The organism is Arsenophonus endosymbiont of Aleurodicus floccissimus (assembly GCF_900343025.1).
Taxonomy (GTDB): Bacteria; Pseudomonadota; Gammaproteobacteria; order Enterobacterales; family Enterobacteriaceae; genus Arsenophonus.
Window position 1 is genome coordinate 1 of sequence record NZ_OUND01000002.1, and the last position, 461,373, is coordinate 461,373.

386 protein-coding genes, 2 tRNA genes, 2 rRNA genes, 1 other RNA gene, 138 pseudogenes and 1 riboswitch (1 of these 530 only partly in view) are annotated in these 461,373 nt (G+C 35.6%); of the genes and pseudogenes, 250 read left to right on the forward strand and 279 right to left on the reverse strand.

The window, feature by feature from the left end:
- Positions 1–207: 207 nt before the first annotated feature.
- The 3 genes from ARADI_RS07375 (at position 208) to purD (ending at position 3,516) form a co-directional block, all read left to right on the forward strand.
- Positions 208–351, forward strand: coding sequence for a hypothetical protein (locus ARADI_RS07375; RefSeq protein WP_182853148.1), 144 nt, complete (start codon positions 208–210; stop codon positions 349–351).
- A 275-nt stretch (positions 352–626) separates the two neighbouring features.
- A complete protein-coding gene (purH, locus tag ARADI_RS07380) occupies positions 627–2,216 on the forward strand; it encodes a bifunctional phosphoribosylaminoimidazolecarboxamide formyltransferase/IMP cyclohydrolase (protein WP_119711651.1) in 1,590 nt (529 codons plus the stop codon).
- Between the two features lie 16 nt (positions 2,217–2,232).
- The gene (gene purD / locus ARADI_RS07385) at positions 2,233–3,516 is read left to right on the forward strand and encodes a phosphoribosylamine--glycine ligase (protein ID WP_119711652.1); all 1,284 of its coding nucleotides are present in this window, start codon (positions 2,233–2,235) and stop codon (positions 3,514–3,516) included.
- A 5-nt stretch (positions 3,517–3,521) separates the two neighbouring features.
- On the opposite strand, the gene ARADI_RS20875 is transcribed toward purD, so the two are convergent.
- The 8 genes and pseudogenes from ARADI_RS20875 to nudC all read right to left on the reverse strand — a co-directional run bounded on the left by ARADI_RS20875 (position 3,522) and on the right by nudC (position 8,187).
- Complete coding sequence (locus ARADI_RS20875) at positions 3,522–3,659, reverse strand: DUF1481 domain-containing protein (protein ID WP_119711653.1); 138 nt, start codon at positions 3,657–3,659, stop codon at positions 3,522–3,524.
- Positions 3,602–3,883 carry a DUF1481 domain-containing protein gene (locus ARADI_RS19615; protein ID WP_119711654.1) on the reverse strand — a complete coding sequence of 94 codons (282 nt, stop codon included), beginning with the start codon at positions 3,881–3,883 and terminating at the stop codon, positions 3,602–3,604. Before ARADI_RS19615 ends, ARADI_RS20875 begins: the two co-directional genes overlap by 58 nt.
- 46 nt (positions 3,884–3,929) lie before the next feature.
- A complete protein-coding gene (locus ARADI_RS20880) occupies positions 3,930–4,067 on the reverse strand; it encodes a DUF1481 domain-containing protein (RefSeq protein WP_119711655.1) in 138 nt (45 codons plus the stop codon).
- Between the two features lie 164 nt (positions 4,068–4,231).
- Positions 4,232–4,504: an HU family DNA-binding protein gene (locus tag ARADI_RS07405; protein ID WP_119711947.1), complete on the reverse strand. Its 273-nt coding sequence runs from the start codon at positions 4,502–4,504 to the stop codon at positions 4,232–4,234.
- A gap of 221 nt (positions 4,505–4,725) precedes the next feature.
- The gene (locus tag ARADI_RS07410) at positions 4,726–5,313 is read right to left on the reverse strand and encodes a YjaG family protein (RefSeq protein WP_119711656.1); all 588 of its coding nucleotides are present in this window, start codon (positions 5,311–5,313) and stop codon (positions 4,726–4,728) included.
- 74 nt (positions 5,314–5,387) lie between these two features.
- Positions 5,388–6,056: a deoxyribonuclease V gene (gene nfi / locus ARADI_RS07415; protein ID WP_119711657.1), complete on the reverse strand. Its 669-nt coding sequence runs from the start codon at positions 6,054–6,056 to the stop codon at positions 5,388–5,390.
- A gap of 175 nt (positions 6,057–6,231) precedes the next feature.
- Positions 6,232–7,296, reverse strand: coding sequence for a uroporphyrinogen decarboxylase (gene hemE, locus ARADI_RS07420; protein ID WP_119711658.1), 1,065 nt, complete (start codon positions 7,294–7,296; stop codon positions 6,232–6,234).
- A gap of 105 nt (positions 7,297–7,401) precedes the next feature.
- Positions 7,402–8,187, reverse strand: a pseudogene (nudC, locus tag ARADI_RS07425) (NAD(+) diphosphatase).
- 176 nt (positions 8,188–8,363) lie between these two features.
- Positions 8,364–8,480: riboswitch (TPP riboswitch) on the forward strand.
- A gap of 117 nt (positions 8,481–8,597) precedes the next feature.
- Here nudC and thiC point away from each other — a divergent pair.
- From thiC to thiH, 6 genes are read left to right on the forward strand one after another with little or no spacing between them, the layout of a single operon-like run.
- On the forward strand, positions 8,598–10,520 hold the full coding sequence (thiC, locus tag ARADI_RS07430; RefSeq protein WP_119711659.1) for a phosphomethylpyrimidine synthase ThiC: 1,923 nt from the start codon (positions 8,598–8,600) through the stop codon (positions 10,518–10,520).
- On the forward strand, positions 10,517–11,170 hold the full coding sequence (thiE, locus tag ARADI_RS07435; RefSeq protein ID WP_119711660.1) for a thiamine phosphate synthase: 654 nt from the start codon (positions 10,517–10,519) through the stop codon (positions 11,168–11,170). The genes thiC and thiE overlap by 4 nt, the downstream gene beginning before the upstream one ends.
- Positions 11,163–11,912, forward strand: a complete 750-nt coding sequence (locus ARADI_RS07440; protein WP_119711661.1) for a HesA/MoeB/ThiF family protein — start codon at positions 11,163–11,165, stop codon at positions 11,910–11,912. The genes thiE and ARADI_RS07440 overlap by 8 nt, the downstream gene beginning before the upstream one ends.
- Positions 11,913–11,914: 2 nt before the next feature.
- Positions 11,915–12,115 carry a sulfur carrier protein ThiS gene (gene thiS / locus ARADI_RS07445; protein WP_032116426.1) on the forward strand — a complete coding sequence of 67 codons (201 nt, stop codon included), beginning with the start codon at positions 11,915–11,917 and terminating at the stop codon, positions 12,113–12,115.
- 3 nt (positions 12,116–12,118) lie between these two features.
- Entirely contained in the window at positions 12,119–12,889 is a 771-nt protein-coding gene (locus ARADI_RS07450) for a thiazole synthase (protein WP_119711662.1), read from the forward strand.
- Positions 12,886–14,007 (forward strand): 2-iminoacetate synthase ThiH, encoded by a 1,122-nt coding sequence (gene thiH, locus ARADI_RS07455; protein WP_238149358.1) that lies wholly within the window; start codon positions 12,886–12,888, stop codon positions 14,005–14,007. Before ARADI_RS07450 ends, thiH begins: the two co-directional genes overlap by 4 nt.
- 166 nt (positions 14,008–14,173) lie before the next feature.
- Here thiH and ARADI_RS07460 read toward each other — a convergent pair whose 3' ends face one another.
- The 21 genes and pseudogenes from ARADI_RS07460 to fkpA form a co-directional block, all read right to left on the reverse strand.
- The gene (locus tag ARADI_RS07460) at positions 14,174–14,323 is read right to left on the reverse strand and encodes a polysaccharide deacetylase family protein (RefSeq protein WP_182853150.1); all 150 of its coding nucleotides are present in this window, start codon (positions 14,321–14,323) and stop codon (positions 14,174–14,176) included.
- A 216-nt stretch (positions 14,324–14,539) separates the two neighbouring features.
- Positions 14,540–14,770 carry a polysaccharide deacetylase family protein gene (locus ARADI_RS07465; protein WP_119711664.1) on the reverse strand — a complete coding sequence of 77 codons (231 nt, stop codon included), beginning with the start codon at positions 14,768–14,770 and terminating at the stop codon, positions 14,540–14,542.
- A gap of 112 nt (positions 14,771–14,882) precedes the next feature.
- The gene (locus ARADI_RS07470; RefSeq protein WP_119711665.1) at positions 14,883–15,143 is read right to left on the reverse strand and encodes a hypothetical protein; all 261 of its coding nucleotides are present in this window, start codon (positions 15,141–15,143) and stop codon (positions 14,883–14,885) included.
- On the reverse strand, positions 15,115–15,288 hold the full coding sequence (locus ARADI_RS07475) for a hypothetical protein (protein ID WP_182853151.1): 174 nt from the start codon (positions 15,286–15,288) through the stop codon (positions 15,115–15,117). The genes ARADI_RS07470 and ARADI_RS07475 overlap by 29 nt, the downstream gene beginning before the upstream one ends.
- A gap of 228 nt (positions 15,289–15,516) precedes the next feature.
- Positions 15,517–19,743, reverse strand: coding sequence for a DNA-directed RNA polymerase subunit beta' (gene rpoC / locus ARADI_RS07480; RefSeq protein WP_119711667.1), 4,227 nt, complete (start codon positions 19,741–19,743; stop codon positions 15,517–15,519).
- 115 nt (positions 19,744–19,858) lie between these two features.
- Entirely contained in the window at positions 19,859–23,893 is a 4,035-nt protein-coding gene (rpoB, locus tag ARADI_RS07485; RefSeq protein ID WP_119711668.1) for a DNA-directed RNA polymerase subunit beta, read from the reverse strand.
- Between the two features lie 343 nt (positions 23,894–24,236).
- Positions 24,237–24,608, reverse strand: coding sequence for a 50S ribosomal protein L7/L12 (gene rplL, locus ARADI_RS07490; protein ID WP_119711669.1), 372 nt, complete (start codon positions 24,606–24,608; stop codon positions 24,237–24,239).
- A 61-nt stretch (positions 24,609–24,669) separates the two neighbouring features.
- Positions 24,670–25,167, reverse strand: a complete 498-nt coding sequence (gene rplJ, locus ARADI_RS07495; protein ID WP_119711670.1) for a 50S ribosomal protein L10 — start codon at positions 25,165–25,167, stop codon at positions 24,670–24,672.
- Positions 25,168–25,496: 329 nt separating this feature from the next.
- Complete coding sequence (gene rplA, locus ARADI_RS07500) at positions 25,497–26,174, reverse strand: 50S ribosomal protein L1 (RefSeq protein WP_119711671.1); 678 nt, start codon at positions 26,172–26,174, stop codon at positions 25,497–25,499.
- Positions 26,175–26,181: 7 nt separating this feature from the next.
- Entirely contained in the window at positions 26,182–26,610 is a 429-nt protein-coding gene (gene rplK, locus ARADI_RS07505; RefSeq protein WP_119711672.1) for a 50S ribosomal protein L11, read from the reverse strand.
- A gap of 145 nt (positions 26,611–26,755) precedes the next feature.
- Positions 26,756–27,301 (reverse strand): transcription termination/antitermination protein NusG, encoded by a 546-nt coding sequence (nusG, locus tag ARADI_RS07510; RefSeq protein WP_119711673.1) that lies wholly within the window; start codon positions 27,299–27,301, stop codon positions 26,756–26,758.
- 1 nt (position 27,302) lies between these two features.
- Complete coding sequence (secE, locus tag ARADI_RS07515; RefSeq protein WP_119711674.1) at positions 27,303–27,686, reverse strand: preprotein translocase subunit SecE; 384 nt, start codon at positions 27,684–27,686, stop codon at positions 27,303–27,305.
- Between the two features lie 280 nt (positions 27,687–27,966).
- Positions 27,967–29,151 (reverse strand): annotated as a pseudogene (tuf, locus tag ARADI_RS07520) (elongation factor Tu).
- A gap of 69 nt (positions 29,152–29,220) precedes the next feature.
- Positions 29,221–31,332 carry an elongation factor G gene (gene fusA, locus ARADI_RS07525; protein WP_119711675.1) on the reverse strand — a complete coding sequence of 704 codons (2,112 nt, stop codon included), beginning with the start codon at positions 31,330–31,332 and terminating at the stop codon, positions 29,221–29,223.
- A gap of 75 nt (positions 31,333–31,407) precedes the next feature.
- Positions 31,408–31,878 carry a 30S ribosomal protein S7 gene (gene rpsG, locus ARADI_RS07530; RefSeq protein ID WP_119711676.1) on the reverse strand — a complete coding sequence of 157 codons (471 nt, stop codon included), beginning with the start codon at positions 31,876–31,878 and terminating at the stop codon, positions 31,408–31,410.
- A gap of 97 nt (positions 31,879–31,975) precedes the next feature.
- Positions 31,976–32,350 (reverse strand): 30S ribosomal protein S12, encoded by a 375-nt coding sequence (rpsL, locus tag ARADI_RS07535; RefSeq protein ID WP_119711948.1) that lies wholly within the window; start codon positions 32,348–32,350, stop codon positions 31,976–31,978.
- A 131-nt stretch (positions 32,351–32,481) separates the two neighbouring features.
- Positions 32,482–32,787: a sulfurtransferase complex subunit TusB gene (gene tusB, locus ARADI_RS07540; protein ID WP_119711677.1), complete on the reverse strand. Its 306-nt coding sequence runs from the start codon at positions 32,785–32,787 to the stop codon at positions 32,482–32,484.
- Between the two features lie 17 nt (positions 32,788–32,804).
- A complete protein-coding gene (gene tusC, locus ARADI_RS07545) occupies positions 32,805–33,164 on the reverse strand; it encodes a sulfurtransferase complex subunit TusC (RefSeq protein WP_119711949.1) in 360 nt (119 codons plus the stop codon).
- Between the two features lie 7 nt (positions 33,165–33,171).
- Positions 33,172–33,585 carry a sulfurtransferase complex subunit TusD gene (gene tusD / locus ARADI_RS07550; protein WP_032116378.1) on the reverse strand — a complete coding sequence of 138 codons (414 nt, stop codon included), beginning with the start codon at positions 33,583–33,585 and terminating at the stop codon, positions 33,172–33,174.
- A 4-nt stretch (positions 33,586–33,589) separates the two neighbouring features.
- Entirely contained in the window at positions 33,590–34,294 is a 705-nt protein-coding gene (locus ARADI_RS07555; protein ID WP_119711678.1) for a helix-turn-helix transcriptional regulator, read from the reverse strand.
- Between the two features lie 469 nt (positions 34,295–34,763).
- Positions 34,764–35,500: pseudogene (gene fkpA / locus ARADI_RS07560) on the reverse strand (FKBP-type peptidyl-prolyl cis-trans isomerase).
- 230 nt (positions 35,501–35,730) lie between these two features.
- On the opposite strand from fkpA, the gene ARADI_RS07565 reads away from it, so the two are divergent.
- Positions 35,731–35,952 carry a SlyX family protein gene (locus tag ARADI_RS07565; protein ID WP_119711679.1) on the forward strand — a complete coding sequence of 74 codons (222 nt, stop codon included), beginning with the start codon at positions 35,731–35,733 and terminating at the stop codon, positions 35,950–35,952.
- A 68-nt stretch (positions 35,953–36,020) separates the two neighbouring features.
- On the opposite strand, the gene slyD is transcribed toward ARADI_RS07565, so the two are convergent.
- The 4 genes and pseudogenes from slyD to kefG all read right to left on the reverse strand — a co-directional run bounded on the left by slyD (position 36,021) and on the right by kefG (position 39,223).
- Positions 36,021–36,575 (reverse strand): peptidylprolyl isomerase, encoded by a 555-nt coding sequence (gene slyD, locus ARADI_RS07570; RefSeq protein ID WP_119711680.1) that lies wholly within the window; start codon positions 36,573–36,575, stop codon positions 36,021–36,023.
- A gap of 112 nt (positions 36,576–36,687) precedes the next feature.
- Complete coding sequence (locus ARADI_RS19620) at positions 36,688–36,858, reverse strand: YheV family putative zinc ribbon protein (protein WP_119711950.1); 171 nt, start codon at positions 36,856–36,858, stop codon at positions 36,688–36,690.
- Between the two features lie 35 nt (positions 36,859–36,893).
- Positions 36,894–38,669: pseudogene (kefB, locus tag ARADI_RS07580) on the reverse strand (glutathione-regulated potassium-efflux system protein KefB).
- A 2-nt stretch (positions 38,670–38,671) separates the two neighbouring features.
- Positions 38,672–39,223, reverse strand: a pseudogene (kefG, locus tag ARADI_RS07585) (glutathione-regulated potassium-efflux system ancillary protein KefG).
- Positions 39,224–39,339: 116 nt separating this feature from the next.
- On the opposite strand from kefG, the gene ARADI_RS07590 reads away from it, so the two are divergent.
- On the forward strand, positions 39,340–41,274 hold the full coding sequence (locus ARADI_RS07590; protein ID WP_119711951.1) for an ABC transporter ATP-binding protein: 1,935 nt from the start codon (positions 39,340–39,342) through the stop codon (positions 41,272–41,274).
- A 143-nt stretch (positions 41,275–41,417) separates the two neighbouring features.
- On the opposite strand, the pseudogene ARADI_RS07595 reads toward ARADI_RS07590, so the two are convergent.
- Positions 41,418–42,235: pseudogene (locus tag ARADI_RS07595) on the reverse strand (MurR/RpiR family transcriptional regulator).
- A gap of 251 nt (positions 42,236–42,486) precedes the next feature.
- Here ARADI_RS07595 and murQ point away from each other — a divergent pair.
- Positions 42,487–43,356 (forward strand): annotated as a pseudogene (gene murQ / locus ARADI_RS07600) (N-acetylmuramic acid 6-phosphate etherase).
- A gap of 54 nt (positions 43,357–43,410) precedes the next feature.
- Positions 43,411–44,877 (forward strand): annotated as a pseudogene (murP, locus tag ARADI_RS07605) (PTS N-acetylmuramic acid transporter subunit IIBC).
- On the opposite strand, the gene ARADI_RS07610 reads toward murP, so the two are convergent.
- Positions 44,874–45,476: a LysE family translocator gene (locus tag ARADI_RS07610; protein ID WP_119711681.1), complete on the reverse strand. Its 603-nt coding sequence runs from the start codon at positions 45,474–45,476 to the stop codon at positions 44,874–44,876. The pseudogene murP and the gene ARADI_RS07610 overlap by 4 nt on opposite strands.
- A 100-nt stretch (positions 45,477–45,576) precedes the next feature.
- Between ARADI_RS07610 and ARADI_RS07615 the strand changes: the two are divergent.
- The 4 genes and pseudogenes from ARADI_RS07615 to crp all read left to right on the forward strand — a co-directional run bounded on the left by ARADI_RS07615 (position 45,577) and on the right by crp (position 48,920).
- Positions 45,577–46,553, forward strand: a pseudogene (locus ARADI_RS07615) (hydrolase).
- A 3-nt stretch (positions 46,554–46,556) separates the two neighbouring features.
- Positions 46,557–46,767, forward strand: a pseudogene (locus tag ARADI_RS07620) (YheU family protein).
- A 93-nt stretch (positions 46,768–46,860) separates the two neighbouring features.
- Positions 46,861–47,745: pseudogene (locus ARADI_RS07625) on the forward strand (phosphoribulokinase).
- 542 nt (positions 47,746–48,287) lie between these two features.
- On the forward strand, positions 48,288–48,920 hold the full coding sequence (crp, locus tag ARADI_RS07630) for a cAMP-activated global transcriptional regulator CRP (RefSeq protein ID WP_119711682.1): 633 nt from the start codon (positions 48,288–48,290) through the stop codon (positions 48,918–48,920).
- A gap of 366 nt (positions 48,921–49,286) precedes the next feature.
- On the opposite strand, the gene ARADI_RS20885 is transcribed toward crp, so the two are convergent.
- From ARADI_RS20885 to ppiA, 4 genes are all read right to left on the reverse strand, one after another.
- The gene (locus ARADI_RS20885; RefSeq protein WP_369406984.1) at positions 49,287–49,493 is read right to left on the reverse strand and encodes a DUF488 domain-containing protein; all 207 of its coding nucleotides are present in this window, start codon (positions 49,491–49,493) and stop codon (positions 49,287–49,289) included.
- A gap of 234 nt (positions 49,494–49,727) precedes the next feature.
- Positions 49,728–50,303, reverse strand: a complete 576-nt coding sequence (locus ARADI_RS07640; protein ID WP_119711683.1) for an aminodeoxychorismate synthase component II — start codon at positions 50,301–50,303, stop codon at positions 49,728–49,730.
- A 620-nt stretch (positions 50,304–50,923) separates the two neighbouring features.
- Positions 50,924–51,097, reverse strand: a complete 174-nt coding sequence (locus ARADI_RS07645) for a hypothetical protein (protein ID WP_182853152.1) — start codon at positions 51,095–51,097, stop codon at positions 50,924–50,926.
- A gap of 220 nt (positions 51,098–51,317) precedes the next feature.
- On the reverse strand, positions 51,318–51,884 hold the full coding sequence (gene ppiA / locus ARADI_RS07650) for a peptidylprolyl isomerase A (RefSeq protein ID WP_119711684.1): 567 nt from the start codon (positions 51,882–51,884) through the stop codon (positions 51,318–51,320).
- Between the two features lie 285 nt (positions 51,885–52,169).
- Here ppiA and yihA point away from each other — a divergent pair, with 285 nt between their 5' ends.
- Positions 52,170–52,802 carry a ribosome biogenesis GTP-binding protein YihA/YsxC gene (yihA, locus tag ARADI_RS07655; protein WP_238149360.1) on the forward strand — a complete coding sequence of 211 codons (633 nt, stop codon included), beginning with the start codon at positions 52,170–52,172 and terminating at the stop codon, positions 52,800–52,802.
- 471 nt (positions 52,803–53,273) lie between these two features.
- On the opposite strand, the gene polA is transcribed toward yihA, so the two are convergent.
- From polA to ARADI_RS07675, 4 genes and pseudogenes are all read right to left on the reverse strand, one after another.
- The gene (gene polA, locus ARADI_RS07660; RefSeq protein WP_119711952.1) at positions 53,274–56,066 is read right to left on the reverse strand and encodes a DNA polymerase I; all 2,793 of its coding nucleotides are present in this window, start codon (positions 56,064–56,066) and stop codon (positions 53,274–53,276) included.
- A 383-nt stretch (positions 56,067–56,449) separates the two neighbouring features.
- Entirely contained in the window at positions 56,450–57,070 is a 621-nt protein-coding gene (gene dsbA / locus ARADI_RS07665) for a thiol:disulfide interchange protein DsbA (protein WP_119711953.1), read from the reverse strand.
- Between the two features lie 32 nt (positions 57,071–57,102).
- Positions 57,103–58,092, reverse strand: a pseudogene (locus tag ARADI_RS07670) (serine/threonine protein kinase).
- 18 nt (positions 58,093–58,110) lie between these two features.
- Positions 58,111–58,385 (reverse strand): annotated as a pseudogene (locus ARADI_RS07675) (YihD family protein).
- A gap of 197 nt (positions 58,386–58,582) precedes the next feature.
- Between ARADI_RS07675 and cutA the strand changes: the two are divergent.
- From cutA to ARADI_RS07700, 5 genes and pseudogenes are all read left to right on the forward strand, one after another.
- Positions 58,583–58,907: pseudogene (cutA, locus tag ARADI_RS07680) on the forward strand (divalent cation tolerance protein CutA).
- A 375-nt stretch (positions 58,908–59,282) separates the two neighbouring features.
- The gene (locus ARADI_RS20890) at positions 59,283–59,531 is read left to right on the forward strand and encodes a helix-turn-helix domain-containing protein (protein WP_119711954.1); all 249 of its coding nucleotides are present in this window, start codon (positions 59,283–59,285) and stop codon (positions 59,529–59,531) included.
- A 70-nt stretch (positions 59,532–59,601) separates the two neighbouring features.
- Entirely contained in the window at positions 59,602–59,895 is a 294-nt protein-coding gene (locus ARADI_RS07690; RefSeq protein WP_119711686.1) for a hypothetical protein, read from the forward strand.
- A 205-nt stretch (positions 59,896–60,100) separates the two neighbouring features.
- A complete protein-coding gene (locus ARADI_RS20895) occupies positions 60,101–60,274 on the forward strand; it encodes a helix-turn-helix transcriptional regulator (protein WP_119711687.1) in 174 nt (57 codons plus the stop codon).
- A 32-nt stretch (positions 60,275–60,306) separates the two neighbouring features.
- Positions 60,307–61,620, forward strand: a pseudogene (locus ARADI_RS07700) (cytosine permease).
- 161 nt (positions 61,621–61,781) lie between these two features.
- Here ARADI_RS07700 and ARADI_RS07705 read toward each other — a convergent pair.
- Positions 61,782–61,973, reverse strand: coding sequence for a nitrilase-related carbon-nitrogen hydrolase (locus ARADI_RS07705; RefSeq protein ID WP_238149264.1), 192 nt, complete (start codon positions 61,971–61,973; stop codon positions 61,782–61,784).
- A 315-nt stretch (positions 61,974–62,288) separates the two neighbouring features.
- The gene (locus ARADI_RS19625; protein ID WP_255420649.1) at positions 62,289–62,414 is read right to left on the reverse strand and encodes a nitrilase-related carbon-nitrogen hydrolase; all 126 of its coding nucleotides are present in this window, start codon (positions 62,412–62,414) and stop codon (positions 62,289–62,291) included.
- Between the two features lie 947 nt (positions 62,415–63,361).
- Here ARADI_RS19625 and mobA point away from each other — a divergent pair.
- Entirely contained in the window at positions 63,362–63,820 is a 459-nt protein-coding gene (gene mobA, locus ARADI_RS07710; RefSeq protein ID WP_238149265.1) for a molybdenum cofactor guanylyltransferase, read from the forward strand.
- A gap of 111 nt (positions 63,821–63,931) precedes the next feature.
- Positions 63,932–64,433, forward strand: a pseudogene (gene mobB, locus ARADI_RS07715) (molybdopterin-guanine dinucleotide biosynthesis protein B).
- A 228-nt stretch (positions 64,434–64,661) separates the two neighbouring features.
- Here the strand turns inward: mobB and gorA are convergent.
- Positions 64,662–66,021: pseudogene (gene gorA, locus ARADI_RS07720) on the reverse strand (glutathione-disulfide reductase).
- Between the two features lie 111 nt (positions 66,022–66,132).
- Positions 66,133–66,975 (reverse strand): annotated as a pseudogene (locus tag ARADI_RS07725) (23S rRNA (adenine(2030)-N(6))-methyltransferase RlmJ).
- 171 nt (positions 66,976–67,146) lie between these two features.
- On the opposite strand from ARADI_RS07725, the gene ARADI_RS07730 reads away from it, so the two are divergent.
- The gene (locus ARADI_RS07730; protein ID WP_119711690.1) at positions 67,147–67,539 is read left to right on the forward strand and encodes a DUF1090 domain-containing protein; all 393 of its coding nucleotides are present in this window, start codon (positions 67,147–67,149) and stop codon (positions 67,537–67,539) included.
- Between the two features lie 63 nt (positions 67,540–67,602).
- Positions 67,603–68,542 (forward strand): annotated as a pseudogene (yhjD, locus tag ARADI_RS07735) (inner membrane protein YhjD).
- 208 nt (positions 68,543–68,750) lie between these two features.
- Here yhjD and ARADI_RS17705 read toward each other — a convergent pair.
- The 18 genes and pseudogenes from ARADI_RS17705 to ARADI_RS07810 all read right to left on the reverse strand — a co-directional run bounded on the left by ARADI_RS17705 (position 68,751) and on the right by ARADI_RS07810 (position 82,528).
- A complete protein-coding gene (locus ARADI_RS17705; protein WP_238149266.1) occupies positions 68,751–69,077 on the reverse strand; it encodes a hypothetical protein in 327 nt (108 codons plus the stop codon).
- A gap of 54 nt (positions 69,078–69,131) precedes the next feature.
- Positions 69,132–69,368, reverse strand: a complete 237-nt coding sequence (locus tag ARADI_RS17710) for a hypothetical protein (protein WP_238149267.1) — start codon at positions 69,366–69,368, stop codon at positions 69,132–69,134.
- 21 nt (positions 69,369–69,389) lie between these two features.
- Entirely contained in the window at positions 69,390–69,587 is a 198-nt protein-coding gene (locus ARADI_RS17715) for a hypothetical protein (RefSeq protein ID WP_238149268.1), read from the reverse strand.
- Positions 69,588–69,602: 15 nt separating this feature from the next.
- Positions 69,603–70,157, reverse strand: coding sequence for an insulinase family protein (locus ARADI_RS17720; protein WP_238149269.1), 555 nt, complete (start codon positions 70,155–70,157; stop codon positions 69,603–69,605).
- Between the two features lie 1,059 nt (positions 70,158–71,216).
- The gene (locus tag ARADI_RS17725; protein ID WP_119711692.1) at positions 71,217–71,414 is read right to left on the reverse strand and encodes a hypothetical protein; all 198 of its coding nucleotides are present in this window, start codon (positions 71,412–71,414) and stop codon (positions 71,217–71,219) included.
- A gap of 59 nt (positions 71,415–71,473) precedes the next feature.
- Positions 71,474–72,283, reverse strand: a complete 810-nt coding sequence (locus ARADI_RS07745) for a two-partner secretion domain-containing protein (RefSeq protein ID WP_119711693.1) — start codon at positions 72,281–72,283, stop codon at positions 71,474–71,476.
- Between the two features lie 336 nt (positions 72,284–72,619).
- Positions 72,620–72,937, reverse strand: a complete 318-nt coding sequence (locus ARADI_RS07750; protein WP_119711694.1) for a hypothetical protein — start codon at positions 72,935–72,937, stop codon at positions 72,620–72,622.
- Between the two features lie 258 nt (positions 72,938–73,195).
- Positions 73,196–73,501: a hypothetical protein gene (locus tag ARADI_RS07755; protein ID WP_119711695.1), complete on the reverse strand. Its 306-nt coding sequence runs from the start codon at positions 73,499–73,501 to the stop codon at positions 73,196–73,198.
- 48 nt (positions 73,502–73,549) lie between these two features.
- Positions 73,550–73,930 (reverse strand): hypothetical protein, encoded by a 381-nt coding sequence (locus tag ARADI_RS07760; RefSeq protein WP_439647093.1) that lies wholly within the window; start codon positions 73,928–73,930, stop codon positions 73,550–73,552.
- A 752-nt stretch (positions 73,931–74,682) separates the two neighbouring features.
- Positions 74,683–75,640 (reverse strand): annotated as a pseudogene (locus ARADI_RS07765) (peptide ABC transporter ATP-binding protein).
- Positions 75,637–76,617, reverse strand: a pseudogene (gene dppD / locus ARADI_RS07770) (dipeptide ABC transporter ATP-binding protein). The pseudogenes ARADI_RS07765 and dppD overlap by 4 nt, the downstream one beginning before the upstream one ends.
- 12 nt (positions 76,618–76,629) lie before the next feature.
- Positions 76,630–77,526: pseudogene (gene dppC / locus ARADI_RS07775) on the reverse strand (dipeptide ABC transporter permease DppC).
- A gap of 11 nt (positions 77,527–77,537) precedes the next feature.
- Positions 77,538–78,531: pseudogene (gene dppB, locus ARADI_RS07780) on the reverse strand (dipeptide ABC transporter permease DppB).
- A 142-nt stretch (positions 78,532–78,673) separates the two neighbouring features.
- Positions 78,674–80,219: pseudogene (locus ARADI_RS07785) on the reverse strand (ABC transporter substrate-binding protein); the annotation flags it as partial.
- Between the two features lie 505 nt (positions 80,220–80,724).
- A pseudogene (locus ARADI_RS07790) lies at positions 80,725–81,732 on the reverse strand (ShlB/FhaC/HecB family hemolysin secretion/activation protein).
- A gap of 223 nt (positions 81,733–81,955) precedes the next feature.
- On the reverse strand, positions 81,956–82,051 hold the full coding sequence (locus ARADI_RS20900) for a hypothetical protein (RefSeq protein WP_369406985.1): 96 nt from the start codon (positions 82,049–82,051) through the stop codon (positions 81,956–81,958).
- 11 nt (positions 82,052–82,062) lie between these two features.
- Positions 82,063–82,299: a hypothetical protein gene (locus ARADI_RS07805; protein ID WP_119711700.1), complete on the reverse strand. Its 237-nt coding sequence runs from the start codon at positions 82,297–82,299 to the stop codon at positions 82,063–82,065.
- A 165-nt stretch (positions 82,300–82,464) separates the two neighbouring features.
- Positions 82,465–82,528, reverse strand: a tRNA-Pro gene (locus ARADI_RS07810).
- 617 nt (positions 82,529–83,145) lie between these two features.
- On the opposite strand from ARADI_RS07810, the gene ARADI_RS07815 reads away from it, so the two are divergent.
- The 4 genes from ARADI_RS07815 to ARADI_RS07830 all read left to right on the forward strand — a co-directional run bounded on the left by ARADI_RS07815 (position 83,146) and on the right by ARADI_RS07830 (position 85,667).
- A complete protein-coding gene (locus ARADI_RS07815; RefSeq protein WP_119711701.1) occupies positions 83,146–84,174 on the forward strand; it encodes a hypothetical protein in 1,029 nt (342 codons plus the stop codon).
- Between the two features lie 403 nt (positions 84,175–84,577).
- A complete protein-coding gene (locus tag ARADI_RS07820; RefSeq protein ID WP_182853154.1) occupies positions 84,578–84,913 on the forward strand; it encodes a filamentous hemagglutinin N-terminal domain-containing protein in 336 nt (111 codons plus the stop codon).
- A 20-nt stretch (positions 84,914–84,933) separates the two neighbouring features.
- Complete coding sequence (locus ARADI_RS07825) at positions 84,934–85,200, forward strand: hypothetical protein (RefSeq protein ID WP_119711703.1); 267 nt, start codon at positions 84,934–84,936, stop codon at positions 85,198–85,200.
- Positions 85,201–85,298: 98 nt separating this feature from the next.
- Positions 85,299–85,667 (forward strand): hypothetical protein, encoded by a 369-nt coding sequence (locus ARADI_RS07830; protein WP_119711704.1) that lies wholly within the window; start codon positions 85,299–85,301, stop codon positions 85,665–85,667.
- 331 nt (positions 85,668–85,998) lie between these two features.
- Here ARADI_RS07830 and glyS read toward each other — a convergent pair whose 3' ends face one another.
- Both glyS and glyQ read right to left on the reverse strand, forming a co-directional pair.
- The gene (glyS, locus tag ARADI_RS07835) at positions 85,999–88,068 is read right to left on the reverse strand and encodes a glycine--tRNA ligase subunit beta (protein ID WP_119711705.1); all 2,070 of its coding nucleotides are present in this window, start codon (positions 88,066–88,068) and stop codon (positions 85,999–86,001) included.
- A gap of 9 nt (positions 88,069–88,077) precedes the next feature.
- Positions 88,078–88,989, reverse strand: coding sequence for a glycine--tRNA ligase subunit alpha (gene glyQ / locus ARADI_RS07840; RefSeq protein ID WP_119711706.1), 912 nt, complete (start codon positions 88,987–88,989; stop codon positions 88,078–88,080).
- A gap of 2,149 nt (positions 88,990–91,138) precedes the next feature.
- Here glyQ and ARADI_RS07850 point away from each other — a divergent pair.
- The 5 genes and pseudogenes from ARADI_RS07850 to ARADI_RS17735 all read left to right on the forward strand — a co-directional run bounded on the left by ARADI_RS07850 (position 91,139) and on the right by ARADI_RS17735 (position 95,084).
- Positions 91,139–91,727 (forward strand): annotated as a pseudogene (locus tag ARADI_RS07850) (DNA-3-methyladenine glycosylase I).
- A 139-nt stretch (positions 91,728–91,866) separates the two neighbouring features.
- Positions 91,867–93,100 (forward strand): annotated as a pseudogene (locus ARADI_RS07855) (valine--pyruvate transaminase).
- An 822-nt stretch (positions 93,101–93,922) separates the two neighbouring features.
- Positions 93,923–94,225, forward strand: a complete 303-nt coding sequence (locus ARADI_RS07860) for a YceK/YidQ family lipoprotein (RefSeq protein ID WP_255420677.1) — start codon at positions 93,923–93,925, stop codon at positions 94,223–94,225.
- Positions 94,226–94,497: 272 nt separating this feature from the next.
- Positions 94,498–94,833 (forward strand): hypothetical protein, encoded by a 336-nt coding sequence (locus ARADI_RS17730; RefSeq protein WP_238149271.1) that lies wholly within the window; start codon positions 94,498–94,500, stop codon positions 94,831–94,833.
- A gap of 56 nt (positions 94,834–94,889) precedes the next feature.
- Positions 94,890–95,084 (forward strand): hypothetical protein, encoded by a 195-nt coding sequence (locus ARADI_RS17735; RefSeq protein WP_238149272.1) that lies wholly within the window; start codon positions 94,890–94,892, stop codon positions 95,082–95,084.
- A 396-nt stretch (positions 95,085–95,480) separates the two neighbouring features.
- Here ARADI_RS17735 and ARADI_RS07870 read toward each other — a convergent pair.
- Positions 95,481–96,786 (reverse strand): annotated as a pseudogene (locus ARADI_RS07870) (DUF3748 domain-containing protein).
- Between the two features lie 137 nt (positions 96,787–96,923).
- Between ARADI_RS07870 and ARADI_RS07875 the strand changes: the two are divergent.
- Positions 96,924–97,541: a trimeric intracellular cation channel family protein gene (locus ARADI_RS07875; protein ID WP_119711708.1), complete on the forward strand. Its 618-nt coding sequence runs from the start codon at positions 96,924–96,926 to the stop codon at positions 97,539–97,541.
- Between the two features lie 33 nt (positions 97,542–97,574).
- Here ARADI_RS07875 and ARADI_RS07880 read toward each other — a convergent pair whose 3' ends face one another.
- The 4 genes from ARADI_RS07880 to ARADI_RS07895 all read right to left on the reverse strand — a co-directional run bounded on the left by ARADI_RS07880 (position 97,575) and on the right by ARADI_RS07895 (position 99,199).
- Positions 97,575–97,865: a hypothetical protein gene (locus ARADI_RS07880; RefSeq protein WP_119711709.1), complete on the reverse strand. Its 291-nt coding sequence runs from the start codon at positions 97,863–97,865 to the stop codon at positions 97,575–97,577.
- A gap of 331 nt (positions 97,866–98,196) precedes the next feature.
- A complete protein-coding gene (locus ARADI_RS07885) occupies positions 98,197–98,436 on the reverse strand; it encodes a hypothetical protein (RefSeq protein ID WP_119711710.1) in 240 nt (79 codons plus the stop codon).
- Between the two features lie 88 nt (positions 98,437–98,524).
- The gene (locus ARADI_RS07890) at positions 98,525–98,677 is read right to left on the reverse strand and encodes a hypothetical protein (protein ID WP_182853155.1); all 153 of its coding nucleotides are present in this window, start codon (positions 98,675–98,677) and stop codon (positions 98,525–98,527) included.
- A gap of 9 nt (positions 98,678–98,686) precedes the next feature.
- Positions 98,687–99,199, reverse strand: coding sequence for a hypothetical protein (locus ARADI_RS07895; RefSeq protein WP_119711711.1), 513 nt, complete (start codon positions 99,197–99,199; stop codon positions 98,687–98,689).
- A gap of 398 nt (positions 99,200–99,597) precedes the next feature.
- Here ARADI_RS07895 and gmk point away from each other — a divergent pair.
- From gmk to recG, 5 genes and pseudogenes are all read left to right on the forward strand, one after another.
- Positions 99,598–100,223: pseudogene (gene gmk / locus ARADI_RS07900) on the forward strand (guanylate kinase).
- A 51-nt stretch (positions 100,224–100,274) separates the two neighbouring features.
- Positions 100,275–100,550, forward strand: coding sequence for a DNA-directed RNA polymerase subunit omega (rpoZ, locus tag ARADI_RS07905; protein ID WP_119711712.1), 276 nt, complete (start codon positions 100,275–100,277; stop codon positions 100,548–100,550).
- 19 nt (positions 100,551–100,569) lie between these two features.
- Positions 100,570–102,687: a bifunctional GTP diphosphokinase/guanosine-3',5'-bis pyrophosphate 3'-pyrophosphohydrolase gene (spoT, locus tag ARADI_RS07910; RefSeq protein WP_119711713.1), complete on the forward strand. Its 2,118-nt coding sequence runs from the start codon at positions 100,570–100,572 to the stop codon at positions 102,685–102,687.
- Between the two features lie 3 nt (positions 102,688–102,690).
- Positions 102,691–103,413: pseudogene (gene trmH / locus ARADI_RS07915) on the forward strand (tRNA (guanosine(18)-2'-O)-methyltransferase TrmH).
- A gap of 4 nt (positions 103,414–103,417) precedes the next feature.
- Positions 103,418–105,498: pseudogene (gene recG / locus ARADI_RS07920) on the forward strand (ATP-dependent DNA helicase RecG).
- A 73-nt stretch (positions 105,499–105,571) separates the two neighbouring features.
- Here recG and gltS read toward each other — a convergent pair.
- Positions 105,572–106,804: pseudogene (gene gltS, locus ARADI_RS07925) on the reverse strand (sodium/glutamate symporter).
- Positions 106,805–108,075: 1,271 nt separating this feature from the next.
- Here gltS and ARADI_RS07930 point away from each other — a divergent pair.
- From ARADI_RS07930 to ARADI_RS07940, 5 genes are all read left to right on the forward strand, one after another.
- Entirely contained in the window at positions 108,076–108,381 is a 306-nt protein-coding gene (locus tag ARADI_RS07930) for a hypothetical protein (protein WP_147392388.1), read from the forward strand.
- 216 nt (positions 108,382–108,597) lie between these two features.
- Complete coding sequence (locus tag ARADI_RS19630) at positions 108,598–108,726, forward strand: hypothetical protein (protein ID WP_255420650.1); 129 nt, start codon at positions 108,598–108,600, stop codon at positions 108,724–108,726.
- Between the two features lie 25 nt (positions 108,727–108,751).
- A complete protein-coding gene (locus ARADI_RS07935; protein ID WP_119711715.1) occupies positions 108,752–108,964 on the forward strand; it encodes a hypothetical protein in 213 nt (70 codons plus the stop codon).
- Between the two features lie 141 nt (positions 108,965–109,105).
- Complete coding sequence (locus tag ARADI_RS19635; RefSeq protein ID WP_255420651.1) at positions 109,106–109,240, forward strand: hypothetical protein; 135 nt, start codon at positions 109,106–109,108, stop codon at positions 109,238–109,240.
- Between the two features lie 8 nt (positions 109,241–109,248).
- On the forward strand, positions 109,249–109,518 hold the full coding sequence (locus ARADI_RS07940) for a hypothetical protein (protein WP_119711716.1): 270 nt from the start codon (positions 109,249–109,251) through the stop codon (positions 109,516–109,518).
- Between the two features lie 176 nt (positions 109,519–109,694).
- Here ARADI_RS07940 and fabY read toward each other — a convergent pair.
- The 3 pseudogenes from fabY to ARADI_RS07955 form a co-directional block, all read right to left on the reverse strand.
- A pseudogene (gene fabY / locus ARADI_RS07945) lies at positions 109,695–110,612 on the reverse strand (fatty acid biosynthesis protein FabY).
- 108 nt (positions 110,613–110,720) lie between these two features.
- Positions 110,721–111,073 (reverse strand): annotated as a pseudogene (dtd, locus tag ARADI_RS07950) (D-aminoacyl-tRNA deacylase); the annotation flags it as partial.
- Between the two features lie 83 nt (positions 111,074–111,156).
- Positions 111,157–111,776, reverse strand: a pseudogene (locus tag ARADI_RS07955) (HAD-IA family hydrolase).
- 673 nt (positions 111,777–112,449) lie between these two features.
- Between ARADI_RS07955 and ARADI_RS07960 the strand changes: the two are divergent.
- Positions 112,450–113,301, forward strand: coding sequence for a metallophosphoesterase (locus ARADI_RS07960; RefSeq protein WP_238149273.1), 852 nt, complete (start codon positions 112,450–112,452; stop codon positions 113,299–113,301).
- Positions 113,302–113,788: 487 nt separating this feature from the next.
- Here the strand turns inward: ARADI_RS07960 and typA are convergent, their stop codons facing one another.
- The 4 genes and pseudogenes from typA to ARADI_RS19665 all read right to left on the reverse strand — a co-directional run bounded on the left by typA (position 113,789) and on the right by ARADI_RS19665 (position 122,344).
- Complete coding sequence (gene typA, locus ARADI_RS07965; RefSeq protein WP_119711717.1) at positions 113,789–115,612, reverse strand: translational GTPase TypA; 1,824 nt, start codon at positions 115,610–115,612, stop codon at positions 113,789–113,791.
- A gap of 211 nt (positions 115,613–115,823) precedes the next feature.
- Positions 115,824–116,741 (reverse strand): hypothetical protein, encoded by a 918-nt coding sequence (locus tag ARADI_RS07970; protein ID WP_119711718.1) that lies wholly within the window; start codon positions 116,739–116,741, stop codon positions 115,824–115,826.
- Between the two features lie 210 nt (positions 116,742–116,951).
- A pseudogene (gene ppc, locus ARADI_RS20905) lies at positions 116,952–119,604 on the reverse strand (phosphoenolpyruvate carboxylase).
- A 391-nt stretch (positions 119,605–119,995) separates the two neighbouring features.
- Positions 119,996–122,344: pseudogene (locus ARADI_RS19665) on the reverse strand (bifunctional aspartate kinase/homoserine dehydrogenase II).
- Between the two features lie 522 nt (positions 122,345–122,866).
- Between ARADI_RS19665 and metJ the strand changes: the two are divergent.
- Complete coding sequence (gene metJ / locus ARADI_RS07985; RefSeq protein ID WP_119711719.1) at positions 122,867–123,184, forward strand: met regulon transcriptional regulator MetJ; 318 nt, start codon at positions 122,867–122,869, stop codon at positions 123,182–123,184.
- A 174-nt stretch (positions 123,185–123,358) separates the two neighbouring features.
- Here the strand turns inward: metJ and rpmE are convergent, their stop codons facing one another.
- Positions 123,359–123,574, reverse strand: a complete 216-nt coding sequence (gene rpmE, locus ARADI_RS07990; RefSeq protein ID WP_032116035.1) for a 50S ribosomal protein L31 — start codon at positions 123,572–123,574, stop codon at positions 123,359–123,361.
- Between the two features lie 225 nt (positions 123,575–123,799).
- On the opposite strand from rpmE, the gene priA reads away from it, so the two are divergent.
- The 7 genes and pseudogenes from priA to rraA all read left to right on the forward strand — a co-directional run bounded on the left by priA (position 123,800) and on the right by rraA (position 131,681).
- A complete protein-coding gene (priA, locus tag ARADI_RS07995; RefSeq protein WP_119711720.1) occupies positions 123,800–125,989 on the forward strand; it encodes a primosomal protein N' in 2,190 nt (729 codons plus the stop codon).
- A gap of 194 nt (positions 125,990–126,183) precedes the next feature.
- Positions 126,184–127,223: pseudogene (gene cytR / locus ARADI_RS08000) on the forward strand (DNA-binding transcriptional regulator CytR).
- A gap of 106 nt (positions 127,224–127,329) precedes the next feature.
- Entirely contained in the window at positions 127,330–128,040 is a 711-nt protein-coding gene (locus ARADI_RS08005) for an SPOR domain-containing protein (protein ID WP_369406986.1), read from the forward strand.
- Between the two features lie 119 nt (positions 128,041–128,159).
- Positions 128,160–128,690, forward strand: coding sequence for an ATP-dependent protease subunit HslV (hslV, locus tag ARADI_RS08010; RefSeq protein ID WP_119711722.1), 531 nt, complete (start codon positions 128,160–128,162; stop codon positions 128,688–128,690).
- 10 nt (positions 128,691–128,700) lie between these two features.
- Positions 128,701–130,032: an ATP-dependent protease ATPase subunit HslU gene (gene hslU / locus ARADI_RS08015; protein WP_119711723.1), complete on the forward strand. Its 1,332-nt coding sequence runs from the start codon at positions 128,701–128,703 to the stop codon at positions 130,030–130,032.
- A gap of 90 nt (positions 130,033–130,122) precedes the next feature.
- Positions 130,123–131,050: pseudogene (locus ARADI_RS08020) on the forward strand (1,4-dihydroxy-2-naphthoate polyprenyltransferase).
- 110 nt (positions 131,051–131,160) lie between these two features.
- Positions 131,161–131,681, forward strand: a pseudogene (rraA, locus tag ARADI_RS08025) (ribonuclease E activity regulator RraA).
- Between the two features lie 122 nt (positions 131,682–131,803).
- Here rraA and zapB read toward each other — a convergent pair.
- Positions 131,804–132,046, reverse strand: coding sequence for a cell division protein ZapB (gene zapB, locus ARADI_RS08030; protein WP_119711724.1), 243 nt, complete (start codon positions 132,044–132,046; stop codon positions 131,804–131,806).
- 323 nt (positions 132,047–132,369) lie between these two features.
- On the opposite strand from zapB, the gene ARADI_RS08035 reads away from it, so the two are divergent.
- From ARADI_RS08035 to ARADI_RS08085, 11 genes and pseudogenes are all read left to right on the forward strand, one after another.
- Positions 132,370–133,182: an MIP/aquaporin family protein gene (locus tag ARADI_RS08035; RefSeq protein WP_119711725.1), complete on the forward strand. Its 813-nt coding sequence runs from the start codon at positions 132,370–132,372 to the stop codon at positions 133,180–133,182.
- A 49-nt stretch (positions 133,183–133,231) separates the two neighbouring features.
- A pseudogene (glpK, locus tag ARADI_RS19670) lies at positions 133,232–134,725 on the forward strand (glycerol kinase GlpK).
- 421 nt (positions 134,726–135,146) lie between these two features.
- Positions 135,147–135,356: a hypothetical protein gene (locus tag ARADI_RS08045; protein ID WP_147392389.1), complete on the forward strand. Its 210-nt coding sequence runs from the start codon at positions 135,147–135,149 to the stop codon at positions 135,354–135,356.
- A 377-nt stretch (positions 135,357–135,733) separates the two neighbouring features.
- A complete protein-coding gene (locus tag ARADI_RS08050) occupies positions 135,734–136,015 on the forward strand; it encodes a hypothetical protein (protein ID WP_119711726.1) in 282 nt (93 codons plus the stop codon).
- A 76-nt stretch (positions 136,016–136,091) separates the two neighbouring features.
- Positions 136,092–136,301 (forward strand): hypothetical protein, encoded by a 210-nt coding sequence (locus ARADI_RS08055; RefSeq protein ID WP_119711727.1) that lies wholly within the window; start codon positions 136,092–136,094, stop codon positions 136,299–136,301.
- Positions 136,302–137,025: 724 nt separating this feature from the next.
- Positions 137,026–137,409 (forward strand): hypothetical protein, encoded by a 384-nt coding sequence (locus tag ARADI_RS08060; RefSeq protein ID WP_119711728.1) that lies wholly within the window; start codon positions 137,026–137,028, stop codon positions 137,407–137,409.
- 20 nt (positions 137,410–137,429) lie between these two features.
- Complete coding sequence (locus tag ARADI_RS08065) at positions 137,430–137,783, forward strand: hypothetical protein (protein WP_147392390.1); 354 nt, start codon at positions 137,430–137,432, stop codon at positions 137,781–137,783.
- The gene (locus tag ARADI_RS08070; RefSeq protein ID WP_182853156.1) at positions 137,780–137,950 is read left to right on the forward strand and encodes a hypothetical protein; all 171 of its coding nucleotides are present in this window, start codon (positions 137,780–137,782) and stop codon (positions 137,948–137,950) included. The genes ARADI_RS08065 and ARADI_RS08070 overlap by 4 nt, the downstream gene beginning before the upstream one ends.
- A 75-nt stretch (positions 137,951–138,025) precedes the next feature.
- Positions 138,026–138,304 carry a hypothetical protein gene (locus ARADI_RS08075; RefSeq protein WP_119711730.1) on the forward strand — a complete coding sequence of 93 codons (279 nt, stop codon included), beginning with the start codon at positions 138,026–138,028 and terminating at the stop codon, positions 138,302–138,304.
- A gap of 555 nt (positions 138,305–138,859) precedes the next feature.
- Positions 138,860–139,096, forward strand: coding sequence for a hypothetical protein (locus tag ARADI_RS08080; protein ID WP_119711731.1), 237 nt, complete (start codon positions 138,860–138,862; stop codon positions 139,094–139,096).
- A 137-nt stretch (positions 139,097–139,233) separates the two neighbouring features.
- Entirely contained in the window at positions 139,234–139,560 is a 327-nt protein-coding gene (locus ARADI_RS08085) for a hypothetical protein (protein ID WP_119711732.1), read from the forward strand.
- A gap of 159 nt (positions 139,561–139,719) precedes the next feature.
- Here the strand turns inward: ARADI_RS08085 and emrD are convergent.
- A pseudogene (gene emrD / locus ARADI_RS08090) lies at positions 139,720–140,860 on the reverse strand (multidrug efflux MFS transporter EmrD).
- Positions 140,861–141,206: 346 nt separating this feature from the next.
- Between emrD and fpr the strand changes: the two are divergent.
- The gene (fpr, locus tag ARADI_RS08095) at positions 141,207–141,953 is read left to right on the forward strand and encodes a ferredoxin--NADP(+) reductase (protein ID WP_119711733.1); all 747 of its coding nucleotides are present in this window, start codon (positions 141,207–141,209) and stop codon (positions 141,951–141,953) included.
- Between the two features lie 21 nt (positions 141,954–141,974).
- Here the strand turns inward: fpr and ARADI_RS20910 are convergent, their stop codons facing one another.
- Together ARADI_RS20910 and ARADI_RS20915 are read right to left on the reverse strand one after the other, a co-directional pair.
- Positions 141,975–142,178: a hypothetical protein gene (locus ARADI_RS20910; protein WP_369406987.1), complete on the reverse strand. Its 204-nt coding sequence runs from the start codon at positions 142,176–142,178 to the stop codon at positions 141,975–141,977.
- Positions 142,179–142,403: a DUF805 domain-containing protein gene (locus tag ARADI_RS20915; RefSeq protein ID WP_369406988.1), complete on the reverse strand. Its 225-nt coding sequence runs from the start codon at positions 142,401–142,403 to the stop codon at positions 142,179–142,181. It abuts the gene before it with no gap.
- Positions 142,404–142,455: 52 nt separating this feature from the next.
- Here ARADI_RS20915 and ARADI_RS17775 point away from each other — a divergent pair, with 52 nt between their 5' ends.
- From ARADI_RS17775 to tpiA, 4 genes are all read left to right on the forward strand, one after another.
- Positions 142,456–142,641, forward strand: coding sequence for a hypothetical protein (locus ARADI_RS17775; RefSeq protein WP_238149278.1), 186 nt, complete (start codon positions 142,456–142,458; stop codon positions 142,639–142,641).
- Between the two features lie 51 nt (positions 142,642–142,692).
- Entirely contained in the window at positions 142,693–142,830 is a 138-nt protein-coding gene (locus tag ARADI_RS19675; RefSeq protein ID WP_255420678.1) for a DUF1454 family protein, read from the forward strand.
- Entirely contained in the window at positions 142,802–143,023 is a 222-nt protein-coding gene (locus ARADI_RS17780; protein WP_255420656.1) for a DUF1454 family protein, read from the forward strand. The genes ARADI_RS19675 and ARADI_RS17780 overlap by 29 nt, the downstream gene beginning before the upstream one ends.
- Before the next feature lie 178 nt (positions 143,024–143,201).
- A complete protein-coding gene (tpiA, locus tag ARADI_RS08110) occupies positions 143,202–143,972 on the forward strand; it encodes a triose-phosphate isomerase (RefSeq protein WP_119711734.1) in 771 nt (256 codons plus the stop codon).
- Between the two features lie 270 nt (positions 143,973–144,242).
- Here tpiA and ARADI_RS08115 read toward each other — a convergent pair whose 3' ends face one another.
- The 17 genes and pseudogenes from ARADI_RS08115 to ARADI_RS17785 form a co-directional block, all read right to left on the reverse strand.
- Entirely contained in the window at positions 144,243–144,476 is a 234-nt protein-coding gene (locus ARADI_RS08115; RefSeq protein WP_119711735.1) for a hypothetical protein, read from the reverse strand.
- Between the two features lie 69 nt (positions 144,477–144,545).
- Positions 144,546–144,725 carry a hypothetical protein gene (locus ARADI_RS22160; RefSeq protein ID WP_500782473.1) on the reverse strand — a complete coding sequence of 60 codons (180 nt, stop codon included), beginning with the start codon at positions 144,723–144,725 and terminating at the stop codon, positions 144,546–144,548.
- 108 nt (positions 144,726–144,833) lie between these two features.
- Positions 144,834–145,811, reverse strand: a complete 978-nt coding sequence (locus ARADI_RS08125) for an Ig-like domain-containing protein (protein WP_119711736.1) — start codon at positions 145,809–145,811, stop codon at positions 144,834–144,836.
- Positions 145,812–145,828: 17 nt separating this feature from the next.
- Positions 145,829–146,011: pseudogene (locus tag ARADI_RS20920) on the reverse strand (hypothetical protein); the annotation flags it as partial.
- Between the two features lie 14 nt (positions 146,012–146,025).
- On the reverse strand, positions 146,026–146,727 hold the full coding sequence (locus tag ARADI_RS08135; protein ID WP_182853158.1) for an Ig-like domain-containing protein: 702 nt from the start codon (positions 146,725–146,727) through the stop codon (positions 146,026–146,028).
- 4 nt (positions 146,728–146,731) lie between these two features.
- Positions 146,732–146,989 (reverse strand): Ig-like domain-containing protein, encoded by a 258-nt coding sequence (locus ARADI_RS08140; protein WP_119711738.1) that lies wholly within the window; start codon positions 146,987–146,989, stop codon positions 146,732–146,734.
- Positions 146,990–147,012: 23 nt separating this feature from the next.
- Positions 147,013–147,135, reverse strand: coding sequence for a hypothetical protein (locus ARADI_RS19680; protein WP_255420657.1), 123 nt, complete (start codon positions 147,133–147,135; stop codon positions 147,013–147,015).
- 9 nt (positions 147,136–147,144) lie between these two features.
- Positions 147,145–147,441, reverse strand: coding sequence for an Ig-like domain-containing protein (locus ARADI_RS08145; protein ID WP_119711739.1), 297 nt, complete (start codon positions 147,439–147,441; stop codon positions 147,145–147,147).
- A 54-nt stretch (positions 147,442–147,495) separates the two neighbouring features.
- The gene (locus ARADI_RS08150; protein ID WP_147392391.1) at positions 147,496–148,767 is read right to left on the reverse strand and encodes an inverse autotransporter beta domain-containing protein; all 1,272 of its coding nucleotides are present in this window, start codon (positions 148,765–148,767) and stop codon (positions 147,496–147,498) included.
- Positions 148,758–149,012: a hypothetical protein gene (locus ARADI_RS08155; protein ID WP_119711741.1), complete on the reverse strand. Its 255-nt coding sequence runs from the start codon at positions 149,010–149,012 to the stop codon at positions 148,758–148,760. Before ARADI_RS08155 ends, ARADI_RS08150 begins: the two co-directional genes overlap by 10 nt.
- A 506-nt stretch (positions 149,013–149,518) precedes the next feature.
- Complete coding sequence (locus ARADI_RS08160; RefSeq protein ID WP_369407001.1) at positions 149,519–149,857, reverse strand: hypothetical protein; 339 nt, start codon at positions 149,855–149,857, stop codon at positions 149,519–149,521.
- 42 nt (positions 149,858–149,899) lie between these two features.
- A complete protein-coding gene (locus ARADI_RS08165) occupies positions 149,900–150,166 on the reverse strand; it encodes an Ig-like domain-containing protein (RefSeq protein WP_119711744.1) in 267 nt (88 codons plus the stop codon).
- A gap of 33 nt (positions 150,167–150,199) precedes the next feature.
- Complete coding sequence (locus tag ARADI_RS08170) at positions 150,200–150,586, reverse strand: Ig-like domain-containing protein (protein WP_182853159.1); 387 nt, start codon at positions 150,584–150,586, stop codon at positions 150,200–150,202.
- Between the two features lie 13 nt (positions 150,587–150,599).
- Positions 150,600–150,806 carry an Ig-like domain-containing protein gene (locus tag ARADI_RS08175; protein WP_119711746.1) on the reverse strand — a complete coding sequence of 69 codons (207 nt, stop codon included), beginning with the start codon at positions 150,804–150,806 and terminating at the stop codon, positions 150,600–150,602.
- Between the two features lie 290 nt (positions 150,807–151,096).
- Positions 151,097–151,495, reverse strand: coding sequence for an Ig-like domain-containing protein (locus ARADI_RS08180; protein ID WP_147392392.1), 399 nt, complete (start codon positions 151,493–151,495; stop codon positions 151,097–151,099).
- On the reverse strand, positions 151,456–152,550 hold the full coding sequence (locus ARADI_RS08185; RefSeq protein WP_182853160.1) for an Ig-like domain-containing protein: 1,095 nt from the start codon (positions 152,548–152,550) through the stop codon (positions 151,456–151,458). The genes ARADI_RS08180 and ARADI_RS08185 overlap by 40 nt, the downstream gene beginning before the upstream one ends.
- Positions 152,501–153,127 (reverse strand): annotated as a pseudogene (locus tag ARADI_RS17785) (inverse autotransporter beta domain-containing protein). The gene ARADI_RS08185 and the pseudogene ARADI_RS17785 overlap by 50 nt, the downstream one beginning before the upstream one ends.
- A 79-nt stretch (positions 153,128–153,206) precedes the next feature.
- Here ARADI_RS17785 and ARADI_RS08205 point away from each other — a divergent pair.
- On the forward strand, positions 153,207–153,344 hold the full coding sequence (locus ARADI_RS08205) for a hypothetical protein (protein ID WP_182853162.1): 138 nt from the start codon (positions 153,207–153,209) through the stop codon (positions 153,342–153,344).
- 94 nt (positions 153,345–153,438) lie between these two features.
- On the opposite strand, the gene ARADI_RS08210 is transcribed toward ARADI_RS08205, so the two are convergent.
- The gene (locus tag ARADI_RS08210; protein ID WP_119711751.1) at positions 153,439–153,681 is read right to left on the reverse strand and encodes a hypothetical protein; all 243 of its coding nucleotides are present in this window, start codon (positions 153,679–153,681) and stop codon (positions 153,439–153,441) included.
- Between the two features lie 1,311 nt (positions 153,682–154,992).
- On the opposite strand from ARADI_RS08210, the gene ARADI_RS17790 reads away from it, so the two are divergent.
- Complete coding sequence (locus ARADI_RS17790) at positions 154,993–155,505, forward strand: DNA-3-methyladenine glycosylase family protein (protein ID WP_238149279.1); 513 nt, start codon at positions 154,993–154,995, stop codon at positions 155,503–155,505.
- A 127-nt stretch (positions 155,506–155,632) separates the two neighbouring features.
- Here the strand turns inward: ARADI_RS17790 and ARADI_RS08220 are convergent, their stop codons facing one another.
- From ARADI_RS08220 to ARADI_RS20930, 14 genes and pseudogenes are all read right to left on the reverse strand, one after another.
- Positions 155,633–155,833 carry a fimbrial biogenesis chaperone gene (locus ARADI_RS08220; protein WP_119711752.1) on the reverse strand — a complete coding sequence of 67 codons (201 nt, stop codon included), beginning with the start codon at positions 155,831–155,833 and terminating at the stop codon, positions 155,633–155,635.
- A 32-nt stretch (positions 155,834–155,865) separates the two neighbouring features.
- Positions 155,866–156,186: pseudogene (locus tag ARADI_RS17795) on the reverse strand (fimbria/pilus periplasmic chaperone).
- 140 nt (positions 156,187–156,326) lie between these two features.
- The gene (locus tag ARADI_RS08235; RefSeq protein WP_238149280.1) at positions 156,327–156,761 is read right to left on the reverse strand and encodes a fimbrial protein; all 435 of its coding nucleotides are present in this window, start codon (positions 156,759–156,761) and stop codon (positions 156,327–156,329) included.
- A 141-nt stretch (positions 156,762–156,902) separates the two neighbouring features.
- Positions 156,903–157,106: a hypothetical protein gene (locus ARADI_RS08240; RefSeq protein ID WP_119711756.1), complete on the reverse strand. Its 204-nt coding sequence runs from the start codon at positions 157,104–157,106 to the stop codon at positions 156,903–156,905.
- A 315-nt stretch (positions 157,107–157,421) separates the two neighbouring features.
- Positions 157,422–157,847, reverse strand: a complete 426-nt coding sequence (locus ARADI_RS17800) for a FimD/PapC C-terminal domain-containing protein (RefSeq protein ID WP_238149281.1) — start codon at positions 157,845–157,847, stop codon at positions 157,422–157,424.
- Positions 157,822–158,004, reverse strand: a complete 183-nt coding sequence (locus ARADI_RS17805) for a hypothetical protein (RefSeq protein WP_238149362.1) — start codon at positions 158,002–158,004, stop codon at positions 157,822–157,824. The genes ARADI_RS17800 and ARADI_RS17805 overlap by 26 nt, the downstream gene beginning before the upstream one ends.
- 23 nt (positions 158,005–158,027) lie before the next feature.
- Positions 158,028–158,156: a hypothetical protein gene (locus ARADI_RS19685; protein WP_255420658.1), complete on the reverse strand. Its 129-nt coding sequence runs from the start codon at positions 158,154–158,156 to the stop codon at positions 158,028–158,030.
- 84 nt (positions 158,157–158,240) lie between these two features.
- On the reverse strand, positions 158,241–158,603 hold the full coding sequence (locus ARADI_RS19690) for a fimbria/pilus outer membrane usher protein (RefSeq protein WP_255420659.1): 363 nt from the start codon (positions 158,601–158,603) through the stop codon (positions 158,241–158,243).
- A complete protein-coding gene (locus ARADI_RS17810; protein ID WP_255420680.1) occupies positions 158,597–159,334 on the reverse strand; it encodes a fimbria/pilus outer membrane usher protein in 738 nt (245 codons plus the stop codon). Before ARADI_RS17810 ends, ARADI_RS19690 begins: the two co-directional genes overlap by 7 nt.
- 113 nt (positions 159,335–159,447) lie before the next feature.
- On the reverse strand, positions 159,448–159,900 hold the full coding sequence (locus ARADI_RS17815) for a FimD/PapC N-terminal domain-containing protein (protein WP_238149282.1): 453 nt from the start codon (positions 159,898–159,900) through the stop codon (positions 159,448–159,450).
- 11 nt (positions 159,901–159,911) lie between these two features.
- Positions 159,912–160,064, reverse strand: coding sequence for a hypothetical protein (locus ARADI_RS17820; RefSeq protein ID WP_238149283.1), 153 nt, complete (start codon positions 160,062–160,064; stop codon positions 159,912–159,914).
- A 74-nt stretch (positions 160,065–160,138) separates the two neighbouring features.
- Positions 160,139–160,537, reverse strand: a pseudogene (locus tag ARADI_RS17825) (fimbria/pilus periplasmic chaperone).
- A gap of 87 nt (positions 160,538–160,624) precedes the next feature.
- Complete coding sequence (locus tag ARADI_RS20925) at positions 160,625–160,897, reverse strand: fimbrial protein (RefSeq protein WP_369407002.1); 273 nt, start codon at positions 160,895–160,897, stop codon at positions 160,625–160,627.
- A gap of 76 nt (positions 160,898–160,973) precedes the next feature.
- Entirely contained in the window at positions 160,974–161,213 is a 240-nt protein-coding gene (locus ARADI_RS20930) for a hypothetical protein (RefSeq protein WP_369406989.1), read from the reverse strand.
- 983 nt (positions 161,214–162,196) lie between these two features.
- Here ARADI_RS20930 and ARADI_RS08260 point away from each other — a divergent pair.
- From ARADI_RS08260 to ARADI_RS20935, 3 genes and pseudogenes are all read left to right on the forward strand, one after another.
- The gene (locus ARADI_RS08260) at positions 162,197–162,658 is read left to right on the forward strand and encodes a beta/alpha barrel domain-containing protein (protein ID WP_255420660.1); all 462 of its coding nucleotides are present in this window, start codon (positions 162,197–162,199) and stop codon (positions 162,656–162,658) included.
- Entirely contained in the window at positions 162,622–162,795 is a 174-nt protein-coding gene (locus ARADI_RS19695) for a beta/alpha barrel domain-containing protein (RefSeq protein WP_255420661.1), read from the forward strand. The genes ARADI_RS08260 and ARADI_RS19695 overlap by 37 nt, the downstream gene beginning before the upstream one ends.
- A 743-nt stretch (positions 162,796–163,538) precedes the next feature.
- Positions 163,539–164,159, forward strand: a pseudogene (locus ARADI_RS20935) (penicillin-binding transpeptidase domain-containing protein).
- A gap of 86 nt (positions 164,160–164,245) precedes the next feature.
- Here the strand turns inward: ARADI_RS20935 and ARADI_RS20250 are convergent.
- Both ARADI_RS20250 and ARADI_RS08280 read right to left on the reverse strand, forming a co-directional pair.
- Positions 164,246–164,565 (reverse strand): annotated as a pseudogene (locus ARADI_RS20250) (metalloregulator ArsR/SmtB family transcription factor).
- Positions 164,566–164,751: 186 nt separating this feature from the next.
- Positions 164,752–166,248: an MFS transporter gene (locus tag ARADI_RS08280; RefSeq protein ID WP_119711759.1), complete on the reverse strand. Its 1,497-nt coding sequence runs from the start codon at positions 166,246–166,248 to the stop codon at positions 164,752–164,754.
- Positions 166,249–166,671: 423 nt separating this feature from the next.
- Between ARADI_RS08280 and ARADI_RS20940 the strand changes: the two genes are divergently transcribed.
- From ARADI_RS20940 to ARADI_RS08310, 6 genes are all read left to right on the forward strand, one after another.
- A complete protein-coding gene (locus tag ARADI_RS20940; protein ID WP_369406990.1) occupies positions 166,672–166,848 on the forward strand; it encodes a hypothetical protein in 177 nt (58 codons plus the stop codon).
- Between the two features lie 198 nt (positions 166,849–167,046).
- Positions 167,047–167,541 carry a hypothetical protein gene (locus ARADI_RS08290; RefSeq protein ID WP_119711760.1) on the forward strand — a complete coding sequence of 165 codons (495 nt, stop codon included), beginning with the start codon at positions 167,047–167,049 and terminating at the stop codon, positions 167,539–167,541.
- A 1,354-nt stretch (positions 167,542–168,895) separates the two neighbouring features.
- On the forward strand, positions 168,896–169,165 hold the full coding sequence (locus tag ARADI_RS08295) for a hypothetical protein (RefSeq protein WP_119711761.1): 270 nt from the start codon (positions 168,896–168,898) through the stop codon (positions 169,163–169,165).
- Between the two features lie 49 nt (positions 169,166–169,214).
- Positions 169,215–169,520 (forward strand): hypothetical protein, encoded by a 306-nt coding sequence (locus tag ARADI_RS08300; RefSeq protein WP_119711762.1) that lies wholly within the window; start codon positions 169,215–169,217, stop codon positions 169,518–169,520.
- Positions 169,521–170,653: 1,133 nt separating this feature from the next.
- Positions 170,654–170,896: a hypothetical protein gene (locus tag ARADI_RS08305; RefSeq protein ID WP_119711763.1), complete on the forward strand. Its 243-nt coding sequence runs from the start codon at positions 170,654–170,656 to the stop codon at positions 170,894–170,896.
- 121 nt (positions 170,897–171,017) lie between these two features.
- Positions 171,018–171,227, forward strand: a complete 210-nt coding sequence (locus tag ARADI_RS08310; RefSeq protein ID WP_119711764.1) for a hypothetical protein — start codon at positions 171,018–171,020, stop codon at positions 171,225–171,227.
- Between the two features lie 68 nt (positions 171,228–171,295).
- Here ARADI_RS08310 and ARADI_RS17830 read toward each other — a convergent pair whose 3' ends face one another.
- The gene (locus ARADI_RS17830; RefSeq protein ID WP_238149285.1) at positions 171,296–171,442 is read right to left on the reverse strand and encodes a hypothetical protein; all 147 of its coding nucleotides are present in this window, start codon (positions 171,440–171,442) and stop codon (positions 171,296–171,298) included.
- A 17-nt stretch (positions 171,443–171,459) separates the two neighbouring features.
- Here ARADI_RS17830 and ARADI_RS08320 point away from each other — a divergent pair, with 17 nt between their 5' ends.
- The 9 genes from ARADI_RS08320 to ARADI_RS08335 all read left to right on the forward strand — a co-directional run bounded on the left by ARADI_RS08320 (position 171,460) and on the right by ARADI_RS08335 (position 175,866).
- Positions 171,460–171,753 (forward strand): spore coat protein U domain-containing protein, encoded by a 294-nt coding sequence (locus ARADI_RS08320; protein ID WP_119711765.1) that lies wholly within the window; start codon positions 171,460–171,462, stop codon positions 171,751–171,753.
- Between the two features lie 135 nt (positions 171,754–171,888).
- Positions 171,889–172,266, forward strand: a complete 378-nt coding sequence (locus ARADI_RS17835; RefSeq protein ID WP_238149286.1) for a fimbrial biogenesis chaperone — start codon at positions 171,889–171,891, stop codon at positions 172,264–172,266.
- Entirely contained in the window at positions 172,241–172,504 is a 264-nt protein-coding gene (locus ARADI_RS17840) for a fimbrial biogenesis chaperone (protein WP_238149287.1), read from the forward strand. The genes ARADI_RS17835 and ARADI_RS17840 overlap by 26 nt, the downstream gene beginning before the upstream one ends.
- Positions 172,505–172,506: 2 nt before the next feature.
- A complete protein-coding gene (locus ARADI_RS17845) occupies positions 172,507–172,647 on the forward strand; it encodes a hypothetical protein (RefSeq protein WP_238149288.1) in 141 nt (46 codons plus the stop codon).
- A gap of 24 nt (positions 172,648–172,671) precedes the next feature.
- Positions 172,672–172,863, forward strand: coding sequence for a hypothetical protein (locus tag ARADI_RS17850; protein WP_238149289.1), 192 nt, complete (start codon positions 172,672–172,674; stop codon positions 172,861–172,863).
- A 354-nt stretch (positions 172,864–173,217) separates the two neighbouring features.
- A complete protein-coding gene (locus ARADI_RS17855) occupies positions 173,218–173,613 on the forward strand; it encodes a hypothetical protein (protein WP_238149290.1) in 396 nt (131 codons plus the stop codon).
- Between the two features lie 147 nt (positions 173,614–173,760).
- The gene (locus tag ARADI_RS17860; RefSeq protein ID WP_238149291.1) at positions 173,761–174,306 is read left to right on the forward strand and encodes a fimbria/pilus outer membrane usher protein; all 546 of its coding nucleotides are present in this window, start codon (positions 173,761–173,763) and stop codon (positions 174,304–174,306) included.
- A gap of 208 nt (positions 174,307–174,514) precedes the next feature.
- Entirely contained in the window at positions 174,515–174,898 is a 384-nt protein-coding gene (locus ARADI_RS17865; protein WP_238149292.1) for a FimD/PapC C-terminal domain-containing protein, read from the forward strand.
- A gap of 98 nt (positions 174,899–174,996) precedes the next feature.
- Complete coding sequence (locus tag ARADI_RS08335; RefSeq protein ID WP_119711766.1) at positions 174,997–175,866, forward strand: Csu type fimbrial protein; 870 nt, start codon at positions 174,997–174,999, stop codon at positions 175,864–175,866.
- A 131-nt stretch (positions 175,867–175,997) separates the two neighbouring features.
- Here the strand turns inward: ARADI_RS08335 and ARADI_RS08340 are convergent, their stop codons facing one another.
- The 9 genes and pseudogenes from ARADI_RS08340 to fdnG all read right to left on the reverse strand — a co-directional run bounded on the left by ARADI_RS08340 (position 175,998) and on the right by fdnG (position 188,424).
- Positions 175,998–177,164, reverse strand: coding sequence for a nucleotide sugar dehydrogenase (locus tag ARADI_RS08340; RefSeq protein ID WP_119711767.1), 1,167 nt, complete (start codon positions 177,162–177,164; stop codon positions 175,998–176,000).
- Between the two features lie 30 nt (positions 177,165–177,194).
- Positions 177,195–178,193, reverse strand: a pseudogene (locus tag ARADI_RS08345) (NAD-dependent epimerase/dehydratase family protein).
- A gap of 166 nt (positions 178,194–178,359) precedes the next feature.
- Positions 178,360–179,366 (reverse strand): annotated as a pseudogene (locus ARADI_RS08350) (zinc-binding alcohol dehydrogenase family protein).
- 145 nt (positions 179,367–179,511) lie between these two features.
- Positions 179,512–181,374 (reverse strand): annotated as a pseudogene (gene selB, locus ARADI_RS08355) (selenocysteine-specific translation elongation factor).
- A 29-nt stretch (positions 181,375–181,403) separates the two neighbouring features.
- Positions 181,404–182,762: pseudogene (selA, locus tag ARADI_RS08360) on the reverse strand (L-seryl-tRNA(Sec) selenium transferase).
- A gap of 19 nt (positions 182,763–182,781) precedes the next feature.
- Positions 182,782–183,712, reverse strand: a pseudogene (gene fdhE, locus ARADI_RS08365) (formate dehydrogenase accessory protein FdhE).
- A 153-nt stretch (positions 183,713–183,865) separates the two neighbouring features.
- Positions 183,866–184,428: pseudogene (locus tag ARADI_RS08370) on the reverse strand (cytochrome b family protein).
- Between the two features lie 3 nt (positions 184,429–184,431).
- Positions 184,432–185,373, reverse strand: a pseudogene (fdxH, locus tag ARADI_RS08375) (formate dehydrogenase subunit beta).
- Positions 185,374–185,429: 56 nt separating this feature from the next.
- Positions 185,430–188,424, reverse strand: a pseudogene (gene fdnG, locus ARADI_RS08380) (formate dehydrogenase-N subunit alpha).
- A 265-nt stretch (positions 188,425–188,689) separates the two neighbouring features.
- Between fdnG and fdhD the strand changes: the two are divergent.
- The 12 genes and pseudogenes from fdhD to ARADI_RS08435 form a co-directional block, all read left to right on the forward strand.
- A pseudogene (gene fdhD / locus ARADI_RS08385) lies at positions 188,690–189,420 on the forward strand (formate dehydrogenase accessory sulfurtransferase FdhD); the annotation flags it as partial.
- A 350-nt stretch (positions 189,421–189,770) separates the two neighbouring features.
- On the forward strand, positions 189,771–190,373 hold the full coding sequence (locus tag ARADI_RS08390) for a HupA family protein (protein WP_119711771.1): 603 nt from the start codon (positions 189,771–189,773) through the stop codon (positions 190,371–190,373).
- Positions 190,348–190,485 (forward strand): hypothetical protein, encoded by a 138-nt coding sequence (locus tag ARADI_RS08395; RefSeq protein ID WP_182853165.1) that lies wholly within the window; start codon positions 190,348–190,350, stop codon positions 190,483–190,485. The genes ARADI_RS08390 and ARADI_RS08395 overlap by 26 nt, the downstream gene beginning before the upstream one ends.
- Positions 190,486–190,732: 247 nt before the next feature.
- Entirely contained in the window at positions 190,733–191,125 is a 393-nt protein-coding gene (locus tag ARADI_RS08400; protein ID WP_147392395.1) for a hypothetical protein, read from the forward strand.
- A gap of 65 nt (positions 191,126–191,190) precedes the next feature.
- Positions 191,191–191,646, forward strand: coding sequence for a surface lipoprotein assembly modifier (locus tag ARADI_RS08405; RefSeq protein WP_119711773.1), 456 nt, complete (start codon positions 191,191–191,193; stop codon positions 191,644–191,646).
- A gap of 231 nt (positions 191,647–191,877) precedes the next feature.
- Positions 191,878–192,009: a hypothetical protein gene (locus ARADI_RS19700; RefSeq protein ID WP_255420662.1), complete on the forward strand. Its 132-nt coding sequence runs from the start codon at positions 191,878–191,880 to the stop codon at positions 192,007–192,009.
- Positions 192,010–192,100: 91 nt separating this feature from the next.
- Positions 192,101–192,439 (forward strand): TonB-dependent receptor plug domain-containing protein, encoded by a 339-nt coding sequence (locus tag ARADI_RS20945; protein ID WP_369407003.1) that lies wholly within the window; start codon positions 192,101–192,103, stop codon positions 192,437–192,439.
- Between the two features lie 183 nt (positions 192,440–192,622).
- Positions 192,623–192,979 (forward strand): hypothetical protein, encoded by a 357-nt coding sequence (locus ARADI_RS08415; RefSeq protein WP_119711774.1) that lies wholly within the window; start codon positions 192,623–192,625, stop codon positions 192,977–192,979.
- 123 nt (positions 192,980–193,102) lie between these two features.
- On the forward strand, positions 193,103–193,390 hold the full coding sequence (locus ARADI_RS08420; protein ID WP_119711775.1) for a hypothetical protein: 288 nt from the start codon (positions 193,103–193,105) through the stop codon (positions 193,388–193,390).
- An 18-nt stretch (positions 193,391–193,408) separates the two neighbouring features.
- Positions 193,409–193,564 carry a hypothetical protein gene (locus ARADI_RS08425; protein WP_182853166.1) on the forward strand — a complete coding sequence of 52 codons (156 nt, stop codon included), beginning with the start codon at positions 193,409–193,411 and terminating at the stop codon, positions 193,562–193,564.
- A gap of 446 nt (positions 193,565–194,010) precedes the next feature.
- Positions 194,011–194,700 (forward strand): TonB-dependent receptor domain-containing protein, encoded by a 690-nt coding sequence (locus ARADI_RS08430; protein ID WP_119711777.1) that lies wholly within the window; start codon positions 194,011–194,013, stop codon positions 194,698–194,700.
- 556 nt (positions 194,701–195,256) lie between these two features.
- A pseudogene (locus ARADI_RS08435) lies at positions 195,257–195,683 on the forward strand (GNAT family N-acetyltransferase).
- Between the two features lie 97 nt (positions 195,684–195,780).
- On the opposite strand, the pseudogene ARADI_RS08440 reads toward ARADI_RS08435, so the two are convergent.
- The 4 genes and pseudogenes from ARADI_RS08440 to ARADI_RS08455 form a co-directional block, all read right to left on the reverse strand.
- Positions 195,781–197,025 (reverse strand): annotated as a pseudogene (locus ARADI_RS08440) (cytosine permease).
- A 9-nt stretch (positions 197,026–197,034) separates the two neighbouring features.
- A pseudogene (locus ARADI_RS20950) lies at positions 197,035–197,253 on the reverse strand (helix-turn-helix transcriptional regulator); the annotation flags it as partial.
- 82 nt (positions 197,254–197,335) lie between these two features.
- Positions 197,336–197,719, reverse strand: a complete 384-nt coding sequence (locus ARADI_RS08450; protein ID WP_119711779.1) for a hypothetical protein — start codon at positions 197,717–197,719, stop codon at positions 197,336–197,338.
- Positions 197,720–198,730: 1,011 nt separating this feature from the next.
- Positions 198,731–200,364, reverse strand: a pseudogene (locus tag ARADI_RS08455) (FAD-dependent oxidoreductase).
- A gap of 932 nt (positions 200,365–201,296) precedes the next feature.
- Between ARADI_RS08455 and ARADI_RS21645 the strand changes: the two are divergent.
- The 4 genes from ARADI_RS21645 to ARADI_RS21660 are packed head-to-tail and all read left to right on the forward strand — an operon-like array spanning position 201,297 to position 202,649.
- Entirely contained in the window at positions 201,297–201,548 is a 252-nt protein-coding gene (locus ARADI_RS21645; protein WP_238149294.1) for a solute carrier family 23 protein, read from the forward strand.
- Positions 201,549–201,604: 56 nt separating this feature from the next.
- Entirely contained in the window at positions 201,605–201,832 is a 228-nt protein-coding gene (locus ARADI_RS21650; RefSeq protein WP_238149295.1) for a hypothetical protein, read from the forward strand.
- Complete coding sequence (locus ARADI_RS21655) at positions 201,817–202,476, forward strand: solute carrier family 23 protein (RefSeq protein ID WP_238149296.1); 660 nt, start codon at positions 201,817–201,819, stop codon at positions 202,474–202,476. The genes ARADI_RS21650 and ARADI_RS21655 overlap by 16 nt, the downstream gene beginning before the upstream one ends.
- On the forward strand, positions 202,449–202,649 hold the full coding sequence (locus tag ARADI_RS21660) for a hypothetical protein (protein ID WP_238149297.1): 201 nt from the start codon (positions 202,449–202,451) through the stop codon (positions 202,647–202,649). Before ARADI_RS21655 ends, ARADI_RS21660 begins: the two co-directional genes overlap by 28 nt.
- A gap of 325 nt (positions 202,650–202,974) precedes the next feature.
- Here ARADI_RS21660 and ARADI_RS08465 read toward each other — a convergent pair whose 3' ends face one another.
- The gene (locus ARADI_RS08465) at positions 202,975–203,262 is read right to left on the reverse strand and encodes a hypothetical protein (protein ID WP_119711780.1); all 288 of its coding nucleotides are present in this window, start codon (positions 203,260–203,262) and stop codon (positions 202,975–202,977) included.
- Between the two features lie 1,230 nt (positions 203,263–204,492).
- Here ARADI_RS08465 and ARADI_RS08470 point away from each other — a divergent pair.
- Positions 204,493–204,974 (forward strand): annotated as a pseudogene (locus tag ARADI_RS08470) (TIGR00645 family protein).
- A gap of 336 nt (positions 204,975–205,310) precedes the next feature.
- Here the strand turns inward: ARADI_RS08470 and mnmE are convergent.
- The 5 genes and pseudogenes from mnmE to rpmH all read right to left on the reverse strand — a co-directional run bounded on the left by mnmE (position 205,311) and on the right by rpmH (position 209,171).
- Positions 205,311–206,674, reverse strand: a pseudogene (gene mnmE / locus ARADI_RS08475) (tRNA uridine-5-carboxymethylaminomethyl(34) synthesis GTPase MnmE).
- Positions 206,675–206,787: 113 nt separating this feature from the next.
- Positions 206,788–208,428 (reverse strand): membrane protein insertase YidC, encoded by a 1,641-nt coding sequence (gene yidC / locus ARADI_RS08480; RefSeq protein ID WP_119711781.1) that lies wholly within the window; start codon positions 208,426–208,428, stop codon positions 206,788–206,790.
- Positions 208,429–208,430: 2 nt separating this feature from the next.
- A complete protein-coding gene (gene yidD, locus ARADI_RS08485; RefSeq protein ID WP_119711782.1) occupies positions 208,431–208,691 on the reverse strand; it encodes a membrane protein insertion efficiency factor YidD in 261 nt (86 codons plus the stop codon).
- Positions 208,655–209,014 (reverse strand): ribonuclease P protein component, encoded by a 360-nt coding sequence (gene rnpA / locus ARADI_RS08490; protein ID WP_119711783.1) that lies wholly within the window; start codon positions 209,012–209,014, stop codon positions 208,655–208,657. Before rnpA ends, yidD begins: the two co-directional genes overlap by 37 nt.
- A 13-nt stretch (positions 209,015–209,027) precedes the next feature.
- On the reverse strand, positions 209,028–209,171 hold the full coding sequence (gene rpmH, locus ARADI_RS08495) for a 50S ribosomal protein L34 (protein WP_004906236.1): 144 nt from the start codon (positions 209,169–209,171) through the stop codon (positions 209,028–209,030).
- Between the two features lie 695 nt (positions 209,172–209,866).
- On the opposite strand from rpmH, the gene dnaA reads away from it, so the two are divergent.
- From dnaA to gyrB, 4 genes and pseudogenes are all read left to right on the forward strand, one after another.
- A complete protein-coding gene (gene dnaA / locus ARADI_RS08500; RefSeq protein WP_119711784.1) occupies positions 209,867–211,252 on the forward strand; it encodes a chromosomal replication initiator protein DnaA in 1,386 nt (461 codons plus the stop codon).
- 4 nt (positions 211,253–211,256) lie between these two features.
- Positions 211,257–212,363, forward strand: coding sequence for a DNA polymerase III subunit beta (gene dnaN, locus ARADI_RS08505; protein ID WP_119711785.1), 1,107 nt, complete (start codon positions 211,257–211,259; stop codon positions 212,361–212,363).
- Positions 212,364–212,375: 12 nt separating this feature from the next.
- Positions 212,376–213,456: pseudogene (gene recF / locus ARADI_RS08510) on the forward strand (DNA replication/repair protein RecF).
- Positions 213,457–213,481: 25 nt separating this feature from the next.
- The gene (gene gyrB / locus ARADI_RS08515; protein WP_119711786.1) at positions 213,482–215,905 is read left to right on the forward strand and encodes a DNA topoisomerase (ATP-hydrolyzing) subunit B; all 2,424 of its coding nucleotides are present in this window, start codon (positions 213,482–213,484) and stop codon (positions 215,903–215,905) included.
- Positions 215,906–215,975: 70 nt separating this feature from the next.
- On the opposite strand, the pseudogene asd reads toward gyrB, so the two are convergent.
- From asd to asnC, 17 genes and pseudogenes are all read right to left on the reverse strand, one after another.
- Positions 215,976–217,100: pseudogene (gene asd / locus ARADI_RS08520) on the reverse strand (aspartate-semialdehyde dehydrogenase).
- A gap of 189 nt (positions 217,101–217,289) precedes the next feature.
- Complete coding sequence (locus tag ARADI_RS08525; RefSeq protein WP_119711787.1) at positions 217,290–218,582, reverse strand: glycoside hydrolase family 10-like protein; 1,293 nt, start codon at positions 218,580–218,582, stop codon at positions 217,290–217,292.
- 313 nt (positions 218,583–218,895) lie between these two features.
- Positions 218,896–220,728 carry a glutamine--fructose-6-phosphate transaminase (isomerizing) gene (gene glmS / locus ARADI_RS08530; RefSeq protein WP_119711788.1) on the reverse strand — a complete coding sequence of 611 codons (1,833 nt, stop codon included), beginning with the start codon at positions 220,726–220,728 and terminating at the stop codon, positions 218,896–218,898.
- 132 nt (positions 220,729–220,860) lie between these two features.
- Positions 220,861–222,246 carry a bifunctional UDP-N-acetylglucosamine diphosphorylase/glucosamine-1-phosphate N-acetyltransferase GlmU gene (gene glmU, locus ARADI_RS08535; RefSeq protein ID WP_119711789.1) on the reverse strand — a complete coding sequence of 462 codons (1,386 nt, stop codon included), beginning with the start codon at positions 222,244–222,246 and terminating at the stop codon, positions 220,861–220,863.
- Positions 222,247–222,447: 201 nt separating this feature from the next.
- Positions 222,448–222,864 carry a F0F1 ATP synthase subunit epsilon gene (locus ARADI_RS08540; RefSeq protein WP_119711790.1) on the reverse strand — a complete coding sequence of 139 codons (417 nt, stop codon included), beginning with the start codon at positions 222,862–222,864 and terminating at the stop codon, positions 222,448–222,450.
- Between the two features lie 21 nt (positions 222,865–222,885).
- Positions 222,886–224,268, reverse strand: a pseudogene (atpD, locus tag ARADI_RS08545) (F0F1 ATP synthase subunit beta).
- 34 nt (positions 224,269–224,302) lie between these two features.
- Positions 224,303–225,166: a F0F1 ATP synthase subunit gamma gene (gene atpG, locus ARADI_RS08550; RefSeq protein ID WP_119711791.1), complete on the reverse strand. Its 864-nt coding sequence runs from the start codon at positions 225,164–225,166 to the stop codon at positions 224,303–224,305.
- Positions 225,167–225,214: 48 nt separating this feature from the next.
- Positions 225,215–226,756: a F0F1 ATP synthase subunit alpha gene (gene atpA, locus ARADI_RS08555; RefSeq protein WP_119711792.1), complete on the reverse strand. Its 1,542-nt coding sequence runs from the start codon at positions 226,754–226,756 to the stop codon at positions 225,215–225,217.
- Positions 226,757–226,770: 14 nt separating this feature from the next.
- Positions 226,771–227,304 (reverse strand): F0F1 ATP synthase subunit delta, encoded by a 534-nt coding sequence (gene atpH / locus ARADI_RS08560; RefSeq protein WP_119711793.1) that lies wholly within the window; start codon positions 227,302–227,304, stop codon positions 226,771–226,773.
- 14 nt (positions 227,305–227,318) lie between these two features.
- Positions 227,319–227,789, reverse strand: a complete 471-nt coding sequence (gene atpF / locus ARADI_RS08565) for a F0F1 ATP synthase subunit B (protein WP_119711794.1) — start codon at positions 227,787–227,789, stop codon at positions 227,319–227,321.
- A gap of 59 nt (positions 227,790–227,848) precedes the next feature.
- A complete protein-coding gene (atpE, locus tag ARADI_RS08570; RefSeq protein ID WP_021535218.1) occupies positions 227,849–228,088 on the reverse strand; it encodes a F0F1 ATP synthase subunit C in 240 nt (79 codons plus the stop codon).
- A gap of 51 nt (positions 228,089–228,139) precedes the next feature.
- A complete protein-coding gene (atpB, locus tag ARADI_RS08575) occupies positions 228,140–228,964 on the reverse strand; it encodes a F0F1 ATP synthase subunit A (RefSeq protein WP_119711795.1) in 825 nt (274 codons plus the stop codon).
- Between the two features lie 40 nt (positions 228,965–229,004).
- Positions 229,005–229,337, reverse strand: a complete 333-nt coding sequence (locus ARADI_RS08580) for an ATP synthase subunit I (protein WP_439647094.1) — start codon at positions 229,335–229,337, stop codon at positions 229,005–229,007.
- 564 nt (positions 229,338–229,901) lie between these two features.
- The gene (gene rsmG / locus ARADI_RS08585; RefSeq protein ID WP_119711796.1) at positions 229,902–230,528 is read right to left on the reverse strand and encodes a 16S rRNA (guanine(527)-N(7))-methyltransferase RsmG; all 627 of its coding nucleotides are present in this window, start codon (positions 230,526–230,528) and stop codon (positions 229,902–229,904) included.
- Position 230,529: 1 nt separating this feature from the next.
- Positions 230,530–232,420: pseudogene (gene mnmG / locus ARADI_RS08590) on the reverse strand (tRNA uridine-5-carboxymethylaminomethyl(34) synthesis enzyme MnmG).
- 350 nt (positions 232,421–232,770) lie between these two features.
- Positions 232,771–233,203, reverse strand: a pseudogene (locus ARADI_RS08595) (flavodoxin domain-containing protein).
- Positions 233,204–233,289: 86 nt separating this feature from the next.
- A complete protein-coding gene (asnC, locus tag ARADI_RS08600; protein ID WP_119711797.1) occupies positions 233,290–233,751 on the reverse strand; it encodes a transcriptional regulator AsnC in 462 nt (153 codons plus the stop codon).
- Positions 233,752–233,912: 161 nt separating this feature from the next.
- Here asnC and asnA point away from each other — a divergent pair, with 161 nt between their 5' ends.
- A complete protein-coding gene (gene asnA, locus ARADI_RS08605; protein ID WP_119711798.1) occupies positions 233,913–234,905 on the forward strand; it encodes an aspartate--ammonia ligase in 993 nt (330 codons plus the stop codon).
- Here asnA and viaA read toward each other — a convergent pair.
- The 3 pseudogenes from viaA to ARADI_RS08620 form a co-directional block, all read right to left on the reverse strand.
- A pseudogene (viaA, locus tag ARADI_RS08610) lies at positions 234,851–236,354 on the reverse strand (ATPase RavA stimulator ViaA). The gene asnA and the pseudogene viaA sit on opposite strands and share 55 nt — an antisense overlap.
- Positions 236,355–236,384: 30 nt before the next feature.
- Positions 236,385–237,848: pseudogene (gene ravA / locus ARADI_RS08615) on the reverse strand (ATPase RavA).
- 121 nt (positions 237,849–237,969) lie between these two features.
- A pseudogene (locus ARADI_RS08620) lies at positions 237,970–239,367 on the reverse strand (MFS transporter).
- 1,041 nt (positions 239,368–240,408) lie between these two features.
- Between ARADI_RS08620 and ARADI_RS08625 the strand changes: the two are divergent.
- The 10 genes and pseudogenes from ARADI_RS08625 to ARADI_RS08665 all read left to right on the forward strand — a co-directional run bounded on the left by ARADI_RS08625 (position 240,409) and on the right by ARADI_RS08665 (position 249,896).
- A 23S ribosomal RNA gene (locus ARADI_RS08625) occupies positions 240,409–243,275 on the forward strand.
- 154 nt (positions 243,276–243,429) lie between these two features.
- Positions 243,430–243,545, forward strand: a 5S ribosomal RNA gene (gene rrf, locus ARADI_RS08630).
- Between the two features lie 160 nt (positions 243,546–243,705).
- Positions 243,706–244,374: pseudogene (locus tag ARADI_RS21665) on the forward strand (isocitrate dehydrogenase kinase/phosphatase AceK regulatory subunit); the annotation flags it as partial.
- 27 nt (positions 244,375–244,401) lie between these two features.
- The gene (locus ARADI_RS21670; RefSeq protein ID WP_439647099.1) at positions 244,402–245,049 is read left to right on the forward strand and encodes an isocitrate dehydrogenase kinase/phosphatase-domain containing protein; all 648 of its coding nucleotides are present in this window, start codon (positions 244,402–244,404) and stop codon (positions 245,047–245,049) included.
- Between the two features lie 1,106 nt (positions 245,050–246,155).
- A complete protein-coding gene (locus tag ARADI_RS08640; RefSeq protein WP_119711801.1) occupies positions 246,156–246,446 on the forward strand; it encodes a hypothetical protein in 291 nt (96 codons plus the stop codon).
- A 640-nt stretch (positions 246,447–247,086) separates the two neighbouring features.
- Entirely contained in the window at positions 247,087–247,389 is a 303-nt protein-coding gene (locus tag ARADI_RS08645) for a hypothetical protein (RefSeq protein ID WP_119711802.1), read from the forward strand.
- A 64-nt stretch (positions 247,390–247,453) separates the two neighbouring features.
- Complete coding sequence (locus ARADI_RS08650; RefSeq protein ID WP_182853167.1) at positions 247,454–247,606, forward strand: hypothetical protein; 153 nt, start codon at positions 247,454–247,456, stop codon at positions 247,604–247,606.
- A 1,198-nt stretch (positions 247,607–248,804) separates the two neighbouring features.
- Positions 248,805–249,248 carry a tetratricopeptide repeat protein gene (locus ARADI_RS08655; RefSeq protein WP_119711804.1) on the forward strand — a complete coding sequence of 148 codons (444 nt, stop codon included), beginning with the start codon at positions 248,805–248,807 and terminating at the stop codon, positions 249,246–249,248.
- Positions 249,249–249,392: 144 nt separating this feature from the next.
- Complete coding sequence (locus ARADI_RS08660; RefSeq protein WP_119711805.1) at positions 249,393–249,722, forward strand: tetratricopeptide repeat protein; 330 nt, start codon at positions 249,393–249,395, stop codon at positions 249,720–249,722.
- 9 nt (positions 249,723–249,731) lie between these two features.
- Positions 249,732–249,896 carry a hypothetical protein gene (locus tag ARADI_RS08665; protein WP_182853168.1) on the forward strand — a complete coding sequence of 55 codons (165 nt, stop codon included), beginning with the start codon at positions 249,732–249,734 and terminating at the stop codon, positions 249,894–249,896.
- 74 nt (positions 249,897–249,970) lie between these two features.
- Here the strand turns inward: ARADI_RS08665 and lysC are convergent.
- A pseudogene (lysC, locus tag ARADI_RS08670) lies at positions 249,971–251,353 on the reverse strand (lysine-sensitive aspartokinase 3).
- 267 nt (positions 251,354–251,620) lie between these two features.
- Between lysC and pgi the strand changes: the two are divergent.
- The 3 genes and pseudogenes from pgi to ubiA all read left to right on the forward strand — a co-directional run bounded on the left by pgi (position 251,621) and on the right by ubiA (position 254,895).
- Positions 251,621–253,270, forward strand: a complete 1,650-nt coding sequence (gene pgi, locus ARADI_RS08675; RefSeq protein ID WP_119711806.1) for a glucose-6-phosphate isomerase — start codon at positions 251,621–251,623, stop codon at positions 253,268–253,270.
- Positions 253,271–253,605: 335 nt separating this feature from the next.
- A pseudogene (locus ARADI_RS17895) lies at positions 253,606–253,968 on the forward strand (chorismate lyase); the annotation flags it as partial.
- 72 nt (positions 253,969–254,040) lie between these two features.
- A complete protein-coding gene (gene ubiA, locus ARADI_RS08680; protein ID WP_238149365.1) occupies positions 254,041–254,895 on the forward strand; it encodes a 4-hydroxybenzoate octaprenyltransferase in 855 nt (284 codons plus the stop codon).
- A gap of 111 nt (positions 254,896–255,006) precedes the next feature.
- On the opposite strand, the gene plsB is transcribed toward ubiA, so the two are convergent.
- The gene (gene plsB, locus ARADI_RS08685) at positions 255,007–257,439 is read right to left on the reverse strand and encodes a glycerol-3-phosphate 1-O-acyltransferase PlsB (protein ID WP_119711808.1); all 2,433 of its coding nucleotides are present in this window, start codon (positions 257,437–257,439) and stop codon (positions 255,007–255,009) included.
- A 153-nt stretch (positions 257,440–257,592) separates the two neighbouring features.
- On the opposite strand from plsB, the pseudogene ARADI_RS08690 reads away from it, so the two are divergent.
- Both ARADI_RS08690 and lexA read left to right on the forward strand, forming a co-directional pair.
- Positions 257,593–257,937 (forward strand): annotated as a pseudogene (locus tag ARADI_RS08690) (diacylglycerol kinase).
- 101 nt (positions 257,938–258,038) lie between these two features.
- Complete coding sequence (gene lexA / locus ARADI_RS08695; RefSeq protein ID WP_119711809.1) at positions 258,039–258,653, forward strand: transcriptional repressor LexA; 615 nt, start codon at positions 258,039–258,041, stop codon at positions 258,651–258,653.
- Between the two features lie 196 nt (positions 258,654–258,849).
- Here the strand turns inward: lexA and zur are convergent.
- Positions 258,850–259,321, reverse strand: a pseudogene (gene zur, locus ARADI_RS08700) (zinc uptake transcriptional repressor Zur).
- Between the two features lie 383 nt (positions 259,322–259,704).
- On the opposite strand from zur, the pseudogene gntK reads away from it, so the two are divergent.
- The 5 genes and pseudogenes from gntK to ARADI_RS19720 all read left to right on the forward strand — a co-directional run bounded on the left by gntK (position 259,705) and on the right by ARADI_RS19720 (position 261,600).
- Positions 259,705–260,212, forward strand: a pseudogene (gene gntK, locus ARADI_RS08705) (gluconokinase).
- Positions 260,213–260,242: 30 nt separating this feature from the next.
- A complete protein-coding gene (locus ARADI_RS19705; protein WP_255420663.1) occupies positions 260,243–260,512 on the forward strand; it encodes a GntT/GntP/DsdX family permease in 270 nt (89 codons plus the stop codon).
- Positions 260,493–260,865, forward strand: a pseudogene (locus tag ARADI_RS19710) (GntT/GntP/DsdX family permease). Before ARADI_RS19705 ends, ARADI_RS19710 begins: the two are co-directional and overlap by 20 nt.
- A pseudogene (locus ARADI_RS19715) lies at positions 260,837–261,397 on the forward strand (GntT/GntP/DsdX family permease). Before ARADI_RS19710 ends, ARADI_RS19715 begins: the two co-directional pseudogenes overlap by 29 nt.
- A 26-nt stretch (positions 261,398–261,423) precedes the next feature.
- Complete coding sequence (locus ARADI_RS19720; protein WP_255420683.1) at positions 261,424–261,600, forward strand: GntT/GntP/DsdX family permease; 177 nt, start codon at positions 261,424–261,426, stop codon at positions 261,598–261,600.
- Between the two features lie 1,233 nt (positions 261,601–262,833).
- Here ARADI_RS19720 and ARADI_RS19725 read toward each other — a convergent pair.
- The 4 genes and pseudogenes from ARADI_RS19725 to ARADI_RS20960 all read right to left on the reverse strand — a co-directional run bounded on the left by ARADI_RS19725 (position 262,834) and on the right by ARADI_RS20960 (position 266,386).
- On the reverse strand, positions 262,834–263,547 hold the full coding sequence (locus ARADI_RS19725; RefSeq protein ID WP_369407004.1) for a DUF4056 domain-containing protein: 714 nt from the start codon (positions 263,545–263,547) through the stop codon (positions 262,834–262,836).
- 29 nt (positions 263,548–263,576) lie between these two features.
- On the reverse strand, positions 263,577–264,017 hold the full coding sequence (locus tag ARADI_RS19730) for a DUF4056 domain-containing protein (protein ID WP_255420664.1): 441 nt from the start codon (positions 264,015–264,017) through the stop codon (positions 263,577–263,579).
- Positions 264,018–264,181: 164 nt separating this feature from the next.
- The gene (locus ARADI_RS08720; protein WP_182853169.1) at positions 264,182–264,592 is read right to left on the reverse strand and encodes a hypothetical protein; all 411 of its coding nucleotides are present in this window, start codon (positions 264,590–264,592) and stop codon (positions 264,182–264,184) included.
- A gap of 1,298 nt (positions 264,593–265,890) precedes the next feature.
- Positions 265,891–266,386: pseudogene (locus ARADI_RS20960) on the reverse strand (N-acetylmuramoyl-L-alanine amidase-like domain-containing protein).
- Positions 266,387–267,461: 1,075 nt separating this feature from the next.
- Between ARADI_RS20960 and ARADI_RS20965 the strand changes: the two are divergent.
- The 9 genes from ARADI_RS20965 to ARADI_RS08765 all read left to right on the forward strand — a co-directional run bounded on the left by ARADI_RS20965 (position 267,462) and on the right by ARADI_RS08765 (position 276,160).
- The gene (locus ARADI_RS20965) at positions 267,462–267,545 is read left to right on the forward strand and encodes a hypothetical protein (RefSeq protein WP_369407005.1); all 84 of its coding nucleotides are present in this window, start codon (positions 267,462–267,464) and stop codon (positions 267,543–267,545) included.
- 1,590 nt (positions 267,546–269,135) lie between these two features.
- Entirely contained in the window at positions 269,136–269,267 is a 132-nt protein-coding gene (locus tag ARADI_RS19735) for a hypothetical protein (RefSeq protein WP_255420665.1), read from the forward strand.
- Between the two features lie 1,796 nt (positions 269,268–271,063).
- Complete coding sequence (locus ARADI_RS08740) at positions 271,064–271,633, forward strand: hypothetical protein (RefSeq protein ID WP_119711814.1); 570 nt, start codon at positions 271,064–271,066, stop codon at positions 271,631–271,633.
- 799 nt (positions 271,634–272,432) lie between these two features.
- Positions 272,433–272,810: a fimbrial protein gene (locus tag ARADI_RS08745; RefSeq protein WP_202864188.1), complete on the forward strand. Its 378-nt coding sequence runs from the start codon at positions 272,433–272,435 to the stop codon at positions 272,808–272,810.
- Positions 272,811–273,252: 442 nt separating this feature from the next.
- Positions 273,253–274,095 (forward strand): fimbria/pilus outer membrane usher protein, encoded by an 843-nt coding sequence (locus tag ARADI_RS08750; protein ID WP_238149298.1) that lies wholly within the window; start codon positions 273,253–273,255, stop codon positions 274,093–274,095.
- A 230-nt stretch (positions 274,096–274,325) separates the two neighbouring features.
- Entirely contained in the window at positions 274,326–275,171 is an 846-nt protein-coding gene (locus ARADI_RS08755; protein WP_238149299.1) for a fimbrial protein, read from the forward strand.
- Positions 275,131–275,400 carry a hypothetical protein gene (locus ARADI_RS17910; RefSeq protein WP_238149300.1) on the forward strand — a complete coding sequence of 90 codons (270 nt, stop codon included), beginning with the start codon at positions 275,131–275,133 and terminating at the stop codon, positions 275,398–275,400. The genes ARADI_RS08755 and ARADI_RS17910 overlap by 41 nt, the downstream gene beginning before the upstream one ends.
- 7 nt (positions 275,401–275,407) lie before the next feature.
- Positions 275,408–275,971: a fimbrial biogenesis chaperone gene (locus ARADI_RS08760; RefSeq protein WP_119711816.1), complete on the forward strand. Its 564-nt coding sequence runs from the start codon at positions 275,408–275,410 to the stop codon at positions 275,969–275,971.
- Between the two features lie 27 nt (positions 275,972–275,998).
- Positions 275,999–276,160, forward strand: a complete 162-nt coding sequence (locus ARADI_RS08765) for a hypothetical protein (RefSeq protein ID WP_238149301.1) — start codon at positions 275,999–276,001, stop codon at positions 276,158–276,160.
- Between the two features lie 247 nt (positions 276,161–276,407).
- Here the strand turns inward: ARADI_RS08765 and ARADI_RS17915 are convergent.
- Positions 276,408–277,787: pseudogene (locus tag ARADI_RS17915) on the reverse strand (malate:quinone oxidoreductase).
- A 444-nt stretch (positions 277,788–278,231) separates the two neighbouring features.
- Between ARADI_RS17915 and dcuC the strand changes: the two are divergent.
- Together dcuC and ARADI_RS08800 are read left to right on the forward strand one after the other, a co-directional pair.
- Positions 278,232–279,389, forward strand: a pseudogene (dcuC, locus tag ARADI_RS08795) (anaerobic C4-dicarboxylate transporter DcuC); the annotation flags it as partial.
- A 227-nt stretch (positions 279,390–279,616) separates the two neighbouring features.
- Positions 279,617–280,375, forward strand: a pseudogene (locus ARADI_RS08800) (sulfite exporter TauE/SafE family protein).
- A gap of 231 nt (positions 280,376–280,606) precedes the next feature.
- On the opposite strand, the gene ARADI_RS08805 reads toward ARADI_RS08800, so the two are convergent.
- The 8 genes and pseudogenes from ARADI_RS08805 to frdA form a co-directional block, all read right to left on the reverse strand.
- A complete protein-coding gene (locus ARADI_RS08805; protein ID WP_182853172.1) occupies positions 280,607–280,768 on the reverse strand; it encodes a hypothetical protein in 162 nt (53 codons plus the stop codon).
- Positions 280,769–281,055: 287 nt separating this feature from the next.
- Positions 281,056–281,406 carry a HoxN/HupN/NixA family nickel/cobalt transporter gene (locus ARADI_RS08810; RefSeq protein WP_119711817.1) on the reverse strand — a complete coding sequence of 117 codons (351 nt, stop codon included), beginning with the start codon at positions 281,404–281,406 and terminating at the stop codon, positions 281,056–281,058.
- Positions 281,397–282,068 (reverse strand): DUF1007 family protein, encoded by a 672-nt coding sequence (locus ARADI_RS08815; RefSeq protein WP_182853173.1) that lies wholly within the window; start codon positions 282,066–282,068, stop codon positions 281,397–281,399. Before ARADI_RS08815 ends, ARADI_RS08810 begins: the two co-directional genes overlap by 10 nt.
- Positions 282,069–282,646: 578 nt before the next feature.
- Positions 282,647–283,039: a DUF4440 domain-containing protein gene (locus tag ARADI_RS08820; protein WP_119711818.1), complete on the reverse strand. Its 393-nt coding sequence runs from the start codon at positions 283,037–283,039 to the stop codon at positions 282,647–282,649.
- 512 nt (positions 283,040–283,551) lie between these two features.
- Positions 283,552–283,914 (reverse strand): fumarate reductase subunit FrdD, encoded by a 363-nt coding sequence (frdD, locus tag ARADI_RS08825; protein WP_119711819.1) that lies wholly within the window; start codon positions 283,912–283,914, stop codon positions 283,552–283,554.
- 13 nt (positions 283,915–283,927) lie between these two features.
- A pseudogene (gene frdC / locus ARADI_RS08830) lies at positions 283,928–284,321 on the reverse strand (fumarate reductase subunit FrdC).
- Between the two features lie 11 nt (positions 284,322–284,332).
- Positions 284,333–285,074: pseudogene (locus ARADI_RS08835) on the reverse strand (succinate dehydrogenase/fumarate reductase iron-sulfur subunit).
- Positions 285,067–286,867: pseudogene (frdA, locus tag ARADI_RS08840) on the reverse strand (fumarate reductase (quinol) flavoprotein subunit). The pseudogenes ARADI_RS08835 and frdA overlap by 8 nt, the downstream one beginning before the upstream one ends.
- A gap of 894 nt (positions 286,868–287,761) precedes the next feature.
- On the opposite strand from frdA, the gene epmA reads away from it, so the two are divergent.
- On the forward strand, positions 287,762–288,742 hold the full coding sequence (gene epmA / locus ARADI_RS08845; protein WP_119711820.1) for an elongation factor P--(R)-beta-lysine ligase: 981 nt from the start codon (positions 287,762–287,764) through the stop codon (positions 288,740–288,742).
- A gap of 62 nt (positions 288,743–288,804) precedes the next feature.
- Here the strand turns inward: epmA and glpQ are convergent.
- The 3 pseudogenes from glpQ to ARADI_RS08860 form a co-directional block, all read right to left on the reverse strand.
- A pseudogene (glpQ, locus tag ARADI_RS08850) lies at positions 288,805–289,854 on the reverse strand (glycerophosphodiester phosphodiesterase).
- Positions 289,855–289,986: 132 nt separating this feature from the next.
- Positions 289,987–291,322 (reverse strand): annotated as a pseudogene (gene glpT / locus ARADI_RS08855) (glycerol-3-phosphate transporter).
- A 599-nt stretch (positions 291,323–291,921) separates the two neighbouring features.
- Positions 291,922–292,524, reverse strand: a pseudogene (locus ARADI_RS08860) (queuosine precursor transporter).
- A gap of 200 nt (positions 292,525–292,724) precedes the next feature.
- On the opposite strand from ARADI_RS08860, the gene tusA reads away from it, so the two are divergent.
- Positions 292,725–292,973: a sulfurtransferase TusA gene (gene tusA / locus ARADI_RS08865; protein ID WP_119711821.1), complete on the forward strand. Its 249-nt coding sequence runs from the start codon at positions 292,725–292,727 to the stop codon at positions 292,971–292,973.
- Positions 292,974–293,078: 105 nt separating this feature from the next.
- Here tusA and ARADI_RS17920 read toward each other — a convergent pair.
- Positions 293,079–295,444, reverse strand: a pseudogene (locus tag ARADI_RS17920) (zinc/cadmium/mercury/lead-transporting ATPase).
- Between the two features lie 145 nt (positions 295,445–295,589).
- Positions 295,590–295,730, reverse strand: a complete 141-nt coding sequence (locus ARADI_RS17925) for a lysoplasmalogenase family protein (protein ID WP_369407006.1) — start codon at positions 295,728–295,730, stop codon at positions 295,590–295,592.
- Positions 295,731–296,330: 600 nt separating this feature from the next.
- Here ARADI_RS17925 and ARADI_RS08905 point away from each other — a divergent pair.
- Positions 296,331–296,690 (forward strand): DUF2500 domain-containing protein, encoded by a 360-nt coding sequence (locus tag ARADI_RS08905; protein ID WP_182853174.1) that lies wholly within the window; start codon positions 296,331–296,333, stop codon positions 296,688–296,690.
- Positions 296,691–296,726: 36 nt separating this feature from the next.
- Here the strand turns inward: ARADI_RS08905 and ARADI_RS08910 are convergent, their stop codons facing one another.
- Both ARADI_RS08910 and rsmD read right to left on the reverse strand, forming a co-directional pair.
- Complete coding sequence (locus ARADI_RS08910) at positions 296,727–297,002, reverse strand: DUF1145 domain-containing protein (protein WP_119711823.1); 276 nt, start codon at positions 297,000–297,002, stop codon at positions 296,727–296,729.
- Between the two features lie 16 nt (positions 297,003–297,018).
- On the reverse strand, positions 297,019–297,597 hold the full coding sequence (rsmD, locus tag ARADI_RS08915) for a 16S rRNA (guanine(966)-N(2))-methyltransferase (protein ID WP_119711824.1): 579 nt from the start codon (positions 297,595–297,597) through the stop codon (positions 297,019–297,021).
- 212 nt (positions 297,598–297,809) lie between these two features.
- Between rsmD and ftsY the strand changes: the two genes are divergently transcribed.
- The 4 genes from ftsY to rpoH all read left to right on the forward strand — a co-directional run bounded on the left by ftsY (position 297,810) and on the right by rpoH (position 301,761).
- A complete protein-coding gene (gene ftsY / locus ARADI_RS08920) occupies positions 297,810–299,054 on the forward strand; it encodes a signal recognition particle-docking protein FtsY (RefSeq protein WP_119711825.1) in 1,245 nt (414 codons plus the stop codon).
- Positions 299,055–299,059: 5 nt separating this feature from the next.
- A complete protein-coding gene (gene ftsE, locus ARADI_RS08925; protein WP_119711826.1) occupies positions 299,060–299,725 on the forward strand; it encodes a cell division ATP-binding protein FtsE in 666 nt (221 codons plus the stop codon).
- On the forward strand, positions 299,718–300,677 hold the full coding sequence (gene ftsX / locus ARADI_RS08930; protein WP_119711827.1) for a permease-like cell division protein FtsX: 960 nt from the start codon (positions 299,718–299,720) through the stop codon (positions 300,675–300,677). Before ftsE ends, ftsX begins: the two co-directional genes overlap by 8 nt.
- Before the next feature lie 226 nt (positions 300,678–300,903).
- Positions 300,904–301,761 (forward strand): RNA polymerase sigma factor RpoH, encoded by an 858-nt coding sequence (gene rpoH / locus ARADI_RS08935; RefSeq protein WP_119711828.1) that lies wholly within the window; start codon positions 300,904–300,906, stop codon positions 301,759–301,761.
- 276 nt (positions 301,762–302,037) lie between these two features.
- Here rpoH and ARADI_RS08940 read toward each other — a convergent pair.
- From ARADI_RS08940 to ARADI_RS08990, 12 genes and pseudogenes are all read right to left on the reverse strand, one after another.
- A pseudogene (locus ARADI_RS08940) lies at positions 302,038–302,694 on the reverse strand (hypothetical protein).
- Between the two features lie 546 nt (positions 302,695–303,240).
- Positions 303,241–303,435 (reverse strand): transglycosylase SLT domain-containing protein, encoded by a 195-nt coding sequence (locus ARADI_RS20970; RefSeq protein ID WP_119711959.1) that lies wholly within the window; start codon positions 303,433–303,435, stop codon positions 303,241–303,243.
- Positions 303,436–303,726: 291 nt separating this feature from the next.
- Positions 303,727–304,023: a DNA-binding transcriptional regulator Fis gene (fis, locus tag ARADI_RS08950; protein WP_119711829.1), complete on the reverse strand. Its 297-nt coding sequence runs from the start codon at positions 304,021–304,023 to the stop codon at positions 303,727–303,729.
- Positions 303,990–305,036: pseudogene (gene dusB, locus ARADI_RS08955) on the reverse strand (tRNA dihydrouridine synthase DusB). The gene fis and the pseudogene dusB overlap by 34 nt, the downstream one beginning before the upstream one ends.
- 388 nt (positions 305,037–305,424) lie before the next feature.
- Positions 305,425–306,313, reverse strand: a pseudogene (gene prmA, locus ARADI_RS08960) (50S ribosomal protein L11 methyltransferase).
- Positions 306,314–306,388: 75 nt separating this feature from the next.
- A pseudogene (gene panF / locus ARADI_RS08965) lies at positions 306,389–307,632 on the reverse strand (sodium/pantothenate symporter).
- Entirely contained in the window at positions 307,629–307,781 is a 153-nt protein-coding gene (locus ARADI_RS20975; protein WP_369406992.1) for a hypothetical protein, read from the reverse strand. The pseudogene panF and the gene ARADI_RS20975 overlap by 4 nt, the downstream one beginning before the upstream one ends.
- 19 nt (positions 307,782–307,800) lie before the next feature.
- Positions 307,801–308,013 carry a YhdT family protein gene (locus tag ARADI_RS08970; RefSeq protein WP_119711830.1) on the reverse strand — a complete coding sequence of 71 codons (213 nt, stop codon included), beginning with the start codon at positions 308,011–308,013 and terminating at the stop codon, positions 307,801–307,803.
- Between the two features lie 126 nt (positions 308,014–308,139).
- Positions 308,140–309,486: an acetyl-CoA carboxylase biotin carboxylase subunit gene (gene accC / locus ARADI_RS08975; RefSeq protein WP_119711831.1), complete on the reverse strand. Its 1,347-nt coding sequence runs from the start codon at positions 309,484–309,486 to the stop codon at positions 308,140–308,142.
- 11 nt (positions 309,487–309,497) lie between these two features.
- On the reverse strand, positions 309,498–309,968 hold the full coding sequence (gene accB / locus ARADI_RS08980; protein WP_119711832.1) for an acetyl-CoA carboxylase biotin carboxyl carrier protein: 471 nt from the start codon (positions 309,966–309,968) through the stop codon (positions 309,498–309,500).
- Between the two features lie 33 nt (positions 309,969–310,001).
- On the reverse strand, positions 310,002–310,484 hold the full coding sequence (aroQ, locus tag ARADI_RS08985; RefSeq protein ID WP_119711960.1) for a type II 3-dehydroquinate dehydratase: 483 nt from the start codon (positions 310,482–310,484) through the stop codon (positions 310,002–310,004).
- Positions 310,485–310,662: 178 nt separating this feature from the next.
- Positions 310,663–311,645, reverse strand: a pseudogene (locus ARADI_RS08990) (acrylyl-CoA reductase family protein).
- Positions 311,646–312,257: 612 nt separating this feature from the next.
- Between ARADI_RS08990 and mreB the strand changes: the two are divergent.
- From mreB to ARADI_RS09065, 14 genes and pseudogenes are all read left to right on the forward strand, one after another.
- Positions 312,258–313,301, forward strand: coding sequence for a rod shape-determining protein MreB (gene mreB, locus ARADI_RS08995; protein WP_119711961.1), 1,044 nt, complete (start codon positions 312,258–312,260; stop codon positions 313,299–313,301).
- Between the two features lie 103 nt (positions 313,302–313,404).
- Complete coding sequence (gene mreC / locus ARADI_RS09000) at positions 313,405–314,394, forward strand: rod shape-determining protein MreC (RefSeq protein WP_119711833.1); 990 nt, start codon at positions 313,405–313,407, stop codon at positions 314,392–314,394.
- 42 nt (positions 314,395–314,436) lie between these two features.
- The gene (gene mreD / locus ARADI_RS09005; protein ID WP_119711834.1) at positions 314,437–314,925 is read left to right on the forward strand and encodes a rod shape-determining protein MreD; all 489 of its coding nucleotides are present in this window, start codon (positions 314,437–314,439) and stop codon (positions 314,923–314,925) included.
- A gap of 165 nt (positions 314,926–315,090) precedes the next feature.
- Positions 315,091–315,241 (forward strand): annotated as a pseudogene (locus ARADI_RS17935) (Maf family protein); the annotation flags it as partial.
- Positions 315,242–315,260: 19 nt separating this feature from the next.
- Positions 315,261–316,730: a ribonuclease G gene (gene rng, locus ARADI_RS09015; RefSeq protein ID WP_119711835.1), complete on the forward strand. Its 1,470-nt coding sequence runs from the start codon at positions 315,261–315,263 to the stop codon at positions 316,728–316,730.
- Between the two features lie 54 nt (positions 316,731–316,784).
- Positions 316,785–317,777, forward strand: coding sequence for a YhdP family protein (locus tag ARADI_RS09020; protein WP_119711836.1), 993 nt, complete (start codon positions 316,785–316,787; stop codon positions 317,775–317,777).
- A gap of 327 nt (positions 317,778–318,104) precedes the next feature.
- Complete coding sequence (locus ARADI_RS09025; RefSeq protein WP_439647095.1) at positions 318,105–319,184, forward strand: YhdP family protein; 1,080 nt, start codon at positions 318,105–318,107, stop codon at positions 319,182–319,184.
- A gap of 9 nt (positions 319,185–319,193) precedes the next feature.
- Positions 319,194–319,526: a hypothetical protein gene (locus tag ARADI_RS09030; protein WP_119711838.1), complete on the forward strand. Its 333-nt coding sequence runs from the start codon at positions 319,194–319,196 to the stop codon at positions 319,524–319,526.
- A 40-nt stretch (positions 319,527–319,566) separates the two neighbouring features.
- Positions 319,567–320,331 (forward strand): annotated as a pseudogene (locus tag ARADI_RS21675) (YhdP family protein).
- A complete protein-coding gene (locus ARADI_RS19745; protein ID WP_182853175.1) occupies positions 320,324–320,524 on the forward strand; it encodes a YhdP family protein in 201 nt (66 codons plus the stop codon). The pseudogene ARADI_RS21675 and the gene ARADI_RS19745 overlap by 8 nt, the downstream one beginning before the upstream one ends.
- Positions 320,525–320,591: 67 nt before the next feature.
- Positions 320,592–321,451 (forward strand): annotated as a pseudogene (locus ARADI_RS09050) (carbon-nitrogen hydrolase family protein).
- Positions 321,452–321,466: 15 nt separating this feature from the next.
- On the forward strand, positions 321,467–322,912 hold the full coding sequence (gene tldD, locus ARADI_RS09055; RefSeq protein ID WP_119711842.1) for a metalloprotease TldD: 1,446 nt from the start codon (positions 321,467–321,469) through the stop codon (positions 322,910–322,912).
- A gap of 149 nt (positions 322,913–323,061) precedes the next feature.
- Positions 323,062–323,412 (forward strand): annotated as a pseudogene (locus ARADI_RS09060) (ribonuclease domain-containing protein); the annotation flags it as partial.
- Positions 323,396–323,599, forward strand: coding sequence for a barstar family protein (locus ARADI_RS09065; protein WP_119711844.1), 204 nt, complete (start codon positions 323,396–323,398; stop codon positions 323,597–323,599). The pseudogene ARADI_RS09060 and the gene ARADI_RS09065, both read left to right, overlap by 17 nt.
- 84 nt (positions 323,600–323,683) lie before the next feature.
- Here the strand turns inward: ARADI_RS09065 and yjgA are convergent, their stop codons facing one another.
- Positions 323,684–324,214 (reverse strand): ribosome biogenesis factor YjgA, encoded by a 531-nt coding sequence (gene yjgA / locus ARADI_RS09070; protein ID WP_119711845.1) that lies wholly within the window; start codon positions 324,212–324,214, stop codon positions 323,684–323,686.
- Positions 324,215–324,396: 182 nt separating this feature from the next.
- Between yjgA and pmbA the strand changes: the two genes are divergently transcribed.
- Positions 324,397–325,737, forward strand: coding sequence for a metalloprotease PmbA (gene pmbA / locus ARADI_RS09075; RefSeq protein WP_119711846.1), 1,341 nt, complete (start codon positions 324,397–324,399; stop codon positions 325,735–325,737).
- Positions 325,738–326,039: 302 nt separating this feature from the next.
- Here the strand turns inward: pmbA and npr are convergent, their stop codons facing one another.
- From npr to kdsD, 10 genes and pseudogenes are all read right to left on the reverse strand, one after another.
- Entirely contained in the window at positions 326,040–326,312 is a 273-nt protein-coding gene (gene npr / locus ARADI_RS09080; protein ID WP_119711847.1) for a PTS phosphocarrier protein NPr, read from the reverse strand.
- A complete protein-coding gene (rapZ, locus tag ARADI_RS09085; protein WP_119711848.1) occupies positions 326,309–327,163 on the reverse strand; it encodes an RNase adapter RapZ in 855 nt (284 codons plus the stop codon). The genes npr and rapZ overlap by 4 nt, the downstream gene beginning before the upstream one ends.
- Positions 327,164–327,230: 67 nt before the next feature.
- The gene (ptsN, locus tag ARADI_RS09090; protein ID WP_119711849.1) at positions 327,231–327,698 is read right to left on the reverse strand and encodes a PTS IIA-like nitrogen regulatory protein PtsN; all 468 of its coding nucleotides are present in this window, start codon (positions 327,696–327,698) and stop codon (positions 327,231–327,233) included.
- Positions 327,699–327,818: 120 nt separating this feature from the next.
- Positions 327,819–328,105, reverse strand: a pseudogene (hpf, locus tag ARADI_RS09095) (ribosome hibernation-promoting factor, HPF/YfiA family).
- 25 nt (positions 328,106–328,130) lie between these two features.
- Positions 328,131–329,572, reverse strand: a pseudogene (locus ARADI_RS09100) (RNA polymerase factor sigma-54).
- A gap of 63 nt (positions 329,573–329,635) precedes the next feature.
- The gene (gene lptB, locus ARADI_RS09105) at positions 329,636–330,361 is read right to left on the reverse strand and encodes an LPS export ABC transporter ATP-binding protein (protein WP_119711850.1); all 726 of its coding nucleotides are present in this window, start codon (positions 330,359–330,361) and stop codon (positions 329,636–329,638) included.
- A 6-nt stretch (positions 330,362–330,367) separates the two neighbouring features.
- Positions 330,368–330,923: pseudogene (gene lptA, locus ARADI_RS09110) on the reverse strand (lipopolysaccharide ABC transporter substrate-binding protein LptA).
- 1 nt (position 330,924) lies between these two features.
- A complete protein-coding gene (gene lptC, locus ARADI_RS09115; RefSeq protein ID WP_119711851.1) occupies positions 330,925–331,518 on the reverse strand; it encodes an LPS export ABC transporter periplasmic protein LptC in 594 nt (197 codons plus the stop codon).
- Positions 331,519–331,535: 17 nt separating this feature from the next.
- Positions 331,536–332,099 (reverse strand): annotated as a pseudogene (kdsC, locus tag ARADI_RS09120) (3-deoxy-manno-octulosonate-8-phosphatase KdsC).
- A gap of 16 nt (positions 332,100–332,115) precedes the next feature.
- On the reverse strand, positions 332,116–333,084 hold the full coding sequence (gene kdsD, locus ARADI_RS09125) for an arabinose-5-phosphate isomerase KdsD (protein ID WP_119711852.1): 969 nt from the start codon (positions 333,082–333,084) through the stop codon (positions 332,116–332,118).
- 306 nt (positions 333,085–333,390) lie between these two features.
- On the opposite strand from kdsD, the gene mlaF reads away from it, so the two are divergent.
- The 7 genes from mlaF to murA all read left to right on the forward strand — a co-directional run bounded on the left by mlaF (position 333,391) and on the right by murA (position 338,194).
- Positions 333,391–334,194, forward strand: coding sequence for a phospholipid ABC transporter ATP-binding protein MlaF (gene mlaF, locus ARADI_RS09130; protein ID WP_119711853.1), 804 nt, complete (start codon positions 333,391–333,393; stop codon positions 334,192–334,194).
- 7 nt (positions 334,195–334,201) lie between these two features.
- On the forward strand, positions 334,202–334,987 hold the full coding sequence (mlaE, locus tag ARADI_RS09135; protein ID WP_119711962.1) for a lipid asymmetry maintenance ABC transporter permease subunit MlaE: 786 nt from the start codon (positions 334,202–334,204) through the stop codon (positions 334,985–334,987).
- Between the two features lie 3 nt (positions 334,988–334,990).
- The gene (mlaD, locus tag ARADI_RS09140; RefSeq protein WP_119711854.1) at positions 334,991–335,524 is read left to right on the forward strand and encodes an outer membrane lipid asymmetry maintenance protein MlaD; all 534 of its coding nucleotides are present in this window, start codon (positions 334,991–334,993) and stop codon (positions 335,522–335,524) included.
- A gap of 37 nt (positions 335,525–335,561) precedes the next feature.
- Entirely contained in the window at positions 335,562–336,194 is a 633-nt protein-coding gene (gene mlaC, locus ARADI_RS09145) for a phospholipid-binding protein MlaC (RefSeq protein ID WP_119711855.1), read from the forward strand.
- A complete protein-coding gene (mlaB, locus tag ARADI_RS09150; protein ID WP_119711856.1) occupies positions 336,191–336,475 on the forward strand; it encodes a lipid asymmetry maintenance protein MlaB in 285 nt (94 codons plus the stop codon). The genes mlaC and mlaB overlap by 4 nt, the downstream gene beginning before the upstream one ends.
- Positions 336,476–336,622: 147 nt before the next feature.
- Positions 336,623–336,877 (forward strand): BolA family iron metabolism protein IbaG, encoded by a 255-nt coding sequence (gene ibaG / locus ARADI_RS09155; protein WP_119711963.1) that lies wholly within the window; start codon positions 336,623–336,625, stop codon positions 336,875–336,877.
- Between the two features lie 51 nt (positions 336,878–336,928).
- Positions 336,929–338,194 carry a UDP-N-acetylglucosamine 1-carboxyvinyltransferase gene (murA, locus tag ARADI_RS09160; RefSeq protein ID WP_119711857.1) on the forward strand — a complete coding sequence of 422 codons (1,266 nt, stop codon included), beginning with the start codon at positions 336,929–336,931 and terminating at the stop codon, positions 338,192–338,194.
- Between the two features lie 54 nt (positions 338,195–338,248).
- Here the strand turns inward: murA and degS are convergent, their stop codons facing one another.
- From degS to zapG, 3 genes are all read right to left on the reverse strand, one after another.
- On the reverse strand, positions 338,249–339,325 hold the full coding sequence (gene degS / locus ARADI_RS09165) for an outer membrane-stress sensor serine endopeptidase DegS (protein ID WP_119711858.1): 1,077 nt from the start codon (positions 339,323–339,325) through the stop codon (positions 338,249–338,251).
- Positions 339,326–339,425: 100 nt separating this feature from the next.
- Positions 339,426–340,844, reverse strand: a complete 1,419-nt coding sequence (locus ARADI_RS09170; protein ID WP_119711964.1) for a Do family serine endopeptidase — start codon at positions 340,842–340,844, stop codon at positions 339,426–339,428.
- 286 nt (positions 340,845–341,130) lie between these two features.
- A complete protein-coding gene (zapG, locus tag ARADI_RS09175; RefSeq protein WP_119711859.1) occupies positions 341,131–341,517 on the reverse strand; it encodes a Z-ring associated protein ZapG in 387 nt (128 codons plus the stop codon).
- A gap of 224 nt (positions 341,518–341,741) precedes the next feature.
- Here zapG and zapE point away from each other — a divergent pair.
- From zapE to mtgA, 8 genes and pseudogenes are all read left to right on the forward strand, one after another.
- A pseudogene (gene zapE, locus ARADI_RS09180) lies at positions 341,742–342,822 on the forward strand (cell division protein ZapE).
- A gap of 284 nt (positions 342,823–343,106) precedes the next feature.
- Positions 343,107–343,535, forward strand: coding sequence for a 50S ribosomal protein L13 (rplM, locus tag ARADI_RS09185; RefSeq protein WP_119711860.1), 429 nt, complete (start codon positions 343,107–343,109; stop codon positions 343,533–343,535).
- Between the two features lie 19 nt (positions 343,536–343,554).
- A complete protein-coding gene (rpsI, locus tag ARADI_RS09190) occupies positions 343,555–343,947 on the forward strand; it encodes a 30S ribosomal protein S9 (RefSeq protein ID WP_119711861.1) in 393 nt (130 codons plus the stop codon).
- A gap of 397 nt (positions 343,948–344,344) precedes the next feature.
- Positions 344,345–344,986 carry a stringent starvation protein SspA gene (gene sspA, locus ARADI_RS09195; protein WP_119711862.1) on the forward strand — a complete coding sequence of 214 codons (642 nt, stop codon included), beginning with the start codon at positions 344,345–344,347 and terminating at the stop codon, positions 344,984–344,986.
- A gap of 6 nt (positions 344,987–344,992) precedes the next feature.
- The gene (sspB, locus tag ARADI_RS09200; RefSeq protein WP_119711863.1) at positions 344,993–345,469 is read left to right on the forward strand and encodes a ClpXP protease specificity-enhancing factor; all 477 of its coding nucleotides are present in this window, start codon (positions 344,993–344,995) and stop codon (positions 345,467–345,469) included.
- A gap of 259 nt (positions 345,470–345,728) precedes the next feature.
- Positions 345,729–348,067, forward strand: a pseudogene (gene arcB, locus ARADI_RS09205) (aerobic respiration two-component sensor histidine kinase ArcB).
- A 240-nt stretch (positions 348,068–348,307) separates the two neighbouring features.
- A pseudogene (gene elbB / locus ARADI_RS21680) lies at positions 348,308–348,963 on the forward strand (isoprenoid biosynthesis glyoxalase ElbB).
- Between the two features lie 2 nt (positions 348,964–348,965).
- Positions 348,966–349,683, forward strand: a pseudogene (gene mtgA / locus ARADI_RS09215) (monofunctional biosynthetic peptidoglycan transglycosylase).
- 295 nt (positions 349,684–349,978) lie between these two features.
- On the opposite strand, the gene ARADI_RS09220 reads toward mtgA, so the two are convergent.
- The 9 genes and pseudogenes from ARADI_RS09220 to ARADI_RS21690 all read right to left on the reverse strand — a co-directional run bounded on the left by ARADI_RS09220 (position 349,979) and on the right by ARADI_RS21690 (position 356,499).
- Positions 349,979–350,806 (reverse strand): hypothetical protein, encoded by an 828-nt coding sequence (locus ARADI_RS09220; protein ID WP_147392397.1) that lies wholly within the window; start codon positions 350,804–350,806, stop codon positions 349,979–349,981.
- A 219-nt stretch (positions 350,807–351,025) separates the two neighbouring features.
- Positions 351,026–352,205: pseudogene (locus tag ARADI_RS17965) on the reverse strand (RHS repeat-associated core domain-containing protein); the annotation flags it as partial.
- A 131-nt stretch (positions 352,206–352,336) separates the two neighbouring features.
- On the reverse strand, positions 352,337–352,669 hold the full coding sequence (locus tag ARADI_RS17970; RefSeq protein ID WP_119711866.1) for a hypothetical protein: 333 nt from the start codon (positions 352,667–352,669) through the stop codon (positions 352,337–352,339).
- A 463-nt stretch (positions 352,670–353,132) separates the two neighbouring features.
- Positions 353,133–353,708, reverse strand: a complete 576-nt coding sequence (dolP, locus tag ARADI_RS09230; protein ID WP_119711867.1) for a division/outer membrane stress-associated lipid-binding lipoprotein — start codon at positions 353,706–353,708, stop codon at positions 353,133–353,135.
- Between the two features lie 9 nt (positions 353,709–353,717).
- Complete coding sequence (gene diaA, locus ARADI_RS09235) at positions 353,718–354,308, reverse strand: DnaA initiator-associating protein DiaA (protein ID WP_026821383.1); 591 nt, start codon at positions 354,306–354,308, stop codon at positions 353,718–353,720.
- 235 nt (positions 354,309–354,543) lie between these two features.
- Positions 354,544–354,711, reverse strand: a complete 168-nt coding sequence (locus tag ARADI_RS21685; RefSeq protein WP_238149307.1) for a YraN family protein — start codon at positions 354,709–354,711, stop codon at positions 354,544–354,546.
- Between the two features lie 114 nt (positions 354,712–354,825).
- Positions 354,826–354,993 carry a penicillin-binding protein activator gene (locus tag ARADI_RS19750; RefSeq protein ID WP_255420666.1) on the reverse strand — a complete coding sequence of 56 codons (168 nt, stop codon included), beginning with the start codon at positions 354,991–354,993 and terminating at the stop codon, positions 354,826–354,828.
- Positions 354,983–355,249, reverse strand: coding sequence for a penicillin-binding protein activator (locus ARADI_RS19755; RefSeq protein WP_255420667.1), 267 nt, complete (start codon positions 355,247–355,249; stop codon positions 354,983–354,985). Before ARADI_RS19755 ends, ARADI_RS19750 begins: the two co-directional genes overlap by 11 nt.
- A 71-nt stretch (positions 355,250–355,320) precedes the next feature.
- Positions 355,321–356,499: pseudogene (locus ARADI_RS21690) on the reverse strand (penicillin-binding protein activator).
- Between the two features lie 59 nt (positions 356,500–356,558).
- Here ARADI_RS21690 and rsmI point away from each other — a divergent pair.
- Positions 356,559–357,455 carry a 16S rRNA (cytidine(1402)-2'-O)-methyltransferase gene (gene rsmI, locus ARADI_RS09250; RefSeq protein ID WP_119711868.1) on the forward strand — a complete coding sequence of 299 codons (897 nt, stop codon included), beginning with the start codon at positions 356,559–356,561 and terminating at the stop codon, positions 357,453–357,455.
- Positions 357,456–357,522: 67 nt separating this feature from the next.
- Positions 357,523–357,896: RNase P RNA component class A (rnpB, locus tag ARADI_RS09255), an RNA gene on the forward strand.
- A gap of 100 nt (positions 357,897–357,996) precedes the next feature.
- On the opposite strand, the pseudogene dagF reads toward rnpB, so the two are convergent.
- The 14 genes and pseudogenes from dagF to ARADI_RS18015 all read right to left on the reverse strand — a co-directional run bounded on the left by dagF (position 357,997) and on the right by ARADI_RS18015 (position 366,770).
- Positions 357,997–358,739: pseudogene (gene dagF / locus ARADI_RS09260) on the reverse strand (2-dehydro-3-deoxy-phosphogluconate aldolase).
- Positions 358,739–359,845: pseudogene (locus tag ARADI_RS09265) on the reverse strand (DgaE family pyridoxal phosphate-dependent ammonia lyase). The pseudogenes dagF and ARADI_RS09265 overlap by 1 nt, the downstream one beginning before the upstream one ends.
- Positions 359,829–360,970: pseudogene (locus ARADI_RS09270) on the reverse strand (amidohydrolase/deacetylase family metallohydrolase). The pseudogenes ARADI_RS09265 and ARADI_RS09270 overlap by 17 nt, the downstream one beginning before the upstream one ends.
- 27 nt (positions 360,971–360,997) lie before the next feature.
- A complete protein-coding gene (locus ARADI_RS09275; RefSeq protein ID WP_119711869.1) occupies positions 360,998–361,636 on the reverse strand; it encodes a DUF4310 family protein in 639 nt (212 codons plus the stop codon).
- A gap of 2 nt (positions 361,637–361,638) precedes the next feature.
- Positions 361,639–362,430, reverse strand: a complete 792-nt coding sequence (locus ARADI_RS09280; RefSeq protein ID WP_119711870.1) for a DUF4311 domain-containing protein — start codon at positions 362,428–362,430, stop codon at positions 361,639–361,641.
- Positions 362,431–362,457: 27 nt separating this feature from the next.
- Positions 362,458–362,640: pseudogene (locus ARADI_RS17980) on the reverse strand (DUF4312 family protein); the annotation flags it as partial.
- A 113-nt stretch (positions 362,641–362,753) separates the two neighbouring features.
- On the reverse strand, positions 362,754–363,104 hold the full coding sequence (locus ARADI_RS09290; RefSeq protein ID WP_119711871.1) for an SFCGS family glycine-rich protein: 351 nt from the start codon (positions 363,102–363,104) through the stop codon (positions 362,754–362,756).
- A gap of 20 nt (positions 363,105–363,124) precedes the next feature.
- Positions 363,125–363,462: pseudogene (locus ARADI_RS21695) on the reverse strand (transcriptional antiterminator).
- A gap of 637 nt (positions 363,463–364,099) precedes the next feature.
- Positions 364,100–364,366 (reverse strand): PTS sugar transporter subunit IIA, encoded by a 267-nt coding sequence (locus tag ARADI_RS17985; protein ID WP_369407007.1) that lies wholly within the window; start codon positions 364,364–364,366, stop codon positions 364,100–364,102.
- Between the two features lie 54 nt (positions 364,367–364,420).
- Positions 364,421–364,963: a BglG family transcription antiterminator gene (locus tag ARADI_RS17990; protein ID WP_238149308.1), complete on the reverse strand. Its 543-nt coding sequence runs from the start codon at positions 364,961–364,963 to the stop codon at positions 364,421–364,423.
- Positions 364,951–365,490 carry a BglG family transcription antiterminator gene (locus ARADI_RS17995; RefSeq protein WP_238149309.1) on the reverse strand — a complete coding sequence of 180 codons (540 nt, stop codon included), beginning with the start codon at positions 365,488–365,490 and terminating at the stop codon, positions 364,951–364,953. Before ARADI_RS17995 ends, ARADI_RS17990 begins: the two co-directional genes overlap by 13 nt.
- A 30-nt stretch (positions 365,491–365,520) precedes the next feature.
- Positions 365,521–365,733 (reverse strand): hypothetical protein, encoded by a 213-nt coding sequence (locus ARADI_RS18000; protein WP_238149310.1) that lies wholly within the window; start codon positions 365,731–365,733, stop codon positions 365,521–365,523.
- Between the two features lie 338 nt (positions 365,734–366,071).
- Positions 366,072–366,353, reverse strand: coding sequence for a pirin family protein (locus ARADI_RS18010; protein ID WP_238149311.1), 282 nt, complete (start codon positions 366,351–366,353; stop codon positions 366,072–366,074).
- Positions 366,354–366,605: 252 nt separating this feature from the next.
- Positions 366,606–366,770, reverse strand: a complete 165-nt coding sequence (locus ARADI_RS18015; protein WP_238149312.1) for a cupin domain-containing protein — start codon at positions 366,768–366,770, stop codon at positions 366,606–366,608.
- Positions 366,771–366,882: 112 nt separating this feature from the next.
- Here ARADI_RS18015 and ARADI_RS09310 point away from each other — a divergent pair.
- Positions 366,883–367,782: pseudogene (locus tag ARADI_RS09310) on the forward strand (LysR family transcriptional regulator).
- Positions 367,783–367,842: 60 nt separating this feature from the next.
- Here the strand turns inward: ARADI_RS09310 and ARADI_RS09315 are convergent.
- From ARADI_RS09315 to ARADI_RS09335, 5 genes and pseudogenes are all read right to left on the reverse strand, one after another.
- Positions 367,843–368,238: a DoxX family protein gene (locus ARADI_RS09315; RefSeq protein WP_119711873.1), complete on the reverse strand. Its 396-nt coding sequence runs from the start codon at positions 368,236–368,238 to the stop codon at positions 367,843–367,845.
- Positions 368,239–368,397: 159 nt separating this feature from the next.
- Entirely contained in the window at positions 368,398–368,685 is a 288-nt protein-coding gene (locus ARADI_RS09320) for a YqjK-like family protein (RefSeq protein WP_119711874.1), read from the reverse strand.
- Positions 368,672–368,998, reverse strand: a complete 327-nt coding sequence (locus tag ARADI_RS09325; protein ID WP_369406995.1) for a phage holin family protein — start codon at positions 368,996–368,998, stop codon at positions 368,672–368,674. Before ARADI_RS09325 ends, ARADI_RS09320 begins: the two co-directional genes overlap by 14 nt.
- A gap of 81 nt (positions 368,999–369,079) precedes the next feature.
- On the reverse strand, positions 369,080–369,376 hold the full coding sequence (locus tag ARADI_RS09330) for an ElaB/YgaM/YqjD family protein (protein ID WP_119711875.1): 297 nt from the start codon (positions 369,374–369,376) through the stop codon (positions 369,080–369,082).
- A 224-nt stretch (positions 369,377–369,600) separates the two neighbouring features.
- Positions 369,601–370,263: pseudogene (locus ARADI_RS09335) on the reverse strand (DedA family protein).
- A gap of 529 nt (positions 370,264–370,792) precedes the next feature.
- Here ARADI_RS09335 and ARADI_RS09340 point away from each other — a divergent pair.
- Positions 370,793–371,755, forward strand: a complete 963-nt coding sequence (locus ARADI_RS09340; RefSeq protein ID WP_119711876.1) for a TerC family protein — start codon at positions 370,793–370,795, stop codon at positions 371,753–371,755.
- A gap of 513 nt (positions 371,756–372,268) precedes the next feature.
- Here ARADI_RS09340 and ARADI_RS09345 read toward each other — a convergent pair.
- Positions 372,269–374,247 (reverse strand): annotated as a pseudogene (locus ARADI_RS09345) (oxidoreductase).
- Positions 374,248–375,800: 1,553 nt separating this feature from the next.
- Here ARADI_RS09345 and ARADI_RS09350 point away from each other — a divergent pair.
- Both ARADI_RS09350 and ARADI_RS09355 read left to right on the forward strand, forming a co-directional pair.
- Positions 375,801–376,217 (forward strand): annotated as a pseudogene (locus ARADI_RS09350) (helix-turn-helix domain-containing protein); the annotation flags it as partial.
- Positions 376,218–376,361: 144 nt separating this feature from the next.
- On the forward strand, positions 376,362–376,586 hold the full coding sequence (locus ARADI_RS09355; protein ID WP_182853177.1) for a hypothetical protein: 225 nt from the start codon (positions 376,362–376,364) through the stop codon (positions 376,584–376,586).
- A 748-nt stretch (positions 376,587–377,334) separates the two neighbouring features.
- On the opposite strand, the pseudogene ARADI_RS09360 reads toward ARADI_RS09355, so the two are convergent.
- The 7 genes and pseudogenes from ARADI_RS09360 to ARADI_RS09375 all read right to left on the reverse strand — a co-directional run bounded on the left by ARADI_RS09360 (position 377,335) and on the right by ARADI_RS09375 (position 382,447).
- Positions 377,335–378,104 (reverse strand): annotated as a pseudogene (locus ARADI_RS09360) (hypothetical protein).
- Positions 378,105–378,346: 242 nt separating this feature from the next.
- Positions 378,347–378,667: a hypothetical protein gene (locus tag ARADI_RS18020; RefSeq protein ID WP_238149313.1), complete on the reverse strand. Its 321-nt coding sequence runs from the start codon at positions 378,665–378,667 to the stop codon at positions 378,347–378,349.
- A 54-nt stretch (positions 378,668–378,721) separates the two neighbouring features.
- Complete coding sequence (locus tag ARADI_RS18025; protein ID WP_238149314.1) at positions 378,722–379,015, reverse strand: hypothetical protein; 294 nt, start codon at positions 379,013–379,015, stop codon at positions 378,722–378,724.
- 72 nt (positions 379,016–379,087) lie between these two features.
- The gene (locus ARADI_RS18030) at positions 379,088–379,585 is read right to left on the reverse strand and encodes a radical SAM protein (protein ID WP_238149315.1); all 498 of its coding nucleotides are present in this window, start codon (positions 379,583–379,585) and stop codon (positions 379,088–379,090) included.
- Between the two features lie 241 nt (positions 379,586–379,826).
- Positions 379,827–380,255 carry a hypothetical protein gene (locus tag ARADI_RS18035; RefSeq protein ID WP_238149316.1) on the reverse strand — a complete coding sequence of 143 codons (429 nt, stop codon included), beginning with the start codon at positions 380,253–380,255 and terminating at the stop codon, positions 379,827–379,829.
- A gap of 182 nt (positions 380,256–380,437) precedes the next feature.
- Positions 380,438–380,782 carry a hypothetical protein gene (locus ARADI_RS18040; RefSeq protein WP_238149317.1) on the reverse strand — a complete coding sequence of 115 codons (345 nt, stop codon included), beginning with the start codon at positions 380,780–380,782 and terminating at the stop codon, positions 380,438–380,440.
- A 1,515-nt stretch (positions 380,783–382,297) separates the two neighbouring features.
- Positions 382,298–382,447, reverse strand: coding sequence for a hypothetical protein (locus tag ARADI_RS09375; RefSeq protein WP_182853178.1), 150 nt, complete (start codon positions 382,445–382,447; stop codon positions 382,298–382,300).
- Positions 382,448–383,182: 735 nt separating this feature from the next.
- Between ARADI_RS09375 and treB the strand changes: the two are divergent.
- The 7 genes and pseudogenes from treB (at position 383,183) to ARADI_RS18055 (ending at position 388,012) form a co-directional block, all read left to right on the forward strand.
- Positions 383,183–384,573 (forward strand): annotated as a pseudogene (gene treB, locus ARADI_RS09380) (PTS trehalose transporter subunit IIBC).
- 35 nt (positions 384,574–384,608) lie between these two features.
- Positions 384,609–384,971 carry a hypothetical protein gene (locus ARADI_RS09385; protein ID WP_119711879.1) on the forward strand — a complete coding sequence of 121 codons (363 nt, stop codon included), beginning with the start codon at positions 384,609–384,611 and terminating at the stop codon, positions 384,969–384,971.
- On the forward strand, positions 384,967–386,067 hold the full coding sequence (locus ARADI_RS19770) for a glycoside hydrolase family 65 protein (RefSeq protein ID WP_255420689.1): 1,101 nt from the start codon (positions 384,967–384,969) through the stop codon (positions 386,065–386,067). The genes ARADI_RS09385 and ARADI_RS19770 overlap by 5 nt, the downstream gene beginning before the upstream one ends.
- 59 nt (positions 386,068–386,126) lie before the next feature.
- Positions 386,127–387,095: pseudogene (locus ARADI_RS19775) on the forward strand (glycoside hydrolase family 65 protein); the annotation flags it as partial.
- Positions 387,092–387,286, forward strand: coding sequence for a glycosyl hydrolase family 65 domain-containing protein (locus ARADI_RS09405; protein WP_119711883.1), 195 nt, complete (start codon positions 387,092–387,094; stop codon positions 387,284–387,286). The pseudogene ARADI_RS19775 and the gene ARADI_RS09405, both read left to right, overlap by 4 nt.
- 68 nt (positions 387,287–387,354) lie before the next feature.
- Positions 387,355–387,561, forward strand: coding sequence for a beta-phosphoglucomutase (locus tag ARADI_RS18050; protein WP_238149318.1), 207 nt, complete (start codon positions 387,355–387,357; stop codon positions 387,559–387,561).
- 142 nt (positions 387,562–387,703) lie between these two features.
- Positions 387,704–388,012: an HAD-IA family hydrolase gene (locus tag ARADI_RS18055; RefSeq protein WP_238149319.1), complete on the forward strand. Its 309-nt coding sequence runs from the start codon at positions 387,704–387,706 to the stop codon at positions 388,010–388,012.
- A 338-nt stretch (positions 388,013–388,350) separates the two neighbouring features.
- Here ARADI_RS18055 and ARADI_RS18060 read toward each other — a convergent pair whose 3' ends face one another.
- From ARADI_RS18060 to ARADI_RS18125, 17 genes and pseudogenes are all read right to left on the reverse strand, one after another.
- Positions 388,351–388,584 carry a ParB N-terminal domain-containing protein gene (locus ARADI_RS18060; RefSeq protein WP_238149320.1) on the reverse strand — a complete coding sequence of 78 codons (234 nt, stop codon included), beginning with the start codon at positions 388,582–388,584 and terminating at the stop codon, positions 388,351–388,353.
- A 507-nt stretch (positions 388,585–389,091) separates the two neighbouring features.
- Positions 389,092–389,511 (reverse strand): aminotransferase class V-fold PLP-dependent enzyme, encoded by a 420-nt coding sequence (locus ARADI_RS09420; RefSeq protein WP_202864196.1) that lies wholly within the window; start codon positions 389,509–389,511, stop codon positions 389,092–389,094.
- 271 nt (positions 389,512–389,782) lie between these two features.
- Positions 389,783–390,890: pseudogene (locus ARADI_RS09425) on the reverse strand (ABC transporter substrate-binding protein).
- Positions 390,887–392,071 (reverse strand): annotated as a pseudogene (locus ARADI_RS21700) (MFS transporter). Before ARADI_RS21700 ends, ARADI_RS09425 begins: the two co-directional pseudogenes overlap by 4 nt.
- 38 nt (positions 392,072–392,109) lie before the next feature.
- Positions 392,110–392,580, reverse strand: a complete 471-nt coding sequence (locus ARADI_RS18080) for an NAD/NADP octopine/nopaline dehydrogenase family protein (protein ID WP_238149371.1) — start codon at positions 392,578–392,580, stop codon at positions 392,110–392,112.
- A gap of 156 nt (positions 392,581–392,736) precedes the next feature.
- Positions 392,737–393,075, reverse strand: a complete 339-nt coding sequence (locus ARADI_RS18085) for a hypothetical protein (protein ID WP_238149324.1) — start codon at positions 393,073–393,075, stop codon at positions 392,737–392,739.
- A gap of 199 nt (positions 393,076–393,274) precedes the next feature.
- Entirely contained in the window at positions 393,275–394,291 is a 1,017-nt protein-coding gene (locus tag ARADI_RS09440; RefSeq protein ID WP_119711884.1) for a PLP-dependent cysteine synthase family protein, read from the reverse strand.
- A gap of 11 nt (positions 394,292–394,302) precedes the next feature.
- Complete coding sequence (locus ARADI_RS19780; RefSeq protein ID WP_255420669.1) at positions 394,303–394,434, reverse strand: hypothetical protein; 132 nt, start codon at positions 394,432–394,434, stop codon at positions 394,303–394,305.
- A 217-nt stretch (positions 394,435–394,651) separates the two neighbouring features.
- Positions 394,652–394,930 (reverse strand): hypothetical protein, encoded by a 279-nt coding sequence (locus ARADI_RS18090; protein ID WP_238149325.1) that lies wholly within the window; start codon positions 394,928–394,930, stop codon positions 394,652–394,654.
- 18 nt (positions 394,931–394,948) lie between these two features.
- Entirely contained in the window at positions 394,949–395,164 is a 216-nt protein-coding gene (locus ARADI_RS18095; RefSeq protein ID WP_238149326.1) for a hypothetical protein, read from the reverse strand.
- Positions 395,165–395,453: 289 nt separating this feature from the next.
- Positions 395,454–395,702 (reverse strand): hypothetical protein, encoded by a 249-nt coding sequence (locus tag ARADI_RS18100; RefSeq protein ID WP_238149327.1) that lies wholly within the window; start codon positions 395,700–395,702, stop codon positions 395,454–395,456.
- Positions 395,703–395,712: 10 nt separating this feature from the next.
- Positions 395,713–396,435, reverse strand: a pseudogene (locus tag ARADI_RS18105) (TonB-dependent receptor); the annotation flags it as partial.
- A 15-nt stretch (positions 396,436–396,450) separates the two neighbouring features.
- Positions 396,451–396,723, reverse strand: a complete 273-nt coding sequence (locus ARADI_RS18110) for a hypothetical protein (protein WP_238149329.1) — start codon at positions 396,721–396,723, stop codon at positions 396,451–396,453.
- A 441-nt stretch (positions 396,724–397,164) separates the two neighbouring features.
- Positions 397,165–397,686: a TonB-dependent receptor plug domain-containing protein gene (locus ARADI_RS18115; RefSeq protein WP_369407008.1), complete on the reverse strand. Its 522-nt coding sequence runs from the start codon at positions 397,684–397,686 to the stop codon at positions 397,165–397,167.
- A 188-nt stretch (positions 397,687–397,874) separates the two neighbouring features.
- A complete protein-coding gene (locus ARADI_RS19785; RefSeq protein ID WP_255420670.1) occupies positions 397,875–398,303 on the reverse strand; it encodes a ferric iron reductase in 429 nt (142 codons plus the stop codon).
- Positions 398,278–399,063: an IucA/IucC family protein gene (locus tag ARADI_RS19790; protein WP_255420671.1), complete on the reverse strand. Its 786-nt coding sequence runs from the start codon at positions 399,061–399,063 to the stop codon at positions 398,278–398,280. Before ARADI_RS19790 ends, ARADI_RS19785 begins: the two co-directional genes overlap by 26 nt.
- Positions 399,064–399,140: 77 nt before the next feature.
- A complete protein-coding gene (locus tag ARADI_RS18125) occupies positions 399,141–399,725 on the reverse strand; it encodes a hypothetical protein (protein ID WP_238149330.1) in 585 nt (194 codons plus the stop codon).
- 182 nt (positions 399,726–399,907) lie between these two features.
- On the opposite strand from ARADI_RS18125, the gene ARADI_RS18130 reads away from it, so the two are divergent.
- From ARADI_RS18130 to ARADI_RS09585, 32 genes and pseudogenes are all read left to right on the forward strand, one after another.
- Positions 399,908–400,273, forward strand: coding sequence for an aldolase/citrate lyase family protein (locus ARADI_RS18130; RefSeq protein ID WP_238149331.1), 366 nt, complete (start codon positions 399,908–399,910; stop codon positions 400,271–400,273).
- Positions 400,274–400,543: 270 nt separating this feature from the next.
- Positions 400,544–400,789, forward strand: coding sequence for an aldolase/citrate lyase/malate synthase family protein (locus ARADI_RS18135; protein WP_238149332.1), 246 nt, complete (start codon positions 400,544–400,546; stop codon positions 400,787–400,789).
- A gap of 627 nt (positions 400,790–401,416) precedes the next feature.
- A complete protein-coding gene (locus tag ARADI_RS18140) occupies positions 401,417–401,575 on the forward strand; it encodes a hypothetical protein (RefSeq protein ID WP_369406996.1) in 159 nt (52 codons plus the stop codon).
- 29 nt (positions 401,576–401,604) lie between these two features.
- Entirely contained in the window at positions 401,605–401,997 is a 393-nt protein-coding gene (locus tag ARADI_RS18145) for a substrate-binding domain-containing protein (RefSeq protein ID WP_238149333.1), read from the forward strand.
- A 172-nt stretch (positions 401,998–402,169) separates the two neighbouring features.
- Positions 402,170–402,466 (forward strand): hypothetical protein, encoded by a 297-nt coding sequence (locus ARADI_RS18150; protein WP_238149334.1) that lies wholly within the window; start codon positions 402,170–402,172, stop codon positions 402,464–402,466.
- A 219-nt stretch (positions 402,467–402,685) separates the two neighbouring features.
- Positions 402,686–403,640: pseudogene (locus ARADI_RS21000) on the forward strand (FecCD family ABC transporter permease).
- 6 nt (positions 403,641–403,646) lie between these two features.
- A pseudogene (locus ARADI_RS09480) lies at positions 403,647–404,690 on the forward strand (FecCD family ABC transporter permease).
- Positions 404,690–405,507 (forward strand): annotated as a pseudogene (locus tag ARADI_RS09485) (ABC transporter ATP-binding protein). The pseudogenes ARADI_RS09480 and ARADI_RS09485 overlap by 1 nt, the downstream one beginning before the upstream one ends.
- A 208-nt stretch (positions 405,508–405,715) precedes the next feature.
- Complete coding sequence (locus ARADI_RS18175; RefSeq protein WP_238149339.1) at positions 405,716–405,880, forward strand: hypothetical protein; 165 nt, start codon at positions 405,716–405,718, stop codon at positions 405,878–405,880.
- Positions 405,881–405,902: 22 nt separating this feature from the next.
- The gene (locus ARADI_RS18180; RefSeq protein ID WP_238149340.1) at positions 405,903–406,550 is read left to right on the forward strand and encodes a glycoside hydrolase family 3 N-terminal domain-containing protein; all 648 of its coding nucleotides are present in this window, start codon (positions 405,903–405,905) and stop codon (positions 406,548–406,550) included.
- Between the two features lie 98 nt (positions 406,551–406,648).
- A complete protein-coding gene (locus ARADI_RS18185; protein WP_238149341.1) occupies positions 406,649–407,575 on the forward strand; it encodes a glycoside hydrolase family 3 protein in 927 nt (308 codons plus the stop codon).
- Between the two features lie 888 nt (positions 407,576–408,463).
- Entirely contained in the window at positions 408,464–409,774 is a 1,311-nt protein-coding gene (locus tag ARADI_RS09495) for a nucleotide sugar dehydrogenase (protein ID WP_119711885.1), read from the forward strand.
- 38 nt (positions 409,775–409,812) lie between these two features.
- Positions 409,813–409,953, forward strand: coding sequence for a hypothetical protein (locus tag ARADI_RS21705; RefSeq protein WP_439647096.1), 141 nt, complete (start codon positions 409,813–409,815; stop codon positions 409,951–409,953).
- A gap of 112 nt (positions 409,954–410,065) precedes the next feature.
- Positions 410,066–410,326: pseudogene (locus tag ARADI_RS21710) on the forward strand (Gfo/Idh/MocA family oxidoreductase); the annotation flags it as partial.
- 31 nt (positions 410,327–410,357) lie between these two features.
- A complete protein-coding gene (locus ARADI_RS21715; protein ID WP_439647100.1) occupies positions 410,358–410,756 on the forward strand; it encodes a Gfo/Idh/MocA family oxidoreductase in 399 nt (132 codons plus the stop codon).
- 17 nt (positions 410,757–410,773) lie between these two features.
- A pseudogene (locus tag ARADI_RS09505) lies at positions 410,774–411,355 on the forward strand (acyltransferase).
- A gap of 35 nt (positions 411,356–411,390) precedes the next feature.
- A complete protein-coding gene (locus ARADI_RS09510; RefSeq protein WP_119711886.1) occupies positions 411,391–412,482 on the forward strand; it encodes a DegT/DnrJ/EryC1/StrS family aminotransferase in 1,092 nt (363 codons plus the stop codon).
- A 138-nt stretch (positions 412,483–412,620) separates the two neighbouring features.
- The gene (locus tag ARADI_RS09515; protein ID WP_119711887.1) at positions 412,621–412,824 is read left to right on the forward strand and encodes a hypothetical protein; all 204 of its coding nucleotides are present in this window, start codon (positions 412,621–412,623) and stop codon (positions 412,822–412,824) included.
- Between the two features lie 217 nt (positions 412,825–413,041).
- Positions 413,042–413,266: an oligosaccharide flippase family protein gene (locus tag ARADI_RS21005; protein ID WP_119711888.1), complete on the forward strand. Its 225-nt coding sequence runs from the start codon at positions 413,042–413,044 to the stop codon at positions 413,264–413,266.
- A gap of 419 nt (positions 413,267–413,685) precedes the next feature.
- The gene (locus tag ARADI_RS09525) at positions 413,686–413,964 is read left to right on the forward strand and encodes an AAC(3) family N-acetyltransferase (protein WP_119711890.1); all 279 of its coding nucleotides are present in this window, start codon (positions 413,686–413,688) and stop codon (positions 413,962–413,964) included.
- Positions 413,965–413,979: 15 nt separating this feature from the next.
- Positions 413,980–414,513: pseudogene (locus ARADI_RS09530) on the forward strand (AAC(3) family N-acetyltransferase); the annotation flags it as partial.
- Positions 414,514–414,640: 127 nt separating this feature from the next.
- Positions 414,641–415,117, forward strand: coding sequence for a DUF7033 domain-containing protein (locus ARADI_RS09535; RefSeq protein WP_202864197.1), 477 nt, complete (start codon positions 414,641–414,643; stop codon positions 415,115–415,117).
- A gap of 123 nt (positions 415,118–415,240) precedes the next feature.
- Positions 415,241–415,489: a polysaccharide deacetylase family protein gene (locus tag ARADI_RS09540; RefSeq protein ID WP_202864198.1), complete on the forward strand. Its 249-nt coding sequence runs from the start codon at positions 415,241–415,243 to the stop codon at positions 415,487–415,489.
- A gap of 211 nt (positions 415,490–415,700) precedes the next feature.
- Positions 415,701–415,883, forward strand: coding sequence for a hypothetical protein (locus tag ARADI_RS09545; protein WP_202864199.1), 183 nt, complete (start codon positions 415,701–415,703; stop codon positions 415,881–415,883).
- A gap of 950 nt (positions 415,884–416,833) precedes the next feature.
- Positions 416,834–417,130, forward strand: a complete 297-nt coding sequence (locus ARADI_RS09550; protein ID WP_119711892.1) for a hypothetical protein — start codon at positions 416,834–416,836, stop codon at positions 417,128–417,130.
- Positions 417,131–417,384: 254 nt separating this feature from the next.
- Complete coding sequence (locus tag ARADI_RS09555) at positions 417,385–417,738, forward strand: AAC(3) family N-acetyltransferase (RefSeq protein ID WP_119711893.1); 354 nt, start codon at positions 417,385–417,387, stop codon at positions 417,736–417,738.
- A 386-nt stretch (positions 417,739–418,124) separates the two neighbouring features.
- Positions 418,125–419,360, forward strand: coding sequence for a polysaccharide deacetylase family protein (locus ARADI_RS09560; RefSeq protein WP_202864200.1), 1,236 nt, complete (start codon positions 418,125–418,127; stop codon positions 419,358–419,360).
- Between the two features lie 1,744 nt (positions 419,361–421,104).
- Positions 421,105–421,314, forward strand: a complete 210-nt coding sequence (locus ARADI_RS09565; RefSeq protein ID WP_147392398.1) for a hypothetical protein — start codon at positions 421,105–421,107, stop codon at positions 421,312–421,314.
- 296 nt (positions 421,315–421,610) lie between these two features.
- A complete protein-coding gene (locus ARADI_RS18190) occupies positions 421,611–422,240 on the forward strand; it encodes a glycosyltransferase (RefSeq protein WP_238149375.1) in 630 nt (209 codons plus the stop codon).
- 290 nt (positions 422,241–422,530) lie between these two features.
- Complete coding sequence (locus ARADI_RS09575; RefSeq protein WP_119711895.1) at positions 422,531–424,351, forward strand: glucosamine 6-phosphate synthetase; 1,821 nt, start codon at positions 422,531–422,533, stop codon at positions 424,349–424,351.
- Positions 424,352–424,686: 335 nt separating this feature from the next.
- Complete coding sequence (locus tag ARADI_RS09580; RefSeq protein ID WP_119711897.1) at positions 424,687–424,956, forward strand: hypothetical protein; 270 nt, start codon at positions 424,687–424,689, stop codon at positions 424,954–424,956.
- Complete coding sequence (locus ARADI_RS09585; RefSeq protein WP_119711898.1) at positions 424,943–425,482, forward strand: glycosyltransferase; 540 nt, start codon at positions 424,943–424,945, stop codon at positions 425,480–425,482. Before ARADI_RS09580 ends, ARADI_RS09585 begins: the two co-directional genes overlap by 14 nt.
- Before the next feature lie 373 nt (positions 425,483–425,855).
- Here ARADI_RS09585 and ARADI_RS19795 read toward each other — a convergent pair whose 3' ends face one another.
- The 6 genes and pseudogenes from ARADI_RS19795 to aspA form a co-directional block, all read right to left on the reverse strand.
- Entirely contained in the window at positions 425,856–425,990 is a 135-nt protein-coding gene (locus ARADI_RS19795; RefSeq protein ID WP_255420672.1) for a hypothetical protein, read from the reverse strand.
- A 484-nt stretch (positions 425,991–426,474) separates the two neighbouring features.
- Positions 426,475–426,551 (reverse strand) — tRNA-Phe (locus ARADI_RS09590).
- Between the two features lie 128 nt (positions 426,552–426,679).
- Positions 426,680–427,222: pseudogene (locus ARADI_RS09595) on the reverse strand (transcriptional regulator).
- Positions 427,223–427,233: 11 nt separating this feature from the next.
- On the reverse strand, positions 427,234–428,994 hold the full coding sequence (locus ARADI_RS09600; RefSeq protein WP_119711899.1) for a protein-disulfide reductase DsbD: 1,761 nt from the start codon (positions 428,992–428,994) through the stop codon (positions 427,234–427,236).
- Between the two features lie 164 nt (positions 428,995–429,158).
- Positions 429,159–430,471, reverse strand: a pseudogene (locus tag ARADI_RS09605) (anaerobic C4-dicarboxylate transporter).
- Between the two features lie 135 nt (positions 430,472–430,606).
- Entirely contained in the window at positions 430,607–432,031 is a 1,425-nt protein-coding gene (gene aspA, locus ARADI_RS09610; RefSeq protein WP_119711900.1) for an aspartate ammonia-lyase, read from the reverse strand.
- Between the two features lie 383 nt (positions 432,032–432,414).
- Here aspA and ARADI_RS09615 point away from each other — a divergent pair, with 383 nt between their 5' ends.
- The 3 genes and pseudogenes from ARADI_RS09615 to groL all read left to right on the forward strand — a co-directional run bounded on the left by ARADI_RS09615 (position 432,415) and on the right by groL (position 435,071).
- On the forward strand, positions 432,415–432,990 hold the full coding sequence (locus tag ARADI_RS09615) for an FxsA family protein (RefSeq protein WP_369406997.1): 576 nt from the start codon (positions 432,415–432,417) through the stop codon (positions 432,988–432,990).
- Between the two features lie 103 nt (positions 432,991–433,093).
- Entirely contained in the window at positions 433,094–433,387 is a 294-nt protein-coding gene (locus tag ARADI_RS09620) for a co-chaperone GroES (protein ID WP_026823014.1), read from the forward strand.
- 47 nt (positions 433,388–433,434) lie between these two features.
- A pseudogene (groL, locus tag ARADI_RS09625) lies at positions 433,435–435,071 on the forward strand (chaperonin GroEL).
- A gap of 339 nt (positions 435,072–435,410) precedes the next feature.
- Here groL and ARADI_RS21720 read toward each other — a convergent pair.
- Positions 435,411–435,572: a hypothetical protein gene (locus ARADI_RS21720; protein ID WP_439647097.1), complete on the reverse strand. Its 162-nt coding sequence runs from the start codon at positions 435,570–435,572 to the stop codon at positions 435,411–435,413.
- On the opposite strand from ARADI_RS21720, the pseudogene ARADI_RS09630 reads away from it, so the two are divergent.
- Positions 435,558–435,788: pseudogene (locus ARADI_RS09630) on the forward strand (DUF4156 domain-containing protein); the annotation flags it as partial. The gene ARADI_RS21720 and the pseudogene ARADI_RS09630 overlap by 15 nt on opposite strands.
- A 61-nt stretch (positions 435,789–435,849) precedes the next feature.
- Here the strand turns inward: ARADI_RS09630 and epmB are convergent.
- Complete coding sequence (epmB, locus tag ARADI_RS09635; RefSeq protein WP_119711901.1) at positions 435,850–436,872, reverse strand: EF-P beta-lysylation protein EpmB; 1,023 nt, start codon at positions 436,870–436,872, stop codon at positions 435,850–435,852.
- A 44-nt stretch (positions 436,873–436,916) separates the two neighbouring features.
- On the opposite strand from epmB, the gene efp reads away from it, so the two are divergent.
- Positions 436,917–437,483, forward strand: a complete 567-nt coding sequence (gene efp, locus ARADI_RS09640) for an elongation factor P (RefSeq protein ID WP_119711902.1) — start codon at positions 436,917–436,919, stop codon at positions 437,481–437,483.
- A gap of 186 nt (positions 437,484–437,669) precedes the next feature.
- Here the strand turns inward: efp and cstA are convergent.
- A pseudogene (gene cstA, locus ARADI_RS09645) lies at positions 437,670–439,729 on the reverse strand (pyruvate/proton symporter CstA).
- Positions 439,730–440,337: 608 nt separating this feature from the next.
- Here cstA and ARADI_RS09650 point away from each other — a divergent pair.
- From ARADI_RS09650 to ARADI_RS09690, 10 genes and pseudogenes are all read left to right on the forward strand, one after another.
- Complete coding sequence (locus ARADI_RS09650) at positions 440,338–440,574, forward strand: CesT family type III secretion system chaperone (RefSeq protein WP_119711903.1); 237 nt, start codon at positions 440,338–440,340, stop codon at positions 440,572–440,574.
- A gap of 79 nt (positions 440,575–440,653) precedes the next feature.
- The gene (locus ARADI_RS09655; protein ID WP_147392399.1) at positions 440,654–440,905 is read left to right on the forward strand and encodes a hypothetical protein; all 252 of its coding nucleotides are present in this window, start codon (positions 440,654–440,656) and stop codon (positions 440,903–440,905) included.
- Positions 440,906–440,974: 69 nt separating this feature from the next.
- The gene (locus tag ARADI_RS09660) at positions 440,975–441,715 is read left to right on the forward strand and encodes a protein-tyrosine phosphatase family protein (protein WP_182853180.1); all 741 of its coding nucleotides are present in this window, start codon (positions 440,975–440,977) and stop codon (positions 441,713–441,715) included.
- 83 nt (positions 441,716–441,798) lie between these two features.
- Entirely contained in the window at positions 441,799–442,041 is a 243-nt protein-coding gene (locus tag ARADI_RS09665) for a hypothetical protein (protein ID WP_119711905.1), read from the forward strand.
- A gap of 171 nt (positions 442,042–442,212) precedes the next feature.
- Entirely contained in the window at positions 442,213–442,725 is a 513-nt protein-coding gene (locus tag ARADI_RS09670; protein ID WP_119711906.1) for a protein-tyrosine phosphatase family protein, read from the forward strand.
- A gap of 781 nt (positions 442,726–443,506) precedes the next feature.
- Positions 443,507–443,824: pseudogene (gene sugE, locus ARADI_RS09675) on the forward strand (quaternary ammonium compound efflux SMR transporter SugE).
- Between the two features lie 866 nt (positions 443,825–444,690).
- Positions 444,691–445,005 carry a hypothetical protein gene (locus ARADI_RS18195; protein WP_238149342.1) on the forward strand — a complete coding sequence of 105 codons (315 nt, stop codon included), beginning with the start codon at positions 444,691–444,693 and terminating at the stop codon, positions 445,003–445,005.
- 187 nt (positions 445,006–445,192) lie between these two features.
- Positions 445,193–445,582, forward strand: a complete 390-nt coding sequence (locus tag ARADI_RS18200; protein ID WP_238149343.1) for a hypothetical protein — start codon at positions 445,193–445,195, stop codon at positions 445,580–445,582.
- Between the two features lie 171 nt (positions 445,583–445,753).
- On the forward strand, positions 445,754–446,077 hold the full coding sequence (locus ARADI_RS09685; RefSeq protein ID WP_119711907.1) for an Hsp20 family protein: 324 nt from the start codon (positions 445,754–445,756) through the stop codon (positions 446,075–446,077).
- A 419-nt stretch (positions 446,078–446,496) separates the two neighbouring features.
- Positions 446,497–447,095: pseudogene (locus ARADI_RS09690) on the forward strand (FMN-dependent NADH-azoreductase).
- 124 nt (positions 447,096–447,219) lie between these two features.
- Here the strand turns inward: ARADI_RS09690 and ARADI_RS09695 are convergent.
- Entirely contained in the window at positions 447,220–447,870 is a 651-nt protein-coding gene (locus ARADI_RS09695) for a LysR substrate-binding domain-containing protein (RefSeq protein WP_369406998.1), read from the reverse strand.
- A gap of 505 nt (positions 447,871–448,375) precedes the next feature.
- Here ARADI_RS09695 and ARADI_RS19800 point away from each other — a divergent pair.
- From ARADI_RS19800 to ARADI_RS09705, 3 genes are read left to right on the forward strand one after another with little or no spacing between them, the layout of a single operon-like run.
- A complete protein-coding gene (locus ARADI_RS19800) occupies positions 448,376–448,801 on the forward strand; it encodes a YeeE/YedE thiosulfate transporter family protein (RefSeq protein ID WP_255420673.1) in 426 nt (141 codons plus the stop codon).
- The gene (locus ARADI_RS09700) at positions 448,738–449,421 is read left to right on the forward strand and encodes a YeeE/YedE family protein (protein ID WP_255420674.1); all 684 of its coding nucleotides are present in this window, start codon (positions 448,738–448,740) and stop codon (positions 449,419–449,421) included. Before ARADI_RS19800 ends, ARADI_RS09700 begins: the two co-directional genes overlap by 64 nt.
- Before the next feature lie 12 nt (positions 449,422–449,433).
- Positions 449,434–449,664 (forward strand): sulfurtransferase TusA family protein, encoded by a 231-nt coding sequence (locus tag ARADI_RS09705; protein WP_119711908.1) that lies wholly within the window; start codon positions 449,434–449,436, stop codon positions 449,662–449,664.
- Between the two features lie 153 nt (positions 449,665–449,817).
- On the opposite strand, the gene ARADI_RS09710 is transcribed toward ARADI_RS09705, so the two are convergent.
- The 4 genes from ARADI_RS09710 to ARADI_RS09725 form a co-directional block, all read right to left on the reverse strand.
- Entirely contained in the window at positions 449,818–450,090 is a 273-nt protein-coding gene (locus ARADI_RS09710; protein WP_119711909.1) for a hypothetical protein, read from the reverse strand.
- 957 nt (positions 450,091–451,047) lie between these two features.
- The gene (locus ARADI_RS09715) at positions 451,048–451,209 is read right to left on the reverse strand and encodes a hypothetical protein (RefSeq protein WP_182853181.1); all 162 of its coding nucleotides are present in this window, start codon (positions 451,207–451,209) and stop codon (positions 451,048–451,050) included.
- Positions 451,206–451,421: a hypothetical protein gene (locus ARADI_RS09720; protein WP_119711910.1), complete on the reverse strand. Its 216-nt coding sequence runs from the start codon at positions 451,419–451,421 to the stop codon at positions 451,206–451,208. Before ARADI_RS09720 ends, ARADI_RS09715 begins: the two co-directional genes overlap by 4 nt.
- A gap of 194 nt (positions 451,422–451,615) precedes the next feature.
- Entirely contained in the window at positions 451,616–451,762 is a 147-nt protein-coding gene (locus ARADI_RS09725) for a putative hemolysin (RefSeq protein WP_119711911.1), read from the reverse strand.
- Positions 451,763–452,132: 370 nt separating this feature from the next.
- Between ARADI_RS09725 and ARADI_RS21010 the strand changes: the two genes are divergently transcribed.
- Positions 452,133–452,288, forward strand: a complete 156-nt coding sequence (locus tag ARADI_RS21010) for a beta/gamma crystallin domain-containing protein (protein WP_119711912.1) — start codon at positions 452,133–452,135, stop codon at positions 452,286–452,288.
- Positions 452,251–452,811 carry a hypothetical protein gene (locus ARADI_RS09735; RefSeq protein ID WP_182853182.1) on the forward strand — a complete coding sequence of 187 codons (561 nt, stop codon included), beginning with the start codon at positions 452,251–452,253 and terminating at the stop codon, positions 452,809–452,811. Before ARADI_RS21010 ends, ARADI_RS09735 begins: the two co-directional genes overlap by 38 nt.
- Positions 452,812–453,008: 197 nt before the next feature.
- Here the strand turns inward: ARADI_RS09735 and ARADI_RS19805 are convergent.
- Together ARADI_RS19805 and ARADI_RS21015 are read right to left on the reverse strand one after the other, a co-directional pair.
- Positions 453,009–453,194 (reverse strand): annotated as a pseudogene (locus ARADI_RS19805) (PipA/GogA/GtgA family type III secretion system effector); the annotation flags it as partial.
- A 7-nt stretch (positions 453,195–453,201) separates the two neighbouring features.
- Complete coding sequence (locus ARADI_RS21015; protein ID WP_119711915.1) at positions 453,202–453,471, reverse strand: PipA/GogA/GtgA family type III secretion system effector; 270 nt, start codon at positions 453,469–453,471, stop codon at positions 453,202–453,204.
- A 2,196-nt stretch (positions 453,472–455,667) separates the two neighbouring features.
- On the opposite strand from ARADI_RS21015, the gene ARADI_RS18210 reads away from it, so the two are divergent.
- Both ARADI_RS18210 and ARADI_RS18215 read left to right on the forward strand, forming a co-directional pair.
- Positions 455,668–455,994 carry an LLM class flavin-dependent oxidoreductase gene (locus ARADI_RS18210; protein WP_238149344.1) on the forward strand — a complete coding sequence of 109 codons (327 nt, stop codon included), beginning with the start codon at positions 455,668–455,670 and terminating at the stop codon, positions 455,992–455,994.
- Between the two features lie 168 nt (positions 455,995–456,162).
- Positions 456,163–456,393 carry a hypothetical protein gene (locus ARADI_RS18215; RefSeq protein WP_238149345.1) on the forward strand — a complete coding sequence of 77 codons (231 nt, stop codon included), beginning with the start codon at positions 456,163–456,165 and terminating at the stop codon, positions 456,391–456,393.
- A gap of 2,450 nt (positions 456,394–458,843) precedes the next feature.
- Here ARADI_RS18215 and ARADI_RS09755 read toward each other — a convergent pair.
- On the reverse strand, positions 458,844–459,107 hold the full coding sequence (locus tag ARADI_RS09755) for a hypothetical protein (RefSeq protein WP_119711916.1): 264 nt from the start codon (positions 459,105–459,107) through the stop codon (positions 458,844–458,846).
- Positions 459,108–459,606: 499 nt separating this feature from the next.
- The gene (locus ARADI_RS09760; RefSeq protein ID WP_119711917.1) at positions 459,607–459,864 is read right to left on the reverse strand and encodes a hypothetical protein; all 258 of its coding nucleotides are present in this window, start codon (positions 459,862–459,864) and stop codon (positions 459,607–459,609) included.
- A 501-nt stretch (positions 459,865–460,365) separates the two neighbouring features.
- On the opposite strand from ARADI_RS09760, the gene dusA reads away from it, so the two are divergent.
- On the forward strand, positions 460,366–461,373 hold the 5' portion of the coding sequence (dusA, locus tag ARADI_RS09765) for a tRNA dihydrouridine(20/20a) synthase DusA (RefSeq protein WP_119711918.1). Its footprint extends 27 nt past the window's final position; 1,008 of the gene's 1,035 nt are visible here — the first part of the coding sequence; the start codon lies at positions 460,366–460,368; its stop codon lies beyond the right edge, outside the window.

Genomic DNA, 461,373 nt, shown 5'->3' on the forward strand with positions numbered 1-461,373 from the left:
TTAAAAGCTTGATGCTCAAAGAATGTTTTACTGATCGTAACGCCCTTTTGTTCAACTTGCTTTGCCGATGTTTGACCACCTTTACTACTGCCGACCAAAAATAACGTTACTGCATATTAGTTCATATATGAATTAACTGTTTTGTCACTCTTCAAGACTTTAAAATCAAATATTTTTTGATGATGTCTTGCGAGTGCCCCACACAGATTGTCTGATTACATTGTTAAAGAGCGTTCTACCTGGCGTATTATTACGCTTTTCACCTGTAAAGTCAAGTGGTTATTTTTACCTTTTTTTACCCTGCGTCAAGAAAATTCAATTCAATTTATTCGTTCTATACTGACTCAGTAGGGGAGCATTATAGGCAGTTTTACGCAGCTGGCAAGCTTAATTTTGCATAATTAAACAGCAAAGTATTTATATTATACCGAATTATTGACAGAATTATCTAAAAAATAAAATAACAAAAATTATAGCGAAATACGCAAACGTTTGCGTTACAATTGCGTTTGCGACAAAAAATATTTGATTGAAACTAGTTATTTTCGAATATCATTTGTAATAGCCAATAGCAATAAAATTTAATTAATGTTTTAAAGCATTTTATTATTCCAAGGATCTATTTCATGCCACAACTCCGCCCTATTCAGCGTGCTCTACTGAGTGTTTCTGGCAAAGAAGCTATTGTTGAATTTGCTAAAGCTTTATCTCAACGTAAGGTTGAACTTATCTCTACCGGCGGTACAGCTAAATTATTGCTAGCAGCCGGGTTAACTGTTATAGAAGTTTCCGATTATACAGGATGGCCAGAAATGATGGCTGGCCGTGTCAAAACGCTTCATCCGAAAGTACATGGTGGTATTCTCGGCCGGCGCGGGCAAGATAACGAAATAATGAGGCAACATCAAGTTATGCCAATTGATATGGTTGTTGTTAATCTTTACCCTTTTGCAGAAACTGTTGCCAAGCCAGATTGTACGCTAGAAAATACCATTGAAAATATTGATATTGGTGGGTCAGCCATGATCCGTTCTGCTGCTAAAAATTATAAAGATGTGGCGGTCGTGGTTAATAGTCAGGATTATCACAAAATCATCAAAGAGATGGATAATCAGCAAAATTCTCTAACTAACATGTTCCGCTTTGACTTGGCAGTTAAAGCTTTTGAACATACTGCCTCTTATGATGGAATGATTGCTAATTATTTTGGTAAGTTAGTACCTTCTTATTATAGTGAGATGAACCAGCCTTCAGGAAAATTTCCTCGTACATTGAACCTGAATTTTATTAAACAGCAGGATATGCGTTACGGCGAAAATAGTCATCAAGCTGCGGCTTTTTATATAGAGGAAAATAGATTAGAAGCTTCTGTCGCTAAAGCAAGACAGCTACAAGGCAAATCGCTTTCTTATAATAATATTGCTGATACTGACGCAGCCTTGGAGTGCGTAAAAAGTTTTTCCAAACCGGCTTGTGTCATTGTCAAACACGCTAATCCTTGTGGTGTTGCGGTCAGTACTGATATCTGTGCCGCTTACGATCATGCTTTCAAAACTGATCCAACCTCTGCATTTGGTGGTATTATTGCATTTAATCGTGAATTAGATGCAAATACGGCTAAAACAATTATTGAGCGTCAATTTGTTGAAGTCATTATTGCACCTGCGGTTACTGAAGCTGCGCTTGCAATACTTGCAAGCAAGCAGAATGTGCGTATTCTGGCCTGTGGCCAATGGCATTCACCTATTGCAGGTTTAGATTTCAAACGCGTAAATGGCGGCTTATTGGTGCAAGATCGCGATTTAGGTTTAGTGACCAAAGCTGATCTGCGTGTCGTTTCCAAACGTCAGCCAAGCGAACAAGAAATAGATAATGCCCTATTTTGCTGGCATGTGGCAAAATTTGTAAAATCCAATGCCATTGTTTATGCCAAAAATAATATGACAGTCGGTATTGGTGCGGGACAAATGAGCCGAGTTTATTCAGCAAAAATCGCAGCATTAAAAGCGCAGGATGAAAATTTAGATCTTGTCGGATGTGCAATGGCATCTGATGCTTTCTTTCCATTCCGAGATAGTATTGATGCCGCCGCTACCGCCGGCATAACCTGTGTTATCCAACCAGGCGGTTCAATTCGTGACGATGAGATCATAGCCGCAGCTAATGAACATGATATCGCGATGACTTTTACTGATATGCGCCATTTCCGCCATTAATTTAGGGAGCAATAACATGAATATTTTAATTATTGGCAATGGCGGTCGTGAGCATGCTTTAGCATGGAAAGCAACACAATCACCTCTCGCTGACAAGGTTTATGTTGCACCCGGTAATGCCGGAACTGCACTAGAAAAAAATCTAACCAATATTAATATTCCAATAACAGATATTACTGGATTAGTCGATTTTGCCAAAAATAATAATATTGGTTTAACGATCGTTGGACCAGAAACCCCCTTAATTCTAGGCGTTGTTGATGCTTTTCAACATGCCGGTTTAACGATCTTTGGTCCCAGTCAAAAAGCAGCACAATTAGAAGGATCTAAAGCTTTTACAAAAGATTTCCTTACTCGTCATCATATTCCGACCGCCACTTACCAGAATTTTACTGAAGTTGAGCCCTCACTCTCCTACTTAAACAAAATGGGCGCTCCGATTGTTATTAAAGCTGATGGGCTAGCCGCAGGTAAAGGCGTGGTTGTTGCTATGGCTTTAGAAGAAGCCAAAAATGCTGTTCATGATATGCTTGCCGGTAATGCATTTGGCCAAGCAGGTCACCGTATCGTTATTGAGGAGTTTCTTGACGGCGAAGAAGCCAGTTTTATCGTAATGGTTGATGGTGAGAATGTCATTCCTATGGCAACAAGCCAAGATCATAAGCGTGTTGGTAATAATGATAGCGGGCCAAATACGGGTGGAATGGGCGCATATTCTCCTGCTCCGGTTGTCACAGACATTATTCATCAGCATGTAATGGATCAAATTATTTATCCTACGGTAAAAGGTATGGCGCTCGAAGATCGGCGATATCAAGGATTTTTATATGCGGGATTAATGATAGATAAACAAGGAAATCCAAAGGTTATTGAATTTAATTGTCGATTTGGTGATCCAGAAACACAACCCATTATGATGCGCTTACAATCTGATCTGGTAGAACTTTGTCTAGCCGGCGCTAAAGGAGAATTAGCGGGTAAAACATCATTTTGGGATGAACGCTCTGCCTTAGGTGTTGTCATGGCCGCTGAAGGTTATCCGGCCAATTATCGTAAAGATGATATTATTGAAGGGATCAATGATAAACCAGTAGAAATGTGTAAAGTTTTTCACGCTGGAACAGAATTAAAGCAAAATCAAGTCATTACTGCCGGTGGCCGTGTGCTGTGTGTTACTGCGCTTGGAAAGACAATTCTTGATGCCCAAAAAGCTGCTTATCAGAAAGCAGAAAAAATATCCTGGACGGGTTGTTTCTATCGGGATGATATCGGTTATCGAGCACTCGCTCGTTTAAAATAAAAAATTTAAAGTTTCTCTTTTGTTAGCGCCCATAAACAGAAATTCTCATTGGCAACGAGCAATAACTCGTTGCCCTCTGGTGCTTCTAACCAGGAAATAGCCAAGTCATCTGAACTAGTCTTCGCTTTTTTTGAAGCAACCAATTTTCAGCTTGAGCGGTAAACGATGTATCACGTTTTTCACCACTACAAGTTATAATTTGTCCTTGACGCCAATGACCTTGGTAAAGATGAACATTACCAGCAATAAGTGTGTTGCTCAATTCAATTAAACGCTCTGATTCAAATAGCCAGCGAACAATATCATCCTTAGTTAAAGAAATTTTGTTATTATTTATTATGCGCTGCATAAAAAATAATATGGTCATTTTGATTTGATCAAATCTTAGCTGTTGTTGCTCTTTATTTTTATAGTCAAAAGATTGATGCTACCAAATTTGAAATTTGCCAAAGTTTATTTTGACGATATTCAAAGAAAGTAATGGTAGTATCTTTGCCTTGGTAAGGACTATATACAGCGACAACTACTTGACAGTTTGCTTTTTTGATCATTTAAGCACCATAGCCTAACGACGGGCCGGCGTCAGAAATAAATCCACTTGCGCTAAATTCGGGCATTTTAGGTTTACCGGTGCAAGCGCCCAGTAAAATGAGGATATGCCCAATCAATAAAAGGGGTGTAATACCCCCTCTGAATATTCTTTTTCGCAACTGAATTACTTAACTGCTTCTTTCAGTGATTTTCCAGCAACAAATACTGGTACATTAGCGGCTTCAATCTTGAGTTCTGCACCTGTTTTAGGATTACGACCAGTACGAGCTGCACGATAATTAATCTTAAAAGTACCAAAACCAACGAATTGAACTTGCTCACCTTCTTTCAATGCATCTGTAATACATTCAATGACTGCTTCTAACGCACTTTTAGCTTGAGTCTTAGTCAAGTTTGCCTTTTGCGCGACACATTCAATTACATGACCCTTATTCATGTTCTTATTTACAGTCTTATTCATAAGTTATCCTTACACAGTGTGTTTATCATTTGCATAGCATCGAGTACGTTGGATATGTAGAACTTATTAATTCTTAATATACGTCCCGAAAGTACTCCTCTCCACCTTCACTGTAAAGCATAGTATAGGCGAATGTGAAGCGTTAAAAATCAGTATTTATGGTACCAAATCACGTTTTTAAACACTATGAACGGAAATTAGGTAACCTTAATGCCAATATTGCTGATCCCTACTTCACGGAGGTCGGATTTTAATCCTTTAATCAGCGCTACATCCCGCTCTTCACAAGCGGCAAGTAAACGGTAAATCTCCCATTGAATATCCCATTCTTCTTCAATGGTAAGCAATTCTTTCAGTTCTTCATCAGACATCTCTTTACCTGTCTGAGTCATCTCAAACATTGCGATAGTTCGAATCGAAATTTTACTTACTTCAATAGCACCTTCTAATGTTTCCCCACTTAAGTAAGAATGAATTATTTCACTTAAAGCAATACATGCATCAATAGCAGGATGAACTCCGTATATATCAAAATCATTTGCGACGGGAACAACTTCCTCTAACTTTTCCAACTGATTATCAAAATCAATTTTACTATCTTTAATAATCAGTGATTCCCAGATTAAATCTAAAATAATACGATAACGTATTGGATTTAAAAAGCTCGTCTGTTTACAAAACAATTGATAATTAGGATACATACGCTCACATAAACAGGCCATGAAAGTAATATGCCGCCAACTATCTAATTTTGCCAACCGCAAATGAATGGGGTTTCTTAACATCAAATTTCTACTCACTTACGTTTTACGCCGAAGTTTACCTGAAAATCAACAGGTTCCACATATTTTAACTTTAATTATGCCAAATTCTGTTTCATTCGATTAAAAAACGCTCTATTAGAAGCGATTCCATCAGCCCAACGAGTAGGTTCAGGTAAACAATAACCTTTAATAAAATGCTTAACCCATAATAGTAAAGCATCTAAACTTATTTTATGGCCAGGTGATATATAAAGTGGTTTACATCTTTTTTTACTACGAAACACCCAACCAATTTGCTCATTATTATCATTCAATGGTTGGCAGCTTTTCACTATTTCATCTAAAGCTTCATGATGACAACATAGACGATTTTTTGCTATACCAATCGTTGGAATATCTAATAAAAGCCCAAAATGACTAGCTACCCCAAAACGACGAGGATGGGCTATTCCTTGGCCATCAACCATAACAAAATCGGGTTTATGTTGCAGTTTTTCCCAAACCGCCAGTAGTGCAGGATACTCTCGAAAAGAGAGTAAACCTGGAATATAAGGAAATTCAGTCGGTATACGGGCAATATGATATTCAACAATAGCAAGTGAAGGCCAGTGCATAACAACCATTGCGGCTCGGGTTATAGTACCTTTTTCTTCCAATACAACATCAGCACCAGCAATAAGATTAGGGGTAGCAAAATTATCCGTAAGAATAATTTGTTTAGCTTTTGTGGTCTGTTCCTGATGTAATAATTTGGTATCAATCATATTTATTTTTTACTTAAAAAATTTTTATATAAATATATTTTATTATTTGTTTTATAATACAAAATTTAAAAAATACATTTAAATAATTGTAAATATTTAATATAGATTTAATAATAAATAAAAAAATATAACAATTATTATTTATCGGCATTTTCTTTGTTTGGATAAACCTTACTTATTGATGATATTGCTCTGATAATTTATGTACTGAATTAATAAAATTTTTAACATGCTCAGGTGGAATATCCTGGTGAATGCCATGACCTAAATTAAAAACATGGCCACTGCCCTGACCGAATTGCTTTAAAATTGTTTTAACCTCAAACTCGATACGTTCTTTTGATGCATATAATATAGAAGGGTCCATGTTTCCCTGTAATGCAACCTTATCTCCTACACAAGAACGAGCCTCTTCAATATCTGTCATCCAGTCGATCCCTAACGCGTCACAACCGGTCGCAGCCATTGCCTCTAACCATTGGCCACCGCCTTTAGTAAATAATGTCACCGGGACTTTACGTCCTTCATGTTCTCGCTGTAGACTATCAATGATCTGATGCATGTAATGTAAAGAAAATTGATGGTAATCAGGCCCGGTTAATACACCACCCCAAGTATCAAAAATCATCACCGATTGAGCACCAGCCAGGATCTGAGCATTTAGATAAAGAATGACACTTTGGGCCAACTTATCCAATAATAGATGTAACGCTTTTGGCTCCGTATACATCATCTTCTTAATATGGGTAAAAGCCTTACTGCTTCGTCCTTCTACCATATAAGTTGCCAACGTCCATGGGCTACCAGAAAAACCGATTAATGGCACTTTTGCTTGTAACGCCTTGCGGATAGCACGTACAGCATTCATTACGTAAACCAATTCTTGCTCAGGATCAGGAATTGGCAGTTTCTCTATATCAGCCAAACAATCAATTGGACGCTGAAACATCGGCCCTTCTCCAGCTGAAAAATAAAGACCTAACCCCATCGCATCAGGAATAGTAAGAATATCTGAAAACAGGATCGCCGCATCTAATGGAAAACGATCTAGCGGTTGTAATGTCACTTCACAGGCTAACTCGGTATTTTTGCACAATGAGAGAAAATCACCGGCTTGCTGACGAATTTTTCGATACTCTGGTAAATAACAACCAGCCTGGCGCATCATCCATACAGGGGTTTTATCAACTGGCTGCCGTAATAGCGCACGTAAGTAGCGATCATTTGTTAATGCAAACATCATTAGCTCCATTAAATGGCAATTAGAAATTGCCAATTATCATCGTGTATTTGCCTTTTTATTGTTGCTTAAATCAGCAACAACTTAGATATAGCGTGATTAATATTATTTGTATAAGTTATCATTTTCTTGTCGACATAAAGCCAGTGTATCTTGAATTAAACGACGAGCTATGGTATTACGAGAGCGGTAATTTATCATGATGATACCAGTCCCGCACTAATTAATTCATTAGGATTAGCCTGGATTTCACTACCGACATAATCAGCCAGAAAACCGATCATTAATGAATGAGGAAAAGGCCATGGCTGTGAAAGGATATAATGAATGTTACTAATGATAATATTATTCTCTTCTTTCACTTCCCTTGTCACTGCTTCTTCAATAGTTTCACCTAGTTCAACAAATCCTGCTAATACAGTAAATATTGGCTTTTTTTTATGACGCCGATGTTGAGCCAATAAAATATGATCAGCACGTCGAATAGCAACAATAATACAGGGCGCAATTTGCGGATAATAGCATTCATGACAATGACTACACAAGCATGCCCATTCGGTTAAGCTAGCTGTCATTTTGTTGCCACAATAGCCCGCAATAATGGTGCGAACGATAAAACTCTACCAGTTGAATACCGCGTCCAACTAGTTTCAATAGCCCCTGATCTTGACTGGCAATCCATCGCAGCGAACACATATCCGTTGGTGATTTTGCTATAATTAACCAAATCGTTTCCTCTTGCCATTCACCAATAGGGAGTGCCTCTTTTCCTGTTAACGACCAAAATTGGGCGGAACCTTTCGGTAAATCACCATTCGGCAACCAAATTCGACCAGCAGAACTAACCACCCACCAGCCTGTTTCTGTTCCTGTTAATTTTTTTCTAATCATATAGCTCAATTCTTCTATATTTTATTGATTAGTGAATTTTGAAAATATGCCTTACTTGAATCCCAGTTAATATAGGCTAACTCATTTTCATCAATATCAAGTATCTATTTTGATTAACAGTTGTTTGATGGAGAAGTTATCCATTGCAGTTTTCATTATCTCTCTTATATACTGACATCATCTTGTCGGAGTGCCTAGTCGGTTTAATAATACCTACAGGCTGAGACCGTTAACTCGGGTCCGCGGAACCTGATCAGGCTAATACCTGGGAAGGGAACAAGAGTAACCGACCTGCGATTTTGACTTATCAAAAGTAAACAGGGCAATTATTATACTATTACTCTCACCGAGCTCCAAACAAGCAATTTCTCTCTTACGTGAACCATTTATAATAATTTTAGGAATTTGCTATGTCGAAAAATATTATTGCAACCAGCGATATTGCCGTTAAAACCAATAACACTTCGCCACGAAAAGCACAACGTGAAGCGGCACAACGTTTTCTTGATAAGCTACAAAATATCAACTTTCCCAATTCAAAACGGATCTATTTAACAGGTTATCACCATAATACCCAAGTTCCTATGCGTGAAATTCAGCTTTCACCTACCTTGGTTGGCGGTACAAAAGATAAACCATTGTTTGTAGAGAATGAGGCAATACCTGTCTATGATACTTCTGGCACCTATGGCGATCCTGATGTAACTGTAGATATTAAGGAGGGTTTAAAAAAATGCCGCCAATACTGGATCCTCGATCGCAATGATACTGAGTTAGTTAAAAAACCAAGCTCTTATTTTACTCAACAACGACTGGCTGATGCAGGATTGAATCATCTTCGCTTCAATCGCCGACCACAACCATTAAAATCCAAAACCGAAAAAACAGTCACGCAGTTGCACTATGCCCGTCAAGGGATAATCACGCCTGAAATGGAATTTATTGCGATCCGCGAAAATATGGGACGCGAGCGTATCAATAATAAAATATTAACTCAACAGCACCCAGGCCAAAGCTTTAATGCCAACCTGACAAACAATATTACCCCTGAATTTGTTCGACAAGAAGTTGCCGCTGGACGTGCCATTATTCCCGCCAATATTAACCATCCTGAATCCGAGCCGATGATCATTGGTCGAAATTTTTTGGTAAAAGTCAATGCTAATATCGGTAATTCCTCAGTAACTTCATCGATTGAAGAAGAAATTGAAAAACTAATCTGGGCGACTCACTGGGGAGCTGATACCGTGATGGATTTATCGACAGGCCGTTATATCCATGAAACGAGAGAATGGATCTTACGTAATAGCCCAGTTCCTATTGGTACAGTGCCAATTTATCAAGCACTAGAAAAAGTCAATGGCGTTGCAGAAAATTTGAGCTGGGAAATATTTCGCGATACCTTACTTGAACAAGCTGAACAAGGCGTAGACTACTTTACCATCCACGCCGGTGTCTTACTACGCTATATACCAATGACTGCTAATCGATTAACTGGTATTGTTTCTCGCGGTGGTTCTATTATGGCCAAATGGTGCTTGTCACATCATCAAGAAAATTTTTTATATACCCATTTCGACGAAATCTGTACAATCTGTGCTGCTTATGATGTCTCTTTGTCCCTTGGCGATGGATTACGGCCTGGCTCCTTACAAGACGCTAATGATGAAGCGCAATTTGCTGAACTGTATACATTAGGCGAATTAACCAAGGTAGCCTGGCAATATGATGTTCAAGTTATGATAGAAGGCCCTGGTCATATCCCAATGCAAATGATCCGCCGCAATATGACGGAAGAATTAACTCATTGCCATGAAGCGCCATTCTATACCTTAGGGCCTTTAACCACCGACATCGCACCAGGTTATGATCACTTTACCTCTGGTATCGGTGCTGCTTTAATTGGTTGGTTTGGCTGTGCCATGCTCTGTTATGTTACCCCAAAAGAACATTTAGGTTTACCTAATAAACAAGATGTAAAACAAGGACTGATTACCTATAAAATTGCCGCCCATGCCGCTGATCTGGCTAAAGGCCACCCTGGGGCTCAAATTCGTGATAACGCCTTATCCAAAGCCAGATTTGAGTTTCGGTGGGAAGACCAATTTAATCTGGCTCTGGATCCTACAACCGCACGTGCCTACCATGATGAAACACTACCGCAAGCCGCTGGTAAAGTCGCCCATTTTTGCTCAATGTGTGGCCCTAAATTTTGTTCTATGAAAATTTCACAAGAGGTCCGTGAGCATGCAGCTCAAATGGCACAGATGTCGGTAACATTTCGCGCCCACGGCAGTGAGCTATACCACGATATGGAGACGATTTCCCGATGACAAAATGGCCTGATCACGCATTTGCAACTACGGAGCATAAACTTGGCTTGTATCCCGTGGTTGATTCCGTTGAGTGGATAAGGCGCTTGCTTAGCGTCGGTGTTACAACTATTCAATTAAGGATCAAGGATCGATTAGCCAATAACCTCGAAGAAGATATTAATCAGGCAATTATACTAGGCCAGCAATATCAAGCTCGCCTATTTATTAATGACTATTGGCAATTAGCCATAAAACATGGCGCCTATGGCGTCCATTTAGGGCAAGAGGATATTAATTTCACTGATCTAAATCGCCTACAAAAAGCGGGATTGCGCCTAGGAGTTTCGACACATAATCAACAAGAACTGATTAAAGCAAAGCAATTAAAACCCTCTTATATTGCATTAGGACATATTTTTCCTACTACTACAAAATTAATGCCCTCTTCACCGCAAGGTTTAGTAACCCTAAAACAGCAGATTAATGACACACCAGATTATCCAACTATTGCAATAGGCGGTATCTCTTTAGCATGTGTTCCTGCAGTGCTTGCAACTGGCGTCGGGGGTATTGCTATGGTTAGCGCGATCACTAAATCGACTAACTGGCGCAAAGTTATTGCTCAGTTACTCTATCTCATCGAAGGTAAGGAAATGATCGATGCTTGATGATGCTATTTTTATGCGCTATAGCCGCCAACTATTACTTGAAGAAATCGGTAATAAAGGACAACAAAAATTAACAATGAGCAAAGTGCTTATTGTAGGATTGGGTGGACTGGGTTCACCAGCGGCACTTTATTTAGCGGCGGCCGGTGTCGGCGAACTCTGGTTGGCCGATAACGATAAACTACATATTTCCAACCTGCAACGACAAATTCTTTACTACACGCAGGATGTTTCTCAGCTTAAAGTCACATTAGCAGCAAAACAACTTAATCAGCTCAATCCACAAATCAAGATAAAAACATTTAATACCAAACAACATTATCATTCTCTCCGTCCACTTGTCCGTAATACGGATCTAGTATTGGATTGTACTGATAATATGTTAACCCGCCAGGCAATTAATGCAGCTTGCGTGGCAGAAAAAAAACCACTCATTAGTGGTAGTGCAGTAGGATTCAATGGTCAACTGTTAGTGCTTGAACCGCCTTATCACCAAGGCTGCTATGCTTGCCTTTATTCTGATACCAATGAACCCTATCAAAACTGCCGCACAGCAGGAGTTGTCGGACCGATTGTTGGCGTTATTGGCACTCTGCAAGCCTTAGAGGCGATTAAATTATTAATCAATTTACCTTCTTCGCTCAATGGAAAACTGAAATTATTCGATGGCAAACAACATAACTGGAATACCTTGCAACTTAGCAAAGCAAAAAGCTGTTTAGTTTGTGGAACCAGGAGATAAATATGCACATTATGCTAAATGATCGATTGATCGAACTTAATAGTGCGATCACAATCAGCCAATTATTTGATCATCTGAAACTTAACGCATCAGGTATTGCAATAGCAATTAATCAGATCATTATTCCCCGTGAAGATTGGAACCATCACTATATTAACCACCAAGATAAAATCCTGCTATTCCAGGCCATTGCCGGAGGCTAATTTATGCTAAAAATTGCTGATACTGTTTTTCAATCACGTTTATTTATTGGTAGCGGAAAATTCGCTAATTCATCATTGATGACCCAAGCTATACAAGCTTCTGGCAGTCAGTTAGTCACCATGGCTATGAAGCGGCTTGATTTAATAAATAAAAATGATGATATTTTGGCGCCATTACAAAAAATCGGTGTCAAATTATTACCTAATACTTCTGGCGCTAAAAATGCCCAAGAAGCTTTATTTGCCGCTCGTCTAGCGCGTGAAGCCTTAGCCACAAACTGGATAAAACTTGAGATCCACCCCGATACAAAATACTTATTACCCGATCCGATTGAGACGTTAAAAGCGGCTGAACTATTGGTAAAAGAAGGTTTTATTGTTTTACCTTATTGTAGTGCCGATCCTGTCTTGTGTCGGCGTTTAGAGGAGGTAGGTTGCGCTGCTGTGATGCCGCTTGGCGCCCCTATTGGCACCAATAAAGGATTAACTACCTACGATTTTCTACAAATTATTATTGAACAAGCCTCGATCCCAATTGTTGTCGATGCAGGGCTCGGAGCACCCAGTCATGCATTAACCGCTTTGGAGATGGGAGCCGATGCTGTACTGGTAAATACAGCCATTGCCGTTGCTAATGATCCTGTTGTAATGGCTCACGCTTTTCGCATTGCCACTGAAGCAGGTGAGATAGTACAAGCTGCCGGACTCGCGGCGCAGCAGCATCGAGCTGCATCCACTAGCCCTTTAACTCAATTCCTCGAGGCATTTCAATAATGACGGCTTTTACTGAAATTTATCAGCAACTTGATTGGCAGCAATTAGCGATACAAATTAATAGCAAATCGACTCAAGAAGTTGAAAAAGCGATTTGCTCAGATAGACCGTCCCTGAATGATTTTATGGCTCTCATTTCACCCGCTGCCTACCCCTATCTGGAAGTTATCGCTCAAAAAGCGCAAAAATTAACCCGTCAGCGCTTTGGCAATACTGTTGGTCTTTATGTACCGCTCTATCTGTCTAACCTATGTGCTAATAATTGTACTTATTGTGGTTTTTCCATGCACAACCCAATTAAACGAAAAACACTTAACGAAACAGAAATTATTGCAGAATGCGAAGCGCTACGTTCCATTGGATACAATAATCTATTGCTGGTAACCGGTGAACATCCAAGCAAAGTAGGGATGAATTATTTTCGCCAATATATTCCATTAATTAAAAAATATTTCAGTACGCTATTGATGGAGGTTCAGCCATTAACAATTACAGAATATAGGGAACTGAAAAAAATTGGCTTAGATAGTGTACTGGTTTACCAGGAAACTTATCATCAACCGACTTATCAGCAGCACCATTTACGGGGGAAGAAACAAGATTTTTTTTGGCGTTTAGAAACACCGGATCGCATTGGCCAGGCTGGTATTGATAAAATTGGTTTAGGTGCACTAATCGGATTATCCAATAATTGGCGAGCTGACTATTATCTCGTCGCAAATCATCTATCTTATCTGCAAAAAAAATATTGGAAAAGCCGTTACTCTATTTCTTTCCCCCGAATACGCGCTTGTATAGGGAGTATTCAGCCAGCATCGACCATCCACGAAGCAGAGTTAATTCAATTAATCTGCGCTTTCCGTTTATTGGCACCCGAAGTTGAGCTTTCATTATCAACCCGTGAATCTCCTTTTTTCCGTGATAATATTATTCCACTGGTTATCAATACCCTTAGCGCTGGTTCAAAGACTCAACCCGGTGGTTATGCTGATAATCATCAAGCACTGGAGCAATTTACTGTCTATGATAATCGCAGTGCTGAAACCATGGCTAAGGTTATTATTAATGCTGGACTCCAACCCGTCTGGAAAGATTGGGATCACCATTTAGGCCGTTAATAAAACACCACCTTAATCGGTGGTGATAGCAGATTAGCTCGATCAAACAGTTAATTTTTAATTCGTTTTTTTTAGCAACTAAATAGAATAAAAATTTACTTAGCTATGAGCTTACTATAGTGATACCTACATAATGAGTCTTTATTGATCAACAATAATGTCTTTATTAATAATTTGTTGCTCGCCATTGCCCACCCATTTGGGCAAATTTTTCCATTGGATTATTCCGCAAGGCATACGGATTATCACCCAGTTTCACTTTACCTTGAATAGTCGTCAGTGCCAACATCATTCCAGCAGCTTTTGCTGCATCCATAACTTGTCTATTATAGGCACCAAAAGGGATATGCTAAGTAACGTTGAAAAGGATTAAATGGCGCTAGTACACGACAAGGATGGGCAAAATCAAGTTTTACCGTACGATAAGATCAGCTAAAAATAATCGGTTGGTTTTTATTATCTAATCTATGCAGAAAATAGGAGTGAGATTGAATATCAAAGACATCACGACTGTTTTTCAATTCATGTCTACTCATAAATTGTAAACCATTCGGATCTCATTTTTGATCATGAAATTTAACAAAAGCGTTGTCAGCTGTGCATGTTCTTTTAAGATTGGATGAGCATAGCGATAAACCGATTTTAAGCCATCATAAAAAGTTATACTGACCACCTTATCCGGTAAATTAATTTTTTTCTTTAAATAACCATCAACTTCATCCAAGGTAATTGTCTGATAACCCGCTTGTTTTAAGTAATCCATTTGAGCTTTAAAAGCTATTACCGAAGTAGTTGTTGATGTATGGCGAAATAATTTATTTTCATTTCATTATCAGGAAGTAAATGATGATACCTGAGAATTGGGATCCCTTTATCTAATGAAACATCTTGACCATCAATAAAAGCCAGTCTACCACCAAGATCAATAATAAACCAAGAGCTCTTGGATGATGAGTCAAACTCAACTTTCTTCGCTGTACTGGATAACGTAAATCGGCGGACAGAAAACCAATAACCGTGCTTTTCTCATCTGTGTTTTCATAGATGGGCGTTTTTTCAGTGGTCACTAAATAGTCATAAACTGGCTGATCTAATTGTTTTAAAGTATCAGTCAGAAACTGATTTTTTTGCCTCAAAAGCTTGTTGTTGAGTAATATAACCAACACTATTACCAAAATGAAAACGGTAAAAATTATTTTTCGCCGGTTGCATAAGTAAAACTGAATTTTTCAATAACCAACCAGCTGGCCGTATTTTTCCTCCCACTACCGCATAAATCACACTATCCTAGCTAACTTTCATTGGTTTGTTGAAATTAGCATCAAGACGTTTTTCTAACAATGGAACCATGCTGTTTTCCGCGTAAAGTGGAAAACCGAAAAAAAATAAATAAAAATACTCAATATATATAAAATAATAAAACGACAGCATGTCATTATTTGATTTTTTCCATAATATAGCTATAAAAATGCCCTCTTTATGAGGGCATTTTTTACAGATCAAGCTGCATTATTCATGGTCTCGGTTACCAAAACCCGCATTTAGCAATTCTGCCAAATTAGCCGTTGCCTCATCAGCGCTAACTTGTGATGATTCAACAGGTTCATTAACCATATGACGACGACGCATCCGATCTTGGTGATATGCATAGCCTGTACCGGCAGGAATTAGACGGCCAACGATGACGTTCTCCTTCAAACCACGAAGTTCATCACGTTTTCCAGCCACCGCAGCTTCGGTAAGCACACGTGTTGTTTCCTGGAATGACGCTGCTGAGATAAAGGACTCTGTCGCCAGAGACGCTTTGGTAATACCTAGCAGATCACGACTGAAGGTAGCAGGCACTTTTTCATCTTGCTCTAATTTACGGTTCGCTACTTTAACACGTGCACACTCTACTTGTTCACCTTCCAAGAATTCAGAGCTACCAGCATCAACAATTGTCACTTTACGTAACATCTGACGAACGATAACTTCAATATGCTTATCGTTAATTTTAACACCTTGTAGACGATAAACTTCCTGGACTTCATTGGTGATATAACGAGCAACAGCATGCGCTCCACGCAAACGTAAAATATCATGTGGTGATTCCGGACCATCAGAAATCACATCACCACGCTCAACTCGCTCACCTTCAAAGACATTAAGCTGACGCCATTTAGGGATCATCTCTTCGTATGCATCATCACCATCTATCGGTGTGATAACTAGGCGACGCTTACCTTTAGTTTCCTTACCAAAAGAAATAATACCGCTAATTTCAGCCAAAATAGCCGGATCTTTTGGTCGACGTGCTTCGAATAGATCAGCAACCCGTGGTAAACCACCAGTAATATCCTTAGTACCGCCCGATTCTTGTGGAATACGAGCTAAGGTATCACCAATATTAATTGTTGCACCATCATCCAATTGAACAATCGCTTTACCAGGCAAGAAATATTGCGCTGGCATATCAGTACCTGGAATTAATACATCATTGCCTTTCGCATCAGCAACACGCAATGCAGGACGCAAATCTTTACTACCCGCAGTACGCTCAGCTGTATCAAGCACAACAATTGATGATAAACCCGTTAGTTCATCTGTCTGACGTATAATAGATTGTCCATCTGCCATATCAGAGAAACGAATAATACCCGCAACTTCACTGATAACCGGCATGGTATGTGGATCCCAGTTAGCAACCGTTTCACCACCATTAACGCCATCACCATCACCTTTATTAAGGTGTGCACCATAAGGAACTTTATAGCTTTCTTTGGTTCGGCCAAATTCATCTACCACTCGCAATTCTGCATTACGAGAAGTGATAACCAAATGACCTTCAGAGTTTTTTACAAACTTAGCATTAACTAGTTTGATATTACCTTTGTTACGTACCTGAATACTCGATTCCGCAGCAGCACGTGATGCAGCACCACCAATATGGAATGTACGCATTGTCAACTGTGTGCCAGGCTCACCGATTGATTGAGCAGCAATAACACCAACAGCTTCACCTTTATTGATAATATGACCCCGCGCTAAATCACGTCCATAACATTTCGCACAAACACCGAAGTCAGTTTCACAACTTACAACAGAGCGTACTTTTACACTATCAACAGAGTTAGTTTCCAGCTCATCACACCATTTTTCACTTAATAAGGCGTTACGCGGTATTAAAATGTCCGCTGTACCAGGTACTAATATATCTTCCGCTGTGACTCGACCCAAGACACGTTCACGTAAAGGCTCTTTAACGTCACCACCTTCAATAACTGGTGTCATTAAAATACCGTCGTGGGTACCACAATCATCCTCAGTGACAACCAGATCTTGTGCAACATCAACTAAACGACGGGTTAAATAACCTGAGTTTGCTGTCTTCAAGGCGGTATCGGCTAGACCTTTGCGTGCACCGTGAGTTGAAATGAAGTATTGTAATACGTTCAAACCTTCACGGAAGTTAGCGGTGATCGGTGTCTCGATAATTGAACCATCCGGCTTCGCCATCAAACCACGCATACCCGCTAACTGACGGATCTGTGCGGCAGAACCACGTGCTCCAGAGTCAGCCATCATAAAGATGCTGTTAAACGAAACTTGTTGTTCGTCTTGGCCATCACGATTAACAACAGTTTCTGTGGATAAATTCTCCATCATCGCTTTTGCGACACGCTCATTAGCCGCAGCCCAAATGTCAATAACTTTGTTATAACGTTCGCCCGCAGTAACCAGACCTGATTGGAACTGTTCTTGAATTTCGGCAACCTCAGCTTCAGCTTCAGCAATAATACTGGCTTTTTTCTCTGGTATTACCATATCATCAATACCAACAGAAGCACCAGAACGAGCTGCATAAGCAAAACCGGTGTACATGATCTGATCGGCAAAGATAACGGTTGGTTTTAAGCCTAAAACACGGTAACAAGTATTAAGCATTTTAGAAATGGCTTTTTTACCCAACGGCTGATTAACCAATGAGTATGGCAGGCCTTTAGGTACAATCATCCATAAGATAGCTCGACCAATTGTGGTATCAACTAACTGAGTTGCAACCTCAACATTACCTTCACCATCACGGACTTCTTCTGTAATACGGACTTTAACGCGAGCATGTAGGGATGCTAAGCCTGAACGGTAAACCCGCTCAGCTTCTTTCGGTCCAGACAATACCATGCCTTCGCCTTTAGCATTTACACAATCTCGTGTCATATAGTACAAACCAAGTACCACGTCTTGAGAAGGTACTATGATAGGTTCACCACTAGCTGGCGACAAAATATTATTTGTCGACATCATTAAAGCACGCGCTTCTAACTGCGCTTCTAAAGTTAACGGGACGTGAACAGCCATCTGGTCACCGTCAAAGTCAGCGTTATAAGCAGCACACACAAGTGGGTGTAATTGGATTGCTTTACCTTCTATCAAAATAGGTTCAAATGCTTGTATACCAAGACGATGCAGCGTTGGTGCGCGGTTTAGCATCACTGGATGTTCGCGAATCACTTCATCGAGAATATCCCAGACGACAGCTTCTTCACGTTCAACCATCTTCTTGGCTGCTTTGATCGTTGTCGCTAATCCACGTAACTCCAATTTACCATAAATAAATGGCTTAAATAATTCTAATGCCATTCTCTTCGGCAAACCACATTGGTGCAGACGAAGATAAGGACCAACCGTGATAACAGAACGACCTGAATAATCAACACGCTTACCCAATAAGTTTTGACGGAAACGACCTTGCTTACCTTTGATCATATCGGCCAAAGATTTCAGCGGACGTTTATTCGAACCAGTAATTGCACGTCCACGACGTCCATTATCCAGCAGTGCGTCAACCGCTTCTTGTAGCATTCGTTTTTCATTACGTACAATGATATCAGGCGCAGCCAAATCCAATAGACGCTTTAAACGATTGTTACGGTTAATAACGCGACGATATAAATCATTTAAATCAGAAGTTGCAAAGCGACCACCATCTAGCGGAACAAGCGGACGCAAATCCGGCGGTAATACCGGTAGTACATTCAGGATCATCCACTCGGGCTTATTACCAGACTGAATAAACGCTTCTAGCAGTTTGATACGCTTAGTCAATTTTTTCCGCTTAGTTTCAGAGTTAGTTGTATTTAACTCTTCACGTAGCACTTCACATTCTTGCTCCAAATCGAGATTTTTTAGCAAAGATTGGATAGCTTCTGCACCCATTTTAGCGTCAAATTCATCACCAAACTCTTCCAAAGCATCAAGATATTGCTCTTCAGTCAAGATTTGTCCACACTCTAAGCTTATCATACCCCCTTCGACCACAACATAAGATTCGAAGTAGAGTACCCGCTCAATATCACGCAAAGGCATATCAAGTAACAAACCAATACGTGACGGTAATGATTTTAAAAACCAGATATGTGCTGTCGGTGAAGCCAACTCAATATGACCCATACGTTCACGACGCACTTTAGTTTGAGTAACCTCAACACCACATTTCTCACAAATCACACCTCGGTGTTTTAATCGTTTATATTTACCACACAAACATTCATAATCTTTAACTGGCCCGAAAATACGCGCACAGAAAAGACCATCACGCTCAGGCTTGAACGTACGGTAGTTAATAGTTTCTGGCTTTTTCACTTCACCAAATGACCATGAACGGATCATATCTGGAGAGGCCAGAGCAATCTTGATCGCATCAAACTCTTCTGTTTTAGTCTGTGCTTTCAGAAACTTTAATAAGTCTTTCACGGAATGGCTCCTGTCGGAGTTAAACCTGCGAGGAAGCGCTTTTAGCCACTTCCTCCTAAACACAGTGTAACAATTTGTAAAGCTTAGTCGCGACTAAGCTTTACAACATAACTTATTACTCGTCTTCCAGTTCGATGTTAATACCCAGCGAACGGATCTCTCTCAATAATACATTGAAAGACTCCGGCATCCCTGGTTCCATCTGATGGTTGCCGTCTACGATGTTTTTATACATCTTAGTACGTCCGTTCACATCATCGGATTTAACGGTAAGCATTTCTTGCAAGGTGTAAGCGGCGCCATATGCTTCCAAAGCCCAAACTTCCATCTCACCAAAACGCTGACCACCAAACTGTGCTTTACCACCCAACGGTTGTTGAGTAACCAGACTATAGGAGCCTGTTGAACGTGCATGCATTTTATCATCTACTAAATGATTTAATTTTAACATATACATATAGCCAACTGTCACCTGACGTTCAAATTTCTCGCCTGTACGACCATCATACAATGTAATCTGACCGGAAGTCGGCAACTCAGCTAAAGTTAATAGCTCTTTGATTTCTTTTTCTTTTGCACCATCAAAGACCGGTGTTGCAATTGGCATACCTTTCTTCAAATTATGTGCTAACCGCAGAACTTGTTCATCAGAAAAGGTACTGAGATCAACTTTTTGACGAGGATCATCTCCTAAATCATAAGCTTTCTGAATAAATTCTCTCAATTTTGCTACTTCACGCTGTTGTTTCAGCATGGCATTGATCTTATCGCCAATACCTTTAGCAGCCATCCCCAAATGGGTTTCCAGAATTTGACCAATATTCATACGTGATGGTACGCCCAGTGGGTTCAAAACAATATCAACAGGGTTACCACTTTCATCGTAAGGCATGTCTTCAACAGGGTTAATTTTCGAAATAACACCCTTGTTACCATGCCGACCAGCCATTTTATCGCCCGGTTGGATTTGGCGTTTTACTGCCAAATAAACTTTAACGATTTTCAATACGCCTGGCGCTAAATCATCACCTTGAGTGATCTTACGACGTTTAGCCTCTAGCTTCTTCTCAAATTCAGCTTTCAGCTCATCATATTGCTCAGCTAATTGCTCTAGCTGATTTTGTTTTTCTTCATCCTTTAAGGATAATTCTAACCAACGTTCACTCGGTAATTTATCCAGTTTTTCACCTTCAATACCGCCATTAGTTAGTACTGCTCGGATACGGGCAAATAAACCTGCCTCAAAGATACGCAACTCTTCAGTTAAGTCTTTCTTCGCATCACGAAGCTGCATTTCTTCAATTTCTAACGCACGTTTATCTTTCTCTACACCATCACGCGTAAAGACTTGTACATCAATAACCGTTCCTGATACCCCATTTGGTACCCGCAGTGAAGAATCCTTAACATCAGAAGCTTTTTCACCAAAAATGGCTCGCAGCAATTTCTCTTCTGGCGTTAATTGCGTTTCACCTTTCGGTGTTACCTTACCAACCAGAATGTCACCGCCCGTTACTTCAGCACCGATATAAACAATACCTGATTCATCCAATTTGGATAATGCAGCTTCACCTACGTTAGGAATATCTGCCGTAATCTCTTCTGGCCCTAACTTAGTATCACGTGATACACAAGCTAACTCCTGAATATGAATGGTGGTAAAACGATCTTCCTGTACCGCTCGTTCAGATACCAAAATAGAATCTTCAAAGTTGTAACCATTCCAGGGCATGAACGCCACCCGCATATTTTGACCAAGCGCCAATTCACCTAAATCAGTAGATGGTCCATCAGCCAAAACATCACCGCGTTCAATCGGTTCACCGAGCGAAACACATGGCATTTGATTAATACAAGTATTCTGATTAGAACGCGTATATTTAGTCAGATTATAAATATCAATGCCGGCTTCGCCAGGATACATTTCATCTTCATTAACTTTGATAACAATACGTGAAGCATCAACATACTGAACGGTACCACCACGTTTAGCTACCGCTGTTACCCCAGAGTCAACAGCAACGGCACGCTCCATACCCGTTCCAACCAATGGTTTATCTGAGCGTAACGTCGGTACCGCCTGACGTTGCATGTTCGCACCCATCAATGCACGGTTTGCGTCATCATGCTCAAGGAATGGAATTAATGAAGCACCAACAGAAACAACCTGTTGGGTTGAAACGTCCATATATTCCACTTGATCTTGGCTGAATAAACTGGATTCACCTTTATTACGGCAAGTGATTAATTCTTCAACAAACCGACCATCATCATCTAAAACAGTATTCGCCTGAGCAATGATGTAGTTACCTTCTTCAATCGCTGATAAATAATAAATTTCATCAGTAACGATACCATCTCGTACCAAACGATAAGGCGTTTCCAAAAAACCATACTCATTGGTTTGTGCATAGACAGACAATGAGTTAATCAAACCGATATTCGGTCCTTCAGGTGTTTCAATTGGACATACACGTCCGTAGTGCGTTGGATGTACGTCACGAACTTCAAAACCAGCTCGTTCACGTGTTAATCCACCTGGCCCTAATGCTGAAATACGACGTTTATGTGTGATTTCAGACAGTGGGTTATTCTGATCCATAAACTGCGATAATTGGCTGGAACCAAAAAACTCTTTAACCGCAGCAGAAATCGGCTTCGCGTTAATCATGTCCTGAGGCATTAATGCATCCAAATCGCCTAATGATAAACGCTCTTTAACCGCACGCTCAACTCGCACTAAACCAACTCGGAACTGATTTTCAGCCATTTCGCCAACCGACCGAATACGACGGTTACCTAAATGGTCAATATCATCAACTTCACCTTTACCATTGCGAATACCAATGAGTTTTTTCATCACATCAATGATATCTTGTTTACTTAAGATGCTTGAGCCTTCAATTGCTTCACGATCTAGTGAGCGATTAAATTTCATGCGCCCTACAGCGGAAAGATCATAACGTTCTTCAGAAAAGAATAAGTTCTCAAAAAGATTTTCTGCCGCTTCGCGAGTAGGTGGCTCGCCTGGACGCATCATACGGTAAATTTCAACTAATGCACTTAAACGATCATTTGTTGGATCAGTACGCAATGTTTCTGAAATATATGCACCATGATCTAAGTCATTAGTAAATAAGGTCTCAATGGTTTTATGACCACCTTGACTTAGACGTGCCAACATATCCAAAGAAAGCTCTGTATTAGCTATACAGATTAATTCGCCAGTACTTTCATCAATGTAATCTTTAGCTACCACTTTACCAGCAATATACTCAATAGGTACTTCAATACTGCTGATTTGGTCTTTTTCTAGCTGACGAATGTGACGTGCAGTAATACGGCGGCCCTTTTCAATATAGACTTTACCGTTACCGTTGGCTTCAATATCAAAAGAAGCCGTTTCACCACGCAAACGTTCAGGTATTAACGTCATCAACAGTTTATTATCACTAATTTGGAAAATCGTTTTCTCAAAAAAGAGATTGAGGATTTCTTTGGTACCATAATCCATCGCACGTAGAATAATAGTCGCCGGTAATTTACGGCGGCGATCAATACGAACGAAAAGATTATCTTTAGGATCAAATTCAAAATCTAACCAAGAACCACGATAAGGAATAATACGTGCATTATATAATACCTTACCTGAAGAATGGGTCTTACCTTTATCACTATCAAAAAATACACCAGGGCTGCGATGTAATTGAGAGACAATAACACGCTCTGTACCATTGATAATAAAAGTACCATTATCTGTCATGAGTGGAATTTCACCCATGTAAACTTCTTGCTCTTTTATATCCTTTACTGAGCCTTCTGGCGCTTCACGCTCGTAAATAACAAGGCGTAGTTTAACCCGTAAAGGAGCAGAATAAGTGACACCACGGATCTGACATTCTTTAACATCAAATACAGGTTCACCAAGGCGATAGCTAACATATTGCAATTCAGCATTGCCACTGTAGCTTTGAATTGGAAATACAGAACGGAATGCTGCTTCCAGCCCATTCTGACCTTCTAAATCTTGCTCGATAAACTTAGCGAACGAGTCAAGTTGGATAGATAAAAGATAAGGAACATCCAAAACTTGTGGACGTTTACCAAAATCCTTACGAATACGTTTTTTCTCGGTATAGGAGTAAAACATAGGGTTCCTCAGCTTGCTGATCAGTGGCCCACTCTGTCCGTCCTAAAGGACAGCATCTGCAATACTATTTTTTGGAACGGAAAACAGATTATTTTCCACAATACTTATTGCTATTACTCTTAAATCATTTCATTGCATTATATAACTACCAATCTTTAATTGTCAGAGTCATAAACGCAGTATATTAAGTGTCAATAGCAAAAAATATTGAAAGGATAACTCAGTAACTAAATAGTGTGAAATATTACTGATACCCTACAATACACATAGCGCAAAAAAGCTGGTGACTAAAAAACCACCAGCCGTCAGCCTATAAAATTAGGCTGCCAACTTAAGGCAAAGCTTATTTAACTTCAACAGAAGCACCGGCGTCTTCCAGCGATTTCTTCAATGTTTCAGATTCGTCTTTGCTTACTGCTTCTTTAATTGTTGCTGGCGCTGATTCTACCATTTCTTTAGCTTCTTTTAGTCCTAAGCCAGTTGCTGTACGAACAGCTTTAATAACCGCAACTTTGTTAGCACCAATAGCAGACAAGATAACATCAAACTCAGTTTTTTCTTCAACTACTTCAGCTGCACCAGCTGCACCAACCGCGACTGCTGCTGCCGCAGAAACGCCAAACTTCTCTTCCATCATAGTTATCAGTGCAACAACGTCCATTACAGACATTTCTGCAACTGCATCAAGAATTTGTTCTTTAGTTATTACAGACATAACAAGGGTTCCTAAAATTCAGAAATATTTTATACGTTAAAAAACAACGACGGAAATAGCCTTAAGCAGCTTCTTTCTGATCGCGTAGTGCCGCCATAATGCGAGCCAACTTACCTGCAGAGGCTTCTTTCATGGTTGACATCAGACGCGCAATTGCTTCTTCGTAAGTTGGAAGAGTTGCCAAACGATCGATTTGATTCGCTGAAATAAACTCTCCTTCAAAGGCTGCTGCTTTAATCTCGAATGCTGGATTCGCTTTCGCGAAGTCTTTAAACAAACGAGCTGCTGCACCCGGATGTTCATTAGAAAAAGCAATCAAGGTTGGACCAATAAACGCTTCTTTGAGGCACTCATAAGCAGTACCTTCAACAACACGGCGCATCAACGTATTACGAACAACACGCAGATAAACACCTGTTTCGCGACCTGCTTTACGCAGTTCAGTCATTTTATCTACAGCTACACCACGAGAATTCGCGACAACTGCAGACAGCGCACCTTTGGCTACTTCGCTGACTTCAGCAACAATCGCTTGTTTGTCTTGAAGATTTAGTGCCATTAGCTTCTTGCTCCTGGATTAACCGGGTTACCCGGGGACTCACATCACTCAAAACATCCTATATATTTGAGCGTTAAATACGGTGAGCAGAATCCAGAAATTAATCTTAGTGGCTCTGTCACCGTCTACGTAGGATATTAAGTAATCACTTACACCTACGGTCTTGGACGTGGCCTGGATAAGGCCAGACACCAACCTAAATTCAGCGTTTGCTATTTTCTGTTTAAAATATAAATATAAAGCATAAGTCGTTAAATTGTATCCAAATTTAACACAAAGGTAAAGCTAAAAATGATACTCAAAAATTATGCTGACGCAGATAATCCTGCTTAATCAACAGTAACTCCTACTCCCATCGTAGTAGATAGGCTAATTTTCTTAATATAAACACCTTTAGCAGAAGAGGTTTTTGCTTTTTTCAACGCAACCAATAGTGCTTCAAGATTTTCTTTTAATTTACTATCGTCAAAATCAACTTTACCGATGGTGGTATGAATGATACCGTTTTTATCATTACGATAACGGATCTGACCCGCTTTGGCATTTTGAACCGCTTCAGCGATATTAGGAGTTACTGTACCAACTTTGGGATTTGGCATTAAACCACGAGGTCCTAAAATCTGACCTAACTGGCCAACAATGCGCATTGCGTCTGGCGAAGCAATAAGAACATCAAAGTCCATTTCACCCTTTTTAATTTTATCAGCTAGTTCTTCCATACCAACTAATTCAGCTCCAGCAGCTGTTGCAGCCTCAGCATTCGCTCCTTGAGTAAATACCGCAACACGAACAGAACGACCGGTACCATGCGGCAAAACAGTTGCCCCACGAACATTTTGATCAGATTTACGTGCATCAATACCAAGATTAACTGCAACGTCAACGCTCTCTACAAATTTAGCCGTCGCTAATTCTTTCAAGAGTGTAATTGCTTCAGTAATATCATATTGTTTAGTTGCATCAATCTTTTCACGGATATTGCGCATACGCTTGGTTAGTTTAGCCATTGATTAATTAACCCTCCACCAGCAAACCCATGGAACGAGCAGTACCTTCAATTGAACGCATCATCGCTTCAATATCAGCCCCTAGCATATCCGCAGCTTTAGTTTCAGCAATTTCACGAATTTGTACGCTGGTTACTTTACCAACTTTCTCTTTATTTGGTGTACCTGAACCTGATTTAACACCCGCTGCTTTTTTCAGTAATACGGCGGCAGGTGGTGTCTTGGTTATAAATGTAAATGAACGGTCTGAATAGACAGTAATTACAACTGGAATTGGCAAGCCTTTTTCTAAGCTATCTGTCTTAACATTAAACGCTTTACAAAATTCCATGATATTCACACCTTGCTGACCCAAAGCTGGACCAACAGGAGGACTAGGATTAGCCATACCTGCTGCAACTTGCAGCTTAACATAGGCTTGTACTTTCTTAGCCATGCATATTTCCCCTCTAATTGGGTAATGTCGCTTCAATTATGAAGCTCCCCTGTGCATATAATGACCCGTGTAATTTTCAGACCATAAAAAATAAAGGCGAAAAATTGTAGCTAAATTTCCCGCCTTTAGCAAGTTGTCAAGTGTATTACACTTTTTCTACTTGACTAAAATCTAATTCTACCGGTGTTGCGCGACCGAAAATAGAAACCGATACTTTAAGACGGCTCTTTTCATAATCAACTTCTTCAACCACACCATTGAAATCTGCAAATGGACCATCACTAACACGAACCATTTCTCCTGGCTCAAACAGTGTTTTAGGTCGCGGCTTATCCCCTACTTGCTGCAAGCGATTCATAATCGCATCAACTTCTTTATTGCTAATAGGAGCTGGGTGATCTGGTGTACCACCAATAAAACCCATAACACGTGGTACACTTCGCACTAAATGCCAGCTAGCATCATCCATAGTCATTTGAACTAAAACATATCCTGGAAAGAATTTTCGTTCACTTTTACGACGTTGGCCACTTCGAATTTCCATAACTTCTTCGGTTGGCACCATCACTTCACCAAACTTATCTTCCATATCATGCAACTTGATATGTTCATGCAATGACTGGGCAACTCTAGCTTCAAAACCAGAAAATGCCTGAATAACATACCAGCGTTTTTTAGGGGATTCAGACATCTTAGAACCTCAGGACTGTAATAAATGAAACTAAACGCACCAGTATACCATCTAATCCCCAAAGAATTAGTGCCATAACGGCAGTAACTGCCGCAACAATTAATGTTGTCTGTAATGTTTCCTGGCGCGTTGGCCAAATGACTTTACGCATTTCAATACGAGCTTCGCGAGCAAATGCTAAAGTTGCTTTTCCTTTTGCTGTCCACAATGCAATGCCACCAGCAAGCGCAGCAATAGCAACAACTGCGATGACACGTAATGCAAGATTGTATTGTCGGAAATAATAATTACTAACAATAGCAATAACTAAAAGAATCGCGACTAATACCCATTTTGCTACATCAAAACTACGTCCGCTTTCTTGAGCATCGCTATTCACACTCATAAATCAACCCGTTACTATGATATAATAAAAAGTCAATTTGCCTCGTAAAACAATTCAAATTTAACCGAAATAAAACATACCACTATTGTATCTCACTTTACGCCATAAACCAGTATGACATTCAACTATTGAGAGACATCCAATAATTCTTTAATCAGAGCCTATCTCACCAATAATTAAACTACCATATAAGCTATTGATGAGATAGGTTCTTCACTTATCCAAGCTAGTATAAAAAAGGCATCAGATGATGCGCTTTTTACAATTATTGCTCTAAAGATTAAGCAATAATTTTAGCAACGACACCGGCACCGACTGTACGGCCACCTTCACGGATCGCAAAACGTAATCCTTCATCCATCGCGATTGGCGCTATCAACGTCACTTTCATATTGATATTATCACCTGGCATTACCATCTCTACGCCTTCTGGCAACTCGATTGTGCCCGTTACGTCCGTCGTCCTAAAATAAAACTGTGGACGGTAACCTTTAAAGAATGGCGTGTGGCGACCGCCCTCATCTTTGCTCAAAATATATACTTCTGATTCAAATTGAGTATGCGGATTGATTGAACCTGGTTTTGCTAATACTTGGCCACGCTCTACATCTTCACGCTTGGTACCACGTAATAATACACCTATGTTCTCACCTGCACGACCTTCGTCAGCAGTTTGCGGAACATTTCTACGCCCGTACACGTCGTTTTGGTCGTCTCTTTAATTCCGACGATTTCAACTTCTTCACCAACCTTAACTACACCACGCTCTACGCGGCCTGTTACTACGGTTCCACGGCCTGAGATCGAAAATACGTCTTCGATTGGCAACAAGAACGGTTTATCTATCGCACGCTCTGGCTCTGGGATATAGTCATCTAACTCTTTCGCTAACTCTAGAATTTTCTCTTCCCACTCAGCAACACCTTCCAACGCCTTTAACGATGAACCTTTAATTACCGGAGTGTCGTCTCCTGGGAAATCATACTGAGAAAGAAGCTCACGCACTTCCATTTCAACCAGTTCCAACAATTCTTCATCATCAACCATATCACATTTATTCAGGAAAAGAATGATGTAAGGTACACCTACCTGGCGACCTAATAGGGATATGCTCACGTGTTTGTGGCATTGGACCATCTGTTGCTGCAACCACTAAAATTGCGCCGTCCATTTGTGCCGCGCCAGTGATCATGTTTTTTACGTAATCTGCGTGGCCTGGACAATCAACGTGGGCATAATGGCGGGTTGGGGTATCATATTCTACGTGAGAGGTAGAAATTGTGATACCGCGTGCTTTTTCTTCCGGTGCATTATCAATTTGATCAAATGCACGTGCACTACCGCCATAAGTTTTCGCTAATACGGTAGTGATTGCTGCAGTTAAAGTTGTTTTACCATGGTCAACGTGGCCGATTGTACCAACGTTAACGTGCGGTTTTTTACGTTCAAATTTTTCTTTAGACACGACTCTATTCCTTATAGAGTTCTCTCAAACAATAGGAGAGAACCAGATTAAATAGTTAAAGAAAGCTAATTACTTAGCTTTACGAGCTTCAATAATTGCTTGAGCAACATTGGTCGGTGCTTCATTGTACTTCAAAAATTCCATTGAGTAAGAAGCACGACCTTGAGTTTGTGAACGCAGATCTGTGGCATAACCAAACATTTCTGATAATGGTACTTGAGCGCGAACTGTCTTACCAGTTGCTATATCTTCCATACCTTCAATCATACCACGACGACGGTTCAGGTCACCAATTACGTCACCCATGTAGTCTTCAGGCGTTTCAACTTCAACTTTCATGATTGGCTCCAGTAAAACTGGACTTGCTTTCATGAAACCTTCTTTGAAAGCCATAGAACCTGCAATTTTGAATGCCATTTCCGAGGAATCAACCTCATGATAGGAACCATCATACAATGCCACTTTGACATCAACAATGGGGTAGCCCGCCAGAACACCATTTTTCATCTGTTCTTGAACGCCTTTATCCACCGCAGGTATGTACTCTTTAGGTACAACGCCACCAACGATTTCATTGTGGAATTCATAACCAATTTCATGGCCTGCTTCCAAAGGTTCAACGCGTATCCATACATGACCAAATTGACCACGACCACCAGACTGACGAACAAACTTACCTTCCTGCTCAATAGACTTACGAATAGTCTCACGGTATGCTACTTGTGGTTTACCAACGTTCGCTTCAACTTTAAATTCACGACGCATACGGTCAACCAATACTTCCAGATGCAACTCACCCATACCAGCAATAATTGTCTGACCAGATTCCTCATCTGTTGACACGCGGAAGGATGGATCTTCTTGAGCCAAACGACCTAAAGTAATACGCATTTTTTCTTGGTCAGCTTTAGTTTTAGGTTCAATAGCAACCGAGATAACAGACTGTGGAAATTCCATACGCTCCAAAATAATTGGCGCATCCATAGCACATAGCGTATCACCGGTAGTCACATCTTTGAGGCCGATAGCGGCAGCAATGTCACCCGCTCGGACTTCTTTAATTTCTTCACGTTTATTAGCATGCATCTGGACGATACGACCAAAACGCTCTTTTTTATCTTTAACTGGGTTAAGAACGGTATCCCCTGAATTAACTACACCAGAGTAAACCCGGAAGAAAGTCAAATTACCAACAAATGGGTCAGTTGCAATTTTGAATGCCAATGCTGAAAAAGGCTCATCATCACTTGCATGGTCTTCTGCTGGTGTATTTTTACCATCGGTTAAAACACCATTAATTGCCGGAATATCAGTAGGTGCAGGTAAATATTCAATAACCGCATCCAGCATTGCTTGTACACCTTTATTTTTAAAGGCTGAACCGCATGTAACCAAAATAATTTCATTATTCAATACACGCTTACGCAATGCTTGTTTTATCTCTTCTTCAGACAGCTCTTCGCCACCAAAATATTTTTCCATTAACTCATCTGATGCTTCAGCGGCAGCTTCAATCAGCTTACTATGCCACTCTTCAGCTTCAGCTTGTAAGTTTGCTGGAATATCTTCATAAACGAAAGTGACGCCTTGATCACTATCATTCCACTGGATTGCTTTCATTTTAACTAAATCGATAACACCAGTGAATGACTCTTCAGCGCCAATAGGTAACTGAAGTGGAACTGGTCTTGCTGCCAGACGTGACTCAATCTGTTCAACAACACGTAAGAAATTAGCACCCATGCGATCCATTTTATTAATAAATGCGATACGGGGTACTTGATACTTATTTGCCTGACGCCAAACTGTTTCAGATTGTGGTTGAACACCACCAACTGCACAATAAACCATTACCGCACCATCAAGAACACGCATAGAACGTTCTACTTCAATAGTGAAGTCAACGTGTCCTGGGGTGTCAATGATGTTGATACGGTGTTCGTCAAACTGTTTACCCATACCAGACCAGAAAGCAGTAGTTGCAGCTGAAGTGATAGTAATACCACGCTCTTGCTCCTGCTCCATCCAGTCCATCGTTGCTGCGCCATCATGAACTTCACCAATTTTATGGCTCACGCCAGTATAAAATAGTATACGTTCAGTTGTTGTGGTCTTACCAGCATCAATATGGGCACTAATACCGATGTTGCGATAACGCGTAATGGGAGTTTTACGAGCCATTTTTTCCTCTCTCGTGACTGTTCAATTCGTACAAGGGTAACGCCATGTTACCCTTATGAACATAACTAGCGAATGCTACCAACGATAGTGTGCAAACGCCTTGTTAGCTTCTGCCATACGATGAACATCTTCACGTTTTTTAACAGCAGTGCCTTTCTTTTCAGCCGCATCAGATAATTCGTTTGCTAAGCGCAAAGCCATCGATTTATCACCGCGTTTACGAGCAGCTTCAACAATCCAACGCATTGCTAATGCATTACGACGGACAGGACGAACTTCAACAGGAACCTGGTAAGTTGAACCACCAACACGGCGTGATTTAACTTCCACTGTTGGACGAACATTATCCAGAGCTATTTCAAAGGCTTCTAAATGATCTTTTCCAGCACGTTGAGCCAGGGCCTCAAGCGCACTATATACAATTGCTTCTGCGGTAGATTTTTTACCATCTACCATCAAAATATTAATAAATTTAGCTAATAATTCTGATCCGAACTTTGGATCTGGTAAAATTTTACGTTGACCAATTACACGACGACGTGGCATGGATATACTCCGTTTTTAAATTCAGGGTTGTCCAAAACTCTATGAGTTTATTTTGACATTAAAAATTAAATGTTTGGCCTTACTTAACGGAGAACCATTAAGCCTTAGGCCTCTTAGCGCCGTATTTAGAACGACCTTGTTTGCGATCTTTGACGCCAGAACAGTCCAGTGCGCCGCGGACAGTGTGATAACGCACACCCGGTAAGTCTTTAACACGACCACCCCGAATCAAGATTACTGAGTGTTCCTGCAAGTTATGGCCTTCACCACCAATGTAAGAAGACACTTCATAACCATTAGTTAAACGAACACGGCATACTTTACGTAATGCTGAGTTAGGTTTTTTAGGGGTAGTAGTATATACGCGAGTACATACACCACGTTTTTGCGGGCAAGCTTCCAGTGCAGGAACGTTGCTTTTCACAACTTTCGAGCTACGTGGTTTGCGAACCAGCTGATTAATTGTTGCCATTAAAAAAGCTCCTGGTTTTTGCTTCGTAAACACGGATATTTTCCTCGTTTGATCGCCATGATAAAACACGAGGACGCGAAATTTTATTGCTGACAGAGGCAGGTGTCAAGAAATATACAAAGGATCATCCATTACCAAGCAAAATATTGTGGATGTTTTACCGTTAATTGCACAAAATCAACAGAAGATATCTGACGGACATAAGATGACATATATGGCATTAATCCTCTTGCTTCTACATCATTTTGCAAAGCAAAAACTTGAATCCCTTTATCTTTTAATTGCATTAAAAAATTATTATCTTTATTAGCCGATGAGATTTTATGTCCTAGCAAAACCCCATCCTGTAATAATAATACCTCATCCAGCTCCGTTAATAAGCTAATGAGTGAATCAAAGTCATTATAATAAGGGGAAGTAGAAATGGTATATAGCATGTTCGTCTTATGTTTAACTAGAAAGTCAGAATTACATCATAATCTGCTAAGTTACGTCTAAGCCTGTCAACAGGAATAACTGTTGCCGGTAGGATAAAGCTACTGTCAGTAGAGAATCCTCTTGCTTCAAGATCTTCCTGACAAATATAACAAGCATTAATATCATATAATGGCAGTAATTTATAGGTTGAAATGTAATCACGCGCCAGGAGTTTACTCGGATTTTGTCTGGCCAGTAATTGGCAAACGCCATCAGAAATAAAGAAAACACCAATCTTTTCAGTTAATGCAGAAGTAGCAAGCAAAGCATCTAATCCTTCACGACCACTTGAAGTTCCATGAGGTATTTTCATAAATACAAATGCTATTTTTTTCATATTTAACTCAAAATTGAACTGTGCGATCACAGACAAGCATGGCCTCAGCCAAACTACCTAAGCCGCTCAATACAAAATCCTCATCTAGATTAGCGCCGGGTAAGTGACTATTTTTGGCTTCAGTTTCATCAATAATACCCCGTCGCAATGCAGCAGCTACGCAGACATTCAATTGACATCCTGTCTGCTGTGCTAATGTTTTCCATCCTATAAGTAAATTAAATTCATCACTAGCCGGTGAAATTAATTGATTACCGTTATAAACACCTTCTTGATAGAAAAAAACGGTTTTTAGTATATGTCCTTCCATAACCAAAGCATTCGCGAATTGCCAAGCATTAGTGGCCTGCTGAGTTCCATAAGCAGGCTCTGTCACTAATAGGCAATAAGTCAAAGGCTTATTTAACGTAGAAGCCCCCATTTATTTACTCACCACTTTTAAACTGCCGTATATAGAGATAAACCGTGTGCTTAGAAATATTCAAACGATCAGCAACCTGATTAATCGCATCTTTAATATCAAAAATTCCTTTTTCATATAAATTAAGCACGACTTGTCTGTTTTTCATATTATTTGGCACATTGCGATCAGCATTAACTTCTTCTATAGTAAATTCCAATGCCTGAGCAACAAGATCATCAACACAAGAGGCAAAATTAACGTTGGAAGCAACTTCATGGTTTTTTCCCGGCACAAATGTTTTGACTATCTCAGAAAATGGCATATCTAAATTCATATTAATACAAAGTAAACCAATAACTCGCCGTTTGGGATTACGGATGGCAATAGTGACTGATTTCATTAAGGCACCACTTTTTGCGCGCGTAAAATAAGCTTTCGATACACTGGAATCAATATCGGTCATATCATGTAGCATACGTAAAGCTAAATCGTTAATTGGTGAACCAATCTTACGGCCTGTATGTTCACCATTAGCTATTCTGACCGCTGAACATTTTAAATCTTCAAGTGAATGAAGAACAATTTCACAATGCCCACCAATTAACATAGCCAAACCGTCAACCATCGATTCATAAGATGTCAAAATCGCGTAATCAACACCATCAAACGGTTGATCATCCAGTAAATCATTATCACAGCTATCATTAGAATATAATAGGTTAGACATTCAGACTCCATCCTCTACATATTGACGAAACTTTATTAAACGATTATGTGAGTAAACACTGATCTTATTATTAATGTGCAATTTATTTAGCAATCATCAATACGCTAAACTTACGGTAAAAAGAATCTAAGACGTTAAAACCACAAAGACCAATCGTCAAAGGATCTCATGTCAGACCTTTGGCTTGCCTCACAGGACATAAACAAAAAAGTAACTTAATCATTTAATTTAGACAAAAATCACAAAAAAACCTGCTAATAATACTTTAAGCAAATTGAATAATATTAACATTTATAAAAATACTTTAAATTATATTCGAGGTATTTATTGATAATGCGCAATTTCTATTACCGCATTTATATTGCTACTCATCATAAATTAATTAAAATAAATCTCGACTATCCAGGGTATGCCAAGGTATGTAAGAAAGCCAAAGGCATAGTTTAGATCTGCCTCTTTTGTCTCTCAATTATTTCTTAGCCGGTTTGATATCTAATAACTCAACATTAAAGATCAAAGTTGAATTTACTGGAATTACCGCTGCTGCAGATTTTCCGTAACCTAATTCTGGTGGAATAATAAGTTGAAGTTTGCCGCCTTTTTTCAATTGTTGCAAACCTTTGGTCCAACCAAGGATCACTGAATCAATCGCAATTGTTAACGGTTCATTACGCTTATAAGAACTGTCAAATACTGAGCCATCAATTAAACGACCTTCGTAATTTACCACGATAGTATCTTTATCTGTTGGCTTTGCTCCTTGACCAGGTTTTTCAGTTTTATAAATTAATCCACTTTTTGTTTTTACTGCACTTTTCTCTTCTTTAAGATATTTAGCTCAATAATCATCACGCAATTTACCATTCTTTTTACTTGCTTTTTCCATTTTTACCTGGGCTGCAGTTTGTATTTTTTTTCAAGTGCTTTTAAGGTTGTTTCTATTTCTTGATCACTAATTTTACTTTTATTAATAAATGCATCCTGTACGCCAGCTAAAAGCTGTTGCCTATCAAGATTAATACCGATAGATTTTTGCTGCATTAAAGAATTATATATGTAACGATCCAGTGAAGCACCTAATGCATAAGCGCTACGCTGATCTTCATTATCAAATTTCTTATTTGCATCAGCAGCGAATACTTGCGAGGTATTTAGCAACATAGACAAAGATATCACTAAAAGAGTTGTTTTAAATAATGATTTCATTCAATTCTCCAATTATGTTTATTATTACTAATCAGTCATAGTAAAGTGTGTTAGCTAATTAACTGCGAGATAATACAATCAATAAGTTAAGGGATTAAATATAGTTAAACCAGGCCAATAAAAAGAAGCTACCAGGTAAATCATAATAGAAAAAACTTCTCTAAGGCTTTATCAGTAGGCATTATATCGAATATCCAATCTATGTATTTCACTCCCGACAGGAGGTTCAAGTGGATTTACTTAAAAAATATGAAGAAAGATTAGAGGATTTGGAAAGTAAATTATCTTTTCAAGAGATCACCATTGAAGCGCTTAATCAAGTGGTTGTCGAACAACAACTTGAAATGGTTAAATTAAAAGAACATATGCAACTGGTTACTGAACGATTAAAAGCCACACATTCATCACCATTAGCGCCAATGAATGAAGAAACTCCACCACCACACTATTAAGCAATCAAAAAATCAGCGAGCCTATTTTCTCGCTGATTTATTTCAATCTAGGCGATTATTATGCCAACTTAACGACAACCACAACCACCATGTCTATGAGAACACTCTTTATCACCATCATGTTCACCATGACAGCAACCACCCTCATGACCATCCTCACTATGAACATGGCCGTGCGCTAATTCTTCTTCAGTAGCTTCCAGGATCGCGATAGTTTTAACATTAAATTTTAAATTCTGAACAGCTAAAATGTGATTACCATCAATGATAACCTCATCACCTTCAATACCTGTAATTTCTACCGGTACTGAGCCCATATCGGTATCTGCTAAGAAACGCATACCAACTTGTAACTCATCAATACCAACAAAAACATTTTTTGGTGCACGTTGAACTAAATTCTCATCATATTGGCCATAAGCGTCATCAGCTTGGATCTCAATATCGAAATGTTCACCAACAGTGCGTCCTTCGAGTGCCTTTTCTAAACCTGAAATCAAAGAACCACGACCATGCAAATAATCAAGTGGCGCACTGTCCGACGACTCATCAACTAATGCATTATCTTCTGTTCTCACTTTATAAGCCAGGCTCACCACTAAATCTTTCGCTACTTTTTTCATTACATCTCCTACAACGTCGTGGATAAAAAATTTTTCCGATTGTACAAAAAAAGGACAGCTGTATTGAAACTTATAAAAAACATTATTTTTATTACAAAGTAAAAATTTCTATTTACAAATTTTTATCTTTGATATGACTATCAGATCCATCTAATGTCTGAGATTGCCTATAGTGACACTTTTTACATTCAAGGTAATCAAATGCATTTTTTTGCCAAAGTATCAGGATATCTTGAGATTGGCACTTAGGACAAACAGCGCTAGCAATGAATCTTTTACGTATTACAGAGGTTCACTTTCTCGCTAATTAATCTTATGTTAATCCCAACTTTTTGGTTGTCCACGCCCTTGTGTTATTTCTATTTCAAACAATTCTTCAAGTTCTCTACGCACTTCTTTGATTCGAGTCGCTTGGCCAATCTCACCCTCACCGGCTTTAGGCGAATTTTCTTTAAATATTCTAACATCTAGTCGACGAAAATGCTGTTTAGCCTGATGAGGATGTACACCTAGATTTATCAATGTCCTTTCGCCCATCTCAAGCGCACTGACAAATGTCTCTCGACAAAAATCGGTCACACCATTTTCTCGTAATTGATGCGCTTCAAAACGTCCTCGTGCTCTCGCTATAATATGAAGATTGGGAAAATTAGCCTTACATAAATGAACTATCCCTATCACTTCTTCCGGATTATCGCTGGTAATAACAATCACGCTGGCTTTCGCCGCTCCGGCCGATCTCAGTAATTACAAATCTTGCGCATCGCCATAATAAACTTTATAGCCATAGCGTTGAATCGTATAAATTGCACTGGCATTTTGCTCTAATACCGTAATACGAATTTTATTGGCCATTAATAAACGACCAACAACTTGGCCAACACGCCCAAACCCTACCAAAATAACTTGTGGATCGGTATCCTCAACAAAAGGTTTTTCAATCGGCTCATTACGCACATTGTACCAGTGAGTCAGTAATTTGCTGATTAGCTGCATCATCGGTGGCGTTGTCATCATTAATAAAGTAACGATAACTAATAACAGCGACATTTGCTCGTTACTCATTACTTTCACATTAATAGCGGTCGCGAAAAGATAATAAATGCAAATTCACCAGCCTGACTCAACACGCCAGCAAACAGTAGACGTGAAGAACGACACACCAGCACTAGCCAACCTAAAATATAGAGAATAGCAAATTTTAGTATTACCAGGATCACAACACCGAAGACTATTTCTAATAAATGTGACCAAAGGATGGCTAAATTAAGCGACAGGCCAACAGAAATAAAAAATAAACCTAGTAGCAAACCTTTATAAAAGGTTCTATCGTGATCTCCAGCCCATGACGAAATTCAGTATCAGCCAGTAGCACATCCGCCATAAATGTGCCAAACACCATAGAAAAGCCCAGTTTTTCCATAAAAAAAGCCGCACCTAATACGACAAACAACGAAGCAGTAGTAAATATTTCATGAATACCGGATTTAGCAACCAGATGAAATAATGGCCGTAATAAATAGCGCCCTCCTACCCATAAACCAACAAAGGCAACCATTTTTAGTCCAATTCGATACCAATCGCTATCAGCTGTTCTACTGGCAAGAAATGGAATAAGTGCCAATATCGGGATCACTGCCATATCTTGAAAAAGTAAGACAGAAAAACCCAATCGCCCACTTTCTATATTACTCATGTTTCTTTCATGCATAATCTGTAAGGCAATTGGCGTTGATAACATCGCTAAGCCTAGCCCACCAACTAGTGCTGCTTGCCAAGAAAAATGAATAATTAATCAGTAAACCGGTAAATAGTGCGGCTGTTATGATCACCTGGAGCGGTGCCAACAACAAAAATTGAACGCCTTAATGTCCATAATTTAACTGGATTAAGTCCCACCACGCCTAATTCAGCGAAATGCATAATTTCATCAACATTTCGGATAAACCCTAGCACAAATGGCCCAGTGACAATACCGGTTAATAAATATCCTAATACCGCCGCCCCTAGCCGAATTTTTTGGGCAATAGGTACCATAATGACTCCCGCTAGCAGGAATATCATAATAGAACGGAATGAACTAAATTCTTCCATAATTATAAACCTCCATGCTCTAAGGGTGATTTTAGCCAATCACGATAGGCTTTTGCACACTCCTGCATGTCTTCAAGAGAATGCCTTCTTGCGATATAAATAATCACCGGTAATAACCATTGTATTTCACACATTAAAACAATAAGTTCAAAAGGACGTAACAATTCAGTTAACAGAAAACGGTTATAACCACCATATTGATAAGCTTCCTGAGGCGCTGCAGTAGTAATAACCGAACGCCAATATTTACCTTTAAGTTGTTTACTTTGTTCACAAACAAAATTTCGCGTTAATACTCTATCGAACCACTCTTTCAAAAGAGATGGACAACTATAGGTATAAAGCGGATACTGAAAAATGATAATTTCATGCTGACAAAGCAACTTCCGTTCATAGCTGCTGGCATTCATAAAATAGTCCGGATAAGTGCCATATAAATCATGAATCACAACATTGTCTAAATCCTAAACTCATTCAATGAGCATCTTATTCGCCACAGATTGAATAGGTTCAGGATGGGCATAGATAATGAGAATTTTGGGTGGTAGCGACATAATTAGCTCCTCAAAAGCGTGCCAGAAGCACAATTTTTAGTTAACATACACACAAAAGGTCATTTATATTCTTGAAAATTATAAATGATTTAGTATATTATCAAGATACGGTTTATATGATTGTATTTTCATCGCTACAAATGCGCTGTGGTATTCGGGTTTTACTAAATAGTGCAACAGCTTCTATCACACCAGGCCAAAAAGTGGGCTTAATTGGCAAAAATGGCTGTGGAAAATCGACTCTATTTTCGTTAATCAAAGGTGACATGCAACCTGAAGCAGGAAGCATTACTTTTCCAACGACTTGGGCTCTCGCTTGGGTCAATCAAGAAACACCTGCGCTAAAAAAATCTGCCATTGAATATGTCATTGATGGCGATCATGAATACCGCAAATTAAAAAAACAACTACAACTAGCAAATGACAAAAATGATGGCCATGCTATTGCATTAATACATGGTCAACTGGATGCTATCAATGCTTGGAGTATTCGTGCTCGGGCTGCGAGTTTATTACATGGTTTAGGTTTTTCACCATTACAAATAGATGAACCTGTCAGCGCCTTTTCCGGCGGATGGCGGATGCGACTAAATCTGGCACAAGCTTTAATTTGTCGTTCTGATCTATTATTACTCGATGAACCAACTAACCATTTAGATTTAGACACGGTTATTTGGTTAGAAAAATGGCTTAAAAATTATACCGGCACTCTGATCCTGATTTCCCACGATAGAGATTTTCTCGATCCTATCATTGACAAAGTGCTGCATATCGAACCAGAAAATTTATTCGAATATACCGGTAATTATACTTCCTTTGAACAACAAAGAGCTACTAAACTGGCGCAACAACAAGCACTTTACGAAAACCAACAAGAAAAAGTTAACCATTTAAAAAAATATATTGATCGTTTTCGTTATAAAGCTACAAAAGCTAAACAGGCGCAGAGCCGGATTAAAAAGTTAGAGCGTATGGAACTCGTTGCCCCCGCCCACATTGATAACCCATTTCACTTTTCGTTTCGAGCACCAGATTGTTTGCCTAATCCCCTGCTTAAAATGGAAAAAGTTAGCGCTGGCTACGGCGATAAAGTAATCTTAAAATCAATTAAACTCAATCTGGTTCCCGGCTCAAGAATTGGTTTACTCGGCCGTAACGGGGCGGGTAAATCAACCTTAATCAAGTTACTTGCTAGTGACCTATTACCCCAACAGGGGGAAATTTCCTTATCGAAAGGCATTAAACTCGGTTATTTCGCACAACATCAATTAGATTATCTGCGCATGGATGAATCGCCATTACAACATCTATACCGCCTTGCTACGCAAGAAACTGAACAACATTTGCGCGACTATCTTGGTGACTTTGACTTTAAAGACGACAAAGTAAATGAGCCATGCATGCATTTTTCCGGCGGGGAAAAGTCGAGGTTAGTATTAGCCTTGATTGTCTGGCAACGGCCTAATCTTCTGCTGCTCGATGAGCCAACTAATCATCTAGATTTGGATATGCGACAGGCATTAACAGAAGCATTGATTGTATTTGATGGCGCCTTAATTGTTGTATCCCATGATCGCCATTTACTGCGCTCAACAACAGATGAATTTTATCGCATTCATCAAGGTCAGGTTGAACCTTTTGCTGGTGATCTGGACGACTATCAAAAATGGTTAACCGAACAGAATAAACAACAGCACCAACAAATTCGTCAGAAACAGTTACAAAATAAGATGCTATCAGCTAACTCAACTGCCCAAGATCGTAAAGAGCAAAAACGACGTGAGGCAGAATTCCGCCAACGCACGCAACCAATCAGAAAACAGTTATCAATGTTAGAACAAAAGATCACAAATCTATCTAATCAATTAGCTCAAATTGAACAAAAACTGGCTGATAGTGATATTTATAACCACAATCGTAAATCTGAACTCAATAATTACCTGAAACAGCAAACTGCAACAAAATCGACATTAGAGGAAATCGAAACCAAGTGGCTAGCACAACAAGAAACACTGGAAAATATGATAAAAGAGTTCGAATGTCAGGTATAATTCGATTCAAGACAGATTTTTTTAACAGTATAATAAAACTTAACTAAGCGAAACTGGCATTAATGAGGCTACGCTTAGCCTCATCGTGCCGTCAATCACTATTCATCTAATTTGTTGATCATTAAACGGGTATTTATGATTAATCAACGGGCTTTTACCTCCCGTTTTTGTAATAACGCCAGGAATAACAAATTGGTCAACGTATTTTGGGCAGCTCGAGAAGAAATTGACGAACTTCGTCATTCATTTTCACTAGCAATACTTTCCAATACATAATCAGCTAACTGCACTAATGGTGTCTGTTGTTTATTACCAGCAATGGCAATCACTTTCGCTCCCTGCTGCTTAGCTATTGCTGCCGCTTCACAAATATTTTTTCGTTTTCCACTAAATGAAATAGCAATCTGAATATCTTTTGCAGTAAGGGTTAGCGCTGTTATTATTTGAACGTGGTGATCTAAATCAACAAGAGTAGTAATACCTATTTTTTATAATTTATAATAGAGATCTTTTGCTACTAATCCTGACCCACCAATACCAACAATTTGTACTCTTTGAGCATGATTAACCAATGTGGAACTTTGTTAAAAACCTGATAATTAATTCGCCGAGTTATTTCGGTAACCCAATCAATTTTTTCTTGCCCCAGTTTCTGTGCAATAACCATCAAACTATCGTTACTCGCAATCTGATTATGAATAACTTTATGTGATTGCTCAGTAAGTAATTGCTTACGTCCTAACTCTTCACTAATAGCCAGTTTTAAAGCCGGGAATCCCTTGACACCAACTTTCTGGCTAAATTTAACAATTGCTGATTGACTGACATCTATTTGTTCCGCTATTTGTTGTGATGAAAGCAGTAATACCGCTTGTGGTTACTCAAGAATAAAGGTGGCGATTTTCTGCTGATTTAACGCTAACTGAGGTAACAACCATGAAATTTTACTCAATATGGCCATACTATACTGAAGACTATTCATAATATTCGGATCACCCGATTAAAATAATTATGATAAATTATTCCTATTTTATTATTCTAATAAATTAATGGCTGATTAAACAGTAAATTAGCTAACATAATATTATTTTCATTTTTCACTTATTCCCTTGTCACTATGAAATAAGAATAGATCGCTTTGTGATCAATAACACATATAAAGAATAAATAATTCCTTAATATCTCCCCAAAATGACATGTAGAAAACATTCGATGACATTAGATCTTAATAAAATGGTAACAGAAAGTCGTAACCCAGCTAGTAATAATATAGATACATTATCAACCTTAGAAGTATTGAAAATCATTAACCAGGAAGATAAAAAAGTGCCGATTGCTGTTGAGCAGACACTAACTGAAATTGCGCTTGTGATTGACAAAGTTACCTATGCTTTTCAACATAATGGTAGATTGTTTTACAGCGGTGCTGACACTTCAGGACGTTTAGGCATTTTAGATGCAAGTGAGTGTCCACCAACATATAGCAGTCCTCGTGACATGGTAATCGGCCTAATTGCTGGTGGACACCAAGCAATTCTTCAAGCGGTAGAAAATGCTGAGGATAATCTGCAGTTTGGGGATGATGATCTTAAAGCTTTTAATTTTAATCAAAAAGATGTTTTAGTTGGTATCACCGCAAGTGGCCGTACACCTTATGTAGTGGGCGCGATGAACTATGCTAAAACGACAGGCGCAACCGTTGCCTGCATTAGTTGTAATTCCAACAGTGAAATGGTCAACATAGTAAATATCGCAATAATACCGATTGTCGGCCCTGAAGTAATCACGGGCTCGCCGACACAGCACAAAAATTAGTCCTTAATATGATCACTACAGATGCTATGATACGGATTGCAAAAGTATACGGTAACCTGATAGTAGATGTAGAAGCAACCAATGCTAAACTTATTGAACGTCAAAAGCTTATTGTCATGGCTGCAACAGAGTGTGATCGAACAACAGCAGAACAAGCCTTTATTGCATGTAATAACCATTGTAAAACCGCTATCGTTATGATCCTTGCCGGCTTAAATGCCCAACAAGCTAAACAAAACACTAGCTGATAATAATGGTTTTATTTGAGCCACCTTAAAACAGCAAACTGGCTATCAATAATCGTTTTACAGGAAAAGTACCATGGCAAAAATAACTAATGAAATGCTAAGTCAAATACTGGTGGCTATTGGCGGCACTAAAAATATTATTAAGCATGGCAACTGTATGACACGCTTACACATAACATTGCATGACATACAATTAGTTGACAAGAATCGCCTCAAACAAATTCTCGGTGTGTTAGGAATTATCGACAGTGATAACAACTACAAATTGTATTAGGTCCAGGTAATGGTCAAACTACTAGTGACATGATGAAACAATTATTAGCAGACAACTCTGAGACAGAAACAATATTACACACTAATAATGATTTGCAAGAAATTGCCGCCGACAACAAAAAACAATTAAAAACTAAACAAACCAGTGGCGTTCATAAATTTTTATCCACTTTTGCCACTATCTTTACCCCGCTCATCCCGGGTTTTATTGCCATTGGTTTATTACTTGGCTTTGCAACATTGCTCAAACAAATATACTATCCAGCCGGTCTGCCAACTGAGGCAACACAACAGACTTTTCTTGTTCATTTAATACTTTATATGTCTGTCTTTAGCGAAGGCATTTATACTTTTCTAGGGATTTTGATTGGTTACAATACGCAAAAAGTTTTTGGTGGTTCAGGGATTAATGGTGCCATTATTGCGTCACTTTTTATTCTCTGCTACGATCCCGCGCGCCACAACAGGCTTCTTCTCCAATATGAGTACCTTTTTCAATTACACCATTAATCCTCAAGGTAATATTATTGGTATTTTACTTGCTTGTATTTGTGGTACCTCTATTGAACGACAAATCAGAAAAATTATTCCCGCCAATTTAGATATGATATTGACTTCCGCAATCACATTGCTGATTGTTGGCGCCATTACTTACACGATTATTATGCCAATTGGTAGCTATTTATTTATTGGTATATATTGGCTATTTATTCACTTAAATGACAATCCATTTGGTACCGCGATATTAACTGGTCTATTTTTGATCGCTGTTGTTTTTAGTGTACATCAAGGTTTTATTCCGGTTTATTTCGCTTTAATGGAGACACGAGGGTTTAATCCTCTTTTCCTGATCCTGGCTATGGCAGGCGGTGGTCAAATTGGTGCAACATTAGCGCTCTATATCAAAGCAGCCAAGAATTCTGGCTTACATAACCCCAGATACGGGGGGCAATTATCCCGGGGTTGTTAGGTATTGCTGAACCTTTAATATATGGGTAACTTTACCGCGCATTAAACCTTTTATAACCGCTTGTCTTGGCAGAGCGCCGCTGGTGGTTTTTTTATCGGATTAATTGCTTGGTTGGGTCAACCAATTGGCCTCAACTCGGTTTTCGGCCCATCCGGATTAATTGCTATTTCATTGATGACATCTACAACCGGAATTTTTAGCGGTATACTTATCTATATTGCTGGCTTACTGATTTCCTATTTATTCAGTTTTATTTTTACCTATTTGTTCGTTAGTAAAAATGTCGATTTAAGTTAATGCAACCAAATAAAAGGGATACAAGCGAGTGTAAAAATACTCATTGTAATATTAAAAATAAACCAAACATTACGGCCACGAAGCAGGATGCCGATTAAAGAACCAAAGCCAACCCAGACAAAACCACCGATCAAATTGACAATCAACATAACAAAACTTATGATCAAAATCGAGTTAGCGTAGTTATCAGCAACACTATAACTACTAACCGCACCTAACCCCATCATCCATCCTTTTGGATTCAGGAATTGTAATAAACTCCCTTGATACCATTTAATTGATTTAGCAACTTTGGACTCTGTATTAAGTTGCATATGGTGGGATGTAGCGAGTTTCCAAGCACGCCATAATAAATATAAACTCCCAACGATTTTCATTATAATTTGTAACACCGGCGAAAGCAGCAAAAGAACAGCAAGGCCACCAGCAGAAATAAATAGAATACTCTGGATCCCTAATATTACGCCGAACATTAAAGGTATTGAACGCCGCAAACCATACTGAGCACCTGATGACGTAAATAATAAATTATTTGGCCCAGGAGTAATCGCCACAATGAATAAAAAAGTAAATAACGCAAATATCAGCCCATAACTCATTTAAGATCCTTTGATTAACTATTATTAATCTTTTTTTCATATTAAAAATGACAATATATTATCAGGATATATGCAGAATTAATTATTTAGATTTATAATTATGAGTAAAAATTTTCAACCAATAAATTGGGCTAAAAATCCTCATTTACAAACACTACTACCGCGTATTGTGTGGAAAAAGCCGCAAATCAAACCGTTATGGCAACGCCTAGAATTACCTGATGGCGATTTTATTGATCTCGCCTGGAGTGAAGATCCTCAATCTACGAAGCATAAAAACCTCGACTGGTCATTTTTCATGGCTTAGAAGGCAGTTTTAGAAGCCCGTATGCTCATGGCATGTTAGAAGCGACTAAAAGACGAGGATGGCTTGGTGTAATTATGCATTTTCGTGGCTGCAGTGGAGAACCTAATCGACAAAAACGCATTTATTATTCCGGTGAAATTACCGATGCCCGCTATTTCCTAAAATGGCAGAAAACGATTTACGGTCAAGTCCCAATTGCCGTGGTTGGCTACTCACTTGGTGGTAATATGTTAGCTTGCTATTTAGCTAAAACAGGACAATATGCTGATGTTAATGCAGCAGTCATTATTTCCTCCCCTTTTATGTTAGAACCTTGTTCAATTCGTTTAGAAAAAGGGATTTCACAATTTTATGAACGTTATTTACTGAACGGCCTGAAACGTAATACAACACGCAAACTGATTCGCTACCCAGGTTCATTACCGCTTAATTTGCTACAACTAAAAAAGCTAAAACGGCTGCGTGATTTTGATAATGTCATCACAGCCAAAATACACGGTTTTAAAGATACAGCGCATTATTATCATCAATGTAGTGCTCTGCCTCGGCTACCGAATATCCGTGTGCCAACACTAATTATTCATGCAAAAGATGATCCTTTTATGGCGCCTGAAGTTGTACCGGATATCAACCAATTACCCGCTAATATTGAGTATCAAATGACAGAACATGGTAGTCACGTTGGGTTTGTTAGTGGCACATTAAAACAGCCTAAAATATGGCTTGAGCAACGCATACCTGATTGGTTAACCCCATATCTAGAGCCATAATTTATGATCATTCTATGGCAACAGCTAGCAGCAGAAACTTTAAATAATTTGATTGAAAGCTTTGTGTTACGAGAAGGAACGGATTATGGTAAAATGAGAAAACGCTGGAAGAAAAAGTTGAGGATATTAAGCAACACTTAGGAAGTGTTGTGCTTGTCTGGTCTGAATTACATGAAAAGAAAATATTTTGCCAAAAACACAATTATATTCTTAAATAACTGTATACATCGCTATATAAAAAGAAGTTTTACGTTATTGTAAGTTAAAACATTATATTATCTGAATGCGTAATGGAAGCCACTTACTTATGTCAGCTAATCATCCGATCATTACAGTAACAGGCTACAGTGGTGCGGGCACCAGCACCACCAACCTTGCATTTCAAAAAATCTTTATCAGTTAAAGCTTTCGGCAGCAACCATTGAAGGTTATAGCTTTCATCGTTATACTCGCCCTGAAATGGATGTTGCTATTCGTAAAGCTAAAAAACAGAGTCGTCATATTAGTTATTTTGGACCTGAATCCAATGATTTTGGTCTGCTTGAACAAAGTTTAATCGAGTATGGCGAAAAAGGGACAGGAAAACGCCGGCGCTATTTACGCACCTACGATGAAGCCGTCCCTTATAATCTTCAACCTGGGCCTTTTACACCATGGGAAGCATTATCTAAAAATACCAATATACTATTTTATGAAGGGTTACATGGTAGGGTTGTAACATCAAAATATAATGTGGCTAAACATGTAGATTTGTTAGTCGGTGTTGTGCCTATTGTTAGTCTTGAATGGATCCAGAAACTAATTCATGATACATCAGAACGGAGTCATTCAAGAGAAGCTGTGATCGATTCAGTTATCCACTCAATAGGAGATTACATTAAATAAATATATCACCCCACAATTTTCTAGCACTCATATCAACTTTCAACGTGTTCCAACCGTTGATACCTCTAACCCCTTTGCCGCTAAAGCGATTCCTTCACCAGATGAAAGTTTTATAGTTATCCGATTTAATGGTCTGACCGAGATCGATTTTCCCTATCTTTTATCCATGCTACACAATTCATTTATTTCTTCAATGAACACATTAGTTATTCCAGGTGGAAAACTAGGTTTAGTATTGGAGTTAATTATGACCCCATTAGTAAAAAAGCTTGCCACTAATAATAAAATTATCCATAAAATAAGCTAAAAACACAGCATTATATTTTTACTTATATCAATTTTTTATTCTTATAACCATTTTAAAGTTCAAACTATGCATAAAATTATCTTTTCCGTATATCATAATAATCGCGGTAATATTTTCTATTTAATAACGTAATTATATTATAATGTTAATATTTATTTTTGCTATAATTTGATAACTTATGAAATAATATATTATTATTTCGGTTTAATTTTTAAATGTAATATTTACTTTGTCATACTTATTAATAAACACAATAAAACTAATCAACTTATTGCTAAAATATGGATTATTTGGTCTATACAACATGACTGAATCGAGACAGTAGAGACAGGATGCTTTTATTATGCTACAAAGCAAAAGCACATTTATAGTATGGTTAAGATCAATACCAAAAATTCCGAATCAATATACCCTATAGTTAATATTAACTTTTCCAAACTAAACAAGTTAGTATGCTATGTTAGAATTTTATAAGATAAGCTAGCCTTATGAAGATTGGTATTTTCATATTTAGGCTGCAATAACATTAGAGGATTAAGCGAATGGTTTTCGGCAAACCACACACAGACCCGACTCTTGAATGGTTTTTGTCACACTGCCATATTCACAAATATCCATCCAAAAGCACTCTTATTCATCAGGGCGAAAAAGCAGAAACACTTTATTATATTGTAAAAGGTTCTGTTGCAGTTTTGATTAAAGATGAAGAAGGAAAAGAGATGATCCTTTCCTATCTGAATCAGGGGGACTTTATTGGTGAGCTTGGATTATTTAAGGAAGGGCAAGAGCGAACAGCTTGGGTTAGAGCTAAAAGCGCCTGTGAAGTCGCTGAAATCTCTTATAAAAAATTTCGCCAATTAATACAGATAAATCCAGATATCTTGATCCGATTATCAGCACAAATGGCTAAACGCTTACAAACAACTTCTGAAAAAGTCGGTAATCTAGCTTTTTTGGATGTTACAGGTCGTATTGCGCAAACATTATTAAATTTAGCAAAACAACCTGACGCGATGACCCATCCAGATGGGATGCAAATTAAAATAACTCGCCAAGAGATAGGTCAAATAGTAGGATGCTCACGCGAAACAGTGGGACGTATCCTAAAAATGCTAGAAGATCAAAATCTGATTTCTGCTCACGGTAAAACCATTGTCGTTTACGGTACACGTTAATATTCTATAAACCAGTACCTACTTTTATGTAGTGTATTGGTTTTATAAACTTATATTATTATTAATATACAATTGAATTATGAATATATAATTACAATAGTAATAAAAAATAGAATATCTGAATAATGATATAACTTTAATATGATATTTAAAATTAAAAATAACCGAACTATCTATCATAAAATTTACTAGATAAGATGGTAAGAGTATGATAATCAAACCTTATTAAGTTTATTTTCCAAAAACGATTTTAATACTACCGCATTATTATGATCTTCGTCTTTGCTAGAAAAAAGAAGTATCAAACAGTCCGATTATTACTTTAAGTAATAAATGTTGCCAACTATCAGGATTATTTTCTAATTCTTAAAAATAAAGTCGCTTAAATTGAGTAAAATTTGCTGGATATTTATGAAACCATTTTCTTAAATCATTTGATGGAGCAACATTTTTATTCCATTCATCATAGCGAAAATCTTGTTTTTTAATACCTCTTGGCCATATTCTATCAACCAATACCCGATAGCCATTATTACCGGTTTTATCCGCATAAATACGTTTACAAATTATCATCTTTGTACCACTTTTTGATAAAAAAAATTTAACAAAAATTTCTTTTATTATGTTTAATATTAATCCTTTATCGATGATAAATACAAAAAACATATTTAAATAGATAATTTTCTATATACTGCTTTTCCCCTATTGAAATTTACATTTGAAGCAAAATAAAACCTATTTTTCTAACGTTGATAGTTATACTTATCATTGAAATAAATAGTTAGACATGATCTAATTTGTAATAAATTAATACTTTAGAAAATTATTCAATAACTCATGTCTTTGCTCACTCAAGATGCTTTCTGGATGAAACTGGACGCCCTCAATAGGTAGTGTTTTATGCCGAATACCCATAATTTCATCAATATTTCCATCATGTAGCGTCCAGGCAGTAACTTCAAAAGTAGCGGGTAAAGTTCCGGCATCAATCACCAAAGAATGGTAATGAGTAACCTGTAATGGACGATTTAATCCTTTAAAAATACCTTGCTGGTTATGATGAATTGCAGATACCTTGCTATGCATTACTTCTCTCGCTTTGACAATTGAAGCACCAAAAGCCTGACCAATCGCCTGGTGACCAAGGCAAACCCCAAAAATTGGGATCTTACCGGCAAAATATGAAATTGTATTTAGTGAAACACCCGCCTCATTAGGTGTACATGGACCCGGTGAAATAACTAAATGTGTCGGCGCTAATGTTTCTATCTCCGAGATAGTTATTGCATCATTACGTTTAACTACAACATCAACTCCTAATTCACAAAGATATTGATAAAGGTTATAAGTAAACGAATCATAGTTATCAATTATCAAAAGCATAACTAGCTATCCAAATGATTTTTATAGTAATAATTCCTTAATTATGAACTTTATTATTAAGGCAAATTATACAGATTATTATACCATAACAATAACGTGGGTTATCATACCATAACCGTAGAAAAAATGGCTTACAAAAATCAATCAAAATGTTTCATTTTAATAAATAAACACAATAATTATAAATGAGAATAATGATAAAGGATTACTATAAACTATTATAAACTTCGTTATAATCTTGACCATAAGGTTTTAAATTATTTGATGTTATTTCGATAAATTTCACCAATATATTTAGTCGCTTCATCAAATTTGTTATCAATAAGATAATTATCATAGACTTCATTATAACATTCTATATTTCTTGGATTTGCCATAATTCCAATATCCACTGCCATGTGATTAATAATTTCTCGTTGGATCTCAATATTTTTAATCGTTGCAGCACCTTCACTGGCTAAAAAATGAGAAACAAAATTTGATTTAGATTTTATATTTGGTTTTGCTGCATAAAAAATATGCCCAATTTCATGGGATAACGCTTAAATAGTCAAATTAGGATGATTCAATCCTCGATTTAAAATAAATACAGTTTTCCGTCTTAAATCAGTAGCGGTTCCTTACCCCCGTTGCACTACAACTAATTTCCAACCATCAATTTCTAATGTTTCCAATGCCCGACTCAATGTAGGTAAACTTGTAATAAGCACTTGTGTTTTTTCAGAAAATCGAACCATTTTGACTGGAGTATATTCAAATTTTTCATCCAAAAAATAAGTAAACATAGGCGCCATATTCAGTAAGTCTGAAAATTGATTATTTTTATGTTCTATTTTCAGTTCAACAATATTTTCTATTAATTTCTGGCAACTAGGTAATACTTACTCAAACAATAATTCCTCATTAACAACAAGATAAAGACAGGTAAAATTATTTTAGTTTTCTTATTGTAATTAAATATCGGCAATTACGTTAAATGTAATAGCAAAAAAATATTTCCTGCTATTAGATAAATTATTCAATACTGGCAGAAATAATTTTTATTTCTTGAGTTGGCACATTTTGGTAAGGACCAATATCTTTTGTTTTTACTTTCGAAATTTTGTCAACAACATCCATTCCTTTAATTACTTTACCAAAAACAGCATAACCAAAATCGCGTTGGCCATGATCTAAAAATGCATTATCTGCTATGTTGATAAAAAATTGGCTAGTAGCACTATCCTTAGCTGTTGTACGCGCCATTGCAATGGTTCCACGTAAATTACGTAACCCATTATCAGCTTCATTTTTGATTGGCGAGCGAATATTTAATTGAGGTTGCAAATCACTAATAAAACCACCACCTTGGATCATAAAACCTGGGATCACACGATGGAAAATAGTATTTTGATAGTAACCTGCTTTTACATACTGAATGAAATTCTCCGTTGTAACAGGCGCTGCTTTATTATTTAACTCAAGTTCGATCTCGCCTTCTGAAGTCACTAATTTAACGATAGTATCTCCTGCTGTAACAGCAAATGAAGAGATACTAACCATATACGCTACCAGTACCGGCACAAAAAAACGTTTTAACATTCAAGTTCCTTTTAATTTATATTTTAGATGAAAATGTAAGCTAAAATTTAGTACCGTCAGGTCATTATACTAAGTAAAAATACATAACTGGCCTAAATTGACCATAATTAAATAATGGGATCTATTCTGTCACATTCCATATTTTTTTCTTATGTAAAAAATGTTATTTTTAATAAAATTCATTAACACATAATAATCTATCTTTCATCTAGCTATCACTATCTTAATTTATCCTCTTAAAGGTATAATTTCTCTAATTTAAGCCAAAATCAGCGAAAAACAATGATGACAAACAAAAATTATAATTATCACCAGACAAAATTTGTCACAAGCGCACCTGATATTCACCATTTACCAAACGATCATGGTATAGAAATTGCCTTCGCTGGACGTTCTAACGCCGGTAAATCCAGTGCATTAAATGCACTTACCCAACAAAAAAATCTAGGCCGTACCAGTAAAACACCTGGCAGAACACAGCTAATCAATTTGTTCGAAGTTGCAAAGGGTATTAGGCTGGTTGATTTACCTGGCTACGGCTACGCAGAAGTCCCTGAATCGATTAAACGCCAATGGCAACAAGCATTAAGTGAATATTTACAAAAAAGAACATGTTTAAAAGGATTGATAATATTAATGGACATTCGTCATCCATTAAAAGATATAGATATACAAATGATTGAATGGTCTATAGCAATGAATATCCCGATATTGGTATTGCTAACCAAAGCAGACAAACTAGTACCCAATAAACAAAAAGCTCAAATCATAGCAGTACGTAATAGATTAAATACAGTGGCGGGTAATATACAAGTTGAAATCTTTTCTTCATTGAAAAAAATAGGTATTGATAAATTACAGCTTAAATTAGATGAATGGTTCAATGAGCACCATTCTGAGCATAATTACTCTACATGATGGATAATTAGAGGGCTTTATCTATCACTACTGTCACATTTTTTACAAACAAATAAAAAAAAATGCTCCAGTCAATTATTTGACTAGAGCAGCTTAGCTTAATAATTAGCTTATCTTATTACATAAGTAGTAAATTTTAAAAAAATAACATTTTACCTCTGTGTAGTACCCTACGTCAATTACTTTACTTTATTTCACGAATAAAAAAAGTTTTTTGTTATTTTTTTCGATTGAATGTAAGCCATAACATAACTTTATGTAATAAATACTAATTTTTTAATAACTTTAGCGTATAATTAGTAAAAAACACGCATTCTTAGTGATAAAAGCTGTCTGATTTACTAAAACATTTTGGTCGATCATACTCACAAAAGTAAGTTATTACCTACTACATTATTTTGTCACGAGTAAAATAAGTTAGTTTACTTAAAATTCTTATCGACAATTAAGCATAAATGCCGCTTTTTCTTTTTAATGTGCTTCATCCCAATTATCACCAATACCAATATCAACTTTTAGTGGAACGGTTAATTGCATACTGTACTCCATTAACTGACGGATTTTTTGTTGTGACCGCTCAACAGCAGACGCTTTTATTTCAAAAACTAATTCATCGTGTACTTGCATCAACATATAGAGATCAGGCTTTACCGTTTCAATCCATTTATCTAATGTGATCATCGCTTTTTTTATAATATCTGCTGCTGTTCCTTGCATTGGTGCATTAATTGCTTCACGTTCTGATGCTTTACGTCGCATTGCATTGCGGGAATTAATATCGGGTAAATAAAGTCGCCGTCCTGCTAGCGTTTCGACATAACCTTGCTCCGCAGCTTGCTTGCGGGTACGTTCCATATAACTTAAAACACCAGGATAGCGCTCAAAATAACGATCCATATCATGCTGTGCTTGGCCACGAGTAATTCCTAACTGACGGGACAGTCCAAAAGCGCTCATACCATAAATTAAACCAAAATTAATTGCTTTTGCGCTACGGCGCTGCTCACTAGTCACATCGGTCAACAATACCCCAAAAACCTCTGCGGCTGTTGCTCTATGAATATCTTGTCCTTCGGCAAAAGCATCAAGCAATCCTTTATCCTGCGAAAGATGAGCCATAATACGCAATTCAATTTGCGAATAATCTGCAGCTACAATTTTATAACCCTCACGACCAATAAACGCTTGACGAATCCTTCGCCCTTCCTCAGTCCTAACTGGAATATTTTGTAAATTAGGATCACGGGAAGAGAGTCTACCAGTCGCTGTTACTGCCTGATGATAGGAAGTATGTACCCGTTTCGTTTTTGGATGGATCATCATGGGTAGTTTATCGGTATAAGTCGATTTCAATTTTGATAAGCTACGGTGTTGCAGAATAATTTTTGGCAGTTCATGACTAAAGGCCAGCTCTTCTAGAACTTCCTCATTAGTGGAAGGTGCCCCACTCGGGGTTTTCTTCACCACTGGCAGTTGAAGTTTTTCAAACAAAATAGCTTGTAATTGTTTAGGTGATGCCAAATTAAATTCTTGTTCAGCGATAGCATAAGCTTCTTTTTCAATTTCCATTAATCGGCTTGCTATCTCCTGAGATTGCTTAGCCAGCTTATTTGCATCGATAAGCACCCCAACCCGCTCCATCCGGGCTAATACCGGTACTAACGGCATTTCTATCTGTTGAAAAACTTCTTTTAATTTAGGTTCTGCTTCAAGTTGAGGCCAAAGCGTCTGGTGTAATAATAATGTGACGTCGGCATCTTCGGCTGCATAAGTTGACGCTTGCTCAAGGGGGATTTGATTGAATGTTAACTGATTTTTTCCTTTGCCGGCAATCTCTTCAAAAGTTATGGTTTTATGATTGAGATGCCTTTGCGCCAAACTATCCATATCATGACGACCAAAGCCGGCAACACTATTTAATATATAAGATTCCAGCATTGTATCAAAGGCCATATTCTTTAATTCAATATCATAATTGGCCATCACGCTGTAATCGAATTTTAAATTCTGATCAATCTTTTGAATATTTTGGTCAATTAATACCGGTTTTATCGCCGCTAACACCTCATCTAAAGGTAATTGTTGTGGCGCATCAAGATAATCATGCCCCAGCGGAAGATAAGCAGCGTTACCTTTTTCAATAGCAAAAGAGAGCCCAACCAAATTTATCGATAGGGTATCAAGGCTGTCAGTTTCAGTATCAAAGGCAAAACTCTTTGCCGATTGCAATTTTTCAACCCATTGCATCAAATCAGCTTTGGTCAATATCGTTTGATAATGCTCTGTTGATAGTAGGGTTACAGGCTCTTTAGCTAAAGAAATATCGCTATTGTTATCAGATATAGTAGTTGCAGATTTAGCTGTTTTTTTCGTTAGCCAACTACCATTTTGTAAATCAACTAACCAACGCTTAAATTCGTAATGACTAAAAAGCGCGTGTAACTTTTCAATATCAGGCGCCTGCATAATCAATCCATCATAATCTGTAGTTAAATCAACATTAGTCTTAATTGTCGCTAATTTATAAGATAAAAAAGCAATGTCTTTATGTTGTGCCATTTTTTCTGCTAATATTTTCGATCCACGAAACCCTAACGGAGCAATTGCAGACAAATCATTATAAATTGTGGCCAGATCGCCAATTCTTTGCAATAAAGCTAATGCCGTTTTTTCTCCTACACCTGGTACACCAGGAATATTATCGGAAGAGTCTCCCATCAACGCGAGAAAATCGATCATCAACTCAGGTGGCACACCATATTTATCAACAACTTCTGTTGGCCCTAAGATAGTGTTTGTCATGGTATTAATGAGTGTTATATCAGCGGTCACTAATTGAGCCATGTCTTTATCTCCTGTACTTATCAGTACAGGCAATCCTTTCTTACTAGCCTGTAAAGCTAATGTCCCTATTACATCATCTGCTTCGACACCAGCTACAACCAATAAAGGAAGTCCCATAGCAGCAACCATTTCATGTAGCGGCGCTATTTGTTCACGCAAATCATCGGGCATTATTGGTCGTTGAGATTTATATTGCTCAAATAATTCATCCCGGAAAGTTTTCCCTTTAGCATCAAACACTACCGCAATATGGCTCGGATGATATTGCATAATTAAACTACGCAACATGTTAAGAACACCATACATAGCACCGGTTGGCTCCCCTGCACTATTGGTTAATGGGGGAAAAGCATGATATGCACGGTAAAAGTAAGAGGAACCATCAACTAGGATAAATGGGTTTTCTATAACTTGAGCCATAGTCTTTTTCATCATCAAAATAATTCATATTGATAGAATGCCACACTCATGCGAGAGAGACGAATTTTGTCTGAATTTATTTTCAATTTGTCACTTTTCCACCGCTTATAGCACTAGAACATCCTGTGGATAAAATTGTGTGTAAATCTTCTTATTATACTATATTCAATAGTTAAACAGATTTAGCTTAGAAAACAATATTAAATGATAATCAAGACGTTACGGATAAAAATAATATCGCGCTGCTATTTTTGTCGGTTAACATTTTTTTGTGGATATTACAGAATAATATGCCAAAAAACAGGAAAAATCCGCTGCTGTACCAATATGTTAAACCGTTGGTACAACATGGCGCTATTAAAAAAGGTGGAAAAAAGGCTTACTTATTTATTAATTAAAAAGTTTACAACATTAGAATAAGCTTTAGCGTAATTATTGACATCTTTAATCGTTATGCCATTCTTACGTATCATATATTTACCATTAACAAAAATAGCCGGCACACCACGTAATTGAAACTCTTCTACTGCTTGCTGTTGTTTTACAACCAACGATTTAACGACAAAACTGTTTAGCGCTGCATCATATTCTTCACTTTTGACGCCAGCTTTAATGAATGCAGCTTTAATATCAGCAGGAGTATTTATCGATTCTGTTTTTTGGATCCCTTCAAACAACAATGGTGACACTGTATCCTCAACCTTCAACACCATTGCTACCGTCCAGGCTTTTGTTAATTCAGCGCCTAATGGCCCCAAAAAATCAACATGGTAGCGTTCCATTTTAATGTCTTTAGGTAAATTTTTTGCTACGATTTGGGATACATGATAGATGGATTCAAATTGATAACAATGTGGACAGTAAAAAGAAAAAAACTCTACGACGCGAGGTGCGTTTTGTACTGCTTTTTCTATTTTGATAAATTCAGTACCCTCCGTGTAATTTGCGGCGGAAACACCATAAGACAGTACTAACCCTATTAAAGCTAACCAAAATTTATTCATATTACCCATTCTCCAAAAATATTTTCCATTTACTAATATATTAAACCGTGTTGCAAAGGCTGCTCATTTAGCGCATTGATCTGTTCAGAAAAAAGTAACTGCTGTTTACACCAAAAATGATATTCAATCATCCAAGGAAAAGCTCGCGGAAAAGCCGGATCTTCCCAACGCCGAACAATCCATGATAAATAATGAATCATCCTCATTACTCGTAAAGGCTCAATCAGTGCCAACTGTTGATTATCAAAATGAGTATACTCAGTATAAACTTCTAATAATATTTCAAGTTGAATTCGTTGTTCCCACCATTCGCCGTTTAAAAGCATCCATAAATCTTGTATTGCTGGACCATTATGAGCATCATCAAAGTCAACAACAAAAGGGCCATCTCGCCACAAAATATTACCAGGATGACAATCACCCTGTAAGCGAAGATAACTATACGGTTGCGACCAACGTTTTTTACTTCAACAATAAGTTCATCAAGGATGAATAGAAAATTTTGTTTTAATTTCCGGGTAGTAAAGGAGTATTTGCTAAAATGTTACGAGGAGTAATTAAATATTCATCAACTCCAATAGTTGGCCTGGTAGAAAAATGGTGTTGGTATCCTATTTGATGAATGCGTCCTATGAATCGACCTACCTCTTCCAACTGTAACAAGTTATCAGTCTCATATTGCCGTCCTCCAACACTCGGAAAAACAGCGTACAAAAAACCTCGATACTCGAATACAGTCTGCCTAGCGAAAAATAGAAGAGCAATAACCAATAAACCAGCTTCATACAAAAGCAACATAAAATCGTGTTCTTCTTGGATCTGAGTCCGATTCTCTAACGCGTTGGTCGATAAAATTTAACAACGTAATGTTTATGCTGTTCATTTAGAAAATGGTAAACCCGATTTTCATAACTATTCAACTCAATTATTCCTGAATCAGGGTATAATCCAACTTCTATTAACGCATCATAAATTAAATCATGGGTAATCGTTTTGAAATGAAAAGCACTTTGCTGTGTCACTTTATTATCTCTATCAGGTTAATCTTTAATGATGCCACGAGCACGTAAAAGCGCTGTTTTGAAATCATCTTCGTGATCTTTTTGCAAGCCAGGTATTGCGGGGCTTCCGTTGGAGAGTTACGCATTTTTAAATAATAGATCAAAGTATCGTCAGTCAAATCACATAAATCCCCTTTAAAACCAGCTTCATCAGCTAATTTTCGCAATAATTGCGCCAAATTTAATTCTGAATATTCCTGCCACATAAGGGTTGCAGCAAGTTCAATAACTTCGTTTAACCAATGATATTTCATTTTTCAATACCTTACTAACAAATTATTTATACAAATTACCAAGCTTTATCTGCTAGAGAAAGCGTTACTTTGTCATTTAACATAAAAATTATTTTTTTATTAGTTACTATTATGTATTGAGTTAAAATATCAACTATCTAATAGATAAACATATTTATAATAAATCAACTTAACAAATTTAATTTTGATCATATCGCATTAGCAATAATGAAGGTATTCGCATTGTTCTCTGTACAGCACCCGATTAAGCAACCGCAAAAAATTACTAAACAATTGCTTGCCAAAAAACTCGCTGCTTGCGTTACGCTGTTACCAAAAGCTATTTCGTTTTATTACTGGCAAGATAAGCTAGAACAACAAACTGAAATACAAATGCTCATCAAAACACATGTCACTTTACAAGAAAAATTTTTTTCGCACATTAAAACTCATCATCCTTACCAAGTTACCGAGTTGTTAGCAATAACAGTAACCGATGGCGATAGCAATTATTTGTCATGGCTTAAAAAATCTTTAAATTAAATAAATATCACCAAATTTTTAGCATAATATATTGATGAGAACGCATTAACTACCTACTGTGTTAAAAATAACCTATTTTTAGAAAATAAATCTTTTATTACCAAAAAACGCTAATAATAATTATCAGCGTTTTTCTTTATTGCAACAAATATGATAAATCTATCATTAACCATATTAAATACGAGAATTAAATATAAATTCTTTAATTAACTGTTGTTTCGTGTAAGACAATTTGGTTAGGTTCAAGTAATATTTACGTCAGGAAATTCTAACAAACGAGGTTTTACCTCCTGCAAATCTATACCCAACTGATAATTGTCACTTTAAAATGAGGAATCAAAAATGTTTGTTAGTTTTATGCATATTTAGCGTTTCATCAAAGTTAATGATGAGTTACAAAAAAACAGTGCGAGCCCGTCAGATATTTCTTCAAAATTTAAAGTAAATTCACAAACATTAGCAAATACCTCTATTCAATCATATTCAAAAGATAAACAAATTATTACTGAACAATTTAGCATTCATCCGTTTAAAATATGGCCAAATCACTATTTAAATATGTCCTGCCGTAATCTTATCGTAAAAAAATTAACGCTGCGCCTACTAAATTTAATAAAAATTTAAAAATCAAAGCAAAAGATATCATTTTTTCATAAAAAAGATTTAGCCATTTTAAAATAAAAAGGTTACTTCAATGGGAAAAACTATATCAGACAAGGAGTTAGGTAGTTTGCACTCATTTTTAAAACATGAGAAAGATCCCTGGGGAATTAAAGATTTAAACTCGAGATATGTTTATGTTAATAACTTTAGTCATCTAAGGATAAAACTCGATTTTAACATAGAAGGTATACTTGATAGCGAATTACCTCATCCTGTTGCAGAATTATCCTCAGATTTGATAATACATGATAACAATGTGATTTTTAATGACAAAAAAGAGGCTGTAATTCAGACCTCATTTAATTTTAAAGAAAAAAAAAATTAAAAACCCTACTTTTTTTGAAAAACGACCGTTCTATAGCGAATCTGGCGAAATTATAGGAACAATTTATCACGGACGTGAATTAGCTAACTTAGGCATAAACATATCCCATCCTTCAGTATATTTATTCACTCCTCCAAATGATCTTTTTTCCAATAGAGAACTTGATATCATTTTTCTTGCTCATCAAAAACTTAGTAGTAAATAAATAGCGAGATTTTTAAATATTGCCATCCAAAGAGTAGAAGTCCATCTGAAGAATATTTATAAAAAAGTGGACGTACATTGTTTAAGACAACTGATTGAATACTGCAAATCAACGGAATTTGATAGATATATTCCGCAAAAATTTCTAAAAAATGAAATAAAATTTATTAAATAAATTAAATAGTAAAATAACAGGAGAATTAATATATGTCTGATCATGCTTCATATTCACTTTATAGGGCGCCTCTTAGTGCCAAATTGAGTTTATTAAATGTAATATTAATCAAAATAAGACAAATGACCTCACTTTCACAATTTATGCTCGGGGCTGTGTTAAGTCATGCCATGACATTTGAGCAAGCAATGATAGCAACATTATGCGCTACCTTAATACTGGAATTATTAAGTTTGGGTTTGGGAATTGCCGGTACAAGAGAGGGATTATCAATTAGTTTACTTTCTCGCTCGTGCGGATTTGGACGTATAGGTTCAGCATTAGCCGGAATCGTTATCGCTGTTAGTTTGCTCTGTTGGTTTGGTATACAAAATTCAATTTTAGCTAACAGCCTAAATTATTCTACTAATAATTGGTTCGGTTTTAGTTGGGCTGCCATCATCTCAGGCTTAACACTAACAACATTAGTTGCTTTTGGTGTTAAGGCGTTAAATTGGACAGCAAAAATTTATGTACCACTTTTTACTCTGGTAGTAGGCTGGATTTTCTTTTTATTAATAAAAGATTATAATATTATCAATCTAATCACGACTACACCAACCGGTATCGCAATGAGTCTAAGCGCTACGATTACAGTAGTTGTTGGTGGATGTATGACCGGCGCCTTTACTACACCAGATATTAGTCGCTATTGTCAAAGTAGTATGCATGTCTTTTGAATGACATTAACATCGATTATTATCGGTGAATTTATTGTTAATGGTATTACAATATTAATTTGCCCATGCACTGGACACCCATGACGTAGTGACAATTATGGGACAAACAGCCAGCTGGATATGTCTTCTTACGGTTATTTTTCAGCTATAAATTAATGACTTAAACCTTTATTCTTCATCATGAGGGGTTGCTAGTACTGTTGAAGGACTAACTGGCAAAAAATTAATCTTACATTTAGCTAACAATTACTTTGGGATGTATAGGAACATTTTTATCTGTTTTAGGTATACTAGAAAAATTTATCTATTTCCTCACTTTTCTCGGTATCCTTTTCCCTCCTATTATTGGCGTAATGTTGATTGATTATTATATCATTCACACTAATCGTAAATTACTCGATGCTTATAGGCAAACGGGTGAATTACCAAGCTTAACATCAATACCTTTAATCGGATGGAATGCCATTTATATCCTATTTATTAGGCAGCTTTGTTGGCGCTACCATCGACTTTGGCATACCATCATTGAATTCTTTATTAATAAGCGCCAGTATCGCATATTGGATACTATGCACTTTTTTCAGCAAAAAGACTAAAGCAGCTATTTTTCAGATAAATATTCAATAGAATAAACATCTGTCAGTCTATCCCGCAAATAAGGTATCTCTAATCTGCTTTTTGCTTGTAAGTTAAAATCAACCTCGCAAAAAACAAGATCTTCATCATTATAAGATGCTATTTTAACAACTGTCCACGTGCTCCTATTAATTAACTGCCACCAAAGAAATTTAATCTTGTTCTTTACCCCATCGATTTACAGCTGCTAAATGAATGCCATTTTCCAACGCTCGACTGGCACAATTTATTGAACAAATATCTTTACTTTCTTTATACCAGGCCGCAGGAAGAAACAGCATATCTGCTCCTTTCAAGATTAGAATTCTAGCGAGTTCAGGAAAACCGGCATCGTGACAAATCATTACACCAATACGACACTTTGGCGTATCAAATATAGGTATATTCTTCCCAGGAGTAAACTAAGTTCTTTCATGGTTAACCAAATAAATTTTTTGAAATATTCCAATCCAACTTTCATTATTTGGCGCCCAAACAGCTACCGAATTAAAAATTTCACCTAAAATCTATCCACGTTCAATAAATCCACATATAATGGTTAGATTTAGTTGTATTGAGAGTTTACTTAATAATTGCTCAGTTTCTCCTCCATTCGATTCACTCAGCGACCATAGTGTTCAGTACGTAATAATTCTGGCAAATAACCAGCTGTTACTAACTTAAGGGAAACAGATAATATCCGTATTATTCGATGCCGCTTTTTTACATAATTTTTCTATTTTTAATAAATTACTTTTCTTATCGCCCAAAATTGTATCAATCTGAGCAAGCGCAATCTGTAGCAAAATTTATTTCTATAAAACAATTAAATTTTTAAGTATATTAATAATATTAACCTACAACAATACCTAAAAACTAAGTATTTACCAATATAATACACTATTTTATAACTAAAAAATATCTGAAAATAAATACTAAAATAGTTTCTTATATAAATTTAATTAAAAGCTTTTACCAACACTTTGGAAATTTATTTAAATGTCTATCATTAAAATAGTTAAGCGATAAGTTTATGTTAATTCAATCTATATTATATAAATTTATTTATGAAAAATATTTTTAGGGTGAATTTTTAAATACATTAATATAAAAATATTTTTAGTATTATTGTAGATAATGAATAGCATGATTAATCTTAATCGGTTTAATGCTTATTTAATATTCTAACAAAGTATTTAGGAAAGTTACTATGTTTAATGTACAACAAAAACGTAAAACAACTTTTTAAAGATTAAAGCCTGGTATGACTGTATCTTACAATGAAAAAGTGTTAAAAATAATAAAGTTACACAACATAAAACTAACAGAAAAGGGATTAATTTACCAATTTGATGTAGATGACAATAATGGAGTATTGATGGGTGAAAGTGGTACAAAAATAAGTATCATTAAAGAATAATAGGATTAGATATATAACTCAATACAGTTATTTTTAATTTTGTTACTTTCAACGTAACTGTTAATATATCGACACGGCTTATCAAAAAAAATTAAACTACCATGGGCAGTATTGCAATCGAAAAAATTCTATCGTCTAAAATAGCACTCATTTATTTTGCTACTATATAATCTATTTAGATAACAAATATTAGAAATATTCTTAATCAATCACAACCATTTCAATAATAATGGATTAACATATTAGAATATTTAATTCTTTACTCCCATAATATAAAATGTTTTTTATAACAAAATGAAATAACTAATTAAAAACTCCAGCATAATAGGTAAATTGAGTATAGCCAAAATTGTAGTCACTGGCATAATATTAGCAGGTGGGCAAGCTCGTCGAATGAATCGGTGCGATAAAGGGCTGATCCAGATTACAGGCAAATCACTTTATCAATATGCAATTGCAAAACTGTTGCCACAAGTTGATTATCTATTCATTAATGCCAATCGAAATATCACAAAATATCAACAAGCAGGATATCCTGTTATTGTTGATACCATAGTAGATTTTGCTGGCCCCCTAGCCTGCATGTTAGCAGGTATTTATGCCGCTCAAACATCTTGGGTTGCCTTTGTACCTTGTGATGTTCCAGATTTTCCCGATGACCTAGTGATGAAACTTTGTCAAGGTCGAAAAGAAAATGTCGGCAGTTATGTTGCGAGCACTGGCTTTAACCCATCCAATTTTTGCATTACTTCATCGTTTTGTTATCCCAACACTAGAAGAAAATTTAATTAAGCATCAGCACAAGGTAATCTCTTTTATGGAAAAAATTAACGCTTCAGCAGTAAATTTTGCCCATTATGACAAAAATTTTGTTAATCTAAATACGTTGGCAGATTGCTATCAATGGGAGCAACAACAAATAAAAATGTAATCCTACTACTTGGAATAACAGCTTATAGTGGTACGGGAAAGACAACGCTATTAAAAAAGTTATTCCTTTGCTAGCTGTCGGGATTATCAAACATACCCATCATGACATGGACATTGATAAACCTAATAAAGATAGCTATCAATTACGCCAAGCAAACATTAATTGCCTGTCAACAACCGTTGAACGTTAATGACAGAGACATCAAATAATACCACTCTTGATTTAGCTTATTTAGTAAATCAATTTGATCCCCAACAGACCGATTTAATTTTAGTTGAAGGATTTAAAGAAGAAAGTATCCCTAAAATTGCGCTGTATCGAGCGACTTCCAATCGTCCTTTCTTGGATATCATGGATCAACACGTGATAGCAGTCGCAAGTGATGACAAACAAGCTACCCAACTTCTGCAATTGGATATTAACTCTCCTGAACAGATAGCCGATTGTATCGCTAATTGGTTAACAGACAAATGATAAAAATGAATAATAAACAGACTATTTTATTAATAATAGATTTTTATTGTAAGTTCTAGATGAATTAAATAGGTACTATTGCGATAGGCAAGTAACAGTACCATTAATAAGTCAAGCTATATTCTCAACCATCTAATAGCGTTAGTTTTCCGCCGATAATCCTTAACCAATAATCTAACCCACCGGTTAAGAATCTATCAATCAAAATAATCACTGACAAGACAGTGATTATTTCATAGTAACAAATTCTTCTGCCACCGTTGGATGAATAGCCACGGTATTATCAAAATCTTGTTTAGTAGCTCCCATTTTTAATGCAACCGCAAAGCCTTGCAAGATTTTTCATCCATACTAAAACCCATACCGTGAATACCAACAATTTTCTCTTCTTCACCAACACAAACCAACTTCATACGGTAGGGTTGACGATGAGCAGTTACCGCTTTGTACATTGAAACAAAAGACGATTGATATACTTTAATCTTATCGCTACCAAATTTTTCTTTTGCTTGCGGTTAAGTTAAACTAACGGTGCCTATTGGCGGATGACTAAATACTACTGTAGGTATATTGCTATAATTCAGATGCTCATCAGGTTTATTATTAAACAGACGTTCTGATAATCGACGGCCAGCCGCTATAACAACTGGGGTCAATTCGACCGCTACAGTATTATCACCGACTGCATACACTCTTTTTATATTAGTGTTTTGGAATTTATCAACTTTAATATAACCTTTGTTATCCCGTTCTATACCAGCCAAATCAAGACCTAAATTGTCTGTCATTGGCTCACGACCAATTGCCCATATTAATGTATCAACAGTTTGAGTTTGGCCATTTTCTAACTGTAAAGTTAAACTACCATCAGAGTTTTTAATCACAGCTTTAGGAATAGATCCAGTATGCAATGTTATACCTTCATTTTGCATGATCTCTAGTAATGATTTAACTACCATAGGATCAAAATGACGCAAAAGAGCATGTTGGCGCACAAACAAATGGGTCTCACTACTCAAAGCATTCAATACGCCAGCCAATTCAACAGCAATGTAACCAGCACCAACAACTGCGACTCGCTTAGGTAAAGATGTCAATTGAAAAAAACCATCTGAATCTATCCCATATTCGGCGCTGGGAATATTAGGCCAAGCAGGTCTGCCACCGGTGGCAATTAGAATATGATCTGCGGTTAGCCTGCTGCCATTAACCTCAATGGTATGAGCATCAATAAAACGCGCAACGCCATTCCATTAATTACCTTAACTTTGTTAGTACTCAAACCAAGTTTATAAGACTCATGGATACGATTAATATAGTTTTGTCGGTTAGTGATCAATTTTTGCCAATCAAATTGATTAATACTCGTATTAAAACCATAATCAGGCCCATAAGCTTTTATCGCTTCTGCAACTTGTGCGGCATACCACATGATCTTTTTGGGTACACAACCAACATTAACACAAGTTCCACCTAATGCTTTTGCTTCAATAAGAGCACATTTCTGACCATAAATAGCAGCACGATTTATTGAAGCAATTCCACCGCTACCACCACCAATAGCGATATAATTATAATGCTCATTCATCGTTAATTTATTCGATTTTATTAATTAAATTACAGTTTAACTAACATTCTTATAGAGCTATTTATTAATAACCCGTTAAAAACCACCAAACTACAATGAGGAATAAAAAATCTATTCCGGCACAATCCACTCTACACAGGTATGACCTATTCCTTCGGGCACTAAAACCTTATGTAACCATGGTAACGACGTTCGCATTTATTGTTCCAATTTCCATGGTGGATTAATGATTATCATACCCGAAGCCGTCATTCCTCGCTGATCACTATCTGGACGTACCGCTAACTCAATCTTTAGTATTTTACGGATCCTACTATTTTGCAGTCCGTGCATCATTCGCTTAACTTGCTGTCGTAAAACTACCAGATACCAAATAGCGTAAATTCCTGTAGCAAACCGCTTATAACCTTCCAAAACAGCATTAACCACTGATTGATAATCTGATTTTAATTCGTATGGTGGATCAATCAAAATAATGCCTCGACGGCTTGATGGCGGTAGCTTAGATTTTAACTGTTGAAAACCATCTTGCCGTAAAACTTGTGCTTGTTTATCTTTAGCAAACTCTGATCTTAGTATGGGATAATCACTAGGGTGTAATTCAGTCAATAGCAGTTTATCCTGCTCGCGTAACAAAAACTTAGCCAATAATGGCGATCCTGGATAATAGTGAAGATCACCTTTGGCATTCAGTTTAGTCATTACTGTTAGGTAAGCAGCTAACTCTGTCGGCAAATCATCTCGTTGCCATAAACGCGCAATTCCCTCAAGATATTCTTCCGTCTTACCCGCATGCTTACCTGTTAGTTGATAGCGACCAGCCACAGCATGAGTATCAAGATAAAGAAAAGGCGTTTCTTTTTCCTTGAGAGACTCAATAATCAAACTTTGTACAATATGCTTTAATGCATCTGCGTAATTACCAGCATAGAAACTGTGACGATAACTTAACATAAATTTATTACCATTTAATATAAAAAACTGTTTTTGCGAGGGCTAAATATAGCTACTACTATACTTATATTACCGCACATTTTATCATAGTAATATTAAACTCTGATAATAACATAACATATTTATAGCATTATGCTGAATAGACTATTAACAATAAAAAGTGAATAGACTATGAAAAAAATATCATTATCAATATATTGTATTGCATTTATGCTTGGTAGTAACCTGGTATTTACTAACCAACAAATAAATATGTGTAAAATAAAAAAACAAACAATACAGACCCAAATCGAATATGCTAAAAAAGATAATAATCAAGATAAAATTGATGGGTTAAAAACGGCTTTAAAAAATTTAGAGAATAATTGTAGCTCTGAGTTTATATATCAAAAAAATAAAAATGAAGTTGAGAAAAAACGCTTAAAAGTTAGAGAACGTGAAGTTGACTTGAAAGAGGCGCAAGCAAAAGGAGATAAGAATAAAATTAGTAAGCAGCAACAAAAACTGCAACAAGCCAAAATTGAGCTGTATAAAGCAGAGGAAATATTAAAAGCAAGTAAATAAATCATCAGCAAATTAAACGAATTTAAATAAAAACAGGTCATACTTAAAAACAATTTTGAGCAAATGATAGCCATGCAGCCTAAGGAGAGCAAAAAGGTGAAAAACACATTGAGCAAAAGTGTTGTTAGTGGTTAGAAAGCATTAACCTATTCAAAGAAGTGTGTTGATGTTATCTATAATATTCCATTTATTGCTCATTTAATCCGCGCGGCAGAACGTTTGACTGTATGGGCAACCAATTTGGTGCCGCTATTACCTATTTTTCTTTTCTCTCTTTGATCGCTGTCCTTATATTTTCCTTTGCAACAACTGGCTTTATATTAGCCTCCAATCCCGATTTACTAGAAAAATTGATCCGCGGTATATCAAAAAGTATTAGTGATCCAACATTAGCCCAAACGCTGGAAAGAAGTATCGATACCGCTAGTACAGCCGTCGATTTGACCGGTTTAGCGATTGCACTTTATTCTAGGGTTAATTGGGTTAATAACCTTCGTCAAGTTATTTTGGCGCAATCTCGTGATATTTGGGAAAGAAACGAAGATGAGAAAGAATCCATTTTTTCTCTATTTTCGTGATTTTCTTTTTCTTATCGGCTTATTAATTGCCTTAGTTATCACCATTACATTAACTTCTAGTGCCGGCTCGGAACAAGCAACACTGGTTAGTCTATTGCATCTTGATGCTATTGAATGGCTACGTCGGATTTGGACAATAGTCGGCTTGACCATCTCAATTATGACTAATTATCTATTGTTCATGTAGATTTTTTGGATCTTACCCCATCAACAATTTCGCCGTATTTCGTTACTGAAAGGAAAATTAATTGCAGCTATTGGCTTTGAAATACTCAAATCTATTATGACTTGGGTATTGCCTAGCCTAGCGAGCTCACCATCAGGTGCCGCATTTGGTTCAGTTATTGGTTATGGCTTTTTTCTATTTTTTTGCCCGTTTGACCCTTTTCTGTGCTGCCTGGATAGCCACAGATAAACCAGCGTAATGACGCAATAATAAAACTATTACTTGATAACTTATTAGTAATAGAAAGTTGGCAAATAAAATCCAACAATTCTGTTATATAAATATTTCTGAAAAAATAATCATCAGTAACTATTTGCGGCATAACCCTATTTATTTAAGATAATAAGCTACCTGTTCATGATATCCATATATCTTTATTACCATTAAGTTATGATTTTTTATCGTAATCAATTAAAGCTGGTAACAGGTGAGCTGTCATTTACTTCCTGTTCCGTTGCCGATGTAGCCACAGCCGACCACAGAGCTTGTTTAAACTTATTTCTAAGCTGTTCAATATCTAATCGTCTTTTATCAACTGGTTGAGATAAAATAAAGGTATGCCCCTGCGCAACCAACCGTTTAGCATCCTCAGTTATTACAGCTAATGTTAATTCTGCCAGAAAAGCTTGCCTTAAACGTTGAAACTGTTCCGGTGCAATATCTATGATACCATTTTGTTGTAAAATCAGCCGCTGATTAATTAATATGTCAGTACTTACTCTAGCATAAGCCACAAATAGCTGATCTAATTACTGCTGTTTTTCTTGTACTATTTTCTCAAATATGGCTTAAGAAATACCTTTATTGTTAATAGCAGATAATTCTGCTAACAAACTTTCGGTTACACTCTTCATTTTTTCAGGCGCGCAGCCCGATACTAATAATGCACAGCTTGCTCGCTGATATTGAATACAGCAATCCATATTCAATCCAACAAGTTTGCCATATTTTTTGTCAACAGCCTGTTTAATTGAACGAAAAATAGCCTCTCTGGCTAAATCATCAAGCCAATAATGCTTTAACATTTCAGAATCGTTAATCGTTCGTCAACCAAAATCCCAAGTCAGCGATAAAGAATCTTTTGCTGGATTTAAGCTGGTTAAATTAATTATTTGTGGTGGAAGAACTGGTAGCGCCGCCACAGTAACCGGCATAGAACGTTTTCCACTAAGCGCTGAAAAAATCTGATTAATATTTTCCGTCAATGAACGGTTCTCAACATGACCAGTGACATAAAGCATCATTATATCAGGTGTATACTATTGTTGAACAAATTTGTTAATTTCTTCTAACTTAACCGATGTAATTGGCATCGCACCCGATTCATGGCCAATTAAGGTTGACCCTTTTATTCTCGCTCGCCATAAAGGATCTTTTACATTAGCGGGATGTGTTACTACCATATGCTTTGGTAACGACGTTACCATCATTAATGATTTTTTATCAAATTGGCTACCCGCTGCCGAGCCTGCCAACCATTGAAATGCCTCTTTCAGTAACTCAGGTCGATTGTTAGGTAAGCTTAAGTTATAAAGAGTTACGTCATAAGAGACAATCGCCGGAAGGATCGGTGCTGCTGGATCAATAGCATTGTGCCATAACTGTTGTAATTGCGAATTGCTTAAAGTTTTACTGTGGAACAGTGCCATCTTGGGGATCAAATAGATAAAGCCTCTCTGACTTTCTGTTTCTACCATTGAACCCGTTTTGACAACTAACCGCAATTGGATCCTATCATTCGGCCGCTGTGGAGTTTGCAATAGTTGCCAAGAAAAACCATTATCTAATTTTACCTTGCTGCCAGGCAGGATCAAGTTGAAAAGTTTCTGCCGGCAGTTGGCTGGACAAAGCCATTAGTGCGCCACCAATAAAATACCAAATTTTAATGCCCTGCATGCAAACCTCTTGTTGTTAATTGTTAGATTTAACCGTCAAATGCCACATTTATTTTTAACGGAAAGTACCACCTCAGGGCTTAGACAGCTGATCTCTGGTTAAATCTCATAATATTTGGGATATTCTTAGATCTCTAAGACTACCATGTTAAGCTTAAGGTTCACCACTACGTTTTTTATAGATTATTTGATATCTATCGAATTTTATTAACTACATTATGGTCAAAAATAGTTGTTTAATACAGGTTACTGATATTATCACTTTAAATAATATAAAACATATTAATAATTAACTACGATTACAATCAATAAAGTTGTTAATTCATAAATAAAATTATTCAAATATAAAAAATAACAACATACATCACAGATGATCTATTTAAATCAATGTATTAATACAATTTTATTATCTATTTTTATGATAAAATTTTCATTCTAATAATTTTATCGAATATTATTCTTATAGAAAATGATTTGTTTGTCGATTAGGAAAAACAATAGCGCCTACTTTACCGTAGCCGCTATGACTTGGAGAGGTTAACTATTCAAATATATCCTCTAATAATCTATCACTTTGGCCAAATTCAGTATTATTATTTCAGCGAATGTCATTTCATTAAACGGTAAGCGGTACCATATTAGCGATTTATTCTACAAATATGTCATTGAAATAACTTTATTTTTAGCAGAAAATAACTATATCAACGGTTAAATCTCTTACTGAAATTATCTTACTATTATCATTAATAGCATCTATATTTATTGCATCTTCAACTAATGTCAATACTAGACTGGTGTCTATAATTTCTATAGTTCCACTATTTTCCACATTACCAAATGATTTTAATTCCAGATGCCTGTTCAACTAGAATTAAGTCTCTATCAAAAATGAGAGCTTCATTTTCTATGTTTATTATTTATTAGGTAAAATATAATTTACTATCATTAATTTTATTATTAACTATTGTATAATTTATATTAATTATCAATGTTAATAATATAATCGCTAATATTTTTAATATTATCATAGTTAACCAATAATGACTCAAAAAAAATTACATCTACTTTATTAATATTAAAATATGTGCTGTTAAATCTAAGACTTTTAGTTTTTATTACAAAATAAAATAATTCTTCTGGTTTATCGTTACCATTACCACCAATAATTACTTGCACATTTTTTCATCAATAAAGTTACTATTTATATCGACATCAAGATTATTCGTCCAAACTTATTATCTATTATTTATTGAATAATCATCAGTTAACTTAACATTTATATATTTAGCTTGAATTCGTGCATCTATTCCAATAGACAGACCAGTAGTAGGAGTTTCGGTTAATGGTATACTCTTTCCAATAATGGATAATTGATGATCATGAGAAACTCTTAAAATATTATCACCGATCGTGCCATAAATTGTGCTTGCAGACAGAGAACTATTATCCAAAATTTTAATATTACGCGAGATAAGATCTAAGCGTCCTTCTCCGCTACGATGAACACGACTATTACCTTTAAATACAATATCACCATTCTCAGTCGCTAAAAGTATTTCTCCTGACTGTACTTCATTAAAACCCACATCTCTAAACCTGATTAGAGAATTTTCTTCAATATAAAAAACTTTTCCTATTACTAACCGCTGGGTAGGTGAATCAGCAAACCAACAACCATTACATTTAATACCATTAAGATTAGCAATAATTAGCTCTGCTGCTTTACCATTAACGGTTAACTTGCCTTTGAGTAAACTTTTTTCTGCTGAAGTTACTTCATTAACAATAATTTTTGCCGCTAAATCGTTTGTATTTTCAAGAACAGCACTTTTTTTACCGACATTAAATTTTTGATAATAATTATGAGAAATACTATTTTCATTTGCTTTTTCAATATGAATATGTTTAATAACATCTTTCATTTCAATCGTTAAATCGGTTTTTAGTTTATCATCAACAATTATATTTTCATTGGCAATAACATGGAAAGAGTAAAAGATACTAGCAATACTTAAAGCGATAAAACTCAATTTATTTTTTCTCATAAAGTACCTCCATGTAATTAATAATTTATAAATTAATGCTTAAACTAAAGAGTTTTCATCTTAAATAAAAATTATATTATGAGTCAAGAAAAATAAAACATAACTATTTATAATAATAAAGTTTTTAATTATTTTATTATATTGCAGAAATAAATTTCAACAATAAAAATTACCCATCAAATTTTCACTTTAAATATTGAGAAAAATTTCAATTAGCTTAACAATCAAATTTATCATTCATCCCGTTAATTGCTGAATAAAAAAATAGTTCCTAATTTTGGTAGGCGCTATTACTAATAAATTATTTATTGTTAAAATAACTAATTTATTTTTTATTTACATCTTACAATTAAAGTCGACTTTATTACTATTAACAAATTTCAACTGCTCATCAGGAGTAATATCAATTAATTCTGTTGCACTAACAACAGGCTTAATGTTTTTATTTTTATTAATAATTTTAATATTACCATCTTTAACTTTTAATTGCTGAGCATCAATTATTAAACCATTACTGGCAGCTATGTTATTTCCATATGTATCAAGTACTTCATTAACTTTTATCTTTATTAGCACATTTTTACCCTCTACCTTAATAATGCCACGATTTTTTAAAGAATCGGTGTTCATTTCTAAGCGACCATCCCCTATCAAGTCAGCATTATTGGTAATCTCTTTACTATCGAATACTAACTTGGAATTATTGAGTGAAAATTGGCCATAATTTAAATCTGATGGTTTATTACCATCAAAATGACCATATTGATAAGAGTCCTTTTTATTATCAAATTGGTTACTTTTTACATAAATAATGGCATTTTGGCTGCTTATATAACTATTGGTATTTTCAAACGAATCAACATTAATATTTTGTACCAGTGTTATTCATTTTAAAAGTTGCATGATCAAATTTTAATCTTTTGCTTTAATAATTGATTTATTTACAAATTTATCATTTTGATCATCAACAACAATCAATTTAGCGTCTTTCATGTTGATGAACTGGTTTTCTATATCTGTATAAAACTTGTTAGCACTCAACTGCCCCTCATTAATAACACCACTATCGCCCGTTTGTGTAATGCTTAAACCCCTAAATTTCACGTTTGCATATTCACTAATCAACAAACCTGCATCAGGACTATTTTCCTGCTGGCCAAGGTGACCCGTCACAGAGTGATAATAATCAGAATAATTGGCTACTCGATATATATCCATTTTACCGTTTTTCCCTTTACGACAAAGTGAATAATTAGATGGAACCTTTTAATTAGTATGGAAATTATATCTTACATAAGATAAACCATAGGCTTTATGTTTACGGGAAAATTTAATTTCATTATTACCAATAATAGTTTTAAGAAACTTACCATTTAGATTACCATCAGACATCGCTATTTCATTAGAAATAAGTTTTAATAACCCTTCATCATGAACTGACTTAATATTATTTTTAAATATAATCTTTCCTTCAGCTGAAACATTAATTTTCAAATCGCCATCTTTATAGTGGATCTTACCGACTTGTGGTAAGATTGATGATTCCTTGATATTGATTAATTTAACTTTATCTGTTACTAATAACTGTTGCTTAGTAACGGAAAACGAACAATCATTACACTCAATACCATTTGGATTAGCAATCATCAAATATGTATCATCACCTTTAAGTGAATTATTTTCATTAGATATGACTTCATTAATAATAAATTTTGCAGCTGAGTTCGCTAGATAATTTGGGTTATTAATAATAACCCATTTTTCACTAACATTAAACTTTAGATAATAATTAATGGAAATACCATTTTTATTCTATTTTTCAATATTAATATGTTCAATGCCATTTTTAATTTATAGAGTAATATCTTTTTATTATTGTCAATAATAATGTTTTCACTGGCATTAATATGAAAATAAAAAAGGATGTTGGCAACACTTAAAGTAATAAAGCTCAGTTTATTTTTTGTCATAAAATAGTTCCATGTAATTAATAAATTAACGCGCAAACTAAAGATTTTTCAGCTTAAAAAAACATTAGTAATTTGTCAAATAAAATAAAACAAAACAAATGTAATCATTAAGATAGTTATCATAATAAATATTCCTTAAATATTATCATTTACGATTATTGTTAAATTGGCATTATAAAATATCATTCTATTTATAATAATAATATATTTCTTATTTATTTTTTACTATAGATATTTAGTAGTCTATTTAATTAATTTTAAGCTATATATTGCCTGTCATCTGATAATATTGATATACAAGCTAACAGCTAAATAATAAAAAAGTGATAATAATACTAATAAATATTATTATCACTTCAATTAACAAAAAAATTGATTAGTTACGAATGATCACTAAATATTCGTTAAATCGGTAGTAAAACAAGCAACCTACTGGCCATGATAACTAGTTAACTCTGGTCGTGAGTGGCGACATTGGGCAAAAGCATGTTGGCACCTGGCAGCAAAGGCACAACCTGGTGGTGGATCGATTGGGCTCGGCAATTCACCGGTTAATTTGATCCGCTCACGACGTAAATCAGCATTGAGCCGAGGTGTAGCAGATAATAGTACTTGAGTATAAGGATGGCGTGGATAGCCAAAAATTTGTTTTTTCGTGCCTTTTTCAACACACCGGCCTAAATACATCACCATCACCTCATCAGCAATATGCTCAACCACCGATAAATCATGAAAAATAAAAACATATAACAAACCAAAATCCTGCTGTAGATCCATCATTAAATTCAATACCTGCGCCCGAACAGAGACATCCATTGCCGATACGGGTTCATCAGCAATCACAATATCCGGCTCAAGCATCAAGCCACGGGCAATAGCAATACGTTGCCTTTGTCCGCCAAAAAACATATGGGGATAACGGTGTAAATGCTCTGCCTTCAACCCCACTTTGGCCATCATATGCAAGACTTTTTCTCTACGCTCGATAGAAGAAAATGGAGTATTAATTAATAAGGGCTCTTCGAGGATCTGAGCGATTTTTTTTACGTGGATTCAGCAATGCATAAGGATTTTGAAATACCATTTAGATCTTTTGCCGCCGCAACTTGTGCGCCGTTTTATCTTTAACTTATAGATCCTGCCCTTGATAGTAAAGCTCACTAGTAGTCGGCGTTTCAATCATGGTTAATAGCCGCCCTAATGTCGATTTTCCACAACCGGATTCGCCGACTATCGCCAATGTCTTACCTTTTTGCAGCTCAAATGAAACGCCATCCAAGGCTTTTACTGTTCTATCCGCTGAAAATAAGCGACCTTTTACTGGATAATATTTTTTCAGCTCCGTTACCTTTAGTAAGGGTGTTATTAATTGGTTGGAGTTATTCATATTGTTGGCCTCCAGTTATCATACAGTGGAATATGACATTTTACTTGCCTATCAGCGATAACCTGCAATAACGGCTCCTTAGTTCGGCATTTGTCACCGACATAAGGGCAACGAGGATTAAGTAAACAAACAACTGGACGATCATATTTTCCCGGAATAACACCTGGCAACGAATCTAAGCGCTGTTTATTAAGCGCAAATTCGGGCAATGCCTTCAATAGTGATTGTGTGTAGGGGTGACGTGGAGTAGTAAAAATGTCTTTAGCTTTACCTGATTCTATCACCTGCGCGGCATACATGACAATAATATGATTAGCGGCTTCAGCTACTAACGCTAAATCATGGCTGATCAGTACTAAAGCCATATTTTCTTGTTGCTGCAAGCTTGATAGCAGCTCCATGATTTGTGCCCGAATAGTAACGTCGAGTGCTGTCGTTGGCTCATCAGCAATCAATAATTTAGGGCGGCAAGCCTGTGCCATCGTGATCATAACACGCTAGCTCATACCTCCTGATAACTGATGCGGGTAGATGCCAAAGCGTGATTTTGGTTCAGGAATGCCGACCATAGTTAACAAATCGATAGCGCGTTGATAACGACTACGACGATTACTGCTATGATGAATTTTTAACGTTTTCATAATTTGATAACCAACAGTAAAGCAAGGGTTAAGGTTGATCATCGGATCCTGGAAAATCATTGCCACCTCAGCACCAATTAACTGACAGCGCTCTTTTTCTGGCATTTTTAATAGATCACGCCCATTGAAAATCAATCTATCGGTGATCACATGACCTGGCTTATCAACCAGTCCCATAATAGCCAGTGAACTGACTAACTTACCTGAACCTGATTCACCGACGATACCAACCACTTTACCGGCTTTTACCTGATAACTAATCTGATCAACCGCTCGAAAAGGGGCCGCTTGATCACCAAAATGAACAGAAAGATTTTTTATCTTTAATAATGCCATTAGATCACCTCATTATTGCTTGAGTTTAGGATCGAAGGCATCGCGCAAACCATCGCCCATCAGATTAAATGCTAATACTGTTAACAAAATGGCTAAACTAGGGAATGTTACGACCCACCACGCACTTTGCGTGAACTGCAAAACATCCGATAACATAGTGCCCCATTCCGGGGTTGGAGGCTGAGGTCCCATACCTAAAAACCCTAGCGCAGTCATATCTAAAATAGCATTGGAAAAACCCAAAGAAGCCTGCACAATTAAAGTTGCAAAACAATTAGGTAGAATATTAATAAATATTTGACGTAATGCGCTGGCACCAATCACTTGAGAAGCTGTTACATATTCGCGACTGATTTCTAATAATACTGCCGCACGTGTCAGTCCCACATAATGTGGTAAAGCAACAAAAGCCAGTGCCAATGAAGCATTAACAATTGAAGGACCAAAAACCACCACTAATACTAATGCCAGTAATAAACTAGGTAAAGCCAACATAATATCGACAATCCGTATAATAGCTATATCAACCAAACCACCAATATAACCGGCAAATAAGCCAAGCGAGACACCCATAATCAGGGAAAGAATGACGACTAAACCACCGACAAGTAGCGATAAGCGTGCACCATGCATTAGCCTTGATAACAGATCTCGCCCTACGTCATCAGTCCCTAAAATAAATTACCACCTTCTTGCCAAATCGGTGGCATCAATAGAAATTGACGAAATTGTTCATTAGGTGAATGAGGAGCAAGTAGATTAGCTAATAAAGCAATAACAACCATGAAGATAATATACCCCATGCCAATAACTGCCCCTTTATTGCGGACTAAAGTAATGCCAAAATTCTTGCAACGGTGTTAATGGCGCCGGCATCTTGTCTATTTGTTGTTCAATTAGTTGAGACATATTTGCCTTCCTTATTTTTTATGCCGAATTCGTGGATAAACGATGCCATATAACAGATCAATCAGCAGATTAACCAATATAATCAAAGTTGCGATCAGTAAAACTCCACCTTGAACCACCGGATAATCACGACGTTGCAAACCATCTATTAACCAACGTCCTAAACCGGGCCAAGAAAAAATAGTTTCCGTCAAGATAGCTCCGGCTAATAACGTACCAACCTGCAAACCAATCACTGTCACAACCGGCAAAAAAGAATTACGTAACACGTGGATCAAAATTACTCGTCTTCGGCTTAAACCCTTTGCCCGCGCAGTTCGAATATAATCTTCACCCAATACTTCTAGCATTGAAGAGCGTGTCATCCGCACAATCACAGCTAAGGGTATAGTGCCTAAAACAATAGCCGGTAAAATTAAATGCTTAACCGCATCAATAAAATCGCCAGTTTCTCCCCACAGCAAAGTATCAATTAACATAAATCCGGTTAGAGGATAACCATCATCCAAAAAAACGCTGTCATTGACGCGACCTGAAACAGACGTTAGATCCCAATGTACAGAAACCAGCATAATGAGCATAATCCCCCACCAAAAAATAGGCATCGAATAGCCGGTTAATGACACCCCAATGGCGGTATGATCGAAAACAGAACCACGCTTGACAGCCGTAATCGCAAATATCATGGCATAAATACCCAACTCTAAGATTGCCATAAAACGTGGCCAAAATTCTTGCCATACAGGCAACCGACTTTTTAAAGAAACACCCAAATCGTCTCGTAACACATCATGAATATAATTTAAATATTGTTGCCACAACGGTTGATCCAACCCTAATTGTGCGATCATCTGTGCATGACGCTCAGGGCTTAAACCGCGTTCACCTGTCATAATCGTGACGGGGATCACCCGGGATAATATGGATAAATGCAAAAGTCAGTATGGTAATACCGATAAACGTAGGGATGACAATACCCAAACGCCGAAATATAAATTGCCACATTCGATGATTTCTCTGTTAAATGCTGACTAATATACTTAAGTTATTTGATTTCATTCGACCGACAAGTTAGCAAAGCCAATTATTACTCTATCAGTAAACCCGATAGAGTAATTAATTAACAATCAACTTAGTAAGATAGAATTTATTTTTTAATATTAACAACTTCAAAGTGATGTTTGCCTAGTGGATCAACCACAAAACCCGTCACTTCTTTACGAATAGGCTTATATACTGTTGAGTGAGCGATAATCAAAGCAGGCACTTGCTCATGCATAACAACCTGAGCCTGCCGATACAATTCAATACGTTTATTATGATCAAATGTCACACGCGCTGGCTGAATGAGAGCCTCAAAATCTTTATTACACCATTTGGAGTAATTGATACTTTGCGCCTTAGCTGCATAGCTAAATAAGGTAGCGAAAAAGTTATCGGAATCACCATTATCTCCCGTCCAACCGATCATCACCGTTTGAGGCTCGCCATTCTTGGCACGTTTAAGGTATTCGCCCCATTCATAGCTAACGATGTTGGCTTTAATACCCACTTTTTGCCAATCAGCTTGGATCATCTCCCCCATGCGCCGGGCATTAGGGTTATAGGGCCGCTGTACTGGCATTGCCCAAATATCGATAGTAGAACCTTCAGCAATACCTGTCTCTTTCAATAGTGCTTTTGCTTTCTGTGGATCATAAGGGTGATCTTTAATCGCCTGGTTATATCCTCACATGGTTGATGGAATAAGCGTTTTCTCTTTCTGGTCTGCACCTTGGTAAACCGCCGCAATAATGGCATCTTTATTAACCGCTATGGTCAGTGCCTGACGAACTTTTACATTATCTAATAGCTTTTTCTTAGTATTAAAGACCAGATAGCCAACATTGAGACCCGGTTTGTTCCATCAATACGATTTGCTTATTTTACCTCATACGTTCAAGATCAGCTGGATTTGGGAATGCCATAACCTGGCATTCATTTTTCTGTAACTTAGCATAGCGTACTGCTGCATCTGGTGTAATTAAGAACACTAAACGATCAATTTTAGGCTTAGTTCCCCAATAATCACGATTGGCCTTATTTATAAAGGATGCGCGAATCTTTCTGATATTGAATTAACTAAAATGGGCAGGTACCAATCAATCGGCTCAAGATCAAGCTGCTCCGGCTTACCTTTTTTCATCATCTGTTCGGCATATTCTGCCGATAAAATAGAAGCAAAATCCATTACCATATCAGCTAAAAAGGGTGCCTGAGGGCGGCTAAGAATAAAACCTACGGTATAATCATCAATTTTTTTTATCTTATCGATGATTTTATCCAGATCCATACCAATAAAATATTCATAGCTGCCACCTGAAACTTTATAATAGGGGGTAAGTTGCATCTTTTTGCCGCATAAAAGTATGAATGACATCATCAGCATTGAATTCACGGCTTGGTTTAAAATTTTTGCTGGCATGCCATTTGATCCCTTTGCGCAAATAAAAAGTATAAACTTTTCCATCATCACTCACTTGCCACCGTTCAACTAATGCTGGTTTTATCTCTGTGGTACCCAATTGAAACTCTACCAGTCGATTATAAAGTGGAATAGAACTAGCATCATAAGTTGTTCCTGACGCAAATAATTGTGGATTAAATCCTTCTGGAGAGCCTGCTGAACAATAAACCAAAGTTTTTGCTTGCAAATTAGTAGAAATAACTAGAGTAATCCAAACTGATACTAATAGATAAAATCCCAGCATTTTTCATAAAAAACTTCATATTATGCTTCTTCTGTTGTGATTTTATTATATTTTTTAAGAAATTTACTAAATAGTGCTACTGATATTGTAATTTAGTTATATTTTTATCACGGACGTTAATAATAAATCAATTATTTCCGCTCACGTCAATACTTTTATTACTGTTTTTTTAGACAAAAAAGAAATGAATATAAACCCTATAATTCAGAAAAATAAGATAAAAAATAATAAATTTGTAATTTATTAGTGGTAAATCCCAAATAAAATAACTTAAATAAATATTAAAAGCTATTTTCATCTAAACGCTTGCTTGGCTAATAATTAACCAATTATTGACTAATTATTAAAATATCTGCTAGCAAAAGATAAAATCATTCAGCAATAAAAAAGAATAAAATAGAAAAATGGATATCAGGCAGGTATCCCCAACTGGATACCTGATAAATGATTAATAACTGAGGCTAACCCGAAAACCAGAAACCATATGATCGTGTTTATGATCTGACGAATTTAATAGCGGAAAACCAATATAAGTACTGTAGCTTAATTGCTTATAACCGCCTCTTAAGCCTATCGATGTACCAATTAAGTAATCATCACGCCAAAAACGTGCTCGATCTTGCAAAACTGAACCGTAATCTAATGTTGCATAGAGTACATGACCCGGCAACGGTGTATACCAACTAAGTTCATTTTTGATCAGTAAACTATGGAAGCCGGACAAAGAATTAGTTAACATTGCGCCACGCAGGCTATTCTTGCCACCAATGCTATCAACGTCTAAAAATCCATCCAGTTGAGAACGACTTAACTGAATCGCTACCGTTCCCTCATAAAGAAAAAACTGCTGATTGATTTGCCAGAGTCGATTAATACCAGCCGAAAATTGGAAAATTTGTGGTCGTTTTAGCTCCTTTGCTGGCGATGGCATGGCGCCAAACCAACTAGCGCCTTGCTTGTACTCCATTGCCAGATTGAGTTCAGCACGCAGTAAATAGTGTTGATGCTTCAACCCAATATTCCAATAAGTTGCCCTGCGCTTATAAACACCAATTTCATAGCCACTAATGTAGCGATTATTGGTGGTAATGCTAGTGCCAAAATTAAAGTAAGTCTTACTATCATAACGTCGCTTAATCAGGTATTGACCTTGGGCAGATAATGATTTAGAACAGCTGCTTTTGTATAAATTACCAACCGGTGTTTTAATACCATCCGCGGAATAGAGATCTTGGTAATTATCTGATAAATCAAACCGCTAGTTACGAAAAGGTAATTAGTAAAAGAATGCCGCAACTTTAATCCCACGACTATGGTCAGTATCTGAATCACGACTGATATAAAAATAGAAGAAGTCATTTAATAAGGTAGGATTATCAAACAGTAACACATTATCAATCATTAAATTGGCATGATCTTTTAAGCCACTATTATCAATAGAAAGTCGGCCACGAATAGCACGCTTTTTTGTCGATTAATGGTTAAGACACTGCTATTGGCTAAGTTAGGATCATCATCAAAAGTGATTTTGGGTTGGGTTAAAGGCGAATTCTGTAGATTTTCTAAGCCTTGCTCAATGTCCCAAACATTAAGAATGGTTGATTATGGAAAAGCAGTACGCAGAGAATAGTGAATTTTACCGGTATCTGCGTAACGAATATCAGAAATAAGGCCTGGGATCAGTTCAATATGTAAAATACCATACATGAAACTTTGGTCGTCAAATAGCCAGCATCGATGAATATTTGATTTACTCTGGCAAGAAAAATATTCAATCCCTTATCACCTAAACATTGACCAATAATATTATCTGATAGTACAGATAATTTTTTCTATAATGATGTAGTAAATAATTCCTCACCATTAAAAAAACAAATTTGATATTTAAGCAATGAGATTCAATTGGATAAATTTGATTTTTATTAACTTGTTGAGGAATAGAAACCGGTTGCTGCTGAGCTATCTCTTGCTTTGCGTCTTCTACCACACCAGCTTGCACATAATCGTGATCATAAATAGCCAATAATAAGAAAAATTAATTCTCACACTTATTGAATAAATTCAGAAAAAATACATTAAGACTTTATTTTAAAGTATTCAGGCTAATAACAGATTAAATTGTAGGATAAGTAGGTATGATTAATGAGGTGGAGATGAAAAGCTCTGCTAAAAATAGGATTAGCAAATTTGGTCGGCGAGAGAAGATTCGAACCTCCGACCCACTGGTCCCAAACCAGCTGCGCTACTCGCCGAAAACGGTGTGCGTCTTACTGCGACATGATAAAGTCGTCAATAATTTTTTAATTAATATTTACTATCTCGATGATAAAAACAGTAACAATTTATTTTTTAATAAAAAATAAATAGAAAACAATTGTTGATTATAACTTTCATCAATGCATGTAGTTAAATAATATTAATAACAGATTAAATATAATATAAACTTTATAAAAAATAAGTAAACTTTAAAAAATTTTTTAAAAAAATTAAAATAAATTAACAAAAAATTAATAGATAGCGAATCATTTACTTTATAAGGATATAACATCTATTTATCAAAAAATAATAATCATAAATTAAATTTATTAACGATAGTAGTGACAATATCATTTTATGGTAATATATTTGCATCTGAATTATCTTTGATAAATAATAATTCTGTATCATTAAAAAAAGTCACTGAGATTATCAGTTATAATAAAGAAATTAATTTAAAATCTACTAATAAATCATTAACAATTAATATCTTATCAGCGGTTTCTAAAGGATAATTTAAAATTTTTAACAATATATATGAAAAATTTAATATTAGTGAACATGGCATTAAAATTAATAATGCCACTAACAATCCCGCTAAATTATTACTGAAGTGATTTCAGCAGAAAAATCCAATATCAATGGTAATATTACTATTTTAAATAATAATAAACCTCATTCAATTATTGCTAATCCTAATGTTATTCATTGTAGTAATCGCTGTAGTATAACTAATATTAATACTATCAGCTTAATCACTTCCGCATTTGAAGAAAACAGGCATTCTAACCAATTAATTGAGAATATAAGAGAGAAACATATTCATTTTAAAAATATCAAACAAAAAAATTTTACCAATGCTGATAAAATAAAATTATTGGCAAGATCAGTTAAACTAGAATCTAGAAAATTAAATATCAATAATATTACCATTACAGTTGATGATAAAAATGTTATCAATAATAGTGATATTACTATGACCAAGCTTAACGGGATCAAAGCTTTTCATCTTACTGATAATAACTTGCAAAATAGCATACCATCCAGAAATGCAAGATTAACTATCGATCATAATTCAGCAATAAATAGCAAATATAGTAGTTTTAAAATAGAAAATGGTATCTTTAATAATGCAGGTACACTTGCCAGTAACCAAGATAGTCATTATAAAATAATCAATGGAGAATTTTATAATAACGGTACCATAAATAATATTGAAATGTTAGTTATTACCGGTATAAATGCAAATATTGACAATCAATCTAAAATAAAAGCTAAAAATAACTATTTTCTTATCAAAAATGGAAAATTTAATAATAGGGGTAAGATAAAAAATACCGAGTTAATAGAAATATTTGCTGATAATAGCAACATTAACAATCAATCTGAAATAAAAAGTAAAAATGGTATTGATGAAATAAAGAATGGACAATTTTATAATAGCGACATAATCGATCATAGCGAAAAAATGACCATAAATGGAAACAACGATTATATTAACAATCAGTTTATTTTAACTTCAGCAAAATATGATTTAACCGAGTTAAAATTTAGTAATTTTCTTAATTTTAGCTTTGTATTACCTTACAAACGAAACTCTAATAATAATGTTGAACTCGATTTCTCTGACAATGTTATGTGATAAATCTATTCGCTCTGCTAATTAATATAACACTATCATTAGTAATGATAAAAATTCATTTATAAACTTTAAGAATATTTTTTAAAACAGTAACATTATTAATAACATGACTATTTTATTTTACCAAAAAAATAAAATACCTACTATTTATTGATATAAATAACCTAAGAATAAAAATATTCTAATTGAGATAATTAAAAATTAATGCTATTTGTAATTTTTATTATAAAACAGAAAAAATATCACATTTTTTTATTAAATAGGACATCATATTGTAATTTATAATTTTATTTTATAAGGAAATAAGATAAATCAATCAGTAAGCTATAAATATAAACTATCCCTATTATCACTCTTCATTAGAATGGGAATTTCTAATTATGTATTAGGCGCGCCAGGAGCTGTGCAACAGCAAACAAATATTGTCAGCTTGGATAAAAAGATTAATATCAATACGGTTGAAAAGCGTCCAGCCATTGAGATTGCAGCAACTAATAACAGTGGAATATCTCATAATAAATATGAAAAATTTGATGTTGGTAGACAGGGGATTGATATTAATAATACCACGAAAAATCCAGCTAAAATTATTCTCAATGAAATTATCTCAAATGATACAACCCACATCAATGGTAATATCAATATACTTGGTGACAGTAAACCGCATTTTATCATTGCCAATCCCAGTGGTATCGATTATAACGATTGTAACGTTACTAACGTGGGTAGGCTTACTTAACCACAGCGAAAATAAGTAATATGCTTGATAATGGCAAAATGACAGATAAATTTACTTATGATACAAAACGCGGGCAAATTCGTTTCAAAAATGTTAAATCAGAGAAATTTACTGACGCTGCAATCAGCCGTGTTTTTGCCAGATCAATCAATTTGCAATCCAGTCAATTAAATGTCAATGATATTTCGTTGATTGCTGGTAAAAATAGATTAGAAGATGTCGATAATCCAAAATATATTCATATTACTCGATATAACCAAGAATATATTCAAGAAAAATTAAGCTAACTATTGACGCTAATTCAACAATTAATGACAATGACAGTTATCTTCATACTAGTTCTGGTAAATTAGATAATTAGGGTATTATTAATAGTAATGGAATTATGAATATTTCTAGTGTAAATCGCAATATTTTTAACCAAAAGGAATTGATTGCAAATAACCAAAATCACACATTTATTAACACTAATTCTGAAAATTTTGGCGTAATTAAAAGTAAAGGGTCTTTAGCCATCAATGGCCAAGATTCCGTAATTTTTAATAAAGACAAGATAGTCACTAACAATCAAGATTACGACTTATTATATTCACGCCTCATAAACAATAAAACTATTCAAGGTGATGACTCTGTTAAAATAACCGCACTAGATAAAGCTATTGAAAATAATGAGGAGGGAACGATAACTGCATATGATATCAGCAATGTTGATAACGCAAATCACGATACTGCGGTTAAATTAGATATCCTTTAATTAATAAAGCTAGCTTTATTGATGAGGGACAAATCGATATTGGTACTCAAGAAAATAATAAGTGAACAGTTTTCCCAATTGGTAAGGTAACACACTATCAATATGGTACTTTATATATTATTAAAAATAACACAAGCCAACTTCCTGCTGCTTGGGAACAAGTTTTCACCGCACAATAAATTGCACCAAATCAGTAATCATAGCAAGTATAGTTACTGGTGATTACCTACAATAACAGGTTCCAATATAGGCAATAACAGAAATAAAAAATAGTTATTATAAATAAAATCCCTTGAAGATTAATTCAAGGGATTTTTAATCACTGAATAAATTATTGCAATAAAGAGATATCAGCTACCTGTAAAAATAAATCACGCAGCTGACTTAGTAAGGTCAGACGATTGATCCTGACTATTTGATCACTATCCATCACCATTACATTATCAAAGAAAGCATCGATAACCTCACGCAGTGAAGCTAATTCAGTTAATGTGCTTTGATATTGTCCGTCAGCGAATAATGGTGCCAGTTTATCTTGTAAAACAACTAAATGAGCCGCTAAGATGACCTCTTCGGGCGCGTTTAATACTGTCGCGGCAACATTGTCATTCAATTTTTCATCTGACTTATTTAGAATATTGGCAACCCGTTTATTAGCCGCCGCCAGTGCTTCTGCCGCTGGCAAAGTCCGAAAATGGGTAACGGCTTTCACACGAGCATCAAAATCTGCCGGTTTAGTTGGGCGACGAGCTAAAACAGCCTGGATAGTATCAATGCGGTAACCTTGCTCTTGATACCAGGCACGAAAACGCCCCAGCATAAACTCAACAACATCATCGACAATATTTTTATTGGTTAGCTTATTATCATACAATTGGGCCGTCTGCTGTGTTAATGCTAATAAATCCAGATCGTAACCCTTTTCAACAATAATACGTAATACACCAAGCGCCGCGCGACGTAAGGCAAAGGGATCTTTATCGCCCTTAGGCGGTTGGCCAATACCAAAAATACCTACCAGAGTATCCATTTTATCGGCCAGCGCCAACGCAACCGCGATATGATTAGAAGGTAATTGATCACCAGCAAAACGGGGTTGATACTGCTCCTTGATTGCCACCGCCACATCTTCCGCTTCACCATCCCGACGGGCGTAATACATCCCCATAACACCTTGTGTGTCGGTAAACTCGAACACCATATTGGTCATCAAATCACATTTGGATAACAAACCGGCACGAGTAGCATGATTGACATCGGCACCAATTTTAGCTGCGATCCAGCCAGCTAACACTTCTAAACGATCGGTTTTATCACGCAATGTACCAAGCTCTTTTTGGAATAAAACTGTTTCCAGTCGGGGTAAATATTCTTCTAAACGCTTTTTACAATCGGTTTTAAAGAAAAATTCAGCATCTGCCAAACGTGGACGGATCACCTTTTCATTACCAGCAATGATTTGCTGTGGCTCAGAAGATTCAATATTGGCGACAAAAATAAAATTAGCCATCAAATTACCAACCTGATCATAAACCGGGAAGTATTTTTGATCGCCTTTCATGGTATGAACTAACGCTTCCGCTGGTACAGACAAAAATTTCTGCTCAAATTTTGCGGTTAATACCACCGGCCATTCAACCAATGATGTTACTTTTTCGAGTAAACTATCGGACAATTCAACAGTACCGCCTAATTGCTGCGCTACCTTATTCGCCTCATGCTTGATTAAGGACTTACGCTCTTCATAGTCAGCAATAACTTTACCACGTTCACGTAAGGTTGCAGGGTATTGTTCCGCTGAGTCAATAGTCAGTTCAGCTTCTCCCATAAATCGATGGCCACGGATCACGCGATCACTCTGAATACCCAATACTTCACCTTCAAGCAGCTGATCACCCAATAACATGATTAAGGTATGAACAGGCCGGACAAATTGTGTTGCCTTGTCTCCCCAGCGCATCAATTTTGGGATCGGTAACTGATTCAATGCACTCGCTACCATATCAACAAGCAACTCTTTTGCGGCACGGCCTTTATTGGTCGCACGATAAAATAACCACTCCCCTTTATCGGTGACCAAACGTTCTGCCTGCTCAACGGTGATGCCACAGCCACGAGCCCAACCTTCAGCGGCCTTCGTCGCTTTACCTGTCGCATCAAAAGCCTGACTAATTGCCGGGCCACGCTTCTCAACTTCACGATCAGCTTGATGTGCGGCCAAATCGGTTATTTTTAATGCTAAACGACGAGGAGAGGCATACCAAAGTACTTCACCATACTGTAGTTCAGCCTGTTCTAATTGATGTTTAAAATTTGCCGCAAATGATCCAGCTAATGAACGAAGAGACTTCGGCGGTAACTCTTCTGTGCCGATTTCCACCAGGAAAGTCTGTTGCATAATGACAGCCTCTTAGTTCTTATTTTTACAGATTGGAAAACCTAATGTTTCACGAGCAGCATAATAAGCTGCTGCAACCCCTTTAGTTAAGGTACGAATACGTAAAATATAACGTTGCCGTTCAGTGACTGAAATAGCTTTACGTGCATCCAATAAATTAAACGTATGGGCAGCTTTTAAAATACACTCATAAGCGGGTAAAGGCAGTGGAGTTTCTAGTGACAATAAATATTGTGCTTCTTTTTCATATTCTTCAAAACATTTGAAGAGAAAATCAACATTAGCATGTTCAAAATTATAAGCCGACTGCTCAACTTCATTTTGATGATAAATATCACCATAGGTTGTTTTGCCTAACGGGCCATCAGACCAGACTAGATAATACACACTATCAACCGCTTGAATATACATAGCCAAGCGCTCAAGGCCGTAGGTGATCTCGCCGGTAACCGGTTTACACTCCAATCCCCCAACTTGCTGAAAATAGGTAAACTGGGTGACTTCCATCCCATTTAGCCAAACCTCCCAACCAAGTCCCCAGGCTCCCAAAGTTGGATTTTCCCAGTTATCTTCAACAAAGCGGATATCATGAACAGTGGGATCTACCCCCAATGCTTTTAATGAGGCAAGATATAACTCTTGAATATTATCCGGTGAGGGCTTAATAATAACTTGAAATTGATAATAGTGCTGAAGACGATTAGGATTTTCACCATAACGTCCATCAGTTGGCCGACGAGATGGTTGCACATAAGCAGCAGCGATTGGCTCTGGGCCTAATACCCGCAAGCAAGTCATCGGATGGGACGTCCCTGCACCAACTTCCATATCCAATGGTTGAACAATAGTGCAGCCTTGACGCGCCCAGTAATCCTGTAATGTTAGGATCAATCCCTGAAAGGTTTTGGTATCAAACTTTTGCATGTTAGATTCGCGCGATAGATAGATTGTGATTTAAAAAAGTGATTCAGTATACCTTTTGGCGAACAGATATGCAGCACTAATTACACATTGATGTTGTTTTACATGAAAACAGCCTGATAAATCTTTAGTAATTTTAAGTTAGCTGATTGATTAGCCCCATCACTAGTTAATCATTAATATTGAAAATTAATCCAAAGGTTATCAGCAAAAAAGATATTTTCAATTTGGCTTACTGCAATACTTTTTCTGCCATATTCATATGACCGCGCAAGGTTATTTATAAAATAAAATTATGGTCTGCTGTAATTTCATTGCAATTTTAATAACAAAATTTGGCTCTAAATCATTAGTATTGATACTAATATAATAAAAATGGTCTTTACTACTATAAGATATGACGGTTTCACCAGGGAATACGTTGAAATTTCCCACAACATGCATAAAATTTGTATGATTGCCGGCAATATTATGACTGGCATTATTAAGACGTTAATTGATCAAGTTCATCATAACGTCCAAAACGAATAAACTATTTCACCATTTTTAAATGGTAAGCAAAGGTTATTATTCGTTATTGTAGAATGTAATATATTTTGACTTACTCCATAGGATCATAAAATTGTTTAGCATTTCTTATATCCTCATTCCCGCTTTTATTAGAATCAAACAGAGCCATTTCCTTATTGATAATATTGTAAAGTTTTTATTGAGATAATTTTTAATCATGAAAAACCGCTAATACATATCAACAAAATAATGTAATAAGATTGATATTAATATAAAAAATACTGTTTTTAAGTAAAAAATTAATTATATCAGTTGGTTAATTTGCAAATTACATCCAAATCACAGCTTTGCAATTTTTATACTTACTACATGTAATAATAAAAACCGCCAAAAGAGCCAATTATTATACTCAGACTGAGTCGTTAATTATTTAGTATTTCCTGGCATCTAAGGATGCCAAAAAATTAATGCTTATTTGGTTTTATTGCTAATAAATTCAGACTATGTCTTATTGTTATTAATACTCAATAATGGCTCGTTCAGCTTAACTAATTCATTTTTCAAAAAACACTCACTTTTAAATATTATCATAATAAGATATGATATTTACTCATTTATTTTCTATTAAGATAATTAACATAAATTTTTGATTTAACAAAATTTTTCTCATTAGCATAGAATAAAATATTGCAGTAAAACGATTCAATATGAAATAATCCGTTAAATTAAAGTTGCAAAAACAGATGTAATTCACATGAAAATATTACTTTTAATGCTGACATTATTAACTCTAACCAGCTGCACTTCACAGCCACAGTCAACATTGATTGAACTTGACAAAAAAATCGTGAGTTTAACCATTCAACCCTGTTAAACATTAGTCATATTCAGCAGCTCAAGGCGTCTTCTAATAGTAGCCAAAAATGGCAATATTCGACATTTTTTCCTACCACCGCTGAACAAGCATCTCCTGTTTATTATTATGCGCTCGCTAACGCCCATAAAATTATTATTTATACCGACAATGCCAATTTTTGGCTTACAGTTAAAAATAAACTGCAAGAACAAGGATCAATCGCAGTTATTAAATGGCAATTTAAAAAATGTTTTTAGCAAAACAGGCTCAAATTACGTTTATTAAAAACTAAAATAGCTAAAAATAAATTAAATAATCTTGATTAAAAATCATTGATTAATAATTCCTAAAATAATATATTTTTATAACTTTTTGTTAATCAAGTAAATTTATTAATTTCTTATATTAAGATATGTCTTCATGAAAAAAATAACTAACTAATTCAGGATTAACTTTAACACTCAAGTTACAAAAACAATTCTTTTTTAATAAAGAATAAAATAAAAATAATCATAATAAAAAGGCATTAATAGACTCGTTTAAATAATTTATTGCCAAATTTATACAACCTAGCATAAATTATAATTTTCCTCTTTTTTTAATTAATTAAAGTATCTATTTTTATCAATCAAAATGCATTGTCTATTTAATATTAGCGCCTATTTTGAAGAAAATTTATCGATATTATTGTCCTGGCAAGTAATAATAATACTGATTAAAATCCCTATCATCAATTTATTAATATCCGATAATAGACCGATACCTCACAATAGGAGTAATAAAAAAATGACACCACGACGTTGCCATTGGGTCACTAGCGATGAGGAATATATTGCCTATCATGATCAAGAGTGGGGAAAAGCAGAAAAAAATAGTCAGAAATTATTCGAAATACTTTTCCTTGAAGGTCAACAAGCCGGCCTCTCTTGGTATACTATTTTGAAAAAACGTGTTGGCTATCGTGACTGTTTCTACCATTTTAATCCAACTAAAATTGCCAAAATGACGCAACAAGATGTTGATCGTTTAATGCAAGAACCCCGTATTGTGAATAATCGCCTGAAAATTAATGCTATCATTACCAACGCTCAAGCTTACTTAGCCATGACCCAATCATGGTGAAGATTTTAGCCAATTCCTCTGGCAATTTGTCGATGGAAAAACACAAATCAACCATTAGCAACATCAGAGTGAAATACCTACTCATACCAATATTTCTGATCATCTTTCGGTAGCTTTAAAAAAACATGGCTTTAAATTTGTTGGTAGCACCATCTGTTACGCCTTTATGCAAGCAATCGGTATGGTAAATGACCATTTGAGCGATTGTATTTGTCGACAGAAAAAAGAACGAGTAATAAAAATATCATTATGATAAATTTATAATCAACAAAAATATAAAAGAATTATAATATCGTCTAACTAATTTGCTAATCCAGCCATTATTCTAGCGATAATAGCAGAATATTGTTGCCATTTATTTAATAGTCACTGCAAAGCTGATAAAGAAAAATATGATACATTCACAATTTGGTAAAAAATTTTCCAGTTCATCCAGTATCTCTCTGTTAATGAAAGATCTAAATGAAGGTTTGCGCAAACCTGACGTTATTATGCTCGGTGGCGGTAATCCAGCACACATTCCTGAAATGGATCAATATTTTCAGCAATTATTGATAGAAATGGCTAAAAATGGTCAGCTCAATGAAGCATTATCCAACTACGATGGCCCCCAAGGAAAAGATGCCTTACTGGAAGCATTAGCAAATACGTTAAATGAGCAAGTAGGCTGGAATATTAGTGCTAAAAATATTGCATTGACTAATGGTAGTTAGAGCGCCTTTTTTTTATCTATTTAATATCCTCGCAGGCTGTTGTGAACAAGGAATAAAACGTAAAGTTCTTTTCCCTTTAACACCAGAATATGTTGGTTATGCCGATACTGGACTTGATGATGATATTTTTGTTACTAATAAACCGCAAATTGACATCCTGCCTAATGGTCAATTTAAATATCGGATTAATTTTGAATCGTTAAAAATAACCGATGATAGCGGTGTAATTTGCGTTTCCAGACCCACCAACCCGACTGGAAATGTCATTAACGATGCAGAAATTATGCAATTAGATGCTTTAGCCAAACAGCATGCTATTCCGCTTTTGATTGACAGTGCTTATGGTATTCTCTTTCCAGGTATTATTTTTAATCAAGCAACACCTATCTGGAATGAAAATATTATTCTATCTATGAGCCTACCTGGCTGTCGCTGCTGCGGTATTATTATTGCCAATGAATCGATTATTAACGCGATCAGTAACCTGAATGGCATCATTAGCTTATCCCCAGGTAGTATAGGCCTAGCATTAATGTTAGCGATCCTTAAACGTAATGATCTACTGAAACTTTCACAAACAGTAATAAAACCTTTTTATCAACAACGCGTTACTGAAACAGTAAAAATTATTCGCCGTTATATACCAGAAAGTCGCTGCTTGATCCATAAACCAGAAGGCGCGATATTTCTATGGCTTTGGTTTAAAGATTTACCAATTGACAGTCAAACACTTTACACACGTCTTAAAAAACACGGTGTATTAATGGTGCCAGGCGATTATTTTTTCCCGGGGCTTAATGAACACTGGCCTCATTCGCATCAATGTATGCGAATGAACTATATTCTACCATTAGAAAAAATTGAACAAAGGATTGCGATTTTAGCTGATGAAATTGAAATTGCCTATCAATAGCATAAATTCAATAAACTTTATTAAATATATTAAGTAATAAAATTCTATATACATAAAAAAACCTCTTATCATATACAAGATAAGAGGTGATAAAATAATAACGAGGACTTTGAATTGTAAAGTTAACGGCATCATATTCAAACATATTGCTAATGAAATGATCTACATCCCGAGCTCTTTAACACCGCAATTATTACAACATATTAAGTATTCTTTTAATTAAGCAATAAAGCGATATTTTCACCACTATACCAAACTATTGCTTGTTAATTTAATGAAAACTATAAAACCTAATCACTTTACGAATAATCCAGCTATAACAATTGACAGAATAAAAGGTATTAAAGTTGACTATTGACTTGATACGGTTGCTATCTCATATTCAAACTTAGACAAAACTCTTTAAAAAAGAGATAAAAAGACTATTCGCGGAATACTTTATGCAGAAAAACTAAAATGTGCTCAATATTTATTATTACCCACTTGTTTACCCATTAATGAAATTACAACTACCGATGATTATCCTTTGCTAGCAGGTTGAACTAACTCCGCAGAAATAAAGAAATCGTTAATCAATAATTCTATTTAAACAAATTGCTCATTCCAGCAGTAAATAAGAATTTTATGCGACCAATTTTCCATTAATTGTGCCATATTTAGGACATATGACAGAAAATAATTGTTAAAAAATTTTATTTCTATTAATAGACTGGTATTTTTAACATTAATGTTTATCATTAAAATTCATACTCGCTTGGAGAAGCTAGGCTTATACCCTTAATGAAACGATTAATCCTCGTTATTTGTAGCATCAGTTTAAATATGATTGGCTGCCTTCTATTGTTATGTGGCTGTTCAAGTATTATGACCCATGTCGGCCCCCATCAAGGTTACTATTCAGGCACCAAAGCTGATACCCGAATACTGAAAGATAATGATACCGGCTGGGTGATAAAACCCCTTGCCATGATTGACTTACCTTTTTCTGTGCTGATAGACACTGTTTTACTACCCTATGATTATTTTCAAGCCGATAATATGGCATCGCAACCTTCACCAAAAGAACGCGTTCAAGATTGGGAAAATCATCAAACTACAAATACTAATCAAACCACCAGCAAATAAGCCACCTGAATAACATCATCTATCGTGTATTTTTTAATCAATTCAGCAATTAATTGTAGTAATGCTTTGATATTGTTTATAAATACATGATATCGATTATTATATTTAATAATCATAACTCAACTTTAGTTTATTAAATTGATTATATTAAAAAAATATCATTATCTTACTGTCAATTTTTCTGCTTATTTTCAGAATTCATTTAATATATAAATTATGCCTACCATATAAATATAATCTTTTTAATTTTATTAAAATTAGAGAAATAAAGTATGAAAAAAACATTATTAGTTTTATTAACCACTGAGTTAATCCCTTCAACGTTGTTTGCAAATGAAAGCAAATCTGGTATGTACATGACAGGTAAAATGGGGGCATCAATTCAGCAAATGTCAGGCCAATTTTTCCCAGCAGGATATATATTGGAAATTAATGGGGAAGAAGAATTTAACAAAAAAATAAAAGAAGATAACCATAGAACTGCAGTATTTGGTGCCGGTCTCGGTTTAGGCTATGACTTTTATGAAAAATTTGATATTCCAATCAGAACCGAACTGGAATTTATTAGCCGATCAAGCGCTGATGATAGTTACCAGGGGATGATCTAATTTTTGTTTTTCCTGGTAAAACTTTTGTTAAGAACCAAATAGCAGTAAATACATTCATGTTTAACACTTATTATGATTTTAAGAATTCATCTGATTTCACACCTTATCTTTCTGCCGGACTGAGTTATGTTTATATAAGTCAAAAAACATTTGTTGATGCTATGGTAAATGGAGGGGATAGACAGAGTTTATGGACTCGTTCTCATGCCACCAACAATTTTGCCTGGAGCGCTGGCGCTGGCATTAAATAAACAATTAATAAAGATTTTTCATTTGATTTTAGTTACAAATATCTGGATGCCGGCCAAGCTGAAGTATATAACAACCTTTCTGACACAGAATATAACTCAAAAACCAAGGTCAAAACCCATGATATTATGTTAAGCGCAACTTATCATTTTTGATATTAATAACGTTGGATGGTATTGGGGTATAACATAACACTATAATCTCTATAACAAATAAAGAAATTACCTGCTTTGATCAGCATCTGTATTTATTGGCAGAAACTCTCATTATATCAGCCAGCAGACTAAAAATTAAAAGCGGGATACCCCCAATCCAATACACTATTTTGCTATAAAACGAATTATTCATCCAGTAGTAAAATATTATTCAATTAAAACTTAAAATTACATTTATATAAATCAAACAATCCCAGTCGCCACAATAAAAATTTGCTGATAACTATTAATATTACGCAGATAAGCAGCATAGCTGTCATCCGGGGAAACAACAACCGCATCACCTAATGGCGGCAAATCACTGCAATCAGTCAAACGAATCAGTTTGCCGCAAGGAATTTCACATAACATCACGCTATATCACAAATAAACGCCACATACCGACCTTAGCTACCCCAACTAAGCGCAGACTGAAATATGCCCCATGCAGAGTCGCTAATTTGTTGCATTACCGCACTAACTGGAGAAACTAACCAAAACTGTACAATCCCCTTATCATCTTGCATTAAAAAATCAATTTTACTACCATCATGCGAAGATCGCAGCCAATGGTGCGGTTGATTAACCACCCCCGGGTATTTGCGTTCATGGGTATAGATTAAGCGACGTTATTTAATCCCTTTTGGTGGTAAGGGCATAGCGGTTTCCGTACCCTGTATTGGATTAACTCCTGCAATGACATAGTCTTCAGCCACCTCGGGCAAATCGACAATAAAAATTTCGGCCACTATTTTGCCATCTCGAGAACAGATATTACCTATAAATGCAATCGCCCAACGTTGCTTTTCACCATCTGCTCTCTCATATCCATTTCAACCTATCCAATCCTCTTCATAAGCACGGCTGATTTTATTACTACCTGGTGTTGGTACAGGCGTTGTTTCACTGATCACAACACAATAATAATGGCCATTATATTCACGATGATGTTTTTGCTGACCCGCAATGCCTACATCAATAACATGATAAGGAATTGCAATTGCAACATTGCGCAAATCAAGCACCGGATCACACTGATACATCACGTGATGATTATAGGTAAAACTCAGCCTGATATTATCTGAACTAAAAACATGGACATGCGTGCCTCCTCTCAATGCACCTGCTAAAAAAGGCGGCGTAATACACATGGCCTCAATATTTTTGCAACATTAGGGGCCATATCGTTGACAATCACACCTCGACGATGATGAAAATCATCATGCCAATTTTTATCGGGATTTTCCGGGCCATGAATAAAAGCATATCTGGGCGGATTTTCACTACTTACCGTAACAACACCAACATACGCGCCATTTTTCGCGACATAGATCTGTTTTTGTTGTTGCGTTTTAATATTAACTTTTTCTATCGTTAACCCAGTGAAAGAGGCACTATTTGTTGGCCGTATATCAAAAACTAGCCACTGGCTATCTGATGTCCATACGTTTATATTAGTCAATTGATGATTACGTTTATCCAAAGTAATCTGCTGTTCTTGGTAAAACATTTTATTATCCGCACTCTTTTTTATAGTGAACGATAAAAAATAATATCATTCTGTGAGCATGACAAAAATATTAGTCAATACTTTATTTTCATAATACAACTTTAAACCTTAAGGTTTATCGTATCTAAAAAATCATTATTTTACTTAGCATACTATATATCATTGGTATTACAGCTGAAGCTATGACGGGTGCTTTAGCCGCAGGTCGTCGTAAGATGGATGTTTTCGGTGTCATTATTATTGCATCAGCAACCGCAATTGGCGGCGGCTCTGTACGCGATATTTTATTAGGACACTATCCTCTTGGTTGGGTTAAACATCCTGAATATATTGTCATTGTTGCTTGTGCTGCAGTTATTACTATCTGGCTTGCGCCAATGATGAAACATTTACGACGTTTATTTTTAATTTTGGATGCGATTGGTCTTATTGTCTTTTCCATTATTGGCGCTCAAATAGCGCTCGATATGAATTACAGTTATATTATTGCCGCTATTGCAGCCATCGTCACGGGTGTTTTCGGTGGCGTGCTGCGCGATATGTTATGTAATACAATTCCGCTGGTTTTTCAAAAAGAGATATACGCTGGCATCTCCTTCGCTGCGGCATGGCTTTATATCGGATTAATACTACATACTCCACTACCTAAAGATATGGTTATTATCATCACCTTAATAACTGGTTTAACCGCACGTCTACTTGCCATTCGTTATCGATTAGGATTACCAGTATTCAATTATGAACATAATGATTAAGATCTCCATATATCTAATTAAATTAGTAACTTTTTACTTAAACTGACTATCATTGGTAAATCCATTTATATTAATTTGGCGCAAAATTTTTACCAGCTGTTTAACATCTTTATGCTCAATAAACTGCGCTAACTTTTTTTGTTGTGTACGAGATAAAATATCACTATTTATCTTTTTAGATGATAAATCATCCCAACAGGTTATTTTACTAAAAAACTTTTCTGGTAAAGGAACTCCTAGTCCTTTTAACCAATTAGAAAAAGGCCGTTTTTGAGCTGATAAAAATTGTTGATAAATAGCTTTTCCTTTAGTGGCGTTAAACATTGATACTTCATTGATTTGTTACAGGGTTAAAGTAGCCCAATCTATTAAATTGGTTATTTTTCAAGCTCTTATTAATGCTAACCAGCCTTTTTCATTAATCCCTTCCATCTTAAGCTGTTTTGCCAACCAAACTAAGCCAGCAACAAATTAGCTTTCGCATCTCATTGAGTAATAGAATCAGCTTAATGGGTGATAATTTTTTGTTCTGGTACGGACAGCATTTTCTGCTATTTAATTCACCAAACAATTTTGTCAAATTTCGGGATCCCATGACCAGATAATGATATTTGTATCGTGTCTCCAGGCAAAATCTTCATTCCTTGCCAATGGTTTAATGACCCCATACTAATTGCCGGATCTGTTTTCCATCAATTTCCTCGGGTAAAACAACAATGACAGGATTAATTTTTCCGGTTCTACCTATATTAAATTTAATGGTTTTAACTTGAGCAACCTTATGTGGTCTCGGATATTTCCAGGCAACAGACCAGTTATTTATACCCACTTGCCAATATTGGCCTAAAGTATAGGGGAGTTGTTTTAATACAATACCATCTGTTGCGAAAGGCATTGATTAACTGTAAATAATAGTGTTGCCATTGTGTAATTTGATCAACACTACTAACCAAATGAGAATATCGTTTCGTTAACGGAAAACCCTACTTTTCTAATTGTTCAAATTGTGTTTGTATGTTCGATGGCCCATCAGGCCAACACCAAATAAATATTCCGATTTGTTCCTCTTGCTGAACCAATAAATTCTTCCTCATTAACCAGCCGGCAACTTTATTGCGGGCATTGGTGCCACTCATAATGGCTTATTAGTGACCAGACTGATACCAAAACAGTTCACCTTGTAATATTAATTGAGATGCGGGATTTGGGATTTTCTTGGAAATTGCTAGCAGAAAATCAGCTTTTTGAGACCAATCAATCCCTTCTACACCATTACCCAGACTAATTAATCCAGCCAATTTACCCTTTCGATAAACCAATGTAACTGCCACACCATCGACTTTAGATTGTAACCAAACTTCATCATGACCCAATATCCATCTAGCGACTTCATCAACGGTTATCTTTTTTAAGCCAGTATGAACAACTGGATGAATTTTTCTTCCTTTAACGGGTAAATAAAGCGAATGAGTTTTATCTATCGGCTGATGACGACAATTTGACCAATGTTTCCATAACGCATAAATTTGATCGTAATTTTCATCATTAACCAAACTTTGGCCATTAATATAATATGCTTTATTCCATCTTTTTAATTTTGAATTAACTGCTTGAATTTCCCTAAGCAAAATTAATTCAGGCCAATCAGGGTATTGCATGCTTTACGCTATTGATGAGTTTATATTTAGCAAAATCAATAATAAAAAAAAAGCTTTGACAATAGTAGACTGAAATTAAAATAAAAGATCTCATAATAAAACAGCATCCATGCATAATTTTAATCATCTATTTATTTCATTCACGAAAAATACTTTCAATATACAATTCCCATTATTAGGAAGTCGTAAATAGAAAATAATTATGAAGATATTTATTAATCATTTTTTCTCAAAGCACTTCGCAAAAATGGTAATTATTTTCAAAAATAATTCAGATCTTTCATTAAAAATGTTACTAAAACTGTATGTTACTGATTGCATGTGTATACTATTAAAGAGCTTTTGTACTTTTTAAAAAATTTTTATTAATTAATTAGCCTATTAATCAAGAAATCATCATGATCCAAGGAACGTTATATATCGTGTCTGCCCCAAGTGGTGCAGGTAAATCGAGTCTTATTCAGGCTTTATTGAAAACTCAGCCTTTATATGACACACAAGTTTCTATTTCGCATACCACTAGAGCGATACGCCCTGGTGAAAAAAACGGTTTACATTACTATTTCATTACTGAAAGCAAATTTCAGCAAATGATTGAGCATAATGATTTTCTTGAATATGCCTACGTTTTCGGCAATTATTATGGAACTTCCCGGGCAGTTATCGAAGAAATTATTAATAGTGGTGTCGATGTATTTTTAGATATCGATTGGCAAGGCACACAGGGGATATTCGGCAAAAAATGCCTTCCGCTCGCACTATTTTTATCTTACCGCCTTCTAAAAATGAGTTACTACGCCGTTTACGCGGTCGCGGGCAAGATAGCGAAGAAACGATTAACCAGCGGATGGCACAAGCGGTCGCTGAAATAAAACATTATAACGAATATGATTACATTATTATTAATGATGATTTCAATACTGCATTGGGAGATTTACAATCTATTATTCGATCTGAGCGTCTACGTTTAGAACGTCAGATTCAGCGACATAATACTTTAATTAATAAATTATTGGCAGACTGAGTAAAGGTTCAGTATTATATCCGGTCATTTCTTTATCTTTGGAGTCATATTATGGCACGTGTAACAGTTCAAGATGCAGTAGAAAAAGTTGGTAATCGTTTCGACTTGGTTTTAGTGGCGGCCCGGCGTGCGCGTCAATTACAAATTAATGGTAAAAATCCTTTAGTTAAAGAAGAAAACGATAAGGTCACTGTTATTTCACTGCGCGAAATAGAATCAGGGTTGATTAATGCTCAAATTCTTGATGTCCGCGAACGTCAAGAACAGCAGGAACAAGAGGCGGCAGAAATGCAAGCAGTGTCCGTTATTGCTCAAGGTCGTCGTTAACTGAAAAGGTAGGCCTGCCTTGTACCTGTTTGAAAGCGTCAATCAAATCGTTCAGGACTATCTGCCAAAAGAGCATATATCGTTACTGAAACAAGCTTATCTTGTCGCCCGGGATGCACATGAAGGCCAAACCCGTTCAAGTGGTGAACCTTATATTACCCATCCAGTCTCGGTGGCATGCATTTTAGCGGAAATGCGTTTAGATTATGAAACATTAATGGCCGCATTATTACATGATATTATCGAGGATACCCCGACAACTTTTCAGGATATAAAACAGCTTTTTGGTAAAACCGTTGCTGGCCTGGTTGAAGGGGTATCAAAACTCGACAAACTCAACTTTCGTGATAAAAAAGAAGCTCAAGCAGAAAATTTTCGCAAAATGATTATGGCCATGGTGCAAGATATCCGTGTCATTTTAATCAAACTCGCCGATCGAACGCATAATATGCGTACTTTAGGTTCCCTTCGTGCTGATAAGCGCCGCCGGATCGCGAGAGAAACATTAGAAATTTATAGCCTGCTGGCACATCGTCTTGGTATTCATCATCTCAAAACTGAATTAGAAGAACTAGGCTTTGAAGCGCTCTATCCCAATCGCTACCGAGTTATTAAAGAGGTTGTGAAAGCCACTCGTGGTAACCGAAAAGAGATGATACAAAAAATCTTGGCCAAAATTGAAGGGCGATTATTGGAAGCCAAGATCCCTTGCCGAATATGTGGTCGAGAAAAACATCTCTATTCAATATATCGCAAAATGCACCTGAAAGAGCAACGCTTCCACTCAATTATGGATATTTATGCCTTTCGGATTATTGTTAAAGACGTTGATACATGTTATCGCGTTCTTGGACAGGTGCATAGTTTATATAATCCTCGGCCAGGGCGTGTGAAAGATTATATTGCGATTCCAAAAGCAAATGGCTATCAATCTTTACATACATCAATGATTGGCCCACATGGCGTACCTCTTGAAGTACAAATCCGTACCGAAGATATGGATCAAATGGCAGAAATGGGTGTCGCTGCTCACTGGGCATATAAAGAACAAGGCGAATCTAGCACAACAGCTCAAATTAGAGCACAACGCTGGATGCAAAGCCTATTAGAACTTCAACAAAGTGCAGGTAATTCTTTTGAATTCATTGAAAGTGTAAAATCAGATCTTTTTCCTGACGAAATCTATGTTTTTACCCCCGAAGGTAGAATTGTCGAATTGCCTACTGGCGCAACCCCGGTTGATTTCGCCTATGCTGTTCATACTGATATAGGTCATGCTTGTGTTGGAGCCCGCGTAGATCGCCAGCCCTATCCTTTGTCTCAATCGTTAAATACCGGGCAAACTATAGAAATTATTACGGCACCTGGCGCAAGGCCAAACGCAGCTTGGTTGAATTTCGTTGTTAGTTCCAAAGCCAGAGCAAAAATACGCCAATTACTTAAAAATCTTAAACGAGAAGATTCAATTAGTTTAGGCCGCCGCTTACTCAACCACGCTTTAGACAATGGCAACAAATTGGGCGATATTCCGCAAGAGAATATCAATAAAGAACTAGTAAGAATGAAACTTCACTCAATTGATGATTTGCTCGCTGAAGTTGGCCTTGACAATACCATGAGTGTCGTTGTAGCGCATAATTTGGTAGGTAATACTAGTATAAATAATGTTATCACAGATAATAGTGATAGCAGTAGTAAACTACCAATCAAAGGAGCAGAAGGGGTATTAATTACCTTTGCTAAATGTTGTCGCCCGATCCCCGTTGATCCGATTGTTGCTCATATTAGCCCTGGTAAAGGTTTGGTCATACACCATGAGTCTTGCCGTAATATTAGAGGCTATCAAAAAGAGCCTGAGAAATTTATGCAAGTAGAGTGGGATGAGGGCGTTAATAATAACTTCATTGCTGAAATTAAAGTCGATATGATCAATCACCAAGGGGCATTAGCTAATTTAACAGCAGCAATTAATAGTGCAAATTCTAGTATTCAAAGTATGAATATCGAAGAGAAAGATGGGCGTGTCTACTGCGCATTTATTCGCTTAACCGCTAAGGATCGTATTCAATTAGCTAATATTATTAAAAAAATCCGTATCATGTCTGATGTCTTACGCATCAGCCGTAACCGGAACTAAGTTATGAACTCAAAACGTTATGCTCGCATTCGTCAAGTGATCGCCATGCGCCAACCTGATCTAACGGTTTGTCTTGAAAATATCCATAAACCACATAATATTTCTGCCGTAATATCCGTACCGCTGATGCGGTTGGAATACCACAAATTCATGCAATTTGGTGCAAAAATAGTAGCAAAATTTTATCTGCAACAGCCGCCGGCAGTAATCATTGAGTACAAGTAAAGACTCATGCCACTATTAAAAATGCAATCTCTACCTGCAAAGCTGCGGGCATGCAAATCTTAGCCGCTCATCTTACCAACCAAGCGATCGATTTTCGTCAAATAGATTATACTCACCCTACCTGTATCATCTTGGGACAAGAGCGAACGGGTATTTCCAAACAAGCTCTGGCCACTGGCTGATCATAATATTCATATTCCGATGATGGGTATGGTACAGTCATTAAATGTCTCTGCAGCTTCTGCTTTAATTCTTTATGAAGCGCCACGGCAAAGACAAAATGCCAATATATATGACAGCCTTTTTAGTCAGCTATCAGAAGAAAAGCAACAAGCGTGGCTTTTTGAGGACGGTTATCCGGTATTAGCCGCCGTTTCAAAACATAAAAGACTCCCCCGACCACTAATTAACAAACATGGCAAAATTGTTGCCAGTGATGCGTGGTGGGCAGCTACGCAATCGTCTAAAGTACCAGGTAAAAAACACACTCTAGAGAACTAACCGTATGAGAGGGAAATTACTTGATGCTATTCCATTAACATCATTAAATGGTGTTGATGAAACGCAAGCAGAAAAGCTCAATAAAATGGGACTTCGTACTATCCAAGATCTCCTCTTTCACCTACCTTTGCGTTATGAAAATCAAACTCAGCTTTATGCGATTAATGAAGTTTAACCTGGAAGCTCTGTGATTGTAAGCGGCGAAATATTACAAACTAAAATCACATTTGGACGTAAGCGAATGATGACCAGCCACATTAGTGATAGCTCAGGAACATTAACCTTGCGGTTTTTGAACTTTTCCACCGCTATGAAAAATAGTCTGGCCGTCGGCAAATACGTTGTCGCTTATGGTGAAATCCGGCAGGGTAATTTAGGACCAGAAATTATTCATCCCGAATATAAAATAAAACCTAATGCCGATCATATTGAGTTACAAGATACATTAACACCCATTTATCCAGCAACTGAAGGGATACGTCAAATAACTCTACGCAAACTTATTGCTCAAGCACTAACGTTACTTGATACTTGTGCGATTAATGAGTTGATCCCGAGCCATTTAATCAAGAATTAATAAGTTTACCACAAGCTATTCAAACACTTCATCGCCCGCCGCCCGATATCCCTCTGGATCTACTGGAAAAGGGTAAGCATCAGGCGCAACGTAGATTAATATTTGAAGAGTTATTAGCCCATCAACTAAGTATGCTAACGGTTCGGAGTGAAACACAACAATTTTCCGCCCAGCCATTACCAGCAGAAGAAAAATTAAAACATCAACTACTGGCACGGTTACCTTATTCTCCAACCAAAGCCCAACAACGAGTTGTCAGTAAAATTGAAGCAGATCTGGCTAAAACAAGCCCTATTATGCGTTTAGTACAAGGCGATGTTGGTTCGGGTAAAACATTAGTGGCGCTTTTTGCCGCAATTCGTGCTATCGCGCATGGTAAACAAGCAGCACTCATGGCACCTACCAAGTTATTGGCAGAACAGTATGCCAATACTTTTCGCCAATGGCTAAAACCACTTGGTATCCAAGTAAGTTGGTTATCAGAAAAACAGAAAGGAAAATCCAGACTGATTCAACAAAAAGCGATTGCACAGGGCGAAGTCGCAATGATAATAGGTACTTATGCCATTTTTCAACAACAAATCGAATTAAACACCTTAGCATTAGTGATCATTGATGAACAACATCGCTTTGGTTTACATCAACGTATGGCGCTATGGGAAAAAGGTCAGCAACACAGCATTTATCTTCATCAACTAATCATGACAGCTACGCCGATCCCACGTACGCTCGCGATGACAGCTTATGCGGATTTGGATAATTTAATCATTGATGAACTACCTCCAGGCAGAACCCCTGTCACAACAGTTGCCATTCCTGATACCCGCCGCAATGAGGTTATTCAACGAGTAAAACAGGCCTGCCAGATAGAAAAGCGACAAGTTTATTGGGTATGTACATTAATTGATGACTCTGAAGTGCTTGAAGCACAAGCTGCTCAAACAACACAAAAAGAACTTACGCGCCTATTGCCTGAATTAAATATTAGTTTAGTTCATGGACGGATGAAATCGGTAGAAAAACAAAAAGTGATGGCAGATTTTACTGCCAATAAACTACAACTATTAGCCGCAACGACAGTTATCGAAGTAGGTGTCTATGTGCCAAACGCCAGTTTGATGATTATTGAAAATCCAGAGCGTTTAGGGCTTGCTCAGTTACATCAATTAAGAAGCCGGATTGGCAGTAGGAGCATTGTCTCACATTGTGTTTTACTATATAAAACCCCACTCACTTACGCGACTAAATTACGTTTACAGGTACTTAGAGATACCAATGATGGTTTTATCATTACACAAAAAGACTTGGAAATTCGTGGTCCAGGAGAGTTGTTAGGTACTCGTCAAACAGGAAATACAGAATTCAAAGTAGCTGATTTAATTCGCGATCAAAACCTATTGCCTGAAATCAGAAATATCGCTCAATATTTGCAACAACATTATCCCAATCATACCAATGCGCTGATTGAACGTTGGTTACCTGAACGTTCACAATATAGCAACGCTTGAGTTAATTAACGATTACCTGCTAAGACAAAAACCGCTAAATATCAGCGGCTCAGTTATATTAATTACATTCCTACTATCCGTTCATTATTGGCGTTGAAAAAATGGGCAGGCATAGATAAAATTTAATCACTAATGCATTAATAATATCGATAAAGAAAGCAACAACCATCAGTACCACAAAAAAAACAAATGAGAAGGACCAAACCTTTCTGTTACAGCTTGCATATTAGCAATTGCTGTCGGCGGTGCCCCCAAGCCAAAACCACAATGACCGGCTGCGAGGACTGCAGCATCATAATTTTTACCCATAACTGGAAAGGTAACAACAATAGCATAAAAACCCATCACAATCTCTTGTATTATCAAAATGATGAGCATTGGTATGGCTAACGAAGCAAGTTCCCACAGTTTTAAACTCATTAATGCCATCGCCAAAAAAAAGTGACAAACTAACATTACCTAAAACTGAAACTGCACGATCAAATACGCGGTAGAAACCAACCCATGATAAGCTATTACTTAAAATAACTCCGGTAAATAAAACACAAACAAAAGTAGGTAAAGTAAACTGATAACTGTCCAATAGCCATTGCGAAACCAATTTACCCACCACCATACAAATCGCAATCATGATTAATGTTTCTATTAACACTAAAGAACTTATTACTCGCCCTGTTTGTGGTTTTTCAAATGCCATAGGGGTTTCTTTATCATCCTCTGAATTTTGGATCACTACTGGTGTTTTCATATTACGAACCAAGAAGCGCGCTATCGAGCCGCCAATCAAGCCACCAAATACTAAACCAAATGTTGCACAAGCCATCGCAACTTCAGTTGCACTCCGAAAACCATAATATTCGGTAAAAATTTTACCCTAAGCACCATCGTTAGCATGGCCTCCAGACAACGTAATGGAACCCGCTAATAATCCCATCAATGGATCGAGACCCAATAACTTTGACAAAGCAATACCAACTGTATTTTGCACCCAAAGTAAGCCAACAACCACGAAGATAAAAATAAGTAGCGTTTTACCACCCGCGTTTAGACTCAGCAAATTAGCATTGAGGCCAATTGTGGCAAAAAAGGCTAACATCATGGGTTCTTGCAAAGATAAGTCAAAACTTACCCCCCAATCTAAAGTTGTTTTCAATAACAGAAGAACTATTGCAACTAGTAACCCACCGACAAAGGGCGCAGGAATAGTATATCTGTTTAGAATAGTAAGCGATTTTACAAGTTTACGTCCAAATAATAATACTAAGGTGGCAGCAACAAAAGTGCCATAGACATCAAGATGATACATTTACGTACCTTATTTTATTGTTAGTTTTTATGAAAGAACAAATAAGATGTTATAGAATGTTTTGTAAGAACACAAAAAGCAGGCTCATTGATTAAAGTTAATTTTTTATTTGAACACAAGTAAAAAACCCAAAAATTTGATAAGACTGATAGTTTTTAAGAGTATTTTGGCTTCTAATGCATAATGAAGTCGTTAAATAACATGCTGTTTTTTGTGGTAAGAAAACATCAACCCTCGAACAAACTCACAGATTGTTATATTTATGTTGAAAATTGACGAAGTATTTTATATTAAATTTATTCTATGAAATTTTGTGTTATGAGAAACACTAATCAAAATATTAAATAATTTTGATGAAAACTATATTTTAGTAAAAAATAAGATAAATAATGAAAAGAGATTATTTAAAGAAACCGACAATAACAAAAAATAATTAATAATAGAAAATTAACAGAAATCTGTTTAGATGAAAATATAATTAATACCGATAAAATTTCTTATTTAACAAGTAATAGTGTTTATAAATAAAAATCAGAGATAGCTTTCCTCTCAAACTAGACTTTCAATCAGATGCTTTAATTAACTTAATTAAATATTTAAAAAATAATGCCGCTAATTTAACAGACATAAAAAATAATGATGAGTATTTAAAATTAAAAAAGACAATCTATCTTCTGCAAGAAAGAGTAGCTAATGATAAAAGATTACTTTTCGTATTGAATAATAAAAATGATTTTAATGAATGCTAAGAAATTTTTATATATGTAAAATAAATTATATTTTTGGTTATTAAAGAAATTAATATATAATTAATTTTTTCTAAACATAGAAAAAATTTTGGCAGCTATTAAAGTTTTTATGGTTTAAAATAATTTAACTAATGCAGCTTTATTTTGGTATCAAAAAATAAACAACTGTACTTAATTATCATAACAAAGATTATGGTATTATAACCACTCTTATGAGTTCTGTTGCATTAACACCAACAGCTCCACCTTCGTTGATCTACTATCTGGCGTTAATGCAACAAAATTCTTTTTTATTGACGATATCAAAAATTTCATTAGCTAAATAATTAATTACAGCGTAAAACAAGATTTTTACTAAACAATTATGATAAAGAGGACATCCGGGTGCGCTGGCTAAAAAACCTAATTCTTACGGTCCTTATACTGATTATATTTATTTATCTGATCATACAAACCCAGTAGGGAGCAAAACAGTTAAGTGACTTACTCAGTAAATATACCTAATATGATGTAAAAATAGGTGTGATCAGTCACCATCTCACTACGCCAGGCGAAATTGTATTGCAAGATATTGCTATCCATAATAAACAAAATAGCTTTAAGCTAAATACTAAACAAATCACCTTTGAATTGCTGTGGCAAAAAATATTTTCAGGCTCATGGTTACATCGGTTGGTTCTTGCTGAAGGTGAGTTAACGCTACCCTCTTCCCGCCAGATTTTTCCTTTTAGCAGCAAAATATTGCAACTTGAAACCATGAACGTTAGCTATCGAATCGGTAATATTGCCTTGCTGGCAAGCAATATAACGGGTGGAATAGCCCCCTGACAACCGACTGCTGATAACCCATTTTGGGAGGGGAATTTTCAATTCACTACCGAACAGTTTGAGATTAATAATATTCATTTAACAACCCTGCTAGTAAAGGGAAGCTATAAAACCAATTCTCTTTTTATCGATGAGCTTACCGCTTACCTCAATAACGGGGTTATTAATGCCACAGCTGTTCAATACACCGATCAAGCAATTACTTTAGCAAAGCTAATGTTAACCAATACCGGGTGGCAATTTTCTTCATCACTCTCCCAATTGATCAATAAGCTACGAGATATTAAAAAATTGTCCATAAAAGAGCTAGATTTGACTAATACCCACTTCCAAGGAAAAGATTGAGCGATTTGCCGGTTTATCAGGTAAAGTGGCTGATATAGTCCTTTCCGCTGGCAATTGGAACAGTACCAGCACTAAACTGAGTCTAAATGTTGATGAATTAGTATATAAAAATCAACAAATTAGTCAATTAATGGCTGATATGACATTTACCAATGATATTTTGCATTTTAACCGTCTTGCTGGTTATTGTGACAAAGGCCTTTTTAACATTGAGGCAAATTGGCATACCAAACAGTAATCTATCAATATTATTAATGCTCAATTAGCAGGTATACGTTATCAATTAGCAGATGATTGGTTTAATTTTTTTAAAACACCAGTCGATAACTGGCTGAGTTCATTACATATTACTAATTTTAAATTAACTAATTCCTTACTGATGGATATCAACGCCAATTTTGCCTTTGAATTGACTAATATTAATGGTTACTTAACCAATATGGATTTGATCAAACAAAAAAATGGGGATTATGGCAAGGAAAAGGCGCCTTTACAGCGAGCAGTGGTACCTTAAATAAAGTTATGTTACGACAACCCTATATACAAATTTCACCCCATAGCGATTACTCTTTTACGGTTGAGCTCAATACCAATATCGAAAATGGCTTAGTAAAATTCAATACCAATATTCAACAGCAGGCCAATGATAATGCTTTTTCATTATCAGCCAATGGAATAAATGTTGATTTAGCAATATTAAATCAATGGGGATGGAAAAATTTACCCATACAGACATTAGCGGATTTCAATTTCACTCTGAAAGGCAACTTATTGGCCAATCCAATCACGTAAACATTGACAGGGGAACTATCTTATCAAACACTTGGCGGGGAAAAAAGGCTTACTCTATGAGCAAAGGTGAAATAACGGCACAAAATGATAGTCAAATACCAATGACTACCGCTAACGACGAAAAACTTTAGTTGCATCGATTAGCTGTCAATTTTAGCAATATGGCCAGGGTCAGATCATTTCTGTTTTTTGTCATCAGCTAATACCATGTAAGTACAGGTAAATAGTGAGGCGTGAGCGCTTTTATCACTACCAATATCGACATCTAACTCAATTACCGCTTGACATCCCTAGCCAGTCGATCTAAAGCACCGCGTATATTACAAAGATCGGCGACTGCATTTGGACGGCCAACAATCGGTTTATGATAACGAATATGACCATCAACCAAAATAATATAACCACCCAGGTGTCTTTCCTGTAGTAATAACCATATTAACCCCCAACCGGTTAAAGTGGCTAGTGAAAACTGACTACCAGCAAAAATGCTATGGTGAGGATTTTGATTTCTACCTTCAGACATACTGTTGATAAAACTCTGGCCGGTATACTGCACTATCTTTATTCCCATCTTTTCACTTAACGGAATTTTTTCATGCCAAATTTTTTATAATTGATTACACCAATCAGGTCTCCGTAAAATTTTATCCGGAGTTTGCACCTTTTTAATCATCAAAAAATGCTTCACCAGTGTAAGAAGCTGGCTTGCAATAGGATCGCAATTTTTAAATCCTAAACAACGAAAAAAAAGGAACAGCCCCTTCACGGACACTAGAAATAATTCTTTTACACCTTTCTGACGTGCAACTGATTCCAATGCTATGGCAATCAGTTTTCCTAATCCTTTGCCTCGCATACTAGGATGAACAGATAAAAAACGGATAGCACCTTCATCATCTGCATTTATATACAAGCGACCAATGACAAGTATTTGACCGGCTTCATTCACTATCATCTGATGATGCGCTGTGGAATCATAGCCATCTTTTTCAGAGCCGGGTGGTTGATGGAAAGGTTTACGCAACATCTCCCCAACGAAACTGATAATAATTTTTCAAATCAGCTTCTGTTTTTGGCACTCGTAGATGATACATAAAATTCTCTCCTTTTAGTAAATAATGGCAGAGTTTATAACTAAACCAAACCTGCAAGTAAAATGTTACTGGACCATTATTCGTTAAACTAACTTGCATATCAGCAGTAAGCTGTCCTGTTTCTGCTTTTATTCCTCTCAATCGGCACTGCTCAATAAAATAATGATATAGCGCATTGGCTTTATCGACAGTTGCGCTATTTGAAAAGCTAGGCCTCATTCCTTTTTTAGTATCAGCTGCTAAAGTAAATTGAGAAACAACCAGCAAACTGCCACCCACTTGCTGAATACTCAAATTCATTTTATCCTGCTCATCGTTAAAAATACGATAACCAATTATTTTTTCACACAACCATTGAGCTTTTTGCTCATTATCCTCTTTTCAATAGCCAAAAACACTAATAAACCTTCTACAATTTGGCCAACACATTTTTCTTCAACTATCGCATTAGCCTGTGTCACACGTTGAATTAAGGTAATTATACAAATCCTGTATTAAAACAAAGATAACATTAATCTAACTATTATTTCAGTCATATTAATAACTACTGTTTAGCAGGGATGCTGAAATCATAGTTAGCAAAATATTTTGCGACAGTATTTTTATCGCTAACATGCCAGCTTTTAATACCAAACTGTGCGGCAGCAGCAACATTTTCCTCGATATCATCAAAAAAAATAGCGTTTTCAGCAGCAAATCCCTCTGATTGTAAAACATATTTATAGATTACTAGGTCGGGTTTACGCATGACGAGATCTTGGGATAAGTAGAGAAAATCTGAAAAAGCTGCGATTTCAGTATAATGACTAGGCCAATAATTTTGATGTAAACGATTTGTATTGGATAAAATAACCACACGATGGCTTTGCTCACGTAAACGAGTCATAATTTCGATTACATCATAACGCAATGAAACGAAGATAGCGTTCCATCCCAGTGCAAACTCTTCAAAACTTAATGATAAACTTAATTTTTCACTAATAAATTCATCAGAATCAGAATCAGAAATTTTATCATATTCATGTAGTTTCGCTGGTTCATCTAGTTCAAAATTTTGCGCCTGACTGTGGCGGTAGGGATCTTACTTAATTCGCTCCAAACCTGTAGTGCTCGATTAAAGTCGATATTAATAATTACATTACCCATATCGAAAATATACAGCATAAATTATCTCCATAGTGACTGATATAATTTTACTATATCATTATTAAAAGGAACAAACAAAAGAAAATAATTATTTATCAAAATAGAAGTTTTTTTATAATAAATAAAATTGAGCCAACAGGTAATAACATATTTAACGACTAGCTGTGACCAGTGTTACAATTTTAATCTTTTTTAGTTTGAACAAAATGGATAACATTTTCATATTATATCGAGTTATTTATATCCAATCGGCCAATCTCATTTATCAAAAAAATATTTTATATAGAAAAAACTATCTATTATTTAGTTCATTATAAAAGACATTTAATTCGTTTTTTGGTTAAATTTTAACCTTTTTTCGTGATAGAAAAAAACTTCTCAAATGTTTAACCAACCTTAATTTAAAATTATTATTCTAAGTTAATTAACTATTATGATAATAAAATAATAATGTTATTGTTTTTAATATGAAATAATATAAATAAAAAACCATTTTAAAATAAAAATAAAAATAAAACTTACCAAAGATATTTTTTATTTTCAAATATAATAATCATTAATAAACTTTTCATATAAATAAATTTAATTTTAAAGTAATTATTTTTATTAAATTTTTATTTTTATTTTATATATATTCGTCAATCAATTACACAACACTAATTATTTATAATTTTATTTAAGGTTTTAAATTATGGAAAATAAAATTGCTGCAGTTAATTCTACATACAGTATTTTTGTTATATCATATCCGCAAGCTTGGTGTTTAGCATTAGCTGATAATGATCCTAATGATGATAGAAGTAGATGGCATAGTAAATTAAATCCAGTTCGCAATAGTATTGTTTCACTGAATAATTCTCTTCATGTCCCATTTGGAATGATTAATGGTGAGCTCACTGAATATGGGCGTAGAAGTCAAAGAGAAAGTTATCGTAAATTTTTTTCACCAAACGCATTAAATTTCTATGTTTACGTTGGATTAGGTAATCATGATTACCAAAACAATGTCGGTAATTGTAGTGAATCCAGCAATTCTGATTACAGTATGAATGCCTGTGCAAAAGGAATGGTATTCGACATGCATTATCGAATAGAAGAATACCGTCATTATCCTACTTCAATTAATTTTTCATACGGCAGTGGTGAGTATTCGGGAAGTAAAGCATATTCATGGGATTATGGTGATATTCATTATGTACAATTACAAAATTATCCAACTTATCACGTAGTGCTAGATCACTGGGCGGCCCAGATAATCAAAGTAACCCAATCGATGGATTGGTTAGAATCTGATCTAAAAAGCGCCAAGCAAAGAGGCAAAACTATTGTATTAAATATTCATGATGGCACGGATCATTTTATCCATCAGAGTAGCACTGAAGAAAAAAATAGATTTAGACGTTTTATGAGTGATTATAATGTTAAAGCTGTTTTTGTTGGTCATACTCATCAAGTTGCACAAGAGAACCCTTATGGCAATCATGAGCTCTTTGGCAATTTTAAGGTTTATAATAGCGGACACTATTTAAAGGTGATTTTCTAGTCGTTGATGTAAACGGGCGCAATTTAACGGTCAAAGTTTATAATGGCTCATCTGGCACTGCTAACTATATAAAAACATTATAATTAAATTAACCGTAACTTTAGTTTAACATTTGCTATTGAATAATTGATCACAGCTGGTTAGACAAATAATCTGATAACAGATGTATAATTTTTACTAATATGTATAGAACAATAGCAGTACTGTTATCAATGAAATAACAAATCACTTATGTTTTACATAAGTAGCTTTACTGACGGTTACTAAGCAATGACGATATTTTATTAGTGATTTACGATTTTAATCAGTATCAATACCAAATATAAATAATACTGCCACACTGCACTGATTGAACATTTAAAGTATTTTCAACAGGCAGCTGACAGTAAATTTTGTCGTTATGCTAAATAATAATTGGATTTTAGTAATCAATAGATAAAAAAATAAAGGCGTTTAATACGCCTTTTATTTATATTAAATCAAACAATTAAACTTCTTTATTTCGATAGGCACGACGGCGATCGTTTTCAGTCAAATAACGTTTTCTTAAACGAATTGATTGTGGCGTAACTTCCACTAATTCATCATCATCGATAAATTCTAACGCCTGTTCTAATGTTTTTTTAATCGGCGGGGATAAAGTTGTCGCTTCATCTGTCCCTGAGGCACGCACGTTAGTCAATTTTTTACCCGTTAAACAGTTGACAGTTAAATCATTAGAGCGAGAATGGATGCCAATAATTTGTCCTTCATATACTTCAGCACCATGACCAAGGAATAATTTACCGCGATCTTGCAAACTATAAAGTGCATAAGCTACAGCTTTACCTTGACCATTTGAGATCATGACCCCATTTTGGCGGCGACCAATTTCACCAGGACGGACATCATCATAGTGACTAAAGGTTGCATACAGCAAACCTGTCCCTGATGTCATGGTCATAAACTCAGTTCGAAAACCAATTAGTCCACGACTTGGAATAATATAATCAAGCCGTACCCGTTCTTTACTATCAGGCAACATATCGCGCAATTCACCTTTATGTTCACCTAATGCCATCATAACGTCGCCTTGGTGCCGCTCTTCAATATCGAGTGTAACCCGTTCAAAAGGTTCCTGTTTACGACCTTCAAATTCACGGAAAATAACCTTTGGTCGAGAAACAGCTAATTCAAAACCTTCACGACGCATGTTTTCAATCAATACCGAAAGGTGCAGCTCACCACGACCGGAAACACGGAAAGCGTCATGATCTTCAGTCTCTTCCACACGTAATGCAATGTTATGCACTAACTCTTTTTTTAGGCGATCTAAAATTTGACGGGAAGTAACATATTTTCCTTCACGACCACAAAATGGTGAGGTATTAACACAAAAATACATACTTACCGTTGGCTCATCAACAGCCAGTGCTGGCAATGCCTCAATATTATTTGGATCACATAAGGTATCTGAAATATTTAATTCTCCCGCACCCGTTAAGGCAATAATATCACCGGCTTGGGCAATTTCAGAATCGATACGCTCTAATCCTAAATGCGTTAATACCTTACCTACTTTACTACTACGTGTTTTGCCATCACTGTCGATAATAGTGATGGTTTGATTTGGTTTGATTGCGCCACGCTTAATGCGACCAATGCCAATAACACCCAAGTAATTGTTGTAATCAAGCTGAGATATTTGCATTTGGAAAGCACCCGCCAGATCAACCTGCGGCGGAGCAACATATTTTACAATTGCTTCGTAGAGTGGCGTCATATCTGCCGCCATATCATTGTAATCGGTTCCAGCAATACCATTGAAGGCTGAGGCGTAAATGATAGGAAAATCCAGTTGTTCATCAGTCGCTCCTAAGTTGACAAACAGATCGAAAACCTGATCAACAACCCAATCAGGTCTTGCGCCTGGACGATCGATTTTATTGGCTACCACAATTGGCTTTAAACCATGGGCAAAGGCTTTTTGGGTAACGAAGCGGGTTTGCGGCATCGGACCGTCCATTGCATCAACCAATAGCAGCACACTATCAACCATTGACATAACCCGTTCGACTTCACCACCAAAATCAGCATGCCCTGGTGTATCAACAATATTAATTCGATAATCATGCCATTGGATGGCGGTATTTTTTGCCAAAATCGTGATGCCACGCTCTTTTTCCAAGTCATTGGAATCCATCACACGTTCATCGAGGTTATTACGTTCACCAAAGGTGCCAGATTGTTGTAATAATTTATCGACTAGTGTCGTTTTTCCATGATCGACGTGGGCGATGATGGCGATATTTCTTAAATTTTCAATAGACACAAATTGTTACCATATTATCTAACTGGAAAGGATTAAATGACTTTGGCCAAGCAGTAGCTTGCCGGTGGGCATCTACACATATGCTGTTATTTTACACATAATATTGGCGGAGTGAAATAAATGTGAACTATATCAAGTTAAATAATCCACCTAACCAGGCAGATCATTGTTTGAAACGCATTTTAAACAATTAAAAAAAATTATTCCTCTGTTAGTTTGCAAATGTGTTTCTTACATTATATATTACCCTTAATAGAGCTGTTAACGACAATAAATTATCCTCCTTGAGGAGATGTTGAGTGTAGCTTTTTTGACACCAATCATTTTTAAATATATTAATAGAATCATTATGATTTAAGCTACTAAAATTGGCTTGATAAATATTAAAATAACTTTCTATTGTATAATAAAGATCTTGCTGCTGTTGGTTGGTTAAAGATTTATTTTTTCTATTTATCACTATATCAATTAGATCTTCAATAATTTTCTTCTTATTATCAATTTGAAAATAAAATTCAGTTAATGGTTTAATACAGTAATTAATAATGTCATTTTTTTGTTGTTTAATAAAATAATGAAGAGCAGAATGATGATGAAATTTTTTTAATTGAATAAAATTATCAACCGCTTTAAACAAACTATATAAATATAATATCGATTCAGGTGTCACCATATTTTTCAACACTTGAACTAATAAATTAAATTGACTTTCATTAAAGTGCCTACCTAAAAAAATTTTGTCAGCAATTTCTTTTTTCAAAATAGCTTGTTTATCTTCATCTAACTGATGATAAAAATAGGAAAATGTATACATTGCTTTAGAAAAATTTATTTTATTATTGTTAAGCAACAGGAAACCCTTATTTTTCAACTCAATCAAATGATTGCTCTTACCTTCTATTTCAGAAAATAAATTTTCAATCATTCTCGCTGGTGACTCTAATTTAAAATCACGCTGTTTATTTAAATCAATACTTTTTTCTATTTCAGCAATAATGATAGAAATTTTACTTTTAACATCTATTCTGGCTTTAATAAAATGGCAAAGATGATCAAAATTTTTATTATAAATTTCAGATCTGGTCAGTGTTATAAAAGGTAGTAATAGGGTATTACGAATATCATTCATTTTCTTTATAATATCGTAGCCTTTTCTTACAGCAAATCTATCGTTGAAACTATCTGTTTTTCCTATAAAAATATCACTACCAATAACCCTTTAATGATAATTTCCAATATTCGGCATAGCAAATTCCTTTTGCTGATATGTATAATTATTGCCATGATCATAATGATTATTTCATGCTAAATAACCTAAACCAACTTTCCATAGCAAAAATTAGCTGCTAACGCAGCTATTTGGCTGTTTTTGACAAAATTTAGTCGGTATTACACGCATACCAGCGGCAATGGTCACCATTAACGCTTGTTTAATATAGGGATCCGGTTGTTGCGGTTGCCTAGAACGATGCAATAACTCCGCCTGTAAGACATTTAAAGGATTGGTCTGAACATTTCTTAAGGCAATGGATTCAGCAATCCACGGTAAATCAGCCATTAATGTTTTATCCTTTGAGATAGCAAGTATACTGTTAATATTTTGCGCCAGCTATTTGCGTAGTTCTTCGCCTAATGGCCACAGCCGTTTTTCAACCAATCGCTGATCATAATATTCAGCTAACCACAAATCAGCTTTAGCAAATACCATCTCCAACATCGCAATACGAGTCTTGCAGAAAGGCCAGTCATGCCACATATCATCAAGAACTGATTTCATGCCATTCTCAATAACATGCTGCAATGCCGCCCCTGCACCTAACCAGGCGGGTAACATTAAGCGATTTTGGTGACCAGGCAAAAATCCAGGGAATAGCTCGCAGAGTTTCTACACCACCATCCTGACGACGTTTTGTCGGCCTGTGGAACCCAATGGTAATTTAGCTAACTCAAACTCTGGGGTGGTAGCGAGAAAATAGGTAACAAAATCAGGTTGTTGGCAAACATAATTACGATACATATTACATGAGATATCAGATAATATTTCCATTAGCCCACGCCATTCTGGCTTTGGTTCCGGTGGTGGTAATAAATTAGCTTCCAATATTGCGCTAGTATAAATAAACTGCTCATCGTTACTTGCGGTAAGCCATATTTAAAGCGGAACATTTCCCCTTGTTCAGTAGCTCTTAATCCGCCTTTTAAACTACCAGGCGGTTGTCAAAGCAGTGCCGAATGCGCTGGCGCTCAGCCACGACCATGAAATAGGGTTAACTTAACTTTTTCTTTGTCACAAAGTTTAATTAGCGCCTCCTGGGCGCAATACTGAGCCCAGGAGGCCGCCATCACTCCAGCGTCTTTGGCTGAATCGGAGTAACCGATCATGACCATCTGTTTATTATCAATAATCTCACGATACTCGGGGATGGTGGGCAATTTTTGCATCACGCTTTCAGCATTATTTAAATCATCTAAGGTTTCAAACAGTGGCACCCCACCGGTAATTTTAGTGAACATCCGCTTTCTTTAAGCAGCAATTTTACCGCTAATACATCAGATGATACTTTTGCCATGGAAATAACATAAGCAGCAATGGCGTCCGTCGGTGAATCGGCAATAACCTGGCAAGTAGCCAATACTTCTTGCGTTTCTGCACTAGGTTGCCAATTTTTTGGCCAAAGTAGCCGTTTAGAACTTAGTTCAGCCAATAAAAAAGTCTGTTTTTCTTCCTCCGACTAATTTTTATAATCACCTAACTCAAGGTAATAAAGTAGCTCTGCTAATGCATTAGTGTGGCGGCTACTTTCCTGACAGATATCAATCTGTACTAATTGCAAACCAAAACAACGAATACGGCGTAAGGTATCGAGTAATTGTCCATTGGCGATAATCGGCATACCACAGGCAATAAATGATTGATAACAAGTATAAAGTGGTTGCCAAAGTTGTTGATTATCATAAAGATAGTCTTCAGGTGGCAATACCTTTTCACTTTTAATACAACTGTCCAGATAATCGAGTGTATTGCGTAAACGGCTACGTAAATCTTTAGCAATCTGGCGATAAGGCTCATTAATATCATCACCACCGGCTAATTATCGAAGTTCAGCCGTTGTTTCTGACATCGATAACTCAGAGACCAAGATTTGAATATCAGCTAAAAAAGCTCAGCCGCTTTCCAGCGACTTAGTAAAAGGGCTTCTAGAGTGACTTCGGCAGTAACAAGAGGATTACCGTCATGATCTCCACCCATCCAGGAAGTGAAGCGGATCAAATTATAGTCTCAACAGGCAAATTAATCGTCAAACTGGCTTCAAGCTGTTCATTCAGTTCACGTAAAAAAGCAGGAACCTCTTCCCATAATGAATTTTCAACCACCGTAAATCCCCATTTAGCTTCATCAATCGGCGTAGGGCGATTTTTACGGATGTCATCGGTATACCAGCACTGGGCAATTAATTGGCGTAAACGTCGCATAATATTATTACGTTCATAATCCGCTAAATCATCATGATCTAACTGTACCAGACAGGTATTCACTTCAATCAATTTATGAATTAAAGTGCAGCGCGCAATTTCTGTTGGATGAGCAGTTAATACTAATTCAATTGATAATTCATCAATCGCTTTTGTTATCACTTTATTAGTAAATTTTTTTCCTTTAAGCGAGCAAAAAGCTTAGCTAATACCTGAGAATTACTAGATGCCTCACTGTGAGGAGAAATGCTATAGTATTGCTCTGAGACATTGGCTAGATTAAGAAATTAATTAAATGCCCTAGCGACAGGAAGAAGTTCATCATTAGAGAAATTTTGTAAGGTTTTCAATAAAGCTTGACGTTGTGCTTTATTTCCTGCCCGAGAATATTTTAATAATTTACGAATAGATTCTACTTTATTTAAGATATCCTCACCCAAAGCATTTTTAATTGTATCACCTAATAATTTACCTAACATGCTGACATTACTGCGCATCGCGGAATATTGTTGATCCATTAAAACTCCCTAACTTTCACTGGCTAAAAGCTTACTTATGAATTATTTAAGTTGAGACAGTTTTATCAGTCGATAATTACCTTTTCTTATTCTCACGCTAAAAACAGAATCGCTAAATAATAACATTCTCTGATGATATAACGGATATCTGCTTTATCATTAAATCTAGATCAATAAGTATGGCATCTTTATAAAATTTTATAATTGACTTATTCCCACTATAAAGATTATTTCAGTGCAAGGTAGGGTGCAATTTCAGGAAATTATTGAATCAAGGACTAGCTAGCCAATATTGTTAGCCATCAAAAAGACTTTACCAACAAACAGAGGAATAATTCCTCTGCTTTTGTTGACTATCAATGCATCTAGAAGCGCGGCGATTATGCTGTTATTATGGCGATAAAAGCAATTGTGATAAGCGATTAAGATCAGACTGAATAGCGCCCGCCGTCACATCACGTCCAGCACCATGCCCCCTAATTATTAACGGATTATCACGATACCAAGGACTTTTTAAGGCAAAAACATTATCACCGGGTAATAACGCGGCCAATGGATAATCAGGTAGAACAGCTTCAACACCGACTTGGGCGCGTTTCTTAGTGGCAATCAAAGCGAGCAACATAACGTAACACCATGCCCATTTCCTGAGCAGCTTGGAAACGTTGTGCCATTTGTTCATTAATGACCATACTATTTTCAAAAAACGCATCCAGATCACCGGCTGCAGCTTCGGCAGGAACTAATGACTCAACCCGTACCCTGTTCAGTTTCAATTTCATACCCTGCTTCACGTGCCAAAATGATCAATTTATGCATCACATCTTGCCCAGAAAGATTAATTCGTGGATCTGACTCGGTTAAGCCTTGCTGCCAAGCTTGCTCAACCAATTGATTAAACGGTACCGTGCCATCGAATTATAAAAATAACCAAGATAAGGTACCAGAAAAAACATCACTAATAGAAAGGATATTATCACCACTCTCTTTTAAATCACGGACAGTATAATTTATTGGTAATCCCGCCCCGACTGTCGCGTTATACAGCCAGTATCGGCGTGTTTTTGCAAAGGCATCACGGATCCTGACGGTAGTCATCGCTCGCCAGAACGCCGGGTATCTTATTAGCACTGATTAGATGAAAACCGTAACTCGTAAAATCAAGATAGCTTTTGGCTAATAAGTCACTAACTGTTATATCCAGTATAACTAGATCATTAAATGGATGATCTCGCATCCAAAGAAAAAGCGCTTTATCCTGATGAATTGTGGCTTCATGATCAAAAAAAGCTAATACTCTACTTGGATCGATGCCCTCATAATTTAACAAGCTACGGCAACTATCGACTACACCTGCGAGAATAAATTCAAAATCACTACGAGCGGAAATCGTTTTTTGCTCGGTAGCAAATAATTCCAGCCAGCGAGAACCAATATTACCTTTACCAAACAGAACCAAGGCAATACGTTTTTCTGCCCTAAATAAGCTCTGGTGTAATCTCTGAACCAAATGTGATGTTTGAGTTGTGCGTAAAACAGCAACTAGGCTTATTTCTTCTTCATAATGCCAAATAAATTCAACTGGTTGATCTTTTAATTGTTGATAGAAACGATGACTATGTAGGGGATTTTTACCAACGCCCGCGCCGACAATTGCCATTAAAGAAAAATGATCACGTAACGATAATTTTTCTACTACCACAATCTGCTTTAATAGCGCCAGAGCACTAGCAGCAACTTCAGAGGTATAACATAACTGGATGAATTTTCGATCTGGATGTAAACCAGTCTCTAATGGCCGCAATTGATTTTACTTTAGCAATAAATCGATATTTTTATAGATTTGGCTAAAATTTTGCTGAGTTGCCACGATTAATTCGACCAGACAAACATCATCATAGCTGGTAACAATTTTGACACCCGTACCTGATGCCAAAACACGTTCTATTTTTGTCGAACCCTGTTCAGGCTGATAACTACATCTAAGTTGTAACTCAATATTAGTGACAGAAATTGGCTGTAAGGTGCGAATATGAAGCACTGGTGCCGCTAAACGCCCTAATTCACTAGCTTCATCAAGGCGTAATAGTGGCAGCAAACAAGCATCTTTGACTTTGCGTGGATCAGCACTGTATACACCCGCAACATCACTCCAGATAGTTACTTTATTAACCTCCGCTAACGCCCCCACTTGGGTTGCTGAATAATCACTACCATTACGCCCTAGTAATACCGTTTTACCTTGTTTACTTTGGGCAATAAAACCCGTCACTACCAACCGTTTATTGGCATGTTGTTGCAAAAGCTGTTGTAATAATGGGCGTGATAGGGTTTCATCTACTTGGGGTTGAGCAGCAAACTCTGCCCGCAAGAAAAGCCGTGCATCTAACCAATGACTAGCCAAACCGAATTCTTCTAATACCGCGTACATCAAACGCGCAGACCAAATTTCCCCATGACCAACAATTTCTGCATAAATATTATCATGGATTGGTTTATCTACTAACGTGCTTAAACGATCAAGCTAAGCTAAAAAAGCTAACTTTACTATCTGTGCTTTTTTGTCAGGTAATAACCCAATGATAAGATCTTGTTGATAACGGCGAATTACCTGCTGTACCTGATTAGCTAAAACACTATCTGTTTGACTTAATTTCAGCCAATCAATTAACTGATTGGTTGTTGTTCCTGACGCAGATACCACCATTAAATCACCTGCATGGCTATAATTTGCCATGATATTAGCGACTCGCTAATAACATTTTACATCAGCCCAACTACTACCACCAAATTTATGTAATTGACGATGGTGATATTTTACTGCTCCCGCTGTCACTGCATTCATGATAAGAAAGTTACCTCTTCGCTACTAGCTGAAACGCATTACCTAAATCTTCAATAGCTACTGAAAAACTTAATAAATTTTTATTGGTAGTTGCTAACTTACATCAAATAATACGCTGCTAATATAGCACTTAACCAATGACATATGGTTAACATTATTAGTTCAACTAACATAATATCGATTCACTAAAAAAATTAAAAAGATAATCAAATATAACCAAATGGACATGAAGATGTTAATACATCTGGAAATCCAAAATACTTTACGTTTAAATCAAGTAATGGGATAATTATCAATATTAAACTCGACAATAAACGATAAAATATTAGAAATTTATTAAACAAATTTTTGCCAATTAAGGCTATATTTATACAACAACTAAATTCTTCTATTGATTGACTTAACTTAAGGTATCCCATGGCTGAATGGAATGGTGATTATGTTAGCCCTTATGCTGAACATGGTAAAAAAAGCGAGCAAGTAAAAAAGATCACAGTATCTATCCCATTAAAAGTACTTAAAATTTTGACAGACGAGCGCACTCGTAGACAAATTAATAATTTACGCCATGCAACAAACAGTGAATTGCTATGTGAAGCGTTTTTACACGCCTTCACTGGTCAACCGTTACCAAATGACGATGATTTACGTAAAAAACGTGATGATGAGATTCCAGAAGCAGCAAAAATTATTATGCGCCAAAAAGGTATTTATCCAGACACATGGGAATATTAATTATTTATCTTAATTCTTTAAAGATCAAATAATTAAAGTTTTTTGTAAAAATAGTCTTAGTCTAAAGGTTTTTAATTCAACAAATTTGGTTTCATATAACAGTAACACCCGGATATTAAGCGAAGTGTTACTCCTATTATAAGCATGATTTTGGCTTGTATCATTGATCAATTATTATTTTTTCATGCCTGGAATATTGAATCGCTGCTTAAAGCGATCAACACGGCCGCCAGCAGCCACATCACGCTGTTTACCTGTATAGAATGGATGACATTTACCACAAACATCCAAATTCAGATCATGATTAACAGTTGATTTAATTTTCATTACATTACCGCAAGAACAAGTCGCAGTAACTTCTTCATATTTAGGGTGAATATCTTTTTTCATATAGAAAACCTCTACTTAGGCCGCATCGCTATCTAACCCTAACGCTAGACACCATACGTCAATATCAATTAAGAATAGTCGTTAGTAATCAAAATTACTAACAAAGGCGACGGATCATACAGAAAATCTGTTTATAGCTCAATGAAATCTATTCAAATAATGTGATACTCTATCTTTATATGTCTTATAAATAAGCTGTATGACAATAATTAGGAACACTTAATAATGGCTATTGTTCAAGTGGCGCTCCCTATTCCGCTGATGCGCGTTTTTGATTACCAATCCAATCTTCCGTTACCAGCTAAAGGTTGCCGGGTATTGGTGCCTTTTGGCAAGCGTACTACCTTAGGTATTGTATTATCGCATAATCAAAATAGTGATCTCAGTAGTGAACAATTAAAAACCATTGAACAAGTATTAGATCAAGAATCGTTATTTTCTGACAGTTTATGGTCATTGCTACTTTGGGCATCTCAGTATTACCATCACCCGATTGGTGAAGTACTATTTCATGCGCTACCAGTGTTACTGCGGCAAGGCAAAGCGGCAACATTTTCTCCGCTATGGCAATGGCAAATCACCCAGAGAGGTAAAATTTTTGCCCTAAACCAGCTTAAAAGAGCACCAAAACAACAACAGGCGCTCGCATTACTACAGCAACAGCCCCTTTATCGTCATCAAATAACAGAATACGAATTGAGTGAAAATGCGCTACAAACATTAAAAAAGAGAGCCTTGATTCAACTATTACCCATCCAACCAAAAATGGAAAACTGGCGTACTGATTTTCATCTTTGTGGCGAAAAACCAAAACTTAACCTAGAACAGTCAACAGCAGTAGGGGCAATAAGTTCTCTGTCAACATTTATGCCTTGGTTATTAGTGGGAATCACGGGTTCCGGTAAAACAGAAGTCTATCTCAGTGTGATTGAAAATGTTTTAGCGCAAGGTAAACAAGCATTAGTCCTGGTACCCGAAATTAGTCTTACTCCCCAAACTATCCTACGATTTAGTGGGCGATTTAATGCGCCTGTTGATGTGCTGCATTCCGCATTAAATGATAGTGAACGACTGACCGTCTGGTTGCGTGCACAAAAGGGACACAGTGCTATTGTAATTGGTACGCGCTCCGCATTATTCACGGTCTTTGCCAATCTTGGCTTGATCATTATTGATGAAGAACATGATAACTCTTACAAACAACAAGACGGATGGCGTTATCATGCCCGTGATCTGGCTGTTTTTCGCGCCAAAAAAGAGAACATTCCAATTATTATGGGTACTGCAACACCTTCGTTAGAAAGTCTTTATAATATTGAACAAGGAAAATATCACCGTCTAGATCTAACCCAACGAGCTGGAAACGCCAAAACGGCGAGTCAACATTTACTTGATTTAAAAGGCCAGCCATTAAAATATGGTATGTCAAGACCATTAATACAGCGTATTGAAGATCATCTGGCGGCAAATAATCAAGTGATGCTATTTTTAAATCGCCGCGGCTACTCACCAACATTAATTTGCCATGATTGTGGTTGGATTGCCGAGTGTTCACGTTGTGATTATTATTACACACTACACCATCATCAACGTCAGCTACGTTGCCATCACTGTGATGGTCAACTACCAATCCCAATACAATGCTCACACTGCGGCTCAACACATCTGCTCCCTGTCGGTTTAGGAACTGAACAGTTAGAAGAAGCTATTAACCAGCTTTTTCCTAATATACCGGTTACCCGCGTTGACAGAGATACCACTCGGCGGAAAGGCGCATTAGAAAAACAGCTAGCAACTGTCTATACAGGTGGTGCTCGAATTTTGATCGGCACCCAAATGCTAGCGAAAGGACACCATTTTCCTGACGTTACTCTGGTCGCCCTACTGAATGTAGATGGCGCACTTTTTTCCAGTGATTATCGGGCAACTGAAAGATTTGCTCAGCTTTATATCCAAGTATCTGGACGGGCTGGAAGAGCCGGTAAACATGGTGAAGTGATCCTACAAACCTACCACCCTAAACATCCATTATTAGCGACATTATTAGAAAAAGGATATAACGCGTTCGCGACAGAAACACTAGCGGAACGACGTGATGTTTTTTTGCCACCGCATAGCAGTCATATAATAATCCGTTCAGAAGATCATCATAACCAATCGGCAACTGATTTTTTAAACAAGTTTCACCAATATATAGAACAACATACCATGCGCGACTCACAGCTTTGGCTAATGGGTCCTACACCGGCGATCCAAGCTAAGCGGGCAGGCCGTTTCCGTTGGCAATTACTACTCCAGCATCCTTCGCGCTCCTATTTACAACAATTCCTTTCGCATATTTTACCTGAAATTATGGCATACCCTGAAAGTCGAAAAGTAAAATGGAATATCGATGTTGATCCAACTGAAAATTAGTCGCTGCTATTAGTCATCCACTTACACCTATTGAAGCAAATAAAGTCAGTTTTATGCAAAGCTATTCTATAAATAAATCTAATTGAACAATTCAGACAAATTTATTTACAAATTTTGCTGGTAAAGTGATTAAAATAAATAAATGCATTGATTAAATAGACTTAATTAGTTATTAAAGTATACAAAGTGGAGATATGGAACAAAAGATAAATCACCACAACGCAACGATGAAGGATGTTGCTAACGCAGCAGGGGTGTCTACTGCAACCGTTTCACGAGCACTCACTAGGGCCCAATCAAGTTTCTATCAAAACACGCCAGAAAGTTGAACAAGCTGCGTTGAAAACGGGTTATGATACCTATTGTCTGAGGAAAAACACCAAATCAAGCAAGGCTAAAACTATTTTTGTTGCTATACGCGATATTACTCACCCTATTTGTCCTGATATTATTAGTGACATTGAACAATGTGGCTGCTGAACAAGAATATATGGTACTGATTGGTGATTGTAAACATTATAAAAAACAACAATACACTCTTATTGATATATTTATTAGCCAACAAATTGATGGCATTGTGTTACTCAATGCTGATATTCTGTTTTCACTCGCCAATAGAAAACTAAAAAATTTACCGCCAATAGTTGTTGCAAATGAATTTGTACCTGAATTCAATCTTACTACTATAAATATTGATAATCTAACCTACTCTTTTAATGCAATTAATTATTTACAAAAACTAGGTCATAAATATATTCCTTGCATAACAGGCCCAGAAACCATTCTGTCTTGCCAATATCGTTTGCAAGGTTACCACTCAAGCGATACAGCGGGCAGGTAATAAGGTGAACAGGAATATATTATTAATAGTGATTTTAGTTACCAAGGTGGAGCTGAGGGCATAAAAAAACTTTTTGCATTAACCAAGCCACCTAGCGCAATTTTTTGCCATAATGATATTATGGCTATTTGTGCTATATAGCAGGCCAAACGTATGTGCCTAACATTACCAAGAGATTTATCTATTATTGGATTTGGCAATCTCAACTTTGCACAATATAGTGAACCCACTCTCACCACAATCGAGCAACCTCGCTTTAAAATTGGGCGCCAGGCAATGTTACTACTTTTAACGAAAATCGAAGGTCATGCAATAGATAAAAATGCAAAATTGCTAGAGTGCCATTTAATTATTCTAATTATTCGTGATAGTGTTTGTCCACCTAAAAACTAGTCAAAAGTGATTAGGTTTAGTAATATATAACGAATTAATGTAACTTTTTTATTAATCAGCGAATTGAAACGTGGTACAAAAAGATTATGTAAGACGAGGGCGCACCATGCCCCGTAAAAATAAGCATGCAGGTAAAAAAAAATCAAATCAAGTATTGCCGAAAACAATCCTTGTTGTCGCTATTGCCATCGTAATTGTCTTTATTGGCAGCTTATATTACATTACGCAAAATAAACGCGTTCCGGTGCTTAACAAAACAACCTCACCCAACAACAATCAGCCAGTCAACAGTCTACCTCCTAAACCAGAAGAACGGTGGCGTTACATAAAAGAGCTGGAAAAACGGGGTTCTGATCTACAAAACTTTAACCACTCCACTAAATCAAACATTAATAACACCAACGAGTTAACCAATGAGCAACGTCAATTTCTTGAGCAGAGTGATGCGGATAGGCGCAATCCCACCACAAATCTATCCGAGGTGCCTAATAATGATAATGTTCCCCGCTCACACATAATCATTAATGGTACACCAATAGAATCATCTCTGCGATTAAAACCCGCACCACAGCCTCAACAACCAACCAACAATCCACAAAAAATAGTGGTACAATGCGGCTCATTTAAGAACCTGGAACAAGCAGAATCAGTTAAAGCTAACCTGGCCTTTTCCGGTTTAGAAAGTAGGATTAGCTCGACTGAAGGTTGGCATCGTTTAGTTCTTGGGCCTTACAAGCAAGAAACAGCAGAAAAAATACGTGACCGAGCTAAATCTGTCGGCGTATCCGGCTGTATTCTTCGTACAAGTAAGGGTTGAAAAATGATTATTATCCCCCATTTACATTCCTAATAGCGTAAATACTGACTTTTTACGTCATAAAAAACCTAAAAAGTATGTTTACATACTCCCCTAATAAAATAACCAAGGGCTGACTCATGACTACAATCGTAAGTGTTCGCCGTAATGGCCAAGTTGTAATTGGTGGTGATGGACAGGCGACGATGGGTAATACCGTCATGAAAGGCAATGTCCGTAAAGTGCGCCGCCTTTATAATGATAAAGTTATTGCAGGCTTCGCAGGCAGTACTGCTGATGCATTTACACTGTTTGAATTTTTTGAACGAAAACTAGAACTTCACCAAGGACACCTAACAAAAGCCGCTGTTGAATTGGCTAAAGACTGGCGTACTGATCGTATGCTGAGAAAACTCGAAGCGCTTTTAGCTGTTGCAAATGAAAACAGTTCATTGATTATTACAGGTAATGGCGATGTTATTCAACCAGAAAATGATTTGATCGCTATTGGTTCTGGTGGTGCCTATGCACAAGCCGCTGCACGTGCATTGTTAGAAAATACAACAATGAGCGCACGTGATATTACAGAAAAAGCGTTAAATATAGCGAGCGATATCTGTATTTATACCAACCATAATTTTAACTTTGAAGAACTCTCTTCAAAATCTTAAGGATTTAAACATGTCTGAAATGACGCCTCGTGAAATTGTCAGTGAATTGGACAATCATATTATTGGTCAAGACAAAGCAAAACGTTCTGTCGCTATTGCGCTACGTAATCGTTGGCGTCGTATGCAACTTGATGAAGCACTACGTCAGGAAGTAACACCGAAAAATATTTTGATGATTGGTCCAACTGGTGTGGGTAAAACTGAAATTGCCCGTCGCTTAGCAAAACTGGCTAATGCTCCCTTTATCAAGGTAGAAGCAACAAAGTTTACTGAAGTCGGTTATGTGGGTAAAGAGGTCGATTCTATTATTCGTGATTTGACTGACGCTGCTGTAAAAATGGTACTCCTGCAATCTATAGAAAAAAACCGTTACCGTGCAGAAGAACTGGCAGAAGAACGTATTCTTGATGTTTTGTTACCTCCGGCTAAAAATAATTGGGGACAATCTGATCCTAATGTAGAGCCTTCTACCGCACGTCAATCTTTCCGTAAAAAACTAAGAGAAGGTAAGCTGGACGATAAAGAAATTGAAATTGAGGTTACCACTGCATCGGTAGGCGTTGAAATTATGGCTCCTCCTGGTATGGAAGAAATGACCAGTCAATTGCAATCTATGTTTCAAAATCTGGCCGGGCAAAAACATAAACCCCGTAAGATGAAGATTAAAGAAGCTTTCAAAATATTGATCGAAGAAGAAGCAGCAAAACTAGTCAATCCAGAAGAACTAAAACAGCAAGCCATTGATGCAGTTGAACAACACGGCATTGTTTTTATCGATGAAATCGACAAAATTTGTAAACGTGGCGAAACTTCTGGCCCTGATGTCTCTCGAGAAGGTGTACAACGTGATTTGCTACCTTTAGTTGAGGGCTGCACCGTTTCTACTAAACATGGGATGGTAAAAACTGATCATATTCTATTTATCGCTTCTGGTGCATTCCAGGTTGCCAGTCCATCGGATTTGATCCCGGAGCTACAAGGCCGATTACCCATCAGAGTCGAACTACAAGCCTTGACGGCAGAAGACTTTAACCGTATTTTAATTGAACCAAATGCCTCTTTAACTATACAATATAAAGCATTAATGGCAACCGAAGGTTTAAATATTGAATTTACGTCAGAAGGTATTAGTAAAATTGCTCAATCAGCATGGCAAGTCAATGAAAAAACAGAAAATATTGGTGCTCGTCGATTACATACCGTTATTGAGCGATTGATGGAAGATATCTCTTTCGATGCTAGTGAACTTAATGGTCAAGACATTACAATTGACGTTGATTATGTAGCTAAGCATCTAGATGAGCTAGTTGCTGATGAAGATCTGAGTCGATTTATTTTATAATCTGGCGTCGTTAACATTGCTGATTATAATCTTGGATGGGGGGCTAAGCCTCCCATTATTTTTATAACAACAAACTTGTGGATTAATTACATGAATTTAACCACATCAAGAAACCCTATACAAATACAGGCGTGGCTAGAAAGTTTACGCCCCAAAACACTTCCGTTGGGTATTGCACCAATTATAACGGGTTCTGCATTAGCTTATTGGTCTGGCATTTTTATACTCTCGATTTTATTATTAGCTTTACTCACTGCTGCTACACTACAAATTCTATCCAATCTGGCGAATGATTATGGTGATGCGATTAAGGGCAGTGATACCGAGCAACGATTGGGGCCATTACGAGGTATACAAAAAGGAATTATTAGCCTGGTAGAAATGAAAGTTGCTCTAAAAATCACTATCTTTATTTGTTGTTTATGCGGCTTAACTCTGATCATAGTCGCTTGTCGAATGCCAAAGGATATTATTGGCTTTCTGATACTCGGTGTTATCGTTATAATAGCTGCCATCACCTACACCGTGGTGGAAAAAACCTATAAATATCTGTGGCTTGTCGACATCTCGGTGTTGATCTTTTTTGGTTGGTTGAGTGTCATCGGAACTTACTATCTGCATACTAACTAACCACTTTAATTTGATGATATTATTGCCAGTAACCGCCTGTGGATTGCTGTCAGTAGCTGTACTAAACGTTAACAATATGCGTGATATAGAAAATGATATTAAAGCTGGTAAAAATACCTTAGCTGTTAGATTAGGCACCAAAGGCGCTCGAAAGTATCATGCTGCACTCATCTTAATTGCCATTTTTTGTTTAATTCTTTTTAGCTTATTATATCTTCATCACTGGACGGGTTGGTTATTTTTGCTCGCTATACCGATGTTACTAAACCATATAAAGAGAGTTATCCATGATACTACCGCGCTGGGTATGAAACCTTTATTGGAAAATATGGTTAAAGCAGCATTGCTGACTAATATTCTATTTTCTGTTGGCCTTATTTTAAATTAATGATTGTAATTTTGATTTTTCTCAGTATTTTTATCAGCTATGTTTTTGCAAAAAATAACCAGATAAGGATATACTTAAATTCCCTTGTACTTAAAATAGACTGAAATCCTATGAAATATGATACTTCCGAGCTTTATGATATCTACCAAGAAGAGGTGAATGTGGTAGAACCTTTATTCTCTAACTTTGTCAGGCGTACTTCATTTAGTGGTCAAATCGTAACAGTGAAATGTTTTGAAGACAACGGCATAATCTACGATTTACTGGAAGAACAGGGGGAGGGTAGGATCCTATTAGTTGATGGCGGCGGCTCTGTACGTAAGGCGCTAATTGATGCTGAATTGGCCAAATTTGCCATGAAAAACCAATGGGAAGGCATTGTTATTTACGGTGCAGTACGTCACAGGTTGATGAATTAGCAGAATTAGATATCGGTATTCAAGCAATCGCTGCCATGCCGGTAGGTTGTAGCAGTGAGGGTATCGGAGAAAGTGATGTCCGAGTCAATTTTGGTGGCGTCACATTCTTTACAGAAGATTATTTATACGCAGATAATACCGGCATTATCCTTTCCGAGCATACATTACTTTTAGACGATGAGCCAAACAACGATCAAGATATTGAAAACTAATACTCTTTCAGCTAAAAACAAACATTGTTGTATTATTCAATATCTATCGATTAAGTATCAATAAGGGCAACAAATTTTGCCCTTATTGCTATTTTTTTCTAATGCGATGAAATATCGGACGATTACTGAACATCTTCCATTCGATCTAATAGACCGCGTAAACGCTCTTGCCAAGCATGCTGTTCTTGTTTTAAATTCTCATTTTCATGAGCCAGCGTTCCATGTTTCTCTTTAGCACTCGCTACTTCTTGATACAAAATATTATTTTTCTCTTTAAGTTCATTAACTTCCATCTGCAAAAGCTCAATTGTTTCAATAGCTTGTTGAACTTTAGCTTCTAACTTTTCAAAAACTTCAAATGACATTCTTTTGTCCCCTTTTTTAGCAATGCTACGATTGTAAGTAGCCTTCTTACGCCTGTCTAGTTGAAAGCTCTCGATAAATGTCGATTTAACCTTAATTATTTCTATTTATCCAACTAATTGCAAAAAAATATATCAACTAGAATGTTAGTTCGATCACTTTATCAGAGCGATTTCGCTCATTTTTTGAAGTGATCCAACATATTTGATATCATTATCTCCGTTTACGTTCATTTAACGATAAATTCCTTCAGAGTTTCCTTAGGAAACAACAAATAAAAGACCAATTTTATTGCTTAGTATGCATACTTTTGTAGGATAAACATATGAGTAAAATTACTTCACCAACGCTGACAGGTCAATGTATCTCTGAATTTTTAGGTACTGCCTTACTGGTCTTCTTTGGCCTGGGCTGTGTTGCTGCTACGCGTATTGCAGGTGCGCAATTAGGTTTATGGGAAATCAGTATGATTTCGGGATTTGGCGTGGCTTTAGCCGTTTACCTTACGGCAGGTATTTCAGGAGCGCATTTAAATCCGGCGATTACCGTTACTTTTTGGTTATTTACCCATTTTGATAGAAAAAAAGTACTGCCTTATATTATTGCACAAATGCTGGGAGGTTTCGTCGCTGCCGCTCTCGTTTATGGGTTGTATTTCGAACTATTTCTAGATTATGAAAAATTACATCATATAGTACGTGGTTCACCAGCAAGTTTATTTACTGCCGGTGTTTTTTCTACTTATCCAGCAGGACAAATTAGCGTCCTACAGGCATTTGTGATTGAAGTTGTTATTGCTATTATTTTGGTTTGTATGATCTTAAGTTTAACTGATGATAACAATGGCATACCTCGTGGCCCACTAGCGCCGCTACTTATTGGTATTCTGATTGCAGTTATTGGTGGTTCATTTGGCCCACTTACCGGTTTCGCATTAAATCCTGCTCGCGATTTCGGCCCCAAACTAATAGCTGATCTGGCTGGTTGGGGTGATATTGCCTTAACCGGTGGACGAGACTTCCCTTATTGCATAATTCCTCTAACGGCACCTTTTGTTGGCGCTATTATCGGTGCTTTTGCTTATCGCAAACTGATTGGCTACCATTTACCTACTATGGCAAATCAAAACAAAAAATAAACGCAAAAATAATTCAAAAAAATAATATGAAGTAAATTGGACAATTATTATGACAACTGAAACACCAACAACAAAAAAATATATTATCGCACTTGAAAGGTACCACTAGTTCAAGAACCATTATTTTTTGATCATGATGCTAATATTATTAATGTTTCTCAGCGTGAATTTCCTCAAATTTATCCAAAACCAGGTTGAGTAGAACACATGATCCAATAAAAATTTGGGCAACGCAAAGTGCTACTTTAACTGAAGCATTAGCCATTTCTGATATTCGCACTGATCAAATTGCCAGAATTGGCATAACCAATCAACGTGAAACTACCATAGTGTGGGAGAAAAAAACCGGTAACCTATTTATAATGCGATTGTTTGGCAATGTCGTCGTACTGTTGATTTCTGTACCGATCTAAAGCGAAATGACTCAGAATTGGAGAAATATATCCGTGAAAATACCGGTCTTGTAGTTGACCCCTACTTCTCCGGCATCAAACTTAAATGCATCCTGGAGAATGTTGACGGAACGTATGAACGAGCAAAAAATGGTGAGTTACTCTTTGGGACTATCGATACTTGGCTGGTATGGAAAATGACACAAGGGCGTGTCCATGTTACTGACTATACTAACGCATCTCGTACTATGTTGTTTAACATTCATGAGCTCAAGTGGGATCAAAAAATCCTAGATGCCTTCATCAGAAATTTATGGACAAACCAACATTGGTGGTAAAGGTGGAACACGCATACCAATAAATAGCCGGAATGGCCGGCGATCAACAAGCAGCCCTTTTGGGTCAATTATGTATCCAACCAGGAATGGCCAAAAACACTTATGGAACCGGCTGTTTTCTATTAATGAATACCGGCAAAAAAGCCAAAATTTCCGATCATGGCTTACTAACTACTATTGCCTGTGGTCCACAAGGTGAAGTGAATTATGCCCTAGAAGGTGCCGTTTTTATGGCAGGTGCTTCATGACAGGTGCTTCTATACAATGGCTACGTGATGAACTGAAATTAATTGATGATGCTAACGACTCTGAATATTTCGCTAATAAAGTCAAAAATAATAACGATGTTTATGTCGTACCTGCTCTAACTGTTTTAGACGCACCTTATTGGGATCCTTACGACCGCGGTGCGATTTTTGGATTAACACGCGGCGCCAATCGTAACCATATTATTCGCGCAACATTAGAATCTATTGCCTACCAAACGCGTGATGTTCTTGAAGCGATGCAAAATGCGCCTGAGTTCATTACGTGTTGATGGCGGTACTGTCGCCAATAATTTCTTGATGCAGTTCAAATCTTACATCCTGGGTGCTTACGTAAAGTATCCTATTATTCGTGAAAGTACCGCATTAGGTGCAGCTTTACTTGCTGGACTAGCTATTGGTTTTTGGCAAGATTTGTATGAAGTTAAAGAAAAAATGCGTATTAAAAAAATTCACTCCTGGAATTGAAACCACTGAACGTAACTATAAATATAACGGATGGAAAAAAACCGTTTCCCGCGCCAGAGATTGGGAAGAACACGCTTAATCTCAATGAAGATCGATAAATAATAAAATAGCAGTAATTATTTACTGCTATTTTTATATAAAAAGTATAATTAATTTGATACAAATACTTAATAAAAATATATAACTCCTCACTAAGGTTAGCAAAAATAGATTATTTTAATTGTCATTTTTATGACTATAATATAAAAAACATCAAGTAATCATTATGTTATTTATATAAGGTGTTTATCATGAAAAGAAAATAGATTAACCGTTCACTATCATTTAGCCGATAAATATCTCATCGAATATCAATTTTCGATATGTCAGATTTATTATTAATTAAATAACACAAAAAAATAAATCATGAATAACAATTCTTTTATTACTTCAAAAAACCATAATAAATTACATGTAAATATAAAAAAATTATTATTGTATAAAAAAATAAATATATAAATTTGTCAGGTAATCTTTTAGTTTGTCAGACTTCATTTGAAAAATTTAATAACAATCACAATCAATGTAAAAATATAACTTCCAGTACATTAGAAAGCGAAATATCTACCTATCGATCATTACCAATAAACACACCAACTAATCTAGTTTTTATTCAGATCAAATATGGTAATCAATATTATCACGCCAAATATGATGAGCAAGGTAATTGACAATTAAATCTGCCTATCACAAACGAAATTAATCCATATAATCCAATTGAAATAACAATTTATGGTGAAGGAGATGATTCTTTATGGCAGCAAAAGCTCACTGTAGCTGAGCTGATTGACAAGCAAAATCTGGTTAAAAAACATAAAGCAACGTCTTCTACCTTGCCACCAGAAGTGCCACCAATATCATTAAATAATCTTACTAACCAAAAGTAGCATTTTGGCCAACAAAAAATAATTTTCGCTTATCAAATGCTCAATTTTACTGATCAAGTAGTAAGTCAAGCCAAAGTTTTTTCTATCCACATGCGAGATAGTGGTGGTAATCTGGTCTTAGATCTTGCCTATTCACGTCAGGTAACACACTTACTGCTGCAATGGAGGAGCACATCAATCGTCATTTACCTGAACACAAGGGTGTGAAAGTGATTTACTATGATCGCCAGCTGATTATTACCGATCCACATAAAAGAACAATTGAAACACTAGTGCTGGGTAAAACCGCCACTATCACGCCAATTATTTTATCGCAAAAACTATCACCCTTTGGCCATGCTAATTATCGCCTTCCTTACGATGCTTCACAACGCCATCGCATAACCCATTTTTCTTTTGCCTTAAATGGGAACAACGAAAAATGTACCTCTCTTTTATACTGATATTAACTTAGCACTCTCTTCTGAATTTGATAATTAACAGTTAGCAAAAATATTAAAAAATAGAATTAATAAATTAATGGGTAATGATGATATCCAGATTAAATGGGATAGCGACTATCAACATTTGGTAATCAATGATCATCAAGGTCTCCCGATAACTGACTTTGTGTTACAAACCTATCGCAGTTATGATCAGTTAATAAAAATGTCGGGCATTGCCACACCTAATAACTATGCTACCCAAGCCAAACTTGGCGTTATCCGTGTCAATTACCACAGTCAATAGCACATCAAGGATGGTCATGGCAATTACTGGCAGCTCCAACATTTCGACACAGCACAAATAGATAGCACAACTGGGCAATGGGAATATCAGCCAGCCTACGATGATAGTTCTCGAGGCTATGATCAATTTCATCTTCAAGCAATCGATCAGGCTGATAATATCAGTCGTCCTACTGCCGTCATTTTGCAACATGATTAGGCACCCATTCCTTTTTTCCAACCGTTAAAACCTTCATGCTCAAGACACCTGATTATCAGGAACCTATTTGCTAATCACCAACCTATCCCTGCTGATTTTAAGTTACATGATGTTTTTATTGCTCAAACCCATGTGCTTCGTCCTCAAGATCCTTATTTACAACTTGTCTAGAATCGATGGGCATTAATTAAACTTAATGCCAGTAGCCTCTCTGGTGCGCCGGCACCAGATTTTACCGCAATCATTCATGATGCTGATAGTTATGAATTAGGTCGTATTCTATTAACCGGTGATAAAAAGCTACCCACATCGCTTGATTTACCTAATCAGGATAATCTTGTAAGCCAAAAGGGTCATAACGATTAAGATAGTTATATAGCACCACTTCAAAGAAGAATGGATAAAACCGGGGATTTCGATTACTCTGACAGCCAATGGCCAACCGCTTGCTTTACCTCATTATCAAGAAAAAACTTTTGCATTTCGACCTAAAGTTAGAGCTGATCTAAATTTAACTCTGCGTATCATGCGAATAGCTCATTATACCGGCAATGATGAGGTTATTAACGACAACATAGATCAATCGGGTGATAAAATGGTAGCTAAATTGCCCATTAAAAAACTCACTCTTTATTCTTACCCTAGTGTCGCATTTGAACAGTTTTCTTCTTTCGAAGACGGATTTAATGCTGTTTATACTGGTAACAAAAACGAGCCCGGCAGTGATCTTCACACCGGTAATGGCGGATTTAAAAGCGCTATTGCCGCCAGTTATAATTTAGCTAATCGTTTACGACGAACTAATATCGGTGGTAATGAAATAAGTTATGTCGTCTTTTTTCCTAATCACTATGGTGGCCTTGGTGGCAGACAACAAGGTGGTGGTAGTGCGCGAGCGCTTATATTTTGATTCATGAAATCGACCACGCTATGGACCTACTTCATAGCATAGATGATCCCAACTACCCGTATAAATTAGGCTACCAAGCAAGTTGGAGTTATGATCAAGTCAATCAACAATATTTACCAAACTTTTCTACTGATAATAACAATGATTATTATCCTAATGCCGATCCGATGCACGGTGCTAAAGGTTCACGGCCAAAACCACAAAAGTTTCTCCCCTTTTCTGATTATAACACTGCGAAAAATCATCAATTTGCCGAACAGCAATATCAATGGTATCCCAATCAGATAACAGGTGTAGATAGCGAAGATGGTGGCTTTGCCGGAGAAGGTTTATTTAAGTATGGGATGATACTCTTCGGCAATGGATTACGGTGACAAAGAATAATCATCAACAGTATAATATCGAAGAAGAAACCCTCGCTTACCAGTATAATAAACCGGTTTACTGGATCACCGGCCATCTGGTTCAACATAACGGCCAAACACTGGAGCTGAATACCGCACCTCATCCACAGAATCAGCTAAAGATTTTTATAACCTAGGGTAACCTCCCTTAGCCTTACCACAATTTTCTCACTGCAAAAGGGCGCCCATTACAGAAACATTACCCTTATGCCTTGAAAGTAACTTACGCCACAGAGCATGAATTACTGACCGAGTTGCTGCAAATACCGGCAACCTCACTACACTCGTTAAGTTTGCATATTGCCAACAAAGGTGAACTGGTACGTTTCGAGATCCTTGAAGCACCCTTAGGTCAGTTAAGCAATCGTTCTGTTTATCGTTATATTAATCCTGATTCGCTTGCTAACACACTATTTGATCATCGTAGTGAATTTAGTATTTCACACTCACTGCGTTTGGTTAATTATTGGCAAGGTAAAGCAATTAACTAGTCAATTACAGAAGGTAACTCATTAATTTATGAGAATGGCAAAGCCACACTGACAAAATATCATCCAACCAATGCATTAAAAGCCGCATGGTTAGAAGGAGAAGTACTTAAAAAGCAAATTTTTGCGCTGGCTCTTCCCCAAGAAGATATTGCCTATTCACAGTTCTTTAATACCCATCATCAACAAATAAAAACCATTGCAACAGAACCATTAGCACTACCTCAATCTTTTCAACAAGGGGCTATTAACTGGCATTCATTTGATCCGAAAGTTATTAACCATCATGGTCAACTAATCGGCCATGGTGCAACAACCATTTCCGCAACCATAACTTACCCATCAGGATCAAGCCAAACTTTTAAACACCATTATCAGGTTCCTGATCGGTCGCAATATGGTGGATTAAATTTAAGCATTTATGATCTCAGTCAGCTAGATTTAAGCAACAGAAGTCTGACGCAATCTCAATTTAATACACTACTAAATAAAAAACAGTGGTTAAATAACGCTCCTCTTTATGCCAAACGCTGGCAGGAAGATTCTCCTAATTATTGGATGGGAAAAGAAAAATTTGGCCAATTTGATGCTGATTTTAAGTCTAACGTGTTAAACAGCAAAAAATTGAAACCCACATTGTGGATTTTTTCTGGCTTTCTGGCACCAACTGAAACCAATCATTATCAGTTAAAATTTAAAGCCAATGATATAGGACGGGTTTATATCCAACACAAAAACCGATTTCACATGCTAGACTATCGTGATAATCAAACAATCTATCTGGATAGCCGGTAAACATTATCCTATTTGGCTGTTCTCGAGCCCCAATAGCCACGCGGTTGGTGATCAATATTTGGGATACCATAGAATTAACCTGGCGCCCAGTAGGGCAAGAAAATTATTAGTCGATAGCAAAAGAAAATTTAATTGCCATGCCAATTAATTCGTCAGAAAGATACCCCATCGCATGGTTACCTAAGCCCTTACAGTTAACAAAGGATCCAGCAGCAACTGTAACCAAACCATCCGACAGTTTTACGCCAATCCAATTAATTAATCCCAATCATTTCATTTTAGATATCGAAGAACAAATCCTTTATAATGGTGAAAATAGTGAAACAGCGTTGGCAAATATGACTAATAACCAAGAGCCTATAATGGCCACACCATCAATGAGGGAACAAGTCGCTGACAACAGAAATAACAAATCAGCAAAATCAAGCGACATAGCAAAAAAGGGCAAACTTATATTAGCTTAATTACTGACAGATCAACGCTTCTCTCACAGTATAGAAGGAATAATTACCTCTAGATTGCATGAAGAGCACGAGTCTCGCCAACCAAAATCATATAACGATTGCGTAAAAAAAGCCATATTCACATAATTTTATTATCTAAATATATTTATCAAATAGGTGTTAATTTTTATCCATTTTATATGCCAGAGGTAACCAGCATAATAAAATAAGGATAGACATAGCACAAACATCAACATCCCCAAACTGAATTGTCCAGTTTGGGGTAAATGGGCTGACAACCAAGCTGCCACGCCTGAACCTACATTTTGCAAACCGCCAACCAGTGCACCAGCGGCACCTGCTAAATAAGAGAAAGGCTCCATTGCTCCGGTGGTTGCTAATGGAAATAACATAGCTGCACCAAAGAAAAAAAGTCCGGCAAGGATCAACAGTGACCACACATTCATAAATCCAAACCAACCTAGTAACCACATGATAATAGCCGCAGAAATACGACAAAAAACGGCAGGCCACATTAACTGATAAAAAGTTTTTCCTTTGCGTCAGGCATACCAAGCACCTAAAAATGCCGTAGGAATAGGCAAAAGAAATAGAATACTGACGGTAATACTATTTAAACCTAATACTCCCCCCAACAGACACCACTACTTGATTCAAATACCACGACACCCGCCAGTCCACCAATTACTATGACTAGGTAAGCATCAAAGGTAGGATTTGATAATAACGAATAATAAGCAGAAAGCATATTTCTTTTTTCAAAAGCGGGCAGGCAAGTTTCAGGCAAGCATTTCCACATACTGATCAAGACAAAACTAACTAATAAAAACAAGAAAATATAAGTTGCATGCCAGCCAAAAAAATAGTCAATACCACCGCCAATCATTGATGCCAGTAACGGACTAACTAATATTCACATATTCAATATGTTATTGGCATAACGTAATGCGGTTCCGATATAGAAATCACGTGGCATAGTTCTTGCCATCACGCCGGCAACACCAACACCTAAATCTTGCAGTGTACTGGCAATAATCAAGATCTTTAATGAAGGTGCGGAAATTGTGATTATGGTTGCGATCAAATAAATAATTAAACCGACTAAAATAACCGGGCGACGACCAACGTGATCGGATATAGGTCCATAAAATAGTTGTGAAAAACCATAAAATAGCAGATACGCTCCCATTACGCTTTGCACCGCACCATCAGGTTCAGCGAAATAGGCAGCAATTTCTGCAATAACGGGGACATAAATTGTCTGCATCATCTGCCAGATAGCAATTAAAACAATGAGCATTAATAGCAAATTGAAGTGTTCTAATTTTATTTAATAATCAATGTATTAAAAAAAGTTATAATATATTAGGCTTAAAGAAAAACAGCTCGATCAAATCTGTGAGTTAATATCAATTAATCTAACAAATTATAAAAAAATTCGAGTTAATCGATCAAATTTTTTTTCCATCTATAGCCGAATCTAATTGACTTATTTTGTAAACATAACTGTACAATTTTATATCATAATGAAAGAGTCATAATTTAACTAAATAGTTAAAACACATTATCGATAATGGTTTTGCCTAGATTTGACATAATATGACCAAACATTAACGCTTTATTTGACACATTGGGAGGCCAGTAGTATGGCGAATTGGGTAACAGGAAAAATTATTAAAAACCATAAATGGACAGATACCTTATTTAGTTTGATCCTCGAAGCGCCAATTAAACCGTTTATTGCCGGGCAATATGCTAAACTTGGGCTAGAAATCAATGGCCAACGTATCCAACGCGCCTATTCTTATGTTAACGCACCCAATGATAATCAATTAGAATTCTATCTCGTCACCGTACCGGAAGGAAAGCTCAGCCCACACCTGGAAGCATTGAAACCCGGTGATCCTATCGATGTCACTGAAGAGGCAGCAGGTTTTTTTGTGTTAGAAGAACTACCTGATTGTGAAACGCTTTGGATGCTATCGACAGGTACCGCAATTGGACCTTTTTTATCCATTTTACAGTTTGGCGAAAATTTAGCCCGATTTAATCAAGCTATCCTGGTACATGCGGTACGTCACGCGGAAGATTTGAGTTACTTACCATTAATGAAAGCTCTTGAGAAAAAATATCAAGGAAAATTGAAGATCCAAACTATTGTCAGTCGCGAAAACAAAACTGGCTCACTCACCGGCCGTATTCCAGCGCTAATTGAAAGCGGACAGCTAGAACAAGCAGTAAAGGCAAAAATTGATCCCTCAACGAGCCATATTATGCTTTGCGGTAATCCACAAATGGTTAAAGATACCCAACAACTACTAAAAATACAAAGAGCGATGGATAAACACTTACGCCGTAAAGCGGGACACATTACCAGTGAACAATATTGGTAAGCCAAGGTAAATAAAAATTAATCAGCTGAGATAGTCAACTTGTTCAGTTTTTTTTACCATAACGATATAACGATTTACTTTATTCTGACCTTTAAAACTACCACAATCTGAAAATAATATGGTAACAATAAATAAAGGTAGAAATCGCCCAATTCCCCACTGCCAAAAAGGCGTGAATAAACTAACATCGATAAAAAATAACACAAAAGCCAACAATAGCAACAACTAGCCACCAGATTTACCACGATCATGTAGACCTTTAGTAAAAATTGCCGCCAATGGGTAGAACAACAAAATGACTAATAACAGTAAAATATAAGGAGAAAATAACAAAAAAGTTTGCAAACTAAATATCATGACCATTAATAAAAAACAAATAACTATACCAAGCCAAAATAGTTTTCGACCAATTCGTCCTTTAAATGAGAGTGCCCATTGTTGTAATGTCATTTATCTTGTCCTAATGAATCCTTTATGAAAAAATTCATACTGACGAGTAACGATGATCAAAATATACAATCGCAAATTTGAGTTAGCATTAGTATTTATTGCATCATTGCCACTATTTTCCGTGCTGACAAAAGAATTACCAATTATGCCTGAAACAGAGGTTTCGGTTGCTTATTTATCACCCGATGCAGCCTTATTCAATGAAACTATTCCCATATTTCGGCAAAAATATAATTAGGATAATCCCAGCTATCCAATACATGAATTTAAACTGATCAAAAGCAAGGATATTAGCTTACCATATATTCGTGCAGCCAGTCGAATTAACAGCGAAATTTACTCCTCCGCAGTACTTGAACGAGGAAGTGAAAAAATTAAAAGTTTACAGCTAACTATTAATGCCACCAAAAGAGATAAACAGCTATAAAACTAATCGACAATTATTCGAACGTTATATTATGGCAATTATTAATCACTTCGAAAAAACCACTTCAATTAATAACACACATCAATTAACCACGGTATTAGATCGTATGTTAGAACAACATAACCAAGTGCAGAGTGATGAAACGATTGTAGGTGCTATCCGTTATATTTTAGTAAAAGTAAAGATAACATAATTACTTTCGCTATTGAACCGGTTAAGCTTGCACTAAATTATGATAACATCACACATGAATGACGAAAAACAAAGTGATTTAGTCATAGCATCTTTATACTATCCTTTTGCATAAACTGAATAATGATCAATTGTCTTTATCTCATTTATGAATAAATATTTTTTAGTTGGAGGAAAACATGCGGCATCCATTAGTCATAGGTAATTGGAAACTCAATGGCAGTACAAAAATAGTTGAAGAACTGATTGGAAATTTACGTAACGAATTAAATAATGTCACAGGCTGTGATGTCGCAATTGCCCCACCAGCGCTTTACCTGGCGCAAGCAAAACAAGCTTTAACCGGTAGCAAGATAGCACTTAGCTCACAAGATGTTGATGTCAATCTATCTGGAGCTTTTACCGGTGATACCTCAGCGGAAATGCTAAAAGATATTGGCGCAAAATATATTATTATCGGTCACTCTGAACGTAGAACTTATCATCAAGAAAGCGATGAATTTATCGCCCGCAAATTTGCGGTGTTAAAATCGCAAGGATTAACGCCGGTACTTTGTATTGGTGAATCTGAACAAGAAAATAGTGCCGGCAAAACTGAACAAGTCTGCGCTCGACAAATCGATGCAGTATTAAATAGTTTAGGCGCCGACGCATTTGAAAATAGTGTTATTGCATATGAACCGATTTGGGCGATTGGCACCGGTAAATCAACCACTCCCGCCCAGGCACAGGCGGTACATAAATTTATTCGTGACCATATTGCCAAACAAGATCAGGCCATTGCCGAACAAGTGATTATTCAGTACGGCGGCTCAGTGAATGCCAGCAATGCTGCCGAGCTTTTCAGTCAACCCGATATTGATGGTGCATTAGTCGGCGCTGCATCGCTGAAAGTCGATGCTTTTGCTACTATTGTTAACACTGCTGCGGCAGTGAAAAAAGCCAGCTAATTTTACTTGTCGTAATTCAAACCCGGCTCTAGCTAGTCATCAGTAGGATCGGGTCAGTCATCGATGATGACGAATTAAAGTACCCATCAATCGACTTATCAAAATCCACTCGCTTAAATTTATCTTGGCTGGCTAGCACCATGATGGTGCTAACTATTAAGAGGTTTATGTACCAATACACTCAAGCCCATAAACCTCTATTAGCGGTAACTTAAATTTAGCCCATTTTTTAATATTCGGTAAATGGGATAAGCGTTTAATTAACGTTCATCAAAGATCTCGAACACAGGTAAAAAAGAATTGATTGTTTTTACCTTCACCACTGTTATTTATATAACTACTGACTATACCAGCGGCTTTAACATTGTTACCTGATGTTTCAGATGTCCAGTACATATGATAATTCCAATTATATAAAAGTACGTCACCCCATTCACTCCAAAGTGAATCAATACCTCGTATCAACTGACCAGCACTGAGCTGTGCAACGGTTGGGAGTATCAATCCCTTATTAGCACACCAGTTTTTAGCATCATCCTAATTCATCGCTTGTTGGCTATATAAATGCCTTTTTTAAAGTGTAAATTCATATTTAACTGGCTCACCACCAGAGCTATGGATTGCCGTGATAATGACTGTTTTTGAATTATTGCTAGCATCGCCACTAAAAGTTATTTTTCCATTTTTAACGGAAACCCAACTTGCACTACTATGCCAATTGAATTCATTGACAGGCGCACCATTAGTAATAATGTCAAATGTCGCACCTGGAAGCCAATAGTTGGAATTCCTGCATTCAGGTCAAAATATATGCCATTAATTTTAAGTTGTTTAAAAGAAATCTGGATAAAATTGACTAGCCTATTCGGCATCTTTTTTCTCACTGGTATTATACCGTGCACTGACAGTGATATTATTTACTGCCGTATTGGTACTTTGTAGTTCTATCATCGCTTGCCCATCACTATTAGTTTTACTGCTAGCGGGTAAGATAATATAATTACCATTCGTGTCCTGTTGCCAGTTAACCTCTAAATTTAGCACTTTAACTAGGTTTTCATGTTTATCAACCAGCTTCGCCTTAAAGGTAAAATGGTTTTTACCATCTGCAACCTTACGAACGATATCATCGACTAATGTCACACTACCTACTCTGGTCGTAGCAACATCGGCTATAAAGTTAACGGACGTAGTTGCATCTATTTTAGGCGCGGTACCATATTGGGCGCTGACAACAATATTATCCACTGCTTTATTGGTACTTATCAGTTTTATAGTCGCAAGCCCGTTTTTATCTGTTTGACTTGATGCTGCCGATAAATGAGCATCTTCAGCTTTATCATCAGCCAGCAACCAGCTGATATCTAGTTCCACTACCTTAATAGGACTATCAAATTGATCAACCAATTGTGCTATAAAAGTAAAATCATTGATGCCATCTGCCACTTTATCAATCACTTTATCATCTAAGGTGACTGCTTTTATTTTAGCGGTGTTAATATTAGCAATAAAATTCACTGCTTCGGATTTTTCTTCGCCACTGGTTCCGTATTGCGCATAAATCACCACATTATCCACTGCTTTTTTGCTACTTTTAAGAGTAATGGGCGCACGCCCATCACTATCTGTTTCACTGCTTGCAGGCAAGCTGACGATAGTACCCTTTTCTTGTCGCCATTTGATGACTAATCCTGCTTGCTTAACCGGGTTACGGTTATGGTCAACTAGTTGGGTGCTAAACTCAAAGCCATTATTACCATCAGCGATCTTATTATTGTCAACATCATTTAATATGATATTGCCAACTTTAGCGGTTTTAATATCACCAACAAAATTCACTTTCTTATCAGCTGGTTTTAATGTGGAGGTACTATATATTTGGCATCAACTATAATATCATCTACCGCAATCTTACTACTTTTCAAAGTAACCGAGGCAGTTCCATTATCATTAGTCGGGGTTGATGCAGCGAATAAGGTGATTTGTTGCTCTTTATTGTGTGACCATTCGATATTCAGACCCGCTTTTTTAAGCGAATGACCATATTTGTCGACTAATTGAGCATTAAATGTAAAGTAATTACTGCCATCAGAGAGACTTTGTTAACTTCACTATCGACTAATGTGACACTACCCACTTGAGCGGTATTGGTATCAACATGAAACTCAACTGGTTGCGCATTTATTGGTGCAGAAGTGCCATAACTTGCATTGACAATAATATTATTCACTACTGTGTTGGTACTGTGTAACATAATCGTTGTACGACCATTTTCATCGGTTTCACTGGTTGTTGCCGACAATGTTACTTCGTCATTCTTATTATGCGCCCATTTCACCATCCGTTGTCTAGCTGGATTATCATTGACGTCTAATACCAAAGCAGTAAATGTGAATTTATTATGATCATTAGCTAATTTACTGTCGATTTGATCATTGAGTCTCACACTTTTTACTATGATTGAACTTTCATCAGCAATAAAGGCCACTTCACGATCAGCATCGACTCTTTTAGTTGAACCAAATCTTGCACTAACGACTACGCCTTTTATTGCTGCGGTCGTACTATACAATACAACAGAAGCTCCCCCGTTTTCATCGGTTTGACTTTTTGCCGCTAATTTAACTTCACTATCTTTATTATGTGACCAATTAACATCTAAACCTTTTTGCTTAATCGGGTTATCGTTACCATCAACCAATTGGGCGGTAAAGGTAAAGAAGCTATTATTATCGGCTATTTTTTTACGTTTCACTACCTTATAAGGTAACGCTACCGACCTTAGCGGTATCCAAAATGTAAATAAAGTTTACCTCTTTATTCGCCGCTATTTTCTTAGCAGGATTATTATAATGAGCACTAACCGTAACATTATTCACCACAACCCTACTGGTCATAGTAATCATCGTACGTCCATTCTCATCAGTTTGGCTCTGCTCTGCCGATAAGATAGCGGTATTACCTCTATCATGTGACCAATTAACATTGGGTACCGAATTATCGAATTGATCGGTCACTAATGCCTCGAAAGTAAATCGACTTATACCATCAGCCGCTTTATTTTATTCGTTTCATTACCAATTAATGTAACACTTTCAACTTTGGCGGTAGCGATATCAGGCGCAAAACTAACAGGGATAGTATTTCTATTGCCATTTTTCATCGCCACTGTTCATGTTCGGGTGCCAACCACCTTACTCTTAATGTTAACATTAGCCTTACCTTCGCTATCAGTTATCACCGTCAAACTATTACCTTGATTGCCATCCATATCAAACAGTGTTACCCCACTAGATTTGAATCCATCAATAGTAAAAGTAATGGCTCTACCGGGGAGTGCTTGATGTTTTTTATTCTGTACTAATGCAGTGGCAACATAAGTATCACTATTATTGGCTACCTGGGTATTATTTGGCATTAATGTCATTGCTCGAATGGTATCTTGTGATGGCGAGACATTGATCACCATAACTGCGGTATTAGATTGATTACCTTTATTATCAACAGCGACTGCTGAGACGCGTTAAGATTGAGCGACTTTTGCCTGTTTTTGGAAAATATAAGCCGGCAAGGTTAAGTTAATTGAAGTCGGTGACAAAATTTGAATGTTACCTCCTTTAGCAATTAATTCTGGCACTTCCCAGCTAGATTGTTTTAAGCCATATTTGGCTTTATTAACCGTAACCGTGACCGGCAAGGTCTGCACTGCTTCACCATCAGTACTTTCTGGCAAAGAAATGGATAACAGTTCTTGCTTACGATATTGCATGACAATATTGTAATTACGATCAACAAAATCATAACGATTGCCCACTAAACTACGCATTAAGTCAACATTATCTGGATCAAGCTGTTCAGCCAGCAATACACCAAACCGATAGGCCAATTCCATACCAATGCTACTTTCCTTAGTATCGCCAAGCGAAATTTGGGTTTTAAAAGTCAATAATGGGAAAGGGGTATAACTCAAGCCAAAAGTGGTAGCAGAAGGATTATCGATCAAATCACTACTTGAGAGACCATTATTAAAGCTAATACCTTCACCATAATACTTTTCATATTTAGCATAAGCCCCTAAATGTGAGTAACTGGGTAAAAATCCTTCAGCACGGAGGTAAAACGCATTGGCTGGACGCTCATCATAATCCCGTATCTCATGCAGACGTGATTGATGCCAGTCAGTTAAACGAAACCGCCAGTTTAAAGTAATTGGCACATAATTCACCACCAACCCCGAAACGAGAGTTACTGCCGGTAATATCATAATATAAAAACTATTAATGCCCCACATCCAGGCATCCTGATATTGGAGATAACCCACAACTAAGTTAGTAGTGTTGCGATGCTCATTCGCTCTAATACCAATTTGGCTAAACAATAGACTGTTTGGTTTATCAAGTACTGGTACCAATAAATCTACATCACCGATTTTATTGGAATTAATTTGCACCCAGGCATTACCAAACTGACTCAACCAGTCATGGATTTTTTGATCCAGATTTTCACCTATACTACGGGCATACCCCGTATAACCCTTGATAGCATCATCGGTTGACAATGTCTGTGCTAATTGAGAAATATTTTGCACCATTTGTTGTTCTCTTGAAGCAACTGTTTGCGAATTAGGCTCACTATCGTTGATACTTAGGGTTGGGCAAGATATTAAAATAATATCCTGCTCGGCATTTTTAGGCCGTCGAGTGGCGATTGCCGATTGTTGGTAAGAGAAGTGTGACTCTAACATGGATAATGCTGAATACGATGACGAAAGCGAAGTCGATGATTTTACCGGCACCTTATTTTATCCGACTCTGGCTGCTCTTTATCGAGAACGGGCATATATTTCGCTGAAGGACTGTGCAGTAAATTATTTAAGCCGTTGATGGTGTTCATCATCGGGTTATTTTGTTCACTAGTTTGCGCCGCTTTTGCAATTGAAGAGGAAACAACGAAAACAGGCAAAAAAAATTGTATAAACAGTAAAATATAGACGATTATCCGTTTCGTTTTTGTAAAATAACAATCAGCTTTACGTTGCATGGATCTCTTCCCTAATAATATATAAATCCTATTACTAATAAACCAAAAAAAAATTATTCAGCTAAAACAATTAGCTATTATAAATATTTTGCTTTATAACCGGTTACTAAGAAATTTTGTGGGTAATATAAGTAAAACTTGTCGCCACCAAGCTGATAACTGACGTATTTCCTTCATTCATCACGCAAATTTTCCTGATTAGTTTTTTATTAATATAAAATTTTTACATTTTGTGTTCCCGCCTCATCATGTGAGGCGGGAACATGAATTACAATTTTTTAGAACAAACCACTGCCTCTGTGTCATGGGTATAACTATCTTTCTCAAAAAAGCATCATCTAATTTGACGACCATATAACGACCACCTATTCCCTGAGTTAAAGTCCAATAATAGCCATCCTCTATACCGTAATGACTAAATTTACCCCATTCACTCCCATAATGAACCGACTGCACGTTTTCCTTTACCGTGGCTAAGTTGCTCCACTTTTGGCATCGTCTCGTTATTACTTACACACGCAGTTTTTAGCGTCATTCCAATTTTTCTCACCAGAGAAGGCAAACCAGTTATTTAGAGTAAAGGTATACTTAATGGGGTCACCACTCGTTTCATGTGTTGCTGTGATAATGACAGTTTTACTTTCACTGCTCGCATCACCATTAAACGTTACCTTGCCATCATCAACCGAAACCCAACTTTGATCGCTTTTCCATGCAAATTCTGACGCCGGCACGCCTTGTGTTTCGATGGTAAATTTAGCGTCATGGAAGCCAGTGATTGGGAATTTATCACCGGTTGGGAAATCATGGCCATTAACACTTAAATGGCTAAAAGAGACAGTTATAAAACTAACTGGCTTATCAGCGGGTTGTAGAACTGAATTCTATTACTGAGCACTGACAAGCAACTTCTTTGCTTCATCGCCTGTACTTTCTAAAGTGATAGCGGTATGGCCGCTTGCATCAGTTTGACTGATGTTACCACCTTTAAAGCGAACTTTATCAACTGGATCTGCCGACCAATTAATCGATAAATTTTTTTCCTTGATTGGGTTGTTATTAGCATCAACCAATTGCGCAGTAAAAATAAAGTTATTACTACTATGAGCAACTTTACGGTCTACCTTACTGTCTAACTTGACATTTTTGACCACCGCTGTGGCATTATTAGCAATAAAACTTACTTTTTATTTTGATGTTTTTTTATCGTCGTTGCCAAATTTGGCGAAAACTTCAATATCATCAACTGCCATGGTTGTACTTTGCAGTTCAACGGTAGCAACACCATCTTGATTCGTTTTACTAGTTGGATTTAATTGGGCTTTTCCTGACCCATCATGTCCCCAATAGACAGTCATACCCGCTTGTTTAATTGGATTATCATTTTTATCAAACAATTGTACGTTAAAAGTAAATTTCTGCTGGCCATCTGCAACTTTGCGGGTTACTAATTCATCTAATAACTTAATCTCACCTAACTTAGCCGTATCTTTATTAACAATAAAACTAACTATTCTATCAGCCAATTTGCTTGCTGTACCACCGTAACTGGAACTAACTTCTACATTATTCACCGCTGTTGTTGTGCTATACAGACCTAACTGCGGTGATACTATTTTCGTCGGTTTGGCTACTATTCGCTAATTTAACTTTATCGCCGCTATTTTGTGACCAATCGACTTGTAATCCTTTTTCCCTGATCGGATTATTATTATTTTCCACCAGTTGAGCAGTAAAACTAAAGTAAGTGACACCATCCGCGATTTTCTCGAATTCTGAACCATCTAACAGCACACTACCGATATGAGCCTAACTTTTATCAGCAATAAAACTCACTTTCTTATTAGCAATTATTTCATCTAAATTGCCCGAACTGGCGCTAATCTGTACCTCATCGACGGCCTTAATTGTACTTTGCAGTGTAATGATAGCAATTCCGTGTTCATTCGTTTTGCTAGTATTGTCTGATAACTTAACGTCATCTTTATCACGGAACTAATCAACATCGATTCCTGCTTGGTTAATAGGTTGCCCCTTGTTATCAACAAGCTGTGCGGTAAAAGTAAAGCTGGATTGACCATCTGCTACTTTAGTAACGATATTAGATCATTTAACTCAACAGTACCGATTGTAATCAGACCTTCTTCCGCGATAAAATTGACCTTTTGATCAGCTTCTACACTTGCTGTAACTGCATAGTTTGCACTAACTCGTATCTGATTGACAGGGTTAGTGGTACTTATTAATTCAACCGAGGCAATACTATTGCTATCTGTTGGCCTGGTTGCAGCCGACAATAGAATCTTTTGCGGGTCTTTATTATGAGTCCAATTAACAACTAATCCACTTTTCTTAATCGGGTTACCATTGCCATCAACCAGTTGGGCACTAAAACTAAAATAACTCTTTTCATCAGCAACAAAACTGACCGCTCTATCTGCGATCATTTCAAGCGTGTTGTCATATTTGGCACTGACTTCCACATTATCGACAGCAATAAGAGTACTACGCAGCGTAATAATCGCCCGTCCCTTAGCATCTGTTTACTATGACTATCTGATAAAATGACCTTGTCTTGCTGATTTTTTGACCAAGCAACATCAACATTCGCTAATGGATTATTAAATTGATCTACAACAAAGGCTTCGTAGCTAAAGCTATCGACGCCATTAGCTACCTTACTGTTTTGCTTATCAATCAGGTTAACATTTCTAACTTTAGTGGTAGTGACATTAGAGATAAATTGGATAGCAACAGCCTTTTTCTTACCATTTACCATGGTAGTAATCAATTCTCCCTGACCGGCCAAGTCACTCCTAACTTTTATATTGATCTTACCTTCAGCATCCGTAGTCTCAGTTAAAGGATTAGCCATTCTTTGACCATCTTCACTAAGCATGATAACCCTAGCATTGCCGCTATTATTTTTTGCTGCCAAGGTGCTGACACTTTTGCTAAAACCAGTAACGGAAAATGTCACTTTTTTGTCCGCTAGTGGCACCCCTTTGTCATTTTGTAGTTGCGCTTTAGCTAAATACGTTTGGTTACCATCTGCCGGTATTGGCGCTGAATTTTCTAAAGTAAAATAAGCAAAGCCATCCTTTGATTGAGTAACATTGATCATCATTACGGCAGCTTTAGATTTATTACCTTCATTATCAACACCAACAGCAGATAAGGTATAAGCTTTACTACCTTGGTTATCTTTATCGTAGGCAGGTAACACTAGGTCAATGGTATTGGTTGATGTTTCGTGGCTCTTGCCACCTTTATCGAATAACTCTGGGGCGCTCCATAAGATTTTATTGAGCTCATATTTAGCTTTTTGCACTGTCGCTGTTATTGCTATGGTTTGGGCAGCTTCAGCCATCGCACTATCTGGCAAAGAAATGGCTAATATTTCCTGTTTACGGTACTGCATAACGATATTGTAATTACGATCAACAAAATCATAACGATTGCCCACTAAACTACGCATTAAATCAACATTATCTGGATTTAACTGAGCAGCCAGTGGTATAACCAAACCGATAGGCAAATTCCACGCCAATCAGACTATAATTGGAATCTCCCTGAGAAACTTGAGTTTTCAATGTTAATAATGGGAAAGGGGTATAACTTAAGCCAAAAGTTGTGGTAGAAGGATTATTTTTCAAATCTTTAGCTGATGGATTATGACTAAGGCTAACCCCTTCACCAAAGTATTATTCATATTTAGCATAAGCCCCTAAATGAGGATAATTGGGTAAATAACCTTCAGCTCGGATATCAAATACATTGGCCGGCCGCTCATCATAATCGCGCATCTCATGCAGGAATGACTGATGCCAGTCAGTTAAACGGAAATAACCATTTACGGCTAATTTTAAATAATAGGCCCACAACTCACCACCAACACCAAAACGAGCATTACCGCCGCTAATATCATAATCATAGAAGCTGTTAAGGCCCCACATCCAATTTTGCTGATATTGACGATAACCTAATCCTAAGTTGGTAGTACTCCGTTATTCGTTAACTCTAATACCAATTTGGCTAAACAATAAGCTATTTGGTTTATCAATTAGCGGTAAAAGTAAATCAGCATCACCGGTTTTATTTGAACTAATTTGCACGCGTGCTTTGCCATACTGATTTAACCAATCACTAATTTTCTAATTTATTAGGCCTTCACCTCGATTACGCGCATAACCGATGGCTGCCTCTGTGGCATTATTATTGGCAAAAACTTTCGCTACCTGGGTTGCTCCTTGCGCAAATTGTTTTTCTGATGAGACAATTTGTTTACCTTACGAAGTCTCTTTTATATCTAATATCAGTAATACCGGATGATGAGCGACTAACGGTTTGTTGTTATTTTCTGTTGACGTTGATATCAATGATCGATTATTAGGCAAAGTCTGAATATTCCAACTTGATGCCGTCGCTACTGCTGAAAGCGATGATGAGGACTGCGGAGCAGAGTTTTTTGAAGTAAGTTATTATTTATTAACGCATCTATTCCGTTCATTGTTTCCAGCATCTTATTGCTAGCAATATCATCATACTGCGCCGCTTTAGCGACAGATGAAAAAGTAACAAAAATAGGTAACAACAATTGTATAAATAACAATATATAGGCAGTTATCCGTTTTGTTTTCGAATAGTAACGATTAGCAATGCATTGCATAAATAATTTCCCTATCTAAATAATATAAAAATATTGCTACTATTTTTTGTGTAAAAAAAAAACAAATACTAAATATTAATTTCAATCTATTATTGAAATTAATAAAGACATTAATATGTGGCTATTCTTATTTTCACTACCTTAATCAATAAATTTTTATTACTCTTATCCCTGCTTATTTTGTCTGGAGAATTACTAATGAATAAACTTTTTATCGCGTTAAATTTGTGCTAACGAAGGAGATAAAATACACAATGAAGGGTAAAAAACGTTTTTTTGATAATACTCCATTTGCAATTACTCCTTTTACTTACTTGTATCGATTACAAAGATATAGATAAGTATTATTTAAAAACGTATAAACTTGTTTCCATTTATGAATTAACGTCACTCCGCAACAGCAACGCCAATAATTAACATAAATTAAAAATTAAAATCAAATTAATAAAAATAAACCAATGCATTATTAACATTTGATGTTAATCAAAAAAAATAATACATAGTAATTTTATTTCTTTACTTAAAAAACGCTTAATAGTTTTTTAGCTTAAACAATATTTTCGTTGCTATAATGTTAAATAAAAAACAACAGTTATATTTAATAGTTAATTTTAAAACATAAAACAAGCGAACTATTTCCTCCTTAAAGAATAAATAACCAAGGAAAATTAAACGTCAAGAATGAATGAATAAAAATCTTTAACAACTCGCTATCATATAATTTAGATTTTCATCGCGGTGGGCAACTCACAATAACATTTGGTAATATCATTCAGCCCTACAAATAAACAATAGCAATTTTTTAGTTTTTCGGCTCGCTGACAACAGAATTAGATGCGGAAATTCTTGCCTTTAATTTACTCGCTTTTATGTTACTATTTTTTTATTAAATTAAACGCCAACTGTTCACTAAATTTAAAATTAAATAACCATAACAAAATGCTAGTAAAAAAACCATTATCCATTTACCAAACAACTATCACTACCAGGACTTCCTTGCCTATCACTTACGAGATAAGCAAAATGTGGCAGAAATTATCGCTAATGACCAATTAAAAAAAAGAATTACATGCTGTGGCCAGCCGACTGAGTTAACGTTTATATTAAATAAAAATAACATTTTGGTTTCTCTGCAAACAGATAATCCAACTGCCGTTATCACTAAGCAGTAGCTCGAAAAACTGGCAAAAAATATGCTAGGTTTATATCAACCGGTTGAGCTTTTTGAAGCTAAATACCATAACCACCCAGTTATTGGTGATTTAATTTCTCGTCAACAATGTTTAAGGGTTTATCAAGCAACAACAGCATTTGAAGCAATTACTTGGGCAACAAATTACTGCTGCTGCAATTGCTATTCGCCGTCGATTTATTCATGCTTTTGGTAAACAACACTCGTCAGGAATTTGGTGTTTTCCTTCTTTTTATGCGATCCATACTGATGATAAACAGAAACTAAGAATATGTGGATTCTCTATCGGTAAAGCAAAAACACTTATTGCATTATGCAATATGTTAAAAAATAACCACCACCTATTAAATCTTCCGGGAGATGAAAATAATCTAGTAATATGGACGCAAAGATTAAGTAAAATAAAAGGAATTGGTCCATGGACAATCAGTTATTCCTTGCTGCGCGGCTTCAATTATTTGAACGGTTCTCTACATGCTGATGTCGCCGTCCAACGTAATCTTCAGTATTTATTAAATTGTAATGAGAGAATAAGTGCAAAAGGGACAGAAAAATGGTTAGCACAATATTCTCCCTGGAAAGCGCTCGTTGCTGCCCATCTCTGGCAACAACAATCTAACGCTAGCTATTAAACAAACAAATTATATTAATCAAAACCAACATAAAAAATATGCTGCCATTTAATAGCCGCATTTAGCAGTAATTAGCTTAAATAACAAAATAACAGCCCTTTAATATTATTTGATTAATAAATTTACCCTAATCATTAATATATTCCAATAAAATCTCATTCCCTAAAATAGTATGACTTTTATTTTCCACGGTTTGTTGCGATAAAGGTGAGAGCATAACGGTTTTAGATAAAATATTATTTTTATTTGTCGGGTTATAAAATGCAGCCAGAGTAAAAAAATGGCCTGGTGGGTTATCAATAACCACTGATCCTCCAGCCTTACTTATTTTTTTATATGCTCAACGATACTCTGAGACGTTTAGTTAATATTTTGTGGTCGATAAAACAGTTTAATTCGTGTTCTTAGTGCTAACTGTAAAATATTCTCCATTTTTAAACTATCGGGTTTTGGCGCAATATCCAGCACATTAAGATAAAAAATAGATTCGCGATCAGTTGGCAACTGGTTTGCTAACTACCGAATATGAAGCTGTGCGCCTCCTCTTGGATTTATTTTTACAACTGGGGGAGTCACAACAAAAGGCGATTGGGTTGTCTCCGGTGTAGAATCAATATTACCTTCATCAACCCAACTTTGCACCAGTGATGAGTTATCGCTGGAATTAACTAATTGAATAATATCCTCTTTTTTTCAACAGAAAAAATAACTCGCATGCCTTTAAGAAAGGCACTACTACAACTTGAGAAAGCAATAAAATAAAGTAAGAAAACTAAGTAATTTTTTTTCGCCATTTTTTTGATCCTTATAATTAATCGTACTTAGTCATAAGAAAATACTAAAGTAGCCGTTGAGATTATTTTTCCGGTTGAAAGATTATTTAGATCATAAGCATAGTAATAAGCCCCCATGTCAATGGAAAACGAGGGAGCTAAGGCACTGCCAGCCGCAATATTAAAAATAGATGTCGCATTGCCTTGGACACTTTCACTACTGGAAAATAGAATGGGTGATAATGTTTTATTCCTGTGCACAAGGCGAAACCCGACTCCTTTAGCACCTTGTTGGATGGTATTTATTAACACCGTTTTATCGGCACTATGTAAATTATTACTGGCCAAAAACATGACAATATTTCGCGTCGTTTTATTGCCTGCTAAAAAATCGCTGTAGCTAAAATTGAGGGTAAAAAGCTGATAACCAGGCCGGTTAATATTTTTAATATCACTGATACTAACGATAGGTAAATTAACCACTAATCCTTTATTTGAAAAATCACAGGTAGTGGCAATAGGATTATATTTAATAGTAATCGATTGAAGAAAAATATCATTTTCATCAGCCGGCCATTGCCAGGTTAATAAAAATTCAACTAATTTTAGTATAATCCTAACTAACTACACCAAAATACCCAACGATGAAGCATCTGATACCAAGATAAAGTGTGAGATAACCGCAGTATCACCAGCCACTTCAGTATGATTACCACTTGGTTTACTCTTCAACAAGCTAAACTGTAAGGTGAAATTAGTATTCAAATTCGATGCAGGATGGGTACCTCGAGCTAAGTTGGTTACGCGATCATTTCCTAATGTAGTCATTATAATCTGGACAAACTGCTTACCACCATGAAATCCTATTGTTGCTATTCGACCATTAAAAGGCGAAGCAATACCAATCGCATTAGAAAAAAATAGCCCTGGGGAGCTCTACATGTAAATGTTCCCGGTAACGTGGTTTTATCCGTATTTTTATTACCATTGATGAACTACTAAAATCAGCCGATAAATCATAATATAAACTCGGTACTGTGATGATTCTGTTGGGTTTACAATCGGTATAAACCAATTGACTGAAGGAACACGCTGATAATAATAAAAAATTTATTACTAATTTATTCATCTTATTTTCCCCAGCTATTGGCAAATATTACGATTAAGGTTTAAGGTATCAACAGGTTGCTGGATGGTACATTCTGTTTTACCTTCAATATTCAATTTGACATTCAATGATTGTGGTAACTTATCACTTTTTATATACAGCACACTTGACTGCCCAACATGACCAACAAATTCACCCTGGCTATCGGTAACCTCAGTACCAAAAAGCAAATTGCTACCGTCGGCAAAAGTCGCCTTCAACATATAAGTTTTCCGCTGATCGGTTTCTAATTTGATATGACTAACCGCTCCGTCATAAGGGATCACATGCGCTATATTGTCAGTAATTTCTGCACCTGAGGTCTGACTGGTATGAGAAAGGGTATAAACATTTGTACGATAAGGAATGGCATTGGTTACTAATGCTAACTCCTGTTTATTGGTGCACCGTTCGATTATCATTAACGGTTAAATTCTCAGCCATTGGTGCTTCTAATACCATTGATGTATTCGCTGTTTCACCGGAAGCAAGAATATGGTAAGGAAATGCAACGATGGTTCCTCTGGCATTCAAACCTGACTGTCGATAATTATTAGCCTCACTATATGAAGCGCCAATGGTACTATAAGGATTGCGATAATTTACATTGCCACTATTAAATTATTACCACCTGTCTGATTTGAAGCGGTTAACGTATAATCGATTAAATCATATTTACCCGCTGTCCCACTGACACTAATATTGGCCCATTGATAATTGGAATTTGTCATGTAGACACCTGAATTGAGATAAGCATTATGACTAAATAGATTAATAGGAACACTGGCGCTGAGGTAATAACGGGTTTCTTCTTTTTAATCCGTATTTCTTACCCGTGAAACGGATAAGTTATAGGTAATATTTTTATAATTATTTTTAGTATCGGCTGCTGCCGCCAACATTCCAGTAGTTTCTCTGCGTACCAGACAAAAAATAATCCCATTATCTTTCCCCAGATGCTGATTTAAATTTAAATTAAAAGTATTTCTGACACGGGCACCGCGTAAGGCATCGAAAGTTGCCAAATCTAAATCTGACGGATTATTTTTAATCGTTGTTTGATACTTAAGCCATGCTTGATAATTATCATGGGCATAAATGGAATCAACAAAACTATAATAATCTCCCGTTGAATAACGATAGGCCGCTATAGTCAAGTTGGTAGCAGTGGCTAACAAAACTTACTGTAAGCCAAGCAAAAACTTTGTCCTCGTTTGGTTTCTGTATCTAAATAAGCTGCAGCATGAGTCGTATCAACAAAAATAGCGCCAAACAGAAAATTCCAGCCACTGCCAAATAAAATAGCAGCATAATCACGACTGACAATAAAGCTATTATAAACGGTGACTAAATTATTGATACCATAATAGGCTTCTGCTTGAGCAAATTTCGGTTGGAAATGGGTATTTGTTATTTTTGCTTGCCCAGCCAAAATGCTGTAAGTATACACACCTGCTTTCATCATATTAGCTACAGCGGAAAATGGCATCGTAAAAGACTCTTGCCGGCCATCGGCTTCCTGTACAACAACGGAAAGATCGCGCGCTCCTCCTGCTGCACGCAGATCACTAAACTCAAACGCTCCTGGCGGAACAGTTTCTTGATAAATTAGATTTCCATTCTGGTATATTTTTACTAACGCATTGGTTTGAGCAACCCCTCTGACAATCGGCGTAAACTCTTTACTGGAGTTAAGTAACATATTCATTTCCGTGATTAATGCACCACCTCTAAAACAAATACTACTAAACAAGGCAGCGGGGGAATAAAAATCACCTAACATCAAATTTGAAGATATAGCGCTGAAAGAACGGCGTAAATAGCGGGTATTATTTTGCCATTTATGATCACCACTGGAATAGTAAGAATAACTTGATTCATCTCGAAACTGCCAGACACCTAAATTAATACAGGTATTTAAATTGGCAAAAAAAGCTTCATTACTCTGTTTACGATTTTTTTCTCTTGATAGTTATAATAATTAGTATTATAAGAGAGAATAATTGCCGGAACACCATGATCTCAATTCACTGGATCAACATAACCTATTTCCAATTTAACTAAAGAAATTTGCGGCACTGAAATATTTAATGCTAACTGATTAACATCTAAATAATAGTTGATATCATTGACTAAATTATCTAACAAGACAGTCGTTTTTTGCTCAATCATCTGTTTTGCGTGAGATGAAAGTTTTAAACCTAATTTTTTAACATCCTTAGCATCAATAGTAATATTTTGATTTTTTTCGTCAATATTAACTTCAAATTGTCCTTTCCAATCATCATTAACATAGATATCGACCAATTGTTTACCTGGCGGAATTTCACTATTCTGATAAAAACGAGATATATCTCCTTGAGCTGATTTTCCTACTAGCAAAGAAGTATCAAAATCCTCTGAAAATAACTCCGGCATACAATCCAATATACCTAATAAAATTAAGCTAATATAAAGATAATATATTTTTTTCACGATTTATCTTCTTATTTAAGGTTAATATTTTTTGTTTTATAGACACCACAATCATCAACATAAATTACGGTTAATTTATTATGCTTAACCTTATTTTGTAACGGTAATTTAAAGTCTGATAACTGAGGGATCATCTTCAATTTTATCAGATTTTTTTTCATCATTAATATGAGTAATTTTTGCAATTGTGAAATAATATTTATAATTATTTGTTACTATCAGATCATTACCCTCTAATTTATAACTTATTTTTATATACATCTGGCGGAGCAGTAATTAATTCCTTTAGCCGATAAAATAATTTAATTCTTGATTTAATTGCCAATTGTAAAACACTTTTACCTTGGGTGTTTTCTGGGTATGATGGAATATTAAGAATATTTAAATAAAAAACGCTTTCTCTATTTTTAGGTAATTTATGCGATATTATTTTTAATTGTTTTCCTTTTAGGACCGCTACTTTTACAATAGGTTGAAAAACATAAAAAGGTTAATGACTTTTTTATTTGGTAGCATTTATATTACTATCATCAACCCATGATTGTACTAATACTGGTAATTTTCCATTATTTGTTAATTGTACCTTAACATTCACTTTAGCTTCATAATAAATGATACGAGTCCCTTGCAGTATCATATTGGCTAATATATTTTTAGAAAAAATAATTAATATAATAAATAGTCAGTTAAAAAACAGACTCAAAAAGAGCCTGGTTAATCTTATTTACAAATAAGAGATGGTATAAATTAAATTTGAATGCAACGGACCCGCTTTAGCAGGTTCCGCTCGCGTTTTATAATAACTAACGATAAACGTTAACTCATCAGCTTGTGGTGCTGTTTTATCTCCTTTTACTCCTGTATCAAAAGGGATATTTAATGGAATAGCGGTCTTAATAGCACTTTGGGTAGACAAACTAAAACCGACGTTTTTTGCTACATTATGATTATTTTCATCAACCGTATCATTCACTAAATATTGACCATCAGTTGATATCGTACTTGATGATGAAAAATGAAATTTTAAATTACTGCCTGAACTTCCAGCAGGTGCGTAATCAGAAAAAGTTAACTTAAATGCTTTCTAATTTTTTTTGAACAACGGCAAATGCCACTGTTCCTGAATCAGCAACAGAAATGGGATCTAATAATATAGGAAAGTTTGCACTATCACCTCTATTAATTTTACAAGTAGTATTGCTTATAGCACCAAAAACTAAAATTATTCCACCTGCTAAATTTGTCGCAACTAATATATTCAACGAAAATAAAGTCGCAGATAATAGCAATAACGGGAGTATTTTCTTAAACATAATTAACTCCAAAAAATAAATGAATAAGCCAATAAAATAAATTTTATTTTATTTTATTTTATTTTATTGGCATAATGATAAAAGGTTAATAATAAATAACATTGATCTAAATTGATATTAAATGCCTCTACCTAACTTATAAAAAAGCTAAAGTTATATTTTATTTTTTGTGATTTATATTAAAGTAAATATTTTATTTAATAATAAATAAAAAATTATATTTAATAAACAAGTTAATTATTAATAAATCAATTTATATTTACAATAATGAAATAACTAAAAAATATTACTTGAATTAATTACTGCTTTTTGTATACATTATCATATATTTTATCTAAATAATTAAATGAATTTTTTATTCCAATCAAGACTTACACTTATTTAAATTAAAATTACCAAAAAAATTGAAATTTCATGCTGAATTTTTCACAAAAAACCATTTATTTATTCATGCATAGAAAAAATTAACATTTATTTTTATCTTTTCTATTTTTCAGCAAAAAATAACTAAAAATAGGTATAATTTTATACTCTTCTTTAATAAAAGATATAAAAAATATTTATTCAAAAAGCAAAAATCATTAATAGCAAAACATTAAAAAAATAATAACTTATTATAATATCTTACCGATGAATTTTTATAAAAATATCTCGCATTTTTATTTTAAATAACAAAAAATTAGCATTAATAAAAAAATAACGTGGTAAAGTAATTTTTTTAATATCAATTATAAATAAAAGATACAAACAGGGTGTTTAATAAAAAAATAAATTAACCGGTTTTTAAAGTAACAAGATTATTCTTTGCAACCATTAATTTTATTAAATAATCATCTCATCTAGCTAATGAAAATAGTGAAAAACGGTGTAAGCTAATGATTCTATAATTAGTAAATATCGTTATTTAACATAAAAGTGCTATCATTCCAATTCAGCAACAAAAAACATTACTCGCTAATTTCAACACTAAAGAAAGATTGATTATGCTCACACTGATAGATAAATTACGAAAATTTAAGATCATTCCAGTTATTACCATTGAACGAGCACAAGATATTGTTCCCTTAGAAGAAGCATTAGTTAAAAACGGATTACCAGTAGCAGAAATAACGTTCCGTACGCCAGAAACTGCAAATGCGATTAAACTGCTCAAAGAAGCGATGCTAACCAAAATTTTGATTGGTGCAGGCACCATTATCAACCGAGAAAAGATTAGACAAGCCGAAGCGGTTGGCGCTGAATTTATCGTTTCACCAGGTTTAAACCCCAATACGGTAAAAGCGTGTCATGAATTAGACATACCGATTATTCCCGGTATAAATAACCCAACACAAATCGAGCAGGCCATGCAATTTTGGGTATTAATTGTGTCAAGTTTTTCCCTACAGAGCCTTCTGGTGGGTTATCTATGCTCAAAGCACTGCTTGCACCCTATCCTAAATTAGAAATTTTGCCAACCGATGGAATCAATCTAGAAAATATTGGTCATTCTCTTGCTTTACCACAAATTATTGCTTGTGGAGGATCTTGGATGGTTAATAATAAATTAATTAAAGCTAAAGATTGGGATACTATTGGCTAACTTACCCGCCAGGCAGTTAAATTAAATTTCAGCTATAATAAGGTCAACAGCTGACCTTATTTTCCAATCTATTCACCCTTTAAACAGCGCCGATATGCATGCGATCAATTATAACAAAGATAGCTTTCCAGTTAACAGACAAGATTATAAAAATGATATTGTTGATATATTTGATAACGGCGATAGCTATATTAACGCAGGCATAATACTTATCAACACTGATTCAATCACCACGTTCTGTTTTTCGTTAACAAAAATTAAATAACCCATTAACTGTATTAACAAAAATAGTCAGCCACGACTTGTTTTCATCGTGAGTACAAGCTTTTCTTTGTGTGTTCAGTGTTACAGTTTTGATAGCGACCTTGTTAATTTTTTCTCTATTTTTTACTTAATACTTGAGCGGTAATGATCAAATAATAAAAAGAAACGCTGCTAACAATAAATCAAAACAGGTCCTATGTTTTAGTATTAACCCTAACAAAAATATGATAGTGTCTATGGTACATATTATTTAAAGAATACAAAGATGAATAAAAAATTAGTTGTTATTATTTTACTATTTTTACCACTAACTACTCAGGCAAATAACATTTCTAATGATAGTAATAACATCACCAAGCCGCTAAACAAGATAACGGAAAGTAACGTTTTTAGCGAATAAAAAAATTTTTCAGTAGCAGCATATACGTGGTGTATTAACCATTTATGATGGCAAATCAATTAATAACTATGGCGACCAAATAAAACGTGCAGCAACCCAATATGTTCCTGCATCAACATTTAAAATTGTTAATGCCTTAATTGCTTTAAAAAATCAAAAAGTGACTGTTAACGAAATTTTCAAATGGGATGGACAGCCTAGATATCTTAGTAGTTGGAATAAAGATATGAATATGCAAGAAGTAATGAAATTATCCGCTATTCCTGTCTATCAAGAGATTGCAAAATATACGGGTCTGGCAATAATGAAAAAAGAACTTTATCGTTTGCACTAAGGTAATAGCAAAATAGGTAATGATGTTACCAAATTTTAGTTAGACGGCCCATTAAAAATTAGCCCGGAAAAACAAACCAAATTTATTTATAAGTTAGCCACTAAACAATTACCTATTGATAAAAGCATTCAAAGTGAAGTAGCTAATATGCTACTTAGCAAACAGACTACCAATATTAAAATTTATACTAAAAGTGGCTTAGCCAATATTAATGGTGAGCGTACCGGCTGGTATGTTGGATGGGTGGAAAACTCTGACTGTAAAATAAAAACTTTTGCCCTTAATATCGCGATCTCAGATGATAAAGCAGTGTCAAAACGCGAATCTTTGACTTTAAAGCGTTTAGAAAAGTTAAAAATTATTTAAAAAATTACTAATCGGAATACTAAATTATTCTGATTAGTAACAAATAAATAAAAGGTTGCTCACACTGCACGCTATTGCGTTTTATTCTAGAGTGAGAAATTAATAGTCCGTGCAGGCAAATTTTCCGGTATCAATTTTTTAGCCATTAAGTCGATTAGTTGGTGTTGATTTGACCATACAGACTCAATAATTTGCATAACCCATGGAGAAATCCGTGAAGAAAGTCAATAAAAAACCCATTTCCCTTCTCCTTACGATTTTGTAGCAACACACTCTTTTTTAACATGGCTAAATGACGAAATATTTTAGTTTGGGGTTGCTCAAGTGCAATACAAAGACGATAAACACAAAGCTCCCCCATTTCTCGCAAAAGTACTACGATCCTAAATCTTGTTTCATCAGACAAATTTTTAAAAAACTACAATGACTGTAACTCCGTCTCTAATTTACCTATAACAGGTTATATTTTCAGTAATATAATGTTAGGATCAGCTCACTATCCCTGAGATAGAATAACGCCAACAACTAGCTTTACAAAAAATAATCACTAAAACTTATTGTAAGATCTAAAACAGCACAAAAATTCATATCATCATGATTTTTTGATTAAAGGGCGCAACATACGTTGTAAAATCACAGTGCTAACTAACAATATGCAAACAATGGTAATAAAAACAACAACAAAAGAAGTATCAAAGGCTTTACTCGCTTCCATTATCAATATCTGAGCCTGATCTTTATCCATCGTTGATGCCGTGCTTAATGCTTCATCGATACTGTCATAAACTCGCGCATCAATTGTTAGCTGTTCGGGAACAAAAAGAGTATAACTATAAATAGCCGTCATCATGCCGCCTAATATGGTAACGCCTAATACACTACCCAGCTCATAAGCAACATCTTCAATAGAAGCTGCCATACCGGACTTTTCATCAGGCGCATTAAGCATAATCGTGGTAGATGCAGCGGTAAATACCATTCCCATACCGATACCAATCATGAACAAATTAATCAACAACAAAGTAAGAGCGCTCTGATACAACAGGATCATTCCTATTACCCCAACCAGCGTTAATATAAAACCTACCACGGTCGTTAATCTCTCACCAAAACGAGGTAACAGCAAACCGGTCAATGGTGATGCAAGCACGGAACCAATTGGTATTGGAAGGATACAAAGCGCAGCTTGTAATGGTGTGAAACCAAGTACTAACTGTAAACGTTGACTTAAAACTAATTCAATGCCAACAATTACACTCATAGTAATAACGGCGATAATTACTCCCGCTGAAAACAATCGATTACTGAATAAAGAAAAATCGATCATCGGTTGCGATTGTTTGTGCTGACGTAATACAAAAAACATCATAAAGATGAAACCAATCAAGGCAGCAGCACAAAATTCAAGTAAAGAAAAATTGGGTTTACTTAACTCTTTTAATGCATAAATCAGCCCAACTAAACCAACTAAAATTAATAATGAGCCTAAAAAATCAATAGTGCGTTTGTTTGTTCCACCACAGCGTGGGATCAAACTCACTGAAAAAGGTAGCACCAACAAAACAACAGGCACATTAATTAAAAATACCGATCCCCACCGAAAATATTCCAGTAATAAACCACCTACTAAAGGTCCAACCACAGCGCCACCAGCAGCAACCGCTGACCAAATACCAATCGCTAGTGATCGTTCCTGGGGCTCAGTAAAAATATGACGAACAATTGATAAAGTTGCTGGCATCATCATCGCGGCACCTAGCGCCAAAAAGACTCTAGTAGCAATCAAACTTTCTGCATTAGGAGAGAATGCAGCACAAAGTGAAGCTAATGCAAAAAGAGGTAAACCGCTGATCAGCATTTTTTTATGACCAATGCGATCACTAAGCATACCCGCGGCTGGCAATAATCCAGCAACCATCAATGGATAAGCATTAATAATCCACAATTTCTCAGATGCGTTGGCATGGAGTTCATGGGTTAAAGTAGGCAATGCTGTATAAAGCACGGTCATATCAATGACAATTAAGAAAAGAGCACTAGAAATTAAAAGGAGCGCAATCCATCTGCGATTATCATGAGTATTAACCATAAAAAATCTCTATTTTAGAAAAAATATGTAGTATGTTTATCTGCCATAATGTTAACATTAAGCTTATGATATTAATCCATACGTATGTATTTTAAAAGAAGTTTTATTTAATAGGGCGTCAAAGAAGTATAGATAGAGATAAGGTATTTAGATGTAGCCGAAAATATTGTTCACCAACAGGGTGTTAGCGCACTGACTATCAATACGATGACCAAAATTCAAAAGGAGGGGTGTAGGATTGTTTCGGTAATAATGAAATCTTTTTTCAACAACTTACTCAGGATAGTTCAGTAGAAAATCAGGTAATAGCGCACATGAAAGCAACCTACCATTTTGAGCAAACGTCTAATACTAAAGGCGCAGGTTTAATGGCTGAATTACTGTAAACACCAGAATATCTTAATAGTACTCGTGAGTGGTCTGGTGAACGTATCGACTAAATTAGATACTTCAATCAAAGTGGGGAGACGTGCTCTGCTTGTCTTTTTTGCCACAGAGGGGGCATTTATTTTACGTGCTTTTAGATTCATGAACATTGATCAGCACGAGTGGAATGAAATTTTCACTGATATCGAAATGTTTTTATCAGCTAAAATATGAAAAATAAAAATTAAATACTATAAAGATAGAGAATATTTATAGATATATTTTGACGATCATATATTTATTCAAACATATCTCTAAATATTCAAAAATATAGTTAATTTGTCTATATATATAATCATTATATATATTTAATTGATCTCTAATAATAAATATTGATAATATCCTATGGTCATACAAATTTAGGGAAAAGTTATGATTATAGATCACGCTTTATATACTGAACTAAAACTTACTAATAATAATTCAAGTATTATAAATAATATCATTCATGACCCTGAAAATTATGTTAGTTTTAGTGACAAAGGTAAATTATTATTATCAATAATAACCTTAGGAATAAGCCATGTTGTAATACATTTAATTGAAGATCACAGAAAAGAAAAATCGAGGGCTGAATGTATTGCAATAACTAAAAATTTATTATCTTCCCTCAACAGTATTGACAATCAGCAATATGAAGAAAAAGTAATATTCATATCTTTATCTAAAGGTGAAAGATTAAAATTAACACAAAGATTTTCTAACAACGAAAACAGATACAAAACTATTATCAAATATAAAAAAGTTCGTGTTTTTCCCTTGGGTCAATATAATGAAAGTAAATCTTGTATTAATAAGACTTTTGAGGAGATAAAAAAACTTTTAGTTAGTGATATTTTGGCACATGAATATGATTACACCTTGTAAAGATGAATCTCTTTTGACTATAGCCAGAAATATAAAGAAAAAATTAGATGATAATATAAATAATAAATAACATCATGGCATTGTGTTAAAAATAAATAACCATAATGAACCAATAATTATAAACAAAGAAGTATTAGTGCTAAACTGAGAGAAATCTATCAAGAGAGCTATACTAGTTTAGCTTTTATTGAGAAAAAATAATTTTACTAATAAAAAACATTTAATATTAGGTATTGTTTCACATTCTAAACAAGTTTTATTATTAAGCCAAGCCAGCGGCGATGATAAAAATGTTTATTACGATACCAATTATAAGATATGTTAAATTACATTTAACTTCTAAAATTAAACTTGATAGCCGTGAAAAAAGAAATGAATTAATAAAAGAATTTTATGAAAGCCTAATAACTAAATTATAAAATGTACCCGCTAATAGTGTATGTATTAAAAATATAATAAAATCCATTTACCCAGCATGTAAAATTAGTACTGTTACGCAAAATCTTAATCAAAAAGAAAAGGTGGTATTTTTAGAAAATATCAATTATGACGTTTTAGAGCAAACTGATATTATTGCTGATAGCAAAAAATAACCGCAAAAACTAATTACAACTAAAAAAAGTCACCCAGAAGTTTACAGCATAACAAATACATTAACGGCTTCATTATCAAAAAAATTATAATAAGACATTAAATCCATTTAGTGAATAATTTAAATAACAGTCTAATTGTAGTAGATAACACTCTGTATCAAACACAACAATCTAACCGAATAAAAACTAACAAAAGTAATTAAAAACTCATTTTTCTATTAAATGGTTTTTATTTTACTAATAAATATATTTTAAATTACATTTGATAAAACAGATATAAAAAATATTTTAAATTAAAAAAATTATATTAAATATATAAATTTAACTTAAAAAAACTACAGTCAAAATAACCAATAATTATAATTTAACCAAATAATCTAATATAAAAAAATTAAATCATTTTTATAATACATAAAAATTTTACAATTCATATGATTTAGAAGATGTTAATAATTTTATTATAATGTTTTGCTGATTATATTAAATAATCAAAACCAACACTAAGGTTTGACTGATTTTTTGAGGATATTATGGATATAAGCTTTTCTCTACCAAAATCTGCTATTATTAACAATTAATAATAGCAGGTTTTGGCGGCTAATAACTTAAATGTAGTAACCAAAATAAAAAACGTATCCGATTTTATTGATTCCATAATGGATTGGTTTAAAGGTGGCGTCTGACGCCAAAAAATAGAACAACTGTTTGAAACCATTCAAAATGTAAAAAATACTGATGTTTCTAACGCAAAATCAACTCGGTTGGAAAAATTTATCCAACTTATAAAACTGGCACTTCCCAAACATTACAATCAATTTAAATTAGAAATTACGCCAAAAGATGCCAATGACGACTGGGGATATAAATTAAAAGTAGGCAACTTTACCTTATATCAATGTGATAAAATTTATGAAAAAACAAAAAATATTAATGAGAGAGAACAATTAGCTGATTTTCATGTTAAAAATATCTGTATGAAATTAGAGGAAGCATTTTCTGTCGAAAATCCTAATATACCAAGCAACTATTAGATTTCTCTATTAGAAGATATTCAGGCGGTAGTGAAAAAATCAACATAATTTGCTAAAAAAATTAGACGACAGTGGCTATAGTAAAGATAATTTTCTTGACGTTAAAGATAGTAACAAACCTAATGAATTTATTACATTATTTAAAAATAATAAACAATTAGTATTTTCTAGCAAAACGGGTGAATTCAGCAACAATTTTTTGAAAAATACCTTCGCTAGCCAAAATTATAATAATTTGCGCGAGCTGTTTTTCAGCCAATACACAATCAAAAATGAGCCTTTCTTTATAAATATATTGCAACAAGCGAAAATGGATTTTTATGACCAGATAACCCAGGATATGCTTCTTACCTAAGTGAACAAGAGCACGCTATTGTTAATGAAAAACTTAGTGCAATTAAAATTGGTGATAAGACACTTGATAGATTATGGGAGTTATCACTAAACCAACCCGGTGAATATTTTGATGATAATTTAACTTCCAATCCAATTAACTATCTTTTAAATGACAAAGCCTTACGGGAGAAATTTTATAATTTAGGATCAGAGTTTGATGAGCCAGCATTACAGTTTGATGATTCAGAATTTGAGTTTGATAAACCAGAAGTAGAATTTGCTGATTTAGGGTTACAATCTAATGGTTTAGAATCAGATTTTGATGAAATAATGTCTGATAAACCGTTGTTTGAAGAATCCACCATCGATCAAAGTACTGTCGTCCAGCCCAGATTCAAGCGATAAATCTGGCTATGGATCTGAAGAAGATTTGTCAGTTAAAGATTATTCAACTAACAAAAATCTCTATGACTTAACATTTATTAACGAGATTGATGATATTAAATAGTATATTATTAATTAATAACCTACTCTGACAGTTATTAATTATGGCTTTACCCCAGCCTATTAAAAAAGTTGTGGCTAAAATTATTCTGGCTAATTAATTAATGATAAAATAAAAATACCGCGACGATGAAAATATAAATTTAATTTATTATCAATTCTGTAACTATCCCTATTAATTTAATTTTATTTTCTACAAATATAAAACCTCTCTGGCCAGCCGCGTAAAATAAGCTATTTATTTCCTACTGAATAATTCAACATACTGAATAAATATTTAAAATATATTTTATTTTAATCAATTATAAATAAAATACGGCTTATTTTCACTAATGTCAATTTAATAAAAAATAAAAATTATATTAATCAATAACTATTTATTAACAAATTGAAATAATAACTTCAGTTTATCTGATAAAAATAATCCGTTGCGTTAAAAAATCAATTCGTAAAAAAGCCAATAAAATTATTGGCATTTTTTGTATTTCTACACAATACTCAAATTAAAAATCATGGTAATAAAACAATTCCTTTTTGTTATAATACTTAATTGCCATAACAAAACTATTTACTGTCAACCATCAATAGCAATGATTGCTGTTAGCAAACAATTGGACAGCTATCTAGCCATCATAGTAATGAGTCATAATGAAAGGTATACGTTTTTTTACAGTTATCGGCTGCTTGTTAGCCTCTCATTTAGCCTTGGCAACTACTACAACGGGAACGGTTAATGTAACCCTAACCCTATCCAACTCCTGTGTTGTTAACGGTTCAACTGCTACTTCAGGTATTCTATTAGGAACGCTGAATTTTGGTGCTCAACCTACCACATTTAGTACATTAACAACCCAGTTTTCTAATGGTAGTGGCTCGACATTTACGGTCTAGTGTCCTCCTAATGATACTTATACTACCGTATTAACCAGTAGTAATAACACCGCACCGACGACTATATTTGGTACACAACTTGGTACCACACCTCATTATGTTAATTTAGCTAATAATTCAAATGGTGTTTTACTATGGTGTTTATACTAGTAACACATCGCTCACTCCGGGTACTGCACTTGCCAATGGTGTTGCGCTGGTCTCCAACCCACCTACCTCAAGTGGTTTAAGTACTTATACCTTATACGGCCTAATTCAAGGCAATGGCGCAAATACAGGTATCAGCGCAGGAACCTATACTGACGTTATTAATATTACTATAACTTATTAATATATATTACTTGTTCATGATGAAATATGTCTAGCAACAATTATTTATGGCTATTGTTTGATGATTATTTAGCCTGTTTTATTGTATTGTTGGTTATTTTTAGCGCGCTGCCGAGTCATGCCATTACCAGCCAAACCTTTCAGGTTGCTGCCACTATTACTCCTGGCTATATGGTATCCGGGGGGTACACTATTTAGTCCCCTCGATTTTGGCACTCATCCCAGCAATACTAATGGCAATATTAATGCTAATAACACCCAACACCTCGTTAACCTTAGCCTGTACGCCTGGTACTGTACTTAGTATGAGTATCGATGGCGGTAGTAACTACACCACTAGCCGTGATGTAATGCAAAGCGGTTTTACTACCCAGCTACCTTACCAACTTTATGCTGACAGTGCCCACACTATCCCGATCCTGGTTAATCAAAATGTCGCTGTTAGCTATACCAATAGCACTAATATTATTGCGTGTTGCAACTTAACGGCGCCAATAATCCATCTGGAACCTATACTGACATATTAACGGTAACATTATCCTAGTGATCATGGAGGAAAACTATATGATCAATGTTTCGCAATCCACTGTATGGTGTTTCTCAACTTTATGTTTATGATCTTACTATTCTTGGCGCCCTCAGCTCAATCGGCTAACCATATAATGATTTGGCCGATGGATCAGGTATTAACCGCTAACGATAATGCTACTGAATTCTGGATCAAAAATAAAGGCACCAAAGCAACCACCATGCAGATCATAGTGATTGGCTGGCAACAAATCGATGGCCAAGATCGCTATAGCAATCAACAAGCGGTGGTCGCCAGTCCACCATTTATGCGGATTGAAGCGGGTCACAAGCAGCTGATCCGCTTAATAGAACAAGCTACCGTCCAGGCTGGCAAAGAGATAGCCTACCGCTTATTAGCTGATGAAATATTGACACCAGAACAATTAGTAGCGCCGAAGATTGGCATCAATATGCAGATGCGCTATTCCATTCCGCTATTTGTTTATGGTGAAGTTAACCCAACTAAATGACAAGCCAGCCATCAAAATTACCAATCTAGGCCCAATTCATGCTCGTTTAAGCAAAGTTGCAGTGCAACAAGGTAAAAAACACATTGTGCTGGCGGATAGCCTATTTGGTTATGTTTTAGCTGGCTCCAGTTATATCTGGCCATTACCCGCTACCATTAAACAGCCACAACGGCTAACAGCACAAATTAATACCGATAAACAACTATGGCAAGCATCTAGCACTGGACTCTACCAGTAAAGATGAAAACCATTCATTTAACAAGTAAATTAGCCAACTTATTTACCTTACTAATTACATTAGCCATACCGCTAATGTCGACAGAGGCGGATAACAGCTGGTCTGAACTACCGCCACCACCGACCGGCAAGATCAAGCAATAAAACTTACAATATAGGTTAGAGTTAGTGGTTAACCAGCATGCCAGCAGGATTATCGCGGTCGTCCATGAACGCAAAGGCCATTTTTGGCTATCTTCCACTGATCTACAAAAAGTCAGTTTGCCGGCCACTAAACTAACGCAACCCAAAATTGACATCAGTACCATGCCCGATGTGCAAGTCAACTATGATAGTGCCCAACAACGGCTACTATTATAAGTTCCCGACGGCTGGTTACCACAGCAAAACCTAACGGTTGGAAATAACCTTCAACGCTATCAGGGACTTAGCAGCCAGAGAGCGCTATTTAATTATGATATCTACGCCAACCGGACTCAGCATAATCATTCACAAATTTCTGTCTGGAATGAACTACGTTTGTTTAGTATAGCCGACAGCTTATCCAGCACCGGGGTATTTAAACAATAAATTAGTGGTAGTGATCAACAAAATGATAACCAGGGCTTTACTCGTTATGACACCACTTACACCAATGAAAACGAAAACCATGCCCTAAGCTGGGCGGTCGGTGACTTGATTAGCAATGCATTAAGCTGAAATAGTAGCGTCAGAATGGGTGGGCTGTCACTGTCCCGTGACTTCTCTATCAGGCCAGATATTATTACCTACCCATTACCGACCTTTGCTGGCAAAACCGCCGTCCCTACCGGAGTTGACCTATTTATCAATGGTTATCGATCTAGTAATACCCAGCTGCAACCTGGCTCTTTTACTATCACCGATATCCCCTATATTAATGGCTCTGGTGAAGCGGTATTGGTCACCACTGATGCCCTTGGCCGACAGATTTCCACCACCTTACCGTTTTATGTTGCCAGTATCTTACTCAAACCGGGTCTTTCTAATGGTGCATTTTCAGCCGGCGCACTACCCCGTGACTATGGTATCAAAAATTTTTTCTACGGGCCGTTAGCGGCCAGTGGTTCTTACCGTTATGGGTTCTACTGATTGGCTGACACTATAGTCCCATGCGGAAGCAGCGTCCTCATTGGCGTTGGGTGGCTTTGGCTCCTTAATTAAACTGGGCAATTGGGGAGTATTTAATGACGCTTATACGCTCAGTCATATGCGAGGCAAGCGCGGTGATCAGTTCAATTGGGGTACCAATATACTCACTCTCGTTTTACTTTGGCTACCCAACATACCATCCGCAACAGCAAATTTAGTAATTTGGCACTGTATGATCAATCAAACAATCTTAACGATAACCAACCTATCTACAATTTAAGTCGGCGCAGCGCACAATATTCTGCCTCATTATCATTAAACCAATTTAGTAGTATCGGCTTGACTTATCTGGACATTGATAGCTTCAACGGTGATAAAAATCGCTTGCTCAATTTATCATGGAGTAAGGGTTTATGCGGCAATAGTAGTCTATATGCTTCTGCCAGCCGCGATTATTCACAAAATAACTGGTCATTCGCCTTAGTACTACAAATTCCATTTAACTTTTTAGATTCGGTGACGGTAGATGCGCAACGCAATACTGCCGGGCAAAATATTCAGCGTGTTACCTACAGCCACGCTATGCCAAACGACGGCGGATTCAGCTGGAACATGGCCTACGCGCATCAGGATTCGCAAGATGATTATCAACAAACCTCACTAGGCTGGCACAATGCCCATGTCCAAATATAGGGCGGAATTCATGGTTCGTCTGGCAACTATAGCCAGTGGGGAGATATTTCCGGCTCATTGGTTTTAATGGATGGCACCATCCAAGCAGCTAATAAAATCAACGATGGTTTTGTATTAGTGATTACCAATGGATACCCGAATATTACCATTGATTATGAACATCAACCCTATGGTAACACCGGTAAATCTGGTTATTTATTGATCCCTAGTGTACCAGGCCTACTACCCCGCGAGTTATCGTATCAATACCCTAAATTTACCACCCGATATCTATGCGGATACCACCAAACAACATATTTCTGTCAAACGCGCCAGGGGTCCCTATCTGCTCCATTTCCCGATCAAAGTACGCCATGCAGCAAGTGTCATCCTGACCGATCAACCACTACCATTAGCCAGCGTGGTTTCACGGGCAGGCAAACTAGACACTTATGTGGGTTGGGAGGGTCTGGTTTATCTAGAAGAATTGGAGCCAAACAATCTGCTAACTGTCCGCACACCAGAAGGGGATCACACTGCCAGGTTAGGCTACAACTGCCAGCAAACCCTAATCAACAACTCAAAACCTACGGTCTGCTTACCTGCGTTTTAGATGGCAACCTCAGAAGTTACCATGAATAAACGTTTATTTTCTGCCATTATGTTGGCTATTGTTCGGCCTGATTAACAACTCTGTCTGGGCCGCATGTAGTGCAACGATGTAAAGTGCCTCTTTTGCCACTCAGAGTTCTTTTGTCATCAACAGCACCGTCCAATCTACCTCAGCTAATCTGGTTGTTAGTTGCGGGGGCTGTACTAGCTTCTTTGTTAACTACCGATACTATCTCTGCCAAATTGAATAGTACATCAAGTAGTAGTGGAACTCAAGCGGCGATGAAAAACACCGCCAATACCGATCTTGAACCAATTAATATGTGTAAAGCTTCCAACTGCGCCACAACGACGCCGATTGGTAGTACTATCAGTTACTCATCAACCGAATTGCTTAACTTATTAGGCGGCAACGTATTTACTATCCCACTCTATTTTCAAACCGTCACTGGACAAAACCTATCGGCCAGAACCTATAACGTAACGCTAAATCTAACCATTAACTGGAATATTTGTGGACTACTTGGCATCAGTAATATCTGTTTAAATCCGCAAGTTGGCAGTACCACCCTTTCGCCGGTAGTTTCACTGATTGTAACCAATGATTGCTCAACCATCAGCGCCCCGTTAGTTAGCAGCTTTCCTAATGTATCGCAAACCATTTCTATTACTTGTACTAAAGGCAGTTTCTACAATGTGAGGATCGATAATGGTACCAATGCTGTTAGCAATGTACGCAATATGAAACATGGCAGTGGCTTGATTAGTTATGATATTTACCAAGGTACAACCAGTACTCGCTGGGGATCAAGTGTTAGCCAATTGTGGTCTAGTGCTAACTCCACCGCCATTAGTGCTGATCAGCTGACGCGTACCTACAATTATGTAGCACAAGTACTAACTGGCCAAACTACGCCGAATCAATCCGGTAGCTTTACCGATACGCGAACAGTAAATGTTACTTTTTAATTATCAGTGAGACTACAAAAAGCTGTCACCATTCGTAGTTATGGTAACTAGCCAGTGATGAAAATTGGCAAATCAGCAATAATCAAAACGCCAATCTTAAGCTGCGATTGGCGTCAGAATATGGCTAATTATTAATCGTGACCAAATAGATCGCGGGTATAAACTTTCTGTTTTACATCTTCCAGCTCCAGCACCAATCGATTGGCCAAAATAATATCGCACTGGGCTTTGAAATCGGCCAAATCAGTGATCACTTTGGAGTGAAATAACTCACTTTGTTGTAAAACCGGCTCATAAACCACCACTTCAATTCCCTTTGCTTTGATCCGTTTCATTACTCCCTGCACGGCCGATGCGCGGAAATTATCTGAGCCAGCTTTCATCACTAATCGGTAAACGCCTACTTTTTGCGGATTTTGACTAATAATCCTTTCGGCAATGTAATCTTTACGCGTTCGATTCGATTCTACGATCGCATTAATCAAATTGTTTGGTACATCATCATAATTAGCCAGCAACTGCTTGGTATCTTTTGGTAAGCAATAACCACCATAACCAAAAGAGGGGTTGTTATAGTAGTTGCCAATACGCGGATCAAGTGAAACACCCTCAATAATTTGGCGACTATCCAGTCCGCGACTATGAGCATAAGTATCTAACTCATTAAAATAAGCCACTCGCATCGCTAGATAAGTATTGGCAAATAATTTTATCGCTTCCGCTTCGGTGGCATCAGTAAATAGCACCGTGACATCTTTTTTTAGTGCGCCTTCTAATAATAAATCGGCAAAAATCTTGGCACGTTCGGAACGTTCACCCACCACAATACGAGAAGGATAAAGATTATCATATAGCGCTCTACCTTCACGTAAAAATTCCGGTGAAAAAATGATATTTTTATACCCTTTCTCTTGTTGCAAGCGGGCGACAAATCCTACCGGGATGGTTGACTTAATAACAATGGTAGCGGCTGGATTAATGTAGTTTACATCATCAATTACTGCTTCTAAAGAAGAAGTATTAAAATAATTGGTTTTGGCATCATAATCAATCGGGGTAGCAACAATCACATAATCTACCCCCTGGTAAGCCTGTTGTTTATCCGTCGTTGCCCTAAAGTTCAATTTTTTTTCTGTTAGGAACGCTTCAATTTCTTTATCCACTATCGGCGATTGCTGGTTATTCAGCATTGTTACTTTTTCAGCAATAATGTCTAACGCAACCACCTCATGATGTTGCGCTAACAACATCGCATTCGACAGGCCAACATAACCTATTCCTGCAATAGCAATTTTCAAAACTAACCTCTCAAATATTTAGGATCCAGGCTAAACGTGATAATAAGTCCGATACCAGTCAACAAACACTTTTACCCCTTCTTTAATCAAAATCTGTAGCCGATAACCGGTTAACGAAAACAAATCTTTGGTATTAGCCCAGGCGGTATGGACATCACCGGCTTGCATCGACAGCATATTTTGAATGGCTTTTTGTCCTAATGCCTGCTCGAGAGCAGAAATAAAATCCAATAATTTTATTGGCTGACCATTACCAATATTATAAATACGATAAGGCGCATCACTGCTAGCCATTAAAGATTTATTGCTCTTTTTTGGCGGAATAATATCAGCAATCGATAATATTCCTTCAATAATATCTTCAACAAAAGTAAAGTCGCGGCTCAGATCGCGATTATTATATACATCTATCGGTTTCATCTCCAAAATAGCTTTAGTAAATTTAAATAATGCCATATCTGGCCAGCCTCAAGGACCATAAACGGTAAAAAAACATAACCCAGTGGTCGGCAAATTATACAAATGAGAGTAAGCATGCGCCATTAACTGATTAGCTCTTTTGGTGGCAGCATGGAGGAAGACGGGATGATCAACGGACATATTGGTAGAACAAGGAAATTGATTATTGGTACCATATACCGAACTGGAAGAAGCATAGATCAAATGAGGGATTTGGCCATAATAACAACCTTCCAATATCGACAGAAAACCGGTTAAATTACTATCTGCATAAGCGAAAGGACCCTTTAAAGAGTAGCGGACACCCGCTTGCGCTGCCACAGATGGATTACTCTATCAAATTTACCTAAGGTAATCACTTCAATTACCTTTTCCCGCTCAATAATATCCAGCCGCAAAAATTGAAATTGCGAATAAATTGTTAAGCGCTCAAGACGGGCTTTTTTTAAACAAGGGATCATAGTAATAATTAAAATTATCCAACCCAACAACATCATGACCATGTTGTAATAAAAGCTAACATAACGTAAATCCAATAAAACCAGCATATCCTATTATTAAATATTTCATAGCTATTTTAAAGTTCTATAGAGAAATGAAAAATATTTATCTTTTGTGTAATACAAAAGCGCATCCGGCACTTACTTTCCTTCGCCAAGATATACAATTAGTCAATAATAAAAAGAAGTGCAAATTAAGCACCTCGAAAATTTAGATCAAAACCCTATTCATTAAATTAAAAACCAATCAATACTAGCTTGCCCTTTACTTTACCACTTTCTATCATTTGATGGGCAAATCGCAAATTTTCAGCGCTGATTTTACCTACTTCTTCACTGATAGTGGTTTTTAATATCCTCTGATCAATCAATCCTGCCACCCGTTGCAATAATTGATGTTGTTTGATCATATCTTCGGTCTGAAAAACAGGAAGCGTAAACATAAATTCCCAATGCAATGAAAAGGCTTTACGTTTCATTGGCATAATATCAAAGGTTTTAGGATCGTAGATTAATGCCAGTTTTCCTTGTGGAATAAGAATATCTAATACCTACTGATAATAGTCATCACTGTGGGTTAATGAAGCCACATAGTCGACATGCCAAATGCCTAATGCAGCAAACTGTTGGCTAAACGGTTTTTTATGATCAATACCCGCATGCGCCCCTAACTCACTAACCCATTGCTGTGTTTCCGGCCGTGAAGGGGTAGCGAAAACTTGCAACTTAGTCAGTTTACACGCTAATTGGATCAGTATTGAACCCACACCACTGGCGGCACCAATAATCAATATCGATTTACCCGCAACACCATTCTCTGCAACCGCTAGTCGGTCAAATAGCAGCTCCCAAGCGGTAATTGAAGTCAATGGCAAAGCTGCTGCCTGAACGGCAGTTAACGCTGTTGGTTTATGTCCGGCAATCCGCTCATCCACCAGTTCATATTCGGCATAGCATCCTGGCCGATCGATAGAGCCGGCATAATAGACCCAATCGCCAGGTTTAAATAACGTAACCTAACTGCCAACCGACTCCACCACCCCACAAGCATCCCAACCCAGAATACGTGGTGCTTTGGGTGTTTCACGCTGGCGCATTTTTGTATCCACTGGATTGACCGCAATAGCAGCAATTTTAACCAACAGATCACGCGGCTGAGGTTGGGGCTTTGCTAGCCGATTTCATAAAGTGAATGTATATCGCTGAGTGATAGGGTAGGATCAGTAAAAACAATCGCTCTCATGGCTGACTCCATAAGGCAAGAAATTTCAATCAATAAAAGGAAAAATGAATATATTGCGACTATAAAAAATTATGCTAAATGCTTAACATTTTAATAAATTTATCTACTGCTCAAATCGATCAACTTAAAAATAACGAAAAATAATTTATTCAAACAATCCCTGATCTTTTAAAATATGCGCATTAAATTTACGTCGGGTAAAACCACTTCGATCAAAAAATTCCAAAATCTTAACCTATAATTCTCGTCCTATTGCTAACTCATCACGAAAATTGGCCACCGTAATGGCCCCCTCTAAATGGTTATAATGTTGAATAATGGCAGCAAATTGTTGAATTTGTAGATTATGGTAATAACGATCCGGCACAATCGCCGTAATCAAACCCAATTTTGCTGCTTTTCGCAACAAATGACGAATAATGGCTTCATCTTGTTGAATTTTTACTGCCAATTCTCTTACCCACCAAGGTTGGTTTGCTACAAAATAGGATTCTAATTTTTGCCATAATTGCGCCTGTTGTTGGTCAAACACCAAACTATGTTCAGCTAAATGGAGCCAACCATTAGTTTGCATCAGCCTTTTTTCATCAACCAGTTAACGTAGTAGGGTAAACACCAGCTCATCGTTCAAGCCAGGTAATGCCATCCGTTTTAAGCGGGCACGGCCCAATCTTAGCTGATCAGCATGATATTGATGATAATCTACCAATATTTGCATCAAATGCTGTTTAGCCTGCTGAACATTAATTTGAGAAAATGCAATATCGTTAACTATCAGCACATCAAATTGCGAAACTAACACTTGTAATGAGGAATGAGTAAGTTCACGTGCCCAACCATAATTCCTAAGTGATAATTCACCAGTTGGCAACTGAAAAGCCAAATTTTCCTTATCGCCAGTGGTATTAGCCAACTGCGATAATCACAATAGGAATTCGGCTTGCCGTTTACCGCGGCACGGCGAATGAAGTTTAACCACTCGCGCACAGGCCAAAGTTCGCTGCGCACTAATATTACGCAAGATTAATCGATCATTATCTACAACCATAAAGGAGTATCCAACGACAACTCAGCCAATAATGGTTTATCGGGTGGCTGGCTTAATAAAGCGATACGTCCGGTCACATGACTAGCGGCATGATAGAGATGTAACGGCTGCCAATTTTTTAAACATTCATTCGTTTCAACTTCAACCAGAACTTTATTAACCGCAAACGCCGGTTGTTCACTTAACAACCAATCACCACTAGAAATCTGTTTTTTGCTAATATCACCCGTTAGATTTAAAGCGATTCGATCACCGGCTTGTGCCTGTGAAACCAGCTGGTTTTGCGCATGCAATCGCCGAATTTTGACTTGCTTATTTATTCCGGTTAACCATAGAGTATCACCAACAGAGATTTGGCCGGACAAAGCAGTTCCAATGACGACTAAACCTGTACATTTAACATTAAACACCTGATCGATCGCCAAACAAAATCGATGACCAAGTTTGGCATGCTGGCCAGTTTGGCCATGTAAGATTTGCAAATCCGATCGCAATAAAGGAATACCTTCTCCAGTCAAGGTAGAAGTGACAAAATAGAGTGACTGAGGCCAGCCATGCTCTGCCAATAATTGTGAAATTTCGGTTTGTACCGTTTGGATCCGCTCAACTGAAACGCGATCTGCTTTAGTCAATATGATCGTTATTTGCTGGCGGCCGATGAGACGTAAAATAGCCAAGTGCTCTTTAGTTTGAGCCATAATGCCATCATCACAAGCAACAATTAGCAATATATGGGATATGCCGCCAATGCCAGCTAACATATTAGCGAAAAATTTTTCATGACCAGGAACATCAATAAAACCAATCGAGCAACCATCTGCTAATGGCCAATACGCAAAACCAAGTCAATTGTCATGCCGCGTTTTTTTCTTCCGGTAAATGCAGCGTATTGATCCCAGTCACTGCCTGAATCAAGGCAGTTTTTCCATGGTCAACATGACCGGCGGTGGTAAAAATCATTGTTTTAATAAAACCTGTAACAACTTAGCCTAATCATACAAACAGCGTAAGTCTAGCCATAAGCGTCCAGCTGAAATCCTACCAATAACAGGAGTAGCTAATTATCGCTATTGACGAGCCAGTGATACTAATTGATTACTTTTATTATTTTTGAGCGTAAAAGTTATTGCCCAACTAGCCAATCGTTCATTGGGTAGTGAACTACTGCCAATCTGCGAAAAACAGGCTTCATCTTTAACCCTAAATTGACCACCATAATGGCGATTTATCGGCTCAATAAGCCGCTGCGCCAACTGGCGAATTTCCTTTTGCTGTAGTGCCAAAAAGTTAAGGGCGGGTAACGAAATTGTCACTTTTCGCCATGCTGATAGAGTCTTAATGTAGCTTCCAGGGCGGCTAACATCATTTTATCCGCTCGTAACGCGCGTTTTAACGGATGTTATTGAATAGCTTCAATCCAACTTTTTTTGCCTAGAATAATACCAGCCTGCGGGCCACCAAGTAATTTATCGCCTGAAATTGACACCAGATCAATTCCTTGAGTCAGATATTGTTGTGGCATAGGCTCAGCCGGTAAGCCATATTGGCTCATATCAATCAGCGCACCACTACCTAAATCAATCACAGTAGCAACATTATATTTAGCACCTAACTGAGCTAACTGATGGCCTTCAACCTCGGCGGTAAAACCTAAAATACGGTAATTACTGGTATGGACTTTTATTAACAAACCAGTCTCTTCATTTATCGCACGCTGATAATCTTGGAGATAAGTTCAATTGGTTGTTCCTACCTCTACCAGCTGACAACCAGCCTATTTGATTACCTCTGCAGTCGAAATGCGCCGCCAATTTCGACCAATTCTCCGCGGGATACAATAACCTGCCGTCCCGCCGAGATAGTTGCTAACATTAATAACACTGCAGCAGCATTATTATTGACAATACAAACATCTTCAGCACCCGTTAGTTCACAGAGTAAATCAGCTAATCTTCGATCACGATGTCCACGCACTGCGTCATTAAGTGTATATTCTAAGGTCACTGGATAACGCATCAATTGAGCAACCGCTTCAATAGCTTCTTCGCCATTAACGCACGCCCTAAATTAGTATGTAACACCGTGCCGGTTAAATTAAAAACTGGCCGTAAGGCACAATTCTCCTGCCGTTGGAGTTGATGAGTAAGCGCACCAATCCAGTCACTTTGCCATACAGGTAAACATTGCTGCTGTTTTATTTGTTCACGTGCATCCTGCTGCATATTGCGTAATATCTTTGTTACTTGAGTTCGACCATAACCTTCTATCAACGATAAAACCGGCGCTTCATTCAATAAATAATCGATGGCGGGTAACTGACGATATAATGAAGTAACATCTTTGGACATAACCGATTGATACCTTAAATTATTCGCAAGGAAATAAAAATGGATTAATACTGCTACGCGCAAACTCTTCTTCTTCCAATTTAGCATCCAGGATCAGGGAAGCCAGATCATCAGCAACTGCGTCAACCTTGGCATCTCACTCCTGATAGAGAATTTTTAAATAACTACCACAATCACCAAAACTTTCAGCCTTAACCGCCGCATATTCACTGGCTAGACCTAGACACCAATAATCTAATTCTTTTGTTTGTTCGCAATTACTACATTTTACCTGCACAACATGCCATTCAGTTTCACATAAATTAAAATGTAAATAACGTAACCTTTAATTTATCCCTATTTGCACTACACTAGAAACCGTAATACTGCCACATACCGGACAAAATTGCCGATGTTCACCATATTCGGCGGTAGCTTTACCCGGGATTTAACTGGTCATTTGTGCCCAAAACAAGGAAAGGGCAGCCCAAATAAACAATGCTTGTTCTGGTGGTACTGGGCTAAATTCACCATTGAGTAATGCTGTTGCCATCAACTCTAATTCATGTATAGAAACTTTGGTTAAATTTTCTAATGCGGGCTTTACTTCTTCAGGCACCACAGGAGCCAGCTCAGCAATTAAAGAATTTATGCTAATGGTCAGTGCGAATAAAAGTTTTACAATCTAATGGCGGTTTATTGGCGATCATCGATTGTTGCAGAATATCCGTGATCTCCATCATCAAAGGATTATCATACAGCGCATTTTACTGAGCGCGGGTAACATGGGCAGCAAAGATGAGATATTCACTAAATGGATTTTCTGCCGTCGCTAATGATTGGAAATGTTCAGCTCGGGATTGATATAGATTGTTTAAATTTGGAAATAAAACCGGCGGGATATGGCAGATGCCTTTTTTGGCTGGCTCATTTTTATCTATCTCTTCTTTTGGTAAAATCCTAATGCTCATAGATATGCTCTCTTTGATGATTTATTTTACCATTATTGCCCAATAAATCTCAGAATAGACTAAAAGCTAACAGGGATCTATAAACGGATAAATAACATAAAAAAGCAGAATATAATTATTCTGCCCCTGTTATTATTATTCGAAAAAAAGCTGTTAGCTGCTCTTTTCTTGACGAGGCTTCTCTTTTTCAACAATCTCACGATACCAACGAGGGTGATGTTTTTTCGCCCAAGCCCGCGTTACCCAATCCTTCAATCATTGCTCGAATAGAGCCTTTTACCCATATAGCGGCATAAACATGAATAATAATCGTCATTATTAAACCAATTGCCGCAACAGAATGAAGCAGCAATACCAAGCGAATAATTGGGATGGGAAAATAGTCAGCAAAATAAGGATACCGCTTTTTGGCCTAAATTATATTGATCAACATCACCGACTTCTTCATTTTTCAAAATTTTTAGCCCATATAATATTATGTTTGAAATATCTAATAAACATGCCAACAAACAGCACAAACATCATGGCACCCAAAAATGGATGCAGCACTCTTGAGAGTTGTAGCGTACCTAAAATATTCATCAACCAATTTAACGATGGAAAGAAAAAACCTAATCCACTAATTTGCCGTAAATAAAAAAAATAACCGCTAGCCAGTGATTGATTCGTTCACTGGCATAATGGCGGATAATTTTTTCATTTATTTTTTTTATCATCAGCTATCCTCCCCTTTTTTTACTCGCCAATTTCTCGCTCTTTGTTAATGTTTGATCATCATTATTTGGCAATTTATCCACTTTATCTTCATCAGAAATACGATTTGGACCCACCGCCAGATAATGGAAAAATACAGAAGTAAAGGTAACGGCAAACCCTGCAGCAGCTAACGGTTTCCAAATACCTTTCCAGAAAGTGACGGTTTGGCTGATAGTAGGATTATCTGGCAGGCCATGATACAGCTCGAGCTTATCACCATGGTGTAATACATACATAACATGCGTACCACCGACACCTTGTGGATCATAAAGCGCCACATTTTGATAATATCGGGTTTTCAACTCTTCAACTCGTTCAGCAGCAAGTTGTTTCATCAAGCTCTTACTACCAAAATGAATTGCACCAGTCGGGCAAGTTTTTACACAAGTCGGCTATTGGCCTACTTCAACCCGATCAACGCAAAGGGTACATTTATAAACCAGATTATCCTCTTTATTTAATCTGGGAATATTGAAAGGACAACTAGCAATGCAATAACCACAAAAAATACAATGTTCTGAGTCAAAATCGACTATCATCCCATTGGCATACTGAATAATCGCTCCCGCAGAAGGACAAGCTTTCAAACAACCTAGATCAGCACAATGCATGCAGTCATCTTTGCGGATCAGTCATTCTAATTTCCCTTGCTCTTCAACTTCAACAAAGCGTATTACCGTCCATGATTTTGCTGTCAAATCTAACGGGTTATCATAAACCCAAAAGTTATGACCAATTTCATCACGAATATCATTCCATTCGGAACAGATAACTTGACACGCCTTACAACCAATACATGTGGTGACATCAATTAATTTTGCGACTGCCTCTTTATCACTACGTACTCGAGGAGCCGGTGTTAACGAGTTGGTCGCATAGCGGCGAATAATATTTTGTGAAGCCATCATCTACCTCCTTACACCTTTTCCACATTAACCAAGAATGCTTTAAACTCAGGCGTCTAAGTATTGGCATCATCAACAAATGGCGTTAGCGTATTGGCAATAAAGCCTTTTCGCGTCAGTCCCTGAAATGCCCAATGGATTGGGATACCAATTGTATCAATTTCCCGACCATCAACTTTTAAGGTACCGATACGCTTAGTCACCAACGCTTTCGCTTTGATATAACCATGGTTAGAACTAACCTTAATCACATCGCACGCTTTGATACCTTTTTTCTCTGCCAATCGTTCACGAATTTCGACAAATTGCTCAGGTTGAATAACAGCATTAAAATGCGCATGTTTAGTCCAAAAGTGAAAATGCTCAGTTAAGCGATAAGTTGTTCTGACATAAGGAAATTTTTCAGCGTTTTCTAATGCGTTAAGATCGTCATTAAATAGGCGGGCAACAGGATTAGAGATAACATTTAGATGTAACGGATTAGTTGCTAATGGAGTTTTAAAAGGTTCATAATGTTCAGGGAAGGACCCTTAGGCCATCTTATCTAAAGCAAATAAACGGTCTAATCCTTTTGGTTGCATAATAAATGGCCCAACACCGGAATCTGGCGGTGCCACGCTATAATCAGCAATATCAATGCCTGTCCATTTGGCTTCATCCACTTAATTAATTGCCGCTTAGGATCCCAGAGTTTTCCCGCCGGATCAGCGGATGCTCGATTATAAATGATGCGGCGGTTAGCCGGCCATGCCCAACCAAATGTATTACCTAGACCAGAAGGATCGGCATTATCTCGGCGAGCCATTTGATTACCCGCGAACATCCAACTACCGGCAAAAATCCAACAACCACTGCTGGTAGTACCATAATTTCGTAATTGGGCAAAAGCTGACAGTAACTGGCCTTTTTTCACCAGTAGATTACCATAGCATCCGTCCAATCTGCCAACACGTAACCATTACTTTCTTGCGCAATTTCTTCCGCTGTTGGGCGATAAGGATCACAGTAATCCCAGCACATATTTAACAGTTGCTCAGGTATAGCGCCACCTTGTTGTTGATAAAGCTGACGCAAACGATGCAAAAATACCAGCTAAAATTTCTCCATCACCGAGCGTTTCTGCGGGTGCATCTGCGCCTCTCCAATGCCATTGTAGCCAACGAACAGAATTAACAATAGAGCAATTTTCCTCAGCAAAACAGCAACAGGGTAAGTGGAAAACCTCGGTCATAATTTATTCTGGCTGCACATCATTAAATTCGCCATGATTTTGCCAAAAACAAGCGGTTTCAGTATTCAATGGATCGATAGTGACTAAAAACTTTAATTTGGACAAGGAACTAATGATTTTATTTTTATCGTTGAAAGAGGCAAGCGGGTTGAATCCCTGACAAATATAACCATTAACTTCCCCCTTATTAATTATCTCAAAATATTGTAGTACATCGTAACTTTTATCCCATTTAAGTACCCAGTTAAAACCCCAATCATTCTCTTTTTGCGCCTTGTCGCCATAAAAAGTTTTCATTAAACTAACAAAAAATTTAGGGTAATTATGCCAATAGTTAATTTGATCAGGAAGTGTTTGTTTTGGTGTATTGGCCGCTAAACAACTGGCTAACGTGCTCTGTTTTTCCGATGGTAAGTGCATATAACCGGTTAAACTTTGTGATAACAACCCGAGATCAGTCAAACCTTATATATTTGAATGTCCCCGTAAAGCATTAACTCGGTCACCGGCCATTCCTATATTACCTAGTAATAGCTGGATAATTGCCATGGTACGAATATTCTGCGCACTGATAGAATGTTGTGTCCAATCTAGTGCATAGAGAAAAGAAGCGGTTTTATCTTTTTCGCTGGTTTCAGCGATATATTCACAGACCTTAATAAAATCTTCTTGCGGTGTTCCACAAATATCGGCAACCACTTCCGCCGTATATCGACTGACATGTAACTTAAGCAACTGCCAAACACAACGTGGATGCTGTAGAGTTTCATCTCGTTTAGCAAAACCGTTGCCATCTAACTCATAGTTCCAAGAAGTTTTATCATATTGGCGATTTTTAGCGTTATAACCACTAAATAGCCCATCCTCGAAATGGTAAACATCGCGCACAATTAAATTGGCGTTGGTATAAGATTTCACATATTTGCTATTAATTTTATTATTACTTATTAGATAGTTAATCACACCCGATAAAAAAGTAATATCAGTACCTGAACGAATAGGAGTATAAAAATCTGCCACAGATGTAGTACGGGTAAAACGCGGATCAATGACAATTAAAGTAGCTTTATTGTGGATTTTTGCTTCGATTACCCAACGGAATCCGACCGGATGAACTTCCGCCACATTTTCCCCCATAACAATGATCAGGTCAGCATTTTTAATATCAACCCAATGATTTGTCATGGCACCGCGACCAAATGTTGGAGCAAGACTTGCTACCGTTGGCGCATGTCAGACACTAGCTTGATTATCAACCGCTAACATTCCCAGAGCCCGCCAAAATTTTTGGGTAACAAAACCGGTTTCGTTACTACTAGCCGAAGCACACAGCATACCGGTTGTTAACCAACGATTAACGGTTGTCCTGGAAGGATTGGTTTTAATAAAGTTAGCATCACGATCGGCTTTCATTAACTTAGCAATCCGATCAAATGCTTCTTGCCAGCTATACGCTGCCACTTATCAGAGCCTGGTGCTCTATATTCGGGAAATTGCAGAAGACTTTCACTATGGATAAAATCAATTAATCCGGCACCTTTTGGACACAAAGCGCCTCGACTTACCGGATGGTCGGGATCACCTTCTATGTAGAATATGCTTTCTTTGGCATTTTTAGCCCCATCACCAAGGCTATACATTAATAATCCACAAACAACTGAACAGTATGTGCAGGTATTTCAGGTTTCTCTGGCACGTAATAGTTTATATTGACGCGCAGATGCTAATGCAGTTGCCGGAGCAAAACCCAAAGCAGCAATCGTTGTACCTGCCATACCGCCAGCACAGATCTTCAAGAACTGTCTTCTGCTGACTTGCATTAAAAATCTCCTTATTCACATGACTGACATTGGTTTCCATAAAATAAAAAAACAGCAAAATAGGTGATCATTTTTTATTAAATCACGATCTTTTTTGGTCTGATTAAATTCTCTATCCATAATAATTAATATAATCTCTTTTAATGTATTATATTATTAGGAATTCGGCTAATGAATAATTTTTGTGCAACTAAAATGATGAAAAATATTAAAAAACATCGGCATATCTAAAACAAAAGTTTACCAAAAGGAAATTTTTAATTTGGACAATGTCGCACAAGAAGTTCCTATCGCCTTAGTCTACAATGGTATTTCCCATGCCGTCATGATGGCAAGCACAAAAGACTTAACCCTATTCGCTGTAGGTTTTTCGCCGTCCGAAGGCATTATCCAATCTGCTGAAGAAATTCGCGATATCAACATCAGTAAATATGACTCAAAAGGCATAGAATTAAATATTGAACTATATCACCCCGCCAGGTTATGGCATTAAAAGCACAACGGCGTAATCTAACTGGCCGGACTGGCTGTAGCATCTGTGGCACAGAACAACTTAGCCAACTATTTCGCCCAATCAATCCGCTTCCTTTCATGCAATCATTTTCACTAACTTATCTGGATCAGGCCTTATCTCAATTAAATACCTTCCAAAAAATTGACCAATTAACCGGCTGTACTCATGCCGCAGCCTGGATAACTTCCTTCGGTGAGCTAGCAGGAGGCTGTGAAGACATTGACCATCATGTCGCACTTGATAAATTGCTTGGTATGAAAAGTTGAGAAAAATGGCAAAACGGCGCAGTGTTAATCTCAAGCAGAGCAAGTTATGAAATGGTACAAAAAGCAGCAACCTGCTGGGTAGAAATTCTCTTTGCTATCTCAGCCGTCACTTCCCTTACGGTTGAAATTACTCAACAATGTCAATTGACGTTAGTTGGTTTTTGTCGACCGGGTAAAGCCACTATTTTTAGTTATCCCGAACGCTTAACTGAATAATAAAATTCAATAAATATAATTAAATTAATAAAACAAAATTATTTTATAAAATAATTTTGTTTTATTTACCGCCTCATTTATTTAATTGAGATCACATTTTTAAATTTTAATCACTGATATGAAATAACTATTAATTTTAAAAAATAAAATTAAATCATACTGCTATTAAATTAGTTAGTTATATATTTATTTACTTTATAAATAAATAATAATAACTATCATTTACTTAGATTATTTTTTATTTTATTATTATTTAAGACAATGCGTTATTTGTCTACTCCATTTTTTATCATATAAAATTTAATTTTTTTTACAAGGAATTAAAAATAAAAAAATTAAATATTATTACCTTGCTAACATTATCAATTAGATATATTAACTTTAGACATGCAGCAACTGGTTATGATAAATTTAATGCCCCTCATGGCAATTATTTAATTATCAGTAAAATGGAATATGCATCTCAAGGCTTTCATAAAGCCGAAAAAGGTGATCCGGTTATTGGTTTATCTGAATTACATGGCGGTAATAAAATCGGCTTTCCCGGTTTGATAATGTACTCTGACAAAGATGATAATAACGTTTATCAGCTTGGTGGTACAAGCAATTCCCACCACCCCAATATGGGATCATTTGCATTCGCTAAACTCGTCGATGTTGATGCTTTCTTCGGTGAATGGGCGCAAGCTAGTAATATGTCTTCTTCCTCTCACACCACTTACTATTCTGGTAAAGACATTACGGAAAATATACCGACCGCAGGTACCGCCACCTATAGTATTAAAGGGTTCAACGATTATTATAACTATGGCTTGATGACTAGTGAATTAATCGCCAATTTTGCGCAAAACAATCTAAAAAAGTCATTCAGTCATAGCGCATTAACCATGAATATTGATGCAAATATTAATGGTAATGGCTCTTTCAGTGGAAAATTCAGCCCATTCAATTGAATTAACAACCATAGGCCAATTCTTTGGTGCAGATGCCAACCATCTAACCGGTATTACCCAATTTAACGATAATCATGAATTAGATACTGCTTTTGGCGGCACTAAACAATAATTTATTTTAAATTTTAAAAGCGCATTGAACTTCTATGCGCTTTTTTATTATGGAAATAAAAATGACTAACAATAAACGATTAATAATAAATAACATACAAGTGAATAAAATAAAAAAATAAGAATTATATTACTAATATCTTTATTGCTATTAATAAAAAAATTGGCTACAAGTTGAAAATTATTTAAATCAATTAATAAAAAATAATTATCATGATAAGAGTTTAATCTATTTTATGCAGGGTTTGTTGTCATATAAAAATCGAGAATTTCAATCTACTATGCATTATTTATCACAGACAATAATAATAAATCCTTACTTTACGTGCGCCAAGCTCGATTTAAGTTATATTTATATTGAAAATCGGATTTATCATAAAGAAAAACCATTATTAAATGAATTAATAGCACAGCAAGATTTACCTGCGCTGGTTAAGAAAAAAATAAAATATCTTCTCATTATGGCTAATAATAAAAATTCTTTCTTTGCGACATTTTCATTAGGTTACCACCTAACGGATAATCTCAATAGATCACCTGGTAGCCCAGCAGAGTGCTTAAAAAATATTGAGGGCTATTGCCTATTGATTCGCAAAATGCCGAAAAAATCACCTTATCAGGCTTTTCTGTATTCGGTATGACTCCACAGTCATTTATGCTGCAAGAGCCCCATTCGGTTTTTATTCGACTAACGGCAAATGGTTAAATCTATCGGCAAAACAGCCCATATAATGAATATCGAGCCAATATCTATACTGGCTACTATTTTCAAACGCAGCAACATTACTTATTAGCCGGCCCTTTCTTTGGTTATGAACAAAGTGAAAAAGATCCGAATGCCTACGAAGTAGGGGCAAAAATTGAATGGCGTTATCGTCCCATTGTTGTGGCTAAATTAGATTTAGTAATTAATCAACAAATTAAATGGAAAGACTATTACCAATGGCAACAAAATAATGGTCTGAAGCATGAAACTTCTTTTTCTATTCACTATCCCTTTAACAATATGGATTGGTATCTCTCTTTTGGTTTTTCTAAACACTCACATCAATGGAAAATAAAAGATTACCAGCGCTATGATATTAGTAGCAGCGTTAAATTTAGCTCATTACCTTATCTGGATAACCAATCTTTTATTACTTTGGAATCAACATCAATTTAAACATTTTGATCAACGACTCGCCGCCAAACGGAAAGATACAGAATGGATCTACGCAATTAAATTAAAACTAACCAAAAAACTTATTGGCTTCATGCCCTCTGTTACCTTTTTTCATCGCAATAATAATAGCAATGTCGGCTAGCTTTATCGCTATCAAAAAAACGATCTGCAACTCAATTTTGAACGTTATTTTTGATTGTTAATTTAAAAATTATTTTAGATAAGGAAATCATGTACTTTTTTAACTGCCGCCAAAAACCGATAGCATTTGCCATCTCACTTTCTACTTCGATTATCCCCGCTATTAGCTATGCTGAACATCAATCTTCTGATAAACAAACGCGGAAAAAAACATTTAGGTAAAATTAAGGTTTCTGATATGTCATAACAAGATGAACACGGTTATGACAATATCTATGATAAAAATATTTCTAATATTTATCTTGGCAAAGAGATTATAGAACGTTTCAAAGTAGCTTCACCGGCTGATCTGTTTCAATCTACGCCAGGTGTATATAGTAGTGAAGCTAGTAATGGTGCGTCTATCGATCCCAATATTCGAGGCATTCAAGGACAAGGACGGATCCCCTTAATCGTTGATGGCACCGAGCAATCAATTACCGTAACCCGCGGCTACAATGGCGCCAATAACCGTAAGTATCTTGATCTTAATTTAATTAGTTCAATTGAAATTGAAAAAGGGGCTTCGCTATTACGTCATACTAAAAGTTCGGTCGGCGGCGGTATTACCATCAAAACAATTAATATTAATGACATTCTGCCAGCAAATTAAAACTTTGGTTTCGCGGTTAAATTAGAAGGCAGCAATAACGCAACCAAACCGCAGCTCAAAAATTTACCATTAGGCGAAGACTATCGTAATATTCCAGAAGGACTAAGTGGTTTTGCCTATTTATTTAACGATCCTTTAATCAATATTCATCCCGACCATTACCATGATAAACCGTTAGGCGGTTTGGACGATTATGCTTATCGGATTGCCGTTGGCTTGCGACAAGCGAAATATGATTTGTTGATCGCCTCGAGTTACCGCAATAAAGGCAACTATTTTGCGGGTACCAGGGGAGCAAATCGTTACCGTTATCCGGTAACTAAAACGATTAAATCAGAATTTACCAAGCTCCAGACCAAAATCGATCCTTATATGTCTTTTGTCGCCAATATTTATCATCCTGGCAAAGAAATGCCTAACACTTCCAATATGATGGAATCGCTGTTGCTAAAAAACAATTGGCATCTGGCCAATGATTTAACAGTTAATTTTACTTATCGCGATTCCCGACTTAAGTTCAGTGATATTATGCCCTCTTGAATGGGCTTTGTTGATGTCGATCGCAATATGGTTCCGCAATCGCCTTTAGCTCAAGTGCACCAAAAAGCCGGTAGCGCCAGCCTTAAATACTAACCGCTTGATAGTCTATGGTTCGATTTTTATATGAGTGCCTGGCTTAACCATACTAATGCAAATACCAATAGTGCCGGCGGTTATCCAAGAGCGCCAATAAACAGAGATGTTAAATGGGATACTGCCACCATCTGTAAGTATCGCCAAGTGATTAAAGATCCCACTATTGATGGAAGGTTAATCAATACCGATAATAATAGTAGTGAAAATAATCGCTGGGGTTTAGATATTAGTAATATATTTACTCTAACACCTAATTTAAATCTTACGCTAAACAGCCATTTTCAAAACGAAAAATTAATTAACCATACTGACTAAGCTGGTGTAAACATTTGGTTGTACCAATATCCTGGCAGAGAAGGCCGCCGGCAAGAGTATCAACTGGCTTTTAAATTCTACTGGCAACCGGTGGAATTCTTAACTTTCTCAGCCGGTGCCAATTATGTTACTTATTGGTCAATTGATGATCTGATTAATAAAAAAAGGGACTAAAAAGCAAAAGGTTATCAAAATAGCGGCCACCATGCTGGTTATAAAGTCCGATATTTTCGGTCGGATAGTCAACAAGATCATGACTCAGATAGTAAATATGATCATGACACTCAAGTTTATAGCAGTAACTTAAGAAAACAAATAAACAACAAAAATAAGAAAATGGAGGTTTATGATAGCGAAACAACTCAATTAAATAACTTATTAAACGATAATAAAAATCCACTTAATGAGCAGCAAAAGTAGCAATAACAAACAAGATCGATAGCTTAAAAAAACAATGTAGCTGGCTAGATATAGCAATAAAAGAACAAAATGAACAATACTCCCAAATCTAAAAGATTGAGATGAATAATGTTAGAAGAATGCAAAGACCTGATAACCCAAGCGGAACCGATTATCGATTTAAATAAACTCCCTTACTTTATAACCCCAACGATGGAAAATTGCATAAAAGGGATAATCTTTTCTTTAACGGTAAAATCAATTTTGATGAAGAAGTGAATGATTTTAAAACTGGCAAAACCGTAAAACGCTATTATCCTTTCAATGTTTATTATGATGATCAAATTTTCATTGAGCCACCAGCAGACATTCTATGGCAAAAAGAGAAAAAACGTAAAGATCACGGAATTGCCCAGGTCATCTCAGCTGCCCTATCCATCACTGATGATTTAAGTGTTTATCTTCGTTATCCCGAATCAGTCAGAGTGCCCAGCTTATTTGAAAATAGCGTCTGTTTTTCTAGAATGCGTAAAATTATTCTTGGTGAAAAAATCAACCTGGAACGTGTTAAAACACGAGAATTAGGTATCCACTATAATCTGGCAAATCTATTAAAAACAGAAAAACACGCTGATATTAAATTAACCTATTTTGATACCATAATAGAAAATGTATTCGATCGAGATGTACACTATAATTTTACCCAAATGGATAGACAGTTATTATCCGGTATTGAAATACAGGGACGTTATGATAATGGTTTCATTTTTAGTGATATCAGTTATGTTTATAATATAAAAAATAAAGTTTGTGATCTTAACTCCACGCATCTTTTAGATCTCTATAATCAACACAATATTCTAGAATGTATTGATGGCGGTTTTCCAGGTGGTTTTTTACGTACCTATTAACTATCGTATAACAATGATTATTCTTACCACTTTTGCCAATTCGTATTTCATTACTTGTATCGATATAAAATCGATAAATTAGTCCATTTTATGGTATTTATACATTCCTTGATTTTATTATTAATATTTTTTCATCGTCATAAACGATTATTCTTGGTTTTAATTTTTGCAACTTAAATTTATATTATTAGAATTAATATCCATATTTCTACTTCCTCCATTATTTATTTAATTAAAAATATACCCTAGTGTTGGCAAAAGCCTTTAAACTAGCTATAAAATTTTCAGATAAAAAATTGCTAAACTTTTAGTAAAAACAAATTAGTTATATCTTCTTTTGTTAATTACAGTAAACAAATTATAAGTTATAAAAAAGGTCAATAATTAATCTTGATTATCAGATGATTTTCTGTTAATAGGATGAAGCAGTTACTTTAGTGACAGCAAATTACCACGATAATAGAAAGATAAAAATCAACATGAATAGATAATTGTTAGACACAAAAATTAAATTAAAAATCCATTTTTGATAGTAAACAACAAGGATGATACGAATATGAAACTTATACTTAACGATAAAGAAAATATTACAGAAGAAAATACCATCATCAATAGTTTGTGGAAACATAATTCCAATTTTACCACGGTAGATATGCATCCGCTAAGGGTGACTTTAATGGATAATAATAATATTGTTGGGGTTTTTATTGCCAGAACATGGTGGGGTGGTTTTAAATATGCAATATCTATGGATAGCAGAAAACTATCGAAAAAAAGGTTTTCGAAAAGATTTAATGAAAAAAGCAGAAGATGAAGCCATAAAAAGAAAATGTCATATGGCCTATGTTGATACTTTTGACTTTCAAACCGTTAATTTTTATTAAAAATTAGGCTATAAGGAATATAGCCATTTAGACAAGTTTGCTCACTGCTATACCCACTATTATTTGTCAAAGTCCCTGAAAAGCAGTGATGAATGCTAAATTAGTTAGTATTAGTAACAACTTAAACTACTTTCTGGATTGACCAGCTCATCAGAGTGGCGCCATTCATACAATTTTTTCGTTGTTACACCGTTAGTTATCTCTTAATTTTGCTTAATAAACCATAAATAATACAAGCAGCGAGTAGAAAATTAATCGTTGGTATGCCTACTTCTACGGTTATGCCAATTATACAGGCGGAAACAGCATTCCAACCAATTAAAGGTGTATTTTTATTAGCTGGAATTTTTTCTGGTTGTTACGTTTCCTGAAGAATATTTCGATGGGTCTTTATAATAAAATAATCCGTTAGCATAACACCAACTATCGGCGGAAAGACAACACCAAGGATGGTCAAAAAACCAACAAATCTGTCTAAAATACCCAAAACAGGAAGAGTTGTCCCAATGATACCAATAGCTAAAGTGATAATAGTGTAATTAACTTTTTTGCCGGTCAATACTGAAATTGAATTGGCAATACTTAATGACGATGAATAAAGATTAATATCATTTACACGTAAAGTAGAGAAGATCACCACTAACAAGCCAATACCACCAGCCACTTGCATCATAATGGTTACGACGTCTGCAGTATTTAACGCTCTAGTTAATAATATAGCCAGCCCATTAATGACAAATTCACCAAGAATAATTGATACCATAACTATCCAAAATACCTGACGGCTATTTTTTGAATATCGACTCATATCTGGCGTAATAAGCGTAGCAACGATACATCCTCCCATAATTAATGTGATTGCAGAAGACAGCGTTATTGTTTCTCCACCAGGAACTGACTGAATCAAATCCATGCTATTATGATGTTCAAGAATTCCTGCCGAAATCAATAAAATCACGATGACAAAAAAAAGGGACTGCAATCCAGGCTGTAAATCGTAGCGCTTTAAAACCAAAAGCAACCAGGATCGTCAAAAATAAACCGGATAACGTTGCTAACCATTCAAAACCCAATTTATGACCTAATGCATAATTAAGCCCTTTAGTAAAAACTGCATTTTGTACCCAAACCAACCTATCAAGCTAATGGCTATTGTAAGACTGACCAAAATTGGTCCAATGCGCCCAAAGCCAGACCATCTAGCTAAAAGACTACTGGACAACCCTTCTTTCATTCCCGCAAAGCCTAAACCAAAAGTAATAATGCCCAAAATAATACTACTAATAAAAATAGCTAAAATCATTGAATTACCTAATACTGCACCTAGCATAAATTGATCTAAGGCAGTTAGCATACCAGCATGAACTAATGTAACACTCAGAAAGGATAAATGTATATTGGTGGGGACACGATTTATTGGATAGTTATCTATTAAATTCATATAATTAATTTACTTTGTTATAAGGGGAACACCTGGAGTTAAAAACCGTTCAGGTATAAAATTATCAAGGGAATATGTTTTACAGTATTCAATAAGTTGTCTGGCCGAATTAACACCCATTTTTTGATAAATAACCTGTAATTTATGATTTACTGTTATAGGTGAGAGATTTAAATATTTTGCTATTTCTTTACTACCGAATCTTTGTTGTAGTAAAAATATTATTTCAAGTTCTCGTTTGAAAAAAAACTACTTTATTGATAAGTTTTTAATGTACTGACAGCTTTTTTTTCATGATAGATAAATGGGTTTATATTGAGTATTTTTTTGCATTCCATAAAACTCCAATACACTCTTTATCTTTATTTAATAGGGGGATTTTTTCACTAATATACGGTATTAAGGTAGAACTTCCATTCCAATAATCTATTTCAATTACTCTCATCGTAGAGGATTCAATTTTCGTTAACTCATCATGTTCTTTAAGCTCGTGAAATAATTCACTCCAAGTAGTAGGAAAAGCTTCATCCATTTTACCTTCAATGGAAAAATTTTTGGGTGTATTTGTAAAAAGGCGGGCAGAATTATTCATATAAATATGCTCTGAATTTATACTTTTAATTCCACAAGGTTCATCAAGATTTTCTATCATCATAATAATTGAATCGATAATATTAATAGATATATCATTCATATTATTGCTCACCAAGACCCATTAATAACTTAGTAAACAATATTATATGCAATTTCATAAGGTGATAAGATAAATTAGAAAATTATTTTTTCTCAAAAAATATTTAATTTTTTAATCCTAAATTTGAACTTTGTCGTATTAAAAAATAACATTAAGATTATTAAATCGAAATAGTCGTTCACAGCAAAATAATTTTTTATTAAGTTATGCATTCAATATCAATACTTATATTGGAAAGCTTTCTGGACTATCTCAATAATAACTTGGCAAGATTGCAGATGGATGGAGCTCTATACCAGCAATAATACTCTTTTCACCAATTGAAAAAAGGCGAATAAGTCTATTTTTGATTTTAATCCGAATTTGCGGTAAATAAATAATAGAGTTATATCTTTTTGTAATACAACAACTATGTTAGCACCTGGCCTGTTATAGATTAACTCAAGCATTTTTACTATCGCCTTCTATTTTGGAGGCGATCCAGATAAAGTTTGCAGACCGGCACTAACTCCGGCGAGCCTTTTGGCTCCTCTACCTGAACCGCCATAGAGGGCACTACAAGCAGCACTGGTAAAACTTCTTACCAGTGTGTTAGTGAACAAGGCTGTAAAACCCTCGGTTATTGGCGTCTACCAATAATAATATTACTCTAGCTGATTACGTTTTATGGCTCAATAGTTAATTAAACAATTTACATCTTTACGTATATTGGCAAAATTATCTTAATTTACTCATTTTATTGAAGAGGTTACTGCTAATTTAAGATCACGGTTTTACTGTTAGATTATGTTGGTCTTTTGTCTGATTTTTCGATTTTTCTGCTATCCTGATAATAGAAAACTAATTTTTAAAAATATTAAATTTATCATTTTTATTAATGTAAAAAACTGTTTAATGCTTAATATATTAATATCGCTAAACCGTTTACAACCAGTCAACCATTCAAACAGTTATTTGCTTCTATCTATTATATTATTCTCTACTATGATTGATCAATGTTATTTTTATAACTCATTGGCCATTAGACGTTTTTCGATCAAATAGTTTAAGAATATCCCGCGCAGCCTGTCGACCCGCAGCCATTGCCGTTACAACCAGATCTGCACCATGCACGGCATCACCACCAGCAAATACTTTATCGTTACTAGTTTGTATCAACAAACGCCCTTGAGCTCCGGTTTGGAGCAACCCCAAATCATCAAGTTTAATATTATGTCCCCGCAACCAAGGCATGTCATATGGCTGAAAACCAAAAGCAATGATTAATACATCCACCGCCAGTTCAAATTCTGAACCGGCAATAAGTTGCGGCCTTCGCCGCCCATCTTTACCTGGCTCCCCCAACCGAACTCGGGTCAGTCTTAGCGCTGATACTTGTCAAGTATCATCTAATATAATCTGCTGAGGTGAAGTTAAATAAAAACTCAACGCCTTCTTTTCGTGCATTAATCACTTCTTTTTTCGAACCGGGTATACTCGCTTCGTCGCGTCGATAAGCACAAGTTACACTGGCTGCGCTAAGACACACTGCTGTACGCAGACAATCCATTGCAATGTCACCACCGCCTAATACCACGATATTTTTGCCTTTTACGTCAAAGGATAGCGAGGATCATCTTCTAATCCCATTACCCGTCTCGTGCTGGCAGTCAAAAAATCTAGCGCCTGAATTACACCTGATGCATGCTCATTTTCCAATCCAATATTCATCAAACCATAGGTTCCAATGCCAAGGAAAATAGCGTCATAATCATTAGCCAACATAGAGAAAGCAATATCCTCACCCATTTCGCAATTTAGATGAAACTGAATACCCATTGTACTGAAAATCTCGCGTCTAAAACTTAATAACTGCTTATCAAGTTTGAAAGGAGGTATACCAAAAGTAAGTAATCCACCGATCTCGGGATGACGCTCATAGACATCGGCCTTAACCCCCCACTCTTACAAGGATATCGGCACAACCAAGCCCAGCTGGTCAAGAACCTATTATCGCCACTCATTCTGAACCCCGGCTTACTTGTGATAAATTTAGTTGCCAGCCTTGTGCCAGTGCAGTGTCAATGATGTAGCGCTCCAAATTTCGAATAGCGACCGATCCCTCATGTTGTTTCATAGTACATGCACCTTCACATAACCGCTCCTGTGGATAGACGTGACCACATATTTCTGATAATGAACTGGACTGGTGACATCATTCAGCAGCTGCAATAATATTTCCTTCACTAACTAACTGAATGAAATATGGTATATAGTTATGCAAAGGGCATACTAAATTACAGGATGCTTTTTGTGCGCAATATAGGCAACGGCTGCTCTCATAACTAGCTTATTGTTGATTAAGCCCAATATAAATTTCTGCAAAGTGTTGAATACGTTTCCTGGGCAGAAACTTTCTGCGCTCCTTTTCGCAGCGATTTATTCAGTATCTGTTTACATCGTGGCTGTTTTTCAAGCTGGCGAAAATTTCTATTTACTGTTCTTTGTTGTCTCTTTTGACGCAAAGTTAACAACGATTGTTCATCAACAATCCGTAACGCTTGCGTGGGACAATGTTTCACACAAACTGGTTGGTCAGCATTAATTGTCTGACACATATCACATTTTTATGCCAGGGCGATATCTGAATCCACTATCGGCACCATATCAATGGCGCTAAACTAGCAGGCCACAATGCAACTTTTACAACAGATACAGCGAGTTTGATCAAGCTGAACCGTTGCGCTAACAAAACACAATGCATCCACCGGGCAACTGGTAATACAAGGAGCGTTATTGCAATGACGGCAGGTTACTGCAATACTATTTTTCGCGTCATTCAATACTCTTATACGCGGAACAAACTCACGAGTGCTCTGTGGCTAACGTTGATGATTATGAGCAACCACACAGGCAATTTCACAAACATGACAACCGATGCATTCACTTGAATCAGCAATAATTAATTTATTCATTCGCTCTCTTAGCTAGTAAGTTCAGGTATACTGTTACAATTAGGATGCAATAATTGGGCAAATATTTTTAATAATTTAGGCCTAACATAAAATTTTGCGATTCGCTTCAAAAATTTGCCCTTATCATGTTTAACACTACCCATCTTCTTGTCATAAATTATTCTCACTTTGAGAATGACGTATCACAGTGAAACCAGGAAATATCTCTTTTCGACTAATAAAAGTCGGATAAAAGTAAATTTTTCTACTATAGCAAGTAATATCGATTGTGATTTTAATGCAGAGTTGAAAACTAATAGCCGTAATCAGCAGCTTTTGCTTTATTCTCAAGATGAGAATTAGCCTCAAGTATAAAATAAGCATATTTGATCCTTGTTTAATGATACCTTCCTATTTATCGGCTCGGCCGACAACAAAACGTGACTTGATTCACGAATGGCACCAACATTTTTACTTCTTTATTTATATTAGCATGGGTTACGCATGGATATTGATATTTATTGAAATGCTGATTGAAGTAATTTAGACCAGTTTGTATGCCAAATACTGTTCTAACACTTACATTAACTGTTCTTTCCAAACACCGATCAGCCCTAGTTAACGAAATACTTCCCATTGGGCAAATGATATTTTACGGAATGCAACATGTTTTAGTGATGTATGCAGGCGCAGTCGCCGTTCCATTAGTTATCGGTAATGCTGTCGGCTTACCCGTAGAGCAAATTATTCTATTAATTAGTACTTATCTGTTTATCTGCGGAATAGCAACTATTGCCCAATCCTTGGGTTTTGGGTCATGGATTGGCTGTCGCTTACCATTAGTGAAAGGCTGCACATTTGCCACACTGGTTCCAATGATGCTAATCGGTAAATAGTATGGTATTAGCGGCATTTCCCACGCCGTAATTATCGCAGGATTATTCACGCTGATATGCGCACCCTGGATATGCCATCTTGTGCGTTTTTCCCTAAAATTGTCATGGGTTTGATTGTGACATTGATTGGGCTTTCGCTAATGCCCGTTGTAGTCAATTGGATTATTAGTAGCAATAGCGGAAGTATTTTACCGTTTGTCATAGCAGCTCTGACACTTATTATTCTTCATATCTATCACTTTATGACAGGAATGATCAAAATATTACTATGCTTCTTAGTTTAATAGGTGGTACGGTTATCTGGAGTTGCTTTCTGCCACTTGATTTTCATTTTTTCAATTCAACACCCTGGGTCAATTTTCCCCAAATTATGTGGCTAGCTAAGCCCGAATTTCACATTGTCCCGGTCGCATTGCTATCTATGGTTATGGTGGTGGTGATGATAGAAACCATGTCATCAATGATGATTATTGGTGATATGGTTGACAAAAAGGCCGATGCTATCACTTTACGTAACAGTTTCAACACCTGTGGTATTGCAACTATGGTAGGAGGGCTGTTTAGTCTTTTTCCCTATGCTGTGTTTGCTCAAAATGTTGGTCTGATTGGTCTTACCGGTGTGCGTAACCGCTTCGTTGTCTCCGTTTCGGGAGTGCTTCTCATTCTAATGGGGATGTTTGCCAAAATGGCCGCACTGGTTGTAGCAATTCCTAAACAGATATTAGGAGGAGCCAGCGTCATAATGTTTGGTATGGTCGCCATATCGGGAATTCGCACGCTCAGCAGTATTACCTATCGACATAATAATAACGAAATGATAGTAGCACTAACGTTAGCTCTTGGCCTGATGCCTATCATGGTAACACAGTTATTTGAAGGTTTTCCTAGCATGAGATGCAAATGTTCCTCCATAGTGGCATCACCATAGGTACAGTGATCGCTATTCTGGCCAATTTGACGTTTAATAAAGTATCGTCCACGCTGATGGAAGAAACAGATCCTTCTGTCAGCCAATATGTCACTATATGCCCCTATAAGAGCAATAAAACGATGGTTATTATTGAGAAAAACCGAGAAAAATCAGGAGAATTAGTAAAATAAAATCAACGATTAACGGCTGCATTTACTTATTAGCAAGTTAATCGTTAACATTTAAACAATAACCTAAACTTTAACCAGCGTTGAGTTTGTGGTTTTCACTAGCCTTTGTTATAAGTAACATACTTTAACTTAGGCTCAGCGAAAAGTGTTCTCAATAACACTATTTATCAATATAATAGCATCCAATATTAACTCTCTGGCCTCCAATACCTTTACTTTGTTGATAAAAATAGACGCCGCTATGTTCATTTTCACATAGTAAGGTGATGGTATAGTGAGTAGCTTGCCCTTCAAACTCTTCTTGGGCGTCAATTACACCAATATTTTACTCCACCAGGCGATAACGGTATTTTCCGTGGTATTGTTTGCGACTACTAAAAACATCATAATCGTATTTACTATTAGCGGAGAAAACCATTTTATAAAGTATACCATCCATCGAATTATCGGCAGAATAGGGTTGTGTGACTTCCATCAACAATGGTCGTTTGGTTAATTTATTCATTAAGCTGCAGGTTGTTGCATTCGCAGAGAATGCAGTTGTCAGTAAGTAAGCAATTGTTAATAGTTGAAACTTCCAGCGGCGCCTAATAAAAAGAAACTCGACAATCATAATCACTTCTATAATCAGATAGTTATAAAAATTATCAATTTTAAAAAAACAGAAATATATTAATGTTTATTATTTTTCATAGCTATTATGATTGGCTTATTTGTGCGATCTGTCCCATTGAAAATTGATAACTGATAATAATCAGATTTGATAAACATCTAAAAAAACATTGACTCATCTGCTAGCTCCAATTTTACTTTAAAATTGGATATTACGATAAAATATAATGTAAATAATATGTTAACATTTTAGTCGGTAGCGCCTAACTATATTATTAGAAGGCCCTGTTGAAAATCAAAATTCATATATTATACTAAAGTATATTTCTTAATATTGATGAGTTTTTTTATTTATTTTAACATATCAATCTACATGCTTTATATTAATCAATTGATTTATCTTTTAAATAGATAATTAAAGCATGCTTAAATTTATTAATATAGTTTTTATCTGCGCTGATTGTCTATGATAAAACATCTCCTAATGGTCTTTTTTTAATTGCTATTAAATATTAGTTTTTAGTATATTTAGTCAAGAATAAATATAATTTCTTAAATTTCAAGCAGTATTTTATATAAAATTAACACAATAAATAAATAAATAAATAAATAAATAAATAAATAAATAAATAAATATTTAATCTAATAACCTATAATATTTATATAAATTTAAAATTTTTTTAAATCTTTGCTTATATTTTCATTTAATTTATTTCAATATTAAATAAATTAATGTATTCTATCATTTCTAATGATTATCAAGATAAGGTTTAATAGCTTAATATAATAAATAATATAGCAATTACTAATTTAATATAAAAATTTTAATAGAATAAATACCATTTATCATTAGCTATATTCAATTTAGTTTTACTATAACTAATTAATAAAACAACATGCTGGTGATAAAGCCAATTATCGTCTTATACTGTTTTTTATTGTTAATGAAATATTAAAAATAAATTATTTTTTCAACCAAAAAATAAAGGCCAAGAAAGAAAATGAAGATCCAAAAATACACTTAATGATAAACTAGCTTTAGTTGCAAAATCCGTATTATAAATGGTATTTAACAAAAAACTTTTATGTTGGAAAATATCTCAATCTAGCAATAATGATAATTATCAAAATCACTTTATAAAACAGTATTTAAGTTTTTTTTCTTTTTTAAGAAAAAATAATACTTTTGGTAATTAAATTTTAGAAATTCACATAAAAAAGGATAAATAACATGGAAAAGTCGATAGAAAAAATCATTTACCCATCAAAATGGCTACTTTTTCCTGTTTATATAGGACTATGATTTGGATTTATTTTACTCACTTTAAAATTTTTTCAGCAGATAACTCATATCATTTCTGAACTTTTTACTATCACTGAATCAGTGATTAATATTAACGGTTTTATCACTGGTTGGTGGACTTTTAGTTATAGTGATGTTTTCAGGTTACGAAAACTTTATTTTAAAAATGACCGTTGATGATAGACATCAAAAATTAAGCTGGATGGACAAAATGGATGTCAATTCCATTAGAAATAAAGTTGCCTCATCAATTGTTGCTATTTCTTCAGTTCATCTTTTACGACTATTTATGGAAACTGAAAAAGTAGCCGATAATAAAATAATGTGGAGTGTAATTATCCATTTAGCTTTTTTTATCTGACTTTGGCATGGCTTATATTGATAGAATGAGTAAAAATACCAAAAGTTAATGAATCTAATTAAATCATCCTATCCAGTGCTATATAAAGAAAAATTATCTCCTTTGCGCCAGGGTTAGATAAACATATTCCGATAAATTACAGTAAAAAATAGTCAGTTAATTTGCCGGTTATTTAATAAAATTTAAAGTCGTTAAAATATTAAACGACTTAAAGTAAAACATTTTAATCAAAAATAAAGCCAATTAAAGAACCGTTTGTGATCTAAAAACAGTAACAACTCTCGACCTTTAGGCCGAGAATATATCAATGTAGCTTTAAACTTAATAGGTCATTGCCTGAAATAAATCTGCCTGCTGATGTGGAGTGATTGTTTTAGTTTACATGCTATTTTCCAATACAGAAGCTGGAAAAAATACGACCTAATAAGTCATCCGTGCTAAATTCCCCTGTAATTTCACTTAATGCCTGTTGAGCCAAACGAAGTTCTTCTGCTAATAACTCACTAGAGTGAGCAAACACTAACTGTTGATAACCTTGCTGTAAATGCTCTGCGGCAATTTAAGTGCTTGAATATGACGGCGTCTGGCTAAGAATCCGCCTTCTATATGATGATTAAATCCAATGCTTTCTTTCAAATATTGACCTAATAAATCAGTACCTTCTTTGCGATAGGCTGACAGGCGAATAAGTGCGTAATTACTAACTTTTGTTATCGTTATTGGTTCATTAGTAATATCGACTTTATTTCTAATTACCGTAATAGGTAAAGATTTCGGCAATCGCGCCATAAATTCCGGCCAAATCTGCGCAGGTTCAGTTGCTTCTGTAGTGGTGCTATCCACCATAAATAATATATGATCCGCTTGCTCTATTTCTTGCCAGGCTCGCTCAATACCTATTCTCTCAACTTCATCTGTCGCTTCACGCAAGCCTGCCGTGTCAATAATATGCAGTGGCATACCATCAATATGAATATGTTCACGTAATACATCTCTGGTTGTGCCAGCAATATTCGTTACAATCGCCGTTTCACGGCCAGATAGCGCGTTTAATAAGCTAGATTTACCTACATTCGGTCGTCCTGCAATCACAACTTTCATGCCTTCTCGCAATAAGCTGCCTTGATAAGCTTGTAAACGCACACTATCCAAATGGGTTATCACCTTATTCAATTTTGTTTCTATCTTACCATCAGATAAAAAATCAATTTTTTCATCTGGAAAATCAATTGCAGCTTCAACGTAAATACGTAAGTTAGTAAGCGCTTCCACTATTTCATAAATCTGCTGTGAGAAAACACCTTGTAACGAATTTACCGCTGAACGAGCAGCTTGCTCAGTACTTGCATCGATTAGATCAGCAATAGCTTCCGCCTGAGCTAAATCCATTTTGTCATTAAGAAATGCGCGCTCAGAAAATTCACCTGGATTAGCAATCCGAATCTCATTGATAGATAAAATCCGCTTAAGTAATAAATCAATAATGATAGGCCCACCATGTCCTTGTAATTCAAGAACATCTTCACCAGTAAATGAGTTGGGGGCGGGAAAATAGAGGGCAATTCCCTGATCTAACACTTTGCCATTGTTATCATAGAAAGGCAGGTAATCCGCATAGCGAGGCCGAGGTACTTTACCTAAAACAATGCGGGCAACTTCAACAGCTTTTGGCCCTGATATTCGCAAAATACCAACACCACCACGTCCAGGAGGGGTTGCCTGCGCAATAATTGTATCATTAGTATATATACTCATTTTACTCTCAATTTTTACCATAAATATGATTAAGGCGGTCTAATACCCGCCTTAATACATTTTCTATTTTGTTATTTCTTCAATTGCAAATAACAAAATGCCAAAACTTATTTTTTATCGCGACTATTATGTAGGCCACGCTTTTCTAATCCATGATAAATAATTTGTTGCTGGATAATCGTCACCAGGTTACTAACGATATAGTATAAAACCAAACCAGAAGGAAACCACAAGAAAAATACCGTAAAAATAACCGGCATATAGGTCATAATCTTCTGTTGCATAGGATCAGTTACTGTCGTTGGCGACATTTTCTGAATAATATACATCGTCAAACCCATTAATAACGGCAAAATATAGTATGGATCCTGAGCTGATAGATCTTGGATCCAACCAATAAAGGGAGCATGATGCAGCTCAACAGAACCCATCAACATATAATATAAAGCTAGGAAAATAGGCATCTGAATCAATAAAGGCAGACAACCACCTAATGGATTGACTTTTTCTGCTTTATAGAGAGCCATCATTTCTTGGCTCATACGTTGCTTATCATCACCAATCCGTTCTTTCATCGCCGCAAGTTTGGGCTGCAATAGGCGTATTTTTGCCATTGAAGTATATTGCGCTTTGGTTAATGGATACATAATCCCGCGCACAATAAAAGTAATAACAATGGTGGAAAAGCCCCAATTACCGATAAAACCATGAATAAATTTCAATAGTTTAAATAATGGTTGAGAAATAAACCACAGCCAACCATAGTCCACAGTTAAATCTAAATGTGGTGCAACTGCTGCCATTTCCGATTGTAATTCAGGACCTACCCACAAGGTTGAGGTGTAATTTCCTTTACTATTAGCCGCAACTGTTATCGGCAAACTCTTATAGCCAATAATAGCAATGACTTTATCTAAATCGATTGTATAACAGGCGTTTTGATTCTGATAGCCAGGGATCCACGCTGTAGCAAAATATTGCTGCAACATTGCGACCCAACCACCTTTAGTATTAACATTTAAATTATTATCAGTAATATCACTGAAACTGTATTTTTTATAATTTGTTTCATCGGAAGAATATGCTGCACCACGATAAGTATGTAAGGCAAAATTATTACTTCCTGTATCACGCTCTTTTGGTAGTTCTGCAGTCTGTTTTAACTGACCAAAAAAAGCTAGCATCAATGGTTTCGCACTATTATTGTCAATATTATACTCAACAGAAATATTATATTTACCACGTTTTAATAGATAGACTTTCTGATAAACCACTCCATCTTTACCAGTAAAGGTAAGAGGAACACGCAGTTCATCTTGGCCATCTTGCAACACATAACTGGTTGCATTTGAGAGATATAAAGGACGCAATCCATTATTGTAGTCAGGGTTATCGGGACCATCCTGACCGATCAAGCCGCTCTGTGCTTGATAAATAAAATCTTTACTGGTTTCCAATAAAAGAAACGGATCAGATGAATGTAATTCCTTCGGGTAAAGCAATAGCTCAGCCTGATCAATATCGCCGCCACGGGTATTGATGCGTAATTCAAGCACATCGGTTTTTACTGTGATAAATTTAGCTTGCTCATGACCTAGATTAGCTTGGTCATCATGACTTGGCATATCCATTTGTTTTACGATTTGGTCTGTCTTTATAGGTTGTGTTTTATCACTTTTCCATGTCTGCCAAATTAAAAACGAAACAAATAGCAAAGCGATGAATAAAAGATTGCGTTGTGAATCCATCGTTAATGTTCTCTATTATGGTCATTCTGTCTAGGCGGAACAGGATCGTCACCACCTCTATGTAAAGGATGGCATTTTAATACGCGTTTCATCATTAACCAACCACCTTTTATCAATCCAAATCGATATAGTGCTTCGATCCCATATAGGGAACAGGTAGGGTTGAAACGGCAGCGCGGCCCTAACAATGGACTTACTATCAATTGATAACCTCTTATTATCGAGATTAAGAACCGCGAGCCAAACGACAGTGACGACGCCATAATTTGCCTAATGTTTCAGTGATTTCTTGATTATCCAAATCAGCAACCCCCTTTCTTACTAGTATCACAAAATCCATCGAAGGCAATTCATGCTGATGTAAACGAAAATATTCTCTCATTAATCGCTTAATTCGATTGCGTTCATGTGCCCGTTTAACATTTTTTTTTGCGATAGTAAGACCGATGCGCGGGTATCCCAGCTCATTGAGGCGTCCAAGAATGGTGATTTCTGGAGAACTTGCCCGTTGTGGCTGCTGAAAGACATAATCAAAATGCCTGGGAGGTAATAATCTTAACTCCCTAGGAAAAGCAAGCATAACCACTTCGATAGGGTTATTACTTTGAAGAAACGGTCAAACGAGCGCGGCCTTTAGCACGACGACGAGCCAAAACCTGACGACCATTTTTAGTGGCCATACGAGCACGGAAACCGTGAGAACGGTTACGTTTTAGTACGGACGGTTGAAAAGTGCGTTTCATAGCGGTTTCTACCTAACTTAATAAAATAGTTATTATTGATTCAGTAAATTCGTGGGTGACCAGTGGAACAAACAATACTGATATATCCAATCGCAACAACACTAATATATATAGCAAAGAGGCAGGATTGTAATAAAATATCTAGAATTACGTAATAGCGGAGAAAAATTTAACGCCTTTCTTCTCCACGATTAGCTACGATAAAACTTAAAACGAGAATATTCTACTTTTCTTTTTTACCAAGCACTGCCAGAAAACTGAAAAAATGATGATATCACACACAAGGTGCAAAATTATACGGATTCTCATGGAAATCTCAAGGATCATTAAAAGATCAAAAAATTATTTGGCTCAAAGTAGAGACTAATAGTCCAGTTTGATTTAAAGTTATCTGTTACTAGGTGTTATGTATATCTAATATATGTGCTAGTATTCTTTTTACTTCCTTATTCATTTATACATCTTGATCCTAAATTTAATCCTGTGGATAAAAAGTGTTAAAACTGTGTAAAAGAGTGAGGATCTTATTCAAATTTTGCGTTATGATCTATTATAGTGTATAGAGATCATAGCTTGTACAAGCTAATTTATTTTATAACGCAAATTTTCGGTAAATCTTTTCTGGGGTATTAACAATTTTTATTACCTATTAAATTTAATAATTTTCCATTGGTCTTGTTTTAGGGGAGTCCGTCGTGTCATTTTCACTTTGGCAGCAATGTCTTGCCCGATTGCAGGATGAGTTACCTGCCGCAGAATTCAGTATGTGGATACGCCCTCTCCAGGCAGAATTGAGTGATAATACATTAGCACTCTATGCTCCTAACCGTTTTGTATTAGATTGGGTAAGAGATAAATACATCAATAATATTAATGAATTATTGAGTGATTTTTGTGGTTCTGATGTGCCTACATTGAAATTTGAAGTGGGTAATAAACCGCAAATAACCGCAAGCGGTACCTCAACGCATACCGTAGCAAATAAAATTATTTCGACGCCAATAAATTCAACAATACGCCCTACTTGGGATAAAACACAAGTTCAACCTGAAATCGCCTATCGTTCAAATGTGAACCCTAAGCATACATTTAATAACTTTGTCGAAGGTAAATCAAACCAACTTGCTCGTGCAGCTGCCAGCCAAGTAGCAGACAATCCTGGAGGAGCTTATAACCCACTTTTTCTTTATGGTGGTACAGGATTAGGTAAAACTCACCTGCTTCATGCTGTAGGTAATAACATCATGGCGCACAAAGCGAATGCAAAAGTGGTTTATATGCATTCTGAGCGTTTTGTCCAAGATATGGTAAAAGCGTTACAAAATAATGCGATTGAAGATTTTAAACGTTATTATCGCTCGGTAGATGCATTATTAATTGATGACATTCAGTTTTTTGCTAATAAAGAGCGCTCTCAAGAAGAATTTTTTCATACCTTTAATGCGTTACTCGAAGGTAACCAGCAAATCATTCTGACCTCAGATCGCTATCCTAAAGAAATTAATGGAGTTGAAGATCGACTAAAATCTCGTTTTGGTTGGGGATTGACGGTTGCGATTGAACCACCAGAATTGGAAACGCGTGTTGCTATTTTGATGAAAAAAGCGGATGAAAATCAGATGCAACTGCCTGATGAAGTCGCTTTCTTTATTGCCAAACGCTTGCGTTCAAATGTTCGAGAGCTGGAAGGGGCGTTGAATCGGGTTATCGCCAATGCTAACTTTACCGGTCGCGCAATTACTATTGATTTTATTCGTGAAGCATTACGCGATCTACTCGCATTACAAGAAAAACTGGTCACAATTGATAATATTCAAAAAACCGTTGCTGAATATTATAAAATTAAAGTTGCCGACTTGTTATCTAAGCGCCGTTCCCGTTCTGTGACACGTCCGAGGCAAATGGCAATGGCATTAGCAAAAGAGCTAACAAACCATAGTTTGCCCGAAATTGGGGATGCCTTTGGTGGACGAGATCATACAACGGTACTCCATGCTTGCCGAAAAATCGAGCAGTTACGGGAGGAAAGTCACGACATTAAAGAGGATTTTTCTAACTTAATCAGAACATTATCATCCTAATGCTATGAAATTTACTATTGAACGTGAACAATTACTCAAACCACTACAACAAGTTAGTGGTCCACTCGGTGGACGGCCTACATTACCTATTTTAGGTAATTTATTACTGCAAGTTAGTGAAAAAACACTTTCATTAACAGGTACCGATCTAGAAGTAGAAATGGTCGCAAAAGTGACATTAACACAACCAGGTGAAAATGGTTCAATCACGGTACCTGCCCGTAAATTTTTCGATATCTGGCGTGGGTTACCCGATGGCTCAGAAATTAAAGTTACTATTGAAGGAAAACGTCTACTGGTGCGTTCCGGTCGTAGCCGTTTTTCTCTTTCAACTCTGCCTGCCACTGATTTTCCAAACCTAGACGATTGGCAAATTGAAGTCGAATTTGAACTTCCTCAAACGACGTTAAAACGTCTAATTGAAGCTACCCAGTTTTCAATGGCACACCAAGATGTACGCTATTATCTTAATGGCATGCTATTTGAAACTGAAGGTAAAGAATTACGCACCGTCGCTACCGATGGCCATCGTTTAGCGGTCTGTTCACTCAATATTAATATTGATGAGAATTTACCAATTCATTCAGTGATTGTTCCTCGCAAAGGGGTAGTAGAATTTATGCGATTACTGGATAGTAGCGACGAGTCACTTAAGTTACAGATTGGTAGTAATAATATCCGAGCTCATGTTGGTGATTTTATTTTCACCTCAAAACTAGTTGATGGCCGTTTTCCTGATTACCGACGTGTTCTACCAAAAAATCCAGATAAAACATTGACCGCGGATTGTAATAAACTTAAACAAGCATTTTCACGAGCTGCGATTTTATCAAATGAAAAATTTCGTGGTGTACGCCTCTATATTAGCGAAAATCAACTTAAAATTACCGCAAACAATCCAGAACAGGAAGAATCAGAAGAAATTATTGATGTTAATTATCAAAGCTCGATGATAGAAATTGGTTTTAACGTCAGTTATATCCTCGATGTTTTAAATACACTAAAATGTGAACAGGTTAATTTGTTATTGACTGATTCAAATTCAAGCGTACAAATCAAAGATGTAGCTAGTAGTGCGGCAGCTTATGTTGTTATGCCAATGCGTCTGTAATATCTAAATTCTATGATGCTTTCGCGTTTACTTATCCGCGACTTTCGTAATATAGAAAATACAGATCTACTATTAGCAACCGGTTTTAATTGGACCAAATGGCAGCGGAAAAACAAGTATTCTTAAAGCGATCTATACATTAGGACATGGTAGAGCTTTTCGTAGCATTCAAGCAGCACGTGTCATTCGTCATCAACAACATAATTTTGTTTTACATGGTCGTCTTGTTCCTATAGATCCAGAATCACGTGAACTGACTTTGGGATTAAGTAAAGATCGTAACGGTGAAAGTAAAGTTCGCATTGATGGCAATGATGGGCATAAAATTGCTGAATTAGCTAAATTATTACCAATGCAACTAATAACTCCTGAAGGTTTTACCTTATTAAATGGTGGCCCTAAATATCGTCGAGCTTTTCTTGATTGGGGATGTTTCCACAATGAACCTCAGTTTTTTGCTGCCTGGTCTGATTTAAAACGGCTATTAAAGCAACGTAATGCAGCATTACGCCAAGTAACAAGTTATAATGAGCTGCGTCATTGGGATTATGAACTGATCCCTCTGGCTCATAAAATAAGTGAACGGCAAGCCAGCTATATTGCAGGAATTACGAAAGATATTGAAAACACCTGTAAACAGTTCTTACCTGAATTTTCACTTAGCATCTGATTTCAGCGAGGATGGGATAAAGAAACCGATTATTCAGATATACTAGTAAGGCAATTTGAACGTGATCTAATGCTTACCTATACCGCATTAGGGCCACAAAAAACCGACTTACGGATCCGCGTAGAAGGGATTGCCGTTGAAGATATCCTATCGCGCGGGCAGTTAAAATTATTAATGTGCGCATTAAAATTAGCACAAGGTGAATATTTAACCCGACAGAGTGGGCAACGATCCTTATATCTGTTAGACGATTTTGCTTCTGAGTTAGATAAGGATCGCCGTCAATTATTAGCCGAACGGCTTAAAGCGACGCAAGCTCAGTTCTTTGTTAGCGCGATTACCATCGCGCACGTTAAAGATATGTTAGATGGAAATAGCAGGATGTTTTGCGTAAAACATGGCAAAATAGAAGTTCAACCATAGGATCAGAAATTAGCGAGAAATGTTGATGTCGAATACATATGACTCCTCAAGTATCAAGGTATTAAAAGGGCTAGACGCGGTGCGTAAGCGCCCAGGCATGTATATTGTTGATACCGACGATGGTACAGGCCTTCATCACATGGTCTTCGAGGTTGTCGACAACGCTATCGACGAAGCCTTGGCAGGGTATTGTAGTGATATTATTGTAACCATACATACCGATAACTCCATCTCTGTTCTCGATAATGGACGTGGTATTCCAACCGATCTTCATGAAGAAGAAGGTGTATCTGCCGTAGAAGTCATCATGACCGTTCTCCATGCTGGCGGCAAATTTGACGATAATTCTTATAAAGTTTCTGGTGGCTTGCATGGGGTCGGTGTTTCTGTTGTTAATGCCTTATCAGAAAAATTAGAGTTAGCTATCCGTCGCGAGGGAAAAGTCCATGAACAGACTTACCAATTAGGTGTTCCACAAGCACCCTTAACGATTGTCGGAGAAACTCATGAGCGGGGAACCTATATCCGTTTCTGGCCCAGTTTAGACACATTTAAAACCGTTACCGAATTTGAATACGATATTCTGGCAAAACGGTTACGGGAGCTCTCTTTTCTTAATTCAGGTATATCCATTCGTTTAATTGATGAACGTGATAATAAAGAAGATTATTTTCATTATGAAGGTGGAATCAAAGCTTTTGTAAAATACTTAAGTCGGAATAAAACCCCAATTCACCCAAGTGTTTTCTATTTTTCAGCGGAAAAAGACGGTATTAATGTAGAAATATCCATGCAATGGAATGACGGTTTCCAAGAAAATGTTTATTGTTTCACCAATAATATTCCTCAACGTGATGGAGGAACCCATCTGGTTGGTTTCCGTACCGCCATGACACGTACGCTCAACAGTTACATGGATAAAGAAAGTTATCAGAAAAAATCTAAAGTTAGCGCTACTGGTGATGATGCCCGTGAAGGTTTAATTGCTGTCGTTTCTGTTAAAGTTCCCGATCCAAAATTTTCGTCACAAACAAAAGATAAGCTAGTTTCTTCCGAAGTAAAAACCGTTGTTGAAACGTTAATGAATGAGAAACTGGTCGAATATCTATTAGAAAATCCTAATGACGCCAAAATCATTGTTAGTAAAATCATTGACGCCGCCCGTGCCCGCGAGGCTGCCCGTAAAGCACGCGAAATGACTCGTCGTAAAGGTGCCCTTGATTTAGCAGGATTAGGATTACCCGGTAAATTAGCAGACTGCCAGGAGCGTGATCCGGCTTTATCAGAACTTTATTTAGTGGAGGGTGATTCCGCAGGCGGCTCTGCCAAACAGGGGCGTAACCGAAAAAATCAGGCAATTTTACCGTTAAAAGGTAAAATTCTTAATGTTGAAAAAGCGCGTTTCGACAAAATGCTCTCCTCACAGGAAGTCGCCACCTTAATAACCGCTTTAGGTTGTGGTATTGGCCGTGATGAATATGATCCTGATAAATTACGTTATCATAGCATTATTATCATGACCGATGCCGATGTCGACGGCTCCCATATACGGACATTGTTATTAACTTTCTTCTATCGTCAGATGCCAGAAATTATCGAGCGAGGCCATGTCTATATTGCTCAGCCGCCTTTATATAAAGTAAAAAAAGGTAAGCAAGAACAATATATTAAAGATGATGAAGCTATGAACGAATATTTGATTTCAATCGCATTAGACAATACCTCGCTCTATACCAACCCTCATACCCCGGCATTAAAAGGTGAGCAATTGGAGAAGTTAATCATTGAATATAATGCTGCTCAAAAAATTATCAAACGTTTAGAGCGTCTCTATCCACCAGCTTTATTAAATAATCTTATTTATCAGCCTACCTTGGCAGAAGATGACTTGAAAAATAAATCTAAGGTAGAAAATTGGATCAACATGCTAGTTAAGCGCCTAACCGATAATGAAGAACATGGTAGTACTTATAGCTATCATATTAATGAAAATAGTGAACGCCAATTATTTGAACCAGTTTTACGTATAAGAACCCATGGCGTTGATACCGATTACAATCTAGATTTCGATTTCATTCATGGTATCGAATATACACACATAACTAAAATTGGTCAGCTAATAATAGGACATCTGATTGAGGATGGTGCGTATGTGGAAAGAGGGGAGCGTCACCAGACTATTTCTTCCTTTGAAGACGCATTGAACTGGTTATCAAAAGAATCACGCCGTGGCTTGATGGTACAACGCTATAAAGGATTAGGCGAAATGAACCCAGAGCAATTATGGGAAACAACGATGAACCCAGATACCCGCCGTATGATGCGTGTTACCGTTAAAGATGCCATCGCAACTGACCAACTGTTTACCACACTAATGGGTGATGCGGTTGAACCACGTAGAGCTTTTATTGAAGAAAACGCATTAAAAGCAGAAAATATAGACATTTAATTTTAAATGGCAAAACAAAAGCCCCATATCTAAATTGGGGGCTTTTTATTATAAAAACTATCTAATATTTTTATAATATTTTTAACATACGGCGTAAAGGCTCTGCCGCTCCCCATAATAGCTGATCGCCAATCGTAAAAGCGGATAAATATTCTGGCCCCATATTTAATTTACGCAAGCGTCCAACCGGAACATTTAAGGTGCCTGTTACTGCCGCAGGCGTTCATTCTTGAATAGTTAATTCACGCTCATTAGGAATAACGCGAACCCAATCATTATGTGCGGACAAAATTTGCTCAACATCTTCAATCGCAACATTTTTTTGCAATTTTAGGGTAAATGCCTGGCTATGGCAGCGTAATGCACCGATACGAACACATAAACCATTGACAAGAATAACATGACTAGAGGTACTTAAAAAGAGGTATTTAAAATTTTATTAGTTTCAGCCTGCCCTTTCCATTCCTCACGACTTTGACCATTGGGCAATTGTGTTTATCTATCCAGGGGATCAAACTACCGGCCAATGGCGCACCAAAGGCTTGTGTGCTCATATTTCCACTACGGGTGAGGTCAGTGACCTTTTTCTCAATCGATAAAATCGCCACCGCGGGATTTTGCAGTTCATTAGCAACCTGTGTATGTAACCCTCCCCCATTTGCACTAATAATTCACGCATATTACGCACACCTGCGCCAGAAGCCGCTTGATAGATTGCGACCGAAACCCACTCAATCAAGTTCTCAGCAAATAAGCCAGCTAAAGCCATTAGTATCAAACTGACCGTGTGCAATTGCCACCAACAAAGGTTTTTATCCCTTTATTTAAACCCTGATCAATATACTGACGATTAAGGGGATCAAGAATAATAATACTGTCCTCTTTCATCCGTAACGAAGAGGCGGCATCTATCCAGTAACCTAACCAACCAGTCGCACGCAGCTTAGGGTAAATTTGATCGGTATAGTTTCCACCCTGACAGCTAATTATTACATCTAATTCCTTTAATCCATCAAGATCAAAAGCATTTAATAGTGTTGATTGATGTTGACCATATTTTGGTGCCAATTCACCATGTTGAGAGGTAGTAAAAAAAAACAGGATTGATATTATTAAAATCACCTTTTTCCACCATTCGTTGCAGCAGTACAGAACCAACCATACCTCGCCAACCAATAAATCCGACATTTTTCATTTTTGTTATATCCAATCTGAATGTTGTTGCTAAGTAAAGTCGTCGCCATTTATATACAATAATCGCAAATTGAAATCATTTATGCCATTTTTTAACACTGATTATTTAATAAATAAAAATCTATTTATAACTGATAAAACAAAACACCCAGTATTAAGGGTGTTTTGCTTAAAATAACGGTCAATAACTTTACTGCGCTGATCTATTCCAACGGGATTTAAGATATTTTACTGCCTCTGCCGTTTGCGGAGACTGAAGAAATCCCTCTCGAAATAGGATCACACCTTTTATTTCAGGTAATTCATCATTAAGATCGAGTTGTCTTTTTAGCTCCGGGACACCGCCGTCAAGAGACCAATCAGGCTCTGTTTGAGATGGCACTCCAACTTTATATAATGCTACTCCAATATACAATTTAGTGTTAGTCGATCTCACCACATCAGCCCACCATTTTGCGATCACATCATATTTGACAATTTCGCGGGTAAAAGGCCAGTAAATTTGCGGGGCTATATAATCTAATAAACCTTCTTTTACCCATAATCGGGTATCAGCATAGGCTCTGTCATAAGTAGGCCCGCCAGCTTTAGTATTCGAGCCTCGTTGATCATCGAAAATATTTCGCCATACACCGCCTGTACTGATGCCAAATTCAATATTGGGTTTTAACGAACGGATTGTTGAAGAAACCTCTCGAATCAACAATAAGGTATTATTTCTTCTCCAACTGGCTTTATCTAAAAATCCCTGACCGTATCGTTGAAACGTTGCCTCATCATTGAGTTTGAAAGAAGGAGTTTCATAATAGAAATAATCATCAAACTGTATGCCATCAATATCATAGTTTTTAACTAATTCAGCAACAATACTGCTGATCCAATTACGAACTTCTGGTAAGCCTGGATCAAGCACAAAACGGTCGTAGGCAGTTCGTATCCAATCTTTATGTAAAACATAAACGCTAGCAGGCGGAGAATTAAGTGTCTTTTGCAGTGAAGCAATAGTTTGTGGTTGTGTATCCATTGAAACCCGGTAGGGATTTAGCCAAGCATGTATTTTTAAATTTCTTTTGTGCGCCTCAGCAATAATAAACGCCAACGGATCATAACCTGGGTCTTTACCGAATACACCGGTAAGCACGTCAGACCAAGGGAGAATATGAGAATGATAAAGCGCAGTACCATCTGGCTTTACCTGAAAAAAAATGGTGTTAATGCCTAGCTTCACCAAATTATCCAGTTTATCCGTTAACTCTTTTTTCTGTACTTCAATTCTGAGCTTTTCTGAATCAAGGTTAATTGAATAAAGAGAAGGACAATCAAGCCGAGATACGGTCGTTAACCATATACCACGTACTGGTATATCTTGTTTAATCGTGGCCTTTTGCTCATCAGTTATTTTTTTATTATTACAACCAACAACTAAAAACAAGCAAAATAACGAAGTAATAAACCGCTTTATCCCCTTTAATTGTAATAGCATCCTTCATTCCTTATTTTGTTTACAGTTAGGGCTTGATAAGCTGTGAGTATTTTTTTAATTGATGGCATTATATCAATCAATTTATTAAATATTAAAATATTTATTTTTCAGGCAATTAACAACCGAAATAACTTAATGAATAATGAATTTTTAGCTTGCTATTCTTGAATATTATTAAAAAAAATACGCTCCGTTCTAACGTATTTTTCAGCATAGAAATATGTAATAAAATGTAAAAAGAATAAAGCTATCTTAGTCTATTATATACAATAATCTATTGATAATAACCTAAATATCACTCTTTATACCGAACTCACTCAACGGTCACAGATTTAGCTAAATTTCTTGGTTTATCAACATCCGTGCCTTTTATTAGCGCAACATGATAAGATAATAATTGCAGTGAAACGGTATAAAAAATTGGGGCAATTAGCTCTTCAACATGCGGTAATGGAATAATTTTCATATTTTCACTGTCAATAAAACCCGCGCCTTTATCAGCAAAAACATAAAGTAAGCCGCCACGAGCACGGACTTCTTCAATATTGGATTTCAGCTTTTCGAGTAATTCATTATTTGGCGCAATAATAATTACTGGCATATCGGCATCAATCAGTGCTAATGGGCCATGCTTCAACTCACCCGCTGCATAAGCTTCGGCATGAATATAAGAAATTTCTTTTAGTTTTAATGCACCTTCAACCGCTATCGGAAATTGATCACCACGGCCAAGAAAAAGAGCATGATTTTTATCAGAAAAATCCTCTGCTAAATCTTCAATCATTTTTTCTTGCGATAACATACTGTCAATACGAGCAGGTAAGGCATGTAATGCCTGAACAATGTCTCTCTCAAAAGTAATGTTTTTATCCTGTAAGCGGATCAGATAAGCAACTAATAATAATAAAACCGTCAATTGGGTAGTAAACGCTTTGGTGGATGCTACGCCAATTTCTGCGCCAGCTTTTGTCATTAATGCAAAATCTGATTCACGGACTAAAGATGAGCCTAAAACATTACATATCGCCAACGATGCCAGATAACCAAGCTGTTTCGATAATCTTAATGCCGCTAAGGTATCCGCTGTTTCACCCGATTGAGAAAGGGTGATCAATAAGCTATTTTTACGCCTTGCTGGTTTGCGATAACGGAATTCAGAAGCAATTTCTACATCACAGGGTATACCTGCTAAAGATTCAAGCCAGTAACGTGCAACCATTCCTGCATTATATGAAGTCCCACAAGCAACAATTTGAATATGTTCAACCTGAGATAATAGATTTTGGGCTTTTTTATCTAATTCGCTAAAAATAACACTATCATGCTGATCAAAGCGCCCTTCCAGGGTATTTTTTATTGCTAAAGGCTGCTCATAGATCTCTTTTTGCATATAGTGGCGATAAATTCCTTTTTCACCAGTATCATACTGAATATTGGATTCTATTTGTTCTCGTTCAACTTCTGAGCTTTGTTGATCAAAAATACGTACTGTCCGACGAGTCACTTCAGCAATATCTCCTTCTTCTAAATAGATAAAGCGACGTGTAACCGGCAAAAGCGCTAATTGATCGGATGCTAGAAAATTTTCACCAACACCTAAACCTATGATTAATGGGCTACCCGAACGCGCGGCCACCAGCAATCCAGGAATACGGCTATCCATAATAACGGTACCGTAAGCGCCTTTTAATTGGGGGATAACACGCTGTACCACTTCTAGCAAGGTACCACCTTTTTGTAATTCCCAATGTGTTAAATGCGCTATAACTTCGGTGTCAGTTTCTGAAGTAAAAACATATTTTTGCTTTTTAAGCTGTTTACGCAGTTGTTGATAATTTTCAATAATCCCATTGTGAATGACCGCAATATATTCAGATGTATGCGGATGAGCATTTTTTTTGCTTGGGTGCCCATGCGTCGCCCAACGAGTATGCGCAATACCCGTTCCACCAATTACAGCATGTTTTTCCGCTTCATCTGCCAGGATCTGAACTTTACCCGTTTCACGTAATCGTGTCAGATTCGTTTTATCATCAACCACGGCTAAACCAGCAGAGTCATAACCTCGGTACTCCAGTCGACGAAGCCCTTCAATAAGAATTTCAGCTATATCGCGTTGTGCTACTGCACCAACAATTCCACACATCGGTTTTCATTCCAAAATAGAAGAGCATACAGCTCTTATACTGTCGTAACCTAATTAATATATTCGGTTTTACCGTTCCCAAAGCCTGTAGATATTGGGTTTATTATTTATAAAATAGTTGATTAATCATCACTATTTATTTTGCGAATATTTTTTCTTTATTGGACGCTGCCAATTGACAATATGCCGCTGTTTAACGCGACTAATAACAAGTTCATTTTCCTTAACATCATTAGTAAGCGTCGTTCCAGCACCAATAGTTGCCCCGTTAGCAATGGTAACCGGTGCAATTATTTGCGTATCTGAACCAATAAAAACATTATCGCCAATGATTGTTTTAAATTTATTAGCTCCGTCATAATTACAAGTTATTGTTCCTGCGCCAATATTAACATCTTCGCCAATTTCGGCGTCACCTAGATAACTTAAATGCCCTGCTTTAAAACCCGCCCCTAAAGCGGTGTTCTTAACCTCAACAAAATTACCAATATGCACTTTATCTGCCAGTCTAGTTCCTGGACGTAAACGAGCAAAAGGGCCAATCGTACAGGCGGTAGATAATTCTGAACCTTCTATAACTGAATAAGCACTAATAATTGAATTATCATCTATCTTACAATTTTTTAATATACATCCAGCATGAATATGTACATTATTACCCAGTACAACATCCCCTTCAATAATAATATTAGTATCAATAATTACATTACGCCCGTGCTTTAATGTACCACGCAAATCAAAACGAGCAGGGTCAATAATCATAACACCTGCCAGTAATAATTTTTCTGCCTGTTCTTGTTGATAAATACGTTCAAGCGCCGAAAGCTGTAAACAGTTATTTACCCCTTCCATTTCACTCAATTTGGTAGGATGAACTGCCCTTATTTTACAACCTTCTTTATGCGCCAATGAAATTATATCGGAAACATAATATTCATTTTGAGCATTGTTATTATTAAGCTTTTTCAGCCATCGCTTTAAATCAGCACCATTAGCAACTAGTATACCGGTATTAATTTCGTTAATTTTAGCTTGATTTTCCGTTGTATCTTTTTGCTCAACAATGCCAATTACTTCACCTTTTTGACGAATAATGCGCCCGTAACCTGTCGGCTCATTAACTATTGCTGTTAATAACCCTATTCCTCCGTCAGGCTTAGCTTCTATTAATCGTTCAAGTGTTTCTTTTGTGATCAGTGGTGAATCACCATAAAGCATCAGGATATCTTCATCATCAGCAAAAAAAGGTGCTGCTTGCTGCATTGCATGTCCTGTTCCTAATTGCTCTGACTGTAAGATCCAATTAATAGGTTGATTAGCTAAAGCTAATTTAATTAAATCAGCACCATGACCATAAACTAAATGAATATTAGATGCCCCAAGTGATAATGATGTGTCGATAACATGCTGTACCATTGGTTTGCCTGCCAGTGGATGTAAAACTTTTGGTAAGTCAGAACACATACGGGTACCTTTACCCGCCGCGAGGATCACAACACTTTTTGCGTTCATAGACATAAAACCTAATAACTCCATCAGTTAGGTAAAAGTAAAACTATTTATTGAACAAATTACTACATATTTCGTTCAAATAAAAAAGTTTACTATCTATATAAAAGAAAAGGAGCGAAACATAAATAAATTGTCTCACTCCCTGTATGTATTTATCTGATTTTTATAAAAATAGCTGTAAAGTTTAAATAAATTCTTAGTATTATATTATTTTTTCATCAGCTCGATAACACGTAATTTAGCAATTGCCTTCGCTAACTCGGCCGACGCTTGAGCATAATCGACATCACCATGTGCTTTACGAATATGCTCTTCCGCTTTATGCTTAGATTCTAATGCCTTAGCTTCATCCAAATCTTTGCCACGTATTGCTGTATCAACCAATACGATAACACCATTTGGTTGAACTTCAATAATACCACCAGAAAGATAGATCAATTCTTCTTCACCAGACTGTTTGGTAATACGTATCATACCAGGCTTAATAGCAGTTAGCAGCGGTGTATGTTGAGCATAAATCCCTAGCTCACCTTCGCTGCCTGTCACCTGGATTTTTTGGACAAGGCCGTCAAATATCTGTTTTTCGGCACTTACCACAACCAGATGGTATGTCATTGAAGCCATATCAACCTCCCATCAGCGACATTATAAATTTTTCGCTTTTTCTACCGCTTCTTCGATAGTACCTACCATATAAAACGCTTGCTCAGGCAGATGATCATAATCACCATTCAAAATACCTTTAAAGCCACGGATAGTATCTTTTAAAGAAACAAATTTTCCCGGTGAACCAGTAAAAACTTCAGCCACAAAAAATGGTTGAGATAGGAAGCGCTGGATTTTACGAGCTCGTGCAACAACCAATTTATCTTCTTCAGACAGCTCATCCATTCCCAGAATAGCAATGATATCTTTCAATTCTTGATAACGCTGCAAAATAGATTGAACACCACATGCTACGTCGTAGTGCTCTTGCCTTACAACTAATGGATCGAGCTGACGACTTGTTGAATCCAATGGATCAACAGCAGGATAAATACCTAATGACGCAATTTGACGACTAAGAACGACCGTTGCATCCAAATGAGCAAAAGTAGTTGCTGGAGAGGGATCCGTCAAATCATCGGCAGGAACATATACCGCCTGAACTGACGTTATTGAACCAGCTTTAGTTGATGTAATACGCTCCTGCAATACACCCATTTCTTCCGCTAAGGTCGGTTGATAACCTACTGCCGAAGGCATACGACCAAGCAGGGCCGAAACTTCTGTTCCTGCTAATGTATAGCGATAGATGTTATCGATAAATAACAACACATCTCGCCCTTCATCACGAAATTTCTCTGCAATTGTCAATCCTGTTAATGCAACACGTAGACGGTTTCCTGGCGGTTCATTCATTTGACCATAAACCAGAGAAACTTTATCCAATACATTCGAATCTGTCATTTCGTGATAGAAATCATTACCTTCACGAGTCCGCTCGCCGACGCCTGCAAAGACCGAATAACCGGAATGCTCAATCGCAATATTACGAATAAGCTCCATCATGTTTACTGTTTTACCAACACCAGCACCACCAAATAATCCTACTTTCCCACCTTTAGCAAATGGGCAAATAAGATCCATAACTTTGATACCAGTTTCAAGCAATTACGTTGAATTAGATAAATCTTCATAACTAGGGGCGGCACGATGAATAGCCCAACGTTCTTCTTCACCGATCTCACCTTTCATATCGATAGGATCACCTAATACATTCATGATACGCCCTAATGTCGCTTTACCGACTGGCACTTCAATGGGGTGAGCTAAATCAACAGCGTCTAAACCACGTTTTAAACCATCAGAAGTCCCCATCGCGATGCAGCGAACAACTCCGTCACCCAATTGCTGCTGAACTTCCAAAATTAGTTTTTCTTTACCATTCATTACCTCAAGCGCGTCGTACACTTTGGGTACCGCATCTTGAGGAAATTCGACATCTACTACGGCGCCGATTACCTGGATAATCTTTCCAGTAGCCATCTTGAATCCTCTATGTAATTCGTAAACTTAGCCATTAAACTGCGGCAGCTCCCGAAACTATTTCGGTAAGTTCCTGAGTAATGCTGGTTTGACGAGCCTTATTGTAAACCAACTGCAACTCCTTGATCAGGTTACCACCATTATCAGTAGCCGCTTTCATTGCTACCATTCGAGCAGCCTGTTCACTAGCTAAGTTTTCAACGACGCTCTGATAAACCTGTGATTCGATATAACGACGCAACAGGGTATCCATTAGTATCTTGGGATCAGGTTCATACAAATAATCCCAAGATTTCTTTTTCAATGTTTCATCATCACCCGCAGGTAGAGGCAATAATTGAGTAATCGTTGGTACTTGAGTCATGGTATTAACAAATTTGTTAGTTACCACATACAACTTATCTAGACACCCTTCATCATATGCTTCTAACATAATTTTCACAGTTCCAATAAGATCAGACAGAGAAGGATCATCTCCCATCCCGGTTACCTGAGCAACAATATTACCACCAACCGAATTAAAGAATGAAACTGCTTTAGAACCAATTAATGCCAGATCAATCTGGACACTTTTATTAGTCCACATTTTCATTTCTGTTAGTAATTTTTTAAATAAATTAATATTTAAGCTACCACATAAACCACGGTCAGTTGAAATAATTAAATAACCAATACGTTTAACATCACGCTCTTTAAGATATAGATGTTTATATTCCAAATTACCTAATGCTAAGTGACTAATTACACTACGCATAGTTTCTGCATAAGGACGACTAGCTGCCATACGCTCTTGTGTTTTGCGCATTTTGGATGCAGCAACCATCTCCATGGCTTTAGTGATCTTTTGTGTATTTTGAACACTACCGATCTTAGAACGTATCTCTTTTGCGTCCGCCATTTCAGCTCCTCTTATTAACCAAACGGTCTCAATAAAGGTCGAATAGAATTACCAGGATTGAGTTGCTTTAAAAGAATCGAGCAAGGCATTTAACTTAGCTTCGATTTCATCGTTATATTTACCTGTCTGATCAATTTCTTTCAGTAAGATAGAATGCTCACGAGTAGCATAAGTCAGCAATGACGTCTCAAAATCACCAATTTTTGCTAATTCAACATCTTCCAGATAACCACGTTCAGCAGCAAATAAAGATAACGCCTGCTGCGCAACTGACATTGGTGCATACTGTTTTTGTTTCAACAATTCGGTAACTTTCTGTCCATGATTAAGCTGCTTACGTGTCGCATCATCTAAATCAGAAGCAAATTGTGAAAAAGCAGCTAACTCGCGATACTGCGCCAACGTGGTACGAATGCCACCAGATAATTTCTTGATAATCTTAGTCTGAGCCGCACCACCTACACGTGATACTGATATTCCTGGGTTAACTGCCGGGCGAATACCCGAATTAAATAAATTAGATTCCAAGAAAATTTGTCCATCCGTGATTGAAATAACATTAGTAGGTACGAATGCAGAGACATCACCAGCTTGCGTTTCAACAATCGGTAATGCTGTTAATGAACCTGGTTTACCTTTGATTTTTCCATTAGTAAATTTTTCAACATATTCAGCATTAACACGGGCAGCACGCTCAAGTAAACGAGAATGAAGATAAAAAACATCACCAGGATAGGCTTCACGTCCAGGCGGACGCCGTAACAATAGTGAAATTTGTCGATAAGCAACCGCTTGTTTAGAGAGATCATCATAAATAATTAGCGCATCTTCGCCACGATCTCTAAAATATTCACCCATTGCACAGCCAGCATAAGGCGCAAGGTATTGTAATGCCGCAGATTCAGATGCAGTAGCAACAACAATTATCGTATTCTGGAGTGCTTCGTGCTCTTCAAGCTTGCGAACCACATTAGCAATAGTTGAGGCTTTTTGCCCAATTGCTACATAAATACATTTTATTTCCGAATCACGTTGATTAATAATAGCATCAACAGCTAATGCCGTTTTACCGGTTTGGCGATCACCGATGATTAACTCACGTTGACCACGCCCAATAGGGATCATAGCATCAACGGATTTGTATCCTGTTTGTACAGACTGATCAACTGATTGACGATCAATTACGCCAGGAGCGATAACTTCAACGGCAGAGAAACCATCATGTTCAACAGGCCCTTTACCATCAATAGGCTCACCCAAGGTGTTAACAATTCGCCCAAGTAATCCTCTACCTACTGGTACTCCAAGAATACGACCTGTACACTTTACTTTCATACCTTCGGCTAAGTCGGTATATGGTCCCATGACAACGGTACCAACTGAGTCACGCTCTAAATTGAGCGCAATAGCATAGCGATTACCAGGTAGTGCGATCATCTCGCTTTGCATAACTTCAGCTAAACCGTGAATACGAATGATCCCATCATTAACAGAAACAATTGTACCTTCATTGTGAGCTTCACTCATTATATCAAACTGAGCAATACGTTGCTTGATCAGTTCACTGATTTCGGTGGAATTCAGTTGCATATGCTCCAATCCCCTTAAGACTGCAAGACGTCAGTTAAACGCTCAATACGACCATACACGCTACCATCAATAACCAGATCTCCGGCGCGGATAATGACTCCTGCGATAACAGACTTATCAATTTTGCAATTCAGCTTAACTTTACGTGACAGACGTTTTTCCATCGCTGCAGAAATTTTAAATTGCTGTTTTTCATTTAGCTCAGTGGCAGAAATGACCTCAATATCAACGGTTGACTCCAGAAAAGCGCGTAATTGTATGAATTGCTTCAAAACCTCTGGTAATGTACTTAGACGCCCATTTTCAGCCATAATATGAATTAGATTTCGAACATGTTCATCGATTTCATCACCGCAAATAGTGATAAATGTTTTCGCTAATGTTTGTGGTGCTATTGAACCAGAAAGTAGCTCACCTATTTGTTGATTACGGGTTGCTTCAGCAATAAAACTGAGCATATTTTGCCATTTATCAACAAGTTGGTTTTCTACAGCAAAATCAAAAGCTGCTTTGGCATAGGGGCGAGCAACCGTAGTAATTTCAGACATGCCCCTTTCCTCCTTTACAGTTCGTTGACCAATTTATCAACGATGTCGCTATTAGCAGCTACATCAACGGAACGTTCAATTATTTTTTCTGCACCCGAAATTGCTAACATAGCAACTTGTTTACGCAACTCTTCACATGCACGCTTACGCTCAGCATCAATTTCAAATTGCGCCTGAGCAATTATCTTGTTACGTTCAGCGTCAGCCTCTATTTTTGCTTCTTCAATCATTTGAACTCGTTGTTTATTAGCTTGTTTAATAATGATTTGTGCTTCTGCTTTTGCTTTTCTCAGTCGTTCGGTTGCATCAGCTTTCGCTAAGTCCAAGTTTTTTTTAGCTCGTTCTGCAGAAGATAAACCGTCAGCGATTTCTTTTTGACGTTTTTCAATCGCCGCCATAATTGGAGGCCATACATACTTCATACAAAACAAAACAAACAGGACAAATGCAATAGCCTGGCCGAGGATTGTCGCATTAAGATTCATCGCACAATACCTCTTTAAAAATTAACATATTAATGTTCTTTCTCATTTGGCTTGTGTTATCAAGCAACTGCGAACATCACATATAGCCCCAGACCAACAGCAATCATCGGAATGGCATCAACTAAGCCCATAACAATAAAGAACTGCGTACGTAATAGAGGAATTAAATCTGGCTGACGAGCTGCGCCTTCTAAGAATTTTCCACCTAGGATGCCAATACCAATTGCAGCGCCAATTGCTGCTAATCCCATCATTACAGCGGCAGCCATGTACAGCAGATCGATATTTAGGTTTTCCATGACAGTCTCCAGTTTGTTTCAGTTAAATAAAAATTTATTAATAAGTTGAAATTAATGTTCTTCTGACGCCATCGATAAATAAACGATAGTTAGAACCATAAAAATAAAGGTTTGCAACGTAATAATCAGTATATGGAAAATCGCCCAGAGTAGGTTAAGTATCCACTGTGACCACCAAGGCAACAAAGCCGCAATAAGAATAAAGATCAATTCACCTGCATACATATTACCGAATAACCGTAAACCTAGAGATACTGGTTTAGACAGCAGGCTAACACCTTCTAGAATCAAATTAATGGGAATAAAAATAGGATGATTGAATGGTTGTAAAGTTAATTCTTTCGTAAACCCACTTAATCCTTTCATTTTGATACTGTAAAAAATGATCAAGATAAATACACCAATCGCCATTGACATAGTAATGTTTACATCTGCGGTTGGAACGACACGCAATGCTGGCAATCCCAGGTAATGTTCTCCAATATAGGGAAGTAAATCGATTGGTAACAAATCCATGGTATTCATTAATAACACCCAAACAAAAACCGTCAAAGCTAAAGGTGCAATGACTTTGCTCTTACTATGATACATACCACGAACGGTATTATCGACAAAACCGATGACGATTTCTATTGCAGTTTGTAACTTACCAGGTACCCCGCTGGTTGCATTAACAGCAATTTTTCTCAAGAGCCACAAAAAAATAATTCCAAGAACAACTGAGAAAAAAAGCGAGTCAATATTTAACGTCCAAAACGTTGGATCATTGTTATTATAAGGATCAACTAATTTGAAGGTACGCAGGTCCAACTGAAGATTATTTAGATGGTGTCCTATGTAACTTCCCGCAGTCATCACTTCTCCTGATGTAGACATGATGTCTTTTACCTTTTTGTTGTTTAAAAATGCTCATTATCTAATTACAGCTGGTGTAATGATGTGAATAATCAACATAGCTAAATAGGTCAAAACCTAGCGGTACAAATGCTGCTTTAATAACTTTTACTCCCTCACTAATGGTAAAAAACCATGCAATGTGAATAGGAACATCTTTTTTAACTGCCTTTTGATAACGTATTAACAGCATAAATAAAGCATTAGGTAACCAACATGGGGATCCACTCACAAAAGTAGATAAGCCCCATTCTACACTGTTCATGTAGAAAGCTATACTAAGGATCACAAGCGCCATTAACTGAAATAACAACGGTTTTAAAGCAATTTTACCGTTGTAGTGGGAAACAGACATGACTTTTATATTTTCCCAGTATTTTAAACCTTAAATTGCTGAGTGCGTATAAAACTGCCTTTGCTCGAGAGTGTCAAGAGACAAAAACTTGCAAATTATACGACCCCTAAAAATAAATTCAATCAAATAAGTAGCGAAAACGTGAACAAATATTTAAAATTTTCGATCCAACACGAAAATAAATAAAATAATGTCAATATAATTACTATTATTTAATTATATTAAATTTTAAAATATGATCTTTGTCACATTTTAATATGGTTATTAATTTACTTAAAAAAATAAGTAAAAAAGTTAAAAAATCAAAGATAAGAAATAAAAGTTAAAATATTAATTGTTTCTTTATTAGAAATAAAGAGGAGAAATACTTGTAGATAATCTTATATAACTAATTAATAATATAATATGGTAATAAATTTATTATCCTTTTTTGTTAATTAAATGTAATGATAAAGTTAATGTATTTTCTATTTAAAATTTTAATATAATAATAATAATAATAATAATATTTAAAAATTTATTTTTTACGACTAAAAAATATCATTTTTTTGACCAAAAACAATATTAGTTGAACCCCAAAATCACTAAATGTCGCTGTTCATCAAGGCCTGGTACATCTAACGAAATAATTTTATTTATCTTAAAATTAGAAGAAAAAGTTGATATTTCATTTGCAGAAAGTATACCTTTAAGTGCGTAAAACTGTCCTCCATTTTGCTTCGGAAGATGTTGACACCATAAAAGCATATCCTGTAATGAAGCAAATGCTCGGCTTATTATGCCATCAAATTTTTCTATTGGCTGGTACTGTTCAACTCGTTTTTGAATAAGCTCTATGTTTTTAAGCATCAATTCATGTTGTATTTGTCGCAAAAACCTAACCCGTTTTCCCAAACTATCTAATAGTGTGAAATGATCATTGCGGCGAACAATAGCAAGGGGTATACCAGGTAATCCTGGACCTGTACCTACATCAATAAATCGTTTACCTGTAAGATATTTGTTAATAATAATACTATCTAAAATATGACGAACGATCATTTGTTCTGTTGATTTAACTGATGTTAAATTATATGTTTTATTCCATTTATTTAATAATTCAATATAAACAATTAGCTGTTGTATTTGTTCATCGGTCAAAATAATATCTGTTTTGTCTAATAAAGTTTTAAAATAGATTATTAAATTCATTTTAAGCACTCCCACGTAATAAACCTTGTTTTTTTAACCAGACTAATAATATGGATATTGCGGCTGGTGTAATACCTGATATTCGCGATGCTTGGCCAATAGAACTAGGTTTATAATCATTGAGTTTTGCAATAACTTCATTAGAAAGACCAGTTATTTGCTTGTAATCTAAATTGGTCGGTAATGCAGTATATTCATTACGGAGTTGTCTCTCAATTTCTTCTTGTTGACGAGTAATATAACCCTCATACTTTACTTGAATTTCAACTTGACTCGTGACTTGAGGATCATCAATTGCAGGTGAAAAATAGTTTAACGAAGTAAGTAATTTATAACTCATTTCTGGGCGGCGAAGTAAATCTTCGCCGTTCGTTTCTTTTGAAAGCGGAACAGTTAATATTTCATTAAGATCATTAATTTTATCCGAATTAGGATGTAACCAAAGGCTACGTAACCATTGACGTTCTTGTTCAATTAATATCAACTTTATGGCAAAATTTTTGCCAACGGCTTTTATCGATTAAACCAAGTTCGTACCCTTTTTCGGTTAAACGAAGATCAGCATTGTCTTCACGTAGAATAAGGCGATATTCTGCTCGTGAAGTAAACATTCGATAGGGTTCTTTAGTGCCTAAGGTACAAAGATCATCAACTAAAACACCAATGTAGGCTTGATCACGACGAGGGAACCATTCCTCTTGTTCAAAAGCATAACGAGCTGCGTTAAGTCCAGCTAGCAGACCTTGAGCTGCTGCTTCTTCATAACCAGTTGTTCCATTAATCTGACCTGCAAAAAATAGCCCTTTGATAAATTTGCTTTCTAAAGTTGGTTTTAAATCTCTGGGATCAAAGAAATCGTATTCAATTGCATATCCGGGTCGAATAATACGTGCATTTTCTAGACCTTTCATCGAAAGTATAATTTGCATTTGTACATCAAAAGGTAAACTAGTAGAAATTCCATTAGGATAAATTTCATTACTGGTTAGTCCTTCTGGTTCAAGAAAAATTTGATGTGCTGGACGATCTGCAAATCGCATAACTTTATCTTCAATGGAAGGACAGTAGCGTGGACCTATTCTTTCAATAATTCCTGCGTACATAGGACTACGATCCAAGTTATCGCGGATCACTTGGTGTGTTTTTTCATTCGTATAAGTGATGTAGCAAGTTAATTGTTGAGGATGTTGTTCAGCTGATCCGACAAAAGAGAAAACAAGAGTGGGATCATCACCAAATTGTGGTGCTAATTGGGAAAAATCTATAGTTCTTGCGTCAATTCTAGGAGGTGTGCCTGTTTTAAGTCGATCTACTCGTAAAGATAATTGTCTTAATCTATGTGATAAGCTAATAGCAGAATGATCACCAGTCCTACCACCGCTATAATTTTCTAATCCTATGTGGATTTTACCGTTAAGAAAGGTACCTACAGTCAGTACAACAGACTTTCCGTGAAATTTTAATCCCATTTTGGTTATCACACCAATAACCTGATCGTTTTTTATGATTAGGTCTTCAACAGCTTGTTGAAAGATCATTAAATTATTTTGATTTTCTAGAGCAGTTCTAATCGCTTGTTTATAAAGTACTCTATCAGTTTGAGCTCTGGTTGCTTGTACTGCTGGGCCTTTACTTGCATTAAGCGTTCTAAATTGGATCCCTGCATTATCTGTTGCAACAGCCATAATGCCACCTAAGGCGTCAATTTCTTTAACCAGATGTCCTTTACCTATTCCACCTATAGCTGGATTGCATGACATTTGGCCCAACGTATCAATATTATGGGTTAGAAGTAAAGTTTGACGTCCCATACGAGCAGCAGCCATAGCTGCTTCAGTACCAGCATGGCCTCCACCAACAATAATGACATCAAATTGTTCTGGGTAAAACATGTATAAACCTTAGCATTTAATATGACTTTGGAAGTGGATTTTACCTGATTTTTGCTAAGAGGCAAGTTATATGATCTCTGCCTAATATAAATAAGATCTTTTTATTTAAAGATTTTATTATTAGATCTTTTATTAAGATAGCGATCTTCTGTGGATAAGTGTAAATACCATAAGAAGATCATTATCTTGTTTATGATCTTTAGCTATGAATGATAAGTGATCCTACTCCGTATAAGCTGGGATTAACGTAGCTAGTTATCAACAACCAAGTTTAGCATTTAAGCTTATTCTATGGATAACTACGGGTTATTCCCTTCTTTTTCGCAAATTTACCCACATTTATTTGGCTTTTATTTATCCAAATCGATAATTTTATCTTTCCATTTTTCGATCCAAATTTCTACAAGATCTTCTGGCACTTTATTTTCTAAAATATTAATCTCCAATGTTTCTTCAACGCGTTTTGCATTATGATCCTTTAGCAGTTGATCTAATTTATAGATTGCACCATAAAAAGTATCATATTTTTTTACTACCTATCCTAATCGCACCATAATTAATCTGGCTAAGATAAGGTTTTTCTTCGCTGATCTCTTTTGCTAGAGGTTGTATATTTTCAGGCAATTCACCTGCTCCATCAGTAGAGCATACAATTAACCAAATACCTTTTGTTGGTAGCTCTTTAAACGATGGACCGTATGTGACTTCAGTATCAAAGCGATATTTTTCCAATATTTCAGCGCTGCCCATAGTGCTACTTGTAATCAATGTTACTTTTGTCATTATGAACCCTATTATTTAAAACAATGCCTATCGTATGCTGTGAATGAGTTGGGATCTATCTGTGGATAATATGGTTATTCTATTTTTTATGGATTGACAGTACGCATTATTAGATTTTGTAAAGAGATCAAGGTTTCAGTAGATTGGATCTCATCAATTGTCTGTATCTTATTAATAAGTACGTCTTGTAATGCATCAATGGATCTACACATTACCTTGATAAATATACTATATTGTCCAGTTGTGTAGTAAACTTCGACCACCTCGTCTAATTCATCAAGTTTCTTCAGCACAGTATGGTAGTCTTTTGCGCTTTTTAAAATAATGCCAATAAAGCAACAGACATCAAAACCGAGTTGCTTCACATTAATATCTACACGTGTTCCTACAATAATTCCTGCTTGTTTCATTTTTTCGACTCGGACATGTATCGTACCAGGACTTACGGCAAATTTTTTAGCTATTTCAGCGTAGGGGATCCGTGCATTTCTCAGTAGTTCATTAAGTATGTCACGATCTAGATTATCGATTTGATAATTTTCAATCATTTTAAAATACCATTTTTAACGATTATTTATTTTTAAAGGCTTTATTTTGAATATTATAAATCACAATGACTTTTTTTATTAAGTATATTGAATTTATGACCCATTTTATTGCTTAATCTATATAACAAAGCAAATAATGCTACAGATTATGAGGTAAAAAAATGGAAAAGTCATTCATCGAAAAACAACAACAAATTAGTTTTGTTAAATCTTATTTTTCGTGTTTATTAGAAAAAGAGTTAGCTTTAATTGAAGTTCAAGCACCTATCTTAAGTCGTCTCGGTGATGGGATTCAAGATAACCTGTCAGGTCATGAAAAAGCAGTACAAGTTAAAGTAAAGTCGATGCCAGATTCTGTTTTTGAAGTTGTACATTCATTGGCTAAATGGAAACGTAAAACGTTAGGTCGTTTTGATTTTAAACCCGGACAAGGGCTTTATGCCCATATGAAAGCATTGCGTCCTGATGAAGATCGTCTGACACCTATTCATTCTGTATTTGTAGATCAGTGGGATTGGGAAAAAGTAATGCTTAAGGATGAGCGCTCTCTTGACTATTTAAAACAGACTGTCATTAAAATTTATCAAGCAATAAAAGAAACAGAGAAAGCGGTTAGTTCAGAATTTGGTTTAGCACCATTTTTACCTGAGCAAATTCATTTTATTCATAGTGAAGAATTATTACAACGCTACCCTGATCTTGATGCTAAAGGAAGAGAACATGAAATAGCTAAAGAATTAGGTGCAGTTTTTCTTATTGGTATTGGAGGAAAACTATCGCATGGCCTTGCTCACGATGTACGTGCTCCTGATTATGATGATTGGACAACGCCTAACAGTGAGGGTTATGTCGGTTTAAATGGTGATATTATAGTTTGGAACCCTATATTGCAGGATGCATTTGAAATTTCTTCTATGGGCATTCGTGTTGATACAGAAGCACTTACAAACCAATTAGCAATCACCGGTGATGAAGATAGAATGTTTTTTGAATGGCATCAAATATTGGTAAAAGATCAAATGCCACAAACAATAGGTGGTGGGATTGGACAATCTCGTTTAGTGATGTTATTACTTCAGAAAAAGCATATTGGCCAAGTTCAATGTAGTGTATGGTCGCCAGAAAGCCATGCAGTTATTGCGGATATGTTGTAATTAGTTTCATAGCGTAGTAATCGACTTTTTAGCCCGGTATCAAAGTCCCAGATATAATAGAAAATATTTAGGATACAGGGTTTTCCATATTTAGATGATATAACAGCATGAAAACGATGCTGTTGAGTTTGGTGAATTTTTATTCTTTTTACTAAATTATCAGGTAACCGTTGAGCAATAAAATCTGAAATTACAACCACATTTAAATCTTTCCATTGCTTTTGTTGCATTTTTTCTAAACATTTATTTAAACAGGGAGCCAAATTGGTTCCCCCACTAAATGTTTGATTAAGAAATTGCATTAATTGTTCTAATCCATCATTATCTAATAAATCATAATCAATAACTTCCATTGAAAATATAATAATGTAACACTGACGGTTGTCACTCATGGCTATTTTCATTAAAGCGAGGCAAAAAGCTTCAGTACAATTTTCATTAAATTTTCCCATTGAACCTGAAGTGTTTATACATACAATAAATAGCCCTTTTGGTTGTTGTTCATCGTGATGTTTGACCGTTAGACGTAATATTTTTCGTTGTTGCCAATTATCGCCTTGTAACCTGTAGGTAAGTAACTGTTTTTTGACTAATTTACGATAAAATTCAAATTCGAGTTCTTCTAATCCCAGCAATGCTAATTCACTAGGTAGAAGACGTAAAATATCATTACCGTGGTTTATCCCTCTAATTTGCTCTGGTATTTGATCAGGGATTTTTTCGAATGAGATTATTGATTCTAATATTTGCTGCTTGTTTTTGTTGAGATTTCAACGAATTGCTTCTACTTAAAAGTTCTGCTAATTTTTTTAATTCAGGTTGTTGTTGTAAAAAATGGCTATACTGAATTAATAATTGAATATTATAGTAGGATTAAGTTAAAGTTCCTTTACTCATATCCCATAATTTACCAGCAGACTGATTATTTTGATTAAACATTTCTGTTAAATTTCCAGTTAATTTCAATCGTTGCTCTAATTCAGCCAATAATTGTTCTGTTTCCTGTTCTAATAATAATGTATTAAACGTTGTTACTTCAAAAATAAGATTAAGGCGCTAGCATTGAATAAACAGAGATTGTCCAGCGGGATCATGAGATATTTTTCCCAGTAAATAATACGCTTCTTGCACAAAAGAAGAATCTATTTCTGTTAATTTATTAATAGTTATCGGAAGATTGCTAAAAAATTTTGTAGTAACAAGGGCTAAATTTTGCTGATAAAGTGCAAATTCTTCGGTTAATTTAATGAGCACCAAGGTCTCTTGCAATTTTGTGATATAAATTTTTTTTTATGCTAAAAGATCTCTTAATAATATATTTTTAAGATTAGGGTACTTTTCAAAAAAATGACTAATTGAGGTGTAGCCAGTAATATTAATACAATCTCTTCTATTATTTCGATTTCATTAATAGTAGAGTAACATATCAATCGTTGTGAGATTCAACATAGATTATTAGCTCATCATCTGCGTTCTTAATTAAGATAATTTATCTGTTAGAGTTAAAAAACTTTGTTCAATCGTTGCTAGCCAATGATTTTTAATAAAAAAATGGTTGATGATGACTAAATAAAGATTTTTGCTGTTGAATTAAATGATTAAGTTTTTCGAGCTTTTCCAGCCATTTATTATCTAATTTATTTTTTATCTATTTTTTCGTATAAATAAAATGTTAATGGTTTTTTATTTACATCCAGCACTTGCAATTAATTTTTACTATTAACTTGTGCTGAAATTAATTGAGCATAACCAATACCATTAAGTTGAGCAGAAATTTTTCCTTTATTTAATGTATCGTTTATTGAACTCTTATCTATGGTAACAGAATTAACTTTTATATTATGTAAAACAAGGGGGGTATGTAAAAATAATGTTATATTTTTCGCTAATTTGCTTGGATACAGAATAATGTCGAATGCGATTGAATAAACGGTTTTCTTTCTCTAATTTAAAAGCGGTTTTATTGTTATTAATTTGAGTTGATTGCTACTATTCATTATGAAGATTATCTATTTTCTTATTGATAATTAGTTGTTGCCAATCTTCTTCTATTAATAACGTAGTAATTAACTGCGGTAATAGTTGTAATGATTACAAATCATGCCAAAGGCAATCTTTAAATAAAATAATATCTAAAGTGATATTGCATCACTCCCATTAAAAAAAGCACTAGTTTGGAGTAAGTGGATAGCTTTTCCCATTGACGATTAGAAATATAAGGTGATGCAACTAAATTATCAGTTTGCTGCCGTAATTGATAAATTATATCAAAGCAATCATCTGGTAGTTTTATTTCACAAATTTTTACTTGCCACTCTTCATATTCTTCATTATTTATTTGAAGTCGATTTGGAACAATATTTTCACTTTCTTCCTTTTTGCTATTCAATAAAGCTCTAAAATTCTGTTTCTTCTGCATCTTATTTAATCATAAACGAATAAGCATACGATCGTATAATGCTTCAAGACTACTATCTGATTCTGGTAGTTCGTTAGAGGCAGTGACAAGTAAGCACATAGGAATATTTTCTTCGTGAAAGCCATTTCTAAATTTTTTTCATTAATTGCCATTAACAAAGTATTTAATATAGCAGGGCCTGCTTTCCATATTTCATCAAGAAAGATAATTTTGGCATTAGGTAAATAGCCTATCGTTAAACGCTGATAGCGTCCTGCTTCTTTTTATACTTGAATGGAAAGTGGTCCGAAAATTTCTTCTGGCGTTGAAAAACAAGTCATTAAGTATTCAAAAGAGTGAACCGTTTTAAAGGCTTATTTTATTCGCCTGGCTATCATGCTTTTAGCAATACCAGGTGGACTTAGTAGAAAAACACTTTCTCCTGATAATGCTGCTAATAAACAAAGGCGAATAGTATGCTGCCGTTCGTATAGACCAGTTTCTAGATAATGGCTCAATTGAGCTATGTGTTCAGCTAATTGCATATACTCTTCTCCTGTATAAAAAAGAATTATTACAAATTAATTTATTGAATTTTAGTAAATTTAATAAAAAAATAAATATAATTTATTTTAGATTTTTCCTATTTACATAAAATTTTTACTGTTAGGGATCTTTTTTATTAATTAAAATTTGACCATCTTCTTGTTGTTGCAACAGAAGGAAAATTAGTGAAGATGACAGAGTAATTATACCTATAGTAATAAATGTATAACGGAAATTATCAATATGATCACCATAAAGTAGCGATTCATAAAAGTGTAAAATTGCAGCATTACTCGCAATACCAAAACTGATAGCAAGTTGTTGGGTTACAGCTAACATACTATTACCAGAACTGACATTGTTTTCTATCAAATCCGCTAGAGTAAGTATATTCATAGCGGTTAATTGGGTCGACATTGCCGCTCCCAGTAAAAACAAAGGAATTATCAAAACATAAATTGGTATATTAGTTGATTGCAATGAAAATTAAGTAATAATTAAACCAATAATAAATATTATGGTAAAAAGTGTTTTTTATAGCCATAGTGTGTTAATATTTTTGTCACAACAGATTTTGCCGATATTGAGCCTATCGCCATTGAAATAATCATTAAACCAGCTGTAACCGCTGGGTGTCCAAATCCTACTTGTAGCATCAACGGCATTAAAAACGGAATACAACCTATGCCTAGATGGGTTATAACATTACCGGCTATACCGATATAAAAAGGTTCTTGTGCTAAATAAACTTAATGGAATAATTGAATAAGCGATTTTTCTTGCGTGTAATACATAAATAAAGAGTAAAAAATGCCGCCTAAAATTATAATTAATGGTGCATAATTGGTTAAATTTTCGTTATTAAAAAATCTAAACTCATCGTCAACATTATAATTGCAGCACCAAAAAAATAAATTCTGTAGTATCAAAGACGCGTTTAGGTATTTTAAAATCAGGCATATGTTTTAGTGTATATAAAATACCAAGTAAACCGATAGGGATATTAATAATAAATATCCAATGCCAACTGGTATAAGTTACTAAAAAACCACCAAGTAAAAGGCCTAATATAGGTCCAACTAATACGGGAATAGTGATAAAATTTAAAATAGGTAGTAATTCTTCACTGCGTGGATAAGTTCTCAATAATGTAAGACGTGCAACAGGCATCATCATTGCACCGCCTATTACTTGAATGATGCGAGAAAAAACTAAAAAAACCAAAGATAATGACATTGCAGAGTAAGAAATAGCTTAAAGAAAATACACTAACTGCAAATATAAAAATTTTTCTTGTACCAAAGCGATCATGTAACGATCCACTAACAGGTATAAGCAGAGCAATAATTAATGTATAACTTATGACAACAGATTGTATGGCTAAAGGAGAATGATTAAGACTTTTAGCTATCTCAGGCAATGCAGTATTTAAAATAGTTGCATCTAAGCTTTGCATAAAAAAGGCCATAGCTGCTATGACTAGGGTAGGCCAAACATATTTTGTATTGTTTTTAACATTCAATAACCTAAAAAATAAGGTAAACCGAAATAAATCAGATTTTAAAATAGATTATCTTTTATTTATTTTAGAAAATTATAGCACTAACAGATATCTAATGAATCATTACTTATATAAGTTTGCGCCAGGCAATTGTTTCTAAATAATTCTAATGGATAAATTTAAAATTTAGATTTATAGCTCACTAAAACATAAATAAGATATTTTTGTCGAAAAAAGAGCAAACGACTAAAGTTTACAAATTATTGCTTGCCAGCTGCGTAAAACTGCCTATAATGCGTCCCCACTGAGTCAGTATAGATCGAATCAATTGAATTGACGCAGAGTAAGAAAAGTAGAAATAACTACTTGACTTTATAGATGAAAAGCGTAATATACGCCAGGTAAAACGCTATATTAACAATTTAATTAGACAATCTGTATAGGCACTTACAAAACACCATTAAAAAATATTTAATTTTAAAGTCTTGAAGAGTGACAAAATAGTGAACTTACATATAAACTAATATAAAGTAACGTTATTTTGGTCGGCGGCGAAGGCGGTTAAACATTGGTAAAGCAATGTTAAATAAAAGAGCGTTACGGTCAGTAAAAAATTTTTTGAGTATCAAGCTTTTAATTGAAGAATTTAATAATAACTTAGATTAAATGCTGACGGTAAGCCTAACACATGCGAGTCAAGAAGTAGCAGAAGGTAACTACCGGATAAGTTATTATAGCTCTTACGAGTATGGTACACGTACTACAATCGCGTATACAGAGAAAGGTAAGCCAAAAATAAAAAGTACGTTGAAGTCTGCGACTCAATAATGATTAAGCTAATTCATTGAGTTGGTTTACCAATTATGCTCTTTAACAATCTGGAACAAGCTGAAAAAGGTGGTATGAGTAAGTAGGGTAAAACCTGCCGCGTAGACGCACAGTCAGCGTAGCGTACATAAGTACGTAAACATGCCGAGAGCACCGCACAACAAAAAATTTCGCACGGCGAAGCCATCACGCTTACGTATTATTTGATAAGAAACACCTTCGGGTTGTGAGGTTAAGCGAATGAAGCGTACACGGTAAATACCTAAGCAGTCAGAGGCGATAAAAGACGTGCTAATCTGCAAAAAGCGTACTAGCCGGCGATGTCCAAATAAAAAGACCAGTGCATTAATGCACTACCGTTTGATGGATTTATGGTCAAACGAAGCAAACCGGAAAAACTGAAACATCTCAGTACCCCGAGGAAAAGAAATCAACCGAGATTCCCCCAGTAGCGGCGAGCAAACGGGGAGCAGCCCAGAGTCAACATCAATATTTACTGCAGGAGAAGGGTCTGGAAAGGCCAGCAATAAAGGGTGATAGCCCCGTATCTAAAACGGTAAGTATTGTGAGCTCGAAAAGTAAGACGGGACACGTATTATCCTGTCTGAATATGTGGGGGACCATCCTCCAAGGCTAAATACTCCTGACTGACCGATAGTGAACCAGTACCGTGAGGGAAAGGCGAAAAGAACCCCGGTGAGGGGAGTGAAATAGAACCTAAAACCGTGTACGTACAAGCAGTGGGAGCACCCGAAAGAGGTGTGACTGCGTACCTTTTGTATAATGGGTCAGCGACTTATATTCTGTAGCAAGGTTTAACCGCATAGGGGAGCCGTAGGGAAACCGAGTCTTAACTGGGCGTTAAGTTGCAGGGTATAGACCCGAAACCCGGTGATCTAGCCATGGGCAGGTTGAAGGTTGGGTAACACTAACTGGAGGACCGAACCGACTAATGTTGAAAAATTAGCGGATGACTTGTGGCTGGGGGTGAAAGGCCAATCAAACCGGGAGATAGCTGGTTCTCCCCGAAAGCTATTTAGGTAGCGCCTCGTGAACTAATCTTCGGGGGTAGAGCACTGTTTCGGCTAGGGGGTCATCCCGACTTACCAACCCGATGCAAACTACGAATACCGAAGAATGTTATCACGGGAGACACACGGCGGGTGCTAACGTCCGTCGTGAAGAGGGAAACAACCCAGACCGCCAGCTAAGGTCCCCAAGTCATGGTTAAGTGGGAAACGAAGTGGGAAGGCTTAGACAGCCAGGATGTTGGCTTAGAAGCAGCCATCATTTAAAGAAAGCGTAATAGCTCACTGGTGAGTCGGCCAGCGCGGAAGATGTAACGGGGCTAAACCATGCACCGAAGCTGCGGCAGCGACACTTAGGTGTTGTTGGGTAGGGGAGCGTTCTGTAAGCCGTAGAAGGTGGACTGAGAAGTCTGCTGGAGGTATCAGAAGTGCGAATGCTGACATAAGTAACGATAAAGCCGGTGAAAAACCCGTTCGCCGAAAGACTAAGGTTTTCTGTCCAACGTTAATCTGGGCAGGGTAAGTCGACCCCTAAGGCGAGGCTGAAAAGCGTAGTCGATGGGAAACGGGTTAATATTCCCGTACTAAGGGTTACTGCGAAGGGGGGACGGAGAAAGCTAGGCTATCCGGGCGACGGTTGTCCTGGTTTAAGCAAGTAAGCGAGTAAGTGCAGGCAAATCCGCACTGCTACAACACTGAGACGTGATAACGAGCCACACTAAGATGGTAAAGTAGTTGATGCCCAGCTTCCAGGAAAAGCCTCTAAGCGATAGGTAATCATTAATCGTACCCCAAACTGACACAGGTAGTTAAGTAGAGAATACTCAGGCGCTTGAAAGAACTCGTGTGAAGGAACTAAGCAAAATGGTGCCGTAACTTCGGGAGAAGGCACGCTGGCATTAGGTGAAGGGTCTCGCATCATCCGGAGCTGAAGCCAGTCGAAGATACCAGCTGGCTGCAACTGTGTTTATTAAAAACATGGCACTGTGCAAATACAAAAGTAGACGTATACGGTGTGACAATTGCCCGGTGCTAAAAGGTTAATTGATGGAGCGTAAGCCGTAAGGCGAACCTCTTAATTAAAGCCCCAGTTAAGGTAGCAAAATTCTTGTCGGGTAAGTTACGACCTGTACAAATAGCGTAATGATGGCCAGGCTGTCTCCACCCGAGACTCAGTGAAATTAAATTCGCTGTGAAAATGCAATGTACCCCGGGCAAGACGGAAAGATTCCGTAAACCTTTACTTATAGACACTGAACATTGAGCCTTGATGTGTAGGATAGGTAGAAGGCTTTGAAGTGTGGACGCCAGTCTGCATAGAGCCAACGTTAAAATACCACCCTTTAATGTTTGATGTTCTAACTTAGGCCCGTAATCCGGGTTGAGGACATTGTCTGGTGGGTAGTTTGACGGGGCGGTCTCCTCCAAAAGCCTAATGGAGGAGCACGAAGGTTAGCTAATCACGGTCGGACATCGTGAGGTTAGTGCAAAGGCATAAGCCAGCTTGACTGTGAGCGTGACGGTGCTGGCAGGTAAAAAAGTAGGTGTTAGTGATCCGGTGGTTCTAAATGGAAGAGCCATCTCTCAATAGATAAAAGGTACTCCGAGGATAACAGGCTGATACCGCCCAAAAGTTCATATCGACGGCGGTGTTTGGCACCTCGATGTCGGCTCATCACATCCTGGGGCTGAAGTAGGTCCCAAGGGTATGGCTGTTCGCCATTTAAAGTGGTACGCGAGCTGGGTTTAAAACGTCGTGAGACAGTTTGGGTCCCTATCTGTCGTAGGCGAAATAAGGGGCGTTGCTCCTAGTACGAAAATAAGAGGATCAAAGTGGACGCACCACTGGTGTACAGGTTGTCATCCCAAATAGCATCGCCTGGTAGCTAAGTGAGGAAAAGATAACCGCTGAAAGCATCTAAGCAAGAAACTTGCCTCAAGATAAGTCTTCCCTGATAGTAATGTCCTATAAAGGGTGTTCAAGACGAGGACGTAGATAGGCTGGGTGTGTAAGCGCGTATTTATACGTTGAGCTAACCAGTACTAATTGACCCGAGAGGTTTAACCTGACAACACCAAAGGTGTTTTGAGAGAAAAAGAATTTTAGCTTGTTTTGAATTGAATCTGGTCGGATTTTGCTGAAGGCAAAGGTGTGGTCGCTACTGAAGTAGGTGAGCAAGCCAAAAAGCAGCGAAATAAGATAGGTAAATAAAAAAGAATTTGTCTGGCGGTAATAGCGCGGTGGTCCCACCTGAACCCATGCCGAACTCAGAAGTGAAATGCCGTAGCGCCGATGGTAGTGTGGGGTCTCCCCATGTGAGAGTAGGGAGCTGACAGGCTTTAATTATGTTAAGAAAGCCACCTAAGAGGGTGGCTTTTTGACGTTTGGTTAGTTATATTTTCGTTATCTTAAATTAAGTTAATTATCGTTATTATATTTGAAATAAATTTTTCATTTTCAATGAATTTAATAACTGAGTTTACTACCAATTATTAGCAGAAATTAAGCAGCGTTATATTAAACTGTTAGAAGATTACCCGCGTTTTGAAATAGCGGAAAGTTTTTTTAATTCAGTCTATTGTCGATTATTTCAACATTGTTATCTTACCTCTTAATAATTTATTTTTACTTCATAGCCAATAAATCGTTTTTGTGATACACCGCGTCTGTTATCTCGTTGTTTTTCTATTCATATGGGGCTTAAAAAAACCATAGAAAATATTTTAATGGATATTCCGTTCCGTCTAGCTTAGGAAGATTTACCGAGAGATGTAAGTTATATCGTTAATTATCTTAAAAAGACATTTTATGCTAAACAATTAGCTGACGTCAAATTTGAGATAGCAAATGAATTATTTTATCATAATAAAGCAGCTTGGGTAGTAGGTAAAATAATGATTGGGAAAATTGTTTATCCATTTTTATTGCCAATCCATAATAATGAGCAGGGCGGTATTTATGTTGATACTTGCCTAACTAATTATAACAATGCCAGTATTATATTTGGTTTTGCTCGTTCCTAGTTTATGGTCTACATTCCATTTCCTGAGGCGTTGGTTTTTTGGTTAAGAGATATTTTACCGGGAAAGTCAATTGCCGAATTATATATGTCAATTGGCTATCAGAAACATGGAAAAACCGAGTATTATCAAGAATACCTGGCTTTTATAAACTTTTCACAAGAACAGTTTATTATTGCTCTAGGTATCAAAGGTATGGTAATGCTAGTTTTTACTTCGCCTTCTTTTGAACGAATTTTTAAAGTGATTAAAGATCGCTTTTTGCCACCAAAGCAAGTTACACCGGAGCGGGTGCAGGCATGTTATCGAATAGTTAAGGAACATGATCGTGTAGGTAGAATGGCGGATACACAGGAGTTTGAGAATTTTGTCATCACCAAAAAATATATTATTGAAGAATTGATGGTAGAATTATGGCGTGAAATACCATCAAAACTGCAAGATTTAGGTGATAAGATTTTGATCTGTCATCTCTACATGGAAAGAAAGATGATCCCACTAAATATTTACACTGATCAAGTTAAAAGTGAAGAATTAAGATGGATCATTGAAGATTATGGTAATGCTATTAAACAATTATCGGCGGCAAACATTTTTCCATGTGATATATTATTTAAAAATTTTGGTGTCACTCGTCATAAACGGGTAGTTTTTTACGATTATGATGAAATTTATTATATGACTGAAATGAATTCTCGAAAAATACCAGAACCACTTTATCCCGAGCAAGAAATAGCTGATGAACCTTGGTATAATGTGGCTGAACATGATGTATTTCCAGAAGAGTTCCGCCATTTTCTTTGTAATGGATCTAGCTATTAGGAAATATTTTGAATATGTACCATACTGATCTGTTTAGTGCAGAATATTGGCAATCATTACAAGAAAAAATATGTCAGGGCCTATATAGCTGATGTTTTTGCTTATCCGGTAAAGCAAAGGTTTTGTCAACGCTCATTTTAATATAAGCAAGTGTTGTCATATATAATATAAATAGCATGTCTAATTAATTTCTAGCTATTTAATAAATTTTTAATGAATAGCGCCATATTCACGACTGATCTGTTTTGCTGCTTGTAAAATAAACCGAACTTCCCGATTTGATGTATGAAACCATGCTGTTTCAATATTTCTAGTAAGCGGATGGGTTGTTGAATTGGCTAACCTAGCTTGGATAGCTAGGCTCAGTTAGCGATATTTCACCTATGGATACAAAAATAATATTCTAATAGGGTTAAACCTCGGCTTAATGATTGAACTTGCGGGACTGATAGTATGCTATTGTTAGTGATTTTAATTTTTTTCTTATTATTTATTGCCATTTTTTTCATCTTATCAGCTCTCCAAATTCGAATAAATTTCTATTTACTATGAACGAAATAGAAATAAATTCTCATCGGTGGAACTGATTGTTTTTGTTAGCTAAAAAATATTTACGGTATCATCGCTATTGGAATATTCTATTTTTAGTCAAGCATAATTATTATTAAATACTAATCTGTTAATAATTTTTAGATGGATTTATTAATAATATTAATTGGTTATTAAGTAAAGTATTTATATTTTAATAAGTTATTATTCTAAATAAGAAAAATATTATGCATTTTAAATTTATGGAAATAAATTTCTAAGAATATCTAAATGTGGAATATAAGTATCATTAATGATATTAAAAGTTTTTTGATTTTACAATTAATTCGACAAATAAAACAGAGCAACCCACAACAGCAAATAAATTTTATAAATTATCTTTAGCCATAGAAAAATGGAGTGATCCGTCTTATAAAGGTGAAATAGAACAATATTTATAAACTTTTTTCCGTCATCAATCTATTGATAATACTAAATCAGTTTATGCTAAGCTGTCAACATTTATTCGGCTTGCTACATTGGCAGGTGAACCACACCGAAATGGTTTTAAAATATAAATGGTTCCGTATTCGGATATACCAAGTGCGCATTCTCATTTCGGTTTTAGTAAAATAGATATATTAGTCAACGGTATATTGGATAAGGTATCTATGTGGTTTGGTGATCCGATGAATGAGTTATTTTATGCAATGAAAGTGCCTTTAACAAATTCTTCTGAATATTTGGTAGGAGAAAGTAGTATGTCAATAAAAGAGATCAATGCTTTTATGCAGAATGATTTGGCACTGATTATAGATGATAGTGATCCACACGGCTTTAGTCTACAAGGTGTAGATGACAAGAATTAAAATCGTTTAAATATAGCTAACTTTTCTTTAGAGGTTAGAGAGAAATTGGCAGCAAATAAGTATTTCTTACAGACTTTTATTATGGCAAAAATGAAATGTTTTGATTATTTTCTACTACAGTTTCATCTTTATTATTGATTTTTTGTGAACTTGCTGGCCATAATTCTCTTGAGACGGCTAAAAATTTTAAACAGGAATTTGATAAAATTAGAGAAAATACCGAAAAAATTTTGTTTAATTTATTTAATCAAAAGAATATAGATACAGATAATATTATTGAACATTGTAATAATCTAATGAAGAAAATATAATTCTTATATTTATAATGATGATTTAAAATTTTTTATAACAAAGAGTATTTATTAATGAATACTCTTTTTATTTATATTTTTAGTTAATATAGTACTATTTCTGTATCATGTGAATTTATTTTTATTTAAAATGAATTTATGTAAAACAATAATTAATAAATGTTAATTATTATTATATTTATTTTTTTAAAATTTACTTTTTAAATATAAGTATTATTTTCTTTATATTGGTAAAATAGTTAACTTGGGTACTTTTATTTATATGGTTAATCATTTTTTGGATATGTTAATGGGGGTTATTTCTGATTGTATTAGATATTATATATAATATGCAACAAATAAATACAAATGAAACTAAGCAAACTGTAATAACTGACTTTGATAAATTATCACAAGTAATGAATCAGTGGGGGTTGCTTTCTAATAAAAGTGAAATAGAAGAGCAATTGCAAATATTATCTGAACCCAATAAAAAAGATTCTATTTCTACCATAAAAATGGCTTATAAGAAAATTTTAGCCTTTATTCTACGTGCAGAATTTGCTTGTGAAAAACATCTATATGATTTTAATATTGAGGTGGTTGTGGAATACAATAATCCAAGTAAAATTGTTAGTAAAAAATATATTTAGTCAGAGTTTTACTATTTTTTATGATCCGATGACAGAATTATATAATGTATTAAAGAGACTTTTAATGAATGGCACTCAATATTTAGATATTGAAAGTGATATAGAGGAAAAACAGCTTATTAACTTTATAAGAGATAATGTTAACTTAACGATTAATAAGAAAGAAAAAAGAGGGTTTAATATGCCGGTGTTACAGAAGGTAATCAGGCGCGCTTAGGGATAGGCGAATTTCCTTTAGAAATTCGTTATAAATTAGCTAAGAGTAGTCAATTATTTCAAACTTTTATTATGGAAAAAATGAAATATTTTGATTGTTTTTGGGATATTTCTATATCTTATGTTACAATTGTTGCAGAATTAGTGAATGATATTAGGACAGAAAAAATAACCACAAAAATAAAGCAACAATTTAAAGATATTAAGTGTAAGATAGAAGATGAGTGATTTAAACAATTAACCGAAAATCCGTATGTATTTGCTGACTATTACAATCGTATTATGAATGAAAGTGTATGGTGATAAATTTATTTTTTACCCTCTTTAAAAAGAGACTGCTTATATTTTTTTGCAATGAATTAGTTTTAATGTTTTGATAATTGTATTTAATTTTCTTTTTTTTTACATTAAATTTCCTAACAGTTTATTAATGAATGATACTATTTAAATAATAGCTTTTATGCTAGATGAAGATTAATTATTTTTAATTAAGAAATTTTTAAATATTGTAACGTAAGAGAAACAAAATATTTTTATTATTCTTATTGACTTTTTTATAATTATTAATTTCTAATTTTATTGCATAATGTTTTAATTATTTAGAAAATTAAATAATTTTAATGAGAGAAAAGAAAAATTTTTTATTTAATTAGTTGGTTTTGTTAGTAAAAAAATATAATAAATGTAGCTATAGTAATGAATATTAGTAAATAAGGAATTTGAAGATGAATGAAATTTATTTAAGATAATTTTATTAGATATGATATTGTTTTAAAAATGTAAAATATTATTAATATTCTCAGTTTTATAATACAGTTTTTTCTCTCGTGTTTTGATTCAGGTTAATATTTGGATAGTGGACTAAATGAAAAAAAATATTTATAACTTGGTCGATATTATTGAATTTTTCAATGGCAAAGAGTGATGTTTTGCCATAAATTGACATGAATATAGCAAATAATACGCAATCCGTTGAACAAGAAAAAAACGATTCGTTTAGCCAACAATTAAAAAAGCATCTCAAGGTGAGATGAATGCCATAATGCATGTTGCGATAACTTATCTTTATGGCTCAAAAGATATACAAGAAGACATTCGGAAAGCCAATTTTTAGTTTGAAAAAGCGGTTGTAAAAGGCAATAGCGATGCATTTTATTATATGGTATTGATTAATAAAGAAAAAAAATTATAAAGCTACCGTGACCTGGTTTCAGTGTGGCGCAAACAAAAGTGATCCTTACGCTCAATCTGGTTTGGGTTATATGTATAGCGTTGAGTTAGGAGTCAATAAAAACTACAAACAAGCGAAAAATTGGTATGAAAAAGCCGCTTTGCAGCAGGATGCTTATGCTCAGTTTGTTTTGGGATATTTATACCAGAATGGGTTTGGTGTTAATCAAGAATATCAGAAAGCAAGAGAGTGGTATGAGAAAAATGCTGATTTAGGTGATTTAGGTGCATTGAATAATTTAGCGCAAATTTATGAGAAAGGTTATGGCGTTAAGAAAAATCCGGCTTATGTTATTGAATTGTATCGGCGCGCAGCATATAACGGTGATGCTATTGCTCAATGTAATATTGGATTTATTTATGATGATGGTAAATATTTAGAGAAAAATAATTATCAGGCTTTTTATTGGTAAAAACGAGCCGTAGAGTAAGGATATGTTGATGCACAGTATCGTCTTGCAGAATTTTATCAACATGGCTATGAAGTCGAGCAGAATGCTATTATAGTCAAGAAGTGGTATGAGGTATTAGCGGATGCTGGTTAGTCTGATGCAAGTATGAAAGTTGCTTATTATTATGAAAAAGGCATCGGTATAAAAAAAGATCTTACTAAGGCTGCGGAATTGTATCTGATCATGGTAAATAGAGGTGAAGCTGAAGCGCAATACCGACTGGCGAAACTCTATTTGGCTGGTCAAGGTATTAATAAGCAACCTAAAAAATCATTTAGCTTAATGCAGAAAGCAGCGCAGAAAATACAACAAGCAAAAAACCAGTTAGGACTTTTTTATTTATATGGCATAAGGACTGAAAAAAATCCACAAAAGCTAGTGAACTGTTTTTGTCTGCGGCTTATAAACAAGAAACTGATACACAAAATAATTTAGCGGTATTATATGCTACAGGCGAGGGCCGTAAAGAAAAATATTTTTCGTGCCGTTATGTGGTTTGCAACTGCGGCAAAACTTAATAATAGTCTTGCGAAAGAAAATCTTACACGATTACAAACCAGCTTGGTTGTGAAGCCGACAGATTTGAAATTATCAAAAAAATATGACTAAAACTTTCCATTGGTGAAAATAAATCTTACCGCGTCATTTACCATTAGTCATTTTAAGCGGTGATGATATTTCGGTTATTCAAAAAGATTTTTATGCAGTATTTGAATAATCGTCTCTGCTTCTTTATCAGAGACCAATAGGCAAATATTATGACTACTGGCTCAGTAACATATCATACGGATATTATGAGTTGCTAGCGCGCTAAAAATGTGACTTCCCAGACCATTTATTGTGATAAGTTATTACTAACAATTGCAACTAGTGCTAACTCCTCCTCAACATCTACACGACATAATTTGGCTAATTCTGTCATTAAAGTGTCAGTTAATCGGTTTCCTTTGGTAGTGGTAGAGCCAGTTGTATCCAAGGTTAAAGCAATGCTAACTTCGGATGTAGTAATGAGATCAACAGAAGTATGATGTTGTGATAATATCGTCAATACTTCAGCAAGAAATCCGCGAGCGTGAAGCATATTTAGACTATGCAAAGTGAGAAGCGTCTGTTTTCTCCGTAGGGTCAGCGCTCGAAATTGAGGTAATTTCTCGGTGCGGGCGCAGATATAGGTGCCACTCTTTTCTGGTATTTTGCTTGAGCCAACAAATACGGGTATCCCTACCAGAATAGCAGGTAACAATGTTGCTGGATGTAAGATTTTAGCGCCGAATACAGCCATTTCTGCGACTTCATTAAAAGTGATAGCGCTAATCGATTTGGCACTAGCAACAATACGAGGATCGGTCGTATAGATACTGGCAACATCTGTCCAGATATCAACCTGGTCAAAGGATAGCGCTTCAGCAATCAGCGCAGCGGTGTAATCGCTACCTCCTCGCCCTAATGTTGTTGTCCGGCCGGCTTCATCCTGGCTAATAAAACCTTGAGTTACAATCAGTTTTTCTTACAGTTTAGGTAGTAGATATTTTATTAGCTAGTCGCTTTAATTGTTGCTGATTGGGTTTGGTTTTACCAAATTTATCATTGGTTTTAATAATATTATGAACATCAAACCAGATTGCGATCACCCCTCGTTGTAGTAGGATTTCGACAAAAAATAAGTAGCTTGACATCAGCTCACCATAACTGACAATTTCATCAATCTGTGGTGCGGTAAGGGGTTGTTGGGTCGTGACTGCGGATAAAGAAGTAAGTCTTGCCAGCAAGTGATAAATTATTGGTTGAATGCTAAGAGGGTTGTCTAGACAATTGATTATCGTGTATTGACGCTGACGAATTTGTTTTAATAGCGCCTTACGTCTATTGTCATTACACGCCTCAGTAAGTTTGATCAGCAGATTGGTAATGCCTGATGAAGCTGAGAGTACAACAATTCGCACATTTTTATTAGCAATAACGATATCCGTGCTTTTATACATGGTCTCATAATTAGCGACACTGGTGCCACCAAATTTAGCAATATGAAATTTTTTATTTGCGGAGGCGGTAGAAACTGCGCTCATAATACTATCTCCATGTATTTGAAAGGCGAACAATTAATTTACCATTATCTAGTTGTTGTCTGAAGGTCAATTTATTTTTAGCGAAATCAATAATTTTTATAATTACCAAAAAATTATTGATTTTATCAATATTCGATCAATTGAAGAGATACAATTAAATTGGTCAGCGGAAGGCATTAAAAGAAGTTAAATTGGTGGGGAAAATGAGTTACTATCCAGTCATTGGTAGTTGTAAATCTGAGTTGAAGAAAGAGAGAGAGTATTTCAATGGAAAACATTAATCCAAGTCTAACAGTGGCATGGCACGAATTAGAACAACATTATCAATCAGTAAAAGATATCCATCTGTGTAATCTTTTTGCTAATGATGTTGATCGTTTTGCTAATTTTTCACTCACTTTTAATGAACAGATCTTGGTTGATTTTTCTAAAAATCGAATAACTAAAAATACCTTGCTTAAATTATTAGATTTAGCAAAAGAGACAAAGTTAAGTGTCGCAATTAACAGCATGTTTTCCGGAGAGAAAATTAATAAAACAGAAGATAGAGCTGTTTTGCATATTGCTTTACGTAATCGTAGCAATAGCCCGATAAAGCTTGATGGTGTTGATATTATGCCACAAGTTAATGCTGTGCTAGACAAAATGCGTTGTTTCAGTGAACGAGTCATTAATGGTGATTGGAAAGGTTATACTGGCCAGGCAATAACAGATGTTGTTAATATTGGTATTGGAGGTTCTGATCTTGGGCCATATATGGTAACCGAAGCACTCAGACCTTACAAAAACCATTTAAATATGCATTTTGTTTCCAATATAGATGGCAGCCATATTGCTGAAACATTGCAAAAAATTAAGCCTGAAACAACATTATTTTTGATTGCTTCTAAAACTTTTACCACCCAGGAGACAATGACTAATGCTCACACAGCCAGAAAATGGTTTTTAGCTGCCGCTGAGGATGAAACACAGATCGCCAAACATTTTGTCGCTTTATCAACCAATGAGCAACAAGTGGCCAAATTTGGCATCGATACACAAAATATGTTCAAATTCTGGGATTGGGTTGGCGGTCGTTACTCATTGTGGTCTGCTATTGGCCTGTCGATTGTTTTATCCATCGGATTTAATAATTTTGAGCAATTACTAAGTGGCGCTCATGCAATGGATCAACATTTTGCACAGACACCTTTTGAGCATAATATTCCGGTAATATTGGCGTTAATCGGGATTTGGTATAATAATTTTTTTGCTACTGAGACTGAAGCCATTTTACCTTATGATCAATATTTACATCGATTTGCGGCTTATTTTCAACAAGGCAATATGGAATCAAATGGTAAGTATGTTGATCGTAATGGCAAAAAAGTGAATTATCAAACCGGGCCCATTATTTGGGGTGAACCAGGTACTAATGGTCAGCATGCATTTTATCAATTAATCCATCAAGGTACCAAACTTATCCTTTGTGATTTCATTGCACCAGCGATAAGTCATAATCCATTAAGTGATCACCATAATAAATTAATGTCTAATTTTTTTGCTCAAACAGAAGCGTTAGCATTTGGCAAAAATCGGCTTGAAGTAGACGAAGAATTTAAAGCGGCAGGTCAAGACCCAGCTAAAATGGCCAATGTGGCACTTTATAAAGTTTTCCAAGGTAATCACCTAACTAACTCTATCCTTGTTAATCAAATTACGCCATATACGCTAGGCGCTTTGATTGCGATGTATGAACACAAGATTTTTGTGCAAGGTGCTATATTTAATATTTTTAGTTTTGACCAATGGGGGGTCGAACTTGGTAAGCAATTAGCTGGTCGCATTCTGCCTGAGCTGTCAACTGAAGATCAAATTAACAGCCATGACATTTCTACCAATGGCTTGATTAATTGTTTTAAAAGCTGGCGACAATAATTTTTATTACCAAAGCTTGTAACAGCAGGTTTTGGTGACAAAAAATAACCTGCCAGATAGATCACTTCTTGCTAATATAAAGATTGCAAAATTAATAAAAATTTTGCAATCAGAGATAACTTTTTATATAAATTAGCAGATCCTATCATTCCATTCATTATTAGCATGCTATCTTGTATGTTAAATCTCAAGATAGAGTGAGAGAAATATTCTATGGGCGTAACTGTAAAGATAAGCCATATCAATCAGTCACTTTTCTGCAATCAACCGATTCATTGGTTTTCGACGCAAGAAGTTACCGTATCGAATCCAATATATAATTGGTTAACCGAACAATGACTCAGCGTCTTGCGCGTTATTGCCGGCAAGTCACCGTAAAACTTTATCAAGAAGGTTTTGTTCTGTTAGATAGTCAGGACGAAGAAGCTAAACTTTTACCTAATAGTCAACGTTATTGGTTACGTGAATTGGTACTTTTAGGTGATGATTGTCCATGTTTATATGAGCGGACGGTTATTCCAGAAGAAACATTAACTGGCCCTGAACGCGAGCTAATAAATTTAGGCAGTGTGCCATTGGGAAAATACCTGTTTAGTGGAAATAATTTGACTCGTGATTATATTAATCTAGGTATACAGAATAGTTGTTGGGTAAGGCGTTCATTGTTAAGATTATCGGTTAAACCTTTATTATTAACAGAACTTTTTTGCCAGATTCACCTATCTATACAAAATAATAGGGAGATAAATAGATTGGAAGGGCAAACAACTTTGAAATTGAATAAATGGCGCGTCTATTTTCGTTTAATGCGTATTGATAAACCGATAGGTATTTTATTATTACTATGGCCTACTTATTGGGCATTATGGTTAGCAAGTCGAGGGTTACCAGATCTTTTTATTTTATTAATTTTTACTGCGGGTGTTTTTTTGATGCGTGCAGCTGGTTGTGTTATCAATGATTTTGCGGATCGAAAATTTGATGGTTATGTTGTCAGAACCAAAGAACGTCCCTTTCCTAATGGTGATGTAACAAAAAAAGAAGCTAAGACACTATTTTTTTTATTGATTGTCATCGCTTTTATATTAGTGTTAACCTTGAATAAAATAGCAATTTGGTTATCGGTGATTGGATTGTTATTAGCTTGGATTTATCCATTTATCAAACGATTTAGCCATTTTCCGCAAATTCTACTGGGTGCTGCGTTTGGTTGGTCAATTCCAATGGTATATGCAGCAGTTAGTGAGTACTTACATTTAGAATGTTGGTTATTATTTCTGGTTAATATTATTTGGTCTATTGTTTATGATACCCAATATGCGATGGTTGATCTCAATGATGATATAAAAATTGGTGTAAAATCAACCGCAATTATTTTTGCCGGTTTTGATAAATTAATTATTGGCATTTTACAATTAGCTATGGTGCTGGTGTTATTTTATATAGGGCAACTGCTAGATTTGGGTGGGTTTTATTTTGTTAGTTTGATATTGGTATTAGGCTTATTTACCTATCAACAAAAACTAATTGCCAATCGACAACCAATATTATGTTTTAAAGCATTTATGAATAACAATTATGTGGGATTGGTTTTATTTATTGGCATCTTATTAAATTATTTTTAATTATAAAGAATAATCTCGAATGATTATCTTTTATAACGTTGGTCGACTTCAGTCTAAATCCGTTTTACGTTACTATACTAATATAAAGATGATTTATTTAGGTAATGGTTCTTAAGTAACGTGTTTGACACTTTCAATAGTTAAGCACACTTCAGGAGATATTAATTTAGCGATAATACGATAAAGCCGTTGTGCATTGGCGATGATAATCGCATCTTCTTCTCTATTAATATAACCTTCCTGCTTTAATGTACTTACCAGTGTGGAGAAAACTGCTTTATCAAAGAATTCAGGCGCGTTGATACCATGTAGTACAGATAGACGTTGAGCAAGAATACGGCTCTCTTTTTCTAATATTCCTCGGCTAATTTCAGGTATCGTACTCAGTAGGTAAAGTGTAATCGCATATCGTTGTAGAGTTTCTTTAATACCAGCAGCTAAAAGCTGAAGATGGCGAATGCGAGCTGGATTGATAGTTACAACACCCTCTAATGTTAATAATATTAGTTGTTGACGCACCAATTCATTCAGCAGAATATCGATAGATTCAGGTAATTCTTCTATGCTATATCGCATGAAGAGTTCTGCTTTTAAGAATGGATAAATGAGTGCAATTTGATCACTAATTTCCTGGCGTTGAACACTTTCATTATGTAATATGATATTGGCTACCAAAGAAGGCAAAACCAATAAATGCATGATATTATTTCGATAATAAGTCATCAATACAGCATTTTCTCGAGGTAATACTATAATATCGCCCATGCTGTCATGTTCGACTTCAAACTTATCCAATTGCAATGCGTCTTCTAATAGTTGCTCAGAAGTTTTGCTGGGTGTCGTGCTATCATCGCTATAAGGTACATTTCTTAATAGTTGGAGGTAACATTCGATTTGTTCAATTAATTGTTCACGGGTTAACGCACGTTGGCGTGAAGCTAATAAAGCAGTTGAACATAAATTGACTGCATTAGCCGCAGCAGCGTTGTTAATTCTAACCATGATTTTATGAGCTAACCGAGTTACGGTTGAATTTAGCCAAGTTGGACGTTGGGGCTCAATAGCATCGATAGATTGACGCCACTCGGGAACATGTTTGTTTAAATATTGTGTTAGTGCAATCGGTTGGCCAAAATTAACATAACCTTGGCCTAGTTTACGCAATTTGCGTAGACCTCTTAACATTGAGAAAAAACCTTCTTTCTCTTTTGCTGCACCTTTTAGTTCCTTAGCGTAGGTCGCAACTTCTAATACATGTTCATAACCTATGTAGATTGGAACAATTGTAATTGGACGTGAATCACCTCGCAGCATTGCTTGTAGGGTCACCGACAGCGTACCAGTCTTTGGTTCCAGTATTCGACCTGTTCGAGAGCGGCCACCTTCAACAAAATATTCAATTGAATAGCCACGCGCAAATAATTCGCTGAGATATTCACGAAATATGGTCGAGTAAAGTTTATTGCCTTTGAAAGAGCGACGAATGAAAAAAGCACCTAAGCGACGAAAAATTGGCCCAGCCGGCCAAAAATTAAGGTTAATACCTGCGGCGATATGAGGCGGAACTAAACCTTGATGATAAAGCACGTAAGATAATAATAGATAATCCATGTGACTACGATGAGAAGGAATATAGACAATTTCATGGCCATCTTGTGCTAATTGGCGCACACGTTCGGCGTATTGCACATTAATTCCTTGATAGAGTCGATTCCATGTCCAACTAAGTACGCGGTCGGTAATACGGATCGCTTCATAGGAAAAATTAGCGGCAATTTCTTCCATCATGGCAATCGCATTATGTTTTGCTTTCTCAAGGGAGATTTTTTTTGCTTTAGCTTCATCTCCAATTGCTTTTTCTATCGCTTTTGAAGTTAACAGTTTATTGAATAGATTGTGGCGTACAGGGAGTTTAGGGCCAACCGCAGCTAATCGTTGCCGTGAATAGTGAATTCGAGCTACTCGGGCAAGTTTATTGGCGATAATTTTATCAGTACCATATTCGCCAGCCATTTGGTGTAAAGAGACAGTGGGAGAAAAACGAACAAAACTGTCACGTCCTAACCAGATAACGGCAAAGAATTTTTGGATACCATTCAGTAAACGTAACGGAGGTGCTGGCGAGTGACCTTCTCGACCAGGCGCTCGGCCGAACATTACTGATACGGGTAGCATCTGAATGTCTAGCTCGGGATTATGGCAATGAAGATCAAGGTAAGCAGTAAATGTTTTTACTGAATCTTTACGCGGATCTGGCGAATAATAACGAAATACACGTGGGCCATCATCGATAAAGACATAGGCAGGTAATTTAATTTCGTCTATTTCAATCGGATCGAGTGGATCAGGTAAGCCAATAGAACAACATTGTTGCCGTAACGTCAATAAATCTGTTTTAGAATGATAAGGTAATACATGTAGAAAAGGACGCGTCGTATCAAGACGCAATTCTTTAATTGGATCTGCTGGTATGAGCTTACTTTTTACCAGCAATTTTATTGGGAAATCTAATAAATTATAGTAAATTTTAAGCCAAAATGACATAGATGAGCGATAGCCTCTTGTTTGAATCCTACCAAAGCATATCAGAAATAGTAATTAATATCTGTTTAAAAGATAATAATTATATTAAATCCCACATTTATCTAAACCTAGAGAGTAAAATTTATTGCGAATCAAACAACTGGTTTAATCTGAATTATTAAAGCAACTGGTTATTGGCTGAAAGGGTTAAGAGCAGCCTGGAAGAGTGAAGCCGCTTTTAGACAAGAAGTAATTATGGAGGTTATTGCCATTATTGAGGCTTTTTTACTTGATGTGCAATGGATTGAACGGTTATTACTTATTAGTTCAATGGTATTAATCACTATTGTTGAATTATTAAATAGTGCGATTGAAGCAATGGTTGATAGAATTGGTACAGAATTGCATGAGCTTTCCGCTAAAGCGAAAGATATCGGCTAGGTGGCGGTTTTTATTTCAATTTGTTTAGCAATTTTTATTTGGTCAGTTGTAATTGGTAATCATTATTTCGTGAGCTAGTTATAAAAAATAGGGTTTTACACATTTATTGGTTTTAAATCTTAATATAACTGTATATAATTACAGTTACAATGTGTGGATACGAATAAATAGGGGGCGAAATGAAAGAATTAACGTTGAGGCAGCAGCAGGTCTATGATTTAGTGCGTGAACACATTACGCAAACGGGTATGCCGCCGACACGCGCTGAAATTGCATCAAGTTTAGGTTTTCGTTCACCAAATGCAGCAGAGGAACACTTAAAGGCTTTGGCGCGTAAAGGGGTGATAGAAATTGTTTCTGGGGCGTCTCGCGGTATCCGGCTACTGCAAGAAGAACATGAGAATGAAGGATTACCACTTATTGGTCGGGTGGCGGCAGGGGAACCCTTACTTGCTCAAGAACATATCGATAGTCATTATCGGATTGATGCTACTATTTTTAGGCCTAGTGCTGATTTTTTATTGCGTGTTAATGGCATGTCAATGAAAAATATTGGAATTATCGATGGGGATTTACTTGCTGTACATAAAACCCAGCAGGTACATAATGGACAAATCGTTGTAGCGCGTATTCATGATGAAGTGACGGTTAAACGCTTCAAGCAAGTGGGTAGTAAAGTTGAATTAATTACTGAAAATCCTGAATTTGAGCCCATTATTGTGGATTTGCGGACACAAAGCTTAACTATTGAAGGACTAGCTGTTGGTATTATTCGTAGTAGTAAATCATTTTAGTCAAACTTTTAGCTCTAATTAATTTTTTAAGTAAATTCAGCTTAATTTATTGAATATAATATTATTTTCTAGTTTGTTTGATTTTTTAATTGATAGGTATTAAGCAAACTATTTTTTAAATTTTTATTGCTTTTTTTAATAAAGGCTGGTTGTATAAGCCGCCGGCTTTTATATCACTATTTAAGCCTAATAATGCTTAACTTTGACACTGTTTTTTCTCAATTTTGTAGCAGGGTAAGCATAGCCCATGGCTTTCAACAACGGTATGGAACAATTGAAAACTAGTCTGTTTGGCTAATTTTAAAATAGCAGTTTCTACCGCCTGGCCATTACTTTCGGCGAACACTACCGCAACTATCACAAATTAGCATAACTGAGGTATGTTTAGGATCCTCAAAATGATGACAAATAACATAGCTGTTTGTTGATTCTATCTTGTGTATAAAGCCTTGTTCTAACAGAAATTCCAGGCCACGATAAATCGTCGGTGGTTTAGCTTGAGGTTCAGAAATTCTAAGTAGATCAAGTAAATCATAAGCACTAATAGAACAAGGTTGGGCTGCTATAAGGCGTAATACTTCTTCTCTTTGGGGTGTCAAACGTACATTACGTGCTTGGCATATTTTTTTTGCCTGGGACAGTATTTTTTCTTGATCTTGCTTTGCCATGAATTATCCTAAGGTAAAGATCATTATAATAATGATATTATCATATTTATACTTTTTGATATCTACCATAGTTCTAAAATAAATAATATCTTTTACTATTTTCTAATAATGCTTTTTTATTTCCTGTTACGATAAACTGATACTTAATTGGAAAATGGAATAAATATTGAGTAGAAATTAAGATTATTAATTTTGATTATCTAGTTAATTAATATAAGTTATTTCTATTTAAATTAAGGGCTATAAAATGGATCACAAGTTTTAATTGCGAACATGCCTCCCTCTTTACTAAGATTCTTATCACAATTCTATTATATTATTTTTTATAACTGAAAATTATCAGTAACATTTTATATATTGCTTGATTTTTAAAGAAGTTAATAATGCGTGATAGCAAAAAAATACACCATGTTTTTATACTTATGCAGGTATAAGGTAGTGGTAAATAAGCAGTGGCGAGTGGGATCGCTCAAAAAATAGGAATTGCGTTTTTAGATGGTGATTTTTTGCATCCACGTGTCAATATTAGAAAGATGTCGGATGGCCATACATTGAATGATGCTGATCGACTGCCTTGGCTTAAGGCATTGAGCGATGCTATTTTTGCTATGCAAAGAACAACTAAGGTTTCTTTGATTGTTTGTTCCGCGTTGAAAAAAATATCGAGATATTTTAAGAGACGGAAATCAACATTTGTCATTTTTTTACCTTGAAGGAAACTTTAAATTAATAGAAGACCGATTAAAAAAGCGTAAAAATCATTTTTTCAAACCAAATATGTTGGTCTCGCAGTTTGATACTTTGGAAGTACCTAGTAATGATGAGAAAGATGTGTATGTCGTCGATATTAAGCCACCATTCGCTGAGGTTATTGATAATACAGTAAAATGAATTGATGAAATTATTACTAAGGAAAAATAGATGAACACGCCTATACCTGAAACATTAAATATGCTTGTATTGACATTGACTGCCGCAGGTGCTGTCTTTTTATTGTTGTTTCTGGTTATGTATGCAAGATTACATGCGTTCATTGCGTTGATGGTGGTTTCTATTTTAGCGGGATTATTTTCTGGCATACCGGTTAAAAAAATTATAGAAACAATGCAAGAAGAAGGTATGGCAGGAACATTAGGATTCTTGGCAATTATCGTGGCATTAGGCGCAATGTTTGGACGAGATACTCCATGAAACAGGCGCATTAGAGCAAATTGCGATCAAATTAATCAGTTGTTTTGGTGAAAAACGGTCTAATTTAGCCATTGGTATTATAGGATTGATTTGCGCATTACCACTTTTTTGATGTCGCAATAGTATTGTTAATTGGTATTGTTTTCACCATTACTAACCGGTTAGGTGGCAATGTTGTTAAAACAGCTATTCCCTTGTTTGCGGGTGTAGCCGCTGTTGCTGCTTTTTTACTTCCGGGTCTAACGCCAATGTTAGTTGCATCTCAGATGCATGCTGATTTTGATTGGATGATTTTTGATTGGCATATGCGCAGCTATTCCAGCAATGCTTATCGCCAGCCCTTTATTTGGTAATTTTATTAGCCAGCATGTTTTTATTGCCTTACCTGAAAATTATCAAGACAATGAGAGCAAAAAAGGTAAAATGCCAAGTTTATGTTCAGCCTATTAATCGTACTGTTTCCTTTAGCGTTGGTAGGATTGAAAACATTAAGTAGTTATTTTTTGGTAAAGGGCTCTGATGCAGAGCACTGGTTAGAATTTTATTGGCCACCCATTTATCGCATTGCTGTTAGCTTGTCTACTGGCTATCTATGGTTTAGGCCTTAGCTATGGTATGAATAGAGAAAAAGTGATGGAGATCTGTTCAGCAGCGATTCAACCGGTAGGAATCATTTTACTTATTACAGGTGCCGGGGGTGTTTTTAAGCAAGTTTTAGTCAATTCAGATGTTGGACCAGTATTAGGTAATGCGTTAATGAATACAGGCTTACCAATTGTATTGGCTTGTTTTGTATTGGTTGCTGCTGTACGCATTATTCAAGGTTTAGCGACGGTAGCTTGTTTAACGACTATTGGACTTATATTGCCGGTATCAGTGAGTTAGGTTATTCTGGCGCGCAATTAGCCGCTTTGGCAGTTTGTATATCTGGCGGCTCAATAGTACTAAGCCATGTAAATGACTCTTGGTTGTTTAGTAAATTTACTGGCGCTACCGAAGGTCAGACATTGAAAACTTGGACTTTAATGGAAACTATTTTAGGGGCTGTTGGGGCGATTATAGGTATGCTATTTTTTGTTTTTCTTTGAAGTTAGTGAATTAAGTGAATTTTAAATGATGCTATTGTGTGAAGGATTAGGGTGTTAATCTTTAAAAAATAATAAAATCCACACATTTATTATGTATGGATTTTATTTTTAGTAATTATTACAGCAAATTGATTAAATATACTTTGGCATATTCTGCTGAACTTGGGTGATTAACTCTTCGTTACTTGAGAACATATTTATAAATAACGATTATATTTATCTCCAAGTTGTGAGTAGTTTTTCAGATTATCAATTAATACACTGATACTTAATGAATTTTGAGTACTAGGCTGCTTTGCCTGTGAATTGTGTAATAACTCATAAGCATTATTAGTATTCAAATTTCTTAAGTATAAATTGACAGATGAATAAACCGCATAGCCTTTGATGGTACCTGGACTGTAGGTACATTTACGACCACATTTCATGCCAAACAAATTATTATTTTTCTATGCTAAGCCAGAAGCTCCCTAACCTGATTCTGTTGCTGCTTGGGTAACAACTAAATGTGTAGGAATAATATCAACACGACTTAGCAGCTTGTTCCAGTTTAAGCTAGCAGGTGAACTACATGGTATATTATAACTGGTACAAATTTGATTTAATCGTTGTTTATCAGTAGTGTTCCAATTTTTATTGTAACGTTTGGATAATAACCACTGGTGATCTTGTAGTTGTACTTTTCAATTATTGGGACAATCGCTTTTAAAAACGCTTTCTTGTGAGTAGCTCCTAATGGGTATTTTCGCATATCAGGCAGACGAGTTAGTTCTTTTGTCTGCACAGGTTTGTGATAATACTTTTTTAGAGACAAACTCGTACTAGTTGATGAATAACTAAAACTAGTTGAAAACAATAACACCAAGAAAGCGAAGACGGCGTTAATCCTCATCGTTCGAGAGGGTATGACGCTTCTCCTCGTTTCAAGTTGAACAAAAATTGCATAAATCCTAGCAGGTAAATTTAACAAGTGCTACTTATTATTGATTATTTATTAATTAAACTTTAGTTTAAATTTGTTAATTTTAATTAAAAATTTTATAATTATTTTACAATAAGTTATATTTTGATTAAAATATTAATATAGTTAAACTTATTTAATCAATTACATGTGGGACTCTATATATTTTTAGCAAAAATTAATGATTTTATTGCTGCTTTAATTTCAAATTATCGCGAATTTCAGTAAATTTTGCTATTTGTGGAAAGTCTTCACGTGTCCAATAACCATTTTTAGCTGGTAAGGTAGTAGAATATTTTGTTGGCCACAGCTATAGTTGCGCAAAATTGGGATAGCTTATAGTGTTTATAATTCTGAGGAAGTGACAATTTGTGTTCATGTTGGATATTTTTTGGTGGCATGATCGGCATACGCGTACTACTGGTTTCATAGTCTCGTTTTAGGACCAGTAATTTTTCGGGGACATGCATTTTGCTATTCCACCATAGATTATCTATTTGATCGAACATTTGTTTGGTTTCGTTTTTAGCGTAAGCGTCTAATTCCTTTAATACTAATACTAATACTAATACTAATACTAATACTAATACTAATACTAATACTAATACTAATACTAATACTAATACTAATACTAATACTAATACTAATACTAATACTAATACTAATACTAATACTAATACTAATACTAATACTAATGTTTTAGCTATGGCTACACTAAATTGAGTCACTGAACCGGCCTGACCTTGTGAAATCAATGTAAGTGCAATACAAGCACCTAACAGGTTGTAATAGAGATCTTCAGGAGAAAAAGCGGAAATACCTTCAGAAATACCAGGTACAGATTCATAGCTATAACTTTGAGCGATTTCGTGCCAGACAGCTAATTCAAAAGCTAATTCAGCGGCGAGATAAGAACTTAATGTATAACGTTCAATATAAGGTATTGATGATTTAACCGCAAAAGTTGTATCTTTCGGGCAGCTAATTCATCATCTAGTTGAATTTAAGAATTTTCTCACAGATCAGTAAAAATTTCAGTAAAAAGATATAGCGTATAATCTGCAATATCTTTTACATGCGTAATGTCAATAAACCCGCCTTTTTCAGTATAAATGAGGCCTAATTTTTCTTTACTCAACCCGTTAAGTACCGTCAATGTTGCCCAAAAGCTATCATTATAATGATGTTTACCTAGTTTATTGGCTTCAACAATATTATCAATTTGATAAAAAGGGATTGGTATTTGCCAAAGCTTAACTTTGAGATTATAACCAAAAGCATAACACGGTCTTAAGCCTTGCGGTGGTGCTATTGATTGCATAACAGGCCAAATCATGTGGGCCTTTTCGTGAGTTTCTGTTGTGAGTACTGGTTCAATGGTTATTGAAGTTGCTGTATTTTCTTTGCAACTAATTAAGAAAAGGCAAAGACTGAAGATCTTAATAAAAAATTTCAAATTCAACCTCTAGCCTTTCACACACTGTAATCCGTACCGTTTAGCTGAACTATCTTTTTTTAAAATTGATGGTATAGGCCAGAAGTACATAAAGCAATCAACTTAATGAGTAATGCTATTTTATTTAAAAACGTAATTCGCCCGAGATATAGAAACTATTGCGATTAATTAGCATTTAAGGTAGTGAAGAATTGCTTATAGCCACTGGCAAGAACAGCCCCACCACTGTAGGTTTTTCCTTCAAAATCTAATACGAAAGGCATATTTCGTGCGAAATCTAGTTCAGCGCCCGCGAAATAAACACCAGCTAATTTGGTTTTCGAGGAACCCTTGGTTTTGCCATAAACGCCATAAATATTTAAAAAAGGAAATAGCCAAGTATCTAATTTTAACATATGTGATTCATTTTTCTCGCGGGTATGGCCGGCATCTATTGTTACTAAGTTAGATAGTTGTGGGATTTTCGGTGAGATAAAATTAATTTTATCTATTACTACGTCCTGTCGTAAATTCATATAGCCCGTAGTCAATACCAAATGGTTCGGGGAGGACATAACAACAAGCACGAGCTTCATTATCCCAAATTGGTAAAATACGGGACTCGCTTTGTACCGCTGGTCGAGATAGATTGTCATCGCGTTGCTGTTAATAAGGCGACTCATTTACCGTAATTAATAATAATGGCCGCTCTTGTGCAAAACCCGAATATGGAAGAGCAAAAGTTGTTATCAGTAACAATAATTTATATAGGTGAATAGATTTCATTGATTAAAAACACCATTTAATATGTAAAATACTTAAAAAAACAGAGTAAGCAAACGGAAATAGCTGACTTTGATTAAGCGAGTAATGTAGCTATGTTGTTATTTATTAAATATTTTTATTAGTTACATTGCATATCCTGTAAATTTCTAGAAATATAAATTATTGTCGAATATTTATTAATTAGGGTTAGGTTTTGTAGTTAAAAGCATTCAGATTGTATTTTCAATATGGAAAGTTAAAATATTTTATTTTCTTATGAAAATCCTATTAATTTTTTTTACAAAAAATATAATTCTAATTGAGTGGTTATACTTATCTGAAAACCAATTTTAATTTACGATTGTTGATTCTTTGAATTTTAATTAACTGAAATATATAAAACTTGTTTAAACGTGCGATGCAAATGTAAAAAAATGTATGTTAATTTACTTAATTAAGTTGATTGTAGTATAGATTGGGAATTTTTTGTGGATTACGTTAAAGTTATTCGAATGAATGTTGTTTAAAATTTTTTGTTAGATTAATCACCACCAATAGATTGAATTCATTAAATAATAATAGCAACAACTGATGTCTTAATTTTTTGCCTTGACTGCTTAATTAGTTATCTTCTTGATAGTTACTTGGGTTTCTTTTTTCGTTGCGATCATTTCATGTAATATAGAATATATTTAATTTATCTGGTATTGGATATTTTATCCTGCTTTTTTATAGTAAAGATTTTATTCAGTTGCAACTTTTTATTATATAACTAATTGTTTTTATTGAATAGTAAGCTTTCTTTCTTATTTTTAATTTTCTTGTTTATATTATTGTTGATTGATTTTGCTAATTTTAAATTTGCAGTTATTGAGTGTAGATACTGGAGTTGCTAACAGGAATAAATGGATTTATTTTGATATATAGTTTTTACTACGGTCTTTAAAAAGGTAGATGCTCTTTAATGTAATGAATTCAAAGAGTATCTATCAAAAATGTAAATTACTAAATGGAATGCAAAACAATAATATCAGGTTGTGAGCGGATATAGTTGAGCGGAGGTATATCAACAACTTTCATATTTTTTGAAAGTAATGATGCATTCAGATAATAAATTTGGTATCCTTTTTTAATAACCATGCCGACAAGGAGAAACATCCAATCCATTCAGCTTTGAATAAATTCCTATGTAATCTCCAGTTTTTAATTTTTGTAATGTGTCTGAGTTTACTTTGTCTGATGGAATATAATCTATTTTACGCTCGATGATGTTTAAATCAGGAATAAATTTGCCACCATTGTATTTAAGGTTAAGATGTTTGGTTACGGTAATATAGTTATCATTGATTTTATTCGTAATATCATTGACATTTTTGGGAGAATTAGCAAACCAATCAGAGAAGAAATGTTTTTTTTAAGTAACTAACACTGCTATCTATATAGCGGGTTTTTATCAAATTTTCTAAAAATGTTTGTTTATTAGTTGCATGGCTAATGGCTTGTATATAATTAAGTAAAGTGAAAAAATCAACACCGTTGAAATTGATAACCAGAGTTTCAGCTATAGTTGGTGAACTGATAAGTGTATTAGCTTTATAAGGTGTATCTAGGAAAGATGCTGATATTTAATTTAATAAAATACTTCTTTCTGTATGTTGATTGGGAATAACTTTGGTCGTGATTGTTTTATCCAATTTTTGTTCTGTTTTTTATTAACTTAGATGTTGTAGGCTACAGCGTGACTTGATAAAAAAAATTAAGAAAAAAATTATGGATTTGTACATAAAAACTTCCTTATTACTATTGTATGGATAATAGATAATATCAGATTTTTATAAAATTGATAAAAATATTGTTTTATTTGATTAATAATTTTTAGTTTTGTTTTATAAAATTATAAAATTATAAAATTATAAAATTATAAAATTATAAAATTATAAAATTATAAAATTATAAAATTATAAAATTATATTTATATGAAGTTAATGAGGGATATAATTTTATTTGAAGTGAAGCTATTCTTAGATAGTCTTATATTGTTAATTATTTTATATATACTATATTTATTTTTAATATCATTAGTTAATTAAAATAAATTGGAATAATAAATAATGTTAATTTTTTAAAATATTTATTAATTTAGATAAAAAAGAATGATTTTTAATTTGGCTATATTTTTATATTACTATATTGATTTTTATAGTTAATAGTTTATTTTATAAAATTAATAATAGTTTTTTTATTTAATTGATAGTATGATTTTATTATATAATGTGATTAGTTAAGTATTATTAATGTATGTTTATTAATTAGTTATAAAATAACAATAACCTTAGTTACATAATGAGTGAAAAATTTTATTTTTATACGATAACTATTTATTTAATATCATGTTTTTTATATTGATGATTGTTCATTGAAAATTATTGAATAAAATTTAATATTAGAGCATTGAAAATAAAATAACTATTAATACTCTTAAAGTTAATGGTTTATCGGTCATAATGTCATAAATTGTAGTTAGTTTTTCTATATTAAGAAAAATAAATAACAGCATTATTTATTATTTAGACTAAGGATTGTTTACTGGTAATAATTTTTATATCTATACAGGGATAATATATGAGTATCAGTATAGGTAAAATGATTAAATTTAAACGAAAAGAAAAGGGGTTATCTGGATAATTATTAGCTGAAAAAATAGGAGTTAGCCAACAACAGCTATCATATTATGAATGTGGTGTCAATTACATTAAAGTAAATACATTATATTCAATTATTTAAGTGTTAAATATACCAATAGATTCATTTTTTTTTGCAGAACTAATAGAAGAGGAATTGAAAATTAAGTAAAAAAATAGCCCAGCCTCCGAATTTTCATTGTTAGTAGAAAGTTTTATTTTAGAATAATTTAATATCAAGCATGATAAGTTAAGGTTTTGTATGCTAAAAATAAGATAGTACATTTTTTGGTATATTTTTATTTATTTCGAAATCTGAGAAATAAAGTAATCATAAAATATAAATATTTGGTTATCAGTATTTTATACATATGGAATAAATTTATTCATTAAATGAAAGTATTTAATAAATACGGGTAAGACACGATACTATTATCAACGATTAATTATGGTAATATAATATTATGATTTAAAAGTAAATTCGTATAATTTATTGTTGCAAATAGTATTTTTAGGTAATTGTCAAATATCACTTTTGTTACTAGCATAAATAAGATATCTTAGGCCACAGTTAGAATAAGAATAGTTTTAATAAGTAATAATTTATTTAATTTAATAGATTTGGTATTATTTTAATTGTGTTAAGATAATTTATTTCTGTATAAACATATAGCAAAAAAAATTCATTATTATTAAAGGACGAAAAATAATATAATTATTTTAATAATATGTTTAATTGTCATAGGGTTAAATGAACTCAGTTGCTCTAATAACTGAATGGTTTTTTTATTATATTTAATGTTTTATTTATAAGTATATAATGCTTAGTGTTTTTAATTTAATTATGCTTAAGTTAATTGTTAGCTACCTTCACATCAAGTTCATTTAACACTTATTGTTGTGATGATAATGTTAAAAATATGGTCAACGGTGGCAAACTCTATAGTAAATTTGTAACACTTATAAGTGATATCAGAGTATATAAGATCAATATCGCAGGTATTGGTTATACCTTGGTGTTTAATTCATGTGTTAAAATATGGTTTTCCCAACTAAAGGTTAGAAATATTAAATAGATGTTTGTTTGTCGAATAAGGGTTTGGAGCGAATAAATTATAATTTTGAGGTCGGAATCTATAAAATAGGTGCTATTGAAAATACAGTGTTTTTGAATAGTTTAGAGTAACAACGGTAGATGATGGATATAAGCTAAATAGCTGTATTCAACATCATAATCAATACACTCATCAACATAGTTGGCCTAATGATAACAGTATAGATTTTAATAAAAATAATAATACCAATAACAATGCCAATAAAAACACCAATAATAATTTTAACAAAAACACTAATAATAACAACCCTAAAAATAATGCAAAAAATAATTTTTAATACAAATGACGATATTTTGTTATAGGGATTTATATTTTTTAAATGTCTATACAAATATTTAGAAAAAATATTTTTTAATTACACCTTTTTTATATTGTTTCTACTATGTATTCATATATTAACTAATAAAAATTAATATTATTTATTGCTAAATTTTAACTAACAAATTTATTTTTAAAAAATATATTTTAGTAAATTTATTTATAAGTATTAAAATTCAATTACTCAAAATCTACCTTAATAAATCAGATGGATATGAAGAATATATTATTAATACCTTTTGTTTTATTTAATTTAGCTTATGGTGTTTTATCCTTTGCGGGGTGTAATGCTTATTGGTGGACCATTAATAATAAATGGAAAAGATATTTTAGTCAATAATGATACGCCTGTTGGTACTTTATTAGCTACTTTTTCCTTAGGATTAATATAAACTTATAGCTGTGATAATGATAATACTAAGAACATGACTACTGGAGGAAAAATATATGGTGAATTTGCTACATCTATAAATGGTATTAGAGTGTATAAAACGAATATTGCAGGAATTGGTTATTCACTTGGTGTTTAGAGTATGTATAGAGTTGATATGCTTTTTCCGGCTAATGGTTGGAAAAATAATATAAATAATATTTCGGTTTATTGGTATATGGATATCTGGAACCAGATAAACCATAATTTTGACGTTAGGATCTATAAAATAAGGCCTACCAAAAGTAGAACTGTTAGCTAGAGACAAATTGGTGCTACTATTTTGTCTTATAATAACACTAGTATTTGGGCGCAGGAAAATCGAGTATTTTTAAATGCTTTTGATGTTAAAACAGTAGTTAATAATAATCAGGGGCGTTAATAATGGCAACCAGGGTAGTAATAACAACGGCCATCCAGGGGTAATAACAGTAATTAAAACAATAATAATAATGAGTGGGATAATAATAACCAAGGTAATGGTCGTAACCATGTATGGTCTAACGGTGGAAATAATAATCCTAATAATAATAATTTTTAATTTTGCGATAATAGTTATTAAAATAAATATAAGTGTATTAGTTATAAAATTTTATACTCATCTAAATTATGCAGTACGGTATTTTATTATTAGTATATAAAATAGTTTAAATAAAATTTTCGTTTGTAATTTTTCTTATATTAAATGTTGAGTTAATTGGTGGGTAAAATTAAATTTAGTCTGATACAGTTGTTGCTGAAAAATATTTTAATGATGTTGATAACTATTTATCCATTCTCAAAAATTGTATTATTTAATATTTTTAATTTAATAGAAATAAAATTAATAAGTGAATTTCTGTAGTTATGTTTTTTGGGGAATGTATGTTTTTATTTTAATAAAATAATTTATCAAGCATGAATGATTATCATGTAAAAGTAATTTTATATGGAGTATGCTTATGAAAAATTTATCTTTAATTATGCTGCTTATTTATAGTTTTGGTTATACCTCATCTGTTTTTTCTTAATGTATTGATATTGCTGGTCAAATAAAGGTGGATGGAAGAGATATTATTAGATACGTTCACAACTAATGTAATTAAAACTTATTAGTGTGCTAATGTAAAAAATATAATTACTGGCGCTAGAGTGCATGGTGAATTCATGACATACACAGGCAACATAAGAGTATATAAAACAAATATTGCAGGAATTGGTTACACACTTGGTAGTTATTCAATGTGTGGCGATGTATATTTTCCGTCAAAGAGTAGGTCGTGGTCGGGTGATTTAGACGCTGTAACTAGTTGTGGGTATGTTGGGGCTTGGAATGTGATAACTCACAAATTTTATGTAAGAATTTACAAAATAGTCTCGACAGGTAATGGTTATGTTGCAGCCAGAAAAATTGGGGAAAGTGCTATTCAATATAGAAATTCTTCAGTAAGTTGAGCAAAAGGAAATCCTATTTCCTTAAATATTTTTAAAATTAAGACGATAGGCAATAATAGTGGCGGACAAAATAACAACAACAATTAACCTTATGGTAATGATAATAAAAATAAGCGTAATATCAATTAATAAATTATTTCTTTATGAATTTTTTATCTAAGTTATGTAGTGTAACATTTTTATTAATATATAAGATGACATAAATAAGGTTTGTCACTATTAATTTAGCTATTAAATGACATAGTATTTTAATGTAAGATGTTTTTGCTGTAATAAAACTATAATAATCTTCATGCAAAATCTATTTTAACAAGGAGCGTTTTTATGAAAATATTATTTTCCAGTATATTAATTCTTTATAGTTTTGGTTATACCACCTCAGTTTTTGCAAAATATAATGCAGTGGCTAAGTTAATAGAAATCAATGGTAGAGATATTATTGTGGATAATAATACTCCAGTTGGTACTTTATTATGGAATTTTACCAGTGGTCCATATCAAACTTATAGTTGTGATAATAACACTGCTAATAATATGACTTCAGGAGGGAAAGTATATGGTGAATTCGTTACCAATATTGATAACGTAAGAGTATATAAGACAAATATCGCCGAGATTGGTTATGCATTTAGTGTTCATTTAATGTGTGGAGATATGTATTATCCGTCAAAGGGCTGGATTGATAATTTAGATGCTACGTCTACTTGTTGGAGTAGTGGAATTTGGGATCCGATAACACACAAATTTAGTATAAGAATTTATAAAATAGGCCCGACAAGTAATGGTTATGTTTCAACGAGAAGAGTTGGAGCAAGCCGTCTTTTCTACGATAATACAAAAGTTGGGCAAAAGAAAATTCGGTTTTTTAAAATTCTTTTAAGATTAGTAAGTTAGGCGATGACAGTAGTGGAGGTCAAGTGATAATAATGGTAGTGGGTAGGGTAATCAAAATTGGAATAGGTGGAATAGGCAGGATAATAAAGATAGAGGTGGATAGGGAGGTAACCAGAATAATAACTCCATTTGGCCTAGTGGTAATTAAAATAATAATGATAACATGAATATATATTTTTCTACTAATGAAAACGCTATTATACTTTTTCATAAAAAATACAAATTTATCTTATATATTAAATTGTTATGGCCAATTATTGTGTTATAAAAGAAAAATATTTTACTAATTTTAAGTGGTATTTTGTTATTTATAGGAGAAAATTCACTAAATGTAGGTAAAATAATCTAATTTTGTTGGTTTTGTTGGGGTTATATAGTTGTTGTTAAACAGTTTTTCGGGATTTAATATTAATGAATAAAAGAAATATTTATTTTTTTATTCCTTATTATTGATATTAATGATTGGAAATTGCATAATCGAAAATACTTAAAGATAGTGATTTGAAATTCATTAACTGTAAGTATTTTTATCAATAAATTTATTTAAAATTTTATTTATCAAAATACATTTATAAGCGAATAGAAAATAAGGTGTTTATTTATAGCTACTATGTTTTCACATATTAATTTATTCTTATTTAACAAAATTAAATATTACCGTTAAGAAATTATTTTATAACGCTATATTTTATATTTTATATTTTATATTTTATATTTTATATTTTATATTTTATATTTTATATTTTATATATTATAAATAATAATAGGTTGATGTTGTATTAATAATATTGAGGTATTTATGAAATTCCGATTAGTGCTGCTAGTTATTAGTGTTATTCCTGTTGCTGTTAATGCTGCTCCGACAATCACCTTTGAAGGTAAGGTAAGTGCACAAACATGTGAAACCGAGGTTAATAAAGAGACTAATTCGATAGTTCTTTTACCCAATGTTTCTGTTAGTGAGTTATCAACCTCAGGTAGCACAGCTAGCTTAAAACCATTTGATGTCTCAATAAAAAATCGTACTGCACCAACTAGTGGTAATATTGATATTAAAACAAAATTTTTGGGCCACAATGTTACCACTGCAGGTAATTTAGCTAATCTTGTACTTCCTAAAGATAACGGCGCCAAGAATGTCGCAATTCAAATTACTGAGAATAAAAGACGGGACTAAGCCGGTGAAATTAAATGGTGTGACTAAAGTTTCGGGTTTAGTTCTAAAAAAGATGAAGCTACAGCATCGCATACATTTGGCGTGCAATATATTTCTGAAATATGGTAGTGCAAAAGCGTGTAAAGTACAAGCAATCCTTGAATATACAATAAGTTACTTATAATTTCTGCTATTTATATTATATCAAGCTGAAAGCTGAAAATAGCAATGTTTTCAGCAATTGTTACTCGAGGCACTCAATGGAGCTTTTCAACTTATAGACAACTTAATCGGCTTGAGCTGACTTGAAGTCAACAATTAGGTGAATTTGGTAATCTATTTCTTCCTGGTTCAATGCAAAATTATCGTGATAACCGGCCGCGCGATAGCTAGTTGCAATTAGGTTACAATAAAGCGTTTGATAATGGCTTAACAATCAATGTTGTCGTTGCTAAGCAGCCAGTTGGCTGAATCAAATGAACATTTAGGCAGAGAAGAAACCTCTACCTCCACCTCCGTTTCCTTTTCTTTTCCATTGGGTAGTCAATATGCTAGTTATACGCCGACAGTAAGTAGCAGCTATACCCATGGTGGAAATATCGGTGATCAATACCAGGTAATGTTGTCAGGAACAGCAAATGAACAACAAAGCCTAAATTATAGTATTAGTTCTAGTTATATTAGGCAGTATGACCAATCTATCGTTAATGGAAGCTTGCAAAAACATTTTTCCAATATGAATTTGGGTGTTAATGCGTCTAAGGGTAAAAACTATTGGCAGGTTGGCGCCAATGCTCAGGGAGCTTTAGCACTTTATAGTGGCGGGATAACTTTTGGCCCCCATCTGGGTGATACTTTTGTTTTAGTTGAAGCTAAGGGGGCGTCTGGTGCCTCTGTATTGAATGCTCAAGGAACAGTGATTGACGATAATGGTTACGTATTTGTCCCATCTATAACACCTTATCGTTACAATAAAATTATTATTGATCCACAGGGAATGGTGGAAAATTTTGAATTAAATGAGAACGAAAAACAAGTTGCGCTGTATGCTGGTGCTGCGGTTAAAGTCATGTTTAAAACCCTTGTAGGTTATGCCTTATCGATTAAAGCACAGTTAGCCGGTCATGCTGCTCTTCCTATTGGTACTGAAGTTTTTGACCAAGAAAATAATGTGATTGGCATGGTTGGTCAAAATAATCAAATGTATGTCAGAACGGAACAAGATTCCGGTACCTTACTATTAAAATGGGGTGAGGCGGCTTCCGAACGCTGTTATCTAGATTATTCGCGTATGGGTCATGCATAAAATAAACAGCCTATTACTAAATTAACAGCTATGTGCGTTCAACGTTAACCAGAACCTAGAGTAAGATAAAGAAATATATTTCTTATTGGTTAAGAACAGGTTTATTAATTGCGACCCTTTTTACTATATCGTTATTAGCGAGTGCAAATTGTAGAATAACAGGTGTTTCTCAAACTGAAGATAATCGTTTCGCTCAGATGCTTTTTGGTTGAGCTAATGCCTCCTCAGTATTGTGGATCTGTGATGAGGCCGATCGGCCTCAGTTTTATTTTTTGGTGGTAACAAATGGTGATGATAGAACCAGTGGATTTCATGAAACCGGTCTTATTGATGGATTGCCTGATGTATATGCATCCTGGCTTGCGTATGTTGGTATAAAACAAACCATGGCAGGTGTTATTGTACAACGTAATTGGAAAAGGGTTCCACTTACTACTTATTTACTGGTTAAAGGAACGCAACCAGGGAAAGGTCAAATACATATTCGATTACAAGATACGCCAATGCAAGTGGAGCTTTATCGAGTCAGTACAATTCCATCCAGCAATGTGGTTTCGAATTATTGTAGTGGGTTAGGTACCAGGGGGTTAGGTTATGCGAGTGCAACAGGGACAAATTACCAATGTACCCAACCGAATGCTTATATTCAATTTGTTGGCCCGGGAATTGTACATGACAATGAAGGAGAAGATTCTGCCCATAATTTTCGCTTTTTGGGAGTAGATAATGGCGTTGTCTACGGTTTGCAACAGTCTGTTACGTTGAGTAATAATGCCACTTGTGTAGCAAAAAATGCGATACCATTAGTGCTTTTCCCTACTATTTCTAGCCAAGAATTATTGGCTGGTGGTACCAGAGAAGCTGATATTTCTGTCCAAATCGAATGTAGTGATAATGTGAATTCAGGTACGACAAGTGGCCAAACAGCAATTGGAATTCAAGTTTCGCCAGGTGCTTATGGTGCTGCGCAAGGGTTAAATTTGATTAATGCTAAAGGTGGTGTAATGGCACTCGTTTCAGATAATTATGGATTTGATGTTACAATTAGCAACCGGGGTTGGTATTACTTTGCGTAATAGTGTTACTCAACAATCGATGGTATTTGTTGCTCAACCCGGTATTACTGGTATCGGGCCCAGTGGAGAAAATGTTGGATGGTATCCTGTGCTTAGAGATGCTAAGAATCTGGGTCCTTCAGTTTCTGGTATACACATTACTTACACTCATACACAGCGGTACTACAGCAATTACCAGGTCAAGTTATTAAACCAGGAAAAATACGTGCTACCGCGTATGTATTGTTAAAAGTACAATGAAGAGATTAACAGTTGTTGTAGCATGCTTATCACTATTCTGGCTGATACCAGGTAAAACTGGGATCATGGCCAATATGACCCGAGTTATTTACCATCAGGGTGATAAAGAACGTTCTGTATTGTTAGCGAATACTAATAAATACCCGGTTATTGTGCAGAGTTGGGTGGATCATGGTGAAGCAGATCCACAAGCAAAAACACCTTTTGTGGTGCTTGCTTCAATTTTTCATCTACCAGCGCAAAAAATCCAGGCTATTAGAATTGTTTATAATGGTGATCATCTGCCGGATGATAGAGAGTCCGTATTTTGGTTAAATTTGTATGAAATACCGCCTAATTTACATCAGCAAGCGTTAAATCAGGATAATGCTAAAATTAGCCTGGCAATGAATACACAATTAAAATTATTTTATCGCCCGAAAGAATTGGCTGATTTTCCCGTCAAGCTGGCAGATAAAATAACTTTTACCCTGCAACAAAAAGATCAAGAATGGGTCTTGATCTGCAAAAATTCATCACCTTTTCATATTTCCTTTTCTCAAATCGTTTTTGACAGTTAGCATCAGCACTATCCGATTAAACAACAGATGGATATGATGACACCTCCATTTTTAGAGCATATATATCGATTTGAGCAACCATTTTCTCAGTACAATGGACAGATAATCTTTTTATATCTGAATGATGCCGGTTTTTCTGTGCGAGAAGTAACCACTCTGCAAACACCTGAGTTTGCTCGCCTAGATTAATAGTTAAAAATTATAAATCTGAATTTTTTGGCCTATTAGCTTTTATTTAACAAAAGAGCATCTGCTATTTACCGGCTGTTGTTTGGGTTTTATCGGTTGATTAGTTTGCTCCTGTTGCGTAACTATATAATTAAGGCCTAATATTTCACTGGTGTATCGGTGGATCTGGTTAAGTAATATTGGATTTTATTCTAAATGCTGACCATAGGATAGAATGATTTCATGTAATTTGGCATTCCACTGATTTTTATACTTTATAAGGAAACGCCTTCTCTAATAAATTTAACATAATATAAGGCGAGGTTGATGCGCCAAGCAGACCAAGGACGGTTTTATCATCAGAGATAAAAGTTTCCGTGCCGACCTGTAATGTGGCGGGTTTATTTTTGGCATTTGGATAATATTCTAATAAAGATTGATAATGTTCTTCATCATTTAACATTAATTAACTGACTAGATATCTCACTAAATTTAAGTGTTTAATGCCAATGGTAATGATGGGAATTATATTACTGTCATTGGTAGCAGCAAAAAGATCTAGTTGACTACCATATTTGCGAAATTTATTAGAATAAGTCGCAAAAGGTCCGAATAGCACATATTTTTTACCTCCGCAAATAGCGCGTATCGATATGGGAAACTCACATAGGGTTAGCAACAAGAATTATTTTACATAAATTTTTTCTGTATGTTTGTTGACTACTTCAGGGTTAGCGGTAACAAAAAATTCACCACCAACAGGAAATCGGGCATACTGTTTTGCTTCTTCTAACCCTGTATATTGTAGTAATTTAACCGTTGCACCACCTGCACCAATAAAGATTAAGCGAGTTTTTATATGACTCTCTTCGCCGGTTGTGAGGTTTTTAAAACCGACACTACAAGTAACATCATCATTACGACTAATTGCGTTCACTTCAGCTTTGGTCTGTAATTTGAAGTTTGGATGTTTGAGCAGATTGGCAATTAACTGACGGGTTATTTCACCATAGTTTACATCAGCGCCAATATCCATTCGTGTTGCTGCAACGGGTTGTTTTGCATCTTTCCCTTCTATAATAAGTGGTGCTCACGATTTAATTTCCTCCGCAGAGGTAGAATATTTCATGCCATAAAACATAGGATTTTTGATCATAGCTGCATAGCGTTTTGCTAAGAAATTAATGTCATCTTTTCCCTAAAGAAAGGAAATGTGTGGAACAGGATTTATAAAAGTTTGGGATTGGTGGAGAACCCGGTGTTTTAGTTGGTAAGCCCAGAATTGTTTGGAAATTTTAAATTGATTGGCAATTTCTATTGCTTGAGTGATATCAATTTGCTCATCTTTCTCAGGTGTATAGTTCATTTCCATAAAACCTGAATGACCGGTACCTGCATTATTCCAACCATTAGATGTGTCACCCGCGATCCTATCTAGTCGTTCATACATGCGGATTTGCCAATCTGGTTGCAATTCTGCTAAATATGTTGCTAGTGTCGCACTCATAATACCGGCGCCGATAAGCACAATATGAAAAGTAGGTTCATTGGTTGAAGTTTTGATCGTGTTTGAAGCTGTTGGTCTAAATAAAAAAATGATTACTAACAGACCAATAACTCCAACTGTATATTTTAATGATCTCTTCATATGAAAAAGCACCTTAATTATCCATAAACCACATCAAGCATAAGAATTAATTATGGTATTCTGTTGCTCATTCCGTAATAATTTGATGCTTAATGATATAACGTTTTATTTATTATGATTTATTGTTATTTTTTAATTGTTAAATATTAGTAACGATTTAATTTTTCATAAAAAATACTTATAATTAGGTATAAAAAAATACTTTTTGTGTTCTAAAAATAGGTAAAAAAAGATAAAAAGTGATAATACTGCTTAAAAGTTAGTATTTAATGGTGATAAAATAGGCAAAACAAGGGTTAATACTGTTATTAATCAAACTTTAATTGGTAAATTTTTTTTCATAGTTATTTTATTATTAATATAAATAATATCCATGATAATTAAATAAATTTTTTATTATTATTTTTTGACGTGACGGCCTTGGTGTAGATGTAGAGGAGTAAAATGATGGAACTCTTGATTGGTGTATTGGTTACGATTGGAATAGGTCGTTATATTATTAAAGGCTATTCGGCCACCGGTGTTTTAATGATAGGTGGGATATTGCTGCTTATTATCAGCGCAAATTATGGGGAAAAATATATTACCAAATGATGTGCCAGTGACGGGTTGAAAAACCACCGATATTTTAGAATATATCAAATATCTACTGATGAACCGTGGTGGTGATTTATGGATTATTATTATTATGATCTTATGTGGTTTTGCTGCTTATATGACTCCATATCGGAGCTAATGATGTTGTGGTCAAAATAGCGTCTAAGCTATTACAAATGATTAATTCACCCTATGCATTAATGGTTGCAGCCTATATTATTGCTTGCTTAATGTCACTGGCTGTGTCTTCAGAAGCGGGACTAGGGGTTTTATTGATGGCGACCCTATTTCCGATTATTGTGAATGTCAGCATTAGTCGTGGCGCCGCTGCAGCAATCTGCGCCTCACCTGCGGCAATAATTTTGGCTCCTACATCAGGTAATGTTGTGTTAGCAGCGAAAACATCAAGCATGCCACTAATCGATTTCGCTTTTAAAACCACTTTACCGATTTCCATTATTGCAATTATTGCTATGGCGGCGATTAGCCCCCTTTTTTTGGCAGCGCTATCTTGACAGACGTGAGCAGGTAAAAACAGAAAACCTTGATGTTAATGAAATTAAGACCAAAGCGCCTGACTATTATACTATTTTACCTTTTACACCGATTATAGGGATTTTAATTTTTAAGGGTAAATGGGCACCTCAATTACATATTATTACTATTATTGTTGGTTGTATTATTCTAACGAGTTTGATTGAATTTGTGCGCTGTTTTAAAGTAAAAACGGTGTTTGATGGGTTAGATGTTTGTTATCGTGGTATGGCTGATGTATTTGTCTCAGTTGTCGTACTGCTGGTGGCTGCCAGGGTATTTACACAAGGATTAAGTACTATCGGTTTTATTTCCTCGTTGATTAATTTGTCGCAATATTTTGGTTCTGGCGCTATAATGATGATGATTGTGCTGGGTGGTGATTACCCTATGTTACAGGCTTCTAATCTTGGCCGAACAATGTCACCTGTATCCGGCGTGGTGGTTGTGGTGTCTGGGATGGCAAAAATTTAGCCTTTTGAGGTAGTTAAACGTACGTCTATTCGAGTTCATCCTATATAAATTTTCCTTTTACATCAAAACCGGAACGATGGCTGTAACCATGTTCCGGTTTTGATGAACAAGTATGTTGGCCATATTTTAACCTCATGTTTAGGATTAATATTTATGATTAACTATCACTTTCCTGATGGCCCGTTTGATAACTAATGTAAATTCTCTCGGCAAGGTAATTAATCATGTTGTTGGTAGCAGAATTGATAGTTGGCGCAATTTTGGGGTTAATTATTAGCTTAACTAGCGTTGGTGAGGGAGTTTTGTTGTATTACCGGTTTTACCTATTTTTTTGTATGGATGCCTTATCTGCTGTTGCAACCGCCAATTTTCTCTCTATGTTGATGAAAATCTCATCTTCTTATACATACATTTTCATTTAGGCAATGTTCAGATTAAAAGTGCCATGATTGTGTTAGCTATTATGATACCAGCCACAGCATTGACAAGTTATCTGGTCAGCTATTTTAGCCAATTGCAAAGTTATCAACAGCAAATTGAGTTAGGCATTAATATACTTATTGTAGTCGCTATTATTTATTCCCTTTTTTTTGTTTATTTATCGGATATTTTTTTCATTTTCGATCAACCAGTTTGAAAGAAATAATACTATTGATATCAGGTCATTATTATTGCCGGCTATCAGTGCTAGCGTAGTGCTTGGTGCTACCGGAGTAGGTGTTGTTGTTGTTGTTGTATTACCAGTATTGCTACGCTATCTAAAATTATCTATCAAACAAGCGATTGGCACCGCGATTTTTATAACAACTATTTTGTCAGGTTCATTAGCAATTGCTTATATGTGCAATGGACATACTCACATTATTCTTGCACTTACCCTATGCATAGGATCATTAATGACTATTCCATTGGCCACATGCTTAATGTTGCGTTTATCTGATCGTGTTTTGCAGTATCTAATGTCAACCCTTACTGGAGTTTAGGAATAATGTTAATCGGTGGAATAGTGTTAGTTATTGCTGGATTACTTATGTTTCAGAGTGTTGAAATTCCACAAACGATGGGTTCTTATATTTTTAGTCGCTAAAAATAATGCCATAATTTTATACTTATCATAATGGCACTAGATAAAATAAATAACAGGGTTAGACCCTTGCCATTTCGAATACCGAATAGCTAAATGGCAAGCGGTATGGACTAGTAAAGCAATTCCGCTAATAGTTATTGCAGTTCCTAAGGCCATCATTAGCGCGGCGATAATCCCCCACATAGGAAAAAAATAGAACAATTAATGCGCCAGAGCAGGGACGTGCTCCCATCGCTGCTATAACTGCAAGTTGGGTTCGCCAATTGCCTTGTAATTCATCATCAGACAATACGTGTTTGTGGCCACAATTGCAGTCATAAGTATGTTGATGTTGGTTAGGTGAATGGATTTTAGTAAATTAAAATGGGGCTTGACGAGATTGTTTAAATGCTTTTCTTAGTCGGGAGATTGCTTTTAGACATAGTAACAGACCAAGAAAAAAGACTAAGCCATAGCTTATTTTCTCTAACTAGAAGCGACTTAGATATAAGTATCGGCTAGATAGTTGGAATAAGCCAAGAACAATGGATGTTAAAACAATAGCAATAGATCCCTGTAATAATGATGCTAATAGCGTTAGGGTAAGGCTTTTTTTTTAGCCTTGAAGAGTGGAGTGGGGGTGGCAATATAGGTGGTAATAATGATTTTGCCATGCCCTGGTCCCAAAGCATGTAATAAACCATAAAAAAAGCTAAAGCCAACGAGTAATAATCCTGCTTCAGTTGGTGAGCTCGCCATTTGCATCAGGAGAGAAGAAAGATGTTGATTAAGTTCTCGTTGCCAAGTTACCGCTAGTTGTAAACCAAGATGCCAATATTTGAACAAATAAAATGACAATATGCCAAAAAAAGAACTAAATAATCCGATTACTAGATAGTACTTTTTATTAAGTAAATTGATGACTCGCTTGCTGGGCATTATTGACATGTTATGTTTACCTTTTGCGCAAATTGTTGGCCGAGACTAAGGTCTTCTTGCGGTGTTTCTGCTTTATTAAGAGAAAGGGCATAATCGATTATAGATGCGCTGGGCTTAGGTGTTACAAGCTGAATTTGGCATTGGGCTGAGGTATTAGTTGATGAAATATTTGCTTTGTTGCTATAGGTCATATCAACATAATAACTTGGGTCATAAGTCATTATGGTTAATGTTTTACCAGTTAGAGTTTCTGGTTTAGCTAATTTTAGAGTAAAAGAGAGCACGGCTTGGTTCCCTTTGCGCGATAGGCCATAATCTTTTGGGTAAAAGGAAAATTTTATTAATTTATTCTTATAATATAGGAAGGTAAAATAGTGTTGTTTAATAACATTAGCCATTACTTCAGTGCTTAATTGTTTCCACACTTCATCACTTTCTTTTGCTTGTTGTGCATCATAGAGTAAATCTGCTGATGTCATGGCATCCATAACCCAAGTCATTTTCATGGCAATGAGGTTACCATCTTTTATTTGTAATTCATTTTGCATATCAATAAAACTGTGGGGATGAGCAAAAACAGTTATTGAATAGCATAATGTTAACGCCATTAATAGATTTTGTAGCAAAATTTTCACTATAGTTATTGATTTGTAATGGTGCATTTGAGCCATCAAATAGGATATTTTGATTAACCGAAAATAGCATATCTATGCTATCAATTTTCTTTGATAATTAAATGTTACTTTGCTATTTAATCGGTTAAAAGGTTTATTACTTATATTTACTCAGATTTTTTGCAAAATTTTCTCACATTTTATCGATAATAAATTTATTGTTATGTAAACCCTCTATTTTTGTTGTAAATAAACCAATTAATCGCTTTATTCGATCAATTATTATCGATTAATAGTTTTTGAAAATCATAAATGTTTGTATCGATCGTTTTAAACGATTGTAAGTCATTTGAATTAATAGGTTAAAAATAAAATAACAAGGAAGTTTAACAATACAGGGATGTATTTATAAAATCAAAGTTAGTATCTACAAAATGAAGTGATAGAGAAAAATTGTATTTACCTGTTTAAGGGGCTATTTTTAATTCAAATTGGTGACTGCCTAGTTAGTCACCTTTGTATAGGTATAACTTAAGCTTATTTTAAACAGGTAGCTAATTTAAAAAATTTTTAGTTGTTGCTGGTACTTCAGATGAATGGTGAGTTGATATTTTCCATTCTTTTCCATCCCAGACCTAGGTAAATGTATAACGAGCTGAAACAGTGGATTTATCTTTAAAAGTAAAAGTATAAGTACCGATATCGATTGCTTTATTACAACCAATACGAATAGTTCGACTATCAATTTTTCCTACAGGCTTTTTGGCTAAAAAGTGTTTGAAATAGTCGGTACGCTCAGTATCCGTTAAACGAACTTGACTTGATATAGTTGGTAATAGTACTGCATCAGCCAGATAGTTTGCAGAAACCTTTTTCGCATCGCCACTTTTTAATGAATCATTCCAGCGCTTAAATAAACCAGCAATTTGTTGTTGATCTACCTTTATACATTTGGGAGCTGCCTCTAAAGCGAATGTATAACTAGAAAGTAAAGCTAGTGGAATAATTAAAAAACTCAGTTTTCTCATAAATGTCTCGCTAGTAAGTATCATTTTTTATGATGTTTTAGAGTGATTATTATTTCATATGGAAATAATTTTTCCTATATTTAGTAACCTATTTCATTCAGTAATAGTCAGAACCGGTAAAAAAATTAAAATTTCCACTGAAACTTTTTTCATACTGGTGTCTGAAAATTTTATTTTATAAATTAATTTCATATAGTTAACTGGAATTATTTTTTTGCCCATGTTGATTAAGGCACAATTAAAGATTAGGTTAATCAATAGGATTAATACAATAGTTACTTTGACTAATAGCGGTTTTTATTGTTGGTTACCCAACGATTGAGTTATCAATCTTTATTAGTTTAACCCGGTGGAATTCGTGGTTATTCATCTGTATCTGACGGTTAATAATATAGATGAACTGGACGAGTGATTGCTACGTCGTCTATCAATTAATCTAGTCAATGCTTATGGCAAACAATAAAGCCAGATGGTTTGAAACTATCTGGCTTTTTTATTAGATTAACTTTTGATTAGAGTTTGATAATAGCAATAATAGCAATAATAGCAATAATAGCAATCACACTAATGATGGCAGCCGCACCATAGGCTGGAATCGCTATTTTTAGATCATGCATACCATGATGAAGTTGATGCAGTCCACACCAGATAGGTAAAATGATCATTAATAGCAAAAAAATACGGCCAATAAAGCTTTGGCAAAATGTCAAAATGCGTTCATAACCTAACATTTCTGGTCCTAAACAACCTAGAGGAATTAAAATTGCTAGCAAAAGAATAATAACCGGAGAGATAATTGCACTCCACATACCACCAGCACCAAATAATCCTCCCAAAATAGGTTCATCAGAACGTTTAGGAGGTTGATTCATCATTGTTCTCCTTAAATTATATTAGCACTATATCTAAGATAATGATTGTTGCTAGAAAAGTGATACCCCAGAGTAATTTTATAATGCTTTCTTGGGCTATTTTTTTTATTTTTTATCACGATATTAACAGCTTTAGGCGCCAGTTAGAACTAGGTTTTTATATGAAATAAAGTTGCTATTAAAGTGAAAATATTAATTAATAAAACGATTGGATTATGGAGAAAGGTAATATAATTAAACCAACTTTCAGGCCCTGCTGTTAACGAAAATAGGCCATAAAGCACGATTAAACTAAACCAAATTTGAGGGATCGCGGTTGCTTCCCGAATAACATAAAAACGATAAAATCCAATTTGTTGCCACCAATTTGATGATATTTCGCGTACATAAGGCTTACGTTTTGTCGTCATTTTTTTCTTTCTTACCTTGGTTTCAACATAGCAATAATAAAATCTTCTGCGCTAGCGGCTTTTCCTTGCTGAATAGCAGCGGCAGGATTAACTTGTTTATGACATACTTAAGAGCAGTAACCGACAAATGTACAGCTCCATACGCCATTATCGCTATTTAATAATGGCATGCGCTCTTTTTTGCCTTTATCACGGCTATCAAGGTTATAACGTTCTGCCAGTGTGATTGCAGCAGGGCCAATAAATTCTGGATTAAGTCCAAATTGATGGCAAGCTGCATAACAGAGGCCACAATTAATACAGCCAGAGAATTGATAATATTTAGCCATTTGACTAGGTGTTTGTTTATTGGGACCATCACTAACTTTACGATTATTACCAATAATATAGGGTTCAATAGCTTCAAGACTCTCAATAAAATGGGTCATATTTACCACTAAATCTCTTTCGATAGAAAAATTGCCTAATGCTTTCTACTTTTAAGCCATCGGATCGGTATAGTCCCGTAAAAAAGTCTTGCAGGCTAATTTAGGCACCTGGTTAACCATGATACCGCAAGGAGCCACATATTGCCATACGACAAGACCAGCGGTATGAGAGCTCAGGAGCTAAGTGGTCTTTAACATAATCGAGCGCTTCTAGTAAAGAGGTCTGTTCATCATAAGGAACTTCATAAGTAACAGAGTAGGGGACATCGTCAGTTTCAGGATTATAGTGCATGATCTCCATTTTCAGTTTTTTCATCTTAGCCATTCACCTGCTTCTTCTTTGCTTGCTCTTGCGCTGTTGATTCACCACCATAAACTCGCTTAGCTGGCGCTAATTTTGGTAATTTTCACATCGCGATAAGCAATATTTGGGGCGCCTTGTGAGTTATAATAGGCAAGAAGAATGTTTTAGAAAATTAACATCATCACGTACAGTACAACCCTCATCCAGACGCTGATGAGCACCACGCGATTCTTTGCGATAAAAAGCAGAATGAGCCATACATTCCGCTACATCTAGACTAAAGCCTAATTCGATAGTATAAAGCAGTTGAGTATTAAACACGCTGCTATGATCTGTAATTTCAATATGTTTAAAGCGTTTGTTAAGTTCAGCTAGTTTATCCATGGTTTTTTGCATTAATTCCGGTGTACGATAGATGCCATAATTTTTCTCCATTGCTATCCTCATTTTATCACGGATGTTAGCGCAATTCTCTTTACCTTTTTTTTGGTTGATCAGTTTGGTTAAATTGGTTTCAACGTCAGGCGCTTTTAATTCAATTGCGTTATTACTGGCTAGAGAGACTTCAGTGGCATATTTATCCGCTTCCTTCGGTGCCAGCTAATCGCCTAAAAACGACTAATTCAGCTAAAGAGTTAGAACCCAGCCGGTTTGCACCATGTAAGCCAACTGACGAACATTCGTCGACAGCAAACAGACTTTTAATTGATGTTTCACATTTCTGATCCGTTTCAATTCCCACCATTGTATAATGTGCGGTTAGGCGAACATGGATAGGATCAGTAACAGGATCGACGTCCATATAAGCTTTGGCTAATTCACAAATAAAGGGTAGGCGTTCATGTAGTTTCTCTGCGCCCAAATGGCGTAAGTCAAGATGCACGACATCACCGCGTGATGATTTTATTGTGCGGACCTTGTACGCCGCTCATGCCAAAAAGCTTGAGAAACCTTGTCTCGTTGGCCTAATTCCATATATTTATTTCTGGTTTACCGAGAGGGGTTTCAGGCCCTAAACCATAATCTTGTAGATAACGATAGCCATCTTTGTTGATAAGAATCCCGCCTTCACCTCTACAACCTTCAGTCATAAGTATTCCAGAACCTGACAAGCCAGTCGGATGGTATTGGACAAATTCCATATCACGTAGTGGAATGCCATGTCGTAATGCAATACCCATACCGTCACCGGTAACAATTCCGCCGTTAGTATTATTATAACGGTAAACACGGCCGGCTCCACCAGTGGCCATAATAACGGCTTTTGCGTTAATTTGAATATGAGTGCCCTCCATCATATGGATAGCGACTAGGCCATATACACTTCCTTCATCAACCAGAATGTCTAATACAAAATGTTCATCAAATCGCTGGATTTGTGGGTATTTGAGAGAGGTTTGAAATAGAGTATGCAACATATGGAAGCCTGTTTTATCAGCAGCAAACCAAGTGCGCTCGATTTTCATTCCTCCAAAGCGACGGACATTCACTATACCATCTTTTTTACGACTCCATGGGCATCCCCATAATTCCAGTTGTGTCATTTTGGTTGGACAATGTTTCACAAAATATTCAATCACATCTTGTTCACATAACCAATCTTCCCCTGAAACCGTATCATTAAAGTGACAATCATAGGTATCATGGGATTGAGCAATTGCAGCTGCGCCACCTTCTGCAGCGACATTATGACTACGCATGGGATAAACTTTTGAAACCAAAGCAATTTTTAGATTAGGGTTAGCTTCAGCAGCAGCAATTGCTGCCCTCAAACCAGCTCCTATTATGACTAAATTAGCATTAAAGGTTTGCACACTATGCTTCTCTATTACTAATTGAAAATAAACTTTATGTTGTTATGACATTATTATTTAATTATGATTAATAATAAATTATTATTAATCAATTTATAACAAATTGTTACCGACAGAGATTTGATTCAGGTACAAGTTTTCTAGGATTTTGCTTATAAAAAATGAAAGTTAATAGACTTGTTTAAAAATTAGCTATTTTTGATCATAAAATGGGTATAATTAAGTTTATATGTTATCTTATTAACTTAGTGGATTTCGAGTTAATTTTTATTTTATTGATAATGATTTTTAAATAAATTTCAAACAATTACCAGCAGCAAATTTTTGTTGTTAATTTAAATAAATAATATGATTTTTATTTAATAAAAATAGCGTAATTATATGCTTATTTATTGATATATAACATTATTCTATTTCGGTTTTTTTTATATCGATAAAAATATATTAATTAATAATATTTTATGAGCAATAAGGTAATTTTAGTCATAAAAACAAAAATATTATAAATAAATGTATTTTTAATAAATAAAAATTTACACTAATCCATTAAAATGATTATTTTTATTAATTATAAAGCTGAAAATAACTTCCAAATGTTTTTAACATATTGATATTATTTGAATTTATTTTTTATCGTTTGATGATTTTGAGTTGAAATATTTTCTTTATACAGCTAAATTGGAGATTATATAGAAAGTACTTATATCAACTTATAACTAACGTTAATTATTTATTTAAACTAATTAATATTTTCAAGTTCTCTTACTATTTAAATAAGGGTTAGTTTATTTTTATTAAAATAACCAAGTGATAAGATTAACGATATGAAAAATTTGTTTATTTGTTTACAGGCGAGTAAACTAGCACGTTTTATTCTTTTTTGGAGTTTTTACAATGAGTGAGATAGTGAATTGGCAACCGAGCGCGTCTATCAATAACTTACTAAAAAGAGCCAAAATTATTGCTGAAATCAGACGTTTTTTCATCGATCGAGGGGTAGTGGAAGTAGAGACGCCTATATTAAGCAAATTCACGGTAACAGATATTCATCTTTCACCGTTTGAAACCCAATTTGTTACTCTGGTAATTGCTGAAAGTACCAAATTGTATATGATAACCAGTCCTGAATATCATATGAAACGCTTGCTAGCGGCCGGCAGTGGGCCTATATATCAGATGATTAAAGCTTTTCGTAATGAAGACGTGGGACGTTATCATAATCCAGAATTTACTATGCTTGAATGGTATAGGCCTCATTATGACATGTACCGACTTATTGATGAAGTAGATGATTTGTTGCAACATATTTTGGACTGCCAACCCACTGAACGGATATCATATCAACAGGCCTTTCAGCGTTATCTAAACATTGATCCATTAGCACTGGAGTCAGAAAAAAAACAATTACGTGATGCAGCAGTGAAGTTGGGTTTAAATAATGCGGAAACAGAAGAAGACAAAGATGTGTTATTACAATTTTTGTTTACTATGGGAGTTGAACCAAATTTAGGTAAAGATAAACCTACCGTTATCTATCATTTTCCTGCTTCACAGGCAGCATTAGCTGAAATTAGTAAAGAAGACCACCGGGTTGCTGAGCGTTTTGAAGTTTATTTTAAGGGTATTGAGTTGGCCAATGGTTTTCGTGAGTTGACTGATGCACAAGAACAGCGAGAACGTTTTGGGCATGATAATCAAATGCGCGAAAAAATGGGTTTACTAAAACAGCCTATTGATGAATGTCTACTTGCTGCACTAGATAAAGTCATTCCTGATTGTTCGGGTGTTGCTTTAGGTATTGATCGTTTAGTCATGTTGGCGCTGAATGCAGAAAAAATCAGTGATGTTATCTCTTTTTCTATAGAGCGAGCTTAATATTAGTAAACTAATAGTAATCAGCGGTATATTATTATTACCGCTGAATTTATTGCTCGCTGTTATTGATGTTGATGCTGTTTTTGCAAGAATTTTACCCTAAGATCAGGGAAATCGGTAAAGGCACCATCGACGTTAGTTTTGTTATAGATAATATCAAACAGCTGCTAACCGTTTTTCACGTAATTTGGTAGCTTATCAATCCGAATGGTATAAGGATAAACGACTAATTTATTTTTGTGCGCATCTTTTAACCATAGCAGTAAGTTTTATTTTACCAGGCTTGGAGCTTTCATTAATAAGCATGTGGTAATCTGGGCCAATGCCATCAGCATACTTAGCAACTTCTTTCATTGTTCCCGGTTTAAACATCCAATCATAGCTATAATTTGTCCGTGTACCGTTAGGCTGTTCTTAATAAGTTTCATGCCAGTCAGTGTAAGCAATTAATTGAACCAGTTTTAAATCCATGCCTAATTTAGGTAAAAACTCATTTTTAATGCGCTTTAATTCATTAGCATCAAAGCACTGAAGATAAACATTGTCGTTTTTCTTATTACTGTAGCCATATTGCTTTTTAGAACTTCTAACACTCTGGTCTAAATATCCTTTCCTTCTTGTTTGTGAAACCAAGGCGCTTTAATTTCCGGGTAAATACCGATATTTTTGCCAGTAGATTTATTCAAACCTTGGACAAATTCAATTTCTTCTTGAAAAATATGAATATGGAAGCTGGATTTTCCCATCGGGAAACGATTAGGATAGGTTTGAACTTTTTTACCATCTTTAATTTCAAAGGCTTCAGTAAATTTGAGTGATCGAATTTCGGGTAAGGTAAAATCAATGGCATAAAAGCGACCATCTTTACGAGCACGGCCAGGGAAGCGATCCGCAACGTCTGTAACGCTATCTAGGTAATGATCATGTAATACAATCAGTTCATCATCTTTTGTCATTACCAGATCTTGTTCCAGGAAATCGGCACCTTGCGCATAAGCCATTGCTTTAGCGGGTAATGTATGTTCAGGTAGATAACCACTTGCCCCGCGGTGAGCAATAACGACTTTTGCGTTAGATTGTGCCATTGTTGACATTGACATAACTAATAACATACTAGCAACCAAGCTATTTAATTTTATATTCATTAGTATAATTCTCTTTATTACGAGTGGGGAAATCAGTGATAAAATGAGTTCCCCTTTTGCCAAGCTTATTAATTAAAGATAACCGATTTATGACATAAATTAGCTATGTTGTTCTGCCATTTCGTGTTTATGCTTGCTTTCACTCAGCATCACGACAAATAATAAAATAACAGACAGTAAATTACCGCCAATCATTAACCATGAAGCCGCCATTCCAGCCAAAATAGTAAACGGTATAACCCACGATAGCACTTGCTGCTACTGAACCTCCAAGGTAGCCAAATAAACCGGTAAAACCAGCAGCAGTACCTGCGACTTTTTTGGGTGCTAATTCAAGCGCATGTAAACCGATCAACATAACAGGGCCATAAATTAAGAAGCCAATAATTAGCATGCAAGCCATATCAATATGAGGATTACCTGGCGGATTGAGCCAGAAGGCAACGGTTGCAATGGTGACTAATACCATGAAAAATACGCCAGTGGCGCCATAGTTTCCTTTGAAAACTTTATCTGACATCCAACCGCAAAGTAGCGTGCCTGGAACACCTGCATATTCATATAAGAAATAAGCCCATCAGGATTTATCCATAGCAAAGTATTTAACTTCACGTAAGTAAGTTGGTGACCAATCGAGTACCCCATAACGTAATAAGTATACGAAAACGTTAGCAAAAGCGATCATCCAAAGTAACTTATTAGGCAAAATATATTGCATAAAAATCTGCTTTGCAGTCAGCTCTTTTTCGTCTTTATCGGTATAATCAAGTGGGTAGTCATTTTATATTCTTCAATCGGTGGTAAACCACAAGATTGTGGCGTATCACGCATTAAAGTAAAGGCAATCATAGCAACAAAAATAGCAGCAAAAGCAGGCATATATAGTGCTGCTTTCCAGTCGTGGAACCATGCCATGCCTAATATAAATAATAACGGCAGGGTGCCACCACCAACATTATGCCCGCAGTTCCAAATTGAAACGATACCACCCCGTTCTTTTTGTGACCACCAGTGAACCATTGTTCGGCCACAAGGAGGCTTATCCTATACCTTGAAACCAACCGAATAGGAAGAGCAACACAAACATAATCATAATGCTTGAGGTAGCCCAAGGCATAAAGCCCATAATCAGCATTACTGAGGAGGATAAAATTAGCCCGGTAGGTAAAAATACTCTCGGATTTGAACGATCAGAGACTGAGCCCATGATAAATTTTGAGATACCTGATAAAGCAAAACCAAGATCACCTTTAGAAAAACCCTGCTCAATTAAATAGAGCATCGCTAATGCAAAATTCTTTCTAACAAGATGGTAAGCGGCATAACCAAAAAAGATACCGAAGAAAATTTACCAACGTAGACGACGATAAAGCGGATCAATTTGATCTGCCGGAACTCTTTTATTATATGGTGCTGGCTTAAAAATACTTAACATAATTCCCCCTCCGATAGCATTTAAATTTTTACTATCAAGTAATAAGCAATTGCTAAAACGAAAATGTGAGACGTTATTATTAGGTCGTCTTTCTTAATCGCGAGCTAAGATAACTCATGTTAATGCATATGTCTGCATACGAATGCGAAAATGTTATAAATTTGTGCGTAAACTAGACAAAATATATATCGGCGATAGAAATAATTTTTTTAATTATTCAAGTATAATTGTGAACTTTGTCATAAATTTGTTAGTTCTGCTACAAAAAGTCGCCATGAATGCTCGTTTTTGTTTCTTAATAAATATTATTGATTAAAAATGATTTATATTGTGATCGATGACTACTTATCAAGTCGTGTCGGGTATCAGATTAAGGTCAACAATTCACCTATAACTGAATTATTGCTGCGCATTCTGTTGGTTACAAGGTGTTCCACTGAGTTGATATCGCCACTTTCCACTCAATAGATGGTTTTGTCGTTAAACAGATATTCAATTAGGCAAATTTTGTCTTGATGCAACTTAATTATTATCTGCAGCTAGATAACCATTCTTTTGGTGTTAACCTTGGAAAAAGTAACTTAGAATGAAGTTCAACATCAATCCATAAGTAGGGAGGAAAAAAACATACAAATAAATAACTTAAAGCTATAATCGACTAAAGCAGTTTCTACCCAATTGGCCGCCATAAAAGGATCAGTGCTATGATAAAATGCAATGAAAAAGAAAGCAATCGTATCCAGTAGATTATCGAAAAACATTGCCGCAGTCGGCGCAATCCACCAACGATGATAATTACGTAATTTATTGAACACAAAAATATCCATAATCTGGCCTAAAGCGTAAGCCATGAAGCTTGCTAGCGCAATACGGGGGCAACAAATAAATTAAATTCATTTAGTGTGATAAACCCTTGCCATTGTCCTTGGTAAAAAAGCGCCGAAAGAATGTAGGAGACAGAAAGAGCCGGCAGCATAGTCGCAGCAATAATCCGGTCGGGCGAGAGAAGCACCATAAATACGTACTGTTAGATCTGTTGTCAAAAAAATAAAATGGAAAGTGAATGCTCCCCATGTGGTATGAAAGCTAAAAATGGTAATCGGCAGTTGTACCAGATAATTACTGGAGGTAATAATCAAAATATGAAAAAAGGAAAGCCAAATGATTGCTTTGATACGTTGTTGTGGCGTCAATTCGAACATATTATACCTTTTTGATTAAATGGGGTGAGGGAACCCATGATAATTTAATTTACGCGGTGCCATCATACGCCTGAGATAAGATAAAAGTAAAATGAATAATAAAGTTTTCTTATCTATTTTTATTTAATAAATGGCAGGAGAATTTATTTGATTTGTAATATAATTCCAACCTATTGAATAGGCTTTAAAACTGAATACCAATGCCAGATATTTTTACTAACCCTAACCGAACCCTTGATATACAAGGATTACGTTGTCCTGGGCCAATGATGATGATAAGAAAAATGGTTCGTCAGATGGTTGAAGGTGAAACGTTATTAATTATTGCGAATGATCCGGCTACAATCCGTGATATTCCTGCTTTTTGCCATTTTATGGAACATCAATTGCTTGCTGAGGAGATTCAGCAACCTCCCTACCGTTATTTGATCCGCAAGAAAGTTAATTAATACTAAAAGCGAAACGGTGTTAAACAAAAAGCATATTGAAAAAAGAGAGATTATTGAATTATGTCTCTCTTTCATCAAATATATAAATAATATTTAATAAAGTGTTTATTCTGGGTGGCGATCTTTTAATAAACGGAGCGCATTTGCGGTCACTAATACAGTGGCACCGGAATCCGCTAAAATAGCCATCCATAAACCGGTTATGCCTAGTAAACTGGTCACTAGGAAGATAGCTTTTTAGTCCTAAAGCGATAGTAATGTTTTGACGAATATTGGCTCTGGTTGATCGTGATAACATAATGATTTCGGCTAATCCAGTTAGCCGGTTATGAGTCAATGCCGCATCAGCGGTTTCAAGAGCGACATCCGTTCCATTACCCATGGCGATGCCAACATTTGCGGCCTTCATTGCGGGAGCATCATTAATACCATCGCCAACCATCAGTATATGGTTGGTTTTTACTGAGGGCTATAATGGCATTGACTTTGTCTTCAAGTAACAGCCCTGCCAGATAATCTAAACCAACCTTTCGCGCAATTGATTCAGCTGCCAGTGGGTTATCACCCGTTAACATGACGGTTTTAATACCCAGTTTTTGCAGTTTATTAACCGCATCAATGGTATCTGAGCGTAATGTATCTTGCATAGCAATAATGCCAAGTAGCTTGTTATCGACTAGTACAACAACAACAGTTTTACCTTGAGTTTCAAGTTTTTTTACAGTTTGTTGCCATTGTATAGTTTATATATCGTCAGAAATTTTATTCGGTGCTAATACCAGAATATATTTATCTGCCAAATAACCTTCCACTCAAATACCAGCCAATGCTTTATGATTCTGGGTGGGTTCAACATTTATTTCTAGCGTTTGAGCCTTAGCCAAAATCGCCTTTGCTGAAGGATGGTGTGATCTGCTTTCGACTGAAGCGGTAAATTGCAATAATGTTTCCTCGGTCACTGTTTCAGTGGTTATGATGTTAGTAATTTGTGGTTTCCCTTCGGTCAGTGTACCTGTTTTATTCCAGGGCAACTTGGGTGACAGAACTTAATTACTCTAAGGCTGCGCCACCTTTAATCAGGGCTCCTCGACGGGTTGCTGCTGCCAGAGCAGAAGTAATTGCCGCAGGAGTAGAGATCACTAAAGCGCAAGGACAGCCGATTAACAGCAAGGTTAGACCACGATAGATCCATATGTCCCATGATTGAGCAAAAAATAGTGGTAGAATAATAATAACCAATATTGCGACTAACATAATAAAGGGCGTGTAAATTTGGCTAAAACGATCAATAAATCGTTCAATTGGGACGCGGCGCTTTTCTGTTTCTTCAATTAATACCATTATGCGATCGATCGCATTTTGACCTTGTTCAGATATTACTTTCATTTGTATAGCCCGATCGATAGAAAGCGCGCCGGCTGATACTTTTTTCCCCGATTTTCGTTCAACAGGCATTGATTCACCGGTTAATGCACTTTCATCAAAACTGGCAAATTCATTCACTAATTCAATATCAGTGGGTAAACGACCACCAGGAAGGATTTCAATGATATCGCCTGGTTGCAGTGTTGAGACAGAGACAGTGGTTTTTACACCATTTTTAATGATCACCGCTTGTTCAGGAATAAGGGCCATTAAACTACTGATGCCTCGGCGTGCGTGTCCAGCGGCATATGACTCTAATCTTTATCCTATCATAAATAACAACAGTACCATCGCAGCTTCTTCGCTGGCATTAATGAATAATACGCCTATTGCCGCAACCCTCATTAATATTTCTATTGCAAAAAAGTTACCTGAGCGTATCAGTTGTATTGCTCTAACTGTAATCGAGTAGAGTCCATATAATGTTGTTAAAATAAAAGCAATTTGTCCTATTTTTACATCAATGAAGGAAATTTCTCAACTGATTAATATAAAAATAATGATAGGCTTAGATTCACTAAATGGATTATTTTGCCTCTTTTTTTGCGGCTGATTTGGCGGTATCGAGGTTATATAATTTGAAGCCCGCTTTTTTTGTACAGCTTTGATTACTTCATCACGAACATCATCATCAGTAGCATCGACGATTAATTTTTCGGTTGTAAACAGTACCTTTACTTGTTTGACATGATTGACCTTGCTAACGGCTATTTCAATTTTACGCGTGCAGCTTGCGCAGTCCATACCGCTTACAATCCAATGAAAGCGGTGCTTTCCTCTTGAAATAACAGCATTATTTTCCTCTGTAATAAGTGAATGTTCACTTATACAATTATGTTGATTGGTATCATTGCATGCCTGCTGATCAATAAGTTTAGTGTTACTCTTCGCAGGATGATGTTCTTTATCAGCGCTATTTTTGCTGATAGCAATCTGGGTTTTTTGCTATGTTTATGACCACTAACTTTCTTTTTATCGCTGCAATGGCTATTGGTTGTGGAACGTTTTGCAGTATGCTTATGTTGTTTGATGGGGTATGTGCACACATAGTATCCCCTTTTTAATTCACTCACTTAAAATTTCGTTTCTGTGATTTATTTTATACTTTAGAGTAACTCTAAAGTAAAACATAAAAGAGGGGATTTTTTAACAAAAAATGCTATTTAGCTGACAAATGGTTATTAATCCAATTTATAAGTAAAGCGAACGTACAATGAAAAATTGACTAATAAAATAGCAAACGGTAATTGTTGCTTTAGAAGCTTTAAATGGATAACGAAAGTTGGCGATAAGCCAAATACTGTTGGCAATAAAAAGTAAAAATGTACCTATATAATGGAAAAATTATGTTCTCTTGCTAGACTGAAATATTGTTCACCCGTTATCCAAGCCATAATGAATGACAGTGTTAGTAGAAAAATGGCCGGTGCACGTAGAGAAAAACCAAGAGGGCTAAGATTATAATTAATACCAGGACACTAAGGATTAGTAGGATAGTCAGTAATGACAAGTAGAAAGTGAAATTCATCTGCATAGCAAAACTGATGGTATAAAGTAGGTAGCTTAGAGAGAGCAAGAAAATAGTTAGCAATAAGCGTTCCTTGGAGAGCATTTGCCAGCTGTCAGCAATTAGTATCACCAACAGACTGGCCATGATCAGATAGCCGGCAGCATCAGTAAAATCGGCACTCTAGGCCCAAAATACTAACAATAATAGCATAACTGAGTGAAACTGCCAGCATTGCGATTATGGACCGCGATAGGCAGCATTAATATAGAGCCAACCAGAAAATAACACAGCAAGAAATGGCCAACTGATCATGGTTTCCCCACTAACTAAAAAGGTTAATTAGAAATTATTGATCTTATTAGAGGATCGACAAGACAATAATAGTTATTAAATATATGAATAATAAAAGCTTGGAAAATATTGTGAATAAATCGGTTATATTCGTTATTATTATCATTATTATGTTAGCGACAAAACATTTTTTTGATCAACGTCGACAAGATGTCATTAATGATAATTCTCCGATTATCAGTTATCAAGTTGAGGTCATTGATAAGAAAAATTATCCCTATCCTAATATGCGTTCTCGTCAACGAGAGGTTGTTACTCTGGAAACTTTTCATTATAAAATTTATTTTCAGCGGCTATCGGCTAGTGAGGTAATAAAGATTTTCCTAAAAAAGGAGAAGGAATATAATGCGATTAAAAAAGGGGATAGAGGTACGTTTTATATGCAGGGAACAAGGTTTGTTCGCTTTGAAGGTAAAGCCAATGCAAAATAGCTAAATTTATCAGCCAATAATGCATTGTCCTTGTAATTACTTGCGATTTTTTTTATAGTTAGTCAGTTTTTGTCTTTTCTGCGAGGCTAAAAGTTCAAAAACGCCGAATAGAAAGATTTTTATTTGCAGCCAACAAGGATGCTTTTCTGTTTTTGCGAAAGCAGCGTGCAAAAAAATGGCATGCATGAAAATCATAAATATCATTGCTACATCTATAAAATATTTTAATGGTTTTGGAAATGGATGGATTAAATTAAACATCATGAATCCCCAAACAAAAACCATTAATAATTTTCCAGCATTTATTAACATGATATTTTCCAACTAATTATTGATTACGAATATAAAGACAGTAAGCAACTTGCCCAGTAACTTTTTTACGATGAAGCTGCCAATTTTTAGGTAACAAGGCTAAATTAGCTTCTGCTTCTGCCTCAACATAGATCCAACAATTTTCGCTTAACCAACCATTTTGTTCTAATAGCAACGCTGTTTGTTGTAATAGATCTTTACGAAAAGGCGGATCAAGAAAAATGACATCATAGGCTGTGCCGTTCTGTGCCAGATAGTTTAATATATCGCTATTAATCACTTGTACATTTTTTGCCTCTAATTTAGCTAGATTGGCCACAAGTTGTGTTGCGACGGAGCGCTCTAATTCAATTAGGGTAGCTGAAACAGCATAACGAGAAAGTGCTTCAATAGCTAAAGCGCCACTACCAGCAAAACAATCAAGGCAGATAGCCTCCTGAATAATAGGCATTAACCAATTAAATAAAGTTTCTCTGATCCTATCTGTTGTGGGGCGTAAGCCCTCACTATCCAAGACAGGTAGTTTACTCCCTCGCCATTTACCGCCAATGATCCGAATTTGGCCACGTAATGCAGATTGTATTTTTCTTCCCATAATTTACATAGTTTAATCGTTACAGTTTGTTAATATAGGTAATAATAATACCAATGTTTATCTACAGCATGTACAACATGAAAATTATCGCTAATTTAACATGAAATGGGTGTCAGATATGTGTTGCAATCAAATCAAGTGATACACTGCCATCCTATTTTTATTATTTACATTGGTAACACCATATTTTACCGCTAGGAGTGTAATGGCAGATGGCTAAAAAGAGAAAAAAAAGTTTTTTTTACTGGCTAGGGTTAGGATTTGAAAATGAAGTGCAAGAAAGAGAGGCAGAGCAACAATCCGAACCGAAAGTAGAAGACAGTTCTGAAGGGGTGACGGATGTAATAGCAACATCACAGCAGTCTACAAAAGAAGAAAAGGTGCAATCTCAAGTAGCGGAAGAAAAAAACGATCAATTCCAAACAGCAGACATGAAAGCCGCAAAAATTGTTACACCTAGTCAGCAAATAACCACTTTGCAAAACATAGATGAACAGAAAAAAGTACCGCTGATACAACAGCCAAAAAAACCAGCAAAAGAGAATTTCTTTGCACGGTTAAGACAAGGTTTATTAAAAACACGGCAGAATATGGGGGTCGGTTTTGTTAGTTTTTTTCGTAGTAAAAAAATTGATGATGAGCTATTTGATGAGTTAGAAGAACAACTTTTAGTTGCTGATGTGGGGCTAGAAACAACACGAAAGATTATAGATAGCCTAACTACCCATGCTAATCGTAAAGAGTTGAATGATGCAGCGATGCTTTATAGCAAATTGCGCGAAGAGATGGCCAATATCTTATTTGATGTTGATAAGCCATTGGTTATAGAAAATAAGCTACCTTATGTAATATTGATGGTTGGGGTTAATGGGGTCGGTAAAACCACAACAATTGGTAAGTTAGCCCGCCAATATCAGGCAGAAGGTAAATCAGTAATGTTAGCGGCTGGCGATACATTTAGGGCAGCGGCGGTTGAACAATTACAAGTTTGGGGAGAGCGTAACAATATCCCGGTTGTTACTCAGCATACTGGCGCAGATCCTGCTTCAGTGATATTTGATGCCATTCAGTCGGCGAAAGCGAAGGGAGTCGACATATTGATTGCTGATACTGCCGGGCGATTGCAAAACAAAGCGCATTTGATGGAAGAGTTAAAAAAAATTGTCAGAGTTATGGGAAAACTTGATCAACAAGCACCTCATGAAGTGATGCTTACATTAGATACTAGTACTGGTCAAAATGCAATTAATCAGACTAAAATTTTTCATGAGGCAGTGGGGTTAACTGGTATTATTTTAACTAAACTTGATGGTACAGCTAAAGGTGGCGTGATTTTTGCTATTGCCGATCAGTTTAAGATCCCGATTCGCTATATAGGGATTGGTGAAGGCATTGATGATCTCCGGCCATTTGTAGCTAATGATTTCATCGAGGCGCTTTTTGTCCGAGAGGATTAATATCAATGATTCGCTTTGAACATGTTGGTAAAGCTTATCGTGGTTGCAAGCAAGCACTTCAGGGCGTTGATTTTCATCTTCATCCTGGAGAAATGGCATTTCTTACTGGCCATTCGGGGGCGGGGAAAAGTACCTTATTAAAGTTAATTTGTGGTATTGAACGCCCTAGTACTGGCCATATTTGGTTTGGTGGTCATCACATTAGTCGCTTAAAAAAACGGGAAGTCCCTTTTTTACGTCGGCAGATAGGTATGATCTTTCAAGATCATCATTTGTTGTTTGATAGAAATGTATATGACAATGTCGCTATGCCGCTGATTATTGCCGGTGCGAGCTCTGAGGATATTCGTCGTCGGGTTTCTGCTGCTTTAGATAAGGTGGGCTTACTTAATAGAGCGAAAAGTTATCCAATCCAATTATCAGGTGGGGAACAGCAGCAGGTAGGTATAGCTCGCGCAATTGTTAATAAGCCTAGTGTATTGCTAGCAGATGAGCCTACGGGTAATTTGGATGATGAATTATCTGAAGGTATTATGCGATTGTTTGAAGAATTCAATCGAGTTGGGGTAACAGTTTTGGTAGCCACTCATGATCTTGAGCTTATTAAGCGTCGTCATTATTCTATTTTGACATTAAGCGAGGGAAGAATGGTAGGAGGTCAGAATGGCTAAAAAACCTATCCATAAAATAGCCAAAGCCAAGGCATTGAAAGGAGGGTGGCGAGAGCAATGGCGCTATGCTTGGTTAAATACATTATCTGATATGTTACGCCAGCCTTTAGCCACGCTTTTGACGGTGGTTGTTATTGCTATCTCGATAACGTTGCCTAGTCTTTGTTATATTATTTGGAAAAATATTTCACAAGCCGCGCAACAATGGTATCCCACACCCCAATTGACTATTTATTTGGATAAATCATTAGATGAAAAAGGCGCTAAACAGACAGTCGCTGGACTTAAGCAATTAGATGGTGTTAAGAGTGTTAATTATCTGTCTCGGGAAGAAGCCATGATTGAGTTTCGCAATTGGTCAGTATTCGGCACAACGTTAGATCTATTGGAAGAAAACCCTTTACCAGCAGTAGCCATTATCACGCCTAAAATTGATTTTCAAAATTCACAATCATTGATAAACCTGCGTAATAAAGTAGGTCAATTAGCTGGAATTGAAGATGTACGCATGGATGATAGTTGGTTTATCCGTTTAGCGGCATTAACCGGGCTGATTGGACAAATTGCCATGGTGATTGGTATTTTAATGGTTATGGCGGTATTTTTAGTGATAGGCAATAGTATAAGACTAAATATTTTTGCCTGTAGGGATACGATTAATGTCATGAAGCTGATTGGGGCGACAGATGGTTTTATTATGCGTCCTTTTCTAAATAGTGGTATTATACTGGGATTCTTTGGTGCTTTACTCTCACTAATACTTTCTGCATTATTGGTATGGCAATTGACCGGTATCGTTACACAGGTAGCGGGTGTATTTGGTACTACATTTCATATTCAAAGTTTTTTATGGGATGAGGTGCTATTAGTTATACTGATTGCCGCAATGATTGGCTGGTTAGCGGCTTGGCTGGTTACAGCTCAACACTTAAGACGTTTCACACTAGAATGATCATTATCAGCAGGAAAAGTGACACGGGTGATCAATATTGAACTTTTATTCTGACATTTTGTCGAAGTTAAAAGTTCAATGTAATTAAATCAAGGCAATTTTCTTCGATACCAAGCAGTGGTAAACTACTCTATATCAGATTAATCGCTGAGCAATGGAATCTTCTCAAATATAAATTTTTTATTTAGAACTAACTCTTAGTTTATTGAATTCAAAGAGGATATCAATGACCAAAGATATGCAATCATTAGCATTAATTCCACAAGGTAGCATTGAAGCTTATGTGCGATCAGCTAATGCTTATCCGATGCTGACCGCAGAGGAAGAACAAGAATATGCAAAACGGCTGCATTATCATGGTGATTTAAATGCAGCTAAACAGCTTATACTCTCTCATCTACGTTTTGTTATTCATATCGCGCGTAATTATTCAGGTTATGGATTGCCACAAGCGGATCTGATCCAAGAAGGTAATATCGGTTTAATGAAAGCTGTGCGTCGTTTTAATCCTGAAGTTGGCGTACGTTTAGTTTCATTTGCTGTTCATTGGATAAAAGCTGAAATTCATGAATATGTATTGCGTAATTGGCGGATAGTTAAAGTTGCCACCACTAAAGCTCAACGTAAGCTTTTTTTCAATTTGCGTAAGAATAAGAAACGTATCGGATGGTTTAATCAAAATGAAGTCGGTATGATTGCCAAGGAGCTAGGTGTAACTAGCAAGGATGTTCGTGAGATGGAATCGCGAATGGCTGCCCAAGACATGGCATTCGATATGAATGACGATGATGATAATGGTGAAAATACGACTATTGCCCCGGTTTTGTATCTACAGGATAAATCTTCTGATTTTGCCGATAGCATTGAGGAAGATAATTGGGAAAACCATGCTACTGATAAATTAACGGAGGCATTATCCTCCTTAGATGAGCGCAGTCAGGATATCATTCGTGCGCGTTGGCTTGATGAAGAAAACAAGACCACTTTACAGGATTTAGCCGATAAATATAGTGTATCGGCTGAACGTGTTCGTCAATTAGAAAAAAATGCCATGAAAAAACTTCGGTTAGTAATGGAAGCTTAAAATAAGCCACATTCGCGTGATGTAAAAAACCTAGCTGAAACTTTTGTTATGTAGCCAATTTAAAGTTTGGCAATTAACTATATGAAAAGTTGTTGAAAGATAGAAAGGTAATAGTAAGTTTATTTTGATTGTTACCTGTTAAAATAAAAAGGCATTTATCTGTGAGGTAAGTGTCTTTTTACATGTATTTAGTAGCTTGTCTATTACTTTCTACAATATACTTAATATTTTATCTGTCAGTAACGTTGTACGTGTGTTTTTATATTTAATATACACCTATCCCACATTCTGATAGACTCGATCGTTAATTTTTTTATTCTGCATCAATTGTAATATACAATCAAAGCTAACCGAAACGGGTACCAATTTTTTGCATTCCATCTTCTGGAAGATAACTAAATTTTACGTAGAGTAAATCACCGCTGGATTTTTCTTTATTTTTAAACGAATTGATAACGCAATAAAGTTCTTTAAGATCCGCAGGAATACTAGCTGCGTCCGTAATAACTGTTTCGGTAGGTACAAATTTAAGCACCTGCTTAAGTGTTTTAACTAAAAAATCTTGTATCGGAAAAAGTCCATAAAACATTTATATGGTACGTACTTTGTGATGCCCATGTATATTTCACGGGTTTCCTGTAGATGGTTTTCGATACCGCGGGTTTGATTTTTTTCTAAATATTCGAAAATCTCTACTGGTGATCCGATGAGTACCAGTGGCTTAACGCCAGCACCTTTTTCTGAAAAAAGAAACTCGTTATTGCTATTTTTAACCGCCTTTTGCAAGGTTTCTCGATCCTGAATAACGGAGAAAAATTTACCTTCTTTAACAACCGGTGCTGGTTCACGCCACATATTTATATCATTGGCCTGCGCGCTACCGGCAATCACTGTAGTAGCTAGCATCATTACAGTAGTTATTTTATCTTTCATAAAAAACATCCTTATTGTTTACCTCCGCCTTTGTATAACAATACTATCACCAATACAAACAGAACATAAATAGAAATATTGACTGCAAAATAATTAAATATCAGAATAAAATATTACACCAAAACAGTGAATTCGTTACGGAGGCTGTGCTGTCATGATTTACTGACAAGTGGGAAAAATCATAAATTTTACAAAACACCAAAAATTGCAATCAATTAGAATTTTTTTCATTATCATCGAGAATCAATAATTTTATTTTTGTTTAATTCAATTTGAGTTCTTGTTTGATTGAATATTAGCTTGATAGCACACTAGTTTCTTGAAAATGGTATTGATAAAAATATTATTAATATGTCGAAGGGTTCTTACAGATGCAAAGATGAAAAAGTTATTTAAGAATAGATGTTGACGAAAAATTACATTAATAGTCATGTAGTGAAAATAGCTTTCAAAAAATTTTTTCGCATAACGGAAACGATTATGGATCGTTGGATCAACATTACCCATCGCCGCATTATATATTTATGTAGCTAACCATTTTCTCCCCTATGAAATAAAATTACGCTTTAATATCATTGCACCTAGATGAATATTCAAGCAGGGATTATTTAATAAATTATTTTCAGTTAATGCTGGATATTCTTTTTGAATGGCTTTTAGGGGATTGGTATTGATCTGGCTAATACCTAAATCAAAGGGGCTATCTGGATAATGAATGGTTATAGTGAAGATGGAATGTATATGACTCTTGTATTAGCAAATTTATGCAAAATTGGGTAGAACCATAAACTGAGCTGTTAGATCTGATTGCTTGTGGTTAGTAGCAATCGACTCGAAGAGCTGATTTCAACGTTGAGTAATTGGATTCTACAGGTTTTCATTTAGAGTTGCCAATTAGCTACCATCTCATCGTGTTTTCGTCTTATCTTCTATTTATATATTTGTTCAGTAAGTAGGGTATAAGTAATAACAAAAAAGCACTTTTATATTTTATATAAGTGCTTTTTTAATCAGTATGTTAACTACTTATGGCTAGTTCATACCATATTTTTTCAATTTCTTACGTAGAGTTCCACGGTTGATGCTTAACATTGACGCAGCACGGGTCTGATTTCCACGGGTATATTGCATTACCATATCTAATAATGGTTTTTCCACCTCAGCCAATACTAATTCATATAAGTCATTAACATCCTGGTTATTAAGTTGGGCAAAATAGTTTTTCAGTGCTTGTTTAACTGAATCACGTAGTGGCTTTTGAGTTATTTGATCTTGTGAATTTACAGTAGCAACGGTTAGTACGTCAGAATTTCCGCGTTGTTCGAACATAGTTCTGTCAGCTCTTTTCTTTGATTTACGCAAAATTTTTCGAAATATGCCTCCAACACTTCCAGCTGTTCGCTGGCATCCTCTATATGGTGTTGAATATGCGCCGAAACTGGTCATCAGGTGCATGTTCTCTTAAGTACCAAGAGACATGCTTGCGTGCGATGCGGATTCCTTTGCTTAGACCGTAAAAGTCATGCAGCTCCTTAACATGCGCTTGCATTAAGCACTGCACCTCAGCAATAGGCATAGGTGGCAGTAACTCACCTGTTTCCAGGTAATCCTGGATTTCCCTAAAGATCCAGGGTCTTCCCTGAGCAGCTCTACCAATCATTAAGGCATTAGCCCCAGTTATAGTCAAGCACTGCTCTGGCTTTAAGCGGGTCAGTAATATCGCCATTAGCGATAGTAGGAATAGTAATATTTTGCTTAGCTGCTCGAATGCTGCCATATTCAGCTACACCATTAAATAAGCAAAAACGAGTTCTGCCATGAATAGTTACAGCTTGAATACCATAATGTTCGGCCAGTTGAGCTATTTTTATACAGTTCCGTTCTTCAGGTGACTAACCAGCGCGAACCTTTAATGTAACAGGAACATCAACCGTATTCACAACAGCTAATAGAATTTTCTCTACCAGCTCCGGATAGCGCAATAATGCTGAACCTGCTAACTTACGGTTCACTTTCTTGGCAGGGAAACCCATATTGATATCGATGATCTGAGCACTATTTGCAACATTAATTCGTGCAGCTGTTGCCATTTCATCGGGATCACTACCTGCAATTTGCACAGAACGAATGCCTAATTCATCACTATGGATCATTCTCAATCTGGATTTGTCTGTTTTCCAAACCTTAGGATTGGAAGAGAGCATTTCCGACACTGTCATATCCGCACCCATTGAGTAACACTGTGACCGAAAAGGCCTATCGGTGATACCCGCCATTGGTGCTGCAAAGTTTTTTATCTGATATTGACCAAAAATATAACATAGGCAATAAAAGAACACCATCCTGTAACTGCAAGGGCGCGTATACTACGCATTTTTTACGAGATATGAAAGGACAAACTTTGAGCAAATTGATATTTCTTTGAAAAATTTCATCTTGATTTTTTTGATTACAAATAATATTCATAAAAATCAATATAATGAAAATTTCTGATTTGTTTTCAAATTTTGTTATTCTTTATCGTAAATTCCTTGTTAGGTTAGATTATCTCTGTTGATTGTATAAAAATCAACGTTGATCACTATTTTTATGATGGTTATTGAAAAGATATTATATTGCATAAACAATAAAAGTAATTAGTTTGATAATTGTTATAATTTTGTGATTTTTTATAGCAGCAAATTTTTATTGTCGGGTTAGCGCATTAGCATGCGCTAACCTCACTTATGGTTAATCCGCTTTTTTTATTCCAGTTATTCGGCACCATCCTTCTTTTTCTATTATCGGCTCAATACTAAATTGTGGTTGGTAAGCTGTGATAACTGCTTCAGCCTGACTAGCTAATATTCCAGACAGTCCAAGTAAGCCATTTGGATTGGTTAATCCACTGATTACACCAGCTAATTCGCGTAAGGGGCCAGCTAAGATATTAGCAATAACAATATCCGCTTTTAGATCTTCAGGTTGATCTTTCGCCAAATACAGAACTAATTTATCGGCGACGCTATTTTGTTCGGTGTTGTTATGGCTAGCTTGGATAGCTTGAGGATCGATATCAATATCAATCGCTTTTTTGGCGCCTAGTTTAAGCACGGCAATGGCCAGTATGCCTGAGCCACAACCAAAATCGATAACTGTTTTATCTTTCAAATTTAAGCTATCTAACCACTCTAAACAGAGTGAAGTAGTAGGATAGGTGCCGTTACCAAACTCTAAACCAGGATCCAAAATGACATTAACCGCATTGGGATCAGGCGTATCACGCCAACTGGGGAAAATCGATAGTTTATGCCCAAAACGCATAGGATGGAAATTATCCATCAATTCACGTTCCCAATTTTCGTCTTCTATTTGTTGAATTTTATGAATAAAATTTTTCCCAATAAGGAGTAATTTTTAAGTTGGCTAATAACCTGCTCCATATCGCTTTCAGCATCAAATAGACCAATAACATCTGTATCTCCCCAAAGGCGGGTTTCACCCGGTAAGGGTTCAAAAACAGGGTTGTCGTAGCTATCCCGAAAGGTGACAGAGAAACCGCTCCGGTTTTCGTTAATATATCACTTAAGGCTTCTGCCTGCTCGGCTGTCGAATTCAGACGTATTTGTATCCAGGGCATAAATATTCTCTTGAGATCGTAGGTCATTAGCTCATTTTTATCGATGTAGATAATGATTTTTTCTCGCCAACAACATTACCGATTAAAAAAGCAATCAAACTCAATAATAGAGCGGGCACGATGGGGTGAAAATTTAACATCAAAGGCGGTCAATAATGTATAAGAAAGGGCACCGAGGATCATTGAACTTAATGCACTAAAACGGTTTGCTCTTTGCCAATATAGTCCGAGTATTAATGTCCAAAGAAAAACCGCTTGTAATCCACCAAAAGCTAGTAAATTTAACCAAATAATCATTTGTGGTGGATGCCAGGCGGCTAATAGTAATAAAGCACCCAGAATAAGGGTAGAAGCATTTGAGATCTAGGTTAATTTTTTCTCTTTTTTTATCTCCTCTGGTGCAATATTTAAATGTAGATCTTTTATAATAGTTGCTGAAGATTGGAGCAATTGTGAATTAATTGTTGACATAATGGCAGCCATTGAGGAGGCTAATAAAATTCCTGCGGCGAACGGAAGTAAAACCGTGATCATCAATGTTGAGATGACCTGATCTGGAATCGTTAAATCCGGTAAAATAGCTCGGCCTAATGCACCTGCTAAATGCATTGCCAACATTAAAATAACCATCACAATGGTACCGATAATGATCCTTTGGTGCATCGCTTCGCTATTTTTATAAGAAATGTAGCGGACAGCGGTGTGTGGTAGCCAATAATGCCAAAACAAACTAATATCCAGAAGGAAAACATAAATGGCATACTAAAGATGTTATCAGTACCTTGTGGCGTGATTAGTTTTAGATCAATCGTTTTTAGTGTCTCTGTTGCTGCGGCCAGACCGCCTGCCTTATGAATAGTCGCAACCAGCAGAATAATGGTTGCGACTAACATAACAAAACTTTGTAAGGTGTCATTAAGGACACTGGCTCTAAAACCACCAAATGCAGTATAAAGCGCAATAGTGATGCCAAATATTAATAACCCTATTTCATAGGGGATATTTGCCGCAGTTTCTAGTAGACGGGCTCCGCCGATAAATTGAACTGTCATAGCACCAAGGAAATCGATGAGTAAACTAATGCTAGCAATTCATACCAGTAAACGGCTTTGAAAACGAGCATACAGCATGTCATTAAGTGTCACCGCATTATAGCGACGAGCCAAAATGGCAAACTTTTTACCTAGTACACCAAGCGATAGCCAGATAGTCGGAACTTGAATCAAGGGGAGTAGCACCCAGCCAAGGCCATATTTATAGGCTGCTCCAGGACCACTTATGAAAGAGTTAGTACTGATATAGGTAGCAGTGATGGTCATCGCGCCAAAACAACCCCGCCCATAGAGCGATTACCTAGAAAGTATTCATGCAAAAATTCGCCTTTTTGACGTCGATGATAAGCATAAATAGACAGTAAACAAACCAATAATAAATAACCAATAAGTGGTAATAGAATTTCAATTTGCATCTTTATCTTCCAATGACATTTATTTAAAAATAAATTTAACCATTAAGACACAAAGTAAAATAAAAATCAGAGGTAAATATAAACATGAAAGTTCAAACCATAATGGCATCCCTCTTATTCCCATTTCCTCACCGGGGAGGTAGGCAGTCATAATCCAACTACATAAATAAGCAACAGTTAGAAAAACTGACCAACGAGCTTCTTTGTTGGATTGAAGAAAATGTTTGTCCATTGGTTCTCCTGGTAGTAAAAATTTAATCTGAGGGTTTGTATATTAGTTAAAGATTATCTTCAGAAAAAGTATCAAAAATTAGGGTACATTCCGTACCCTATTGTGATGAAAGGTGAATAGAAAAGTTTATTTTTGTGAAGCGAGTTTTTTTTCCAGGTAATGGATATTGGTACCACCTTTGAAAAAATTGCTGTCATCCATAATTTTTTGTTGTAATTCTATGTTAGTTTTAATGCCATCAATAATTAATTCAGATAAGGCATTTTTCATCCGAAGGATAGCAATTTCGCGGGTTTCACCATAAGTGATCAGCTTACCAATCATAGAGTCATAGTAAGGTGGAACGGTGTAACCTGCATAAATGTGTGATTCCCAACGTATACCAAAACCACCAGGAATATGGAGGCGAGTAATTTTACCCGGGCTTGGCAAGAAGGTATTCGCATCTTCTGCATTAATTCGGCACTCTATTGCATGCCCATGAATTTTAACATCTTTTTGTTTAATAGATAGGGACAAGCCAGAAGCGATCCTTAACTGTTCTTTAATCAGATCAACCCTAGTGATCATTTCCGTCACAGGATGCTCAACTTGAATACGCGTATTCATTTCAATAAAGTAGAATTCGCCATTTTCATAAAGGAATTCAAAAGTACCGGCACCACGATAATCGATATCAAGACAAGCTTTTGTGCAGCGCTCGCCAATACTTTTACGCATATCAACTTTTATACTTGGTGCAGGCGCTTCTTCAACCACTTTTTGATGGCGACGTTGCATTGAGCAATCACGTTCAGCTAAATAAATCGCCTTGCTTTGACCGTCAGCAAGTACTTGAATCTCAATATGGCGTGGGTTTTCCAGGAACTTCTCCATATAAACCATACTATTATCAAAGGTAGCTTTGGCTTCGGCGCGAGTTAGGGTAATGGCTTGTTCTAGTTCACTTTCGTTACGAACAACGCGCATACCGCGGCCACCACCACCACCAGATGCTTTAATAATAACTGGGTAGCTAATTCGATTAGCAATCGTTTTATTGGTTTTTATGTCATTTCCTAATGGTCCGTCTGAGCCAGGAACACAAGGAACACCAGCTTTTTTCATCGCCTCAATGGCAGAAACTTTATCACCCATGAGTCGAATAGTTTCTGGTTTAGGGCCAATGAATATAAAACCAGAACGTTCCACTTTTTCGGCAAAGTCGGCATTTTCAGATAGAAAACCATAACCAGGGTGAATGGCTTCTGCAGCAGTAATTTCTGCTGCAGAGATGATTGCTGGAATATTAAGATAACTTTCAGCTGAAGCGGCAGGCCCGATACAGAGAGTTTCATCAGCAAGTAATACATGTTTTAAGTCACGATCGGCGGCAGAATGCACGGCGACGGTTTTTATTTTTAGTTCTTTACAGGCACGTAAAATGCGTAAAGCAATTTCGCCACGGTTGGCGATAACAATTTTTTTAAGCATAGGATGCCTCATTATTCGATGATAACCAATGGCTCGTCAAATTCAACAGCTTCTCCATTTTCCAGCAGAATTGCTTTAACTATACCTGCTTTGTCTGCTTCGATCTGATTCATCATTTTCATAGCTTCGACAATACATATAGGATCTCCTAGCTTAACCGTTTGGCCGACTTCAACAAATGGTATTGCTTCTGGACTTGGCGCTCGGTAGAAGGTACCTACCATTGGCGAGCGAACAGTATAACCACTGATCTCTGCTTTTTTCTCATTTGTTGTTTCAGGTAAAATTTGAGAAGATGCAATGGCGTTTGCTAAAGCCGGTTGATGCGTGGTTGGCGCTGCCATATACTGTTGTAAATTTGGTAAATTCTGCACGATTGTACGGCTAATACGCACTGATTCTTCACCTTCCGAAATTTCTAGTTCATAAATGCCAGATTCTTCCACAAGCTCAATCAATTTTTTAATTTTACGAATATCCATAAGTTAATTCCGTATTTTTATTCTTTACATTTATTAGGTTGGGGATTCATCAATGGTTGCTAATTCTTCAATCTTAAATAAGAATTTAACCGCAGCTTCTAATGCAAAAATATAACCATCAGCACGGAAACCACAGATGACGCCGTTTGCAATATCGGAGAGATAGGAGTGATGCCTGAATGGCTCACGTGCATAAATATTAGTAAGGTGGATCTCATAAAAAGGAATGGCAATGCTTAATATTGCATCTCGTAATGCCACGCTAGTATGCGTTAATGCTGCTGGATTAATTAATATAAAGTCGATTTTTCCTTGAGCTTGATGGATTTCATTAATAAGCTCATGTTCCGCATTAGATTGAAAATGACTTAATTTAACTCCTAATTGTTTTGCTTTTTGGCTCGTTTGGTTAACAATATCCTGCAGCGTAAGACCATCATAGAATAGTGGTTCTCTCGTCCCCAGCATATTTAAATTTGGACCATTTAGCAGCAAAATATGGAAATCTTTTGCCATTTTGCGGGTATCTCCGACTGATAATGGATAATTAGACAACATAACTTGATGCTAATAGTTTGTCATCTTTTTCTCATAATGAAAACGTTTATTTTGACGACAAAGAGCGATATTATGAACATTTCATAGCAATTAGCAGCAAAATTTTAGTCTAATCAGCAAGGTTGGCTCGAAAAATTTAACGTATTTTTACCAGTGTCCGGCCAGTGATTTGGTTATTAATTAATTTATTTGCATAATCAATCACTTTTTCTAACGGGATCTCTGTGGTTATTAATTGATAAAAACTATCGGGTAATAAATTGGCTAACCGTTACCATATCTGTGGATGTTTGATCGTTGGTACCATCACAGAGTCTATCCCTTGTAGTCGTACATTACGCAGAATAAAAGGCATCACTGTTGTCGATAACATAATATCAGCGGCCAGACTACAGGCTGCTATTGCACCTGAATAGCACATTTGTGAAATAACGGTTGCTAATATATTGCCGCCAACGGTATCAATAGCTCCTGCCCAACGTTGCTTTTCTAAAGGGTGAGGTATGGTAGTAAATTCTTTACGTAGCAGCACTTGTTTAGCGCGCCAAGTGCTTTTAAGTAATCGAGATTACTCTCCCGACCAGTTACTGTTGTGACGGAATAACCAAGTTTATCCAGCAGTTGAATTGGAGTATTACCTACACCACCACTGGCTCCTGTCACAATAATGTTGCCTTTATCAATGGTTACACCGTTTTCTTCCAAAGCCATTATATAGAGCATAGCGGTAAAACCAGCGGTGCCGATTATCATTGCTTACCGCATCGTCATTTTTTCAGGAATAGCTGTTAACCATTTGGCTGGCACTCGCGCTTGTTCTGCTAATCCCCCCCACCAATGGTTTTCCCCAACACCGCAGCCGCGCAGTAAAACCTGTTGGCCGACTTGAAATTTTTCATCTGTTGAAGACCTAACGATAACAGCAAAATCGATGCCTGGTAACATCGGGAATTGGCGGATAATTTTTCCTTTACCGGTAATAGCTAAAGCATCTTTGTAGTTTAGTGTAGAGCAATAAATATCTACGGTAACGTCATCATAGGGTAAAAGTGTATCATCGATCGATTTTATACTGGTTTTTAATACTTGATTTTCTTGTTCTAATAGCAAGGCTTTCATAATTTGTGGCCTTTAAGTTTGTATAAGGATGCTGCAGTATAAAGTTATTTTCGTTATTTCGGCGGGCATAAAGTCTCAATAATAAATAAATTGTAAATATGGTTTTTTTACTAGCGTCAATAGGGCGTTATCAGGCAGAATACTAGTTTATTTTAGTAGTAAAAAAATTTTTTCTTCTATAAATAATAACGTGCAGAATTAATACTTAGATTTAAATTATTTTTTGTTGCTACTTTAATAACGGATTAACATGGCAGGCTTTTATACTTTAATATAATATTAAAAAGCGAATTGATCTTGCTTTTAAGCATATGTCAACTAATAATTATGTAGCGTCATATAAACTTAATACAGTGGCATATTTTAATCTAAAATAATTAATTTTCTTATTATAAATTTTTATATTAAATGAATTAAGTGATTTTTATGAGGGTATTGTTTACTTTATAATGTAATTGATTATAGAGAATAACTAGTAGTGGTTTTTTGTGTTGTAAAAAATTAGCCACTTTTTATTGAAGCGATTTAATTAACTCCTTGTCGTCGCTTCATGTGGTTGGTAAAGTAGACGGATTTTCATTCGTTTCCAGCTTGCAGGATTATCCTTTCGTTATGTTTAAAAGAATTCGTGGCATGTTTTCCAGCGACTTGTCTATTGATTTGGGTACCGCCAATACTCTCATCTATGTCAAAGGACAAGGTATTGTGTTAGACGAACCGTCAGTTGTCGCTATTCGTCAAGATCGCGCAGGCTCACCTAAGAGCGTTGCTGCTGTAGGTCATGAAGCAAAACAGATGCTAGGCCGGACGCCAGGTAATATCGCGGCTATTCGTCCAATGAAAGATGGCGTGATTGCTGATTTTTATGTTACTGAAAAAATGTTACAGTATTTTATCAAACAAGTTCATAGCAATAGCTTTATGCGTCCAAGTCCACGCGTCTTAGTTTGTGTGCCTGTTGGTGCGACCCAGGTAGAACGTCGTGCAATCCGAGAGTCGGCGCTTAGTGCTGGCGCTCGTGAGGTTTTCTTAATTGAAGAACCCATGTCGGCTGCAATTGGGGCTGGTTTGCCTGTTTCCGAAGCAACAGGTTCAATGGTGGTTGATATTGGTGGTGGAACGACAGAAGTTGCTGTTATTTCATTAAATGGTGTTGTTTATTCGTCATCGGTACGTATCGGTGGTGACCGGTTTGATGAAGCGATCATTAATTATGTTCGTCGCAATTATGGTTCATTAATCGGTGAAGCTACTGCTGAGCGGATTAAACATGAAATCGGTTCGGCCTATCCTACAGATCAAGTTTACGAAATTGAAGTGCGCGGCCGTAATTTGGCTGAAGGCGTACCACGTGGTTTTAGACTTAATTCTAATGAGATACTTGAGGCATTACAGGAACCTTTAACCGGTATTGTTAGTGCCGTTATGTTGGCCTTGGAACAATGTCCACCAGAATTAGCTTCTGATATCTCTGAACGAGGTATGGTGTTAACTGGTGGTGGCGCGTTGTTGCGTAATTTGGATCGTCTATTAATGGAAGAAACAGGCATTCCCGTTATTGTTGCTGAAGATCCGCTAACTTGTGTTGCACGTGGTGGTGGCAAGGCATTGGAAATGATCGACATGCATGGTGGTGATCTGTTTAGTGATGACTAGACGTTAACTAATAGAAGGAGGAACTTAAGGATGCCGCTCCTCCTTACTTTATGTATAGCGATGTTAATGTTTAATGTTTATTTATTTTTTATCAAAATAACTCATGAAGCCGATCTTTAGTCAAGGGCCATCCCTACAATTACGTATTATTATTGCGATCGTTGTTGCAATCGCGTTGGTTGCTTTTGATCGTCAATTTGATACTTTTAATAAAATACGTAGTTATTTAGATACGGCTGTTAGTCCTTTTTATTTTTTGGCAAATAGTCCGCGAGAACTGCTTGATAATATTTCAGATGGATTGGCGAGAAGAGATCAACTTCTGATTGAAAATAAAGCATTGAAGAAAGAGGTTTTACTAAAAAAAGCAGATAATTTATTACTTGGACAACTTAAACAGGAAAACGCTAGATTACGTGAGCTATTGGGTTCACCTCTACGTCAGGATGAACACATGATGGTTACTCAAGTGCTTTCAGGTGCGAATACACCTTATCGAGATCAAATTGTGATTGATAAAGGTTTACATGATGGTGTTTATGAAGGCCAGCCTGTTATTAGTGATAAAGGTGTTGTTGGACAGGTTATCGCAGTGAGCCAGTTTAATAGCCGTGTTTTACTGATTTGTGACACAACGCATGCATTACCTATACAAGTATTACGTAATGATATTCGGGTTATTGCAGTGGGTACAGGATGTAGTGATGATCTTCAACTTGAACCTTTACCAGATAATATTGATATACGTATTGGTGATGTAATAGTTACTTCTGGTTTAGGTGGGCGTTTTCCTGAAGGTTACCCAGTTGCGACTGCTTTTTCCGTAAGGCATGATACACAGCGCGCTTATACAATTATACATGCACGGCCTACCGCAGATTTACAAAGACTACGCTATCTTTTATTGCTATGGGGAAACTCTAGCGATCCTTCTCATCCTTTACCTCCATCAGAAGTATATCGTGCAGCAAATGAACGTTTAATGAAGATTATGCCCCAGGTGTTTCCTGGCCCAAACGAGCTTCAAGGGCCACAGCTACCGTCAATAGAAATGAAAAAAAATGTCGAGCAACCTCATTTGGTGGCTCAGTAGGAATTGCTACAGTGAAATCAAGGCAACTAAAGGAAACATAAAATGGATCAATACCGTGGAAATGGGCGGTGGATCATTTGGCTGTCCTTTTTAATTGCAATAATTCTAGAGCAATTGCCCTGGCCTGAGCAGTTTATTTATTATCGCCCCACATGGTTAGCATTAATTTTAATTTATTGGGTTATGGCTTTACCGCATCGAGTTAGTGTAGGCACAGGATTTTTTTTGGGGATCTTTATGGATCTTATCCAAGGTTCAGCTCTTGGTGTACATGCATTAGCTTATAGTATGATTTGTTATTTGGTATCGTATAAATATAAGCTTCTTCGTAATATGGCACTGTGGCAACAATCCCTTGTTATTGCTGGATTATCAGTGGTTATGAATTTTATGATCTTCTGGGCGGAGTTTCTTTCCTCTCTAGTATTATTTCATCCCGAAGTATTCTGGAATTGTTTGATTAATGCCATCTTGTGGCCTTGGATGTTTTTATTATTGCGCAAAGTTCGACGCCAGTTTTTAGTTCGTTAAAAATGGGCAGTCAATTGTCTATTTTTTCTGAGGGTTTTTTCTATGGTAAATAGGATTTATTTGGCGTCAGCTTCGCCAAGAAGGCGTAAGTTAATTGAGCAGTTAGGATGGTTATTTGACATTATTCTCCCTGATATATTTGAATTATTATACGAAGGAGAGACACCCAGTGAGAAGGCAGGATATTATGCTATCCAGGGTAAAGGTGGCTGTTTTGTTAAGCGGATTGTTGGAAGTTATCACGCTGTAGTAGGGGTTACCGTTAGTTGAAACAGATGAGTTATTGACCAAGTTTCTGGCGTTAAATAAGCGTTAAATAATAGGAATGAAGAGCTATGGTAGCTGAACTATTAGTCAATGTAACCCCTTCTGAAACACGGGTGGCTTATATTGATGGTGGCGTGTTACAAGAAATTCATATTGAGCGTGAAGCTAAAAGAGGCATTGTAGGTAATATTTACAAAGGTCGTGTGAGTCGAGTCTTGCCCGGTATGCAGGCGGCCTTTGTTGATATTGGCTTGGAAAAATCCGCTTTTCTTCATGCCTCAGATATTATGCCTCACACCGAATGCATTGCCGGTGACGAACAAAAAAACTTTCATGTACGTGATATCGGCGAATTGGTTCGGCAAGGGCAAGATATTATGGTACAGGTGGTTAAAGATCCGCTAGGAACAAAAGGTGCTCGTTTAACAACGGATATCACATTACCATCCCGTTATCTGGTTTTTATGCCGGGCGCATCTCATGTCGGCGTTTCCCAACGCATTGAAGGTGAAGAAGAAAGAGAGCGTTTGAAAAATATTGTTGAGCTATTTTGTGATGAAAATGCTGGTTTTATTATTCGTACTGCTGCAGAAGGGATCGGTGATGATGAACTGGCTCAAGATGCCGCTTTCTTGAAGCGTTTATGGGCTAAAATTGTTGAACACAAAAAACGTCATAAGTCCCGCATGCAGATTTATGGTGAACTGGCTTTGGCACATCGTATCATTCGTGATTTTGCCGGTGCTTCATTAGACCGGATCCGTGTTGATTCAAACCTGACTTTTATTTCATTAAAAGATTTTATTGATGAATATGTGCCTGAAATGACAGTAAAACTTGAACTGTATCAAGGACCATTACCAATATTAGATCTGTATGATGTTGAGAAAGAGATACAACGTGCTTTAGAACGTAAAGTTGAATTAAAATCAGGTGGTTACCTCATTATTGATCAAACTGAAGCAATGACCACTATTGATATTAATACTGGTGCTTTTGTTGGTCACCGTAACCTGGAAGAGACCATTTTTAATACCAATATTGAAGCGTCACAAGCTATAGCGAGACAGTTAAGGTTACGCAACTTGGGCGGCATTATTATTATCGATTTTATTGATATGCTTTATCTTGAGCATCGTTGTCGTGTTTTGGCATCGTTGGAACAATCATTATTAAAAGATCGGGTTAAAACCACCATTAATGGTTTTTCTCAACTAGGATTGGTCGAGATGACACGCAAAAGAACACGTGAGAGTCTTGAACATGTTCTATGTGATGAATGCCCGACTTGCCAGGGCAGAGGAACAGTAAAATCGGTAGAAACAATCTGTTATGAAATTTTACGGGAGATTGTTCGTATAAATCGTACTATCGATGCCAATTGTTTCTTAGTCTATGCTTCAGCGGTGGTTGTAGAAGCATTCAATGATGATGAATCTCATATATTGGCTGAAGTAGAAATTTTTGTTGGCAAATCTGTGAAAGTCCAAATTCAGTCACTGTATAGTCAGGAACAGTTTGATGTCGTTATGATGTAGTTATGATAGTGGTTAGATTACCATTGTAGTAACTTCTTTTGTAAGGAGAGATGGGTGAAACGACTACCTAAGGTATTGGTAGCCATAAGCGCAATAATAGTACTTATTATGGCATTGGCCATTATTGGACTATGTCTTTTTCTTCCACAAATTAATGAATATCGCAATCAACTTGAAGGACAGCTGCAATCATTAACAGGAATACCGTTTAAAATTGGTCATATTGAAGGTGAATGGGTCTCTTTTGGACCAGTATTAAAGTTTTCTAATGTCAGTGTCAGCACGAAAAAAGTGAATATTCAGGTAAAGAAAATAAAATTTTCACTTGATATATGGCGTTCACTCTTTTCTTTACATCTCCCTTTTCGGGATATTATTTTCTATCAATTAAATGCAGATTATTATAAACCACTTGAATTTGTCAGTGAAGGTGATTTTAGTCATTTTGATTTAGATGCTTTAGATGAATTGTTTTTACACCAATTTGATTATTTTATATTAAAAGAAAGCCGTATCATTTTTCTGACGCCGTCGGCAGAAAAAAAGACCTTAAAGATCCCTGAACTGACCTGGTTAAATCAAAATGAATATCATCGAGCACAAGGATTTATCAGTCTTGATAATTTTGAACAGCAGCAAGATCAGGATGCCATTCAAATTAAACTCAATCTTCGTAATAAAAATGGCGTGATTAATAGCGGTACGGTTTACTTACAGGCAGATAATGTAAATTTGCGCCCTTGGTTACGTGATAGTACTGGATTACAGAATGCAGTATTTAGTCTTTCTAGCTGGATTACTATCAAAGATAGCCGTATCGAAGGTGGGCAATTACAGTTGCATCAAGGACAGGCAAATTGGCAGGTTGATGGACAAGAGCATCAGCTGGCTGTTGATGATTTATTGCTGACCTTGCATCGTCAAGAGAATGGTTGGTTATTTAATATTCCACAGCTACAACATTTAAAAACTGATCAACAACAATGGCTTGAAGGTCAAATTTCTCTACTCTATTTACCACAATCAAAAGTAGATGAAAACCATTAGCGTATACGGATTAATAATATTCAATTAGAGCGATTAAGAACTATTATCCCTATTTTCTTTTTTTTTACGCCTGAATTTATTAGTGATTCGCAAAAACGTCAGCCAAAAGGTCAACTCGCTGCACTGGCATTGGATATTACGCCTGGCAAGCCAGAGAAGGCTCTAATTGATGCCACCTGGCAAGATATTAGCTGGATACGCTGGAAAAATATACTTTTAGTTAGCCATTTTTAATAGTTCATTGCGAGGTATTCAGCAAAGTGGAAGATTTTTATTTAACTTAAATAATAGTTTTATTGAATATGCGCCAATGTTTAAAAAGCGCCATTGAAAATTTCTGCAGGACAGGGAATGATTTTTTGGTCGCAAGAAAGCCAATCACGCCAGATTTGGAGTGAGAATCTGATGCTGCAAGCAAAATCGCTATCGACAACCGGCGATTTTCGTTATCAGGCAGCAAAAAATCAGCCACCTATATTAAGTATTTTGGCTGGCGCAAAATTGACCGATGCGGGTGATGCATGGCGTTATTTTCCCACCACGTTAATGGGAAAAGATTTATCTGATTATCTGACAAAAGTAATTATTAGCGGTCATGTTGATACCGCCACGATGGTTTTTCACGGTGATCCGGCTAATTTTCCTTTTAAAAAGAATAATGGACAATTACAAGTTTTTGTACCGCTACGAGACGCAACTTTTAAGTATCAACCTGATTGGCCGACAATTTTTGATTTAGATATCGATCTTAACTTTAAACGTAATGGACTTTGGATGTCGGCGCCTAGTGTAAAATTAGGTGATGCTAAAAGGGTAGATCTTAGCGCAGATATTTCCAATTATAGTCAATCTAAATTATTAATAAAATCTAATATTACCGGTAATGGAAAAGCGATCTGTAATTATTTTATCCATAGCCCGATGGAAGGTGCGATTGGCAAGGCATTAGATCCAGTGAAAATAGGCGGTAATGTTAGCGGCAAATTGATGCTTGATATTCCGTTAGAGAGAAATATTGGTAGTGTGATTGCTAGTGGTCAAGTTAATCTTAAGAATAATGATGTCGATATCACAGCTATTGATAGTCAGCTGGAACAGCTAACAGGACGTTTTTATTTTCGTAACGGTGACTTGAAAAGTGAAAAGTTACAAGCTGAATGGTTTGGTCAACCAATAAACTTAACATTTAATACCACTAATGAACGACAGAATTACCAGGTCAATGTAAATGTTGGAGGTAATTGGCAAGCTAAAAAAATCACCATTTTGCCTAAATCGATTACACGTCAATTGGCAGGTAGCACAGCCTGGCAAGGACAGGTTAATATTCAATTACCCAATCAACTAAAGCAAAATCCAACCTTATCGATTGCTCTGAATAACAAATTAGATAAGCTTACTAGCTAATTTCCTGCTTTGGATAGCGAGCAAGTAAGGCAATTAGATGATATACAAATTCGTGCTAGTGGTGATACCCTGCAATTACAAATTTATGGTGATATTGGTAAGCAAGTTAGGTTTAATAGCCAATCGCAATTTACTGACAAGCCAGTTCGTTTGCTAAAAGTAGCCATTCAGCCTTATACAGCTAAAGGTGTTATTCTGCCCGACAGTCCATTAGTTATGATCAACTTACCTGAAATCAATGATCCGAAATGGCTTTCATTGTTGACTTCATTTTCTTCATTAAATATAGCACCGCAAAGTTATGGTAAATCATTTGTAATACCCGATATAGCTATTTGTTAACTTGCCAAAGATCACTTTTACTAAACAGCAATGGAATAATATGGCATTTACCATTAATAAAACAGCTGAATTAATGATAATTGTTGTAGATAGCGATAATTTGAAGGGCAGTTTAAGTATTCCTAAGCAGGGTGATTGGCAAGCTAAGATTAACTATCTTTATTTTAATCCAGAAACTTCACTCCAACAGCAGAATTATGTGGCAATAAATAATGTTGCGCAAAGATATGATATTTCAGCTTGGCCAAATATGAATATTTATTGCTCAGAATGTTGGCTTGCAGGCTATAAACTTGGCGAGCTAAAAGCATAGGTCATACGCAATAGACAAACGCTCATTTTAAAAGAAGGATCGTTAATAAATAGCTTCACTGATTTGAAAATCTCTAGTATGTGGCATGCAGATCAGCAAAACAGTACAACGATAAAAGGGATATTAAAAGGTAATCGATTTGATGATTTGGGTGCTTATTACGGCATACTAGTGCCGATTAAACAGGCACCTTTTAAAATTGATTTTGATTTAAATTCGGCCGCAGTACTACCATGGCAGCCTGATGTTGCTAGTTTGAACGGTAATCTGAGTTTTAAATTAGCTAAGGGAGTAATTGCTCAGATGGGTGGTGGTGGAGCCGGTCAATTGTTGCGTTTTATCAGTTTTGACGCATTATTACGTAAATTGCAATTGGATTTTAGTGATACTTTTAGTGATGACTTTGCGTTTGATGCAATGCGGGATAACGCCAATATAAAAAATGGCATCTTGAATACTGATAATTTTTATATTGATGGGTTTAATGGCTGATATTACAATACATGGAAAAATTAATTTAGTTCGTCGTGATATGAATTTAGAAACTATTATTACCCCTGAAATTTCAATCACGGTAAGTGTTGCAACAGCATTTGCCGTTAATCCACTTGCGGGTGCGGCAGTGTTTGCCGCAACTAGAGTATTGGGCCCATTATGGAGTAAAATATCGATTATTCATTATTAAATTACCGGTAATCTGGAACAACCAAAAATTGATGAAACTTTACGTCAATTGAAGGAGAATCAACGGGATGACAAGCGACAATATTGCACTATTACAATTGTGTAGTGGTAAAAATACTAAAAATAACCTTGCTCAGATAGAGCAGCAGATTAAACAATTGCCACATAGTGTGAAATTGGTTTTAACACCGGAAAATGCACTGTTGTTTAGTGATAATATCAGTTACCGTAATTTAGCTGAATCACAGGGAGAAGGTCCTTTACAAGGTGCAATTACTGAAATGGCTCGCCATTATCAAGTATGGATATTGGTGGGCTCTATGCCATTAATCAGTCGCAAAGATCCTGAGCTTATCACGAGTAGTAGTCTGTTATTTGATGATAGCGGTGCAATTCGTGCTCGCTATGACAAAATTCACATGTTTGATGTGAATATAATTGAAGATGAACAAGGTATTTATAACGAATCTTCAATTTATCAACGTGGCGAACATATTACAGTAGTTGATACGCCAGTTGGCCGTTTAGGAATGACGATTTGTTATGATTTACGTTTTCCCTGCCTGTTTCAGGTATTAAGAAAGCAAGGGGCGGATCGCATTGCTGTGCCGGCCGCTTTTACACGTTTAACTGGTGAAGCTCACTGTGGGGGCCACTGTTAAAAGCCCGAGCGATTGAAAATCAATGTATTATTTTGGCGCCGGCACAAATAGGCGTGCATGGTCAACGTCGTACTTGGGGTCACTCAATGGTGATTGATAGCTGGGGCAATATTTTGCAAGAAAATGCATATGCAGTCAGTGCATTAACGCTTAATATTGATAAAGCTAAAGAAAGCCTGATTGGTATTCGTGAACAGATGAAAGTCGTAAAGCATAATCGCTTCCGTACTAGTTTGATGCCATTAATTGAACATAAAACGAAATAGAAAGAGTAAATAAATATGAGTTTAACCTCTGTTAGTGAATATTTGCTGACATCAAACGATCTTAATCATCAACATCTGCAAGATGTTTTACAATCACTTGCCGAGCGACATTTAGATTATGCCGATCTCTATTTTCAATCGAGTTGTCATGAAACATGGGGATTGGAAGCCGGAATTATTAAAAGAGGATCCTACAATATTGATCAAGGTGTAGGTATTCGCGCTATTCGTGATGATAAAACTGGATTTGCTTATGCCGATCAGATAACTTTACAGGCACTACAGCAAAGTGCCAATGCGGCTCGAAGCATTGTAAATCAGGCTGGAAAGGGCAAAGCATGTCTAATTAGTCAGGTTAATTTTAAACATTTATATTCTGCGATTGATCCGATACAAACAATGAGCCCGGAAGAGAAAATCGCATTATTGCAGCGTGTTGATCAAGTTGCCCGAACCGAAGATCCTCGTGTGCAAGAGGTCGATGTAACGTTATCTGGTGTTTATGAACATGTTCTGGTCGTAGCAACAGATGGCACGTTAGCGGCTGATATTCGTCCATTAGTACGCTTATCTGTCAGTGTGTTAGTGGAACATGACGGCAAGCGTGAGCGTGCTGGTAGTGGTGGTGGTGGGCGCTATGGTTACCAATATTTTCTTGAAACAGAGCAAGGTGAAGTTCGGGCGGAATATTATGCTCGAGAGGCTGTCCGCATAGCATTGGTTAATCTTACCGCAATTGCTGCACCGGCAGGCACAATGCCTGTGGTACTCGGTGCTGGTTGGCCAGGTGTTTTGCTACATGAAGCAGTCGGTCACGGTCTTGAAGGTGATTTTAATCGGCGTGGAACATCTATTTTTAGCGGAAAAGTAGGTCAACAAGTTGCTTCACCACGTTGTACCGTGGTTGATGATGCGACTCTAGTCGGTCGTAGAGGATCTTTAGCCATTGATGATGAAGGTGTACCGGGGCAATATAATGTCTTGATTGAAAATGGTATTTTAAAAGGTTATATGCAAGACAAAATGAACGCTCGTTTGATGGGGATTGTCCCAACCGGCAATGGTCGGCGTGAATCTTACGCGCATTTGCCGATGCCTCGTATGACAAATACTTATATGTTAGCCGGACAATCAACCCCGGCAGAGATAATAGCCAGTGTTGATCGTGGTATTTATGCACCTAATTTTGCTGGTGGACAAGTTGATATTACCTCGGGCAAATTTGTTTTTTCGACTGCGGAAGCCTATTTGATCGAAAAAGGAAAAATCACAAAGCCGATAAAAGGAGCAACATTAATTGGCGCTGGGCGAGAAGCAATGCAGCAGATTTCAATGGTTGGTAATGATCTCAAACTTGATAGTGGGATTGGTGTTTGCGGCAAAGAAGGGCAAAGTGTTCCTGTTGGTGTTGGCCAACCCACATTAAAGCTCGATAGTATGACGGTTGGTGGGACAGCATAATAAATTTTTGGATGATAGGATGAATAAAAAAATTGTTATCTTGCTGATTTAGCCATAATTAATAGGGGCAGGCGTTTACTTTAAATGGAATTAGTGAGCAGTAGGCAGACATAATAGGGCAAACAGTAGCGCCCATGGCTGTCCATAATATTGATAAGTTAACTGCACAGCAAAATGTGGTTAATTATCTACGGCAATATCATCGATTACCCGACTTTTATATTACAAAAAGAAAAGCACGACAAAGTGGTTGGGATCGAAGGCCGGGTAATTTATGTCAAGTTGTGCCGGGTAAAGTGATTGGTAGCGATAGATACAACAACCGAGAAAAATTGCTACCTGCTGCGCCAGATCGCCAATGGTATGAAGCCGATATCAATTATCACTGTGGTCATCGAGTTAGTGATAGATTGCTTTATTCATCAGATGGATTGATTTATGTGACGTTAGATCATTATAAAACTCTTTTCAAGAGTGAATTAAATGATGCATTGTGTTGAGTTTGATTTTCGTGAAATAGACAATCTAAATGACTTTTATCAAAAAGCGATACTGGTTTTTAAATTACCAAAATGGTTTGGCCAAAATTTGGATGCACTTTTGGATATGTTGACTGCTGGAATTGCTTTACCGGTAGAGGTTATTTTTTCTCATATAAATGAATATCAGTTAACAGAATTTGCTTAACTGATAACGGTTTTTAGAGAAGCTGAACAAACATTGGGAGGGCAAATTCATATTTCATTGCCGAGCCTCCCAATCTAATCCGGCTTAGGCACTTTCAGATAGTGTCTTTAGGTATTGAAAGAGTTGGCGATAGGCTTTAGCCGGTTTATTTGCCTCTCTTTCTTTTTTACAGTTACGAATTAATGTCCGTAGCTGTTGAAGATCAGCTAAGGGAAATAAACGTATTACATCTTCAATTGCATTATCGCCATTCTTTAATAATTGATTACGTAAAGCTTCAAGCTTATGTAATATGGCGATTTGTTTATTGTGCCGATTTTTTAGCTTATCTAATGCTTCATAAATAGGTTGATGATCTTGCGCTCTGAGTAATTTACCAATAAATTGTAACTGGCGTCGCCGCCCTTCACGCTTAATTTTTTGTGCTAATTCAACAGCTGCTAGTAGCTCATCATTAAGGGGGATACGTTCTAATTCATGTTTACTAAGTTCAACCAGTTCTGCTCCTAGCTTTTTTAGCGCTTGGGCATCACGCTTAATTTCGCTTTTACTGACCCAGATGATTTCATCCTTATCGGCGTTATCATCGAACCAGTTATCGGGCTGTTTTGCCATCGCGGTTTTTCTCTTAGCAAGACGTCAGATTATTTTATTTCAGAATAATCTGTCGTCTGGTATGTTAACATCTTATCTCTATTGTAACTAGGAAAATAGATTTAATGCTACAGAGGATTTATTTTCTGCTGAAGATAGGTATTGGTTGAGTTGATTTTATTTTCTATTATTGGATGGTATCAATGAGTTTGACGGAACAGGTTTTATTACAACGTAAACAATTAGAAGAAACAGTTGCATATGCATTATCAATCGCCAAAAAGAGTTGTGATGCAGCTGAAGTGACTATTAATAAATCAACAGGTATCAGTGTAAGCACACGTTTTGGTGAAACTGAAAATATTGAATTTAATAGTGATGGTGCCCTTGGCATCACGGTTTATCATAAGCAACGTAAAGGTAGTGCATCGTCCACTAATTTACATCCAGCAGCGATTAAGCGTACGGTGCAAGCCGCTATTGATATTGCACAATATACTTCAGAAGATCCTTTTGCTGGTTTAGCAGACGCTGAACTTTTGGCTTATCAATCACCTGATTTAAAACTCTTTTATCCCTTTGATATTGATGCTGAAAAGGCGATCCAATTGGCAGGTCAAGCGGAGATGTCGGCTTTAAATACGGATAAAAGAATTAAAAATACTGAAGGTGGAAGTTTTAATAGTCATTATGGCATTAGAGTGTTTGGTAACACTCACGGAATGTTACAGAGCTATTGCTCAAGTCGGCACTCAATGTCAAGTTGTGTCATTGCTCAGGAGAATGATGGAATGGAGCGCGATTATGCTTATTCCATTGCCCGTCGATTAGAGGATTTGAAATCACCTCAACGGGTTGGACAGGAGGCAGCTCGCCGAACTGTCGCCAGGCTTTCACCGCGTAAATTATCAACGATGAAGACACCGGTCATTTTTGCTGCTGAGGTTGCAACCGGTTTATTTGGTCACCTGGTTGGTGCGATTAGTGGTACAAGTATTTATCGTAGATCTTCTTTTTTATTAGACAGCCTTGGTAAGCAAATTTTTCCTTCTTGGCTAACCATTCAGGAGAAGCCACATCTGATTAGCGGACTAGCGTCATCTCCCTTTGATAGTGAAGGTGTGAATACTAGTCAACGTAATATTGTTGAGCAAGGGATATTACAAATTTGGTTATTGGCCAGTTATTCAGCACGTAAGCTTGGCTTACAGAGTACTGGTCATGCTGGTGGTATTCATAACTGGCATATTACTGGCCAGGGGTTAGATTTCGCAGCTTTATTGCGAGAAATGGGGACGGGGTTAGTTGTTACTGAATTGATGGGGCAGGGAGTTAGCTCGGTAACGGGGGATTATTCTCGGGGAGCAGCCGGTTTTTGGGTGGAAAACGGTGTAATACAATATCCTGTCAGTGAAATTACTATTGCTGGTAATCTAAAACAGATGTGGGCTAATATCGTAACAATAGGCAACGATATTGAAACTCGCAGTAATATTCAATGTGGTTCGGTGTTATTACCAGAAATGCATGTTGCTGGTCAGTAAATTTTGCTAATAATTGCTGTCGTTGAATGAGAAGATTTGGCCAAATTGAACGTTTAAAATGATAGGCATTTACAGCAAAAGCAGAAATTATTTGATGACGAGGAAGTTATCGATGGGGTTGATGCTAACTCAGTAGCATTTTAGTGTGGCAGAAAGACTTTTACTCAATTTGCCACAGCGTATTAGATGACATAGAGAGAATAATAGTATTAGCAGATATCGCTTAAGATTGAGGTAGTTAATAGCGGTGAAAGGTGGCTGTCTAATAACGTTGATTGAATTAAATTTTTGAAAAAGACTGGTTAATCATCTTCAAGTTTATGATGAAAAAGTTGAATAATTGCTGCTAGTGCCTTTTCTTCATCGGGACCGGTTACCTCAAAATCGATATAGCTACCTTGTTCTGAATCTAGCATCAACATCGCTATAACACTATCTGCTTGAGCTTCTATATTATGGCAATTGCGCAACAGCACTGTAGATTTAAATTGTTGGATTAGTTCACAGAGCATCATTGCTGGCCTGGCATCCATACCCTGTTGATTTTTTATAATAATGCGGTGATAGACAGTCATGACTTTCTCTTTTCTAACGTCCGATGACGCGACTGAACATTTTTGCCTCTAGAGCGAAAGTAATCAGCCAGTTGTTTGGCAACATAAACTGAACGGTGTTTACCTCCAGTACAACCGATAGCAATCGTCAAATAACTACGGTTATTAGATTCTAACATGGGTAACCATAATTCAAGATAACTACGAGTTTGATAGATAAAGTTATGCACTTCTGTGTGTCGGTCAAGAAAGGCAGCAACAGGACGATCGAGACCTGTCATAGGACGTAATTTAGGATCCCAATGTGGGTTAGGTAAAAAACGGACATCAAACACATAATCTGCATCGATCGGAATACCATGTTTAAAGCCAAAGGATTCGAAAACCATGGTCAATTCACGTTCCCGTTTACCTAATAAACGTGCTCTAAGCATTTCAGCCAATTCATGTACTGACATTTCAGAGGTGTCGATAACTAAATCTGCACGTGAGCGGAGTGGTTCTAATAGATCATTTTCCTCATCAATAGCATTTTCTAATGATAAATTTTTATTGGAGAGTGGATGTAAACGGCGTGAATCACTATATCTTCTGATCAGTGTATTACGGTCTGCATCAAGAAAAAGTAATTGTGGGGAAAAACTAGCAGGTAGATTTTTTAACGCATTTTCGAAAATTGTTGGGTTGTCTGGCATATTACGAACATCAATACTCACGGCGGCAGAAGTTTGTCGTTTAGCAAGTGAATTTGCTAATTCTGGCAGTAAAATAACGGGCAGATTGTCAACACAATAAAAACCCATATCCTCCAGTGCCCGTAGAGCAACTGATTTACCTGAACCAGAACGGCCACTGACTATCATCAGCACCATGAGTCATACCCCTTAAGTTTCTTCACAATGAAAAATCATTATTTGGCTTAGATTTTTTAGAAACCAGTTATTCAGTAATGATTTTATAGAGTTCATCATTACTTTGCGCAGCGCGTAAACGACGACATAGATTCTTATCAACTAATTGTTTGGCAATTAAAGAAAGAGTATGTAAATGTGTTTTACATTGCTCTGAAGGAACTAATAACGCAAACAGTAAATCGACTGACTGATTATCAATGGCATCAAAAGCAATAGGTTCATCTAAATGGAGAAAAACACCAACTGTGTCGGATGAATTGTTTTCATTTAATTTGCCATGTGGGATTGCAATACCCCCTCCGATACCGGTTGTACCGACTTTTTCGCGGGTTAATAATGAGTCAAAAACGACACTTTCAGGTACATTCAGTGCAATTGCAGCAACTTCACTAATAATTTCTAGTGCTCGTTTTTTACTCGTACAATGTACATTATTTAGTGTACATGATGGTGTTAATACCGAGCTTAATGATAATTTTTTTTCACAGTTCATTGGATTTATTCACTTAGGGCAATTATACCAGATATCCATAATGAATATCTGGCATGAACGATACTAACATCGATAATCTATATTTAGCGTCATAGTACCCTTGTTGTTTAATAACACAGATTAATGTTGTTTCAATTTTTCTTTGATTTAGTAAGCTGGCGCGCCATTTTTTCTACCATGGCATCAATTGCTGCATACATATCATCTTCTTGAGCAGAAGCATGTAGTTCTGCTCCATTCACTTTCGCCATTGCCTCAGCAATTTGATTAAATTTCTGTACTTTTAACATCACATGAATAGCATTGATATGGTCAAAATATTGTTCAAATTTTGACCTTTTTTCTTCCGCGGTTTGGCGTAATGCTTCGGTAATTTTAATATTTTGGCCAGTAATTTGAAATTCCATAGTATCTTCTTCCTTCTCAGTTAATTTAAATCAGTTTTTTACGCTGATTCGAGGGTGGAATGGATAGAGACTCTCGATATTTAGCAACTGTACGACGAGCAATTTGAATACCCTGTTCTGCTAGTATGCTCGTTAATTTGTTATCACTCAAGGGTTTTGCAGGGTTCTCTGCCGCAATGAGTTTTTTTACTAGCGCGCGTATAGCGATAGAAGAGGCTTCTCCTCCGGTATCTGTGTTAACATGGGTAGAAAAAAAGTATTTCAGTTCAAAAATACCTCTTGGACTATGTAGATATTTTTGCGATGTGACACGGGAAATCGTCGATTCGTGCATATCAACCTGATAAGCAATATCCGCTAGTACCATAGGTTTCATATGCTCTTCACCATATTCAAAAAACTGTTGCTGATTTTCAACAATACATTGGGCAACTTTTAATAAAGTTTCATTACGACTTTCTAAACTTTTTATTAACTATTTTGCATTTTATAAGTTGTTACGGATGAATTGGTTATCTTCTTCATTATCAGAGTATTTACCTAGAGAAGCATAATATTGATTGATTTTTAAGCGTGGAATGTTTTTAGTATTTAGAGCTATTTGCCAGTCATTATCTATTTTGTGCACCAAAGCATCAGGGATAATATATTGTGGTTCATTAGTTTGAATTATTTGCCCAGGTTTAGGATCTAATCGTTGGGTCATAGCGATAACTTCTTTCAAGGCCGTTTCTTTTAATTTGGTTTTTCGGCTAAGTTGCCGAAAATCACGATTGCTAAGTAATTTTAAATGGTCATTAATTGTCAGTTTAGCTTCTTTTAGAAAAGGAGTCTCGCGAGGTAACACTGATAACTGAATTAGTAAGCAGTCTTTTAAATTTTTGGCTGCGACGCCAATCGGATCGAAGAGCTGGATCTGTTTTAATACAATTTCAACTTCTTCCTGCGTAATATCTGCTAGGGCTATAAACCCGCGTAAATATCTTCAATAGTGGTGCTTAAATAGCCGGAATCATCCACAGCATCAATAATGGCGGTGGCAATTGCGGTATCTATTTCAGTAAAAGGTGTTAATGATGCTTGCCAGGATAAATAATCTTGCAGCGTTTGCAATGTTTCTCCTTGGTAGATAGGAAAATTATTGTCACTAAAATTATTGGTTAGAGTTGGATAGCTATCTGAGGGATAAATTTCTTCCCAATTAGTATCTAAAGGTAATCCGCCTGGCACATCATTTTGTTCGATGGTGTCAAAACTATCTAGTGCCGCTGGCTCGTTATCATTAATATCTGATGTTTCAATTTCCTGGTAGAGGTCATATTGTTCAAGTAAAGGATTGCTTTCAAGAGCTTGCTGAATTTCGTGTTGAAGTTCTAATGTTGAAAGTTGCAACAAACGAATAGCTTGTTGTAGCTGTGGTGTCATAGCCAACTGCTTACTGAGTCGGAGTTGCAAACTCTGTTTCATAAAATTGACTTAGTCTCTTGGGAATCACATAATAAAAAATTTACCAACTTTAATTAGTCACGGTTAGAGGCGGAAACCTTCTCCCAAATAGACGCGTTTGACTTGTTCATTTTTTAAAATCGCTTTAGGAGTTCCATGAGCGATAAGATAACCTTGACTGACAATGTAAGCACGTTCACAGACATCTAATGTCTCTCTCACATTGTGATCAGTTATTAGTACGCCTAAACCATAATCTTTCAAGTGTTGGATTATTTTTTTTATATCTAATACTGAAATCGGATCAACACCAGCAAAAGGTTCATCTAAAAGAATAAATTTAGGATCAGCCGCTAATGCCCGGGCTATTTCTACACGGCGACGCTCCCCGCCAGAAAGTGATTGACCGAGGTTATTTCGTAAATGAGTAATACTAAACTCTTCCATCAATTCTTCGGTACGTTGCTGTTTTTTTTCGAATGTTAAATCTTTACGAATTTCTAATACAGCCATCAGATTATCGTAAACGTTTAGCCGGCGAAATATTGAGGCTTCTTGTGGTAAATAACCTATTCCCCTACTAGCCCGTTCGTGAAGCGGCAGCAAACTAATATCTTCATCGTCGATAGCAATTTTTCCAGTATCACGAGGAACGATACCAACTACCATATAGAAGGTTGTCGTTTTACCTGCACCGTTTGGCCCAAGTAAACCAACGATTTCACCTGAACTGACCTCCAGACTAACGTTTTCAACAACCTTGCGGTTTTTGTATGTTTTTGCCAAATGTTTCGCAGTTAATTTCGCCATTTTCTATTATTTATTCTTACTATTATTTGTACTTTTTACTTCAGAGCCTTTTTCTTGTAATTGGGAAGGTAACAGTATGGTCGTTACTCGTTTCCCTTTATCACTAAATGCTTCCATTTGTTGTGTTGGGACTAAATAGGTAATTTTGTCACCTTTAATATTGCTATCTAGTTGTTCAAGGTAAGTATTACCCGTTAGGATAACCATGTTCTTTCTCCATTTCATAACGTATTTTATCGCTGTGACCTTTGATCGGTTTACCATCATCTTGTAATTGATAGAAATTGGCTGGCGTACCATAGGCTTCGACAATCATCTTTTTGGCATCGCCGTTCGGACGGGTGACAACGACTTTATCAGCTAGAACATCTATAGAACCTTGTTTTATAACAACATTTTCTGTAAATGTGGTAATATTTTTTTCTAAATCAAGTGACTGTTTAACTGAATCAATCTGAATGAGTTGTTGAGAATCACTTTTCAATGCTATTGCGGGCAAGCTTAATATCAATATTGAACTAGTCAATGCTACATTAATGAAGATCTTTTTTGCCAATATCATTTTAGTTGTTTCCTTCGGGAGCTGTTGTTTGCTTATTGGGAATTTCATAATAGGTTTTAACATCTTCAATTAACTCTGCGGTATGCGTTCTCATATTACCGCGCATTTTCATACCCACTGATCGTAAACCGATACCAATTACTGTGACTTTATCATCAGATGAAACATCCTGGGTAATTAGGTTAACGATGACATTTTCCGTCAAAATTTTTTGTAAATCTGAAGTTGGATTTAAGCTATTTACTTGAACATTACCATATAAATAGAGCATATTGTCGTTGGTTAATTTGGCTTTATTGGCGCGTACGGCCCAAGCGGGGATACTTTTTGGGTCATAAGTTGTTAATACTGGATTAATAAACCAGCTGGTTTTATTACTCGAAAAGTGGTGCGTCTCATCCGTTATTAGCTTATAGGCCAATTTACCCATTGGATCATAGACATGGGTAATGGCATTACCAGTTTGATAATTTGGTTGGCTGTTATCAACCATAGCGGGTGCTTTTGATTGATTAAAATCAGCTAAGTTCCAGCCAATAAGCGCTAAAACAATTAGTGTTAATATAATGTTAAGCCAAAACTTAAATTTGCTCATCGTTGTTTCGTTTTTGCCTATATTGATAGGCCGTTGGCATTTTCTATCTTATTTTGAGCAAGCAGGATCAGATCACAAATTTCACGTACTGCACCTTTGCCGCCTGCTTGATATGTAATATAATGCGCTTTACTTAACAACATTGGATGCGCGTCAGCTACAGCAACCGAAAGCCCTATATGCGACATAACAGGCCAGTCAATTAAATCATCACCAATATAAGCAATCTGTTGAGGGTGGAGTTTTAATCGGGTTATCAGATCATTATAAGCTAATTTTTTTTCACTTTGCTCTTGGTAAAGCTAATTAATACCGAGTTTTTTGGCGCGATCTTCCAATAATTTAGCTTTACGCCCAGTAATAATGGCAACTTCAATTGCAGAGGTCAGTAAACAATGGATACCATAACCATCTTTTACATTGAATGCTTTTAGTTCTTCACCATTATTCCCCATATAAATTAAGCCATCTGTCATGACACCATCAACATCACAAATTAGTAATTTTATAAGACGTGCTTTTTCAACGATATGTTGGTCTATTGGGCCATAACAGGTTGTTATTTTATTATCATTATTCATGTATTATTTCCAATAATTATATGATGCCAGCGTGCAAAAGATCATGAAGATGAATAACACCAATAAGTGTATCTGCTTTTGCCACCAGTAAGGAAGTAATATGGTGTTGTTGCATTAAATTTAAGGCGTCAATTGCAAGCATATCGGGTTTTACCCTAATACCACCGGCTGTCATTACATCAATAATTTTAGCATTATTTAAGTCAATATTCATTGCAAAGACGCGTCGTAAGTCACCATCGGTAAAAATACCTTTAATTTGCATTTCTTCATTACAAATCACAACCATACCTAGTTTTTTGCGAGTAATTTCCACTAATGCTTGCTGTAATGTTGCCTGTTTCATGACATTTGGAATATTTTTCCCGGTATGCATTAGGTCACTCACCCTTAATAAAAGTTTGCGGCCCAATGTGCCACCTGGATGAGAAAGTGCAAAATCTTCAGCGGTAAAACCCCGCACTTCAAGTAAAGCGACTGCAATCGCATCTCCCATAACTAACATCGCGGTTGTGCTCGTTGTTGGCGCTAGACCTAAAGGACAAGCTTCCTGCGGTACTTTGATACAAAGGTGAAAATCTGCCGCTTTTCCCATGCTACTAACAGGGTTTTTTGTCATACAAATTAGCGCAATATGTTGGCGTTTTAACACTGGAATAAGTGCTAATATTTCATTTGACTCACCGGAGTTAGAAATAGCCAGAACAATATCTTGACGACTAATCATGCCTAAATCACCATGACTGGCTTCTCCTGGATGGACAAAAAAAGCCGGTGTTCCTGTACTGGCTAATGTGGCCGCAATTTTACGGCCAATATGACCTGATTTACCCATCCCCATAACAACGACTTTTCCAGTACATTTGAAAATCAGTTCACAAGCTTGGTTAAAATCATCATTGATATATTGCTCCAAATTGGCAAGCCCGCTACGTTCAATCTCCAATACCTTCTTCGCTGTTTTTTGAAAATCAATTTCAGACATTTTATTCTCCAATTTGATATAACTAATTTAATTATATGGGTTAATAGATCTTTAGTAAGACTCGTTTTTTCATATTACTCGTTTTGTATTAATGTCATCAATATATTATCGGTACGTTGTATTATTAGAAAAAATAGCATTTTTCACTATGATGACATTTGAAAATTTGTTTATTGTGACGATGTAATGAGCAAAAGTAAAATTGACAATAATATTGATAGCGAATATATGCTAGTTTTTAGGTAATATGTTCCATAGTGAGTAAATATACTTAAATGATAATTAGACAGAAAGGCTATTATCGTCATGAAGAAGTCTGCAGATGATATCATAAAAATCAAAGATATGTCTTTTATTCGGGGTCAACGGCTGATTTTTACCGATATGAGCTTGACGATCCCCAGGGGAAAAATTACGGCAATCATGGGGCCATCAGGTATTGGAAAAACAACGTTGCTACGTTTGATTGGTGGACAATTACAGTCGGATAAGGGAGAAATTTGGTTTGATGGTGTTAATATTCCAACACTATCACGCGCGGAACTTTATGTTGCTCGCAAGAAAATGAGTATGTTGTTTCAGTCAGGTGCCTTGTTTACTGATATGAATTTTTTTGACAATGTTGCTTTTCCTTTACGTGAACATACTGTTTTAGCAGCAGAAATTATTCGAACAGTGGTCATGATGAAACTAGAAGCAGTCGGGTTAAGAGGTGCGGCCAATCTTATGCCGGCTGAACTATCAGGTGGTATGGCGCGACGAGCAGCATTGGCACGTGCTATTGCCCTTGATCCACAATTAATTTTATTTGATGAACCTTTTGTTGGGCAAGATCCGATAACCATGGGAGTTTTGGTTAAACTTATTGATGAACTTAATCATGCATTAGGTATTACTTGTGTTATTGTTTCTCACGATGTGCCAGAAGTGTTGAGCATAGCGGATAAAGCTTATATTGTTGCAGAGCAACATGTTATTGCTGAAGGCACAGCGAAAGAATTGCAACAAAATAAGGATGCGCGGGTTAGGCAGTTTCTTGATGGTATAGTAGATGGTCCGGTACCATTTAAGTTTCCGGTAGGAAATTATGCAGCAGATTTATTAGGGTGATGGGATGATACTAATTGATACATTAGCCGCATTAGGCCATCGTTCACTAGCTATGGTGTCGACATTTGGTCGTGCTGGCTATTTGTTATGTCGGGCTTTATTTGGCAAACCTGAATTTGCAAAACAATGGCCATTATTAATAAAACAGCTCTACAATGTAGGAGTCTTATCTTTATTAATTATTGCTGTTTCAGGATTATTCATTGGCATGGTACTTGGTTTACAAGGATATTTAGTCTTGACTATGTTTAGTGCTGAATCCAGTCTTGGCATGATGGTCGCTTTTTCTTTACTAAGGGAGCTAGGGCCAGTGGTGACCGCACTTATATTTGCTGGCAGAGCAGGTTCTGCATTAACGGCAGAAATAGGATTGATGAAAGCAACAGAGCAGATCTCTAGTTTGGAAATGATGGCGGTTGATCCATTGCGTCGAGTGATCGCACCGCGTTTTTGGGCGGGACTGATCAGTATGCCATTACTGGCATTAATTTTTGTCGCCGTGGGCATATTAGGTGGTGCTGCGCTAGTCGGTGTTGATTGGAAAGGAATTGATGAAGGCTTTTTTTGGTCATCGATGCAATCTGCTATTGAGTGGAAAAAGGATATTCTCAACTGTTTTATTAAAAGTGTGGTATTCGCTTTTACAGTCAGTTGGATAGCTTTATTTAATGGTTATGATGCCATCCCAACATCGGAAGGGATAAGTCGTGCAACAACCAGAACTGTTGTTCATTCGTCATTAGCTGTATTGGGTTTAGATTTTGTGCTTACTGCACTGATGTTTGGGAATTAATTCATGCAAAGTAAGAAAAGTGAAATTCTAGTTGGACTATTTGTTTTTATTGCATTAGCTGCGATTGTCTTTTTATGTTTAAAAGTTGCATATATTAAATCATTTGGTAATCAACTAACTTATAAAGTTACTGCTTCTTTTACCAATGTAGGCGGATTGAAAGTAAACTCGCCGGTAAAGATAGGCGGTGTGGTGGTTGGCCGAATAGTCGATATTATGTTGGATAAGAAAACTTATACGCCACGTGTTACCTTAGCGATTTTTAGTCAATATGATAATATTCCTGATAACAGCTCATTGTCGATACTTACTGCGGGATTATTAGGTGAGCAGTTTTTAGCACTTAATGTGGGTTTTTATGATCCGGATATGGGAATTACCTTTCTTAAGGACTGTGGGCACATCGAAGATACTAAACCGGCCATAATATTGGAAGATTTGATTGGGCAATTCTTATATAGAAGTGGCGATCCTAATCGTTCGAATAGAGCAAGCTCTGTTTCCGGAAATAACGAAAAATCTTCCACGACACTATGATGAACAATCTAATATGATAAGAAAAGGAACCTATTTTATGTTTAAATGTTTCTTAATAGTGGCTTTGTTAGTGGTTGCTCCGTTTGCGATGGCGATAGATCAAACCAACCCATATAAATTGATGCAAGAAGCAGCTGCTAAAACTTTTACTCGCTTAAAAAACGAGCAGCCTATGATCCGGCAAAATCCAGATTACTTACGCAGGGTTGTTCGTGAAGAACTTATGCCTTATGTACAAATTAAGTATATAGGAGCATTAGTCTTAGAATCTTATTATAGTAGTGCAAACCCGTCACAACGTGATGCTTATTTTCAGGCGATTGAAGCCTATTTGGAACAAGCTTATGGGCAAGCTTTGGTAATGTATCATGGACAACAATATCAAATTGCGCCTGAACAGCCACTGGGTGATAGGAATGTGGTTGCTATTCGGGTAACAATTACCGATCCACAGGGCCGACCACCGGTACGTCTTGATTTTCAATGGCGTAAAAATAGCAAAACTGGCTATTGGCAGGCTTATGATATGATTACTGAAGGTGTTAGTTTAATTACAACTAAACAAAACGAATGGGCTAATATTTTACATACCAAAGGTATTGACGGCTTGACACAAGTCTTGCTCAATAGTGTAAAAAATCCCATTACGCTGGAAAATAAAAAATCATGATTCCCATGTTGACTTGGGAGCAGAAAGGTCAAATGTTGATTTTAACCGGTGAGCTTGATCGTGATACTCTACCCGCTTTTTGGCAACAGAGAAATCAGTTGCTAAAAGGTATTAATGCGATTAATGTTTCTCAGTTATTTCATATCGATTCTACCGGACTCGCTATGTTTATTAGGTTAAAATCAGAACAGCAGTCAGAGAATGAATGGGTATTTGAAGGTATTAGTGAGCGTTTTAAGACTCTTATTAGGCTTTATAAACTTGAGGATTTTATGAACTAATTGGGTCATAAATTTTAAAAATAGTTTATATATAAAGCAAACGCTCTTGTGCATTTTTATACCAAGCGCGTTTTGTTTGATTTGCAGTAGATGATAGATCGATTAGGATAGATGGATTGTCTTTTAATGTTAGAATTGAGTTTAATTATGGATACAAATGAAATAAAGCAAGTATTAATAGAACAATTGAAACTTGATGAAGTGATTGTCAATGGCGAAGGTAGTCATTTTCAAATAATTGCTGTTGGTGAGATATTTGATGGTATGAGTCGGGTTAAGCAGCAGCAAGTAATTTATGCACCACTAATGGAATATATTATAGATAATCGGATCCATGCATTATCAATTAAAGCTTATACCCCCGCAGAATGGAAAAGAGATCGTAAGCTTGATGGTTTTTAAGATTATACTTTTGTATTAATAATATAAATATTACTCATAGAGAATTTCTAGATGGACAAGTTTCGATTAAAGGGGCCAACTCGTTTGATGGGGGAGGTCTTGATTTCTGGTGCAAAAAATGCGGCACTACCGATATTGTTCGCATCGTTTTTAGCAGAAGAACCCGTTGAATTACAAAATGTTCCAAAGCTAAAAGATATTGATACAACAATTGAATTACTTAATCAGTTAGGTACAAAAGTTGAGCGTAATGGCGCTATTTTTGTTGACGCACGTGGTATTAATAAATTTTGTGCTCCTTATGAATTAGTTAAGACGATGCGTGCATCTATTTGGGCTTTGGCGCCATTAGTGGCTCGTTTCGGTCAAGGCCAAGTATCTTTACCGGGAGGATGTGCGATTGGTGCCCGTCCAGTTGATTTGCATATTGCCGGGCTTGAACAACTTGGTGCCAAAATGACCTTAGATGAAGGTTATGTTAAAGCATCGGTCGATGGTCGTTTACAAGGCGCCAATATTGTTATGGATAAAGTTAGTGTTGGCGCCACCGTGTCTATTATGACGGCTGCAACTCTGGCAGAGGGAAAAACCATTATTGAAAACGCAGCTCGTGAACCTGAAGTTGAAGACACAGCAAACTTTTTAAATTCATTAGGGGCAAAGATCACGGGTGCAGGTACAGACAGTATTATTATTGAAGGAGTTGCCCGCTTAGGTGGGGGTATTTATCGAATTTTACCTGATCGGATTGAAACAGGTACTTTCCTGGTTGCAGCGGCTATCTCTGGAGGTAAAGTAATTTGCCGTAATACTAAACCAGCTACATTGGATGCAGTATTAGCTAAATTACGTGAAGCGGGTGCAGAGATTGAAATTGGCGAGGATTGGATCCAACTGGATATGCATGGTAAGCGGCCAAAAGCAGTGACTATCAGAACAGAACCGTATCCGGGCTTTCCAACCGATATGCAGGCACAATTTAGCTTACTTAATTTAGTGGCTGAAGGTGTTAGTATAATAACAGAAACTATTTTTGAAAATCGTTTTATGCATATCCCAGAGTTAATTCGTATGGGAGCCCATGCGGAAATAGAAGGAAATACCGTTGTTTGTCATGGTGTTGAACAACTTATGGGTGTACAAGTCATTGCTACTGATTTACGGGCATCTGCTAGTTTAGTACTTGCTGGATGTATTGCGAAAGGAAAAACAACTGTTGATCGGATTTATCATATCGATAGGGGATATGAGAAAATAGAAGAGAAGCTGCGTAGTTTAGGGGCCAATATAGAACGTATTACTGTAAAGAAAATATAATCTATTATTTACTAAGGTAAAAATCAGTAGCTTAGTTAGACTGCTGATTCTTACTTATTTTAGTAATGATTTACCTTCATTGTACTCTTCAATTTTAACGTGGACAGTCATTGTTTTTTCGTTACGTAGTAGTGTGACAGGGACGATACTACTGCCCGGACTAATTTCAGCAACTTGATCCATTGTTTCCGCAGCCGAGATAACCGGTTGATCATTAACAGAAATAATAATGTCACCGACTTGAATACCGGCATTTTCAGCCGGGCCATTTGCCGCGACCTGAAAAATACGTAGCCCTTTAATTTGATTAATATCGTTATTGTTAGAGCGAATACGGGGTAAGTCTCGCGCAGTGATACCGATAAAACCACGGATCACTCGCCCATCACGAATAAGTTTTTCCATAATTGTAGTTGCTAATTCTGTTGGAATAGCAAAACCTAACCCCTCAGGCGTAAAACCATTTTCTGAATGATCAAATGAGAGTGTATTAATTCCTATTAATTCACCTTCAGTATTAATTAGCGCTCCGCCTGAATTTCCATGATTAATAGACGCATCGGTTTGTAGAAAATTCTGTCGGCGGGTAGGACTTAGCCCTACCCGTCCGGTGGCGCTAATAATTCCTTGTGTCACTGTTTGTCCTAAATTATATGGGTTACCGATGGCTAACACGATATCGCCAACGTGCGCTTTACGTTGTGGGTTAATCGGAATCACAGGAAGATTTTCGGCGTCTATTTTTAAAACAGCCAAGTCTGTTAAGCTATCTGAGCCAACGATGAGTGCGTCAAAAATTAATCCATCAGGTAGTGCAATCTGAATTTGATCTGCGTTATTAACGACATGTCTGTTGGTAATAATATAACCGTTACTGCTCATAATGACACCAGAGCCTAATGCAGTTAATTCACGCCCATTTTGGGAAAAACTACCGGTCCCGCTGCTATAAACATAGACAACAGCCGGTGCTGCTCTACGTACCGCTTTACTATAACTAATTGGTTGATCATCTTTTTTACCGTCGAGGAGGTCAGTGAGTCCTTTTGGGCGTATAGATGGAATAGCCATTAGCAAAATAGTAGCGATAACAAGCCCTACAATGACGGCACGAAAAAGCTTGATGAACATAGTAAGTATTCTGTAATAAAAGATAAACGAGATAATAAAACAGCAGGATACCATAAATACAAACAGGTACGATAGTTAACAGTAACTGTTTGCTGGGTGATTAATTGAATATATTATTACCGCGAAGTAATAAGTAGATATTTTGATCACCACGTAAAATATTTAATGCTAAAGCGGTAGGTTTAGTTTCAATAATTTTACGCAGTTGATTAATATTTTCTATCCGTTGTTCGTTGGCACTGATAATAAGATCACCTTTTGCGAGGCCAAGCATGGCTGCAGGTGAATTAGACGAAACGCTATCGACCTTAACACCTTTAGTGCCTTTGATTGTACTATTGCTTAAAGTGGCTCCCATAAGTGACGTGGTTAAAACTTCAGCTTTCGTACTACTGGAATCACTATCTTCTAAGGTAACATTCACTTCCATTGGCTTGCCTTTACGTAGTAGGCCGATGGTGATCTGCTTACCGATTTCACTAGTGCCAATTTTAGCTCTCAATTCAGCGAAGCTATTGATATATTTGTTATTAATCGAAACCAAAATATCACCAGATTGAATGCCTGCTTTAGCTGCTGCAGAATTTGGGATCACTTCACTGACAAATGCCCCTTTTTGCACATCAATCTTCAATGCTTTCGCAACATCAGAAGTCATTTCAGTGCCTTTGATCCCTAGTAATCCACGTTTTACTTCACCATGTTTGATAATTTGATTGCTAAGGGATTTCGCCATATTGGATGGAATGGCAAAGCCAATACCAATATTACCCCCACCAGGCGCTAAAATAGCGGTATTAATACCAATCAGTTCACCATTGAGATTAACTAATGCGCCACCTGAGTTACCTCTATTAATAGAAGCGTCAGTTTGAATAAAATTTTCCAGACCTTCTACATTTAAACCACTACGACCCAATGCAGAAATAATTCCTGATGTAGCTGTTTGACCTAAGCCGAAAGGGTTACCAACAGCAACAGCAAAATCACCAACTCGCAGTTTATCGGAATCAGCTATTTTAATCGCCACTAAGTTCAATTTTTTCAGATTTGCTGTACTTGAATCTTTGATTTGTAATAGGGCGATATCTGTTTGAGGATCACGGCCGATAAGCTTAACGTCAATTTCTCTGCCATCATTAAGCTGAATTTGGATGCTATTAGCATTATCGATGACATGGTTATTAGTTAGGATATAACCTTTTTCAGCATCAATAATAACTCCGGAGCCTAATCCTTCAAAAGGGCGAATACTTTGTTGTTGTGAGGGAAAATTGGGCCCAAAAAAGAATTTAAATTCTTCGGGTAGCTGTTGATTTTGAATACGTGTTCCAGATACGCGAATACTAACTACGGCAGGAAGTACTTTTTCTAGCATCGGTGCTAGGCTAGGTAATTCTTGACCAGATGATAAATCAATTGGTGGCATTGATGCAGAATGACTTACTGCGGGTATATTTATGAGTGAAAGACTGATACTCATCGCTAATATAGTTAAAAAATGTTTCTCTTTTTTCATCATGAATTCAATTCTCTTACATACCTAATTTATTTAAGGTAATTTGCTATCCTGGATAGAAGATATAGGATTTAGAATTTGAAAGGCCTCAGCAGGTTTAAGACTTTAAATTATGCAAAAAAGTTCAGCCAACAGATAGCAGTAATCGTTTTTTTACATGTATTTACATGATATTAATTTTTGACAATAAAATAACTCTATTAGGTGAATGTGCTACCATCAAAATTGGGTAAAGATGCAATTTTATTAATATATGTAACCTAATTTACCTTCTTTTTTCTTTTATTCAGCGAAATAAGCCAGAAGAACCTTCAGAGTAATCTTTAGGAGGTAAATTAACGGGAGCTTGATCATTGTCTGATTCTGATTCAGTCAAACGATAGTTAAAAGGGTTGTTTTGTATTGGTGGCATATCAGGCATCAATTCATGAGAACTTTTCGCCATATGCTGATAGAGTTGACGATAATCTTGCGCCATGTTATCGAGTAACTCTGCACTACGCGCAAAATGGCTGACCAATTCTTTACGATATTCTTCCAATTCATGGTTTTTCTTTTCAAGTTGAGCTTGTAAAGCTTGTTGGTTGCGTAGCTTGGTATTGCAGAAGCGAACTACTAGCGCACCAATAATGAAACCTACAATTAGACCGATTAGTGCATATTCCCAAGTCATGTTGACTCCTTCATTAACAAAACAACATTTATTTTCATAGAAATAAATTCACAGTATAGCAGTCACTATACCTGTTAAAAGGCCATAAGTGAAAGTGGGAAAAGTTATTGCTAATGATTTCATAGTATTTTGTGGTATTAAAGTAGCAAAGATTATCGATATAATGTTTATGATTGGTTTCATTGGTCAATAAAATTATGATATTTTTAAGGAGTATCACGTTGATGACATTATTGACTCCCACTAAACTTTACCAACAGTTTTTGGCTACCGGTGATTATCAATTTGATGAGGTGCAAAGTAAGGCGATAGCACGTTTAAATATTATTCATCATCAGTTGCTTAATAAAACATCCCAGTTATCATTGAAAAATAAAATTGTCCAGTTATTTACTAAGAACCCTCATACAAATCTTGAGCCTGTGCAAGGATTATGCATGTAGGGTAGTGTTGGCCGAGGTAAAACTTGGTTGATGGATCTCTTTTATCAGAGTTTACCGGATGGCCGAAAATTACGCTTACATTTTTAACGTTTCATGTGGCGAGTGCATAATGAAATGATTGAGTTACAAGGTCAGGCAGATCCATTGGAAATTATTGCCGATAGATTTAAAAAACAGACCGATGTTTTATGCTTTGATGAGTTTTTTGTCTCTGATATTACTGATGCCATGATTTTGGCAACGTTATTGAAAGCTTTATTTACCAGAGGCATTTGCTTAATGGCAACGTCTAATATTCCTCCAGATGAACTCTATCGAAATGGATTGTAACGAACACATTTTTTACCGGCGATCTAACAAATTAAAAAATATTGTGACATTATCAATGTTGATGCAGGTATTGATTATCGTTTACGTACTTTGAAGCAAGCGGGTCTTTATCTTATTACGCCAATTGATGAAGCCAACTGTAATTGTATGGATGAGATATTTATTAAATTAGCTGGCAAATCTTGAGTTAGGTTTCCTATTCTTGAGATTAATCATCGTACTATGCCGGCAATCTGTACTGCAGAAGGCATTTTATCGATTGAATTTAAGGTATTATGTGAAGATGCTCGTAGTCAAAATGACTATATCGTTTTAGCAAAAGATTATCATACGGTACTACTGTTATAATGTTTTGTTGATGTCAGAACTCCATGAAGATGTAGCCAGGCGTTTTCTCGTTCTGATTAATGAATTTTATGAACGAAAAGTTAAGTTGATTATTAATACTGAGATAGCAATGGATGAACTTTACCAAGGGCATTTGTTACGTTTTGAATATCAACGCTGTTTATCAAGATTGCAAGAAATGTAGAGTGAGGAATACCTAAAATTACCTCATATAGCTTGATTAAGCGGGTAAATACAATAAATTGACGAGAAATTTATTTTTCAGGTTGATTTTTAGCGAAAATTTCTCTATAATTTTATCAATCCACGTTACAGAAATTTTTCATTTCCCAAAAATCTTGCATTAATGTCAGTTTGACTACTCGAAGGGGGTAGGATTCACTGGAAAAAATTAGCGTGAACATGCTGAAGTATTTTTATAGAATATGAGTGTTCGCCAACATGTAACTTATATATCGGTAAGCTTTAATGAAAACTTTTACAGCTAAACCAAAAACCGTAAAACGCGACTGGTACGTTGTTGATGCGGATAGAAAAACTTTAGGCCGTCTTGCAACTGAAATTGCTCGTCGTTTGCGCGGCAAACATAAAGCGGAATATACTCCGCATGTCGATACTGGCGATTACATCATTGTTGTTAATGCAAAAAAAGTTGCTGTTACTGGTAACAAGCGTGAAGATAAAATCTACTATCGCCATACTGGTTATATCGGTGGTATCAAACAAGCGACCTTCGAAGAAATGATTGCCCGTCATCCTGAGCGTATAATTGAAATTGCGGTTAAAGGTATGCTACCCAAAGGACCTATTGGTCGTGAGATGTACCGTAAAATGAAAGTTTATGCGGGTAGTGCTCACAACCACGCGGCACAGCAGCCGCATGTTCTTGACATTTAATCGAGGATGGATATAGGCAATGGCTGAAAATCAATACTACGGCACTGGTCGCCGCAAAAGTTCTTCCGCACGTGTCTTCATTAAGTCAGGTAGCGGTAATATTACTATCAATCAACGCAGCCTAGAAGAATATTTTGGCCGCGAAACGGCGCGAATGGTTGTCCGCCAACCCTTAGAATTGATTGATATGTTGCAAAAACTGGATCTATACATTACCGTTAAAGGTGGCGGGATTTCTGGTCAAGCAGGTGCAATCCGTCATGGTATTACACGTGCATTGATGGGATATGATGAGACACTACGTTCAGAACTACGTAAAGCTGGGTTTGTTACTCGTGATGCGCGTTCTGTTGAGCGTAAGAAAGTCGGGCTGCGTAAAGCACGTCGTCGTCCACAATACTCTAAACGTTAATTTCTTGGTTTTACAACAAATTATTAACAAAAAACCCGCCTAAAGGCGGGTTTTTAACATGTTATAAATTTATATTATCTTGCGATTATTAATTTAATTTTTTTGTTATTAATTATTTTGAATAAAAAATTGCTTTAATTTTGTATATTTATCATAAAATCTTGTCAAACTTTCCACCATATTGAGCAAAATCTGATAGACTATAGGCCATTATTTTCTTATCTATTTCTCACCTTATTTGGTGGAAATAACATGTATCAATTGTAGTTTAAGAAATAAAGGTTAAATGTCTGTTAACCAAGTAAATTAGTTCACCAGCATTTTAAACATGTAAGAATGGCCTGATATAATTATATTATGGCTGTTTATTCTTTTTTAATAAAACTTGGAGGTTTTCATGGCTGTCGCTGCCAACAAACGTTCGGTAATGACACTGTTTTCCGGCCCGACCGACATATTTAGCCATCAAGTGCGGATCGTATTGGCAGAAAAGGGCGTGAGCGTTGAGATTGAGAATGTTGAAGCGGGTAATTTGCCTCAAGATTTGATTGATCTAAATCCTTACCAAACAGTACCAACGCTGGTTGATAGAGAATTAACATTGTATGATTCCCGTGTTGTTATGGAATATCTTGATGAACGCTTTCCGCATCCCCCATTGATGCCTGTTTATCCCGTTGTTCGTGGTAATAGTCGTTTGATGATACATCGGATAGATAAGGATTGGTATTCTTTGATGCATAAGATTGAAAATAAGGATCCTCAAGCTGATGCTGCCCGTAAGCAGTTAAGGGAGGAACTGATAGCAATCTCGCCAATTTTTAAAGAAAGACCGTTTTTTATGAGCGAAGAATTTAGTCTAGTTGATTGCTATTTAGCTCCCCTTTTATGGCGTTTACCTTACTGGAAGATCGACTTTCCTAAAGGAAAAGAAACAGAGGGCATTCGTTCTTATATGGAACGTGTATTTGAGCGAGACTCTTTCCTTATTTCATTAACTGAAGCTGAACGTGAGATGCTTTTATCTACCACAGGTTAATTTATTATGGAATTGTTAGGAATGTCGCCACGTCGTCCTTACCTTCTTAGGGCTCATTATGAATGGCTTCTCGACAATAATATGACATCCCATTTAGTTGTGGATGTTAATATTTTTGACGTAAATGTACCGATGGAATATGCGAATAAAGGACAGATTATTTTAAATATTACACCTTCAGCCGTCGGTAATTTAGAACTGACTAATGAAATTGTCAGCTTCAATGCCCGTTTTGGTGGCGTTCCTCGCCATGTTGAAGTACCTATGAGCGCTATTATTGCTATCTATGGGCGCAAAAATGGAGCAGGAATGATGTTTGAGCCTGAGCCACAATATGAGGATGGTACAGGTAATTCTATTGCTCAAAGTGAAAATTTAGTACTGGTTAGTGATACTGAATTATCAAATGAAGCGCAAGAAATAACGCCGATTTCATCTTCTTATGATGACCAGCCGATGCCACCGAAACGACACGTGTTATAAAATTAAGTATATCATGATTGAGGGGGAGTATCAAATACTGCCCTTTTTTCTTTTTTAATCTATATTTTTTTATTAAATTTTTATTTATCTGACTAATTATAAAATTTCGTTTATAAATTAATTCATTATTCATGAAAATCTAAATCTAAATCTAAATCTAAATCTAAATCTAAATTATCCCTCATAATGTATGTTAGATCCCTCTGTTTTTTATCTATATAAGTTATGATTTAAGCTGATTTTTTGTATCGGAGTTTGTATGAAGTTGCTTAAAGGATTTGCTCAATATTATGTTGATTTAATGATGAAGCTTGGCTTAATTGGATTTTCCTTACTATTAGCCACAGCACTTGTCGTATTAGCTATGGTATTACAGATCACGGTTGATATTTTATTATATGGCAATGTTCATAATATTGATTTGGTTCGCTCTATCTTTTTTGGATTGATTATTACGCCTTGGGCGGTCTATTTTCTTTCTGTTGTGGTCGAACAACTTGAAGAGTCTCGTCGTCGTTTATTAGGCATGGTGGATAAATTAGAAGTTATGCGTAAGCGTGATGCCGAGCTTACTGACAAACTTAAAGGAAATATTGCTCAGCTCAATTTGGAAATTGCAGAGCGTGAAAAAATATAAAAGGCGCATTTAGAATTATTAGAAAAATTGCAAAAAGAGATGAAGCGCCGAGAGCAGACACAACTTGAGTTTGAACAGCAGTCTATATTATTACAATCGTTTTTAGATGCATCACCTGATCTTGTTTATTATCGTGATGAAAATAATGATTTTTCTTGTTGTAATCGAGCAATGAAATTATTGACAGGTCGCAGTGAAAAGCAGCTTATTGGACTAACTTATCGTGAAATTTATGGTGAGGAAGTTGCTGAAAAGGAGCTGGAAACTGATGAAAAAGTATTTCGTCATAATGTGTCATTGACCTATGAACAATGGTTGGTATATCCCGATGGACGGAAAGCATGCTTTGAAATACGCAAAGTCCCGTTTTATGATCGGGTTAGAAAACGTCATGGATTAGTAGGATTTGGACGCGATATTACCGAGCGTAAGCATTATCAGGAAGCGTTAGAAAATGCCAGCAGGGAGAGATAAGACAACGTTTATTTCAACTATCAGCCATGAGCTTCGTACGCCGCTTAATGGGATTGTTGGACTGAGTCGTATATTACTCGATACAGAATTAGCCAATGAACAAACAAATTATTTGAAAACTATTCATGTCAGCGCTATCACTTTAGGTAATATTTTCAATGACATTATTGAGATGGATAAGATTGAGCGCCGCAAGGTTAGTTTAGATAGTCAACAAATTGATTTTAATGAATTTATTTCTGATCTTGAAAATTTATCGGGGCTTTTAGTACAACCTAAAGATTTAAAATTTATCTTAGAAGTAAAAGAAAATTTACCGAGCAAGATCATTACCGATGTAACACGGTTACGGCAAATACTATGGAATTTAATTGGTAATGCCGTGAGATTTACCCAACAGGGTGAGATCAAAGTTCGTATTTGGTATGAAGGACATGAGCAACTTTTTATTCAGGTTATTGATAACGGTATTGGGATCCCAAAAGAGGAGCAAAAAAAAATTTTTGCAATGTACTATCAGGTAAAGGGTAGTTCTGGTGGCCGGCCAGAAACGGGTACTGGAATTGGTCTTGCTGTTTCTAAACGGTTATCGCAAAGCATGGGTGGAGATATACAGGTCGATAAGTACATTAGGGGTAGGTTCTTGCTTCACTGTATCCGTTATAGCGCCTGTTGTAGCAAAAACGGTTGAAACACCAACACCAGAAGTTGTTTTACTACCCAAGTTGCATATTCTTTTGGTGGAAGATATTGAATTAAATATTATCGTCGCCCGATCTGTATTAGAAAAATTAGGCCATACCATTGATGTTGCTATGAATGGAAAAGAAGCGCTAAAAATGTTCAAAATTGGTAGTTACGATTTGGTTTTATTGGATATCCAACTACCTGATATGACCGGTCTCGATATTGCACGTCAGTTTCGTCAAATCTATACTAATGATAAACTTCCACCTTTAATTGCATTAACAGCTAATCTATTGAAAGACAAAAAAGAGTATCTTGCTGCCGGTATGGATGATGTATTAAGTAAACCACTCTCGGTAAGTGCATTAATAAAGATTATTGAAAAATATTTGACTGGTTGTAAAAATAAATCCATCAACATTCCGCTAAAACAACTTGCTAATCATGATGACGTATTAGATATCAATATGCTCAACCAATATTTCGAATTAGTTGGACCAAAACTGATTGAAGAGAGCATAAAGATCTTTGAAAATGTGATGCCAGGATACCTATATTTATTGGATTCTAATATTGTGGCCAAAGATCGAAATGGGATTGTTGTAGAGGCTCATAAAATTAAAGGTGCAGCAGGTGCAGTTGGTTTGTGCCATCTCCAGCAGTTAGCTCAACAGCTCCAATCGTCTGATTTACCTGCCTGGTGGGATAATATTCAGGAATGGTTTGATGAATTAGAAGTAGATTGGCAAAAAGATGTTAAAGCTTTGAAGCACTGGTTAGTCGGCACTGAAAAAAAATAACCCCAACCGAAGTTGGGGCGCGCGAATATTGCGCCAACACCAGGGAAATCGTTTTTACTCACCAATTATGATATGAATAAATGTAGATGGTGAGTAAAATAGAAACTTTCATTTTTTTGCCAGCCAATCAACATAACAAATATAATCGTTTTTGTTATAAGATTCATTAAAATTTGTTGTCAAGTCCCATGTTATCATATTAAATGAATTAGTAGCAATCTACTATAAATGGAGTCAAATATGAAACCTATTGCAGTAATTTTAAGCGGATGTGGTGTATTCGATGGCAGTGAAATCCATGAATCAGTACTTACTATGTTATCTTTGAGTGAAAATAATATTGAAATATGTTTTTTTGCACCTAATAGAGAGTAACTAGATGTTATTAATCATATAAATGGAGAAAAAATCAAGAAAAAAGGAACGTTAATGGTAGAATCTTCCGTATTTCACGTGGGAAAATAGCGCTTTTATCATCTGCAGATGTAAATAAATATAGTGCAGTCATTATTCCTGGTGGTTTTGGGGTAGTAAAAAATTTATCTAATTTTGCTATTAAAGGAAGTGATTGTGAAATAGATAAAGATATTATTAATATTTTGTCGTGAAATTCATCAACAAGGTAAGCTCATGGGATTGATGTGTATTGCGCCTGTAATGCCACCTAAAATTTTAAATAAAGCGGTAAAGTTAACAATAGGCAATGATAAAAAAACTATTGCTCAAATAGAACAGATGGGAGGAGCACATATTATTTGTTCCTTTGATGATATTGTGGTTGATGAAGATAATAAAGTAATACAACACCAGCTTATATATTAGCATCATCACCAAATGAAGCATGGCAAAGAATTAATAAATTAGTTAAAAAAGTAATTGAACTGGCAAGCCGTTAGTTATGTTAGTTTACTTATTATTATGGCATTGGTCAAAAAGGGCATTATCAATCTTATTTTCTTGTTGGTTAATAACGATTTTGATTTTCAAATTTTTGCCTGTTCCGTTTTCGATGATCATGCTAGAAAGAAAAATTAACGCTTGGTTATCATTAAATTTTTCTTATACTTCTCGTTCCGCTTGTGTTGAGCTTAATGCCATCTCACCGAACATGTTAATTGCAGCGATTGCCGCAGAAGATCAAAATTTCCAAATCATTGGGGATTTGATTTTTAGGCAATAAAAAGTGCTATTAACCAAAATTCGGTTAGTAAAAAACCTATTAGAGGAGCTTCAACTATAACTCAACAAGTTGTAAAAAATCTTTGGTATGGAATGGGCGAAGCTGCTTTCGTAAAGGTGTTGAAGCTATTATGACGCCGATAATTGAAGTTATGTGGTCTAAAAAGCGGATTTTGACGATCTATTTGAATATTGCTGAGTTCGGTGAGGGTATTTTTGGCGTAGAAGAAGCAGCAAAATATTATTTTAAAAAGCCGGCAAATCAATTAAATGCAGCTGAAGCTGCACGATTAGCTGCGGTTTTATCAAATCCGTTAGCTTATCAAGCAAAAAAATCATCTAATGATTTATTAATTCGTCAAGTATGGGTACTTCAGCAAATGCAGCAATTGGGTGATAAAAATTTTCTGAAAAAACATAGCTTCATTGCTGACTGAATAGCCCAACAGAATATAGCAATGAAATTTTTATTTTTTTGGTATTTTATTCTGGAAATATCAGTCCTTTTACTAACTTCATATTTGATTGCTAAATAATAACTTTAATCATCATTTGATTTTTAACTGAATAAAGAGTTTTTAATATACTTATTCGCTTGGTTGAAAATGAAATCAGTCAGATAGAAGTTTGTTGATAAATCTCTCCTGCCGTGTATTAACCAGAAGTATAATCAATACACGGAAGGGAGAGAACATCAATCTTTACCAATTTTTTATTAACTATAAAAAACAGTTAAAAAGATACACTGCCGCTAACCATTTTTCGAGCCGTGCTGCGAACAGCATCTATTGCTAAGGCTTTTGCTGCATCGGGTAGAATAAAGAGTTTTATTAAATTCATTGCATTGCCCCCAAGCCAGTTTAAAAATTGAATAAATTTACCCGTAACATACTGAAAATAGGGATTTGTGATGGTCAATTGTAACGCAGATACAATCCCCAGAATGGTTGCACCAATAGCGCTTCCCATCCATTCATTCGGACCGCCCACTGAAATTTTACGTGAGAAAAATGAAAATATCTTATTTCCTAAACTGTGGCCAACGAATCGACAAATGGAATGATTATCAACATAAGCAGCAAATAGTGCTTCTGATCCGTGTCTGACAATCGCTCCACCAGCATAATTAAATGCATATGAGTTAATATTATCTGCTTGACGACCTATTATTCCGCTAGTATAGCTGCCGTAAGCGGCATATTGCCCTACGAGCGGACTATGCTTAACGCTAGTTATGAGTCCACTGGCGGCGCCAAACGTGGTAGCAGAAACTTCCATTGCCAGGCTGGTTCCTTTACCGCCAATGATATTGACAGTGCCAATAGCAACGCCTGCTGCATGAGCACCACCCATGCCACGATCAGAATTGCCGATTAATCCTCCTGCAGCACCAGAAATGCTTCCTACCGCACTGGCGATCCCTATGCTGGTTAGTCTGGCGCCATTAAGGTGAGCAGTGACGGCACTTAATGTTGCCCCTGCCGCCATATTCTCTGTCGTTGATCTTCCCTCAAAGCGCTTACTGAAAAAATTGGCTATGTCTCCGGAAAGTTGGTTCAAATTTTAGCCGGCAATCGCACCAATAATAAATGAGCCAATACCTACTGCAACGAGGATCCCGCCACTAGCGCTTACTGCTCCAGCTATCGCTAATCCAGCCATCACTGCGCGGGTGATTTTCATACCTCTAGCTAATGAACGTCTTATTGGTTCTCCTTCTCTTCGGCTTAAATAGGTTGATACTATAAATATGTTGCGAAAACGGTTGCGACTTGATTCACCCCGTTCATCGCTATACATAATAGGATTATTTTTTACCATTCGATATAGATTGAGGCCATTCACGGTACCAGCAGGATCAACGCTTAACCATCGTCCTATCGAGGGTTAATAGTAGCGATGGCCATAATAGTAAAGGCCGGTTGCATCACGCTCTTTACCGGAATAACGAAAAATTTTATAGTCTGCTTTAACCTGACTGCTGGTTGTCCATATTGAGCTGCCGCCATAGGGATAGTATTCTTCCAGACTAATCACTTGTCCTCGGCCGTCAATTTCTATATCGCTACTACCTATCAGATTATGGTAGCTATAGCGTAATTGATTATCTCAATACTTGTTGGTTTGCCAGTTTGCCAGTTTGCCAATGCAAAATCTGCACTTTAGCCAGTTCAGTGTCAGCGAAGGTCAGAATATGTAAATCTTCGGTTAAAGTTTCATTTATCTGGCAGGTACGTAACTGTAAGCCCGATAGATAAATAACCTGTTGCAGGTGGATGCTATTAGCAGTTTGTGATGTGGTCGTTTTGGTTACGCATTGTCCACCTGCATCATAGCGATAAGTCTTGTGATCAGATGCTGGTTGTTGGCGTTTTGCTGGTGTGACTTGCAGTAATTCTCCGCGAAAATTCCAGTTAACGGCCTGAGCGGGCTGTAATTCTGATTGGTGACCACCGGCATCAATTAGTTCGTCGACTTGCAATGGATCAGTAGTTAGGTTGCTAAGTACAGCTCGATTACTGCGGTTTGAGACGGTAATGTTGGTTGTATAGCTGTTGTTACTGGCTGGGGCGCTATGGCGGATTTGGGTCAAATTACCCGCCACATCATAAACATAATGCCGAATGTAATTTATATAGACACTATTATCAGCAGGCAGAGGAATGATTGGATAAGATAATGTGAAGTCTTGTGGTTGAAGGTTAGCCATTTCACGGCCGGTAATGGATACCAGCTGATAAAGCGTATCATAAGTATAGGTATTTTCTGGTATAACTTTTTGATTATACCAGAAGCAGGTTACCTCAGCATCATTACGCACGTTGATCACATTACCGACCGGATCATATTGATAACGTAAATCTTGTAAGATTTTTGCTCTCATTTGATGCGCTGCCGGCCGTTCGATTTTTACGGCGATTAACCGTTGGGTTTGCGGTTCGTAAAGATAGTTGGTTATGATGCCATTGCCATGTCCTTCGCGTAATTTTTGTCCCGCGGCGGAATAAGTTAACGATTTAATGATAATCTGTTCGGTAGCATTTTCTATGGTTAACCAGCTACTTTTTAGCATACCAGCAATATCATATTCTAACCGACGTCAGTTACCTTTTTAGCATCAATATTAAGTAATAATGCCCCGCTAGCATCAATACTGTTAGTAGCTAAAACCATACTCGTTAGTGATACGTGGTAGTAAAAATTGGCTTTTATCGTCGGGTCATTTTTTTGTTGTTCATATAACCGTGGGTCAATACTTTTTATTAACAAACCACGCGTGTTATATTGAAGGCGGGTAATACGTTCATTAGTGATATTGGGGCTAGCGGGATGGCGATGATAATCGATTTCTTTTACGGTTAAACCTCGATTATCAACTATTTTAATGGTCGGTGTTCCTTTAAATAATGACGATGATTGCATATTTTTCTCCATGTTTATTCACTATTATTTAGTTGCAAAGGAGAAATAAAATTTTCACGCCTTTTTGTTATCAATAATCGATAGTTGCATAACAGGTGATATTTATATTTTCAGAAAATAGTGCTTTGATATTATTAAGTTATCGAATATTATTTCATTGAGTTATGTTTTTGATGTCAAATAATTATTGGTGTCAATATATTAACTTCAGGTAATAACACAAGCGATTAAATCTCGAGGAAAGTTGCTTAATTGGTTGGTGTAGATTTTTTAGGATTGGGCTATTGTAAAAAAAATAGTGCTAAAAATATTTCATTTTTGTTAAAGATAGTAAAGGTTATTGCGCGTCGTAGAATATAGCAGCGAAAGTGAAAGTACGCTATCTAAAATTAGCTACCTGGCCTTGTGGCTACCGGGTAACAAATTAGAAAGATAATCACTTTTTATATTGAATGAGAAAATATTAATTAAGGTAGGTAAATGTGGTAGTTACGCGTTTAACGCCATCTGTCTCACTAGCGATTCTCGCTGCGGCAGCTCCTTCCTGTTGAGTTAGAATACCAAGTAAAAATACCTCTCCACCTTCGGTAATAACTTTGACGGTTGATGATTTAACCGAATCACTGGTAAGAATTTGTGATTTTATTTTGGTGGTTATCCAGGTATCTTTAGAAGCCGTAACAAGATCAACTGGCGTTGCCTGACGGATTTCATTATAAACTGCTTTAACACCTTCTACTTTGGTTGCTATCTGTTTCGCTCTTTCAGCTAATGCAAAATCGGGCGCTTGGCCGGTAAGCAGTATCTTACCTTCATATGCTGTAGTAATAACACGTGCATTGCGGGTAATTTTTTGATCTTTGTTAATAGCAGCACTAACGCGGGCTTCTAATGTTCCATCATCGACCTGGCGCCCGACACTTCTTGGATCCGTCGCACTTTTTGTAGCGACCGCCGCTGAGCCTATTACAGCAGCCCCAATGCATCCTTGTAATAAAAGGGTACTGCATATTATGGTAATTAGAGGAAATAGTCTCATTATTACTCCTTAGTCATCTTGATGCGGAAAAAGTGTATTATCGATTAGATCACATAAACAGTTAACTGTTAATAGGTGAACTTCTTGAATTCTGATGCTTCTTTGCGAAGGTATTCGAATTTCTACATCCTGTGTACCTAATAAACCGGCTAATTCTCCGCCATCATGACCGGTTAAGGCCACAATCGTCATATCACGTGCGAGTGAAGCTTCAACCGCTTTTATCACAACGCGACTATCACCTTTGGTCGCAATTGCAAGAAGTACGTCACCAGATTGGCCTAATGCACGCACTTGTTTTGCATATACCTCTTCGGGTTTTTGGCCATTAGCGATCGAGGTTATAATCGCATTGTCTGTGTTAAGACATAAAGCGGGCAGACTCGGACGTTCAGCTTCAAATTGATTGATCATACTGGTCGCAAAGCGTTGTGCAATAACTGCTGAGCCGCCACTGCCGCAACATAAGATTTTATTACCATTTAGTAAGGCGTGAACGATCATAATTGCTGCACGAGAAATAGCATCGGGTAATGCTTCAGCAGCGGCAATTTGTGTTTGAATACTTTCGGTAAAACAGGCTTTAATTTTCTCCAACACGTTAAGACCTACTTACATATAATTAGTGGATGGCATCATAGTCACTAAAGGCATTTGGTAACCACTCAAATTGATTGCCAGTAGTAACACAAATATCAAAACGACATAAAGCGGTTTCTATGTTTTCATTTTGTTTAAGCAGCCATAATTTAGCGGTTGTAAGTAATTTTTTCGTTTGTTTAAAGTTATTGACATTAATGCATTACCGTAGTTATCATGGCGCCGAAAGTATACTTCAACAAACTACCCAAGTGTTTTGATCTTTCATAACTAAATGAATTTCTCCAACCGGGAAACTCACATTGCGGCTAATAAATTGAAGTCCTTGTTGTTGTAAGAATTGTTTGGCTTTATATTCGAAGTGACGTCCTTGTATCCAAAATAAATTTGGCGATTTTAGCATAGCGGAGATATCCTTATCTATAAGCTGAGGGTGTAGTTAAAATGACACTTCAGTCACTATTTTACTCTATTTTTATCTATTGGCTGATAAATTTTACTTTTAATTTACAATTTATTAAATCAATTGAACTTTTTCTTGTTTAAATTTTAACCACGGCAGAGTACGAAAAATTACGCAATTGTTACTATTTACACTTAGTTTGCCTGTGGCTCCATTTAATTCAATATCATGTTGTTGTAATTGATTGAAATTATTAGCTAATAACCAGGCATCAATTCCCATAGCGTAAAGAACGAATTAGGGAGTAATCAGCAGAGAGTCGTTGGTTAGCTTGAATTAGTAAAGTGGAATTAGCGCCGGCCAGTAAAGGGATTTTACTAAATTGTAAGCCTTCCATTTCCAGACAATAATTAGTACTTAAATCTGTTTGATGACTACGAGAACTGGTGTAAAGTGTTGGACGTGTGCGACCGTCGGTTGCGATATCTATCATCGGTTTAATCAATGATAATTCATCACTTGTGGCGACACTATACACCGCATCAATCGCCTCTGCCGCGTATTGTTGGTATTTTGCTGTTCGGCAATTACTATTGGAGCGCCTATCATCTATATTCCAGTATTTTGGGCAGTTCTAGCTTTTAGACTATCAATATTACCAAAACTTTGTTTATGTACTGGGGTTTGTTTCAATTTTTGCCACTCTTGTGCAAATATATTTGCGATACGTTCCCCAAAAGGAGAAGAAGGGATCAGGATCAAGGGTACTTGTTTGCCCTCTTTTGCCATATGGCGAGCTGTATTAACCGCTTCATCTTTAGGTGACAGAGAAAAGTAACAGGCATTATTTTTAAGCGGTATTTTATCATTATCTAATTCATTTAATGTCAAAAGATTTAATGGAGTATTTATTTGAATAGCTTTAAGTACATCCGGTTTTAAAAGTGGCCAGACGACTAAGGTAATGCCATCCTGTTCAGCTTGTTGCAGGAGTGACTCAATCGATTGAGTATTGGTATCGTATACTTTAACCTGTTGACTATTTATAGGTGCATTGTCAATAATAAGCAATGGGGTTTGTGAATTGTTTTCCTGCGTCATATTATTGCTACTGTTAGTAATTGAATCAATAATACTTTGAACGGGATCCCTATTTTGGCTATTTTGCTCAGATGAGCTGGTTGCGGTTGTCGGATCGATGGCTAAACTTTTTGGGGCATCAAGGAAACCTTGTAAAATCGCTTCAGCAAATATTTTACCGTTATTACTTAAAGGCAAGAATAGACCAATTTTAGGGTTGCTACTGATTGAGGATTGATGAATAATTTGTATAAGTGCTGTTGGGGAAGTTTTAACACCCGGATTGGCTGGATAGCGTATTTTCCAGTCATTAAATGTATTTTGTAATTAGTAGTTATTATGGTATAGATCAAGCAGATCAATCCAACCCTGTAAGACATTTTCATCTGCCCTAACAGCTAATTTTTGAATTTGTTCAGGGGGTAAACTGATTAACATTTGCCAAAAAGCATCAATATTTTTCTGGTGATTAACCTTATCTTTTAATAGGGGTTCTTGCGCGATATAGGCGCGCAAAGCTTCAGCAGATGGTGTACCATTAGCCGTATCAATAATTGATTGATAATGACTCATTTCAGAGCTTGCTTGTATGGTTGTATCGGGAGTCGATTTACTTTGATCTACTGAGGAATGACATCCTACTAACAAAAGTGAGGATAGTATTGTTACACAGATCAAACCTTTTTTAACAAAAATTGAAGAACGCATACTTTGTCCAGTGATGTAATTATTATTGCTTAATTTTAATCGGTTATTCGGAATAAACAATGAATGAACCTAATCAAGATATAGAGGTAGAGATGGTATCAACGCTATATACTGTACCAACTCCTATTGGTAATTTGGATGATATCACTCTGCGTGCATTGCAGATCCTTAAGCAGGTAGATCTTATTGCAGCGGAAGATACCCGGCGTACGGGTTTATTATTGCAGCACTTTGCTATTAAAACCGACATGATATCCTTACATGATCATAATGAACAACAGAAAACAGATCAATTAATTCCTCAATTAAAACAGGGACTAAGTATAGCGTTAGTTTCTGATGCAGGAACACCGTTAATTAATGATCCTGGTTATCATCTGGTAAAATCTTGTCGCCAAGCATGTATTCAGGTAGTTCCTTTGCCAGGGCCATGTGCAGCAATTACGGCCCTTTCCGCTGCCGGTATCGCCTCAGATCGCTTTTGTTATGAGGGATTTTTGCCAGCAAAACGTAAAAGTCGACAAAAGGTATTGCAAGCGTTAACGGAGGAGCCGAGAACACTTATTTTTTATGAATCACCACATCGTTTGTTAGACACATTAGTAGATATGGTCGCTATTTGGGGCGCTAAGCGTTATGTTGTCTTAGCTCGCGAATTAACAAAAACCTGGGAATCTATTCATGGTTTGCCGGTTGGAGAACTACTTGATTGGGTGAAAGTTGATGAAAATCGTTCTCGTGGCGAAATGGTATTGTTGGTTCAGGGATATAGAGTACCACAGGAGGGTGAAGTAGCTATTTCCTCAGAGGTGAAAAAAACATTAGCGTTACTACAGCAATCATTGCCGTTAAAGAAGGCGCTGGCTATTACGGCAGAAATTTATGGTTTAAAGAAGAATGCACTATATAAACATAGCCTTGAACAACAAGTTAGTACTGATAGTACAATCAAGTAGATTAGGTGTTGGCCTGTTGTGATAAATAACTATACAAATTAATATTAAATCCCTATAATTCGGCGTTGGAGTTAGCCAGACAACCGCTGCTTTATTGTTGATTACCCTAGGTAATTGTTAATAAAGGGGAGGAAAGTCCGGGCTCCATAGGGCAGGGTGCCAGATAACGTCTGGGAGGCGAAAGCCTACGACTAGTGCAACAGAGAGCAAACCGCCGATGGCTATTAACCACAGGTAAGGGTGAAAGGGTGCGGTAAGAGCGCACCGCGCAACTGGCAACAGTTTGTGGCACGGTAAACTCCATCCGGAGTAAGGCCAAATAGGGGTTCACTAGATGCGGCCCGTATCGAACCCGGGTAGGCTGCTTGAGTCAGTGCGCAAGTGCTGGCCTAGATGAATGGTTGTCCACGACAGAACCCGGCTTATCGGTTTACTCTAAAACATTAAAAACCCCATTGTGAGTAAAATTACAATGGGGTTTTACTTTTAGACTATTTAGAGTGCAATGAAATTGATAAACCGATTATTTTATCAATAGCGTCTATAAACACTGCTTAGTCATTTCAAGTAATTTTTTAACGTCCTCAGGACGGGTATTACCGGTTGCTTTATCGATGATAGAGCTATAAATATGAGGAATAATTTTCTTTACACCAGCATTTAATGCAATTTTGAGAATTTCCGTGTAATTGTTTAAGTCGATACCGCCAGTTGGTTCAAGATAAAAATCACAGCTAGCACAAGCTTCTGCAACAACTTGATATTCTTCGCGATATTTTAACCCTGCCATATTAAAAAATTTCACTGAACTTTCGCCCATATTTTTTAACATTGCAATTGCCGTTTCAACAGGAACAATGGCGTCTGGATAATTTGAGCTTAGCGGCCGGGTAGAAATTTTTACTTTACCCACTGCACCAGTTGGTGAAATAAGCGCATTAACAATAGTCTGATCTTGACCTAATAATGCACGACTGGTTGCGGCCCAGTAAATACCTGGTTTACATGTTGCGGCTGAATGACTTTAGCAATTTGCGAAACCATATTAGATTGATTAGGATCACTTGCACCTAAACCGACAGAAAGTGTATTATCAATTTCATCAGCATATTTAGCCATATCGTCGATAGCACTATTTAAGTCAGCATAGTTTTTTGACAGCACGCCAACCACGACATAAGTTTCAGCGGCTTGATAAATCTCTTTAGCATTTTGGTGAGAGTCTGCCAGAACATTCAGACAAACACGATCATGATAGAAATTAGGGGTTAATTGTTTTCCGATTATTTGACTCCAGTAACAACTTGGCGTATGCGTGAGACAATTGTTTTCAGTTGTTTGTTAGTAACACTGCGGATATCAGCTTCAACTTTTCCTTCGTTGGTTTTATATTCACGAAAATAGATAGAGGTGTCGCCCTGTTTCAATTCTGCCATCATAGCATAAGTAGTTTTACCAATGGCTTTCTGATCGAAGCTGATTTCTGCCCGGGCAATATCACGGCCAGTGGCATCCCAAACGATTTGGGCTTTGACGCCTTTGATTTTGTTAAGATCATCTATAAAATCAGACATCCGCTCAACCATTTGTTCGCCAGTCTCTTTTTTGGCCGTTAGGTAGAGTTCAATCGCCAGTGTTAGGCCTAAAATACCCTCTTTACCGACTTTTATCGTACGACCAATACCGCTACTTTGTTGTTTAACCCATTCAACGTATTGATATTTGCCAATAACTAGTCCGCTAGTTGGGCCTTCAATCGCTTTAGCGCCACCTGTAGATCACTAAATCAGCGCCATTTTGATAATTAGTTACTAAATCTTCTTCTGCAGCTGCATCGACTATTAAAGGGATTTGATGTTTTTTTAGCAACCTGGGCCGCTTCTTTTACCGTTAGCATACTTTTTTGTACGCAGTGATGCGATTTAACATAAAGAATAGCTGCGGTTTGGTCAGTAATTTTAGCTGCACTACACTCATTAGCATAACCGGCTTCGACACAATTTCACCGCCACTAAGTGCAACCATGGTGTCAATTGGGGCACCAAAATTAACATTATGTTCTTTCGGCATAGCAATTTCACGGGCACAGGTTGAGGTGAAGTGTGAAGATTATAAAGTAAATCGGCATTGTCTTTTACTATCACCGCAGCGACGGATTGCGCAATGCCGGCTGAGGCGCAAGAAATAACCACCGCATTTTCCACCTTCAGTAGCTTGGCAATATACTGGCCGGTTTTATTTACCAGATCTTTGATTGCAAAGTAATGATTAAGTCCATAGCCGACACGTTCTGTAACTTCAGCTTTAGGCGTTGAAACGCCCAGCATTGTCATGCGACCGGAGGCATTAATTACATTTTTGAGTTGATATTTTTCATAAATCGATTGCATATTCAGACTCACTTTCTGTGGAAACAATTGCTTTGCAGCCAACAATTGCAACAACAGGCACAAACTTATGGCTATCAAAGCGTATTTCACCTTCTGCATCAGAGAGTTCAGTACGCTCTTCTTTGAGATCAAAGATAGTGAAGTTTGCGTCCATACCCGACATCCAGATAGCCTTTACTTTTTAAATGAAGTAGGTCGGCAGCTTTTTTAGTGACACAATCTATTATTTGCTATATTGAGAATCCCATACAAAGAAATTTGGTCATCACGAAAGCCAGGCTATAAACTGGGCCATTGATACGGTTTTTATGGTAGATATCGGAACTGATGATATCGGGATAAGTACCAATACGCATAGCTTGTTCCAAGACTTTAAAGCTGAAACTTTCACCACCGTGCCCCACATCCAGGATCACCCCACGGGCAAGTGCGCGTTGAATCGATGGTTTTAAATTGCCATTATCGTCCAGAATGTGATTAGGCTTACCATTAAAACAGTGGGTAATTATGTCGCCTTTGGTTAACAAATCTGCAATATCATCAAGATTAGGGGGATTGTTACCAATATGTACCATTAAGGGTAGCCCACTTTTTTTCTGCATTTCTTTTGCTTTGACAAGCGGGGTTATACTATTTTCACCAACCACGCTTTTACTCATACGGGCTTTTATTCCGACAACAAACTCTGGATGATCAGCGATAGCTTTTTGTAAACTAGCTTCGTCAATTTGCAGTATGTCGGCTAATTCATTTTGGGCAATAATACCTGTTTTAGCGATATTAAGCAGTGAATAAACATTGGTTTTGACTTTACGTGTAATGGCAAAAAAGCGATCAATATCTTCAGCCCCAACACTGCCAGTATCTACTAGTGTGGTAACCCCGCAAGATGCGCCGGCTAGGTCAGGCTCATCGGAGTAAATAGGCGATTCTGGATAGCAATGGGTATGAGGCATCGATCCAACCGGCACTAATGTAAAGTTGGCTTTTTAGGTCAATCGTTTTAGTTGCTTGTTGTTCTTTGGCTGCGTCTGGGCGAATGGTAACAATTTTACTATCACGTACTAAGATATCAACGATCTGGCCGTTGATAAGTTTTCCTTGTTTGATAATGAGATCGTTCATAATAGCTTTCTTTATTTTCTTGCTAATTTAGGCGGCGATAGGGAAGAAATAACCCAGAACCATCGCGCCGAGTATTGCTCCACCGGCAATCGGTTTTTTCCAAATATAAAAAAGTAGTGAACCAATACCAATTGGAATCGAGGCTACCATTGCCGCTAAGATGATCAACGGGCCTAAAAACCGGCTAGAGGTATTACCTGCACCCATCATGACATCAGCACCGAAGGTCGAATTAGTTTGTCCAACGGTAAATTTGCGGGCGAAGATAATGATACAGCCAATAACGATACCTAATACTAAGCCGGTCATCATGATGCCCAGAAATTGATGACTAAAAAATCCATACCTACTAGTAAGTAATAGCACCGGTACGCCTAAACCCAGTCCAGTTTGCAACGCACCACCAATATCTAGGATCACTACCAATGAGCCTTCAATGATACGAACAAATAGGAAACTAGCACCAAATGCAGCTACTGCACCAAAAACACCAGTATCGAGACCAGAACGTAGCATTGCCACGAAAGCAACTTCATTGAAAGCACCGAAGCCATAAATGACATACATATGGGTTCCGGCAAAGATGCTGGCGGATAGTAGTCCAACAAACAGAGGAAATGACCACTCTGTATACCAAAAGTCTTTTTTATTGATTTCCGTTGTCATAATTATTCTCCACTCATGATTTGGTGGATATGTGGCAGCCAGTTTGGTGCACCAAGATGGAAAGATTCGAGTATTTTGACATCAAATCCGCGGAAGAAGGCGCTGAGTACGAACAATAAAATCACTGCCGCCATCATAGTGCGGGTAATTTTTCTCCAGCCACTATCGTCGACCCCTTTATCAATTAAGATCCCAAGTACCAGACCTGGAATTGCATTGCCCATAATAAGTTGTGCACAACCGCCAAACAGTATTGCCCAGAAACCTGAACGGCAACCAGCATCCATGGCGGCTAACCAGAAGATAGCCGGCATGACGATTTCGACTAATAAATTTGCTGCTGGAACTAAGACATTAATTGCCGTAGTTTGTAGTGCAGATGGAACGGCAGAAGCGGTTGTGTTCAAAAAGGCAACGACCAATGCACCGATAATGCTACAGGCAATGGCGATTTTCTTTGGGTTATGCATCGTTTCTGCGACATTGCGGTTTTTGATCATTAAAACGGCTGTACCCCAGTTGGGTATGATTCGGTGATCAACATCTTGGGTAAATGCACCAGCAGCAACGGATGATGCCCAAGTGTTGAAGAAAAAACCTAAGCCGAATGAAAAGTGAGAAGCAGGATCGCCTTCACAGGAATTTAATTCACCTAATGTATGGAAAGCCCTCATACCTTGGACAGTGGGTGCGTGAAACATACGTGCAGCACCTGCACCGAGGCCAAAACCACATAAGCTACCGATAATTAGGGACATGCCGAGTATTTCTAAAAAAGACGTTGTCTCGCCCATGACATTTTCTCCAAATCAAGATACCGATTATTCAGCGGTAAATGTGATTTCTTTAACATTTAGTAAGGTGATATCTAATGAGACATCTAAAACAACAGAGAAATATTCACGCTTGCTGGGTAAGAATAAGAAAAGAAATCTTTCTGTTGTTGTTTTTACTTTAGCACTGGTAACGGTAATGTCTTTCGGTTCGATACATAACAGAATGTTATCAGTGTTTTTTTATAGGATACGTTGAATTGAACTTAGTACATCAGCAAGTGCTTTTTGGCGTGAATTCCCTTGACCATTAACACGTACAGATGTTTCCATTTTCTGTTTCATCATGCATTGCCATGTTCCTTATTGAATACTTTAACTAAACGTTCGCTCAACTCTTCTTTGTCCATAAAACCAAATCTAAGGACAATACGGCCATCTGCAATCGCTGTTTCGCCTTTTTCAATAGAACGCATTCTATAACGTGCTTTATAACCATACTTAGTCTGTACAGTAATGGCACCGGCACCGCCACTACCACAAAATGAGATCCCTAAGTCTGCATTATGCTCTTTCATTACGTCGCCTAACTTCATATCAGCAGCAACACCGGGAATGACGGTTGCTTTACCACCGGTAGCTACTTTTTGTCCTTTGCCTAAACGGTCACCAATAACGACATGGATCTGTTTCATATTTAATTCTCCTATTATCTTTATGAGTTAGAATGTGCTACTTCAAAATGAACTGACAGCAGATAAGCCTCTTCGTAAGCTAAGCCGGGCAAGGTATTAACAACTTTCTCGGCTAAGGCAATTGATTCAGGGGATATTTCCTCAAATAGTGAGACATCCACTTTAGGTAAAGACTCACCTGTTTTGGCTCTTTCTACCATCGCTTTAACGTGAGAACGTAGCATCTGTTGTTGAACATCAGTTGTATGGGCCCCTTCAGCTTTTAGCCAGCCATCATAATAGAAATTAATTTATTGGTGACAGTCTCTACATCCAGGTTATCTTTTGCGACATTAAAAAAAATTGAGGATTGACTCATAAACTTTCGCTATCCCATTTGGAAACTAATATAAAACTAGTCTTTTGCTATTGTTAATAACTTTAGTTCTTTCCAGTATGGTTTTGGAGAGAAACATTTCCACTTTGAACTGGCAAATATCTGGAAAAATAAAGACAAAAATAGCGAATTAATTTTAATCAAACTGGAAGTTTAACTACATCAAAGGCTAATTTTTTATTATTCATGTTGTTATTGAACGTGTTGGGATATTATTATTTTTGTTTTATATCAGTAGATTAGATAATATAAAGTTGATTGATTATTTGTTTATTTAGCGAAATCGTTAAGTGGAAATAGCCTACGGAATAATAATAGATTGCTGGAAATTTGGCTTGCCAGTTTAAAGTAAACTAAAAATAAGTGACTAACAAAAAGATAAAAAAGTTACCTGTCTTCTGATAATGATCATTAAAAATCACACTTTTATTTATTATTTCCACTTTTCCACTATTAAGTGGAAATTATTAATTAATACGACTCAAGCTATCTTTAGCATTAACCTGAAAGTCATTGAAATTTATACTATTAATTAATCTTTTAGTGGCTTTTTCTTTGACGAAAGTTACAAATAACTCATAAATAGCGATAGCTTCTTCATAGTCAACTTTACTAATGGCTAATAGAAAAATGACATTAGCAACTTCCTTGGTTTCTGCATTCCATTTGGTCCCTTGCGGTGAAATAATCGTAACACCACCGTTTTATTCGCTAACAAACCTAATGAGTGAGGTAAGGCAATACCTTCATCCAGTAGAGTAGAGACAATTGATTCTCGTTCGAGTAGCGATGGGTAAAAATAGTTAGTGACATAACCATCGGCTTGTAGTTTTTTACAGATTTTCTTAAATAGTTCTTCTTGGCTAATTTTTTCATTAAGTATGATGAAATAACGTTCATCAAAGAATCACTCAATAATATAAGGTTTGATTGATCATCGCTAAACGCCCGACTTGCTCCAGTTGATAGGGAGTAGGAAAGGGGCGATTTTCACCATCGGTTTATTTTTTTCTGCTAATCGAATGGTAGTGATAACAAAATCTTCATCGATGTTTTCTAAGACTTTATATTCTTGTAACGACAGTGCACGATTAAATTTTAGTTGTGGAAATTCACGCATAATTTTGGTTTCTATCACACGTACTGTTGAGTTGCCTGAATCAGTAATGATTAAAACCTCTGTTGGCCGATGATGGCTGGTACCATAATTACATTCCAAACTTACCCCAATATGAACTGCCAGATAACCAAGTTCGTCTTCACTAATTGGGTAAGGTAGCAGGGTACTGGCACTACGTAGGGCATCGAGGGTGACATCATAAGCAAAAGAATAATATTGTTTGATATCGTCAAGTAAAGGATTTGGTATATTAATATTAAATTGTAAACGAGTTAATAAAGTGGCGAGATGGGTTGTCAAATCACGTTTTAGTTTCTCATCATTACGTAAATCGTAATTATATGAGTCGTTTATATATTGCAAAATATGAGCAAGTAGTTTGGTATGTAAGCCCGTTTTTTAATTGGGCTGTTCGTTACCAATAATACGTTGTGCTGAAAGCTGCGTACATAAGTAAGCTTGTTCTGCGTTTGATAGTTCACCACAAGAAAGTAAATCAGCCCGTTTGAAATTTCTTTGACCGTATTTTGAATAACAGGATCCATTTCATTATTGATAAAAGTGGTTAATTCACGGCCATGAGTAATACCTAAGATAGTGGTAGCACAATTGAAAATGGGATATTGGTGGCCTTCGTTAGTCAGTCGAATATCAAAACGACTAAGACTATTTTTCAATACTTTATTAATATAGGTTAAATTAATATTATCAAGATAAGTCAGGCTAAATTTAGCGATATCTTTATTTATTTTCTGTGAGAAACGGCGCCATAATATTTCGGTAATACAGGTACGAATCGCCCATTCATTGCCAATTAATCTTATTCCTTGATGTGGGATACCTTCGATCTGGATGTCATGTTTATACAAATATTCTCTAACAATACTCATGCTCTGTTGTATGATACCGCGACTAATAAATCATTTTTCAGCGATATCATCTAACTTAACTTGTAATGGCAGCATTAATAGCTTTAATAGTAAGGCATCAACCCGATCTCTTTCTGTTCGCGGAATATTTTCATCATCGGCTATTTTTTCCGTTTTGATGGTAGCAAAAAGCGCTTCGTTATTAATTTTAAAATTATAGGCATTACCTCGCTCATAAACGATACACGCATCATAGTCTTGCAAATATTCATTTAATTCGTTGATGTCTGAATGTATGGTGCGCGTTGAAACACCAAAACGTTTAGCAAGCTCATCTTACGATACAATTTCGCTCTGAATATTAGTAAAAATCTGGTGGATAGGTTGATTTGTAAAAACAGCCACGAGTAATATCTTTCAATTAATAAAATAGAAAAGTTGTCTGTGATTGAAGATGATATCCTAGTTATAAATTTGATAAAAAGGCTATCACTGACATCCAAATAAATTATATCTATTAAAACAACTGTATTTATTTTATCACTTTTATTGGCTGTCGATCTTTTTATTAAATATTTTATTGAAAGTTATCAATTTTATGTTTAGTTTAAATAAATCAATATGCCACGAAAATCTGTTTGGGCAGTAAATTTTACCTTTTGTTCCTGCATTAAAAATGCACCATCACTACAGTGAATATAAGCTATCTTGTGATTGTTGTTTGTTAATTTTACTATTCCTGTAATAGAATATAGATAACTATTTTTTCCTTTCAGACTAAGCATCATGCTTTGTTCTGTCTTTAAATAAATATAACTAATCAAAGTTTGTTGGCGGATTTTTAAGCTATTTTCCGAACCATTTGGTGAAGCAAGTAATGTCAATGCATTATTATTAGCGAGTTTACGTTTTTGCGGCGGTTGGCAGAAATATTCAACGCAGGCATTTATCCATAGTTGTAATTGTATTAACGGTTTTTCGTGACTAACATTGTGTTCGCTATAACTTATATTAGGTATCGGAGATAAAAGTAAACACTCATTTTCAGATTGATGAATGCCATTTCCTTCGCTATAATGGAATTCAGCGTAGCCCTGTAAAACAAGATTAATGATATCGATATTGGGGGTTTTGGCCTAACAAGCTGCTTTTGGCGCAATAGTTTCTCGATTTAATACTCGCAAAGCGCCATAGTGGGTAAAATCAGGATCAAAATAGTGACCAAAAGAGAAGGTATATTGCGCTTGTAGCCAACCAAAATCAGCATGACCACAATGTTTTTGTATTCTAGAAATTATCATAGTAACTTTACCGTTCAGATAATTTATGATCAAAAATAATAATTAACTAGACGTAAAATTGTTAGCTAGTTAATCTGAGTTAAATATTCAAATTTCTTTATTGAGATCCTTTATGAGTAAAGAGTGCACACTAACATTAGATGCATTACGCGTAATGAATGCCATTGATCGACGCGGAAGTTTTGCAGCTGCAGCTGATGAATTGGGTAAAGTTCTTTATGAATTAAGTTATACGATGCAAAAATTATAAGAAGAACTTGATATGGTGCTTTTTGATCGCTCTGGCCATCGAACACGTTTTACTGATGTTGGTTGGATGTTGTTAGAAGTAGCAGATAAACTTGTTGTTGATGCTGAAGCATTGGCGCGTGGTTGGGAACCCTATCTTACCATTGTTTGTGAAGCATTGATCCCCGTCTCAACGCTTTTTCCTTTAGTCGATAAATTGGCACAAAAATCGGAAACTCAACTCTCTTTATTAACTGAAGTATTAGCGGGAGCATGGGAGTGTTTAGAAACGGGTAAGGCAGATATTGTTATTGCGCCTGATTTGCATTTTTGCTCTTCACCTGAAATTAATAGTCGTTTACTTTGTACGATTAATAATGTTTGTGTTGCTAGTCCAGAGCATCCTATTCATCAAGAGCCAGAGCCACTTTCCTACATGACTCGGATCAAATATCGTGGGATTGCTATTGCAGAGATACCGCTAAACAACGGCCAGTCTTGACGGTACAATTATTAGATAAACAGCAGAGATTAACAGTAAGTTCAATCGATGAAAAACGCCGCGTTTTATTAGCCGGTTTAGGTGTTGCAACCATGCCTTATACGTTGGTTGAAAAAGATATTAAAGCAGGATGATTACGTGTCGTAGGATCAGAGTATAGTCAAGAAACCAATATTATTATGGCCTGGGCATTGTGGCAAAATTGGTGAAGCTAAATTTTGGTGCTTACGTCAGATCCCTCAATTGTTTAATAGTGATCACTATTCTTTTCATTTATCGTAAAAATATTCGGTTAAATTTTACTTATGGGCGATGGTAAAATGATCGCCCAAGCTTTAGTTATTACCATTTTTTATTTAACCAGTGATCAATACTGAATTTGCCTGGTCCGAGAATGGCTAATAGCATATAGCTAGCAGCAATAGAAAGATCTTTTAAAAACATCAATTGGTTATTGCCTTCGGCAAAGTTGAAGTGAAAAATAAAAGCGGTTAATAGACTAAAAGCAACGGTAAAAATAGCTATGGTTCGAGTTAAAAAACCCAATAGTATGCCAATCCGACCGCCAAACTCTAGTAAAATAGTCAATCGCAGTAAAAATGCAGGGACACCCATCGCATGCATATATTGCTGAGTTTCGATATAGCCATTATCAAACTTACCATATCCGGCAAAAATAAATAATAGTGGTATCAGAATACGCGCTACTAGGATAGTGATATTCTCTATGTTTTTCATATTGCTCTCTCTTAAAGCATCATATTTATAGTAAAGCCTACATTATTAAAAATACTAGCTAAGAAAATTCAATCTATTACGCAAAAAAATTGAATGAATTAATCGAGAATAGTTTTTTGTCAAAAAGGAGTGAATTGTTATTATCAATTCGTAAATGGATTATGTTTTTTTTTGGCTATAAATGTTTGTATAGTTTTTGCTATCCTCCAAACACCTATAGCTCGTCGACTGAGTCGATAAAGTACGGATATTATAGAGTGCAATTAATGAAAAACTAGCAATAAGCAGTGGTTTGAAAACTAACATTTTTTGCCAGGTACGATCATAAGATGCAGTAATTGTTAACCAATGTTCAGACGTAGCTGATAACGTATTACGCTGCTGCTGAATATTAGTCAACAATTGCTGCTTTTTTAATACCAGTTGTTTACGTTTACTTAGTTTCATCTTCATTCTGTTTTAACTGTTTGACATCCTGCTTTAATTGTTCACGGGTTGCGGCTAATAGCGTCTTACTATAGGCTATCTTTAATGTCCAGCAAGTACCTAATAACGCTAGGATAAGTAAAACAGCGGTTGTAATCGCAACGACTTGTATACGATAGGCTGGATCAACCATGAGAAAAATTAATACCAGCAAACTCATCAGGCCAAATGTGATCAATAGTAATGTAGTGCCGGCTAATGAAATCAGTTGCACAAAGGTCTGCTTTTCTTGTTCGAGTTGGACGGCAACAAGTTGCAGCCTTGTCTCAACCATATTAATAAGAATAGAACTATCCGTTGTCAGGCGCTTAGCAAGCCTTTAGCCGGTCCATCTGGATGTTGATTTTCTCGCATATTAACGTTTAGCCAGTAAAATGCCTAATACCAGTTCGACAGCGGCACCAACACCAACACCTGTCCATGGATTTTCATGTGCATAATCATTATCACGGCCGGCAACTTCCTTAGTTTGATGAATAATTTTACCGCTTACATCACTCAGTTTTTGGCGAGAATCATCTAATGCTTTTTCTGCTTTACGGCGAATTTTGTCAATTTCTGCTTTGGATTTATTTTCTGTATTGTGCAAAACTTCTTCCAAAGAATCTGCTAATGATTTTAATTCTGTACGCAGGTTTTCTTTATTTTTCATAACGTTAACCTATCTCAATAAATAATGTTAATTTTCATCACTCTTATTCTTTGAGAATAATAAAAGAACCAATAAAATCAATCTATATCTCATTTAAGGTAATTTAAAATTTGTTATATTGAAATATAAAAATAATTATACTGGTATGAAAATTTGATAAACAGTTTGACCGAAAGCTATGCTGTTACCAGGAAAGTAGGCAACAGCATAAGTTAGCTTGGATTTTAGGGATTACGGCGCTTAAATTTTTTCTTTAGTACTACGGCTATACTGCCTATTAGGTCAATAAAAAGCAAAACAAGGGGGATAAGCATCAAAATACTCATGATTTGGCGTTCATAGTATTGAAAAAGTGGGCTTTTACAGAATACATAACCAATAGTGGTTAAGATCAATACCGAAAGTAATCCGCTAAGCCAATTAAAAATTTGGAAGCTTTTATCAGGTAAACCGGATAGGCCGGCGATGGTAGGTAGGATGGTCCTAATAAAAGCAAGAAAGCGGCCAATAAGCAGCGCTGCCAATATATGGTGATGAAACAGGCCATAAGCACGTGGTGATAATGTTCAGGTAAATGAGAAAGCCAGCTTTGCACAATTTTATTATTTCCTAGCCATTTACCCTGAAGATAGCTTACCCAGAACCCAAACTGGCACCTGCGGTTAAGATAATAAATGTCAATGGATAATTGATAGTACCTTTAGCTATTAGGACGCCTACTAAAATGAGTAGGCTGTCACCGGGTAAAAAAGCGGCAGGTAATATTCCATTTTCCAAAAATAATATTATAAATGATATAATGTAGATAGCCCATACTAATGAAGGATTCATTAGCATATTGTAATCTTGATGCCAGAGTGAAACAAAAGTTCTTTAACTAATTCCATCAAGTGTTTCCTAAATACCCTGATCTTTAAACCTAATTGGCAGTTATTACCTATTATCCCTTATTAGAGATAATGTAAACATAGTAAAAAGGGTTGTAGTATGAGCCTGAATATTAAATTCAGATATAAGCATAATATATTAGACTAGTGTAATACTCTAACAAAATCATAAATAACTAAATAGCAAATTTTTCGAAATTGACTCTTTATTTAATATTTTATTTTTTTACAATTCATAAAGTACATTTACCTATATCTTTTGTTTCGCTAGCAGATCTTTTATTTTAATAGCTAGCAAAGTGGAGTAACTTCTTTAACCGGTCTACAGTCATTACGGTGTTATGCACCCGGTAAACCGGGCATCACAGGTGGATATTAAAGTAGCTTTTGTGTTGTAAGTAAACCTTGCCCACTGGCAAGGTTTACTTATAATTTAAATTAGTCGAATAGAAACCTATAAAGACTAAAATGGATTATAACGGCTGAGCCTTCTGTAGGAATCGGCCGTTTTTCGTTTCTAGGAGCTAAAATGCATTCTGTTGGTACTCCCGTATTGTGGGCAATCTTTACTGTTGTTATTGCGATCATGTTACTTATTGATATTTCTTTACAGGGTAAGCATCCAGGAAGAGAAATAACAGTAAGACAGGCTGTTGTATGGAGTTTTATTTGGATTAGTTTGGCATTATTGTTTGCCTTAGGTTTATGGTTTTATTTTAAACAGACAACTATCCTAATGATTGCTAATCGCCAAACAATGGTTTTTTTAACCGGTTATTTACTGGAAAAAGCGTTAGCTGTTGATAATGTATTTGTTTGGTTAATGTTATTTAATTATTTTTCAATCCCAGTCAATTTACAGCGCCGAGTTCTTATTTATGGTGTATTGGGTGCGATAGTATTGCGTACTATCATGATCTTTACAGGTAGTTGGCTAGTCTCTCAGTTTCATTGGATTTTGTATCTCTTTGGCATTTTTCTATTATTTACCGGTATAAAAATGTTCTTTGTTAAAGAAAATGATCAATCGATTGATAAAAAACCACTAGTAAAATGGATCGGTTCTCATTTACGCATGACAGATACTTTACATGGTGAGCGTTTTTTTATTCGTCAACAAGGTATTTTATTTCCTACTCCATTGATTATGTTATTAATTTTAGTTGAGATTAGTGACATTATTTTCGCCGTAGATAGCATTCCTGCCATTTTTGCAGTAACCACGGATCCTTTTATTGTATTGACTTCAAATCTATTTGCGATTTTAGGCTTGCGAGCGATGTATTTTGTTTTATCAGGTATCGCTGAAAAATTCTCTATGCTAAAGTACGGGCTATCTATTATTTTAATTTTCATTGGCATAAAAATGTTATTAATGGATATTTTTTATATTCCAACCGCTGTATCGCTAAGTATTGTTGCGGGGATTTTAACATTAACGATATTCATTAATCATATTGTTAATAAATACAAAAAATTACTTAATTACTAAATAAATATCTTTAAATATTATATATGTTGTATCTCTTTATATTGATTAACAACGATAGAAATGGATATTGCTACTTTCTCTATTAGTAAAATGAGTTCTGCTAGTTAATTTATTAATAAAAGAGTTAGTTAATTGTTTATCTAATAAATCTGTTTTTATCTATGATGGTATCTTTTTATCGTCATAAAAATACTTTGAAATAACAATGTAAAAAAACATATTGGCTTACTGTCTAATATCGTATATTGAAGCTTTGTAATGCAAATACTCATTGATCCACTTGCCGTATTCTTTTAGGTGGGTCTTTAATTTTATGGCGTTCTGAATGATAATTTATTTGACGACTTATTTATTAGTCCTATGAAAGTTGTTGCGCCTATTTTAGTATCAACATCGGTTATGTTTTCGACTGTTAATCACAAAAAGGTCAAAAAAAACAATATTTGTTCTATCTTACTATTCTGTATTTTGCTACTTTTTGGCGGCTATATCCACGCTTATTGGTATTGTTCTTTATATTGTATAAGCAAGACGCATTCCTTGATCAATAGCACGCCGAGCATCAAGCTCTGCAGCAATATCAGCACCACCGATAATATGTGGTGTCTTACCTAATTCATATAATGCATTGGCTAAAGTACGAAGTGATTGTTGGCCAGCACAGATGATGATGTTATCAACAGGCAAACACTTTTTTTGCTTGTTATGATAAATATGTAACCCTTGATCATCAATTTTCTGGTAGCTAACATCATTCATCATAGTAACGCCATGGCGTAGTAAGTTTAAGCTATGGATCCAGCCGGTTGTTTTTCCTAGCTGTTCACCAACACGAGTTGATTTTCGTTGCAGCAGACAAATTTTACGAGCAGAATCAAGGTGCTGCTAACCTTTAGGATGAATACCACCTGGTTGAGATATAGTGGTATCAATGTTCCATTGGTGCGTAAAAGCATCAATGCTTTGGCTACTATTATCTGTTTCTTGACAAAGATATTGCGCTATATCAAAATCGAGCCCTCCAGCCAAGATAATTGCAACCTGGTGACCTGTGGTAATATGGTGTTTTAATACATCATAATAATTCACGACACTGGCGTGATCGATACCTTCAATGTGAATTTTTTTCGGTAGTACGCCTGTAGCGATAATGATATTATCAAAGTTTAATAATTGTTCAGCAGCGGCTTTTTTAGTTAAATGAACAGTAACATTTTTTAGTGTCAGTTGACGTTGAAACTAACGAATAGTTTCTTGGGACTTTATTTTTCCAGGTATTTGTTTAGCAAGATTCAGTTGGCCACCGATCTGGCATTCTTGTTCAAATAAAGTAATATGGTGCCCACGTTCTGCCGCTGTTATTGCAAATGATAATCCGGCAGGACCTGCGCCGATAACAACAATATTTTTTGGTTTTAATACTGGCTGGAAAGGAAAGTCTAATTCATGGCAAGCTCTAGGGTTAACTAAATATGATGCCTGTTTGCCAACAAATATCTGATCTAAACAGGCTTAATTATAAGCAATACAGGTATTAATTTCATTCGTACGATTTTTGGCCGCTTTTGTCATAAACTCTGCATCAGCAAGAAATGGCCGATGCCATAGAAACTAAATCAGCGCTACCGTCAGATAAAATCTTTTCAGTTACTTCAGGTGAATTGATACGGTTAGTGCAAATTAAAGGGATTGATATTTTTCCCATCAATTTTTTAGTGACTCAAATAAAACCTGCTCTTGGTACCATCATTGCAATCGTCGGGATCTTCGATTCATGTCAGCCAATACCTGTACTAATCACCGATGCGCCTGTATTTTCGATCGCCTTTGCTAAAAGCTTAATCTCATCCTAATTGGAGCCTTTTTCAATTAAGTCAAGCATAGATAGTCGGTAGATAATAATAAAATTATTCCCAACCTGTTGCCGAATAGCTTTAATGACTTCAATTGGAAAGCGGATCCGATTTTGATAACTACCGCCCCATAAATCATCACGATGATTAGTGTATCGGGTAATAAACTGGTTAATTAGATAAACTTCTGAACCCATAATTTTTATACCATCATAACCCGCTTGCAAAGCAAGTTCGGCGCAATTGGCATAGTTTTTAATTGTTTGTAAAATTGCAGTATCACTGAGTGATTTAGGCAAAAAAGGATTAATACTAGCTTGTAATACACTAGGTGCAACTAGATCAGGATGGTAGCTATAACGGCCAGCGTGGAGGATCTGTAAGGCGATTTTCCCCCCTGCTTGATGAACCGCATGAGTAATTTTTTTATGGTGAAAAAATTTGTTTCTTACTATTTAGGGTTGCCCCATGTTTGGTCAGGCTGCCAGGGTGATTAGGGGTGATGCTGCCGGTAATAATTAATTCAATATTATTTTTTGCCCTGTCTGCATAGAACTTTGTTAACCTAACACTAGCTTGAGGATGCTCTTCTAGCCCAGTATGCATCGAGCCCATAATTACTCTGTTTTTTAATTGCATGTAACCTAAGTCTGATGGCTTCTTGGTATTGGATTATTGTTTTACTTAATAGCCAATTGCAACGCAAATTATAGAAACATTATCTTAATTTAACCTATATTAATAGTTGAAAGACTATATTATTATTAATAAATTGTGATTTTTATCATATTTACCGATGTATTGTTTTATGATTATTAAATTGTCGTAACATCCTACACTAAATAGTTAGGATATAAATAACGTTGTAAAAGCCTAAAAATGTAATTTTTATTTTTTTGGTAGTTAAATGTTATTAATTTTAGTGTAGGGTCACATTTGAATGATAGGAGATTTGATAAAATTAGGCTTTTTCATAGCTCTATTTTCACATAATGATATCAATTGAATTTTTACAGGACAGTTATAAACTACATATTTAGTAAGCATGGTTGTATAATTTTAACATATTGATTTAGAAAAGTTATTTATAGTAATCGACAATTTTTTGTATTCACTTTACTTACTGTCGTTGGGAGCAGACTATAAAATAGTTATATTATTGCGTTTATTTATATGTATATGATTTTTGAAACTTAGCTAAAATTTAAGTAGACAAAGATTAGTGTAGTAAAAAATTAACCAAAATAGTTTTATAAGGTATTTGGTAGTTCTTTCTTATTTTAGTGATAATATTTTTAATGATTAAGTTTAATCTGATTATGTTGAGGTATTGTTGGGTTTCGGATGAGTAAGATAAAACTAAAAAACTGGTAAAATTTGTAAGTATATAGGTAGTTATAAGAATGGAAATGGCTTTAATCGAAAAATAAAGAATAAAAAAATTAATGCTAAAATATGATGGGCCTCTGTATAAATATAATCCGGATGAGTAGTAGTTCATTTTTCATATAAAATTAATAATATTCTATATTAACAATAGAATTTTTATTTTTAATTAAATCTATAATATAAGGATGAATATAATACTTAGTATTTGGTATTTAATCCATAAATCAAAGAAGGTAATGTTATAACAATAAATTTATTTCACAACCTTTTGTTATAAACTTTATTAAATGTAAAAGTCTTGTAATGTACAATAGTAAAATAAAATTTATATTATAATTTGCTAATTTTAATGTATATATTATAGTTATTTATTTTTTATTTAAATGCACTAAGAATTGTTAATTTTACAATATCATAGTTTCTATTTTTTAAAAATGTAAAATATATGTATTTTTATACAGATTATTGTAAGTGATTAAATATGATAAATTTTAAAAATTTCATTATTATTCTTAGAAATGATTACAAATTGATGATAAGTAAATAATACATGAAAAAAAGGTATGTGACATTTTATTATTTATAAGTTATAAGAAGTAATAACAATTAATAGAGAGAAGTTATATGTAGCTATATTATGATAAAATAAAAGTTTACATTATATATTATTACATTGAGAATTCTAAAAATATAAAAATTATTGAGCTGATTATTTATATATTTTAAGGTGTTTTTTTAATAAAATTTTGTTTCTATTTAAATTTTAATAGAGAAGATAATATGTTTTTCTCAAAAAAGTTGAGCAATTTATAATTTTTGCCCAAAAAGGAACATTTCAAGAAGCGGCAGATGAGTTATGTATATCTCCTTCTGCCCTTAGTAATGGAATGAATGAAATAGAAGGGCAATTAGGTGTTCAACTTTTTCAATACTCAGGAAGAGGAGTAAAATTAACTTCTAATGGGGAAAAATTATATCAAGAATTATTCCCCACATTATTAGATGTAAGTGCTACAACAAAAAAATTAATGTTAGGTTTTTATAGTAAAAAGTCTATTATTAATATAGCGACAGATGATGCTTATTTTCCTGATCTAGCTTCAATAATATCAAAAATAGATTCAATTGAATCGGGAATCCTTGTTGATATTAAAAAGTATTCTAATCATTTAATATCAGATATTATATGTTGTACTCAGGCAGATATTTTTATTGGTTAAAGAGAAGAGGAGAATTCACCTGCTAATACTGAAAGCCTATCACTATGTTCTAAGTTATAATTAGGTGCAGCTGAAAATATTATAAATCACTATAAAGATAAAATGGAGTTACTAATTAATAATAATATTATACAAACGGAAATCATGTTGTTACCGAAAGGTTTTGATAGAATAAAAAATATATTAATGGATAAGCATAATAAGAATATAATTTCAGTTCCAAGTATTGATGATATTTTTCATATATTAGGTGATGGAAAAGGTATTTCTTTTATTCCTAAATCCAATAAAAATATATCGTTAGGTAAGCAACATAAAGTTAATTTCGCTATCCATCATGCCCCTTTCAATATCGGAGTTCGAGTATAGATTTAATATGTGATTAATATAATGTAATAAATACCAGAAAATCTAATATTAAACCAAAAATATATAATATAGCAGTTTTTCTGTACCAACTTTTATTTTAAAGTTATCTTTTTGTTTTATTTATTACATGATATTTATTACTTCATTGAGCGATAACTATTAGATTTTAAATATTATCACTTTAATATATAATTTCAATTGTTTTTGTTATTCTAATGATTTATAAATGTATTATATTTAAATATAATAATAAATTAACTTTTTATTTTAATGGCTATTTATTATGGATGTTGTTTCGTGTAAATTATTAATATAATAATTTTAAAATATTGTAAAATGAATTTTCATTAATAATGAAATGTGGTAATTATTTTAAAATAATTTAGTGTTTATATGATTATCCTTAAGTACGTTAATTTAAATAATTATTTTTTCTACACGACTCATATTATTGCTATTTGAAAAAATAAAAAATTTGCTAGTAAAAATATATATTTTAAATTGCTTATAAAAATATTAATTTTTCATCAGATAAGTAAACTACTGTTTAAATGATTTTTATACTTTAAAGGTGTTAATAAATTTATTATTGAGTAATTTTAAAGCTACTATTCTTCATCAACTATAGCGATATCGCATAGCAGTGATAAGCAGAATGGCTTGATTATGGAGCTTGATCACTGCAGTCGAACTTCTGGTTTATTAATTTAACCTAAATTTTCGTTACTGACAAATAATCAGTATAAATTTAAGGTGAGCCGGAGAAGGATGCAAATTGCTTCCACTCTTTATACATAAGTTTAGTATCCTGATGCGCACGCGCAAAATGATCAGCTTCATCAGTGGGTATATCTGGTTTTGGATAAAATAGATTAAGTACTGTAAGACTTTCAATCTCCATCATTACGATATATTGATCCAGACGATTTCCGTGTTCACCTTTTAATAGGCGAAATTTCCAGCCGGGATAATCCTTTATTCGATGATGTGGTTTTCAGCAATAAAAGTTTCAAATGTTTCTGCCTTAATCCCAGGCCGTAGTGCTAGGTTGCGGATCCAAATTATTCTGGCGATAGGCTCTTGGTTAGGTAATTCCTGATAGCATGGGCCATAACAGACGGTACTTTTTTTATTTTCAGCTAGTAGTTAATAATTAGTGTAAATAGTTGGAATTTCAATAAAAGTACCATAACTTTGCCATTCGGCAAGAATATCATGTACTTTTTGTGGTTGTTGCTGCCAGAATTGATTGGCTAATTCTGTTTTATTATCGTTACTAGATTAATAGCGATTACGATGTTCTGTGCTTTCTATTTCAAACAGCATCAGGTATTGTCCAACCCGCTCGCCACGGAGACCACGCAATAGCGTCCAACGCCAGCCAGGATAGCATGGAATATAGACACCTTTTTGGCGAACGAAGGTTTCGAATTGCGCGGGTGTGATACTAGCCTCGGTATCGATTGCAATGTAATAAAGACTAAAAACGGGTAAGGGTGAGTTATATTTTCTTTCCATTAATAATTTCCTTACATTTTTGCCGCAGCCAGCCAGCTATGGCGCTTGCCAGATATTATGTCATTGGCCATCTAGTGTAATGCTGATTACAAATAATAGGGTGGCCATCACGGAGTATCGGTTGCCACTTATTAATAACCGGTTTTATACATCTGTCGCGATAATGACGTTATCATGTCTGTAAGCCATGCCGAAAAATGTGGTATTAAATAAATAGTGTTTATTTTTTTAATTGAACAATGTTAACAAAATTGGGTGTTAATAATGGATTCAACTAATATCTCCGCTTCTTTAGTTAAAAAAACTCTGTTATTATCAATAGAAATAAGTTTTCTAAGCTGTAATTTTGTTAGTGCATTATTAATAGTTTGGTTTGTAAAAACACTTTCCCCATCAAATTTTGCTTTATAAACATTATCATCTATTGGGATCAAGCTAGATAATGCCATTTTAAAAGCATTTATTCTTTTTTGATTGTTTAAAAAACCTCTAATAGAGTGACAAGGTAGTTGGCTTTTATTAATAGATTCTTTGTATTGTTTATAGTTTGTTATATTTATCATTTCAGAGGAGATAGATTTTGAGCTGCTACCTAAGCCAATCGCTATCTTTGGATACTATTTATTAAGATCAATAATAAGGCTTTTCCATTTTTCAGGGTCAGTATTTTTTTTATAAAAATACATGGTCGGGTGTGCGTTATATTCCATGGCGAGATATTTATCTATTAAATCAAGCAGTTGATACTGTTTTCCTAAACTGGGTATCGATCTATCTGCGACAGTAATTATTTTTTTCTGCCGCAAACTATTTATTTCTCCCGATACGCTGGTTCTAGTTTCCATAAACTCTTTCATATGTAATTTAGTGCAAACAACATGCGAAATATCGAGTTTTTTTATTATTTCCATATCGTTTTTTACATCATCAACAGTTTGACCGAATAAACCATAGATTATGGTCAACGCTAATCAATTTAAAACCTAATGCATTAGCATTTGCAATAGTTTTAAAACATTCTTTGCAGTATGTTTTCTGCCATATGCTTTAATTAAATGATCCTGAAATGATTGTGTACCAAAGGATAATTTAGAAAAACCTAGTTCTTTCAGTGACGATAAGTATTCTTTATTAAGACTACCAGGTTCTCCTTCAAATCGCATGGTAGCGGATGAAAAGTTAAAATTATTTTTATAAAAATTTATTAATTTTTTTAATTCGCTATCGGACAGAAGAGAGGGAGTACCACCAAACATATTAAATTCACTGATGTTCACATTAGTAAGATTTGGTACTTGTTTTAGCCAAAGAGTGGCTTCTTTTATATTAAGATCAACGATTTCTTTAAATAAACTGTCAGATTTTGTTGATTTAGGATTCACTATAATGGTGGGAAATTTACAAAAATGGCATCGATAACGACAAGTTAGGATATAAACCCAGAGATGAATATTTTCTGCATTTTTTATTTCCTTATTCATATCATCATAAAATGAGGTTAAGGGATAATTGTCGATATCGCCTGGAAAAATATGACAACTAAAAGGATCTTTAATTACATATTCAAGTAAATATGTATTTTCCTTTTTTACTTAAAATATTGCATATATTTGGTCTAGGATATTTTTCATCAATATCATTAAGAGAAGCAATATAGGTATCTTGCATTAGAATACTCCACCATTAGCAAAATAATTTTGTGCTTCTCCTGATTCTCTATCTTCACAAAAAATAATAAATAAATCTATTAAAATCTTTATTATTAATAGCGTTAAAGCAGGCAGGAAGTGGTGGTGGATAGCCTATGTCTTCATCTACATGATGGCGAAGTGAGTTGAATCTCTTATCTTTGAATTCAAAATAAAGTCTGAATGCGGGTGTTTTATAAGAATGTATCGGTTTGAAATCAATAATACTAGTTTCATTTTTGATTTCATTAATTCTATTATAGAGATCCTTAGCAACATTAGGCGTAAAAAAATTAATAACTTGTTGGTTGTGAATTAAAATATTAGGATTTAATAGTGCCGGTAATATAATGTTTTTCAGAATATAATCTTTTATTGAATAAAACCAGGCTTGCTGTGCATCACTCGGGGTTAAATCTTGATAATGAGTTAATTGATGGTCTAGTGGCCTTACATCTTTCATTATAATAACGCCATTTTCACCATATGCGATACCATTAATAACATCGTATAATAAGGTATCGACTCTTCTACTATTAATTTTTACATATGATTTTGGTGAATATACCGGTTTTTCACCATAAGCAATAATTTTTATACCAAAATCCCAATAGTCAGATGAATGTTAGACAAATTTACCATTTTTTAATTGGTAAAATATTTCAATACCGCCAACAATATCATACATATTTTTTTCAACAGCAAATCCTTTTCATCAGGAAAGCCACCAAATAAGGAAAATGAAAAATCATAGCAGCGTAAGGTTTTCTTTATTTCTTTATATAAGTTAGGTCGCTCGATAAAGTTATTTTTCTCATAAAAATAATTACAAGTACCTAAATCACCATCTTGTGTTATCATTGTGTAGATAAGTTTATCAAGCCAATATTGGTATACAATACAATCAGCGTCAGCTGATAAAATATAATGTTTTTGTTGATTACTAAATTGAACACGCCGTTCTTCAGCTCGTTGGGAGGCATAATTCATCCTTTTTTTTTTGCTGAAGAAACACCTTGAATTCTTTCATTAATAATATGAATATCAAGGTTGTGATATTTATTTTGGCAAGTAATAATTTTGTTAACAGAATTATCGGTTGAATTATTGTCTACAAAAATTAATTCAGTATTACTAAGATCAAATAGCTTATACTTAAATTTTTATTATAAATTCATTCTATGACACTTTATAATCATTCACTTTCATTATAAAAATGGAATACAATAGATATAAATTTTTCTCTACGTATAAATTATCCATATTAAAGATTATAAAATTTAATTTTTAATACTAGATATTAAATATTTTATTTATTATCTGATTAGATAATAAATTTTTTCTTATATTAAAATTATGTCTCACTAACGCGGCTGTCTGATTTCGATCATTAATTAAATTAAAAATTCGATGGATAAAATCGTCGTCCGGTAGTCCATTTTTTTTGTTAAATATTCATTAATGCAGTTTTAAAATCATGTTGTCCATAAACTTCATGATAATATTCGTAACTTTTGGATATATAACGGTGCTTATGACTAATTGCTTCTCCTATTGGGTTACCATAACTGTCATAATCATATGATGTTAAGAATTAAACCATATCGCTGGAGTAATAGAGATCTTGAATAGTTGACTTATTATTTTCATTTTCGATAAAGTCATGCTGCAGCGGGCAGAAAATTTTATAAAATTCTCTATTTCTAGTTTTTTTATGTATTGTCTTAGATAATTTGAATAATTACTGTTTTCTTTTTCATCACCAGAAATAATTAAATATATGTAGCATGATTTATTGTTTTTTATATATAAATCGTTAAGTTTTCTTACTAGATAAATATCTCTTTATAATTTTTTTTTCAGGAATGATTTTAGTCGTTATAGCGATTAAAAAATCATCTTTTGATATATTAAATCTATCTCTTATATTCATTATATTATTATTAAGTAAATACATGTTACGTATAACATCAATATTGATATCTTGATTACTCCAATCTTTTAGCTTTTTGGCTAATTAATCATTTAAAGTAACATATTTTATATATTTTTATTTAATAGGTTTTATTGCATAATACCAAGGCTATTGACCATATTTTTTTGATAATGTTTCGCTGTTCCACATTAAATCATGATCTTTCCATAATATAAAACATGCTAGATTTTTTTGTAAACTATATTTTTCTATACTTTTATAAAGCGATTTAGTATAGATAATATTCTCAGGCAATGTTCTATTTTAAATAACAAGATGAGTGATCTCTAATTTATTCCATGTATTAAATATTAATTCAGATAATGCATTTACAAAAATATTTACCTGTTCCAGAAGACTATTTTTTCTATTAAATTCGCTTTTGTATCTCCATTAATTAAAATATTATTTACTTTATTGATAAATTCAACATTGTAATTTTTTAATAAATATATATCATTAATTCGCACTAATTTAAAATGCTTATAAAAAATTGATTTTTCATAACATGAATAGAGTTTGGCAAAATTTTATTTATCAATCTTTATGTCATAACCTAAATCAACAAAGGATTCAAAACTTCGATTATTTAAATAACATGCTAATTTTGTTGCTTCAACTGTAATTCCTGAAACTGTTATGGTATCAAATGAAATAAACATAACTTTTTTATAAGGCATGTTAATTTTCCACCTTTTATTTTTTTGTTTTGAATAAAAAATATTTATCATATATAATGTTTTTTTATTTTATAATAATTATTAATATATTTTATGATAAGCATCGAATAAAAATATTTGCTACAAAAATAGAAGTAATTTTTTCTACAATTGATATACAAATAAAAATTTTTCAAATAACACTTGCCATTTAAATGTAAATTTATTTTAACTTTTAATACATTAAGATTTTATATTAATTAGACATGTATAAAAGTTTATTAAAAACATTAAATAAGCACAAAAAATGATCAACGTTAAACGTTATTAAAACAACTGAAATCAAGTAATAACATTTATAGATACAATTTGGTAAAATTTCAATCTATATATTTAAATATAGTGATTAAGATGAATTTTATTTTAATTTAAAAATATTTTATTAAAAATATCTATTGAAAATTTAATAAAATAAAACCATTAAGTGTTTTTTTATTCTAAAAATTAGAATAAAAAATTTATTATTGAAGTAAATTTACATAATAAGTTATATTTATTTTAAACAAAAATAATACTAGCCAATACTTATTAAAATCGTGAAATTACCATTATATTTTTAACATAAATAATAAATTTTCAAAAAATTGAATTCAATTGATTTTATGTCTATTTTTGTGATTGATCTCTATGTAATATGATTATTGATGAGATATTTTTTATGTAAAAATACAAAATCATTAAAATTATATTAAAAAAATAACAATAAATCATATTCATATTAACAAGATTATTTCTACGATTGGCGGCAAAAATAATGTAAGTAGTTTTACCCACTGTTTGACTTGATTACGTTTTATTTTACATGAACCAGAAAAGGTAAATATAGAGGATTTAAAAAAACTACCAGAAGTTAAAAGTTGTTTTAATCAAGCAGGGCAACTACAAATTGTTATTGGTACCAATGTAGATAAATATTATAAAGCAATTCTCAATAACAATTTGATATCTCAACAGGGGACGACGATAAAAAAGCGCCCAAAATAGCGATTAAAAAAAGACAAAGTTTTGGACGCGGTTAATTCCTAATCTAGCTGAAATTTTTTCCCTTTGCTGCCTGCGCTGATTTGTGGCGGTTTGTTGTTAGGCTTGAGGAATGTTTTAGGTGAAGCCAATAGTAAACAATAAGCCACTAATGGCTTATTATCCTACACTAAAACCGATTTATGATTTTCTCTGGTTGCCTTGTGAAGCTGTTTTTCATTTTTTACCGGTAGCAATTTGCTGGTCAACAGTAAAAAATAGGCGGAACACCAATACTAGGTATTATTCTGGAAATTACATTAGCCTCGCCACAATTAATGAATGCCTATAATTTAGATAGTCAGTTACCTGCTGTTTGGGATTTTGGTCTATTTATTATCCAAAAAGTAGGCTATCAGGCTCAAGTTATTCCCGCTATTTTTGTTGGCTTATTTTTAGGTTGGTTTGAAATATTTATACTTCGTTATGTTCCTGGTTATTTGAAATTTGTGATTGTACCGATTATTACTTTGAGTATCTCTGTTTTTGTTGCGCACGCAATACTTGGTCCAATAGGGCGAATGATAGGTAACGAAATTTTAGAAGTAGTCAGATTTGTTATGTTCGGTGGTTTTGCCTCAATTGGCTCTGCTATTTTTGGCTTTACCTATCCTCCATTAGTAATCAGTGGCGTTCATCATACTACGTTGGATATAGATCTGTAAATAATGCAAGCGCAGGGTGGAACGCCAATTTGGCCGATAATTGCGCTTTCCAATATTGCACAAGCTTCTGCTGTGGTAGGCATTATTATTAGCCGTAAAGAAAATGAACGAGAAGTGACTATTCCGGCTGCAATTTCCGCTTATCTAGGCGTTACTGAGCCTGCGCTTTATAGTGTTAATCTTTATTATCGTTTTCCCTTGCCTTGCGCCATGGTAGGTTCTGCTTTTGCCGTACTTTCAAACGGTATCGGTGTGAGGGGATTGCCTGGTATTCTTTCTATCCAACCGATTTATTGGTTAGTTTATTCATTTGCGACAATCATTGCCATTGTTGTTCCAATTATATTGACAATAGCAATTTACCGTTACCAACAGCGAAAAGGTACGCTTATTTCTGATTAAGGGATTATTTGACTAATATATTTTTAATAGCGAATTTGAATTATTTGCATGTTGTTTTTAAACCACAAGAATTAGTGGTTTACCAAGCCAAAATGAATAATAAAACCTATCCGATAACCTATCAGAAAATTAATATATTAGAGTTATTAGAATTAATTAAACAAATTAAATTAGATTTTGCCAATATTCAAGGGGGAATATTAAAAGGAGATGCGTTAGCATTTTATTCGCCATTTCGTATCAAAATTGCTAATGATGATGTTGTTGATATGGAGAAATGTTTCTCTGAAATATTCAATTTCGCCTTTATTCGAGTAGAAATTTTAATTGATGATTGTGAAGAAGACATTAAAAAATGCTTTAGCAGAGAAACAATAAACAATAATTTGGAGCATTGATTATTGCGGTTATAATCCAGGCAAAGCGGAATATACCACTGAATCCTTATTGACCGTAGAAAATGGATATTTAGGGTTACGCGGGACATTACCTGAAATGGTAATCAGTCATGATACTTATCCGGCAACTTATCTTGCAGGGCTTTATAATCAAGCTAATTTTGTAATAAATGGCCATCAAGTTCATAATGAAGATTTTGTTGATGCGCCCAATGCACAATATATCTCGTTACGTATTGGCCAAGGTAAATTTGTTAATCTTACGGATTTTAAACTTATTTCTCTTTATCGTCGATTAGATTTAATGATAGGAATTTTATCTAGTGAATTACAAATTGAAGATCAAGAAGGGCGTGACTTAAAAATAGATTGTCGAAAATTTGCTAATACGGCAAGAATGACGCACTATAGTATTGAATATCAATTTTGTCCTTTAAATTTTTCTGATCAAATCACCATTTGTACCAAAACAGATGGTGGAACGTTTAATTATGGTGTTGAACGCTATCGTTCACTCAATTCCTCTCATTATCAAATAAAAGATTTAAGTGTTGATAAACATAAAACTTATTTATTAGCGAAAACCTTTCAAAGTCAAATTGGGATTGGCGTTTCGACAGAAATTAGCGGTGATTTTTTTGCGCCAAATAATGTCGAAAATAGGATAAATGAAAATAGTATTGTTCAACAGAAGGCTTTTTCTGCTCAACAAGATAACTGTTATCGGTTAGAGAAAAATGTAGCGATCGCTATTTCTACTGTTTTTAATCAAGATTGGCAGCAAGTAAATTCATGGCAGTTGCCTGATTTTGCTACCCAGTTAGCAAAGAGTCAGCTTGCCTGGCAAACGCTTTGGCAGGCAAGTGATATTGTCATTGCTGGTGATATGATGACGCAAAAACTATTGCGTTTACATACCTACCATCTATTAGCTTCTTGCTCCCCATTAACGAATGGTAAACATAAATTAGATGTTTCTGTTACTGCCAGAGGTTTGCATGGAGAAGCTTATCGAGGGCATATTTTTGGGGATGAGATATTTATTCTGCCATTTTATATTATGCATTTTCCGACAAAACCGCCCGCCAATTATTAATGTACCGTTATCGGCGGTTGCCGGCTGCAAAACATGCCGCTTAGCAAGCTGGTTTTCAAGGTGCTATGTTTCCCTGGCAATCAAGTCATGATGGTAGTGAGCGGACGCAAACCTTACATATAAATCCGCTGACAGGACAATGGGATCCTGATCATAGTCACTTACAGTGTCATATTTCTTTAAGAATTGCTTATAATGTTTGGCTATATTGGCTAAATACTGGCGATAAGCCATTTATGATCGATTTTGGGTTGGAATTATTAATTGAGATTACCAAGTTTTGGCTGAGTAAAACAGTCTGGGATGCGACTACCAATCGATATCATATTGGTGGCGTTATGGGGCCAGATGAATTTCATGAATATAGTTTAGGTAATAAAGAAGCCGGTTTGCAGGATAATGCTTACACTAATTTAATGGGGGCATGGTTATTTAATCAAATTGATCTGATAGTTTTATCTTTGTCAAAACAGGATTTAAAATATCATTTAAATCCTGTTAATGTCGATAATGATTTCTGGCAGCAACTAAAAACCATTAAAGAAAACTTAGCGTTATCAATTAATGAGCAAAATATTATCGGGCAATTTGATGGTTATTTTGCCCTTGAAGAAATTGATTGGCAAAAATATCGCAATAAATACGGTAATATTTATCGGTTAGATAGGATACTGCGCGCTGAAGGGAAATTAGCCGATAATTATAAGATTGCCAACCAACCAGATTTATTAATGATATTTAATAACTTTAACTAAGATGTTGTTAGTTTATTATTAGAGAATATGAATTATCCTACGTATGATAATTATGTAGAAAAAAATTTTAATTACTATTTTTCTCGCACTTCCCACGGCTCGACACTATCTCATGTTGTTCATGCGTCTTTGGCTGAGAATATTAAATCGGCAGCATTTATTTTGGCAATTATATCAAGACGCTTTATTTTCCGATTATCAGGATATTCAGGGTGGAACGACCTCACAGAAGGTATTCATACTGGCGTAATAGCGCGGCCACCCTCAATATGACAATTATGACATACGGTGGGGTAGATATTTGCCAATCGTTATTGAAAATCAATCCTTCATTACCTACTCATTGGCAGCATCTCCAATTTAAGCTGTGCCATTTAGGCATTAATTACCAATTTTTTATCACTCAAGAACAATTATCAATTGGATGTGATCAGGATAGTGAGATACAAGTGGGTGAGCAGTAGTATCGGATTTCTGCCGGTAAAATTGCTAATATTGTTTATAAAAATGAGTTAGTTGCATGAAGAGGGTCATGATCTTTGATCTTCATGGTGTTATTGTCTATACCGCTTTTTATCATTTTAAAGCTTGGCAATATTTGGCTAAACAAATCGATATTGATTTTGATGTGACCTTTAATGAAACCTTGAAGGGAATAAGCAGAATTGAATCATTGGAGAAAATTTTGCTTTATGGTAATAAAGCCGATGTTTTTAGTGTGGCAGAAAAAATGCGCTGATGGACAGTAAAAATGATTACTATGTAAAATCACTCAGTAAACGGACAGAAAAAAATATCTTGCCTGGGGTATTGCTTTTTATTAAACAAGCCAAAAAAAGAAAATACCTTGTGCGATAGCCTCCGCTTCTAAAAATGCCAAGATGATCCTCGAGCAACTGAATATTAAAGATTATTTTAATGTAATTGTTGATCCTCACTCTTTGTCTAAAGGTAAGCCGGATCCGGAGATTTTTTTAACAGCGGCCAATTTAATCGATATATTACCTAATGAAGCGATTGGTTTTGAAGATTCACAAGCAGGAATTACAGCATTAAATAGCGCAAATATTTTTTCTGTTGGCATATCGTCAAAAGACAATTTAGTGCGTGCAGATTTACGAGTAGACTCTTTTGAAAAATTAATTTTGAGCAACTGCTATGTCTATAACTTAATGTTTATAATTATTTAATATAAATAGTAAACATTTGGTAAAATAACCTATTTTCCATCTTTAGGTCAGGCAATAAACTAGTCACTGAGGTTGGTGTTATATAGTTTTACTTACAAATACTGACAGTGCTTTTTTACTGTCAGCATTTATAACAACCATTACCTTAATGTATTTAAGAATATGTAATGGGCATGTTTTGCAACGGCTGAATACTAAAATCAACAACAGGAAGTGCTGGAGAAAATAGATGTCTGGTAGTTTTATATGAAAATATTTTCCCTTTACTTACAATATGCTCCCTAATTTTTTCAGGGCAAAAAGGTTCACCATTACACCAGTGATAAATACTTACACACTCATAGGGTATAATCAAGCATGACACAAGGAAGACATGCTAAACCTAATCGATATGCAGCACAGTATCGACGATTACCATCCATAATAATCCTTGTCTGTTTCTCTATTAGCACAGCCGTTATCCATCTCTGACAGTGAATAATCTCCTCTAATAACATTTCTACATGTTCACTGTTAACCTCTTCAGATGGACGGATCAATGCAAGTGGTCGCAATACTATGTTATATTTCATGTTTACCTCATCTGATATCAGCAAGTACGTTAAGTAGGGTATCAACCTCCATCTTCGCTGCTATATGCATGGACAGATGCACGTACGACAACGTCAAGCCCACGATTTTTCATATCAATAAATGTTGAATTAAATCGTGAACAGGAAACATTCATACGACGTGGATGAGTAGATAGATACTTTTGTACATTTTCTGGAATAATATTCTTGACAGTAAATGTAACAATCCCAGATAAATATTTTCCGCGGTCATGTCACTGAATGTGAGGTAAGTCCTTCAGACCGGTTCTAAGTTGTTTCCCAAGATGAAGAATTCATTGAGTTATATTTTCCTGGTCTAATGATGTAGTATATGCGGCGGCGGCTACCAGGCCAAGACGATCGGCAATATTAGCTTCCTAGCATTCAAAACGACGGGCACTATCATTAATATGATAATGATTAGCACTTTCCAGCTTCGCGGTATGATGATTAAGCAATATTAGCTCTATTGTTGAACTTAATATGTTATCTATCCATAGAAAACCAGTACCACGTGGAGCACGTAAGTATTTGCGACCAGAAGCGGGTTAGTACATGATAGCCAATTTTTTTGATATCGAATGGTAAATGCCCAATTCCCTGGCAGGCATCCAGAAAAAACCATACGCCTGCTTCGCGCGCTAGTGCGCCAATTTCTTCGACGGGTTGTATTGGCCCGCCATGTATACCAAGCAATGGTAGGCTTATTAGTCGGATATTGGGATTATCCAATGCTTTCTTTAGGTGTTCCAAACAAACAGCACCGGTTTCATCTTCATTCAGTACTTTAACCTTTATACCATCTCGTTTTTGTCTTTGCAGATAAGGTATGTAATTTCCTGCATACTTAGTTGTTGAGGTAAGAAGAATATCACCAAATTTCAATGGTAAAGAATAAAATTCCATATCCTAGGCACGAGTCGCATTCTCCATCAGTGCGATATAAGCAGGTTTTGCATTGATTAGCGTTGCTAGTTCCTGATAGACATTTTCAATTGACTGTCGCTGGGTCACAGCAGCTTCATAGCCACCGATGGTGATTTCTTTAGAGTAATGTAATGTTGCCTTATCACACGTATAACTGGTTCAGGCATTAAACTTGCCCCGGCATTATTAAAATGGATGACGTGCTCCGTTCCTGGAGTATCAGCGCGAAGCTGTGTCAGACAAAGTATCACTATGATGCCCTAACCATATATTCTGCTAAGTATAGAATGGGAAGAAATTCACAATGAAGGCGACGGAATGTATCATCGTGATCAAGTTCACTGAATAGTTCAGAATGGATCCATTTTGCTAATTGCTGGATGGCAATGACATCGTAAGGACTGTTGTAGAACTGATGCCAAATAGCGAAAAATGCATTATTATGCTGAGCTGAACTGTTTTTATAGGCAGGGCGGGTAGTAAACCATGCTAGTTTAGTTTGGGCTTCTTCGATATTCGCACCAGGGCCGAGAGGTATCCATCGTCCACCAGGTACTAATGCCTGAAAATTACCACTGGTCAAAATTACAATATCGGGATTGGCTGATACTATCTGCTCTGGATTGATGGTAAAAAAAGAGCCTGGAGATAGCGATGCAGCTATATTTTCTCCGCCAGTAAGTTTGATAAATCGCCCAAAACTTCCTTTACTAAATGTCATACAGCACTCATCAGAATATCCTCCTAGACGCTCAAGAAATACTTTAGGTCGAGAGGACGTTAACTTATTTACTTAGGAGGTTACACGTTTTAGTTCCATATCACGGAATCGAAGGTAGGCGGTGACAAGCTCTATTTTGCCGAACAGTTTTACCGTCGGGGAAATATTTGCTATTGGTTCATAACGAAAATCAACATAAACGATAGGGATCCCGGCGTTGGACAGCGCCGCACCTCATATCTCAAATCTACGATCGCTTTTCTTGCATCGATATTCATGATGATAACGTCAGGTTTGAGGCTAATGGCCAGCTCTACATCGAAAGTTCCCTGTTCGCTACCACCAAAAAAGTAGGGATTTTTTCCAAAAGATGGAAACGTTTTCGATACTGTTGCCATGTCGCTGGATCTGACTGAATTAAATCCTTTCTCCAAGCAACTACTCGCTTAGCTGGATTTTCCTTATCCAACATTACAACAAGGTAAAGTTGTCGGCCTTCGCCTAGGATCACGCGCTGAACAGGAAGTTTGACTGACACAGTTTTACTGAGGAGATCAGTCACCGGAGTAACTATTTGTTCCGCTGGGGCACTGGAAGAAATTAGCAGCATGGTAAAAAATAAAAACCTTACTATCATAGCTCATACCCTATAGATTTATTTGATTCTTTGGAGGAAAGGCTAACTTTCAACGTGATAAAAAATGTGATGAGATACATCACCGCCACACAAATAAACAAAGCAGGCAATCCTCGCCAAATAAGAGTTACTCCGCCAAGAGCAATACCTGCAATAGCCAATAGCAATACCCGCAATAGAAGCAAACTGGCTTATACTTTGTGTTAGGCCAAGTACATAACTTTGTTCTCCCTTAGCCGCGGTACGAGATATTAATGCGGTTAGTGCGGGTGTTGTAGCATCGAGCAATACTCTCCACAAAAAATAGAGGCCAATAAACAACCCAGTTTGACGCACAGCTGCAAGCAGCAAGGTTATCAGGAAACAACCGATTATTATACTCAACATACGCTTCAGGGTAGTGTGCATATTATGGGGTTCGAACCACCGTGCCTAAAATGTAGTAGAAACGATTACACCGGTAGCCTGTAGACCATATGCCAATCCCACCAACCATTTCGGAGCACTGAAAAGGCTTGTAACATAAAATGAAAACGGGGTTTGCGTTATCATCCTGCTAATTAATAGCAGATTAAGAATAAGCAATAATCCAGCCATTGCTCTATTATTGACGGTATGTAAAGTGTTTTTTTCTTCTGGGAGAGGGGGGGCGGACAATGCGCTTTTAGTCTGGCCATCATCAGGTAATACTAGGAGCACCAAAAGAGAGTACATAGAGCACAAATAATGGATGCACTCGGACTGATCCAGAAAAAGCTCAATAGATCGAGAATAGCTCCACCGGTTAGAGCACCCAAAAGTGCTCCTGTATTAGTAGAAACCTGCAACCATGCGAATAAACGAGTATGTTGTGATGCCGGAACTATGGCAATACCATAAGCTTGTGCTGGAGCAATATAGCCGGCACAATCGCCCTGAATAAAACGCAGAATAAGTACAATCCATACATCATTTGCGAAGACGAGTCCTAACTGTGTTAGAGCAAGACCAGCCAGCGCGCGGATCATCATTGTTTTATTGCCGATCCTGTCACCAACGCGCCCCCAGAACGCGCTTGTCAGTATAATGCCTAGCATAGGAGCAATATAAACACCGGTGCCGGCAAAACTCAGCAGTTCCTGCGATGTCATATTTGCTAAATACAACAGCCAAAAAGGTCCGCTCATCTCCATTGCGCCCATTGAGAGCAATTATACAACAATAAACACGACGCTACCTGTCATGCGCATTCTGTTACCACCCTAATTTCCGGCCAACTGACGGGGATAGGGACGGTGGCATTGTTTTCCCCTATATACTCACAACACCAAAGATAGATTTCATTGATATAAGGTATTGGCACCTTAAGACGTTCTCCAATAGTAACTAAAAGGCTAAGATCACAGGCAATATCTTCCTGAGAGACTCTATGGTGTTGATCAAAAACATATCCTTCTTCATTTTTAGCTTTAATAAGAGAGATCGGAATTCCTTGGTATGCCTGATTCGTTCTCAGAATACTTAACAATGTACGAGGATCAGCAATAAGATCACCATAAGCTTCAACGATTTTCTGCTGTAAAGGTTGTACTGAGCGTAGATCGATGTGGAGTGCAGCTTCAGCTGCCTTACACAGCAACTGATTTTCCTCATCGCAACGGGAAAGGAAGTAGGCGCTTAACTCTGGGCAATCATTCCACCAACAAGGAATATGGTTGAAGGAATGTTTGTGCCATTGCCACTATGGACAATTAAACCGTAAATTACGGAGCCATGCATAATTGGATTACCTGTGGAGTTAGGGTAATTTCGAGGTAATCAGCAAGTAGTATCACAGGCGATTCATAAAGTTGGTTCAGATAACCGATTAATGTCTCAGCCATTTCTGGCTTTTTCCTACGTTGTAATGCAATATAAAGATGTGATTTAGCGCCACCAAGTTTGACACTTTTCCCCGGATAAGCTCAAAAACAATATGGGAAACATCTTTCATCCCCCGTAATACGATGTTAGGAAGAGTTCCTAAACGATGCTCTGCCAGCCAGTCAAAACCACCAAAACCAGGAATTGCACAGCCAAACACCGGTTTATTACGTGGCAATGCTGGCTGAATACGTTTTAGTACACTATCTCTTACATGAATTGGTGTAGTAATTATAATGACATCGGCATCACGGTAAGCTTCATAAGGACACGCTGTTACCAAGAGGGACTGGTTTTTAATAAGGTTCCGTAATTCAATAACGCATGAATTTGTCCGCCATTTTTTCTATAGGTCGCCTAAAATTTGGGTTGGCTGCTGAAAAATGTAACGTCGACTTTAGGATTTTGACTGAATAAAACTACAGCAAGGTGGTCGGTATGACCCACACCACAGATAGTTACTTTCAATTTATACTCAGCGATCATGATTTACACTCCAGAATTGTGGAGGAAGCAAACCAGTTATCGAGTTGATCCCAGATTTCTGGAGCAGTCAAATCTCGTTCTTTAAGCCATTCTTCATTGAAAATAGTGTGCAGATATTTTTCACCTCCATCAACGAGGACCAGCGTCACATTGTCCTTGATTATCCTTTTACCGATTAGTTCTAGCGTCTTATAAATTGCTCCCCCAGTAGAACCGCCAACCAATAAACCAAACCGTTGAGCAAGATAACGGGCTGTTTCAAAAGCGTAAGCATCAGAAACCTGTTCACCGTAATCAATGCAGCTATAATCTAGTACTAGACCAATCGTATCTCCCTCTGGTGTTCCTGTCCCTGACTGGTAATATGGCTTGCCTGGTTTACTAAATACAATGGAACCTTCCGGTTCAATAGCAATAATGACAGTATCAGGATTGTGAACCTTGAGCCCGTGTGCAATACCCGTTATCGAATCACCAGTGCCGACGCAGTCCACCCATGCGTCAACCCGACCAATTTGATGGACAATTTCACGAACCAGATCAGCATACCCACCTGCGTTGGCGGCATTATCAGACTGATTCATAAAGATAGCACCGGATATTTCACTGGCGATCTCGGCGGCCATACGTTGGCGTTCAATAACAGCGACTTCATTTTCACCATAGTCCACCTTTAACATAACGGATCTCAGCCCCCAACGCGCGCATGATGGATATTTTGTCCTGAGCTGCATGTTGTCGACAACGGCGATAAACTTAAGACCAAATTCAATAGAGGCTAACGCTAGTCCAATAACGGTATTTCCAGAAGATGACTCAACAATCATTTCACCCGGTTGGATACGCCCATATTTAAGTGCCGCAACAATCATATTTCTGGCCATACGGTCTTTCATACTACTACCGGGGTTATTTTTCTCGACTTTGATGTATAACCGGGAGTCTGCTTGTGTCAATGGCAACTGTATGACAGGAGTATTGCCAAGTAAATCAGTTATTTTGCTGAAAATCATTTAAAAATTTCTTAATTATCAACGGTGAACATCAATTTATTACTGGGATTCATCAATGCGGTAAGTCGTGTTGGGAGTGGGTGACGATGGAATTGATTTTCCAGTAAATCCATCTGATAACCGGCAGTGTTAACAAAGAGCAAAAGATTCCCAGGTTGAGGTAAGTGAAGAAACGAAATCAATCGATTAGTAATGACATCTTCATCCAGGCAACTATACCCAGCAATCCATGCTTTCCCTCGTGATTGATTTTGAGCGTGATTACTGGATCGAAGATGGATTGGATCGATTAGAAATTCAGAATTAAACCAGGTCTCGCAAGCACTTAAACTACTACCTTCAACAAATATAACAGAACTGTCATCGGTGTGAGGGCGGACTCGATATACTCAAAATACGCTTATGGCGCTCTGATTTACCAGGCTTCCTACCTGGCTCAATACAAAGTGTTAAACCTTCTTTACACAAAATATCAGATATACGCTCACCTACAGAGTCTTGACTCTCTAGAAATACTGTTAACCATTGTTCAGCATTGAGTTCACCATCATATGGGTAAAAGCATGCAGGAACCTTACCCGTACGATAATCTGCAAATTTTTGTGAGGATAACCAAGTTTTGTAACGTTGACTTTCCACATACTGTACCGGTAACCCTCATCCGATATCGATAATTGGAGGATCTAATCCAAGGTTACGGGCGTATGTAATTAACGGTAAGGCGTCAAGAAAAGCATTAGCCCTTGTTTCAGGGGCATAATCGCTGAGATAAAAATGAAAACCAGCAAGTTCTAGGTGCTTATTGGCTACCAGCGAATGAAGAGCGATGATAATTTCATCGCTTAACACCAAAACGGCTGGAGCAGTTTGCATCTGGACGCAGTCGTAGCAATAGACTAATCTTTTCGAAATTTCCTCTCCAGATCTGAGCAAGTTCAATAATATCCCGTAGTTCCTGATAAGAATCTACCGCAATCCGCGCCCCCTTAAGAATCAGTTCCTGCAAGAAATCACGCGTTTTGGCCGGCCCAGTTGCGCACTCAACTCCATGGCATCCAGCACATATGGCATCATATAACTCCTGGAGGCTGGAAACATCTGCACCAGCTCCAACAGATACTGCAGCTTGTAGGAGTGCCTATGATTTGTTAACTTTTACCCCCTAATAAAATTTACTTTTAATACCGAAACTCGCTGTAACCGCAGCCATAGCTTTAAGATTATGAGCCACAGTATGCGGCCAGACGATATTGAGTGGCGAGCTATACATATCCGTTAAACTGGTAAGAATTTCTGGCGACTGTTGTAACCAGTCACTAATTACTGAATCGAGGTAGGGAGGCAAATCTCTGGCAAAGTTTACCTGCCAGGAAGTTTTTTTGGGATTGGCAATGTTGAGTAGTGAAGACATTTTTATTACCTCAAAAATTCACGGTTACTGAAGCAAGTAAGGTACGAGTACGAGGATCGCCTTGTGCAATCGTGCTGTAGGAAGCAACGCCTGCCCAGTAATGACGGTCAAACACATTCTGCACATCAAAACGGAAGGTAGCCGGAATACTATAAACTTGAGTTTTATAGGTAATCCCCATATCTACTATTATCCATGAACCAATGGACTGAGTGTTTGCATGATTGACATACTTTTTCCCGCTGTAATTGATTTGACTGTTCAGCGAAAGTCCATTTAATACTGGTAAGGCATATTTTACGCCTAGGTTGGCCTGTACTGGAGATACGCCAACAGGTTTATTACCTCGAACACTAGAGGTTGGTGATGTAGTCAGTTCAGCATCAATCAGTGAGAAACTTCCTGTCATGCGTAGACCCTCCAGTGGTTCCCCTGAAAGATTCAGTTCGATCCCTCGGTTGCGTTGTTCATTGTTAGTGCTGAAGGTATTATTACCATCAATTGCTCCACTTGGTTTTGTTATTTGGAAGAGTGCAAGGTTAATCAGAAGTTCACCTAGATTATATTTGAATCCGACTTCGTATTGGTTTGAGCGATAAGGTCGCATAACCTGGCCTGCATTCTTCGCAGTTCCAGGAGCTATATCGCCTTTACTAAGTCCTTCAATATAGTTTGCGTATAGTGACAAAGATTGCCATGGTCGATAGACCAGTCCAAGCATTGTGGTAAAGGCCGATTCGTCATACGTCTAGGAGCGTTCTCCATTAGCGGAAAAATTATCGGAACGAACTCTTTGGAAGCGAATACCAGGGATAATATCAACACTGCCATCGAGAAGTGTAAGCGTATCGGCTAATGCCAGACCACTCAGTTGGTTTGAAGATATTTTGGGTACATGAGTTGGAGTAGGTGGTATAGTGACATCTTCTGCTGTTGGAGAGTAAATATTGGAATTAACCTTTTTTCCCCATGTACTAGCAACAGCTAGGCGATCATGATAGTAGCTGGGCTGAAACGTCATCTCATGTTCTACTGGTCCGGTTGTAAAATAGCTCTTAGCGCCTGTTTCTAAAGTGTAACGATTTACATTAAACCGAAAATTAGTAATAGTTGATACTACATCTCCTCGTTCATTGATAATGTTTGGTGTTTGTTCCGATATGCTTGAGACGAAAGAACGACCACCCCCTGCGTTAGCAAAAAAAGTTACATTATCATTAATGTCTTATTCAGTATGAAGTAATACACCTTGGTCACGGATCTTCCACTACATTCCCTTTTGAGCAATCTTTGTCTTTCCATCCGGGGCTGCTGGAACATCAATATTGGGGGCAACAGTAAAAGATCGGTTAGGTGATTTTGCGTGCTGATATTGATCCAGTAAGTCAAGACATACCCGGAATCCACCTTTAGCTATAATCAAGTGCAAGTACGCCAAGAGCTGCATTTTTACTGGCATTATTTAGTGATAAATTACCACTATTGCCTCCGTCATTAAAACGGATTCCCCACATTTCACCATCTGGGTGTAACCATAATCGGTCAACATCGATGTAGGTGCCAAATTGGCTATCTGATTCCCAAGTTGTTGTGTAATCTGAGTAACATCTCTGTTGGTTGCGCGTTTAGTTACTGCATTGATTACGCCCCCAACACCGCCATTAGGTGACATACCGTAAAGCCCAGCACCTGGTCCCTTAAGCACTTCAACGCATTCAAAATATTGTGTTAAGAGTTGATAGTTAGGCGCTACACCATAAACACCATTGAGTGCGACTTCACCAATGTTACCTTCACCAAGCAGAAATCCCCTTATCATAAAGGAATCCAGAATACCGCCTGAAAGAGCGGTAACACGGACTGACGAATCGTGTTGAATGACATCGCCAAGCGTTTTGGCTTGACGATCCTTAATATATTTAGATGTGTAACCTTTGATACTAAAAGGGGTATTTTGTACGTTTTTATTTCCTAACAGGCCAATATTGGCTCGTTATATAATATCGCCATCGTCAGTTGCATTTGATATTTTTCCGATAACAATAATTGGTTCCTCCTCTCTGGCAGCGCTCAACGTAATATGGGAAGTAAAGACAAAAGTAGTAAGATGGTATAGCAAAATAGTTTAAATACGATTTACTATCATCGCTTTATTCTCAGAAATCACTCTTATCAGGCGAGCAGAGGGTTATTAAGGCCATGCTGTATACGGTAATCTGTATATTGCTGTAAATGCATTCTCATTAATGAACGCGTTAACAATGGATGATGCATGAAATGCTGTCGTTCCTGATCCCATAATTGTTCATCAAGACGTGGGCGTAGTTCGTTGAAAACACGCTCTAGTTCTTCACCGAGAATGCTCCACATTCGGTTATCTGGAATGCGATAAAAGCCAGTCAAAAAACAAGCAAGTTTGTGTAAGTGACTAACAAAGCAAGCATCCACGACGAACGTTCTCACGGGTTCAATGTCATCTTCAAATACAGTGGATAGAATACCAGGCCATGAATAAGGTTTAAGTTTATAACCTTGTTTACGAAGAGCAGGAGCCCAAGTGCGGCCATCACCAAAGTCACGAATAAGCATTGCCTGCGCCATACTTTTTCATCAACAAAATCTGAGTATTTTGTTGATGAGCCTCGAGAGTTATACCATAAATCAGATACATTGCCAGGACAGGTTTAAGCACAATATACGCATAATTACGGAACCAGTTACTCGGATCCTGACCCGATAATTCAATAAATTCACTGACTATTGGTAGTGGTCGGTGAGGTAATTCGGTAAATAACGCCGCGACCGTTACTGCCAGTGTATTAGACTCTCTTTGCCAAGGTGATGTGTTGCGGAATACGACTGAAAGGAATTCACCTTCTGCATCATTTTTCCGTTCCGGATGAAGGAAATGCCATGCAGCCTCTTCACGAAAGCAATCAAGCATACCATCAAAGCCATTTTCCGCTTTTAAGATCGCATCAATGATTGTACTGATGCGTGGACCCATATGAATCGATTTAGCTTGCAAACTGCGCATTTCACTTGTCATCCAGATTGCGACTGGTAATTTGATAAAAGGCAATTTAGATGAGGCTGGTAGCATAGTCCTGAATGATATGGAAGGTGCTGTTTCAAGCATAGGGCCATCGGTCAGGAGTATTCCATCTTTAATTTCTTTTGCAAAATGTTTATGGATCCAGTATTTGAGATGCCATGGATGGAGAGGAAGGGGAAGCCACATTTCAGGTTCTAATTCTTCATTTTTCAACCACTCACACCATATCGGCCAAGTATCACGAAAAACCTCCGAAAGCCATTGATGAATATCTTTAACATGAGGCATTTTTTCGCAATAGCTCATGTCTGCTCATAAAGCCTCTATACGAAGGGTAACTCGAGCACCAAATTCGGCAGATAAATCTTCAATATCCTGCTCATTCAATCCTGGACGAAATTTCCAGGTTGGATAGTAGGATGTCCTTCTAGTGCTTCCCATTGATCGAGGAGAGTCGCTCCATTACGTATATCATGGTGTGCCCTTACCCATTTGGTAAAAAATCTTTCATAATCTTTTTCCATCTTTTTGGCAATAGTTGCTCGCCAATTCTTCCTGTGTTTTCTAGCCATTCTGTCATTGTGGATGCTATTTGTGACATCATCATTGAATTGGTTTATCCCTTCCATGGTTGGCCTGAAATCAAGATCATTTAGGATAATGTCAATCAAATATTCATGTGTTTGAATTTGTACCTTATGGCCATTGGAACTTTCAAGGAATATATTCCCTTTATTAATAACTGTATTGGCTGGATAAATTGTTGTTTTTTCAAAATGAAGTTTGCTAATACCATCAGAAAGAGGGTATGAAATCTGATTATTAGAAATAATAACTCGTGTTACATCCAATAACTTTTCTGCAAAAAAGCATCGGACTATTCTGGTCAGTGCGTTGCGCATTGAATAATCAAATAAATTGGGATGATTATTCTTATTCGTGCTTAATTTCCCTGGCTGTTCCATCATTTTCTCTTTCTAGGTTAGAGTGTTGAAACTATAAAGATCATACTTTTTGAAAAAAATAATACTAATCACGTTACGAGTCTTGAAAAATTCAAGTCACTAAGTTAGCATCAAAATTAATCCATACAAAAAATACTAAATATCATTATCATTCGTACGATCTATTATTGTGGCCAGTTTGCAAAATGGATAAAATTAATTTATTATCAAAAAATCAGGTGGTTTTTATAAAGGAAGATGTCACATATCTTTTTGTCCTTGCAAATAAAAAGGAGTTATTCACTAAAGCTCTTGAATGTGGTGTAGACGTAATAATTATTGACCTAGAAGACTCTGTTCACCCTTCAGAAAAAACTCATGGGCGTGAGAATATTGTGAGTTGGTTTGCTGCTGTGAATAGGGAGTTGATTACAACGAAAATTTATATCAAGATTAACCATCCCGAATGTGTTGACTTTATTCACGATGTAGAAATGCTAAATTCACTAGTGGTGAGCTTCGATAACAGGTATTATGGTGCCCAAAATGGAATCTGGCAATACGATAGATAAAATAAAAAATCATTTAACAGATAAACTGACAGAACTCCCATTTATTGGCATCATCGAAACAGTCTGAGGAGTATACTACTCTTACGCTATTGCTACAAGTGGTATTACAAGAATAGCATTTGGCTCTCTGGATTATTCTCTGGATATAAATTGTCAGCAAACGTCGGATGCATTTCTTTACGCACGGAGCCAGATTGTTGTAGCCTCACGTGTTGCTAATCTTTCCGCTCCAATTGATTGTGTTACCCCTATTTTTTTTCATCCGAGACTTTGTCTGTTGATGCACAGCATGCTAAACCGTTGGGTTTTAGTGCGAAATTATGTATTCATCCAAAACAAGTTTCTATTATAGCTAAAGTGTTCTCGCCGAGTGAGGAGCAAAAACAATGGGCCAATAGGGTTATTGAGCAATCGAAAGATAATTATGCTTTTCAGGTAGAAGGGGTTATGGTCGATTTACCATTGATAAAGCAGGCTTCACGTCTATTGGGAAAAGGTGACAGAAAATTTAAATAAAAATAATTACTGAAAAGAGATAATAAGCAAGGATCATTCACATATGGTCAATATTGTACGTCAAGTATGCAAGCGGTTTGACATTATTGTTTTTTACTAAGCCATCAATAAATAGCACAGCGTAACAATACGCTAACTTTAAATTCCAGTCTGACTGTTTCAACCATTAACTAGTCAGCTAGGAAAATTTTGAGCTAGGAATTAAAGGTATTGCGATGGATAATGGTGTCGATTATTCATTAGCACTATTTGAGATCCGGCAGAATAACTTTAACTAATTAGATTGTAATGCTCCGCGACGTCCGAATGGTGCCAGGGTTTATTATGATATTGATGGTATTAAAACCCGAGGTTTTGAAGTTGAAGTCAGCGGTCAGATCACCGATGATTGGAAAATTTATGCCGGTTATACCCAGTTCCGAGGTATATATTAGGATGGTAAACGTATCAAATAGAGAAAGGTCAAATAGATTATTTAAACTGTTTTCAACTTATACTTTGCCAGGTGTGATGAGCAATCTAACGATTGGCGGTGGTGTTAACTGGTAAGATCAGACTGGGCAACTACTCGATGAGCCTGGTAAGAAATCAGTTAAAGCTGAACAAGCAAGCTTTGCTGTTGTTAACTTGATGGGGCGTTATCAATTTACACCGGCGCTTTCGCTAATGGTTAATTTGAATAATCTGTTTGATAAAATTTATTACAGGCAATTGCTTGATTACAAACAATATTACTATGGTGGTGCTCCTCGTAATATTGAAGCAACACTCAATTATCAGTTTTAATTAAATAATAGATTTAAAGGTTATTAATAATGGTACTGCTGCGACAACGATTAATATTTTATAAAATGGGGTTTACAGTACCATTGATGTTAATGATAATTTTATTAACAGCTTGTGATAGACTGCCAGTAGTAAGCAATTTAGCATCAGAGACTATAGGTTATCCTAAAACTATCATTACCGCACTTGGCAAAGCGGAAATTGACCAATCACCGCGACGGATTGCGGCATTGGGAAGCGGTAGTGAGGATATCTTATTAGCCCTTGGGATCGTGCCTATTGCGATTGAGTCACATTATTGGGGTAATGATAGACAAGGATATTTACCCTGGTTTAAGGAAGAAATTAAACGGCGTGGCGCCAGGTTACCTATTATCATTGAAATGTATACAGAATTGGATATAGAAAAATTATTAAATTAAAACTTGATTTAATTCTGGCAACCCAATCAGGTATCACCCAAGCGGATTTTAATGCGTTATTTTATTTTGCTCTGGTGGTGGCATATCTAGATAAACCCTGGCAGACAACACCGCAACAGCAAATTAAGTTAATTGCTAATGCATTAAATAAAAACAACCGCAGGGAAAAAAATTGAGCGCTGAACTTGATGCGATGTTAGTCGCAGCCTGTCATCGTATCCCTAATATACAAAACTATCAATTTGCTTATATTAAGGCTCGGACGACAGCGAATACTTTATCCATTTATGTAAAAAATGATCCATGGGTGGATACATTGGTTCATATTGGTTTGTTATTATTGGCACTGGCAAAAATCGTCACGGCTCTTTTTGTTAGTTTTGCTGTCAATATTGGTTTGGAAAATGCTGATTTACTGAATGATGCTGATATTTTGTTGACCTGGTATAACAGCGAAAAAGAGCGATAACAAACTGAATCTCAGCCGCTATTTCAATCGATACGGGCAGTTCGTCAGGGAGTTTATATTCCATTAACGGGGATCAAGCGCTTGTCATGTCTATGTCGTATGGCTCGCCACTCAGTTTACGTTGGGGATTACTAAAATTTATGTCATTACTGCAGCAGGAGTTAGCCAAGCATCATAAATTCTAAGCAGCGTATTTCCCGGGTATTGGGATTAATATTAATGTTGCTATTAACCTGCCTTTGTATTCTGGCCAGTTTAAGTTTTGGTTCAAAACCCGTACCGTTATCAGTAGTTTGGCAACATTATTGGTTTAACAGTCAAGTTAATTATTATGATTTAATCATTGAGGCACTAGAGTCCCGTACTTTTATTGGATTAATGGCGGGGGCAGCGTTAGCAGGTGCAGTGACGCAAGGATGACTGTGTAATCCGCTTGGCGATCCTGGTTTATTAGGCATCAATGCCGGTGCAGCAGCGGCAGTGGTTTTTTGCTCTTTAGTGCCATTACTAACTAATGTCTCTCATTTTTGGGCAGCTTTTGTTGGCGCTAATTTATCCACTTTATTGTTTTATTTTCTGAGTGGTAGTCGCCTTAATACTAACCCGGTAAGGCTAATTTTAACCGGCGTCGCTATCAATGTTTATTGGCGATAGTGCAAGGCATTGTTCTAATCAACCCACAAGCGATGGATAGTTATCGTTTTTGGGATCGTGGGCGCTTTAAATGCAGTATCGTTAATAGAGGTTGGTTGGTTAATCCCTTATTTATTATTGGCTATTATCTTAACATTTTCACTGAGTGCAGCATTAAATATTATGGTCTTTGGTGACGGTATTGTGCATTCTCTGCGTGGTAATGTCGCGCGTACCCGCCTATTTGTCGCTATTAAGTGTTAGTATGCTGGCGGCTGTTGCAATCGTAATGGCTGGGCCGATCACTTTTGTTGGTTTAGTCGTGCCACATTTAATGCGAGCCTGGATAGGTAGTGATTTTCGTTGGTTATTGCCTTATAGCATGTTAGCAGGCTCATGTTTGTTATTAATATCTGATGTGATAGCACGACTAGTCATTGCGCCAGAAGAAGTAATGGTTGGTATTATTACCGCGGTAGTTGGTGCCCCTTCACTTTATTGGGTAGTCAAAAAACCAACTGATAGCAGGATGGTAGAATAAAGTATGATGCAGATCGATTTGTCAGCTAATCAAACGGGCACTAAAACATTTGGCATAGGAAATATACGATTTATTGCTCCTTTATGGCAGACGTCCAGTAGAATTTTATTCTTATTTATTTTGTTAGTTTTATTTTTATATCTGGTTTTAGCCTTTGGCCGGGAAGGGATAGATAATCCTTGGTTAGAGATGAACACCCGTTATCAGCAATTTATTCTATTACAGATCCGTTTACCTAGAGCATTAGTTGCTATCAGTGCGAGTATGACGCTGGCGCTTTCAGGCGCGCTTTTTCAGATCACTACGCGTAATGCATTAGGCAGTCCAGATATTATTAGTATTAATGCCGGAGCAGAGGTTGGCATTATGGCGGCGTTACTATTCTAGCCTGGTGTTTTACCTATTCCTGTTGGCGCGTTAATAGGGGCTGTTGTTGCGGTATTATTGGTTTATGTTGCTAATAGCGTCGTAAATGGCGAAATACAGACGGCTAAAATTGTGCTTTCAGGTATTGCTGTAGTTGCTTTATGTATGGCGTTAGTTGATTTCGCCATTTCAAATACCCGTACTGAGCAGGCGCAACAAATCCGGTCACTGTTAAGTGGCAGTTTGGCTAATCGGGGTTGGCAGGATGTTGTGCTGATCAGTAGTATGTTGGTTTTTATGCCAATTCTGTTTTGGTTGGCTAAGCAGTTGAACTATATTAGTTTAGGTAATGATGTCGCTATTACATTTGGTGTTCCTGTTCGATTGGTGCAAATTATCAGCATACTATTAGCGATTATTTTTGCCATCCTATCAGTATTGGTTGTTGGGCCGGTTGCTTTTGTTGCGCTAGCAGCATCGCAAATTGCCCGGCGACTTATTTTGTATAAAGGTGTAGCACTATTTTGTTCTATGCTAGTTGGCGCTTTATTAATGTTGAGCGCTGATTTTATTACTCTAATATTGCCAACGCCTGGGCGTTTAACGGTAGGTTTGGTCACGGCAGTTATTGGTGGGATTTATTTAATGTACTTATTGTATATAGAATTTAGGAGAATAGGCTAATGGTATCATCTACTCATTCTCCCTTTGTTGCTTCACGGCTTACAGCCCATGATGTCTCTGTTGGATATGGCAAAAAAAGCATTATTAAAGATGTAAATATAGCTATTTATGATAACGAATTTAGTGTCATTATCGGACCTAACGGCTGTGGTAAATCAACTTTATTAAAAACCTTTAGTCGTATTATGTAGCCGCAGTCTGGTGAAATACGATTAGATGGTAATGATGTTTTCCATGCTAAAGCTCATTATTAGCACAAGGCGCTGTTATCACTGAACCATTGACTATCTATGAACTCGTTTCATGCGGACGTTATCATTATCAATCTTTTTTATTACAGTGGTCAGCTGAAGATGAACGGGCGGTACATGATGCACTAAAGGCGGTAGATCTTTGGCCTATGGCGCAAAAATTAGTCAGTGAATTATCAGGCGGTCAGCGTCAGCGAGTCTGGTTTGCGATGACACTTACTTAACAGACCCCCATCATTTTATTAGATGAACCAACAACCTATTTAGATATAGGCCATCAAATTGAAATGCTTGATCTTTGTCAACGTTTGCATCAGCAAGGAAAAACGTTATTGTTGGTACTGCATGACATTAACCTGGCTTTACGTTATGCCTCGCGTCTAATTATGATGAAAGAGGGGCAAATCTATGCTGAAGGAAAACCTGAAAAAATTATTACTGAACAGAATATTAAAAATGTATTTGGTTTACCATGCCGAATTATTTCAGATCCTGAATCGGGTAAACCATTAATTATTCCAAAATATAAAATAAATAATCGCCAGAATATTTTTTTATATTTTTAGGATTGAAAATAAAAAATTGGGAAATATGGCATGGGAAATCAAAAAACCTTACTTATTATTAAAGTGAGGTTTTTTTGTTAAAATATATGCTGCTTAGAGAAGAGTGTTAGAATCAGTATATTGTATCCCAAATATTTAACATCGGATGGCTAACGGTTTATTGGCGGATCAATGTAGGAATAAAAATGAATAAAATGGCTTTATCATTGTGTATGTTAAGTTTTTTTGTTCTACGAAAGTGATTACCCATCAACAATTAGCTGATCTATGGCAATCAACAAAGGAAGAAGCTAAACAACTAGTTAGTCACATGAGTTTTGAAGAAAAGCTGGGGCAAATGTTAATGTTGGGGTTTCGTCATTGGGGGGATTGACGCAAAAAAAAATGCTATGGCGATGACCAACTCTAACCCAGCAATCGCCAATATTATTCACCATTATCATTTAGGTTCAGTGATCTTATTTAGAGACAATTTAATTGATTCGCCACAAACCGTAAACTTGATTAATGCGCTGCAACAGACTCGCAGCAACTTACCATTATTTATTAGCGTTGACCAGGAAGGTGGCTATATCACGCGATTACGAGATGGTACTGAGATGCCGGGTAATATGGAATTAGGCGCAACGCGTTCTAAACAGCTGAGTGAATTGGTTGGTATGATCCATGGTTATGAACTGACTCATTTAGGCTTTAATTTTAATTTTGCGCCAGTGGTTGATATCAATAATAACCAAGCTAATCCTATGATTGGTGTACGTTCTTATTCAGACAGGCTACAGCTAGTGGCTGAAATGGCCAACAGTTATATTCAAGTAATTCATCGATATAGTGTTTTAAAGGCAATTAAACATTTTCCCGGTCATGGAAACGTGACTGCTGATAGCCATTTATCCTTGTTAACAATTAACATTAATCAGCATAACATTAATCAGCAAAAATGGCATAAATTTGAGTTACTCCCATTTATGCATACCATGAGAAATGCAGATGCAATCATCACAGCTCATATCGTGATGCCTGCATTAGATAATATAAACTGACTACCATAGATAATCGACTAACTGGTGTGGTGCCGGTAACACCTTCTAAGCCAATTTTGACTGGGTTATTACGTAATAGCCTTAATTTTTGAGGTTTAGTGATCATCGATGCGATGGATATGAGGGTTATTGCCAATAACTTTGAAAATCGCTGGGCAATTAAACAAGCAATATTGGCCGGCAATGACATTATTTTAATGCCATTAAAAATTAGGGATATTGAGGATGTTACTAAACTAGAACAACTCTATCACTATCTAAAAACTGAAGCGGAAAACGATGCTGAATTAAAGCGTCGGATTGATGAATCAGCTTATCTGGTCGTACTTAGCAAATTAAAAAATAGAATTTCAGCAGAAGATAAGTCTGCCCAGCAAGCGCAACAAGTTGTTGCAGTAAAAATAGATAAAGATATTGAGAATATGGTGGCTGACAATGCGATCACATTAATAAAAAACAGTAACCTACTGCCATTTCCATTAAAAAATGATAATAAAATTGTTATTTTTTTAGATGAAAAAGCCCGTAATCAATTAATTAAAAAACATCTACAGGCAATAGCGAATGAGTTAAATATTGTTATTACTACTCAAGATGATGTCGTTACAATGATGGCGGATGATAGATCGGAAAATCAATTAGCCGCAGAAATTCAACATACAGATCTTATTATTTTAGCCACCTATAATCTAAAGAAAGCGCCCGTTAATACTCAGCGGATACTCAATGTTGCCAATCGTAATGCTATCCCAGTGGCGGTCATATCGACCAATAATCCTTACGATATTGCTTATCTGCAAGGCGTGAAAGCCAATATTGCCATTTATGGTATTACCCGTTTTGATGCGACTGATAATAATAGAAATAATTTAGAAGCTAACATTGGTAGCGGACTAAGAACCCTATTTCTCACCCCCGATAAGCGCTTAATGAATTTACCGACAGGTAAATTTCCGGTTGATATCAAAACACCCGATTTAGAACGCATTCTCTATCCTTATGGATATGGTTTGGGTTATAAATGAAATTATTAGTTAATATATTTTATAGAATTGTTCAATATTGAGCTAACTTATTGTTTTTTATATTTTTTATAAAACATGACTATTATCTCAAAAATAAAAATTTTTTGAGTAAAGTATATCTGTATAATAGTGAAGTATTTTTTTATTTTTATCAAAATTATATGTTTTTTTGTAACAACATTTATCGTACAAATGTTCTTGTTTGAATGTAAAAGATTTATAATCCGCGCAAATTTTATCATTCTTAGTTAGTGTAGAGGTAGCTATTAAGCCTGGGGCGGTAGCGTGTCTTTTTGATATCGTTATTAATACCCTATTTTAATAGTCACGTTAGTTGTAGTTGTTTTGTATTTATAATGTTATTTATTTTAGATAATTTTTCATAAATAATCACTTGTATTATTTATGAAAAGTAAATTTTTTAATAAGTAATTATTTTTATACAGAATCTTAGTAATTTTGAATTATTATTTATTCGATAAGAGTTTGCTGATTATAGTTCAGTTATTGACTATTTTGAAGTGCCAATAAAAAAATGATAACCGATATGAAAGCCAACTATATTATTCAATAAAAAATACTTAATTTCTAATTATGCAAAATAATTTCTCTATTGAATGAGTGTAAATATGTTTGCGTTCTTGTGGCTATGGATATTGCTTTTTTATGTGTTTTAATTTTGCTAATGGGCATATTTATTGATGCTTAGTGATATTCAATTGGAATCATCTGCTGATGTTTAAGCGCATTAGTATGATTAATTACATTGATGTATCGTCGCTAAAAAACATTTATTAAATAACTGTTAAAACTATGAACAAATGTTTGTAGTTTATATATAAATATTGTTTAAGATTTTACTTATAAATAAAAGTTTTAGGATTAGACATGTCAACAGTTAGTAATTTAGAAAAAAAAATTGATAATTTATCCGCCATTATTGCCATTGTAGGCCTTGGCTATGTTGGTTTACCTTTAATTCTTAGATACAATGAAATTGGTTATAAAGTAATCGGGTTCGATATTGATAATACTAAAGTAACTCAACTAAATAACGGTGAAAGTTATATCGAACATATTTCTTCAGAAAGAATTCATTCTGCTAAACAACATAACTTTAAAGCTACAACGGATTTTTCTTATATTACTGAATGTGACGTTATTATTCTTTGTGTCCCTACCCCTTTAAATAAATATCGAGAACCTGACATTAGCTTTATTGTTAATACAATGGAGAAAATTCAACCTTTTTTACGTAAAGGACAATTATTATCTTTGGAAAGTACAACTTATCCTGGTACAACTGAAGAAGAATTATTACCCAGAATTGAAGAAAAAGGTTTTAAAGTTGGAAAAGATATATTTCTTGTCTATTCTCCTGAACGTGAAGATCCGGGTAATCCTAATTTTGAAACCAGAACTATCCCTAAAGTAATTGGTGGATGTACTGAAGCATGTCTGAAAATTGGTCAATCAATTTACAGTCAAGCAATAGATAAGGTAGTACCAGTGAGCTCAATGAAAGCTGCTGAAATGACTAAGTTATTGGAAAATATTCATCGTGCCGTTAATATTGGTTTGGTTAATGAAATGAAAATCGTCGCAGATAAAATGGATATTGATATTTTTGAAGTTATCCAAGCCGCAGCAACAAAACCATTTGGATTTACACCCTATTATCCAGGGCCTGGATTAGGTGGACATTGTATTCCTATCGACCCATTCTATTTAACCTGGAAAGCACGAGAATATGGTGTTAATACTCGATTCATAGAATTATCGGGTGAAATTAACCGAGCTATGCCTGAATATGTTTTGAATAAATTGATTGATGGCCTAAATAAACAAGGTAAGGCATTAAAAGGTAGTAGAATATTATTATTAGGTATTGCTTATAAGAAAAATGTTGATGACATGAGAGAGTCCCCAGCAGTGGAATTAATGGAACTTATTCAACAAAAAAGTGCTATCGTTTTTTATAGTGATCCTCATGTGCCAAAATTTCCTCATATGCGCGAGCATCATTTCGATTTATCCAGTGAAGACCTTACAGCAGAAAGTATCAATTCATTTGATGCTCTTGTCTTAACAACTGATCATGATAAATTTGACTATCCACTTATTAAAATTCATGCAAAGTTACTCATTGATACTCGTGGAATTTATCGCGAACCCGCAAAAAATATAGTTAAAGCGTAATATCACTATGTTAATTTTAAGTTAATGGATTAAATGTTATGAAAAAATTTGTTTTAATTGGCGCAGCAGGCTATATCGCGCCTCGTCATATGAAAGCAATTACAGAAACTAATAATGAATTAACTGTCGCTTATGACATCAATGACTCAGTTGGAATTATTGATAGTATATTTCCATAAAGCGAGTTTTTTACTGAATTTGAGCGTTTTTATGATTATGCCCATCATTTACAGCGTAACTCAGCTACAAAATTAGACTATGTAGTGATATGTTCGCCAAACTTATTTACACCTTTCCCATATAACAGCCGGTTTGCGTCTTGGTTGTGATGTTATTTGTGAAAAACCCTTAGTTCCAACACTTGAGCAGTTGGATGAACTAGCTTTAGTTGAAAAAGAGACGGGTAAAAAAGTTTATAATATTCTGCAATTGCAAGATTATCAGGCAATTTTAGGACTAAAAGAAAAAGTGGCTCACAATAATAGAGCCGATAAATATGATGTTATCCTAACTTATATTACTTCCCGCGACAAATGGTATATGGAAAGTTGATCCCCGCAAATCATTTGGGGTTGCAACCAATATTGGAGTACATTTCTTTGATATGCTCCATTTTATATTTGGTAAGTTAGAAAAAAATGAATTGCATTACACCGATGAGCAAAAAGCAGAGGGTTATCTCGAATATGAAAAAGCGCGAGTTCGTTGGTTCTTATCTATAGATGCCAAAGATTTACCTGAAGCAGTTAAAGGCGAACAAACAACTTATCGCTCAATTACTATTGATGATGAGGAAATTGAGTTTTCTAAAGGGTTTACTGATTTGCATACCACTAGTTATCAAGAGATATTAGCAGGACGTGGTTATGGTTTGAATGATACGTGCCACTATATTGAAACAGTAGATACGATAAGATCTACATCACCTACTATGGCTAAAGCGAAAGAAGGTTATCCTTTTCTGCCTAAATTAATTAAGTAATCATTATGGTAAATATCATGAGCTATTATCAGCCATCCCGGCGCTATTATTGATGAAGGAGCGCAAATAGGCAATGGAACTTGAGTATGGTATTTTGTGCATGTTTGTGGTGGGGCGGTTATAGGAGAAAATGTTTCATTAGGGCAAAATGTTTTTGTTGGTAATAAAGTTATCATTGGGAAATTATTGTAAAATTCAAAATAATGTATCTGTTTATGATAATGTCATCCTTGAAGAAGGCGTATTTTGTGGGCCTAGCATGGTGTTTACTAATGTCTATAATCCTCGCTCGCTGATTGAGCGTAAAGATCAATATCAGAATACACTCATTAAAAAAGGCGCCTACCTTAGGGGCTAATTGCACTATTGTTTGTGGGATAACCATTGGAAAATTTGCATTTATTGGTGCAGGAGCAGTAGTGAATAAAGATGTGTCTGACTATGCGTTAATGGTTGGTGTACCAGCTAAGTAGATTGGTTGGATGAGTGAATTTGGCGAGCAATTGGAACTGCCATTGAGTGGAGATGCGGAAACAATTTGTCCCCATACTGGCAATAAATATCGCTTAAGAGACAATAAAGTTGAGCGTGTGACATAAACCAGATAGTAAAGATTAAAAGCGATAATAGAAAAATGATGCAATTTATTGACTTGAACACCCAACAAGCGCGTATTAAAAATAAAATCAATCTGGCTATTCAAAGCATATTATATCATGGTAAATATATTCTTGGGCCAGAAGTTACTGAATTAGAGGAAAAACTTGCAGACTATGTTGGCTCCAAATATTGCATCTGTGTGGCCAATGGTACTGATGCGTTACAGATTGCTCAAATGACTTTTGGTATTGGCCCTGGTGATGAAGTAATTACTCCAGGATTTACATATATAGCAACCGCTGAAACAGTGGCACTGTTAGGCGCTAGACCAGTATATGTTGATGTATGCCCAAAAACTTATAATTTAGATCCGCAAAAACTTGAAGCCGCTATCACGGCAAGAACAAAAGCGATTATTCCGGTATCGCTTTATGGTCAATGTGCAGATTTTGATGCGATTAACACGATTGTCAGCAAATATAATATTCTTGTTATCGAAGATGCCGCGCAAAGTTTTGGCGCGACCTATAAAGGCAACTATTCATGTAATTTAACGACAATTGCTTGTACCAGCTTTTTCCCAAGTAAACCGCTTGGTTGCTATGGTGATGGTGGCGTAATTTTTACTAATGATGAACAATTAGCATTAGTAATAAGACAGATTGCGCGACATGGTCAGGATCGCCGTTATCATCATATCCGAGTTGGTGTTAATAGTTGTTTGGATACTTTGCAAGCGGCGATATTATTAGCAAAGTTAGAAATTTTTGCCGAAGAAATACAACTGCGCCAGCAAGTCGCTAAACGTTATGATTTTATGTTAAATCAAGCAGGTATAACAACAACTCCGTATATTGAAACATATAATACCAGCGCTTATGCACAATATACTATTCAAGCGGAAAATCGCGAGTTAGTACAAACTCAATTAAAAACAGCAGGCATACCTACAGCAGTTGATTATCCCATCCCTTTAAATAAACAACCTGCTGTTGCAGATAATTCAGTAGAATTATCTGTTGGTGATGGGATAGCAGAAAAAGTAATCAGCTTACCAATGCATCCATATTTGACAGAAAGTACACAGGATAAAATAATTCAGGTGTTAAAATGGCTCTTTTTGTGATCAAAAAAATAGTGCCATAAACTGAATTTGCTCGTAATGTAGTAACTTTAATGACAGGTACAACTATTGCACAGGTAATAGCAATAGCAATAAGCCCTTTGCTAACAAGAATTTATACCCCAAAAAGACTTTGGTGTATTGGCACTTTTTATTTCAATAATAGCTATTTTAGGGGGTATTGCTAATGCCAGATATGAACTGGCAATCATGTTACCTGAAAAAGATGAAGATGCGATAAATATATTTGCCTTAGGTTTTATTATCAACTGTATGCTATCGTTATTTTTTATGTTGCTTGCAATTGGGTTTAATGATTATTTCACTAAATTGATAGATAATTAAGTGATAGGTTTCTGGTTATATTTTTTGCCGTTATCTGTATTTTTCATAGGACTATTTAATTTATTAAATTATTTTAATAATTGAAGAAAAAACTATAAAGACTTAAAAAATGCGGTTGTTATTAAATCTATATTCTTAGCTGTAATACAATTGAGTATTGGATTAGTAAAAACAGACGCTAGTGGATTAATTTCGGGTCAGATAATTTCAATTTTTTTTGCCAAAGCGTTATAGAACATTTCTAAAATATTCAGTTTTAGCGATTCTATTTAATAACTTATCTCAGCATTTAATTAGTATTTTAATTTCGTCTTTATTTAATATAATTACTTTAGGTTTTTATTCTCTTATGCAACGTTTACTTGGAATGCCTTCAACATTAATTGGTAGTTCGATAGGGCAGGTTTTTTTAACAAGCGAGTCAAGAAAAAAACAGCTTTAGCAATAAAATTATTTAATAGTGCAGTTAATAAATTGCTAATTATAGGAATTCCACTATTTTTTTTATTTATCTGACAGTAGAGACATTATTTATTTTTGTATTTGGTGGAGAGTGGCTGGATATTATGCAAAATTGATTTGTCCTTTATTTTTTATAAGATTTGTTGTATCGACGGTGAGTAAAATTGATACTGAAATGGAAAAAAAGAATATATATTTGTTATTTAATATTGTATTGTTAATAACAAGTTTGGCTATTATTTATATTTTATATGGTTTTTTACTAAGATATATGGCTAAGGGAAAAGTTGAAAGCTTTACGTTAATTATTTTTTTAGCTTATCCTCTTTATTTTTTATATTCTGTGCTTTTTTATTCCAGTAAGTCTTGAATGTAGATAATTTCTTATTCTAGGTTTTAATGTTAACAAAAAGCGTTATTGTTGAACAATTGTATAATTTAGGAATTGGTAAAAATGATGTTATGCTAATTAGAGCTGATTTGGGAAATATTGGGTGCATTGAAGGTGGAGCGTCTGGTTTTATTGATGCACTATTAGATACAGTTGGTGAAGATAGAACTATCATTTCTTTAGCTTTCACTAAAGGCAGTTCATTTATCAAAAAACCGAAAATTGAAAATGCATCTGAAATATCAAAAAAAAGCTATGCTGGAGCCTTACCTAATGCAATGTTATGACACCCTAATGCATTAAGAATTAAGCATCCAATCTGTTCTTATGTTGCTATAGGCAAATACGTCAGTTATTTAACAGCCGATCATAATGAGAATTCTTCAGTATATGAACCCATTAGAAAATTAATCGATTTAGAAAGAAAATGTGTACTTATAGGATGCGTTAAAAGTAGTCCAGGTTTTACTATGACACATTTAGCAGAAGCAGACTTAGGGTTACTTAAACTAAATATTTTTCCTAGCTTAAATATGGTTTATTATAAATCTGCTATTGAAGAATATAAAATTTTTAGAAGGAAAGATCTTGGGCTTTGTTCCAATTCTTACTATAAATTCTATTCTCACTACGTCAATGAAGGAATCCTTCAGACGGGCAGGATAGGTAAAGCCTATTCATTAGCATTGGATCATAAATTTAATATTTGTGATTCCCCTGATTGTTTTGTTTGTAATGTCAGGAGATGGGATCGGTTGCATAAAATCCCCCTTTTTGTAGTAAGAAAAATTATTAAAAAACTGTTCCTAAAGTTTAAATTTGCTTCAAAAAGTTAATATTTATATCATAAAAAATTTTGCGAAAAATGAGAGAAAGATGTGTAATGGTTTAATCGAACTATTATAGGTATCCTTGCTTATTAAATAACAATTCTATGTGATTCAAATTTGGGAAGGATAAAATATGACAAACTTTACTTTAAATGCACTCGATTGGCTTTGTCTTATTTTACAGGAGCGATTTGGGCATAAATTTATATTGTCTTATCAAAATCAAGCATTAAAACTCAGTTTAGCCGGACAAACACAGAATTATATTTTATTCTCGAAATTAATAGCGTCTTTTTTTCAATCCCGTTCTGATATTCCTTGTTGTTTATGGGATGCTAAGAGAGAAGGCTGGACCAATGTACTAGGCCTGCGGATTTCCGCACTTGGTGTCAGTGGTTTACAGAATCCATTAATTAGAGATCATTCAGGTAATATTGAAATCCATTATGATATCCTAGGATTGACTTACTGGATGCTTAATCGTATTGAAGAAATTGGCCGAATAGATTTAGACAGACATGGTCGCTTTCCAGCGATAAACTGCCATGCCTATAAAAATAATTATCTTGAAAGACCTATTGTGGATCAATGGCTATATATTTTAAGTTAGGTAATTAAACGAATCTGGCCACAATTAGAATTAAAAAAACATCAATTTAGTATTAAAATTTCTCATGATGTTGATCGTCCTAGTCTTTATGCTTTTAAATCTTGAAAAACAATTGGGCGCATAATGGCAGGGCATCTCATTAAGCGACATAATGTTAAAGCATTTTTGGTAATATTCTATATCAAACTATTTACTTCGATAAATAGAAAGTTACATTTTGCTGATGGTTATAATACATTTGACTGGCTTATGGATGTATCTGAGAAGAATAATCTAAAAATTTCCTTTTATTTTATTTTTGGCCGTACTGATACAGTATATGATGCAGACTATCAACCTCAACATATGGCTATCCGAAAATTTATGCGGTAAATACATGCAAGAGGCCATGAAATTGGATTACACCCTAGTTATAATACATACCTCCAACCACAACTGATTGCCCAAGAGTTTAATCGACTTAGAAATATATGTAACAAAGAAAGTATTCAGCAAATTGAATGGGGCGGACGACTATTTACGTTGGTAACAGCCAACAACATTACAAACCTGGAATAATGCCAAATTAAACTATGATTCCATTTTGAGCTATGCTGATAGGGCAGGTTTCGGTTGTAGTACATGTTATGAATATCCAGTATTTAATCTAATAACACAACGTATTTTAGATATTCGAATAAGACCGTTGATAGTGATGGAATGTAGTGTTATTTCAGCAGAAAATATTGGGCTAAAAGTTGGTAGTTGGTACGGAGGAAACCGATAAAATATTACAGCTAAAAGAAAATTATAGATCCGTGGGTGGTTGCTTCATTTTACTTTGGTATAATTCTGAGTTTGAATCTGAGTTTAAAAAAGTATGTATCAAACAATTCTAAAAGATTAATTGGAATAGTGTTAATTTTTTTTAAAAAGACATTCAAGTTTCCTTGATATTAAATAGTATATATTTAAAAATTATACCATTAATATTTTTTTATTATCTTTAAAATTAACTTAGACATAAGTTATATGTTATTTTAAATATTTTTATTTTAATTTAAATATATCAATCTTAAAATATTTACTATCCAGATTATTTTTACTAATAGTATTAACTTTTACTCTTAATTGTACATATAAGTCGAGTGATTATTTTCTTATGCTAATTACTTAATCATTGGTAACACCATTAAGAAGTATTTATGGTTTGTCAAGTAAAAACATTAACCCTTTACTATAATAACTTTTTATTTATATATATTTTTTTAAAAAACTAAATTAGTGAATAGGATAAAACCCTGCATATTAAAAATGGTAACAAAATTGCTGTCATAATGTTTTATTTTATTAGTCACTTGGTGGTATTTTTTATGCTTATAAATATTTTAACTTGGACTTTATTAAAGTTTACCAATTTCGAAAATTAAGTAATAAATTAGCAAGCGTTGGTATTATGAGCTATATAAATGGCTGAGTTTATAAAGTATTTATCTTATGTTTAATGGCTTATGCATTGCTAAAAAAGAATTTTGCTTTTCTTATTTTCTTCTTTTTGATGACATGTTAACGCCCTCTATGTTTATCCGAAGGGTATTTTTTGTTCCTGCAAAACTTAGCTATGATTATTTTTATTTTTTTTGCAGAGAATCATTTTATACATTGGAGTAACTCTTTTTTAATCACATTTTATTGAATATTCATATAGCCTGTCACTAGTTGAGCTTATAGGGAATTATGAAGGAAACTGGTTCTCATGTAAATAATGGGTTTATTGCTAGTGGATATGCGCATTTTGGATTAGTTGGTATTATGATTTATGCTGTTATTTTAGGATTTATTTTAAAAATATTAGATTATGTTACCACCAGAGGGGTTTCAGTTTGGTTTGTACTATGTGTTGTCGTTGTTCCGCTTAGGGATGCTTTAATTTCATCCGATTTGTTGACAACATTACTAACTCATGGATTATTTGTTGCGCTAATCTTACTTTTTCTATCTATTGATAGTAATAAAATTTATTATAAAAAATAACGTTAGTCGCTTACTTCTATATAATTACAAGAATACATTTAGTTATATTAAAATAAATAAATTTTTTTATTTGAGGCCTTAGTGCTAACAAAAAATGTTATTATTCGATAATTATATAGTTTAGGAATTTGTAAAAACGATGTTGTACTCATCAGAGCAGATTTAGGCAAAATTGGTCGTATTGAGTGAGGAGTTTTTGGTTTTGTTGATGCACTATTAGATGTGGTTGGTGAAGGTGGAACTATCATTTCGTTGTGGCGTTCACTAGCTGGGGTTCATTTATAAAAAAACCAAAAATTGAAGATGCATTTGATATATCAAAAAAAAGCTACGTTAGGGCTTTACTGAATGTAATGTTAAGACACCCAAATGCATTAAGAATTAAGCATCCAATGTGTTCCTATATCGCTATAGGTAAATATGCAAGTTATTTTACTGCAGATCATAATGAAAATTCTCCTGCATATGAACCCATTAGAAAATTAATCGATTTATATGGGAAATGCGTACTTATAGGCTGTGTGAAAAATAGTCTTGGGTTTACTACAGCTCACCTAGCAGAAGCAGATTTGGGTTTACTTAAATTAAATATTTTTCCTATTAAATAGGGTTTATTATAAGTTTATTGATGGATAGTATAAAATTTTTAAGAGAAAAGATTTTGGGCTTTGTTCCGACTCTTACTATAAGTTTTATTCTCATTATGTTAATGAAGGAATTCTTCAGGCAGGTAGAATTGGAAAAGCTTATTCAATAATAGTACCCGCGAAGGAGTCTTATAGGATTGCAAAAAAATATTAGAATTGGATAGTAAATTTAGTATTTGTGATTCCAAAGATTGTATTAATTGTAATATTAGGCGATGGGATCAGTTACATAAAATCCCCCTTTTTATAATAAGAAAAATTATCAAAAAATTATTTATTAAATTTTTTTAATAAAATAATATTTATAATATACTATTATACTTAATAGTATTAGGAAAGTTAGATATATGTATAAGTTAGCTACAACTACACTGATTTGGTTACAAACCCTATTAAATGAACGGTATGGTCATTTATTTCATTTTTATTACCTTAATTTTTCAACATTAGTGTTATGTTTATCCAATTCAGAACAATCAATAATATTTAATAACTTGCAAAGTATTTTCTATTGTTCACAATCTGACTTTGCATGCCAGCAATGGAGACTTTCAGCGGAAAATTTTACCGCGCCAATTGATGATCTTATTCCTGCTCCATCCGCTACTAAGTTAATGAGTCCGCTAATTGAATTTAACGAAAAAGGGGCGACTATACATTCTGATATTCTCGGTCTGATCTATTGGATGTTAAATAGACTCGAAGAAATAGAAAGTCATGATTTAGATAATTATCAGCGCTTTCCTGCTAGCTCATCACATGCATTTAGTCATGGTTATCTTGAACGGCCATTTATAGACGAATGGTTGATCATTCTTGGGCAGGTGATTCAGCGGGTCTGGCCACAGTTAGTATTAAAGCAACATACATTTAGTATCAAGGTTTCCCATGATATGGATAGGTCTAGTTATGCTTTTACGCCATGGTTATCAATTGGACGTATAATGGTGAATGAGCTAATTAAAGACTACAAAATTAGAATATTGGTCACTACCCCTTATTTAAAGTTAACTACTCGTACGCAATTACATTCTACTGATCCTTATAATACATTTGATTGGCTTATGGATGTGTTAGAAGCAAATAATCTACAAAGTGCTTTTTATTTTATTTGTGGCCGTACTGATGCAAGAAGAGATGCTAATTATGAGCCAGAATACGCAGTTATTCGTCAATTGATGCGTCGTATCCATAATCGGGGTCATGAAATATGCTTACATCCTAGTTATGGTACCTATCAACATCCAGTTTTGATCAAATCTGAGGCGGAGCGACTGAAAAAAATTTGCACAGAAGAAAACATAATACAGTCCTTCTGGGGAGGGGGAGGGCGAATGCATTATTTACGCTGGGAGCATCCAACAACGCTTCAGGCATGGAATGATGCGGGCATGGATTATGATTCTACGCTTGGTTATGCTGATAGCCCTGGCTTTCGCTGTGGTACATATTTTGAATATCCAGCATTTAACCCGATAACTCAACAGCAATTAGCTATTCGTATTCACCTATTAATCGTGATGGAGGCTACTATTATTGAATCAACTTATTTAGGGTTGGGTGTGGGAGATATAAAGCATTAAATAGAATTTTGAAATTAAAAGACATCTGTTATAAAGTTAATGGCTGTTTTTCGCTGCTATGGCATAATTCTTCACTTCTTTCTAATGAATTAAAAGAGGTGTATCAATGCTGTTTGAGTAGTAAATGTAGAATAACGCTGAGGAAAGAGTAATGTTTTAGATTTTGGTTTTTATTTACACCAATTATTGCATTTTATCTGCTTAGGATAGTTGATAAAAAAAGTAAATTAGGTGAGTATAATAAATATTACTGTTTTTATATTTTTTGTTATAGGGAATCTTACAGATTTTTTGTTTTGGGGATGATTATAGATTTTTACTTGGTGTAAATAGCCAAGCTTTAGTTTTAAAAGTTTTATTTTACTCGTGTTTATAACGTTGATAGCTTTTGTAATTTTGTTTAGTAAGAAAACAATAAAATAATATGTTAACAAAGAAGGTATTATAATTATTTTATATGTTATTTATTGAAAATTAACTTTTAATTAAAGAGATTATTTTTTTAACTTTGGTGAAATAGCTAAATTAATAACTGATTAGTTTGTTATAGGATATTCTTGTATTCATAGAAAGATATAAATTAAAGCTAATAAGAGAAGGTGAATTTTTATAACTTTTTAAGATTATACATTTTTTATTTTTATTATAGTTAATTAAATTTTATATAATATTATCATCACATCATTAAAAAGAAGTAAAATTTTTTTAGATTTTTAGTGAATATTGATTACTTGATTATTAAAAATAAAAGTAATTTCATAGAATATAAAATCATTTACTAGATTAAATATATTTAAAGGATTTGAAAAATTATCTTACTAAAAGAATTAATGTTTTAGGTTATTATTAAAATATAATAGATAAAATAGTAGGAGGAGATTTGAATGGTTTTGTTAAAGACAATAGAGTATTAAAATCTAGTCGTTCACTCACTTAAATCCTTTGGTTTTGATGTCATTGTCGTCGCTTTGCATAGCGATAATTTAAAGGAATATGAGGGAATTTCAGGTATAAATGTCCATAGGATAGTATTACAATCAAAGGGTTGGCCAAAAAACGTCCAGTTTAATTAATAAAATATTTTGAGTTTTTAGTAAAATTCATATCAAAATGCTGATATTCCACATTGTAATGACTTAAATGCATTGTCTATGGGAGCTTTCTGCCGATTATTTAATAAAAAACTGACGATAAGTTTATGACTCGCATGAGTATGCAATAAATGATATACCTTATGAATCTCAATTACCTATTAAGTTAAAATATTTAATTGAAAAATTTTTTATTCGATTTGCTGACAAAATTATTGTAGTTAGCGATTCAATAGCCAGAGATTATGCCAAGCTTTTTATGAAATTACTAAACCTTATTTAATTCTTAATTGTCCTAATTATAAAGAACAATCTAAAGAAAACATTTTTCGGGAAACTTTTTGTATTAGGGATGATCAAAAAATATTTTTTTATCAAGGTATCTTGGGAAAAGGACGTGGAATTGAAATATTATTAGAATATTTTGAAATGCATAAAATGAATGGAAATGTATTAGTCTGTATGCGGTGTGGTTCACTCGAAAATTTAGTTAAAAGTAAGGCAAAGATAAGTAATAAAGTTTTTTTCATCAGTATGTTAGCCCAGATACTTTGCTAAATTATACAAGTTCTGCCGATTATGGAATTGTTTTTATGTAGGGTTTTTGTTTGAACGACACGTATTGTTTACCAAATAAAATATTTGAGTATTTAATGGCAGAAATACGAGTTATTACATCAAATCTCTTTGAAATGAAAAGATTAGTTGAACAAGAAAAAATAGGAGTTGTAGCTTCGGAAAACACGATTGAAGGATTTAAAAATACCCTTAATGCAGTTCTTCAACTTAATTATGCTCAAATTCAAAAAAATATTTTTCAAGTCCGGAAAAATATTGTTGGCAACAACAAGAAAAAATATTAAATGAAATCTACCATGATTTATAAATATAAAATCGTCCATATTACATCTGCACATTCTCGTCATGACCAGCGTATCTTTTTAAAAGAATGTGTCTCATTAGTTAAATATGGCTATCAAATTGCTCAAATTGTCATAGATGGCAAAAAAGATGAAATTAAAGATCAATAAGTATTTATGACGTAGGTGCTTCCAAGGTACGTTTAGATCGTATTTGTAATGCGCCGAAGCTTATATTTAAGAAAGCAATTGAGGTAAATGCTGATATTTGTCATCTGCATGATCCGAAGCTGATTCCTATTGGCTTAAAATTAAGAAAATTAGGTAAAAAAGTTATTTTTGACTCCCATGAGGATGTCCCTAAGCAACTATTAGCAAAGCCCTATCTTAATAAATTCGCCAAGCAATTATTGGCTAAAATTTTTGCTGTTTATGAATGCTGGGCTTGTTGTAAATTTGATGGCGTTATCTCTGCCACTCCCTATATTCGGGATAAGTTTATCAATATGGGCGTTAATTCAATAGATATTAATAATTATCCCATAATTGATGAATTTTCCAAAAATGATACTAATTGGGCGAATAAAAAAAATTATGTGTGTTATATAGGGGGTTTGACTAAGATCAGAGGTATTAATGAGATTGTTGAAGCCATGGAATATGTTAAACAACCAACACAATTGGTATTAGCGGGTGAATTATCCGAGCAGATTTTCAAAAAAATAGTAACAGAAAAGCCAGCATGGGATCGCGTTATTGAAAAAGGCTGGTTAGATAGAAAAGGTGTTTCTGCTATACTTAGTGACTCAGTCGCTGGTTTAGTTACCCTACATTCCATAATTAATTATCTTGATGCTTTATCAATTAAAATGTTTGAATATATGGGGGCAGGGGATCCCCCGGTTATTGCATCAAATTTTCCTTTATAGAAAACGATTATAGAAAAAAATAGCTGTGGAATTTGTGTTGGATCCATTAGATCCTAAAGAAATTTCTGAAAGTATTAATTTTATCATTTCAAACCCTGAAAAAGCAGAGATTATGGGTAGGTAGGGATGGTCAACAGGCAGTTAAATAAAAATATAACTGGGATATTGAAGAAAAGAAATTACTTAATTTCTATCTTTCAGTAATTAACAGATAAAATAATTTTCTTCCGCCTTATTATGTATCTTGAAATAATAGATAATTAGTTATTCAAAGTTAGGACATAAAATCTATGTGTGGTATTTTCGGTGTCATTTCGCCAACTTTAGTAGATATAGAAAAACTTAAATTCCTTGCAGAACATGCACGTCAAAGAGGCAGGGATTCTAGTGGTTTAATTATAGAATCATCAGTTGGTTATAATATATATAGAGCTGATTTTGACATCAGGAAATTGTTATCAAAAGTGAAGTTTCAGCATACTAAAGTTGGTCTTGGTCATAGCCGCCTTATTACTAATGGTTTGTCTGATAATCAACCGGTGGTGAGAAATGGTATATGCGTCATACATAACGGTATCATTGTTAATGACGATAAAGTTTGGTCAATGATTAGCAAAGAACGATTTCATGAAATTGATACTGAAGTTATTGCCGCGATCACCGAAAAACATCTTGAAGAAACAGGGCAGTTAGAGGGAGTTTCTCACGCGGTCCTTTCTCTCTGTCAAGGGGTAGTTGCGTGTGCAATTACTGTACCTAAGATGGGCAAAATGGTTATTTTTTCCAATAATGGTAGTTTATATTCAGCGAATGTAGATAAAACTATTTACTTTTCTTCGGAAGAATTTCCCTTAAAGGAAATTGGCGGCGAAAATATCAAACAAATAAAAACTAATGAACTAATTATCGATATTCCACAGCATGATAAATTAAATATTTCCGATTATCATATTCGTAATCAGGATCTCATTCCTAAATTTAAACATATAGAAGCGGAAAGAAAATTATTAGAGTATCCGTTACTGAAATTAAAACGTTGTAGTAAGTGTATTCTACCTGAAACTATGCCCTTTATCTCTTTTGATGATAAAGGGGTATGTAATTACTGTAATAATTACAAATTACGTAATAATCCTAAACCTAAAGAGGAGTTATTCAAGTTAGTTGAGCCATATCGTAAGCAAGATCACCTGGATTGTATAGTTCCTTTTTCTGGCGGCCGTGATAGCTGTTATGGGTTACATTTAATCGTTAAAGAGCTTGGTATGAAGCCAGTCACTTATACCTATGATTGGGGAATGGTAACTGATCTGGGGCGGCGAAATATCAGTAGGATGTGTGCAAAGCTAGGTATTGAAAATATTATTATTGCAGCCGATATTGCTAAAAAACGTCATAACATCGCAATGAATCTTAAAGCTTGGTTAAAATCTCCTCACTTAGGAATGATAAGTATTTTAACCGCAGGAGATAAGCATTTTTTTAGGTATGTGGAAACTGTCAAAAAACAGACTGGTATTAATTTAAATTTGTGGGGAGTTAATCCGCTTGAAGTTACCTATTTTAAAGCCGGTTTTTTAGGTATTCCGCCTGATTTTGAAGAAAAGCGAGTATACACGCATGGTTGGCAAAAACAATTAGCCTATCAAAAACTAAGATTCAAAGCCATGCTTGATAGCCCGGGGTATTTTAATCGTTCGCTTTGGGATACGCTTAGCGGTGAATACTATCGCAGTTTTATTGAAAAGAAAGATTATTTTCATATTTTTGATTATTGGTGTTGGGATGAACAAATTATTGATAACACATTAATCAATGATTATGACTGGGAAATAGCGATTGATACTAATACAACTTGGCGCATCGGAGATGGAACAGCTGCTTTCTATAATTATATATACTATTTAGTCACCGGTTTTACCGAACATGATACCTTTAGAAGTAATCAAATCAGAGAAGGGCAAATGACACGTGAAAAAGCGTTAACATTGGTAGCAGATGAAAATCAACCAAGATATGAAAATATTCGTTGGTATCTTGATGTCTTAGGTATGGATTTTACTGATGTTATAAAAATAATAAATGCGATCTCAAGAAAGTATAATTTTTAATTAGGATGTTACATGGGCGAGTGCTATTTGGTATATAACTAAGTATTTTTCACCAAAAACTGAAAATTCTTTAGGTGGTAGAGATTGGTTTTTAGTAAATGAAATGGCAAAAAAAGGTCATAATGTTACGGTAATAACTTCTGACTCAAATATTTTTTCCGATATTCCTTATAAGTTAAAAGAACGTTTGAAGATAGAGACTTATGATCAACTTTTTATTTATTGGTTGAAAACTATTAAATATAAAGTATCTAAATCATTCTTAAGAATTATTAGTTGGTTTCATTTTGAATTAAATTTATTATTTCTTAATAAAAAAGTTAAAAAAACCGGATGTGATTATTGTTTCTAGTTTATCTTTGTTAACTATAATCAATGGATTATTCTTGAAAAAGAAATACAAATGTAAACTGATTTTTGAAATTAGAGATATATGGCCATTAACGATTGTTGAAGAAGAAAAATTTAGTAAATATAATCCTTTTGTCCAATTCTTGTCCCTAATTGAATACATAGGATATCGATATTTAGATGCAATTGTCGGTATGATGCCAAATCTTATTGAAAATGTTGATAACATTGTGAGGTACAATGTCTTTGGTTAAATGTATACCGATTGGCTTTGATGAATCCATATTAAATAATACCTGTAAAATTAGTGATGATTATATTAATCACTATTTTGACGAAAGTTATTTTAATGTTGTTTATGCAGGAACAATAGGTATTACTAATGCTTTAGATGTTTTCTTTAAAGCGGTCGCCGAGATGGTTAATCAGGACAAATCGATTAGATTTATACTTGTCAGTGATGGTGCTTTAAAGCAAATGTATATGGAAAGATATAGTCATCTTGATAATATCGTTTTTGCGCCGAAATTACCAAGGAAAATGGTTCGCTCAGTACTTGAAAAAGCGAATGTTGTTTATTTTTCTACTTTTGATTCTAAAGTATGGAAATATAGGCAATCACTTAATAAAGTTGTGGATTATATGTTATCAGGGAAGCTTATTGTCGCATCATATGGCGATTATCCTTCTATGATTAATGAGGTTGAATGTGGTTATTTTATTCCGCCTGACAATGTTGAGGCATTAAATAACATTGAAACTTTATATATCAGTATGTAGATTTTTATTTGCGTTTTCGATATGATTATTAGAATAGAAAATCTGTTTTGAATAATATTGAGTAAGGAATTAAAATTGTCATTTATATTAATTTAAAAATTTTTGTTATAATTTAATATTAATTTTTTATTTAGTATTATTTCCTTTCATTTTAATGACAATTTTATTTACAGCTAAGATAATGTTCTTATAGCTGCGCAATCATATTTATATATTTAGTTTTAAATAATGAATGTAAGCACCGGACTAAATGCTAACCATTCTCATACTCAACAGGCGATAATTGATTATTTGTCGTTTGATCTTATTCAGTTGTAGTAACTAAGGTAATCCAATAGGTCTTGTTTCATTTCCTCTCGATTAGCAAAATCAATCATGCTTTAGTTGCCAAAAATCGTTCTACCATCAGGGCATTATCTGGCCAGCGCCTTAAGCCTTCGCGGCTTGCTTTCGGATCATTGCTTTTCCGTAAAGATTGATATTGCCTAATGGATATAGGCTTCCTCATTTAACCACCAAACCTAACTGCCTGTGGTCTATTTAAGCTTAATTTTTATTTTATATTAATATGTTGCATATAAGCTCAATGTATTGCTTTAGCAAAATGTCCGAATTTATTACAACACAATAGTTTCGTGTTTAAAGGTGCTAACGACGCGGCTGGAGAAAAAATATTTAACGATAGTTTGGCGCATTGGGTAGTGAAGATAGCAATAAAGATGGCATGATTGATAATAGCGATCTTATCTGAAATTAGTTACTCAGTTACGGGCTTGCGATGCAAAAGTTGATGCACAATAGCTTAAGACACTGACAGAACTAGGGATCACTCAAATTAGCGTCCGGCCTTTGCATAAAGCTGAAATCCGTGACGGCAATCATCGGGTGGTTGTTAGGGTGGATCGTTAAGGATATATTATGAATATAAAGTTTGGATATTGGTAGCAGTGGCAGGTAGTTTTTTAGCTAGTTGTGATGATAAAAAGCAGAAGTGGTGCCCGGAGGCGGAATCGAACCACCGACACGAGGATTTTCAATCCTCTGCTCTACCGACTTGAGCTATCCGGGCAACGCCGCGCATTAAACCCTATTCCACACAACTCGTCAATGTATTTCCGGTAAAAAACGCGAAATCATGCTTATTTGCTGTTTTTTTTGAACCACGAGATAATGACTATCTTTTTTGTAAATTATTTTTTAATTTAAAGCATCATTCTTTCTACATTTAGCAATAGTTAAGATATCTTCTGCTAGTAGTTTGGCGATCAAAACATCTTCAATATTTCGCTTAACCACTAATTTGCTTAGCAACTTGCTCGCTGTCGTCTATATCTAGTTGCTTAAGCATCTAGAGACTAAAATTAAATGACAATTTTTTTTTGCTGTTCACTCAGTTGATTAATTGGATGCTCTGGATCTGGAAAAATACTGCATGCAGCAATAAATAGGCAGCCGGGAAAGCGATTATCGCTGACTTTTTGAGCTAACTGGTTATAAACGGGCTAATAGTTTTTCTTCCGGCGAAAGTTCGTCATTGAGTTGTATCTATCGGTGCCAGGTCTCAATTTGTTGACTATGGTGACGTAAACAATCATAAAGCAACGCTTCATTATTTGGCTAAAATTGACGCGATTTATTAAACTCTACTTTAAGTTTATTAAGTAATATTTCAATATTACAACCAAAGCCATGTTGTTCTAATAATTGTAGTACAGAGTTCAGTACTTGTTCACGTTGCATGTTTATTTCCCTTACTGTTGCGTAATTTGTTCTAAATGCTGATAGAACATTTTGCTATTCATAAAACCATAAACACGTGAATTAGGTAACTCGATGCCTTTATCATCATAGAAAATAATAGTGGGTAATCCATAGACATCGAGATATTGTAAAAGAGATTTTTGTTCAGCATTATTTTCTGTCACATTGGCTTGCAGTAATAATATATTATCCAGTTTACTTTTGACCTTGGGATCACTAAAGGTATATTTTTCAAACTCCTTACAGGCGACACACCAATCAGCATAAAAATCAAGCATAACTATTTTGCTAGTATTATTGCTTATTGCTTGTTTGATTTCTTGCCAATTTTTTACCTGTTTAAATTTTAAATCCATATGGCCTTGTGGTTTTGATATGGCAGGTATTTGCCAAATTACATTTTGTAGTGGCTGGGCCGCTATGATAGCTAATAGTAAAAATAAGATCTGACCAATCCGCGCCCAGCCGTTATATTTCTTAAGTAATAGAATGAACACCCATATACAAAATGCAGTTATTAATAAACTGCTTAACCTAAGACTCCAGATCTCGCCAAAAATCCGCTCGAGTAAGAAAATGGGTAACGCTAAAATCACAAAGCCAAACGCTTCTTTAACATATTGCATCCAAGGGCCGCTACGAGGAAGTAGTCGATGGCTAAATAATATTATGCCAATCAGTGGCAGCCCCATACCTAATGCATATAGGTAAAGTGTTAGACCTCCGATTAACAGATCTCCGCTTTGGGCAATATAAAGCAAAATAGCACTGAGTGGCGCTGTGGTACATGGAGAACAGATAAGTCCGGCCAGTGTGCCCATAATAAATACACCAAAATAAGATCCTGCTTTTTGGTGGTCGTTCCAATTAATCAGTTTTGTTTGCAGTGAAGATGGTAGCTGTAGGTTATAAAAACCAAACATCGAAAATGCTAGCAGAATAAACAGTACGGAAATTATGATCAAAACATAGGGGTGCTCAAGTGCGGCTTGAAATGATAAACCGGCCGCTGTAACAATTAGCCCCAACAGGGTATAAGTGAGAGCCATTCCTTGAATATAACTAAAAGCTAACCAAAAAATTTTTATTAAACTTTTGGGTCTTTGCTTACCTAATATAATACCTGAAATTAAAGGGTACATCGGTAAGACGCAAGGAGTAAATGCAACTCCAATACCGAATAGTAGTGCCCATAAAGCTGAAAAAGGTTGCTCTGTTTTTCCACTAGTCGCACTAGTCGCGTTTTTCGCTGATGAGTTAGCGTTTGGTTGAACAAATTTACTGGTGGCTAGCAATTTTTTGGTGGCAATGACGGAACTAAGAGGAATAATTTTTGTTTCTAGTGGATAACAGTAGCCGGCAGCTGCACACCCTTGATATTTCACTTCAATATTGGCTTGGTCTGTGGCACGGATAATAGGAATATTAATAACTAAATTATTAAAATAAACAACTGTTTTACCAAAAAATTCATCTTCATGATATTTTCCTTTTGGTAAATGATATTTACCGAGCTTGGCATGATTGGGAAGAAATTTTATCTGTTTTTGATAGAGATAATAGCCAGGTTGGATTTGCCAGTTTACTATCAATTTGTTTTCTTTTTGTTCAAAATCAAACACGAAGGCTTGATCAGCAGAGAGCAATTGATTCATTCCTCCTTTTTCAAAAATAGCATATGCTGCGGTTGATAAAAGGAATGTCCCACACAATATTAGTAATAAGCTTAAAACATAAACACGTCTCTGCATAATAGATTTAAAAATAGCTGTTAAGTTTAAAATAAGATAATTATTGAACTATAACCTACTGTTTATGGATTGGAAAAGTTTTAGTGGCTAATTTGTTTAAAGAATATTGATTATTACAATAAAAATTCAAGGACTTTAGGTCCTTGAATCAGATTTTTTTAACATTAAAGGATGATGCTACCAAACAAAAAGCCGAAAAGAACAGATAGGCAAACACCAATAGTGCCAAGAATAAAAAATGGATGATTAAACACAAAGCGACTAATGCGAGTATCGTACGGGTGTCATCCATTTGAACGGCAGCAATTAATGTTGGATAGGTTGGCAAACCGAAGAGACCCGAAACCGCAGAAAAAAGAGGCAATTGCGGTTAATGGACTGACGTTTAAAGCAAGCGCCATTGGCATTAACGCCTTAGCCGTTGCAGCCTGAGAGTAGATGAGTGCAAAACAGATGAAAAATATCACCGCTAGCATCCATGAATGATTATGAATAAGCTGACCGGCAGTGGCTTTTATCCACTCAATATTAGCCTGGACAAAAGTATCGCCTAACCATGCTACGCCTAAAATACAGATACAGGCACTCATACCTATTTTAAAGGTACTAGAATTTAAGATAGCATCTGTTTTAACATTGCAACTTAGTGTAATTAAGGTCGCTCCACTTAGCATGATAATCAAAATTGCATTGGTCGTATTCATTAGTGGTGTTTCAATTAGACCAAGAATGGGGCTATTAATCATGGCATAAATAACCACACATATGACACCTAGCAGAAAAAATAACACTGACTTTTTTGCGCCAGCTTTAATTTTTTTAGACTGACAACCTCTTAATTCTATTAATCCGGCGGGTAAACGTTATTGATAAATGCGATCATCAGCCAGTTTAGAATCAAAGCACCAAGAAATAATGGATGACATAAGTAAAATAGCTAAAAAAGTTGCCGGTAATAGAATAGCTAATATAGCTAATAGGTTTACTAACCATAGCAGGATTTTCCATAACCGAAGCAATATAGATCACAGCAGCTGAAATCGGTGATGCAGTGATGCCGATTTGTACCGCGACAACAGCTGTTGATAAGGGCCGGCAGGGTTTAATACCATTTTTTTTTAGCAACTTCAGCAATAACAGGTAATGTTGCCAATGAAATATTACCTGTACCTGAAAATAAAGTCATAAAATAGGTAACGATCGGCGTTAAGATGTTAATTTATTTAAGATTTTTACGAAGTAATTTTTCTGTTTGATCAATCAAATAATCTAATCCGCCTGCAATTTGCATGGCAGAGATAGCGGCGATAACAGCCATAATAATGGAAATAACATCATAGGGTATTGTTCCTGGTTTAACGCCTAAAATGGCCAGCATCAAGACACTAAGACCGCCAGCAAAGCCTATACCGATACTTCCTAGTCGTGCTCCCAGAAAGATGGCCAGCAGAACAATAATAAATTCTACGGCTAACATAATGTTTACTCCTTAAAGTAATTGATAATATTTTGTTTGTTTTTTGTATATGCATAAAGTAAAAGGCACGCTTCTTTGTAGGGAGCGTGCCTTAAAAAATTAAGACGAATTAATTTTTATTGTTAACATGCTAATTTAGTCATCAAAGCGTTTCGCTTTATACTGAGGATTTTTTAGATTTTCAACAGAGAAAATATCGTCTAATTGTTCTTCTGTTAGTAAACCTCGCTCTAATACCACTTCTCTAACATTTTTACCTGTTTCAGCGCATATTTTACCAACGATATCGCCATTATGATGGCCGATAAATGGATTAAGGTAAGTAACAATGCCAATCGAATTAAAAACATATTTTTCGCAAATTTCTTTATTGACGGTAATACCGTTAATACATTTTTCCAGTAAATTACGACAAGAATTATTCATTAATGAAATAGATTCAAAAATTGCCTGGCCAATTGCCGGCTCCATCACATTCAATTGCAATTGTCCTGCTTCCGCTGCGATAGTAACACAAGTATCGTTGCCAATAACTTTGAAGCATGCCTGATTAACCACTTCAGGGATAACAGGATTGACTTTAGCAGGCATAATAGATGAACCCGCTTGTAGTTCGGGTAGATTGATTTCTTTTAAACCAGCACGAGGGCCAGAAGAGAGTAGGCGAAGATCATTACAGATTTTTGATAGTTTAACGGCTAAGCGTTTTAATCCTGCATGTACTGTAATATAAGCACCGCAGTCGGAAGTTGCTTCAATTAAATCTTCTGCCGGAATGCAGGACAATCCTGTTACTTCCGCTAATTTTTTTACCACCAATTCTTGATAACCGGCAGCGGTATTGACTTGGGTTCCGATTGCGGTTGCACCAATATTGACTTCAAGTAATAATTCACTAGCGCGGTGTAAATTTTTTATTTCTTCTTTCAATAATGTGGCAAATGCATGAAATTCTTGCCCTATTGTCATAGGAACCGCATCTTGTAATTGGGTGCGACCCATTTTAAGAATATCTTTAAATTGGTTGGCTTTTTGTTCAAAACCTTCTTGAAGTAGGGTAATTGATTTTATTAGATTAGTAATAGAGTTATAAACCGCAATTCGAAAGCCGGTTGGATAGGCATCATTAGTTGATTGACTCTTATTTAAATGGTCATTGGGATCTAAATATTGGTATTCACCTTTTTTATGTCCCATTAATTCAAGACCAATGTTAGCCAGGACTTCGTTAGTATTCATATTTAATGATGTACCAGCTCCTCCTTGAAAGACATCTACTGGAAACTGATCCATGCACTTGCCTTTATTTAAAATTTGGTCACAGGCGTTAATAATCGCATCTGCTTGTTTTTGTGGAATGGTTTTTAGTTCTTTATTTGCCATTGCCGCTGCTTTTTTTACTATTACCATTCCACGAATAAATTCGGGTACATGATTAATAGTTCGGTCGCTAATATAGAAATTCTCGATCGCACGCAATGTATGAATACCATAATAGGCTTCAGCAGGTACATCTCGTTTACCTAATAGGTCTTCTTCAGAACGGATACTTTTAGACATACAAACCTTCTTAAAATTAAATAGCGATTTACTAACTGAATATGTAATGTAATAGTAAAAATGGATTATATTAACGTCAGATTTGAAATTAATAACTAAGATTTTAATTATAATCGTGATATATATTCCGAAATAGTGGTATTGTCATAAATATGGAATACTATTTATGCATCTTAGTGAATTAAATATGATATGTGTGATCACATTCACATAACCCATTAAAAAAATTAAAATTTTTTATCATTGAAAAATGCATGATAGATCTGCATCATATAGGTATTATCGGCTTATAAAGCAAATATAGTGATATTCATTTTTTTGAGACAATTTATCTTGCTAAGTCAAGAGGCTAGCTTTTCATTAGCAAATATTAGGAGAATTGTATGCGTTGGTTTCCATTCATACTTTTATGCCTGTTAATTTATATCGAAGAAGTTATCTTTGTTAGGGTTGCTGAGAGCATAGGTGTATTAACCACTTTAATATTGGTCGTTTTAACTTCATGCCTTGGAACTTCTTTAGTAAAAAGTCAGGGAATTAAGAACTTATTGTGGTTAATACGTCAAAAATTAGCTGACGGCAAAAATCTGGCCGATGAGATGATTAAGAATGTGGCCTTAGTAATTGCAGGTATTCTGTTAATCATACCTGGTCTTTTTATGGATTTTTTAGGTTTGTTATTACTATTTTCTCCGATCCAAAAACTGATAGTCGTGAAGCTTATATGCCGTATATTCATTTTTATTCTGTCGGAACAGCTAACGATAATTTTAACCATTTTTCAAAAGGGCATACCTATGAAGGTGAATTTGATAGAAAATTTGATTCTCCATCAAACAGCATTAAACATGAAGACAAATTTTCTAAAAAAGAAGATCATGATAATAAATAATACTAACGATTTTATTTTTTTAGTAGAAAGAAAAAATGAAAAATTTTTTGTATACCCCTTGAACTAATTTTAATTGACCCCATTTTATCAGACAGGGTACTGGTTTAATAAGACATACTAGTATCATCCTTATTTACTTTATATGGATTTTATTTATAGGAGATCTATTAATGAAGATACGTCCATTGCATGATCGGGTTATCATCAAGCGCGAAGAAGTTGAAGCTAAATCTGCTGGTGGCATTGTTTTGACGGGCTCTGCTGCTGGTAAGTCAACTCGAGGCAAAGTGCTAGCTGTTGGTAACGGTCGCATTTTAGAAAATGGTGAAAATAAACCGTTAGATGTGAAAGTTGGCGATATTGTTATTTTTAACGACGGCTATGGCGTGAAGACAGAAAAGATTGATAACGACGAAGTATTGATTATGTCAGAAAGCGATATTCTGGCAATTGTTGAAAAATAATTTCTCGCTTAGATCTTCAGAATGAATGAATTTAAAGGAAAAAAACAATGGCAGCTAAAGACGTAAAATTTGGGATTGACGCCCGTGCAAAAATGCTTCGTGGAGTGAGTATTCTTGCTGATGAGTTAAAGTTACTTTAGGTCCGAAAGGTCGTAATGTAATTCTGGATAAATCTTTCGGAGCACCTTCGATTACTAAAGATGGGGTATCTGTTGCGCGTGAAATCGAGTTAGAAGATAAATTTGAAAATATGGGTGCTCAGATGGTAAAAGAAGTTGCATCTAAGGCGAATGATGCAGCAGGTGATGGCACAACCACAGCAACAGTACTCGCTCAATCGATTGTTAGCGAAGGTTTAAAAGCGGTTGCTGCCGGCATGAACCCAATGGATTTAAAACGCGGTATTGATAAAGCGGTTTCTGCGGCAGTTGAAGAATTGAAAAAATTATCTAGACCGTGTGCTGAGAATAAAGAGATTGAACAAGTCGGTACGATTTCGGCTAACTCTGATAAAACCGTCGGTGAATTAATTGCTAAAGCAATGAAAGCAGTTGGTAAAGAAGGCGTGATTACCGTTGAAGAAGGTTCCGGTTTAGAAGACGAACTAGCTACTGTTGAAGGTATGCAATTTGATCGCGGTTATTTGTCTCCTTATTTTATTAATAAGCCAGATATGGGTTCTGCTGAATTAGAAAATCCCTATATCCTATTAGTAGATAAGAAAGTTTCTAATATCCGTGAATTGTTACCTATATTAGAAGCTGTTGCTAAAGCAGGTAAACCTCTGTTGATTATTGCTGAAGATGTTGAAGGTGAAGCCCTGGCAACATTGGTGGTAAACAACCTACGTGGTATTGTAAAAGCTGCTTCGGTAAAAGCCCCTGGTTTTGGTGATCGCCGTAAAGCCATGTTGCAGGATATTGCTATTCTAACCAAAGGTGCTGTTATCTCTGAAGAGATCGGTATGGAGTTGGAGAAAGCGACGCTAGAAGATTTAGGTCAAGCGAAGCGCATCGTTATTAACAAAGATACCACTACTATTATTGATGGTATCGGTGAGAAAAGCACGATTAAAAGCCGTATCGAACAAATTAAGCAACAACGTGATGAAGCAACCTCCGATTATGATCGTGAAAAATTGCAAGAGCGTATTGCCAAGTTATCAGGCGGTGTTGCGGTGATTAAAGTAGGTGCTGCAACTGAAGTTGAAATGAAAGAGAAACGTGCTCGTGTCGATGATGCGTTGCATGCAACTCGTGCAGCCGTAGAGGAAGGTATTGTTGCTGGAGGCGGCGTTGCTTTGGTTCGGGTTGCAGCTACATTAGATCAGTTGAAAGGTGACAACGAAGATCAAAAAGTTGGTATTGATATCGCCCTACGCGCGATGGAATCACCTATGCGCCAAATTGTTGAGAATGCGGGTGAAGAGTCAGCTGTAGTTGTGAACAATGTTAAGCAAGGTAAAGGCAACTACGGTTATAACGCTTTAACTGAAGAGTATGGTGATATGCTTGACATGGGTATCCTGGATCCAACTAAGGTTACTCGTTCCGCTTTACAATTTGCTGCCTCAATCGCCGGTCTTATGATCACAACTGAAGCTATGGTAACTGATTTACCAAAAGAAGATAAAGCTGATCTAGGTGCTGCTGCTGGTATGGGGGGTATGGGTGGTATGATGTAAGGTATTAAAATCCTAACATCCGTTATCCTTATCACGATAAGAACCCTGAGTTTAACTTTTGACTCGGGGTTTTTTTATTATCAAATTTTTATCTGTTTGTTATTTGATTTCATTAAGGTTTGCTAGCCACTGGTTATTGGCTTTAAGTCTATTTTTTCACATAATATGATTTAATTTTGCGATAATATGATTTAACCGAGTATATTTACTACAATAGGGTAAAATGTTGTTAACACGCTGGTATAAAACATTGATGGCCAAACCATTTGGTTGGATATTATGTTGTTATTGATAATAAGCTTAATTTGGCAAAAAAATTCGGTAATGTAAGCGTTGATATTAATATATAGCTAAAAGTAAATGAGGGACAACATGCGAATTAAAGTATTGCTTGGTGCCACTTCCAGGCTGGGCATTAACAAAACGAACTTTTTCGCCCGCGGTAGTAATTTTATTGGTTGTTGAACAGCCAACCAAGACGAATAGAGTGAATGCCAGCATCTAGGGCCGATTACCGGCACTTAAAGTAATTGTCTTAGTGGCTGGCTAAATAATGAGTCTAGTTTACTGCGTGGTGCAGCAAATGATTTACGTATAAAGCTGCTCAGATGGGAGGCAATGTTATTTATGGCGCCAATAGCCCAACGGAAACGTTACTCTCGAGTTTTATTCCTATTGACAGTAAAATTGATAGGACAAGTTTATAAGTGTCCATAACGCATGCTAAGCATGATCCTGAATAATATAGGATCATGCGTTTTATCATGTAGCTAAATCGTTATTGTAATTGTAAGTCAATCGGTGTTTTACTCAATTTTCCACCTATTTCTCGGGTTAATCTCGGTACCAGATAGCCTGAGATACGGGTAAGCAGTTCTTTCATTATGATGCGAGCCTCTTCATCCGTTACCATAAAATGGGCGGCACCTTGAACTTTATCTAATAGATGTAAATAATAAGGTAGTATGCCGTTTTCAAACAGTTTATTACTTAATTTAGCGAGACAGTCAGCATTATCATTCACACCGCGCAAAAGTACACTTTGATTTAATAAGGTAACACTTACCTGTTTTAACTGTTCCATCGCGCGACTAAACTCACTGTCAATTTCGTTGGTATGATTGATATGAGTTACTATAATAATCTGTAATCGAGAAATATTGAAACGTTGGCAAAGTGTTGTGGTAATGCGAGCAGGAATAACTACCGGTAATCGGCTATGGATCCTAAGCCGTTTGATATGAGGGATAGTTTCTAACTGTGACATCAGCCAATCTAACTCATGATCTTTTGCCATCAAAGGATCGCCGCCTGAAAAGATAACTTCGTTAAGCTCAGTATGCCGTTGAATATAATTTAATGCAGTCTGCCAATTTTGTTTGTTGCCTTTGTTCTCTTCATACGGAAATTGACGCCGGAAGCAGTAGCGGCAATTAACGGCACAACCTCCTTTCACTAATAGTAGGACGCGATCCTGATATTTATGTAATAATCCTGGAATTGGATTATTTTGCTCATTTAACGGATCAGTCGAAAATGTTGGCGTAAGATTAAATTCAGATTTTAGCGTAATAACTTGCCGTAAAAGGGGATCATTTGCATCACCGATCCGCATTTTTGCAATAAAAGGGTGAGGCACGCGCAGCGGAAATAAAGTACGAGCAGCACTTCCAGCACGCAATTCCGGATCATTTTGTAGTGACAGTAATCGTAGCAATTCGTTAGGATCAGTGACAGCTTCTGCAAGTTGTTGTAGCCAGACTTCTCTAGTAGGGCTTTTTTGAGTTACAATATTAAACATTTTTTGGCTATCCCATTTTTACTTAAAAAATTTAGAGGATTTCTATGGCTACCTATAGTACCAATGAATTTCGCTCAAGTCTTAAAATCATGTTGGATGGCGAGCCTTGTGCAATTGTGGAAAGCGAATTTGTCAAACCAGGCAAAGGGCAAGCGTTTGCTCGCGTACGGATCCGTAAATTAATTTCTAATAAGTTATTAGAAAAAACATTTAAGTCAACTGATTCTGTCGAAAGTGCTGATGTTATGGATCTGAACTTGACCTATCTATACAGTGATGGTGAATTTTGGCATTTTATGAATAATGAGACTTTTGAGCAATTAGCTGCTGATGAAAAAGTGGTCGGTGATAATGCAAAATGGTTAATCGATCAAGCTGATTGCATTGTTACATTATGGAATGGACAGCCTATTGCGATCACGCCACCGAATTTTGTTGAACTGGTAGTGGTTGATACCGATCCGGGTTTAAAGGGGGATACAGCAGGTACGGGCGGAAAACCGGCAATATTAAGTACCGGTGCGGTGGTAAAAGTTCCGATATTCGTTCAAATTGGTGAGGTAATTAAAGTTAATACCCGCTCCGGTGAATATGTTTCCCGGGTGAAATAATATTTAGCTAATCTATCGCTTTTAGTTAAAGGTTGTTTGTTAACAATGAATTGAGTGATAGGAGCATTATTTTTTTTATTGCTAATAATAGCCTGAAAATTTCAGGCTATTATTATTTCCGCAATATTTTCTATTATCTTAGCTATTGGTTTATTTGTTTGCTATTAGCCATTAGTGATTTAAGGCTTAGGTATTAATAATTCGCTGTGAATTCATGACAATGTTCTCATCATTTGCCGCTATTGCTAAATAGGGCGTTTCACGGCTAGTTGAGATGGCTGATTTTAGTGCGGTCAAAATCGTTCTGATAGAAAACAATGCTAAAATCACCACTGTGATCATAAAAAAACAGGTCAATCCTGGCATCGACACGATTATTAAAAGCTAATTGCACTAACTGAGATTGGCTATATTGTGGCGGAATATTACCGCTGTTAATCAGCGACTGAAATTTATTGGCAATGGCCAAAAAACTGATACTACTATTTTTACTAAATATTTTCTCCTAAGCCGCTGTCATCGTACAAATGATCAGCCAACTGGTAGGTAATAGGGTTACCCAAGCATAAATATGTCGTTTCATTTTAAATAAAACGATTATGCAAAGCATTAGCGCCATACTTGCTAGCATCTGATTGGCAATACCGAATAGTAGCCATAATGTATTGATACCGCCTAATGGATCTACTATACCTTGATAAAGGAAATATCCCCACGCTAACACACAAAGTATTGTGGCAATAATATTGGCAAGTAATGAATCGATTCTTTTTAGCGGTGGTGATATAAAACCTAATAAATCTTGCAACATAAAGCGTGCAGCTCTTGTTCCAGCATCGACAGCGGTTAAAATGAATAACGCTTCGAACAAGATCGCGAAATGGTACCAGAACGAGACATTGAGTAAGCCGCTAAATGTACTATGTAGTAGATAAGCCATTCCGACAGCCAGGGTTGGTGCACCACCGGCTCTTGAAATAATAGATTGAATAGATTGTTCTCCAACTTCGTTAGCAATGTTGATTAGAGTCTTTGGTGCAATATGAAATCCCCAACTACTAATTATTTGCGCCGCGGAAGCCACCATGTCAGAGGTTCCAACCAGTGCTAACATTGACATTGGGCTATTCATTGCAAAATAGACCGCTGGATCGATGATACAAGCCGCAATTAATGCCATGATAGCGACGCGACTCCATTAGCATGCCACCGTAACCAATCAAACAAGCCTGATTTTCATTTGCTAACATTTTTGGTGTTGTACCTGATGCAATCAAAGCATGAAAGCCCGAAACGGCACTACAGGCGATGGTAATAAAAAGAAAAGGAATAGTTCACCAGACCATACTGGTGCGCTACCGTCAATAAATTGGGTCAGTGCTGGCATTTGTAACGTAGGACGAGTAATGATAATACTGATAGCCAGTCCGATAATGGTACCAATTTTTAAGAAAGTTGATAGATAATCTCGTAGTGCCAATAGTAACCAGACAGGTAGCACTGCAGCGATAAAGCCGTAAATGATCAGTAGCCAGGTTAGTTGAATACCATCGAAATAATAGGCCCAACTTTCATTTTTGCTAACCCATTCACCTGAAACGATAGCAAAGATTAAGAAAGTAAAACTAATAATTGAAATTTCACCAATTTGGTCAGGGCGAATATAACGGATGTACACCTCCATAAAAACGGCTAGCGGGATGGTAAAGGCTACCGTGTAAGTTCCCCAAGGGCTATATGTTAAGGCTTTTACGACAATCATGGCCAGAACAAGAACAGCAAGAATAATCACCATAATCATAAAGCAAGCAATAAGGATTGTGATCCTTGCGATATTTCCAATTTCGGTTTTTACCAATTCACCAAGTGAACGTCCATCACGGCGAACAGATACAAATAGCACCATCAGATCCTGTACTGCACCAGCAAAAACAGCTCCCGCTAATATCCACAAAATACCAGGTAAATAACCCATTTGGGCAGCAAGCACTGGCCCAACTAAAGGACCCGCTCCGGCAATGGCAGCGAAATGATGACCAAATAGAATTTTTTTATTGGTTGGTACATAATCTAAGCCATCATTATAGCGAAGAGCGGGTGTCATGCGAGTCGGATCGATAGCAAGAACCTGATTGGTGATATAGCACCCATAGTAACGATAGGCAATTAAGTAGATACAAACCGCTGCAACAACAATCCATAGTGCGTTAATTTGTTCACCTCGATTGAGGGCAAATATAACCCAATGAAAAGGCACCCTAGCAGAGCAAAAATAACTCAGCTCATAGGTTTAATAACGTTATTCATATTAGCTCCATCTAATATTGTTATTAGTAAAAAAGTGATGATCTCCATTTTTATAATCTATTTTGCTTAAAGCTCAACTAGCTGAAACGTGCTAACCGATGAGATGTAAAAATTATTTTGCATAATTGTTAACTAGGTCACTTTCCTATTTGCTGTGAAACAGGTTAGTTGTATCGTTTTTTGTTTGTAACTAATAATTATTTTCTGTAAAAGAGCATGATTATAAATAATTAACTTTTCTATGTTTAAATGGACTATTTATTCTGCTTTATTAATTTAGTTTGAGCAGGATTAAATAGCGTTTTTTGTTTTTTTAATAAATAATAAGAATAACGCCAAATAAAAGTAGTAAGCACAGAAGTTATTTTTTAATAAGAGGTATTGTTTAGTGCATCAATTTGCTATTTTCCACCAAAAAATATCATTACTTTTTAATCATATTGGTCTTGAACCAATAGAAAAAACATCCAAACAGGAAGCTTTCAGTTTAACTATCGATAATAAATTTGACTTTTATTTGGGGTTAATTGATCAGTTTGATTGATATATTTTTACTGATTTAGGTCATGTAAATGAGTTAACGCAAAGAAATATTACTCTTTTATCTTTATTTCATTTTAATAATTTGACCCAGCTACGTTGGCAGCCAATTGCCGCAGTGAATGAAAAACAACATCTTATATTATGGGTGAAATTGCTTTTATATGAGATCAATGAATATGAAATTATTGATACTTTTGAATTATTGCTTGAAAAATCAGAACAATGTGTAGCTGAAAAATAATAGATTAACTTAAAAATAAAGGGTTTTATGATACCTAATATCTCACCAATTTATAATAATATAACGCCTAATACCAATTATGCCTCAGATGATGCATCTGGCGGCCAAAATGGCATGCAAAAAACTGAGTATCAAGGGCGTAATATTATTAAGAATAGCGAATCATCGTCCATCTTGTTACAGCACAAACCCCCATTTTGATACTGAAACGGCTCTAGACAGTAATCAAAAGCGGAGTCACGCTGGTATTAATTTTGGGATTGATGTAACGCCACCGGAACTTCCAGCAAAACCTACTGTGGTGGAAAATAAGTTAACCCACCCACCGTAGTTTCCTCCTAAGTCAAAGTTAGGTGCGACAGAAACCCTGGCTATACCAGCAGAAAAAGCGGTTGCTAAATTGCTATCTGGTGAAGTTGGTAAATTTATACCATCGAGTGCGGCAAGTATAATTGGCGATGATGGTATCCTTCTAAGTAACCAACGAAATAATAAGCTTTTGCTGGCTGAGGTAACTTTAGTTAAAGTACCGGATGGTAAGTTATTACCCGTAAATCGCGTACAAATTACGGATCGGAATGTGGCAATGATTAGCGAGTATCCTAAAACAGAATATTTAGAAAGTTATTTTAAAATGCTATCTGATAATCAAACGCCGCTTCTAGTTGTCTTGGCATCAAATAAGGACATTGAGACTGGAGGCTTACCTGAATATTTTAAGCAAAGTGGAAAGTATGGCAGTGTATCAGTTGAAATTGAAAAGGTTCTAGAAAATCGATCTGTTGGCAAATTTAACTGTGACGCGTATCAAATAGAAATTAAGGAAGGTAAGCATTCATATCAAGTGCCTGTTATTCATATTAATAATTGGCTAGGGAAAAATAGCATCGATAATGAAGGGTTAAAGGCTATCACTGCTCGTATTAATCTGGCAAGCCATGACCATTCGACTGAGCTTTACCAAAAAAATAGTAAAACAGTACATGATCTCAATAAAGTATTACCAGTAATACTTGGTAGTAAAGGATATGACCGCTTGGCTTTTTTAGTTGCTGCAACTCAAGTATTTAAACCTAATAATAAATTGAGTGCTGAAGAAATGATTAACGAAATAAAAAATTCCACTAGCACAAAATATTAAATAAAGAATTACAGCTGGAGTTACGTAAGCAATTTGAAGAAACGAAGGGCAATTACATTCGTGAAAAAAGATTATCCGCTAAGATGGATGAAGATACGACTAAATTAAAAAATGCTACTGATACAGATATGCTTCCCACCAAATTAAAGAGAATGTTAGGTGATCCAGAGGTACCCGCACCACCATTACCGCCACGTAGAATGTCAGCAGAAGACCAACAACAAACTGCACTATTAGCTAAAGATTTATTTAAAAGGTTAGCGGACAACTTTAGTGATGCCAACATAGACAAATCACAATATATTGAGAAAGTTGAGAATCAATGATTTGGCAATATCTGGACCGCAAAAGCAACGGCTGTGACAGCCTAGAATGGTCAGCCTCTACCCACTAATCGGGTACAAATTGCTGGTCAGAATGTGGCTATTGCTTGCCAATATCCAAAACCAAAATCAATGGAAGATTATTTTAAGATGTTGGTGGCTAATTAGACACCTGTGCTGGTTGTATTGGCATCAGAAAAAGATATTAATCCAGAATTTGGCGAGAAATTGCCCGAATATTTTAGAAAAAGCAATCAATATGGTGATGTTTTAGTCACTGCAAAAGGTAACGGTGAGGGTAAATTAGCTGACGGATTAGATTATCATCAATATTTATTACAAGTCACTGATAAAGTTCAAGATGCTAAAGTTACCATACCTATTATTCATGTTCCTAATTGGCCGGATCGAACTGCCTCTGGTAATAAAAGATTAAAAGAATTAGCTGAGCTTGTTAATGCAGTTGTCGATAAGAAAATTGATATCCATCAGAAAAAGGGAAGCAGGGCGATAAATGATAAAAATAAATTATTACCAGTAATACATTGTCGAGCTGGGGTTGGGCGTACTGGTCAACTACTTGCCACAAGGGAATTAATAAAACCAGAAAGTAATTTAAGTTTAGAAAAAATTGTTAGAGATATGCGTAACACACGTAATCGACAAATGGTTCAGACATCAGAATAAATGCAAGCGTTGGCTATGTTAGCTGCTGAACAGGGTAAATCAATATTCGATAAAAAAGCGTGAGCTATATTTTAAGTCACTAATCTATATAGTATAAATTGGTTTTTCTTTTCCTGATAATTGCCTGTACATACGCTGCTGCTGGTTTGTTTTTAGTGCCCTTCAGTAGCGTTAAATACAGGCCTATTTTTTGCTGTCAATCGCATTTTCGGTATAAATTCAATATGGTTATTTGTTAATAACCTTATGGTAAATATGTTGGATAAAGTCAGGCGGCCCGCGGTATTAAAATAAACAACTATTTTCAGCAATGCTTATTAGCTTTAGTAGCCTAACATTCATTTGTCTCCGCTATCCTCAATGTGCCAGGCTAATGTTTAACCTGCTTTAAACGATTACGTTAGATTATGATCATTAACCTTTTTATGAAAAATATATACTATTCAATCAGTATCAATGACTAGCCCTTATTTCCTGACTAAGATAGATATCTACAGAATATAGCAACAGTAACAAATTGCCAAAGGTGACTCTACAATTACTCTGGTAGGTCAGTATGAATAATTTATTATCCTGAATGCGATAAAACTCAGCAAGTTGGCTAAGATTTATGACATTATCAAGGAATGTAGTAACAGAAATAGAACGTCAAATTTTAACTAAACTAATTTTCAACGGTAATTAAGTAAATATACATAGTGTTGCAGTTATTATATTGCCTAGTTATAATTTTTTTAGTTTGATCCGTTGCTCAGGACGACCCTAGTTGTTAGGAGGAATGATTGCCTGGTTGATTTTATTAATAGCCGGTTTACTTGAAATCGTTTGGGCAATAGGATTGAAATATACCCAAGGATTTACCAGATTAACATCCAGTATTATCACTTTAGTTGCCATGTTTGTTTAGTGTAGTATTATTAGCTTACGCAATGAAAACATTGCCGACGGGTACTCCGTATGCGGTTTAGACAGGTATTGGTGCAGTTGGTGGTACGGCGATAATTGGAATTATTTTCTTGGTGAATCAGCTAGTTTATTCCGCTTATTAAGCCTGGGACTAATTTTTGCTGGGATTATTGGGCTAAAACTGGCACATTAATTTTAAAGTTATTTATTATAGCCAAATATTTATTTTGTCATGGCATATTTAATACGGGGTGTGGATATTTATTCACGCCCTGATTAATTTAGTACTGAATTTCGCTAATCATAATTAAAATTTGTATGGATAATAAGTGAGTTTAGTTTATTTATATATTGTTACTAGTGGTATTTTATGCAAAAAATCAGCATGGCAAATTGTAAATATAATCAGAATAAAATAAATTAATAAACTATTTATAAAATATTATTTGTTTTATTACTGAATTTGGTAAATATTACTTTCACATCATAAAAAAGGTAATATTAATAAATAATAAAAATATTATTATAATATTTTTAATGTTAGGTAAATTTGGCTATTATTTGAAAAATAATTTACTAGATTAAGTGATTAAATTAGTTACTATCTCTTGATAAATTATTATATCAATATAGTGAACGGTTAAGAAAAAGTTCTCTTGTCGGTTTTTCTTGATAATTATCTCATCATCGGTATGACAAAAATAACCGGTTCGGTTAAACCCGCTATTTATCCTTTTTTTGATAGCAAATCATGATCAAATAATTATTGAGATTAAAAATAAAACTTATTAATTAATTTTATCGAGATTTTTATGACAATATTAACGGTCTATTTTTGTGGTACAGGAGTTACTAAATTTGAGGATTCAAATAAGCAGTACTGGCAAGGTGAATTAGTCTCGATGTTGGCATCAAATAATTTAAGTCGTTAATTTGCAGAATGGATTATTTATTGATGGTCCTGGAAGTGGAAATCTTTAGCAAGATGAACTCTGGGTAAAAGATGGGAATTATTATAATTGGACTGGAGTAGGTTTTGGTAAGGGTTGGGAAGAAAATGTGCGGCATGCGATCGATATCATTAAAGATAATTTTGATTGGCAGAGAGAGAAACTGATTGAAAAACAGTATAACCTGCTTAAAAAAGCCAATATAGCCATTGATGACATAGAAGTATCAGGTTCTTATTTTTGGCGACATTATGATTATGGCAATCGAAAAATTTCTCAGCAGCAATTACAACAACAAATTATTAAGATGTATCGCAAAGGCGGGGTTATTCCTAGTCAGGTTAATATAGTAGGTTGGAGCCGAGGAGCAATTAGCTGTCATATGCTCGCCAATGCAATGTTAGAAGATGAGCTTTTAAAATAAATTCCAGTAAATATTTTTGCTATTGATCCTGTGCCTGGCCCATTAAATTTCCAAAATGAAAGGGTTTCGTTAGGTAAAAATGTTAAAGAATATGTCGCTTTTTATGCCAAAGACGAACGTTCGAAGGGTTTTTGCTGTGTAATTCCGAAAACGGACGGATAGTGCAACGATTGTTCATATATTTCCGATGCGCGGTCGATATGCAACTCTTGTCGGTAATGCATCTCTTGATAGTGTTAGCGAAAGCAAAGTTTTATATGAGCCAGGATTAATTGTTCGTCACTTCACCGAAGTCTGTTTAACTCGATGGGGTGTCAAGTTAGATAAAAAGTTGGAATTGAGCGGTTGCGATTTATTAGAGCTACATCAGTCGATAGCAAAAAATAGTGATCTCTATCAAGACATACAAAATTATTCCTATACGCAACTCACTGAAAAAAGTGGTAATGAACGCTATATTTCCTATGGTGATGAAGGTAGTGAATTTTTTTTAATTAGAGGTAAGCTATTATTGCTAGAGTCAGTGTTAATTTCTGATTTCTTAGTTGATCCTTTGATTTATGATAGTATTAAATAAAAAATCAGTGAATAAACCTTAATTAAATAAATACTTGTTTATTAGATATTTTTATCTAGAAGTGTATTTACATTGTAATAAATAAGTGGAAAAATCTGCAGTAACTCCTATAAGAATAATAGAGAACAAAGTTCTCCATGCTTAATTAAGCTAGATTAGGAGAGGTTTATTATGATTCGTCCATTAAGGTTATTTACAACTTTAACAAATGATTTATATTCTGACAGATTTGATAAGATAGATAAATTATTTAGTCACTTAACTAGTGTTAAGCCGTTATCATTACCAAATGAGTCCTATAATTTAAAGAAAATTGATGATACTCATTATGAACTAATAATCAGTGTTCCAGGTTTTACTGAAAATGAATTAGATGTTTCTTTTTCTAATGGGCAATTGTTTGTTGTTGGTGATCATAAAGAAGAAACTCAAAAAAAGGTGAATGGCTTCACCAAGATATTTTTTATATATCCTTTTCTGCCCAATGTTCATTAGGTAAAAATACCAAAATCCAAAATGCTGAATTATGTGATGGCTTACTTAAAATTCACCTTGAATATGAGATCCATAAAGATGAAAAGGTAAAAAAAAATTACAATCAAAAAAGGCAAAAAATGAGTCTAAAAAATTAAAAGTCACTAAAAAACCAGCAGTGGCTAAAAAAACAAAAAAAAACTAAATAATCTGCTGAAAATTAGGTATTACCTAATTAATTTGAATTGTAAAAAATAAAAACCTTGCCAATATTATGCGAAGCTTTTTTTAGTTGTTGCATTATTGGAATCAATATAAATTCTTTCTTTCAATACTAATAATTTTTTTAGTAGTAGAATTTGATGTGTTTTTAATTTCAGGGTTGTAATAAAAATTATTGATCTAAAATATTAAAATAATAGTGTAGTAGGAATTATATTATGAATAAAATTCTTGTTTTAAAATCCAGCATCATGGGAAATAATTCTCAAACAAATGCTTTGATAGATACTTATCGGACGGAAAGACAATTAAAAGGATTAAAAGATGAAGTCGAGATACGTGATTTAGCTAAGCTTAATCTTCCTGTATTGAATAATGAACTATTTAATTCGATGCGAGGAGCGAGTAATTTCAGTGAAAAAGCCTTTAACGCTGTCTCCCTATCAGATAAATTGATTGCCGAACTGAAAGAGAGTGATATCGTGGTTATCGGTGCACTCATGTATAATTTGAATGTGCCAACTCAGTTGAAAATTGGTTTGATCTTGTTACCCGTGTAGGCGTTACGTTTAAATATACGGAAACTTATCCGATGGGATTACTTGAAGGGGTACGTGCAGTTGTTGTCAGTTCTTGTGGTGGTATCCACTTGGGACAAGAGACGGATGCAGTGACTCCTTATCTGAAATCAGTTTTAGGATTGATTGGTGTCACTGATGTGGAATTTATTTATGCCGAAGGTATGGATATAAAACCTGATGGGCAAAAACAAAGGATTGCTAATGCTAATGCCAAAATTGCGAGTCTTATAGCGTAAGCATGATGATTTGCTTACTGGCATTTTACATGCCAGTAAATGCAAATCTGCTCAGTTTGGCGCTGCTATTTTTTCTATATAAGCAGGTAACTCGTTAACTAAAGTATCAACAATGAGTCTGACTTTACGCGAAAGGTAAGGGGTTTGGCCATACAGCATAAATAGAGAAGGTTATTTCAACCGCATGAGGCATGATTTCTTTCAGGCTCCCGTTGATCAGTTCTTCTCTGACTAACCAGTCAGGAAGCCAGGCAAAACCTGCATCTGAAATAATCGCATCTTTTATTGCTTGCATGTCATCCATTATTAATCTTGTTTTTGGTCTGAATTCGTATATACCACCGTTATCGCCTTTGAGGCGCCATTTTTGTATTTGATTTGAACGGCTATAAGCGACAGTATAATGTTGAGCCAACTCTTTAATTGTGCCTGGTTCACCCATTTGAGTAAGATAAGAGGGGGAAGCGCAAATCGTCATACGATACTGGCCTATTTTTCGCGCGACTAGATTACTGCTATCAGGTAGTGTGCCAATATAGATTGATAAATCAATTCCTTCTTCGATAAGATCGATGAATGACATTTCTAGCTCTAGCTCTAGCTTGGGGTACTGTTTTATTAAGGCAATGAGCAGGGGTGCTATACATAAATGGCCAAATAATACCGGCATCGAAAGCCTAAATTTTCCACAAGGATCATGCTTACCGCTGTCAAGGATGTCTTCTATCTTTTCTATCTCATCAAGTGCACATCGGTAATATTCATAATACAGCATTCCTTCCTCTGTTAAACTTTGCGTGCGGGTTGTTCTATGAAATAGGGTTACACCCAGTCTTGCTTCTAATTGCTCAATTTTTTTTTTTGCTACCGATGAGCGGGTTAGATGTAATTTTCCGCTGTTTGAGAGAAGCTGTCAGCTTCAGCAACAAATACCAGAAGGCTATTTAGTACACTTTTCATTTGATTATTGCCATTCAGACATAAAATTATCTTTATAAATAATGGACAGAAACATTCAATGTTAGAAATAATATAAAATTTAGTAATGCTTAAAACAGGATAGGATTTTATTATTTTTAATATAGATGAAACATTGTGGTAAACAGCGTTAAATATTTTAAACAGAAATAAAAGACTAATGCGTTGATTTAAAAAATTTATTTTAGCTAATAAAAAAGTGATCCTCAACAATTAGACTATATTTGAAACTATGCTTTTTATCAAGAATTTAATAAGTTCGATTTTATAAACTGTTATTTTTAATTTAAGGAATGATATTAATGATAAGTTTATCTCATATATCTGGCTTAGTATTGGATGGCTTACTTGGTTTTGTTATGCAACGTGGACGTTTTTGTTTAGCTGACGGATTAAGAGATTTTTATTTATTCCGTGATAGTCAAATGATAATTGCAATCTTAATAGTTATTTCTACTCAGAGTGTCGTGCTGTTTGGCTTGCAAAGTCTAGGATTAGTCATACTCCCCTATACCAAATTTTTATGGTTAGCAACTATTGCTGGTGGTATTTTATTTGGTATTGGAATGGCATTGGCCGGATCTTGCTCTACTGGAGCCTATTATCGAACCGCTGAAGGTTTAGTTGGTAGTATTGTTGCTATTATGGGCTTTATCCTATCCAGGTGGTTAGTCCGTTTGCCGGTGTCAGTAAATCTTTTTTTTCACCAATTACCTACCAGGTATTAAATAGCAGAATAATAACGCAAAATTTTCATTTATCACACTATATAATCATGCTTATTTTAATATCACTAACAATCTATTTGGTTATTAGACATATCAGGCAGTGGAAACAGATTAAAGTAGCAAAGATAACAGCAAAAAAAGTAGGAATCGGTCACCTATTATTTGAGGCTCGCTGGCACCCATTTATTACGGCAATGTTGGTAGGAATTATTGCGCTATTAGCCTGGCCGGCAAGTTTATCTGCTGGTCGGATTGGCCGGCTTGGTATTAGCGGACCTAGCGCGCAATTATTTTCATTATTGATTAACGGTAATTTAAAATTTTTTAACTGGGCTGGCTATTTATTAATCGGTTTGTTATTGGGATCATTTATTGCTGCCAAGGATAGTCAAGAGTTCAGATTTAGAAACCCAGGTTTGACTACCGTGGTAAAAAGTTTTATTGGTGGTTTATTTATGAGGATCGGTAGCGGTTTAGCGGATGGCTGCATGCTAGGTAATACATTGATTAATACTGCTTGGTTTTCATGGCAAGGCTGGGTGTTTATTCCTTGTATTATTTTCATTAGTTGGCTCACTAGTTACTTTACTGTGATCCGTCCATGGCAAATAAAATCATAGAGGTTATTGCATATGAGTGAAATTCAACTAGATACTAGAGGGAAGTTATGCACATATCCACTAATTCAAGCGCAAAAAGCGATAGATTTAATGATAAACGGTGATATTTTAGTTATTAAATATGATTGTGCTCAAGCAACGGAGAATATTCCAAAGTGGGCGGCTAAATCAGGTCATGAAGTGATTAATTTTCAACAAACCAGCAACGCCCAATGGCAAATTACTTTTAAAAAAGGTAAATAAGATAATTATATTGAATAAATAAGGTTATTCAATAAAGGCTTCAGGTTGGTAAAATAGAGAACGTAGTAAGCTAAATAATACTATTTGATTAAGAATCTGGCTAGGAATGAGTTATTTCCGTCCCTGGCATGGATTTTCGAATGCTTAATTTTTTTAATTTTGTTTTATGGTAGTCTGCTTGATTGTACCCGTTATTGAGACCGAGTCTGTCGCCGTTGATCTAGGATAACATCTTTTATCATGGGGAAGGCTGCAGTCAGGCTCGTTTGTTGCTAATGATATTGGCCTTGAACTTTTAGTCGCATTATTCTGCTCTGCTGTTTGCTCAACATCGTTAATTTGTTCGTCCATAAACACCGTACTCATTGAGATAACGCTATAGCCAAGCAGGATTATGGAAATAAATAGTTTAGATAATTGTTTCATTAGCTTTCTCCATCATTAAATAATAATAATAATTATTTAATGATGGAGAGCATTCAGCCATTACAAATAATTACCTAAGTAAAATTTTAGGTTAATAATATTAATAGATTGATTGCTACTATTTTAAAGGCTATATATTAGTATTGCTAAAGTAACAAATACCAATAAGATTTGTAAAATTGATTGAGTTGTTTTGATTTTGTTGTATTACATTCTTAATGATAGAACAATGGGTGAATTAGTTTAAAAAATTATCTTGTAATACTGTGGTTTTGAAAACAATAGTATATTCATTGTTTGATTGAATTATATCTTTATTAAATTTGATAAGCATTTTATTTTTCGTGCTGTTATTAAATATTTATTATTATAAATAACGCGTTATTTAAATATCCAATACCGTTCATTACTATGATAATAATTAAAATATTTATATTTCGATTATTGATTGAGTTTTGTTATTTTTAATTTTTCACTAATCTATTTTATTGATAATTTGATAGCTAAGACAATGATTTTAATTTTATTTTAAAATCAGCATGCTAACTATAAATAATTATAACTATATAAACAAAATCACAATTTTTTAATTAATTGATGATGATATTTTTATTAGTAGAATTTTTGTTTTAAGATAATTATATCTTAGATGTTAAGTAAGTTAAGTTTGACAAAAAACCAGATACTTTATAGTTTTTATCAAACAAAGATTTATAGTGAAAAGGCTCTATATTATAACAATAATCTGTTGTATTAACTGATATTATCAGTATTGATTTTTGTAAGTTTTGATTAATGAGTATAGAGTAAAATACCTCTTCTTTATTAATTGTAATAAAGAGGTATTTATTAATTAAACGCTTTATTTATATTGCAAAATTATGACTTATAATAAGCCTTCTGCAATATTATTTTTTTTAACTCTTCTTCTGTTTCTGAGGTATCATCGGTAGTTGCTCAAGTTGTACCAGTAACTGCTCCAGTGCCCTGTTCAGCTTTATAAATAGCTTGCTCTATTTTCTTAAAAAGTTCATTGGCAGAATCGATGAATGTGGTAACTAAAATACTAAAGCTTTCCTTCGCATTATTAACAGCCTCAGAAATAGATAATTCAGTCACACTACACTATTAGCAACATTGGTAACTGCTTCAACATCGCTGTTAGCAACATTTAAACCTGTTTCAACAGCAGTTTTAACAACATCAGCACCAGTGTTAACAGCTGTATTTGCAGCATTTTCTGCTGTATCAATAGCAGTTTTATTGCTTTCTAAAACTTTATCTACACCAGAGATGTTTAAATTACCTATTGGGTTAGCGATAACTGACATATAACCAAATGTTAAAACAGAAGCGATAGCAACTCTTTTAAAATAAAAGCGTTTTTATCGCTCTATTTTAAATGACTATATTATTTTTTAAAAAGATATAACAATATTTGTAATAAAATAATTTTTTTACCAGCAGCAAGTTGCATTTGAAAAAAAATTTAATCAGTAGTAGTTACTAAATAAGGCGCAGTATGTTATTTATGATCTTGGCGATAGAGTGTTGACTCTTCGATGCGAACACCATTAGGTAGTAGGCAATAATCAACTTCGCCTTTAGCTGTCTTCATAATTTCAATTTTTCCCTTTTGCTTAACACAATAAACTGAAGCAGGGTTTGCCATGCCGATGGGTTTAGCGGGCGGAATGATTCTGTTGTACTAATACATCCGACAAAGTAAATAAGTGCTAGCAGTAAGGGTATCTTTCTCATAAATTTTTACTCAACCAGGTGGTGAACGAATAGATCAATTATAGTATATAAGTTATTATATCATTTATGGGAGAAAAAGTTTTACATAAGAGATAGCAAATTTTAATTATTATATTTTGCTATGTTATTATATTCATAGATGAATTTTTTTATTTTTTATTAAAAGTAGCTTGTATAACACTATACTAAAAATAATATAAAATTCACATCAAATATTTATATTTAAATATTTGAATTTTATTAAAATAATTTAATAAAAATTATAAAATAAAAGGATATGTATGAATAATAATCAATCATTTTCGACAGGTGTTATTTTTTATAAAGGGGAAAATTATATTGGTGATAAATTTTTATATGTTGAGTCTAATGAAGAGTATCGGCTCTCTGAAGAATTAAATGATAAATTTAGTTCTGTCAGAGTCGGTAGACTTTGACAAGTTCAAGGATTATGCGTCAAATAATGCCCCTGGTAACATAACAAAAATTTGGGAATATGATACACTTGATCTATCCGAAATAAAAGGCTTATCAAGATTTACTGTATCTCCTAAATATACTGATATACTAGCGATATTACTTAGCAATAATACAGGCAACAATATATTTTATCAACTTGTATTTAATATTTATTTTGTAAGTAACCTAATATATATTAAAGCAAATACGGATTATCAATGTATTGGTTCCTTTCCACAAGATGGTAATTTATATAATGCTACTATTACTATTACTATTACTATTACTATTACTATTACTATTACTATTACTATTACTATTACTATTACTATTACTATTACTATTACTATTACTATTACTATTACTATTACTATTACTATTACTAGTAACAAGAATAGACATGCTATTCGTGCTCAAGTGAGTTTTAAATATAATATATCGACTAACGAAATTGAGATCATGATGTCTAATCAAAATTTTCCATCAATGCTATTATTTTAAAAAGCAGAAAGAAATAGATTTTGTCTAAATATTAATCATGCTTAATGTGCGTTTTTTTAACAGAAAATGTAGTTATTTTAATCTGACAGAAGTATTAATTGTTTATGTAAGATCTATCAGATTGAATTCAATCTCTTAAAACGAAAATGATCAACTTATAAATGTATTAAAAATTCATTACTATTTTTTGCTCTATATTAATACTTAAATCTTGCAGGTTCTTTATTACCCATTTCTTTCAGGATAATATTGGTATATTCAACTACCGCACCTCTGACATGATTATTATCCTGGTCAGGGAGCATTGTTAACGCATGAACGATTTCATGCATAAATGCGTGGGTAAAACTAAACAGGGCATAATTACCATTTTCTAACTGATACTGTTCTTTATATTGCTAAACAATTTACTGGATTGGTAGTAAGAGATATAATTTTTTTGCCTTTTTTAGTTTTTATCTCTTCAGCAGTTACGGTTATGCTAAAAGCATCATGGATTGATAGATGCCATTTATCACCATCGCAAAGATGGGTATCGTAAGCATAATTAAATAATCGCCTAAAAGTTGTATTTTCGTCATAGGCCATGCCCATGAGAGTGGAAAGTTCTTGATTACATAATTGATATTGCTCTTCATTTAATTTTTTTCTGTTTCTGATTTAATTCTATTATCGAATAAAAATAGTGATTTTACCTGTTCTGATGGATGTGATTTATTACTGTTGGTTGCAATCTTATCATGAGATTGTCTCGCTGGGGATGGATCATCTGATCACATTTTTAAATCGGTATATTTTTTGCTAAATTGCCATCATTATTATTAGATGGTTGAGTATATAGCGAAGAATAGGATATTTTTTATTAAAATTAATTGGCAATATATTTAAAAATGATTCGCTAAATTTAGTTATGATTATTTATCTGTATCCTATCAAGCTTATTTTTTATACTAACAAATTTCAATTTTATTATGCTTATTTATAGGTTATTGTAAAAGATGACAATCAATCATCAATAAATAGAGCGCTTATTTTCAAAACTATCTGTTTATTTAATGAACTATAAATTGATTGTAAATCAATAATATATTCTTTATTAAAATAATTTTTTGCTAATTAATCCATTGTAGCAGGAGTATGTTTTCTTTCATGAGCTTTATATTATGCTCGACATGCTAGATATAAATTGTCATCATATTATTTTGGCTTGAACAAGATACGTATAAAAAGCAAAATCAACTTTACCTACCGAAAAAATTTTTCATTTGTATACTATTTAATATTGAAATTTTATGTTGATTCATCTATTTTACCATTTAAGAATTAAAATGATTTAATAATTATGCAACAAATGATATATTTTATTTTACTGTTGCTATCAAAATAATGCAATAACCCTTAATTTTGAAAAACTATAAATAAAAATAATATGGAATTAAGCCAACGAATTTTAATAATATTATTACTTTAAATAAAATATACTTTTCTTACTTAAGGGTATTTTTGTTATCAATATGATAAATTTGCATTACGTAAATTTATCTGATAATTAAGATATAAAGAAATAAATTTCAATATATCTTTTAAAATAGCAATGCTAGTGGAAATAGTCTTATTGTATTGTTTTCTCCCAGCTTTGTTCAATACTATTATCATCGGAATTGGTGCTTTTGAGTAAAATTGTTTAATTATTTTCTAATATGTAGCATTTAGTATAATCGATATCAACTGAGTAGGGTTAATTAGTTTCTTTATTTAGCCAAACATTAACACTAGCTTCAATTGTAATCTGGTTAAATATAATAAAAGAGGAAATAGTAAATATCTTAACTAATTTTATCATAATTTACCTTCAATATTGTTAGAGAAAATTATATTTAATAGTAGATTATTTTTAATTAAAATAATAATATAATTAACTTATAAATAAAAAAATCATTTCTTTATTTGATAGTTGAAATAAAGTATGCGTGATAAATAGTTCTAAAATAATAAATTTACTAAAACATTAAAATTATCTGCTCTGTTGTATTAATGTTGAGACTTTGATTTTTATTAGACTGTAATAATTGTTAGACATTTAAAGTCTAAAAAGCACCTTTTGAATAGGGAATTTGCACATTGATAGGAATTTTTATTTTGAGATAAGTTTCATTCAGGTGCTAGGTTGTACGATAGATTTTCGTTTTATGTTAGCAATGCTTGCCAGTTTTGGCGTAAATAATAAGGCTCAGCGATGATGAATGGGATGATCAACAAAGATACCCCTTGCCTACATAATCTCATCTAAATTACACAAACTTAATGGTAAGCTAAATATTAGCGTGGACAAATTTAAATTGCGTTGACGGGATAATTGAGGCGTTTAAAAGTTTTCCTGACAATACTCATGGCTGTTTATATCAATTTAATTCATTATCAAACCTGCATTCGAACACTCATCTTTCTTAATCTGACAGAGATAAATTATTTAATCGATTATACAATTTTTAATATGAGGAACAGGCACGTTAAATGGAATATATTTTGATTTATTTTATTTAATATTTTATGTATCTTATATCATAAACACTCACTATCAATATATCCTATTATTAAAATAGATTTTATTATGACAAATAACATTAATCCGATGTTTAATAATAATAAATTTAAATTAGGTATTTTTTCTGTTAATTGTTCTGGTGGTTTAGCCATGACAAAAGTAAAAGAAAGTTGGCTGAATTCATGGTAAAATAATCTTAAAATAGCCCAACTTGCTGATAAAGCAGGTATAGAGCTTTTATTACCGGTTGCTAGATGGTTAGGTTATAAAAGGAGATCGTCTTTTCATGCTAATGTATTAGAGCCAACAAATTGGCCTCTGCATTATTGGCATTGACAAAGAATATTGGCATATTTACCACCGTACATACTTCTTTTCATCATCCGGTTGTTATTGATAAGGAACTTGCGACAATAGATGATGTTGGTAATGGTAGGGCAGGATTAAACGTTGTATGTGGTTGGAATACCACTGAGTATGCCGCGTTTGGAATAAAATTCTGGCAACAGCATGAAGACCGTGATCGTTATAGCCACGAATGGTTTGATGTAATTAAAAATTTGTGGTGGCGAAAAGAACCCTTTGACTGGAATGGCCAATTTTTTAAATTAAAAGACATTTATAGTTTTCCTTTATGAAAAAATGTTATATGGTTAAAAGAGCAAGCAAAATTACAAAACAGAAAGATGCCACTTGGTTTATTAACCGATTGTTATGTGGTTTGCCGACCAACGCGTAAAGAAACAGAAGAATATCTGCGCTATTACTCACAAGAAAATGCTGATTAGCAAACAGTCGATAGCATTATGAATTTAATGTTTAAGAATACGCAATCCTTTCCAAAGGAGCAATTATATTTAGCGCGAAATCGGTTTTCTGCAGGCCACGGTGGTTATCCGTTAGTAGGTTCACCTGACGATATCAGCAACAATATCGTAGCGCTTTATAATGCCGGATTATCCGGTGCAGCATTATCTTTTGTTAATTATTTGGACGAGCTCCATTATTTTAGAGATGTGAAGTTTTACCGCGTTTAGAAAAACAGGGATTAAGAGAACATTTTGATTTGTAATAGGAAAAATTTTTCATCTAAAATAGATATTTTTTGTATCAAAAAATATTTTAATTCTAAATTTTATATTTCTTAATTAATAAATGCGTATTTTTATTTATTAGCATTAAATCGTTTTTATAAATGCTGATGCATATTATCAATTCGATTAATGCTACCAGCAAAGTATCATCTAAACATTGACAAGTGTATTTTGCCAGTTTTTACTATCTAAAGTAATTATTGCTATAGGATGTAGAGTATATTCTTGTGTTGGTAGCAAGGTATTAGACTTATTATCTATTACTGGTTATAAAAAATATATCCATAAATAAAGTCACCTTGATCAGTAGCTAAATAATTAATATTTGCATTAACAACTAATTCGACATCAAAGTAATTAACTTGCTTTGTCTCTTGTTCATATATTTCAATTAACTTCACTGTAATTCTTCTTAGATATATCATGCATAGTGTTTTATAAAATTTTTATTTTAGATAAATAGGTTATTTTATATTTACCTTTATTGAAAAGTAATTCATTTTTATTATCAACATCACATTTATATATTATTTTTCTTGTTGGCTATTTTGTACAGTTTGATTTTTTTAACATAAAAAATAATCCATTTTATTAGTTTATATTTTATAATGTTATTACATAACTATATAAATGAATATGATATTTACCCATTCATATTTTAATTGCATAAATCTTCCTTGTTATTATATTCTATTTTGATGAAAAGTTATTTTTATAAGTTAATTTTTGAAAAAAATTATGATAAATATAATTTATTATTTTTAATAAATAATAGAAGACTATCATAATTAAAAAATAAAGGTGTTATGATTTTGGCGTTTATGTGTTTACTTTTTTTTCTATGTAAACGCACCATTAATAATAATTAACCAATTCTATATAGTATTATAAAATGATGCTAGAGGGTTTTTCTTATTTACTAATTTATTATTGATTTAAATTAATTTTTTTCATGGTTATGAGCTTTGGCCGATTTTACCATTTTGATTGTCATAGTTTGTCAGAGATATTAATGCTTTTACACTTTATATCCTGGTTAAGTTAACAAAATTTCCTTCCCTTGGTGATTAGAGCGGCTAAACAAAAAATTAGCACTCTTTAAAGTGCAATCAAGATCAGTGGGACAGCACAACAGATATCATCTTCATAGTTTAGTTTTTATCGATATGAAAATTGTATTTAACGTTATACCGAACAAAATTCTTTAATTGAAATATTTTTAATAAGTTTAATATTATGTTTTTTCATCTAAATTTAGCAATCATTAACCCGATTATGTTATGCATTTTCGCTGCTGCTAACAGCATTATCTACTGATAGTATCCAGTGTTTGCAAGATAGTGATTTTTTTCCTCAGTATAATCGAATAATTGCCTAGCTTTTATCATTGCATAGTTGCTGAAATTTACTTTCATCGTCACAATAATGTATTTTATTTATGGATATATTGGATTTATATTCTTAGATTTGAGATAAAAAAAGTTATTTTATCTATATCGAGGAATGTAAAGGGTAGCTAATTGTAGCAAGTTATTGTGTTCAATTCTTATTGGCATGGATTGGAAATTTATATTTTAAATCAGTATATTGTTACTAATATACCATTAGTATTTATTTTTTGCTGAGTCTATTCAGGCATTAGTCGCGGGATTTATTCTAAACATATTAAGTTTCTGATTGATGTTATGTGTTAAAAATAAATAAATACTTTCTGTGTAAATTGACAGCAATCCCATCTTGATTTATTGATAGTATTGTAGGTTTTTTGTTGTTATTATGAGGTGTGATTATAAATATTGCTATTATGTTTAATTTATGTTGTCCATAGCAAAGAATTGGGAATATATCAATTAAACTGTAGAATTTGTATAGTGCGATGGCATTAACCAGCAAAATTAATTTTCTGGTTAATCTAGAGTATTGATTTTTCCATGCTTTTGATGTTTCGTAACAAACATTTTTCTTTACTTGTTGTTGTCCTATAGAGATATATTATCTTCGCTGGGTGGGTATAAATATGTTTTTACAGTCAATTATTTCTTTTTAGGCAATTGAAAAAAATTATTTTCTAAAAATAGAGTAAAAATAATTATGATTTCCTAATTTATCTTCTTATTGATTAAATTAAAAAATATTTTCAACCTTAACTATCAGCAATTCAATAACATTGATGTAAATACAATAGAATACTGCCAATCACATTTTTTAATCTTTTAGATAATTTTTCACCCAATTTAGTTGATCTTAAAACCCATCTCTTTGGCTCACGTTATTCCACCAGTGCTAATATTGATCGCAGTTGCTTAGGTGAAACAATCTAATATTTTTAGCTTACAGCACTGAAGGATGGGTTTTATTTACTTTTTTAAAGATTAAAATAGTTATATCTGTATTTAGTTAGATATTTTGTTAGGGGCTTCTTCATACATTTCACGAGTATCGTAATCTAAACAACTTAGCCCTTTCTTAGGATCTTCCCAACAAAGATCTATACCACCGTTTTTCTTTTCATATGTCCAAGATTCTGCTTTTACATCACCTTTAGGTGTTGGAACAATAACATAACCTAGCCTTGTGGTGTTATTATCATTGGCTATCGTAATAAAACTAAATCCTAGAGCAGCGATAATCGAAAAGATTTTGTATAATGATTTCATAATTTATCCTCCTAAAATAAATGAAAATCACTATTAACAATACACTAACATTTAACATTTAACATTTAACATTTAACATTTCACTAACTATTAATTTAATTAAAAGGATTATAATTAAATTAATGGCATTTATAGTGAAATTAACTATAAAGGATGCAAAATATATTAAATTAATAGCTGATTCAGCGTAAATGATTTTATCTCAGGAGTTAACTTGAAACTTTAGAAGCTCGGTTTCTGGGTTAAGGAAGCGGTGAAGATAGATTATAAAGTAAAAGAATAAATCAGTATCTGTGTAGTTATAATTATTGTTATGCCAGTTATTATCTTAATTTACTTTGAATAAAGTACAGTTAATTATCTAATTAACCTCTTCTTAATGTGAAGAGGTATGCTTGGTTTATTTAAGTGTTTCGCTAAGGAACGGAGCTAAAAACCTGTTTCTTAATTTCTATTTGTCGATACTATAGGGAGTATGATTTTTGTTAGTGGCGTAATATCAGTTGGCATCAAAACCTGCTTCAGCTAAAGTTTTTCCATTTTCTATTTCAGTTAAAATTGCTGTACTTAAATCTGTTTCAGTTAAATGTGTTACACCTAAATTTGTTGCAGTTAAATCTGTTGTAGTTAAATTTGCTGCAGTTAAATCTGGGTAATTCGTATCTCCTGATATATTCTCATTGTTTTTATCTGCTAAAGAAAGAGAGCCAAGTCCTAAAAGTGAGACAATAGTTAATGTATTAAATAATAATTTCATAATTTACCATTAAAGTATAAGCAACAAAAAAGTAACAATATTAATTTTATTATCCATAAAGCAATTACATTTTTATAAATGCAATAAATTGTCACCAAATAGAATTTTTTTAATTATTTATATAATTTTTCACACAAATGGTGTTAAAACCTCAGCTAAGCAGGAGTATCAATTCAATTAACCAATTTTTCTATGATCCCATCTGAGAATGGATGAATATATAATCTAATTTTTATGATGAACGCTATTGAGTTTACGGTGGTTATCAATTGCTTATCATTTAATTTTTAACTCTCACTAATTACCATTCTCAATTGAAACTATTGGCTTGAAGTCAAGGCTGTCTGGTGATTTTTGGTTGTGTAGGAAGCCATCCCACACCAGAGTGTTTCTCTATGGTATAATTAGACAGCATACAAATAAATTCTTTCTATAATAGCCGCTAACAACGAGTAATGCCATTTAGTGGTAATAAAAAACAACATACCAAAAAACTGAAAAATGCACGATAACACAACTAACACAAAATTAACGTCAGATAACGAATTAACGGCATCGACAGGCAATTTTAATCACTATCGTTTTAGTGTGGCGCCGATGCTTAATTGGACAGATCGCCATTGCCGTTATTTTCACCGTTTATTGACTAAAGAAGCGTTACTTTATACAGAAATGGTGACAACTAGTGCGCTTATTGATGGTAAAGGTGATTATCTGGCTTATAGTAAAGAGGAACATCCAGTTGCTTTGCAGTTGGGTGGTAATGAGCCTGCGGCTTCGGCCGATTGTGCAAAAATGGCACAGCAAAGTGGTTATGATGAGGTTAATTTAAATATTGGCTGTCCTTCAGATCGGGTCCAAAATGGCCGTTTTGGTGCATGTTTGATGCGTGAAGGCGCATTAGTAGCGGATTGTATAAAAGCAATGCAGGATGCTACTACGATCCCGATAACAGTAAAAACCCGTATTGGCGTTGATGATGACGATAGTTATGCTTTTTTGACCGATTTTATTGATAAAATTGTGGCAGAGAGTCAATGTAATTTATTTATCATTCATGCTCGTAAAGCTTGGCTATCGGGGTTAAGTCCAAAACAGAATCGGGAAATACCGCCTTTAGACTATTCACGCGTTTATCAATTGAAAAAAGATTTTCCTCAGTTAACCATTGTAGTTAATGGAGGTATCAAAAGCATTAATCAGGCTAAACAACATTTACACCATCTTGATGGTGTTATGATAGGGCGAGAAGCTTATCAAAATCCTGCATTATTAACTCAGGTTGATGTTGAATTTTTTGACCAAAGTAACCTGGTTGTCGATCCGATTGTCGCAGTACAAGCAATGTATCATTATATTGAGCGAGAGTTGAAACAGGGAACTTATTTAGGTCATATTACTCGTCATATATTGGGAATATTTCAAGCTATTCCGGGCGCTCGCCAGTGGCGCCGTCATTTGAGTGAAAATGCCCATAAAAAAGGCGCCGATGTAACCGTGGTTAAGCAG

Coding starts and splice junctions, on each gene's coding strand:
- purH (WP_119711651.1), top strand. CDS start 627: ATGCCACAACTCCGCCCTATTCAGCGTGCTCTACTGAGTGTTTCTGGC.
- purD (WP_119711652.1), top strand. CDS start 2,233: ATGAATATTTTAATTATTGGCAATGGCGGTCGTGAGCATGCTTTAGCA.
- ARADI_RS19615 (WP_119711654.1), bottom strand. CDS start 3,883: ATGACCATATTATTTTTTATGCAGCGCATAATAAATAATAACAAAATT.
- ARADI_RS20880 (WP_119711655.1), bottom strand. CDS start 4,067: ATGATCAAAAAAGCAAACTGTCAAGTAGTTGTCGCTGTATATAGTCCT.
- ARADI_RS07405 (WP_119711947.1), bottom strand. CDS start 4,504: ATGAATAAGGGTCATGTAATTGAATGTGTCGCGCAAAAGGCAAACTTG.
- ARADI_RS07410 (WP_119711656.1), bottom strand. CDS start 5,313: ATGTTAAGAAACCCCATTCATTTGCGGTTGGCAAAATTAGATAGTTGG.
- nfi (WP_119711657.1), bottom strand. CDS start 6,056: ATGATTGATACCAAATTATTACATCAGGAACAGACCACAAAAGCTAAA.
- hemE (WP_119711658.1), bottom strand. CDS start 7,296: ATGTTTGCATTAACAAATGATCGCTACTTACGTGCGCTATTACGGCAG.
- thiC (WP_119711659.1), top strand. CDS start 8,598: ATGTCGAAAAATATTATTGCAACCAGCGATATTGCCGTTAAAACCAAT.
- thiE (WP_119711660.1), top strand. CDS start 10,517: ATGACAAAATGGCCTGATCACGCATTTGCAACTACGGAGCATAAACTT.
- ARADI_RS07440 (WP_119711661.1), top strand. CDS start 11,163: ATGCTTGATGATGCTATTTTTATGCGCTATAGCCGCCAACTATTACTT.
- thiS (WP_032116426.1), top strand. CDS start 11,915: ATGCACATTATGCTAAATGATCGATTGATCGAACTTAATAGTGCGATC.
- ARADI_RS07450 (WP_119711662.1), top strand. CDS start 12,119: ATGCTAAAAATTGCTGATACTGTTTTTCAATCACGTTTATTTATTGGT.
- ARADI_RS07460 (WP_182853150.1), bottom strand. CDS start 14,323: ATGGATGCAGCAAAAGCTGCTGGAATGATGTTGGCACTGACGACTATT.
- ARADI_RS07465 (WP_119711664.1), bottom strand. CDS start 14,770: ATGGATTACTTAAAACAAGCGGGTTATCAGACAATTACCTTGGATGAA.
- rpoB (WP_119711668.1), bottom strand. CDS start 23,893: ATGTTTTACTCCTATACCGAGAAAAAACGTATTCGTAAGGATTTTGGT.
- rplL (WP_119711669.1), bottom strand. CDS start 24,608: ATGTCTGTAATAACTAAAGAACAAATTCTTGATGCAGTTGCAGAAATG.
- rplJ (WP_119711670.1), bottom strand. CDS start 25,167: ATGGCACTAAATCTTCAAGACAAACAAGCGATTGTTGCTGAAGTCAGC.
- rplA (WP_119711671.1), bottom strand. CDS start 26,174: ATGGCTAAACTAACCAAGCGTATGCGCAATATCCGTGAAAAGATTGAT.
- rplK (WP_119711672.1), bottom strand. CDS start 26,610: ATGGCTAAGAAAGTACAAGCCTATGTTAAGCTGCAAGTTGCAGCAGGT.
- nusG (WP_119711673.1), bottom strand. CDS start 27,301: ATGTCTGAATCCCCTAAAAAACGCTGGTATGTTATTCAGGCATTTTCT.
- secE (WP_119711674.1), bottom strand. CDS start 27,686: ATGAGTGTGAATAGCGATGCTCAAGAAAGCGGACGTAGTTTTGATGTA.
- fusA (WP_119711675.1), bottom strand. CDS start 31,332: ATGGCTCGTAAAACTCCCATTACGCGTTATCGCAACATCGGTATTAGT.
- rpsG (WP_119711676.1), bottom strand. CDS start 31,878: ATGCCACGTCGTCGTGTAATTGGTCAACGTAAAATTTTACCAGATCCA.
- rpsL (WP_119711948.1), bottom strand. CDS start 32,350: ATGGCAACAATTAATCAGCTGGTTCGCAAACCACGTAGCTCGAAAGTT.
- tusB (WP_119711677.1), bottom strand. CDS start 32,787: ATGCTATATACCATTTCTACTTCCCCTTATTATAATGACTTTGATTCA.
- tusC (WP_119711949.1), bottom strand. CDS start 33,164: ATGAAAAAAATAGCATTTGTATTTATGAAAATACCTCATGGAACTTCA.
- tusD (WP_032116378.1), bottom strand. CDS start 33,585: ATGGGGGCTTCTACGTTAAATAAGCCTTTGACTTATTGCCTATTAGTG.
- ARADI_RS07555 (WP_119711678.1), bottom strand. CDS start 34,294: ATGTCTAACCTATTATATTCTAATGATAGCTGTGATAATGATTTACTG.
- slyD (WP_119711680.1), bottom strand. CDS start 36,575: ATGAAAAAAGTAGCGAAAGATTTAGTGGTGAGCCTGGCTTATAAAGTG.
- ARADI_RS07590 (WP_119711951.1), top strand. CDS start 39,340: ATGATTGTATTTTCATCGCTACAAATGCGCTGTGGTATTCGGGTTTTA.
- ARADI_RS07610 (WP_119711681.1), bottom strand. CDS start 45,476: ATGAGTTATGGGCTGATATTTGCGTTATTTACTTTTTTATTCATTGTG.
- crp (WP_119711682.1), top strand. CDS start 48,288: ATGGTTTTCGGCAAACCACACACAGACCCGACTCTTGAATGGTTTTTG.
- ARADI_RS20885 (WP_369406984.1), bottom strand. CDS start 49,493: ATGATAATTTGTAAACGTATTTATGCGGATAAAACCGGTAATAATGGC.
- ARADI_RS07640 (WP_119711683.1), bottom strand. CDS start 50,303: ATGCTTTTGATAATTGATAACTATGATTCGTTTACTTATAACCTTTAT.
- ARADI_RS07645 (WP_182853152.1), bottom strand. CDS start 51,097: ATGGCGCCTATGTTTACTTATTTTTTGGATGAAAAATTTGAATATACT.
- ppiA (WP_119711684.1), bottom strand. CDS start 51,884: ATGTTAAAACGTTTTTTTGTGCCGGTACTGGTAGCGTATATGGTTAGT.
- yihA (WP_238149360.1), top strand. CDS start 52,170: ATGACAAACAAAAATTATAATTATCACCAGACAAAATTTGTCACAAGC.
- polA (WP_119711952.1), bottom strand. CDS start 56,066: ATGGCTCAAGTTATAGAAAACCCATTTATCCTAGTTGATGGTTCCTCT.
- dsbA (WP_119711953.1), bottom strand. CDS start 57,070: ATGAATAAATTTTGGTTAGCTTTAATAGGGTTAGTACTGTCTTATGGT.
- ARADI_RS07690 (WP_119711686.1), top strand. CDS start 59,602: ATGGGAAAAACTATATCAGACAAGGAGTTAGGTAGTTTGCACTCATTT.
- ARADI_RS07705 (WP_238149264.1), bottom strand. CDS start 61,973: ATGATTTGTCACGATGCCGGTTTTCCTGAACTCGCTAGAATTCTAATC.
- ARADI_RS07730 (WP_119711690.1), top strand. CDS start 67,147: ATGAAAAAAATATCATTATCAATATATTGTATTGCATTTATGCTTGGT.
- ARADI_RS17710 (WP_238149267.1), bottom strand. CDS start 69,368: ATGTTAAAGCATTATTGGCTTGATGATTTAGCCAGAGAGGCTATTTTT.
- ARADI_RS17715 (WP_238149268.1), bottom strand. CDS start 69,587: ATGATGCTTTATGTCACTGGTCATGTTGAGAACCGTTCATTGACGGAA.
- ARADI_RS07745 (WP_119711693.1), bottom strand. CDS start 72,283: ATGAGAAAAAATAAATTGAGTTTTATCGCTTTAAGTATTGCTAGTATC.
- ARADI_RS07755 (WP_119711695.1), bottom strand. CDS start 73,501: ATGGATATATATCGAGTAGCCAATTATTCTGATTATTATCACTCTGTG.
- ARADI_RS07760 (WP_439647093.1), bottom strand. CDS start 73,930: ATGATTGCTAATCCAAATGGTATTGAGTGTAATGATTGTTCGTTTTCC.
- ARADI_RS07825 (WP_119711703.1), top strand. CDS start 84,934: ATGCTTGATAATGGCAAAATGACAGATAAATTTACTTATGATACAAAA.
- ARADI_RS07830 (WP_119711704.1), top strand. CDS start 85,299: ATGAATATTTCTAGTGTAAATCGCAATATTTTTAACCAAAAGGAATTG.
- glyQ (WP_119711706.1), bottom strand. CDS start 88,989: ATGCAAAAGTTTGATACCAAAACCTTTCAGGGATTGATCCTAACATTA.
- ARADI_RS07860 (WP_255420677.1), top strand. CDS start 93,923: ATGATTGGCTGCCTTCTATTGTTATGTGGCTGTTCAAGTATTATGACC.
- ARADI_RS17730 (WP_238149271.1), top strand. CDS start 94,498: ATGAAAAAAACATTATTAGTTTTATTAACCACTGAGTTAATCCCTTCA.
- ARADI_RS17735 (WP_238149272.1), top strand. CDS start 94,890: ATGTTTAACACTTATTATGATTTTAAGAATTCATCTGATTTCACACCT.
- ARADI_RS07880 (WP_119711709.1), bottom strand. CDS start 97,865: ATGTTTAACGCCACTAAAGGAAAAGCTATTTATCAACAATTTTTATCA.
- ARADI_RS07885 (WP_119711710.1), bottom strand. CDS start 98,436: ATGCCTTTCGCAACAGATGGTATTGTATTAAAACAACTCCCCTATACT.
- ARADI_RS07890 (WP_182853155.1), bottom strand. CDS start 98,677: ATGAGTGGCACCAATGCCCGCAATAAAGTTGCCGGCTGGTTAATGAGG.
- ARADI_RS07895 (WP_119711711.1), bottom strand. CDS start 99,199: ATGCAATACCCTGATTGGCCTGAATTAATTTTGCTTAGGGAAATTCAA.
- rpoZ (WP_119711712.1), top strand. CDS start 100,275: ATGGCACGTGTAACAGTTCAAGATGCAGTAGAAAAAGTTGGTAATCGT.
- ARADI_RS19630 (WP_255420650.1), top strand. CDS start 108,598: ATGTTAACCAATACCGGGTGGCAATTTTCTTCATCACTCTCCCAATTG.
- ARADI_RS19635 (WP_255420651.1), top strand. CDS start 109,106: ATGGATATCAACGCCAATTTTGCCTTTGAATTGACTAATATTAATGGT.
- ARADI_RS07940 (WP_119711716.1), top strand. CDS start 109,249: ATGTTACGACAACCCTATATACAAATTTCACCCCATAGCGATTACTCT.
- ARADI_RS07960 (WP_238149273.1), top strand. CDS start 112,450: ATGGAAAATAAAATTGCTGCAGTTAATTCTACATACAGTATTTTTGTT.
- ARADI_RS07970 (WP_119711718.1), bottom strand. CDS start 116,741: ATGAATGATATTCGTAATACCCTATTACTACCTTTTATAACACTGACC.
- metJ (WP_119711719.1), top strand. CDS start 122,867: ATGGCTGAATGGAATGGTGATTATGTTAGCCCTTATGCTGAACATGGT.
- rpmE (WP_032116035.1), bottom strand. CDS start 123,574: ATGAAAAAAGATATTCACCCTAAATATGAAGAAGTTACTGCGACTTGT.
- priA (WP_119711720.1), top strand. CDS start 123,800: ATGGCTATTGTTCAAGTGGCGCTCCCTATTCCGCTGATGCGCGTTTTT.
- ARADI_RS08005 (WP_369406986.1), top strand. CDS start 127,330: ATGCCCCGTAAAAATAAGCATGCAGGTAAAAAAAAATCAAATCAAGTA.
- hslV (WP_119711722.1), top strand. CDS start 128,160: ATGACTACAATCGTAAGTGTTCGCCGTAATGGCCAAGTTGTAATTGGT.
- hslU (WP_119711723.1), top strand. CDS start 128,701: ATGTCTGAAATGACGCCTCGTGAAATTGTCAGTGAATTGGACAATCAT.
- zapB (WP_119711724.1), bottom strand. CDS start 132,046: ATGTCATTTGAAGTTTTTGAAAAGTTAGAAGCTAAAGTTCAACAAGCT.
- ARADI_RS08035 (WP_119711725.1), top strand. CDS start 132,370: ATGAGTAAAATTACTTCACCAACGCTGACAGGTCAATGTATCTCTGAA.
- ARADI_RS08050 (WP_119711726.1), top strand. CDS start 135,734: ATGGAGGAGCACATCAATCGTCATTTACCTGAACACAAGGGTGTGAAA.
- ARADI_RS08055 (WP_119711727.1), top strand. CDS start 136,092: ATGGGTAATGATGATATCCAGATTAAATGGGATAGCGACTATCAACAT.
- ARADI_RS08060 (WP_119711728.1), top strand. CDS start 137,026: ATGCGAATAGCTCATTATACCGGCAATGATGAGGTTATTAACGACAAC.
- ARADI_RS08065 (WP_147392390.1), top strand. CDS start 137,430: ATGGACCTACTTCATAGCATAGATGATCCCAACTACCCGTATAAATTA.
- ARADI_RS08080 (WP_119711731.1), top strand. CDS start 138,860: ATGGGAAAAGAAAAATTTGGCCAATTTGATGCTGATTTTAAGTCTAAC.
- ARADI_RS08085 (WP_119711732.1), top strand. CDS start 139,234: ATGCCAATTAATTCGTCAGAAAGATACCCCATCGCATGGTTACCTAAG.
- fpr (WP_119711733.1), top strand. CDS start 141,207: ATGGCGAATTGGGTAACAGGAAAAATTATTAAAAACCATAAATGGACA.
- ARADI_RS20915 (WP_369406988.1), bottom strand. CDS start 142,403: ATGACATTACAACAATGGGCACTCTCATTTAAAGGACGAATTGGTCGA.
- ARADI_RS17775 (WP_238149278.1), top strand. CDS start 142,456: ATGATCAAAATATACAATCGCAAATTTGAGTTAGCATTAGTATTTATT.
- ARADI_RS17780 (WP_255420656.1), top strand. CDS start 142,802: ATGCCACCAAAAGAGATAAACAGCTATAAAACTAATCGACAATTATTC.
- tpiA (WP_119711734.1), top strand. CDS start 143,202: ATGCGGCATCCATTAGTCATAGGTAATTGGAAACTCAATGGCAGTACA.
- ARADI_RS19680 (WP_255420657.1), bottom strand. CDS start 147,135: ATGAAAAATGGCAATAGAAATACTATCCCTGTTAGTTTTGCGCCTGAT.
- ARADI_RS08145 (WP_119711739.1), bottom strand. CDS start 147,441: ATGGTGATCAATGTCTCGCCATCACAAGATACCATTCGAGCAATGACA.
- ARADI_RS08155 (WP_119711741.1), bottom strand. CDS start 149,012: ATGCAACGTAAAGCTGATTGTTATTTTACAAAAACGAAACGGATAATC.
- ARADI_RS08205 (WP_182853162.1), top strand. CDS start 153,207: ATGGCTGCCTCTGTGGCATTATTATTGGCAAAAACTTTCGCTACCTGG.
- ARADI_RS08210 (WP_119711751.1), bottom strand. CDS start 153,681: ATGCAATGCATTGCTAATCGTTACTATTCGAAAACAAAACGGATAACT.
- ARADI_RS08240 (WP_119711756.1), bottom strand. CDS start 157,106: ATGACTACATTAGGAAATGATCGCGTAACCAACTTAGCTCGAGGTACC.
- ARADI_RS17800 (WP_238149281.1), bottom strand. CDS start 157,847: ATGATAATCGAACGGTGCACCAATAAACAGGAGTTAGCATTAGTAACC.
- ARADI_RS19685 (WP_255420658.1), bottom strand. CDS start 158,156: ATGACAAATTCCAATTATCAATGGGCCAATATTAGTGTCAGTGGGACA.
- ARADI_RS17820 (WP_238149283.1), bottom strand. CDS start 160,064: ATGATGAAAAAAAATCTGATAAAATTGAAGATGATCCCTCAGTTATCA.
- ARADI_RS20930 (WP_369406989.1), bottom strand. CDS start 161,213: ATGTTTAAGAAAATACTCCCGTTATTGCTATTATCTGCGACTTTATTT.
- ARADI_RS08260 (WP_255420660.1), top strand. CDS start 162,197: ATGCTCACACTGATAGATAAATTACGAAAATTTAAGATCATTCCAGTT.
- ARADI_RS19695 (WP_255420661.1), top strand. CDS start 162,622: ATGCTCAAAGCACTGCTTGCACCCTATCCTAAATTAGAAATTTTGCCA.
- ARADI_RS08280 (WP_119711759.1), bottom strand. CDS start 166,248: ATGGTTAATACTCATGATAATCGCAGATGGATTGCGCTCCTTTTAATT.
- ARADI_RS08290 (WP_119711760.1), top strand. CDS start 167,047: ATGATTATAGATCACGCTTTATATACTGAACTAAAACTTACTAATAAT.
- ARADI_RS08305 (WP_119711763.1), top strand. CDS start 170,654: ATGAAAGGTATACGTTTTTTTACAGTTATCGGCTGCTTGTTAGCCTCT.
- ARADI_RS08310 (WP_119711764.1), top strand. CDS start 171,018: ATGGTGTTTTACTATGGTGTTTATACTAGTAACACATCGCTCACTCCG.
- ARADI_RS08320 (WP_119711765.1), top strand. CDS start 171,460: ATGGCAATATTAATGCTAATAACACCCAACACCTCGTTAACCTTAGCC.
- ARADI_RS17835 (WP_238149286.1), top strand. CDS start 171,889: ATGATTTGGCCGATGGATCAGGTATTAACCGCTAACGATAATGCTACT.
- ARADI_RS17840 (WP_238149287.1), top strand. CDS start 172,241: ATGGTGAAGTTAACCCAACTAAATGACAAGCCAGCCATCAAAATTACC.
- ARADI_RS17845 (WP_238149288.1), top strand. CDS start 172,507: ATGAAAACCATTCATTTAACAAGTAAATTAGCCAACTTATTTACCTTA.
- ARADI_RS17855 (WP_238149290.1), top strand. CDS start 173,218: ATGGGTGGGCTGTCACTGTCCCGTGACTTCTCTATCAGGCCAGATATT.
- ARADI_RS19700 (WP_255420662.1), top strand. CDS start 191,878: ATGTACTTTTTTAACTGCCGCCAAAAACCGATAGCATTTGCCATCTCA.
- ARADI_RS08420 (WP_119711775.1), top strand. CDS start 193,103: ATGAGTGCCTGGCTTAACCATACTAATGCAAATACCAATAGTGCCGGC.
- ARADI_RS08450 (WP_119711779.1), bottom strand. CDS start 197,719: ATGAATGATATATCTATTAATATTATCGATTCAATTATTATGATGATA.
- ARADI_RS21645 (WP_238149294.1), top strand. CDS start 201,297: ATGATATTTTACGGAATGCAACATGTTTTAGTGATGTATGCAGGCGCA.
- ARADI_RS21650 (WP_238149295.1), top strand. CDS start 201,605: ATGCGCACCCTGGATATGCCATCTTGTGCGTTTTTCCCTAAAATTGTC.
- ARADI_RS21655 (WP_238149296.1), top strand. CDS start 201,817: ATGCTTCTTAGTTTAATAGGTGGTACGGTTATCTGGAGTTGCTTTCTG.
- ARADI_RS21660 (WP_238149297.1), top strand. CDS start 202,449: ATGTTCCTCCATAGTGGCATCACCATAGGTACAGTGATCGCTATTCTG.
- ARADI_RS08465 (WP_119711780.1), bottom strand. CDS start 203,262: ATGATTGTCGAGTTTCTTTTTATTAGGCGCCGCTGGAAGTTTCAACTA.
- yidC (WP_119711781.1), bottom strand. CDS start 208,428: ATGGATTCACAACGCAATCTTTTATTCATCGCTTTGCTATTTGTTTCG.
- yidD (WP_119711782.1), bottom strand. CDS start 208,691: ATGGCGTCGTCACTGTCGTTTGGCTCGCGGTTCTTAATCTCGATAATA.
- rpmH (WP_004906236.1), bottom strand. CDS start 209,171: ATGAAACGCACTTTTCAACCGTCCGTACTAAAACGTAACCGTTCTCAC.
- dnaN (WP_119711785.1), top strand. CDS start 211,257: ATGAAATTTACTATTGAACGTGAACAATTACTCAAACCACTACAACAA.
- gyrB (WP_119711786.1), top strand. CDS start 213,482: ATGTCGAATACATATGACTCCTCAAGTATCAAGGTATTAAAAGGGCTA.
- ARADI_RS08525 (WP_119711787.1), bottom strand. CDS start 218,582: ATGCTATTACAATTAAAGGGGATAAAGCGGTTTATTACTTCGTTATTT.
- glmS (WP_119711788.1), bottom strand. CDS start 220,728: ATGTGTGGAATTGTTGGTGCAGTAGCACAACGCGATATAGCTGAAATT.
- glmU (WP_119711789.1), bottom strand. CDS start 222,246: ATGTCTATGAACGCAAAAAGTGTTGTGATCCTCGCGGCGGGTAAAGGT.
- ARADI_RS08540 (WP_119711790.1), bottom strand. CDS start 222,864: ATGGCTTCAATGACATACCATCTGGTTGTGGTAAGTGCCGAAAAACAG.
- atpG (WP_119711791.1), bottom strand. CDS start 225,166: ATGGCGGACGCAAAAGAGATACGTTCTAAGATCGGTAGTGTTCAAAAT.
- atpA (WP_119711792.1), bottom strand. CDS start 226,756: ATGCAACTGAATTCCACCGAAATCAGTGAACTGATCAAGCAACGTATT.
- atpH (WP_119711793.1), bottom strand. CDS start 227,304: ATGTCTGAAATTACTACGGTTGCTCGCCCCTATGCCAAAGCAGCTTTT.
- atpF (WP_119711794.1), bottom strand. CDS start 227,789: ATGAATCTTAATGCGACAATCCTCGGCCAGGCTATTGCATTTGTCCTG.
- atpE (WP_021535218.1), bottom strand. CDS start 228,088: ATGGAAAACCTAAATATCGATCTGCTGTACATGGCTGCCGCTGTAATG.
- atpB (WP_119711795.1), bottom strand. CDS start 228,964: ATGTCTACATCAGGAGAAGTGATGACTGCGGGAAGTTACATAGGACAC.
- ARADI_RS08580 (WP_439647094.1), bottom strand. CDS start 229,337: ATGTCTGTTTCCCACTACAACGGTAAAATTGCTTTAAAACCGTTGTTA.
- rsmG (WP_119711796.1), bottom strand. CDS start 230,528: ATGAATTTAATAATCTATTTTAAAACTTTATTAGACAAAACAGATATT.
- asnC (WP_119711797.1), bottom strand. CDS start 233,751: ATGATTGAAAATTATCAAATCGATAATCTAGATCGTGACATACTTAAT.
- asnA (WP_119711798.1), top strand. CDS start 233,913: ATGGAAAAGTCATTCATCGAAAAACAACAACAAATTAGTTTTGTTAAA.
- ARADI_RS08640 (WP_119711801.1), top strand. CDS start 246,156: ATGGTTCCGTATTCGGATATACCAAGTGCGCATTCTCATTTCGGTTTT.
- ARADI_RS08645 (WP_119711802.1), top strand. CDS start 247,087: ATGCAACAAATAAATACAAATGAAACTAAGCAAACTGTAATAACTGAC.
- ARADI_RS08650 (WP_182853167.1), top strand. CDS start 247,454: ATGAATGGCACTCAATATTTAGATATTGAAAGTGATATAGAGGAAAAA.
- ARADI_RS08660 (WP_119711805.1), top strand. CDS start 249,393: ATGAAAGTTGCTTATTATTATGAAAAAGGCATCGGTATAAAAAAAGAT.
- ARADI_RS08665 (WP_182853168.1), top strand. CDS start 249,732: ATGCTACAGGCGAGGGCCGTAAAGAAAAATATTTTTCGTGCCGTTATG.
- pgi (WP_119711806.1), top strand. CDS start 251,621: ATGGAAAACATTAATCCAAGTCTAACAGTGGCATGGCACGAATTAGAA.
- plsB (WP_119711808.1), bottom strand. CDS start 257,439: ATGTCATTTTGGCTTAAAATTTACTATAATTTATTAGATTTCCCAATA.
- lexA (WP_119711809.1), top strand. CDS start 258,039: ATGAAAGAATTAACGTTGAGGCAGCAGCAGGTCTATGATTTAGTGCGT.
- ARADI_RS19705 (WP_255420663.1), top strand. CDS start 260,243: ATGAACACGCCTATACCTGAAACATTAAATATGCTTGTATTGACATTG.
- ARADI_RS08720 (WP_182853169.1), bottom strand. CDS start 264,592: ATGAAGCTCGTGCTTGTTGTTATGTCCTCCCCGAACCATTTGGTATTG.
- ARADI_RS19735 (WP_255420665.1), top strand. CDS start 269,136: ATGGTGTTTTATCCTTTGCGGGGTGTAATGCTTATTGGTGGACCATTA.
- ARADI_RS08740 (WP_119711814.1), top strand. CDS start 271,064: ATGAAAATATTATTTTCCAGTATATTAATTCTTTATAGTTTTGGTTAT.
- ARADI_RS08745 (WP_202864188.1), top strand. CDS start 272,433: ATGAAATTCCGATTAGTGCTGCTAGTTATTAGTGTTATTCCTGTTGCT.
- ARADI_RS17910 (WP_238149300.1), top strand. CDS start 275,131: ATGTTACAATTAGCAACCGGGGTTGGTATTACTTTGCGTAATAGTGTT.
- ARADI_RS08760 (WP_119711816.1), top strand. CDS start 275,408: ATGAAGAGATTAACAGTTGTTGTAGCATGCTTATCACTATTCTGGCTG.
- ARADI_RS08765 (WP_238149301.1), top strand. CDS start 275,999: ATGGATATGATGACACCTCCATTTTTAGAGCATATATATCGATTTGAG.
- ARADI_RS08810 (WP_119711817.1), bottom strand. CDS start 281,406: ATGTCAATAATGCCCAGCAAGCGAGTCATCAATTTACTTAATAAAAAG.
- ARADI_RS08815 (WP_182853173.1), bottom strand. CDS start 282,068: ATGGCTCAAATGCACCATTACAAATCAATAACTATAGTGAAAATTTTG.
- ARADI_RS08820 (WP_119711818.1), bottom strand. CDS start 283,039: ATGAGAAAACTGAGTTTTTTAATTATTCCACTAGCTTTACTTTCTAGT.
- frdD (WP_119711819.1), bottom strand. CDS start 283,914: ATGATGAATCAACCTCCTAAACGTTCTGATGAACCTATTTTGGGAGGA.
- epmA (WP_119711820.1), top strand. CDS start 287,762: ATGAGTGAGATAGTGAATTGGCAACCGAGCGCGTCTATCAATAACTTA.
- tusA (WP_119711821.1), top strand. CDS start 292,725: ATGCCAGATATTTTTACTAACCCTAACCGAACCCTTGATATACAAGGA.
- ARADI_RS08910 (WP_119711823.1), bottom strand. CDS start 297,002: ATGTTAATAAATGCTGGAAAATTATTAATGGTTTTTGTTTGGGGATTC.
- rsmD (WP_119711824.1), bottom strand. CDS start 297,597: ATGGGAAGAAAAATACAATCTGCATTACGTGGCCAAATTCGGATCATT.
- ftsY (WP_119711825.1), top strand. CDS start 297,810: ATGGCTAAAAAGAGAAAAAAAAGTTTTTTTTACTGGCTAGGGTTAGGA.
- ftsE (WP_119711826.1), top strand. CDS start 299,060: ATGATTCGCTTTGAACATGTTGGTAAAGCTTATCGTGGTTGCAAGCAA.
- ftsX (WP_119711827.1), top strand. CDS start 299,718: ATGGCTAAAAAACCTATCCATAAAATAGCCAAAGCCAAGGCATTGAAA.
- rpoH (WP_119711828.1), top strand. CDS start 300,904: ATGACCAAAGATATGCAATCATTAGCATTAATTCCACAAGGTAGCATT.
- fis (WP_119711829.1), bottom strand. CDS start 304,023: ATGTTCGAACAACGCGGAAATTCTGACGTACTAACCGTTGCTACTGTA.
- ARADI_RS20975 (WP_369406992.1), bottom strand. CDS start 307,781: ATGCAAATTGAAATTCTATTACCACTTATTGGTTATTTATTATTGGTT.
- ARADI_RS08970 (WP_119711830.1), bottom strand. CDS start 308,013: ATGGACAAACATTTTCTTCAATCCAACAAAGAAGCTCGTTGGTCAGTT.
- accC (WP_119711831.1), bottom strand. CDS start 309,486: ATGCTTAAAAAAATTGTTATCGCCAACCGTGGCGAAATTGCTTTACGC.
- accB (WP_119711832.1), bottom strand. CDS start 309,968: ATGGATATTCGTAAAATTAAAAAATTGATTGAGCTTGTGGAAGAATCT.
- aroQ (WP_119711960.1), bottom strand. CDS start 310,484: ATGGCAAAAGATTTCCATATTTTGCTGCTAAATGGTCCAAATTTAAAT.
- mreB (WP_119711961.1), top strand. CDS start 312,258: ATGTTTAAAAGAATTCGTGGCATGTTTTCCAGCGACTTGTCTATTGAT.
- mreC (WP_119711833.1), top strand. CDS start 313,405: ATGAAGCCGATCTTTAGTCAAGGGCCATCCCTACAATTACGTATTATT.
- mreD (WP_119711834.1), top strand. CDS start 314,437: ATGGATCAATACCGTGGAAATGGGCGGTGGATCATTTGGCTGTCCTTT.
- rng (WP_119711835.1), top strand. CDS start 315,261: ATGGTAGCTGAACTATTAGTCAATGTAACCCCTTCTGAAACACGGGTG.
- ARADI_RS19745 (WP_182853175.1), top strand. CDS start 320,324: ATGGCTGATATTACAATACATGGAAAAATTAATTTAGTTCGTCGTGAT.
- tldD (WP_119711842.1), top strand. CDS start 321,467: ATGAGTTTAACCTCTGTTAGTGAATATTTGCTGACATCAAACGATCTT.
- ARADI_RS09065 (WP_119711844.1), top strand. CDS start 323,396: ATGATGCATTGTGTTGAGTTTGATTTTCGTGAAATAGACAATCTAAAT.
- yjgA (WP_119711845.1), bottom strand. CDS start 324,214: ATGGCAAAACAGCCCGATAACTGGTTCGATGATAACGCCGATAAGGAT.
- pmbA (WP_119711846.1), top strand. CDS start 324,397: ATGAGTTTGACGGAACAGGTTTTATTACAACGTAAACAATTAGAAGAA.
- npr (WP_119711847.1), bottom strand. CDS start 326,312: ATGACTGTCTATCACCGCATTATTATAAAAAATCAACAGGGTATGGAT.
- rapZ (WP_119711848.1), bottom strand. CDS start 327,163: ATGGTGCTGATGATAGTCAGTGGCCGTTCTGGTTCAGGTAAATCAGTT.
- ptsN (WP_119711849.1), bottom strand. CDS start 327,698: ATGAACTGTGAAAAAAAATTATCATTAAGCTCGGTATTAACACCATCA.
- lptB (WP_119711850.1), bottom strand. CDS start 330,361: ATGGCGAAATTAACTGCGAAACATTTGGCAAAAACATACAAAAACCGC.
- lptC (WP_119711851.1), bottom strand. CDS start 331,518: ATGAGCAAATTTAAGTTTTGGCTTAACATTATATTAACACTAATTGTT.
- kdsD (WP_119711852.1), bottom strand. CDS start 333,084: ATGTCTGAAATTGATTTTCAAAAAACAGCGAAGAAGGTATTGGAGATT.
- mlaF (WP_119711853.1), top strand. CDS start 333,391: ATGAAGAAGTCTGCAGATGATATCATAAAAATCAAAGATATGTCTTTT.
- mlaD (WP_119711854.1), top strand. CDS start 334,991: ATGCAAAGTAAGAAAAGTGAAATTCTAGTTGGACTATTTGTTTTTATT.
- mlaC (WP_119711855.1), top strand. CDS start 335,562: ATGTTTAAATGTTTCTTAATAGTGGCTTTGTTAGTGGTTGCTCCGTTT.
- mlaB (WP_119711856.1), top strand. CDS start 336,191: ATGATTCCCATGTTGACTTGGGAGCAGAAAGGTCAAATGTTGATTTTA.
- ibaG (WP_119711963.1), top strand. CDS start 336,623: ATGGATACAAATGAAATAAAGCAAGTATTAATAGAACAATTGAAACTT.
- murA (WP_119711857.1), top strand. CDS start 336,929: ATGGACAAGTTTCGATTAAAGGGGCCAACTCGTTTGATGGGGGAGGTC.
- degS (WP_119711858.1), bottom strand. CDS start 339,325: ATGTTCATCAAGCTTTTTCGTGCCGTCATTGTAGGGCTTGTTATCGCT.
- ARADI_RS09170 (WP_119711964.1), bottom strand. CDS start 340,844: ATGAAAAAAGAGAAACATTTTTTAACTATATTAGCGATGAGTATCAGT.
- zapG (WP_119711859.1), bottom strand. CDS start 341,517: ATGACTTGGGAATATGCACTAATCGGTCTAATTGTAGGTTTCATTATT.
- rplM (WP_119711860.1), top strand. CDS start 343,107: ATGAAAACTTTTACAGCTAAACCAAAAACCGTAAAACGCGACTGGTAC.
- rpsI (WP_119711861.1), top strand. CDS start 343,555: ATGGCTGAAAATCAATACTACGGCACTGGTCGCCGCAAAAGTTCTTCC.
- sspA (WP_119711862.1), top strand. CDS start 344,345: ATGGCTGTCGCTGCCAACAAACGTTCGGTAATGACACTGTTTTCCGGC.
- sspB (WP_119711863.1), top strand. CDS start 344,993: ATGGAATTGTTAGGAATGTCGCCACGTCGTCCTTACCTTCTTAGGGCT.
- ARADI_RS17970 (WP_119711866.1), bottom strand. CDS start 352,669: ATGCAATCATCGTCATTATTTAAAGGAACACCGACCATTAAAATAGTT.
- dolP (WP_119711867.1), bottom strand. CDS start 353,708: ATGAGACTATTTCCTCTAATTACCATAATATGCAGTACCCTTTTATTA.
- ARADI_RS21685 (WP_238149307.1), bottom strand. CDS start 354,711: ATGCTAAAATCGCCAAATTTATTTTGGATACAAGGACGTCACTTCGAA.
- ARADI_RS19750 (WP_255420666.1), bottom strand. CDS start 354,993: ATGGGAATTGATGCCTGGTTATTAGCTAATAATTTCAATCAATTACAA.
- rsmI (WP_119711868.1), top strand. CDS start 356,559: ATGAATGAACCTAATCAAGATATAGAGGTAGAGATGGTATCAACGCTA.
- ARADI_RS09275 (WP_119711869.1), bottom strand. CDS start 361,636: ATGACAACGGAAATCAATAAAAAAGACTTTTGGTATACAGAGTGGTCA.
- ARADI_RS09280 (WP_119711870.1), bottom strand. CDS start 362,430: ATGGGCGAGACAACGTCTTTTTTAGAAATACTCGGCATGTCCCTAATT.
- ARADI_RS09290 (WP_119711871.1), bottom strand. CDS start 363,104: ATGAAACAGATCCATGTCGTTATTGGTGACCGTTTAGGCAAAGGACAA.
- ARADI_RS17995 (WP_238149309.1), bottom strand. CDS start 365,490: ATGAGTATTGTTAGAGAATATTTGTATAAACATGACATCCAGATCGAA.
- ARADI_RS18015 (WP_238149312.1), bottom strand. CDS start 366,770: ATGATAATTTCTAGAATACAAAAACATTGTGGTCATGCTGATTTTGGT.
- ARADI_RS09315 (WP_119711873.1), bottom strand. CDS start 368,238: ATGAAAAACATAGAGAATATCACTATCCTAGTAGCGCGTATTCTGATA.
- ARADI_RS09320 (WP_119711874.1), bottom strand. CDS start 368,685: ATGAAACTAAGTAAACGTAAACAACTGGTATTAAAAAAGCAGCAATTG.
- ARADI_RS09325 (WP_369406995.1), bottom strand. CDS start 368,998: ATGGTTGAGACAAGGCTGCAACTTGTTGCCGTCCAACTCGAACAAGAA.
- ARADI_RS09330 (WP_119711875.1), bottom strand. CDS start 369,376: ATGAAAAATAAAGAAAACCTGCGTACAGAATTAAAATCATTAGCAGAT.
- ARADI_RS09340 (WP_119711876.1), top strand. CDS start 370,793: ATGCATTCTGTTGGTACTCCCGTATTGTGGGCAATCTTTACTGTTGTT.
- ARADI_RS09355 (WP_182853177.1), top strand. CDS start 376,362: ATGTTGTTACCGAAAGGTTTTGATAGAATAAAAAATATATTAATGGAT.
- ARADI_RS18020 (WP_238149313.1), bottom strand. CDS start 378,667: ATGATAAATATAACAAACTATAAACAATACAAAGAATCTATTAATAAA.
- ARADI_RS18025 (WP_238149314.1), bottom strand. CDS start 379,015: ATGGAAATAATAAAAAAACTCGATATTTCGCATGTTGTTTGCACTAAA.
- ARADI_RS18030 (WP_238149315.1), bottom strand. CDS start 379,585: ATGAATAAGGAAATAAAAAATGCAGAAAATATTCATCTCTGGGTTTAT.
- ARADI_RS18035 (WP_238149316.1), bottom strand. CDS start 380,255: ATGAAAGATGTAAGGCCACTAGACCATCAATTAACTCATTATCAAGAT.
- ARADI_RS18040 (WP_238149317.1), bottom strand. CDS start 380,782: ATGAATTATGCCTCCCAACGAGCTGAAGAACGGCGTGTTCAATTTAGT.
- ARADI_RS09375 (WP_182853178.1), bottom strand. CDS start 382,447: ATGCCTTATAAAAAAGTTATGTTTATTTCATTTGATACCATAACAGTT.
- ARADI_RS09405 (WP_119711883.1), top strand. CDS start 387,092: ATGACAATTATGACATACGGTGGGGTAGATATTTGCCAATCGTTATTG.
- ARADI_RS18050 (WP_238149318.1), top strand. CDS start 387,355: ATGATCTTTGATCTTCATGGTGTTATTGTCTATACCGCTTTTTATCAT.
- ARADI_RS18055 (WP_238149319.1), top strand. CDS start 387,704: ATGATCCTCGAGCAACTGAATATTAAAGATTATTTTAATGTAATTGTT.
- ARADI_RS18060 (WP_238149320.1), bottom strand. CDS start 388,584: ATGAAATATAACATAGTATTGCGACCACTTGCATTGATCCGTCCATCT.
- ARADI_RS09420 (WP_202864196.1), bottom strand. CDS start 389,511: ATGGAATTTTATTCTTTACCATTGAAATTTGGTGATATTCTTCTTACC.
- ARADI_RS09440 (WP_119711884.1), bottom strand. CDS start 394,291: ATGATTTTCAGCAAAATAACTGATTTACTTGGCAATACTCCTGTCATA.
- ARADI_RS18095 (WP_238149326.1), bottom strand. CDS start 395,164: ATGCAAACTGCTCCAGCCGTTTTGGTGTTAAGCGATGAAATTATCATC.
- ARADI_RS18100 (WP_238149327.1), bottom strand. CDS start 395,702: ATGTCTTCACTACTCAACATTGCCAATCCCAAAAAAACTTCCTGGCAG.
- ARADI_RS18110 (WP_238149329.1), bottom strand. CDS start 396,723: ATGACGTTTCAGCCCAGCTACTATCATGATCGCCTAGCTGTTGCTAGT.
- ARADI_RS19785 (WP_255420670.1), bottom strand. CDS start 398,303: ATGGCGCAGGCAATGCTTATTCGTGACTTTGGTGATGGCCGCACTTGG.
- ARADI_RS19790 (WP_255420671.1), bottom strand. CDS start 399,063: ATGAGCTATTGCGAAAAAATGCCTCATGTTAAAGATATTCATCAATGG.
- ARADI_RS18125 (WP_238149330.1), bottom strand. CDS start 399,725: ATGATGGAACAGCCAGGGAAATTAAGCACGAATAAGAATAATCATCCC.
- ARADI_RS18130 (WP_238149331.1), top strand. CDS start 399,908: ATGGATAAAATTAATTTATTATCAAAAAATCAGGTGGTTTTTATAAAG.
- ARADI_RS18145 (WP_238149333.1), top strand. CDS start 401,605: ATGGTACTGCTGCGACAACGATTAATATTTTATAAAATGGGGTTTACA.
- ARADI_RS18180 (WP_238149340.1), top strand. CDS start 405,903: ATGACCAACTCTAACCCAGCAATCGCCAATATTATTCACCATTATCAT.
- ARADI_RS09495 (WP_119711885.1), top strand. CDS start 408,464: ATGTCAACAGTTAGTAATTTAGAAAAAAAAATTGATAATTTATCCGCC.
- ARADI_RS21705 (WP_439647096.1), top strand. CDS start 409,813: ATGAAAAAATTTGTTTTAATTGGCGCAGCAGGCTATATCGCGCCTCGT.
- ARADI_RS09510 (WP_119711886.1), top strand. CDS start 411,391: ATGATGCAATTTATTGACTTGAACACCCAACAAGCGCGTATTAAAAAT.
- ARADI_RS09525 (WP_119711890.1), top strand. CDS start 413,686: ATGTTAACAAAAAGCGTTATTGTTGAACAATTGTATAATTTAGGAATT.
- ARADI_RS09535 (WP_202864197.1), top strand. CDS start 414,641: ATGACAAACTTTACTTTAAATGCACTCGATTGGCTTTGTCTTATTTTA.
- ARADI_RS09540 (WP_202864198.1), top strand. CDS start 415,241: ATGGCAGGGCATCTCATTAAGCGACATAATGTTAAAGCATTTTTGGTA.
- ARADI_RS09550 (WP_119711892.1), top strand. CDS start 416,834: ATGAAGGAAACTGGTTCTCATGTAAATAATGGGTTTATTGCTAGTGGA.
- ARADI_RS09560 (WP_202864200.1), top strand. CDS start 418,125: ATGTATAAGTTAGCTACAACTACACTGATTTGGTTACAAACCCTATTA.
- ARADI_RS09565 (WP_147392398.1), top strand. CDS start 421,105: ATGGCAGAAATACGAGTTATTACATCAAATCTCTTTGAAATGAAAAGA.
- ARADI_RS09575 (WP_119711895.1), top strand. CDS start 422,531: ATGTGTGGTATTTTCGGTGTCATTTCGCCAACTTTAGTAGATATAGAA.
- ARADI_RS09585 (WP_119711898.1), top strand. CDS start 424,943: ATGTCTTTGGTTAAATGTATACCGATTGGCTTTGATGAATCCATATTA.
- ARADI_RS19795 (WP_255420672.1), bottom strand. CDS start 425,990: ATGAGGAAGCCTATATCCATTAGGCAATATCAATCTTTACGGAAAAGC.
- ARADI_RS09600 (WP_119711899.1), bottom strand. CDS start 428,994: ATGCAGAGACGTGTTTATGTTTTAAGCTTATTACTAATATTGTGTGGG.
- aspA (WP_119711900.1), bottom strand. CDS start 432,031: ATGTCTAAAAGTATCCGTTCTGAAGAAGACCTATTAGGTAAACGAGAT.
- ARADI_RS09615 (WP_369406997.1), top strand. CDS start 432,415: ATGCGTTGGTTTCCATTCATACTTTTATGCCTGTTAATTTATATCGAA.
- ARADI_RS09620 (WP_026823014.1), top strand. CDS start 433,094: ATGAAGATACGTCCATTGCATGATCGGGTTATCATCAAGCGCGAAGAA.
- ARADI_RS21720 (WP_439647097.1), bottom strand. CDS start 435,572: ATGCTGGCATTCACTCTATTCGTCTTGGTTGGCTGTTCAACAACCAAT.
- epmB (WP_119711901.1), bottom strand. CDS start 436,872: ATGTTTAATATTGTAACTCAAAAAAGCCCTACTAGAGAAGTCTGGCTA.
- efp (WP_119711902.1), top strand. CDS start 436,917: ATGGCTACCTATAGTACCAATGAATTTCGCTCAAGTCTTAAAATCATG.
- ARADI_RS09655 (WP_147392399.1), top strand. CDS start 440,654: ATGCCTCAGATGATGCATCTGGCGGCCAAAATGGCATGCAAAAAACTG.
- ARADI_RS09665 (WP_119711905.1), top strand. CDS start 441,799: ATGGATGAAGATACGACTAAATTAAAAAATGCTACTGATACAGATATG.
- ARADI_RS18200 (WP_238149343.1), top strand. CDS start 445,193: ATGCGCGGTCGATATGCAACTCTTGTCGGTAATGCATCTCTTGATAGT.
- ARADI_RS09685 (WP_119711907.1), top strand. CDS start 445,754: ATGATTCGTCCATTAAGGTTATTTACAACTTTAACAAATGATTTATAT.
- ARADI_RS09695 (WP_369406998.1), bottom strand. CDS start 447,870: ATGCTGTATTATGAATATTACCGATGTGCACTTGATGAGATAGAAAAG.
- ARADI_RS19800 (WP_255420673.1), top strand. CDS start 448,376: ATGATAAGTTTATCTCATATATCTGGCTTAGTATTGGATGGCTTACTT.
- ARADI_RS09705 (WP_119711908.1), top strand. CDS start 449,434: ATGAGTGAAATTCAACTAGATACTAGAGGGAAGTTATGCACATATCCA.
- ARADI_RS09710 (WP_119711909.1), bottom strand. CDS start 450,090: ATGAAACAATTATCTAAACTATTTATTTCCATAATCCTGCTTGGCTAT.
- ARADI_RS09720 (WP_119711910.1), bottom strand. CDS start 451,421: ATGTCAGTTATCGCTAACCCAATAGGTAATTTAAACATCTCTGGTGTA.
- ARADI_RS09725 (WP_119711911.1), bottom strand. CDS start 451,762: ATGGCAAACCCTGCTTCAGTTTATTGTGTTAAGCAAAAGGGAAAAATT.
- ARADI_RS21010 (WP_119711912.1), top strand. CDS start 452,133: ATGAATAATAATCAATCATTTTCGACAGGTGTTATTTTTTATAAAGGG.
- ARADI_RS09735 (WP_182853182.1), top strand. CDS start 452,251: ATGATAAATTTAGTTCTGTCAGAGTCGGTAGACTTTGACAAGTTCAAG.
- ARADI_RS18215 (WP_238149345.1), top strand. CDS start 456,163: ATGAATTTAATGTTTAAGAATACGCAATCCTTTCCAAAGGAGCAATTA.
- ARADI_RS09755 (WP_119711916.1), bottom strand. CDS start 459,107: ATGAAATCATTATACAAAATCTTTTCGATTATCGCTGCTCTAGGATTT.
- ARADI_RS09760 (WP_119711917.1), bottom strand. CDS start 459,864: ATGAAATTATTATTTAATACATTAACTATTGTCTCACTTTTAGGACTT.